General features: G+C 68.8%; 411 protein-coding genes, 2 tRNA genes, 1 other RNA gene, 6 pseudogenes and 1 riboswitch (1 of these 421 only partly in view). Of the genes and pseudogenes, 215 read left to right on the top strand and 205 right to left on the bottom strand.

Annotation, left to right across the window (positions count from 1 at the left end):
* From QWJ38_RS19665 to QWJ38_RS19640, 6 genes are all read left to right on the top strand, one after another.
* Positions 1-1,631, top strand: partial view of an HTH domain-containing protein gene (locus QWJ38_RS19665; protein ID WP_290360816.1) — the end only. Its footprint begins 2,872 nt before the window's first position; 1,631 of the gene's 4,503 nt are visible here — the last part of the coding sequence; its start codon lies off the left edge, out of view; it ends in the stop codon at positions 1,629-1,631.
* Positions 1,621-3,543 carry a hypothetical protein gene (locus QWJ38_RS19660; RefSeq protein ID WP_290360815.1) on the top strand — a complete coding sequence of 641 codons (1,923 nt, stop codon included), beginning with the start codon at positions 1,621-1,623 and terminating at the stop codon, positions 3,541-3,543. Before QWJ38_RS19665 ends, QWJ38_RS19660 begins: the two co-directional genes overlap by 11 nt.
* 515 nt (positions 3,544-4,058) lie before the next feature.
* Complete coding sequence (locus QWJ38_RS19655; RefSeq protein WP_290360814.1) at positions 4,059-4,535, top strand: MarR family winged helix-turn-helix transcriptional regulator; 477 nt, start codon at positions 4,059-4,061, stop codon at positions 4,533-4,535.
* Between the two features lie 123 nt (positions 4,536-4,658).
* A complete protein-coding gene (locus QWJ38_RS19650) occupies positions 4,659-4,853 on the top strand; it encodes a hypothetical protein (RefSeq protein ID WP_290360813.1) in 195 nt (64 codons plus the stop codon).
* Between the two features lie 198 nt (positions 4,854-5,051).
* Positions 5,052-5,810, top strand: coding sequence for a hypothetical protein (locus tag QWJ38_RS19645; RefSeq protein ID WP_290360812.1), 759 nt, complete (start codon positions 5,052-5,054; stop codon positions 5,808-5,810).
* Between the two features lie 180 nt (positions 5,811-5,990).
* Positions 5,991-6,947 carry a hypothetical protein gene (locus QWJ38_RS19640; RefSeq protein ID WP_290360811.1) on the top strand — a complete coding sequence of 319 codons (957 nt, stop codon included), beginning with the start codon at positions 5,991-5,993 and terminating at the stop codon, positions 6,945-6,947.
* A gap of 206 nt (positions 6,948-7,153) precedes the next feature.
* Here the strand turns inward: QWJ38_RS19640 and QWJ38_RS19635 are convergent, their stop codons facing one another.
* A complete protein-coding gene (locus QWJ38_RS19635; RefSeq protein ID WP_290360810.1) occupies positions 7,154-7,732 on the bottom strand; it encodes a hypothetical protein in 579 nt (192 codons plus the stop codon).
* 521 nt (positions 7,733-8,253) lie between these two features.
* Between QWJ38_RS19635 and QWJ38_RS19630 the strand changes: the two genes are divergently transcribed.
* The gene (locus tag QWJ38_RS19630) at positions 8,254-8,802 is read left to right on the top strand and encodes a hypothetical protein (RefSeq protein WP_290360809.1); all 549 of its coding nucleotides are present in this window, start codon (positions 8,254-8,256) and stop codon (positions 8,800-8,802) included.
* Positions 8,803-8,806: 4 nt separating this feature from the next.
* On the opposite strand, the gene QWJ38_RS19625 is transcribed toward QWJ38_RS19630, so the two are convergent.
* On the bottom strand, positions 8,807-9,433 hold the full coding sequence (locus QWJ38_RS19625) for an FMN-binding negative transcriptional regulator (protein ID WP_290360808.1): 627 nt from the start codon (positions 9,431-9,433) through the stop codon (positions 8,807-8,809).
* 429 nt (positions 9,434-9,862) lie between these two features.
* On the opposite strand from QWJ38_RS19625, the gene QWJ38_RS19620 reads away from it, so the two are divergent.
* Together QWJ38_RS19620 and QWJ38_RS19615 are read left to right on the top strand one after the other, a co-directional pair.
* Entirely contained in the window at positions 9,863-10,795 is a 933-nt protein-coding gene (locus QWJ38_RS19620; RefSeq protein WP_290360807.1) for a VTT domain-containing protein, read from the top strand.
* Between the two features lie 63 nt (positions 10,796-10,858).
* The gene (locus QWJ38_RS19615; protein WP_290360806.1) at positions 10,859-11,386 is read left to right on the top strand and encodes a 3'-5' exonuclease; all 528 of its coding nucleotides are present in this window, start codon (positions 10,859-10,861) and stop codon (positions 11,384-11,386) included.
* 13 nt (positions 11,387-11,399) lie between these two features.
* Here QWJ38_RS19615 and QWJ38_RS19610 read toward each other — a convergent pair whose 3' ends face one another.
* The gene (locus QWJ38_RS19610) at positions 11,400-11,735 is read right to left on the bottom strand and encodes a GGDEF domain-containing protein (protein WP_290360805.1); all 336 of its coding nucleotides are present in this window, start codon (positions 11,733-11,735) and stop codon (positions 11,400-11,402) included.
* 1,142 nt (positions 11,736-12,877) lie between these two features.
* On the opposite strand from QWJ38_RS19610, the gene QWJ38_RS19605 reads away from it, so the two are divergent.
* From QWJ38_RS19605 to QWJ38_RS19595, 3 genes are all read left to right on the top strand, one after another.
* Positions 12,878-13,552 (top strand): TetR/AcrR family transcriptional regulator, encoded by a 675-nt coding sequence (locus QWJ38_RS19605; protein ID WP_290360804.1) that lies wholly within the window; start codon positions 12,878-12,880, stop codon positions 13,550-13,552.
* Between the two features lie 134 nt (positions 13,553-13,686).
* On the top strand, positions 13,687-13,956 hold the full coding sequence (locus QWJ38_RS19600; protein WP_290360803.1) for a GlsB/YeaQ/YmgE family stress response membrane protein: 270 nt from the start codon (positions 13,687-13,689) through the stop codon (positions 13,954-13,956).
* A 172-nt stretch (positions 13,957-14,128) separates the two neighbouring features.
* The gene (locus QWJ38_RS19595) at positions 14,129-14,419 is read left to right on the top strand and encodes a hypothetical protein (protein WP_290360802.1); all 291 of its coding nucleotides are present in this window, start codon (positions 14,129-14,131) and stop codon (positions 14,417-14,419) included.
* Between the two features lie 15 nt (positions 14,420-14,434).
* On the opposite strand, the gene sodC is transcribed toward QWJ38_RS19595, so the two are convergent.
* The 6 genes from sodC to QWJ38_RS19565 all read right to left on the bottom strand — a co-directional run bounded on the left by sodC (position 14,435) and on the right by QWJ38_RS19565 (position 19,875).
* Entirely contained in the window at positions 14,435-14,968 is a 534-nt protein-coding gene (gene sodC, locus QWJ38_RS19590) for a superoxide dismutase [Cu-Zn] SodC (RefSeq protein WP_290360801.1), read from the bottom strand.
* A 47-nt stretch (positions 14,969-15,015) separates the two neighbouring features.
* A complete protein-coding gene (locus QWJ38_RS19585) occupies positions 15,016-15,240 on the bottom strand; it encodes a cysteine-rich CWC family protein (protein ID WP_290360800.1) in 225 nt (74 codons plus the stop codon).
* Positions 15,237-16,772, bottom strand: coding sequence for a malonate--CoA ligase (locus QWJ38_RS19580; protein ID WP_290360799.1), 1,536 nt, complete (start codon positions 16,770-16,772; stop codon positions 15,237-15,239). Before QWJ38_RS19580 ends, QWJ38_RS19585 begins: the two co-directional genes overlap by 4 nt.
* 1 nt (position 16,773) lies before the next feature.
* A complete protein-coding gene (locus QWJ38_RS19575; protein WP_290360798.1) occupies positions 16,774-17,760 on the bottom strand; it encodes a Bug family tripartite tricarboxylate transporter substrate binding protein in 987 nt (328 codons plus the stop codon).
* Positions 17,761-17,849: 89 nt separating this feature from the next.
* Positions 17,850-19,133, bottom strand: coding sequence for a malonyl-CoA decarboxylase (locus QWJ38_RS19570; RefSeq protein ID WP_290360797.1), 1,284 nt, complete (start codon positions 19,131-19,133; stop codon positions 17,850-17,852).
* A complete protein-coding gene (locus QWJ38_RS19565; RefSeq protein WP_290360796.1) occupies positions 19,123-19,875 on the bottom strand; it encodes a GntR family transcriptional regulator in 753 nt (250 codons plus the stop codon). Before QWJ38_RS19565 ends, QWJ38_RS19570 begins: the two co-directional genes overlap by 11 nt.
* Before the next feature lie 188 nt (positions 19,876-20,063).
* Here QWJ38_RS19565 and QWJ38_RS19560 point away from each other — a divergent pair, with 188 nt between their 5' ends.
* The 7 genes from QWJ38_RS19560 (at position 20,064) to QWJ38_RS19530 (ending at position 27,501) form a co-directional block, all read left to right on the top strand.
* Positions 20,064-21,536 carry a sigma-54 interaction domain-containing protein gene (locus tag QWJ38_RS19560; RefSeq protein WP_290360795.1) on the top strand — a complete coding sequence of 491 codons (1,473 nt, stop codon included), beginning with the start codon at positions 20,064-20,066 and terminating at the stop codon, positions 21,534-21,536.
* 231 nt (positions 21,537-21,767) lie between these two features.
* Complete coding sequence (locus QWJ38_RS19555; RefSeq protein WP_434064009.1) at positions 21,768-22,958, top strand: substrate-binding domain-containing protein; 1,191 nt, start codon at positions 21,768-21,770, stop codon at positions 22,956-22,958.
* A 158-nt stretch (positions 22,959-23,116) separates the two neighbouring features.
* Entirely contained in the window at positions 23,117-23,875 is a 759-nt protein-coding gene (locus QWJ38_RS19550; RefSeq protein ID WP_290360794.1) for an ABC transporter ATP-binding protein, read from the top strand.
* A complete protein-coding gene (locus QWJ38_RS19545; protein WP_290360793.1) occupies positions 23,872-24,609 on the top strand; it encodes an ABC transporter ATP-binding protein in 738 nt (245 codons plus the stop codon). Before QWJ38_RS19550 ends, QWJ38_RS19545 begins: the two co-directional genes overlap by 4 nt.
* 5 nt (positions 24,610-24,614) lie before the next feature.
* Positions 24,615-25,601 (top strand): branched-chain amino acid ABC transporter permease, encoded by a 987-nt coding sequence (locus QWJ38_RS19540; protein WP_290360792.1) that lies wholly within the window; start codon positions 24,615-24,617, stop codon positions 25,599-25,601.
* A gap of 5 nt (positions 25,602-25,606) precedes the next feature.
* The gene (locus tag QWJ38_RS19535; RefSeq protein WP_290360791.1) at positions 25,607-26,668 is read left to right on the top strand and encodes a branched-chain amino acid ABC transporter permease; all 1,062 of its coding nucleotides are present in this window, start codon (positions 25,607-25,609) and stop codon (positions 26,666-26,668) included.
* The gene (locus QWJ38_RS19530) at positions 26,665-27,501 is read left to right on the top strand and encodes an alpha/beta fold hydrolase (RefSeq protein ID WP_290360790.1); all 837 of its coding nucleotides are present in this window, start codon (positions 26,665-26,667) and stop codon (positions 27,499-27,501) included. Before QWJ38_RS19535 ends, QWJ38_RS19530 begins: the two co-directional genes overlap by 4 nt.
* A 263-nt stretch (positions 27,502-27,764) precedes the next feature.
* Here the strand turns inward: QWJ38_RS19530 and QWJ38_RS19525 are convergent, their stop codons facing one another.
* Entirely contained in the window at positions 27,765-28,283 is a 519-nt protein-coding gene (locus QWJ38_RS19525) for a response regulator (RefSeq protein WP_290360789.1), read from the bottom strand.
* Positions 28,284-28,583: 300 nt separating this feature from the next.
* On the opposite strand from QWJ38_RS19525, the gene uvrA reads away from it, so the two are divergent.
* The 3 genes from uvrA (at position 28,584) to QWJ38_RS19510 (ending at position 35,371) form a co-directional block, all read left to right on the top strand.
* Positions 28,584-34,256: an excinuclease ABC subunit UvrA gene (gene uvrA / locus QWJ38_RS19520; RefSeq protein WP_290360788.1), complete on the top strand. Its 5,673-nt coding sequence runs from the start codon at positions 28,584-28,586 to the stop codon at positions 34,254-34,256.
* A 31-nt stretch (positions 34,257-34,287) separates the two neighbouring features.
* On the top strand, positions 34,288-34,824 hold the full coding sequence (locus QWJ38_RS19515; RefSeq protein WP_290360787.1) for a P-loop NTPase family protein: 537 nt from the start codon (positions 34,288-34,290) through the stop codon (positions 34,822-34,824).
* Positions 34,825-34,942: 118 nt separating this feature from the next.
* Positions 34,943-35,371 carry a hypothetical protein gene (locus tag QWJ38_RS19510; protein WP_290360786.1) on the top strand — a complete coding sequence of 143 codons (429 nt, stop codon included), beginning with the start codon at positions 34,943-34,945 and terminating at the stop codon, positions 35,369-35,371.
* Here the strand turns inward: QWJ38_RS19510 and QWJ38_RS19505 are convergent.
* A complete protein-coding gene (locus QWJ38_RS19505) occupies positions 35,368-35,694 on the bottom strand; it encodes a hypothetical protein (RefSeq protein ID WP_290360785.1) in 327 nt (108 codons plus the stop codon). The two genes, QWJ38_RS19510 and QWJ38_RS19505, sit on opposite strands and share 4 nt — an antisense overlap.
* 147 nt (positions 35,695-35,841) lie before the next feature.
* Between QWJ38_RS19505 and QWJ38_RS19500 the strand changes: the two genes are divergently transcribed.
* The gene (locus tag QWJ38_RS19500) at positions 35,842-38,595 is read left to right on the top strand and encodes a prolyl oligopeptidase family serine peptidase (RefSeq protein WP_290360784.1); all 2,754 of its coding nucleotides are present in this window, start codon (positions 35,842-35,844) and stop codon (positions 38,593-38,595) included.
* Positions 38,596-38,825: 230 nt separating this feature from the next.
* Positions 38,826-39,479, top strand: a complete 654-nt coding sequence (locus QWJ38_RS19495) for a PEP-CTERM sorting domain-containing protein (RefSeq protein WP_290360783.1) — start codon at positions 38,826-38,828, stop codon at positions 39,477-39,479.
* A 90-nt stretch (positions 39,480-39,569) separates the two neighbouring features.
* Here the strand turns inward: QWJ38_RS19495 and QWJ38_RS19490 are convergent, their stop codons facing one another.
* From QWJ38_RS19490 to QWJ38_RS19470, 5 genes are read right to left on the bottom strand one after another with little or no spacing between them, the layout of a single operon-like run.
* Positions 39,570-40,196: a UPF0149 family protein gene (locus QWJ38_RS19490; RefSeq protein ID WP_290360782.1), complete on the bottom strand. Its 627-nt coding sequence runs from the start codon at positions 40,194-40,196 to the stop codon at positions 39,570-39,572.
* 20 nt (positions 40,197-40,216) lie between these two features.
* On the bottom strand, positions 40,217-40,456 hold the full coding sequence (locus QWJ38_RS19485) for a hypothetical protein (protein WP_290360781.1): 240 nt from the start codon (positions 40,454-40,456) through the stop codon (positions 40,217-40,219).
* Between the two features lie 30 nt (positions 40,457-40,486).
* Complete coding sequence (locus QWJ38_RS19480) at positions 40,487-40,840, bottom strand: EF-hand domain-containing protein (protein ID WP_290360780.1); 354 nt, start codon at positions 40,838-40,840, stop codon at positions 40,487-40,489.
* 11 nt (positions 40,841-40,851) lie between these two features.
* Positions 40,852-42,447 (bottom strand): S10 family serine carboxypeptidase-like protein, encoded by a 1,596-nt coding sequence (locus QWJ38_RS19475; protein ID WP_290360779.1) that lies wholly within the window; start codon positions 42,445-42,447, stop codon positions 40,852-40,854.
* A 33-nt stretch (positions 42,448-42,480) separates the two neighbouring features.
* Entirely contained in the window at positions 42,481-43,389 is a 909-nt protein-coding gene (locus QWJ38_RS19470) for a DUF808 domain-containing protein (protein WP_290360778.1), read from the bottom strand.
* Between the two features lie 105 nt (positions 43,390-43,494).
* Between QWJ38_RS19470 and QWJ38_RS19465 the strand changes: the two genes are divergently transcribed.
* The 3 genes from QWJ38_RS19465 to QWJ38_RS19455 all read left to right on the top strand — a co-directional run bounded on the left by QWJ38_RS19465 (position 43,495) and on the right by QWJ38_RS19455 (position 45,757).
* The gene (locus QWJ38_RS19465) at positions 43,495-43,941 is read left to right on the top strand and encodes a thioredoxin family protein (protein WP_290360777.1); all 447 of its coding nucleotides are present in this window, start codon (positions 43,495-43,497) and stop codon (positions 43,939-43,941) included.
* Between the two features lie 65 nt (positions 43,942-44,006).
* Positions 44,007-44,876 (top strand): transposase, encoded by an 870-nt coding sequence (locus QWJ38_RS19460; RefSeq protein ID WP_290360776.1) that lies wholly within the window; start codon positions 44,007-44,009, stop codon positions 44,874-44,876.
* On the top strand, positions 44,876-45,757 hold the full coding sequence (locus tag QWJ38_RS19455) for an amidohydrolase family protein (RefSeq protein ID WP_290360775.1): 882 nt from the start codon (positions 44,876-44,878) through the stop codon (positions 45,755-45,757). Before QWJ38_RS19460 ends, QWJ38_RS19455 begins: the two co-directional genes overlap by 1 nt.
* A gap of 20 nt (positions 45,758-45,777) precedes the next feature.
* Here the strand turns inward: QWJ38_RS19455 and QWJ38_RS19450 are convergent, their stop codons facing one another.
* The gene (locus tag QWJ38_RS19450) at positions 45,778-46,683 is read right to left on the bottom strand and encodes a LysR substrate-binding domain-containing protein (RefSeq protein WP_290360774.1); all 906 of its coding nucleotides are present in this window, start codon (positions 46,681-46,683) and stop codon (positions 45,778-45,780) included.
* 177 nt (positions 46,684-46,860) lie between these two features.
* On the opposite strand from QWJ38_RS19450, the gene QWJ38_RS19445 reads away from it, so the two are divergent.
* Complete coding sequence (locus QWJ38_RS19445; RefSeq protein ID WP_290360773.1) at positions 46,861-47,709, top strand: phytanoyl-CoA dioxygenase family protein; 849 nt, start codon at positions 46,861-46,863, stop codon at positions 47,707-47,709.
* Positions 47,710-47,712: 3 nt separating this feature from the next.
* Here the strand turns inward: QWJ38_RS19445 and QWJ38_RS19440 are convergent, their stop codons facing one another.
* From QWJ38_RS19440 to QWJ38_RS19385, 12 genes and pseudogenes are all read right to left on the bottom strand, one after another.
* On the bottom strand, positions 47,713-48,408 hold the full coding sequence (locus tag QWJ38_RS19440) for a Crp/Fnr family transcriptional regulator (protein ID WP_290360772.1): 696 nt from the start codon (positions 48,406-48,408) through the stop codon (positions 47,713-47,715).
* Between the two features lie 99 nt (positions 48,409-48,507).
* A complete protein-coding gene (locus QWJ38_RS19435; RefSeq protein WP_290360771.1) occupies positions 48,508-48,891 on the bottom strand; it encodes a hypothetical protein in 384 nt (127 codons plus the stop codon).
* A gap of 165 nt (positions 48,892-49,056) precedes the next feature.
* Positions 49,057-50,448: a bifunctional UDP-N-acetylglucosamine diphosphorylase/glucosamine-1-phosphate N-acetyltransferase GlmU gene (gene glmU, locus QWJ38_RS19430; RefSeq protein ID WP_290360770.1), complete on the bottom strand. Its 1,392-nt coding sequence runs from the start codon at positions 50,446-50,448 to the stop codon at positions 49,057-49,059.
* 46 nt (positions 50,449-50,494) lie between these two features.
* Positions 50,495-51,181, bottom strand: a complete 687-nt coding sequence (locus QWJ38_RS19425) for a DUF4136 domain-containing protein (RefSeq protein WP_290360769.1) — start codon at positions 51,179-51,181, stop codon at positions 50,495-50,497.
* A 59-nt stretch (positions 51,182-51,240) separates the two neighbouring features.
* Positions 51,241-52,179 (bottom strand): tRNA 2-thiocytidine(32) synthetase TtcA, encoded by a 939-nt coding sequence (gene ttcA, locus QWJ38_RS19420; protein WP_290360768.1) that lies wholly within the window; start codon positions 52,177-52,179, stop codon positions 51,241-51,243.
* 5 nt (positions 52,180-52,184) lie between these two features.
* Positions 52,185-52,553 carry a dihydroneopterin aldolase gene (locus QWJ38_RS19415; RefSeq protein WP_290361003.1) on the bottom strand — a complete coding sequence of 123 codons (369 nt, stop codon included), beginning with the start codon at positions 52,551-52,553 and terminating at the stop codon, positions 52,185-52,187.
* A gap of 105 nt (positions 52,554-52,658) precedes the next feature.
* Positions 52,659-53,537 (bottom strand): annotated as a pseudogene (locus QWJ38_RS19410) (FAD-dependent oxidoreductase); the annotation flags it as partial.
* Between the two features lie 88 nt (positions 53,538-53,625).
* Positions 53,626-54,255, bottom strand: a complete 630-nt coding sequence (msrQ, locus tag QWJ38_RS19405; RefSeq protein ID WP_290360767.1) for a protein-methionine-sulfoxide reductase heme-binding subunit MsrQ — start codon at positions 54,253-54,255, stop codon at positions 53,626-53,628.
* Between the two features lies 1 nt (position 54,256).
* Positions 54,257-55,234 (bottom strand): protein-methionine-sulfoxide reductase catalytic subunit MsrP, encoded by a 978-nt coding sequence (msrP, locus tag QWJ38_RS19400; RefSeq protein WP_290360766.1) that lies wholly within the window; start codon positions 55,232-55,234, stop codon positions 54,257-54,259.
* A 98-nt stretch (positions 55,235-55,332) separates the two neighbouring features.
* Positions 55,333-56,697 (bottom strand): c-type cytochrome biogenesis protein CcsB, encoded by a 1,365-nt coding sequence (gene ccsB / locus QWJ38_RS19395; RefSeq protein WP_290360765.1) that lies wholly within the window; start codon positions 56,695-56,697, stop codon positions 55,333-55,335.
* Positions 56,694-58,865, bottom strand: a complete 2,172-nt coding sequence (locus QWJ38_RS19390) for a cytochrome c biogenesis protein ResB (RefSeq protein WP_290360764.1) — start codon at positions 58,863-58,865, stop codon at positions 56,694-56,696. The genes ccsB and QWJ38_RS19390 overlap by 4 nt, the downstream gene beginning before the upstream one ends.
* Before the next feature lie 104 nt (positions 58,866-58,969).
* Positions 58,970-59,599 (bottom strand): c-type cytochrome, encoded by a 630-nt coding sequence (locus QWJ38_RS19385; protein WP_290360763.1) that lies wholly within the window; start codon positions 59,597-59,599, stop codon positions 58,970-58,972.
* A 67-nt stretch (positions 59,600-59,666) separates the two neighbouring features.
* On the opposite strand from QWJ38_RS19385, the gene yihA reads away from it, so the two are divergent.
* The 9 genes and pseudogenes from yihA to QWJ38_RS19340 all read left to right on the top strand — a co-directional run bounded on the left by yihA (position 59,667) and on the right by QWJ38_RS19340 (position 66,922).
* Positions 59,667-60,440, top strand: a complete 774-nt coding sequence (yihA, locus tag QWJ38_RS19380) for a ribosome biogenesis GTP-binding protein YihA/YsxC (RefSeq protein WP_290360762.1) — start codon at positions 59,667-59,669, stop codon at positions 60,438-60,440.
* Positions 60,441-60,489: 49 nt separating this feature from the next.
* Positions 60,490-61,581, top strand: a complete 1,092-nt coding sequence (locus QWJ38_RS19375) for an outer membrane protein assembly factor BamB family protein (protein ID WP_290360761.1) — start codon at positions 60,490-60,492, stop codon at positions 61,579-61,581.
* Between the two features lie 52 nt (positions 61,582-61,633).
* Positions 61,634-62,533, top strand: coding sequence for an alpha/beta fold hydrolase (locus QWJ38_RS19370; RefSeq protein ID WP_290360760.1), 900 nt, complete (start codon positions 61,634-61,636; stop codon positions 62,531-62,533).
* 775 nt (positions 62,534-63,308) lie between these two features.
* The gene (locus QWJ38_RS19365; RefSeq protein ID WP_290360759.1) at positions 63,309-63,650 is read left to right on the top strand and encodes a hypothetical protein; all 342 of its coding nucleotides are present in this window, start codon (positions 63,309-63,311) and stop codon (positions 63,648-63,650) included.
* A gap of 71 nt (positions 63,651-63,721) precedes the next feature.
* Positions 63,722-64,237, top strand: a complete 516-nt coding sequence (locus QWJ38_RS19360) for a hypothetical protein (protein ID WP_290360758.1) — start codon at positions 63,722-63,724, stop codon at positions 64,235-64,237.
* Positions 64,238-64,359: 122 nt separating this feature from the next.
* Complete coding sequence (locus QWJ38_RS19355; RefSeq protein ID WP_290360757.1) at positions 64,360-65,190, top strand: cytochrome P460 family protein; 831 nt, start codon at positions 64,360-64,362, stop codon at positions 65,188-65,190.
* A gap of 84 nt (positions 65,191-65,274) precedes the next feature.
* Positions 65,275-66,078: an N-acyl homoserine lactonase family protein gene (locus tag QWJ38_RS19350; protein WP_290360756.1), complete on the top strand. Its 804-nt coding sequence runs from the start codon at positions 65,275-65,277 to the stop codon at positions 66,076-66,078.
* Between the two features lie 184 nt (positions 66,079-66,262).
* Positions 66,263-66,421: pseudogene (locus tag QWJ38_RS19345) on the top strand (LysM peptidoglycan-binding domain-containing protein); the annotation flags it as partial.
* A 24-nt stretch (positions 66,422-66,445) separates the two neighbouring features.
* Complete coding sequence (locus QWJ38_RS19340; RefSeq protein WP_290360755.1) at positions 66,446-66,922, top strand: hypothetical protein; 477 nt, start codon at positions 66,446-66,448, stop codon at positions 66,920-66,922.
* A gap of 18 nt (positions 66,923-66,940) precedes the next feature.
* Here QWJ38_RS19340 and QWJ38_RS19335 read toward each other — a convergent pair whose 3' ends face one another.
* From QWJ38_RS19335 to QWJ38_RS19320, 4 genes are all read right to left on the bottom strand, one after another.
* Entirely contained in the window at positions 66,941-69,271 is a 2,331-nt protein-coding gene (locus QWJ38_RS19335; protein ID WP_290360754.1) for a patatin-like phospholipase family protein, read from the bottom strand.
* Entirely contained in the window at positions 69,261-71,246 is a 1,986-nt protein-coding gene (locus QWJ38_RS19330) for a DUF1631 family protein (protein WP_290360753.1), read from the bottom strand. Before QWJ38_RS19330 ends, QWJ38_RS19335 begins: the two co-directional genes overlap by 11 nt.
* A 151-nt stretch (positions 71,247-71,397) precedes the next feature.
* Positions 71,398-73,044 carry a chaperonin GroEL gene (gene groL, locus QWJ38_RS19325; RefSeq protein WP_290360752.1) on the bottom strand — a complete coding sequence of 549 codons (1,647 nt, stop codon included), beginning with the start codon at positions 73,042-73,044 and terminating at the stop codon, positions 71,398-71,400.
* 180 nt (positions 73,045-73,224) lie between these two features.
* The gene (locus QWJ38_RS19320; RefSeq protein ID WP_290360751.1) at positions 73,225-73,515 is read right to left on the bottom strand and encodes a co-chaperone GroES; all 291 of its coding nucleotides are present in this window, start codon (positions 73,513-73,515) and stop codon (positions 73,225-73,227) included.
* 391 nt (positions 73,516-73,906) lie between these two features.
* Here QWJ38_RS19320 and rquA point away from each other — a divergent pair, with 391 nt between their 5' ends.
* The 5 genes from rquA to QWJ38_RS19295 all read left to right on the top strand — a co-directional run bounded on the left by rquA (position 73,907) and on the right by QWJ38_RS19295 (position 78,883).
* Positions 73,907-74,641, top strand: coding sequence for a rhodoquinone biosynthesis methyltransferase RquA (rquA, locus tag QWJ38_RS19315; protein WP_290360750.1), 735 nt, complete (start codon positions 73,907-73,909; stop codon positions 74,639-74,641).
* A gap of 117 nt (positions 74,642-74,758) precedes the next feature.
* Positions 74,759-75,094 (top strand): c-type cytochrome, encoded by a 336-nt coding sequence (locus QWJ38_RS19310; RefSeq protein ID WP_290360749.1) that lies wholly within the window; start codon positions 74,759-74,761, stop codon positions 75,092-75,094.
* A gap of 59 nt (positions 75,095-75,153) precedes the next feature.
* Positions 75,154-75,768, top strand: coding sequence for a NapC/NirT family cytochrome c (locus QWJ38_RS19305; RefSeq protein ID WP_290360748.1), 615 nt, complete (start codon positions 75,154-75,156; stop codon positions 75,766-75,768).
* A gap of 63 nt (positions 75,769-75,831) precedes the next feature.
* Positions 75,832-76,833: a DmsE family decaheme c-type cytochrome gene (locus QWJ38_RS19300; RefSeq protein ID WP_290360747.1), complete on the top strand. Its 1,002-nt coding sequence runs from the start codon at positions 75,832-75,834 to the stop codon at positions 76,831-76,833.
* A 28-nt stretch (positions 76,834-76,861) separates the two neighbouring features.
* Entirely contained in the window at positions 76,862-78,883 is a 2,022-nt protein-coding gene (locus QWJ38_RS19295; protein ID WP_290360746.1) for an MtrB/PioB family decaheme-associated outer membrane protein, read from the top strand.
* Positions 78,884-78,892: 9 nt separating this feature from the next.
* Here the strand turns inward: QWJ38_RS19295 and QWJ38_RS19290 are convergent, their stop codons facing one another.
* Both QWJ38_RS19290 and QWJ38_RS19285 read right to left on the bottom strand, forming a co-directional pair.
* Positions 78,893-79,729: a hypothetical protein gene (locus QWJ38_RS19290; protein WP_290360745.1), complete on the bottom strand. Its 837-nt coding sequence runs from the start codon at positions 79,727-79,729 to the stop codon at positions 78,893-78,895.
* A gap of 15 nt (positions 79,730-79,744) precedes the next feature.
* Positions 79,745-81,223 (bottom strand): alkaline phosphatase D family protein, encoded by a 1,479-nt coding sequence (locus tag QWJ38_RS19285; protein WP_290360744.1) that lies wholly within the window; start codon positions 81,221-81,223, stop codon positions 79,745-79,747.
* A gap of 130 nt (positions 81,224-81,353) precedes the next feature.
* Between QWJ38_RS19285 and QWJ38_RS19280 the strand changes: the two genes are divergently transcribed.
* A complete protein-coding gene (locus tag QWJ38_RS19280; protein WP_290360743.1) occupies positions 81,354-82,211 on the top strand; it encodes a lipase family protein in 858 nt (285 codons plus the stop codon).
* Here QWJ38_RS19280 and QWJ38_RS19275 read toward each other — a convergent pair.
* The gene (locus tag QWJ38_RS19275) at positions 82,187-82,723 is read right to left on the bottom strand and encodes a DUF421 domain-containing protein (RefSeq protein WP_290360742.1); all 537 of its coding nucleotides are present in this window, start codon (positions 82,721-82,723) and stop codon (positions 82,187-82,189) included. The genes QWJ38_RS19280 and QWJ38_RS19275 overlap by 25 nt on opposite strands.
* A 19-nt stretch (positions 82,724-82,742) precedes the next feature.
* Positions 82,743-83,147, bottom strand: coding sequence for a polyhydroxyalkanoate granule-associated phasin (locus QWJ38_RS19270; RefSeq protein ID WP_290360741.1), 405 nt, complete (start codon positions 83,145-83,147; stop codon positions 82,743-82,745).
* A gap of 170 nt (positions 83,148-83,317) precedes the next feature.
* Between QWJ38_RS19270 and QWJ38_RS19265 the strand changes: the two genes are divergently transcribed.
* From QWJ38_RS19265 to QWJ38_RS19255, 3 genes are all read left to right on the top strand, one after another.
* Positions 83,318-83,512: a hypothetical protein gene (locus tag QWJ38_RS19265; protein WP_290360740.1), complete on the top strand. Its 195-nt coding sequence runs from the start codon at positions 83,318-83,320 to the stop codon at positions 83,510-83,512.
* Between the two features lie 90 nt (positions 83,513-83,602).
* Complete coding sequence (locus QWJ38_RS19260; protein ID WP_290360739.1) at positions 83,603-84,004, top strand: VOC family protein; 402 nt, start codon at positions 83,603-83,605, stop codon at positions 84,002-84,004.
* A gap of 52 nt (positions 84,005-84,056) precedes the next feature.
* Positions 84,057-84,677 (top strand): glutathione S-transferase family protein, encoded by a 621-nt coding sequence (locus QWJ38_RS19255; RefSeq protein WP_290360738.1) that lies wholly within the window; start codon positions 84,057-84,059, stop codon positions 84,675-84,677.
* Between the two features lie 241 nt (positions 84,678-84,918).
* Here QWJ38_RS19255 and QWJ38_RS19250 read toward each other — a convergent pair whose 3' ends face one another.
* The 6 genes from QWJ38_RS19250 to QWJ38_RS19225 all read right to left on the bottom strand — a co-directional run bounded on the left by QWJ38_RS19250 (position 84,919) and on the right by QWJ38_RS19225 (position 91,597).
* Positions 84,919-85,704: a fumarylacetoacetate hydrolase family protein gene (locus QWJ38_RS19250; RefSeq protein WP_290360737.1), complete on the bottom strand. Its 786-nt coding sequence runs from the start codon at positions 85,702-85,704 to the stop codon at positions 84,919-84,921.
* A gap of 32 nt (positions 85,705-85,736) precedes the next feature.
* Positions 85,737-87,428, bottom strand: a complete 1,692-nt coding sequence (locus QWJ38_RS19245; RefSeq protein WP_290360736.1) for a tetratricopeptide repeat protein — start codon at positions 87,426-87,428, stop codon at positions 85,737-85,739.
* A gap of 77 nt (positions 87,429-87,505) precedes the next feature.
* The gene (locus tag QWJ38_RS19240) at positions 87,506-88,054 is read right to left on the bottom strand and encodes a DUF1415 domain-containing protein (protein WP_290360735.1); all 549 of its coding nucleotides are present in this window, start codon (positions 88,052-88,054) and stop codon (positions 87,506-87,508) included.
* Positions 88,055-88,057: 3 nt separating this feature from the next.
* A complete protein-coding gene (locus QWJ38_RS19235) occupies positions 88,058-89,149 on the bottom strand; it encodes a M14 family metallopeptidase (protein WP_290360734.1) in 1,092 nt (363 codons plus the stop codon).
* Positions 89,146-90,342, bottom strand: a complete 1,197-nt coding sequence (locus QWJ38_RS19230; RefSeq protein ID WP_290360733.1) for a M20 aminoacylase family protein — start codon at positions 90,340-90,342, stop codon at positions 89,146-89,148. Before QWJ38_RS19230 ends, QWJ38_RS19235 begins: the two co-directional genes overlap by 4 nt.
* 91 nt (positions 90,343-90,433) lie before the next feature.
* The gene (locus QWJ38_RS19225; protein ID WP_290360732.1) at positions 90,434-91,597 is read right to left on the bottom strand and encodes an ABC transporter substrate-binding protein; all 1,164 of its coding nucleotides are present in this window, start codon (positions 91,595-91,597) and stop codon (positions 90,434-90,436) included.
* A gap of 140 nt (positions 91,598-91,737) precedes the next feature.
* On the opposite strand from QWJ38_RS19225, the gene QWJ38_RS19220 reads away from it, so the two are divergent.
* From QWJ38_RS19220 to QWJ38_RS19210, 3 genes are read left to right on the top strand one after another with little or no spacing between them, the layout of a single operon-like run.
* On the top strand, positions 91,738-93,777 hold the full coding sequence (locus QWJ38_RS19220) for a molybdopterin-containing oxidoreductase family protein (protein ID WP_290360731.1): 2,040 nt from the start codon (positions 91,738-91,740) through the stop codon (positions 93,775-93,777).
* Positions 93,774-94,826, top strand: a complete 1,053-nt coding sequence (locus QWJ38_RS19215) for an aminopeptidase (protein WP_290360730.1) — start codon at positions 93,774-93,776, stop codon at positions 94,824-94,826. The genes QWJ38_RS19220 and QWJ38_RS19215 overlap by 4 nt, the downstream gene beginning before the upstream one ends.
* A 29-nt stretch (positions 94,827-94,855) precedes the next feature.
* Positions 94,856-95,179, top strand: coding sequence for a polyhydroxyalkanoic acid system family protein (locus tag QWJ38_RS19210; protein WP_290360729.1), 324 nt, complete (start codon positions 94,856-94,858; stop codon positions 95,177-95,179).
* A gap of 38 nt (positions 95,180-95,217) precedes the next feature.
* Here QWJ38_RS19210 and QWJ38_RS19205 read toward each other — a convergent pair whose 3' ends face one another.
* Positions 95,218-95,469, bottom strand: coding sequence for an acyl-CoA-binding protein (locus tag QWJ38_RS19205; RefSeq protein WP_290360728.1), 252 nt, complete (start codon positions 95,467-95,469; stop codon positions 95,218-95,220).
* 154 nt (positions 95,470-95,623) lie between these two features.
* Between QWJ38_RS19205 and QWJ38_RS19200 the strand changes: the two genes are divergently transcribed.
* On the top strand, positions 95,624-97,033 hold the full coding sequence (locus QWJ38_RS19200; RefSeq protein WP_290360727.1) for a wax ester/triacylglycerol synthase family O-acyltransferase: 1,410 nt from the start codon (positions 95,624-95,626) through the stop codon (positions 97,031-97,033).
* Positions 97,034-97,088: 55 nt separating this feature from the next.
* Positions 97,089-97,430, top strand: a complete 342-nt coding sequence (locus QWJ38_RS19195) for a YciI family protein (RefSeq protein WP_290360726.1) — start codon at positions 97,089-97,091, stop codon at positions 97,428-97,430.
* Positions 97,431-97,450: 20 nt separating this feature from the next.
* Here the strand turns inward: QWJ38_RS19195 and QWJ38_RS19190 are convergent, their stop codons facing one another.
* Both QWJ38_RS19190 and QWJ38_RS19185 read right to left on the bottom strand, forming a co-directional pair.
* A complete protein-coding gene (locus tag QWJ38_RS19190) occupies positions 97,451-98,224 on the bottom strand; it encodes a tetratricopeptide repeat protein (protein ID WP_290360725.1) in 774 nt (257 codons plus the stop codon).
* 32 nt (positions 98,225-98,256) lie between these two features.
* Positions 98,257-98,916 (bottom strand): TetR/AcrR family transcriptional regulator, encoded by a 660-nt coding sequence (locus tag QWJ38_RS19185; protein WP_290360724.1) that lies wholly within the window; start codon positions 98,914-98,916, stop codon positions 98,257-98,259.
* An 81-nt stretch (positions 98,917-98,997) separates the two neighbouring features.
* Here QWJ38_RS19185 and QWJ38_RS19180 point away from each other — a divergent pair, with 81 nt between their 5' ends.
* The 7 genes from QWJ38_RS19180 to QWJ38_RS19150 all read left to right on the top strand — a co-directional run bounded on the left by QWJ38_RS19180 (position 98,998) and on the right by QWJ38_RS19150 (position 105,128).
* Entirely contained in the window at positions 98,998-99,930 is a 933-nt protein-coding gene (locus QWJ38_RS19180) for an ABC transporter ATP-binding protein (protein WP_290360723.1), read from the top strand.
* On the top strand, positions 99,927-100,706 hold the full coding sequence (locus tag QWJ38_RS19175) for an ABC transporter permease (protein ID WP_290360722.1): 780 nt from the start codon (positions 99,927-99,929) through the stop codon (positions 100,704-100,706). Before QWJ38_RS19180 ends, QWJ38_RS19175 begins: the two co-directional genes overlap by 4 nt.
* A gap of 25 nt (positions 100,707-100,731) precedes the next feature.
* Complete coding sequence (locus tag QWJ38_RS19170) at positions 100,732-101,004, top strand: BolA family protein (protein ID WP_290360721.1); 273 nt, start codon at positions 100,732-100,734, stop codon at positions 101,002-101,004.
* Positions 101,005-101,112: 108 nt separating this feature from the next.
* The gene (murA, locus tag QWJ38_RS19165) at positions 101,113-102,384 is read left to right on the top strand and encodes a UDP-N-acetylglucosamine 1-carboxyvinyltransferase (RefSeq protein WP_290360720.1); all 1,272 of its coding nucleotides are present in this window, start codon (positions 101,113-101,115) and stop codon (positions 102,382-102,384) included.
* A 2-nt stretch (positions 102,385-102,386) separates the two neighbouring features.
* Positions 102,387-103,034 carry an ATP phosphoribosyltransferase gene (hisG, locus tag QWJ38_RS19160; RefSeq protein WP_290360719.1) on the top strand — a complete coding sequence of 216 codons (648 nt, stop codon included), beginning with the start codon at positions 102,387-102,389 and terminating at the stop codon, positions 103,032-103,034.
* 12 nt (positions 103,035-103,046) lie between these two features.
* A complete protein-coding gene (gene hisD, locus QWJ38_RS19155) occupies positions 103,047-104,366 on the top strand; it encodes a histidinol dehydrogenase (protein WP_290360718.1) in 1,320 nt (439 codons plus the stop codon).
* 144 nt (positions 104,367-104,510) lie between these two features.
* On the top strand, positions 104,511-105,128 hold the full coding sequence (locus tag QWJ38_RS19150) for a Crp/Fnr family transcriptional regulator (protein ID WP_290360717.1): 618 nt from the start codon (positions 104,511-104,513) through the stop codon (positions 105,126-105,128).
* 6 nt (positions 105,129-105,134) lie between these two features.
* On the opposite strand, the gene QWJ38_RS19145 is transcribed toward QWJ38_RS19150, so the two are convergent.
* A complete protein-coding gene (locus QWJ38_RS19145; RefSeq protein ID WP_290360716.1) occupies positions 105,135-106,307 on the bottom strand; it encodes a serine hydrolase domain-containing protein in 1,173 nt (390 codons plus the stop codon).
* A 115-nt stretch (positions 106,308-106,422) separates the two neighbouring features.
* Here QWJ38_RS19145 and QWJ38_RS19140 point away from each other — a divergent pair, with 115 nt between their 5' ends.
* From QWJ38_RS19140 to QWJ38_RS19090, 11 genes are all read left to right on the top strand, one after another.
* Entirely contained in the window at positions 106,423-106,644 is a 222-nt protein-coding gene (locus tag QWJ38_RS19140; RefSeq protein WP_290360715.1) for a CopG family transcriptional regulator, read from the top strand.
* Complete coding sequence (locus QWJ38_RS19135; RefSeq protein WP_290360714.1) at positions 106,641-107,090, top strand: PIN domain-containing protein; 450 nt, start codon at positions 106,641-106,643, stop codon at positions 107,088-107,090. The genes QWJ38_RS19140 and QWJ38_RS19135 overlap by 4 nt, the downstream gene beginning before the upstream one ends.
* 2 nt (positions 107,091-107,092) lie before the next feature.
* Complete coding sequence (hisC, locus tag QWJ38_RS19130; protein ID WP_434064005.1) at positions 107,093-108,175, top strand: histidinol-phosphate transaminase; 1,083 nt, start codon at positions 107,093-107,095, stop codon at positions 108,173-108,175.
* Positions 108,172-108,768: an imidazoleglycerol-phosphate dehydratase HisB gene (hisB, locus tag QWJ38_RS19125; protein WP_290360712.1), complete on the top strand. Its 597-nt coding sequence runs from the start codon at positions 108,172-108,174 to the stop codon at positions 108,766-108,768. Before hisC ends, hisB begins: the two co-directional genes overlap by 4 nt.
* Before the next feature lies 1 nt (position 108,769).
* Positions 108,770-109,426 (top strand): imidazole glycerol phosphate synthase subunit HisH, encoded by a 657-nt coding sequence (gene hisH / locus QWJ38_RS19120; protein ID WP_290360711.1) that lies wholly within the window; start codon positions 108,770-108,772, stop codon positions 109,424-109,426.
* A 62-nt stretch (positions 109,427-109,488) separates the two neighbouring features.
* Positions 109,489-110,232 carry a 1-(5-phosphoribosyl)-5-[(5-phosphoribosylamino)methylideneamino]imidazole-4-carboxamide isomerase gene (gene hisA, locus QWJ38_RS19115; RefSeq protein WP_290360710.1) on the top strand — a complete coding sequence of 248 codons (744 nt, stop codon included), beginning with the start codon at positions 109,489-109,491 and terminating at the stop codon, positions 110,230-110,232.
* 47 nt (positions 110,233-110,279) lie between these two features.
* The gene (gene hisF, locus QWJ38_RS19110) at positions 110,280-111,041 is read left to right on the top strand and encodes an imidazole glycerol phosphate synthase subunit HisF (protein WP_290360709.1); all 762 of its coding nucleotides are present in this window, start codon (positions 110,280-110,282) and stop codon (positions 111,039-111,041) included.
* A gap of 82 nt (positions 111,042-111,123) precedes the next feature.
* A complete protein-coding gene (rsmD, locus tag QWJ38_RS19105; protein ID WP_290360708.1) occupies positions 111,124-111,681 on the top strand; it encodes a 16S rRNA (guanine(966)-N(2))-methyltransferase RsmD in 558 nt (185 codons plus the stop codon).
* 11 nt (positions 111,682-111,692) lie between these two features.
* A complete protein-coding gene (coaD, locus tag QWJ38_RS19100) occupies positions 111,693-112,193 on the top strand; it encodes a pantetheine-phosphate adenylyltransferase (RefSeq protein ID WP_290360707.1) in 501 nt (166 codons plus the stop codon).
* 3 nt (positions 112,194-112,196) lie between these two features.
* Positions 112,197-112,448, top strand: coding sequence for a YfhL family 4Fe-4S dicluster ferredoxin (locus tag QWJ38_RS19095; protein ID WP_290360706.1), 252 nt, complete (start codon positions 112,197-112,199; stop codon positions 112,446-112,448).
* On the top strand, positions 112,445-113,410 hold the full coding sequence (locus QWJ38_RS19090) for an MBL fold metallo-hydrolase (RefSeq protein WP_290360705.1): 966 nt from the start codon (positions 112,445-112,447) through the stop codon (positions 113,408-113,410). Before QWJ38_RS19095 ends, QWJ38_RS19090 begins: the two co-directional genes overlap by 4 nt.
* Here the strand turns inward: QWJ38_RS19090 and QWJ38_RS19085 are convergent.
* Together QWJ38_RS19085 and QWJ38_RS19080 are read right to left on the bottom strand one after the other, a co-directional pair.
* A complete protein-coding gene (locus QWJ38_RS19085; protein WP_290360704.1) occupies positions 113,386-113,922 on the bottom strand; it encodes a histidine phosphatase family protein in 537 nt (178 codons plus the stop codon). The two genes, QWJ38_RS19090 and QWJ38_RS19085, sit on opposite strands and share 25 nt — an antisense overlap.
* Positions 113,912-114,712, bottom strand: coding sequence for an adenosylcobinamide-GDP ribazoletransferase (locus QWJ38_RS19080; protein WP_290360703.1), 801 nt, complete (start codon positions 114,710-114,712; stop codon positions 113,912-113,914). The genes QWJ38_RS19085 and QWJ38_RS19080 overlap by 11 nt, the downstream gene beginning before the upstream one ends.
* Positions 114,713-114,808: 96 nt before the next feature.
* Here QWJ38_RS19080 and QWJ38_RS19075 point away from each other — a divergent pair, with 96 nt between their 5' ends.
* Positions 114,809-116,875, top strand: a complete 2,067-nt coding sequence (locus QWJ38_RS19075) for a PAS domain S-box protein (RefSeq protein ID WP_290360702.1) — start codon at positions 114,809-114,811, stop codon at positions 116,873-116,875.
* Here QWJ38_RS19075 and cobT read toward each other — a convergent pair.
* The 17 genes from cobT to QWJ38_RS18990 all read right to left on the bottom strand — a co-directional run bounded on the left by cobT (position 116,859) and on the right by QWJ38_RS18990 (position 133,087).
* Positions 116,859-117,899, bottom strand: coding sequence for a nicotinate-nucleotide--dimethylbenzimidazole phosphoribosyltransferase (gene cobT / locus QWJ38_RS19070; protein WP_290360701.1), 1,041 nt, complete (start codon positions 117,897-117,899; stop codon positions 116,859-116,861). The genes QWJ38_RS19075 and cobT overlap by 17 nt on opposite strands.
* The gene (locus QWJ38_RS19065) at positions 117,896-119,350 is read right to left on the bottom strand and encodes a cobyric acid synthase (protein WP_290360700.1); all 1,455 of its coding nucleotides are present in this window, start codon (positions 119,348-119,350) and stop codon (positions 117,896-117,898) included. The genes cobT and QWJ38_RS19065 overlap by 4 nt, the downstream gene beginning before the upstream one ends.
* On the bottom strand, positions 119,347-120,333 hold the full coding sequence (locus tag QWJ38_RS19060; protein ID WP_290360699.1) for a pyridoxal phosphate-dependent aminotransferase: 987 nt from the start codon (positions 120,331-120,333) through the stop codon (positions 119,347-119,349). Before QWJ38_RS19060 ends, QWJ38_RS19065 begins: the two co-directional genes overlap by 4 nt.
* Complete coding sequence (gene cbiB, locus QWJ38_RS19055; protein ID WP_290360698.1) at positions 120,330-121,304, bottom strand: adenosylcobinamide-phosphate synthase CbiB; 975 nt, start codon at positions 121,302-121,304, stop codon at positions 120,330-120,332. The genes QWJ38_RS19060 and cbiB overlap by 4 nt, the downstream gene beginning before the upstream one ends.
* Positions 121,277-122,053 carry an ABC transporter ATP-binding protein gene (locus QWJ38_RS19050; protein WP_290360697.1) on the bottom strand — a complete coding sequence of 259 codons (777 nt, stop codon included), beginning with the start codon at positions 122,051-122,053 and terminating at the stop codon, positions 121,277-121,279. The genes cbiB and QWJ38_RS19050 overlap by 28 nt, the downstream gene beginning before the upstream one ends.
* Positions 122,050-123,030 (bottom strand): FecCD family ABC transporter permease, encoded by a 981-nt coding sequence (locus QWJ38_RS19045; protein ID WP_290360696.1) that lies wholly within the window; start codon positions 123,028-123,030, stop codon positions 122,050-122,052. The genes QWJ38_RS19050 and QWJ38_RS19045 overlap by 4 nt, the downstream gene beginning before the upstream one ends.
* Positions 123,030-123,944, bottom strand: a complete 915-nt coding sequence (locus QWJ38_RS19040; RefSeq protein WP_290360695.1) for an ABC transporter substrate-binding protein — start codon at positions 123,942-123,944, stop codon at positions 123,030-123,032. The genes QWJ38_RS19045 and QWJ38_RS19040 overlap by 1 nt, the downstream gene beginning before the upstream one ends.
* Entirely contained in the window at positions 123,934-124,482 is a 549-nt protein-coding gene (cobU, locus tag QWJ38_RS19035) for a bifunctional adenosylcobinamide kinase/adenosylcobinamide-phosphate guanylyltransferase (protein ID WP_290360694.1), read from the bottom strand. The genes QWJ38_RS19040 and cobU overlap by 11 nt, the downstream gene beginning before the upstream one ends.
* A gap of 11 nt (positions 124,483-124,493) precedes the next feature.
* Positions 124,494-126,410 carry a TonB-dependent receptor plug domain-containing protein gene (locus QWJ38_RS19030; RefSeq protein ID WP_290360693.1) on the bottom strand — a complete coding sequence of 639 codons (1,917 nt, stop codon included), beginning with the start codon at positions 126,408-126,410 and terminating at the stop codon, positions 124,494-124,496.
* Between the two features lie 68 nt (positions 126,411-126,478).
* A riboswitch (cobalamin riboswitch) is annotated at positions 126,479-126,720 on the bottom strand.
* Positions 126,716-127,165, bottom strand: coding sequence for a hypothetical protein (locus QWJ38_RS19025; RefSeq protein WP_290360692.1), 450 nt, complete (start codon positions 127,163-127,165; stop codon positions 126,716-126,718). Its footprint overlaps the riboswitch before it by 5 nt.
* A complete protein-coding gene (pth, locus tag QWJ38_RS19020) occupies positions 127,162-127,806 on the bottom strand; it encodes an aminoacyl-tRNA hydrolase (RefSeq protein WP_290360691.1) in 645 nt (214 codons plus the stop codon). Before pth ends, QWJ38_RS19025 begins: the two co-directional genes overlap by 4 nt.
* Positions 127,807-127,888: 82 nt before the next feature.
* Positions 127,889-128,515, bottom strand: coding sequence for a 50S ribosomal protein L25/general stress protein Ctc (locus tag QWJ38_RS19015; protein ID WP_290360690.1), 627 nt, complete (start codon positions 128,513-128,515; stop codon positions 127,889-127,891).
* Positions 128,516-128,662: 147 nt separating this feature from the next.
* Complete coding sequence (locus tag QWJ38_RS19010) at positions 128,663-129,625, bottom strand: ribose-phosphate pyrophosphokinase (RefSeq protein WP_290360689.1); 963 nt, start codon at positions 129,623-129,625, stop codon at positions 128,663-128,665.
* 71 nt (positions 129,626-129,696) lie between these two features.
* Positions 129,697-129,773, bottom strand: a tRNA-Gln gene (locus QWJ38_RS19005).
* Positions 129,774-129,813: 40 nt separating this feature from the next.
* Positions 129,814-130,734 (bottom strand): 4-(cytidine 5'-diphospho)-2-C-methyl-D-erythritol kinase, encoded by a 921-nt coding sequence (ispE, locus tag QWJ38_RS19000; RefSeq protein ID WP_290360688.1) that lies wholly within the window; start codon positions 130,732-130,734, stop codon positions 129,814-129,816.
* Positions 130,735-130,736: 2 nt separating this feature from the next.
* Positions 130,737-131,288 (bottom strand): lipoprotein insertase outer membrane protein LolB, encoded by a 552-nt coding sequence (locus QWJ38_RS18995; protein ID WP_290360687.1) that lies wholly within the window; start codon positions 131,286-131,288, stop codon positions 130,737-130,739.
* Positions 131,285-133,087 (bottom strand): tetratricopeptide repeat protein, encoded by a 1,803-nt coding sequence (locus tag QWJ38_RS18990; protein WP_290360686.1) that lies wholly within the window; start codon positions 133,085-133,087, stop codon positions 131,285-131,287. Before QWJ38_RS18990 ends, QWJ38_RS18995 begins: the two co-directional genes overlap by 4 nt.
* A 75-nt stretch (positions 133,088-133,162) precedes the next feature.
* Between QWJ38_RS18990 and mutM the strand changes: the two genes are divergently transcribed.
* From mutM to QWJ38_RS18975, 3 genes are read left to right on the top strand one after another with little or no spacing between them, the layout of a single operon-like run.
* Entirely contained in the window at positions 133,163-133,990 is an 828-nt protein-coding gene (gene mutM / locus QWJ38_RS18985) for a bifunctional DNA-formamidopyrimidine glycosylase/DNA-(apurinic or apyrimidinic site) lyase (RefSeq protein ID WP_290360685.1), read from the top strand.
* Positions 133,975-135,003: an A/G-specific adenine glycosylase gene (mutY, locus tag QWJ38_RS18980; protein WP_290360684.1), complete on the top strand. Its 1,029-nt coding sequence runs from the start codon at positions 133,975-133,977 to the stop codon at positions 135,001-135,003. The genes mutM and mutY overlap by 16 nt, the downstream gene beginning before the upstream one ends.
* Positions 135,004-135,013: 10 nt before the next feature.
* The gene (locus QWJ38_RS18975; protein ID WP_290360683.1) at positions 135,014-135,325 is read left to right on the top strand and encodes a hypothetical protein; all 312 of its coding nucleotides are present in this window, start codon (positions 135,014-135,016) and stop codon (positions 135,323-135,325) included.
* A 5-nt stretch (positions 135,326-135,330) separates the two neighbouring features.
* Here QWJ38_RS18975 and rapZ read toward each other — a convergent pair whose 3' ends face one another.
* Genes rapZ through QWJ38_RS18960 form a run of 3 tightly spaced genes read right to left on the bottom strand, consistent with a single transcriptional unit; the run spans position 135,331 to position 138,839 of the window.
* Complete coding sequence (gene rapZ, locus QWJ38_RS18970) at positions 135,331-136,251, bottom strand: RNase adapter RapZ (protein WP_290360682.1); 921 nt, start codon at positions 136,249-136,251, stop codon at positions 135,331-135,333.
* Positions 136,248-137,960 carry a DNA repair protein RecN gene (recN, locus tag QWJ38_RS18965; RefSeq protein ID WP_290360681.1) on the bottom strand — a complete coding sequence of 571 codons (1,713 nt, stop codon included), beginning with the start codon at positions 137,958-137,960 and terminating at the stop codon, positions 136,248-136,250. Before recN ends, rapZ begins: the two co-directional genes overlap by 4 nt.
* A 3-nt stretch (positions 137,961-137,963) precedes the next feature.
* A complete protein-coding gene (locus QWJ38_RS18960) occupies positions 137,964-138,839 on the bottom strand; it encodes an NAD kinase (RefSeq protein ID WP_290360680.1) in 876 nt (291 codons plus the stop codon).
* A 68-nt stretch (positions 138,840-138,907) separates the two neighbouring features.
* Here QWJ38_RS18960 and hrcA point away from each other — a divergent pair, with 68 nt between their 5' ends.
* The gene (gene hrcA, locus QWJ38_RS18955; protein WP_290360679.1) at positions 138,908-139,930 is read left to right on the top strand and encodes a heat-inducible transcriptional repressor HrcA; all 1,023 of its coding nucleotides are present in this window, start codon (positions 138,908-138,910) and stop codon (positions 139,928-139,930) included.
* Between the two features lie 534 nt (positions 139,931-140,464).
* Complete coding sequence (locus QWJ38_RS18950; RefSeq protein ID WP_290360678.1) at positions 140,465-141,529, top strand: pirin family protein; 1,065 nt, start codon at positions 140,465-140,467, stop codon at positions 141,527-141,529.
* A gap of 1 nt (position 141,530) precedes the next feature.
* Here the strand turns inward: QWJ38_RS18950 and QWJ38_RS18945 are convergent.
* Positions 141,531-142,432: pseudogene (locus QWJ38_RS18945) on the bottom strand (LysR family transcriptional regulator).
* Positions 142,433-142,503: 71 nt separating this feature from the next.
* Here QWJ38_RS18945 and QWJ38_RS18940 point away from each other — a divergent pair.
* Genes QWJ38_RS18940 through QWJ38_RS18930 form a run of 3 tightly spaced genes read left to right on the top strand, consistent with a single transcriptional unit; the run spans position 142,504 to position 145,273 of the window.
* A complete protein-coding gene (locus QWJ38_RS18940; protein WP_290360677.1) occupies positions 142,504-143,895 on the top strand; it encodes an acyclic terpene utilization AtuA family protein in 1,392 nt (463 codons plus the stop codon).
* Positions 143,895-144,251: an AtuA-related protein gene (locus QWJ38_RS18935; RefSeq protein WP_290360676.1), complete on the top strand. Its 357-nt coding sequence runs from the start codon at positions 143,895-143,897 to the stop codon at positions 144,249-144,251. The genes QWJ38_RS18940 and QWJ38_RS18935 overlap by 1 nt, the downstream gene beginning before the upstream one ends.
* Before the next feature lie 44 nt (positions 144,252-144,295).
* Entirely contained in the window at positions 144,296-145,273 is a 978-nt protein-coding gene (locus QWJ38_RS18930) for a Bug family tripartite tricarboxylate transporter substrate binding protein (RefSeq protein WP_290360675.1), read from the top strand.
* Positions 145,274-145,289: 16 nt separating this feature from the next.
* On the opposite strand, the gene QWJ38_RS18925 is transcribed toward QWJ38_RS18930, so the two are convergent.
* Positions 145,290-145,451, bottom strand: coding sequence for a hypothetical protein (locus QWJ38_RS18925; RefSeq protein WP_290360674.1), 162 nt, complete (start codon positions 145,449-145,451; stop codon positions 145,290-145,292).
* 76 nt (positions 145,452-145,527) lie between these two features.
* Between QWJ38_RS18925 and QWJ38_RS18920 the strand changes: the two genes are divergently transcribed.
* Positions 145,528-145,752 carry a hypothetical protein gene (locus QWJ38_RS18920; protein WP_290360673.1) on the top strand — a complete coding sequence of 75 codons (225 nt, stop codon included), beginning with the start codon at positions 145,528-145,530 and terminating at the stop codon, positions 145,750-145,752.
* Positions 145,753-145,814: 62 nt separating this feature from the next.
* Positions 145,815-148,307 (top strand): PAS domain-containing sensor histidine kinase, encoded by a 2,493-nt coding sequence (locus QWJ38_RS18915; protein WP_290360672.1) that lies wholly within the window; start codon positions 145,815-145,817, stop codon positions 148,305-148,307.
* Positions 148,308-148,433: 126 nt separating this feature from the next.
* Here the strand turns inward: QWJ38_RS18915 and QWJ38_RS18910 are convergent, their stop codons facing one another.
* From QWJ38_RS18910 to QWJ38_RS18890, 5 genes are all read right to left on the bottom strand, one after another.
* Positions 148,434-149,078 (bottom strand): class II aldolase/adducin family protein, encoded by a 645-nt coding sequence (locus QWJ38_RS18910; protein WP_290360671.1) that lies wholly within the window; start codon positions 149,076-149,078, stop codon positions 148,434-148,436.
* 2 nt (positions 149,079-149,080) lie between these two features.
* A complete protein-coding gene (locus QWJ38_RS18905) occupies positions 149,081-150,559 on the bottom strand; it encodes an aspartate aminotransferase family protein (protein WP_290360670.1) in 1,479 nt (492 codons plus the stop codon).
* Positions 150,560-150,568: 9 nt separating this feature from the next.
* Positions 150,569-151,213 carry a class II aldolase/adducin family protein gene (locus tag QWJ38_RS18900; protein WP_290360669.1) on the bottom strand — a complete coding sequence of 215 codons (645 nt, stop codon included), beginning with the start codon at positions 151,211-151,213 and terminating at the stop codon, positions 150,569-150,571.
* A complete protein-coding gene (locus tag QWJ38_RS18895) occupies positions 151,210-152,814 on the bottom strand; it encodes a xylulokinase (RefSeq protein WP_290360668.1) in 1,605 nt (534 codons plus the stop codon). The genes QWJ38_RS18900 and QWJ38_RS18895 overlap by 4 nt, the downstream gene beginning before the upstream one ends.
* 106 nt (positions 152,815-152,920) lie before the next feature.
* Positions 152,921-153,973, bottom strand: a complete 1,053-nt coding sequence (locus QWJ38_RS18890; RefSeq protein ID WP_290360667.1) for an AraC family transcriptional regulator — start codon at positions 153,971-153,973, stop codon at positions 152,921-152,923.
* A gap of 185 nt (positions 153,974-154,158) precedes the next feature.
* Here QWJ38_RS18890 and QWJ38_RS18885 point away from each other — a divergent pair, with 185 nt between their 5' ends.
* Complete coding sequence (locus QWJ38_RS18885) at positions 154,159-155,313, top strand: MFS transporter (RefSeq protein ID WP_290360666.1); 1,155 nt, start codon at positions 154,159-154,161, stop codon at positions 155,311-155,313.
* A complete protein-coding gene (locus tag QWJ38_RS18880) occupies positions 155,310-157,760 on the top strand; it encodes a glycoside hydrolase family 5 protein (protein ID WP_290360665.1) in 2,451 nt (816 codons plus the stop codon). Before QWJ38_RS18885 ends, QWJ38_RS18880 begins: the two co-directional genes overlap by 4 nt.
* On the opposite strand, the gene QWJ38_RS18875 is transcribed toward QWJ38_RS18880, so the two are convergent.
* From QWJ38_RS18875 to QWJ38_RS18860, 4 genes are read right to left on the bottom strand one after another with little or no spacing between them, the layout of a single operon-like run.
* A complete protein-coding gene (locus QWJ38_RS18875) occupies positions 157,753-158,115 on the bottom strand; it encodes a hypothetical protein (RefSeq protein ID WP_290360664.1) in 363 nt (120 codons plus the stop codon). The two genes, QWJ38_RS18880 and QWJ38_RS18875, sit on opposite strands and share 8 nt — an antisense overlap.
* Positions 158,112-158,921: a hypothetical protein gene (locus QWJ38_RS18870; protein ID WP_290360663.1), complete on the bottom strand. Its 810-nt coding sequence runs from the start codon at positions 158,919-158,921 to the stop codon at positions 158,112-158,114. The genes QWJ38_RS18875 and QWJ38_RS18870 overlap by 4 nt, the downstream gene beginning before the upstream one ends.
* A 15-nt stretch (positions 158,922-158,936) precedes the next feature.
* A complete protein-coding gene (locus tag QWJ38_RS18865; protein WP_290360662.1) occupies positions 158,937-160,181 on the bottom strand; it encodes an erythromycin esterase family protein in 1,245 nt (414 codons plus the stop codon).
* 11 nt (positions 160,182-160,192) lie between these two features.
* Positions 160,193-160,447, bottom strand: coding sequence for a carbonic anhydrase family protein (locus QWJ38_RS18860; protein WP_290360661.1), 255 nt, complete (start codon positions 160,445-160,447; stop codon positions 160,193-160,195).
* Between the two features lie 122 nt (positions 160,448-160,569).
* Here QWJ38_RS18860 and QWJ38_RS18855 point away from each other — a divergent pair, with 122 nt between their 5' ends.
* Positions 160,570-161,658, top strand: a complete 1,089-nt coding sequence (locus QWJ38_RS18855) for an MBL fold metallo-hydrolase (RefSeq protein WP_290360660.1) — start codon at positions 160,570-160,572, stop codon at positions 161,656-161,658.
* A 218-nt stretch (positions 161,659-161,876) separates the two neighbouring features.
* Positions 161,877-162,278, top strand: coding sequence for a GFA family protein (locus QWJ38_RS18850; RefSeq protein WP_290360659.1), 402 nt, complete (start codon positions 161,877-161,879; stop codon positions 162,276-162,278).
* Positions 162,279-162,328: 50 nt separating this feature from the next.
* On the opposite strand, the gene QWJ38_RS18845 is transcribed toward QWJ38_RS18850, so the two are convergent.
* The 4 genes from QWJ38_RS18845 to QWJ38_RS18830 form a co-directional block, all read right to left on the bottom strand.
* Positions 162,329-162,940 carry a diguanylate cyclase gene (locus tag QWJ38_RS18845; RefSeq protein ID WP_290360658.1) on the bottom strand — a complete coding sequence of 204 codons (612 nt, stop codon included), beginning with the start codon at positions 162,938-162,940 and terminating at the stop codon, positions 162,329-162,331.
* A gap of 28 nt (positions 162,941-162,968) precedes the next feature.
* Positions 162,969-164,972: a protein-L-isoaspartate(D-aspartate) O-methyltransferase gene (locus tag QWJ38_RS18840; protein ID WP_290360657.1), complete on the bottom strand. Its 2,004-nt coding sequence runs from the start codon at positions 164,970-164,972 to the stop codon at positions 162,969-162,971.
* Between the two features lie 120 nt (positions 164,973-165,092).
* Positions 165,093-165,953 (bottom strand): SDR family NAD(P)-dependent oxidoreductase, encoded by an 861-nt coding sequence (locus QWJ38_RS18835; protein ID WP_290360656.1) that lies wholly within the window; start codon positions 165,951-165,953, stop codon positions 165,093-165,095.
* A 64-nt stretch (positions 165,954-166,017) separates the two neighbouring features.
* Complete coding sequence (locus QWJ38_RS18830) at positions 166,018-168,729, bottom strand: ABC transporter transmembrane domain-containing protein (protein WP_290360655.1); 2,712 nt, start codon at positions 168,727-168,729, stop codon at positions 166,018-166,020.
* A 182-nt stretch (positions 168,730-168,911) separates the two neighbouring features.
* On the opposite strand from QWJ38_RS18830, the gene QWJ38_RS18825 reads away from it, so the two are divergent.
* From QWJ38_RS18825 to QWJ38_RS18790, 8 genes are all read left to right on the top strand, one after another.
* Positions 168,912-169,709, top strand: a complete 798-nt coding sequence (locus QWJ38_RS18825) for an SDR family oxidoreductase (RefSeq protein WP_290360654.1) — start codon at positions 168,912-168,914, stop codon at positions 169,707-169,709.
* A 71-nt stretch (positions 169,710-169,780) separates the two neighbouring features.
* Entirely contained in the window at positions 169,781-171,100 is a 1,320-nt protein-coding gene (locus QWJ38_RS18820; protein ID WP_290360653.1) for a glycosyltransferase family 4 protein, read from the top strand.
* Positions 171,097-172,290 carry a glycosyltransferase family 9 protein gene (locus tag QWJ38_RS18815; protein WP_290360652.1) on the top strand — a complete coding sequence of 398 codons (1,194 nt, stop codon included), beginning with the start codon at positions 171,097-171,099 and terminating at the stop codon, positions 172,288-172,290. Before QWJ38_RS18820 ends, QWJ38_RS18815 begins: the two co-directional genes overlap by 4 nt.
* Positions 172,287-174,095 (top strand): carbamoyltransferase family protein, encoded by a 1,809-nt coding sequence (locus tag QWJ38_RS18810; protein ID WP_290360651.1) that lies wholly within the window; start codon positions 172,287-172,289, stop codon positions 174,093-174,095. The genes QWJ38_RS18815 and QWJ38_RS18810 overlap by 4 nt, the downstream gene beginning before the upstream one ends.
* Positions 174,092-175,090 (top strand): glycosyltransferase family 2 protein, encoded by a 999-nt coding sequence (locus tag QWJ38_RS18805; protein ID WP_290360650.1) that lies wholly within the window; start codon positions 174,092-174,094, stop codon positions 175,088-175,090. Before QWJ38_RS18810 ends, QWJ38_RS18805 begins: the two co-directional genes overlap by 4 nt.
* The gene (locus QWJ38_RS18800) at positions 175,087-176,151 is read left to right on the top strand and encodes a glycosyltransferase family 9 protein (protein WP_290360649.1); all 1,065 of its coding nucleotides are present in this window, start codon (positions 175,087-175,089) and stop codon (positions 176,149-176,151) included. The genes QWJ38_RS18805 and QWJ38_RS18800 overlap by 4 nt, the downstream gene beginning before the upstream one ends.
* Complete coding sequence (locus tag QWJ38_RS18795; RefSeq protein ID WP_290360648.1) at positions 176,144-177,100, top strand: glycosyltransferase family 4 protein; 957 nt, start codon at positions 176,144-176,146, stop codon at positions 177,098-177,100. The genes QWJ38_RS18800 and QWJ38_RS18795 overlap by 8 nt, the downstream gene beginning before the upstream one ends.
* Positions 177,101-177,123: 23 nt before the next feature.
* Positions 177,124-178,137 carry a UDP-glucuronic acid decarboxylase family protein gene (locus QWJ38_RS18790; protein ID WP_290360647.1) on the top strand — a complete coding sequence of 338 codons (1,014 nt, stop codon included), beginning with the start codon at positions 177,124-177,126 and terminating at the stop codon, positions 178,135-178,137.
* Between the two features lie 6 nt (positions 178,138-178,143).
* Here QWJ38_RS18790 and QWJ38_RS18785 read toward each other — a convergent pair whose 3' ends face one another.
* From QWJ38_RS18785 to QWJ38_RS18755, 7 genes are read right to left on the bottom strand one after another with little or no spacing between them, the layout of a single operon-like run.
* Positions 178,144-179,319: a family 1 glycosylhydrolase gene (locus QWJ38_RS18785; protein ID WP_290360646.1), complete on the bottom strand. Its 1,176-nt coding sequence runs from the start codon at positions 179,317-179,319 to the stop codon at positions 178,144-178,146.
* Positions 179,316-179,933 carry a D-sedoheptulose-7-phosphate isomerase gene (locus tag QWJ38_RS18780; protein WP_290360645.1) on the bottom strand — a complete coding sequence of 206 codons (618 nt, stop codon included), beginning with the start codon at positions 179,931-179,933 and terminating at the stop codon, positions 179,316-179,318. The genes QWJ38_RS18785 and QWJ38_RS18780 overlap by 4 nt, the downstream gene beginning before the upstream one ends.
* Positions 179,914-180,906 carry a bifunctional heptose 7-phosphate kinase/heptose 1-phosphate adenyltransferase gene (locus QWJ38_RS18775; RefSeq protein ID WP_290360644.1) on the bottom strand — a complete coding sequence of 331 codons (993 nt, stop codon included), beginning with the start codon at positions 180,904-180,906 and terminating at the stop codon, positions 179,914-179,916. The genes QWJ38_RS18780 and QWJ38_RS18775 overlap by 20 nt, the downstream gene beginning before the upstream one ends.
* Positions 180,903-181,376, bottom strand: coding sequence for an adenylyltransferase/cytidyltransferase family protein (locus QWJ38_RS18770; RefSeq protein ID WP_290360643.1), 474 nt, complete (start codon positions 181,374-181,376; stop codon positions 180,903-180,905). Before QWJ38_RS18770 ends, QWJ38_RS18775 begins: the two co-directional genes overlap by 4 nt.
* Before the next feature lie 16 nt (positions 181,377-181,392).
* Positions 181,393-182,589, bottom strand: coding sequence for a glycosyltransferase family 4 protein (locus tag QWJ38_RS18765; protein WP_290360642.1), 1,197 nt, complete (start codon positions 182,587-182,589; stop codon positions 181,393-181,395).
* Between the two features lie 16 nt (positions 182,590-182,605).
* Positions 182,606-183,520 carry an amidohydrolase family protein gene (locus tag QWJ38_RS18760; protein WP_290361002.1) on the bottom strand — a complete coding sequence of 305 codons (915 nt, stop codon included), beginning with the start codon at positions 183,518-183,520 and terminating at the stop codon, positions 182,606-182,608.
* A complete protein-coding gene (locus QWJ38_RS18755; protein ID WP_290360641.1) occupies positions 183,520-184,716 on the bottom strand; it encodes a glycosyltransferase in 1,197 nt (398 codons plus the stop codon). Before QWJ38_RS18755 ends, QWJ38_RS18760 begins: the two co-directional genes overlap by 1 nt.
* Positions 184,717-184,831: 115 nt before the next feature.
* On the opposite strand from QWJ38_RS18755, the gene QWJ38_RS18750 reads away from it, so the two are divergent.
* Positions 184,832-185,113: a hypothetical protein gene (locus QWJ38_RS18750; protein WP_290360640.1), complete on the top strand. Its 282-nt coding sequence runs from the start codon at positions 184,832-184,834 to the stop codon at positions 185,111-185,113.
* A gap of 77 nt (positions 185,114-185,190) precedes the next feature.
* On the opposite strand, the gene QWJ38_RS18745 is transcribed toward QWJ38_RS18750, so the two are convergent.
* The 3 genes from QWJ38_RS18745 to QWJ38_RS18735 form a co-directional block, all read right to left on the bottom strand.
* Entirely contained in the window at positions 185,191-185,370 is a 180-nt protein-coding gene (locus QWJ38_RS18745; RefSeq protein ID WP_290360639.1) for a hypothetical protein, read from the bottom strand.
* Between the two features lie 121 nt (positions 185,371-185,491).
* Positions 185,492-185,887: a response regulator gene (locus QWJ38_RS18740; protein ID WP_290360638.1), complete on the bottom strand. Its 396-nt coding sequence runs from the start codon at positions 185,885-185,887 to the stop codon at positions 185,492-185,494.
* A gap of 9 nt (positions 185,888-185,896) precedes the next feature.
* Positions 185,897-190,087 (bottom strand): PAS domain S-box protein, encoded by a 4,191-nt coding sequence (locus QWJ38_RS18735; RefSeq protein WP_290360637.1) that lies wholly within the window; start codon positions 190,085-190,087, stop codon positions 185,897-185,899.
* A gap of 178 nt (positions 190,088-190,265) precedes the next feature.
* Between QWJ38_RS18735 and QWJ38_RS18730 the strand changes: the two genes are divergently transcribed.
* Positions 190,266-190,874, top strand: coding sequence for a D-glycero-alpha-D-manno-heptose-1,7-bisphosphate 7-phosphatase (locus tag QWJ38_RS18730; RefSeq protein WP_290360636.1), 609 nt, complete (start codon positions 190,266-190,268; stop codon positions 190,872-190,874).
* On the opposite strand, the gene QWJ38_RS18725 is transcribed toward QWJ38_RS18730, so the two are convergent.
* The 3 genes from QWJ38_RS18725 to QWJ38_RS18715 are packed head-to-tail and all read right to left on the bottom strand — an operon-like array spanning position 190,841 to position 194,110.
* The gene (locus QWJ38_RS18725; RefSeq protein ID WP_290361001.1) at positions 190,841-192,235 is read right to left on the bottom strand and encodes a sigma-54-dependent transcriptional regulator; all 1,395 of its coding nucleotides are present in this window, start codon (positions 192,233-192,235) and stop codon (positions 190,841-190,843) included. The two genes, QWJ38_RS18730 and QWJ38_RS18725, sit on opposite strands and share 34 nt — an antisense overlap.
* Complete coding sequence (locus tag QWJ38_RS18720) at positions 192,210-193,463, bottom strand: ATP-binding protein (RefSeq protein WP_290360635.1); 1,254 nt, start codon at positions 193,461-193,463, stop codon at positions 192,210-192,212. The genes QWJ38_RS18725 and QWJ38_RS18720 overlap by 26 nt, the downstream gene beginning before the upstream one ends.
* On the bottom strand, positions 193,460-194,110 hold the full coding sequence (locus QWJ38_RS18715) for a DJ-1/PfpI family protein (protein ID WP_290360634.1): 651 nt from the start codon (positions 194,108-194,110) through the stop codon (positions 193,460-193,462). Before QWJ38_RS18715 ends, QWJ38_RS18720 begins: the two co-directional genes overlap by 4 nt.
* 136 nt (positions 194,111-194,246) lie before the next feature.
* Between QWJ38_RS18715 and QWJ38_RS18710 the strand changes: the two genes are divergently transcribed.
* On the top strand, positions 194,247-196,706 hold the full coding sequence (locus QWJ38_RS18710) for a catalase (RefSeq protein ID WP_290360633.1): 2,460 nt from the start codon (positions 194,247-194,249) through the stop codon (positions 196,704-196,706).
* A gap of 8 nt (positions 196,707-196,714) precedes the next feature.
* On the opposite strand, the gene QWJ38_RS18705 is transcribed toward QWJ38_RS18710, so the two are convergent.
* The 4 genes from QWJ38_RS18705 to QWJ38_RS18690 all read right to left on the bottom strand — a co-directional run bounded on the left by QWJ38_RS18705 (position 196,715) and on the right by QWJ38_RS18690 (position 200,157).
* Entirely contained in the window at positions 196,715-196,894 is a 180-nt protein-coding gene (locus QWJ38_RS18705) for a hypothetical protein (RefSeq protein WP_290360632.1), read from the bottom strand.
* A gap of 79 nt (positions 196,895-196,973) precedes the next feature.
* Positions 196,974-197,978 (bottom strand): hypothetical protein, encoded by a 1,005-nt coding sequence (locus QWJ38_RS18700; protein ID WP_290360631.1) that lies wholly within the window; start codon positions 197,976-197,978, stop codon positions 196,974-196,976.
* Between the two features lie 140 nt (positions 197,979-198,118).
* Positions 198,119-198,931 carry a 2,5-didehydrogluconate reductase DkgB gene (gene dkgB / locus QWJ38_RS18695; RefSeq protein WP_290360630.1) on the bottom strand — a complete coding sequence of 271 codons (813 nt, stop codon included), beginning with the start codon at positions 198,929-198,931 and terminating at the stop codon, positions 198,119-198,121.
* Between the two features lie 26 nt (positions 198,932-198,957).
* On the bottom strand, positions 198,958-200,157 hold the full coding sequence (locus tag QWJ38_RS18690; RefSeq protein ID WP_290360629.1) for an MFS transporter: 1,200 nt from the start codon (positions 200,155-200,157) through the stop codon (positions 198,958-198,960).
* 105 nt (positions 200,158-200,262) lie between these two features.
* On the opposite strand from QWJ38_RS18690, the gene QWJ38_RS18685 reads away from it, so the two are divergent.
* Positions 200,263-201,168, top strand: a complete 906-nt coding sequence (locus QWJ38_RS18685) for a LysR family transcriptional regulator (RefSeq protein ID WP_290360628.1) — start codon at positions 200,263-200,265, stop codon at positions 201,166-201,168.
* Here QWJ38_RS18685 and QWJ38_RS18680 read toward each other — a convergent pair.
* Positions 201,144-201,986, bottom strand: coding sequence for a helix-turn-helix domain-containing protein (locus QWJ38_RS18680; protein WP_290360627.1), 843 nt, complete (start codon positions 201,984-201,986; stop codon positions 201,144-201,146). The two genes, QWJ38_RS18685 and QWJ38_RS18680, sit on opposite strands and share 25 nt — an antisense overlap.
* 131 nt (positions 201,987-202,117) lie before the next feature.
* Between QWJ38_RS18680 and QWJ38_RS18675 the strand changes: the two genes are divergently transcribed.
* The gene (locus QWJ38_RS18675) at positions 202,118-202,540 is read left to right on the top strand and encodes a hypothetical protein (RefSeq protein WP_290360626.1); all 423 of its coding nucleotides are present in this window, start codon (positions 202,118-202,120) and stop codon (positions 202,538-202,540) included.
* A gap of 12 nt (positions 202,541-202,552) precedes the next feature.
* Here the strand turns inward: QWJ38_RS18675 and QWJ38_RS18670 are convergent, their stop codons facing one another.
* Genes QWJ38_RS18670 through QWJ38_RS18650 form a run of 5 tightly spaced genes read right to left on the bottom strand, consistent with a single transcriptional unit; the run spans position 202,553 to position 207,961 of the window.
* Positions 202,553-203,572: a methionine synthase gene (locus tag QWJ38_RS18670; protein WP_290361000.1), complete on the bottom strand. Its 1,020-nt coding sequence runs from the start codon at positions 203,570-203,572 to the stop codon at positions 202,553-202,555.
* Positions 203,573-203,597: 25 nt separating this feature from the next.
* On the bottom strand, positions 203,598-204,005 hold the full coding sequence (locus QWJ38_RS18665) for an RT0821/Lpp0805 family surface protein (RefSeq protein WP_290360625.1): 408 nt from the start codon (positions 204,003-204,005) through the stop codon (positions 203,598-203,600).
* A 14-nt stretch (positions 204,006-204,019) separates the two neighbouring features.
* Positions 204,020-205,720, bottom strand: a complete 1,701-nt coding sequence (locus tag QWJ38_RS18660; protein ID WP_290360624.1) for a mechanosensitive ion channel family protein — start codon at positions 205,718-205,720, stop codon at positions 204,020-204,022.
* 13 nt (positions 205,721-205,733) lie between these two features.
* Positions 205,734-206,615: a DUF2950 domain-containing protein gene (locus QWJ38_RS18655; protein WP_290360623.1), complete on the bottom strand. Its 882-nt coding sequence runs from the start codon at positions 206,613-206,615 to the stop codon at positions 205,734-205,736.
* 20 nt (positions 206,616-206,635) lie between these two features.
* Positions 206,636-207,961 carry a DUF3300 domain-containing protein gene (locus QWJ38_RS18650; RefSeq protein ID WP_290360622.1) on the bottom strand — a complete coding sequence of 442 codons (1,326 nt, stop codon included), beginning with the start codon at positions 207,959-207,961 and terminating at the stop codon, positions 206,636-206,638.
* A gap of 251 nt (positions 207,962-208,212) precedes the next feature.
* On the opposite strand from QWJ38_RS18650, the gene QWJ38_RS18645 reads away from it, so the two are divergent.
* Positions 208,213-211,674 (top strand): DUF748 domain-containing protein, encoded by a 3,462-nt coding sequence (locus QWJ38_RS18645; RefSeq protein WP_290360621.1) that lies wholly within the window; start codon positions 208,213-208,215, stop codon positions 211,672-211,674.
* Positions 211,675-211,682: 8 nt separating this feature from the next.
* On the opposite strand, the gene QWJ38_RS18640 is transcribed toward QWJ38_RS18645, so the two are convergent.
* Complete coding sequence (locus QWJ38_RS18640; protein WP_290360620.1) at positions 211,683-212,093, bottom strand: OsmC family protein; 411 nt, start codon at positions 212,091-212,093, stop codon at positions 211,683-211,685.
* Between the two features lie 119 nt (positions 212,094-212,212).
* Here QWJ38_RS18640 and QWJ38_RS18635 point away from each other — a divergent pair, with 119 nt between their 5' ends.
* Positions 212,213-213,445 carry an MFS transporter gene (locus tag QWJ38_RS18635; RefSeq protein WP_290360619.1) on the top strand — a complete coding sequence of 411 codons (1,233 nt, stop codon included), beginning with the start codon at positions 212,213-212,215 and terminating at the stop codon, positions 213,443-213,445.
* Positions 213,446-213,452: 7 nt separating this feature from the next.
* On the opposite strand, the gene QWJ38_RS18630 is transcribed toward QWJ38_RS18635, so the two are convergent.
* Positions 213,453-213,971 (bottom strand): outer membrane lipoprotein, encoded by a 519-nt coding sequence (locus QWJ38_RS18630; protein WP_290360618.1) that lies wholly within the window; start codon positions 213,969-213,971, stop codon positions 213,453-213,455.
* A gap of 97 nt (positions 213,972-214,068) precedes the next feature.
* Positions 214,069-214,626 carry an HNH endonuclease gene (locus QWJ38_RS18625; protein ID WP_290360617.1) on the bottom strand — a complete coding sequence of 186 codons (558 nt, stop codon included), beginning with the start codon at positions 214,624-214,626 and terminating at the stop codon, positions 214,069-214,071.
* 103 nt (positions 214,627-214,729) lie between these two features.
* Here QWJ38_RS18625 and QWJ38_RS18620 point away from each other — a divergent pair, with 103 nt between their 5' ends.
* From QWJ38_RS18620 to QWJ38_RS18565, 12 genes are all read left to right on the top strand, one after another.
* Positions 214,730-215,905: an AI-2E family transporter gene (locus tag QWJ38_RS18620; RefSeq protein WP_290360616.1), complete on the top strand. Its 1,176-nt coding sequence runs from the start codon at positions 214,730-214,732 to the stop codon at positions 215,903-215,905.
* Between the two features lie 102 nt (positions 215,906-216,007).
* Positions 216,008-217,291: a PQQ-dependent sugar dehydrogenase gene (locus QWJ38_RS18615; RefSeq protein WP_290360615.1), complete on the top strand. Its 1,284-nt coding sequence runs from the start codon at positions 216,008-216,010 to the stop codon at positions 217,289-217,291.
* The gene (locus QWJ38_RS18610) at positions 217,291-217,626 is read left to right on the top strand and encodes a c-type cytochrome (RefSeq protein ID WP_290360614.1); all 336 of its coding nucleotides are present in this window, start codon (positions 217,291-217,293) and stop codon (positions 217,624-217,626) included. The genes QWJ38_RS18615 and QWJ38_RS18610 overlap by 1 nt, the downstream gene beginning before the upstream one ends.
* Before the next feature lie 154 nt (positions 217,627-217,780).
* Positions 217,781-218,506 (top strand): TetR/AcrR family transcriptional regulator, encoded by a 726-nt coding sequence (locus QWJ38_RS18605; protein ID WP_434064008.1) that lies wholly within the window; start codon positions 217,781-217,783, stop codon positions 218,504-218,506.
* A 32-nt stretch (positions 218,507-218,538) separates the two neighbouring features.
* Entirely contained in the window at positions 218,539-220,329 is a 1,791-nt protein-coding gene (locus QWJ38_RS18600; RefSeq protein ID WP_290360613.1) for an acyl-CoA dehydrogenase C-terminal domain-containing protein, read from the top strand.
* Between the two features lie 38 nt (positions 220,330-220,367).
* Positions 220,368-220,811: a DUF2147 domain-containing protein gene (locus tag QWJ38_RS18595; RefSeq protein ID WP_290360612.1), complete on the top strand. Its 444-nt coding sequence runs from the start codon at positions 220,368-220,370 to the stop codon at positions 220,809-220,811.
* Positions 220,812-220,863: 52 nt separating this feature from the next.
* The gene (locus QWJ38_RS18590) at positions 220,864-223,260 is read left to right on the top strand and encodes a 3-hydroxyacyl-CoA dehydrogenase/enoyl-CoA hydratase family protein (protein WP_290360611.1); all 2,397 of its coding nucleotides are present in this window, start codon (positions 220,864-220,866) and stop codon (positions 223,258-223,260) included.
* Positions 223,261-223,272: 12 nt separating this feature from the next.
* Positions 223,273-224,487 (top strand): acetyl-CoA C-acyltransferase, encoded by a 1,215-nt coding sequence (locus QWJ38_RS18585; RefSeq protein WP_290360610.1) that lies wholly within the window; start codon positions 223,273-223,275, stop codon positions 224,485-224,487.
* 56 nt (positions 224,488-224,543) lie between these two features.
* Complete coding sequence (locus QWJ38_RS18580) at positions 224,544-225,398, top strand: alpha/beta hydrolase family protein (protein ID WP_290360609.1); 855 nt, start codon at positions 224,544-224,546, stop codon at positions 225,396-225,398.
* A 15-nt stretch (positions 225,399-225,413) separates the two neighbouring features.
* A complete protein-coding gene (locus tag QWJ38_RS18575; protein ID WP_290360608.1) occupies positions 225,414-225,932 on the top strand; it encodes a DUF1569 domain-containing protein in 519 nt (172 codons plus the stop codon).
* A gap of 43 nt (positions 225,933-225,975) precedes the next feature.
* Complete coding sequence (locus QWJ38_RS18570) at positions 225,976-226,740, top strand: enoyl-CoA hydratase (RefSeq protein ID WP_290360607.1); 765 nt, start codon at positions 225,976-225,978, stop codon at positions 226,738-226,740.
* Positions 226,740-227,486 carry an SGNH/GDSL hydrolase family protein gene (locus QWJ38_RS18565; RefSeq protein WP_290360998.1) on the top strand — a complete coding sequence of 249 codons (747 nt, stop codon included), beginning with the start codon at positions 226,740-226,742 and terminating at the stop codon, positions 227,484-227,486. Before QWJ38_RS18570 ends, QWJ38_RS18565 begins: the two co-directional genes overlap by 1 nt.
* Here the strand turns inward: QWJ38_RS18565 and QWJ38_RS18560 are convergent.
* Both QWJ38_RS18560 and QWJ38_RS18555 read right to left on the bottom strand, forming a co-directional pair.
* Positions 227,473-228,609 carry an NAD(P)/FAD-dependent oxidoreductase gene (locus QWJ38_RS18560; RefSeq protein WP_290360606.1) on the bottom strand — a complete coding sequence of 379 codons (1,137 nt, stop codon included), beginning with the start codon at positions 228,607-228,609 and terminating at the stop codon, positions 227,473-227,475. The two genes, QWJ38_RS18565 and QWJ38_RS18560, sit on opposite strands and share 14 nt — an antisense overlap.
* A gap of 9 nt (positions 228,610-228,618) precedes the next feature.
* The gene (locus QWJ38_RS18555; protein ID WP_290360605.1) at positions 228,619-229,026 is read right to left on the bottom strand and encodes an acyl-CoA thioesterase; all 408 of its coding nucleotides are present in this window, start codon (positions 229,024-229,026) and stop codon (positions 228,619-228,621) included.
* A gap of 62 nt (positions 229,027-229,088) precedes the next feature.
* Here QWJ38_RS18555 and QWJ38_RS18550 point away from each other — a divergent pair, with 62 nt between their 5' ends.
* Positions 229,089-230,921 (top strand): ABCB family ABC transporter ATP-binding protein/permease, encoded by a 1,833-nt coding sequence (locus QWJ38_RS18550; RefSeq protein WP_290360604.1) that lies wholly within the window; start codon positions 229,089-229,091, stop codon positions 230,919-230,921.
* A gap of 46 nt (positions 230,922-230,967) precedes the next feature.
* On the opposite strand, the gene QWJ38_RS18545 is transcribed toward QWJ38_RS18550, so the two are convergent.
* The gene (locus tag QWJ38_RS18545) at positions 230,968-231,633 is read right to left on the bottom strand and encodes a PEP-CTERM sorting domain-containing protein (protein ID WP_290360603.1); all 666 of its coding nucleotides are present in this window, start codon (positions 231,631-231,633) and stop codon (positions 230,968-230,970) included.
* A gap of 159 nt (positions 231,634-231,792) precedes the next feature.
* Between QWJ38_RS18545 and QWJ38_RS18540 the strand changes: the two genes are divergently transcribed.
* The 5 genes from QWJ38_RS18540 to QWJ38_RS18520 all read left to right on the top strand — a co-directional run bounded on the left by QWJ38_RS18540 (position 231,793) and on the right by QWJ38_RS18520 (position 236,066).
* On the top strand, positions 231,793-232,710 hold the full coding sequence (locus QWJ38_RS18540; RefSeq protein ID WP_290360602.1) for a LysR substrate-binding domain-containing protein: 918 nt from the start codon (positions 231,793-231,795) through the stop codon (positions 232,708-232,710).
* Between the two features lie 117 nt (positions 232,711-232,827).
* A complete protein-coding gene (locus QWJ38_RS18535) occupies positions 232,828-233,721 on the top strand; it encodes a transporter substrate-binding domain-containing protein (RefSeq protein ID WP_290360601.1) in 894 nt (297 codons plus the stop codon).
* A gap of 86 nt (positions 233,722-233,807) precedes the next feature.
* The gene (locus QWJ38_RS18530; RefSeq protein ID WP_290360600.1) at positions 233,808-234,551 is read left to right on the top strand and encodes an amino acid ABC transporter permease; all 744 of its coding nucleotides are present in this window, start codon (positions 233,808-233,810) and stop codon (positions 234,549-234,551) included.
* A gap of 103 nt (positions 234,552-234,654) precedes the next feature.
* Positions 234,655-235,320 (top strand): amino acid ABC transporter permease, encoded by a 666-nt coding sequence (locus QWJ38_RS18525; RefSeq protein WP_290360599.1) that lies wholly within the window; start codon positions 234,655-234,657, stop codon positions 235,318-235,320.
* A gap of 11 nt (positions 235,321-235,331) precedes the next feature.
* A complete protein-coding gene (locus QWJ38_RS18520) occupies positions 235,332-236,066 on the top strand; it encodes an amino acid ABC transporter ATP-binding protein (RefSeq protein WP_290360598.1) in 735 nt (244 codons plus the stop codon).
* Positions 236,067-236,114: 48 nt separating this feature from the next.
* Here the strand turns inward: QWJ38_RS18520 and QWJ38_RS18515 are convergent, their stop codons facing one another.
* The gene (locus QWJ38_RS18515) at positions 236,115-236,990 is read right to left on the bottom strand and encodes a DUF4394 domain-containing protein (RefSeq protein WP_290360597.1); all 876 of its coding nucleotides are present in this window, start codon (positions 236,988-236,990) and stop codon (positions 236,115-236,117) included.
* A gap of 120 nt (positions 236,991-237,110) precedes the next feature.
* Here QWJ38_RS18515 and pyrC point away from each other — a divergent pair, with 120 nt between their 5' ends.
* From pyrC to rnpB, 5 genes are all read left to right on the top strand, one after another.
* Positions 237,111-238,154 (top strand): dihydroorotase, encoded by a 1,044-nt coding sequence (pyrC, locus tag QWJ38_RS18510; protein ID WP_290360596.1) that lies wholly within the window; start codon positions 237,111-237,113, stop codon positions 238,152-238,154.
* Positions 238,151-238,951: an NYN domain-containing protein gene (locus tag QWJ38_RS18505; RefSeq protein WP_290360595.1), complete on the top strand. Its 801-nt coding sequence runs from the start codon at positions 238,151-238,153 to the stop codon at positions 238,949-238,951. Before pyrC ends, QWJ38_RS18505 begins: the two co-directional genes overlap by 4 nt.
* Before the next feature lie 80 nt (positions 238,952-239,031).
* The gene (locus tag QWJ38_RS18500) at positions 239,032-240,429 is read left to right on the top strand and encodes a S1 family peptidase (RefSeq protein ID WP_290360594.1); all 1,398 of its coding nucleotides are present in this window, start codon (positions 239,032-239,034) and stop codon (positions 240,427-240,429) included.
* On the top strand, positions 240,396-241,412 hold the full coding sequence (locus QWJ38_RS18495) for an FHA domain-containing protein (protein ID WP_290360593.1): 1,017 nt from the start codon (positions 240,396-240,398) through the stop codon (positions 241,410-241,412). The genes QWJ38_RS18500 and QWJ38_RS18495 overlap by 34 nt, the downstream gene beginning before the upstream one ends.
* 39 nt (positions 241,413-241,451) lie before the next feature.
* Positions 241,452-241,826: RNase P RNA component class A (gene rnpB, locus QWJ38_RS18490), an RNA gene on the top strand.
* 27 nt (positions 241,827-241,853) lie between these two features.
* Here rnpB and QWJ38_RS18485 read toward each other — a convergent pair.
* Complete coding sequence (locus QWJ38_RS18485) at positions 241,854-242,846, bottom strand: Gfo/Idh/MocA family protein (protein ID WP_290360592.1); 993 nt, start codon at positions 242,844-242,846, stop codon at positions 241,854-241,856.
* 124 nt (positions 242,847-242,970) lie between these two features.
* Here QWJ38_RS18485 and QWJ38_RS18480 point away from each other — a divergent pair, with 124 nt between their 5' ends.
* Together QWJ38_RS18480 and QWJ38_RS18475 are read left to right on the top strand one after the other, a co-directional pair.
* Entirely contained in the window at positions 242,971-244,176 is a 1,206-nt protein-coding gene (locus tag QWJ38_RS18480) for a multidrug effflux MFS transporter (RefSeq protein ID WP_290360591.1), read from the top strand.
* Positions 244,177-244,207: 31 nt separating this feature from the next.
* Positions 244,208-245,191 carry a carbonic anhydrase gene (locus QWJ38_RS18475; RefSeq protein WP_290360590.1) on the top strand — a complete coding sequence of 328 codons (984 nt, stop codon included), beginning with the start codon at positions 244,208-244,210 and terminating at the stop codon, positions 245,189-245,191.
* On the opposite strand, the gene QWJ38_RS18470 is transcribed toward QWJ38_RS18475, so the two are convergent.
* Positions 245,175-247,517, bottom strand: coding sequence for an ATP-binding protein (locus tag QWJ38_RS18470; protein ID WP_290360589.1), 2,343 nt, complete (start codon positions 247,515-247,517; stop codon positions 245,175-245,177). The two genes, QWJ38_RS18475 and QWJ38_RS18470, sit on opposite strands and share 17 nt — an antisense overlap.
* A 349-nt stretch (positions 247,518-247,866) precedes the next feature.
* Between QWJ38_RS18470 and QWJ38_RS18465 the strand changes: the two genes are divergently transcribed.
* The 22 genes from QWJ38_RS18465 (at position 247,867) to ftsA (ending at position 279,119) form a co-directional block, all read left to right on the top strand.
* A complete protein-coding gene (locus QWJ38_RS18465; RefSeq protein WP_290360588.1) occupies positions 247,867-249,321 on the top strand; it encodes a circularly permuted type 2 ATP-grasp protein in 1,455 nt (484 codons plus the stop codon).
* 11 nt (positions 249,322-249,332) lie between these two features.
* A complete protein-coding gene (locus QWJ38_RS24035; protein WP_350340439.1) occupies positions 249,333-249,488 on the top strand; it encodes an alpha-E domain-containing protein in 156 nt (51 codons plus the stop codon).
* Positions 249,478-250,464: an alpha-E domain-containing protein gene (locus QWJ38_RS18460; protein ID WP_290360587.1), complete on the top strand. Its 987-nt coding sequence runs from the start codon at positions 249,478-249,480 to the stop codon at positions 250,462-250,464. Before QWJ38_RS24035 ends, QWJ38_RS18460 begins: the two co-directional genes overlap by 11 nt.
* A gap of 15 nt (positions 250,465-250,479) precedes the next feature.
* Entirely contained in the window at positions 250,480-253,830 is a 3,351-nt protein-coding gene (locus tag QWJ38_RS18455) for a transglutaminase family protein (RefSeq protein ID WP_290360586.1), read from the top strand.
* Positions 253,831-253,860: 30 nt separating this feature from the next.
* Positions 253,861-256,503, top strand: coding sequence for a circularly permuted type 2 ATP-grasp protein (locus QWJ38_RS18450; RefSeq protein ID WP_290360585.1), 2,643 nt, complete (start codon positions 253,861-253,863; stop codon positions 256,501-256,503).
* Positions 256,500-257,414, top strand: a complete 915-nt coding sequence (locus tag QWJ38_RS18445) for a transglutaminase family protein (RefSeq protein ID WP_290360584.1) — start codon at positions 256,500-256,502, stop codon at positions 257,412-257,414. The genes QWJ38_RS18450 and QWJ38_RS18445 overlap by 4 nt, the downstream gene beginning before the upstream one ends.
* A 139-nt stretch (positions 257,415-257,553) precedes the next feature.
* Positions 257,554-258,516 carry an autotransporter domain-containing protein gene (locus tag QWJ38_RS18440; protein WP_290360583.1) on the top strand — a complete coding sequence of 321 codons (963 nt, stop codon included), beginning with the start codon at positions 257,554-257,556 and terminating at the stop codon, positions 258,514-258,516.
* 307 nt (positions 258,517-258,823) lie between these two features.
* The gene (locus QWJ38_RS18435; RefSeq protein ID WP_290360582.1) at positions 258,824-262,390 is read left to right on the top strand and encodes a response regulator; all 3,567 of its coding nucleotides are present in this window, start codon (positions 258,824-258,826) and stop codon (positions 262,388-262,390) included.
* A gap of 299 nt (positions 262,391-262,689) precedes the next feature.
* Positions 262,690-263,118, top strand: a complete 429-nt coding sequence (gene mraZ / locus QWJ38_RS18430; RefSeq protein ID WP_290360581.1) for a division/cell wall cluster transcriptional repressor MraZ — start codon at positions 262,690-262,692, stop codon at positions 263,116-263,118.
* A gap of 2 nt (positions 263,119-263,120) precedes the next feature.
* On the top strand, positions 263,121-264,101 hold the full coding sequence (gene rsmH, locus QWJ38_RS18425; RefSeq protein ID WP_290360580.1) for a 16S rRNA (cytosine(1402)-N(4))-methyltransferase RsmH: 981 nt from the start codon (positions 263,121-263,123) through the stop codon (positions 264,099-264,101).
* 13 nt (positions 264,102-264,114) lie between these two features.
* Complete coding sequence (gene ftsL, locus QWJ38_RS18420) at positions 264,115-264,405, top strand: cell division protein FtsL (RefSeq protein WP_290360579.1); 291 nt, start codon at positions 264,115-264,117, stop codon at positions 264,403-264,405.
* Positions 264,402-266,213: a peptidoglycan D,D-transpeptidase FtsI family protein gene (locus tag QWJ38_RS18415; protein WP_290360578.1), complete on the top strand. Its 1,812-nt coding sequence runs from the start codon at positions 264,402-264,404 to the stop codon at positions 266,211-266,213. Before ftsL ends, QWJ38_RS18415 begins: the two co-directional genes overlap by 4 nt.
* Complete coding sequence (locus QWJ38_RS18410; RefSeq protein WP_290360577.1) at positions 266,213-267,718, top strand: UDP-N-acetylmuramoyl-L-alanyl-D-glutamate--2,6-diaminopimelate ligase; 1,506 nt, start codon at positions 266,213-266,215, stop codon at positions 267,716-267,718. The genes QWJ38_RS18415 and QWJ38_RS18410 overlap by 1 nt, the downstream gene beginning before the upstream one ends.
* 8 nt (positions 267,719-267,726) lie before the next feature.
* Entirely contained in the window at positions 267,727-269,121 is a 1,395-nt protein-coding gene (locus QWJ38_RS18405; RefSeq protein ID WP_290360997.1) for a UDP-N-acetylmuramoyl-tripeptide--D-alanyl-D-alanine ligase, read from the top strand.
* Positions 269,111-270,289: a phospho-N-acetylmuramoyl-pentapeptide-transferase gene (mraY, locus tag QWJ38_RS18400; protein WP_290360576.1), complete on the top strand. Its 1,179-nt coding sequence runs from the start codon at positions 269,111-269,113 to the stop codon at positions 270,287-270,289. Before QWJ38_RS18405 ends, mraY begins: the two co-directional genes overlap by 11 nt.
* A gap of 7 nt (positions 270,290-270,296) precedes the next feature.
* On the top strand, positions 270,297-272,090 hold the full coding sequence (gene murD, locus QWJ38_RS18395; protein ID WP_290360575.1) for a UDP-N-acetylmuramoyl-L-alanine--D-glutamate ligase: 1,794 nt from the start codon (positions 270,297-270,299) through the stop codon (positions 272,088-272,090).
* Positions 272,087-273,355 carry a putative lipid II flippase FtsW gene (ftsW, locus tag QWJ38_RS18390; protein ID WP_434064004.1) on the top strand — a complete coding sequence of 423 codons (1,269 nt, stop codon included), beginning with the start codon at positions 272,087-272,089 and terminating at the stop codon, positions 273,353-273,355. Before murD ends, ftsW begins: the two co-directional genes overlap by 4 nt.
* A 115-nt stretch (positions 273,356-273,470) precedes the next feature.
* The gene (murG, locus tag QWJ38_RS18385) at positions 273,471-274,562 is read left to right on the top strand and encodes an undecaprenyldiphospho-muramoylpentapeptide beta-N-acetylglucosaminyltransferase (RefSeq protein ID WP_290360574.1); all 1,092 of its coding nucleotides are present in this window, start codon (positions 273,471-273,473) and stop codon (positions 274,560-274,562) included.
* 79 nt (positions 274,563-274,641) lie between these two features.
* The gene (gene murC, locus QWJ38_RS18380; RefSeq protein ID WP_290360573.1) at positions 274,642-276,051 is read left to right on the top strand and encodes a UDP-N-acetylmuramate--L-alanine ligase; all 1,410 of its coding nucleotides are present in this window, start codon (positions 274,642-274,644) and stop codon (positions 276,049-276,051) included.
* Positions 276,051-277,031 carry a D-alanine--D-alanine ligase gene (locus tag QWJ38_RS18375; protein ID WP_290360572.1) on the top strand — a complete coding sequence of 327 codons (981 nt, stop codon included), beginning with the start codon at positions 276,051-276,053 and terminating at the stop codon, positions 277,029-277,031. The genes murC and QWJ38_RS18375 overlap by 1 nt, the downstream gene beginning before the upstream one ends.
* A 12-nt stretch (positions 277,032-277,043) precedes the next feature.
* Positions 277,044-277,880 carry a cell division protein FtsQ/DivIB gene (locus QWJ38_RS18370; RefSeq protein ID WP_290360571.1) on the top strand — a complete coding sequence of 279 codons (837 nt, stop codon included), beginning with the start codon at positions 277,044-277,046 and terminating at the stop codon, positions 277,878-277,880.
* A gap of 9 nt (positions 277,881-277,889) precedes the next feature.
* Positions 277,890-279,119 (top strand): cell division protein FtsA, encoded by a 1,230-nt coding sequence (gene ftsA / locus QWJ38_RS18365; RefSeq protein WP_290360570.1) that lies wholly within the window; start codon positions 277,890-277,892, stop codon positions 279,117-279,119.
* On the opposite strand, the gene QWJ38_RS18360 is transcribed toward ftsA, so the two are convergent.
* The gene (locus QWJ38_RS18360; RefSeq protein WP_290361016.1) at positions 279,116-279,358 is read right to left on the bottom strand and encodes a hypothetical protein; all 243 of its coding nucleotides are present in this window, start codon (positions 279,356-279,358) and stop codon (positions 279,116-279,118) included. The two genes, ftsA and QWJ38_RS18360, sit on opposite strands and share 4 nt — an antisense overlap.
* Between QWJ38_RS18360 and ftsZ the strand changes: the two genes are divergently transcribed.
* From ftsZ to QWJ38_RS18335, 5 genes are all read left to right on the top strand, one after another.
* Complete coding sequence (gene ftsZ / locus QWJ38_RS18355; RefSeq protein WP_290360569.1) at positions 279,257-280,501, top strand: cell division protein FtsZ; 1,245 nt, start codon at positions 279,257-279,259, stop codon at positions 280,499-280,501. The genes QWJ38_RS18360 and ftsZ overlap by 102 nt on opposite strands.
* Positions 280,502-280,658: 157 nt before the next feature.
* Positions 280,659-282,698 (top strand): sensor histidine kinase, encoded by a 2,040-nt coding sequence (locus QWJ38_RS18350; RefSeq protein ID WP_290360568.1) that lies wholly within the window; start codon positions 280,659-280,661, stop codon positions 282,696-282,698.
* A 17-nt stretch (positions 282,699-282,715) separates the two neighbouring features.
* Complete coding sequence (gene lpxC, locus QWJ38_RS18345) at positions 282,716-283,651, top strand: UDP-3-O-acyl-N-acetylglucosamine deacetylase (RefSeq protein ID WP_290360567.1); 936 nt, start codon at positions 282,716-282,718, stop codon at positions 283,649-283,651.
* Positions 283,652-283,676: 25 nt separating this feature from the next.
* On the top strand, positions 283,677-283,862 hold the full coding sequence (locus tag QWJ38_RS18340) for a hypothetical protein (protein ID WP_290360566.1): 186 nt from the start codon (positions 283,677-283,679) through the stop codon (positions 283,860-283,862).
* A gap of 211 nt (positions 283,863-284,073) precedes the next feature.
* Positions 284,074-284,844 carry an N-acyl amino acid synthase FeeM domain-containing protein gene (locus QWJ38_RS18335; protein ID WP_290360565.1) on the top strand — a complete coding sequence of 257 codons (771 nt, stop codon included), beginning with the start codon at positions 284,074-284,076 and terminating at the stop codon, positions 284,842-284,844.
* 3 nt (positions 284,845-284,847) lie between these two features.
* Here QWJ38_RS18335 and QWJ38_RS18330 read toward each other — a convergent pair whose 3' ends face one another.
* The 3 genes from QWJ38_RS18330 to QWJ38_RS18320 all read right to left on the bottom strand — a co-directional run bounded on the left by QWJ38_RS18330 (position 284,848) and on the right by QWJ38_RS18320 (position 291,535).
* Positions 284,848-287,811, bottom strand: coding sequence for a putative bifunctional diguanylate cyclase/phosphodiesterase (locus tag QWJ38_RS18330; protein WP_290360564.1), 2,964 nt, complete (start codon positions 287,809-287,811; stop codon positions 284,848-284,850).
* A 216-nt stretch (positions 287,812-288,027) separates the two neighbouring features.
* Entirely contained in the window at positions 288,028-289,794 is a 1,767-nt protein-coding gene (locus QWJ38_RS18325; protein ID WP_290360563.1) for an ABC transporter ATP-binding protein, read from the bottom strand.
* Positions 289,781-291,535 (bottom strand): ABC transporter ATP-binding protein, encoded by a 1,755-nt coding sequence (locus QWJ38_RS18320; protein ID WP_290360562.1) that lies wholly within the window; start codon positions 291,533-291,535, stop codon positions 289,781-289,783. The genes QWJ38_RS18325 and QWJ38_RS18320 overlap by 14 nt, the downstream gene beginning before the upstream one ends.
* Before the next feature lie 82 nt (positions 291,536-291,617).
* On the opposite strand from QWJ38_RS18320, the gene QWJ38_RS18315 reads away from it, so the two are divergent.
* Positions 291,618-292,481: a hypothetical protein gene (locus QWJ38_RS18315; RefSeq protein ID WP_290360561.1), complete on the top strand. Its 864-nt coding sequence runs from the start codon at positions 291,618-291,620 to the stop codon at positions 292,479-292,481.
* Here the strand turns inward: QWJ38_RS18315 and QWJ38_RS18310 are convergent.
* The 10 genes from QWJ38_RS18310 to dusB form a co-directional block, all read right to left on the bottom strand.
* The gene (locus QWJ38_RS18310; protein ID WP_290360560.1) at positions 292,442-293,920 is read right to left on the bottom strand and encodes a sodium:solute symporter; all 1,479 of its coding nucleotides are present in this window, start codon (positions 293,918-293,920) and stop codon (positions 292,442-292,444) included. The two genes, QWJ38_RS18315 and QWJ38_RS18310, sit on opposite strands and share 40 nt — an antisense overlap.
* A gap of 88 nt (positions 293,921-294,008) precedes the next feature.
* Positions 294,009-294,623: a LysE family translocator gene (locus QWJ38_RS18305; RefSeq protein ID WP_290360559.1), complete on the bottom strand. Its 615-nt coding sequence runs from the start codon at positions 294,621-294,623 to the stop codon at positions 294,009-294,011.
* A gap of 21 nt (positions 294,624-294,644) precedes the next feature.
* On the bottom strand, positions 294,645-295,193 hold the full coding sequence (gene ruvC, locus QWJ38_RS18300) for a crossover junction endodeoxyribonuclease RuvC (RefSeq protein ID WP_290360558.1): 549 nt from the start codon (positions 295,191-295,193) through the stop codon (positions 294,645-294,647).
* Complete coding sequence (locus tag QWJ38_RS18295; RefSeq protein ID WP_434064003.1) at positions 295,193-296,173, bottom strand: phosphatidate cytidylyltransferase; 981 nt, start codon at positions 296,171-296,173, stop codon at positions 295,193-295,195. Before QWJ38_RS18295 ends, ruvC begins: the two co-directional genes overlap by 1 nt.
* A complete protein-coding gene (locus QWJ38_RS18290) occupies positions 296,173-296,802 on the bottom strand; it encodes a lysophospholipid acyltransferase family protein (protein ID WP_290360557.1) in 630 nt (209 codons plus the stop codon). The genes QWJ38_RS18295 and QWJ38_RS18290 overlap by 1 nt, the downstream gene beginning before the upstream one ends.
* Before the next feature lie 57 nt (positions 296,803-296,859).
* Positions 296,860-298,476: a GMC family oxidoreductase gene (locus QWJ38_RS18285; protein WP_290360556.1), complete on the bottom strand. Its 1,617-nt coding sequence runs from the start codon at positions 298,474-298,476 to the stop codon at positions 296,860-296,862.
* Positions 298,473-298,985: a hypothetical protein gene (locus QWJ38_RS18280; protein ID WP_290360555.1), complete on the bottom strand. Its 513-nt coding sequence runs from the start codon at positions 298,983-298,985 to the stop codon at positions 298,473-298,475. Before QWJ38_RS18280 ends, QWJ38_RS18285 begins: the two co-directional genes overlap by 4 nt.
* A 112-nt stretch (positions 298,986-299,097) precedes the next feature.
* A complete protein-coding gene (gene purH / locus QWJ38_RS18275) occupies positions 299,098-300,678 on the bottom strand; it encodes a bifunctional phosphoribosylaminoimidazolecarboxamide formyltransferase/IMP cyclohydrolase (protein WP_290360554.1) in 1,581 nt (526 codons plus the stop codon).
* Positions 300,679-300,706: 28 nt separating this feature from the next.
* Positions 300,707-300,940, bottom strand: coding sequence for a Fis family transcriptional regulator (locus tag QWJ38_RS18270; RefSeq protein ID WP_290360553.1), 234 nt, complete (start codon positions 300,938-300,940; stop codon positions 300,707-300,709).
* Between the two features lie 3 nt (positions 300,941-300,943).
* The gene (gene dusB / locus QWJ38_RS18265; RefSeq protein WP_290360552.1) at positions 300,944-302,008 is read right to left on the bottom strand and encodes a tRNA dihydrouridine synthase DusB; all 1,065 of its coding nucleotides are present in this window, start codon (positions 302,006-302,008) and stop codon (positions 300,944-300,946) included.
* Positions 302,009-302,100: 92 nt separating this feature from the next.
* Here dusB and QWJ38_RS18260 point away from each other — a divergent pair, with 92 nt between their 5' ends.
* Complete coding sequence (locus QWJ38_RS18260) at positions 302,101-302,595, top strand: YqaA family protein (RefSeq protein ID WP_290360551.1); 495 nt, start codon at positions 302,101-302,103, stop codon at positions 302,593-302,595.
* A gap of 73 nt (positions 302,596-302,668) precedes the next feature.
* Entirely contained in the window at positions 302,669-304,165 is a 1,497-nt protein-coding gene (locus QWJ38_RS18255; RefSeq protein ID WP_290360550.1) for a carboxypeptidase M32, read from the top strand.
* Here QWJ38_RS18255 and QWJ38_RS18250 read toward each other — a convergent pair.
* Together QWJ38_RS18250 and QWJ38_RS18245 are read right to left on the bottom strand one after the other, a co-directional pair.
* Complete coding sequence (locus tag QWJ38_RS18250; protein WP_290360549.1) at positions 304,153-305,367, bottom strand: patatin-like phospholipase family protein; 1,215 nt, start codon at positions 305,365-305,367, stop codon at positions 304,153-304,155. The two genes, QWJ38_RS18255 and QWJ38_RS18250, sit on opposite strands and share 13 nt — an antisense overlap.
* Before the next feature lie 11 nt (positions 305,368-305,378).
* Positions 305,379-306,011, bottom strand: coding sequence for a phasin family protein (locus tag QWJ38_RS18245; protein ID WP_290360548.1), 633 nt, complete (start codon positions 306,009-306,011; stop codon positions 305,379-305,381).
* 173 nt (positions 306,012-306,184) lie between these two features.
* On the opposite strand from QWJ38_RS18245, the gene QWJ38_RS18240 reads away from it, so the two are divergent.
* The gene (locus QWJ38_RS18240; protein ID WP_290360547.1) at positions 306,185-308,179 is read left to right on the top strand and encodes an SDR family oxidoreductase; all 1,995 of its coding nucleotides are present in this window, start codon (positions 306,185-306,187) and stop codon (positions 308,177-308,179) included.
* A gap of 19 nt (positions 308,180-308,198) precedes the next feature.
* Complete coding sequence (locus tag QWJ38_RS18235; protein ID WP_290360546.1) at positions 308,199-308,846, top strand: LysE family translocator; 648 nt, start codon at positions 308,199-308,201, stop codon at positions 308,844-308,846.
* A gap of 7 nt (positions 308,847-308,853) precedes the next feature.
* Here QWJ38_RS18235 and QWJ38_RS18230 read toward each other — a convergent pair whose 3' ends face one another.
* The 5 genes from QWJ38_RS18230 to QWJ38_RS18210 all read right to left on the bottom strand — a co-directional run bounded on the left by QWJ38_RS18230 (position 308,854) and on the right by QWJ38_RS18210 (position 316,584).
* Positions 308,854-309,822, bottom strand: a complete 969-nt coding sequence (locus tag QWJ38_RS18230; RefSeq protein ID WP_290360545.1) for a tripartite tricarboxylate transporter substrate binding protein — start codon at positions 309,820-309,822, stop codon at positions 308,854-308,856.
* Positions 309,819-311,333 (bottom strand): class I adenylate-forming enzyme family protein, encoded by a 1,515-nt coding sequence (locus tag QWJ38_RS18225; RefSeq protein ID WP_290360544.1) that lies wholly within the window; start codon positions 311,331-311,333, stop codon positions 309,819-309,821. Before QWJ38_RS18225 ends, QWJ38_RS18230 begins: the two co-directional genes overlap by 4 nt.
* A gap of 12 nt (positions 311,334-311,345) precedes the next feature.
* Positions 311,346-312,329 (bottom strand): tripartite tricarboxylate transporter substrate binding protein, encoded by a 984-nt coding sequence (locus tag QWJ38_RS18220; protein ID WP_290360543.1) that lies wholly within the window; start codon positions 312,327-312,329, stop codon positions 311,346-311,348.
* Positions 312,330-312,382: 53 nt separating this feature from the next.
* Positions 312,383-314,068 (bottom strand): long-chain fatty acid--CoA ligase, encoded by a 1,686-nt coding sequence (locus QWJ38_RS18215; RefSeq protein ID WP_290360542.1) that lies wholly within the window; start codon positions 314,066-314,068, stop codon positions 312,383-312,385.
* A gap of 65 nt (positions 314,069-314,133) precedes the next feature.
* Positions 314,134-316,584 (bottom strand): DUF6351 family protein, encoded by a 2,451-nt coding sequence (locus tag QWJ38_RS18210; RefSeq protein WP_290360541.1) that lies wholly within the window; start codon positions 316,582-316,584, stop codon positions 314,134-314,136.
* A 275-nt stretch (positions 316,585-316,859) separates the two neighbouring features.
* Here QWJ38_RS18210 and QWJ38_RS18205 point away from each other — a divergent pair, with 275 nt between their 5' ends.
* The gene (locus QWJ38_RS18205; RefSeq protein ID WP_290360540.1) at positions 316,860-317,684 is read left to right on the top strand and encodes an IclR family transcriptional regulator; all 825 of its coding nucleotides are present in this window, start codon (positions 316,860-316,862) and stop codon (positions 317,682-317,684) included.
* Positions 317,685-317,794: 110 nt separating this feature from the next.
* Entirely contained in the window at positions 317,795-318,067 is a 273-nt protein-coding gene (locus tag QWJ38_RS18200) for a hypothetical protein (RefSeq protein ID WP_290360539.1), read from the top strand.
* Between the two features lie 28 nt (positions 318,068-318,095).
* Here the strand turns inward: QWJ38_RS18200 and QWJ38_RS18195 are convergent, their stop codons facing one another.
* From QWJ38_RS18195 to QWJ38_RS18185, 3 genes and pseudogenes are all read right to left on the bottom strand, one after another.
* Positions 318,096-318,233: a copper-binding protein gene (locus QWJ38_RS18195; protein ID WP_290360538.1), complete on the bottom strand. Its 138-nt coding sequence runs from the start codon at positions 318,231-318,233 to the stop codon at positions 318,096-318,098.
* Positions 318,234-318,427: 194 nt separating this feature from the next.
* Positions 318,428-318,598: pseudogene (locus tag QWJ38_RS18190) on the bottom strand (DUF411 domain-containing protein); the annotation flags it as partial.
* Entirely contained in the window at positions 318,574-319,179 is a 606-nt protein-coding gene (locus tag QWJ38_RS18185) for a cupredoxin domain-containing protein (RefSeq protein ID WP_290360537.1), read from the bottom strand. The pseudogene QWJ38_RS18190 and the gene QWJ38_RS18185, both read right to left, overlap by 25 nt.
* A gap of 41 nt (positions 319,180-319,220) precedes the next feature.
* Here QWJ38_RS18185 and QWJ38_RS18180 point away from each other — a divergent pair, with 41 nt between their 5' ends.
* The 3 genes from QWJ38_RS18180 to QWJ38_RS18170 all read left to right on the top strand — a co-directional run bounded on the left by QWJ38_RS18180 (position 319,221) and on the right by QWJ38_RS18170 (position 320,612).
* On the top strand, positions 319,221-319,598 hold the full coding sequence (locus QWJ38_RS18180; RefSeq protein ID WP_290360536.1) for a hypothetical protein: 378 nt from the start codon (positions 319,221-319,223) through the stop codon (positions 319,596-319,598).
* Between the two features lie 122 nt (positions 319,599-319,720).
* On the top strand, positions 319,721-320,143 hold the full coding sequence (locus QWJ38_RS18175) for a universal stress protein (protein WP_290360535.1): 423 nt from the start codon (positions 319,721-319,723) through the stop codon (positions 320,141-320,143).
* Positions 320,144-320,162: 19 nt separating this feature from the next.
* Positions 320,163-320,612: a universal stress protein gene (locus QWJ38_RS18170; protein WP_290360534.1), complete on the top strand. Its 450-nt coding sequence runs from the start codon at positions 320,163-320,165 to the stop codon at positions 320,610-320,612.
* 13 nt (positions 320,613-320,625) lie between these two features.
* Here QWJ38_RS18170 and QWJ38_RS18165 read toward each other — a convergent pair whose 3' ends face one another.
* The 9 genes from QWJ38_RS18165 to imuA all read right to left on the bottom strand — a co-directional run bounded on the left by QWJ38_RS18165 (position 320,626) and on the right by imuA (position 330,928).
* Entirely contained in the window at positions 320,626-321,222 is a 597-nt protein-coding gene (locus QWJ38_RS18165) for an NAD(P)H-dependent oxidoreductase (protein WP_290360533.1), read from the bottom strand.
* Between the two features lie 26 nt (positions 321,223-321,248).
* A complete protein-coding gene (locus QWJ38_RS18160) occupies positions 321,249-322,097 on the bottom strand; it encodes a universal stress protein (protein ID WP_290360532.1) in 849 nt (282 codons plus the stop codon).
* A gap of 27 nt (positions 322,098-322,124) precedes the next feature.
* Entirely contained in the window at positions 322,125-323,483 is a 1,359-nt protein-coding gene (locus QWJ38_RS18155) for an MBL fold metallo-hydrolase RNA specificity domain-containing protein (protein ID WP_290360531.1), read from the bottom strand.
* A 15-nt stretch (positions 323,484-323,498) separates the two neighbouring features.
* Positions 323,499-324,530 (bottom strand): alcohol dehydrogenase AdhP, encoded by a 1,032-nt coding sequence (gene adhP, locus QWJ38_RS18150; protein WP_290360530.1) that lies wholly within the window; start codon positions 324,528-324,530, stop codon positions 323,499-323,501.
* Between the two features lie 14 nt (positions 324,531-324,544).
* Positions 324,545-325,111, bottom strand: a complete 567-nt coding sequence (locus QWJ38_RS18145; protein WP_290360529.1) for a universal stress protein — start codon at positions 325,109-325,111, stop codon at positions 324,545-324,547.
* A gap of 12 nt (positions 325,112-325,123) precedes the next feature.
* Complete coding sequence (locus tag QWJ38_RS18140; RefSeq protein ID WP_290360528.1) at positions 325,124-325,534, bottom strand: TraR/DksA family transcriptional regulator; 411 nt, start codon at positions 325,532-325,534, stop codon at positions 325,124-325,126.
* A gap of 153 nt (positions 325,535-325,687) precedes the next feature.
* Positions 325,688-328,873, bottom strand: a complete 3,186-nt coding sequence (locus QWJ38_RS18135) for an error-prone DNA polymerase (protein WP_290360527.1) — start codon at positions 328,871-328,873, stop codon at positions 325,688-325,690.
* Positions 328,870-330,192, bottom strand: coding sequence for a Y-family DNA polymerase (locus QWJ38_RS18130; RefSeq protein ID WP_290360526.1), 1,323 nt, complete (start codon positions 330,190-330,192; stop codon positions 328,870-328,872). Before QWJ38_RS18130 ends, QWJ38_RS18135 begins: the two co-directional genes overlap by 4 nt.
* A complete protein-coding gene (gene imuA, locus QWJ38_RS18125) occupies positions 330,149-330,928 on the bottom strand; it encodes a translesion DNA synthesis-associated protein ImuA (protein ID WP_290360525.1) in 780 nt (259 codons plus the stop codon). Before imuA ends, QWJ38_RS18130 begins: the two co-directional genes overlap by 44 nt.
* A 209-nt stretch (positions 330,929-331,137) precedes the next feature.
* Between imuA and QWJ38_RS18120 the strand changes: the two genes are divergently transcribed.
* Entirely contained in the window at positions 331,138-331,734 is a 597-nt protein-coding gene (locus tag QWJ38_RS18120; RefSeq protein WP_290360524.1) for a GNAT family N-acetyltransferase, read from the top strand.
* A gap of 51 nt (positions 331,735-331,785) precedes the next feature.
* Here QWJ38_RS18120 and QWJ38_RS24070 read toward each other — a convergent pair.
* The 3 genes and pseudogenes from QWJ38_RS24070 to QWJ38_RS18110 all read right to left on the bottom strand — a co-directional run.
* Positions 331,786-331,893 (bottom strand): annotated as a pseudogene (locus tag QWJ38_RS24070) (PEP-CTERM sorting domain-containing protein); the annotation flags it as partial.
* 6 nt (positions 331,894-331,899) lie between these two features.
* Positions 331,900-332,793, bottom strand: a pseudogene (locus QWJ38_RS18115) (SGNH/GDSL hydrolase family protein); the annotation flags it as partial.
* Between the two features lie 110 nt (positions 332,794-332,903).
* Positions 332,904-333,692: a Crp/Fnr family transcriptional regulator gene (locus QWJ38_RS18110; RefSeq protein WP_290360522.1), complete on the bottom strand. Its 789-nt coding sequence runs from the start codon at positions 333,690-333,692 to the stop codon at positions 332,904-332,906.
* A 196-nt stretch (positions 333,693-333,888) separates the two neighbouring features.
* On the opposite strand from QWJ38_RS18110, the gene QWJ38_RS18105 reads away from it, so the two are divergent.
* The 8 genes from QWJ38_RS18105 to QWJ38_RS18070 all read left to right on the top strand — a co-directional run bounded on the left by QWJ38_RS18105 (position 333,889) and on the right by QWJ38_RS18070 (position 342,484).
* A complete protein-coding gene (locus QWJ38_RS18105; RefSeq protein ID WP_290360521.1) occupies positions 333,889-335,844 on the top strand; it encodes an AMP-dependent synthetase/ligase in 1,956 nt (651 codons plus the stop codon).
* Positions 335,844-336,629, top strand: coding sequence for an ABC transporter ATP-binding protein (locus QWJ38_RS18100; RefSeq protein WP_290360520.1), 786 nt, complete (start codon positions 335,844-335,846; stop codon positions 336,627-336,629). The genes QWJ38_RS18105 and QWJ38_RS18100 overlap by 1 nt, the downstream gene beginning before the upstream one ends.
* Positions 336,630-336,639: 10 nt before the next feature.
* The gene (locus QWJ38_RS18095; protein WP_290360519.1) at positions 336,640-337,569 is read left to right on the top strand and encodes a branched-chain amino acid ABC transporter permease; all 930 of its coding nucleotides are present in this window, start codon (positions 336,640-336,642) and stop codon (positions 337,567-337,569) included.
* A 3-nt stretch (positions 337,570-337,572) separates the two neighbouring features.
* Positions 337,573-338,637: a branched-chain amino acid ABC transporter permease gene (locus tag QWJ38_RS18090; RefSeq protein ID WP_290360518.1), complete on the top strand. Its 1,065-nt coding sequence runs from the start codon at positions 337,573-337,575 to the stop codon at positions 338,635-338,637.
* Between the two features lie 71 nt (positions 338,638-338,708).
* Positions 338,709-340,031, top strand: a complete 1,323-nt coding sequence (locus tag QWJ38_RS18085; protein WP_290360994.1) for an ABC transporter substrate-binding protein — start codon at positions 338,709-338,711, stop codon at positions 340,029-340,031.
* A gap of 77 nt (positions 340,032-340,108) precedes the next feature.
* Complete coding sequence (locus tag QWJ38_RS18080; RefSeq protein WP_290360517.1) at positions 340,109-340,915, top strand: ABC transporter ATP-binding protein; 807 nt, start codon at positions 340,109-340,111, stop codon at positions 340,913-340,915.
* A gap of 17 nt (positions 340,916-340,932) precedes the next feature.
* Positions 340,933-341,229 (top strand): hypothetical protein, encoded by a 297-nt coding sequence (locus QWJ38_RS18075; protein ID WP_290360516.1) that lies wholly within the window; start codon positions 340,933-340,935, stop codon positions 341,227-341,229.
* Positions 341,222-342,484 carry a phenylacetate--CoA ligase family protein gene (locus QWJ38_RS18070; protein WP_434064001.1) on the top strand — a complete coding sequence of 421 codons (1,263 nt, stop codon included), beginning with the start codon at positions 341,222-341,224 and terminating at the stop codon, positions 342,482-342,484. Before QWJ38_RS18075 ends, QWJ38_RS18070 begins: the two co-directional genes overlap by 8 nt.
* A gap of 66 nt (positions 342,485-342,550) precedes the next feature.
* On the opposite strand, the gene QWJ38_RS18065 is transcribed toward QWJ38_RS18070, so the two are convergent.
* A complete protein-coding gene (locus QWJ38_RS18065) occupies positions 342,551-343,576 on the bottom strand; it encodes a PEP-CTERM sorting domain-containing protein (RefSeq protein ID WP_290360514.1) in 1,026 nt (341 codons plus the stop codon).
* A gap of 256 nt (positions 343,577-343,832) precedes the next feature.
* On the opposite strand from QWJ38_RS18065, the gene QWJ38_RS18060 reads away from it, so the two are divergent.
* Positions 343,833-344,402: a dihydrofolate reductase family protein gene (locus QWJ38_RS18060; protein ID WP_290360513.1), complete on the top strand. Its 570-nt coding sequence runs from the start codon at positions 343,833-343,835 to the stop codon at positions 344,400-344,402.
* Between the two features lie 24 nt (positions 344,403-344,426).
* Here the strand turns inward: QWJ38_RS18060 and QWJ38_RS18055 are convergent, their stop codons facing one another.
* Entirely contained in the window at positions 344,427-344,966 is a 540-nt protein-coding gene (locus QWJ38_RS18055; protein WP_290360512.1) for a rhodanese-like domain-containing protein, read from the bottom strand.
* A 215-nt stretch (positions 344,967-345,181) separates the two neighbouring features.
* On the opposite strand from QWJ38_RS18055, the gene QWJ38_RS18050 reads away from it, so the two are divergent.
* Entirely contained in the window at positions 345,182-346,153 is a 972-nt protein-coding gene (locus QWJ38_RS18050) for a tripartite tricarboxylate transporter substrate-binding protein (RefSeq protein ID WP_290360993.1), read from the top strand.
* A 56-nt stretch (positions 346,154-346,209) separates the two neighbouring features.
* Here QWJ38_RS18050 and dtd read toward each other — a convergent pair whose 3' ends face one another.
* Entirely contained in the window at positions 346,210-346,659 is a 450-nt protein-coding gene (gene dtd / locus QWJ38_RS18045; RefSeq protein ID WP_290360511.1) for a D-aminoacyl-tRNA deacylase, read from the bottom strand.
* Complete coding sequence (locus QWJ38_RS18040; RefSeq protein ID WP_290360510.1) at positions 346,656-347,555, bottom strand: cation diffusion facilitator family transporter; 900 nt, start codon at positions 347,553-347,555, stop codon at positions 346,656-346,658. The genes dtd and QWJ38_RS18040 overlap by 4 nt, the downstream gene beginning before the upstream one ends.
* A gap of 66 nt (positions 347,556-347,621) precedes the next feature.
* Here QWJ38_RS18040 and argB point away from each other — a divergent pair, with 66 nt between their 5' ends.
* The 13 genes from argB to tatC all read left to right on the top strand — a co-directional run bounded on the left by argB (position 347,622) and on the right by tatC (position 355,357).
* Positions 347,622-348,542 carry an acetylglutamate kinase gene (gene argB / locus QWJ38_RS18035; RefSeq protein WP_290360509.1) on the top strand — a complete coding sequence of 307 codons (921 nt, stop codon included), beginning with the start codon at positions 347,622-347,624 and terminating at the stop codon, positions 348,540-348,542.
* A gap of 54 nt (positions 348,543-348,596) precedes the next feature.
* Complete coding sequence (locus QWJ38_RS18030) at positions 348,597-349,283, top strand: pyrimidine 5'-nucleotidase (RefSeq protein ID WP_341850509.1); 687 nt, start codon at positions 348,597-348,599, stop codon at positions 349,281-349,283.
* Positions 349,284-349,394: 111 nt separating this feature from the next.
* Positions 349,395-350,081 (top strand): response regulator, encoded by a 687-nt coding sequence (locus QWJ38_RS18025; protein WP_290360508.1) that lies wholly within the window; start codon positions 349,395-349,397, stop codon positions 350,079-350,081.
* Positions 350,082-350,170: 89 nt separating this feature from the next.
* A complete protein-coding gene (gene slmA, locus QWJ38_RS18020) occupies positions 350,171-350,824 on the top strand; it encodes a nucleoid occlusion factor SlmA (RefSeq protein WP_290360507.1) in 654 nt (217 codons plus the stop codon).
* A gap of 32 nt (positions 350,825-350,856) precedes the next feature.
* Positions 350,857-351,780, top strand: a complete 924-nt coding sequence (locus QWJ38_RS18015) for an ATP-binding protein (RefSeq protein ID WP_290360506.1) — start codon at positions 350,857-350,859, stop codon at positions 351,778-351,780.
* A complete protein-coding gene (locus tag QWJ38_RS18010; RefSeq protein ID WP_290360505.1) occupies positions 351,773-352,225 on the top strand; it encodes an NUDIX domain-containing protein in 453 nt (150 codons plus the stop codon). Before QWJ38_RS18015 ends, QWJ38_RS18010 begins: the two co-directional genes overlap by 8 nt.
* 13 nt (positions 352,226-352,238) lie before the next feature.
* A complete protein-coding gene (hisI, locus tag QWJ38_RS18005; protein ID WP_290360504.1) occupies positions 352,239-352,631 on the top strand; it encodes a phosphoribosyl-AMP cyclohydrolase in 393 nt (130 codons plus the stop codon).
* Positions 352,628-352,996: a phosphoribosyl-ATP diphosphatase gene (locus QWJ38_RS18000; protein ID WP_290360503.1), complete on the top strand. Its 369-nt coding sequence runs from the start codon at positions 352,628-352,630 to the stop codon at positions 352,994-352,996. Before hisI ends, QWJ38_RS18000 begins: the two co-directional genes overlap by 4 nt.
* Positions 352,989-353,375, top strand: a complete 387-nt coding sequence (locus tag QWJ38_RS17995; protein ID WP_290360502.1) for a DUF4870 family protein — start codon at positions 352,989-352,991, stop codon at positions 353,373-353,375. The genes QWJ38_RS18000 and QWJ38_RS17995 overlap by 8 nt, the downstream gene beginning before the upstream one ends.
* Positions 353,372-353,722 (top strand): histidine triad nucleotide-binding protein, encoded by a 351-nt coding sequence (locus tag QWJ38_RS17990; RefSeq protein WP_290360501.1) that lies wholly within the window; start codon positions 353,372-353,374, stop codon positions 353,720-353,722. The genes QWJ38_RS17995 and QWJ38_RS17990 overlap by 4 nt, the downstream gene beginning before the upstream one ends.
* Positions 353,723-353,789: 67 nt before the next feature.
* A complete protein-coding gene (tatA, locus tag QWJ38_RS17985; RefSeq protein WP_290360500.1) occupies positions 353,790-354,035 on the top strand; it encodes a Sec-independent protein translocase subunit TatA in 246 nt (81 codons plus the stop codon).
* A 40-nt stretch (positions 354,036-354,075) separates the two neighbouring features.
* Positions 354,076-354,561 (top strand): Sec-independent protein translocase protein TatB, encoded by a 486-nt coding sequence (gene tatB, locus QWJ38_RS17980; RefSeq protein WP_290360499.1) that lies wholly within the window; start codon positions 354,076-354,078, stop codon positions 354,559-354,561.
* A 4-nt stretch (positions 354,562-354,565) separates the two neighbouring features.
* Positions 354,566-355,357, top strand: a complete 792-nt coding sequence (gene tatC / locus QWJ38_RS17975; protein ID WP_290360498.1) for a twin-arginine translocase subunit TatC — start codon at positions 354,566-354,568, stop codon at positions 355,355-355,357.
* Positions 355,358-355,363: 6 nt separating this feature from the next.
* Here the strand turns inward: tatC and QWJ38_RS17970 are convergent, their stop codons facing one another.
* On the bottom strand, positions 355,364-356,533 hold the full coding sequence (locus QWJ38_RS17970) for a S1C family serine protease (RefSeq protein WP_290360497.1): 1,170 nt from the start codon (positions 356,531-356,533) through the stop codon (positions 355,364-355,366).
* Positions 356,534-356,547: 14 nt separating this feature from the next.
* Here QWJ38_RS17970 and QWJ38_RS17965 point away from each other — a divergent pair, with 14 nt between their 5' ends.
* From QWJ38_RS17965 to QWJ38_RS17955, 3 genes are all read left to right on the top strand, one after another.
* Positions 356,548-357,294 carry a Nif3-like dinuclear metal center hexameric protein gene (locus QWJ38_RS17965; RefSeq protein WP_290360496.1) on the top strand — a complete coding sequence of 249 codons (747 nt, stop codon included), beginning with the start codon at positions 356,548-356,550 and terminating at the stop codon, positions 357,292-357,294.
* A gap of 3 nt (positions 357,295-357,297) precedes the next feature.
* Positions 357,298-358,326, top strand: a complete 1,029-nt coding sequence (gene pdxA / locus QWJ38_RS17960; protein WP_290360495.1) for a 4-hydroxythreonine-4-phosphate dehydrogenase PdxA — start codon at positions 357,298-357,300, stop codon at positions 358,324-358,326.
* An 83-nt stretch (positions 358,327-358,409) separates the two neighbouring features.
* The gene (locus QWJ38_RS17955; protein WP_290360494.1) at positions 358,410-359,045 is read left to right on the top strand and encodes an energy transducer TonB; all 636 of its coding nucleotides are present in this window, start codon (positions 358,410-358,412) and stop codon (positions 359,043-359,045) included.
* Positions 359,046-359,071: 26 nt separating this feature from the next.
* On the opposite strand, the gene QWJ38_RS17950 is transcribed toward QWJ38_RS17955, so the two are convergent.
* Together QWJ38_RS17950 and mscL are read right to left on the bottom strand one after the other, a co-directional pair.
* A complete protein-coding gene (locus QWJ38_RS17950; RefSeq protein WP_290360493.1) occupies positions 359,072-361,468 on the bottom strand; it encodes a DUF1631 family protein in 2,397 nt (798 codons plus the stop codon).
* Positions 361,469-361,630: 162 nt separating this feature from the next.
* Positions 361,631-362,065, bottom strand: a complete 435-nt coding sequence (gene mscL, locus QWJ38_RS17945) for a large conductance mechanosensitive channel protein MscL (protein WP_290360492.1) — start codon at positions 362,063-362,065, stop codon at positions 361,631-361,633.
* A gap of 205 nt (positions 362,066-362,270) precedes the next feature.
* On the opposite strand from mscL, the gene petA reads away from it, so the two are divergent.
* The 6 genes from petA (at position 362,271) to QWJ38_RS17915 (ending at position 366,628) form a co-directional block, all read left to right on the top strand.
* Positions 362,271-362,867, top strand: a complete 597-nt coding sequence (gene petA / locus QWJ38_RS17940; RefSeq protein ID WP_290360491.1) for a ubiquinol-cytochrome c reductase iron-sulfur subunit — start codon at positions 362,271-362,273, stop codon at positions 362,865-362,867.
* A gap of 21 nt (positions 362,868-362,888) precedes the next feature.
* Positions 362,889-364,289, top strand: coding sequence for a cytochrome b (locus QWJ38_RS17935; RefSeq protein ID WP_290360490.1), 1,401 nt, complete (start codon positions 362,889-362,891; stop codon positions 364,287-364,289).
* A 19-nt stretch (positions 364,290-364,308) separates the two neighbouring features.
* On the top strand, positions 364,309-365,079 hold the full coding sequence (locus QWJ38_RS17930) for a cytochrome c1 (RefSeq protein ID WP_290360489.1): 771 nt from the start codon (positions 364,309-364,311) through the stop codon (positions 365,077-365,079).
* A 185-nt stretch (positions 365,080-365,264) separates the two neighbouring features.
* Positions 365,265-365,882 carry a glutathione S-transferase N-terminal domain-containing protein gene (locus tag QWJ38_RS17925; protein ID WP_290360488.1) on the top strand — a complete coding sequence of 206 codons (618 nt, stop codon included), beginning with the start codon at positions 365,265-365,267 and terminating at the stop codon, positions 365,880-365,882.
* Between the two features lie 13 nt (positions 365,883-365,895).
* Positions 365,896-366,471 carry a ClpXP protease specificity-enhancing factor gene (locus QWJ38_RS17920; protein WP_290360487.1) on the top strand — a complete coding sequence of 192 codons (576 nt, stop codon included), beginning with the start codon at positions 365,896-365,898 and terminating at the stop codon, positions 366,469-366,471.
* Between the two features lie 81 nt (positions 366,472-366,552).
* Positions 366,553-366,628 (top strand) — tRNA-Thr (locus QWJ38_RS17915).
* Between the two features lie 405 nt (positions 366,629-367,033).
* Here the strand turns inward: QWJ38_RS17915 and QWJ38_RS17910 are convergent.
* The 4 genes from QWJ38_RS17910 to arcD all read right to left on the bottom strand — a co-directional run bounded on the left by QWJ38_RS17910 (position 367,034) and on the right by arcD (position 371,904).
* Positions 367,034-368,050: a DUF1254 domain-containing protein gene (locus QWJ38_RS17910; RefSeq protein ID WP_290360486.1), complete on the bottom strand. Its 1,017-nt coding sequence runs from the start codon at positions 368,048-368,050 to the stop codon at positions 367,034-367,036.
* On the bottom strand, positions 368,047-369,450 hold the full coding sequence (locus QWJ38_RS17905) for a DUF1254 domain-containing protein (protein ID WP_290360485.1): 1,404 nt from the start codon (positions 369,448-369,450) through the stop codon (positions 368,047-368,049). Before QWJ38_RS17905 ends, QWJ38_RS17910 begins: the two co-directional genes overlap by 4 nt.
* A 40-nt stretch (positions 369,451-369,490) precedes the next feature.
* Positions 369,491-370,288 carry a hypothetical protein gene (locus QWJ38_RS17900; protein WP_290360484.1) on the bottom strand — a complete coding sequence of 266 codons (798 nt, stop codon included), beginning with the start codon at positions 370,286-370,288 and terminating at the stop codon, positions 369,491-369,493.
* 188 nt (positions 370,289-370,476) lie between these two features.
* Positions 370,477-371,904 (bottom strand): arginine-ornithine antiporter, encoded by a 1,428-nt coding sequence (arcD, locus tag QWJ38_RS17895; protein WP_290360483.1) that lies wholly within the window; start codon positions 371,902-371,904, stop codon positions 370,477-370,479.
* Between the two features lie 247 nt (positions 371,905-372,151).
* On the opposite strand from arcD, the gene QWJ38_RS17890 reads away from it, so the two are divergent.
* The gene (locus tag QWJ38_RS17890) at positions 372,152-373,477 is read left to right on the top strand and encodes an anaerobic C4-dicarboxylate transporter family protein (RefSeq protein WP_290360482.1); all 1,326 of its coding nucleotides are present in this window, start codon (positions 372,152-372,154) and stop codon (positions 373,475-373,477) included.
* 260 nt (positions 373,478-373,737) lie between these two features.
* Positions 373,738-374,238, top strand: a complete 501-nt coding sequence (locus QWJ38_RS17885) for an FxDxF family PEP-CTERM protein (RefSeq protein ID WP_290360481.1) — start codon at positions 373,738-373,740, stop codon at positions 374,236-374,238.
* A gap of 352 nt (positions 374,239-374,590) precedes the next feature.
* Here the strand turns inward: QWJ38_RS17885 and QWJ38_RS17880 are convergent, their stop codons facing one another.
* The 5 genes from QWJ38_RS17880 to QWJ38_RS17860 form a co-directional block, all read right to left on the bottom strand.
* Positions 374,591-375,145: an arsinothricin resistance N-acetyltransferase ArsN1 family B gene (locus tag QWJ38_RS17880; protein WP_290360480.1), complete on the bottom strand. Its 555-nt coding sequence runs from the start codon at positions 375,143-375,145 to the stop codon at positions 374,591-374,593.
* Positions 375,146-375,526: 381 nt separating this feature from the next.
* Positions 375,527-376,393 carry a polysaccharide deacetylase family protein gene (locus QWJ38_RS17875; protein WP_290360479.1) on the bottom strand — a complete coding sequence of 289 codons (867 nt, stop codon included), beginning with the start codon at positions 376,391-376,393 and terminating at the stop codon, positions 375,527-375,529.
* Between the two features lie 35 nt (positions 376,394-376,428).
* A complete protein-coding gene (locus QWJ38_RS17870; RefSeq protein ID WP_290360478.1) occupies positions 376,429-376,833 on the bottom strand; it encodes a VOC family protein in 405 nt (134 codons plus the stop codon).
* Positions 376,834-376,840: 7 nt separating this feature from the next.
* A complete protein-coding gene (locus tag QWJ38_RS17865; RefSeq protein ID WP_290360477.1) occupies positions 376,841-377,557 on the bottom strand; it encodes an SDR family oxidoreductase in 717 nt (238 codons plus the stop codon).
* 29 nt (positions 377,558-377,586) lie between these two features.
* Complete coding sequence (locus QWJ38_RS17860; RefSeq protein WP_290360476.1) at positions 377,587-378,150, bottom strand: ester cyclase; 564 nt, start codon at positions 378,148-378,150, stop codon at positions 377,587-377,589.
* Between QWJ38_RS17860 and QWJ38_RS17855 the strand changes: the two genes are divergently transcribed.
* Complete coding sequence (locus tag QWJ38_RS17855; RefSeq protein ID WP_290360475.1) at positions 378,149-379,138, top strand: LysR family transcriptional regulator; 990 nt, start codon at positions 378,149-378,151, stop codon at positions 379,136-379,138. The two genes, QWJ38_RS17860 and QWJ38_RS17855, sit on opposite strands and share 2 nt — an antisense overlap.
* Before the next feature lie 309 nt (positions 379,139-379,447).
* Here QWJ38_RS17855 and QWJ38_RS17850 read toward each other — a convergent pair whose 3' ends face one another.
* The 11 genes from QWJ38_RS17850 to QWJ38_RS17800 all read right to left on the bottom strand — a co-directional run bounded on the left by QWJ38_RS17850 (position 379,448) and on the right by QWJ38_RS17800 (position 394,855).
* Positions 379,448-380,599, bottom strand: a complete 1,152-nt coding sequence (locus QWJ38_RS17850; protein ID WP_290360474.1) for an alpha-hydroxy acid oxidase — start codon at positions 380,597-380,599, stop codon at positions 379,448-379,450.
* Positions 380,600-380,758: 159 nt separating this feature from the next.
* Complete coding sequence (locus QWJ38_RS17845; RefSeq protein ID WP_290360473.1) at positions 380,759-382,363, bottom strand: M81 family metallopeptidase; 1,605 nt, start codon at positions 382,361-382,363, stop codon at positions 380,759-380,761.
* Between the two features lie 22 nt (positions 382,364-382,385).
* Positions 382,386-384,089 carry a DUF885 domain-containing protein gene (locus QWJ38_RS17840; RefSeq protein ID WP_290360472.1) on the bottom strand — a complete coding sequence of 568 codons (1,704 nt, stop codon included), beginning with the start codon at positions 384,087-384,089 and terminating at the stop codon, positions 382,386-382,388.
* Positions 384,090-384,212: 123 nt separating this feature from the next.
* Positions 384,213-386,543, bottom strand: coding sequence for a TonB-dependent receptor (locus tag QWJ38_RS17835; protein ID WP_290360471.1), 2,331 nt, complete (start codon positions 386,541-386,543; stop codon positions 384,213-384,215).
* A 109-nt stretch (positions 386,544-386,652) separates the two neighbouring features.
* Positions 386,653-388,296: a serine hydrolase domain-containing protein gene (locus QWJ38_RS17830; protein WP_290360470.1), complete on the bottom strand. Its 1,644-nt coding sequence runs from the start codon at positions 388,294-388,296 to the stop codon at positions 386,653-386,655.
* A 44-nt stretch (positions 388,297-388,340) separates the two neighbouring features.
* On the bottom strand, positions 388,341-389,198 hold the full coding sequence (purU, locus tag QWJ38_RS17825) for a formyltetrahydrofolate deformylase (RefSeq protein ID WP_290360469.1): 858 nt from the start codon (positions 389,196-389,198) through the stop codon (positions 388,341-388,343).
* The gene (locus QWJ38_RS17820) at positions 389,195-389,776 is read right to left on the bottom strand and encodes a hypothetical protein (protein WP_290360468.1); all 582 of its coding nucleotides are present in this window, start codon (positions 389,774-389,776) and stop codon (positions 389,195-389,197) included. The genes purU and QWJ38_RS17820 overlap by 4 nt, the downstream gene beginning before the upstream one ends.
* Positions 389,769-392,636: a 2Fe-2S iron-sulfur cluster-binding protein gene (locus QWJ38_RS17815; RefSeq protein ID WP_290360467.1), complete on the bottom strand. Its 2,868-nt coding sequence runs from the start codon at positions 392,634-392,636 to the stop codon at positions 389,769-389,771. Before QWJ38_RS17815 ends, QWJ38_RS17820 begins: the two co-directional genes overlap by 8 nt.
* Complete coding sequence (locus tag QWJ38_RS17810) at positions 392,636-392,911, bottom strand: sarcosine oxidase subunit delta (protein WP_290360466.1); 276 nt, start codon at positions 392,909-392,911, stop codon at positions 392,636-392,638. Before QWJ38_RS17810 ends, QWJ38_RS17815 begins: the two co-directional genes overlap by 1 nt.
* Before the next feature lie 15 nt (positions 392,912-392,926).
* The gene (locus tag QWJ38_RS17805) at positions 392,927-394,177 is read right to left on the bottom strand and encodes a sarcosine oxidase subunit beta family protein (protein ID WP_290360465.1); all 1,251 of its coding nucleotides are present in this window, start codon (positions 394,175-394,177) and stop codon (positions 392,927-392,929) included.
* Between the two features lie 66 nt (positions 394,178-394,243).
* Positions 394,244-394,855 (bottom strand): TetR/AcrR family transcriptional regulator, encoded by a 612-nt coding sequence (locus QWJ38_RS17800; RefSeq protein WP_290360464.1) that lies wholly within the window; start codon positions 394,853-394,855, stop codon positions 394,244-394,246.
* A 123-nt stretch (positions 394,856-394,978) separates the two neighbouring features.
* On the opposite strand from QWJ38_RS17800, the gene QWJ38_RS17795 reads away from it, so the two are divergent.
* The 4 genes from QWJ38_RS17795 to QWJ38_RS17780 all read left to right on the top strand — a co-directional run bounded on the left by QWJ38_RS17795 (position 394,979) and on the right by QWJ38_RS17780 (position 399,963).
* Positions 394,979-395,974, top strand: coding sequence for a helix-turn-helix transcriptional regulator (locus QWJ38_RS17795; RefSeq protein ID WP_290360463.1), 996 nt, complete (start codon positions 394,979-394,981; stop codon positions 395,972-395,974).
* 78 nt (positions 395,975-396,052) lie between these two features.
* On the top strand, positions 396,053-398,101 hold the full coding sequence (locus tag QWJ38_RS17790; protein ID WP_290360462.1) for a prolyl oligopeptidase family serine peptidase: 2,049 nt from the start codon (positions 396,053-396,055) through the stop codon (positions 398,099-398,101).
* Positions 398,102-398,421: 320 nt separating this feature from the next.
* On the top strand, positions 398,422-399,663 hold the full coding sequence (locus QWJ38_RS17785; RefSeq protein ID WP_290360461.1) for an NAD(P)/FAD-dependent oxidoreductase: 1,242 nt from the start codon (positions 398,422-398,424) through the stop codon (positions 399,661-399,663).
* A gap of 96 nt (positions 399,664-399,759) precedes the next feature.
* Entirely contained in the window at positions 399,760-399,963 is a 204-nt protein-coding gene (locus QWJ38_RS17780; protein ID WP_290360460.1) for a M3 family metallopeptidase, read from the top strand.
* Positions 399,964-400,402: 439 nt separating this feature from the next.
* Here the strand turns inward: QWJ38_RS17780 and QWJ38_RS17775 are convergent, their stop codons facing one another.
* The 4 genes from QWJ38_RS17775 to QWJ38_RS17760 form a co-directional block, all read right to left on the bottom strand.
* Positions 400,403-400,837, bottom strand: coding sequence for a LysE family translocator (locus QWJ38_RS17775; RefSeq protein WP_341850508.1), 435 nt, complete (start codon positions 400,835-400,837; stop codon positions 400,403-400,405).
* A gap of 343 nt (positions 400,838-401,180) precedes the next feature.
* Positions 401,181-401,720 carry an FxDxF family PEP-CTERM protein gene (locus tag QWJ38_RS17770; RefSeq protein ID WP_290360459.1) on the bottom strand — a complete coding sequence of 180 codons (540 nt, stop codon included), beginning with the start codon at positions 401,718-401,720 and terminating at the stop codon, positions 401,181-401,183.
* Between the two features lie 209 nt (positions 401,721-401,929).
* Positions 401,930-402,601 carry a PEP-CTERM sorting domain-containing protein gene (locus QWJ38_RS17765; RefSeq protein ID WP_290360458.1) on the bottom strand — a complete coding sequence of 224 codons (672 nt, stop codon included), beginning with the start codon at positions 402,599-402,601 and terminating at the stop codon, positions 401,930-401,932.
* 51 nt (positions 402,602-402,652) lie between these two features.
* On the bottom strand, positions 402,653-402,877 hold the full coding sequence (locus tag QWJ38_RS17760; protein WP_290360457.1) for a hypothetical protein: 225 nt from the start codon (positions 402,875-402,877) through the stop codon (positions 402,653-402,655).
* A gap of 168 nt (positions 402,878-403,045) precedes the next feature.
* On the opposite strand from QWJ38_RS17760, the gene QWJ38_RS17755 reads away from it, so the two are divergent.
* A complete protein-coding gene (locus QWJ38_RS17755; protein ID WP_290360456.1) occupies positions 403,046-403,270 on the top strand; it encodes a hypothetical protein in 225 nt (74 codons plus the stop codon).
* Between the two features lie 98 nt (positions 403,271-403,368).
* On the opposite strand, the gene QWJ38_RS17750 is transcribed toward QWJ38_RS17755, so the two are convergent.
* Genes QWJ38_RS17750 through QWJ38_RS17730 form a run of 5 tightly spaced genes read right to left on the bottom strand, consistent with a single transcriptional unit; the run spans position 403,369 to position 409,562 of the window.
* Positions 403,369-405,429: a TonB-dependent receptor gene (locus QWJ38_RS17750; RefSeq protein WP_290360455.1), complete on the bottom strand. Its 2,061-nt coding sequence runs from the start codon at positions 405,427-405,429 to the stop codon at positions 403,369-403,371.
* Positions 405,426-406,562 (bottom strand): HupE/UreJ family protein, encoded by a 1,137-nt coding sequence (locus QWJ38_RS17745; RefSeq protein ID WP_290360454.1) that lies wholly within the window; start codon positions 406,560-406,562, stop codon positions 405,426-405,428. The genes QWJ38_RS17750 and QWJ38_RS17745 overlap by 4 nt, the downstream gene beginning before the upstream one ends.
* Positions 406,559-407,746: a hypothetical protein gene (locus QWJ38_RS17740; protein WP_290360453.1), complete on the bottom strand. Its 1,188-nt coding sequence runs from the start codon at positions 407,744-407,746 to the stop codon at positions 406,559-406,561. Before QWJ38_RS17740 ends, QWJ38_RS17745 begins: the two co-directional genes overlap by 4 nt.
* A 3-nt stretch (positions 407,747-407,749) precedes the next feature.
* Entirely contained in the window at positions 407,750-408,022 is a 273-nt protein-coding gene (locus tag QWJ38_RS17735; protein ID WP_290360452.1) for a hypothetical protein, read from the bottom strand.
* A 10-nt stretch (positions 408,023-408,032) separates the two neighbouring features.
* Positions 408,033-409,562 carry a DUF4331 domain-containing protein gene (locus QWJ38_RS17730; RefSeq protein WP_290360451.1) on the bottom strand — a complete coding sequence of 510 codons (1,530 nt, stop codon included), beginning with the start codon at positions 409,560-409,562 and terminating at the stop codon, positions 408,033-408,035.
* A gap of 170 nt (positions 409,563-409,732) precedes the next feature.
* Here QWJ38_RS17730 and QWJ38_RS17725 point away from each other — a divergent pair, with 170 nt between their 5' ends.
* Together QWJ38_RS17725 and QWJ38_RS17720 are read left to right on the top strand one after the other, a co-directional pair.
* Complete coding sequence (locus QWJ38_RS17725) at positions 409,733-410,356, top strand: sigma-70 family RNA polymerase sigma factor (protein WP_290360450.1); 624 nt, start codon at positions 409,733-409,735, stop codon at positions 410,354-410,356.
* Positions 410,356-411,036, top strand: coding sequence for an anti-sigma factor (locus QWJ38_RS17720; protein WP_290360449.1), 681 nt, complete (start codon positions 410,356-410,358; stop codon positions 411,034-411,036). The genes QWJ38_RS17725 and QWJ38_RS17720 overlap by 1 nt, the downstream gene beginning before the upstream one ends.
* A gap of 71 nt (positions 411,037-411,107) precedes the next feature.
* On the opposite strand, the gene QWJ38_RS17715 is transcribed toward QWJ38_RS17720, so the two are convergent.
* From QWJ38_RS17715 to QWJ38_RS17695, 5 genes are all read right to left on the bottom strand, one after another.
* Positions 411,108-412,571 (bottom strand): M81 family metallopeptidase, encoded by a 1,464-nt coding sequence (locus tag QWJ38_RS17715; RefSeq protein ID WP_290360448.1) that lies wholly within the window; start codon positions 412,569-412,571, stop codon positions 411,108-411,110.
* Positions 412,572-412,578: 7 nt separating this feature from the next.
* Positions 412,579-414,234 (bottom strand): serine hydrolase domain-containing protein, encoded by a 1,656-nt coding sequence (locus tag QWJ38_RS17710; RefSeq protein WP_290360447.1) that lies wholly within the window; start codon positions 414,232-414,234, stop codon positions 412,579-412,581.
* 11 nt (positions 414,235-414,245) lie between these two features.
* The gene (locus tag QWJ38_RS17705) at positions 414,246-415,553 is read right to left on the bottom strand and encodes an MFS transporter (RefSeq protein WP_290360446.1); all 1,308 of its coding nucleotides are present in this window, start codon (positions 415,551-415,553) and stop codon (positions 414,246-414,248) included.
* A gap of 7 nt (positions 415,554-415,560) precedes the next feature.
* The gene (locus tag QWJ38_RS17700; protein ID WP_290360445.1) at positions 415,561-417,519 is read right to left on the bottom strand and encodes a serine hydrolase domain-containing protein; all 1,959 of its coding nucleotides are present in this window, start codon (positions 417,517-417,519) and stop codon (positions 415,561-415,563) included.
* 80 nt (positions 417,520-417,599) lie between these two features.
* Complete coding sequence (locus QWJ38_RS17695) at positions 417,600-419,885, bottom strand: TonB-dependent receptor (protein ID WP_290360444.1); 2,286 nt, start codon at positions 419,883-419,885, stop codon at positions 417,600-417,602.
* Positions 419,886-420,123: 238 nt separating this feature from the next.
* On the opposite strand from QWJ38_RS17695, the gene QWJ38_RS17690 reads away from it, so the two are divergent.
* Together QWJ38_RS17690 and QWJ38_RS17685 are read left to right on the top strand one after the other, a co-directional pair.
* A complete protein-coding gene (locus QWJ38_RS17690; protein WP_290360443.1) occupies positions 420,124-421,296 on the top strand; it encodes an NAD(P)/FAD-dependent oxidoreductase in 1,173 nt (390 codons plus the stop codon).
* The gene (locus QWJ38_RS17685; RefSeq protein ID WP_290360442.1) at positions 421,268-422,278 is read left to right on the top strand and encodes a dipeptide epimerase; all 1,011 of its coding nucleotides are present in this window, start codon (positions 421,268-421,270) and stop codon (positions 422,276-422,278) included. The genes QWJ38_RS17690 and QWJ38_RS17685 overlap by 29 nt, the downstream gene beginning before the upstream one ends.
* Before the next feature lie 32 nt (positions 422,279-422,310).
* On the opposite strand, the gene QWJ38_RS17680 is transcribed toward QWJ38_RS17685, so the two are convergent.
* Entirely contained in the window at positions 422,311-422,649 is a 339-nt protein-coding gene (locus QWJ38_RS17680) for a DciA family protein (protein WP_290360441.1), read from the bottom strand.
* 225 nt (positions 422,650-422,874) lie between these two features.
* Between QWJ38_RS17680 and secA the strand changes: the two genes are divergently transcribed.
* The 5 genes from secA (at position 422,875) to QWJ38_RS17655 (ending at position 429,123) form a co-directional block, all read left to right on the top strand.
* A complete protein-coding gene (gene secA / locus QWJ38_RS17675) occupies positions 422,875-425,619 on the top strand; it encodes a preprotein translocase subunit SecA (RefSeq protein WP_290360440.1) in 2,745 nt (914 codons plus the stop codon).
* Between the two features lie 181 nt (positions 425,620-425,800).
* On the top strand, positions 425,801-426,343 hold the full coding sequence (locus tag QWJ38_RS17670) for a PEP-CTERM sorting domain-containing protein (RefSeq protein ID WP_290360439.1): 543 nt from the start codon (positions 425,801-425,803) through the stop codon (positions 426,341-426,343).
* Positions 426,344-426,367: 24 nt separating this feature from the next.
* Positions 426,368-427,036: a PEP-CTERM sorting domain-containing protein gene (locus QWJ38_RS17665; RefSeq protein ID WP_290360438.1), complete on the top strand. Its 669-nt coding sequence runs from the start codon at positions 426,368-426,370 to the stop codon at positions 427,034-427,036.
* A gap of 128 nt (positions 427,037-427,164) precedes the next feature.
* Complete coding sequence (argJ, locus tag QWJ38_RS17660; protein ID WP_290360437.1) at positions 427,165-428,403, top strand: bifunctional glutamate N-acetyltransferase/amino-acid acetyltransferase ArgJ; 1,239 nt, start codon at positions 427,165-427,167, stop codon at positions 428,401-428,403.
* 45 nt (positions 428,404-428,448) lie between these two features.
* Positions 428,449-429,123, top strand: coding sequence for a hypothetical protein (locus QWJ38_RS17655; protein WP_290360436.1), 675 nt, complete (start codon positions 428,449-428,451; stop codon positions 429,121-429,123).
* Positions 429,124-429,141: 18 nt separating this feature from the next.
* On the opposite strand, the gene QWJ38_RS17650 is transcribed toward QWJ38_RS17655, so the two are convergent.
* From QWJ38_RS17650 to QWJ38_RS17620, 7 genes are all read right to left on the bottom strand, one after another.
* The gene (locus QWJ38_RS17650) at positions 429,142-429,681 is read right to left on the bottom strand and encodes a hypothetical protein (RefSeq protein ID WP_290360435.1); all 540 of its coding nucleotides are present in this window, start codon (positions 429,679-429,681) and stop codon (positions 429,142-429,144) included.
* Positions 429,682-429,814: 133 nt separating this feature from the next.
* On the bottom strand, positions 429,815-430,564 hold the full coding sequence (locus tag QWJ38_RS17645; RefSeq protein ID WP_434063999.1) for an urease accessory protein UreF: 750 nt from the start codon (positions 430,562-430,564) through the stop codon (positions 429,815-429,817).
* Positions 430,542-431,147: an urease accessory protein UreE gene (gene ureE, locus QWJ38_RS17640; RefSeq protein WP_290360434.1), complete on the bottom strand. Its 606-nt coding sequence runs from the start codon at positions 431,145-431,147 to the stop codon at positions 430,542-430,544. The genes QWJ38_RS17645 and ureE overlap by 23 nt, the downstream gene beginning before the upstream one ends.
* 42 nt (positions 431,148-431,189) lie before the next feature.
* Positions 431,190-432,611, bottom strand: coding sequence for a hypothetical protein (locus QWJ38_RS17635; RefSeq protein ID WP_290360433.1), 1,422 nt, complete (start codon positions 432,609-432,611; stop codon positions 431,190-431,192).
* Positions 432,612-432,883: 272 nt separating this feature from the next.
* Positions 432,884-433,444 (bottom strand): cohesin domain-containing protein, encoded by a 561-nt coding sequence (locus QWJ38_RS17630; RefSeq protein ID WP_290360432.1) that lies wholly within the window; start codon positions 433,442-433,444, stop codon positions 432,884-432,886.
* A 53-nt stretch (positions 433,445-433,497) separates the two neighbouring features.
* On the bottom strand, positions 433,498-436,101 hold the full coding sequence (locus QWJ38_RS17625) for a C25 family cysteine peptidase (RefSeq protein WP_290360431.1): 2,604 nt from the start codon (positions 436,099-436,101) through the stop codon (positions 433,498-433,500).
* A gap of 213 nt (positions 436,102-436,314) precedes the next feature.
* A complete protein-coding gene (locus tag QWJ38_RS17620) occupies positions 436,315-436,893 on the bottom strand; it encodes a hypothetical protein (RefSeq protein WP_290360430.1) in 579 nt (192 codons plus the stop codon).
* Positions 436,894-437,046: 153 nt separating this feature from the next.
* On the opposite strand from QWJ38_RS17620, the gene QWJ38_RS17615 reads away from it, so the two are divergent.
* Positions 437,047-437,802, top strand: coding sequence for a bestrophin-like domain (locus QWJ38_RS17615; RefSeq protein WP_341850507.1), 756 nt, complete (start codon positions 437,047-437,049; stop codon positions 437,800-437,802).
* A gap of 27 nt (positions 437,803-437,829) precedes the next feature.
* Here QWJ38_RS17615 and QWJ38_RS17610 read toward each other — a convergent pair whose 3' ends face one another.
* The 3 genes from QWJ38_RS17610 to QWJ38_RS17600 all read right to left on the bottom strand — a co-directional run bounded on the left by QWJ38_RS17610 (position 437,830) and on the right by QWJ38_RS17600 (position 441,590).
* A complete protein-coding gene (locus QWJ38_RS17610) occupies positions 437,830-439,269 on the bottom strand; it encodes a C45 family autoproteolytic acyltransferase/hydrolase (RefSeq protein ID WP_290360429.1) in 1,440 nt (479 codons plus the stop codon).
* Positions 439,270-439,417: 148 nt separating this feature from the next.
* Positions 439,418-440,509, bottom strand: coding sequence for an extracellular catalytic domain type 1 short-chain-length polyhydroxyalkanoate depolymerase (locus tag QWJ38_RS17605; RefSeq protein WP_434063998.1), 1,092 nt, complete (start codon positions 440,507-440,509; stop codon positions 439,418-439,420).
* Between the two features lie 202 nt (positions 440,510-440,711).
* A complete protein-coding gene (locus tag QWJ38_RS17600; protein WP_290360427.1) occupies positions 440,712-441,590 on the bottom strand; it encodes a LysR family transcriptional regulator in 879 nt (292 codons plus the stop codon).
* Positions 441,591-441,832: 242 nt separating this feature from the next.
* Between QWJ38_RS17600 and QWJ38_RS17595 the strand changes: the two genes are divergently transcribed.
* From QWJ38_RS17595 to QWJ38_RS17585, 3 genes are all read left to right on the top strand, one after another.
* Positions 441,833-442,804, top strand: coding sequence for a Bug family tripartite tricarboxylate transporter substrate binding protein (locus tag QWJ38_RS17595; RefSeq protein ID WP_290360426.1), 972 nt, complete (start codon positions 441,833-441,835; stop codon positions 442,802-442,804).
* A gap of 116 nt (positions 442,805-442,920) precedes the next feature.
* A complete protein-coding gene (locus QWJ38_RS17590) occupies positions 442,921-444,123 on the top strand; it encodes a CaiB/BaiF CoA transferase family protein (protein ID WP_290360425.1) in 1,203 nt (400 codons plus the stop codon).
* Positions 444,124-444,139: 16 nt separating this feature from the next.
* A complete protein-coding gene (locus QWJ38_RS17585) occupies positions 444,140-444,994 on the top strand; it encodes a citryl-CoA lyase (protein ID WP_290360424.1) in 855 nt (284 codons plus the stop codon).
* A 62-nt stretch (positions 444,995-445,056) separates the two neighbouring features.
* Here the strand turns inward: QWJ38_RS17585 and QWJ38_RS17580 are convergent, their stop codons facing one another.
* Positions 445,057-445,206, bottom strand: coding sequence for a hypothetical protein (locus tag QWJ38_RS17580; protein WP_290360423.1), 150 nt, complete (start codon positions 445,204-445,206; stop codon positions 445,057-445,059).
* Between the last annotated feature and the right edge of the window lie 345 nt (positions 445,207-445,551).

Here is a 445,551-nt window from a genome sequence, read left to right as displayed (position 1 = left end):
TTCGCCGACGGCCAATAGTTCATGCACTCAGTGGTGCGCGGGCATCAGCGGCGTTCGACCCCAGCGTGATTGCGATGGACCCCACGTCGCTGATCACAGCGGAGTTGCTGGGAGTCCTTGGTCTATACATCTCCACATTCGACAGGATCGTCATCCCTCACAACACGCTTGGCTGGCTGCTGGACGAGAAAGCCCGAATCCTCTTTCATCAGCCCAGCCGGGTCGCTGCTGCTCGAGAGCTTCGGCAAATGATTGCTGACCGACATTTACGGGCCTTCGACGGCACTTCATCTGCGCCGGAGGGCCTAATCAATGAAGTTGGCGAATCGCTGGCTGCGTTGATTGCGGAGGCCTCGGATCCTATTCATTCAGATAAGAGGCAACGGTTGGTCGTTCGAGGTGGCCCCATCCACAGAGTCAGTACCTTCATGAAAGAGGAAGCTGATCTTGCTGGCTATATGCCGTGTCTCTGTAGCGCGGTGGATGTAGTCGACAAGCTTGCGCAGAAAGGTATTCTTACTGCGAAGGAGGCCGACGAGGCCCGCGATGCGCTTAGATTGCGAGAAGCTCCGTGGCCGTCTAGACCCGACATTGCGGACGGCGCTGTTCTCTATCTGGATGACATCACCGTCTCTCACCTGGAATTCCTTGGGCTCCTCCAGAAACTGCATCGCGCCGGCGTTACGGCGGTCGTTCCTCAAAGCGAGATAGAGGAAGCCAATGCGCTCATTCGGCATGACGCAAGCAGCGCCGCTGTCATCAAGGTCGTGGACGGGCTGCGCAGCAATTTGAAGAATGGTCTTGAGAGTGGCAAGGTACACCTCGGAAGAGCAATTCGCGTCGACGACGAGGATAGCCCCCGGGGCGCATTGGCGCACCCGTCCGTCGCCATGCTAAGGCTGATCGACAACGCGGATGCTGGCGTCAGCGACGACCGATTCCTGAATCAACATCTTTCCATCGCGTCAGAGACGTCTACCAAGCCGTTGCTGACGACCGTTGACCTACTAGATTCCCTGCAGCGACGTGGCGCGCTCTCCGCGGCAAAAGTCCTAGAAGCCAGGACAGCGTTGCGTCGCGCGAACTATGCGTTGATGCCCCTCAGTCACAAGGAACTGTCGGAGTTCATTTCCAGCGCACCTGTTGTCAATGGAGCTCTTGTTGAGACTGCAGAACTGCGGATCGTTCGGGAGAATGTCCAACGCATCCGCATGAGTGATTTGCTTCAGTTCCCCAAGGAGCTCCCTTGGCTGAACACTGTGCTCGGCGTTTCAATGCTTGTGCTGAAGGAGCAATGGACTGGCGATTTGGACGAAGCTGCGGCATGCGCACGGTCAGACTGGCTTTTGAAGCTGGGTGATGTCCGGGGCTGGACGCACCGCCTCAATGAGGGGGCACAACAACTAGAAGATCGATACCTAAACTGGGTGGCGCTTCTGATGATGCTTGCTGTGACTCAGTCTCAAGCGGTGAAAGAAGCCTATTGGCGCTGGTTCGGCTCTCGTATCCTCAATCCAATTGCCGACGAGGATCACAAGGCATATGGGCTTCTGCTCGAACGCGCTAAGGCGATCGTTGACCAAGGTGTCGACTTTTCGGCGGACGAGTTGGAGGCGGGAAATGAATCGTAGGGCTATCGAAGGGGTGCTTGTTCAAGCAGCCATTGATCTGCTCCCTCCCGACGTTCAACGCGCCCTCCTTGATGACAAGGCATTCATTGGACGATGGCGCATCGCAACGACAACCAGCCTGGCGCTCGGAAAGGATGGCCCATCCTTTAACCGCAGCCAGCTCTATCAAAGCATTCGGAGCGCCATCCGAGACCTTGGGTCTGTCATCTCCGTCGACGATCAGAATGGTCGGACTTGGCAGTTGCTCGCCGAGCCGCGAGACGAGGGCGTGGCGTTTTCACTGCGTACCAAAGAGAAACACTATTCTTTGATGGACCACTCCGCACTTGCGGACGATGTGTCGGTTAGAACAGGCTGGTTCGAGCGAATGGTGCCGGCGATTTTCTTGGACCGCGAGAGCACCCAAAGCTGGCTAAATCGTCTGCGGCAATCACCACTCAGTGACGATGAGTTCGCAGAACTGATAGCGGACATCGAGCTAACGCCAGCAAATGTCTTCCGGGCTCTTCGGGCGAACATGGAGCAAGTGAATGTCGATGTCACAACGCTGGTTCCACATGATCGCCGCTACTACGAACATCTTGTCGGGAGACTTGGGCAGAGCGCCACCGTCGCGGAGTATGTTGAGGCTGGAGCAAAGCCTCGCATCGCGAATCTTCAAGGCGGTGAGAGTCGGCAGGGGTTTAGTTTTGCGCTGCTGATGTGCTCGGCGGGGGCGATTGCAGAGTGCGTACAAATCGACGCGTTTGACCGACATGAGCTAGTTCAAATTTATGAGTGGTTGGTCGAGCATGGCGATCCGATCTCGCGAGTCGGCGCGGTAGAGATTGCGCTTTCTCATCTGGATGTCTTTCCCGAGCTTGGTCCACTTGTTGAGCGGATAGTCGAAGGACTATTGCTAGACGATCCCGAAGACGACGGTAGCAGTTTCGCTCTCTTGTGCGCCACGGTTGTCATGGCGGCCTCTGAACTCGCGCGGAAGCGTACTCTTGGAGATGCCCCTCCGTTCTATCTCAGGCAAGCAGCGATCGCACATGCCTCGCTTGTGATCCGCGCCATCAATGAAGCGCGAATCAATATTGCAAGCGTCACACGATGGGCCCAAGCTATGGGCATTGGTCAGATCTACTTTCTGCAAGGACTGATCGATCTTCGCCGTGAACCTCGTTGGCTTCCCGACTTCGTGGGCGCCGATCAACTTCGTTTTGAGTTCATAGGTCGCATAACGAATGCGGCAGGTCGGAATGAAGGCAAGATCAAACTCGATTCCCTAAGGAAGCTTCTCCTTGGTCCAGACTCAAAGCTTGCGCAAGCCGCCCAGTGGCCTTTCCCGCATCTCCCCGGCCCGATGGAAGGCGCGGTCGCTTCTGGGCGTCCCTATCCTGACGACTTGCTGCGTGCGGTGAGAACCGCGCTTGAAGCTGATCGTCTTGAGGCAAGTGCATTTGCGGGACTTGTAAACGGGGCACTGCTATTTGACATGCAGGAAGGAATGGCGGACCTCGCAGCAGGCGCATTGCGGCGTGTCAGATTTTCTCTTGAGGACACAGACGACAAAGGTAAGAACTTCAGTCTTGTGGGGGGGCTTGCAACTCTTGCCGCGGTCACGCGCAGTGGAGACCTCGCGGATGCACTCCGTGTGCTTACGCGTGTTATGCGGCGCCGGAAGCGTCTCAGTGGAGATCTAGACGAGGAGTTGAGGATTGCCTTAATCACCGCGGCCTCATTCGAGGACCTAGAAGAATGGGCTCGATTTGCGGGTGAATGGCTCACCGAGATCGCTTTCGAGACGAGCGACAAGAATGCGGCAAGAGCTTTCCTGCCTAAGCTCCGTCGCCTAGTGAAAATGGAACCGATGCTTGCTAGGCACTGCGCATCTGCTGATGCTGCTCTGGACGCATTCGCACACTAGCCGAGTCAATCCTCCGAGCGCCCCTCAAGACGAGACGGCGATGAGTTTCACAGACTGATTTCTGCCGACACCGGGCGCGTCTACATGCGTCGGGGGCGCTTCAACCTATATCGTTGGATAGTTGAGGAGAAGAAAGTCTGGCCTGGTTTGCTTCGGCGCGAGCGGCATAGATTCAAGCTGGAAGCCTATGCCGAATTCGTCTGGAGCGACCGGCGCACTTTGAAATGGAACCTGCGGCCGCCGAGACCGGAATATGCAGGTTTGCTGCAGGGGATGGTTGTGAGGCTGCACACAGGCTTGATCCCTTTATCGAAGCGAGGTTGCTCGATTCAGAAGTTGCTGACACTAAAGCGATGCTCTTCCAACACCGTTGTCATGTCAACGGTAATTGACACGAGAATGCAAAATTTACCGTTGCTAAGTCATCGGTGTAAATCAGGATGAGATAGTCGGGAATGCTGTGCTTTACTGGTCAAGTGAGTAAGTTGTCAGCAGCCTCGAATTCAGCCGCAGTCATGGACCTTCCTGATAGCTGGCGTGACCCGTTGCCGGACGGATCAACCCTCGCCATAAGGGACTTTCCCGGCGTCCTGATGGTTGGGACCGCCACCGCGATCCAGCGAAATTTGACGAAACCCGCGCTTGATGTGTTCGAGTTGGGGCTGCCCGAGTGGCGGTTGCTTTCGTTCCTTCATGAGAACGGGCGAAGCATCGCAGGAGAAATTGCTAGCCGGACTTGGATGGACAAGGCGCAGATCAGTCGTGTACTTGATGCGTTAGTCGCGCGTGGGCTAGTGCAGCGAGACTCGGATCCGCAGCACAAGCAACGCCTGTTAGTGGAGCTGACGAATAGGGGACGACAACTGCAGGCACAGTCGTTCAAGGCCACGCGAGGGCGTCAGTCCGAGCTGCTTACGGTGCTGGCGTTGTCTGAGCGCAAGGCTCTTTTCAGCGCGTTGAAAAAGCTCCAACGCTTCGCGGAAGCTGCGTAAGCGGAAGGTGATGGGATGTCTTGAGTACTCGGGTCGATCGAGGGGAAACAATCGGTGAACCGGCCGCTCGCCCGCATAGCTGATCGACGACGAGGTCGCAGCGCACGTCCCCATTCACAACAGGTGGGCGGGCAACTGAACTTCGCGCAAGAAGTCCATGAGGGCGGCTTCATCACCAGCGACGCCGAAATTGATCGCGTTGAGCTTGCCGCGTTGAGGGACCTTGTCGAGCGTCTGGCGGCCGCCAATGGGGTGGACGCAGAACTGAAAGCGGCCATGAAAAGGCAGGTCGACACGACGTCGGAGCGCCTTAGCTAGTCGCGCCGCGCGTTTGGCTTAACCACCTTGCGCGCATCGTGCGAGGTGCGATAGCATGGCCACGCGCAAGTCGGCGCCAGCTGCTCACCTTCGGCAAACCCTCGCGGGACGACCTTCACAAATCCCTTGTCCGATTCCCCTCTGTGGCGAACGCGGCAGTGAGCACCGGTCGTTCGCACGCAGATGAAGGAATCTGACATGCGACACATCCCTACGTCCGCCGCCATGGTGGACAAACTCAAGAAGCAGGCCAAGCGCCTCCAGCGCAACGCCGGCGGCAAGCACGTCGACTTGCTTAACCGCGTCGCGCGCAGCGCCGGCTACCTGCATTGGCACCATGTGCAGCTATGCGCCAAGGAATCCGTTGCCAAGCGCGGGCTGGATGCACTCAAGGACGAGGTCGCGCTCATCCAGGCGGCGGCCGCCGACGGCGTGACGAAGTTCATCATCACTGGCGCGAATGCGAACATCGTACCTTTGCTGTTAGTCGCACACCAGGGCGACGCTTGGCTGCTAGAACCCAGCGAACAGTTGGTCGCTTGCCTGACGTGGCGCGGTCAGCAGCAAGAACTGGATCTGGACGAGACCGCAAGGCAAATCAATATTGGCTGGGATGGGCACTACGAGCTTGTCGGGCCTGCCTTTGTCTTGGAGACGACGCACCCTGATGTCGGCGCCCGCATGTTGATGGGCTATCCACTCGACGAGTTGCGTCAGATGATCGACAAGACCCAGGACTTTGTAGGCAAGTTCGCGGCGCTCTTCCACCCAGACATGAGCATGAAGATTACGCCGGCCGTTGCCAACGACATGATTGCCGCCGGCTGGGATCCCAAGAAGGTCGAAGAGGCGGCCGCATCCGGCTTGCGCTACTCGCCGTCGCGCAACACCGTCCTAACCCCCATGATGCGAGGCGGCTTCGGTGACGGGTTCGATACGGAGATCGACGACGAATAGCAGGACCGGAACCCGGCGGCCGAGCGCAGGCAGGGTGCCTGCGCCGGCCGCCCCCCGATTCGCCAGTTTGTAAAGCATGCGTGAGTTCAAGGCTTGATGGACAGGGCGACGTCCACAATTTTGATGTCGCGAGCCGGTTGGTTTGATGGTTAGGCTTCGCGCGCAAGAAACGGAGCACCTATGGCCGCCGACCAAGTAAAAGCGGATGCCGGACCTTCCCTGGCACGCAAGTATTCGCACTACGAAGTTGCCTATATCAAGCTGCGTACCTCCATGGCGGTGCTGGCTATCCTGCTGCCGGTCAGCCTGGCGTTCGTTTCCTACATCGTCCATGACTACGGCTTTCAGCCGTCGATCAGCCATTACTACATCGCCGGCGACTTTGAGCGCAATCTTCTGGTGGGCATGCTGTCCTGCATCGGCGTGTTTCTGATGCTCTATGAAGGCTATAGCACCTTAGAGAACCGCGTTCTCGATGTCGGGGGCTTCCTGCTGGTCTGCGTCGCATTCTTCCCGCTGAACCTGACCTCGTTCGTGCTGTGGGGACACACGATTCAGGTGCAGTGGGAGTTGGGCCCAATCACGCTATCGGTCCATGGCTTGACGGCCGTGGGGTTCTTCATTTGCATGATCTACGTCAGCACCGTGCTCTCCGGTCAGACGCTTCGAGGACGGGGCAACAACGTCCGCTGCAAATGGCTACTGCGCTACTGGCTGGTTTCTGCCGTTATGGCAGTAGCGATGGTGGTGGCGCTTCTTGGGCACCAGATCCAAGGGTCTCTTTTCCATAAGCGCGCGGTCTTCTGGGTTGAATCGATCGGCGTGGTCGCGTTCGCCATCTTCTGGCTGATGAAGACACGCGAAGTGAACCCCACGGTGAGCTACCGCCTCAAAATATTTGCACCGCTCTCGACGGCAGCAAAGGAAACGACGACGCCAGCAGACCGGCTTCAAGAGCTCGGCCCCCCGGCGTTGGAGAGCTCTGAGGCGGTAGGCACCGAGCCGTCATCGCTATGTGCCTTTCTCCGACGTCTGCAAGGTGCGCTCGGGGCGGATAGCGATGTCGGTAAGAGTAAGCCTGAACACGATGGCAGTGGGAAGGGCTTGGTTCCGGACGGCGTCCAGAAATCGTCTTGAATTGTCTGGCGACGTGGCACCAAACTGCACGTACTCCGCCATCAGCACACGCGTATCGCTGTCTGAGGCAGCACAAGCCCTGAATGTCAGAACCAGTCGCGGCCAAGTCTCCTCAGTGCTGGACCCAACCTTAGAGGGTGAATCATTGTGAGTCTTGATGCGGCTTCCTGAGTCACACCATACGGGTCATGGAAGAGTCGCCCGCTTCAGGCTTCTGCGTCTATGACCTGCTCGCGTTCGAACAACTTCATCGCCGTCAGCCCGACCTGGCGGGTGTCATAGAAGGCATAGGCGCTGACACCCATCGCACCGATCAGCGGCACCCAGCGGGAGACAGATTTACCGACGAGTTTCTCGCCGAGCTTCAGGCCCACCGTCTTCGCGAGCTTCTGCAGCGCGCTGCCGACGACCGGGCGCACGACGAAACGTTCGCCGACGCGCACGACCAGATCGCGCACTGCCTGCGCCGCCGTGTAGCGGAACAGGCAGTAGAGCATCTGCGAGGACCCCAGCTCGGCCGAGCGGCCGTACAGCGCCGCCACATCGGCGACCAGCTGCGCCTGGATGCGCCAGACCGTCATCATCTCGGGCAGTATCGTCAGCCAGCCGACCGGCCCCGGGGGCAAGGCCAGCGCCCCGGCCGCCAGCGCGGCCCGCGAGGCCGCCTCGTGCGCAACCTTGCGAGCAGCCTCTGCCGGGCGCTCGCTCAGGCGCTGCGTGGACTCGGGTGTTCGTGCCACGAGCTGCAGCACCGCCTCCGCGACTTTGTCCGTAGATTGGCCCATTTAGGAAAGTCCTCTTGGGAGAACCATACTGCATAACTGACGATTAGCGGTCGCGTGGACTTTGCGTAGATGCCTTGGTCGACACCAGTACTGACCGACCCCTTCCGCATCAGTAGATGTCGGAGTAGACTTTCAACAGCAGGTCGCTGATCTGTAGCTGATTCGGTCTGCTAGGACCGAATCCAGAGGTCGAATCGACCTCTTCCAGCAAGGTGTTTTCAAGCACCCCTCCAGACCGCTGAGCCATGGCTGTCTAACCCGGAGGTCGCACCAAGTGGCTGCTTCGCTGTGCCCAAGTCCCCCGGTTTTCTAGGCATCCCACCGGTCTTCTCTCGCCGGATGGAGTTCAGTGGCGAGGGTCATTTGGGCCGGAAAAGCCACTTGCAGGTTATGCGTGCATCTTGGTGGCCATTAGCAGCATATGGGGGGGCGCGGCTTGCAACTTATGGTGTCGAGGGGCTGCCTAAGTGCTTGTCACCATTAGGGCCCTGCTTGCAGGTTATGCGTCATCGCACAAACTGGTGGCACGGACGCCGGAATCGACGCAGCGCCTGAGCGAACGCCCGGCCGAGGCGGCCCGCAAGGCCGCGCATGAGGCCGCCTCGCGCGCGGCCTTGGCCGCCGGTGCGCTGGCCCTGCCACCCGGCCCGCTCGGCTGGCTGACGATCTTGCCGGAGATGATGACGGTCTGGCGCATCCAGGCGCAGCTGGTCGCCGATATCGCCGCGCTGTATGGCCGCTCGGCCGAGTTGGGCCCCTCGCAGATGCTGTACTGCCTGTTCCGCTACACGGCGGCGCAGGCGGTGCGCGATCTGGTCGTGCGCGTCGGCGAGCGCTTCGTCGTGCGGCCGCTGGTCGGCGGCGCGCTGCAGAAACTGGCGACGGCCGTCGGCATGAGGCTGGGCGAGAAGATCGTCGGCAAATCGGTCTCTCGCTGGGTCCCGCTGCTCGGCGCGATGGGCGTCAGCGCCTATGCCTTCTACGACACCCGCCAGGTCGGCCTGACGGCGATGAAGCTGTTCGAGCGCGAGCAAGTCGTCGAGATGGAGCGTCCGGCGACGGCTCCTTAAGGGTCTACTTCGCCGTTTCCCGCATCGCCTGCGCCAGGCCCCTGTTGCCGCGCGCCTCCAGCGCTTCGATCGCGCCTTCGCGGTCCCGCACTTCATGGTGCTGGTTCAGCTTGCGCTTGCATTCGAGCCGCTGGACGCGGACCTCGAGGCCGACGATATGGGCCAGCATGCTCGTCAGATAGTCGGCCGGCGCCTCTCCCATCTTCCAGGGCTGCGGTTCGCTCGCCTCGTGCTGGCGCGTCAGCCGCGCGACGACGCGGCGGACGAAGTTCTCGTCGTCGTGGATGTGGATCGTGCCATGCGCATGGACCACCTCGTAGTTCCAGGTCGGCACGCGGCGGTGCGTGTCCTGCTTGCCCGGGTACCAGTTCGGCGAGATATAGCCCTCGACGCCGCGGAACACGACCAGCACCGGGTCGCCGTCCTTCACCTCGCGCCAGATGGTGTTGGCGCGCGCGACATGGGCGATCAGGGTGCCGGCCGGTCCCTGCCCGGCATCGAGCTGGAAGGGCAGGTGGTTCGCCTCCAGGCCGGCGGCCGTCTGGGTGACCAGCATGCCCAAGGCATGCTCGCGGATGATGCGGTGGAGTTCCTCGTGGCGAGTCTCGGCGAATTGCGGTGGCAGGTACATGGGGCGCTCGGCTTGACGATGGCGGTGCCGGGGAATCCGGCCCAGGGCGCTACTGTGCCGCCAGACCGGCCGGTGGAAAAGAACCCGTTGCGGTGCTTTTCGCCACGGCCCGATCCGGTGCAGATTCCACCAAGCTGGTGCGTCCATATGCCGCGTTAGTCGGTTTACCGGGATGCAGCGGCAGAAACGGGCAAAAAAAGCCCCGGATCTTGCGATCCGGGGCATGAACCACCGGTGAGCGGTGGAGGAGACAAGCGAAGATATGGGTGACTCAGCAGCATCCGTGCCAGTTTGCGCGTGGCTTCGTCGGCGAGGGCGATTGTCGCCCGCTGGCCTGCGGTGTCGGCACAAGCGATGCCGCCGCTCGGCCCTTGCCGGGCAAGGTCTTGGCGGCCGGTTCAGAATGCCGGCAGTCTGTGGACTCCCTCAATGCGTACCCTGATCGAACTGCTGGTCCAGCATGGCGTGCTGCTGGTCTTCCTGGTCACCCTGGCGGCCCGGGTTGGCGCGCCCGTGCCGGCCGCGCCGCTGCTGGTCGTGGCCGGCGGCCTGGCGGCCGCCGGGCAGCTGTCGGGGGCCTGGAGCTTCATCGTTGCCGTGCTGGCGAATCTGCTCGGCGACGGCGTCTGGTACCAGGCCGGCCGCCGCTTCGGGCACCGGGTGATGCGTCTGCTGTGCCGGGTCTCGCTGTCGCCGGATTCCTGCGTGCGCCAGAGCGAGTCGCTGATCGAGCGTTGGGGTGGCAGCGCGCTGCTGGCGGCCAAGTTCCTGCCCGGCATCTCGGTCGTGGCCGCGCCGATGGCCGGCGCGCTGGGCATGCCGCTGGCGCGCTTCATCGGCTTCGACCTGATTGCCGGCGCGCTGTGGAGCGGCGTCTTCCTCGCGCTGGGCCTGCTGCTCAGCACGCAGATTCAGCAGGTGCTGGACATGCTGGCCGGCGCCGGCCTGCTGGCCGGGCTGGCGCTGCTGCTGATCGTCATCGGCCTGGTCCTGCGGCGCTGGTGGCAGCGGCGCCAGTTCATGCGCGCGCTGGAGATGCCGCGCATCAGCGTCGACGAGGCGATCGCGCTGGTCGAGCAGGGGCAGGAGCCGGTCTTCATCGATGTGCGGGCCGCCGCCAGCCGGGCCGCCGATCCGCGCCGCATTCCGGGCGCGCGCCTGGCCGAGCCGCAGCGCATCGCCGAGCAGGCCCGCAGCCTGCCGCGCGACCGCGAGCTGGTGCTCTACTGCAACTGCCCCAACGAGGCCTCGGCCGCGCTGGCGGCCAAGGCGCTGGCCCAGCTGGGCTTCACGCGGGCGCGGGCGCTGAGCGGCGGGCTGGACGGCTGGGAGGCCGCCGGCCGGCCGGTGGCTCTGGCCTGAGCGCGGCCGCGTTCGAGGGTCTGCCCTGCAGCGCCGGCGCGGACCCGCGCCTACACTGCGGCCGTGTCGACCGAGCTGCACACCGCTTCGCTGCCCGCGATCCTCGATCTGGAGGCCTCGGGCTTCGGTCGCGGCAGCTACCCGATCGAGGTCGGTTTCGTCGATGGCCAGGGCCGCAGCTTCTGCAGCCTGATCCGGCCGGTGGCCGACTGGCAGCATTGGGACGAGCGCGCGCAGGCGTTGCACGGCATCAGCCGCGAGGCGCTGCTGGCCCATGGGCGACCGCCCGAATGGATCGCCGCCGAGATGAACGCGCGGCTGGCCGGCCAGACCGTCTATTGCGATGGCTGGGGCAATGACTATCCCTGGCTGGCGCGCATGTTCGACGCGGCCGGCATGCAGCCGCGCTTCAGGCTCGACGATCTGCGCCGCCTGCTCAGCGAGGACGAGGCGGCCGGCTGGCACGGCCTGACCGAGCAGATGCGCCGCGAGCTGAAGACCGAGCGCCATCGCGCCAGCAGCGATGCGCGCATCCTGCAGCTGGCGCTGCAGCGCCTGCGGCAGCAGCGCGCCGGCACGGCGGCCTTGTGAGCGGCGGCGGCACTCAGGCCGCCGGATTCAGCAGCACGGCGCCCTGGAAGCGGCCGCGGCCGCCGCGCTTGGCCTCGTAGAGCCGCGCATCGGCATCGGCCATCAGCGCCTGCAGATCGGCGCCCTCGGCGCGGGCGACGCAGTAGCCGATGCTGACGCCGATCTGCAGCTGCAGCTGCTCGATGCGGAAGGGCCGGCACAGCGCGGCCACCAGCTTGGCGGCCAGGCTCTCGGCGACGCCGGCGGCCTCCGCCGGGCTCAGCGCCGTCAGCAGCACGGCAAACTCGTCGCCGCCCAGGCGCGCCACCAGGTCCTGCGGCCGCACCGTGTGACGCAGCCGGCCGGCCACCGCCTTCAGCGCGGAACAGGCCCAGCGGCGAGGCGTCGCTGGTCGCCTTCAGCTCGGCCTCGCGCAGCCGGGTGCGCCGCTGCAGCCGGTTCATCATCACCGTGATCGCCAGCGCGGCGAGGCTGATCAGGCCGCTGAGCAGCAGCACCAGCCGGCGCTGGCGCTGGTAATTGGCCAGCGCCGCGTTATCGCTTTGCGAGAGCAGCAGCTTGAGTCCGAAGCCGGCCAGGTTCTGGTAGGCGCCGCTGCGCTGCAGGCCGTCGGTGGCCGAGCCGTCGCTGGTGAACAGGCCCGCCGTCCCGGCGAAGTCCGACAGCCGGTGCCGCTCGTTCTCGAACAGATTGCGGCCGCCCAGGCCGGGCAGCTCCGGCGTGCGGGCCAGGCCGATGCCATCGCCGCGCATCAGCAGGATCGCGTCGTCGGGCCCGCGCAGGAAGTTGCGGTGCAGCTCGCCGAGCCGGCCCAGATCGATCAGCGCCATCACGATCCCCCATTCGCCGACCGGCGCGCTGAGCCGCATCGTCAGCGGCAATTGCCAGGGGGCGTCGGGGCGCAGGCGCAGCGGCAGGCCCAGCGCCAGGCCGTCGGCGGACGGCCCGGTCAGCTGCATGAAGTAATGGCGCGAGCCGATGTCGATCTGCGCCCGGCCGATGCCGGCCGGCAGGCGCAGCACCTCGCCGGTGCTGGAGACCAGGGCCAGGTCGATCAGCCGGTGCGAGGTCTCGCGCAGGGTGCCGGCCAGCTGCGTCAGCGAAGCGTCGTCCAGCCCGCCCTCGCGGCCGCGTGCGCAGCCACAGATCGACGGTGCGCAGGCTGTTCTCGGCATCGCCGAGCACGGCCACCGTCTGCACCGCCGCCGCCCGAGCAGCGCTGCGCAGGTCGCGCCGCTGCTCGTCCTGCAGCTGCTTCGGATAGACAAGCACGAACCAGCCGACCAGGCCCCACAGCAGCAGCACCATGCCCAGCGCGAGCAGCGGGCCGGCGGACAGCAGGCGCTCGCGAAGACGGCCGGCTGCGGACGAGGCAAGAAGTGGCATCTTGGGAGAGGCGCCGGGAAGACCGGCGCGCACCCATTGTGCCCAAGCCGCGCCTCGGTACAAGCCTGGGGCGGCGGCCGCGACGGCGCGGCTAGACTGGGCCGCATGAGCCTCAGCGACATCCAAGCAAACCCCAGGAACGCGCCGCTCAAGCCGGCGCTGGAGCCCAAGCGCGCGCCGCTGCAGCCGCGCGCGGTGGAGACCTATGAGCGCATCCTCGCCGCCTGCGCCGAGTTGCTGGGCGAGGTCGGCATCGAACGCCTGTCGACCAATCTGGTCTGCCAGCGCGCCGGCATCTCGCCGCCGGCGCTGTACCAGTACTTCCCGAACAAATACGCGATCCTGCACGAGCTGAGCCTGCGCCTGATGCAGCAGCAGAACCGCCTGCTGCAGCCCTGGGCGGTGCCGGCGACGATGGCGCTGCCCGAGGCCGAGTTCACGCACAGCATGGCCGCGCTGTTCCTGCAGATGCAGCAGCTGACCGCCGAGATGCCGGCCGGCGTCTGGGTCACCCGCGCGCAGCGCGCGGTGCCGGCGCTGCAGCCGCAGCGCCTGCGCTCGCGCGAGGTGCTTGGCGAGATGGTGCTGGCGCCCTTTCTGGTCGCTCATCCGCGGGTCGATGCGGCTCGCGCGCAGCTGACGATACGGCTGGCGATCGACGCGCTCTACAGCGCCCACGAGCTGCTGTTCGACGAACCGGCGCTGGACCCGCAGGCGGTCGCGCAGACCATGGCCGAGATGGTGGCGGGGCAGCTGGCCCGGCTCTGTCGGGCCGGCTGAGCGCCTGCCGCGGCTTGCGCCGGTGCGAGGGCTGGTGCATATTGCCCGCGGCTGTGTTCCTGTCGCCGGGCGGAACACGGCACCGGGTTTTCATGTGCTCGCCTGGCAATCGCTCTACCGAGCAAGGAGTCGCTATGAATACCGTGATATGGCTGATCGTCGGTGGCCTGATCGGATGGGTCGCCAGCATGATCATGAAGACCGATGCCCAGCAGGGCATCATCCTGAATGTCATCGTCGGCATCGTCGGCGCGATGCTCGGCGGCTGGCTGCTGGCACCGCTGTTCGGCGTCTCCACGATCAACCAGGGCAACTTCAGCCTTGCCGGCCTGGGTCTGTCGCTGCTCGGCGCGATCATCTTGCTGGGCATCGTCAATCTGTTCCGCCGCGGCAGCATGCGTTAAGCGTGCGCTGCGGGCCCGGCCCCTGACAAACGGGCCGGGCAAGCGTGCATTCCTGCCGCCCTCGGCTGCGGCCGTGTGTCAGACGGCCGGGGCCGTGTCTTTCTCACTCGCGCAAGACAGCGCGCTGCTGCTAAGTTTCGTTTCCTTGTTTTGCAGCGGTCCTGTGCGAGTCATGAAGTTGATTGGAATTACCCTGCGGCGGCCCAGCTACGGCGAGGTGACGGCCGCGACCATCATGGGCGTCGGCCTGTGGATCGCCTTGCTGGGCCTTGCCCATGCGTTGCGCTGGCCGCTCGACCTGATCGACGCCGGTGCCTTGCTGCTCGTCAGTTGCTGGGGCTGCCTGTGCGCGCGCGTCGGCATCGACATCGTCCGCGGTGGTCGCCACCTGCTGGCCAATCTGCTGGTGGCGGCCTTGCTGCTGGGCGTCTACAACGCGGCCTGGGCGCTGGCCAGCCTCTGACCACGCCCGCGGGGCTCAGCCGCCGCCGACCACCCCGCAAGCCACCCGCGCCCCGCCGCCGCCCAGCGGCATCGGATGGTCGGCATGGTTGTCGCCGCCGGCGTGGATCATCAGCGAGCGATTGCGTACATCGTCGAGCTTGAGCCGCGGGCCCAGCACCGGCGAAGTGGCCGTGCCGTCGGCCGCCACATAAAGCGGCGGCAGATCACCCAGATGGCCTTCGCCCCAGGGCTCGCCATGCTTCTTCGTGCCCTGCGGATCGAGGTGGCCGCCGGCGCCCAGCGCCGGCACCATCGCCCCGGCGTTCTCGGCCGGCGCGCAGGACGGTTTCTCGTGCACATGAAAGCCGTGCAGGCCAGGCGGCAGGCCGCTCAGCGCCGGGTAGAAGGCCAGGCCATGGGGCGTCTCGACGATGCGTATCGTGCCGACGCCGGCACCGCTGCCGCTCTTCTCGGCCAGGTTCATCGTCACGCCGATCTCGGCGGCCAGCGCGGCGGAGCCGGCCAGCAGCGTGGCGGCGGCGAACATCATCCGTGTCACGGTCATCATCGATCCTCCTTGCAGGGGTGGGAGCCTCGCATGCGAGGCCGGCGGCGTCAGCCCGATTGTTGATGAAGCGCCTGCCGCTGCAGCAGGGCCAGGCAGGCGATGCACAGGCAGTCGCTGCCGCCGTACTGCCGCGCCAGCTGCTCGCGCAAGGCCTCGCCGAGCCGCAGCTCGAAGCAGGGGCAGCTGACCTCGCCAGCACCGCAGTGGAAGGCGCCGCCGCAGCGCGGGCAGCGGGCGTTGTCGGGCCGCGCGGCGGCTGCGGGCTCGCTCATTGGAACAGCGCCTGGTGCTGCTCGCGCAGCAGGTTTTTCTGCACCTTGCCCATCTGATTGCGCGGCAATTCGATGGCGACGAAGAGCTTCTTGGGCACCTTGAAGTTGGCGATCTGCGCCTTCAGCGCGGCGATCATCGCCGCCTCGTCCAGCCGCGCGCCCGGCTTGGCAATGACGATGGCGACGACCGCCTCGCCGAAGTCCGGATGCGGCACGCCGATGACGGCCGATTCGGCCACGCCGGCCATCTCGTTCAACCAGCCCTCGATCTCGGCCGGGTAGACGTTGTAGCCGCCCGAGATGATCAGGTCTTTGCTGCGGCCGACGATGGTGAAGTAGCCCTGCGCGTCGCGCTTGCCAACGTCGCCGGTCTTGAACCAGCCGTCCGCGGTGAACTCCTCCTTGGTCTTCTCCGGCATGCGCCAGTAGCCGGCGAAGACATTCGGGCCGCGCACCTCGATATTGCCGATCTCCTCCGGGCCGCAGGGCTGGCCCTTGTCGTCGTGGACGCGCACGCCGACGCCCGGCAGCGCGAAGCCGACGGTGCCGCCGCGGCGCTCGCCGTCGGCCGCGCGATAGGGGTTCGAGGTCAGCATGATGGTCTCGCTCATGCCGTAGCGCTCGAGGATGGTGTGGCCCGTGCGCTGCTGCCAGTCCTTGAAGGTCTCGATCAAGAGCGGCGCCGAGCCGCTGATGAAGAGCCGCATGTTCCGACAGGCCTCGCGGTTCAGCCCCGCCTCGCCAAGCAGGCGCACATAGAGCGTGGGCACGCCCATGAACAGCGTGGCCTCGGGCAGACGCGCGATCACCGCGCGCGGCTCGAACCTGGCGAACCAGATCATCTTGCTGCCGTTCAGCAGCGCGCCATGCGAGGCGACGAAGAGGCCGTGCACATGGAAGATGGGCAGCGCGTGGATCAGCACGTCGCCAGCCTGCCAGCCCCAGTAGTCCTTCAGGGTCTGCGCATTGCTGAGCATATTGCCGTGGCTCAGCATCGCGCCCTTGCTGCGCCCGGTCGTGCCGCTGGTGTAGAGGATGGCGGCCAGATCATCGGGCTTCTTGAGCGCGATCTCGTGCCGGTCGCTGCAATGGGCGGCGCGGTCGAGCAGGGTGCCCGTGCGGTCCTCGTTCAGCGTGAACACGTTCTGCGTGCCGGCCAGGAAGGCGATCTTGCTGACCCAGCCGAAGTTCTTGCCCGCGCAGACGACCACGGCCGGTTCGGCATTGGCGATGAAGTACTCGATCTCGGCCGCCTGGTAGGCGGTGTTCAGCGGCAGATAGACGAAACCGGCGCGCAGCACGGCCAGGTAGAGCATCAGCGCCTCGACGCTCTTTTCGGTCTGCACCGCGACGCGCGCACCGGCCGGCAGCTCCAGCGATTCCAGCAGATTGGCCAGCATCGCCGTGCCGCGCTCGAGATCGCGCCAGCTGTAGCGCTGGCCCGCCTGCGGTCCGTCCGCGCATTCGATGGCCGTGCGGTCCAGCTCGGCCGGAAAAGCCGCGCGCAGCGCGGCGAACAGGTTGGCGTTCATATCAATCCAGTTTGGCGCCGGAGCTTTTCACGACCTCGGCCCAGCGCCTGATCTCGCCGTGCACGAACTGGCCGAAGGCATCGCCGTAGAGATTCGGCACCTCGGTGCCCAGGCCTATCCAGCTGGCCTTGATCTCCTCGCTGGCGAAGGCCTTCCGCAGCTCGGCCTGCATGGCGGCGACCACCTCCTTGGGCGTGCCCTTGGGCGCCCACAGGCCATACCAGGTCGAGACCTGGTAGCTGGGCACGCCGGCCTCGGCGCTGGTCGGCAGCTCGGGGAAGCCCGGCGCACGCTTGGGCGAGGCGACGGCCAGCGCCTTGATGCGGCCGCCCTTGATGTGGTTGGCCGAGGAACCCAGGCCGTCGAACATCAGGTCGACCTGGCCGGCGATCAGGTCCTGCAGGGCCGGGCCGGCGCCGCGGTAGGGAATGTGGGTGATGAAGGTCTGGGTCTGCAGCTTGAACAGCTCGCCGGCCAGATGGTGCGAGGTGCCGTTGCCGGCCGAGCCGTAGTTCAGCTTGCCGGGGTTTTTGCGCGCCATCTCGAGCAGGCCCTTCAGATCGTTGACCGGCACGCGGGCCGGATTGACGACGATGACCTGGGGCACGCTGGAGATCAGCGCGACCGGGATGAAGTCCTCCTCCAGCTTGTACTCGAGCTTTGGGTACATCGAGGGCGCGATCGCATGGTGGACCGCGCCCATGAAGAAGGTGTAGCCGTCCGGCGCGGCCTTGGAGGCGATGGTCGCGCCGACGGTGCCGCCGGCGCCGCCCTTGTTGTCGATGATGAACTGGCGGCCGGTGTTCTTGCTGAGCATGGCCGTCAGCGGGCGGGCGAAGGCGTCGGTGCCGCCGCCGGCCGGGAAGGGCACGACCCAGGTGACCGGCTTCGTCGGCCAGGCGGCCGGCTGCGCCAGCGCGCTGCCGCAGGCGGCGCCCAAGGTGAGCAGCGCCAGCGCGGCGCGTCGGGTGAAGCAAAAGTGGTTCATCGGCTTGTCTCCTCGGGCCCTCGTCGGAGCCTGTTATGAATGGATGCGCGAATCGGTCCGTCCGTCGTTGCTTCGCTCGTTCGTTCGTCTCAGAGCAGCGCGGCGACGCCGCGCGAGTAGGCGATCTCGCCCTGGGTGAAGGCCTCGTGATGGCCCTCGATCTTGCCCAGGTCGTACAGGTAGTTGACCATCATGCCGCAGCTTTGCTTCAGGCCCTTGGCCGAACGGTTGCCCAGCGGGTTCAGCCGTTCGAGCCGCGCACCATTGTCGAGGTGGAAGCGCGCGACCGGGTCGCCCTGCGGCGTCGCCGACTGCGCGACCAGATAGACGGCGGCCAGGCGCAGCAGCGCCTGCTGCGCCTCCTCGTCGAGCTGGCTCAGCGGCTCGGCCTGGCTGAGCCGCGCCCATTCGCCGCCGCAGGTCCGCTCCAGCAGCTCGCGCGCCGCGCGGGCGCGCTCCAGCTGCGGCTTCTTCAGCCCCGGCAGATCGTCCAGCCGGCCCTTGGCCAGCCAGGCGGCGAAGCCGGGGATCGGCGACAGGGTGCAGAAGCTGCGCAGCTTGGGGATCTCGCGCTGCAGATGCTCGGCCACGCGCTTGATCAGGAAGTTGCCCAGCGACACGCCCTTGAGCCCGGGCTCGCAATTGCTGATCGAGTAGAAGACGGCGACCTTGTACTTGTCCAGCGGCATGGTCTCGGCCTTCTTGTCGATCAGCGGCGCGATCGCGCCGGGCATCTCGGGCAGCAGCGCCACCTCGACGAAGATCAGCGGCTCCTCGGGCAGCTGCGGATGGAAGAAGGCGAACAGGCGGCGGTCCGGCTGCAGGCGGCGGCGCAGATCGTCCCAGCCGTCGATCTCGTGCACCGCCTCGTGGCGGATGATCTGCTCCAGCAACTGCGCCGGCGAGTTCCAGTCGACCTGGCGCATCTGCAGAAAGCCCGGGTTGAACCAGGACGAGAACAGGTGCAGCAGGTCGGACTCGACGCTGCGCCATTCCGGATGTCGGGCCAGGCCGCTGAGCAGCGCGCGGCGCAGCCGCACCAGGGTGCCGGTGGCGCCGGGCGCGCGATTGAGGCGGCGGAACAGCTCCTGGCGCGGCGGCTCGCTGGCGCGTATCAGCGCCAGCAGGCGTTCGGCATCGGGCGCCTCGGCATAGGCCTGGGCGGCGGCCAGCACGGCCGCCGGGTCGGGATTGAAGTCGCGTGCCAGCCGGTCGAAGACGTTTTCCAGCGAGGCGGGCTCCAGGCCGGCCAGGCGGGCGATCAGCTCGCGCGCCAGGCCCAGGCTGTTGGCCTCGCCGCGCTCGGACAGCAGGCGTCGGGCGGCGATCAGGAATTGGCGTTGGCGGTGCGCGCCGCGCAGTTCACTCAGCATGATGCGGTACTCCTTCGTGCATCGCTTGCAGGGCGGCCAACTGGGCCAGCAGATGGGCCTGCATCTCGCGCTCGGCCGCGGCGCCGTCGCCGGCCACCAGCGCCTCGATCAGGCGGCGGTGCTCGGCCAGCGAGGCCGCCAGCCGACCCGGCGACTTCAGCTGCCGGCCGCGCATCAGACGCAGGAATTTGCGCAGATCGCCGGTCACGCGCTCCAGCCAACGGTTCGCGGCCAGCTGCTGCACCAGGCTGTGGAACTGGTGGTTGACCCGGTAATAGGCATCGATGTCACCGGCCGCGGCGGCCAGCTCCAGCTGCTCGTGCAACTGCCGCAGGCTCAGGCGCTGCGCCGGCGTGGCCTTGCGCGCGGCCTCGGCGGCGCAGCGGCCCTCCAGCATCGCCATCACCGGGAACAGATCGGCGGCGTCCTCGTCGCGCATCGCGATCACCCGGCAGCCCTGGCGCGGCAGCAGCTCCAGCAGGCCCTCGGCGACCAGCACCTTCAGCGCCTCGCGCAAGGGGGTGCGGCTGATCTGCCATTGCTCGGCCAGCGCCTTCTCGTCGATCAACGCGCCGGGCGCCAGCTCGCGCTCGAAGATCATCGCGCGCAGCCGCGCGGCGACGCCGTCGTGCATGGAGCTGCCGCGCAGCGGCGGGTGCGCCGGCTCGGCCGCCGAAGCGCCGGCCTCGCGCAGGCCGCGGCTGGATGCTGCGGCGGGAACGGTGGCAGGCATGCTGGACATGGCCAGGACCCTCCGGTAAGTCTGTGATTTCATAATTACAGCAACTGGACCGAGTGGCATCAGGGTTTACGCGAATGTCGGGTGTGATCGGCCGGCGGCTGAGGCCGAAGCGGCACTGCTACATTGCCCGGGCCGGACCTGCGCGCCGGCCCTTCCTTGTTTGCTCACTTGCTTTTGCCCAGGCTCCCGTGAACTCCGCCTTTGCGCTTCCGCTCGACGACGATGGCGTGCTGCAGCTGGCCGCGCAGTCGATGTTCGAGGTTTTCGCCCGCAATGCCGAGGGCATGCTGGTGGTCGACCGCAACCACCGCATCGTCTGGATCAGCGAGGGCTACAAGCGCTTCCTGCCGGCGCTGGGCTTCGAGGACGAGCGCGATTTCGTCGGCCACCGGGTCGAGGAGGTGATCCCCAACACCTTGCTGGCCCAGGTCATCGACAGCGGCCGGCCCATCCTGGTCGACCTGCTGACCAACAAGGCCGGCACCTTCCTGGTCAGCCGCCTGCCGCTGCGCGATGCCGCAGGTGCGGTGATCGGCGCGCTGGGTCTGGTGCTGCTCGATCATCCGGAAACGACCATGCAGCCGCTGATCGCCAAGTTCGGCCGCCTGCAGCAGGAGCTGGCCGATGCGCGCCGCCAGCTGGCCGCCGAGCAGGTGAAGAACCGCCGGCCCAAGTACCAGATCGCCAGCTTCATCGGCTCCAGCCCGGGGGCGCTGGAACTGAAGCGGCTGGCGCGGCGCGTCGCCCAGACCGATGCCAGCGTGCTGCTGCTCGGCGAGACCGGCACCGGCAAGGAGCTGCTGGCCCATGCGATCCATGCCGCCTCGCAGCGCGCGCCCAAGGCCCTGGTCAGCATCAATATCGCGGCCGTGCCCGAGACCCTGCTGGAGGCCGAGTTCTTCGGCGTCGCGCCGGGCGCCTATACCGGCGCCGAGCGCAAGGGCCGCGAGGGCAAGTTCAAACTGGCCGACGGCGGCACCCTGTTTCTCGACGAGATCGGCGACATGCCGCTGGCCCTGCAGAGCAAGCTCTTGCGCGTGCTGCAGGAGCAGGAGCTCGAGCCGCTGGGCAGCAACCAGGTGATCAAGGTCGATGTGCGCGTGATCGCCGCGACCAGCCGCGATCTGGCGGCCATGGTCGCCGCCGGCAGCTTCCGCGCCGATCTCTACTACCGGCTCAATGTGCTGCCGATCAAGGTGCCGCCGCTGCGCGAGCGCAGCGACGACATCGAGGCGCTGGCCGATGCGCTCAGCGAGGACATCGCGCGGCGCAGCGGCATGCCGGCGCGCCAGCTGACGCCCGAGGCACTGGACCTGCTGGCGCGCCAGCGCTGGCCCGGCAATATCCGCGAGCTGCGCAATGTGCTGGAGCAGGCCAGCATGATGAGCGACGACCTGCAGCTGACGCCCGATCACTTCAGGGGCCTGCTGCCGCTGGCCGCCGGCCGGCCGAGGCCGCCGGCCGCGGAGGAGGCGGCCGCCGCGCCGGAGGCCTTGCTGCGCCCGCTGCCCGAACAGATCGCCGCGCTGGAGCGCCGGGCGATCGCCGCCGCGCTGGCGCAGACCCGCGGCAACAAGCTCGCCGCCGCCCGGCTGCTGCAGATCTCGCGCGCGGCGCTGTACGACAAGCTGGCCCAGTACGGCGAGGACCTGGCCGCCTGATCTGTCTGAGTTCCAGGCATGCCTGAATTTCGGACAGTCCGCGCGGCGATCCGGCTGCCTGAAATCCGGTCATCGCGCCTGGCCGTGGCGGCCATGCCCGGCTTTGGGTGCGATTTCTAGGTGTTTGCACCAGGGCTGCGCATCCCGGCATGGGCCTTGCACTAAAAAGCGCATCACCATCGCGCTCGCTGCATCGGCGTCGCGGGGACAACAAGGAGACAAGCGATGACGATGATGACGATCAAGAAGCGGAGGCTGCTGGGCCTGGCCAGCCTGATGCTGCTGGCCGGCCCGGCGCTGGCGGCCGGCGGCGAGGTCCGCATTGCCCATGTCTACAGCAAGACCGGCCCGCTTGAGGCCTATGGCAAGCAGACGCAGACCGGCTTCATGATGGGCCTGGACTATGCGACCGGCGGCACGATGACGGTGGCCGGCAAGAAGCTGGTCGTGATCGAGAAGGACGACCAGGGCAAGCCCGATGTGGGCAAGAGCCTCTTGGCCGCCGCCTATGGCGACGACAAGGCCGATCTGGCCGTCGGCCCGTCCTCGTCCGGCGTCGCCCTGGCCCTGCTGCCGGTGGCCGAGGAATACAAGAAGATCCTCTTGGTCGAGCCGGCCGTCGCCGATTCGATCACCGGCGACAAGTGGAACAAGTACATCTTCCGCACCGGCCGCAACTCTTCTCAAGATGCGATCTCGAATGCGGTCGCGCTGGACAAGCCGGGCACGGTGATCGCGACGCTGGCGCAGGACTACGCCTTCGGCCGCGACGGCGTGAAGGCCTTCAAGGACGCGATCAAGAAGGCCAAGATCGTCCACGAGGAATATCTGCCGACAACGACGACCGACTTCACCGCCGGCGCCCAGCGCCTGATCGACAAGCTGAAGGACCAGCCGGGCCGCAAGCTGATCTTCATCATCTGGGCCGGCGCCGGCAACCCGTTCAAGATCGCGGACCTGGACCTGAAGCGCTACGGCATCGAGATCGCCACCGGCGGCAACATCATGCCGGCCATGGTCGCCTACAAGAACTTCCCCGGCATGGAAGGCGCCAGCTATTACTACTTCGGCATGCCCAAGAACCCGGCCAATGAGTGGCTGGTGGCCAACCACTACAAGCAGTTCAAGACCCCGCCGGACTTCTTCACCGCCGGCGGCATGAGCGCGGCGATCGCGGTCGTCGAGGCGCTGAAGAAGACCGGCGGCGACACGAACACGAACAAGCTGATCAAGACCATGGAAGGCATGAGCTTCGAGACGCCAAAGGGGAAGATGACCTTCCGGCCCGAGGATCATCAGGCGATGCAGTCGATGTATCACTTCCGCATCAAGGTCGATCCGGCATTCGCCTGGGGCGTTCCTGAATTGATCCGGGAAATCAAGCCGGAGGAAATGCAGGTCCCCATCCGTAACAAGCGCTAGTTCGCTCGGCTACTGCGCGGCCGCCTGGCGTCGTTGCGGGTCCTCCCGCGGATCCTCACGTACAGGAAGTACGTTCCGGTCCGCGGGTCCCCCCGCGCCTAGCCAGACAGCCGCTCGCTACGCCTCGGGCTCGAAGACTTTGAAGAAGCTTTTTCGCTGTGCTTGAAACTCGTGATTTGACGATCCGCTTCGGCGGCCATGTGGCCGTCGACCATGTGTCCTGCGCCTTCCAGCCGGGCAGTCTGACGGCCATCGTCGGGCCCAATGGGGCCGGCAAGACGACTTATTTCAATCTGATCTCGGGCCAGCTGCGAGCGACCGAAGGCCAGGTCTTGCTGGACGGCGAGGACCTGAGCCGGCTGCCGGCGCCGCTGCGCACGCGGCGCGGGCTGGGCCGGGCCTTCCAGCTGACCCAGCTGTTCCCGAACCTGTCGGTGCTGGAGAACGTGCGCCTGGCCGTGCAGGCGCGGCGCGGCGTGGGCCTGCGCATGCTGTCGGTCTGGCTCAATCACCGCGAGCTGCTGGACGAGGCGAGTGCCATCGTCGAGCGGGTGCGGCTGTCCGCGCGCGCCGACGCGGCGGCGGCCAGCCTGCCGCATGGTGACCAGCGCAAGCTTGAGGTCGCGATGCTGATCGCGCTGGATCCCAAGGTCTATATGTTCGACGAGCCGACGGCCGGCATGAGCGTGGACGAGGTGCCGGTGATCCTCGACCTGATCCGCGAGCTCAAAAGCCAGCGCCAGCACACCATCCTCTTGGTCGAGCACAAGATGGACGTGGTGCGCGAGCTGGCCGACCGCATCATCGTGCTGCACCAGGGCCAGCTGGTGGCCGACGGCGAACCGGCCGCGGTGATCGCCTCGCCGATCGTGCAGAACGCCTATCTGGGCGTCGCCAGCGAGGAGGCCGCGGCATGAGCGAGAGCCTGCTGAGCCTGCGCGGCGTCCACACCCATATCGGCGCCTATCACATCCTGCACGGCGTCGACCTCGAGGTGCCGGCCGGGCAATTGACGATGCTGCTGGGCCGCAACGGCGCCGGCAAGACGACGACCTTGCGCACCATCATGGGGCTGTGGCAGGCCAGTCGGGGCCAGGTCTTGTTCGACGGCCAGGCGATCACGGCGGCGGCGACGCCCGAGATCGCGCAGCGCGAGATCGCCTACGTGCCCGAGAACATGGGCATCTTCGCCGACCTGACGGTGGCCGAGAACCTGCTGCTGGCCGCGCGGCGCGCGCGCCGGCTGGCCGAGCTGGATACCGAGCGGCTCGAATGGCTGTTCCACCTGTTCCCGGCCCTGAAGAGCTTCTGGCTGCATCCGGCCGGCAAGCTCAGCGGCGGCCAGAAGCAGATGCTGGCGATCGCCCGCGCGATGATCGAGCCGCGCCGCCTGCTCTTGATCGACGAGCCCAGCAAGGGCCTGGCGCCGGCCATCATCCGCAACATGATCGACGCGCTGCGCGAGCTCAAGCGCACGCAGACAACGGTGCTGCTGGTCGAGCAGAACTTCATGGTCGCCAAGGCGCTGGGCGACAGCGTCGCGGTGATGGACGATGGCCGCGTCGTGCACCGCGGCGCGATGGCCGAGCTGGCCGAGGACGAGGCGCTGCAGCAGCGCCTCTTGGGCCTCTCGCTGGGGGCGCACCAATGACGACGATGGCCAAGAACAAGTTCGACCTCGTGCCGCTGCTCTTGCTGGCCGCGCTGGCGCTGGCCGCACTGCCCGCCATCGGCAGCGCCAGCAGCTGGGCCACCCTGACCCTGGCTGGCCTGGCCATGGGCCTGATCATCTTCATCATCGCCTCGGGCCTGACCCTGGTCTTCGGCCTGATGGACGTCTTGAACTTCGGCCATGGCGTCTTCATCGCGCTGGGCGCCTTCATCGCGACGACGGTGCTCGGCGCGATGGGCGGATTCACCGCCAGCCCCTCGCTGGCCAGCAATCTGCTCGCCGTGGCCGCCGCCTGCGCGGTCGGCATGGCGGTCGCCGGCGCGGTGGGCCTCTTGTTCGAGCGGGTGCTGGTGCGGCCGGTCTATGGCATGCACCTGAAGCAGATCCTGATCACCATGGGCGGCATGATCATCGGCGAGGAGCTGATCAAGGTGATCTGGGGCGCGCAGCTGATCGCCCTGCCGCTGCCCGAGGGCCTGCGCGGCGCGCTGGTTCTCGGCGGCGAGGTCGCGGTGGAGAAGTTCCGCCTGCTGGCCGTGCTGGCCGGCCTGGCGGTTTTCGTGCTGCTGCTATGGCTCTTGAACCGCACCAAGCTGGGCCTCTTGATCCGCGCCGGCGTGCAGGATCGCGAGATGGTCGAGAGCCTGGGCTACCGGATCCGCCGGCTCTTCGTCGGCGTCTTCGCCGGCGGTTCGGCGCTGGCCGGCCTGGGCGGCGTGATGTGGGGCCTCTACCAGCAGGGCGTGACGCCGCAGATCGGTGCCCAGGTCAACACGCTGATCTTCATCGTCATCATCATCGGCGGCCTGGGCTCGACGCTGGGCTGCTTCGTCGGCGCCTTGTTGGTGGGCCTGATGGCCAACTACACCGGCTTTCTCGCGCCCAAGGTGGCGCTGTTCTCGAACATCGGCCTGATGGTTGCCGTGCTCTTGTGGCGCCCACAGGGCCTGTACCCGGTGAAGTCGGCGTGACGATCATGTTGAAAAACCTGCTGTCCCACGACCTGCCGCGCAGCCGTCTGCTGGCGCTGCTGCTGATCGTCTGCGTCGCCGGCCTGGCGCTGACGCCCTTCATCTTTCCCGGCACCAAGGCACTGAACGTCGCGGCCAAGATCCTGGTCTTCATCGTGCTGGTCGCCAGCTACGACCTGCTCTTGGGCTATACCGGCATCGTCAGCTTCGCCCACACGATGTTCTTCGGCATCGGCGCCTACGGCATCGCCATCGCCAGCACGCGCATGGGCGAGGGCTGGGTGGCCGTCGCTACCGGCCTCGCGGCGGCGCTGGCGGTGTCGCTGGCGCTGTCGCTGCTGATCGGCCTGTTCTCGCTGCGCGTCAAGGCGATCTTCTTCGCGATGATCACGTTGGCCGTGGCCTCGGCCTTCCTGACGCTGGCCTCGCAGCTGTCGGACCTCACCGGCGGCGAGGACGGGCTGAACTTCAAGGTGCCCGAGGCGCTGCAAGCGGCGACCGAATATCTGGAAGAGCCCTTGCTCGGCGCCAGCATCGACGGCCGCTTCGCCGCCTACTACCTGCTCTTCGTCGCCACCGTCGCCCTGGTCCTGCTGATGCTGCGCATCGTCAACTCGCCCTTCGGCCGCGTCTTGCAGGCGATCCGCGAGAACGACTTCCGCGCCGAGGCGATCGGCTACCGCAGCGTCGTCTACCGCAGCCTGTCGAATGTGCTGGCCGCGCTGTTCGCCACCTGCGCCGGCGCCCTGCTGGCGCTCTGGCTGCGCTACAACGGGCCGGACACCTCGCTGTCCTTCGAGATCATGCTGGACATCCTCCTGATCGTCGTCATCGGCGGCATGGGCACGATCTATGGCGCGGTGATCGGCTCGGTGCTGTTCGTGCTGGCGCAGAGCTATCTGCAGAACCTGATGCAGCTCGGTGCCTCGGCCGTCGAGGGCCTGCCGCTGCTCTCGCAGCTGATCGCGCCGGAGCGCTGGCTGCTGTGGCTGGGCCTGCTCTTCGTGCTGGCGGTCTATCACTTCCCCAGCGGCATCGTCGGGCGACTGCGTGGAGGCGGGAAATGAAGTGCACATCCAACTACCTGCAGTGCGAGGGCCGCGATATCCACTATATGGAGTGGGGCGCCGGGCATAGCGAGGTCGTCATTGCCTGGCACGGCCTGGCGCGCACCGGGCGCGATATGGACGATCTGGCCGAGCATCTGTCGACCCGCTATCGCGTCATCTGCCCCGACACGATAGGCCGCGGCCTGTCGCAGTGGAGCCCGGAGCCGGGGAGTGAGTACTGCCTGGACTTCTATGCGAAGCTGGCGCTTTCGCTGGTCGACCAGCTGGGCCTGAGCGAATTCCACTGGGTCGGCACCTCGATGGGCGGCGCGATCGGCATCAAAGCCGCGGCCGGCGCCTTGCGCGGCCGCATCCGCCGCCTGGTGCTGAACGATATCGGCCCGCAGATCGCGCAGGCGGCGACGGACCGCATCCGCAGCTATGCCGGCAATCCGGCCGCCTTCGCCACCGTGTCCGAGCTGGAGCAGTACTTCCGCAGCATCTACAAGCCCTATGGCTGGCTCAGCGATGCGCAGTGGCGCCGGCTGACCGAAACCTCGACGCGGCGCCTGCCCGACGGCCGGGTGACGCCGCATTACGACCCGGCCATGGTGCGCCAGTTCATCGACCACCCGGACGACTACGAACTCTGGGAGGAGTGGGACAGCCTCGCCCTGCCGGTGCTATGCCTGCGCGGCGAGAGCTCGGACCTGCTGCTGGCCGAGACGGCCGAGCAGATGCGCTCGCGCGGCCCGCGGGCAGTGGTGGTGAATATTCCCCGTTGCGGCCACGCACCGGCGCTGAACGTGCCGGAGCAGTTCTCCCTGGTCGAGCGCTTCCTGGCCGGCTAGGGCCTGTTAACACCACGGCAATAGGCCGCGTTGTGACCGAAACGGTCGCTGGCAAGGCGCAAACCGCAGCCGGGTTGGACACCCGGCGAGGATTTGCAACGCTGCCAGCGGCCTTTTCGGTCACAACCCTTCGGGAAGGCCTGCCAAAACGGGCCACTCGTCGTTGCAGCGCTGGCCCGCACGCGAGTGCGGGCGGCGCGATGCGCCTAGATTGACCCGTTTCGGCGGGCCTTCGCGACCCATTGCCGTGGTGTTAACAGGCCCTAGTTCTGCCCCGGTATCTGCAGCCAGCGGCCCAGGCGCTCGCGCAGCGAGGCGAAGTCCAGCGGCTTGGTCAGGTGCTCGTCCATGCCGGCCTGCATGCTGGCCTGCACATCGCTTTCCAGCGCATGGGCGGTCAGGGCCAGGATGGGGAAGCCGGGCAGGCGGCCGCTGCCCTGCAACTCGCGCAGGCGGCGCGCGCATTCGAGCCCGTCCATGCCGGGCATCTGGATGTCCATCAGCACCAGGTCCGGCGCCTGCTCCAGGCAGGCGTTCAGCGCCTCCAGCCCGTTGCGGGCCAGGCGGGCCTGGATGCCCATCAGGGTCAGGAATTCCAGCGCGACGACCTGGTTGATGTGGTTGTCCTCGACCAGCAGCACCACCGGCTCGCGCCGGCCGGCGGCCGGGTCTTGTTCCGCCCCGGCGGCATCCGGCCGCGGCGCTTCGGCATCGCCGGCGGTGGCCAGGCGCCAGGGCAGCCCCACCTCGATCATCGGCTTGGTGTCCTCGAAACCGTTCATTGCCGCTTGTCCTCCACCGCCACTGCTGCTACGTCCTTCTTGTCCCATGATCCTTATTGTCCCTGTCGGCGCGCCACCCGGATCCGACGGCGCCGTGCCATTGTTGCCGCAGCCCTCGGCGGCGCGCAATGCGCACGCTCCGGGCCGGCGGATCGCGGCCGGGCGGGCTCTTGACAGCGGCGCCAAAGCCGGCGAGGCAAAAAAACGAGGCGCCAGCGGCCGGAAGAGGCCTCTGCTGACAGGATTGGCAGCGCGGCCTTCCTAGAATGTCCGCTCCCAGCGTTCCAGCAGGCAGCTCCAATGTCAGAAGAAGGTCTGATCCGCATCCGCGGCGCCCGTCAACACAATCTGAAGAATCTCGACCTGGACATCCGGACCGGCGAGCTGACCGTGGTCACCGGCCCCAGCGGCTCGGGCAAGTCCAGCCTGGTGTTCGACACGCTCTACGCCGAGGGCCAGCGCCGCTATGTCGAGACCTTCTCGGCCTATGCGCGCCAGTTCCTGGACCGCATGGACCGGCCGGCCGTCGACAAGGTCGATGGCGTGCCGCCGGCGATCGCGATCGACCAGACCAACCCGGTGCGCACCAGCCGCTCGACCGTCGGCACGATGACCGAGCTGAACGACCATCTGAAGCTGCTCTACGCGCGTGCGGCCGAGCTGTTCGACCGCAAGACCGCGCAGCCGGTGCGCCACGACACGGCCCAGACGATCTATGCCGAGCTGCTCGAGCGCGCGGCCAAGGCCGGCGACCCGCGCCTGGTGCTGACCTTCCCGGTCGAGCTGCCGGCGGGCACCAGCGCGGAGCAGGTCGAGCAATGGCTGGCGGCGAGCGGCTTTACCCGCGTCCAGGCCGAACGCGAGATCGCCTCGCCGACCGGGCCGCGCAAGCTGCTCGACGTGGTCGCCGACCGCTTCCGCATCGCCGGGGCCGACAAGCAGCGCGCCATGGAGGCGATCGAGCTCGCGCTCAAGCGCGGCGGCGGCCGGCTCAACATCTATGTGCTTCCCGCCGAGGAAGCGCAGGAGACGGAGCTGTGGCGTTACTCGACCGGCCTGCACTGCCCGGACAGCGATCTGCGCTACCAGGATCCGCAGCCGCCGCTGTTCTCCTTCAACTCGGCGATGGGCGCCTGCGAGACCTGCCGCGGCTTCGGCCGCGTGATCGGCGTCGACATGGGTCTGGTGATCCCGGACGAGAAGAAGACCTTGCGCGGCGGCGCGATCAAGCCGATGCAGACGCCGGCCTGGGAGAGCTGCCAGGCCGATCTGATGAAGTACGCGGGCGAGGCCGGTGTGCCGCGCGACACCGCCTGGATGCAGCTGTCGCAGGGCCAGCGCGACTGGGTCGTCAACGGCTCGCCGAACTGGAACGGCAACTGGAACAAGCAGTGGTACGGGGTCAAGCGCTTCTTCGAATACCTGGAGAGCAAGGCCTACAAGATGCACATCCGCGTGCTCTTGTCCAAGTACCGCAGCTACACGACCTGCGGCAGCTGCGGCGGCGCGCGGCTGAAGACCGAGTCGCTGCTGTGGCGTGTCGGCGCCAAGGCGCTGGCCGACGCGGTGCTGCCGGCCGGGCAGCGCATCATGCCGGTCGGCGTCGAATGGACGCGCGCCCAGCTGGAGGCGCTGCCGGGCCTGTCGCTGCACGACATGATGCAACTGCCGCTGCACCGCCTGCGCCGCTTCGTCGACGAGCTGCAATTGCCCAGCACGATGCTGGACGACGCGCTGAAACTGCTGCTGGACGAGATCCGCAACCGCGTGCGCTATCTGTGCGACGTCGGCATCGGCTACCTGACCCTCGATCGCCAGAGCCGCACGCTCAGCGGCGGCGAGGTGCAGCGCATCAACCTGACCACGGCGCTGGGCACCTCACTGGTGAACACCATGTTCGTGCTCGACGAGCCCAGCATCGGCCTGCACCCGCGCGATATGAACCGCATCATCGAGGCGATGCAGCGCCTGCGCGATGCCGGCAACACCCTGGTCGTGGTCGAGCATGACCCGGCGGTAATGCTGGCGGCCGACCGCCTGATCGATATGGGGCCGGGCCCGGGCGAGAAGGGCGGGGCCATCGTCTTCGACGGCACGCCCGAGCAGATCCGCGCGGCCGACACGCTGACCGGCGCCTATCTGGGCGCGCGCAAGCATGTGGGCATGGGGCTGAAGCGCCCGGTCGAGGCGAACACGCCGCGGCTGATCGTCGAGGGCGTGCGCGAACACAATCTGAAGAATGTGACGGTGGAGTTCCCACTGCAGCGCATGGTGGTCGTCACCGGCGTCTCCGGCTCGGGCAAGAGCACGCTGATGCAGGACGTGCTCTATCCGGCGCTGGCGCGGAATTTCGGCCAGGCGACCGAGGCGCCCGGCGCGCACGAGCGCCTGCTGGGCGCCGACTGGCTGGCCGATGCGGTCTTCGTCGACCAGTCGCCGATCGGCAAGACCGCGCGCTCCAACCCGGCCAGCTATGTGGGCGCCTTCGACGAGATCCGCAAGCTCTTCGCCGATGCGCCGCTGGCGCGCGAACGCAGCTACACGGCCGGCTATTTCTCCTTCAATGCCGGCGACGGCCGCTGCCCGACCTGCGGCGGCTCGGGCTTCGAGCATGTGGAGATGCAGTTCCTGTCCGACGTCTATCTGCGCTGCCCCGATTGCGACGGCCGCCGCTACCGCGCCGAGTTGCTGGATGTGAAGCTGCTGCGCGGCGCGCGCGAGCTCTCGGTCGCCGATGTGCTGGAGCTGACCGTCAGCGAGGCGGTCGCCCTGTTCGGCGCCGACCGCGAGGTCGTCGCCAAGCTGCAGCCCATCGTCGACGTCGGCCTCGAATACGTGAAGCTGGGTCAGCCGGTGCCGACCCTGTCCGGCGGCGAGGCACAGCGGCTCAAGCTGGCCGGCTTCCTCGCCGAGGCGGCGGCCTCGGCCAGCAAGACCCGCCAGGCGGTGGCGAAGAAGGGCACGCTGTTCCTGTTCGACGAGCCGACCACGGGCCTGCATTTCGACGATATCGCCAAGCTGATGCGCGCGATGCGCAAGCTGCTGGCGGCCGGCCATTCGCTGATCCTGATCGAGCACAACCTGGACGTGATCCGCGCGGCCGACTGGATCATCGACCTGGGCCCGGAGGGTGGCGAGGACGGCGGCGAGCTGGTCTGCACCGGCACGCCCGAGCAGGTCAAGGAGCACCCGAGCTCGCACACGGCCCAGGCGCTGCGCGACTATGCGGCGCAGATGGACCGCGCGCCGATGAAGGTCGAGGAGGGCCGCCCGCTGCAAAGCCTCGTGCGCGCGCGCCGCAAATCGGCGCAGGACGAGGCGATCCGCATCGTCAATGCGCGCGAACACAATCTGAAGTCGGTCGACGTGGCGATCCCGCGCGGCAAGTTCAATGTGATCACCGGCGTCTCGGGCTCGGGCAAATCGACCCTGGCCTTCGACATCCTGTTCAACGAGGGCCAGCGCCGGTATCTGGAATCGCTGAACGCCTATGCCCGCTCGATCGTGCAGCCGGCCGGCCGGCCCGAGGTCGACGCGGTCTGGGGCATACCGCCGACGGTGGCGATCGAGCAGCGCCTGTCGCGCGGCGGCCGCAAGAGCACGGTCGCCACGACGACCGAGGTCTGGCATTTCCTGCGCCTGCTCTATGTGAAGCTGGGCGTCCAGCACTGCGTCAAGGACGGCACGCCGGTGCGGCCGCAAAGCGTCGAGTCGATCGCGGCGCAGCTCCTGCGCGACTACAAGGGCCGGCATGTCGGGCTGCTGGCGCCGCTGGTCGTCAATCGCAAGGGCCTGTACACCGACCTGGCCAAATGGGCCAAGGCGCGCGGCCACACGCATCTGCGCGTCGACGGCGAGTTCGTGCCGACGGCGGCCTGGCCGCGGCTGGACCGCTTCCGCGAGCACACGCTGGAGCTGCCGGTCGGCGATCTGGTCGTCGGTGCCGACAAGGAGGCCGAGCTGCGCGAGCTGCTGGCCCGCGCGCTGGACCTCGGCAAGGGCGTGCTGCACTGCTTGAGCCCGCTGGACGAATTGCAGGAGGCGATCGCCGACGGCCAGAGCACGGCCGCCATCGGCAGCATCAAGGTCTTCTCGACCAAGCGCGCCTGCCCGACCTGCGGCACCAGCTATGGCGAGCTGGACCCGCGCATGTTCAGCTACAACAGCAAGCATGGCTGGTGCAGCAGCTGCGTGGGGACGGGTCTTGCGCTGACGCGCGAGCAGCGCAAGGCGCTGGACGACTCGGTGCTGGAGAAGGACAACCGCGGCCGCGAGCAGGGCTTCCCGGCCGAGGAGACCGAGGTCGAGGGCCTGGCCGACCAGCCCTGCCCGGACTGCTGCGGCACGCGGCTGAACCCGGCCGCGCGCGCGGTCACCTTCGAGGACCAGGCGATCTCGACCGTGGCCGGCTGGAGCGTGCGCGGGGCGCGCGAATGGGTGGACGGCCTGGCGCTGTCCGGCCGCGATGCCGATATCGCACGCGACGTGATCACCGAGATCCGCGGCCGGCTGGAGTTCCTGGAGGAAGTCGGCCTCGGCTACCTGACCCTGGACCGCGCCGCGCCGACGCTTTCCGGCGGCGAGGCGCAGCGCATCCGCCTGGCGGCCCAGCTGGGCAGCAATCTGCAGGGTGTCTGCTACATCCTCGACGAGCCGACCATCGGCCTGCATCCGCGCGACAACCAGATCCTGCTGAAGGCGCTGGGCACCCTGGGCGACAAGGGCAATACCCTGGTGGTCGTCGAGCACGACGAGGACACCATACGCCGCGCCGATCACATCATCGACATCGGCCCCGGTGCCGGCAAGCGCGGCGGCACCGTGGTGGCCCAGGGCAGCGCGGCCGAGCTGGCCCGCCATGCCGATTCGGTCACCGGCCGCTTCCTGGCCCGGCCGCTGATCCATCCGCTGCAGCAGCGGCGCGAGATGCTCGACGAGGCGCCCAAGCTGCGCGTGCTCGACGCGACCCTGCACAACCTGCGCTCGGTGAGCATCGACGTGCCGCTGCACCGCCTGGTCGCGATCACCGGCGTCTCCGGCTCGGGCAAGAGCACGCTGGCGCGCGACGTGCTGCTGGCCAATATGGCGATGGCCGTGCCGCTGCGGCGCGCGCCGAATCCCTGGATCGGCTGCGCCGGCATCGAGGGCCACGAGCAGGTAGACCGCGTGCTCGAGGTCGACCAGACGCCCATCGGCAAGACGCCGCGCAGTTGCCCGGCCACCTATATCGGCTTCTGGGACGCGATCCGCAAGCTCTTCGCCGAGACGCTGGAGGCCAAGGCGCGCGGCTATGCGCCGAACCGCTTCAGCTTCAACACCGGCGAAGGCCGCTGCCCCGGCTGCGAGGGTCAGGGCATGCGCACGATCGAGATGAGTTTCCTGCCCGATGTGAAGGTGCTCTGCGACCAATGCCATGGCCAGCGCTTCAACCCCGAGACCCTGGGCGTCAGCTGGCGCGGCAAGAGCATCGGCGACGTGCTGCAGATGGAGATCGACGAGGCGGTTGAGTTCTTTGCCGCCATGCCCAATATCGCCCATCCGCTGAAGCTGCTGCAGGACGTGGGCCTCGGCTACCTGACCCTGGGTCAGCCGAGCCCGACCCTGTCCGGCGGCGAGGCGCAACGCATCAAGCTGGTCAGCGAGCTGGTCAAGGTGCGCGACGACGTCACCCGCCGCGGCCAGAAGGCGCCGCACACGCTCTATGTCTTGGACGAGCCGACCGTGGGCCTGCACATGGCCGATGTCGAGCGCCTGATCAAGGTGCTGCACCGCCTGGTCGCCGGCGGCCATTCGGTGGTCGTCATCGAGCATGACCTGGACGTGATCGCCGAGGCCGACTGGGTGATCGACCTGGGTCCCGATGGCGGCACGGCCGGCGGCTCGGTGGTCGTCGCCGGCACGCCGGAGGCCGTGGTCGCCTCGGGCAGCCACTCGGGCGTGGCGCTGGCGCCGGTGCTGGCGCGGACGGCCTGAGGCCCTCGGCGTCCGGCGAGGAGCGGGCGCGATGCAACGGGTGGCGGTGTTCGGCAATGCGGGCGGCGGCAAGTCCACGCTGGCCTGCCGCCTGGCGGCGCTGACCGGACTGCCGCTGCATGTGGTCGACATGATGGAGTTCCGCCCCGGTGGCGCCCGGGTGCCGCAGGACGAATTCCTCGCCGCCCATGCCCAACTGCTGCGGCGCGAGCGCTGGATCATCGACGGCTTTGGCGGCGCCGGCCCGGCCTGGGAGCGTTTCGCCCGGGCCGACACGCTGATCCATGTCGACCTGGCGCTGCCCTGGCACTATCTGGGTGTCACGCATCGCCTGCTGAAGGGCCTGTTCGTGACGCCGGCCGGCTGGCCCGAGGGCAGCCCGATGTGGCGCAGCTCGCTGAGCAGCTACCGCGTGATCCCGCTCTGCCATCGCCATCTGACGCCGCGCTACCGCCAGCTGCTCGCCGAGCAGGCCGGCGCCAAGCGCGTGCATGCGCTGCGCTCGCCGGGGCAGATGCGGGAGTTTCTGGCGGCCGTGGCGCGAGAGACCGTCACGCGCGGCGGTTGAGCTCCATCTCTCGATTTCCAGCAGCTAGCGCAGTCCGGCGGTACCTGGTTCTTTCGCCATGGCCCGACTAGGCTTTTGCTCAGAATCAAGGCGTGTCACTCGCTATCGCGGAACGCATATGGACCAACATTCCACGTCGACCCCTTACGACGCAGCTGCCTTGGCTGGAGCGGCTCTCGCCGGAGCACTGGCTGCGGCAGTGAACCCGGGGCCCTACGACATCTTCAGCGCGATCATCAGCGTCACGATACTGCTGGTCATTTGGGCTTACGAGCGGGGCCGAAACAGGGACTTTGCTCAGAGCCTGGCCCTGGCGGCAGTGGTTGCCTTCGTTTCCTTGCTGCTCCTCGGGCTGCCCTTGGAATTGCTAGCCGGTCAGGGCAGCCTGGATGGTGTGTGTGCTCTTGGGAATGGCAACTGCCGCCCGAATGAGTACGAAACTGCGGTTCCGGACTGGTGGTTAGCCTTGACCTGGATTGCTGTGACGGCAATCGTGACCGCGGTCGACCTGCAGCGCCAAAAGTCGCTGCTGACGAGCGGCGTTTAGTGCAGATTCCGCTTGTCCCGCTTCCTGCCCTTGAAGCTCTTGGGCCGGTAGACATTGCCATCCCATTCGCCGTCCACCATCTTGCTCCCGGCGCGCGCGCGGCGTATCGCCGCCTCGGCCTCGGCCGCCGCGGCGCGGTGCTCGGCGGCGCTGGCGCGGCGCGTGCGCCAGCGCCTGGCCCGCTGCCAGCCGCTTTGCAATCCGCGGCCCAGGCGGCGCAGGCGCTCGTCGAGCCGGCGCTGCTGCGCGGCGGGCAGGGCCATGCGCAAGGCGAGCGCGATGCAGATCAGCAGGACGAGGGCGGCGAGAAATTTTTCGATCATCAGGCCGCTAGTTTCTCCGATGTTCCGCAGAGCGAACGTAAAGGCCCCGACCCGCACCTAGAATCCGCCCGCCCCGAGCCTGGGAGAGCCTGGAGATTGCGTGTGAGTGTGTCGAAGATGATGGGCAGGAGCTGCCGGATTGCTGGTTTGACCGCGGCCCTGCTGGCTGCGGCGGTGCTGACGCCGCAAGCGCTGGCGACCGCGCCGGCCCCGGCGGCGACGCTGAGCCTGGAGCGGCTCTACCGCGCCGAGCCCTACCGCGGCGAGAACGCCAAGGAGCCCGAGTTCAGCCACAGCGGCCGCTATCTGGCCTATCGCTGGAACCCCTTCGGCGAGCCCGGCACCGATCTCTATGTGCACGACAGCAAGACCGGCAAGACCCAGCGCCTCACTTCGCCGGCGCTGATGGCCGCCTTCGACGCGCCCGAGGATCTGGAGCGCTTCGAGCGCAAGCTGAAGCAAAAGCGCGACGAGACGGCCGAGCGCCAGGCCCGCGAGGAGGCGCAGCAGGCCTATCTGGCCGGCCAGGCGGTCGACCTGAACCAATGGGATGTGGCGGCGATCGAGAAGGTCAAGCAGGAGCTTGCCGCGAAGAAGCAGCGCGATGACGCGCAGAAGCTGGCCGACAAGACCGAGGCCGAACAGGAGAAGAAGGCGGCCGCCGCCCTGGCCGCACAGCGCGCCGGCACGGCGGCGCCGATGCCGGATGGCGCTGCGGACAAGGTCGAAAAGAACGAGAAGAACGAGAAGTCGGCCGAAAAAGGCGCCGACAAGGACAGCAAGGAAGGCTGGGAATGGCGCGACGAGCTGAAGAAGTCGCAGGCCAGGAACAGGCTCAAGCCCAGCGATCTCTATCCGGGCGTGGCGCAGATCGTCTGGGCGCACAAGAAGGACGAGCTGATCTTCCAGTACCGCGGCGGATTGTTCCGCTGGGTCGCCGGCGAAGCCAGGGTCCAGCCGCTGCTGAACACGCAGCGCGAGCTGAAGATCGTCGCCTACACGCCCGATGACCAGGGCTTTGTCTTCACCGACGAGAGCCGCGTGCTGCGCGCGCAGTTCAAGGCCGCAGGCGTGCAGGTGCTGAACCGCGAGCTGATCCATCCGGACGATGCGGAGAAGAAGTACAAGATCGAGTCCACCGTGCTCAGCGACGATGGCCGCTGGATGGCCCTGGTCGGCCGCGCGCCCCTGAAGGGCGCCGAGGACGGCAAGCCGGCCGCCGCGCCGGCGCCGGGCCGCCAGGTGGAGATCATGAATTACGCCGAGCGCTGGGCGACGGCCAAGAAGGTGCCGCGCGAGGTCAGCGACGACAAGCGCACGGAGAAGCCGCTGGCCGTCTACATCCGCCGCGTGCCCGAGGCCGGCGAGGCGCCGCGCCGTCAGGCCGAGCCGGTGTTCACGCAGGCCGGCGGCGACGGCTGGTTCGAGATCAGCGAAGTGGTGTGGGCGCGCGACGGCAGCCATTACGCCTTCGTCACCTGGGAGCGCGAGAAGGAGCTGCTGCGCGTCTACCTCGGCGGTACGCAACAATGCCCCCAGGGTGACGGAGTACGTCGCCCACCCCCCGAGGGGGCGAAGGAAGCTTGGGGCGGCCCGGCGCTTCCTTGCGAGTCCGCCAAGCCCGAGATCGTGCTCGAGCGCCGCGGCAATGTCGGCCATGAGGTGGTCAATGTGATGAAGCCGGCCTTCACGCCGGACGGCAAGCAGCTGGTGCTGAACCTGGACGAGAGCGGCTGGCGCCAGCCCCATGCCTGGGACATTGCCGCCAGGACGCTGCGTCCGCTGCTGAAGGGCGAGTTCGAGGCCTACCAGGTGCTGGGCTTCACGCCGGACAGCAGGCAGATGTTCGTGGCCGCCAACAAGGACGACCTCGGCGCGATGAACCTGTTCCGCGTGGCGATGCAGGACGGCGCGATGACGGCGCTGGGCACGGCCGGCGAATACCACCGCAATGCGGTCGTCTCCGAGGACGGCCAGTGGCTGGCCGCCAATGCTGGCAACTGGGCCGAGCGCCCCGAGCTGAAGCTGATCAACGCCGCCAGGCCGGCCGCAGCCAAGACCCTGACCGACAGCCATGACAAGACCTGGACCCAGCTCGACCTGCTGCGGCCCGAGCGCTTCTCCTTCAGGAACCGTCACGGCGACCAGATCGCCGCCTATGTGTTCAAGCCGGCCGGCTGGCAAACCACCGACCGCCGCCCGGCCGTCGTCTACACCTATGGCGGCCCGCTGAACGACCGCCACATCGTCGAGGTCGATTCCTTCCAGCAGACCGGCTATGTGTTCGCCATGTATATGGCGGCGCGGCATGGCTATGTGACGGTGGCGGTCGACCCGCGCGGCCATTCCAACTACGGCCGCAAGTTCTCCGACGCGAACTGGGAGCAGGCCGGCGCGCCGCAGGCGGAGGATCTCGAAGACCTGCACAAGTACATGGCGGCGAACCTGGGCGTCGATCCGCAGCGCGTCGGCCTCAACGGCTGGAGCTTCGGCGGCTTCCAGACCCAGTACACGCTGTACACCAAGCCCGATCTCTTCGCCGCCGGCATCGCCGGCGCCGGCCCGACCGAATGGGAGAACTACAACAGCTGGTACAGCGGCCGCACGATCGGCAAGGTCGACCGCACGAAGCCGAATCTGCGCAAGTACTCGCTGCTGCCGCTGGCGCGCCATCTGAAGAAGCCGCTGCTGCTGGTGCACGGCATGCAGGACCCGAACGTGCTCTACCAGGACACGGTCAATGTCTACCGCGCCCTGCTCGAATCGGGCAAGGACGCGCTGGTCGACCTCTACCTCGACCCGGACGGCGAGCATGCGATGGGCGGCACGGTCAAGCCGGTCGGCCTGCACCGCAAGTACGAGGCCTTCTGGCTGCAGCACCTGGGCACGGCGATGCGCTGATTGCTCGAGGAGCGAAGCGCGCGGCGCCGTCCCCAGCGCCGCGTGCGCAAAAGCTCACGGATCCGCTCTCTTCTCCCCCGCTTGTGCGGGGGAGTCCCCGTATTCGCGGGATGCGCAGGCCGCCGCCGACCCGGACACTCGCGCCCTGCGCCGCAAGAAGAAGCAGCAATCAGAACAAAGCCCGGATGGAGCGCGGCGGCCGCCATCCAGACGATGCGAGGGAATCCGCAATGATGAAGAAGAACACGATCAAGGCCCTGACCCTGAGCGCCGGCCTGCTGGCCAGCCTGTCCTCGGCCGAGGCCGCCAACGTCATCCTGAACGGCGAGTTCGATGCCGGCCTGAGCGGCTTCTCGTCCAGCTATGCGATCGGCGGCGACGCCTATGCGCCGGGGGTCGTCAATGTGGGCAGCAATCCGAACGCGCTGCACAGCGGCTGGGCCAGCTTCGGCGCCTTCAGCGGCGAGAACATGCTGATCGTCAACGGCGGCGAGAGCCTGGCCAGCAACGTCGTCTGGTCGCAAACCATCCATCTGACGGCCGGCACCAGCTACGACTTCACGGCCGCCGCCGCCAGCGTCTACAGCGGCAACCCGTCCAAGCTGCAGGCCGTGCTGACGGTCGGCGCCGTCGACCATGTGCTGGGCACGGTGCAGCTGGGCGCCGCGGGCGAATGGCAGAGCTGGGGCGGCAGCGTCGTCTCGCCCTTCAGCGGCAGCGCGCAGCTGAAGCTGCTGAACCTGTCGACCGACTACAACGGCAACGACTTCGCGATCGACTACCTGTCGCTGACCAGCGCCGTGCCCGAGCCGCAAAGCCTGGCCCTGATGCTGGCCGGCCTCGGCGCGATGGGCTTCGTCGCCCGCCGGCGTCAGCGCGGCTGAGCGGCCGCCCGGACGAAGGCAGCGTCATGAGGACGCCATGGCAAAGGGCCCCGCGGGGCCCTTTTCTTTTGGCTGCCGCCAGGCGCGGTTTCAGGCCCGCCGCGCGTACAGCGCCAGCACCGCGTCCGGGATCGCCCGGCTCAGCGCATCGCGCTCGTGCGGATCGGCCAGGCGCTCGCGCTCGGCCTCGGGCAGCTGTGCCTCGTCGGCGCCCAGCAGCGTGATCGGCTCCAGCAGCGCGGCCGTCTCGGCCTGCTCGAACAGCGGCGCCCAGGCCGCGGGCGCCAGGTCGACGGCGCTCATGAAGCCGATCGCCCAGTCCTCCGCGTCGGTCAGCTCTTCCTGCTCGTCCTCGCCGTCGAACTCGGCGACGCTGAAGATCGGCTCCCAAGTCGCCTGCGCGCCGGCCCAGTGGAAGGCGATCGAGCGCAGATGGCGCAGCACCAGCAGGATCACGCGCTTCTTCTGCTTGCCGCTGGCAAAGGGGGCGTTGTCGCCCTCGCCATCGCCGCCCCAGATCGTCGGCAGCCAGTCGGCGCCGGGCTTGTCGGCCAGCGGCTCGGGGCTCAGCAGCAGGCCGGCCAGATAACCGTCCAGCGCCTCGATATTCATGGCGCCATCGCTGGGCAGATTGGCTAGCAGCTCGTCCAGCGTCGACAGCTCCTCGTCGCTGAGCGGCAAATGGTCGGATTCGGGTTTGTAGTGCGGATATTCCATGGCGGTTTTCTTCTTCTCTGTCAGCCGTGCCGGCCGTGGCGGCTCTTCGGCTTCTTGGCGTCGAATTCGGCGAGCTGGGACTTCAGCAGCGCCATCAGCACGCGCGCGTTCTGCTCGGTCATCGAGATGACCGAACTCGGCTCGATGCCTTCGAGCGGCTGCTTCTCGGCGATCAGCGCGTCGACCTTGAACATCACTAGGCCGTTGAGCGTGTTCGACGCGGCCTTGAACTTGCTGACTTCGATGTTGTGGATCTTCATGCCCCGATTGTCCCCTGTCTGCCGCGGTGCTCAGCGCTGACGCTGGCGCTCGTCGACGAAGCGCTGCAGGTCCTGCAGGCGGATCTCGCCGCGGCCGTCGCTGTCCAGCGCCTGGAAGTTCTGCACCGCGAAGCCCCAGCCGGCGCGGCGCGCCTCGTCCAGGCTCAACGCGCCGCGACCGGCCGCATCGGCCTGGCGGAACTGCTGCGCCAGCTTGCCCATCACCTGGGCGCGCAGCGCGGCGCCGCTGCTCGGCGCGGCCAGCGGCGCCGCGCGCGCGCCGGGCGGCAGCCAGGGATCGGCCAGCGGCTCGACGCGGCTTTGCGCCAGCGCGCCGCCGGTGGCGAGCAGGGCGGCCGCGCAGCCGATCAGGCTTTTCTTCATCGCAGGCTCCTTCAGGGCGTGGCGGCGAGGCCGCGCAGCAGGACGGTCAGATCGGCGGCCAGGGCCGGCCGCACCTGCTCGTCCAGATAGGTCATATGGCCGCCGACATAGCGGCGCAGCTGCAGGCCGGCCGGCGCGCTGCCGAGCCGGGCCAGGTCCAGTTCGGTCTGGCGGAAGGGCGTGGCCAGGTCGTGATAACCGCCGATGACGAAGACCTTCAGATCGGGCTTCAGGGTCAGTGCCAGCGCAAGATCGGGAATCGCGTCGGGCAGCGGGTGACCATCGTGGCGCCAGTCCCAGAGATTGATGCTGGCCTCGTTGAACATCAGATAGGGCACGGCCGCCTGGTACTTCAGCTGGCGCAGATAGTCGCCGATGGCGCCGCGGAAGGCCGCGGTCAGCACCGTGTTCGACGGGTCGCCCTCGCTGGCCAGCGGCGTGCCGAGGGCGGCGGCGATGCGGCTGTCGTAGCGGCCCAGCAATTGCTGCGGCAGCAGCAGGCGGCGGTACTGCTCGGGCCCCAGCAGCGGCGCGGTCTGCCAGTCGCTGGCGGCCAGGCCGCTGTAGTCGGCCAGTTGCTGGCTCATCGCCATCGACAGCGGCAGGTGGCTGCTCAGATAAAGCTGGGCGGCCGGCTCGTAGCTGGCGCCCACATAGTCGACGATGCCCTGGACGAAGCCGGGCAGGGCGGCGTCCAGATTGGCCGGCTGCGGCCGCGCGCGCTGGAACCAGGCGGCCGTCGCGCCATAGCTGGGCACGAAGCTGCCGCAGCTGAGCCGGCCCGGCTCGAGCACCGCGCAGTTGCTGTTGTAGTCGAGGATGGCGGACTGCAGCACCAGGCCCTTCAGCGGCGCGCCGGCCGCCAGCAGCGCCTGGGCCAGGATGGGCGTGCGCAGGCCGCCATAGGATTCACCGTAGAGCAGCAGCGGCGCGCTGCCGCGCTGCGTCTTGGCCGTGTAGCGCAGCACGAAGTCGCGGAAGATCGCCGCATCCTGGTCCACGCCCCAGAAGCTGCGGTTGTTGTTCGGCGCGATCGCCTGCGAGTAGCCGGTGCCGACCGCGTCGACGAAGACCAGATCGGCCTCGCCGAGCAGGCTCAGCGGGTTGTCGACCAGGGTGGCCTGCGGCAAGGTCGTTGACGGCATGTTCGTGACCAGGCGCTTGGGCCCCCAGGAGCCCAGATGCAGCCAGACCGAGGCCGAGCCGGGACCGCCGTTGTAGAAGAAGACGATGGGCCGGGTGGCCGGCGCGCCCTTGGCCGTGTAGGCGATGTAGAACATGCTGGCGCCCGCCGGCGTGCCGGCATTCAGGTGGCCGACGCTGGCGGTGTAGTCCAGCGTGGCGCCGCTGGCCAGGGTCAGGCGCTGCTCGGTCTGCGCCGCGGCCTCGCTGGCGCTGGGCAGCGAATCGCTGGCGCCGCTGGCGTAGACGGTCGGATCGACGACGAGGGCCGGGTCGACGGCGGGCGGCTCGGGCGCGCTGCCGGACCCGCCACCGCCGCCGCCGCAGGCGGCCAGCAAGCCAAGCAGCAGGGCAAGACATGCCCCCGCAAGCCGCGCCCTGGGGCGGCCGCCGTTTCCTTCATCGACCTTGGGGCTGCTGCTCATCGGGCCTCCGTCGAGCTGGCGATCGAGTGCCTACTATGCCAGCCTCTTGGCGCGCGGCCACAGCCGTTTCGCCAGGCTGACCAGGGCCAGGCACAGCGCGCCCGCGGCCAGGCCGGTCAGCGCGTCCACCGCAAGACCTGCCACCGGGCCGAGCCAGGCGGCCAGCGCCTGCGGCGCGCCATGCAGCCAGGGCAGGCCGTGGGCCAGGATGCCGCCGCCGACCAGGAACATCGCCGCCGTGCCGGCCACCGACAGCGCCTTCATCAGCCAGGGCGCCGCGGCCAGGATCGCGCGCCCCAGTTGGCGGCTCGCCGCTTCCGGGCGGCGGCTCAGATAGAGGCCGGCATCATCGAGTTTGACGATGGCGGCGACCAAGCCGTAGACGCCTATCGTCATCAAGGCGGCCACGCCCGTCAGCACCAGCAGCCGGGTCGGAAAGGCCGCCTCGGCGACGGTGCCCAGCGTGATCGCGATGATCTCGGCCGAAAGGATGAAGTCGGTGCGCACGGCGCCGCGGATCTTCTCCTGCGCAACGACGGTCATGTCCTGCGCCGGATCGGCCAGCGCGGCGCTGAGCGCCTGGTGCTCGGCGGCGTCCTCGTCCTTGCTGTGCAGGAGGCCATGCGCCAGCTTCTCGAAGCCCTCGAAGCACAGATAGGCGCCCCCGACCATCAGCAGCGGCGTGACGGCCCAGGGCGCCCAGGCGCTGATCGCCAGCGCCGCTGGCACCAGGATCGCCTTGTTGCGCGCGGAACCCTTGAACACCGCCCAGACGACCGGCAGTTCGCGCTCGGCCGGCACGCCGCTGACCTGCTGCGCGTTCAGCGCGAGGTCGTCGCCCAGCACGCCGCTGGTTTTCTTGGCCGCCAGCTTGGACAGCAGCGCGACATCGTCGAGCAGGCTGGCAATATCGTCGAGCAATGCAAGAAGGCTGGAAGCCATGGACAATCCCGGTCGTGATTCGAGTGCGTTCGCGCCTTTGTACCAAACCCCCTTGAAACCGCTTTGTCGATGAAACCGATCCTCGTCCTAGCCATTTCCGCAGGCATGTTGATTGCCTCCCCGACCCTTCGCGCCGACACGGCCGGCGCGCCCGCGAAGGCGGTCTATGACGAGCAGGCCGATGCGCGCGCCGAGCTCAATCGCGCGCTTGCCGCGGCGCAGTCGCAGCAGAAAAACGTGCTGGTCGTGTTTGGTGCCAACTGGTGCGGCGACTGCCTGGCGCTGGAGCGCAAGATGAGCGCGGGCTCACTGGCCAGCCATGTCTCCAAGCGCTTTGTCGTGCTGAAGGTCGATGTGGGCCGCTTCAACCGCAACACCGATCTGGCGGCCCAGATGGGCGTGCCGCTGAAGAAGGGCATCCCGGCCGTCGCGGTGCTCGAACGCGATGGCGGCGTGCTCAGCGCGACCGGCGGCGGCGAGCTGGCCGATGCCCGCAATATGGGGGATGAAGCGGTGCTGAAGGTCTTCGAAGGCCTGCACGCGCGTCCCTGATATCGGCTGCCTCCGTCGAGGGGTCAAACCTTGCCTTTTACTTGGCGAGCGCCTAGCTTTTGGGCATGGCACGTCCTCTACGCATCGAATTCCCCGGCGCGGTCTATCACGTCAGCTCGAGGCGCGCGGCCGGCGCGCCGGCCTTTGCCGACGACGATGACCGCCAGGTCCTGCTCGATCTGCTTGCCCAGGCGATGCAGCGCTTCGACGCGCAGGTGCTCGCCTATTGCCTGCTGCCCGACCATTACGACCTGGTGCTCTACACGCGTCAGGCCAATCTGTCGCGGCTGATGCGCCATGTCAACGGCGTCTACACCCAGTACCACAACCGCCGCCATGGCGGCTCCGGCGCGCTTTTCCAGGGGCGCTTCCGCGCGGTGCTGGTCGACCGCGAGGCGCTGCTGCTCGATCTGTGCCGCTATGTCGAGCTGAGCCCGCAGCGCCTGGGCCTGGTGTCCGGCGCCCAAGACTGGCCCTGGTCCAGCTACCGCGCCCATGCGGGGCTGGAGGAGGCCCCGCCCTGGCTCGATGTCGACGGCCTACACGGCTATGTGCTGAGCCGCCCGGCCACGACGGCGGCCGAGCACCGGCGCGCCGCCGAGCGCTATGCCAGGCTGGTCGCCAGCGAGCCCGAGCTCGATCTCTGGGCCGGCCGCCTGCGCCAGCAGATCTTCCTCGGCGACGCCGCCTTCGCCGAGAAGATGCGCGCCTGGGCGGCGCGGGCCAGCGGCAATGGCGCGCGCCGCGCGGCGCGGCCCAAGGCCTGGGCCGACTGGCTGCGCGAGAGTGAGTCGCGCGAGGAGGCGCTGTACCGCGCCCATACCGAGGGCGGCCTCTCGATGACGACCCTGGCCGGTGCGCTGGACCTGTCGGTCTCGCGTGTCAGCCGCCTGATCGCCGGCTACGAGCGCGCGCAGGCCGAGGCCACCGCTTGATGCCCCACCTGCCGGGCTGGGCGGCATGCGGCCTGCTGGCGCTCGCCTTCTGCGCCCCGGCCCGGGCGCAGCCCCAGCCCCAAACCTATGCCGGCCCGCTGTTTGACGCCCATCTGCACTACAACGTCGAGGCGCAGCAGCCGCATCCGCTGGCCGATGTGCTGGGCCGCATGCAGCGCGCCGGCGTGCGCGCGATCGTCGCCAACAGCCGGCCCAATGCCGGCACGCAAGACCTGGCCTCAGCCCGCGAGGCGACGCGCGCGGCCGGCGTGCAGGTCGTTCCCTTCGTGCGCCTGTACCGAAATCGCGCCGACTACAACGGCTGGTTCGCCGACGAGAGCATCTACCGGATGGTGCTTGAGGAGCTGGCGCGCGGCACGGCGGCCGGGCCCTATCGCGGTCTCGGCGAATTTCATCTCTACGACAGCGCCAATGCCGACGGGCCGGTGGCGCGCCAGTTGATGCAGCTGGCCGCCGAGCGCGGGCTGGTCGTGCTGGCCCATGTGGATGACGATGCGATCGACAAGCTGATGGCCCATGCGCCGCAGGCTCGACTGATCTGGGCCCATACCGGCATCGGCGGCACGCCGATTGCGCGGGTACGCGAATTACTGCAACGTTATCCGCAATTGAGGGGCGAGCTGTCCTACCGCCCGGGCCTGCTGGAGGACGGCCGGCTCGGCCCCGCCTGGAAGGCCTTGCTGAGCGAACAGCCGCAGCGCTTCCTGATCGGCTCCGACACCTGGGTCAACCAGCGCTGGCAGCATTACGAGGCCTTGATGTCCGAGGCGCGCAGCTGGCTCGGCGAGCTGCCGCCGGCCGCCGCACGCAAGATCGCCTGGGAGAACGGCGCGGCGCTGTTCGGGCTGACGGCCGAGTGATTCGATCCCGTGCCGATCGATCAATCGGCCGCGGCACCTTGTTCGAGCAGCCATTCGCGCAGCTGCCGCAGCGCGCGGCTCGATTGCGCCGCGCGGCGCGTGCACAGCATATAGCCGCCGCCGACCTCGACCGGGCGCGCGAAGGGGATGACGATGCGGCCGCTGGCCAGCTCGTCGTCGATCAGGCAGCGCTGCACGACGGCCACACCGAGCCCCGCCAGCACGCCCTGCACCAGCATCGCCACCTGCTCGAAATCGGCGCTGGCCGCGAGCGTGTCCAGTCGCTCCGGCTCGACGCCGACCGCCGCCAGCCAGGCGCGCCAATGGTCGGGGTAATGGGTGTGGAACAGCAGCGGCCGCGCCAGCAGATCGGCCGGCTCGCGCAGCGGCGGCTCGGCCGCGATGTCCTGCGGGCGGCAGATCGGCACGATGGCGCGGCCGACGATGTAGTCGGCGACGATGCCATTGGGCCAATGCGCCTCGGCGGGCCGCAGCCAGGCATCCACCTCGGCGGCGCCGAAATCCTCCTCGCGCTGATAGGGCACCAGCGCCAGCGCGATCTGCGGATGGCGGGCCTGCCAGTCGGGCAGGCGCGGGATCAGCCATTGGCTGGCCAGGGTCGGCGCCACCGACAGGCGCAGCCGGGTCGGGGCCAGCGGCGCGCGCTGGGCCAGCGCGGCGGCCTCCAGGCTTTGCAGCGCCGGCTCGATCTGCGCCAGGTACTCGCGGCCGGCCGTTGTCAGCTCGGCGCCGCGGGCCTGGCGCACGAACAGGGTCTGGCCCAGTTCCTCCTCCAGCTTGCGCAAGGCCCGGCTGATCGCGCCCTGGGTCACGCAGAGCTGCTCGGCGGCCTTCGAGAAACTGCCGTGGCGGGCGGCCGCGGCAAAGGCATGCAGTTCGTGCAGGGACGGGGAGTGAATGCGCATGGGACGATTGTGCAAGGGCGCTGAAAAGCCTGCCGTGACCGTTTGTAGAGGGTGCGCATCTATCCCCGGCGGCTGTGGATAAGCGCGTGGGCAAGCTGCCCACAGCGTGCGCAAGCGCTTGATCGCCCAGGGATTTTCTTGCGCTGCCGCATTCTTGAGCACAGTAGACTCGGCCCCATGCTGAGCACCGAACAGAAACAGGCGTATGACGCGCAGGGCTTCCTGATCCTGCCGGGCTTCAAGAGCGCCGCGCAGATCGCCGCCCTGCGCTCGCGTGCCGAGGCGATCGTCGAGGCCTTCGATCCGGGTGCGCAGCGGGCGATCTTCTCCACCCAGGAGCAGGACCGCAAGGTCGACGACTACTTCCTCGACTCGGCCTGCGAGATGCGCTGCTTCTTCGAGGAAGAGGCCTTCGACGCGCGCGGCGAGCTGCGCGTGCCCAAGGCGCTGTCGATCAACAAGATCGGCCATGCGATGCACGATCTCGATCCGGTCTTCGATGCCTTCTCGCATGGGCCCGAGCTGGCCGCGCTGGCGCGCGATCTGGGCCTGGCGCGGCCGCAGATCTGGCAGTCGATGTACATCTTCAAGCAGCCGGGCATCGGCGGCGAGGTGCGCTGGCACCAGGATGCCAGCTTCTTCGACAGCGAGCCGGTCACGGTGACGACCTTCTGGTTCGCGCTGGAGGATGCGACGCGCGAGAACGGCTGCATGTGGACCGAGCCGGGCGGCCATCGCGGCGCGCGCGGCGTGCTGCGTGAGCGCTTCGTGCGCGAAGGGCGGCGGGCCTGGATGGAGGCGCTGGACGACACGCCCTGGCCCGCCACCGAGGCGAACGCGGTGCCGCTGGAGGTCGAGGCCGGCAGCCTGGTCGTCTTCCACGGCCTGCTGCCGCATTACAGCGCGGCGAACCGCTCCGCGCGCTCCCGCCATGCCTATACCCTGCATGTGACCGACGGCGCCAGCGCCTATTCGCCGCGCAACTGGCTGCAGCGCGACGCGCTCCTGCCGGTGCGGGGCTTCTAGCTTCTAGGCCTGCGCCTGCTGGCGCTCGGCGCGCGCGACGTCGCTGCCCAGGCGCTCGCACAGCAGTTCGATCAGGTGCATGCCGAAGGCCGGGTTCTGGTAGTAAAGCTGCTTGACCGTGCTGGCGTGGATCTGCAGCACCGTGCAGGCGCTGACGCAGCGCGCGGTGTGCGTGCGCATGCGGTCGGGCGAGAACAGCGCGATCTCGCCGAAGATGCGGCCGCGCTGCAGCGGCTGGCCGATGTCGGACAGCTCCATCTCGCCGTCCAGCAGCAGATAGAGCCAGTCGGCGCGATCGCCCTTCCTGAACAGCGTCTGCCCGGCGCGCAGCCGGCGCGACTTCATATAGGGCCGCAGCCACAGCCCGGCCAGATTGGCATCGGCGGCGGCACGGCTGACCCGGCGCGTCAGCCGGGTCACCTCCAGCGCGCGATAGAGATTGGCCGGCAGCAGCACGGCCGCGATCGCCAGCGTCAGCGGCGCCGGATGCAGGGCGCCGTACAGGGCCAGGCCCAGATTGCCGCCGACGGCCAGCCAGCGCAGCGGCAGCATGGTGCGCATCAAGGCGCCCAGCATCATCAGCAGCAGCGCCAGCGTCGCGGCCAGATGGGCGAAGATCTGCGTCGGCGAACCCAGCGCCATGCCGGCCCAGGCCTGCAAGGCGGAACCGCCCTGTCTTGCGATCTCCGCCAGCTCCATCCAGCCTCCGATCGGCCCTCGGCCCTTGTTGTCTGCGGATCGCGCCGATCTTAGGGGCGCTCCAGCGGACCATGCCCTCGGGCAAGCCCGCAGGCCGCTTCAGTGCGTGGGCGTGTGGCGCGGGGCGGCCAGCTCGGCGTCGACCCAGACCTCATGGCTCTGCTCGCGCGCCATCGCCAGCTGCTGGCACAGCTCGGTGATGCCCAGCTGATCGCCGCCGACGACCTCGGGCAGCGGCGCGGCGCAGACCTCGGCCGGCAGATCGGCCAGCGCGCCCAGCAGCTCGAACAGCAGTTCCAGGCTGGGCTCGCCATCGGCCTCCAGCTGGCGCGCGGCGCCCAGGCTGCGCGCCATATACCAGCAGGCGCTGGCGGCGTCCTCGCATTGGGCGTGGTACAGCGCCTGGTTCTCCAGCGCCTCGGCACGGGCGCGGCGCTCCGCCGGCGTCTCGGGCTCCTCGCCTTCGCGGTCCTTAGCGGACATGGCGGGACCCGGCTGCGGTCGATTCAGCTGTTTGCGCGCCATCGAAGTCGTCGTCATCCATTGCCGTGAACGTCCTCATGCTAGCGGGCCCCTCGCCGGGAGCGGTCCCGCGACCCAGGGATACGGGCGTGAAAATATCACGCCCCGTCACCTGCAGCCGCCGGCTCAGGCCTTTTTCTTCACCGGCCGTGTCCAGCCGGCGATCGCGACCTGCTTGCCGCGCGCGACGGCCAGCTCGCCGGCGGCCACCGGCTTGGTGATCGTCGAGCCGCCGCCGACGGTGGCACCGGCGCCGATCTCCACTGGCGCGACCAGCACGCAGTTCGAGCCGATGTGCACGTCGGCGGCTATCACCGTGCGGTGCTTGTTGGCGCCGTCGTAGTTGGCGGTGATGGAGCCGGCGCCGTAGTTGACCCGCTCGCCGACCGTCGCGTCGCCCAGATAGGCGAGGTGGTTGGCCTTGGCGCCCTTGGCCAGGGTCGAGTTCTTGACCTCGACGAAGTTGCCGATATGGACCTCGGCGCCCAGATCGGCGCCGGGGCGCAGGCGGGCGAAGGGGCCGATCAGCGCGCCCTCGCCGACCTTGGCGCCGGCCGGCTTCTCGCCGTCGATATGGCTGAATTCGTGGATGCGCGCGCCGGCGTCTATCGTCGCGTTGCGGATCACGCAGTTGGCGCCGATCTTCACGCCGTCACCCAGCACGACCTGACCCTCGAACACGCAGTTGACGTCGATCTCGACGTCCTGGCCGCAGTTCAGCGTGCCGCGCAGATCGAAGCGCGCCGGGTCGGCCAGGCGCACGCCGGCCTCCATCAGCAGGCCGGCCTGCTGGCGCTGGTAGCGGCGCTCCAGCTCGGCCAGCTGGGTCGGGCTGTTGACGCCCAGCACCTCGGTCTCGTCGCCGGTCTTGACGGCGACCACCGGCACGCCTTCGGCGACGGCCATCGCGACGATGTCGGTCAGGTAGTACTCGCCCTGGGCGTTGTTGTTGTTCAGCTGACCGACCCAGCGCTTCAGCGCCGCCGTCGGCGCGGCCATGATGCCGGTGTAGCACTCACGGATCTGGCGCTGCTCGGGCGAGGCGTCCTTGTGCTCGACGATGGCCTTGACCGCCTCGCCCTCGCGGATGATGCGGCCGTAGCCGCTGGGGTCGCTGTAGTCGATCGTCAGCAGGACCAGCCTTTGCTCACCATCCGGGCCGGCGCTGGCCTCGACCAGTGCGCGGGCGGTGGCGGTGGCGGTCAGCGGCGTGTCGCCGCTGAGGATCAGCGTGCTGCCGCCCTCGCCCAGCTCCGGCACCGTCTGCTGGATCGCATGGCCGGTGCCCAGCTGCGGCATCTGGCGCACGAAGGCGATGTCCGGGCCGGCGACGGCGGCTTCCACCTGCTCGGCCCCATGGCCGGTGATGACGATGCGCTTGTCGGCGGCCAGCGCCTCGGTATTGGCCAGCACATGGCCCAGCAGCGGTCGGCCGGCCAGGCGGTGCAGCACCTTGGGCAGCGAAGACTTCATCCGCGTGCCCTTGCCCGCGGCCATGATGACGATGTTGAGGGACATTTCCACCGATTCAACGACTTTGTGAAGCCGCGATTATCGGCGCGAACTAGGAACCGGCCGGCGCGCTCGCCACCCCCTGCGGCGCCGGCGCGGCCGGCGTCACCATCACCGAGATCCGGTGCGACTCCGGATTGGGCCGCGGGAAGTCGCTCAGCGCGGCCGAGAACATCGCCGAGATCAGCGCGGCATCGCCGACCGAATAGCCCTCGCTGCTGGCATGCGCCTCGAACAGTGCCTCGTTGCTGGCGCGGTCGCGCACCAGCACGGCCACCTCGCGCTCGTAACGCCGCTCGGGCCAGTACCAGCCCGGACCCCAGTAGCTGCCATAGGGTCCATAGGGCCAGCCGCCGTAGCGCCAGTAGTAGCCGCCATAGCCCCAATAGCCCCAGCCGGGGCCGCGCCAGCCCCACCAGATCGGGTCGCCCCAGTAGGGATAGTCCTGGGCATTGACCTGGGCGCCCAGCGAGATCAGCACATCGGCCGTCTTCGGGTCGGCGGCCGGCCTGAAGCCGGCGCGCTCCAGCGCCGGGCGGGCATGGTATTCCAGCTCGGCTTGACGCCGGGACAGCTGCTGCGAGGGCAGGCGCTCGAAAGCATAGCTGCCGGCGCCGCGGGCCTCGGGCCAGGCGCCGAAGCTGACGACGTCGGCCGAGATCGTGTACGGCCCGGCGCAGGCAACGAGGCCGGCGACGAGCACGGCGAGTCCGGCAAGCAGAAGAGGGCGACGGTTCATAAGGCCTCCTTGGCTTGGCCCTATTCTGAACCGCCCGAATGGCCTTTGCGTCAGGCGCTTCAGTCCTGTTGCAGCCGTATGACCGAGCCGGCGCCGTTGGCGCTGGGCGTGCCGCAGGCCTCGTCCTCGTCGAAGGCGATGTCGCCGTCCGCGACCGGCGCGCCGGTGGCCCTGATCGTCTCGAAGGGGAAGAGCTTCTTGTCCATCATGTGCGAGGGCACGATATTGCCCATGGCGGTGAACATGTTCTCGATGCGGCCGGGGAAGCGGCGGTCCCAGTCATTCAGCATCGCCTTGACCTGCACGCGCTGCAGGTTCTCCTGGCTGCCGCAGAGATTGCAGGGGATGATGGGGAATTCGCGGTGCTCGGCCCAGCGCACCAGGTCCGGCTCGCGCACATAGGCCAGCGGGCGGATGACGACGTTCTTGCCGTCGTCGCTGACCAGCTTGGGCGGCATGCCCTTCATGCGGCTGCCGAAGAACATGTTCAGGAACAGGGTCGTGACGATGTCGTCGCGGTGGTGGCCCAGCGCGATCTTGCTGCAGCCGAGTTCCTGGGCGACGCGGTAGAGGATGCCGCGGCGCAGGCGCGAGCACAGGCCGCAGGTCGTCTTGCCCTCGGGCACGACGCGCTTGACGACCGAGTAGGTGTCCTGCTCCTCGATATGGAAGGGCACGCCGCGCGACTTCAGGTAGTTCGGCAGCACGTCTTCGGGGAAGCCGGGCTGCTTCTGGTCGAGGTTGACGGCCACCAGCTCGAACCTGATCGGCGCGCGCTGCTGCAGGTTCAGCAGGATGTCCAGCATCGTGTAGCTGTCCTTGCCGCCGGACAGGCAGACCATCACCTTGTCACCGTCCTCGATCATATTGAAGTCGCTGATCGCCTGGCCGACCTGGCGGTGCAGGCGCTTGGAGAGCTTGTTGATCTCGTGCTCGGCCTTCTTCTGCGCGGCCAGGGCCTCGGCGTCGAGGGCGGGGGAGAGGGTTTCGATAGTCATAGCATTCACCATTGGCCGGCTTCGGCGCTGATCGCGACCTGGCAGTCCGGGAAGATTTCGAGTTTGGTCACCTTGATGCGCACGCCGACGACACCGGCCAGGCGCATCAGCCGCGTGCACAGCTTGCCCAGCAGGGCCTCCAGCAGATCGGTGTGCTCGGCCGTGCATTCGTCGATGATGATGGCGCGCACGCGCCGGTAGTCCAGCACATGGCCGATGTCGGCGTCGCGCGAGACGATCACCTGGGCGCCCAGATTGACCTCGGCATCGACCTGGATCGGCTGCGGGCCCTCGCGCTCGAAGTCCAGCACGCCCAGATTGGCGCCGAAGCGCAGGCCGGCGATATGGATCACCTGGCGGTTGCTGCGGCGCAGGGCCGGCGGTGGCTGCGACTCGCGCAGCGGGCGCAGAAAGGCCTCGATCTGCTTGGCCGCGACGACGCCGTCGCCCAACGCCGTCTGCACGCAGGGATGCTGGCGGCCGCTGGCATCGCCGGCGACGAACAGGCCCAGCGGCGTGAAGCGCGGCTCGTCGCGGAAGGGCTGGCTGGGCGCCGTCACGCCGGCGCGCTGCAGCGCATCGGCCACCAGCAGCCAGGCGCTGGGCTCGGGCTCGTAGCCCAGCAGCACCGCCACATGGTCGAAGGCTTCCTCGCCGAAGGCCTTGGAGCGCACGCGCACCGACTCGCCGTCCGCTTCGACGGCGCTGGGCAGCGGCAGGGCCGGGCGGCGCGCGATCGCCGCGTCGGCCTCCAGCTGCTGGACCAGATGCGATTGCGCGCGCCAGTCCGAGCGCGACCAGATCGTCACCTGGTGACCCTGGGCGCGCAGATAGAGCGCGTTCTCGACCGCGTTGTCGCCGCCGCCCAAGAGCAGCACCCGGCCGCGCGGCAGCGTGGCGCGACGCGCGGTCAGCTCCAGCGCATCGAGCACGCGGCCGCCGCGGCCCTGGGCCGGATACAGCGGGCCCGGATGGCGCGGCGTCAGGCCGGTGGCCAGCAAGAGGCTCTTCGCCTGCAGGCGCTGCGCGCCCTCGGCGCCATGGAGCTGCAGGCTCCAGCCGTCGCTGGCGCTCCAGTCCAGATGCTGCAATTCGGTGGCCGTGCGCAGATGGACGGCCGGCTGGCGGCCCAGGTGCCCGGCATAGCGGCCGCCCAGCTGCGACAGGCGCAGGCCCGGCTCGCCGAGCAGCCAGTCCTGGGCGAAGTCCAGCGCTTCCAACCCGGCGCAGAGCCGCGGCGCACGCTCGATCAGGGCGACGGACAGGCCCAGCTGCGCCAGCCAGCTGGCGGCGCTGCAGCCGGCGGGGCCCGCCCCGATGAGGGCGGCGTCGACGATGGCGGGCAAGGGGGCGGACATGGCGGGGCTTGGTAAAACCCCTGATTATCCCAGGCTTCCCCGGATCACCCCGGCCGCATTACACGGTTGACCCGCGGCGGCCCGCGCCTCAGGCGCGGCCGGGGGCCGGCTGCGGGCGCCGCATCCGCTGCCAGAGCCGCCAGCCGAGCAGCAGGGCCAGGATGGCGCCGTAGATCGCCGGCTCGCCGAAATTGTTCTTGCCGGCGCGCATCCAGATGAAGTGGGCCAGGCCGACCAGCACCAGCAGGTAGATGAACTTGTGCAGGGTCTGCCAGCGGCGCGCGCCGAGCGCCTTGATGGCGCGGTTGAAGGAGGTCGCGGCCAGCGGCAGCATCAGCGCCCAGGCCGTGAAGCCCATCAGGATGAAGGGCCGCTTGGCGATGTCTTCGGCGATGTCGCCGAAGTCCAGACCCATGTCCAGCCAGCCATAGGCCAGCAGGTGCAGGCAGCCGTAGAAGAAGCTGAACAGGCCCAGCATGCGGCGAAAGCGCGCCAGCGCCGGCTGGCCGCTGAGCACGCGCAGCGGCGTGATCGCCAGCGTCAGGCAGAGGCCGCGCAAGGTCCAGTCGCCCAGCGAGCGGATCAGGTGCTCGGCCGGATTGGCGCCCAGCTTGTCGGCATAGGCGCCCCAGACCAGCCAGGCCAGCGGTAGCAGGCAGACGATGAACAGCAGCGGTTTGGCCGCCGGGTGCAGCCAGGGCGAGCGCCGGGCCCCCACCTCAGAAATTCTTCCTCAGGTCCATGCCGGCATAGAGCTGGCCGACCTGGGCTTCGTAGCCGTTGAACATCAGGGTCTTGCGCTTCTTGGCGAACAGATCGTCCTCGCCGATGCGGCGCTCGCGCGACTGGCTCCAGCGCGGGTGCTCGACCAGCGGATTGACGTTGGAATAGAAGCCGTATTCCTGCGGCGCCGCCTGCGTCCAGCTGGAGGTCGGCTGCTTCTCGACGAAGCGGATCTTGACGATGCTCTTGGCCGACTTGAAGCCGTACTTCCAGGGCACGACGATGCGCACCGGCGCGCCGTTCTGGTTGGGCAGCAGCTCGCCATACATGCCGAAGGTCAGCAGAGTCAGCGGGTGCATGGCCTCGTCGATGCGCAGGCCCTCGACATAGGGCCAGTCCAGCACCGCCGAACGCAGCCCCGGCATCTGCGACTTGTCTTCCAGGGTGATGAATTCGACGAACTTGGCCTTGGAGTTCGGTTCCACCTTCCTGATCAGCTCGGCCAGCGAATAGCCGACCCAGGGAATCACCATCGACCAGCCCTCGACGCAGCGCAGGCGGTAGATGCGTTCCTCCATCGGGCTGAGCTTCAGCAGCGCGTCGATGTCGTAGACGCCCGGCTTGGCGATCTCGCCCTCGACACGGACGCTCCAGGGCCGCGGCCGCAGCGTATGGGCGCGCTGGACCGGGTCGGACTTGTCGGTGCCGAATTCGTAGAAGTTGTTGTAGCTGGTCGCGTCGACATAGGCCGTCGTCTTCTCCATCACGACGGCGCCCTCCACCGCGCTCTTGGCGCCGGGCAGTTTGGCCAGCTTGCCGGGAGTCTGCGCCAGCGCCTCGCGGCCGGCCCAACTGGCGAGCGCGGCGCCGGCCGCGCCGGAGGCCATCAGGCGCAGCCATTGGCGGCGCTGCTCGTAGACCGAGCGGGGCGTGATTTCGGAGGCGGGAACCGGAGGCAGGATCAGGCGAGACATGGTGGCCCTCAACAGATGATCTCAATGCCCGTCAGTCGCACGGGCCGGCAAAAGCTTACGCCAAGCCGCCCTCATCCTGCTGCGCGCCGGCCGCCCGTTCAGAGCGTGCCGTAGGAGTGCAGGCCCGACAGGAACATATTGACGCCCAGGAAGGCGAAGGTCGTCACGACCAGTCCGCCCAGCGCCCACCAGGCGGCGACGGCGCCGCGCAGGCCTTTCATCAGCCGCATATGCAGCCAGGCCGCATAGTTGAGCCAGACGATCAGCGCCCAGGTCTCCTTCGGGTCCCAGCTCCAGTAGCCGCCCCAGGCCTCGGCGGCCCAGAAGGCGCCCAGGATGGTGGCGATGGTGAAGAAGGCGAAGCCCAGGGCGATCGCCTTGTACATCAGGTCGTCGAGCAGTTCTAGCCGCGGCAGGCGCGCGGTCAGCGGCTTGCGCAGCGCGACGGCGATGACGAAGAAGACCAGCAGGCCGGCCATCTTGCGCGCCCAGCCGTCCAGGCCGGCCAGGGTCTCGGCCGGCAGGTCGGCAACGCCGAAGCGCGTCGCCAGGATGGCGGCGACCAGGGCCGCCGGCATGCCGACCAGGCCGATGATCAGCGCGCGCTGCGAGGCCGTCTTCAGCAGATAGGCCATCGCCACCATCGCCGACAGCGCGAAGGTGCCGTAGCCGACGAAATTGGCCGGCACATGGATCTTCATCCACCAGCTCTGCAGGGCGGGCACCAGCGGCTGGATCTCGTGCGCCTCGCGCGCCACCGTGTACCAGAGCAGGAAGGACACCGCCGCGCTGATCACCAGCAGCACATAGGCACCTAAAGCGCGGGTCTTGAAGCGCGCCTCGTAGTACAGGTACATCAGCGCCGTCAGCCAGGAGAACAGCACGAAGACCTCGTACAGATTGCTGACCGGGATATGGCCGATGTCGGGGCCGATCTGGTGGCTCTCGAACCAGCGCACCATGGTGCCGGTCAGGGCCATGAAGACGGCGCCCCAGACCAGCTTGGAGGCGATCGCCTCGGCCGCGCTGCTCTGGCCCTGCTTGGCGAAGAAGCCGCCCCAGTAGAACAGCGTGCTCATATAGAACAGCACGCACATCCACAGGATGGCGCTCTGGCTGGACAGCATGTACTTCAGGAAGAAGACCTTGTCGGCCGCAGCCAGGTCGGCGCCGAAGCCATCCGTCTGCCGGCTGTACAGGCTGATGGCCAGCAGGCTGGCCGCGCCGACGGCGACGCTCAGCAGGCGCAGCGGCCGCCAGAACCAGCCCAGCGCGATCAGCGCCGGCATCGCGCAGGCGAGGATGCCTTTCTCGTAGCCGTCCATCGAGGCGCCGTAGCGCGAGAAGGCGTAGAGGCCGCCGGCGACGACCAGGGCGGCGAACAGCCAGTCGATCGCGTCGCGGCCCTGCAGCGGGCCGCGGCGGCCCAGCGTGATGCTTGCGGTGGAGGTGCTGCTGTTCATGTCGGTGAAGCCTCGGCTGTTTCGTCGTCTTCCTGCAGCAGCGCGTGCTTCAGCTGCTCGAATTCGGTCGTCGTGTCGGGGGAGTCGCGGGTGCTCGACAGCGCCATGCGCAGGCGCGTCGCTTCCGGCTGGCCGGGCGCCGGCTCCAGCCAGATCCACAGCCGGCGCTCCTTGATGTAGAGCATCGCGAACACGCCGATGATCAAAAGGATAGCGCCGAGATAGACCAATTTCTGCCCCGGCGCGCGCGCGACCTGGAACACGCTGGCCTGCACCTGCTTGAAGTCGTCCAGGCGCAGCAGCACCGGCGCCGGATAGAACATGCTGTCCGACAGCGCCAGCACCGACTGCGTCATGAAGCCCTGGGTCGCCGCATCGGCCGCCGGCACCGGCAGGCCGGCCTGCTCGCGGCCCAGCTTGTAGAGCTCGAACAGGCAGCCGTTGAGGATGCGCAAGAGCACCTCGGAGACGCGCTGGCGCTCGGCCGCCGGCACCTCGCTGTCGATGAAGCTCGAGAGCGCCGGCAGGCCGCCCCAGCCGCCCTCGGCCAGGCTGGGGATCTTGTCTTCCGGCTTGACGCCCTCGGCGCCCGCGAACAGGGCCAGAGCGCGGCGCGCGGTCGCCTGCAGCTGCGGCGTCATCTGCGGCTTGTCGGACGGCGTTGCGGCCACCGCATAGCGCAGCGCCGCCTGCTCGCGCTGGGCCGGGTCGAGCAGGCTGCGGCGCAGCCGCATCCAGCCGTCCATCTCCAATTTCTCGTCGGCCGGGATGCGCAGATAGCGGAACGATTCGGCCGGCGTCTCGCGCACGCCGGCCAGGAAGACGCGCTGCCCGTCGAGCTCGATCGGCAGCATGTAGTTGTTGTACTCGCGCGCCTGGCCCGAGGCGTCGCGCAGCCGGTAGCTGAACGAAGGGCCGACGTTGTGCAGGCTCTTGCTCTTGCTCGATTTCGCGCCGCTGCCCAGATGGCTTTGCAGCGAGTCGACCAGATCGACCTTGCGCACATCGGTGCCGCTGCCGGCCTCGGCGGCGCCGCCCAGGTTCTCGACATTGATCACGCGCAGGCCGGCGAATTCCAGGCTCAGCTTCTCGCTCTCGTTGCTCAGCGAGGTACTGTTGCCGACCACGCCCTCGATCGTGAAGGGCTGGCCCTTGCCGGCCAGCGGCAGCGCCTGCAGCTTCAATTGCGAGCCGCCGTCGTCGAAGCTGCTCTGGTAGATCGCCACGCCGCGGTGGATCACCGGCTCGTTGACCTTGACCGTGTGCTGGCTGATGGCACCGCTTTCGTGATCGCGGATCGCGATCTCGCTGGCGAAGAGCTTGGGCATGCCGGTGTCGTAGTACTCGACGATGAACTTGCGCAGCTCGACGTCGAAGGGCAGGTCCTGCAGCACGACGCCGGTCGGCATCGAAATGATGGCGGTGGCCGCACGGCCGTTCTCGGGCACCAGCAGATTGCCGCGGAAGCTCGGGTTGGCCGGCGACAGCCGGTGCTCGGCCGCCACCTCGCTGACCAGGCCGGCGCCGGTATAGATGCTCTTGCCCTGCGCCCACATCAGCGCGCGCACGATCAGGTCGCCGTCCAGCAGGCCGCCGACGCAGACCAGCACGATGGCCGAGTGCGCGGCCAGATAGCCGATCTTGTTGGCCGCGCCCTTGCGGGCGGCGACCATCACGCCGTTACTGCGCAGCTGCGCCTTGGCCTTCCAGCCCAGATGGTCCAGCAGCGCCGAGACCCGGGCCAGCGCCGCCTCCGGCGCGACGGCCAGATGGCCCAGCGCCTTGTGGTGGTGGGCCTGCAGCGATTGCTCGCGCACATGCTCCTTGTAGGTCTTCAGATCGTGAATGATCTTGGGCGTGTTGCGGGCGATGCACAGGCTGGTCGAGATGACCAGGAAGGCCAGCATCAGCAGGAACCACCAGGCGCCGTAGACGGTGTAGAGGTCCAGCTTGCCGAACAACTCCGACCAGAAGGGGCCGAACTGGTTGACGTAGTTCGTCAGCGGCTCGCGCTGCTTGACCAGGGTGCCGGTGATCGCGGCGATGCAGATGACGACGAAGACCGCGATCGCGAAGCGCATCGAGGACAGCAGATCCACCAGCTCGCGCGCGGTGCTGTTGCTGGGCGGGCGGGGCGGCGGGAGGCTGGCGGCGGTGGTCTCGGACATGGCTCGATTGTCGACGCTGGGGCGGCCGGGGACGGCGCCATCAAAAAAGGCCGGTGCGGTCACCGGCCTTTCCTGGGTGCAGCGGCTGCTGCTGTTGTCTGATCTCAGCGCAGGCCGGCGATGTAGTCGGCGACGGCCTTGATCTCGCGATCGTTCATCTTGGCGGCGATCGCCGTCATCTGGGCGCTGTTGGCGCGGGCGCCGCTGCGGAAGGCATTCAGCTGCGCCTCGGTGTAGTCGCCATGCTGGCCGCCGATGCGCGGGTACTGGGCCGGCAGGCCGGCGCCGTTGGGGCTGTGGCAGCCGGCGCAGGCTGGGATCTGGCGATCGGCGATGCCGCCGCGGTAGATCTTCTCGCCCAGGGCGACCGAGTCCTTCATCTTGGCAAAGCCCGGCTTGGCGCTCTTGCTGGCGTAGAAGGCGGCGACGTTGCGGATGTCCTCGTCGCTCAGCGGGGCGGCCATGCCCTGCATCACCGGGCTCTTGCGCTTGCCGTCCTTGAACTCGTGCAACTGCTTGGCCAGGTATTCGGCATGCTGGCCCTGGAGGATGGGATTGGCCGGGCTGCCGCGCGAACCGTCGGCCGTGTGGCAGGCGGCGCAGACCTGGGAGGAGATGGCACCGCCCTTGGCCAGATCGGGCTTGGCGGGGGCCGTCGTCTCATTGGCCTGGGCGGCCTGAGTGGCAAATGCCAGGAGCAGGCCCGACATCAGGATAGCGGCAGTCTTCTTCATGAATGGATGTTTCGATAAGCGCAACCCAAGGATTTTACAATGGCAATCCACAAAGCCTAAGACGTTCATGACCAACACTGCTTCCGCCCCGCAAGAAACCGACCCCGTGGCGGAGCCCGTCAGCGACAAGCAGGCGCTGGGCTGGACCCACACGGCGCGCTTCCTGACCACGGCCAGCCAGCTGGTTCACCTGCCGCCCAACGAGATGCCGGAGATCGCCTTCGTCGGCCGTTCCAATGCCGGCAAGTCGACCGCGATCAACACCCTGGCCCAGCAGAAACGCCTGGCCTTCGCCTCCAAGACGCCCGGCCGCACCCAGCACATCAATCTGTTCGAGCTGGGTCCCAAGGACGCGCCGAACGCCTGGTTTGCCGACCTGCCCGGCTATGGCTATGCGGCCGTCAACAAGGCGGCCAAGCAGCGCTGGCAGAAGGTGATGGCCGACTATCTGGAGACGCGCCGCAGCCTCTCGGGCGTCGTGCTGATGGTCGATTCGCGCCTGGGCCTGACCGATCTGGACAAGCAGCTGCTGGAATTCGTCGCCGCCCGCGTCGGCACCGGCGAGGTCAAGCTGCTGGTGCTGCTGACCAAGGCCGACAAGCTCAACCGCAAGGAAGCGACGGCCGCGCTGCAGGCCTGCCAGGCCTACCTGGGTGAGCTGGCGACCGAGGATTCCGACGTTGCGGTGACGCTATTCTCGGCGCTGAAGAAGCAGGGCGTGGCCGACGTCGCCCAGATCCTGCACGAATGGGCGCATGCGCCGCGCGGCGACATCGCGTGGACGGCGCCGGCCGAGGAGCCCGAGGCCGGCGAGGCCGCCGAAGCCGACAAGGCTGAATAAAGAAAGCAAACCGGCCCGCTCGCAGCGGCCGCAATCGGGGGAGACGGGGATGAGGAAGCTGTTTGTGCTGCTGGGCCTGGCCCTGGCGGTGTCGGGCCTTGCCGAGGCGGCGCCCGGCGATCTGCTGCGCAGCGTCCCGTCCGGCGCGGCCGTCCATGGGGCCGTCGCGCCGCTGCCCGAGGGCGGCTGGTGCGCCGGCAATCTCAGCGGCGAGCTGTTCTGCCTCGATGCCGGCGGCCGCCGCCGCACGCTGACCCTGGCCGACGGCCCGCTGCTGAACGCGCCGCTGGTCCAGCGCGGACGCCTGGTCGTCGCCAGCACCCATGGCGTGCAGGCCTTCGCCCTGGCCGACGGCAAGCCGCTGTGGCGCCTGGCCCTGCCGCCGCTGCCCGCCCCGGTGCTGTGGGACGCCTATATGCCGGACCCACTGCCGCTGGGCGAGGAGGACCTGCTGGTCGCCCATGGCCGCGAGCTGCTGCGGCTGAACGCCGCCGACGGCAAGCCGCGCTGGCGGCTGAGCCTGGACGCGGCCGTGATCGCGCAGTTGCAGCTGCAGGGCGGCAGCCTCTGGCTGGCCGACGTCGAGGGGCGGCTGCTGAAGATCGACCCGGCCAGCGGCGCGGTGCGGCAGCGCTGGGCGGCGGCCCAGGGCCTGATCCAGGGCGCGCCAGCGTTGCGCGAGGACGGCTGGGCCTGGATCACCGGCCGCGATGCGCGCGTGCGCGGCTGGCGGCTCGACGGCAGGAATGGCGGTGGCGGCGCCCAGGTCTGGGAAGCCGATCACGGCGGCAACTGGATCATGGCCGCGCCGCTGCTGCTCGGCGAGCAGCTGATCGTCGCCGAGTCCGACGGCTTCCTGATCCAGGCCTATCGCGCCCGCGACGGTCAGCGGCTCTGGCATTTCGGCCTGGGCCAGAACGTGTTCCAGGCACCGGTCGTCGACGGCGAGCGCCTGCTCGTCGCCAGCGGCCGCGCCTACCAGGCCGATGCGCAGGGCCTGGTGACGGCGATCGGCGCCGGCGGCGAGCTGCTGTGGCAGCGCGCGCTGCCGGCCAATGCCTTCGGCCGGCCGCTGCTCGTCGGCCGCCGCCTGGTCGTCGGCACCGAGAACGGCCAGGTGCACGAGATCGCGGTCGATTAGGCCTGTCGCCCGCTTGACAGGGCGCCTGCCGGCCCGGCCCTATGCTGGGCCGATGACGACGCCGACCATCGAGACTTTCGCTCTGCAGCTGCCGCAGGGCGGCATCACGCTGTCCTGCCGCGCCGCCGGCCCGGCCGCGGGACCGCGGCTCGTCTTGCTGCACGGTTTCCCCGAGGCCGCCTTCGTCTGGGACGAGCTGATGGCGCTGCTGGCCGCGCAGGGCTACCGCTGCATCGCGCCGAATCTGCGCGGCTACGAGCGCTCCAGCAGCCCGCGCGAGGTCCAGGCCTACCGCGCCAAGCATCTGGTCGCCGACATCGCCGGCCTGATCGCCGCCACCGGCGAGGGCCCGCTGGCGGCCCTGGTCGCGCACGACTGGGGCGGCGCCGTCGGCTGGAACCTGGCCGTGCAGCGGCCCGAGCTGATCGAGAAGCTGATCATCATCAATTCGCCGCACCCGGGTACTTTTTTGCGCGAGCTGCAGCTGAGCCCGGCCCAGCAGCAGGCCAGCGCCTATATGAACTTCCTCTGCCGGCCCGATGCCGAGGCGCTGCTGGCCGAGAACGACTATGCGCGGCTCTGGCCCTTCCTGACCGGCATGAACGGTGCGCCCTGGCTGGACGAGGCGACGCGCCAGCGCTACCGCGAGGTCTGGGGCCTGGGCCTGACCGGCGCCTTGAACTACTACCGCGCCTCGCCGCTGCGGCCGCCGACGGCCGAGGACCCCGGCGCGCTGGCGGTGAAGTTCGCGCCCGAGTTCGTCACCGTCCGGCTGCCGACTTGTGTGATCTGGGGCGAGGCCGACACCGCGCTGCCGCCCTCGCTGCTGGACGGCCTGGACGCCTTCGTGCCGCGGATGACGCTGCATCGCGTGCCCGGCGCCACGCACTGGATCGTGCACGAGCAGCCGGGGCGGGTGGTGGAGCTGATGCTGGGGTATTTGGGGGCGTAAGGCGGCAGCGAGGCCGTTGAGCGGCGGCGCAGGTAGCTTCGGCACAGCCGGCATCGCGGGCTCCTGCTCTCAGTTGTAACCCGTGCTGCTTTTGTCGAAATTTTTAGTACCCTGCCGTCGACGTCCAAGAGAAGGAAAACGTCAATGAATCAACGGCTTGGTGACTCCCGGTGCGGATTTGTTATGCGGACAACACCGTTGTTAGGGCGACAGTGACTGTCGCCCCATAACAAGTTATGCCTCTTAGGGCTATGCAAACAGTTCTCGCCCATGTCGGCTCGATAGTCGCGATCGCACTGCTGGCGAGTTTTCCAGCCGCAGTGATGGCACCGGTTCTCCACCCAGGCATCTACCAAAGCTTGTCGGACGCAGTCTTCCTTTTTCCAATGGTGCTGCTGGTAACTGCGCCCCTCACGGCGGCCGGCCTAATACTTATCGGGATGCCCCTCGCGCTAATGCTGCGTCGAGCAGGGCGGTTGTCACGAAGGTCGCTGGCGGGTTGGGGGACAGTAATTGGCGGGACCGTGTTCGCTCTTTTGGCTGTTCGCGAGATCAGTTTTTGGGGCATCGCCTCAGCGTTTTTATGTGGCGCAGCAGTGTCCCTTTGCGTCGCGCTTATGTATGCGAGCGTAGCCGCCGTACCATCGCACCGTCACTCCGGGACGATTGCGGGAAAGGTGTGACCCGAGATGACTATAGCTTTACGCAGGAGGCATAACCTGTTGGTCAAGCGCGGACCGCCTGCGGCGCCCGCTTACCGCCGACGTTAGCGCCCATGCCCGAAGTCACCGTTGATTTCATAACCAAAGATCCGTGGCAGATGGTTCTGGTCGAGGAGGGGCCCTGGGAGGATGTCCCGGCCAGTCTCCGGCGACTGCAGGAACGTCTGTACACCTGCATCGATGCTGCAATTGACGGCAAGCTGGCGGAACTCTACCCGGACTCGCTTGGGGCAAATGTCGTGGTTCGGCTGGACGGGTACAGCCTACCCATGCCGGACAGCCGAGAGTTCTTTGAGAGGTTTAGCTCAACCGTCATGGACCTTCCTGACTACAAGGCTGCCTTGGAGACTTCCCGGCACGTCTCGGGCATCCAGTTCGTGGCGTTTTTCAAATGATGGGCGCTAACAATTCATTCAAGCCGAAGCCGCTTCTCGGCTCGGCTCAATTCAGGCGTAAGCCTCAAAAGATGCATCGACGCGACGCCCTGGTCTTCGCTGCCCTTGTACTCGCCGTCTCAGCCTCCGCGCAGAGCGCCAGCGCCCCGCAAGCCGACCTCGCGGCTGCGCAAGGTGCTTGGTCGGGCAAGCTGACGTACCGCGATTACTCTCGTCCGGACCGGCTTGTCACACTTCCGGCTCGCCTCTTCGTGGCGCTCTCCGGTCCCTCCGAACTTGTCTTTCACTACGTCTTCGATGACGGGCCAAGCAAGACCGTCTACTCCTACGAGCGGATGACATTCGACTTTGCCGGCAACCTGATCAGTTGGACCTCTGGCCACCCGGGTATCAAGACGACACAGAATCGCATCATGTCGTCGCAGGCGCAGGATGGCGGCCGAGTGATCGTCTTCGAGCGAGAGGATGGCGAGACCAAGAGCCGCTACGTGCTGAGCCTTCACCCCAAGGCGCTAAGCCTCGGCAAGGAAGAGAGCACGCCAAGCGGTGAGTTCCAGTTCCGCAACAGGTACGAGTTCTCAAGGTGAGGCTTGCCTTGATGGCGAGCCTCGAGATCTGTCGCGCATCAGATTCGGGTCAGCACTTGGACGGCTGCGCCTCCGATTCGCGACCAGGCGCGTGGTCTCAAATCAACTCCAAGGAGCGCATGATGAATAGGAAGCAAGGCATCGTCCTCATCGCCCGTACCAGCACGCTGCTGATGTTCGTCGCCGCGCTGGCCCCGCAAGCCGCCCTTGCCCAAGACCTTGCCGCCGGCAAGGCCCGCGCCGAGACCGTCTGCGCCGCCTGCCATGGCGCCAACGGCGTCAGCGTCAGCGACACGATCCCCAATCTGGCCGGGCAGAAATCGGCTTATCTGGCCTCGCAGCTGCGGGCGCTGAAGGAGGGCACGCGCAAGAACGCGCTGATGAACGCCATCGCGGCGCAGCTCGGCGCGGAGGATATCGTCAACGTGGCGGCGCACTTCGCCTCGCTGCCCGGCGCCGGCCAGTCGACGGCGAAGTCCGACTTCCTGCCGACATTGGCGAAGACCAGCGCCAGCTTGCCCGAGGCCTATCCGAACGGCTTCACGATGTACCAGACGGTGAACCGGGCCGATATCAACCAGGTGCGCTACCTCTATGCCAACGCGGTGGCGCTGCAGGCGGCGCGCGAGGGCAGGCCGCTGCCGGACGGCTCGATACTGGTGCTCGAGCAGCATGCGGCCAAGCTGGGCGCCGACCGCAAGCCCGTCGTCGGCGCCGATGGCTTCTACGAGCGCGACAAGCTGGTGGCCTACGCCGTCATGGGGCGCGCCGCCGGCTGGGGCAAGGATATCCCCGAGCTGCTGCGCAACGAGGACTGGAACTACGCCGTCTACACGCCGGAGAAGAAGGCGCGGCCGGGCGTCAACCAGGCCGAATGCCTGGCCTGCCACAAGCCGCTCGACAAGGCGAGCTTCGCCTTCTCGCTGCCGGCCTTGCAGGCCAAGGCGCGCTGAGCTTGCGCAGGCGTGCCGCCGCGGCCGCCTCTTGCGGCCGGCCGGTTCGTCGCTATCATCGCCCCGAACAAGGAGGCAGATGCGATGAAGTCCGGCTTCTTCTGCTTGGTGCTCGCAGCGAGCGCGCTTGGTTTCTCCGATCCGACGGCGGCCCAGGAGCTTACGCTGACGCGGCTCGACTGCGGCAGCGGGTCCAATGACCCCCGGCGCTTCAGCGACACCTTCGCCTATCGCGAGACGACGAAGCCCTTCACCTTCAGCTGCTATGTGATCCGCCATGGTGCGGATGTGATGGTCTGGGACACCGGCTATCTGCCGGGTTCCGTCCCCAGCGCGACCAACAAGCCGCTGGTCGAGCTGCTGAAGCAGATCAACCTCAACCCCGACGACGTCAAGTACGTCGGCATCAGCCATTTCCACGCCGACCACACCGGCCAACTGGCCCCGCTGAAGAATGCGACCCTGCTGATCGGCAAGGGCGACTGGGACGGCATCAATGCCAACCCGCCGATGGGCGGCGCGAACACGAAGGGCTTTGCCGAGTGGATGGCCGAGAAGCGCAAGGTCGAGCCGCTGAGCGCGGACAAGGACGTGTTCGAGGACGGCAGCGTCATGGTGCTGCGCGCGCCGGGTCACACGCCGGGGCACAGCATGCTGCTCGTGCGCCTGAAGGAGATGGGGCCGGTGCTGCTGAGCGGCGACGCCGTGCATTTCCACGAGAACTACGAGCAGGAAGGTGTGCCGGGCTTCAACCATGACCGCGCGCAGACCCTTGCCTCGATCCAGCGCATCAAGCAGATCGAGAAGAATCTGAAGGCGACGGTCATCATCCAGCATGACCCGCGCGACATCGGCAAGCTGCCGGCCTTCCCGGCCGCGGCCAAGTAAGTAGGTAAGCAGGCCCATCCACAGTCTTCGCGGCGCCCCGCGCCAGCCAGCGGGCCGGGGATGCCAGTCTTGTTCCCAGCGCCGGGCATCCGCGCGGCGACATTGCCTAGAGGAGATCGCCATGAGCGACATGCCAGACTTCTCGAATGTAGAGGGCGGATCGAGTTCGACCGCCGCCAAGATCTACGAGGTCAAGCCCGGCGACAGCCTGTCGAAGATCGCCAAGCATGAATACGGCGATGCCAACAAATGGCAGCTGATCTTCGAGGCCAACAAGGACCAGCTGTCGGACCCGAACAAGATCTTTCCCGGCCAGAAGCTGAGCATTCCGCCGCTGGCCTGAGCGGCAAGCAAGGAGAACCCCGTCATGCAAACCAGACTCGCCCCCGTCCTCCTCGCCTCCGTCGTCGCGCTTGCCGCCTGCGGCAAGAAGGCCGAGGCCCCGCCGCCACCGGCCCCGACTCCGATGCCCGCGCCGGCGCCCGCCCCGACGCCGGCCCCGGCGCCCGCCGGCGTCAGCCTATCGTCGGTGAGCCTGGGCAAGGCGGTCGATGCCGACAAGAAGATCACCGCGGCCAGCGAGGTGTTCGCCAAGGGCGACACGATCCATGCCGCCGTCGACACCAGCGGCAGCGGATCGGCCATGCTGGTGGCGAAGTGGACCTACACGAAGGACGGCAAGACCGTCCCGGTGAAGGAAGACAGCGCGACGATCACGCCGACCGGGCCGGCGACGACCGAGTTCCACATCGCCAAGCCCGACGGCTGGCCGACCGGCGACTATCAGGTCGAGATCCTGCTCGACGGCAAGTCGGTCGCCACCAAGTCCTTCAAGGTCCAGTAGGCAGGTGGATGCGGCGCCTCAGGGTCGGCCGATGAACAGATAGACGGCCGTCCCCCCGCCCGTTCCCGGCGCATAGCCCAGCGCCAGATACAGCGGCCCCAGCCCCGTGTCCGCCCCGAGGAACACGCTGCCCGCCGGCCGCAGGTCTTCCAGCGCGAACTTCTGGCTGCGGCGCCAGGCGTTGCCGATCTCCAGCGAGCCGCCGACGAAGAAGCCGCGGGTCAGCACCGGCTTGTCGCGCAGGCGCAGGTAGTAGGTGGCGCGGCCGAAGACCAGGGTGTCGCCGCTGAGCTGGTCCTTCTTGTAGCCGGACAGCTGCTGGAAGCCGCCCAGCGTATAGGGACCCTGCGTCGAATCCGGCGACTGGCGCGCGTCGAGCGTGCGGCCGTAGAGGTTCAGCGTGTGCGCGCCCCAGCTCATCACGCCATTGGCCTGCAGCTCGGTGCGGGTGAAGCTGGCGTCGCGCACGTCCTTGCCGTTCGATTGCTTGCCGCTGGTCAGCTCGGCCGAGAGCCGGTAGCCGCGCTGCGGGAAGTTGGCGAAGTCGAGCTGGTCGACGACGGCCAGCAGACGCAGGCCGTATTCACGCCAGTGCTGGCGCAGCACCGCGTCGATCTCGGGCGCCACCTGCATGCGCGAGGCGATCCGCCAGTCCTGCCGCACCAGGCCCAGCCGCACCTCGCCGAGTTCGGCCCAGGGCTGGCCGAGGTCGAGGCCGAGGGTGGCGGCCGAGCGGTTCAGCAGCAGCAGCGGGCGGTCGGCGCCATCTTCGTAGAGCGGGATGTTGCGGCGCCCGACCTCGCCCCAGCCGGAGACGAACCAGTCGCTGCCCTTGCCCAGCTGCAGCGGCTGGTAGAGCTCGCTGAAGAGGCGCGGGTCGTGACCGATCGAGAGCTGGTTGCGCCATTCGGTGCCGCTGGGCGTGAGCCAGTGGCGGTTGTGGCTGACGCGCAGATTGAAGAAGCTGTCGCCGGCCATATCGGTGCTGAGGTCGATGCCGACGCGGAAGTAGTTGGGCCCCCAGGGCTTGTCCTCCAGCGTGTAGACCAGCGCATCGCCGCTGCCGTCGGCCTGCGGCTCGACGTGGTAGTCCACCCGCTCGTAGTCGCCGGAGGAGGCCAGGTGTTGCGCATCGCGCTCGGCGCGTTCGGCGTCGAAGGTCTGACCGGGCTTGCTCTGCAGCTGGCGCACCATTACCGCCGGGTTGGTCAGCTCGCTGCCCTCGAAGCGGATCGCCGCCAGCCGCGTGCCCTGCGCGTCGCGCTGCCGGCGCGCCAGCTGCCATTGCGCATAGGCCTCGGGCGGCACGGCGAAGCGGCGCAGCTGCGGCAGCAGCTCCTCGGCCGCGCGCTCGCCCTGGGCGATCAGCTCGCGCACCTTGTCGAAGTCGCCGGAGGTCAGCTCGCCCAGCAGCGGCGTGATCAAGAGGTCCTGCTCGCCGAGGCTGGCGATGCTGCGCTGCACGTTCTGCTCGGTCAGGATATTGATCATCTGCGCCGTCACGCCGACCAGCGAGCTCAGCGTCTTGCGCGGGGCCAGCGGCGTGCCCACATTGACCGCGATCACGCTCTGCGCGCCCATGCCGCGCGCGACATCGATCGGCAGGTTGTTCACCAGGCCGCCGTCGCCGAGGATGCGCTCCTCGGCCGTCTTGGCCGGCGCGTCGGCGCGGCCGCCTGGCGGCGTGTCGACGGGCGCCAGGTCGACCACCATCTCGGTGGGCGCGAACACGCCGGGCACGCTCATGCTGGAGCGCATGGCCAGTGCCAGGTCGCCGTCGTCGAGCACGACCTGGGCGCCGGTCTCCATATCGGTGGCGATCGCGCGGAAGGGCGTCGGCAGCTGATCGAAGTTGCGCACCTGGCGCACCGGCCGCGTGTAGCGGCGCAAGAGGATCTCCAGGCCGCGGCTGGACAGGGTGCTCTGCGGTGCGCGCAGTTCGCCGTCGCGCATGCCGAACTCGATCACCGGCGAGAACTCGAAGTCCTCCTCCTTGCGGCGCTGCGACAGCTGCTGGCGCTCGACGCGGCCGGCGAAGACGCGGTCCCAGGAGACCAGCAGCAGCTCGCGTTCGAGATCGGCCGCCGACATGCCGCTGGCATAGAGGCCGCCGATGATGGCGCCCATCGAGGTGCCGGTGATCAGATCCGCCGGCACGCGCTCGCGCTCCAGCACCTTCAGCACGCCCACATGGGCCAAGCCGCGCGCGCCGCCGCCGGACAGCACCAGGCCCAGCTTGGGCCGCGCGGCCTCGGCCGCGGGCGGCTGGATCTCCTCGGCCCGGCCGGCTGGCAGCAGGGCGGCAAAGCAGAGGATGAAGCTGGGGGCGAAGGCAAGCCTAGCGGGCATCGTCGAGGTCTTGCATCAGCGTCTGCACCGCGCGCTCGACCACGCCGGTGTCGTCCAGCGCGGCGATCAGGCCGTTGGCCAGCAGCTGCTGCAGCGCGCCGCGCGTCATCGAATGGCGCTGCTCCGGGTCCTGGCCGACGAAGAGGAAGAACTGCCGGCTCTCGCCGACCCAGGCCAGCTGGGCGGTCAGCCACTGGCTCTGCACGAACAGGTGGTACCAGCCGCCCACCTGCTGCGCATCGAGCCAGCGCTGCGCCGCGGCGCGCGCATCAGGCGAGTCGTTCTGCGCATACAGCTGCACGGGCACCGTCGGCAGGCGGCTGCGGTCGACCTTGGTATGCGCCCAATGCTCGGGCAGCTGCGATTCGCGCTCGTGCAGCAGGCGCTGCAGCAGCTCGTCATCGGGAGCGGGGTCGGGCGCCGGCGACTCAGCCGCCGCGCGCGGCGGCAGCGCGCTCTGGCCGCGCAGCAGGCGCGCATGCTGCTGCATCAGCTCCTGCAGCACCGGCTCGCGCTGCGGTTCGGTCAGGCCGATCGCATCGCAGCCGGCGCGCAGGCCCTGGATCAGCGCCGGCAGGCGCTGGCGCAGCGCGGTGCCGGAGGCGTCCGGCTGCAGGCTGTCCAGCAGCTGGTCGACCAGGTCGATGGCGGCATGGGCGCGCGGCGCGTCGCGGCCGTCCTGCACCATGGCCTGCACGATCACCTCGACCCAGCGCGTCTGCAGGAAGCGGCGCAGGCGCGGGCCCAGCGGGGCGCCGATCAGCTGCGCGTCGATCTGCTCGCGCACCAGCTTCAGCCATTGCGGGCGCAGCTGCTCGCGCTCCAGCGCGGCCAGCGCGCCGGCGCTGCGTTCGCTGCGTTGCTGCGCCTGGCTGCTCAGCTGCTGCTCGACCCGCGCCAGCACCTGCTGGAACAGCAGGGCGCTGGGCGCCGGCGTGTCGATCAGCAGCTGCAGCTCGGCCTCGATGAAGCGCAGAAAGCCCTGCAGGCCGGGCTCGTCCTCATGCTCGAAGCCCATGCCATGGGCGGCGACGCGGTTCAAGAGCCGCCAGGCCGGATGGTCCTGGCTGCGCAAGAGGCTGGGGTCGCGCCGCGACAGGCGCACGACAGCGACCTGCAGCCGCGCCAGCGCCTGGCGGATCGGCGGCAGCAGGCGCGGGTCGGCCAGGATCTGCTGGTAGAGCCGGCTGAGCATGTCGGGCGCGCCGGGCTCCGCCGCGCCCGGCGCCGCATCGAGCGGCTGCGGGCGGGAGCTGTTGTAGGCCAGCACGCGCTGGGCCAGTCCGTCGAAGCTGGCCGGCTCGGTGGGCTGCAGATCGCGGGTCGGCAGCCGCGCGCGGGCAAAGCGCTGCTGCGCATCGCTGTCCTCCAGCCTTGCGGCATGGCCGGCCACCAGCTGGCTCAGGTCGGCGGCGCTGAGCCGCTCGCACAGCGCGGCGTAGAGCCGGTGCAGCGCCGCGCCCAGCGGCGTCGCGGCCACCTCCATCAGCGCATAGCGGCGCTGCGCATCCAGCTCGGTGCCGAACAGTGCCTGGTACAGCGCCTGCGCGAACAGGGCCGGGCGCAGCGGGTTGTCCTTGCTGCGCGCGCGTGCGGTGCCGCGCAGCGCGGCGAAGAAGTTGTCGAGCTGGTGCAGCTCGACCTTGCTGGCCTGCTCGATCGCCTGGATCGCCTGCGCGATCGCGATGTCCTGCAGCGCCTGCTGCTCGTCGACCAGGCTCAGCGCGTCGAGGCCGCCGCTGCGGCGCTGCAGCGGGTCCTCGCCGCGGCGCGCCGCCTGCAGCAGCGGCAGCAGCGCCGCCTCGAAGTCGGTGGCGAAGCGCGGCCGCAGCCGGCGCCAGCTGTCCTGCAATTCGAAGTACTGGGGCCGGGCGGCCAGCGCGTCCTGGGTCGCGTCCTGTACATGGCGGCTCAGCGCGGGCAGACGGGTCAGCGCCTCGTCGAGCAGCGATTGAAGATTCGGGGCGAAGGGCATCGGCTCATTATCGACGCCGGATCCGCCGCCGCCGGCCGGGACCAATCAACAAGAGGTAAGCGCCGGCTTCGTTCGCGCAGGGCCATGAAAAAAGGGCCGCATCGCTGCGGCCCTTGGTGCTTGCTTGAGCGCGAGGCTCAGGCGCCAGGCATTACATGCCCATGCCGCCCATGCCGCCCATATCGCCCATGCCGCCAGGCATGCCGGCCGGGGCCTCGTCCTTCGGCGACTCGGCGACCATGCACTCGGTCGTCAGCATCAGCGAAGCGACCGAAGCGGCGTTCTGCAGCGCGGTGCGGGTCACCTTGGTCGGGTCCAGGATGCCCATCTCGATCATGTCGCCGTAGGTGTCGTTGGCGGCGTTGAAGCCGTAGTTGCCCTTGCCGGCCAGCACCGCGTTGACGACGACCGAGGCCTCGCCACCGGCGTTGTTGACGATCTCGCGCAGCGGGGCTTCGATGGCCTTCAGCACCAGCTTGATGCCGGCGTCCTGGTCGGCGTTGTCACCCTTGATCTCGCCAGCGGCTTGCTTGGCGCGCAGCAGGGCGACGCCACCACCGGCGACGATGCCTTCCTCGACGGCGGCACGCGTGGCGTGCAGCGCGTCTTCGACGCGGGCCTTCTTTTCCTTCATCTCGACTTCGGTGGCGGCGCCGACCTTGATGACGGCCACGCCGCCGGCCAGCTTGGCCACGCGCTCTTGCAGCTTCTCGCGGTCGTAGTCGCTGGTGGCTTCCTCGATCTGGATGCGGACCTGCTTGACGCGGGCCTCGATGTCGGCGGCAGCGCCGGCGCCGTCGATGATGGTGGTGTTTTCCTTGCCCACTTCGACGCGCTTGGCCTGGCCCAGATCGGCCAGCGTGACCTTCTCCAGCGTCAGGCCGACTTCCTCGGCGATGACCTTGCCGCCGGTCAGGATGGCGATGTCTTCCAGCATGGCCTTGCGACGGTCACCGAAGCCCGGGGCCTTGACGGCGACGACCTTCAGGATGCCGCGGATCGTGTTGACGACCAGGGTCGCCAGGGCTTCGCCGTCGACTTCTTCGGCAATGATCAGCAGCGGGCGGCCCGACTTGGCGACCTGCTCCAGCGTCGGCAGCAGATCACGGATGTTGCTGATCTTCTTGTCGTACAGCAGCACGAAGGGGTTGTCGAGCAGGGCGGCCTGCTTTTCCGGGCTGTTGATGAAGTAGGGCGACAGGTAGCCGCGGTCGAACTGCATGCCTTCGACGACGTCCAGCTCGCTGTCCAGCGACTTGCCGTCTTCGACGGTGATCACGCCTTCCTTGCCGACCTTGTCCATCGCCTCGGCGATGATCTTGCCGATCGACTCGTCGCTATTGGCCGAGATCGAGCCGACCTGGGCGATTTCCTTCGAGGTCGTGGTGGCCTTCGAAGCGGCCTTCAGCTGGGCAACCAGGGCCTGGACGGCCTTGTCGATGCCGCGCTTCAGGTCCATCGGGTTCATGCCGGCGGCCACGTACTTCATGCCTTCGCGCACGATGGCCTGGGCCAGCACGGTGGCGGTGGTGGTGCCGTCACCGGCGTTGTCCGAGGTCTTGGAAGCGACTTCCTTGACCATCTGGGCGCCCATGTTCTGCAGCTTGTCCTTCAGCTCGATTTCCTTGGCGACCGAGACACCGTCCTTGGTCACGGTCGGGGCGCCGAAGGAGCGCTCCAGCACCACGTTGCGGCCCTTCGGGCCCAGGGTCACCTTGACCGCGTTGGCCAGGATGTTCACGCCTTCGACCATGCGGGCACGAGCCTCGCCGCCAAAGATCACGTCTTTTGCTGCCATGTGTATTTCTCCGAATTCAGTGTTGGGTTTGACTACGCCGCCGAAGCATCAGTGGTTGCCGAGGAAAGCGTAGCGAGCGGCTGGCGGGCTAGGCGGACGGAGCGCAGGGACCGGAGCGTACTTCCTGTACGCGAGGATCCCGAGCACCGCCCAACGACGCCCGGTAGTCGCGCAGTAGCTTTACTTGGCGACCACAGCGAAGAGGTCTTCTTCCTTCATCACCAGCAGTTCTTCGCCATCAACCTTGACGGTCTGGCCCGAGTACTTGCCGAACAGCACGCGATCGCCGACGGCGACGTTCAGGGCCACGAACTCGCCCTTGTCATTGCGCTTGCCCGGACCGACGGCCAGCACTTCGCCCTGGTCCGGCTTCTCGGCGGCGGCGTCGGGAATGACGATGCCGGAGGCGGTCTTGGTCTCGTTTTCCAGGCGGCGAACGATCACGCGATCGTGCAGAGGACGCAGTTTCATCAACATCTCCTTGAGATTTCTCGGTAGCAAGAACCACGAAAACCGGCAGGGCCGGCTTCCGTCGGGGATCCATGAAAGCCTGGCCAGGCCGGGACTTTCGTTTATTAGCACTCGATGGTGGCGAGTGCTAGCAGTCGGATTATAGGGGCGCTCGATGGGCTTTCAAGAGGGGGGCCCGAAGCGGCGCCGGCGGGCATCGCGGCTCGGTCCCTGCCGCGTGCCCGCCACCGTCGACTTGCCGCGCCGCGCCGCCGCGGCGTGGTTTCCCCGCATCTTTACCGAAAGCCGCTTGCGCGCACGGCGGCGCCTCGGGCTAGCATTCGACCCGGCAACGCGCTCGCGGGGTCAGGCCTTTCAGATTGGGATTCCGTTTGCGGATGGAGGACTTCTCATGGCGACTCTCCAGTCCTCGGGCAGCGAGGCAAGCATCGACCTGACCCTTGCGCGAGCGGCGGCGGTCCCGCCTTATCTGCAGCAGGCCTATTGGTGGGCCTATGTGCATCCGAATGCGGTGCGGGTGTTCGAGCGCGACTGGCTGGTCAACGCCATTCTGTGGGGCAATTACGGCCGGCTCTGCGATGCGGCGCTGACGGCGCTGGGCGAGCCGCTGCAGGGGCGCAATCTGCAGATCGCCTGCGTCTACGGCAATCTGACCGAGCGGCTGCGCGCGCGGCTGGCGCCCGATGCGGGGCTGGACGTCGTCGACGTGCTGCCGGTGCAGCTCAGCAATCTGGCGCGCAAGCTGGGTGCGCCCGATCCGCGCGTGCGGCTGCGCCTGGGCGACGCCTCGGCCATGACCGGCATCGCCGACGCCAGCTACGAGCGGGTGCTGCTGTTCTTCCTGCTGCACGAGATGCCGGAGGCGACCCGCCGCGCGACCTTGGCCGAGGCGCTGCGGGTGCTGCGGCCCGGCGGCCGCCTGGTGATCGTCGACTACCACCGTCCGCCGCCCTGGCATCCGCTGCGCCTGCCGATGCGGGCCGTCTTCCATCGGCTGGAGCCCTATGCAATCGATCTGTGGCGCCAGGAGATCGCCGCTTTCATGCCGGCCGACGCGGCGATCGCGGCGATCGAGAAGCAGACCTATTTCGGCGGCCTCTACCAGCGGCTGGTCATCACTCGCTGAGCGGCCGGGGGCATGGCGCCGCTGCCGGCAGGCGAGATTTGACCCTGGACCCGGGGTGGGGTCGGTGCTAGCATCCCCGACGCACAGTGATCGCCAGCAGCGAAAGCGAGGTTCCGGATGAGCAAGCTTTTTCGTTCGCAAGCCCTTTTCATTGTCTCCGCGCTCGCCTGCGCGGCGCCCAGCTGGGCGGTCGACGCGAGCGCGGCCCAGGCGCTGGCCCGCAAGAGCGACTGCCTGAAGTGCCATGCGGTGGACAAGGCCAAGACCGGCCCCTCGTTCAAGGACGTGGCCGCCAAGTACAAGGGCCAGGCCGATGCCGAGCAGAAGATCGTCACCCATCTGACGACCGGCCCCAAGGTCAAGATCGATGGCAAGGAAGAAACGCACCCGAATCTGAAGTCGGCCAGCGAGGCCGAGATCAAGAACGTGGCGCAGTGGATCCTGTCGCGCTGATCTTTTAGAACAAAGGCCGGTCCCGGCCGGGGCCGGCCGACCAATCCAGGGGGTGCGCGATGTTTGCTGCGTTGCGGCGGTTCTGGGCCTTCCTGATGCGCCCCAGTACCAAGCCCTTGCTCGTGTTGCTGGCGATCGGCGGCATCGGCGGCATCCTGTTCTGGGGCGGTTTCCACACGGCGCTGGAGGCGACCAACACCATGCCCTTCTGCATCTCCTGCCATGAGATGCGCGACACTGCCTTTGCCGAGTACAAGGAAACCATCCACTACAGCAACCGTTCGGGCGTGCGAGCGAGCTGCCCCGACTGCCATGTGCCCAAGGAATGGGGGCCGAAGATCTACCGCAAGATCGAGGCCACCGGCGAACTCTGGGGTTCGTGGATGGGCACGATCGACACGCCGGAGAAGTACGAGGCCCATCGGACCCGGCTCGCGCAGAAGGAATGGGGGCGGATGAAGGCCAACCAGTCGCTGGCCTGCCGCAACTGCCATTCCACTGAGGGCATGAGCCCGGAGAAACAGAACGAACGTGCCCAGGCCCGCCACGCCAAGGCCAAGGCCGAGGGCATGACCTGCATCGACTGCCATTTCGGCATCGCACACAACGAGCCCGAAGGCCCGGGGCCGCAGGAGTTGTTCGACAAGGACGGCCGCAGGAAGCCGCAGCCATGACGACGAGAAGCGGTGGCCGCTCGCGGCGAGCGCTGACCGTCTTTTGCTGAAGGGGTGTGAGCCATGAAGATCATCAGGGGCATGGGGCTCTGGGTCTTGATGACGATGGCGCTGGCCATGGGCGCCCAATCAGCGCGTGCGGCCGATGCCGTGCTGAAGGGCGATGCCGTCTGCACGCGCTGCCACGACGAGTCGGAGATGTACCCGGTGCTGTCGATCGGCAAGACCAAGCATGGCACGGCGGCCGACGGCCGCACGCCGACCTGCACCAGCTGCCATGGCGAAAGCACCCGCCATGTGCAGAACCAGCCCAGGGAAGGCGAGCAGGGCCGGCCCAAGCCGGATCGCGTGTTCGACGGCGCGCTGCAGGGCCTGTCGCCGGTCTCGCGCGTCGACTCGGTGCCCAAGTCGCCCGGCAAGCGCACGACGGTGCCGGCCGCCGAGCTGAACTCCGCCTGCCTCAGCTGCCATCAGGGTGGCAAGCGTGCGCACTGGCAGGGCAGCGTCCACGAGAACCGCGACGTGCCCTGCACGGCCTGCCATCAGCTGCATGTGCAGCATGACAAGGTGCGCGACAAGCAGACCCAGCCCGAGGTCTGCTTCCTCTGCCACCGCGAGCAGCGCACCCAGCTCAACCGCCAGTCGCACCACCCGGTGGTGGAGGGCAAGGTGGCCTGCTCCGACTGCCACAACCCGCATGGCACGGCCGGTGTCAAGCTCCTGGTGCGCGACAGCGTGGTCGACACCTGCTACAGCTGCCATGCCGAGAAGCGTGGCCCTTTCATCTTCAACCACCAGCCGGTCACCGAAGACTGCACGCTGTGCCACAACCCGCATGGCAGCACGGTCTCCAACCTCTTGAAGTCGCGGCCGCCCTTCCTGTGCCAGCAATGCCACGAGCCGACCAGCCACCGCGGCAATGTGCCGGGCCTGCTGGCCGGCACCGGCACGACGGCCGGCGCGCGCGGTATCACCCAGGCGCGCGCCTGCCTGAACTGCCACACGAACATCCATGGCAGCAACAACCCGACGAACAGCTCCGAATCGCGCTCGATGCGGCGCTGATGAGCGGCCAGCCTGCACGGAGGTCGACATGAATCATCGTCATACATGGCAAGCATCGCCGGCCCCGCTGGCACGCGGCGCCCGGCGCAGCCTGCTGGCCGGCGCCGCATTGCTGGCGCTGGGCGGGCCCGCGCTGGCCGAGGACGAGGAAGGCCCGGACATCAAGACTCTGACCAAGCCCGAGTCGACCATCAGCGTCGGCGGCGGCTATCTGAGCGACGACAACCGGCGCTTCGGCCAGTACAGCGGCCTGAGGAAGAAGGGCGGCTACCTGCTGCTGGACGCCGACATCCTGTGGCGCGACGACGCCACCGGCGCCTGGACCCGGGTCTTCGGCCGCAATGTCGGCCTCGACAGCCGCGAACTGCGCGGCGAATACGAGCTCCAGGGCAACTGGAGCGCCTTCATCGACTACAACCAGATCCCGCGCTACGACCCGCTGACGATCAATACCGGCCTGGCCGGCATCGGCACGGCCACGCAGACGCTCAACGGCACGGCGCTGCGCGACGTGATGCTGGACACGCGGCGCGACCGCACGACGCTGGGCTTCGGCAAGCAGCTGCCGGCCGGCTTCGACTTCCAGGTCCGCTACATCAGCGAGGACAAGAACGGCTCGCGCGTATTCGGCCGCGGCACGGCCGACTTCCTGGCCGACCCGATCGACTACCGCAGCGAGCAGCTGGAGGCGATCCTTGGCTATACCAGCGACAAGCTGCAGCTGCAGGCCGGCTACTACGGCACCGCCTTCAAGAACAAGAACAGCGTGCTCGACGTCAACACCGGCGTCGACATCGCGCTAGCGCCGGACAACGAATCGCATCAGATCTTCCTCGGCGGCGGCTACAGCTTCTCGCCGACGACGCGTGCCAATTTCAAGGCCGCCTACACGCGCGGCAAGCAGAACGAGACCTTCTACACGACGGCGACGCGGCCCAGCGTCACGAACACCAATCTGGGCGGCGAGGTCGACACGACGCTGATCCAGGCCGGCATCAGCTCGCGGCCGAGCAGCCAGCTGAGCCTCCTGGCCAATCTGCGCTACGAGGACCGCGACGACAAGACGCCGCTGTACCAGTACATCGACGCCTCCAGCAGCCGCGACGGCTTCAACACGCCCTTCTCGCGCACCACGACGCAGGCCAAGGCCGAGGCCTCCTATCTGCTGCCCATCGATCTGCGCCTGACCGGCGGCGTCGATTACGAGCGGCGCAAGCGCTCGGTGCTGGCCATCCGCCAGGCCAGCTGGCGGGCCGAGAACGACGAGACCACACTGCGCTTCGAGGTGCGGCGCAGCCTGTCCGAAACGCTGAACGGCTCGCTGGCCCTGCACTGGGCCGACCGCGACGGCTCCGACTTCCTCGACGCCAACAACAACACGGCGGCCGACCTGGTAGACCCGATCCATTTCGCCGACCGCAAGCGCGAGAAACTGCGCCTGACGCTGGACTGGGTGCCGATCGAGACCTTGTCGCTGCAGCTGATCGTCGACGCGGCGCGCGACAAGTACCACACGCGCAATCTGGGCCCCGAGGACGGTCGGGCCCAGTACATCTCGCTGGACGGCAACTACCAGCTGAACGAGAACTGGCAGCTGCTGGGCTGGATCTCGAACGACGACAGCAAGCTGAACCAGACGACGAGATCGAACAGCGCCAACGGCACCCTGGTGCCGGTCCAGAACTGGGAAGCGCGCATGCGCAACAAGGGCGAGGCCTATGGCCTGGGGCTGCGCGGCAAGATCGGCAGCGCCTTCGACCTGGGCGCCGATCTGCAGTACGCCAAGGACACCAACGTCTACCAGCTCAATGCGGTGATGCCGCCGGAGGCCCTGCTGCCCGATATCGGCACCAAGCACACGACGGCGCGGCTGTTCGGCCAGTATGCGGTGAAGAAGAACCTGTCGGTGCGCATGGACCTCGGCTACGACCGCTTCAACACCAATGACTGGACCTGGGCCGGCTGGCGCTTCACCGACGGCACGACCGTCGTGAACCCCAACACCAGCAGCACCTTCTTCGGCCTGTCCCTGGTCTACCGGATGTGGTGAGCGCGGCGCTCAGCGCCGCCGACCGGCCTTGGCTGCGGATTTGGCCGCGGCCTTGGCTTGCGGCGCCGCCGGCAGGGCGGTGCGCGCCGACTCCATGATCGGGTAGGCATGGTCGATCGCGTAGCGGCCGAAGGGCTTCTGACCGCCGGTCTTGATGAAGTAGTCGTGCCAGTGCCGGGCGGCGCTCCAGATCGCCTCGGGGCAGGAGGCGCGCGACTCGAGGCCCGGGGTCAGGTCGAACTCCTCGGCCGCGCAGACGGTCTCCAGCATGCAGGCCGAGGGCAGGCCGTAGTTCTCGTGCAGCGGGTTGCCGGTCTTGGCCACACCCCAGGAAAAGGCCAGCCAGCGCAGCACATGCTCGAGCGTGTCCAGGGTCGAGCGCGAGCTCATGAAGGCGTCGACCCGCGCCAGCACGCGCGCCTGCGGCAGCGGCAGCGCGATGAGCGCGATGTTCGGATAGCGCTGCGCGTCGTCGAAGGCGGTCAGCGGCGTGCTGACCACGCCATTGCTCTTCGGCCCGTACTCGGGCCCGTCCGGCTGCATCAGCGGCACATGGATCGCGCGCGCGCCGGCCAGCGCCGCGCCCTCCGGCACCAGCAGCAGCGCTTCCGACCAGTAGGAGGGCTGCATGTCCGGCCGCAGATGCGATTGCGCGATGCGCAGCCGGAACGACAAGGTGTCCGCGCCGCCGATCAGCGCGATCAGGCTCCATTGCTCGGGTGTCGCTTCGCGCATCTCGCGCCGCACCCGCTCGCACCAGTCCACATTGCCCTGGCCGCGCTTGCGCTTCAGCGCGCGGAAGTCCGGGTTCGGCGTGCTGCTGGTGGAGCGGGCTTGGCGTGTCATGGCGGTCTCCCGTGTTCAGATATTGCGCATCTGGCAGGCCGGCGTCGTGATCGAGCGGGCCAGCGCCTTGTCGCCCGAGATGCCGTAGTAGCTGACCTCGAAGTCGATGCCGCCGCCGGCGCGGGTCAGCGACAGCACGGCGATGCGGTCACCCTGCAGCTCGAGCGGACCCAGCCCACCCTTGTCGGCATAGGGGGCGAAGCGGCCCTGCTCGCGCAGGCGCTTGGGCAGCGGCGCGGCCTTGCCGTGGCGTGGCCAGGGCTTGGCCGTGCCGAAGATGCCGCTGATGCCGTTCAGCGTCTGCTTGGCCGCGTCCAGCCCCGGCACGCGGATCAGGCAGGACGGCGAGACGATCACCTCGTACAGCGTCGTGCGGCCGCTGCCCATATCGCGCACGCGGGCGACCCGGCTCCAGTGCACGTCGCCGGTCACGTAGAGCACCGGGATGCCGGCCGCCGACAGCCGCTCCAGCGCCGGCAGGATGGTGTCCAGGTATTGCGCGTAATTGCTCATCTCGGCGTCTTCGCTGAGCCGCTTGCTGGCGCTGGCCGGCTCGACCAGCAGGGCCTGGCCGGAGACCAGCATGCCGAAGGCCGGCTGGCCGGCGGCGCGGCGCGCCTGCAGATCGGCCTCCCAGGCGGCGAACTGCTGCAGCGCCGGCGGCGCCATCAGCAGGCCGAAGCGATCGTCGCGCAGGCTGCGCATATCGACGACCAGCATGCTCAGCGGCTCGATGTCGATGCGCTTGCAGCCGCCGGCCGGGCCGTCGAGCTGGTAGTCCTCGTAGAGATCCTTGGCGATGGCGGCCCATTGCCGGCGGCCCGCCTCGGTCCAGGTCTTGGGCAGCTGGGTCTGGCGGTAGGGGTAGTTGTTCCAGTACTCGTGGTCGTCGGCGACGCAGACATAGGGCGCGCGCGCCAGCAGCGGGCCGAGGCCGCCGCTGCCCAGCTGCGAATCGACGAAATTGCGCCGGTACTTGCGCGCCAGCTTGCGGGCGACGCCGGCATCGTCCTCGGGCAGGTCCTCGAAGATCGGCAGGTCGCCGTAGATCTGGTCGCCCATCATCAGGGTCATGTCGGTGCGCAGCATGATCTGCGAGGCGATGGTGCCGACCAGGCCGGCGCCGTCCTCGGGCTGCGAGTAGCAGGAGCACAGGAGGATGTTGAAGCTGCCGTCCAGCTTTCGCGGCAGCGCGCGCGGCAGCGTGTGCGTCTTCAGCGGCGGCAGCGCCTGGCCGGCGACCTCGATCAGCACCGTGTAGCTCGTCGCCTCGGCCAGGCCGCTGATGCGGAACACGCCGCGGTGGTTCAGCGGCCGGCCCTGCGCATCGGTGATGCGGTCGCGGATCGGCGTCAGCGGCGCCAGCGCCTCGACCTGCCCCCCGCCGCCGGCCAGTCGCAGATTCGGTGGCTGCGGCGTCGCGGTGTCGAAGATGCCGACCCAGATGCGCAGTTCGGCGGGCGCCGCGGCCAGCGAATACGCAGCGAGCATCATGTAGCCACCCCTGTTGCCCGGACAAGGCTACTGTGACATCGACGTCCGGCGGCCGGGGGCATCGGCTTAGGGATGTTCAGCCGGCGCGGCGGCGCTAGACGATGCGGCAACTGTGCCCGCGAGGTCCGCCATGCCGCAGATTCCCTATGACGCCAGCCGCAAGGCCCTGTTCCATCCGGAGGCGCGCGAGACCCTGTTCGCGCAAGGCCTGGCAACGGGCGACGAGGTGCAGCTGGCGCTGGAGGCGGCGCGGCTGGCCTACTACCGCTACGACGAGGAGGCCGAGCAGCTCGAACGGCTGGCGCAAGCGCTGGCCCTGGCCGGCTTCGGCCGGCCCGAGCTGTTCAGCCATGCCGACAGCGACGGCCAGGGCTATGGCTGCGTCAATGCCGAGGGCCTGGGCCTGCTCGCCTTCCGCGGCACGCAGCCGGACCATGTGGGCGACCTGGTCAGCGATGTGCGCTTCGTGCTGAAGCCCTGGGAGCTGGGCCGCGGCAAGGTCCACGCCGGTTTTCGCCACACCGCCCTGGGCCTGTGGCCCGAGGTCCAGCGCTGGCTCGCGGCGGCGCGACCGCAGCGCCTGATCGTCTGCGGCCACAGCCTCGGTGCGGCGATCGCGACCCTGCTGGCGCTGCCGGCCGGCGCCCAGCGGCTGGTGACGCTGGGCTCGCCGCGGGTCGGCGATGCCGACTTCGCCGCCGATCTCGAGGCCTCGTCCTTGGAGCCGCTGCGCGTCGTCGGCTGCTGCGACGTGGTCACCGAATTGCCGCCGGCGGGCCTGGACTTCCGCCATGTCGGTGCCGACTTCGTCTACATCGACCGCGCCGGCCAGCGCCATGCCAGCCCCTCGGCCGAACTGATCGACGCCGACCGCCAGGCGGCGCGCCACGCCTATCTGGGCGAACAGGCCTTCCGGCTCGGCACGGTGCTGATCCGCGACCTGGCCGACCATGCGCCGATCAACTATCTGCGCGCGTTCTGGCCCTGATCGGGGGCCGCCTCGGCCGGTTCCGGCTTGTCGGGGAAGCGGATCACGCTGACCTCACCGTCCGACTCCATGCGCGCGATCTTGACCTCGTCGAGCTTCTCGATGCCATGCTCGCGCAGCTTGCTCATCAGCTCCGGCACGGTGATCAGCTGGCTGCGCAGCGTCGACAGGATCAGGCGGCCGCGCCGCACCAGCACGACCGGCGGCGGATCGACGATGGCGCGCAGGCGCTTGCTGCGGTAGCTGGCCCAGTCGAGCAGCAGGTTCCAGCCGGCGATCGTCCCGACCAGCAGCATGCCTTCGGCCACCGTCTCGTAGGGGCCGGCCATCGCGTTCTGCGAGGCGTCGGCGATCAGCACCAGCAGCAGGATGTCGGCGATGCCGATCGAGCCGACGTCGCGGCGCAGCACGAAGCGGAACAGCACGAACAGGAACCAGTAGATCGCGCTGCCGCGCAGCACCAGTTCCCAGGGATTCATCTGGAAACTGAACAGCTCGCGCAGCATGTCCATCTGGGCCCGCTGCGCTCGTTCAGCGGCGCCGCGACAGCCGGCGCAGATTGGCGCTGGCCGTCGCATGCAGCGGCGCGATGCCCTTGCCGGCGATGCTCAGCACGCCACCGGACAGCAGGCCCGGCAGCGGCGATGCGCCGGGGCGGGACCAGGCCCAGGGTGTCCACCAGCTGCGCAACAGCGCGAGCCCGATCTGCTGCTGCAGCTGCCAGGCCCGCAGGCCCATCGCGATCCAGGCGGTGGTGAAGGCGGCGAACTTTTCGCTGCCCATGCGATTGAATTCGGCCCGATCGCGGGGTGTCGGCTGGTGGCCGGCCGCGATCATGCGGCCGACCCGGTGCGCAATGACCTGCGGGGCGACCAGGGCCAGCTCGGCTGTCTGGCTAGCGAGACGGGCTGTCTTGCGTGAACGTCTGGCGGACATGGCAAACCTCGGTGATGCATGGATTGCGCTTCAGTCTATGCATTCGGAAGGCCGCCCAGCGCGGCCGTCCGGAAGTCGCGGCGGCGTCCTACAAAAGCAGCGCGCACTTGCGAACTGTATGTTCATACAGTACATTTTCGACCAAGCCGCCCATCCCTTTGGAGATCGCCATGCCCACCATCCGCAAGCTGCTGAGCCAAGCCCTGAGCCAGCCCCTGAGCCAATATTTGCGCGACCCGCAAAGCTGGGTCAGCCTGATCGCCGCCTCGACCCTGATCGGCCTGTGCGCCGGCGTGTTCGAGCCGGCCGATGTGGCGCCGGCCCTCGACCAGCAGCTGGCGGCCGCGCAGATCGAGACGGCCTGAGGCCCGAGCTTGGGCTGGCGCGCGGGCCGGCCAGGGCCTAAACATGAGCATGGACCGGCCGCCGGCCGGGCGTCTCAGGAGCGGGCCATCATGAGCACAAGCAGCAATGCCGGATTCCCCAGCAGCCACGCGACCTGCATGCTGCCGGTCAAGGACCTCGACCGGGCGCGGCGCTTCTACGGCGAGGCGCTGGGCCTGGAGGCGATCGGCAGCAAGCCCGACGGCAAATTCGTCTACCGCTGCGGCGGCACCGAGATCGCGCTGATCCCCAAGCCCGAGGGCACGCAGGCGCGGCACACGGCGCTGAGCTTTCGCGTCGACGACATCGCCGCGGCGATCGAAGGGCTGCAGCAGCGCGGCGTGGCCTTCGCCGACTACGATTTGCCGGGGCTGAAGACGGTCGGCCATGTCTGCGTGCTGGGCGCCGAGAAGGCCGCCTGGTTCGAGGACACCGAGGGCAATATCCTCTGCCTGCACGAGGATCTGGCCTGAAGCGGCGCGCCTTCGCTACGATGGCGGCCCGTCCCCCCACTGCGCTGCCGCCATGCAACTGATCGGAATGCTCGATTCGCCCTATGTGCGCCGCGTCGCGATCTCGCTGCAGCTGCTGGGCCTGCGCTTCGAGCACCGGCCGCTGTCGGTGTTCCGCAACTTCGATCAGTTCCAGGCGATCAATCCGGTCGTCAAGGTGCCCACCCTGGTCTGCGAGGACGGCCAGGTGCTGGTGGATTCCACACTGATCATCGACTACGCCGAGAGTCTGGCCGGCCGCAGCCTGCTGCCGGACCAGCCCGCACAACGCCTGCGCGCGCTGCGCACGATAGGCCTGGCGATGGCCGCCTGCGAGAAGAGCGTGCAGCTGCTCTACGAACGCCGCTTGCGGCCGCCGGACAAGCAGCACGCGCCCTGGCTGGAGCGGGTGACCGGCCAGATGCAAGCCGCCTTTGCCCTGCTGGAGGCCGAGCTGGGGCAGGGGGCGGCGCCCGAGGCGACGCGGCAGGACGGGCTGAGCCTGGCCGTCGCCTGGCATTTCGCGCGGCAGACCGCCGGCGATCTCTTGAGCGCCGACACACACCCGCGGCTGGAGTCCTTCTCGGCCGCCGCCGAGGCGCTGCCGGCCTTTGCCGCCGCGCCGCATGGCGAGGGCCGGTTCGGCCCGGCCTGAGCCGAACCGCGTTTTCAGCAAGTCCTGACCTTTGTTCGTGGGGGCGTGCTGCCGACGCCGCTGAGGTCTTGTGCGCCTCGTCCGACAGCGCAAGAGGCGCTCGGACGACAGGAGGGTGCCGCGCGCCTGTCTAAGCTGGATTCATCTCCGGCTCGGGATGCACGCGATGAGCGCCTTCTGTTTCGCCAGTCTGTTCGAACTCGCGGCCGCCGGCCTCGGCCCGGACGGCGGCGAGCCCGGTTCAGACGATCTTGATGCCCAGATTGGGCAGGCCGTCGATATGGCAATCGATCACATCGCCGCGCACGACCGGGCCGACGTTCTCCGGCGTGCCGCTGTAGATGATGTCGCCCGGCTTCAGTTCGAAGGCCTGTGACAGGCGGCTGATCTGCTCGGCCACGTTCCAGATCATCTGGTTCAGATTGGCGTTCTGCTTGGTCTGACCATTGACCTTGAGCCAGATCGCACCCTGGCTGAAATGGCCGGTCTGCGCGACCGGATGCAGCGGGCCGATGGGCGCCGACATATCGAAGCTCTTGCCGATCTCCCAGGGCTTCTTCTCGTCGCCCATCGCGCGCTGCAGATCGCGTCGCGTCATGTCCAGGCCGATCGCATAGCCGTAGACCAGGTCCAGCGCGGCTTCCGGCGTCACATTGCGGCCGCCCTTGTGCAGGGCGGCGACCAGTTCGACCTCGTAGTGGTAGTTCTTGGTCAGGGTCGGGTAGGGGTGATCGGCGACCGTGCCCGGTGCGACGTTCTGGATTGCGTCGGCCGGTTTCTGGAAGAAGAAGGGCGGCTCGCGCGTTGGGTCGCTGCCCATCTCGCGCGCATGGGCCGCGTAGTTGCGGCCTATGCAGTAGATGCGCCGCACCGGAAAACGCTGCTCGCTGCCGACGATGGCGATCGTGCTGGGTGCCAGCTCGAACGGCGTGCCGGGTTTGCTGCTGCTGCCAGCGCTGGCGCAGCCGGCGAGCGCGCCGGCTGCCACGCTGGCGGCGGAACTGCTGATCATCGTGCGGCGATCCATCTGGCGGTCTCCTTGGCTGGTGGAACGAAAACTCAGAGCGGGCCGCGCAGGCCCGCGTCCGCCTCGGCCCAGGCGCTTGCCAGCGCGGCGCGCGCGGCGTCCGCCTCGGCCCGGCGGTCCTGGGCCTGCAGCGCCTGGCTCAGGCCGCGCAGGGCCCAGCCGCTTTGCGGATGCTCGGCCAGGTCGCGGCGGAAGCTCTGCTCGGCCGCGGCCCAGTCGCGCGCACGCAGCTGCATATCGCCCAGCGCGAGCCGGTTGCCGGCGGCCAGCAGCGGCGGCTCGGCGCCGTCGATGTCCTTCGCTGCGGTGATGGCCAGCGCCTGCTGGCCCAGCGCTTCTTCATGGCGGCCCTCGGCCGACGCGATCTCGGCGCGCAGCCGGGCCTGCGCGCTGCCGGCGATGCCGCGCATCTGCTTGCTCATGTAGTCCGGCCGCTCGCCGGCCATGGTGTTCAGCATCGCCGCGGCCGGCTCCATCCGGGCCAGCGCCTCGCGGGCCTCGGCCGGGCGGCCCAGGCGTGCCAGCGCGGTGCCGCGCGCCAGCTCAGTCAGCACCAGGGTCTTGCTGCCCTTGCCCGCCGGTGGCGCCTCGCGCAGCAGCTCATCCCAGCGCTCCAGCCGCATCAGGGTCAGCAGGGGCTGGGTGCCGCCATGGTCGCCGCCGCCGCGCAGGCTGTTGGCGCGCGCCACCTGCAGGGCCAGCTCGCCGCGGCCCTGCATCAGCGCGGCATACCAGCGGAAATTGCCGTTGTGGCCGCGCCAGTCGGTGCCGGGCGTGAAGCCCTGCTGCTTGAGCGTGGCGCGCATCGCCTCGTCCGCCGCCAGCGCCTCGGCATTGACGCGCTCGGCATCGGCATAACGACCGATCTGCGCGTAGGTATGCGAGGGCATGTGCAGCAGACGCGGTGACTTCGGCGCCAGCGCGCCGAGCCGGTCGGCCGCCGCCTCGGCGCGCCCGGCCTGGTGCACATCGTCGACGGTATGGATCAGGTAATGGTTGAGCCCGGTGTGTCGCGGCTGGCGGGTCAGCGCCGCCTCAAGCTTGTCGGCCAGCTCGCCGATGCGGCCGGCCGGCTGGCCGCGCTCATCCCACCAGTCGACGCGGGTGGCGATCAGTTCCGCCTCGGCATACAGGCTCAGCACATCGGGATCGTCCGGGTAGCGATCGGCCAGCAGTCGCATCCGCTCGGCATAGGCGATGTCCAGCGGATCGGCCTTCTCCTCGTTGCCGGCGCCGGCGCCGCAGACCTGGGCCTGCAGCGGCGCGATATTGCGCGCCTCGCTGGCATGGGCATAGCGCAGCGCCAGCGCCCCGATCAGCTCACGATCGCGCGGCGGCAGCGTCGCGGCGCGCCGCAGTGCGTGGTCCAGATAGGGCAGGGCGTCCTTCACGCCCTGGCGTTCGGTCCAGTTGATATTGGGGCCCATCTGCCAGGCCACGCCCCAGGCGCACATCGCGCAGTCCGGGTCCAGGGCCAGCGCCGCCTTGAAGCTGCGCTGCGCCTCGCGCTCGTTGAAGCCATAGGCCTGGCCCATGCCCTGGGCGAACAGCTGCCGGGCCTCGGCCGAAGGGCTCTGGACGGCCAGGGTGGCCGTGCCGAAGCCGTCCAGCCGCGGCGCGCGGGCCTGGCGGTCGGGCTGCAGCGGCGCGATGCCACAGGCCGCGGCCAGCAGGGCGGCAGCAACGACGAGCAGCGAACGGTTGGCAAGGCGGTGATTGCCCATCGCGAGACCGGGGTCGAGGAGGGCTCACCTTGCCCGCCCGGCGCAGCCGAGTCAACGGGGTTAGCCTGGGCCGCTGCCTATTTCAGTCCGAGGGCCGCCCAGCCTGCGTGGCCGAGCTTCTCCATCGTTTCGATATTCGTCTCGAAGATGGCATCGGTATCGGCCATCGTCTCGGTCGCCCGCTCGATGCTGCTCTCGCGCAGGATGTGCAGGGTCGGGTAGGGCGAGCGGTTCGTGTAGTTGGTGATGTCATCCGGCGCGGTGCCGGCGAACTGGTACTGCGGATGGAAGTTGGCGAACTGCAGCTCGCCGTCGAGCTCCAGGTCCTCGATCAGGGCGTCGGCGGCGCCGAGGAAGTCGTTGAAGTCGAGGAAGTCCTGCAGCAGCAGCGGATGGATCACCAGGGTGGTCTCGATCTCGTCCGGATCGGCACGTTTCAGGAACAGCAGCTCGCGCGCCAGCTCCTTCAGCAGCTCCTCCGGCGTCGTCGCGCTGCTCACCACATAGCGCAGGCGCTGGTTGACGTGCACGCTCTTCGCGAACGGGCAGAGGTTCAGGCCTATCACGGCCTTCTCCAGCCAGGCCTGGGTCTGCTGGCGGATGGTTTCGATCTCTTGTTCGGTCATGACTTACTTGTTCAGGCCGTCCAGCGCCTGGCGCGCGGCCTGCCGGGCCTGCTCCAGCAGCTGCTGTTTCCAGTCCGCGCTGTCGATGTAGAAGGCTTCGCGCATCTGCTGCTTGATCGCGCGCGCCTGTTCGGCCGGCGCGTCCGGATGCGCCTCCAGCCAATGGTCGGCGCGCAGCGCGTCGATCATCTCGCTCAAGGGCACGGTGCCGTACTCCAGCGCGATGCCGGTGTACTCGGCCTGCGGGCAGGTCTCGAAGATTACGTTCCACATCAGGCCCTGCAGCGGCGCCGAGCTGGAGCTGCCGTCATGCACCGTCGTCACCTCGGCGCCCCACCAGGCGCGGGCGCGGGCCAGCGCGGCCGCGTCGTCGCGGCAGGCGAAGATGCGCTCGCCGTGTCCCCGCGGCCCCAGGCCCGTGTGCAGATCGATCCAGCCGATATGGCGGGCGCCGCGGCCTTGCTCTTCCAGCAGATGGCGCAGGGTCTGATGGCTCCAGGTTGGCGCATGGCCGCCATAGAACAGGCCCAGCTCGTCCGTGTACTGGCCGCCGGTGATCGCGGTCTGCAGCGCGCGCTCGCCATGCTGCTCGGCATAGGCGCGCAGACGGGCCGCATCGGCCTCGGTCGGTGGCCAGTGCGGCGGCACGAGGGCCGAGGCAATCTCCTCGTAGCCGGCGTTCCGGGGCAGCGGACGGTGGAAATCGTGGAAGTTGCGGTTCAGGTCCACGCCTTCCTGCGTGACCCGGCGCAGCCAGGAAAAGCCGTAGGGATTCAGCGCATGGATGTAGAGCACGGCCACGCCGCTGGCCCGCACGGCCGCATGCCAGCCCGGGTCGGACAAGAAGCCGACCTGGATGCCCGAGCCGGCGAAGCCCTCGATGCCATGGCAGCCGCTGCTGATGATCAGCAGGCGCTCGGCATCGCGCGGGCCCTGGCGCACTGCGTCCAGCGCCAGCCGCTCGCCCTCGGCGCCCAGCAGCGGGTGCAGATGTTCCTCGTTGTCGAGGCCGGCGGCTTCGGCGGCCGCGAGGAACTTCGCGCGCGCCTCGGCGTAGCCGGCGGCGAAGAAGCTGGAAGTGGACGGGGCGTTCATGGACGCGGCTTGGCCAGCCAGGCCTCGGCCATGCGCACCCACATCGAGCCGCCCAGCGGGATCAGCTCGTCGTTGAAGTCGTAGCTGGGGTTGTGCAGCATGCAGGGCCCCATGCCGTGGCCACCGACGCGGTGGCTGCCGTCGCCGTTGCCGATCAGGAAGTAGCAGCCGGGCTTTTCCAGCAGGTAGAAGCTGAAGTCCTCGGCGCCCATCGTCGGCTCGAACTCCTGCACGTTCTCGGCGCCGACCAGATCGCTCAGCACCTCGCCGACGAAGGCGGTCTCGGCCGCATGGTTGATCGTCGGCGGATAGTTGCGGCGGAAGCTGAACTCGCACTGCAGCTCGAAGGTCTGGGCCACGCCCTGGGCGACCTCCTTCATGCGGCGCTCGATCAGGTCCAGCACCTCGAGTGTGAAGGTGCGCACCGTGCCCTGGATCTCGCAGCTGTCCGGCACGACATTGGTCGCCTCGCCGGTGTGGATCATCGTCACCGAGATCACGCCGGCGTCGATCGGCCGCTTGTTGCGGGTGATGATGGTCTGGAAGGCCTGCACCATCTGGCAGGCGGCCGGCACCGGGTCGATGCCGTTGTGCGGCATCGCCGCATGCGCGCCCTTGCCGCGCAAGACGATCTTGAACTCGTTGCTGGACGCGAACACCGGGCCGGTCTTCAGCGCGAACTGGCCGGCCGCCATGCCGGGCCAGTTGTGGGCGCCGAACATGGCCTCCATCGGGAATTTCTCGAACAGCCCGTCCTTGATCATCTCGCGGGCGCCGCCGCCGCCTTCCTCGGCCGGCTGGAATACCAGGTAGACGGTGCCGTCGAAGTTGCGGTGCTTGCTCAGGTGCTTGGCGGCGGCCAGCAGCATGGCCGTATGGCCGTCATGGCCGCAGGCGTGCATCTTGCCGTGGTGTTTGCTGGCATGGGCGAAGCTGTTGTGCTCGGTCATCGGCAGCGCGTCGATGTCGGCGCGCAGGCCGACCGCGCGCTCGCTCGTGCCGTTCTTAACGATGCCGACGACGCCGGTCTTGCCCAGGCCGCGGTGCACCGGAATGCCCCAGTCGGTGAGAGCCTTGGCGATCAGGTCGGCGGTGCGCTCCTCCTCGAAGCACAGCTCGGGGTGGGCATGGATATCGCGTCGCAGGGTGGCGATGCTCTGCGCATCGGCAAGAATCGAGTCGATCAGCTTCATGGCGCTTGCTCTCAAAAGATGTCCAAAGACCTTCTTTTGAGTTTACCCGCCGCCCCTGAGCCGCGCAGGCTTCGGTGCGCCTGACGGCCGCTTAGCGCTTGACCTTGCCGTCGGCCGTCAGCATCGAGAGCTCGACGAAATTCGAGGCGGTGTGCCGCGTCGGGCCGAACTTCATCGGGAAGCCGCCCGGGTTGAAGCTCTGCAGGCCCTCCAGCGCGGCGACCAGGCCCTCGCGGCTGGGCCGGCCCATGCGGCGCAGGCCCTCGCTGAGCACCTTGGCGGCCAGGAAGCCCTCGATGCCGTTGTAGTCCGGGCGCAGATCGCCCCCGGCTTTGGCCAGCGCCGCCTGGTACTCGGCGGCGATGCCGCTGGTCGTGCCGAAGGGATAGGGCATCACCTGGCTGACGACGACGCCCAGGGCGTCCTTGCCCAGCTCGTCCAGCAGGGCCTGCGTGCCGACGAAGGAGACGTTGTAGAACACGCCGCCGTAGCCGGCGCGGCGCGCCTCGCGGATGAAGGCGGCGCAGCTCTTGTAGGCGCTGATCAGTACGATGGCCTCGGGCTTGCCCGGCAGCAGCTCGCGCACGGCCTTGGCCACGTCCACGCTGTTGCGCTCGACGGTCGAGGCGGCCTGCGGCTGCAGGCTCAGCGGCTTCATCGCCCGCGTGACGCCCTCCAGCCCCGCCTTGCCATAGCTGTCGTTCTGGTGGAAGACCGAGATCTTGTGCAGGCCCAGCTCGGCCAGCTGCTTGACGATCAGCGCCGTCTCCTCGTAATAGGAAGCGCGCACATGGAAGACCCAGCGGCTGAGCGGATCGCGCAACGCCTCGGCGCCGGTCAGCGGCGCGAAGAACGGAATCTTGTGCTGGTTGACCAGGGGCAGGGCGGCCAGCGAGGTCGGCGTGCCGACATAGCCGAACAGGGCGAACACGTCCTCGTCGATGAATTTCTCGGTATTGGCCTTGCAGCGCTCGGGGTCGTAGCCGTCGTCCAGGGTCTTCAGCTCGACCGTCATGCCATTGATGCCGCCGGCCGCGTTCAGCGCGTCTAAGAAGAGGCGGGCGCCCAGTTGCATCTGCTTGCCCAGCTGGGCGGCCGGCCCCGACAGCGGCGCCGACTGGCCCAGCAGCAGGCGGCGGCGCGGGGCGCCCTGCGGCACGGCGGCCGCCGTCTGTTCCTGCGCCCGCAGCGGCGGGGCGAGCAGGCCGCCGGCGAGGCTGGCGGCAAGGGTGGAAAGGGCGGCACGTCTACGCAAGCGATCCTCCGGCGCGGTCAGGGCACGTTCATCGGGGTTGGAGAAATAATCGAGTCATTGTGCGGGGGCGCCGGCGGCGCGGCGGCCGGCCCAAGCCCCCACCCGACGGCTGCCGTCCTCCCATATGCAATAGTTCACGCATGAATCCCGCTGTTACCGCTGCCTTGCAGCATGTCGTCCACGGTGCCTGTCCGCATGATTGCCCGGACACCTGCGCGCTGAAGATCACCGTCGAGGCGGGCCGCGTCATCAAGGTGCAGGGCCGGGCCGAGCATCCGAGCACCCATGGCGCGCTGTGCACCAAGGTCTCACGCTATGCCGAGCGGACCTACCACGGCGAGCGCCTGCTGCGGCCGCTCAAGCGCGTCAGCGCCAAGACCGAGGCGCCGCGCTTCGAGCCGGTGTCCTGGGCCGAGGCGCTGGCCGACATCGCCGCGCGGCTGAAGGCGATCGCCGCGCGCGATCCGCAGGCCATCCTGCCCTATAGCTATGCCGGCACCATGGGCCTGCTGCAGGGCGAGGCGATGGCCGGGCGCTTCTTCAACCGGCTGGGCGCCTCGCGCCTGGACCGCACGATCTGCGCCTCGGCCGGCGGCGCGGCGTTGACGGCGACCTATGGCCACAAGCTGGGCATGCACCTGCCCTTTTTCGCCGAGAGCCGGCTGATCCTGATCTGGGGCAGCAACTCGATCGCCTCGAACCTGCATTTCTGGACCTATGCGATGCAGGCCAAGCGCGAGGGCGCCAAGCTGATCTGCATCGACCCGCGCAGGACCGAGACGGCCGACAAATGCCACCAGCACATCGCGCTCTTGCCCGGCACGGACGGTGCGCTGGCCCTGGGCCTGATGCACGAGCTGATCGCCCATGACTGGCTCGATCACGACTACATCGCCCGCCATGTCGATGGCTGGGACGAGCTGCGCGGCAAGGCGCTGGGCTGGCCGCCCGAGCGGGTGGCCGAGGTCTGCGGCATCTCCGCCGAGGAGGTGCGCGGCCTGGCGCGCGACTATGCGACAAGCAAGCCGGCGGCGATCCGGCTCAACTACGGCATGCAGCGCGTGCGCGGCGGCGGCAATGCGGTGCGCCTGATCGCGCTGCTGCCCTGTCTGAGCGGCGCCTGGCGGCAGCGCGCCGGCGGCCTGCTGCTGTCGAGCTCGGGCTGGTTTGCACCGTTCAAGAACCCGGCCTTGGAGCGGCCCGATCTGCTGCCGGGCCCGCTGCCGCGCCTGATCAATATGAGCACCATCGGCGACGACCTCTTGCGCGAGAGCTCGGCCGAGTTCGGCCCCAAGATCGAGGCGGTCATCGTCTACAACAGCAACCCGGTGGCCGTCGCGCCGGAGTCGCCGAAGGTGGTTCGCGGCTTCCAGCGCGCCGATCTGTTCACCGTCGTGCTGGAGCACTTCATGACCGACACGGCCGATCTGGCCGACTATGTGTTGCCGGCGACCACCCAACTGGAGCACCTGGACCTGCACACCAGCTACGGCCACACCGATGTGCTGATCAACGAGCCGGCCGTGGCGCCGCTGGGCGAGGCCAAGCCGAACACGCAGATCTTCCGCGAACTGGCCGCCGCCTGCGGCTTCGACGATGCCGCCTTTGCCGACAGCGACGAGCAACTGGCCCGCCAGGCCTTCAACCGCGACATCGACTTCGACGCGCTGCGCGCGCAGGGCTGGCAAAGCCTGCCCCTGGCCGAGGCGCCGTTTGCCGAGGGCGGCTTTGCGACGCCGAATGGCCGCGCCAATGCGGCCGGCGCCGACTATGTGCCGAACTACGAGAGCCGGCAGTCCTCGCCCGAGCTGGCGCGGCGCTATCCGCTGGCGATGATCTCGCCGCCGGCACGCAATTTCCTCAACAGCAGCTTCGTCAATGTGAAGAGCCTGCGCGACATCGAGGGCGAGCCGCTGCTGGAGATCCATGCCGACGATGCGGCGGAGCGCGGCCTGACCGACGGCGCGATGGTGCGCGTGTTCAACGAGCGCGGCAGCTATCTGTGCAAGGCGCGCATCAGCCCGCGCGCGCGGCCCGGCGTCGTCAATGGCCTGGGCATCTGGTGGCGCAAGCTGGGCGCGGCGGGCACCAATGTCAACGAGCTGACGCACCAGCGCCTGACCGATCTGGGCCGGGCGCCCAGCTTCTACGACTGCCTGGTGCAGGTGGCCGCGGCGTGAGGCGGGCGGCCGCCGTTCCGCTGGCGGCGGCGGCGCTGCTGCTGAGCGGCTGCGGCCAGCTGGGCTATCTGAGCCAGTCGCTGAGCGGGCATCTGAGCCTGATCTCCAGCGCCCGGCCGGTCGAGGACTGGCTGGCCGACCCGGCGCTGAAGCCGGCGCTGCGCGAACGACTCCTGCTGAGCCAGCAGATGCGCGATTTCGCGATCGCCGAGCTGCACCTGCCGGCCAACAGCAGCTACCGCCGCTATGCCGATCTGAAGCGCGGCGCGGCGGTCTGGAACGTGGTCGCGACGCCGGAGCTGAGCCTGCAGCCCAAGACCTGGTGCTTTCCGGTGATGGGCTGCGTCGCCTACCGCGGCTATTTCGACCGCGGCGCGGCCGACGCCTATGCCGAGGAACTCCGGCGCGAGGAAGGGCTGGAGGTCATCGTCGGCGCGGTGCCGGCCTATTCGACCCTGGGCTGGAGCAACTGGTTCGGCGGCGACCCGCTCTTGAACACCTTCATCGCCTATCCGGAGGGCGAGCTGGCGCGCATGGTCTTCCATGAGCTGGCGCACCAGATCGCCTATGCGGCCGACGACACGACCTTCAACGAATCGTTTGCCACCGCGGTCGAGCGCCTGGGCGCCGAGGCCTGGATGCAGCAGAAGGCCAGCCCGCAGGCGCGCCAGGACTACCAGCGCGGCCTGGAGCGCCGCCAGCAGTTCCGCGCGCTGGCTGACGCGACGCGCCGGCGCCTGCAGGAGGTCTATGCCGGCTCGGGCGACGACGTCGGCAAGCGCGCGGACAAGGCGCGGGTGATGGCGGAGTTCCGCGCCGACTACCAGCGCATCAAGACCGAGCAATGGGAGGGCTATGCCGGCTACGATGACTGGGTCGCGCGGGCCAACAACGCCAGCTTTGCGCTGCTGGCCGCCTATGGCGAGCTGACGCCGGCCTTCGAGGCGCTGTTCGAGCGTCTGGGCCGCGACTGGCCGCGCTTCTATGCCGAGGTCAAGCGCCTGGCGGCGCTGCCCAAGGCGCAGCGCCGGGCCGAGTTGGCCGGCTGAGCGCCGCACGAAAACGAGGAGACATGACGATGGCCGATATACGCATCCACCGCGAGCACCAGCTGGGCCTTCAGCGCGCGCGCGAGCTGGCCTGGGCCTGGGCCGAGAAGGTCGAGGAGAAGTTCGACATGGAATGCACGGTGCTCGAGGGCAAGAGCAGCGACACGGTCGAGTTCAGCCGCTCCGGCGTCAAGGGGGAGCTGACGGTGGCGGCCGACCACTTCGAGCTGCGCGCCAAGCTGGGCCTCTTGCTGGGCGCCTTTAGGGCGACGATCGAGGAGCAGGTCGAGAAGGAGCTCGATGCGCTGCTGAAGAAGGAGACCGCCAAGGCCGCAAAGAAAAAGCCGACCTGAGCGGTCGGCTTCGCAGGCACCCTGGTGCCGGGCCTTGCTTACTTCAGCGACTCGATCAGGTCGATGTACTGCTGCATCGCCTCGTCGGTCGAGGTGCCCTTCAGCTCGTTCCAGGCATCCCATTTGGCGCGGCCGACCATATCGGTGAAGCCGGGGCGCTTGCCGTCCACATCGCCGGCGCTGCCCTGCTTGTACAGCGCATAGATCTTCAGCAGGGTCATATTGTCCGGACGCTCGGGCAGTTGCTTGGATGCCGCGACGGCGGCTTCGAATTGCTCTTTCAGGCTCATTGTTTCCTCTCCTTGGGGCGGCCGGGCTGGCGGCTTGGTGACAATCGGGATGGACGCAGCGGATGTTACCCAGCATTGTCTGGGCGGCACACTCTAGAAGACAGAAGAAAGCTCGAGCAAGGAGACGACTTTGGCGCCAGCAATGCAGGAACGCATGTCCAAGGTGGACACCGCCTGGCTGCGGATGGACACCGAGGCGAATCTGATGATGATCGTCGGCGTCTGGTACATCCGCCCCGGCATCACGCTGGCCGCGCTGCGCGAGCGGGTGCAGGACCGGCTGTTGCAGTACACGCGCTTTCGGCAGAAGGTCGTCGAGGACGCGCTCGGCGCGCAATGGGTGGAGGACGAGGACTTCGACATTGCCCGCCATGTGGTCGCCGAGGAACTGCTGCCGCTGCGCGGCCAGCAGCGCCAGGACGTGCTGAAGGAGCGCGTCGGCGAGTTGGCCGCCCAGGCGCTGGACCCCGAGCATCCGCTCTGGCAGTTCCAGCTGATCGAGAATCTGGACGAGGGCCGCAGCGCGCTGATCGCGCGCATCCACCACTGCATTGCGGACGGCATCGCGCTGATCTCGGTGATGCTGTCGATCACCGACGGCGGCAAGGCGCCGCCGCCGCGCAAGCAGCAGCCGCGCGACGACCAGGACTGGCTGGGCGACGCGCTGCTGCGGCCGATCAGCGACCTGACCATCAAGGCGATCGGCCTGGCCGGCGCCGGCGCGGCCAAGTCCATGGAGGCCTGGATCAACACGCCCTCGCCGGTGGACAGCTCGATGGAGGTGGCTCGCATCGGCGCCCAGGCGGTCAGCGACGTTGCCGCCTTCGCGCTGATGCCCGACGATTCGCCGACGCGGCTGAAGGGCAAGCCCGGCCCGCACAAGCGCGTCGCCTGGGACGAGGGCCTGGCGCTGGACACGGTCAAGATCGTCGGCAAGGCGCTTAATGCCTCGGTCAACGACGTGCTCTTGAGCTGCGTGGCCGGCGCGATCGGCCGCTATCTGGCCGACAAGGGCGAGGACCCGACGGGCAAGGAGATCCGCGCGATGGTGCCGGTCAATCTGCGCCCCTTGGACAAGGCCTACCAGCTGGGCAACCGCTTCGGCCTCGTGCCGCTGGTGCTGCCGATCGGCATCGCCAATCCGGTCGAGCGCCTGTACGCGGTGCGCGCGCGGATGAACGAGCTGAAGGGCAGCTTCCAGCCGGTGATGGCCTTCGGCCTGCTGTCGGTCGCCGGCCTCTTGATCAAGCCGGTGCAGCACGCGATGCTGGGCATCTTCGCCAAGAAGGCGACGGCGGTGATGACCAATGTGCCGGGCCCGGCCGAGGCGCTGAAGTTCTGCGGCGCCACGGTCGAGCGGGTGATGTTCTGGGTGCCGCAGTCCGGCGACATCGGCGTCGGCGTCAGCATCCTCACCTATGCCGGCAAGGTCCAGTTCGGCCTGATCACCGACAGCGGCCTGTGCCCCGACCCGCAGGCCGTCGTCGACAACTTCGCGCCGGAGTTCGAGAAGCTGCTGACGCTGAGCCTGATGCTGCCCTGGGGCGCCGACGGCTGGGACTGATGCATGCCCATGGAGAGCCCTTGCGGGGGCTCGCTATCCTCATGAATGGAGCCTTATGGCCAAGTACCTGATCTCCTTTCCCAGCAAGGCCATGGTCGTCCCCGACGAGCAGATGGAAGCGGTGGGCCGCGACGCGCACGCGGTGATCGAAGAGGCCAAGACCGCCGGGGTCTATGTCTTCGCCGGCGGGATCGACGAGTCGGTGCCACCCGTGCTCGTCTCGGCGGACGGCAAGGCGGTCGCCGGCGGCTACCCCTGGGCACCGAGCCTGGACGGCGGATTTGCCGTGCTCGAACTGCCCTCGCGCGAGGAGGCCGTGGCCTGGGCGGCGCGCATCGCCAAGGCCTGCCGTTGCGATCAGGAATTGCGCGTCTTCGGATTCGATCCGCGCGCCTGAGCGACCGGGTGGGCTGGCGCCTACTCTTCCAGCTCCTGCCGCGCCAGCTCCACGTCCAGCCGTTCCATCGCGTCCATCGCCTCGCAGGCGGCCGCGTCGGCATAGAGCTGCTCGGCCTCCTTCATGCGCTTGTCGCCCTCCAGCATCACCAGGCCGTTGGCGCGCTCGATCATCGCGATCGCGCTCGTGGGGTTCAGCTTCAGCGCCTGCTGGAACATCTTCAGGCCGGTGGCGGCATCGGCGCCCTGGGTCTTGCCCAGGAGCTTGCCGACCTTGTCGATCACCTCGGCATGGAAGGCGCCCAGCGCGATATGGGCGTCGGCATGCTTGGGTTCCAGCGCGATGGTGCGCTCCAGCGCATTCTTGACCTTGCTGCCCAGGCCCTGGGCCAGGGCCTTGGCGACGCTGATGCCCTGGCCGTAGCGGCCGATCGCGTAGGCCTGCTGGTACCAGGCGTTGGGGTTCTTGGGCTCGGTGGCCTGCTGGGCTTCGGCCCGCTCGGCGATCTCAAGGAACATCTCGAGCTTCAGCTTCTCCTTCTTCTCGAGGTAGTTCGCGTAGATCGCCTGCGCCTTGTTGGCGACATTGATGCCGGCCCCGCCGGCGGCCAGGCCCGCCTCGTAGGCGGCCTGGAACTCGCCGGCGTGGAAATGAATCCAGGCCTCGACCACGGCGGCGTCCTTCGGATACGGCTCGGCATCGCCGGCATGCAGGCGCGCCCACTGCTTCTTCAGCGTCGCGGCGTTGTAGCGGTAGGCGCTGTTGTCATATGGGAAGGCGGTCCACTTGGCCATGGCGCTGTCTCCTTGATTGATTGACAAATTGATCAGGCTTGTTGCTGGTATTGGCCGGCGAGGGCGTAGAGATGGTCTTTGGAGGCCGGCTCCAGATAGGGCAGGAGCAGGCTCAGCAGATGGAAGGCGCCGCGCATCAGCGCCGCACCGGCGCGTTCGGGCTCCAGCGCATGGCGCGGGTCACGCACGTATTCGTAGCTGAGCCAGTAGCTCAAGAGCACCACCATGGCATTGGCCGTCGGCGCGGCCTCGCGCGCGTCCATGTCCAGCGCGCCGCCATGCTGCAGACCGGCCAGCACCGCCCGCATCGCCTGACCCTTGGCGGCCAGCACGGCCTGGAAATGCGTCTCCAGCCGGCGGTTCTTGGACAGCAGATCGTTCAGGTCGCGGTAGAGGAAGCGGTGCTTCCAGATCAGCTCGTAGAACATATGGAAGAACAGCCAGGCGTCCTCGACATTGCGCACCTGGTCGGCCGCCTCCAGCAAGGTGTTCAGCTCGCCCTCGTAGCGATTGAACAGCGCGTTGATCAGCTCGTCCTTGGCCGGGTAGTGGTAGTAGAGATTGCCGGGGCTGATGCTCAGCTCGGCCGAGATCAGCGTGGTCGAGACATTGGGCTCACCGAAGCGGTTGAACAGGTCCAGCGTGACTTCGAGGATGCGCTCCGCCGTGCGGCGCGGCTTTTTGGTGGCCATGTAGTGCTTGTCTCCTGGGAGCGGATTCTGGCATCAGCCGCCCCGAGCAGGTTTTTCGCCGCCTTCCTACAATGCGCCGCCATGCATCCAACGACCCCCGCCATCTCCTTCCAGAATGTCAGCAAAACCTATCGAGGGGGCCGGGTCAGGGCACTCGACGGCGTGTCCTTCGACATCCAGCCGGGCGAGTTCTTCGGCCTGCTGGGGCCCAATGGCGCCGGCAAGACCAGCCTGATCAGCATCCTGGCCGGACTGGCCCGCGCCAGCGGCGGGGCCGTCAAGGTGCTGGGTCACGACGTCGTCGACGACTATGCCGCCGCCCGCAAGGCGCTGGGCATCGTGCCGCAGGAGCTGGTCTTCGACCCCTTCTTCAGCGTGCGCGAGACCCTGCGCATCCAGAGCGGCTATTTCGGCGTGCAGAACAACGAGGCCTGGATCGACGAGCTGCTCGAGAACCTGGGCCTGGCCGACAAGGCGCACGCGAACATGCGCCAGCTTTCCGGCGGCATGAAGCGCCGCGTGCTGGTCGCGCAGGCGCTGGTGCATCGGCCGCCGGTGATCGTGCTGGACGAGCCGACGGCCGGCGTCGACGTCGAGCTGCGCCAGACCCTGTGGCAGTTCATTGCGCGGCTGAACCGCGAGGGCCACACGGTGCTCCTGACCACGCATTACCTGGAAGAGGCCGAGGCGCTGTGCCAGCGCATCGCGATGCTCAAGCTCGGCCGCATCGTCGCGCTGGACAGCACCTCGGCGCTCTTGAAGGGCACGGCCTCGACCATGCTGCGCTTCAAGACCGATTCGGCGCTGCCGATCTCGCTGCTGGAGCAGTCGCGGGTGACCGGCCGCATCGTGCAGATCAAGGCCCATGACGCGGCCGAGGTCGAGACCATCCTGGGCACCCTGCGCGCCGCCGCCTGCCCGATCGAAGACCTGGAGATCGGCCGCGCCGATCTGGAAGACGTGTTCATCGAGATGATGCAAAGAGAAGAAGAACATCAAGGAGCCGCGGCATGAGCGCCAGCCACGCTTTCACGCTGCAGGGCGCCCGCACCCTGTTCTACAAGGAGGTGCTGCGCTTCTGGAAGGTCAGCTTCCAGACGGTGGCCGCGCCGGTGCTGACCGCCGTGCTTTACCTGCTGATCTTCGGCCATGTGCTGGAGGACCATGTGAAGGTCTATGGCACCGTCGGCTACACCAGCTTCCTGATCCCGGGCCTGGTGATGATGAGCGTGCTGCAGAACGCCTTTGCCAACAGCAGCTCCAGCCTGATCCAGAGCAAGATCACCGGCAACCTCGTGTTCCTGCTGGTGACGCCGCTGTCGCACTGGGCCTGGTTCGCCGCCTATGTCGGCGCGTCGATCGTGCGCGGCCTGGTCGTCGGCTTCGGCGTCATCGTCGTGACCTTCTGGTTCGCGCCGCCGGGCCTGGCCAATCCGCTCTGGATCATCGCCTTCGCCCTGCTGGGCGCGGCCATCATGGGCACCCTGGGCCTGATCGCCGGGCTCTGGGCCGAGAAATTCGACCAGATCGCCGCCTTCCAGAACTTCATCATCATGCCGATGACCTTTCTGTCCGGCGTGTTCTATTCGATCAAGTCGCTGCCGGCCTTCTGGCAGGGCGTCAGCCATCTGAACCCCTTCTTCTACATCATCGACGGCTTCCGCCGCGGCTTCTTCGGCGTCAGCGACGTCTCGCCCTGGCTCAGCCTGGGCCTGGTCGCCGGCGCCTTCGTCGTGCTCGCGGCCGTCGCGCTGGAACTGCTGCGCCGCGGCTACAAGATCCGCAGCTGAAGGCGCCGTTTAGAATCGACGCATCATGGCCGATCCCACCCCCGCCGAAGTCCAGCAGTACATTGCCGCCGGCCTTGCATGCTCCGAGCTGCAGGTCGAGGGTGATGGCCGCCATTTCTTTGCCACCATCGTCTCCAGCGAGTTCGAGGGCCTGAACCGGGTGCGGCGTCACCAGCGCGTCTACCGGGCGCTGGGCGACCGCATGCGCGAGCAGATCCACGCGCTGTCGATGAAGACGCTGACCCCGGCCGAGTGGGCCGCCGCCCCGCAAGACGCGAGCACCGAGCACCACCACTGATCGATCCTCACCCGCACGCGCGGCGGGTGGCGGTCTGGCGCTTCGGCAAGAGGGCGCCACCTGTCCACCGCTGCGATTGCACCCCAGCAGACACCAGCCAAGCACAGCATGGACAAACTTCTCATCCGCGGCGGCCGCCCCCTGGCCGGCGAAGTCCTCATCTCCGGCGCCAAGAACGCCGCCCTGCCCGAGCTCTGCGCCGCGCTGCTGACGGCCGAGGCGATCACCCTGCACAATGTGCCGCGCCTGCATGACGTGGCGACGATGCTGAAGCTCTTGCGCAATATGGGCGCGACGGCCGAGCGCAGCGAGACGCGCCCGGACGAGGTGACGCTGAACGCCGGCCCGGTCGACAAGCCCGAGGCGCCCTACGAGCTGGTCAAGACCATGCGAGCGTCCATCCTGGCCCTGGGCCCGCTCTTGGCCCGCTTCGGCCAGGCCAAGGTCTCGCTGCCGGGCGGCTGCGCGATCGGCTCGCGACCGGTCGACCAGCACATCAAGGGCCTGCAGGCCATGGGCGCCGAGATCACGGTCGAGCATGGCTATATCCATGCCAAGGTCGCCGGCGGACGGCTCAAGGGCGCCCGCATCACGACGGACATGATCACCGTCACCGGCACCGAGAACTTCCTGATGGCCGCCGCGCTGGCCGAGGGCGAGACCATCCTCGAGAACGCCGCCCAGGAGCCCGAGATCAGCGACCTGGCCGAGATGCTGATCGGCATGGGCGCCAAGATCGAGGGCCATGGCACGAGCCGCATCCGCATCCAGGGCGTGGACAAGCTGCACGCGCCCAAGACCCCGCACCGCATCATCCCGGACCGCATCGAGGCCGGCACCTTCCTGTGCGCGGTCGCGGCCGCCGGCGGTGACGTGCTCCTGAAGAACGCCGAGGCCAAGCACCTGGACGCGGTGATCGACAAGCTGCGCGAGGCCGGCGTGACGATAGTTCCCGGCGCCGACACGATCCGCGTCAAGGCCGCCGGCCGGCCCAAGGCGGTCGGTTTCCGCACCAGCGAGTACCCGGCCTTCCCGACCGATATGCAGGCGCAGTTCATGGCGGTCAACTGCATCGCCGAGGGCGCGGCCAAGATCAGCGAGACGATCTTCGAGAACCGCTATATGCACGTCAACGAGTTGGTGCGCCTGGGCGCCCGGATCGAGGTCGACGGCTCGACGGCGGTCGTCAGCGGCGTCGAGCGCCTGTCCGGCGCGACCGTGATGGCCACCGATCTGCGCGCCTCCGCCAGCCTCGTCATCGCCGGCCTGGTCGCCCAGGGCCAGACCACGGTCGACCGCATCTACCACCTGGACCGCGGCTACGACCGCATGGAAGACAAGCTGCGCCTGCTGGGCGCCGACATCGAGCGGGTGTCCTGAGCATGAGTGCGACGATCACGCTGGCGCTGTCCAAGGGCCGCATCTTCGAGGAGACCTTGCCGCTGCTGAAGGCGGCCGGCATCGAGGTGCTGGAAGACCCGGAGACCTCGCGCAAGCTGATCCTCGCGACGAACAAGCCGGAGGTGCGCGTCGTGCTGGTGCGCGCCAGCGACGTGCCCACCTATGTGCAGTACGGCGGCGCCGATCTCGGCGTGGCCGGCCGCGACGTACTGATCGAGCATGGCGTAGCGGGCATGTACGTGCCGCTGGACCTGAACATCGCGCGCTGCCGCATGAGCGTGGCCGTGCGCGACGACTTCGATTACGCCACCGCGGTCCAGCAGGGCTCGCGCATCCGCGTCGCCACCAAGTACACCGAGATCGCCCGCCAACATTTCGCCGACAAGGGCGTGCATGTGGACCTGATCAAGCTCTACGGCTCGATGGAGCTGGCGCCGCTGACCGGCCTGGCCGACGCGATCGTCGACCTGGTCTCGACCGGCGGCACCTTGCGCGCCAACCGCCTGATCGAGGTCGAGCGCATCATGGACATCTCCTCGCGCCTGGTCGTCAACCAGGCGGCGCTCAAGCTCAAGCGCGAGCCGCTGCGCCGGCTGATCGACGCCTTCGCCTCCGCCATTCCGAAGTAGTTTTTATATCCCATGCTCATCCGCCAGCTCAGCACCACCGCCCCCGACTTCGAAGCCGAGTTCCAGCGCGTGCTGCACTGGTCGGCCGAGACCGATTCGGCGATCGAGCAGCGGGTGGCCGAGATCCTGGCCGATGTGCGCCAGCGTGGCGACGCCGCCGTGCTCGAGTACACGGCGCGCTTCGATCATCTGCAGGCCACCACGCTGGGCGAGCTGGAACTGACGCGCGAGGAGCTGAAGGCCGCCTTCGAGGCGATCACGCCGGCCCAGCGCGCGGCCCTGGAAGCCGCCGCCGCCCGCGTGCGCAGTTATCACGAGCGGCAGAAGCAGGCCTGCGGCCAGAGCTGGAGCTACCGCGACGAGGACGGCAGCTTGCTGGGGCAAAAGGTGACCCCGCTGGATCGCGTCGGCATCTATGTGCCGGGCGGCAAGGCGGCCTATCCGAGCAGCGTCCTGATGAACGCGATTCCGGCCCAGGTGGCCGGCGTGCCCGAGATCATCATGGTCGTGCCGACGCCGAAGGGCGAGAAGAACCCGCTGGTGCTGGCCGCCGCCTATGTGGCCGGCGTGCACCGTGCCTTCACGATCGGCGGCGCGCAGGCCGTCGCGGCCCTGGCCTACGGCACGGCGACGGTGCCGCGCGTCGACAAGATCACCGGCCCCGGCAATGCCTATGTGGCCAGCGCGAAGAAGCATGTGTTCGGCCAGGTCGGCATCGACATGATCGCCGGCCCCAGCGAGATCCTGGTGCTGGCCGATGGCACGACGCCGCCGGACTGGGTCGCGATGGACCTGTTCTCGCAGGCCGAGCACGACGAGCTGGCGCAAAGCATTCTCCTGTGCCCCGACGCCGGCTATATCGCCCAGGTGCACGAGGCGATCGCACGCCTGTTGCCGACGATGCCGCGCGAGGCGGTGATCCGTGCCTCGCTGGCCGGCCGCGGCGCGTTGATCCAGACCCGCTCGATGGACGAGGCCTGCGAGATCAGCAACCGCATCGCGCCCGAGCACCTGGAGGTGTCGAGCGCCGAGCCGCAGCGCTGGGAGCCGCTCTTGCGCCATGCCGGCGCGATCTTCCTCGGTGCCTACACCAGCGAATCGCTGGGCGACTACTGCGCCGGCCCCAACCATGTGCTGCCGACCTCGGGCACCGCGCGCTTCTCCTCGCCGCTGGGCGTCTATGACTTCCAGAAGCGCTCGAGCCTGATCGAGGTCAGCGAGGCCGGCGCGCAGAAGCTGGGGCCCATCGCCGCCGAGCTCGCCTATGGCGAGGGCCTGCAGGGCCATGCGCAGGCGGCCGAGATGCGCTTGACGAAGAGCGTCGGCGGCTGAGCGTTGGCTGTTCCGGCGCTGCCCGGTCGATGGGTTGTTTGTTCGCATTTCGCCCGGATCGGGCGAATGTCGGCGTGATCCCGGAATTCGGCGTGCCGCCGCCGGCCTCACAATGCCGCTTCCCCGGCAGCGTGGAGCGGCGGCATGACGGAAATCTTCGGCTATCTCGGCGCCTTGCTGACGCTGGCGACCTTCTCGATGAAGACGATGCTGCGCCTGCGCATCGCCGGCATCGCCGCCAACTTCGCCTTCATCAGCTACGGGGCGCTGGGCCATGTCTACCCGGTGCTGCTCTTGCACCTGACCCTGCTGCCGCTGAACATCTGGCGCTTGCGCCAGTTGCTGCGCTTGACCAGCGAGCTGCGCGGCGCCTCGATCCAGGGCGTGCCGGCCTCGCTCGAATGGCTGCAGCCGTTCAGCCACCGCCGCCTGATGCGCGCCGGCGAGACGCTGTTCAGGCTCGGCGACGAGGGCAAGGAGATGGTCTTCGTGCTGGACGGGCGTTTCCGCGCGGTCGAGGCCGATGTGCCGCTGGGCAAGGGCGAGTTCATCGGCGAACTGGGCCTGGTCTCGCCCTCGCATCGGCGCACGCAGACGGTGGTCTGCGACGAGGACGGCACGCTCTTGCTGATCAGCTACGACGAGGTGCGCCAGCTCTACTTCCAGAACCCGCGCTTCGGCTTCTTCTTCCTGGAGCTGGTCGCCCAGCGCCTGTTCCACGACGTCGAGCAGCGGGCGGCGCGGCAGGCGGCTCAGGCCTGAAGGCACTCAGGGCGAGCCCAGACCTGCCGCCTGGGCCGACAGCGTGCCCAACTGCTCGTACAGCGGCAGCGTGTTCGTCGGCCGGCCCGGGTGGACGCGGTTGGCCAGCAGCACGAAGAAGCTGCGACTGCCCGGGTCGAGCCAGAAAGCGCAACCGGTGAAGCCGGTGTGGCCGAAGCTCAGGCCCTTCGGATAGAGCTTGCCGCGCGGCCGCGAGTAGGCCGTGTCGATGTCCCAGCCCAGGCTGCGCACCGGGAGGCCGGCCGGCGACTGCGGCGTCGTCAGCAGCCGGACGCTCTCGCTTGAGAGCAGGTGCCGGCCGTCGTCCATCACGCCGCCATTGAGCAGCATCCGAGCGAAGCGGGCCAGGTCGGCGCTCGTCGTGAACAGTCCCGCATGGCCGGCCACGCCGCCCATCTTGCGGGCGGTCGGATCGTGGACCTCGCCGCGCAGCATGCGGCCCTCATCGAGCTTTTGCGTCGGCGCGATGCGCGCGACGGCGAAGCGGCGCAGCGGCAGATAGCCGCTGTCGCTCATTCCCATCGGCTCGAACAGGGCCGTCTGCGCGAACTGCTCCAGCGGCATGCCGGCCTGCTTCGCGACGATGATGCCCAGCAGGATGTAGTTGAGGTCCGAGTAGCGGAACTGAGCGCCGGGGCTGCCGTCCAGCGCCAGCGCGCAGCCGATTCGCTGCGCCGCGGCGATGCCGGACCAGTCGCCGGCGCCGTTGCCGGGCAGGCTGGCCGGCAGGGCCGAGCTGTGGGTCAGCAGATGCCGGATCGTGATGCCGGCCTTGTCGGCCCCGCCGCAGTCGGGCAGATAGCGTTGCAGCGGCGCCTCGATGTCGAGGCGGCCCCGCTCGCGCAGCAACTGCACCAGGGTCGCCGTGACGACGGCCTTGGTCAGCGAGGCCGCGTCGAAGATGGTCGCCTCGTCCAGCGCCTCGGCCTGCGGCTCCAGCGCGCGCTGGCCATAGGCGCGTTGGTAGGGCGCATGGCCCGCCTGCTCGATCCAGAGCTGGCCGCCGGGCATCTGCTCCTTGTCGATCATCGCCTGCATCGCCGCATCGGCCTCGGCCAGAGGGGCCTGGACCAGCGGCGGCAGTGCCTGATGGGCGGCGCAGGCAGCGACGAACAGCAGGACGGCGAAGGCGGGCAGGCGCCGGGACGAGGTCTTCATCGGCGCAGATTGTCAGTGGCTCCTTCCGAAGGCGACCATGCCAAAGCCGGTCCTGGCGATAAGCCCAAGTAACACGAACTTCGTGTTCCACGAACTTCGTGTTAAATTGCGAGCCATGAAGAACGTCACCATTTCGATGGACGACAGCGTGGCCGAGTGGGCGCGCCTGGAGGCGGCGCGGCGCAATACCAGCGTCTCGCGTCTGGTCGGCGAGATGCTGGCCGAGAAGATGCGTTCGGACGATGCCTACGAACGGGCGATGCAGGACTGGCTGCACCGCGAAAGGGCCTGGGTGTCGGAAGGCCAGCCCTATCCGGGCCGGAGCGACGAGCGATGAGCTCGGTGACCGTCTTTGTCGACACCTCGGTGCTGATCCTCAGCGAGGACGGCGCCCGGCCCGACGCGCGCGAGCAAGTGCTGGCCTGGCTGCGCCGGCTCTGGCAACAGCGCAGCGGCCGCGTCTCGACTCAGGTGCTGAACGATTTCTACCGCCTGGTGACGACCCGCATCAGCCCGGCCATGCCCAATGGCGATGCGCGTGCCGAGGTGCGACGCTACCAGCGCTGGAGCCCCTGGCAGATCGATCATGCGACGGTGGAGAGCGCCTGGTCGATCGAGAGCCGTTTCGGCCTCGCCTATGCCGACGCCCTGATCGTTGCCGCCGCCAAGGCGCAGGGCTGCGCTCTGCTGCTGAGCCTGGAACTGCCGCACGGCCAGGTCTACGACAGCGTGCAGGTGTTGGATCCGCTGCGGGCGGCGCCCGAGCCCTTGTTGGAGAAGTGATGATGACGATGGACAGAATCGAACAAGGTCTGGCCTGCTTTCGCGACGATCTGCGCGCGACCCATGCCTATGCGGTCCAGCCCAGCGCGGGCCTGGTCAAGCTGGACGTGATGGAGAACCCCTTCCGCCTGCCGGCCGATCTGCAGCGCCGCCTGGGCGAGCGACTCGGCGCCGTCGCGATCAACCGTTACCCGGCCGAGCGCACCGCCGATCTGGCCGCCGCGCTGGCGGCCCATGCCGGCATGCCGGCCGGCTGCGCCATCACCCTGGGCAATGGCTCGGACGAGCTGATCACGATGCTCAGCATGGCCTGCGGCCGGCCCGGCGCCACGGTGCTGTCGCCCATGCCCAGCTTCGTCATGTACGAGATCTCGGCGCGCTACCAGGGCCTCAAATTCGTCGGCGTGCCGCTGCGCGAGGACTTCGAGCTCGACGGCCCCGCGATGCTGGCTGCGATTGCCGAGCATCGTCCGGCGCTGATCTATCTGTCCTATCCGAACAACCCGACCGGCAATCTCTGGGACGCGGCCCTGATCGAGCAGATCGTCGAGGCGGCGCCGGGCCTGGTGGTGATGGACGAGGCCTATCAGCCCTTTGCCGCCGCGCACTCGATGCCGCTGCTGGAGCGCCACCCCCATGTGCTGGTGATGCGCACGATGAGCAAGTTCGGCCTGGCCGGCGTGCGCATCGGCTATCTGATCGGCCGCGAGGCGCTCATTGCCGAGGTCGACAAGGTGCGGCCGCCCTTCAATATCGGCGTCTTGAATGCCGAGGCGGGCCTGTTCGCGCTCGAGCATGCCGAGGTCTATGCCGCCCAGGCGGCCGAGCTGCGCGCGCAGCGCGAGGCGGTGTTTGCGGCGCTGCAGGCAATGCCCGGCGTCAAGCCCTATCCGAGCCAGGGCAATATGATTCTGCTGCGCGTGGCCGATGCGGCGCGCACCTTCGCCGGCATGAAGGCACGCGGCGTGCTGATCAAGAACTCGTCCGCCGCCCATCCCTCGCTGGCCAACTGCCTGCGCATCACGATCGGCACGGCCGAGGAAAACGCGGCCATGCTGGCCGCACTCAAAGAGAGCTTGTCATGAGTAGCGATCGCATCGCGGAAGTCAGCCGCAACACCAAGGAAACCCAGATCACCGTGCGCGTCAATCTGGACGGCACGGGCGAGGCCCGGCTGAACACGGGCATCGGCTTCTTCGACCATATGCTGGACCAGATCGCGCGCCATGGCCTGATCGATCTGGACATCGAGGCCAAGGGCGATCTGCACATCGACGGCCACCACACGGTCGAGGACGTCGGCATCACCCTGGGCCTGGCCGTCGCCAAGGCGATCGGCGACAAGAAGGGCATCACCCGCTACGGCCACAGCTATGTGCCGCTGGACGAGGCGCTGTCGCGTGTCGTCATCGACTTCTCCGGTCGCCCGGGCCTGGAGATGGACTGCAAGTTCACCTCGGGCGCCGTCGGCGCCTTCGACACCCAGCTGACCTACGAATTCTTCCAGGGCTTCGTCAACCATGCGCTGGTGACCCTGCATGTCGACAATCTGAAGGGCCACAACGCCCATCATCAGGCCGAGACCATGTTCAAGGCCTTCGGCCGCGCGCTGCGCATGGCGATGACGCTCGATCCGCGCTCGGCCGGCCAGATTCCGTCGACCAAGGGAAGCCTCTGACATGAGCAGCAAGAAGGCGACCGTGGCCGTCGTCGACTACGGCATGGGCAATCTGCGCTCGGTCTCGCAGGCGGTGCTGCATGCGGCGGCCGATACCGGCGTCGAGGTCCTCGTCACCTCCCGGCCCGAAGAAGTCCACGCGGCCGAGCGCATCGTGCTGCCGGGCCAGGGCGCGATGCGCGACTGCATGCGCGAGCTGGCCGACTCCGGGCTCAAGGAGGCCGTGCTCGACGCGGCGGCCAACAAGCCCTTGATGGGCGTCTGCGTCGGCATGCAGATGCTGCTGGACCACAGCGAGGAGCAGGACACGCCGGGGCTCGGGTTGATCCCCGGCCGGGTCCGGCGCTTCCAGCTGGAAGGCCAGGTCCAGCCCGACGGCAGCCGCTACAAGGTGCCGCAGATGGGTTGGAACCGCGTGCACCAGACCCAGGCGCATCCGGTCTGGGGCGAGGTGCCCGACGAGAGCTGGTTCTACTTCGTGCACAGCTTCTACGCGGCACCGTCTGAAGCGCGCCACAGCGCCGGCGAGACCGACTACGGCCAGCGCTTTACCTGCGCGGTGGCTAGGGATAATATTTTTGCGACTCAATTCCATCCCGAAAAAAGTGCCGCGCTGGGCCTTGCCCTCTACAAGAATTTCCTGCGCTGGAAGCCCTGAGGATCCCCACCTCCACCTGTCGCTCGGCCTTTTTCCTTCCTCCCCCTCTCAAAGCCTCGGCCATGCTGCTGATACCTGCCATTGACCTGAAAGACGGACGTTGCGTGCGCCTGAAGCAGGGCGATATGAATGATTCGACGACCTTCGGCGAGGACCCGGCCGAGATGGCAAGGCGCTGGGTCGATGCCGGCGCGCGGCGCCTGCATCTGGTCGACCTGAACGGCGCCTTCGCCGGCAAGCCGGTCAACGAGCCGGCGATCAAGGCCATCCTGCGCGAGGTCGGCGACGAGATCCCGGTGCAGCTGGGCGGTGGCATCCGCGACCTCGACACGATAGAGCGCTATCTGGACGACGGCCTGTCCTTCATCATCGTCGGCACGGCCGCGGTCAAGAACCCCGGCTTTCTGCAGGACGCGGCGACCGCCTTCGGCGGCCACATCCTCGTCGGCCTGGACGCCAAGGAAGGCAAGGTCGCGACCGATGGCTGGAGCAAGCTGACCGGCCACGAGGTGATCGACCTGGCCAAGAAGTTCGAGGACTACGGCATCGAGGGCATCATCTACACCGATATCGGGCGCGACGGCATGCTGACCGGCATCAATATCGACGCCACCGTCAAGCTGGCACGCGCGCTGTCCATTCCCGTCATCGCCTCCGGCGGCCTGTCCAGCATGGCCGATATCGAGGCGCTGTGCGCGGTCGAGAGCGAGGGCGTCGAGGGCGTCATCTGCGGCCGCGCGATCTACACCGGCGATCTCGACCTGAAGGCGGCGCAGGCGCGCGCCGACCAGCTCAGCCAGGGCTGAGCGCTACAACACCGGCCGCGCTGGCAGCGGCCCATCCAGAGAAGTCCATGCTGGCCAAACGCATCATTCCCTGCCTCGACGTCACCGGCGGTCGCGTCGTCAAGGGCATCAACTTCACCGAGCTGCGCGACGCCGGCGATCCGGTCGAGATCGCCGCGCGCTACAACGAGCAGGGCGCCGACGAGCTGACCTTTCTGGACATCACCGCGACCAGCGACGGCCGCGACCTGATTCTTCCGATCATCGAGGCGGTCGCCTCGCAGGTCTTCATTCCGCTGACCGTTGGCGGCGGCGTGCGCGAGGTCGCCGATGTGCGGCGCCTCCTGAATGCCGGTGCCGACAAGGTCAGCTTCAACTCCGCCGCCGTGGCCAATCCCGACGTGATCCGCGCCTCGTCCGACAAGTACGGCGCGCAGTGCATCGTCGTTGCGATCGACGCGAAGCGCCGCGCGGACGGCAGCGGCTGGGACGTCTACACCCATGGCGGCCGCAAGAACGTCGGCCTCGACGCGGTCGAATGGGCGAAGCAGATGGCCGAGTACGGCGCCGGCGAGATCCTGCTCACCAGCATGGACCGCGACGGCACGAAAAGCGGCTTCGACCTGGAACTGACCCGCGCCGTCAGCGATGCGGTCGGCGTGCCGGTGATCGCCTCCGGCGGCGTCGGCTCGCTCGACGATCTGGCCGACGGCGTGCAGAAGGGCGGCGCCGACGCGGTGCTGGCTGCCAGCATTTTTCACTATGGCCAGCACACGGTCGGTGAGGCGAAGGCCTTGATGGCGGCTCGCGGAATCCCGGTCCGGACATGAGCACCCCTCGTCAAACGGGCACGTTTGCCGGTCCCCCGAGGGGACGCCGGTCGACTTGGGGCGGCCCGGCGTTCGGCCGGCAATGAGCGAGGTCCGCATCATCGGCGGCCAGTGGAAGCGTTCCAAGCTGCCGGTCGCCGACAGGCCGGGCCTGCGCCCGACGCCGGATCGCGTGCGCGAGACGCTGTTCAACTGGCTGGGCCAGGAACTGGACGGCTGGCGGGTGCTCGATGCCTTTGCCGGCAGCGGCGCCCTGGGCTTCGAGGCCGCCTCGCGCCATGCGGCCGAGGTCGCGCTGCTCGAGCGCGACGCGGCCCTGGCCAAGAGTCTGCAGGCCAGCGCCCAGCGCCTGAAGGCGCAGAACATCAGGATCGAGTGCGCCGACGCCCTGGCCTGGATGGCCCGCTCGGCGCCGGCGCGCTTCGAGCTGGTGCTGCTGGACCCGCCGTTCGCACAGGACCTGTTCCTCGCCGCCTTGGGCGCGGCCGTGCCGCTGCTGGTCGACGGCGGCCTGGTCTATCTGGAATCGCCGGAGCCCGTCGCCGCAGCGGCCGATTTGGGCCTCTTGCCCTGGAAGCAGGGCCGCGCCGGCGCCGTCCATTACCAGCTGCTGCGCAAGGGCGGAGCGCCGCGGGGATAATCGCGGCCATCATGACCTCCGCGACCGTTCTCACCGCCGTCTATCCCGGCACCTTCGACCCGATGACGCTGGGCCACGAAGACCTGATGCGCCGGGCCAGCCGCCTGTTCGAGCGACTGGTCATCGCGGTGGCGGCAGGCCACCACAAGCGCACGATGTTCACGATCGAGGAGCGCCTGGAAATCGCGCGCGAACTGGCCGCACCGTACCCGAATGTCGAGGTGATCGCCTTCCGCGGCCTCTTGCGCGACTTCGTCGTCGAGCATGACGGCAAGGTCGTCGTGCGCGGCCTGCGCGCGGTCAGCGACTTCGAGTACGAGTTCCAGATGGCCGGCATGAACCGCAAGCTGATGCCCGAGGTCGAGACGGTGTTCCTGACGCCCTCGGACCAGCACCAGTTCATCTCCAGCACCTTTGTTCGCGAGATCGCGACGCTGGGCGGCGATGTCTCGCAGTTCGTGTCGCCGTCGGTGCATCAACGGCTGACGGCGCGGATCGAGAAAGGGGCGTAGGACATGGCCCTGATGATCACCGACGAATGCATCAACTGCGATGTCTGCGAGCCCGAGTGCCCCAACAACGCGATCTCGATGGGCGAGGAGTTCTACCAGATCGCCCCGGACAAATGCACCGAATGCGTCGGCCATTTCGACGAGCCGCAATGCGTGCAGCTCTGCCCGGTGGCCTGCATCCCGGTCAACCCGGCCCATGTCGAAAGCCGCGAAACCTTGATGCAGAAATACCTGCGCCTGACCGCCGCCGCATGAGGACGTTGGCGCGGCGGCTGCTGCTCGCGCTGTGCTTGGCCGTCGTCTCGGCGGCCGTGGGCGCCCAGGAAACGAGCGAACCGTTCAAGCTGCAGCAGCTGGCGCCCGGCGTCTACGCGGTCATCGACCAGGGCGGACGCGCCGGCGCCAATGCCGGCATCGTCATCGGCAGCGAGGCGGTGGCTCTCGTCGACAGCCTGTACCGACCCGAGGCCAGCGTCGCCTTGCTGGCCGCCGTGCGCCGACTGACGCCGCTGCCGCTGCGCTATGTCCTGAACACCCACCACCATATCGACCATGTGGGCGGCAATGCGCTGCTGGCCGAGGCCGGTGCCGTCATCGTGGCGCAGCGCCGGGTGGCCGGCTGGATCCATGCCGAGAATCTGCGCCTGCTCGGTGGCGACAAGGCGACGCCGGCGCAGCGCGAGCGCGTGGCCGCGCTGCGCGCGCCGCAGCAACTGTTCGACGAGCGGCTGGAGCTGGACCTCGGCGGCGGCCGGCGCCTGCTGCTGCGCCATTGGCCCGGCCATACCGGCGGCGACACGGTCGTTACCGTGTCCGACGCCGGCGTCGTCTTCATGGGCGATCTGTTCTGGCGGCGTGCCGTCCCGAACCTGATCGACGCGCGCGTCGCCGACTGGATCGCCAGCTTGGGTGCCATCGCTGCCCAGCCCGGCGCCGTGCGGCGCTTTGTGCCCGGCCATGGCGAGGTCGGCGGGGCCGCCGAGCTGCTCGAGTTCCAGGCCTATCTGCAGGCCTTGTCGCGGCAGGCCGGGGCGGTGCTGGCCCAGGGCCTGGCCGCCGATGCCGCGCAGGCGGCGCTGCTGCAGCGGATGAGCGCCAGCCATGGCGACTGGGCCTATTTCAAGGGCCTGGGCGCCGCCAATGCGCGCGATATGCTGGCCGAGCGTCGCGGCGAGAAGCGGGTGCCTCCGGTTCAGAGTTCCCAGCAGGCGCCGTAGCGCGGCGGCGCCGGCCATTGCTCGGCCTCGGGCAAGGCCTGGCCCCGCTCCAGCCGCCAGCGCCGCGCCAGCATCCAGCCGCCATGGCCGACGACCAGCGCGCCGGGTTCGGCCCGCCAGCCGGCCGCACGGTCCAGCAGCTCGACCAGGCTCTCGCCGCCGCCGGGCCGGTGCGTGGCAAAGTCGGCGACCCAGGCGTCCAGCTGGGCCTTGTCGATGGCGCTCCAGGCCAGGCCGTCCCAGCGGCCGAAGTCCAATTCGGCCAGCGCCGGATCGATGCGGTGCTGCCAGCCCCAGTGCCGCAGCCAACGGCCGACGTCGGCGCAGCGTTGCAGCGGCGAGGTCCAGATCCGCCGCGGCAGCCGCTCGCGCCGGGCCACCTGCTGGATGCGCCGCGCCAGGCGCTTGGCGCGCCGCCAGTGCAGCGGCAGATCGCAGCCGGCGCCCACGCAAAGCCCCGCCGCGCCCTCGGGCCGCGGATGGCGCCAGACCCGCAAGGGCTCAGAAGACATCGAGCAGCGCCACGAAGCTCAGCAGCCCGGCCAGTTCGGCCAGCTGCTGGGTCGCGCCCAGGGTGTCGCCGGTATAGCCGCCCAGGCGCCGCTCGAGCCTGCCCTGCACCCAGAGCGTGACCCCGGCCGAGGCAAGCACGGCCGCGCAGAGGCTGGGCAGCAGCTCGGGCCGCAGCCAGGCGATCGCCGCGCCGATCAGCAGGCTCGAGGCCAGCGCGAAGGCCAGGGTGGCCTCGCTGGCCTGCGTCGCCAGCGGCTTGGCCTTGGCATGTTCGGCGTCGCCGGCATAGGGCAGCTGGTGCAACAGCCAGATCGGCGCCGCGCGCGAGCTGGCATGGCCCCAGACCAGGGCCAGCGCGGCCAGGCCACCGTCGGTCTCGGCCAGCGCCAGCAGGCAGGCCGCCTTCAGGCCCAGCATCAGGATCAGGCCCAGCGCGCCATAGCTGCCGATGCGCGAATCCTTCATGATGGCCAGCGCCTTCTCGCGCGAGACCGCGCCGCCGAGGCCGTCGCAGCTGTCGGCCCAGCCATCCTCGTGGAAGCCGCCGGTGATCCAGACGCCGGTGGCGATGGCGAGCCCCACCGCGATCGAGCTTGGCCAGATCCATTGCGCGGCCCACAGCACGAGGCCGCAGATGGCGCCGACCAAGAGGCCGACCAGGGGGAAGTAGCGCGCGCATTGCTGCAGCCAGGCCGGCTCGAAGCCGACCCAGGCCGGTATCGGGCAGCGGCTGAGGAACTGCAGGGCGATGAAGAAGAGGCGGACTTCGTGCCGGAGGACGGAAAGCATGGCCCGCACTCTAGCGCCCCGCGAGCAAGGGCTCGATCGGCCTGCGCCGGCGCGGCGCTTCGCTTAGTATGGCCCCGTCGTCCATTGCCGACATCCATGACCGCAGCAAGCATCCTCGCGCTGATTGCCGCCGGCCTCCTGCCGCTGGGGCTGCTGCTGTGGTTCTGGCTGCGCCAGCGTGCCGAACTGCAGCGCCTGCGTCAGCGCGAGGCGCGGCTGGCGATGGCGCTGGATGCCAGCGAGGCGGCGCTGTGGGAATGGCATATCGCCGAGCAGCGCATGGTGCTCAGCGAGCGCTATTTCGAGCAGCTCGGCTACCCGCCCGGCGATCACGAGGCGACGATAGAGCGCTGGCGCGCGCTCCTGCATCCCGACGATGCCGAGCGCGCCATCGGTCTGGCCCTGGAACATACGCGCGGCGACGAGCCCTCGCAGGGCATCTATGTCAACGAATACCGGATGCGCGACGCCCAGGGCCGCTGGCGCTGGATGCTGGCGCGCGGCCGCGTCACGCAGCGCGCGCCCGACGGTCGGCCCATCCTGATGGTCGGCACCCATATCGACATCGATGCGATGAAGCGCCAGCAGCGCAAGGCCCTGACCCTGCAGCAGCGCTTCCAGAACTTCTACAGCTCGACGCCCGATGCGGTCGTCATCGCGCGGCGCTCCGATGGCTGCTTTGTCGACGTCAATCCGAGCTATGTGGCGATGACCGGCCACACGCGCGAGGAGGCGCTGGGCCGCAACGGCGACGAGCTGGGCATGTGGGAGCCGCCCGAGCAGCGCGAGCAGCTGATCGCGCGTCTGCAGAGCACCGGCCAGGTCGACTCGATGCGCATGCACCTGCGCCACAAGGACGGCCGCGTGCTGACCGGCCTGATGTCGGCCCGGCCCATGGTCGAGGATGAGCAGCAGTACCTGCTCTACATCTTCCGCGACATCAGCGACTACGAGCAGCTGCGCGCGCAGGCCGACAGCGCGCGCGCCGAGCGGGCGGCGGCCGAGGCCGCCAGCCGCGCCAAGACCGAGTTCCTCTCGCGCATGAGCCATGAGCTGCGCACCCCGCTGAACGCGGTGCTCGGTTTTGCCCAGCTGCTGCAGGGTTCCGAGGGTCTGCGCGCGGCGCAGCGCGACCAGGTCGCCGCGATCGCCCAGGCCGGCTGGAATCTGCTGAACCTGATCAACGACGTGCTGGACATCGCCCGCATCGAGTCCGGCGAGATGCGGTTGCAGACCGGTCCGGTGGCGCTGCGCCCGCTGCTTGAGGAGGCGCTGCGCCAGCTGGCCGGCGAGGCGCAGGCGGCCGGCGTCGAGTTGCGGCCGGCCGTGGTGGGCGCCGAGTTCGAGCATTGGCTGGACGCCGACGCGCAGCGCCTGCGCCAGGCCCTGCTCAATGTGCTGGGCAATGCAATCCGCTACAACCGCCGCGGCGGCTGGGTGCGCATCGCCTGCCGGGTCGATCGCCAGGCCGGCCGGCTGCTGCTGCAGATCGCCGACAACGGCCTGGGCATGGATGGCGAGCAGCTGGCCCATCTGTTCGAGCCCTTCAACCGCCTGGGCCGCGAGCGCGAGGGCATAGTCGGCACCGGCATCGGCCTGGTGCTCAGCAAGCATCTGCTGGCGCTGATGGATGCCAGCCTGGAACTGCACAGCGAGGCGGGCCGCGGCACGACGGCGACGCTGGGCCTGCGCCTGGCCGATGCCAAGGCGGCCGCCGGTGCGCTGATGGCACAGGCGCTGCAGCAGTCGCGGCCCGCGGCCAATGCCCCGGCGGGCGGCGGCGCGCCGCTGTCCCTGCTCTATATCGAGGACAACGAGGTCAACCAGATCCTCGTCGCCGAGGCGCTGGCCGGCTGGCCCGGGCTGGCCGTGCACCTGGCCGAGACCGGCGGCGCCGGCCTGCGGCGGGCGACCGAGCTGCGGCCCGACCTGATCCTGCTGGACATGCGCCTGCCGGACATGGACGGCCTGCAGGTGCTGCGCGCGCTGAAGGCCGATGCGGCGCTGGGCGCGATCGCCGTCGTCGCGCTGTCGGCCAGCGCGATGCCGGACGAGATCGCCGAGGCGCGCGCGGCCGGCGCGCTCGACTACTGGACCAAGCCGCTGCAGCTGGACCGCTTCGTCAAGGATCTGCAGCGCCTGATGCTCAGCGCGGGCCGCTGACGCCGGCCGAGTCGAAGCTGGCCATCTCGGCCAGGATGCGGCAGGCCGATTGCAGCAGCGGCCAGGCCAGGGCCGCGCCCGAGCCCTCGCCCAGGCGCAGGCCCAGATCGAGCAGCGGCTCGGCGCCCAGGGCCGCCAGCATCGCGCGATGCGCGCGCTCGTTCGAGCAATGCGCGAACACGCAGCGCTCCAGCAGGGCCGGCCGCAGCCGCGCGGCGACCAGCACGGCGGCGCTGCTGATGAAGCCGTCGACGACGATCACGCGCCGCTCCAGCGCCGCCTGCAGCACGGCGCCGACCATCATCGCGATCTCGAAGCCGCCGAAGGCCGCCAGCGCGTCCAGCGGCTCGACGGCATGTTCATGCAGGCGCAGCACGCCGGCCAGGATCGCGGTCTTGCGCTGGAGTTGGGCGTCGTCAAGACCTGTCCCCCGGCCGGTGCACTGCCCGATCTCGATGCCGGCCAGCCGGGCGAGCAGCAGCGCCGCCGCCGAGGTATTGCCGATGCCCATCTCGCCGAGCAGCAGCGCATTGCCGGGGCGCTGGCCGACAATCTCGCGGCCGCGCGCGATCGCCTGCGTGCATTGGGCGGCGCTCATGGCCGGGCCGCCGGCGCTGTCGGCCGTGCCCGGCGCGATCTTGGCGACGACGAGGCCCGGGCGCGGCGCGAAGTCGTGCGCGACGCCGGCATCGACGACCGTCAGCGCCAACCCATGCTGGCGCGCCAGCACGCTGACCGCCGCGCCGCCGGCCAGGAAGTTCTCGACCATCTGCCAGCTGACGTCGCTGGGATAGGCCGAGACGCCGCGCGCGGCGAGGCCGTGGTCGCCAGCGAAGACGATCAGCTGCGGCTCGACCAGGCAGGGCGCCTCGCTGCCCAGGATCAGGCCTAGACGCAGCATCAGCGCCTCCAGCCGGCCCAGCGAGCCCAGCGGCTTGGTCTTCTGGTCGATGCGCCGCTGCAGCGCGGCGGCCAGGGCCGGGTCTTGCAGCGAGGGAAGGTCGGGGATCAGGGGGTTCGTCATGCAATCAGGCGCTGCAGCGCGCCGGTTTCGAAGTGTTGATCGATGTAGTCGGCCAGGCCGTCGAAGACGGCGTCCAGGCTGCGCACCGTCTGGCCGAACAGGGCCTGCAGCACGGCCGGCTGCTCAAACAGGCCATGGGCGTACAGGCCCAGCACAGGGCCCTGCTGCCAGCCTATCGCCTCGCCGGCATCGGCGCTGCGCAGGGCGACGGCAGCCGGCGCCATGGCCGGATGCTGGGCCGTGCGGCCATGGTGGATCTCGTAGCCGCGGGCCCGCACGCCGGCCAGCCGCTGCCAGGGCGCGGCCAGGTCGGCCTCGAAGCCGAACTCGGCGGGGCGCAGCAGCTTGTCGCGCTCGAACTGGGTCACCAGGGGCAAGAGGCCCAGGCCCGGCGCATTGCCGTCGAGTTCATGAGGATCGATCAGGCTCTCGCCCAGCATCTGCAGGCCGCCGCAGATGCCCAGCAGCGGCTTGGCCGCGGCCGCATGGCGGGCGATCTCCAGATCGAGCTTGTGCGCGCGCAGCCAGGCCAGATCGGCGGCCACCGCCTTGGAGCCGGGCAGGATGATCCAGTCGGCCGCCTGCAGCTGGGCCGGCTCGCGCGCCCAGACGAGCCGTACGCCCGGCAGACCGCGCAGCGGCTGGAACTCGTCCAGGTTGGACAGGCGCGGGTAGGCGACGATGGCGATGGTCAGGCCGGTGCCCGTCGGTGCATCGTCGAAGACGCCGTCCTCTTCGGGCAGGCCATGGCCGCGCCACATCGGCAGCACGGCCACGGTCGGCACGCCGGTCAGCTGCTGCAGCTGCTCGGGGCCGGGCGCCAGCAGCGCCGCATCGCCGCGGAAGCGGTTCAGCACGAAGCCCTTGATCAGCGCGCGCTCGTTCGCCGGCAGCAGCTGATGCGTGCCGTAGAGATGGGCAAAGGCGCCGCCGCGATCGATGTCGGTGACCAGCAGGCAGGCGGCCTGGACCTCCAGCGCGCAGCGCATATTGACGTAGTCGCTGGCATGCAGATTGATCTCGGCCGGCGAGCCGGCTCCCTCGATGACGACCACCTCGTTTTCGGCCATCAGCTCGCGCAGCGCCGCCCGTGCAACGGGCCAGAGCTTCTCGCTGCGCTGCCGCCAGGGCATGGCGCCCAGCTCGGCGCTGACCTCGCCCATCAGCACGACCTGGCTGCGGGTATCGGCCTCGGGCTTCAAGAGCACCGGGTTGTGGCGGACCTCGGGCTGGCAGCGCGCGGCCAGGGCCTGGAAATACTGGGCCGAGCCGATCTCGCCCATGAGCAGACCGGGGCCAGGTACCACTCGGGCGTTGTTGCTCATGTTCTGCGCCTTGAAGGGCGCCACCTTCAGGCCCTGTCGCGCATACCAGCGGCACAGCGCCGTCGCGAGCCAGCTTTTTCCCGCAGCGCTGGTCGTGCCCAGCACCATCACCGCCTTGGCCGTCATCTTGTCCTCAATGCCTTGATCAATGCTTGTTGCGAAGCCGGCGGCAGGGTCGCGATGCGGACCCAGCTCGGCAGGCCGAACGATGCGGCATCGCGCAGCTTGATGCCGTGCCGTTCCCGCAGCGGCGGCAGGGGCTTGCCGGGCCGCGCCAGCCAGAAAGGCGTGCAGCTGTCCTGCTTGTCGCCTTGCTGCCAGCCAAGCTCCGCCAGCAGCGAGCGCTGCTGCGCCTTCCATTGCCGCAGCTGCGCGCGCGAGTCGGCCAGCCAGGCCTGCGTGTCCTCGTCCTGCCAATGGCTCAGCATCGCCACGCCCTCGGCCGACAGCAGCCAGCTGGCGGCCAGCGATTGGATTGTTTCGCGCAGTGCCTCGTCCGCGGCCGGCGCGATCAGATAGGCGGCGCGCACGCCGCAAAGCCCCAGTGCCTTGTTCGGGCAGACCAGCCGCCAGCAATGCGCCGGCAGCGCCGGTGCCTCGCCCTGCAGGCACAGCGGCGCATAGGCCAGGTCGACGGCGACGATGCTGCCGGCGGGCCCGGCCAGCGCAGCCAGATCGGCCCGGCTGCCGCCGCAGGGGTTGTTGGGCTCGCAGGCCCAGATCAGCGCGGGCCGTTCGGGCCGGGGCAGCTCGTCGGCGCGATAGCCGCGGACCTCCATGCCCAGCGCCCCGGCGGCGGTCGCATAGTCGCCAAAGCCCGGCCGCGGCACCCAGACCTCGCCGATGCCGCGCAGCCTGGCCGCCAGGCTGAGGCGCCGTATCGCCTCGGCGCCGCCGGCGGCCGGCAGGATGCGGTCCGGCTCGACGCCGTGCGCCGCGGCCAGGGTGTCGCACAGGGCCAGGTATTGCGGGTCCGGATAGCGGCGCCGATCGGCGTCCAGCACCGCTCGCCACAGGCGCGGCGGCGGGCCCAGCGGATTGGCATTGCTGGAGAAGTCGTGGACGATCGCCGGCCCGCTGTCGGTGCCGCCATGCAGTGCGCTATTCACAAACCACCTCCACGCAGCGCCCAGGCGGCCAGGGCCAGCCAGCCGGCGCTGGCCAGCAGCGCCCGCAGCGCCAGCGCGTGGGCGCGCGCGATCTGCGCGGCCTGCACTTGGGCGCCGCCGGTGTTGAGCGCGTAGACGCCCGGCTTGGCCAGCCGCACACCGAGGCGCAGCGCCATGGCCGCCATCGGCCAGCCGCTGTTCGGCGAGGGCGTGCGCCGGGCCTCGCGCACGAGCGGCGCCAAGAGGCGCGGCCGCAGGCCCAGCAGGGCCAGTGCGGTGATGCGCGCCGGAATCCAGGACAGCAGATCGTCGGCGCGTGCGGCGAACTTGCCGGCCCATTCCCAGCGGCCGCGATAGCCCCACATCGCATCGGCGGTGTTTGCAAAGCGGTACAGCGCGGCGCCGGGCAGGCCGGCGATCGCGAACCAGCACAGCGGCGCGACGACCGAGTCGTTGAGGTTCTCGGCCAGGGTCTCGATTGCCGCCTCGCGCAGCGCCGTCTCGTCCAGCGCGGCCGTGTCGCGGCTGACCAGGCGGGCCAGCTGTGCGCGGCCCTGCTCCAGCGACAGCGCCAGCCGCGCTTCGACCGCCAGCACCTCGTCCGCGAGCATGCGCCAGGCCAGCAGCGGTTTCAGCAGCAGGCCCAGCAGCGCCGCGCAGCCGAGCAGGGCGGCCGGCGAAGCCCAGGGCTGCAGGCCGGCGATCAGCGCGATCTCCAGCGCCAGGGCCAGCGCGACGGTGAGGAGTGCGCCGAGCAGCCAGGCCAGCGCGCCGCCGAGCAGGGCCGCCGACGGCGGCAGCGCGAGCAGGCGCTGTCCCAGCGCATCGAGATAGCGGCCGATCGCGACGACCGGATGTGCCCAGCGCGGCGGCTCGCCGAACAGGCGGTCGATCAGCAGGGCCAACAGCATGGCCAGCGGCGGCAGCAGGGCCATCATCACCATCAGCCGGTTAGCGGCAGCGCCAGCCATTGGCCCGGCTCGATCTCGAGCATGCGCAACCGCTGATCGAAGACCTGCTGCAGCGCCGCATGCGTGGCCGGATCCTGGGGGCGGCCGCGGTGCAGCACCCGGCCGCCGGCCATCACCAGCAGCCAGTCGGCCCGCAGCGCGATATTGAGCTCGTGCAGCACGCTGACGACGCTGCCGCCGGCGGCCACCGACTGGCGCACGATGGCGATCCAGTCGGCCTGGTGCGGCGGGTCCAGATGCGCCAGCGGCTCGTCCATCATCAGCAGCTCGGCGCGCACCGCCAGCGCGCGCGCCAGCAGCACGCGCTGGCGCTCGCCGCCGGACAGGGTGGCCAGGCGGCGCTCGCGCCAGTCCCAGCTCTGCGTCTGCTGCATCGCGGCGCGCACGCAGTCGAGGTCCTGCGCGCTGGGCGGGGCCAGCCAGGCCTGGTGCGGCAGCCGGCCCAGCATCACCACGTCCTGCGCCCGCAGATCGTCGGCGCCGCCCTCGTTCTGGCCCAGCCAGGCCAGCTTGCGGGCGCGCTCCCGGGCCGGCCAGGCGGGTAGCGGCCGGCCCTCCAGCAAGACCTGGCCCTCGATCGCGATCAGGCCGGCCAGCGCGCGCAGCAGGGTCGACTTGCCGGCGCCGTTGGGGCCGACGATGGCGGTCCAGCGGCCGGCCGGCAGCTCCAGTGCTATGTCCTGCAGCACCGGCCGGCCCTGCAGCCGCACGCGCTGCAGCGAGGCGCTCAGCAAGGCGGCGCCGCTCATGCCGCCCCCGTGCGCCGGTGCATCAGCGCCAGCAGATAGACGCCGCCGAGCACGGCCGTCACGATGCCCACCGGCAGCTCCTGCGGCGCGACCAGCCAGCGCGAGGCGACGTCGGCGGCCAGCAGCAGCACGCCGCCGGCGCAGGCCGACAGCGCCAGCAGCCAGCCATGGGTGCTCGCGCATTGGCGGCGCACCAGATGCGGGGCGACCAGGCCGACGAAGGCGATCATGCCGGCCTGGGCGACCGCGGTGCCGGTGGCCAGCGCGAAGGCGCCCAGCAGCGCCACGCGCAGCCGGCCCAGGCGCAGACCCAGCGAGGCGGCGGTCGCCTCGCCCAGGCTCAGTGCGTCGAGCGCGCGCGCGCCGCCCAGCGCGATCAGCAGCGCGATCAGCAGGGCCGCCGCCATCAGCGCGACGCTGCTCCAGCCCAGCAGGCCGGTGGTGCCGAGGATGAAGGCCTGCATCGCGCGCATGATGTCGGGCGCGAGCAGCATCAGCAGCTGGGTCAGCGCGGTCAGCACGACGCCGACGACGACGCCGGCCAACAGCAGGCGCAGGCCCTGCTCGGCGCCGCGCGCCAGCGCCAGGGTCAGCAGCACGCCGGCCAGGGTGCCGATGAAGGCGGCACCGCTGAGGCCCAGGCGCTGCAGCCAGAAGGGGTCGCCGACCGCGCTGCCGCTGGCGACCAGGGCGATCGCCACGGCCAGGCCGGCGCCGGAGGCGCTGCCCAGCAGATAGGGATCGGCCAGCGGATTGCGGAACAGGCCCTGGGCCACCGCGCCGGCCAGGCCCAGCAGCGCGCCGGCGCACCAGGCGCCCAGCGAGCGCGGCAGGCGGATCTCGAGCAGGATCTGCCGGGCCAGCGCGGCATCGCCGGCGCCCCAGTCGAAGCCGCTGCTGCCGACGGCCAGGCCCAGCAGCAGCAAGGCCAGGCTCAGGGCCAGCAGCAGCACCAGCAGCTTAGCGGGACGGCGCATCACCGCGGGGTGCCGCTCTTGTCGCCGCCGCCGCTGTGCTCGCGCAGGCAGCGCGCCATGATCTGCGCCGCTTCGGCCAGGCGCGGGCCCGGCCGCACCAGCACATCGCCCTCTTCGCGGCTGAAGACGCAGATCTGCTGCCGGCGCACGGCGCTGATGCGCTCCCAGCCGGGGCGGGCGGTGATGCCCTCGGCATCGCGCGAGCCGACCATGATCACGTCCGGGTTCGCGCGCACGACGAACTCGGGGTTGATCTTGGGGAAGGGGCCCATGCTGGCCGGGATGATATTGCGCGCGCCGAGCCGCGCGATGATCTCGCCGATGAAGGAGCTTTCGCCGGCGCCATAGGGGCCGCTGGCGACCTCGTAGTAGACGCGCGCCGAGCGCGCCGCCGGGGGCAGGCTTTGCGCGGCCGCGCCGACGCCGGCCTCAATGCCGCGCCACAGCCGATCGGTGTCCTGCACGGCCAGCAGCTGCGCCGTCTTGCCGAGCACGCGCCGCACATCGGCGTAGGACTTCGATTCCAGCGTGACGACCTTGAGGCCCAGCGCCTGCAGGCGCTCGGCCATGCGCGAGGACGGCGAGACCAGCACGACATCGGGCCGCAGGGCGACGATGGTCTCGATATTGCTGTCGTCAATGCCGCCGAGCTTGGGCAGGGCCGCGACCTGCGGCGGGTGGTTCGAATAGCGGTCAACGCCGACCAGGCGGGCGCAGGCGCCCAGCGCGCAGACGGTCTCGGTCAGCGAGGGCACCATGCTGACGATGCGCTGCGGCGGCGCGCTCCATTCGCTGACATGGCCGGCGTCGTCCTTCAGCTGGTAGGCGCCGGCCGGCTGGGCCAGGCCGCCGAGAAGGGCGAGGAGGGGCAGCGCTGCCTTCATGGAACGGAAGAAATAGACCTTATTCGACATCGCGGCTCCAGGCCTGGCCGGCCACCATCAGGGTCAGCTGCCGGCAGCGTTCGGCGACCGACTGGTTCAGCCGGCCCAGTTCGTCGACATAGAAGCGCGCCTCGGCCGTGATCGGCGAGACGCCCCAGCCGACCTCGTTCGAGATGATCACGAGCGGCGAGGCCAGCGTCGGCAGCGCATCGAGCAAGGCCTGGCACTCGTGCCGCCAGCCAGCCAGATCGGGTATGCCGTTCATCGGCATCAGCCAGTTGGTAAGCCACAGCGTCAGGCAGTCGACGACGATCAGGCGCTCGGGCGCGGCGATGGCGCGCAGCGCCTCGCTCAGGGCCAGCGGCGCCTCGACCGTGTCGAAGCCGGCGGGGCGCTGGCGGCGGTGATGGGCGATGCGCTCGCGCATCTCCTCGTCCAGCGCCAGCGCCGTGGCCAGCACCGTGACGCGGCGGCCGGGCGCCTCGGCGAGCCAGGCCTGCGCGAGCCGCTCGGCATGGCGCGACTTGCCGCTGCGCTGGCCGCCGACGATCAAACGGTGCTGTGCCATCCGCGAGCCCCTCAGAACGACGGCGAGTAGCGCAGGCCCAGCATCACCGTGCGCGGTGCCTGGGCAAAGCCGGTGGCCGTGTAGTACTCGCGGTCGAAGGCGTTGTCCAGGTTCAGCTGCAGGCGCAGCTGCTTGCTCACGGCCCATTGCACATCGAAGTTGAACAGCGCATAGCCGGCCAGCGCGCGGGTATTGGCCGCGTTATCCCAGCGCTGGCCGGAGGCCTGCATGGTGCCGCCCAGATGCCACTCGCCCAGGCTGGTCTCGGCCCGCAGGGTGCCGAAGCTCTTGGCGCGGCGGGCCAGCTGCTTGCCGGTCATCTCGTCCTTGGGCGACTGCAGATCGACGGTGGCCGTCAGGCGCAGGCCGGACAGCGTCGTGCCGGCCGCCAGATTGACGCCCTGCAGCCTGGCCTTGGCCACGTTCTCGTAGCAGCCGAAGCTGCTGTTGCAGCTGCCGGCCGCGCCGAAGACGATCAGGTCCTCGATGCGGTTGCGGTAGGCGCTGGCGCTGATGTCGAAGCCTTGCGCATCGAAGCGCAGGCCGATCTCGGCATTGCGGCCGCGCTCCGGATCCAGCGCCTGGACGCCGGGCTTGCTGAGGTCGGGGCCGTAGATGCTGCCGCGCTGGTACAGCGTCGGTGCGCGGAAGGCGTTGCCGAAGGACGCGTAGAGGCGCAGGCCCTCCTGCAGCTTGAAGCCGCCGGCGATGGTGCCGGTATCGATGCCGCCGAACTGGCTGTCGTCGTCGTGACGGCCGTTCAGCTGCAGATCGAAGCGCTCGGCCTTGTAGAGCCAGCCCAGGCCGATCGCGTTTTCGTCGCGCTTGTCCTTGCCGGTCCTCAGGCCGCTGTTCTCCAGCGAGTCCTCGCGGCGCTCCAGCAGCAGGCTCAGCTGCTGCTCGCGGCTGAGCTGGTAGTAGCCGAACAGCGAGACATTGCGGATCTCGGTGTCGGTCAGATAGGGGAAGGGGGCCGGATCGTTGAAGGCCTTGGTCTCGTAGCGGTCGCGGCTGGCGCCGGCGCTCAGCTCGGTGCGCAGCGCCTCGCTCCAGCGCGCGTTCCAGGCCAGGCGCAGGGCGCGGTTGTCCTGGATCGAATGGTCGTCGACCTGGGGCTTGCTGCTGTCGCCGTCGTACTGGCCGTCGACATGCGCGGCCAGCGCGACCAGTTCCAGTCGCTGGCCCTCGGCCAGATTGGCACCCAGGCGCAGGCTGGCGTTGTGGTTCTTCCAGCCGTCGCTGTCGGGGACGTAGGAGAAAGTGCTGGCCGGCGTGGTCGCATTGAAACCGTCGCTGCGCTCGCCGGCCAGGCCGATCGCATAGTCGAACTGCTTGCTGCCGCCGGCGATGGAGGCGTCGAGCTTGTAGCTCTGCAGATTGCCGACGCTGGCACCCAGGTCCAGCTTGGTCTGGCCGTCGCCGCCCTTGCGGGTGAAGATCTGCACGACGCCGCCGATCGCGTCGGAGCCGTAGATCGCGCTGGCCGGGCCCTTGAGGATCTCCACGCGTTCGATCTGCGCCAGCGGGATGGCCTGCCAGGACGCGCCGCCGGTCGATTGCGAGTCGATGCGCACGCCGTCCAGCAGCACCAGGGTATGGCGGTTGTCGGCGCCGCGCAGGAACAGAGAGGTCGTGCCGGCCGGGCCGCCGTTGCGGACCATTTCGGCGCTGCCCTGGTTGCGCAAGAGGTCGGCGACGGTGCCGAAGGACTGGCGCTCGATCTGCTCGCGGTTGATCACGGTGAGGTCGGCCAGCACATCGCCCAGGCGCTGCGGTGTGCGGCTGGCGGTGACGACCACCTGGTCGAGACGGTTGTTGCCCGAGGGCTGTGCCGCGGCGGGCAGGGCGATGGACAGGGCCGCGCAGGCGAGCGCGATCGGGCTGGCGACATGAAAGACGCGAGCGGCACGGGTGGTGCGAGAGATCATGGATGGAACGATGGAAACGACCCAGGCGCCAGCCTCCCCGCTGGTGCCTGTGAACAACGGGCGCTGGAGAGCCCGTCAACGCGTTGGCCGGTATCCGGGCTTGTGGAGCCAGTCCTGAGTCCTTCCCAGCGCGCAAGAGCAGCGCCAGTGGAGCGAGTACAGGAGTTGAAGCCGATCGATAGGCTTCGTCCACTTACCGTTGCGGGGACAGCTCAGGTTAGATCAGCCTCGGCGAGGCGCGCCCTCCTGATTCCCGTTTAACTGCGCGGACATGAATGTCCGCACGAGCACCAACGGGCGTGATTCTAGCCGCCGCTCGGCTTGGGCTGCGGCTTGGGCGGCTTGATCGGCTTCAGCGGCCGGCCGGGCTTGTCCGGCTCGTTCAGTGTGTGGATGGGCGCCGGGGCGCTGGCGGGCAGATTCCGGCCATCGATGCCGGTGGCGGCATCGGCACGCTTGCGCGTCTCCTCGGCCTCGCGCTGCTTGCGCTGCTGCTCCATCTGGCCGGCGCGCTTGGCCTCGGCGGCGGCCTGGCTCCTGGCCGCCTTCGCGTCGGCCGCGCTCGGCTGCTGGTACTCGATCTGCTGGGCCGCCCCGCTGGCCTTGGCGCTGCCGGGGCAGGGCGAGTCGCGCAGATCGCGGCCGTCGGGGCCGCAGCGATAGATGGTCGCCGAGCGCGTCTGCGTCTGGGCGATCGCGCCGCCGGCCAGGGCCATGGCCAGCGCGCAGACAAGGACGCGGTCGGAGAGGATCATCGTGCTTCGCCTTCCTTGCTGGCTGCCGGCAACTGCTCGGGCCGCGGCGGCTTGGGCCGCGGCGGCTTCGCGTGGATCTTCATCATCGCCCGGTCCATCTGGCCGGACAGCATCAGCTCGACCGCATCCAGCGATTTGGCGATGCAATCCTCGATCAGCTGGCGCTCGGCCAGCGGCGGCTTGCGCAGCACATAGCTGGCGACCTCGGTCTTGATGCCCGGATGGCCGATGCCCAGGCGCAGGCGCCAGAAATTGGCCGAGCCGAGCTGGGCCTGCATGTCCTTCAGGCCGTTGTGCCCGCCATTGCCGCCGCCTTGCTTGAACTTCATCTGGCCCGGGTCCAGATCGAGCTCGTCGTGGATCGCCAGGATCTGCTCCGGCGCGATCTTGAAGAAGCGCGCCAGCGCCGCCACCGACTTGCCGGACAGGTTCATATAGGTCATCGGCTGCAGCAGCCAGATCGGGCCGTCGGCGCCGCGCGCATTGCTGACCCGCGCCGCCAGGCCGTGATAGCCGCGCTCCACCTGCAGCGTCGTGCCGAGCTTGCGCGCCAGCGCATCGATCCACCAGAAGCCGGCGTTGTGGCGCGTGTCCTCGTATTCGGGGCCCGGATTGCCCAGGCCAACAAAGAGTCGAATCATGAGGGCGATTATCGGTGGCGAGACGAAATGAAAAAGGCCCCGCAGAGCGGGGCCTTCGCTGGGCTGAAGAGCCGGGGAAGAATTACTTCTTGCCCTTCTTCTTGCCCTTGCCGTCGTCGGCGGCCGGAGCGGCGGCAACGACGATTTCCTCGGCGACCGGGGCCACGGCGGTGGCGACGGCCGGGTTCGGCTTGCCGTGCACGATGGCCTTGACGCCGGCGGGCAGCTTCAGGTCATTGATGTGCAGCGAGTGACCCAGGGTCAGGCCGCTCAGGTCGACTTCGATGAACTCGGGCAGTTGCTGGGCCAGGCAGCTGATCAGCAGCTCGGTGATCACGTGGTTGACCGTGCACTTGTCCGTCTTGACGGCCGGCGAGTTCTCTTCGCCGATGAAGTGCAGCGGGATCTTCTTGGTGATCTTGGTCGTGGCATCGACGCGCTGGAAGTCGATGTGCAGCACCTGCGGCTTGTAGGGGTGCATCTGGAAGTCGCGCAGCAGGACCTGCTCGTTCTTGCCGTTCAGTTCCATCGTCAGGATGGTGCTGTGGAACGGCTCCTTCTTCAGCGCGTGGAACAGCGCGTTGTGATCGAGTTCGATCATGGTCGGCTCGCCGGCGCCGAAGACGATGCCCGGGACCTTGCCCGAGATACGCAGGCGGCGGCTCGCTCCGGTCCCCTGCAGCTTGCGCTCGAAAGCGGTGAAATTCATAGCTAACTCCAAAGTGACGACGCGCCACCATTGGCGCATCGGGTGGAAGGCCCGCGACCAGGCTCTTCCGTTTCGAGTCCTCGCCCTTTCGGGCGCGGGCTCAGAAATTGTTGTTCTGTTCCGGTCGCGCTTGCGCGCGGAGCCCGATCAGAAGTTGTTGTTTTGCTCCGAGAACAGGGAGGTCACCGACTCGCCGTCGGAAATGCGGCGGATCGACTCGGCGAACAGGAAAGCCGTCGACAGCTGGCGGATCTTGCCGCAGGCCTTGGCGGCGTCCGACAGCGGGATCGTGTTGGTGATGACGACCTCGTCCAGCTGCGACTTGGCGATGCGCTCGATCGCCGGGCCCGACAGGATCGGATGGGTGCAGTAGGCGAACACGCTCTTGGCGCCGCGGTCCTTCAGCACCTCGGCGGCCTTCACCAGGGTGCCGGCGGTGTCGATCATGTCGTCCATGATCACGCAGTTGCGGCCGTCGATCTCGCCGATCACATGCATCACTTCGCTGACATTGGCGGCCGGACGGCGCTTGTCGATGATGGCCAGATCGCAACCCAGCTGCTTGGCCAGCGCGCGGGCGCGGACCACGCCGCCGACGTCGGGGCTCACCACCACCAGGTTCGAATAGTTGCGGCTCTTCAGGTCCGACAGCAGCACCGGCGAGGCGTAGATATTGTCGACCGGGATGTCGAAGAAGCCCTGGATCTGGTCGGCGTGCAGGTCCATCGTCAGCACGCGCTCGACGCCGACGGTTTCCAGCAGGTTGGCGACCACCTTGGCCGAGATCGGCACGCGCGTCGAACGCGGGCGGCGGTCCTGGCGGGCATAGCCGTAGTAGGGGATCACGGCGGTGATGCGGCGCGCGCTGGCGCGCTTCAGCGCATCGACCATGATCAGCAGTTCCATCAGGTTCTCGTTCGTCGGCGCGCAGGTCGGCTGGATGACGAACACGTCGCGGGCGCGCACGTTCTGCTGGATCTCGACGGTGACCTCACCATCGGAGAAGCGGCCGACGACGGCCTTGCCGAGCTCGAGGCCCAGATGGGTGGCGATTTCCTGGGAGAGAACCGGATTCGCGTTGCCGGTGAAGAGGACGGTATTGAGCAGCACGGGCCATCCCTTGATCGTCTTGGCCCTGGCCGAACCATCGTCCGGGGCCGGGTCCGGTTCAGAAAAATATTTGGCAGGGGAGGAAGGACTCGAACCCTCGCATGTCGGAATCAAAATCCGATGCCTTGACCAACTTGGCGACTCCCCTACACAGGACACAGCCGGAGAGGCTGCACCCCAAAACTTCTTCAGTCCGCCCAGCCCAGCAATGGGTGTTGGGTCAAACCGTGGCAGATCCTACCAGTCCAAGCCGCCGGAAGCTCCGGCAGCATTGTCGCCTTGGATTGGCTGGACATGCCATCTTTCCCGTCCACCTCGGCAAACACCGCGCTGCCCGAACCCGTCATCCGGCTATTGCCGAAGCGGTTCTGCAGCAGCTGCAAGGCTTGCGTCACTTCGCTGCTGGCTGCCTCGGCAGGAGCCTGCAAATCATTGCGACCCCAGCCTTGCTTCAACCAGTCTGCGTCGCCTCTCGCTTTGTTGGCGCCGCTGCCGTTGTGTGCAGGAAAGCCCGCTACTATAGCCACAGAATCCGATCTTGCCAAGAGGGGGCTTGAAAATATTTGCTTGGTCGCGATGCTGACCGCCGGTTTGACGACCGCATAGACCCGCCCGGCCGGCAGATCGACAGGGTGCAGGATCTCGCCTATGCCCTCGACGAAGGCATTGCGGCCGCCGAGGAAGAAGGGCACGTCGGCGCCCAGCTTCAGACCCAGCGGCAGCAGCCGGGACAGCGGCCAGTTCAGCCCCCAGAGCCGGTTCAGCGCCAGCAGGGTCGAGGCGGCGTCGGAGGAGCCGCCGCCCATGCCGGCACCGGCCGGCAAGCGCTTTTCGATATGGATGTCGGCGCCGAGCTCGCAGCCGCTGGCTTCCTTCAGCGCGCGCGCAGCGCGCAGGCAGAGGTCGTCTTCGGGCAGCACGCCGGAGGTCTGTCCGCTGTCGTGGCGGGCCAGCCGGCCGTCGGCGCGGCGTTCGAAATGCAGGGTGTCGGCCCAGTCGATCAGGGCGAAGATCGATTGCAGCAGGTGGTAGCCGTCCGGCCGCTTGCCGACCACATGCAGGAACAGGTTCAGCTTGGCCGGCGCGGCCACGTCGTAGATCGCCTTCATCGTCACTGCTGTTCGTCGATGCGAGCGCGCAGGGTCACGACCGGCTCGGCGCGCCGGGTCGCGACGATCAGCCCCTCGGAAAAGCGGGCCAGGTCGATCTGCCAGCCCAGCTGCTCGAAGCCATTGGCCGTGGCCTGGCTGGCCGCCTGGGGCCAGGGCTTGCCGCGCAGCCAGTCGAACAGCGCGGCGACCGGGATCGCCTCGCCAAGCAGCTCGCGCGTCAGCGCGTCCAGATCGTCGAAGCGGCGCTCGTCCTCGGGCGTCTGCAAGCGCACCTCGCGCTCGCGCCAGAGGGCGCGCGCAACCAGGCTGCCCAGCGGCGTGCTCAGCTCCAGCTGGCCCGTCTGCGGATTGCCGATCAGCTCGAAGCCGGCATTGCCGCCGCTGGCCTTGCCGCCCGCGCCGCCGGCCACCTGCACGCTGAGCCTGCCGGCCAGGCGCAGATCGCCATCGGCGACCTGGGGCGCCGGCTTGCGAGTCAGGCTGCTGCAGCCGGCCAGCAGGGCCGCGGCGCAGAGCAGGGCTGCCGTCGCCGTTCGTGTCGCGCACCTCACAGCTTGGCCTTCAATCGGGCCAGCGTTTCCTTCAAGGCCTCGTTCTTGGGATCACGTGCTGCTCCCTCCTGCCAGACGCGGCGGGCCTCGTCCTGGTAGCCGCTGACCCACAGCACCTCGCCCAGGTGGGCGGCGATCTCGGTATCGGGCCGCGCGGCATAGGCCTGGCGCAACAGGCGCAGCGCCTCGTTCTGGTTGCCCAGCCGGTATTCGACCCAGCCCATGCTGTCGACGATGAAGGGCTCGTTGGGCGCATAACTCAGGGCCTTGACGATCAGCTCGCGCGCCTCGTCCAGCCGCACATTGCGATCGGCCAGCGAATAGCCGAGCGCGTTATAGGCGTGGTGATGCTCGGGCTTCAGCGTCATCACCTTCTTCAGCAGCGCTTCCATCTCATCGAGCCGGCCCAGCTTCTCGGCCATCATCGACTGCTCGTAGAGCAGATCGGCATCGGCGGGCAGGCGGGCGCTGGCGCGCGCCAGCACCTCGTAGGCGGCCTGCCATTGCTGGGCATCGCGCAGCAGCTGCGATTCGGCCAGCAGCTTGGCGCGCACATCCTCGTCGCTGGTCTCGGGCAGCGCCTGCAGCAGACGGCGGCCTTCCTCCAGCTTGCCCTGGCGGGCCAGCAGCGAGGCCTGGCGGAACTGGGTCTCGATGCGGCGATGCTGCTTGTCGACCTTGGCCAGCCAGGATTCGGCCGCCTTCAGATCGCCGCGCTGCTCGGCCGCCTGCGACAGCATCAGCCAGGCCTGCTGACGCGCCTCGGTATTGGCCGTTGCGGCATCCTCGTCGGCCGCCTTTTCCGGCAGGCGCTTCAGGTATTCGAGCAGGGCCGTCTCGGCCGCCTTGGCGTGGCGCAGATCGAGTTCAAGCGTGCCCAGGGCAAACCAGGCCGCGGCGGTCTCCGGCGAGGTCTCGGTGACTGTGCGGAACTCGCGTGCGGCCTCGGCGGCGCGCTGCGCGCGCGCCAGCGCGCGGCCATAGGCCAGGCGCAGCGCATTGTTCTGCGGCTGGGCCTGCAGCCGCGCGGTGATCAGCGCCTCGGCCTCCGGCCGGGTGGGCATCAGCTCCAGCGCCAGTTGCATCGCGTCGTCCAGCTCGGGCGCGGCCTGGGCCAGTTCGCGCGTCAGCTCCAGCGCCTGCGCGGTCTCGCCGGCCTGCAAGGCCAGCCGCGCCTGCACGGCCAGCGCCGCGACGCGGGTGCCGGGTTCGCGGGCCGCCTGCTGCAGCAGCGGCGTCAGCGAGGCATAGACCTTCTTCGGCTCGGCCGCGCGCTGGAACAGCCGCGGCAGCGAGGCCAGCAAGGCCGGGCGCTGCGGCTGCGGCGTCAGCGCCATCAGCGCGCTCAGCGGTTCGGCGATCTCGGCCGGCCGGTTCAAGAGCGCCAGCAACTGTATGGTCATCTGCTGTGCTTCCAGCGATGTGGGCACCGAGTCGCGCCAGGCCCTGGCGGCGCTCAGCGCCTGGTCGCCGGCGCGTGCCTGCAGCGCGATATTGATGACCCGCTTGAACAGCTCCTCGTCCTGCGTGCGGCGCGCTGCGTCGAGCAGCACCTGGTAGGCGACGCCGGCCTGGCCGGTGCGCAGCTCCATCTCGCCGACCAGCAGTTGATAGAACAGCGGCGCGTCCATGCTCGAGTTGACGACCGGCGCCGAGGCGGCCGCGTCCTGGGCGGCGGCGATGCTGTCGTCGGGCTTGGCCTGCGCGCTCGCCTGGCCGAGGCAGGCGGCCAGCAGCAGCGTCAAGGCGACATGCGGCGAACGGCGAAGGCCGGCGCTGCGACGGAAATTCTCGGGCATGCAAGCTCCTGGATCGGCGAGAGGCCACGGCATCGCGCCGGGCGGGCAATCATTCTGCCCCGATATCATGCCGCCATGCCCGAACTCCCCGAAGTCGAAGTGACCCGCCGCAGCTTCGCCGACGCGATCGCCGGAGCGACGGTGTTGCACGCCCGCCTGGGGAAACCGCTGCGCTGGCCGCTGGGCCTGGCGGTCGAAAGCCTGGTCGGCGGCCGCGTCGGCAGCGCCAGCCGGCGAGGTAAATATTTGTGGCTGCCCGTTTCCAGGCCGGCCGCCGAGGGCGGTTTGCTGCTGCATCTGGGCATGTCCGGTTCGCTGGCCTTTGCCGCCCAGGCCGCTGCGCCGGGCGCGCACGACCATTTCGATCTGCTCACCGACCGCGGCCTGCTGCGCCTGACCGACCCGCGCCGCTTCGGCGCCGTCGTCTGGTCGCAGGGCCTGGACGCCGATCCGGCCGCCAAGCTGCTGACCGGCCTGGGCCTGGAGCCCTTCGATCCGCGCTTCGACGGCGCCTATCTGCACCAGCGCCTGGCCGGCCGCCGGGTCGCGGTCAAGCTGGCGCTGCTGGCCGGCGACATCGTCGTCGGCGCCGGCAATATCTACGCCTGCGAGGCGCTGTTCCTGGCCGGCATCGACCCGCGCCTGCCGGCCGCCCGCCTGAGCCGCCCGCGGGCCGAGAAGCTGGCGCAGGCGGTGCGCGGCGTGCTGACGCGCGCGCTGGACGCCGGCGGCACGACCTTGCGCGACTTCAGGGACGCGCATGGCGTGGCCGGCAGCTTCCAGATGCAGGCCCAGGTCTATGGCCGCGAGGGCCAGCCCTGCCGGGTCTGCGCGACGCCGGTGCGCCGCATCGTGCAGGGCCAGCGCTCGAGCTTTTTCTGTCCCACATGCCAAAAGAGATAGTCCCGCCCGCCGGCTTTGCCGATCTGCTGATTGCCTGGCAGCGCCGGCATGGCCGCAACGAGCTGCCCTGGCAGAACACCCGCGATCCCTATCGCGTCTGGCTGTCCGAGATCATGCTGCAGCAGACGCAGGTGACGACGGTGCTGGGCTACTACCAGCGCTTTCTGGAGCGTTTCCCGACCGTCGTCGCGCTGGCGGTGGCCAGCCTGGACGAGGTGCTGGCGCTGTGGGCGGGCCTGGGCTATTACAGCCGGGCGCGCAATCTGCATGCCTGCGCGCGGGCGGTGGCCGAGCAGCATGGCGGCGAATTCCCGCGCAGCGCGGCCGAGCTGCAGCAGCTGCCCGGCATCGGCCGCTCGACGGCGGCGGCGATCGCGGCCTTTGCTTTCAGCGAGCGGGTGGCGATCCTGGACGGCAATGTGAAGCGGGTGCTCTCCCGGCTGCTGGCCTTCGACGGCGACCTGGCCAGCGCGGCCGAGGAGAAGCGGCTCTGGCGCCATGCCGAGGCCCTGCTGCCGGCGCGCGAGATCGGCCGCTACACGCAGGGGCTGATGGATCTGGGCGCCGGCATCTGCTCGGTGCGCGCGCCGCAATGCCTGCTGTGCCCGGTGTCCGAGCTTTGCGCCGGCCGCGCCGAGGGCGAGCCGGGCCGCTATCCGATCAAGACCAAAAAGCTCAAGCGCGGTCGGCGCGAGAACTGGTGGCTGTGGCTGGAAAGCGAGGGTCGGGTGCTGCTGCAGCAGCGGCCGGCGCAGGGCGTCTGGGCCGGGCTATGGAGCCTGCCGATGTTCGACGACGAGCCGGCGCTGCTGAGCGAGGCCGGCCGCCTGGGCGCGGAGCTGGAAGTGATGCCGCGCATCGAGCATGCGCTGACCCATTTCGACTGGGTGCTGCACACACGCCGCGCCGAGATCGAGGCGGCGCCGGCGCTGCCGGCCGGTGGAGAATGGGTAGCACGCGAGCGCCTGGCCGACTATGCGCTGCCGGCGCCGCTCAAAAAGATGATTGCCTGAAGGGGAGTCGATGCTGAACAACAAACCCGAATTGAAGAGCGCCGTCGAATCGGCATTGATCGCGCTGCTAGTCGCCGCCTGCTGTCTGTGGTTCCTGATCTCGTCGGCGAACCTGGAAGACCCGCCGGTCGCAAGAATGGCGCTGCTGGGCATAGGCCTGGGCTGCGCCGTCGCCGCGCACATGACCTTTATGGTGATCGCGGTCAAGCGCGCCGGCCGCGCGCTGCTGCCCTGGCTGGCCTTCATCGTGCTGCTGTTTCCGGTTGGCACGGCCGCCTTCCTGGCCGTGCTGGCCTCGGAAGAGGGCAAGCAGCGGGCTTGAGCCTGCTAGCGGGCGTCCAGCTCGCGGTGCCGCTTCAGCACCTGGCCATGGTGGCTGAAGCGCCGCGCCAGCATCTCGACCAGATAGACCGAGCGGTGCTGGCCGCCGGTGCAGCCGATCGCCACCGTCAGATAGCTGCGCTGGTCGGCGGCGAAGCTGGGCAGCCAGCGCTGCAGAAAGCCGGCGATCTGCTCCTGCATCACGCCCACCTCGGGCTGCGCCGCCAGATAGGCGGCCACCGGCGCATCGCGGCCGGTCAGCGGCCGCAGCTCGCGGTCGTAATAGGGATTCGGCAGCACCCGCACGTCGAAGACGAAGTCAGCATCGCTGGGCACGCCATGCTTGAAGGCAAATGACTCGAACACCAGGGTGAGCGAGCTGCCGCTGACGCCGACCAGATCGCGCACCCAGCTGCGCAGCTGGGCCGGGCGCAGCTGGCTGGTGTCGATGACGGTGGACTCCACGCGCAGCGCGGCCAGCAGCTCGCGCTCCAGCGCGATCGCATCGAGCAGCGCGCGGTGCTGGTCCTCGCCGTCCAGGCTGCCGAACTGGGTGTCGTAGTCCTGGCGCAGCGGATGCGGGCGGCGCGTCTCCGAGAAGCGCCGCATCAGCGCCTCGGTATTGGCGTCGAGGAAGATCGAGCGGATCGCGACGCCGCTGGCGCGCAGGTCCTTGATCAGCGGCAGCAGCAGCGGCAGCGAACCGGCGCTGCGCACGTCGACGGCAATGGCGACGCGGCGTTCACTGCGCTGACGTTCCAGGCGCAGGAAGTCCAGCAGCAGCTCGGCCGGCAGATTGTCCACGCAGAAGAAGCCGGCATCCTCCAGCGCATGCATGGCGACCGACTTGCCGCCGCCGGCCATGCCGGTGACCAGCACGACATCGCTGCGCTCGCCATCGTCCGGGATCGGGGGCAGTGCGCTCATGTGCCGGCCTTTCGCGTCGCGCGTACGGCCGGCTGCCGGGCCGCCAGCGCGGCGCCGCTGTCCAGCATCTCCTGCGCGTGGGCGATGCTGGTCGAGGACAGTCGCTCGCCGCCCAGCATGCGGGCGATCTCGGCAACGCGGGCCTCGCCCACCACCGGCCGCACATCGCTGCTGGTGCGGCCCTCGGCAAAGGCCTTGGCCACGACCAGATGCTGGTCGGCGCAGGCGGCGACCTGGGGCAGGTGGGTGACGGCCAGCACCTGGGCCGTGCGGCCCAGCTGCTTCATCAGCCGGCCGACCGTCTCGGCCACCGCGCCGCCGACGCCGGCGTCGATCTCGTCGAAGATCAGGGTGCCGGCGCCGCCGCTGGCACCGTCCTGCTGGCAGGTCGTGACGGCAATCGCCAAGGCGATGCGCGACAGTTCGCCGCCGGAAGCGATCTTGGCCAGCGGCCGCGGCGTGCTGCCGGCATGGCCGGCGACCAGGAACTCGGCCGATTCGAGGCCGAAGCTCTGCGGCTGCGCCTGGGCCAGCAGATTGATCTCGAAGGCGCCACCGGCCATGCCCAGCTGCTGCATCGCCTGCGTCACCGCGGCGGCCAGCTTGGGCGCGGCGGCGGCGCGCGCGGCGCTGATGCGCCGGGCTTCCTTGTCGAAGGCCTGGCGGGCTTGGGCCAAGGCTTGCTCCAGCGCCTGCAAATCGCCCGCGGCGTCCAGGGCCTGGAGTTCATCGCGCCATTGCTGCAGGAGCGCCGGCAGCTCGGCCGGCGGGCGGCGATAGCGCCGCGCCAGCGTCAGCCAGGCCGAGACGCGCTCGTCCAGCTGCTGCATGCGCTCGGGGTCCAGCTCGGTGCCATGCAGATAGGTGGAGAGCGAGTGGCTGGCGTCCTGCAGCTGCGCCTGCACGCTGCGCAAGGTGTCGACGGCCGGCTGCAATTCGGCATCGAAGTCGAGCACCTTTTCCAGCTGGTCCAGCGCCGAGGCGGTCAGCGATTCGGCGTTCTGCTCGGCCTCGGACAGCGCGTCCAGCGCCAGCCGCGCGGCGTCCAGCAGCGACTGCCCGTGCGACAGGCGCTGGTGCTCGGCATTCATCTCGTCCCACTCGTCCGCGCCGGGCGAAAGGCGATCGACCTCGCCGATCTGCCAGGCCAGGCGCTCGCGCTCGCGCAGCAAGTCGGCCGAGCGGTTCTGCGCCGCGTCCAGGCGCTCGGCGGCCAGCTTCCAGTCCTCATAGGCACGCGCCAGCGGCGCGGTGTCCAGGCCGGCATAACCGTCCAGCAGCGCGCGCACCGAGGGCGCGCGGGTCAGGCCTTGCCAGGCATGCTGGCCATGGATGTCGAGCAGGCTGTCCGCGCTCTCGCGCAGCTGGGCGACCGTCGCCGGGCTGCCGTTGATCCAGGCGCGGCTCTTGCCTTGCGCGTCGATCACCCGGCGCAGCAGCAGGGTCTCGGCCTCGCCGTCGAAGCCGGCTTCCTCCAGCCAGGGCTGCAGCGCTGCCGGCGTGTCGAACTCGGCCGTGATCTCGGCGCGCGCCGCACCCTCGCGCACGACGCCGGCATCGCCACGGCTGCCCAGCGCCAGCTGCAGCGCGTCGATCAGGATGGACTTGCCGGCGCCGGTCTCGCCGGTCAGCACGGCGAAGCCGGGTCCGAAGTCCAGTTCCAGTTCGGAGACGATGACGAAGTCCCGCAGGCTCAAACGCCTCAACATGATTCAGCTCACCCCTTCGTACCAGCGCAGCTTGCGGCGCAGCGTGGCGTAATAGCTCCAGCCCTTCGGATGCAGGAAGCGGATCTGGTGGGCCGAGCGGCGCACGGTGATCAGATCGCCGTGCAGCAGGCTGGCCAGGCTCTGCATATCGAAGTTCACGCTGGCGTCGCGGCCGGCGACGATCTGCAGCCGCACCTCGCCGTGGTCCGGCAGCACGATGGGCCGGTTCGACAGCGCATGCGAGGCGATCGGCACCAGCAGCCAGCCGGCGATGCTCGGATGCAGGATGGGGCCGCCGGCCGACAGCGCATAGGCGGTCGAGCCGGTCGGCGAGGCGATGATCACGCCATCGGCGCGCAGATTGGCGACGAACTCGTCGCCGACGTCGACCCGCAGCTCGACCATGGCCGCCGTCGCGCCGCGGCTGACGACCACATCGTTCAGCGCCAGGCCTTCGAAGATGCTCTCGCCGTCGCGCAGCACCGAGCCTTCCAGCATCGCGCGCTGCTCCATCTCGTAGTCGCCGGCGAGCATGGGCGCCAAGGCCTCGCGGTAATGCTCGATCGAGATATCGGTGATGAAGCCCAGCCGCCCCTGGTTGATGCCGACCAGGGGCAGGCCCTGGCGCGCCATGTCGCGGGCAAAGCCCAGCATCGTCCCGTCGCCGCCCACGACGATGGCCAGGTCGCATTGCGCACCGAGCTCCTCGTTGGTCAGGCCCTCGAAATCGGTGATGCCGGTGTTCTCGGCCGTTTCGCGCTCCAGCGACACATCGAGGCCCAGATCGGTCACGAAATCGGCGATCTCCTCGAGAATCGGGCGTATGCCGCGGGCCTGGTGCTTGCCCACCAGCGCGACATGTCTGAAACGTTTGGACATGGCAAGAATTACACCACAGCGGGTGTTCACTCACTGAAGCCCGGCGCGGGCCTCCGTACAATCGCGCCATGCTCGACGAGCGCTCGAAATCACTGCTGAAAACCCTGGTCGAACGCTATATCGCCGACGGCCAGCCGGTCGGTTCCCGCACGCTGTCCAAGGCCTCGGGCCTGGAGCTGAGCCCGGCGACGATACGCAATGTGATGGCGGACCTGGAGGAACTGGGCCTGATTGCCAGCCCCCACACCAGTGCCGGCCGCATCCCGACCGCGCGCGGCTACCGCCTCTTCGTCGACACCATGCTGACCGCCCAGCCCAGCAGCCTCGTCGCCCAGCCGCGCGGGATCGAGACGCCGGCGCTGCAGCCGGACCAGCCGCAGCGCGTGATCGCCAGCGCCGCGCATCTGCTGTCCAGCCTGTCGAATTTCGTCGGCGTCGTCACCGCGCCGCGCAAGCCCAGCGTCTTCCACCATATCGAGTTCCTGCGCCTGGGCGAGCGCCGGGTGCTGGTCATCATGGTCGCGCCGGACGGCGATGTGCAGAACCGCGTGATCTTCACCGCCCAGGACTTCAACCAGGCCGAACTGGCCGAGGCCAGCAACCGGCTGAACGCGCATTACGCCGGCCTGAGCCTGGAACAGGTGCGCGAGCGCCTGAAGGGCGAGGTCGACGCGCTGCGCAGCGAGATCGCCGGCCTGATGAGCGCGGCCGTGCAGGTCGGCAGCGAGGCGCTGGCCGACGAACAGGAGCGCGTCGTCATCTCGGGCGAGCGCAATCTGCTGGCCGTGCAGGACTTCAACAACGATATGGGCAGCCTGCGGCGGCTGTTCGACATGTTCGAGCAGAAGACGCAGCTGATGCGCCTGCTCGACGTCTCCAGCCGCGCCGAGGGGGTGCGGATCTATATCGGCGGCGAGAGCCAGGTCGTGCCCTTCGAGGAACTGTCCATCGTCTCCTCGCCCTACGAGGTCGACGGCCAGGTCGTCGGCACCCTGGGCGTGATCGGCCCGACCCGCATGGCCTACGACCGCATGATCCAGATCGTCGACATCACCTCGCGGATGATCAGCCAGGCGCTGTCGCAGAAGTAGCCGCCGTCCCGCGCATACAATCGCGGGCCTTCCCGAGATGTGGTTTCCGGAGAGGGGAAACAGCAGTTGTTGTATCAGTGGGCCGTTAGCTCAGTTGGTTAGAGCAGAGGACTCATAGCGAAAGTTGTGCACCGGGAGGCGAAAGCGCCCGAGTGAATGGCGTCAAATTCGGCGAAACCTGACGGCCGCAAGGCACAAGGCAACGCCGAGCCAAGCCCCGCGAGGGGAAGGTGTAGAGACTAGACGGCGCCCGCCTACCGGCCGCAAGGCCCATGGCGAAGGCATAGTCCAGGGAGTCCAGAAATGGGCACAAACCGGAATCCTTTGGTCGCAGGTTCAAGTCCTGCACGGCCTACCACTTAGGACATGCACGCCGGATTGCGCGGCCATGAGCCGAGCGGGCCCGCGGCGCGGAGCGCTCGGCCGGGCGCTGCAAGAGCCGTCGATTCGCGTTAGGGTTGGGGCATTCATCGACGAAGGGGCCCGGCGCCAGCGCCTGGGCCCTGGCGCCGAGCCCAGATCGGAATCCAAGCCATGAGCACCAAGCCCCCGCCGAGCTCCGCCCTGCTGTCCGTGGAGGCCCTTGGCTTCCCGTGGGAGACCATCGACCCCTTCCTGTTCTGCGTGCACCACGACGATGCCTATCCGCCGGGCAATGGCCGCTACGGGCCCGCCGCCTCGCTGCTGTCGGGCCGTCAGATCGGGTCGGACTTCTCGCGCAAGGACGGCTGGAGCATGTATCACGGCCAGCAGGTGCCCGGCTTCCCGGCGCATCCGCATCGCGGCTTCGAGACGGTGACGATCGTGCGCAAGGGCCGCATCGACCACTCCGATTCGCTGGGTGCCACCGCGCGCTTCGGCGGCGGCGACGTCCAGTGGCTGACGGCGGGCAAGGGCATCGTCCATGCGGAGATGTTCCCGCTGCTGCACACCGAGCGTTCGAACCCGCTGGAGCTGTTCCAGATCTGGCTGAACCTGCCGGCCGACAGCAAGATGGTCGAACCGCATTTCACGATGTTCTGGTCGCAGGACATCCCGCGGCACCGGGCCATCGACGAGGGCGGGCGCGGCACCGAGGTCGTCTGCATCGCCGGCAGCCTCGCGGCCCCGGGCGATGTGACGAGGCCGCTGGCGCCGCCGCCGGATTCATGGGCCTCGCGCCTGAACGCGGACCTGGCCATCTGGACCATCCGCATGGAGCCGCAGGCGCGCTGGCTGCTGCCGGCGGCGATCGGCGAGGGCACGCGTCGCAAGCTCTACTTCTTCGCCGGCAGCCAGATCACCGTCGAGGGCCGGGAGGTGGAGGCCAGATCAGCGATCGAGCTGCGGGCGGGCGCCGATGTCGCCCTGATCAATGGAGACGAGGTCGCCGAACTGCTGCTCTTGCAGGGCCGCCCCATCGGCGAGCCGGTGGCCCAGTACGGGCCCTTCGTGATGAACACCGAGCAGGAGCTGCGACAGGCATACGAGGACTACCGGCGCACCCAGTTCGGCGGCTGGCCCTGGGCCGACCCGGCGCCGGTGCACGGCGAGGAGGACGGGCGCTTTGCCCGCCATGCCGACGGCAGGACGGAGCGCCACGCGTCCGAAGAGCGCTGACCTATCGGCGGGCGCGGCGATCCCCGGGCCGCATGGCCATCAGCTGTTCGTAGAAGGCCTGCGCCGCGAACGACAGCCCGCGTTCGCGCCGCCGCACCAGATAGACATTGCGCTCGAGCCCGGGCCAGCCCAGCGGCCGGGTGACGAGTTCGGGCGCGCCGAACTGGTAGAGGGTGAGCGTCGGCACCACGCTGATGCCCAGGCCGGCACGCACCATGCCGGCGACGGTCGCCAGCTGGTCGACCTCGAGCAGCGCCGGCAAGCGCTGCGGATGCGTGGCCGCCTCCACGTACTGCCGGACGCTGGAGGTGCGGGACAAATGGATGAAGGGGTAGGGCGCCAGGTCCGCGGGTTGCGGATTGCGCCGAGCGGCCAGCGGATGATCGGCCCGGCAGACCAGGTGGAAGCCATCGCTGCAGAAGCGCTCGGCCTGCAGCTCCGGGGTGTCGGCGCGCGTCGCGGCCAGCGCGAAGTCCGCCTGCCCGTTCTTCACCCGCTCGATGCAGGCTTCCGACAGCACGTCCGCCACCTGCAGCTCGATGGCCGGATGACGATCGCGGAGGCCGCCAGCACCTCGGGCAGCCAGCCCGCCGCCAGCGAGGGCAGCAGGGCGATGGACACCCGGCCGCGCTGCAGCGATGCGCGCTCGCGGACCGCGCCGATCGCCGCGTCGAACTCGGCCAGCACACGCCGCGCGGAGCTCTCGAAGGCCCGGCCTTCCAGGCTCGGTTCGACGCTGCGGGTGCTGCGGTCGAACAGGCGCGCTCCAAGCTCTTCCTCCAGCTGCCGGATCAGCGCGCTGAATGCCGGTTGCGAGAGATGAGCGGCCTCGGCGGCGCGGGTGAAGCTGCGCAGCTCGGCAAGCGCGAGGAAGCCGCGCAGATGGCGAATCGAGAGATTCATAGGCGTCTCGGATCAGTCTAGTTGAAACTTTGATTTCACAGATGAGTCGCCCGGGTCTAGATTCCGCTTCAATGGACAAGCAGATGCAGGAGACGACCGAGATGACAGCGCCCCTCTTGCGCATCGGCTGCGCGGCCGGCTTCTCGGGCGACCGCACGGATGCCGCGGCCCCGGTCGTCGAGGCGCTCGCCGCGGCGGGCGGCCCGGCGGTGCTGATCTTCGAGACCTTGGCCGAACGGACGCTGGCGCTTGCCCAGCTGGCGCGGCGGACCGATCCGGAGGGCGGCTACGAACCGCTGCTCGACGAGCTGCTGAGGCCCGTGCTCCAGCGCTGCCTGGCCGCGGGCATCCGCATCGTCAGCAACTTCGGCGCGGCCAACCCGGTCGGCGCGGCCCGGCGCATCCATGGCATCGCGCGCGAACTCGGGCTGCAGGCGCCGCGCATTGCCGTCGTCGAGGGCGACGACCTGAGCGGCGAGGCGCAGCGTGCGGCGCTGGCCGCCACGCTCGGCCCGGAAGGCGAAGGCCTGCAGATGGTGTCCGCCAATGCCTATCTGGGCGCCGAGGCCATCGCCGACGCGCTGAGCGCCGGCGCGCAGATCGTGGTCTGCGGCCGGGTTGCCGATCCCTCGCTGGCGCTGGGCCCGGCGCTCGCGCATTTCGGCTGGGCTCGCGACGACTGGGATCGCATCGCCCGCGCGACCATGGCGGGGCATCTGCTGGAATGCGGTTCCCAGGTCAGCGGCGGCTATTACGCGGATCCCGGCTTCAAGGACGTGCCGGGGCTGGCGCGCCTGGGCTATCCGATCGCCGAGATCGAAGCCGACGGCTGTTGCACGATCACCAAACCGCCCGGCAGCGGCGGGCGCGTCGACGAGCACACGGTCAAGGAGCAGCTGCTCTACGAGGTCCACGATCCGGCCGCCTATCTGACGCCCGATGTGACGGCCGATATTTCGCAGGCCCGCGTGGTTCAAGTCGGCGCCGACCGGGTTCGCCTGGAGGGCGTGCGCGGCCATGCGCGCCCGGCCGGATTGAAGGTCAATGTCTGCCACGAGACCGGCTGGCTGGCGGAGGGCGAGATTTCCTACGCCGGCGCGCGGGCCGAGGCGCGGGCACGGCTGGCTGCCGAGGTGCTGGGCGAACGCCTCGCCGGGCTGGGCCTCTTGCGCGCCGACCTGATCGGCGTGGCCAGCGTGTTTGGCGACGACGCAGGCCGCTGGCTGGCTGCCCAGCCGGTCGGCGAGGCACGCGACGTGCGGCTGCGCGTGGCCCTGAACCATGCCGAGCGCGCCAGCGCCGAGCGCCTCGTGCGCGAGGTGACGGCGCTCTACTGCTGTGGCCCGGCCGGCGGCGGCGGCGTGCGGACCTCGCTGCGCCCAAGGCTGGGCACCCTGTCCTGCCTGCTGCCGCGCGAGCAGGTGCCGGCGAGCTTTCGCTTCATCGACGGGGAGGGCGCGTGATGACGACGATGACGAAGCTTCCGCTGCATCGCCTGGCTCACGGTCGCACCGGCGACAAGGGCAACCGCTCCAACATCAGCGTGATCGCCTGGCACCCGGCGCTGTGGGATCTGCTGGTCGAGCAGGTGACGGAGGCAGCCGTGGCCGCGGCCTTCGCGCATCGGCGGCCCAGCGCGGTGCGGCGCTTCCTGCTGCCGGGGCTGCAGGCGATGAACTTCGTGCTGGACGAGGTGCTCGACGGCGGCGTCAATGATTCGCTCAATCTCGACAGTCACGGCAAGGCCCTGTCCTACCTCCTGCTCGACCTGCCCATAGACGTGCCCGAGGCGCTGCTGCCTCATCTGGTCGGGCGCTGAGTCTCGTTCACCACCAACACTTCACTGACCCACGGAGACAAGCAATGACCCGCCATCCGATTCACCGCCGCGCCATGCTCGCCGCGGCCGCTGTCGCACTGCTCCTGCCGCTTGGCGCATGGGCGGACGCCTATCCGGCCAAGCCGGTGAGCTTTGTGGTGCCCTTCGCGGCGGGCAGCGCCACCGACCAGCTGGCGCGTGCCTTGGGCCAGTCCTTCACCGAGCAGACCAGGCAGGCGGTCGTCGTCGACAACAAGGCCGGCGCGAGCGGCATGCTGGCGGCGCAGGCGGTCGCGCGGGCGCCGGCCGATGGCTATACGGTGCTGATCACGACCAACACCACGCAGGCGGCGAACGAGCATCTGTACAGGAAGCTGCAGTACGACCCGGTGAAGGATTTCGCGCCGGTCACCGGGCTGGGCAAGGGCGGCCAGGTGCTGGTGGTCAATGCGGCCTCGCCCTACAAGAGCGTCGCCGAACTGCTGGCCGCGGCGCGCGCCAAGCCGGGCAAGCTGAGCTTCGGCAGCGGCAGTTCCTCCAGCCGCGTGGCCGGGGAGCTGTTCCAGCAGATGAGCGGCACCGAGCTTCTGCACGTGCCCTACAAGAGCAACCCGTTGGCCATCACCGATCTGCTCGGCGGCCAGATCGACATGATGATCACCGACACCGCGACCGGCGTGCCGCAGATCAGGTCGGGCAAGTTGCGCGCGCTGGGCGTCTCGACCACCAAGCGACTGCCCCTGCTGCCGGACGTGCCGACCATCGACGAGGCCGGCGTCAAGGGCTACGACATGAGCTACTGGTTTGCCGCCTATGTGCCCGCGCGCACGCCGGCGCCGGTGCTGCAGAAGCTGCACGAGCTTCTGACCGCGGCACTCAAGACCCCGGCGGCCAAGAGCTTCTTCGAGAACAGCGGCGGCGAGGCCTTTCCGACGACACCCGAAGCGCTGGCCAAGTTCCAGCTCGACGAGGCCAGGAAGTGGGGCAAGGTGATCAAGGCAGCCGGCATCGAACCGGAATGATTGGATTGCGCAGGCGCTAGCGCGAGTCGCTCGGGCGCCTGAGTTCGGCCGCGAGCTCTTGCTTGCCGAGCGCTCTGCGCGCGCGACTGCTCTGTCTCTTTGCTTCGAGCCGCTTACCCCAATGACCACCGCCGTTCTTGGCGCCGTTGTGCTCGGTCTTGCGAACCTTGTAAGCCATGCGGCATTGTGCCGCCTGGAAAGCTCCCTGCCCGGCCCTCATTGGCTGCGATACTGCCGCGCCAAGAGGAAATCCCATGTCAGACAGCAGCCAAGCCACGATCATTCTGTCCGCCGAGGAACGCGACCTGATCTGGTTCATACCGCAGGCCGAGGGCGGCAAGCTGGTGCCCGAACGCGTTCAGTTGTCCCTGGAGGCCAAGGGCATCTGCACGATGAACCCGACGGACGGCCGACGCTGGCTGACCGTCTTCGGCGACCGGGTGCGACGCGGTGTCGTGCCGGTCAGGATCGAGGGCTAGAAAGCGGCTCCAGAGCCCGGCGCGGCTCGGCCTCCGGGCGGGAAGCTGTGCAATAGTGCGGCATGCCCGACACGCCCGACAGCCAGGATCTCGGACGGCGCCTCGCCCTGATCGAGGGCGAACTCGGCGCTGCCCTTGCCGCGCGGCAGCAGAGCGAGGAACGGTTGCGCACCGTGCTGGAAGACGTCCGCAGCCGCTTCTATCTGCTCGATCGGGATTGGCGCTTCGTGCTGGCGAGCCGGCCGGTGCTCGAAGCCTGGGGCATGCAAGCGCACGAGGTGCTCGGCCACGACTTTCTCGAGGTCTTCCCCCAGGCCGCAGGCAGCCCTGCCTATGAAGCGCATCGCCGGGTCATGTGGACCGGAACCTCCGAACGCTTCGAAACCGTCTCGCCGGTGCTCGATCGGCGCATCGAGCTGGAGATCACGCCGACCCGGCAGGGCGGCCTGTCCGTGGTCTTCCGCGACATCGAGGAGCGCGCGCGCGCCGAACAGTCGCTGCGCGAGAGCGAGGAGCGCCTGAGGCTGGCGATCGATATCGGCGAGATGGCCAGCTGGGACTGGAATGTGCGGACCGGCCAGGTGGCCTGGAACGACCGGCATTTCCTGATGCAGGGCTATGGCGTCGGCGAGGTGACGCCCAGCTACGAGGCCTGGCTGGCCCGGCTTCATCCGGAGGACCGCGAGGAGGCCGCCGCGCTGATCCGCAAGGCCATGGACGAGCGGCTGACCTTCATCCACGAGTTCCGCAGCCTGCATGCCGATGGGCGCGTCGTCTGGTGTTCGGCGCGCGGTCGCTTCTTCTACGACCTACAGGGCCGGCCCGAACGCATGGTCGGCGTGATGCAGGATGTCACCGAGCGCAGGCGGACCGAGGCCTGGCTGCGCGCGAACGAAGAGCGGCAGGCCTTTCTGCTGGAGTTCAGCGACGCCTTGCGCGCGGAGTCCAGCGCGACATCGACCGCCGACCGCGCGGTGCGGATGCTCGCTGAGCGGCTGGGCGCGGACCTCTGCTACACCGCGTCCATCCACCCGGACGAGGACCGTGCCGATATCGCGCACCAGTTCCGCAGCCCGGGCACGCCGCCGGTGCCGGCGAGCCTGCGGCTCTCCGACTTCCCGGACGCATTCCGGCAGATCCATGAACGCAGCCTCGTCTTCGATGACGTCGCCCATGCCGCCGAGTTGTCGGAGATCGACCGGCGCCATCTCACTGGCCTGGGTCTGGCTGCGGTGATTGCCGTCCCGCTGCGGCGCGGGCCGATGAACGTGATGTGGGCCATGACGGTGGGCACCCGGCAGGCACGGCGCTGGACGGCCAGCGAGGTCGCGCTGCTGGAAGACGCCACCGAACGGACCTGGGCGGCGATCGAGCGGGCCCGGTCCGAGGCCGCCCAGCGGGACAGCGAGGCGCGCTTCCAGCAGTTCGCCAGCGCTTCGGCCGCCGGCCTGTGGGTCAGGGATGCGGGCTCGCTGACGATGGAGTTCGTCAACCCGGCCGTCGCGTCTATCTACGGCATCGGGTTGCCGGCCTTCCCCCGCGATGCGGAAGGCTGGGTGCAGCTGATCCTGCCGGAGGACCGCGATGCCGCGCTGGAGCAGATCGAGCGCGCGCGGCGCGGCGAGGCGGTCGTCCACGAATTCCGCATCCGGCGCGTCGAAGACGGCCCGCTGCGCTGGATACGCAATACCGACTTCCCGCTGTTCGACGCGCAGGGCCGGGTCGAGCGGATCGGCGGCATCGCCGAAGACGTCACCGAGGCGAAGCTGGCCGCCGAACAGCAGGCGCTGCTGCTTGCCCGGCAACGGCTGCTGCTGCAGGAGAACGAGGCGGCGCGGCAGGCGCTGGAAGCGGCCAACTCGGCCAAGGACCACTTCATCGCCATCCTCTCGCACGAGCTGCGGACCCCGCTGACGCCGGTCTCCATGGCCTTGCAGATGATGGCCAGGCGCAAGGAACTGCCCGCCGACGTCCAGGACATGGTCGCCATGTGCATGCGGAACATCCAGGCGGAAACCCGCATGGTCGACGACCTGCTCGACCTCACCCGCATCGCCCGCGGTGGCCTGGAGATGAACCGGGCGCCGCTGGATCTGCACCAGGTCATCCGCAATGCCTGCGAGATCTGCGCGACGAATCTGCAGCAGAAGCAGCAGCGGCTGAGCGTCGAGCTGCGGGCGGCGCTGCATCACACCGTCGGCGATGCGCATCGCCTGCAGCAGCTGGTCTGGAACCTGCTGCAGAACGCCTGCAAGTTCACGCCGCCGGGGGGCGCCGTCCAGGTGGCCACGCGCAACGAAGGCGAGCGCTTCATCATGACGGTGCAGGACAACGGCGTCGGCATCGAGGCCGAGGCGCTGACGCGGATCTTCGAAGCCTTTGTCCAGGCGGGCAACTGGGTGGCGCGCGAGTACGGTGGCCTCGGCCTGGGCCTGTCGATCTCCAATGCCACGGCGCTGGCCCATGGCGGGCGGCTGTGCGCGGAAAGCCCCGGAGCCGGTCGGGGCGCCACCTTCATTCTCGAATTGCCGCTGGAACCCCGGACCGGCGTGTAGCCGAGCGCCGGCCGAGCGCCGGGCCGCTCCCAAGCCGGCCCAGCTGGCGATGCGCTTGCGGCTCAATGCCGCAAGCATCGCCGCCCCCGCGGGGGGCCGCCCAAGGTACTCCTTGGACGGGGGGCCTCAATACCCCGCCGAGCGCGGTGCTGCTTCGCCGCGCTGGTGACTGCGGGCCGCGCGGCGCTGGTCGCGGCGCAGCCGGCCGGTGGCGATCCAGCGGACGAGCCAGGGGATCTTGCGCACGCTCATGCCGGTGGCGCGGGCGAGCAGATAGGCCTTGGCGCATTTCTCCAGCAGCTCGGCATTGAAGACCAGACGCTCGAGGCCCGTGCCCAGGCACAGCACCTTGGCGCCGAGCACGCAGGCGTTCGCGCCCTCGCGCAGGCCGGCCGCCAGTCGCGCGGGATCGGCCGTCGCGGCCATGGCGCGGACCCGCCAGCCCAGGTGCCGGAGCTGCTCGTCGAACACGCCGGGCAGCACTCCGCCGGCCTCCGGCAGCGCGGCGGCCCAGGCCTGGCGGCCGAGCAGGACGGCGCCCGCATCGGGCCGGGCCTGGTAGACCGCGCGGTGCAGATCGGCGGCGCTGGCGACGACGCCGTCCAGCGCGATGCGCAGCGACACCGTCGCATCGCCGCTGACCAGCAGCATCGCGCCGCTGCCCGGCACGCGGCAGGACAGCGTGTCGCCGGGCAGCAGCAGTTGCCGCGACAGCAAGCGCTGTCGCGCCGCCTGCAATTCCTGCACGTAGGCCGTCTCGTCGATGGCCATGCTCACACCATGCCCAGCACCGACTCGAAGCGGTTCAGCGCCTCGTCGATCACCGCGTCGGTATCGGCCATGCTGGTGTAGAGCCGGCTGCCGGCCAGGGTGACGATGCCATGCGCCATATAGGCCGCGCCCATCTCCTCCATCATGTGCTTGCGGGCGTTGACCTCCTTCATCAGCTTGATCGGCTTGCGCATGCTCATCAAGAGCACGGCCGAGGTCTGCAGATGCACGACCGAGCCGGTGTTGTAGGCCACATAGGGCAGGTCCAGGCGCTCGATGATGGCGTTCAGGCCCTTGCACAGGCGGTCGCCGGCGCGGCCGGCCAGCAGCGGCGCGCCGGTCTGCGCCATTGCCTCGATCGCGTGATAGCCGGCCACGCAGGACAGCGGATTGGCCGACAGGGTGCCGCCGACGAAGGCGCGCTTGGACGTGTTGCCGATGCCGCCGGCCAGCAGCAGCATCACCTCGCGCCGGCCGCCGATGCCGCCGGCCATCAGATAGCCGCCGGTCAGGCATTTGCCGAACACGGTCAGATCCGGCCGGACGCCGAAATAGCCCTGCGCGCCGCCCATGCCGATGCGAAAGCCGCTGACCACCTCGTCGAAGATCAGCAAGGCGCCGAACTCGTCACAGAGCCGGCGCACCCCGGCGTTGTAGTCCTTGTGCACCGGACGCGTTCCGCTTTCGGGGCCCAGCGGCTCGACGATCACGGCCGCCGTGCCGCCGCGCAGGCGATTGAGCCAGAGCTTGCGGCGCAGCGCCTCCAGGTCGTTGGGGAAGCATTCCTGGGTGTGGGCGGTGCTGCCGCCCGGGATGCCGATTGCCTCGCGCCGCCCGGTGCCGGGCAGGCGCATGCCGTAGACCATCTGGTCGCTCCAGCCGTGATAGGCGCCGCCGATCTTGATGATCCATTGCTTGTCGGTATAGGCGCGCGCCAGCCGGATCGCGCCCATCACGCCCTCGGTGCCCGAGCCCAGCATGCGAAACATCTCGCAGGCCGGCATATGCTGGCGGATCAGCTCGGCCAGCTTGATCTCGTACTCGTGCGCCATGCCGGTGACCGGGCCGCAATGCTCGATCAGGGCCTGCACCTTCTGCCGCAGCGGCGCGTAATTGCTGCCCAGCAGGGTCGGGCCGCCGGCCTGCAGGAAGTCGATGTAGCGGTTGCCGTCGATGTCCCACAGATGCGCGCCCTCGGCCCGCTCCATCGCCAGCGAGAACGGGTAGTTGAAGGCCAGGTTGTGCTGCACGCCGCCGGGGATCACGCCGGCCGCCCGCTGCGCCAGCGCCTTGCTGCGCCGGCATTTCGTCTCGAAGTAGTTGAGCACCTCGTTCATTCGCTCGCGGCGTATCGGCCGCGGCGGCTGCTTCAGCAGCGCCTGCAGGCGGGCGTAGATCGCGTCGGTATCGGGCCAGGCGCTGATGCCGTAGGCGGCGGTGGCCGCTTCGGTCTTGTCGGGGGCGGGGGCAAGTGTGGTCATAAGAAGATCTCAGCAGGAGTTTGTCAGCGCCGCCTCGGCGCGCCGGCGCAGCGGGTGCTGCTGCGGCAGCTGGCCGGCCTGCCGCAGCAGCCAGCGCGCGGCCGTGGCCTCGATGCGCGCGACCAGCTCGGCCGCCCGTGGCAGATCGGGCGCCGTGCAGATCAGGCCGTGGTTGCGCAGCAGATAGGCGTGGATGCCCTCCCGCAGCGTCCGGCGCAGGCGCTTCACCAGCAGCGAGGTGCCGGAGGGGGCGTAGCCGACGACCTCCAGCCGCGGCCCGAGCGCGGCGATATCGGCCGCCTCATCGAGCGGCAAGGCCTGGCCCAGGAGCGCGACGGCGCTGGCCAGCGGCTGGTGCGTGTGCACGCTGGCCAGGCGTTCGGGCCAGCGGCGCAGCAGGCTCGCGTGCATCGCGCTCTCGACCGAGGGCTTCATTTCCCCGGCCACCTGGGCCAGCGTATCCAGGCGCAGCACGGCGATCTGTTCGGGCGTCATGCCGTAGTAGTCGGCCGCGGACGGCGTGACGGCGAAATGCTGGGCGTCCAGCCGCAGCGCCACATTGCCGCCGGTGCCGGCCAGATAGCCCTGGTCGGCCAGGCGCAGGCAGCTGGCTATCACCGCCTGGCGCTGGGCCAGGAACGGGGTGCTGCTCATGCCTGAGTCCCTCCATTGAGGCGCCGGTAGACCGGCCGCAGATGCCGGAACAGTTCGATGAAGGCGCCGAACTTCTGGTCGTAGAGCGCGCGGTGCGCGGGCTTGGGTTCGAAGCGGCGGCGGTAGCGGGTCTGCCGCGCCGCCGTCTCGAAGTCCTGCAGGCCCAGGGCGACGAAGGCGATGGTCGCCGCGCCGACGGCGTTGGCCTGCACCGGCGCCTCGAGCTGGCGGATCTGCGCGTCCAGCACGTCGGCGAAGATCTGGCACCAGACGGCCGAGTTGGCGCCGCCGCCGAGCAGGGTCAGCTCTTGCAGCGGCCGCTGGAGGAAACGCTCGACCGGTTCCTTCATCCAGCGCGTGTTCAGCGCCACGCCCTCCAGGAAGGCGCGGATCATGGTCTCGCGCGAATGGGCCAGGGTCAGATTGAAGAGTCCCGCGCGCAGCGAGCGGTCGTCGACCGGGCAGCGCTCGCCCATCAGCCAGGGGAGGTAGAGCAGGCCGTCGCTGCCGGCCGGCGTGCGCTCGGCGATGCGGTCCAGCAGCTCGTAGACGTTGTCGGTGACCGCCTCGCGCAGCAGCTCGTCGCGGTGGTAGAGCACCTTCTCCTTCAGGAAGGACAGATTGCTGCCGGCGCTGGTCTGCATCGCCACCATCAGGTACTTGTCCGGCAGCGCGCAGGGCACGGCGGCGATGCCGGCGCGGATGTCGGTGCGCTTGGCGCTCACATGGGCGCCGATCCAGCTCGAGGAGCCGATGTACAGATGCGCATCGCCATCGGCCAGGGTGCCGGCGCCGATTGCGGCCGCCGTGTTGTCGATCGCCCCGGCCACCACCCGGGTGCTGCGCGGCAGGCCCAGCGCGTCGGCCACCTCGGGCCGCAGCGCACCGAGAAGCTCGGTGCAGCGGACCAGTTCGGGGAACTTGTCGGCGGCGATGCCGCTGGCGGCGATCAGGCCGGCGTCGTAGCGGATCTGGCCGAGCCGGCGGTTGTCGGTCACCCAGGAGGTCAGGATGGAGTCGACGGTGGCCACGCAGCGGCCGCTCAGCCGCAGATTCATATAGTCCAGCACATTGAGGAATTTGTGCGTGCGCGCGTAGACCTCCGGATGCTCGTCGCGGATATGGAGCATGTGTGCCGAAGGGTCCTTGCCGGACAGATTGGGCGCGCCGCCGGTGAGGCGCAGCCAGCGCTGCAGCTTGAAGGCGTCGTAGCCGGCGACATTGAGCCAGCCGCGCGAGCGCGCCCGTATGCCCTCGCTGCCGCGCATGTCCATCCAGGTCATCGCCGGCATCAGCGCGCGGCCCTCGCGGTCGATCGCGACCGTGCCCTCGCCCTGGGTCGAGCAGCAGACGGCCACGATGCGGCTCGCTGGCACCAGGCCGCTGGCCAGCAGCTCGGCGGCGCTGTCCAGAAAGGCCTGCCACCAGTCCTCGGGCCGCTGCTCGGCGCCGGCGCCCGGCAGCAGCTGCGTCGCTACCGGCCGGAAGGCCCAGGCGCGCACCCGGCCGTCCAGCGACACCAGGGCGGTCTTGCAGCCGGAGGTGCCCAGATCGACGGCCAGCACATGGGGATGGGCGGTGGTAGCGGAGAGGGACGACACGCAGGCGGGCAGGGCAGGAGACGATGGGATCGAACTCTAGGTGCCGCCCCGCCTCGGGCGTGACAGCCGAAACGGCCGCCGGTGGGGTCTCAGGCTGCCAAAGTCCTCAGGCTCGCGCCGAGGCGTCCTTCTGCATCATCGACTCGCGCAGCTCGCTCGGTGCCGAGCCGGTCCAGCGCTTGAAGGCGCGGCGGAAGTTGTGGGCATCGCTGAAGCCGACCGCGATCGCGATCTGCTCGACCGATTGCGCGGTGTTGCTCAGCAACTCGATCGCGCGGCCCTTGCGGACGTTGTCCAGCAGGGTCTGGTAGGAGACGCCGCTGTCGGCCAGCCGGCGGCGCAGGGTGCGGGCGCTGAGGTGCAGGCGCCCCGCCACGTCGGCCAGGGTCGGCAGGTCCTGCATGTTCTGCCGCACCGCGCGCTCGACCGACTCGAACAGATCGACCTTGTCCTGCTCGCGCAAGGTGCCGACGTCGAGGAACTCCAGCGCCTGGCGGTGACTCAGCGGGTCGTAGGTCAGCAGCGGCTTGGCCACCCAGTCATTGGCCGCGACCAGCGCATTGCTGGGCTGATCGAACAGCACCGGGCAGCCGAAGACGCGCCGGTATTCCGCCGCATAGGCCGGCGCCGGATAGGCCAGCTCGATGCGCTCGGGGCGGAAGCTGTTGCCGACCAGGCCGCGCGCGATCTGCAGAAAGCTGGCGAAGGCCTCCTCGACCAGGAAGACATAGATCTCCGGATCGGGGAAGCGGTTGGAGGCCTGCACGCGGGTCGTCGTCGGCCCGGGCTCCATATCGAACTGCAGCATGCTGCCGGCGAATTTCTGCAGGCCCATGCCCAGCGCGGTCGCGTCGCCCAGCGTGCGGCAGGTCATCATCGCGTAGCCGAGCAGGCCGATCGAGGCGATGGTCTCGCTTTCGCCGATGCGCAGGCCCAGGGCCTGGCCCGGCGCCATCTGCAGCGCGCGCCGGATCATCAGGCTGCCCTGGCGGTAGCTGACCCGGCAGGCCGGATTGCTCAGATCCTCGACGGTGAAGCCCAGGCCCATGCACAGGCGCGCCGGCGCGACACCCAGTTCCTCCGCGGTGGCGGCCAGGCAGCGCAAGAGATAGACGGGCAGATTGGCAACGGTGCTGCGGTCGGGGGACGAGTCGGACACGGGACAACTGAAAACGCGGTGGCACTCATTGTCGGCGGGCCACGGCGCTGCGTTCCTCGGGGTTATCTCTGGCTCCGGGCTGGCCCTGGCCGACCCGCATGGCGGCCGCATTGCACCCGCATGGCGGCGATGCCGGCCCCCTATAGTCGCCGGCATCAAACACGGGATGGGTGGGGCGCAAGTTCATGTCTTCGGTCAAGCGGGTCTTCAGGGTCTTCAGCCTGGCGGCGGCCTTTGCGGCGGCGCTCAACGGGACCATGGTGATGCCGTTGATCGTGCTGGCGCTGACGCGCATCCCCGGCATCGACGAGGGCAGGGCCACGGCGATCGCGGCCGCCGAGCTGGCCGGCATCGCGCTCTACTGCCTCTTGCTGCCGCGGCTGGCCCAGCGCACGCGCCGGGCGACCATGGGCTTGGGCCTGCTGTCCCTGATCGCCGGCGAGCTGCTCACGCAGCAGCTCGACAGCATCGCCTTGCTGAGCGCCGCGCGCCTCTTGACCGGCCTGGGCGAGGGCGCCCTGTTCAGCCTGGTCAGCACCGCCGTGGCCGCCGAGGCCCATGCCGAGCGCATCTGGGGTCAGATCAATCTGGTCGGCGGCCTGGCGATGGGCCTGCTGCTCTACGGCCTGTCGATGCTGCCGCCGGTGGCCGACCGCGGCCCCATCTTCTACTACCTGGCCGCAATGGGCGTGTGCCTGGCGCCCTGGGTGCTGATGATGGAGCCGCGGCCCGCCGCGCAGGCGGCGCCGCGCGTCGCGCCGCTGAAGCGCTCGCACAAGAGCCTGATCTGGACCGTGGTCGCCCTGGTCTACGCGGTGCAGGCCGCGCAATGGGCGGTCAGCGGCTATCTGGGCGAGCAGGCGCGGATCTCCGGCGAACGCGTCGGCCTCTATCTCGCGCTGTCGTCGATCCTCGGCTTTGCCGGCGCCCTCGTGCCATCGCTGAGTCGCGACCCGCGCCGGCGACTGCAGTTCGTGCTGCAGGGCTTCGGCGTGATGGCGCTGGCCCTGCTGCTGTTCTTCAATTTGCTTGCCGACGCGCCCTTCCTGATCGGACAGATCGGCGTCAATATCGGCTTCTATATGGTGACGCCCTTCGTCACCGGCCTCCTGACCGAAAGCGACGCCGACGGATCGCTGGTGCTGCGCACCTTGATCATCGCGCTGCTCGGCGCGGCGCTTGGCACGGCGCTGGCCGGCGAGCTGTTCGCGCAGGCCGGGCCGGGGGCGTTCAGCCTGGTCTGCCTTGCGATCGTCGCGCTGGCCATGGGGGCCGCCGGCCTGGTGTTCCGGCAGCTGCGGCCGGCCGTCGACGTCGAGCTGCACGGGGTCAAGGCTTGAGCGCCGCGCTGCGGACCAGCCTTGCGCTGGCCGTCCTGCTGGCCGCCTGCGCGGCGGCCGATCCCTCCGGCCTGTTCGCGCCGATCGGCTGGACCGGGCATCCGATCGCTCAATGGTGGTGGTGGGCGCCCTATCTGGTCTATGCGCCGCTGGCGCTGCTGGGGACCTATGCCGCCAGCCGCGCGGTGCTGGCCGGGCCGCCGGTCGGCTGGCTGCGCCGTGTCGGGCGCCTGTGGGCCGCCATCGTGCTGGTCGTGGCCGCCGCGCAGGTGGTCTGCGGTGCCCTGCTGCTGCTGCCGCTGATTTGGCAGCAGCGCTATGTGCTGCCGCTGGAATCCTCGGCCGCCTTCGTGTTCTGGAGCAGCGGCTATGCGGCCGTGAAGATGCTGCTGCTCGGCTGGCTGCCGGCCGCGGTCGGTGCGACGGCGCGGCCTATCGATGCCGGAGCGCAGCCGGCGGCGCCGCTGCCGGTGGTCGCCGGCACGCTGCTGCTGCTCGCGCTGCTCGGCAGCTGGCTCGCCACGCATTGGTGGCAGGGCTCGGCCCTGGGCTATGTCTACGGCCAGGACGGCGCGCTGTTCGCGCCCAGCGCCGCTGCCGGGCCGCTGCGCAGCGTGCTGGCGCTGACCTTGATCGCTGTGGTGATGTGGCGGGCGCTGCGGGCCTCGGGCTCCGCCCTGCATGCCGGCGCGATGGCCGGCCTGGCGCTCTGGCTGCTGCAGGCCGCGCTCTGGCTGCTGGGCCGGCCATGGGCCGCGGCCGATCAATGGGGCGTGCCGGCGCTGGTCGTGCGCGGCCTGGAGGCCGGTTCCTTCGCGCTGCTCTGCGCCTGCATCGCCGTGCCGCTCAATGCCCTGTTGCGAAACAAGGGTTCCCGGCAGCGCAGGGCGGCCCTGGCCGTCTGCGCGCTGGCCCTGCTGATTGCCGGCCTGCAGGCGCTGCGCTTCGAGCCGCCCGGGCTCGCTGCAGAGGTCGACGCGAGGACCTCGCCGGGCCTGCGCGTCGTCCACACGCCCGCGGGCTCCATGCTGGCCGATCCGAACGGCGCGCGGGTGATCCTGCGCGGCATCAATGTCAACCAGCTGGGCGCCTATCAGCCGCGCGATGCCGGGCTGCCGACGGTGCTGCCGCTCACCGAGCAGGACTTCGCCGACATCGCCGCGCTGGGCATGAATGTCGTGCGCCTGACCCTGTCCTGGTCCGAGCTGGAGCCGCAACCGGGGCAGATCTCCGAGGCCTATCTGGCCCGCATCGCCACCGCGCTGGACTGGGCGCGCGCGCATCGCGTCTATGTCGTGCTCGACATCCATCAGGATGCCTGGGGCATGCAGGTCGGCGCGCCGCCCGGCACCGAATGCCGGCCCGGCAGCTCGCCCATGGTCGGCTGGGACGGCGCGCCGCCCTGGGCGACCTTGAGCGACGGCACGGCCCCCTGCCAGTTCACCGGCCGCGATATGGCGCCGAATGTGTCGCGCGCCTTCCAGTCCTTCTATATGGACCGCGAGGGCATACAGACCCGGCTGGTGCAGGCCTGGGGCGCCTTGGCCAAGGCCTTCGGCGCCGACCCCATCGTGGCCGGCTACGACCTGCTCAACGAGCCCAACTTCGCCGAGACGCCGCCGATCGCCTCGACCCTGCTGCTGGCCAATTTCTACGCCCGCAGCATCGCGGCGATCCGCGAGGCCGAGCGCTCGCTGCCGGACGGCTTCTCGCACCCGGTCTTCATCGAGCCCAGCATCTTCTGGAGCGGCTTTGGCATCGACAATCTGCCGCCGCGCGATTTCAGCAGCGACCGCCAGATCGTCTTCTCCCCGCATCTGTACAACGAGTCCATCACGGCCGACCAGGACTTCGGTTTCACCTTCGTGTCCATCGAGCGCGGCGTCGCGCTGGCCGAGGCGGCGGCGCGCCAGCTGCGCATGCCCTTGTGGATAGGCGAATGGGGCTTCTTCAAGCCGCCGGGCAGCGAGCTGCCGGGCCTGGAACGCCAGGTCCGCGCCGAGGACGCGGCGCGCATCGGCTCGGCCTTCTGGGCCTGGAAGCAGGGCTGCGGCGACCCGCATGTCTATCCCGGCAAGGTGGCGGGCAATATCCGCCTCTGGCGCTGCCCCGAGATGGAGGAGATCGGCAGCGAGCCGCGCATCACCGGGCCGCTGAGCCGGCCCCTGCTGCGCAGCTCGCCCGATCCGCTGGCGCTGTTGCGCCGCGACGCGGCGGGCATCTCGCTGAGCGGCCATTGGTCGGGCCGCGCCAGCGACGAGGCGGCGGCCTGCGCGCTGGAGCTCTGGCTGCCCGGCGAGCGCGCGCCGCAATGGCAGGCGGGCGAGGGCGTGCGGCTTGCGAGCGTCACCCGGGTCGCGCCGGGCCAGGCCAGCCTGGGGCCCAGCGGGGGCTGGATCCTCAAGGCCTGCCTGCTCGGCGGCCCCTATCGCTTGCGGCTCAGCTGAGCGCTGCGCCGGGTGCCGGCCGCAGCCGCAGCTTGCGCAGCAGGCCGGCCGGGTCGAACAGCAGCACCAGCTCGGTGGCCGCGCGCGGGCTTTTGTCGGCGCCGGGCCAGCGATAGACCCAGACCGCATAGCCGCTGTCGAAGTCGATCACGATGGCCGGGCCCAGGGCGGCGGCGACCTCGGCCTTGCCGCTGCGCCCGAGGACGACCCGCGCCACGGCCGCCTGCGGCGTCAAGGCCTCGCCGGCCGGGCCCTGCGCAAAACCGGGGCCGCCCGGCGCGGGCTCGCCGCGGCGGGTGCCGGCGCAGGCGGCCAGCGACAGGCAGAGGAGCAGGGCGAGGAGCCGCGCCCTCATTGTTCATCGTCCATATAGTCGAACTCGACCCGCGTGTCGTCGGGCCAGCTGTGGTCGCCCAGCGGCAGGAAATAGCTGCGGTCGACCAGCACCTCGCAATCGCAGAAGGGCAGATCGTCCTTCAGGCCCGGATCGTCGCTGGCCCGCGCGTACAGGCGCTCGACCGGCAGCGTCTCGCGCCGCGCGCCGGCGACCAGGGTCACGCCGAACAGCGGCCGCTCGGTGAAGAACAGGTACTGCGTGTCGGGCCGGTCGCAATAGCGCTTGCTGTCCTGGAACAGCTCGGCGATGCGGGCGATCACGCCGCCGTTGGAGATCAGGCCGGCCTCCAGCCCGACCTCGCATTCCAGCCGCAGATCGCCGAGCCGCCGGCTGCCGGCCGGCCAGCCGGGCGTGCGGATCTCGGTGCGCCAGGTCATGCTCAGGCGCTTGCGATTGGGCGAGACCAGCGCGTCCTCGCGCAGCGCGCGTTCGTCGCGCGGCAGCTCGAAGCTGTGGTCCAGCGCGATCGGCAGCGGGTAGTCGAAGCTTCGGCCTATCAGCTCGAGCACGATGTCGTCCATCTCGGTGCCGCGCTGGCGCGGCAGCAGCTTGAAGCGCAGCGAGGCGTTCGGCGCCACAGCGGCGCGCTCGCGCTCGAAATAGTCGAGGCCGCGCAGCATGCGCCGGTAGGACTTCTGCACCGGCTCGCTGGCCCGGCCGCTGATGCTGACCGGCGGCAGCGTGTCGCGGCGCGGCTCCTGCGCGAGGGCGGCGCCGGCGCCGAGCAGGAGCGCCATCATCGTGTGCAGCGCCGGGCGCTTCATCGCGGCGCTCCGGCCTCAGCGCTGCAGCGTCACCGGCGCCATCCGGCGGATGTAGAAGAGGCCGTCCCAGTGCGTGCCCAGGCCATTGGCCTGCATGCCCGGCCAGGGCGGGCCGAAGTCCAGCGCGCGGGCCGGCATCGCGGCCAGGCCCGGCACCGGCCGGCGCGGGCCGTCCACGAAGATGAACTCCGCCGCATCGCTCGCGGCCAGCGCCGCCTCGACGCTGTCCGCCGCGGCCGGCGGGATATCGCGCAGCTCGCCGCTGCCATCGTCGAGCCAGCGGCCTTCCAGCGCGGTGGTGTTCAGCGCGTAATAGGCGCGGCCCAGGCGCTCGCCGACGAGGGCGCCGGCCATGCGGTGCTGCGGGTCGCGCTGCAGGCCGCGGCCCAGATGCGCGATATGACCCCAGACCACGATCTTGCGGCCCGCGTAGACGCGCTCGATCAGCCACAGCAGGTTGTCGGCCATCGCATGGTCGCGCTGGTAGTCGCCGTCCCAGACGGTGCGCGCCTGGGCCTGCAGTCCCGCCACGCTGCGGCAGGCGAGCATCGCCGCCTCTTCGTCCGACGCTGGCGTGCAGAGCTGCTGCCGCAGGCCGGCCAGCGCCGCGTCGAAGCGGCCGCGCTCCTCGGCCGGCGGCGCCTGGCGATCGAGCTTGAACAGGCGGGCGCCAAGCCGCTCCAGCAGCGCCCAGTCGATCGTCTCGGCGGCGCGCGCATCGCGGGCGGCGAGCCGAGCGCGCAGCGCCGGCAGCAGCGCCTGCTGGCTGGCGTCGCCGGTCAGCTGGCTGTCGAAGCCGGCCAGCGCCAGCGGGTGCGGCGCCCGGCGGCGCGCGTCCAGATAGCGCAGCAGCTCGCGGCCGGCATCGCTCTTCGAATACATATAGAAGATCTTGCCGGGCGCCAGCGCGTCCAGGCTGGCCTGGCCCTCGGCCAGCGCGCGGTTCAGCTGCGCGACGTCGAACAGGCCGCTCTCGATCAGCAGCACGTCGAAGCCCAGGCGCTCGTGCAGATAGCGCAGGAGGCGCAGCTTCAGCTCGAACTCCTGGCGGCCGCCATGCGTCTGCTCGCCGAGGGCGACGACGCGCGCATCCGCCAGCGCGGCGCCGAAGGCCGCGAGTGCCGCATCGTCGATCGCGGCCGCCTGCGTCGCCGCCATGGGGCGCGCCTGCTGGCGCAGCCAGGCATGCGCCGGCTGCGGCTCGGCGGCCGCGCAGCCGGCGCTTGCAGCAATCAGCAGTGCGGCGACCAGCCGGCTCATCGGCGCCCGGTTCAGCTGGCCAGGATCTTGCGCCCGTTCAGCGGCTGCGTCGGCCGCGCATTCAGCTTGAACGGAAAGGCCTCGACCTGCGCCTTGGACAGCGCGGCCGGCGTCTTCAGGATGTAGAAGCGCACGCCCTCGGTACAGGGCGGCGTCGTCTCGCCCTCGTAGCCCCAGTCATGCGGTGGTGCCGCGTGGTCCGCAGCCAGCAGTGGCGCCGAGGCCGTCGCGAGGACGGCCGCCGTGATCGTGAGGATGCGCTTCATGGAACCTCCGCAGCGGTGGTGGAACAGACCCGGCTCGGCGGACGAGTCTACCCGCCTGGCGTGCGGGCCGTGGGCCCGCGCGGGGTCAGGTGATATCTTTACATCGGCATCAAGCGACCCCCATGACCCTGCATCCACTCTACCGCCGCCGCTGGCTGTCCGCCGCCTGCCTCGCGCTGGCCGCCTGTTCCAGCAACGGTGACGGCAGCTCGCCCTATGCCGGCTCCCCGCAGTTCAAGGACGGGCTGTTCGCCAATCCGCCCAATCCGCAGACGCCGCCCGGCGCCGGCAGCTGGACGATCTGGTCGCGCTTCATCTTCGGCAGCAAGGTCGGCACGGTGCCCGTCGACGCCATCCCGGTGCGGCCGCTGAGCGGCGCCCAGCTGCAGGCGCTGGATCCGCAGCGCAACCATCTGATGCGGCTGGGCCATTCCTCGCATCTGCTGAAGCTGCAGGGCCGCTTCTGGCTGATCGATCCGGTGTTCGGCGAGCGGGTGTCGCCGGTCGGCTTTGCCGGCCCCAAGCGCTTCCATGCGCCGCCGCTCAGCCTGCAGGAGCTGCCGCCGATCGAGGGCCTGATCCTCTCGCACGACCATTACGACCATCTGGACCTGCCGACGATCGAATACCTGGCGCGGCGGGTGCAGCGCTTCTTCGTGCCCCTGGGCGTCAAGGCGCGGCTGCTGGACATGGGCGTGCCGGCCGAGCGGGTGCAGGAGCTGGACTGGTGGCAGTCGGCCGCGCATGCCGGCGTGCGCCTGAGCGCGACGCCGGCCCAGCATTTTTCGGGCCGCAGCCTCGCCGACCGCAATCGCACGCTGTGGGCGTCCTGGGTCATCGAGTCGGCCGGGCAGCGCATCTTCTACAGCGGCGACTCCGGCTATTTCGACGGCTTCAAGCGCATCGGCGAGCGCTTCGGCGGCTTCGATCTGGCCCTGATCGAGAACGGCGCCTACGATGCCTACTGGCCCGCCGTCCATATGACGCCGGAGCAGAGCGTGCAGGCCTTTGTCGATCTGCGCGCCAAGGTGCTGTTCTCGGTCCACAACAGCACCTTCGACCTCGCCTTCCATCGCTGGCAGGAGCCGCTGGAGCGGCTGGCCGATCTGGCGGCGGCCAGCCATATCGAGCTGGCCACGCCCGAGATCGGCGAGCCGATGACGGTGGGCGAGCCGCGCAGCAACCGGCGCTGGTGGCAGGGCCTCAGATAGCGAAAAAAAGGCCCCGGCACGGGCCGGGGCCAGCAAAGCCAAACGCCGTCATCGTCTGTTTGGCTCCTGCTCAGGGAGGAAAAGCAGGGCGCATCGAGAACTCGACGCGCGGCGCAACTCTATCAAGATCGGGGCCGGCCCCGGCCGGGGCGGCCATGAATGATGCGCCGCCGCCCATAAGCTCGGGGGATGGGAACGGCTCTTGCCCGGGCGAGCGCATGCGGGTCACCGGCTCCTGCCATTGCGGCGCGATCGCCTACGAGGCCGAGGTCGATCCGGCGCGGGTCGTCCTCTGCCATTGCAGCGATTGCCAGCGCCTGAGCGGCTGCGCCTATCGCGTGTCGATCGCCACCACCCGGCAGCGCCTGCGCCTGCTGCGCGGCGAACCGGCGTGCTATGTGAAGCAGGCCGACAGCGGTGCACGGCGCGCGCAGGAGTTCTGTGCCGCTTGCGGCTCGCCGCTGTTCACCTACGACCTTGCCACGCCGGACCGGATGGGCCTGCGCGTCGGCTGCATCGACCAGCGTCAGGCGCTGCGGCCGGCCAGGCAGATCTGGTGCCGATCGGCGCTGCCCTGGGCGATGGACATCGCGGCGCTGCCGCGCAGCGCCGAGGAGTGAGGCCGCGGATAGCCGACAGCGGCCGACAGCGGCCGCCAGCGCTTGGCTGCTCAATGCTGACGCTGTTCCTCGACGGTACCGGTAGCGGCGCCGAAGCCGACCGGCTCGCCATGCGGATCGCGCGCGCAGCGAAAGGCTTCCTCCAGGAAGGGGAGCACCACCAGCAGGGTGCCGGCCAGCAGCAGGACGCTCAGCGTGGCGGCGGGCAGGGGCTCGCGCTTCCAGGCCAGGCTCCAGTCGGCCGGCTCGCTGCCCAGGCCGACGATGGCCAGCGCCTGCTCCCAGTGCAGCAGCGCCAGCGCGGCGAGCGCGACCCAGGGCGCGGCGATCTGGAAGCTGTGCAGCCATTGCTCGACGACGGGGATCGCGCGCCGGCGGATCGCATACAGCAGATCGGACCAGAGCGTCAGCTCGTGCAGCAGGCTGCCCAGTGCCAGCAGGCTCAGCACCAGCGCATTGACCTCGGCCAGCAGCGCCAGCAGCAGGCAGGGGCCCAGCTCGGCCAGCATCAGCAGATGCAGCAGCGCCTCCTTCAGCCCGGCCGTCCGTTCCATCTTCAGCATGCGGTGGCACAGCCAGTCGCCGAAGCCGGCCGCCATCCAGACCGGCAGCAGCACATAGAGCAGGGTGTTCTGCAGCAGCTGGCGGGTCGGGTCGTCCATGATCCGCCCGCCCGGCAAGCGGCGTTCCCTAGAGGCCGAAGGGATAGAGATCGGGCAGCTGCTGCCCGGCCGCGGGCCGCTCCGGCAGCGGCGTCAGCGCGTGCGTGCGGTCGAACCAGACGAAGCCGTCGTACTGCAGCGGCAGGGTCGATTCGGCGTAATGGCTCCAGCGCTCGCTGTCGGGCCGGTAGATGACGCCGACATAGCGCTCCAGCCGCGGCTCCAGCAGCTGCCGCTGCAGCGCCGGCCGCCGCCCGCCGCGCAGCGCCGACAGGTCGAGCAGGAACTGCGGCAGCGCCGCGTCGTGGCAGATGCGCTCATAGCTGTCCGGCAGCGAGGGCCGCAGATTCATCACCTGCATCTCGCCGTCCCAGTCGCTGGCTGCGGCGACGGTGCCGGCATGGGTGCCGAAACCGATCAGCGCGACCCGGTCCTCGCCGAAATGCTGGCGCGCCAGCTGGCCGATATTGTGTTCATTGCGCATCGAGCCCATATCGGTCTGCCGCGCATCGCCGATATGCGAGTTGTGCGCCCAGACCACCGCCTTGGCATGCGGTCCGCGGAAGTCCAGCAGCCGGCGCAAGGTATCGAACATATGCGAGTCGCGCAGATTCCAGCTGTCCGCGCCGCCGTAGTACATCACCCGGTAATAGCGCTCCGCCGCGACGATCAGCCGCGCGTTCTGCGTCGCGTCGAGGAAGCGGTCGTCGTCAGCGGGCGCGTCGCCGAGCCGGCGCTGCAGCAGCTCGCGGCATTGCGCGATCACGCCGGCCTCGCAGCGCTCGAAGGCCGGCTGCCGGGCCGCGCGGCCATAGGTGGCCGGATCCTGCTGCCAGGGCGTCAGGCAGCCATAGCGCGCGCGCGCAATCTGCGCCGCCTCGGGATCGACCCGGTCCAGATAGTCGAGCACGGCGGCGATCGAGCCGCGCAGGTTGTACAGATCGAGGCCGTAGAAGCCGACCGCGCCATCGGCCCGCTCATGGGCCGCGTTATGGCGGCGCAGCCAGCCGACGAACTGCGCGAAATCGCGGTTGCGCCACAGCCAGCGCGGGAAGCGCTGGAACGGCGGCGTACCGGCCGGCGCGGCGCCCGCCTCCTCGCGCGCGCGCACATGGCGGTCGATCGCCGCGGCATCGGGCCAGTCGGCCTCGACGGCGACGATCTCGAAGCCATGCTCGGCGACCAGGCGGCGCGTGATCGCGGCGCGCGCGCGGTAGAACTCCGAGCTGCCATGCGTGGCCTCGCCGAGCATGACGACGCGCCGATCGGCATAGCGGTCGAACAGGCGACCGAAGGCCGGATCCTCGATATCGGGCAGCGGCTCGGCCGCGGCCGCCAGCAGCGCGGGCAGGCGCTCGTCCTCGGGCCAGCCATGGGCACCGATCAGCGGCACGAACTGCACCGGCGCGATCAGCTCCTGCTCGTAGCGCTGCTCGTCGAGCCGGGTCAGGCGCACCAGGCGCTGCCGCCCGCGCTCGCCGACCGGCATCACCAGCCGGCCGCCGATCGTCAGCTGCTCCTTCAGCGTCGCCGGCACCTCGGGCCCGGCGGCGGAGACCAGGATCACGTCGAAGCACAGCGGCCCGGGCCAGCCGCTGCTGCCGTCGCCGACGATCAGCTCGACATTGGCGTAGCCCAGCGCGTCCAGGCGCTGCCGCGCCAGGCGCGCCAGCGCCTCGTGGCGTTCGATCGCGCAGACCCGGGCGGCGATCCGGCTCAGCACCGCCGTCGCATAGCCGGAGCCGGCGCCGACTTCGAGCACCGTGTCGCCGCGCGCGACGCGCGCCGCCTCCAGCATCGCCGCGACGATATAGGGTTGCGAGATCGTCTGCCCCTGCCCGATCGGCAGCGGCGAGTCCTCGTAGGCGAACTCGGCCAGTGCCGCATCGACGAAGCGCTCGCGCGGCACCTCGCGCATCGCCTCCAGCACGGCCGGGGCGCGCACGCCGCGATTGGCGATCTGGGAGGCGACCATGCGCTGACGCCGCGCGACCCAGGATTCCTCGGCCGATCCGGCCGCCGATTCCGTCATCGAACATCTTTCCGATTGCGCCTGTCCACGGCAATCGGCATGCTCGATCGGACGCCCCGACGCCGCGGGCCGGCACGGCCGCGCGCTTTGCCGCCAGTGCTGCCGTAGCGTTGACGGGCCCTAGTCGAAGGGCGGCGGCTCGGCCTTGTCGGCCCGCTCGGCCTGTTTGCGCTGTTCCGGCTCCGCCGTGCCGGGCTCGGCCATCTTGCGATGCCGCTCGGCCAGCAGCTCGTCCGGCGTGATATGGGCCAGCATCGCCTGCAGCTTGTTCTTCCAGCCGGCGACCACATCGGCCTCGCCCCCCAGCATGGCCTCGAAGCCGGCGCGCGCGACATCGGCCGGCGCGGCCTTGTCGTCGTCGGCGCCGACGTTGGTGTCCTCCAGCCCGGCGCGCGCGAAGAAATGGGTGTCGGTCGGCCCCGGCATCAGCACCGTCACCGTCACGCCGCTGTGCGCCAGCTCGTTGCGCAAGGCATGGGAGAAGGAGTCGATGAAGGCCTTGCTGCCGTTGTAGACGGCCTGGAAACTGCCCGGCATCAGGCCGGCGATCGAGCCGGTGATCAGGATGCGGCCGCGGCCGCGTTCGCGCATGCCGCGACCCAGGCGCTGGATCAGGTCCAGGGTGCCGGTGATATTGGTGTCGATCACATGGCGCACCGCGGCGAAGTCCTGGTCCAGGAAGGCCTGGCCCAGGCCGTGCCCGGCATTGGCCAGCAGGTACTCGACCGGCCGGCCGGCGACCGCCGCGATCAGTTGGTCGACGCCGGCGGCCGTCGCCAGATCGGCCCGCACCGTGCGCACCTGCCGGCCCTGCAGGCCCAGGGTCCGCGCGACCGCGTCCAGATCGCCCTGGTCGGCGGCCAGCACCAGTTCGCAGCCATGGCGGGCGCACAGCCGCGCCAGTTCCAGCCCGATGCCGGAGGAGGCGCCGGTGACGACGGCAAGCGCCGCGCTGCCGGCTTGTTCTTGATCGCTGCTCATGATGCTTCCTTGCGAGAGAGGGCGCGCGGCCGATGAGGGCGGGCGGAGCAATCCGGATGCCTCGTCAGCGCGGCACGGCGCGCTGCAGCAGGGCCAGCAGGGTCGGCAGCATCTGCGCCGCCTCGACCGGCTTGACGAAGACCGCCTGGAAGCCGGACAGCTGGGGGAGCAGGCGCTCCGGCGTGTCGCTGAGCGCCAGCGCCGGGATGCGCCGCGCCAGCGCGACGCCGCGCAGCGCCTCCAGCCGGCGGATGCGGCGCAGGATCTCGTTGCCGTCCTCGTCGCCCAGCCGCAGATCGCAGATCAGCAGCTGCGGCCATTGCGCGACCGGCCGCTCGTCGAACCAGTGCAGGGCCGCGGCGCCGCTGCCGAAGCCCTGCACCCGGGCGCCGAGCCGCTCCAGCTGACGGCGCAGCTCCTCGCCGCCCTGCGGCGAATCGTCGATCTGCGCGATCTGCAGGCCGGCCAGCGGCAGCTGGTCGGTGCCGGTCGGCGGCGCGGCGGTGGCCGGCGCGGCGCTCGCCTGGCGCAGCGGCAGCGCGATCGTGTAGCGCATGCCGGCCCCCTCGCCGGGCGGCTCGGTCTCGAAGCGGCCGCCCTGGCGCTCGATCAGCGAGCGGATCTCCAGCGGGTCGACCTGCGGGCGCACGCCGTTGCTGCCGTTCAGGCCGTTCATTCCGTTCGGGCCGTTCGATCCGTTGTCGCCATGGCGGCCGTCGGCGATGCCCAGCCGCGCCGCGTCGCCCTGGCGGTCCAGGCTCAGCTCGATGCGGCCGCCGGCCGGCGTCGCGTGGAGCACCGTCTCGAGCAGATCGCTGATCACGCGCGCCAAGGTGCGCAGGTCGCCGAGCACGCCGGCCTGCTGGATGTCGATCGCCGAATAGAGCTTGATGCCGCGCGCGTCCATCTCCGGCCGCAGGCTGTCGATCGCATTGGCGATCAGCGCGACCAGATTGACCGGCTGGCGCGCCAGCCGCCGCTCCAGCCGCTCGACCTCCAGCTGCTGGCGCTGCAGCTGCCAGAGCTGCGCATAGAGGCCCTTGCGTTCCAGCAGTTCCTCATGGCGGCCGCGCTCGACGATGCGGCCCTTGTCCATCACCACGATCAGGTCCGCGTCGACGATGGTCGACAGCCGGTGCGCGATCACCAGGGTCGTGCGGCCCTCGGCGATGCGGTCCAGCTCCTTCTGGATCTGGCGTTCGGCGCGCGTGTCCAGGGCCGAGGTCGCCTCGTCCAGAATCATCATCGGCGGGTTCTTCAGAAAGGCGCGCGCGATCGCGACGCGCTGCTTCTCGCCCCCCGAGAGCTTGACGCCGCGCTCGCCGACCAGGGTCTCGTACTGCTCGGGCAGGGACAGGATCAGCTCGTGGACCTGGGCCGCCTGCGCCGCCGCGACGATCTGCTCGCGCGTGGCATCGAGCCGGCCGTAGCCGATATTGCCGGCGATGGTGTCGTTGAACAGCAGGGTGTCCTGCGGCACGATGCTGATCGCGCCGCGCAGGCTGGCCAGCTGCAGCGTGCGCAGGTCCTGGCCGTCGATCGTGATCGCGCCGCCGTCGACATCGTGCAGGCGCAGCAGCAGGCGGGCCAGGGTCGACTTGCCCGAGCCCGAGCCGCCGACCACGGCCACCGTCGTGCCCGGCGCCAGCGCCAGGCTGATGCCGAACAGGATCTGCCGCCCCGGCTCGTAGCCGAAGTCCACATGCTCGAAGCGGATCTCGCCGCCGGCCACCTGCAGCGGCCGCGCGTCGGCCGGCTCGCGGATCTTCGGCCGCTGCTCCAGCAGCTCGAACAGGCGCTCGATATTGACCAGCGCGTCGCGCGCCTCGCGGAAGACGAAGCCGAGCGCGTTCAGCGGCAGGCAGATCTGGATGATGTAGGCATTGACCAGCACCAGATCGCCGACCGTCATGCGGCCCCCAACCGCCATATCGCCGGCCATCAGCATCACCGCGGCGACGCCGGCCGCGATGATGGCGCTCTGGCCGATGTGCAGGGCCGACAGCGCGCGCTGGTTGGACACGGCCGTGTCGATCCAGCGTGCGCAGATCTCGTCATAGCGCTTCGCCTCGTGGCGCTCGCGCGCATAGGCCTTGACCGCGTCGTAGTTCATCAGCGTGTCCAGCACATGGCTGTGCGCGCGCGAGTCCATCTCGTTGACCTTGCGCTGGCGCAGCATGCGCCGCTCGGTCAGCACCGAGGTGTAGACGGCGTAGACGACGAAGCACAGCAGCACGACCAGCGAGAAGGCCTGGTCGTAGCCGACCCACAGCACGGCCAGCACGATGAAGAACTCGAGCAGGGTCGGCACGATGGTGAACAGGCCGGCGCCGAGCAGGAAGCCGATGCCGGTGGTGCCGCGCTCGACGTCGCGGATCAGCGAACCGGTGTCGCGCTGCGCATGGAAGCTGGCGCTCAATTCGAGCAGATGCGCGAACACCCGCTGCGACATGCCGATCACCAGCTGCTGGGCGACGCGCGAGAACAGCAGGTCGCGCAACTCGGTGAACAGGGTCCCGGCAAAGCGCAGCAGCGCATAGCCCAGCAGCAGCGCGACCAGCAGCAGGCCCAGATGGGCGTCGGGGGCCGGCGCCGCGCCCGCCGCCGGCGTGCCCAGCCGGTCGATGATCATCTTCAGCAGCAAGGGCACCGCCACGCCGACCAGCTTGGCGACGATCAGCAGGCCCAGCGCCGCCAGCGTGCGCCCGCGATAGCGATGGACGCCGCGCCAGAGTTCGGCCACCACGCCGCGCGAGCCGGTGCTGAGGATCGTCATCCCCACCAGTCAGCAATCGCCAGACCCGCCGCCGCGCATGGCGCGCGGCGCAGCGGGCCTGCGGCGCTGTAAGAGGCGCCGCAATTTCTACAGGGCGGCCGGCGCAGCGATGAAGACGGATTTTCGAGTCGCCGGCACACCGCCTGCCATGGCCGGCGCATCCCGGCCAGAAAAGGTTCGCCATGAGTCCAGATCCCAGCACCGTTGCAGCAAGAAGTTCGGAAAGCCCGACGCCGTCCTCCGCCTCTCCACTGTCCTCGCTGGACGGTCGGGTGGTGCTGATCAGCGGCGGTGCCGGCGGCCTCGGCAGCGCGATCGCGCGCACGCTGGGCGAGGCCGGCGCGCGCGTCGTGCTGGCCGATATCGATGCCGAGCGCACGCGCCGCCGCGCGGAGGAGCTGAGCGCCGAAGGCCTGGCCGCGCGGGCGCTGTTGCTGGACGTCGGCGACGCGGCGCAATGCGAGCGCGCCGTCGCCGCGGTCGGCGAGGAATTCGGCCGCCTCGACGTGCTGGTCAACAACGCGGCGATCGACGTCACCGCGCCGCTGGCCGAGTTGGCGGTCGAGGACTGGCGGCGCGTGCTGGCGGTCAATCTGTTCGGTGCCCTGGTGCTGGCCAAGCATGCGAGCGCGCTGATGCAGCGGCGCGGGCAGGGCGGCCATCTGATCAATATCGCCTCGACCGCCTCCAAGCGCGCCTGGCCCAATGCCAGCGCCTATCACGCCACCAAGTGGGGCCTGCTCGGCCTGTCGCATGCGCTGCATGCGGAGCTGCGGCCGCAGCGCATCCGCGTCTGCGCGATCGTCGCCGGCGGCATGCGCACACCGTTTCTGCTCGACCGCTTCCCCGGCATCGACCTCGACAAGCTGCAGGAGCCCGTCCATGTCGCGCGCGCGGTGCGCTATGTGCTGGAGCAGCCGGAGGGCACCTGCGTGGCCGAGATGACGGTGTTGCCGGAGCAGGAGACGTCCTGGCCCTGAGGCGGCGCAGCAGCGCTTCGGCACACCGCTTGCCTTTGAGGCAGTACCTCAACGACCGACCCGCCACCATCATGAATGCCCTCAGAATCGCCCTGATCAGCGAGCACGCGTCGCCGCTGGCATTGGCCGGTGGCGTCGATGCCGGCGGTCAGAACGTCTATGTGGCCCATATCGCGCGCTGTCTGGCGGCTGCCGGCCACCACGTCGACGTGCTGACCCGCCGCGACGATGCGGCGCAGCCGACCATCGTCGATATGCGGCCCGGCGTGCGCGTGCTGCATATCGACGCCGGTCCGCCGCGCTTCGTGCCCAAGGAGCAGCTGCTCGAACACATGCCGGCCTTCATCGAGGCGGCGACCCAGCTGTTCGCCCACAGCGAGCCCTACGATCTGCTGCACGCGAACTTCTTCATGTCGGGTCTGGTCGGCCTGGCGCTGAAGCGCCGTTTCGAGCTGCCCCTGGTGACTACCTTCCATGCGCTGGGCCTGGTGCGGCGCCAGCACCAGCGCGAGGCCGATCTATTCCCGCCGGCGCGCATCGCCATCGAGCGCGCGCTGGTGCGCGAGTCGGACCGCGTGATCGCCGAATGCCCGCAGGACCAGAGCGATCTGATGCGCCTGTACGAGGCCGATGCGCGGCGCATCGCCTGCATTCCCTGCGGGGTCGACACGCGCGAGCTGCGGCCCGGCGACAAGCGCCGCGCGCGCCAGCGCCTGGGCTTGGCCGCCGACGAGTTCATCGTGCTGCAGCTGGGCCGCATGGTGCCGCGCAAGGGCGTGGCCAATGTGATCGCGGCGATGGCCGAGCTGCCGCCCGCGCTGTCGGCGCGGCTGCTGGTCGTCGGCGGCGGCAGTCGCGAGCCGGACGAGCAGGCCTCGCCCGAGATCGGCCGCCTGCGCGGCATCGCGCGCGGCTGCGGCGTGGCCGACAGGGTCGAGTTCGTCGGCCGGCGCGAGCGCCAGGAGTTGCGCGACTTCTATGTGGCCGCCGATGTCTTCGTCACCACGCCCTGGTACGAGCCCTTCGGCATCACGCCGCTGGAGGCCATGGCCTGCGCGACGCCGGTGATAGGCAGCGCGGTCGGCGGCATCAAGCACACGGTGCTGGACGGAGTCACCGGCTTGCTGGTGCCGCCGGAGGACCCACCGGCCCTGGCCGCTCGCCTGCTCGATCTGCAGGCGAATCCGGCGCTGGCCGCGGCCATGGGCCGCGCCGGCGTGCGCCGCGTGCGCTCGCTGTTCACCTGGGAGCGGGTCAGCCAGCAGCTGCTGGATGTCTATGCGGCGCTGGCGCAGGGCCAGGAGGCGGTGCCGCTGGCGGCGCGGCTGCTGCGCGAGGGCGGCCAGGGCGGCAAGAGCGGCAAGGGCGTCGTCGTCGGCCTGCACTCATGAGCGAGCAGGCCATCATCATCCACCGCCGCGGCGCCCCGGACCCGGCGCCGGCAGCACCGTCGGCCGACTGGAGCGGCGTGCGGCGCCTGCTGGCCGTGCGCCTGGACAATCTGGGCGATCTGCTGATGACGACGCCGGCGCTGGCCGCCCTGCGCGAGAGCCTGCCGACCGCGCGCATCACCCTGCTGACCTCGCCCTCCGGCGTGGCCGCCCAGCACCATCTGAGCATGGTGGACGCGGCGATCGCCTTCGATGCACCCTGGGTGCGCAATGGCCTGCAGGCCGAGCAGCTGAGCGCGCCGGGCGCGGCCGAGGCGGCGCTGCTGCGCCAGCTGGGTCGCCAGCAGTACGACGCCGCGGTGATCTTCACCACGGCGACACAGAGCGCGCTGCCGATGGCGATGATCGCGCGCCAGGCCGGCATCCCGCTGCGCCTCGCGCATTGCCGCGAGAACCCCTACACCCTGCTCAGCGACTGGGTTGCCGATGCCGAGCAGATCAACGGACAGATGCGCCACGAGGTGCGGCGCCAGCTCGACCTGGTCGCGCGCATCGGCGCACGCACGGCCAACGAGCATCTGCGCTTCCGACTGCATCCGGCCGACCAGCGCCGGGCCGAGCAGCGGCTGCAGCGGATGGGCATCGATGTGCGGCAGTCCTATGTGCTGATCCATCCGGGTGCCAGCGCGGCCTCGCGGCGCTGGCCCGCGCCGCGCTTCGGCGAGGCCGCCGACCTGATCGCGCGCCAGACCGGCCGGCGCATCGTCTTCTGCGGCGGCCCCGGCGAGAGCGACGCAATCACCAAGGCGCGCGCGGCGATGCGCCGACCCTCGGTCGCGATCGGCGGCGGGCTTTCGCTGGGCGAGCTGGCGGCGCTGATCGACGGCGCCTCGCTGCTGATCTGCAACAACAGCGCGCCGGCCCATCTGGCCGCGGCGCTGGGCACGCCGCTGGTCGATCTCTACGCGCTGACCAATCCGCAGCACCGGCCCTGGCGGGTCGCCTCGCGCGTGCTGAGCCACGACGTGCCCTGCCGCTGGTGCCTGAAGAGCAGCTGCCCCGAGCGGCACAACGACTGCCTGGCGCTGATCGAGCCGGCCGAGGTCGCGGCCGCCGCGCTGGCGCTGCTGCGCACGCGGCGGCGCTACCCGATCGCGCAGGACGGCCGGACCGAGGAGCTTGCCGCATGAAAGTCACGCTGGGATTGAACGCCGCCTTTCACGACAGCGCGGCCGTGCTGCTGGTCGACGGCGAGCCGGTCGCCGCGGCCGAGGAGGAGCGCTTCACGCGCATCAAGCATGCGAAGCGGCCGCTGCCCTTCAGCACCTGGGAGCTGCCCTTCCATGCGATCGACTGGTGCCTGAAGGAGGCGGGGCTGACGATGGCCGAGGTCGACCATGTCGGCTACAGCTTCGACCCGCAGCGCTTCCTGGCCGGGCGCGAGGATCTTCTGCTGCCCGGCGGCTCGCACATCGCCCTGCCGCTGCAGCCCTCGGCCGCGCGCGATCCGCGCGCGCAGCGCTGGGACAGCCCCTGGGATCCGCTCTTCCTCGCCTCCATCGTCAATGCGCCGCGCCAGCTGGCCGACGGCGCGCCGCATCATCTGCGCCGGCGCCTGCTGGTCGGCGAGCGCCGGCGCTGGCAATGGCATTTCGTCGGCCACCACCTGAGCCACCAGGCCAGCGCCTTCCTGGCCGCGCCCTTCGAGCGCTGCGCGGTGCTGACCCTGGACGGCCGCGGCGAGCGCGCCACCACGGCCTACGGCGTCTACCGCGAGCAGCGCTATCTGCCGCTGGGCGAGGTCGAGATGCCGCATTCGCTGGGCCTGCTGTACGAGCAGGTGACGCGCCAGCTGGGCTTTCTGCATTCCAGCGACGAGTACAAGGTGATGGCGCTGGCGGCGCTGGGCGAGCCGCGCTGGGCCGAGAGCCTGGCCGAGCAGCTGCGCCTGACCGGCGCCGGCCGCTACGAGATCGCCGAGCTCGATCTGGATGCGCTGGTCGGCCCGTCGCGGCCGCCCGGCGTCGAGCTGGAGCAGCGCCATTTCGATCTGGCCGCCTCGCTGCAGCAGCTGCTGGAGACGCGGGTGCTGGAGCTGGCCGGCTGGCTGCGCGAGGTCAGCGGCGAGCCGCTGCTGGCGATGGCCGGCGGCGTCGCGCTGAACTGCGTGATGAATGCGCGGCTGCGCGACGAGGGGCCGTTCGAGCAGGTCTGGGTGCAGCCGGCCGCCGGCGATGCCGGCACCGCGCTGGGCGCGGCGCTATGGGTCGATGCGCGCGAGCGCCTGCCGGCGCCCGAACGGCTGGACAGCAACGGCGGCGGCCAGCGGCTGGCGCCGCGGCGCTGGACCATGCGGCATGCCTATCTGGGCCCGCAATGGCCGGACGAGGAGGTCGAGGCGCTGCTGCGCTGGGCCCGGCTCGGCTACGAGCGCCTGGCCGACGATGTCGCGCTGGCCGAGCGCACGGCCGCGCTGCTGGCCGACAACGCCATCGTCGGCTGGTTCCAGGGCCGCATGGAATGGGGGCCGCGCGCGCTGGGTGCCCGCTCCATCCTGGCCTCGCCGATCGACCCGGCGATGCAGCAGCGGCTCAACGAGCTGAAGGACCGCGAGGACTTTCGGCCGGTCGCGCCGGCCGTCGGCGCCGAGGACTTCGCCGACTGGTTCGAGCCGGCCGGGGCCAATGGCGGCAGCTCGCCCTATATGCTGTTCACCTACCGCTGCAAGGCCGAGCGGCGCGCGCGCATCCCCTCGGCCTGCCACAGCGACGGCAGCGCGCGCGTGCAGACCGTGCATGCCGACAGCAATCCGAGCCTGCATGCGCTGCTGCAGGCCTTCGGCCGCCGCACCGGCGTGCCGGTGCTGGTCAACACCTCCTTCAATGTGCGCGGCGAGCCCATCGTCTGCAGCCCCAAGGATGCGCTGGACGCCTTCTTCTCGACCCCGCTGGACGCGCTGGTGATCGGCCGCTTCCTGCTGAGAAAGTCACCATGAGCGCCGCGCCGCCGGCCGCTGTGCAGATCAGCGTCGTCGTGCCGACCTTCCGCCGGCCGGCGCTGCTGCAGCGCTGCCTGGACGCGCTGCGGCAGCAGCGGCTCGACGAGGCCTTCGAGGTGCTGGTCGTCGACGACGGCCATTGCGACAAGACGCGCGAGCAGGTCGAGGCCCTGGCGCGCCACTGGCCGGGCCTGCGCTATCTGCGGCCGCTCGATGCGCGCCCCGGTAGCGGCCCGGCGCAGGCGCGCAACTGGGGCTGGCGCGTGGCCCGCGCCGAGCTGATCGCCTTCACCGACGACGACACGGTGCCCGACCCCGGCTGGCTGGCCGCCGGCCTGGCCGCGCTGCGCGCCCGGCCCGAGTTGATGGCGCTGGCCGGCAAGGTGAGGGTGCCGCTGCCGCCGCGGCGGCCCAGCGATCACGAACGGATGACCGCCGGCCTGCAGCGGGCCAGCTTCGTCACCGCCAATGCCTTTGTGCGGCGCTCGGCGCTGGAGGCGGTGGGCGGCTTCGACGAGCGCTTCCGGCGCGCCTGGCGCGAGGATTCGGACCTGCAGTTCCGGCTCGAGCGGCGCTTCGGGCCGATACCGCGCTGCTGCGGCGCCGTCGTGCTGCATCCGGTGCGGCCCGAGCGCTGGGGCGTCTCCCTGCGCCAGCAGCGCAATGTCTTCTTCGACGCGCTGCTCTACCGCAAGCATGCCCGTCGCTACCGGGCCGAGCTGCGGCCGCGGCCGCCCTGGGACTACTACGCCATCGTGCTGCTGGCGCCGGCCGCGCTGGTGCTGGCCCTGGCCGGCCGGGCGCAGGCGGCGGCGATCGCCGCCTTGCTGGCCGCGCTGCTGGTGCTGGCCCTGGCCGCGCGGCGCCTGCGCGGCAGCGCGCTGACGCCGGCCCATCTGCTGGAGATGCTGGCGACCTCGGCGCTGATCCCCTTTCTGTCGGTCTACTGGCGGCTGCGCGGTGCGCTGCACTTCCGCGTCTGGTTCGTATGAAGCGGGTGCTGGTCCTGCGTGCGCTGATGCTGGGCGATATCCTGTGCGCGACGCCGGCGCTGCGCGCGCTGCGCGCCGGCCTGCCGGGTGCCGAGATCACCCTGCTGGCCCTGCCCTGGGCGCGCGGCCTGGCCGAGCGCCTGGACAGCATCGACGAGTTCATCGAGTTTCCCGGCTGGCCGGGCCTGCCCGAACGGCCGCCGGACCGGCCGGCGCTGTCCTGGCTGCTGGCGCGGCTGCGCGCGCGGCGCTTCGACCTGGCGATTCAGCTGCACGGCAGCGGCGGCATCACCAACCCGCTGCTGGCCAGCTTCGGCGCGCGCTTCAATGCCGGCTTCTGCCAGCCGGGCGCCTGGACGCCGGCCGGCGATGCCAAGCGCTTCCTGCACTGGCCCGCCCAGGGCAGCGAGCTCGAGCGCCTGCTGGCGCTGTGCGATCACCTGGGCCTGCCGCGCCAGGGCACGGCGCTGGACTTCCCGCTGCGCGAGCCGGACCGCCAGGAGGCCGCGCGCCTGCTGGGCGCGCTGGCCGGCCGGCCCTATGCCATCGTCCATCCGGGCGCGCAGCTGCCCTCGCGGCGCTGGCCGCCGGCGCGCTTTGCCGCCGTCGCCGATGCGCTGGCCGCGCGCGGCCTGGCCATCGTGCTGACCGGCACGGCCGACGAGGCGCCGCTGACCGCCGCCGTTGGCGCGGCGCTGCGCGCGCCGGCGCTGGATCTGGCCGGCAGGACCTCGCTGTGGAGCCTGGGCGCGCTGATCGAGGGCGCGGCGCTGATGATCAGCAACGACACCGGCGTCTCGCATATCGCCGCCGCGCTGGGCCGGCCCAGCGTGGTGATCTCCAGCGGCGGCGATGCGGCGCGCTGGTCGCCGGCCGATGGCGCGCTGCACCGCGTGCTGTGGCAGCCGCGCGGCTGCCGGCCCTGCGCCGAGCCGGTCTGCCCCTATGCGCTGGACGGCCACAGCGCCTGCGGCCTGGCGATCGCCAGCGCCAGCGTCGAGCGCGAGGCGCTGCGCCTGCTGGACGCGCGGCCGCCCGCACGGGAGAGCCGCCATGCCTAGCCGCGGCCGCCGCCTGCGCGTGCTGACCTGGCATGTGCATGGCAACTACCTCTACAACCTGACACAGGTGCCGCAGGACTTCTACCTGCTCACCGACGCGGCGCGCTCCGCCCATCACAGCGGCCGCAGCGGCAGCCTGCCCTGGGGCGAGAACGTGCACGAGGCGCCGATCGAGCATGTCGCGCAGATGGAGTTCGATGTGCTGCTGTTCCAGTCGCGCGCGGCCTGGGACGAGGAGCAGCACCGCATCCTGACGTCGGCGCAGCGCGCGCTGCCGCGCATCGTGCTCGAGCACGACCCGCCGCAGCAGCACCCGACCGACACCGTGCACTGGTGCCAGGACCGCGGCGCGCTGCTGGTCCAGGTGACGCCCTTCAATGCGCTGATGTGGGATGCCGGCGTGACGCCGACACGCGTGATCGAGCATGGGGTCAAGCCGCTGCGCGAGCTGCCCTGGCGCGGCGAGCTGGAGCGCGGCCTGGTGGTCGTCAACAACCTGCCGCGCCGCGGCCGCCGCCTCGGTCTGGACGTCTACCAGACGCTGGCCGCCGAGCTGCCGCTGAAACTGGTGGGCATGGGCAGCGAGGCGATCGGCGGCGCCGGCGAGGTCGCACAGGCGGCGCTGCCCGAGCTGCTGGCCAGCCACCGCTTCTTCTTCAACCCGATCCGCTACACCAGCCTGGGCCTGGCCATCATCGAGGCCATGCTGGCCGGCCTGCCGGTCGTCGGCCTGGCGACCACCGAGCTGGTCAGCGTGATCGCCAGCGGCCGCAACGGCTTCGTCGACACCCGGCCGGCCGCGCTGGCCGAGGCGATGCGCGCGCTGCTGCGCGAGCCGGCGCTGGCGCGCGAATGGGGCGAGGCCGGCCGGCGCACGGCGCGCGAGCGCTTCGGCATCGATCGCTTCGTCGCCGACTGGCTGGCCGCGCTGGACCTGGTCAGCTCCTGATTCATTGCAAGGAAAGCAAGCCCATGAGCATCCCCCCGACAGCAGAACCCGGCCTGGTGCTGGTCAGCGGCGCCGCCGGTTTCGTCGGCAGCCATCTGTGCGACGCGCTGCTGCGCCGCGGCCACCGCGTGCTGGGACTGGACAATCTGAGCACCGGCGATCGCGCGCATCTGGCGCATCTGGAACAGGAGCCGGCCTTCCGCTTCATCGAGCACGACATCACCGAGCCGCCGCCGGCCGCGGCCGAGGGCGCGCGGCGCATCTTCAACCTGGCCTGCCCGGCCAGCCCGGCCTGGTACCAGCGCCGGCCGATCGCGACCCTGCTGGCCAGCACGGCCGGCACCTGGCAGCTGCTGCAATTGGCGCGGCGCAATGCCGCGCCGCTGCTGCAGGTCTCGACCAGCGAGGTCTATGGCGATCCGCAGCAGCATCCGCAGCAGGAAAGCTACTGGGGCCATGTCAACCCGATCGGCATGCGCGCCTGCTACGACGAAGGCAAGCGCGCCGCCGAGGCGCTGTGCTTCTCCTGCCGGCAGGAATGGGGGCTGAGCATCCGCGTCGCGCGCCTGTTCAACTGTTATGGCCCGCGGCTGACGCCGGGCGATGGCCGCGTCGTCAGCAACTTCATCGTGCAGGCGCTGCGCGGCGAAGCGCTGACCGTCTATGGCGACGGCCGCCAGACGCGCAGCTTCTGCTATGTGGACGACACCGTCGACGGGCTGCTGCGGCTGATGGACGGCGAGCATCCGGGACCGATCAATATCGGCAATCCGGACGAGCACACGGTGATGGCGCTGGCGCAGCGGGTGCTGGCGCTGACCGGCAGCGACTCGGCCCTGGTGCGCCGGCCGCTGCCGCCGGACGACCCGACGCGGCGCCGCCCCGATATCGACCGCGCCCAGCGCGAACTGGGCTGGGCGCCGCGCATCTCGCTCGACGAAGGGCTGCGGCACACGATCGCCTATTTCGAGCAATGCCTGGGCCTGCCGGCGCGCGCCGGCCGCCAGCCGACGGCCGCGCTGAGCGCCGGCCGCTAGCGCCGATCACTCGCGCGGATCGCCGCTCAGGCGCTGCTGCCACTGCCGCAGCGCCTGCAGATAGTCGGGCACCGGCCGGCGCTCCAGCGTGGTCGGATCGACCTGCCAGAGCCCGCTCTCGTGCCAGCGCGCCGGCTCGTTCCAGTCCGGCCGGTCGACCAGCGGATAGAGGCAGAAGCCCCACAGCGGCAGGCCCAGCTGTTCGCGCGCGCGCAGCGCCTCGGCGGCCATCTCGTTTAGCCAGTCGGCGCGGCCCGCGCCGACATGGCCGGTCTCGGCGATCACCAGCGGCCGGCCGTAGCGCCGCCAGGCCTCGTCCAGCAGCCGGCCCAGCGGCAGCCAGCGCGGGTCGTGCAGATGCCAGGCCAGGCGCCTCTCGCTGAGCAGCTCCCACTGGCTGCTGTGGTAATGGTTGACGCCCAGCAGGTCCAGCGCCGCCGGGCTGCCGCCCAGCGCCGGCTCCAGGCGGCCGGCCAGCAGGTCCCAGGCCTGCCATTGCCAGCCGCGCACCTCGGCGGCGCGCTCGGCCAGATCGGGCCGATCGGGCGGCGCGACCACATGGCACAGCGGCTCCACATGCAGAAAGCGGGCGCGCGCATCGACCGCGCGGATCGCCTCGATCGCCGCCAGTGCCGCGCGCGCCAGCCGGCGCTTGATCCGGTAGCCGCTGACCTGCGAACTCTCGGCCGCCGCGCCGGCGCCGTTGTTGGGCGGCGCCATCAGCTGCGGCTGCGAGGCGGCCCAGGCCAGATAGCCGATCTCGTTGACCGGCGTGTAGACCGGCGCGCCGGCGCTGAGCGGCTTCAGCAGCCGCGCCACCTCGGCGGCAAAGCGCGCGAAGCGCGCGATCAGCGCGTCGTCGTGCAGGCTCAGGTCGGCTGGCAGGCCGTAGTGCCAGATCGTCCACAGCGGCTGCAGGCCGTGACGGCGCGCGCCATGGGCGATGCGCTCGACCCGGCTCAGGTCGATGCGGCCGCCGGGCGCCTCGCACAGGCGCCAGCCTATGCTCTCGCGGATGCTGAACAGGCCGGCCTCGGCGGCGCGCCGGTAGTCCTGGTCCAGCCGCTCCAGATGGCCGCTGGCCTGCTGCAGGTCGAGCGCGTCGCCGCGGAAGTTGATGTGGTCGGCGCCCTCGAAGCCGCCGGCCCAGAAGGAGGCCAGCGGCGAGGCTTCCGGCCTCATCCGGCCAGGCCCAGCCCGATCTCGATCTGCTCGCACCAGGTGTGGCCGACGAAGATGTGCGCCTCCTGGATGCGCGCGCTGTCGTGATGGGCAATCACCACCGCCTGCTCGCAGCGCTGCAGGGCCGCGCCGCCGTCGCGGCCGAGCAGGCCCACCGTGTGCACGCCCAGAGCGCGCGCGGCCTCGAAGGCGCGCAGCACATTGGGCGAGGCGCCCGAGGTCGAGATGCCGATCGCGCAATCGCCGCGCCGCGCCAGCGCGGCCAGCTGGCGCGCGAACAGCTGCTCGTAGCCGTAGTCGTTGGCGATCGCGGTCAGCACCGCGGTGTCGGCCGACAGCGCCAGCGCCGCCAGCGGCCGCCGCTCGCGCCGCAGGCGTCCGCTCAATTCGGCCGCTAGGTGCTGGCTGTCGGCGGCCGAACCGCCATTGCCGAAGAAGAACAGGCGCCCGCCGCGCGCCAGCGTGTCGGTCATGCGCGCGGCCGCCGCGGCGATCGGTGCGGCCAGCTCGTCCAGCGCCTCGAACAGGCGGCGGTGCTGGGCCAGGTTGTGCGTGAACAGCGCCAGCGGGTCGAGATGGCCGCGCGCGATCGGATCAATGACGGTATTCATCATGGCGGGACTCCTGATGCGGCGGCAGCGGATCGAGCGAGGGCGGCGCGGCCGCGCCGTCGAGCTCCTCGGGCCGCAGGCTGGCGGTGCCGAACTTCTGCACCACCAGGCCGGCCGCGCGATTGGCCTGGCGGGCCGCCTCCTCGATGCCGCGGCCGCCGGCCAGCGCGCGCGCCAGCACCGCCAGCACCGTGTCGCCGGCGCCGCTCACGTCATAGACCTCGCGCGCCTGCGCGGCAATGCGCAGCGGCGCGCGCCCGGGCGAGAACAGCACCATGCCCAGCTCGCCGCGCGTGACCAGCAGATGCTCGAGCTCCAGCTGCTGGCGCAGCGCCCCCATGCGGCGCTCGAAATCCGCCTCGTCGCTCCAGGCACCGGCCGCCTGCGCGGCCTCTTCGGCATTGGGCTTGAGCAGCCAGGCGCCGCGGTAGCGGACGAAATCGCGGCCCTTGGGGTCGACCAGCACGCGGCAGCCGCTGCGCCGTGCGCCGTCGATGAGGGCGCGGCAGTCGGACAGCGCGCCCTTGCCGTAGTCCGACAGCAGCAGCCAGCGGTAGCGCGGCAGCAGCTCGGCGGCCAGCTCGGCCAGCGCCTGCGCGCTGTCGCCGGGCGCCGGCTGCTCGATGTCGATGCGCAGCAGCTGCTGGCGGCGGCAGACGACGCGGATCTTCTGCGTCGTGCAGATCTGCGTGCCGCGCACCGCCTGCAGCTCGACGCCGCGCGCGATCAGCAGCTCGGCCAGGCGCCCGCCGGCCTCGTCCTGGCCCAGCAGGGTGGCCAGGGTGACCGGGCAGTGCAGATCGATCAGATTGATCGCGACATTGGCGGCGCCGCCGGCGCGCTGCCATTCGCTGCCCATCAGCAGCACCGGCACCGGCGCCTCGGGCGAGATGCGCTCGACGCTGCCTTCGAGGTAGCGGTCCAGCATGCTGTCGCCCAGCACCAGCACGGCATCGGAGGGGGGATGGTCTCTCATGCCGCCCCTTCGGCAATTCGCATGCTCGCGATGCGCCGCAGCAGCGCGCTGCTGGACAGGCCGCCGACATGGGGCACGATCACCGTGCGCCCGCCCCAGCCGGCCAGCAGCGCGGCCTCGGGCAGATCGCCAAGCCGGTAGTCGCCACCCTTCACATAGACCTCGGGCCGCAGCGCGGCGATCAGCGCCAGCGGCCGGTCCTCGTCGAACAGTAGCACCGCCGAGACGGCGGCCAGCGCGCCGACGATGCGGGCGCGCTGCCGCTCGTCAACGAGGGGCCGACCCGGCCCCTTGCCCAGGCGCCGCGCCGAGGCATCGCTGTTGATGCCGACGACCAGGGAGCGGCCGAGCGCGCGCGCCGCCTCCAGGCATTCCACATGGCCGGCATGCAGCAGGTCGAAGACGCCGTTGCTGAACACCAGCGGGCGCGGCAGCTGCTCGCGCAGCCGGGCGATTGCTTCGTGGTCCATGGTGTCCTGCGCCTCCTTATTTGCGCCGTTCCGCGGTGGCCGGGCCGCGGCGCATCGGCGTCGCGCCGTGCAGCTGCTGCACGGTGGCGCCGGCCAGCCGGCTCAGCAGCTGCGCGCTGCGGGCGATGCTGTCGTCCAGATTGAAGGCCTTCAGCGCGCGCTCGCGCGCCCGGGCGCCGAAGGCGGCGCGGCGTGCCGGATCGCCCAGCAGGCCGGCGCAGCGCGCGCCGATGTCGTCGTAGTCATTGCTTGCGACCAGCCAGCCGTCGATGCCATGGCGCACGATGTCGGGCACGCCGCCGACGCGGGTGGCGACCACCGGCACGCCGCTGGCCATCGCCTCCATCAGGTTCAGCGGCATCGCCTCCGAATGCGAGCTGCAGGCCAGCACGTCGATCTCGCCGTACAGCCAGGGCATGTCGGTCTGCAGGCCGATCAGGTGCACCCGCTCGCCCAGGCGCAGCTGCCCGATCTCGCGCCGCAGCGCCTCCAGCATCGGCCCCTCGCCCGCCATCACGCAGTGCGCGCTCTCCAGCCGCGCCAGCAGCGGCCAGACCGAGCGCACGAAGACCTCGGGCCCCTTCTCCGGCGAGAAGCGGCCGACGAAGCCGAGCAGCGGCGTGTCGGCGGCCAGGCCCAGGCGCGCGCGCAGCGACTCGGCGCCGGCGCTGCGCGGCCGCGGCTGGAAGACCTCGCAGTCGACGCCGTTCGGATCGTGGCTCAGCAGCTCGGGCAGCACGCCCAGGCCCAGCGCGTGGTAGTAGGTCTCGCGGCAGACCACGCTCAGATGGCTGCCGACGCTGCGGTGCAGCTCCAGGTCCAGCAGGGCCAGCTGGCGGCCGTGGATGGTCGTCAGCACCGGCCGGCGGGCGAGCCGCCCGGCCAGCGCGGCCAGCAGGTGGGCATTGGGCAGATGGGCGTGCAGCAGGTGGATGCCGGCATGCTCGACCAGGGCGGCGGTCATCTGCACCGAGCTCCAGGAAGGATCGGCCGGCATCGGCGTCACCAGCACCTCGGCCTCCAGCTCGCGCAGGCGCTCGGCCAGCGGCGCCTCGTAGGGCAGCAGCGCGGTGATCGCAAAGCGCTCGCGCGGCAGGCGCTCGACCAGGCGTTCGACCCAGCGCTCCATGCCGCCGACGATCGCGTTGCCCAGCAGCTGCAGCACATGGATGCGCCCGTCGCGTCGCGGCGGCAGGCTCTCGTCGCTCAACATGATGGATGCTCCTCGTTCAGCAGCACAGCGGGCGCAGGCGCGGGCCGCGGGCGAGCAGGCCTGCCTGCGGCGGCAGCGCGAGGCCGGCCGGCGCGCTGGCCGGGGCCGGCAGCGCGCTCGGGGTCCGGCGTGCCGCGCCCAGCCAGGCCGCGGCCGTGCCGCTCCAGATCTGCTCGCGCCCCTCGGCATCGAGCTCCAGCCGGTCCAGCAGATCGACCAGCCAGCCGCGCCGCTCGGCGATCTCGGCGCCGGAGCAGGGCAGGAAGCAGTCGCTGCCGAACTGCAGCGATTCCGGGCCCAGCACCTCCAGCGCCAGCCGTATCGCCTCCAGCCGGTAGGGCGGCGGCGGGCCGAAGGAAAGGTCGAAGCGGAACATCGCCTCGGCGCCGCGGCGGCCATGGATGCGGTCGATCAGGCCGACGGCGATCGCCTCGTCGGTCCAGGGCCAGGACAGATGGGCGAGCGCGACGCGCACGCCCGGATGATCGCGCAGCGCCTCGAAATAGCAGGGCCGGCAGAAGCGGCCGGAGCGGCCGTCGATGAAGATGCCGCTGTGGAAGAGCAGCGGCAGCTGCAGCTCGGCGGCGACGGCAAAGGTCGGCTGCACCGAGTCATCGAAGGGATACCAGCCGCTGGGCACCATCTTGGCGCCGCCGAGGCCCGCGTCGATCGCGCGGCGCAGTTCCTCCGGCGCCTCGAAATGGCTGGGGTTGACGACGGCCAGGCCGATCAGCCGGTCCTCGTGCCCGCGTATCAGGCGGGCGAGGTGGCTGTTGGCGCGGCGCAGCGAGCCCGCATCGGAGAGCGAATAGCCGGCGGACAGAAAGGGCGCCAGCAGCACGCCCTGGTCGATGCCGGCCTCGTCCAGCGCCGTCAGCACGTCCTGCGCCGTCTCCTGGCCGGTGCAGTGCAGATGGGCGTCGATGATCATCACGCGAGCCCGTTGAGACCGGCATCGGCGGCCAGCGCCGGCAGCGGGCGCAGGCTCTCGGTGCGCGAGCGGGCGAGCTCCTCGCGTATGGTGGTGACGATCAGCGCCGCGCTGGCGTCCCAGGAGCTGGCCGCGACCAGCTTGGCCGCGCGCTCGGCACGTTGGCGGCGCAAGGCCGGTGGCCGCGCCAGCTCGGTCTCGCAGGCGGCGATGAACTCGCTCGCAGTGCCGGCGATGCCGACGACATGGCCGTAAAGAAGGCTAACGTCGTGGATCGCCGTGCTGACGACCGGCTTGCCGGCGGCCAGGTATTCCAGCGTCTTGGTCGGGCTGATGAAGCGCGTCGCCTCGTTCAGCGCAAAAGGCATCAGGCACAGATCCCAGCCGGCCAGCAGATGCGGCAGCAGCGCATAGGGCTGCATGCCCAGCCAATGCAGATTGGGCCGCTGCGGCAGCGCGGCCGGGTCGATCTTGACCACCGGGCCGACCATGACGAGGTGCCATAGCGGATGGCTGTCGGCCAGCGCCTCGACCAGGGTCAGGTCCAGGCGCTCGTCGATGACGCCGAAAAAGCCCAGCCGCGGATACGGCAGATGCTGCTGCAAAGCTTGCGCTCGCGCCGCCAGCCCCGCATCGGGCGCCTTGCGCTCGAGCGAGAAATGCGCGGCATCGACGGCGCTGGGCACGCACAGCACCTGCGGGTGCAGCGCCCGTTTCGCTTCGTACAGCGACGGCCCGCCCGTGAAGACCAGATCGACCCGCCGCATCAGCGCCGACTCGCGCTGGCGCAGCTGCCGCGGCGCGCCCTTGAAGGCCGACAGCTCGTCCATGCAGTCGTAGATCAGCAGCCGCGGCCGCACCAGCTTGACCAGGGGCAGGGCCATCGGCGTGTAGAGCCAGACCATCGCCTCGGCGATGCCCTGCTCGGCCAGCCAGTCGCCCAGCAGTGCCTCCAGCACCGGCAGCTGGTCGTCGTGGAAGCCCGGCGCATCGATCGCGGTATGCGGCAGCAGTCGCGTGACGCCGCATTCGAGCGTCGTCTGTTCGAGCTGGTTGACGCCGTCGCTCGCCCGGCGCGGCTCCTCGATGAAGATCACCCGCCAATGGCGCGCCAGCCGGCTGAGCAGATGCTGGGGCCGCTGGTAGACGAAGTCCCAGCGCAGGTGTGAGAAGACGAGCAGCGGCGGCAGCTTCATGACGATGGCGGTGAACAGTCGGACATGCCCCCTGAAGGCAAGCACCGTGCCGCGCGCCGGGCATCGCCATTGCCGCTGGCCCATAAACCGCCCAGACGGCAACCCGAGAGATCCGATGGCAAGCCCCCATCCAGCAGCACCGGCGTCGTTTGCGACGCGCGAAACGACCGTCGACGGCACAGCCGCGACGCTGCGCGAGCCGCTCAGCTTTGCGGGCGGCGCTGCGTGCCAGCGCCTGGTGCTGATGCCGGCCGGGCCCTGCGCGATCCGCGAGGACGGGCGCAGCGCCACCCTGATCTGGTTCGACGGCGGCCGGCGCTGCGAGCTGGCGATCTCGCTGCTCGATCTGCAGGCGCTGCTGGCCGGCGGCGTGCTGCGCCGCGAGGCCGCGGGCTGACCCGGCCGGCGCGGCGCCGCCGCCCGGCCGATGACAGCGGCTGCCGACCGGGCTTAGGGACGGGCTTAAGGACGGGCTTAAGGACCGCTGGCGGCCGAGGCCGGCGCGGTCGAGGGCGATGTGGTGGACGGCGCCGTGGTGGTCGGCGTGTCGGGCGTGCTCGGGCGGCGTTCGCAGCCGCTCAGCAGGGCCAGGCCGCCGAGGCCGGCGATGACGAGCAGCTTGCGGACGGAAGAGGTGCGGAAAAAGCGCGACATGGCGGAACTCCGGTGATGAGGAACCTTGACGCGGCAAGGTCCGTGCCGGCCGCCGCGGCCGCTCGCCCGCGCTGCGCGCCTTGCAAATGCTGCCGTAGTTGCCGGTGCCCGGCGCTGGAGCTCAGCGCGCCAGGTCGAGCTCGCGCGCGGCCTCGTCGAGCATCTTCTCGATGTCCTCGACCGCCAGCGGCTTGACCAGGTGCTGCTTGAAGCCGGCCATCGCGCTGCGCTCGCGGTCGGCCCGCATGCCGTAGCCGCTCATCGCCACCGCGTAGAAGGGCTGCGGCTGCTTGATCTGGCTCAGCAGTTCCCAGCCGTCGCCATCGGGCAGGCCGATATCGGACAGCAGCACGTCGGGCGCAAATTCCGCCAGCGCCTGCAGGCCGTCCCCGACCGAGACGGCGCTGCGGACCTCGTGGCCCAGCATCGCCAGCAGCAGGGTCAGCGTCGTGCGCGTGTCGGTGTGGTTCTCGACCAGCAGGATGCGCAGCGGGCGCGTGGCGGCGGGAGCGTTCATGAGTGAACCTTACATCTGTGCCCAGGGCAGTTCAACGGTGAAGGTCGCGCCCTGGCCGCGGCCCGGGCTGCTGGCGCGCAGGCTGCCGCCATGCGCGTCGACGCTTGCCTTCGAGATGGCAAGCCCCAGGCCCAGACCGCCGAACTCGCGCGCCACCCAGGGGCCTTCCTGCGTGAAGGCATCGAAGATGTGCGTCAGCGCGTCGGCATCGATGCCGACGCCGTTGTCGCTGACCTCGATGCGCACGACGTCCCCGACATTGGCGGTGGCGACGCGGATCCAGCCCTGGGCCGGGGTGAACTTGGCGGCATTCTTGAGCAGATTCCAGATCACCTGCTGCAGGCGCCGGCCGTCGCCCAGCACCTGCGGCGAGGCGGCGTCCAGCGCCAGGATCAGCTGCTGCTGCTTGGCCTGCATGTCCGGCTCGCAGATCTCGATCGCGCCGCGGATGACCGGATGCAGATCGACCGGCTCGTGCGCGACCTCCAGAGAGCCGCGCGAGATATGGGTCAGGTCCAGCAGATCGTCGATCAGGTTCGACTCGATGCGGATATTGCGCAGGATCAGGGCCAGCGCGTCCTGCATATCGGCCGGGACGTCCTTGCGCCGTGCCAGCAGCTGCACGGCCATCGCCGCCGGCGTCAGCGGCGTGCGCAATTCGTGCGAGAGCACGGCCAGGAACTGGTCCTTGGCCAGATTGGCGGACTCCAGCGCCGCGCGCGCGGCCTCGTTCTCGCGCAGCGCCTCCACCAGCTCGGCCTGGCTCTGCTCGACCGCCTGCTGGGCGAGCCGCGCCTCGCTCTGGTCGCGCAGGATCTTGACGAAACCGACGATCTTGCCGGCGTCCTCGCGCATCGACATCATCATGCCGCTGGCCCACAGCGGGCTGCCGTCCTTGCGCAGGTGGAAGCGGTCGTCCCCGGCGCGGCCCTCGGCCAGCGCCTGGCGCGCCTCCTGGGCCGGCACGCCGGCGGCGATGTCCTCGGGCGTGAACAGCATATCGGCCGTGCGGCCTATCGCATCGGCCTCGCTGTAGCCGAGGATGCGCTCGGCGCCCGGATTCCAGCTGGTGATGCGGCGCTCGAGGTCCATCGTGAAGATCGCGTATTCGCGTGCGCTCTCGACCACCATGCGCATGCGCTCCTCGCTGCCGCGCAGCGCCGCCTCGGCGCGCAGGCGCTCGCTGATGTCCACGCAGACGGCGATCGCCGTGCCCTTGCCGGCGCTATCGGCGGGCAGGGCGGTCACGCTGTTGTGCACCCAGACCTCGGCGCCATCGCTGCGCAGCAGGCGCTTCTCGAGCTCGTAGGGCTCACCCTGCTGCTGCAGGCGCTGCATGCGCTCGCGGTGCAGCGGCAGGTCGTCCTTGTGGATCAGCTGCTCGACCTCCTGGCCCAGCAACTGCTGCTCGGTGTAGCCCAGCATCCGGCAGAAGCGCTCGTTGACGAAGCCCAGGCGCCCCGTCGCGTCGATCTGCACGACGCCGACGGCGGCCTGGTCGACGATGGCGCGAAAGCGCGCGTCGGCGATTCGCTGCGCCTCCTGCGCGCGCTTGCGCTCGGTGATGTCGATGAAGGCCAGCACGACGCCGGCGATGCGGTCGTCTATCGTGCGGTAGGGTCGCAGGCGGGCCAGATACCAGTTGCCGCCATGCTCGCCGACCTCGCGCTCGATCGACATCAGCGTGTCCAGCACGCTCTTGGCGTCCGCGGCCAGCGAGCCATAGCGCAGCCGGCTGGTCAGATCGGTCAGCGGCCGGCCGATGTCGGTGGCGATGAAATTGAACAGCGAGACCGCCGAGGGCGTGAAGCGGCTGATGTGCAGCTGGCGGTCGAGGAAGACGGTCGCGATCGCGGTCGCGTCCATCAGATTGAGCATATCGCTGTTGGCATGGCCCAGCTCGTCGACCTTGCTCTTCAGCTCGTGGTTGACGGTGGTCAGCTCCTCGTTGATCGACTGCAGCTCCTCGCGGCTGGTCTCCAGCTCCTCGGTTGCCGAGCGAAGCTCCTCGTTCATCGCCTGCAGCTCTTCGTTGCTGGCCTTCAGCTCCTCGGTCGAGGCCTCGTACTGCTCGACCGTGTCGCGCAGATGCAGCTTGAGCCGCTCGATCTCGCGGTCCAGCTGACGGGCGATCGGGTCGGCCGCCTGCGGCGCCGCCTCGCCCTCGCCCTTGGCGATCACCTCGCCGGGCTCGAGGTCGAAGCTGATCAGCATCAGGCCGGCGGCGATCTCGGTGGCCGGCACGATGCGCAGGCTCACCGCCACCGGCCCGTCGGCCATGTCCAGGCGCACCTTGGGCACATGGGTCGTCTCGCTGGTCTGCGCGGCCTGGTAGAGCGCCGCGCGCAGCTCGATGCGCAGCGCCGGATGCACCAGGCGCAGCAGATTGTGGCTGGGCTCGCCGCCGGAAAACTGCAGAAAGCGCGAGGCGGCCGGCGACAGGTGCAGGATCTCCTGCTCGGCATCGACCAGCACCGAGGGCGGCGCCAGCCGGTCGAGCAGGCGCAGATGCACCTCGCCCCAGGGCAGCGCGCGGCCGTCCACGGGCCGGCTCGGCGCCCGCCCGGCCGGCAGGCCCTGCTCGAAGCCGCGGCCCGCGGTCACGGTTTCCTCCAGCGAGGCCTGCTGGGCCTCCAGCGTCAGTGCCAGGGTGCTGGGCCCGGAGGTCACCGGCAGGCCGTAGCGCAGCGCCGGCCGCTGCTGGAACAGGCGGTGCTTCTTGTCCAGCACCGAGAACAGCGTGCTGCCTTCCTCGACCGATTCGGACGAGCCGAGGAAGAGCAGTCCCTCGGGCCGCAGCGCGAAGTGGAAGAGGTCCAGCGCGCGGCCCTGGGCCTCGCGGTTCAGGTAGATCAGCAGATTGCGGCAGGTCAGCAGGTCCAGGCGCGAGAAGGGCGAGTCCTTCAGCAGATCGTGCATCGCGAACAGCACCGTCTCGCGGATCTCGCGCCGCACGCGGTAGCCGCGATGCTCCTTGACGAAGAAGCGGCGCAGCTGCTCCTCGCTGACGTCGGCCTCGATCGTCGTCGGATAGACGCCCTCGCGCGCCAGCTGGATCGCATCCTCGTCCAGATCGGTGGCGAAGACCTGCACGACCGGCGGCGCGTCCAGCGAGCGCGCGTACTCGTGCAGCAGCATCGCGACCGAATAGGCCTCCTCGCCGGTGGCGCAGGCCACGACCCAGACGCGCACGGTGTCGCCGGCCCCCTTGTTGCGGAACAGCTCCGGGATGCGGGCCTCCAGTGCGGCGAAGCAGTCGGGGTCGCGGAAGAAGTTGGTGACGCTGATCAGGAGGTCCTGCAGCAGCGCGCCGGCCTCGCCGGGCCGCGTGCGCAGGCAGTTCAGATAGCCGCTCAGGTCGTCGATGCCGTTGACCTGCATGCGCCGGCCGATGCGGCGCAGGATGGTGGCGCGCTTGTAGTAGGAGAAGTTGCGGCCGGTGCGGGTGCGCAGAAAGGTCAGCACCTCGCGCAGCTGGCTTTCCTCGCCGCTGCCGCGCGGTTGCTCCTGGGCCGGCTGCGGCCCTTCCTCCGGCGGCAGGCGCACGCGCTGTTCGAGCTGCTGGTAGTCGACCAGGCGCGCCGGCATGTCCGTCACCGGCAGCACCCAGTCGACCATGCCGGTGCCGATGGCCGCGCGCGGCATGCCGTCGAACTCGGCCTCGCCCGGGTCCTGCGCGATGGTCAGGCCGCCGCGCTCCTTGATGCGCTTGATGCCGATCGCGCCGTCGCCGTCCAGGCCGGACAGCACCACCGCCGCGGCATGCGGGCCATGGGTGTCGGCCAGGGTGCGGAAGAAATGGTCGACGGCGATGTGGCGGCTGCGGTCCTGCGGCAGCTCGAACAGGCGCAGATGGCCGTCCATGGTCCTGAGGCCCTTGCCCGGCGGGATCACGTAGACGCGATCGGCCTCCAGGCGCTCGGCCTCCTGCACCTGGGTCACCGGCATCGTGGTGCACAGCTGCAGGATCGCCGCCAGATTGCTCTCATGCTCGGGCGATAGATGCAGCACGACCACATAGGCCATGCCGGTGTCGGCCGGCATGGCCTGGAAGAAAGCGCGCAGCGCCGCGATGCCGCCGGCCGAACCGCCCAGGCCGACGACCGGCAGCATCTGGTAGCCGCGGGTCGGCACGACGTTGTCGATTTCGTCGGCCAGTTCCTCTTCGGCGCGGTCGCGCGAATCCAAAGCCTCGCTCATAGGCCTCCCTTTGCCCGAACCGTCATTGCATGCTCTCGATGGAAACGAAAATTATGCGCCATCGAGCCGACGGAAAAGCCCTGCTTGCCGAGGCAAGCCGGGCGCCATCGGAATGCCCTCGCGAGGGCATGCGGCTTGCCTGCGGGGATGCTGTTCACCACCCGGAAACGGAGCCTGCATGGAGCGCCCGGCCATCTTCGTCGACAAGGACGGCACCCTGGTCGAGAACTACCCTTACAACGTCAATCCGGCGCTGCTGCGCTTCATGGACGGCGCGCTGGAGGCGCTGGGCGCGCTGGCGCTGGGCGGCTATGCGCTGGTCGTCGTCACCAACCAGAGCGGCATCGGCCGCGGCTTCTTCACCCGCGAGCAGTTCGCGCTGCTGCAGGCGGAGCTGCTGCGCCGGATCTGGGACGAGGCGGGCATCCGCTTCGACGACTTCCTTGTCTGTCCCCATTCGCCGGGCCGCGACGGCCGGCCGGCCTGCCTGTGCCGCAAGCCGGCGCCGGGCCTGCTGACGCGGGCCGCACGCCGCCATGGCCTGGACCTGCGGCGCTCCTGGATCGTCGGCGACACGCTGGACGACGTGGAGGCCGGCCATCGCGCCGGCTGCCGCGGCCTGCTGCTGGACAGCGGCGGCGAGACGGTCTGGCGCCGCTCGCCGCTGCGCGAGCCGGAGGGCGTCTGCGGCAGCTGGGCCGAGGTCGCCCGCACGGTGCTGGGCGCGCCGCAGCGGCCGCCGCTCACCGCCGATCAGGACTCGGCGTATTCCTTCAGGCGGTTGTAGAGCGTCTTCAGGCTGATGCCCAGGGCGGCGGCGGCGCGCTCCTTGTGCTGGCGATAGTGGCGCAGCGTCATCTCGATCAGCGCCTTCTCCGCCGCGGCGACCGAGCAGCCGGGGCGCAGCAGCAGGGTGTCGGCGCCGATCGCCAGCGCGTCGTTGCGCCGCGGCGGCTCGCGCGCCGGCGGCGGCGCCGGGGGCGCGTCCATGCGTGCGGTCGGCAGCCATTGCTCGGTGATCAGCGGCCCGCTGGCCATCACATAGGCGCGCTGGACGACGTTGCGCAGCTCGCGCACATTGCCCGGCCACCGGTAGGCGGCCATGCGGGCCAAGGCCTCGGCGCTGAAGCGCTTGGCCTCGCCCTCGCGCGCGCCGATCAGCTCGAGGAAATGCGGCACCAGCAGCGCGACATCGTCGAGCCGCTCGCGCAGCGGCGGCATCTCGATCGGGAACACATTGAGGCGGTAGAACAGGTCCTCGCGCAGCTTGCCGGCGGCCACCGCCTCGGCCGGCACGCGGTTCGAGGCGGCGAGGATGCGCACATCGGCATTCATGGCCTGGGCCGAGCCCACGCGCATGAAGCGGCCGGTCTCCAACACATGCAGCAGCTTGACCTGCAGATCGGCCGGCATCTCGGTCACCTCGTCGAGGAACAGGGTGCCGCCGCCGGCGCGCTCGAAGAAGCCCTGGTGCTGGCGGTCGGCGCCGGTGAAGCTGCCCTTCTCGTGGCCGAACAGCTCGCTCTCGATCAGGTGCGGCGAGATACCGCCGCAGTTGAGCGCCACAAAGGGCTTGCGGCGGCGCCGGCTCAGCTCGTGCACGGTCTGCGCGACCAGCTCCTTGCCGGTGCCGCTCTCGCCGGTGATGAAGACCGTCACGCCGGTGCCGGCGACACGCGCGATCTGGCGGTAGACGCGCTGCATCGCCGCCGAGCGGCCGCAGATCCGGCCGAAGCGGCCGCGCTCGGCCAGCTCGCGCTCCAGGTCGGCGGCCTCGGCCTGCAGGCCGGTCGGCCGCTCGATGAAGCGCGCCAGCAGCTCCTGCAGCTGGCCCGGCGCCACCGGCTTGAGCAGGTAGTCGGCCGCGCCCTGGCGCAGCGCCTCGATCGAGCTTTCGATGCTGGCATAGCCGGTGATCAGCACCACCTCGGAATGGGCCAGCAGCGCGTCGTCGGCAAACAGCTCCATGCCGCAGCCGTCCGGCAGCTGCAGATCGAGCAGCACCAGCTGCGGCCGCTGCAGCAGGATCTGGCGCCGCGCCTCCAGCAGCGTGTGCGCGGTGGCGACGCTGCATTGCTCGCGCGCGACCAGGGCGGCCAGCGCCTCGGCCGAGGCGATCTCGTCATCGACGATCAGCACATGCGCCATGGCCATCGTCCTGGTGTCGGGTCGAGCGCGCCCAGGGCGGCAGCGTGCCCGCCTGCACCGCGCCCTCGCGCGCCGCGCGCAGCATGGCCAGCAGCCGCTGCGGCGCGATCGGCTTGTGCAGCAGGGCCACGCCGCAGCGGCTGGCATCGGTGCGGCTGCTGGTCATGATCACGCGCAGGCCCGGGCAGCGCCCGCGCAGCAGCCGCGCCAGCGCGATGCCGTCCGGCAGGTCGGGCAGCAGCGCCTCGCACAGCAGCACGTCGATCGGTGCGCAGCCGGGCCCGAAGATCTCCAGCGCGCCGGCCGCGTCGGCCACGCACTGGGCGCGGCAGCCGTAGCGCGCCAGCAGCGCGGCGGTGGCGGCGGCGAAGTCCGCGTCGGCATCGACGATCAGCAGCCGCAGGCCGGCCAGCAGGCTGGCGTCGGCGGCGCCCGCGTCCTGCGGCGTCGCCAGCGCATGCGCCGGCCGCGCCGGCAGCAGCAGCCAGACCGCCGTGCCGCGGCCCGGCGCGCTGCGCAGCCAGCAGCGGCCGCCGGCGTGCTCGCAGAAGGCGCGCACCTGGCTCAGGCCGCGGCCGCTGCCGGCCGGCTTGGAGCCGAAGAAGGGCGCGAAGACCTGTTCGGCCAGCGCCTCGTCCAGCCCGCGGCCGTCGTCGCTGAGGCAGATCGCGGCATAGTGGCCGTGCGGCAGGCCGATGCTTTCCTCGGCCGTCGCGGCGCGCGCTTCCAGCCGCACCTGGCCAGGCCGGCAGCGCGGGGCGCCGCCGGCGATGGCCGCCGGGATGGCGCCGGACATGGCCTCGCGCGCGTTCAGCGCCAGGTTCAGCAGGGCCAGCTCGAGCTCGCCGGCATCGACCTCGACGCTGCCGGCCTGCTCGTCGACCTCGATCCGCAGCGCGATGCGCGAGCCGAGCGCCAGCTCCAGCAGCTCGCGCTGCATCGGCAGTTCGGCGGCCAGATCGATGGCGCGCGGCCGCGGCGGACGCGGCTCCGCCAGGCGCAGCAGGCGCCGGGTCAGCCGGCCGCCCGATTCGACCGAGGCCAGGATGGAAGCCATCAGCAGCGTGGTCTGCGGATCGGCGCTGGAACGCTCGGCCAGCTGGGCGTTGTGGCCGATCGCGCCGAGCAGATTGTTCAGCTCGTGGACCAGGCCGCCGCTGAGCCGGCCCAGCAGCTCCAGGCGCTGGCCGCGCAGATAGTGCTGGGCCTCGCCGGCGGCGGCCTTCATGCCGCCGCCTCGCTCATCTGCGCGAAGTACTGCGAGCGGCCGGTCTTGTAGAGCTGGTACCAGGCCTGCAGCACCTCCTCGCGGTAGATCCGCAGGCGGGCGAAGATGGCCTGGGCGAATTCCAGCGGCGCCATGCCGCCGGCCGTGATCAGCAGCCCCTCGTCGTCGATGACGGCCGGCTCGTCGACATAGTGCTCGGCGCCGCCGTAGCCCTGCTCCCTGAGCCCGTTCAGATAGGCGGGGGCATTGCTGCCGTGGCGGCGCCGGTCGAGCAGGCCGATGCGCGCCAGGCCGGCGGTGGCGCCGCAGATCGCCGCCACCGGCACGCCGGCCTCGAGGAAGGCGGCCGCCTTGTGCGCGCTGTCCAGATGCTCGCCCTGGTCCCAGCCGCGGCCGCCGGGCAGGATCAGCAGCTCGGCATCGGCCGGCTGCAGCGCCGCCAGCTGCCGGTCCGGCAGGATGCTCAGTCCGCCGGCCGAGACGACCACGCCGCTGCCGACGGCCACCGTCTGCACCCGCCAGCGGCCCGGCTCGCGCTGGAACTCGGGGCTGTTGATGCCGGCGATCGCGAAGGCCGGCTCCCAGTCGGCAAAGCCGTCGAAGACATAGAGGTAGACGCTGCGCAGCGGGGCCTGGGGGATGTTCATGGCGGCTTCCGGGGCAAGCGCCGTGCCCCGCGGCGGCCGCTTGCGCACTGTCGCCGGGAGCGGGGACGCGGGGTGGCCGGCTCGGCACCGGCCTTGCCACTCGGGACGAACGAAGCACAACCCAGGAGTCCCCGCCATGCCGCGTAGCAAGAACCCGGAAACGAGCAAGAGCACCAGCACCGCAGCCACCAAGGCCGCGAAGGCGCCGAAGGCCACGAAGGCCACGAACGGAGCCCCGCCCGCCAAGGGCGATGGCGACGGCGATCTGCTGCAGCGGCAACACGAGGCGATGCAGCAGCTGGCGGCCGCGCGGCCCTTCAACGAGTTGAAGGCCGGCGAGCATGGCCGGGACCCTGCGCTGCAGCCGCAGGCCGGCACGCCGGTCGAGCCGGCCGACGAGTCGGCCACCGCCAGCAGCGTGCGCGAGACCGTCGTCTCGATCAAGCTGGGCAGCCAGGCGCAGCCGGGCCACAACCCCGGCAACGAGTCGCTGGACCGGGTGCGGGTGGACTCCGGCGGCCAGGCGCTGACGACCAACCAGGGCGTGCGCGTGGCCGACAACCAGAACTCGCTGAAGGCCGGCCTGCGCGGACCGACCCTGCTGGAAGACTTCATCCTGCGCGAGAAGATCACGCATTTCGACCATGAGCGCATCCCGGAGCGCGTGGTCCATGCGCGCGGCTCGGCCGCCCATGGCTATTTCGAGTGCTACGACCCGCTGGACCAGCTGACGATGGCGGCGCCCTTCGCGGCGGCGGGCAAGCGCACGCCGGTGTTCGTGCGCTTCTCCACCGTCGCCGGCGAGCGCGGCTCCTTCGACACCGCGCGCGATGTGCGCGGCTTCGCGGTCAAGTTCTATACCGATGACGGCAACTGGGACCTGGTCGGCAACAACATCCCGGTCTTCTTCATCCAGGACGCGATGAAGTTCCCCGATCTGGTCCATGCGCTCAAGCCCGAGCCCCACCATGCGATGCCGCAGGCGGCCAGTGCGCACGACACCTTCTGGGACTTCGTCTCGCTGATGCCGGAGTCCGCCCATATGCTGATGTGGGTGATGTCGGACCGCGCGATCCCGCGCAGCTACCGGATGATGCAGGGCTTCGGCGTGCACACCTTCCGCCTCGTCAATGCCGCGGGCGAATCGAAGCTGTGCAAGTTCCACTGGTCGCCGCGCGCCGGCACGCATTCGCTGGTCTGGGACGAGGCGGTGAAGATCTCCGGCGCCGACCCCGATTTCCACCGCCGCGATCTCTGGGAGGCGATCGAGGCCGGCAGCTTCCCTGAATGGGAGCTGGGCCTGCAGATCTTCGACGAGGAGCAGGCCGAGAACTTCCGCTTCGACGTGCTGGACCCGACCAAGATCGTGCCGGAGGAACTGGTGCCGCTGCTGCCGGTCGGCCGCCTGGTGCTGAACCGCAATCCGGACAATTTCTTCGCCGAGACCGAGCAGGTGGCCTTCTGCACCGCCCATATCGTGCCCGGCATCGACTTCACCAACGACCCGCTGCTGCAGGGCCGCATCCATTCCTATGTGGACACCCAGCTGACGCGCCTGGGCGGGCCGAACTTCCACGAGATTCCGATCAATGCCTCGATCGCCCAGGTGCACAACAACCAGCGCGACGGCCTGCACCGCCAGGCCATCCATCGCGGCAGCGTGTCCTACGAGCCGAACTCGCTGGCCGGCGGCTGCCCCTTCCAGGCCGGCCGTGCCGGCGGCGGCTTTGTTTCCATCCCGACCCCGTTCCCGGCGACGGGCGAGGGCGACAAGTTGCGCGGCAAGCCGGAACGCTTTGCCGACCATTTTTCGCAGGCCACCCTGTTCTGGCGCAGCCAGTCCGAGCCCGAGCAGCGCCATATCGCCGGCGCCTTCCGCTTCGAGCTGAGCAAGGTGCAGGTGCCGGCGGTGCGCGAGCGCGTTGTGTCCCTGCTGGCCAATGTCGATGCCGGGCTGGCCGCGGCGGTGGCCGAGGGCCTGGGCTTCGCCGTGCCGGCGCCGCAGCCGCGCGCGCTGGAGCCGGCGGTCGAATCCGAGCTGGACAGCTCGCCCGCGCTGTCCCTGCTGGCGCGGCCCGGCGATGGCGGGGTCCAGACGCGGCGCGTCGCGCTGCTGGTCGTCGACGGCGCCGATCTGGCCAGCCTGCGCGCCGCGCAGACGGCGCTGCGGGAGGCCGGCGCGACGCCGCGCTTCGTCGGCCCGCGCATCGGCCCGCTGGGCGCCGACGAATCAATGGCGATCGAGATGTCCTTCGAGCAGGCGCCCTCGGTGCTGTGGGACGCGGTGGTGCTGGCCAATGACGCGGCCGCCGCGCGGCCGCTGTCGATGTACGGCCAGGCGCTGGATTTCGTCAAGGACCAGTACCGCCATTGCAAGCCCATCCTGGCGCTGGGCGGGCCGGGCGGCCTGCTGGCCGCGGTGAATCTGCCGCTGATGCTGCCCGAGGGCGAGGCCGACCCGGGCCTCTTCGTCTGCGCGCCGCCCAGCGAGACCGACCCGGCGCTGCGCACCGATGCCGACACGGTGACCGCCTTCATCGCCGGCCTGGCGCGGCACCGGCATTTCGAGCGGGAGACCGATCCGCCGCGGGTCTGATCGTCCCGCTAAACCTTGCGGGGGTAGCCGGTGTTGCGGGCGGCTTGTTCGCTGCCCGCATCGACGCGGCGCTGCTCGGCTTCGGCTGCCGCGGGCGGCTGCTTGGCAGCTTTCGCGCCGCCGCGCGGGGGCTTGGCCGCCTTGGGGCCGTCGTCCTTGGACTTCTTGCTGCTGCTGCGGGTCGCCATGGCGGTCTCCGTAAAGGAAAGAAAAAGCCCCGGCTTGCCACCGGGGCTGGGCTCAGTTAGCTGAAGAGAAATCGATCAATCAGCTCTTGCTGCTGCCGCTGGCGCTGCTGCTGCTTTTGCCGCTGCCGCTGCTACCGGATTCGCTGCCGGTCGAGCCTGTGGAGCCGGTCGAGCCGGTCGAGGATGAGGCCGACTGCGGCGAGGACGAGCCCGTGCTGCCGCTGCCGGAGCCCGAGCTGGAGCCGGTGCTAGAACCGGAACCGGAACCGGCACTCGAACCTTGGCCCGAGCTGGAGCCCTGGCCCTGGCTGCGGCTGCTGCGCCAGGTGTTGAACTCGTCCGAGAACTTCTTGTAGCGGTCCTCGCGCCAGGAGCGGTAGTCGTTGTCCAGATTGTTCATCTGCTCGGTGCGCCACTGGTGGTAGTCGGGGTCGAAATGCTCGTGCTGGCCGCCGCTGCCACCGCTGCTGCCGGAGGAGTAGCTGCCCGAGCTGCTGCCGTAGCTGCCGTAGCCGCCGCCGAGATGGCTCTGCTGGCCGCCGCGGCCGCTGCCGCCGCCCTGCTGCGAATAGCCGCCGCCGGAGCCGCCGCCATAGCCGCCACCCATCTGCGAGCCGCCGCCCTGGTAGCCACCTTGGTAGCCGCCCTGGGAGCCGCCTTGCGAGCCCTGGTAGCCGCCGCCGTAATTGCCGCCGCCGCCTTGGTAGCCGCCGCGCGAACCGTAGTCCTCGCCTTGCTGCCAGCGCTGGCCGCCGCCGCCGCTGCGCCCGCCGGCATAGCCGCCGTAGCCGCCGCCGACATAGCTGCCGCCACCCTGGCCGCCGCCGTAGCCGCTGCGATCGTCGTCGCCCCAGCTGCCGCCGCCACCGCCCTGGTAGCCACCACCCTGGTAGCCGCCGCCCATGCTGCCTTCGTAATTGCCCTCGTAGTCGCCGCGGCTCTGCTGGCCGCCGCTACCGCCCATGCGCTGTTCGTAGTCCTGGCCGCCGCCATAGCGACCGCCGCGCGAGCCGGAACGACCCTCTTCGTAGCCGCTGCCGCCGTTGCCGCCGCGCGATTGGTTGTGGTCTCGTTGGTGACCCATCATGATCTCCTTTCGGTACTTCGATGGATTGAATGCATACAGGCGGGCTGCTTCGCCCTGCCATGCATAAGAAGCCGGCAAACGCTATTCCCACCGGCACGCGCGGCGCAGCGGCGTGCGATGCGCGCCCCGGCTGGCCTTCAGTCCCAGGCCGGCGCCAGGCCCGCGGGATCGGCCTGCCGTTCATTGCGCTCCAGCGTGTCGATCGCGGCCAGGTCCGCCGCGTCAAGCCGCAAGGCGCGCGCGGCCAGATTGCTCTGCAGGTTCTCGCGCCGCGTCGAGGACGGGATCACCGCATGGCCCTGGCCCAGCGCCCAGGCCAGCGCCACCTGGGCCGGCGTCGCGCCGTGGCGTGCGGCGATGCGCCGCAGCACCGGATCGGCCAGCACCTTGCCGTAGGCGAGGGTCATGTAGGAGGTCAGCGGGATGCCCTGCGCGCGGGCGAACTCGACCAGCCGGCGGTTCTGCAGATAGGGGCTGATCTCCACCTGGTTGGTGGCGATCGCCTCGGCGCCGGCAATGGCGATCGCCTGCTGCAGCAGCGCGATCGTGAAGTTGGAGACGCCAAGATGGCGGGTCAGGCCTTGCGCGCGGGCCTCGGCCAGCGCCTGCAGCGATTCGGCCAGCGGTACCGCGCCGCCGGGCGAGGGCCAGTGGATCAGGGTCAGGTCCACCTGTTCCAGGCGCAGCTTCCTCAGGCTGTCCTTCAGGCTGGGGATCAGCCGGTCGCCGGCCAGCTGTTCGGTCCAGATCTTGGTCGTGACGAAGAGCTCGCGGCGCGGCAGCCGCGCCGCGGCAATGGCCTGGCCGATCTCGGCCTCGTTGCCATAGATCTGCGCGGTGTCGATCGCGCGGTAGCCGACTTCGAGCGCCTGGCGCACCGAGTCGATGACGGTCTGGCCCTGCAGGCGGAAAGTGCCGACGCCGATGGCGGGGACGATGGAAGAGGACATGGGAAAAACTCCTTGGTGAGAACGGCTCAGTGCGCGGCCGCGGCCTGCGGGCCCTGCGACGCGATGCCGGCGCGGCGGTCGAGCCGGCCGCTCCAATGCGTGAGCGCCAGCGAGACCAGCACCACGACGGCGCCAATCCACGGCGTGTGCATCAGGCCCAGCCGGCTGACGATCAGGCCGCCGGCCCAGGCGGCCATGGCGATGCCCAGATTGAAGGCGGCGATGTTCAGGCCGGAGGCCACGTCGACCGCCTGCGGCGCGAAGCGCTCGGCCTGCTTGACCACATAGACCTGCAGGCCCGGCACATTGCCGAAGGCGACCGCGCCCCACAGCAGTACCGTGACGACGGCCAGTGCCTTGTGCGGCGCCGCGAACTGGAACAGCAGCAGCACCGCGGCCAGCAAGGCGAAGATCCAGCGCAGCGCCAGCACCGGCCCCAGCCGGTCGGCCAGGCGGCCGCCCCAGAGATTGCCGACGGCGACCGAGACGCCGTAGACCAACATCACCCAGCCGACCGCGCCCGGCTCGAAGCCGCTGACCTCGGTCAGGATGGGCGCCAGAAAGGTGAAGGGGATGAAGCTGCCGCCATAGCCGATCGCCGTCTTCGCGTAGACCAGCAGCAGGCGCGGCTCGGCCAGCACGCGCGCCTGCTGGGCCAGCGAGGCCGGCGGCCGGTGCGCCAGGCCGCGCGGCAGGAAGAGGGCGCTGCCGACGACGGCGATCAGGCCCAGGGCGGCGACGGCCAGGAAGGTCGCGCGCCAGCCGAAATGCTGGCCGACGAAGGTGCCCAGCGGCACGCCGGTGACCAGGGCCACGGTCAGGCCGGTGAACATCAGGGCGATCGCGCTGGCCGCCTTGTCCTTGGGCACCAGGGCGGTCGCCAAGGTCGAGCCGATCGAGAAGAACACGCCATGCGCCAGGCCGGTCAGGATGCGCGCGGCCACCAGCGCGCCGTAGCCCGGCGCCTGCCAGGCCAGCAGATTGCCGGCGGTGAACAAGCTCATCAGCGCGAGCACCAGGGTCTTGCGCGGCATGCGGCCGCTCAAGGCGGTCAGCAGCGGTGCGCCGATGGCGACGCCCAGCGCGTAGAGGCTGACCAGCAGGCCGGCCGAGGGCAGGTCGACGCCGAGGTCGGCCGCGATGGTGGGAATGAGGCCGACGATCACGAACTCGGTCGTGCCGATGGCAAAGGCGCTGAGCGTCAGCGCCAGCAGGGCAATGGGCATGATGAAAACACTCCGGTTGAGGGAGCGCAGTGTGGCCGCGGCGCTTTTGCAGAAAAACCCCGTTATCCGCCAAAGATAATTGCACCGCAATCAATAATCGGAGCGATGAAGACCTCGCTCGATGAGTTGCAAGCCCTGGTCGCCGTCGTCGATGCCGGTTCGATCACCGGCGCGGCCGAACGCCTGGGCCAGACGGTGTCCGGCCTCAGCCGTGCGCTGGGCCGGCTGGAGAAGAAACTCGACGCGACCCTGCTGCGCCGCACGACGCGGCGCATCGCGCTGACCGAGGAGGGCAAGGCCTTGCTGGAGCGGGCGCGCGCCATCCTGCAGTCGGTGGACGAGGCGGAGGAACTGATGGCGGCCCGCAAGCGCCAGCCGGCCGGGCGCCTGCGCGTCAATGCGGCGACGCCGCTGATGCTGCATGCGCTGGCGCCGCTGGTGCCGGAGTTCCGCGCCGCCCATCCGCAAATTACGTTGGAACTGGACACCGACGAGCTCAATATCGATCTGCTGGCGCGCCATACCGACGTGGCGCTGCGCATCGGCGCGCTGCGCGATTCGACCCTGCGCGCGCGGCCGCTGGCGACCAGCCGCATCCGCGTGCTGGCCAGCCCCGGCTATCTGGAGCGCGCCGGGCGGCCGAAGAGCGTTGCCGCGCTGGCGCAGCACCAGCTGCTGGGCTTTGCGCAGCCCGAGTCGCTGAACCGCTGGCCGCTGCGCGGGCCGCATGGCGACGAATGGCCGGTGCAGCCGGTGCTGAGCGCCTCCAGCGGCGAGACCCTGCGCCAGCTGGCGCTGGCCGGCGCCGGCATCGTCTGCCTGTCCGACTTCATGACCGAGGGTGACCGCCGGCGCGGCGAACTGGTGCAGCTGCTGGCGCGCGACACCGTCGATGTGCGCCAGCCCATCAATGCGGTCTACTACCGCAACACCCAGCTGGCCGCGCGCATCGAATGCTTTCTGGCCTTCGTCGAGGCGCGCTTCGCTCAGGCCCCCTGGGCCCGGGCCTGAAGCGCGGCCAGCACCGCGGCCGTGCGCTCGTCGGCCGGGAAGAAGGATTCGATCGCCAGCTCCTGCAGGGTGATGTCGACCGGCGTGCCGAAGATCGTCGTCGTGCTGATGAAGCTCAGCAGGCCCTGCTCGCCGATCAGCTGGAAGGGCACGGCGACGGCCGCGGCCAGCTCCATCGCCGGCAGATCGTGGCCGCCGGCCGGCGCCGGGTAGGCGCGCAACTCCTCGTGCAGGGCCTGCAGGCCCGCATCGCCGGTCGCCGCGATCTGCTGCTGCAGGCGTTCGAGCAGGTGGGCGCGCCACTGCGGCAGATTGGCGATGCGGGGCGCCAGCCCGTCCGGATGCAGGCTCAGGCGCAGCACATTGATCGGCGCCTGCAGCAGCGCCGGCGCCGCGCCGGCCATCAGCAGCGGCACGATCGCGTTGTGCGCGACCAGCTGCCAATGCCGGTCAACGGCCAGCGCCGGATGCGGCTCATGGCCCTTCAGCACCAGATCGACCGCGCGCCGCGCCGCCGCCAGCGCCGGATCGTCGAGGCCGCGCTGCGGATACATGGGCGCGAAGCCGGCCGCGACCAGCAGCGCGTTGCGCTCTCGCAGGGGCACCTCGAGCCGCTGCGCCAGGCGCAAGACCATCTCGCGGCTGGGCGCCGCGCGGCCGGTCTCCACATAGCTGAGATGGCGGGTCGAGATCTCGGCCTCCTGCGCCAGGTCCAGCTGGCTCATGCGGCGCTGCGTGCGCCAGTGGCGCAGATGGACGCCGAAGGGATCGCGGGCGCCGGGCTGACGGCCGGCCAGAGCAGCGGGTTCGAGGTGCATGGGGCCGATTCTGCGGCGTCCGTGCCGCCGCGCCATGACCTGCGAGGTTATCGACCGGCGGCGGGCGCGCCGGAATCATCGGGCCGACGCCGCAGGAAGGGCCTGCGGCGATGCAGCCAAGGAGCAAGACCATGTCCTCGAACCCCCGGTTCTCGTCCCCGCGTTTCCTGTCCCGCGTGATGTGGGCCGACGCCGCCTCCTGCGCCGCCACCGGCGCGCTGCAGCTGGGCCTCACCGGCACCCTGGCCGCGCTGACCGGCCTGCCGACCGCGCTGCTGAGCGGCACGGGCCTTTTTCTGCTGGCCTATGCCGCGTTGGCCGCGGCGATGGCCCGGCGTGCGCGGCCGCCGCGCACGCTGATCGGCCTCGTGGCCCTGGGCAATCTGGGCTGGGCGATCGCCTGCCTGGCGCTGGCGGCCAGCGGCCTGTTCGCGCTCAGCAGCTGGGGCATCGCCTGGCTGCTGGCCCAGGCCGTCTGCGTGATCGTGCTGGCCGAGCTGCAGTGGACGGGGCTGCGGCGCACGCGCGGCGCGCCGGCGGCGGCGCTGGCCTGAGGGGCGGCGGCCTCAGCCCAGGCGCTCGCGCGCCAGCGCGACGCCGCGGCCCAGCGCCTCCAGCTTGGCCAGCGCGACCGCGCGCGACATCGGCGCCAGGCCGCAGTTGGTGCAGGGCCGCAGGCGCTCGCGCGGCACATGCTGCAGGGCGCGGCCTATGGTGTCGGCCACCTCCTCGGGCGTCTCGATCTGCTCGCTGGCGACGTCGATGACGCCGACCATCACGTCCTTGCCGGCCAGCAGCGCCATCAGCTCCGGCGGCACATGCGAGTGGATGAACTCCAGGCTGACCTGGTCGATGCTGCTGGCGGCCAGCGCCGGGAAGACCTTCTCGTACTGCCGCCATTCCTCGCCCAGCGTGTTCTTCCAGTCCACATTGGCCTTGATGCCATAGCCGTAGCAGATGTGGACGGCGGTGGTGCAGCTCAGACCCTGGGCCGCGCGCTCCAGCGCCTTGACGCCCCAGTCGGCCGCCTGGGCCATATAGACATTGAAGGCCGGCTCGTCGAACTGCACGATGTCGATGCCGTCGGCCTGCAGGGCCAGCGCCTCCTGGTTCAGCAGCTCGGCGAAGGCAAAGGCCAGCTTGACCCGGTCGCCATAGAAGCGGTCGGCCACCGTGTCGACGATGGTCATCGGCCCGGGCAGGGTGAACTTGGTCTTGCGTTTCGTGTGCGCGCGCAGCAGCCGCGCCTCGGCCGCATGGACGCGGCCCTTGAGCTTCAGCGGCGCGACGACCTGCGGCACCATCGCCTTGTAGCGGTCGTCGCGAATGCCCATCTCGACCTTGTGCTCGAAGTCGATGCCCTCGACCTGCTCCAGAAAGCCGTGCACGAAATGCTGGCGGCTCTGCTCGCCGTCGCCGATCACGTCCAGGCCGGCGTCCTCCTGCGCCTTGATCCACAGCAGGGTGGCGTCGAGCTTGGCCTGCTGCAGCTCGGGGCCGGCGGCCTTCCATTGCGGCCACAGCTTCTCGGTCTCGGCCAGCCAGGCCGGCTTGGGCAGGCTGCCGGCAATCGTCGCTTCGAACATCATCGTGTCTCCCTTGGGGGGCTGCCTATTTGTTGCCGACGGCGACGACGCGCCAGCGCTTGTCCTCCGCCTGGCAGGCGGTGACGATGGAGCTCTTCTCGGCGCGTGCCTTCGCATAGGTGCTCAGCCGAACCTTCTTGCAGGGCGCGCCGCTCTTCTTGTCCTTCAGCCGGGCGACCACCTCGAAGCTGCCGCCGGAGCCGGTGGCCGGGTTGTTCCATTTATGCGCTTGCGGCTCGCCTTCGGCATTCATCGCCTGCTGGGCATGCTCGAAGAACAGCTTCATGTCCTCGTCGTCGAACTGCTCGGCCGGCGTGCCCTGCAGGATCTTGACCCAGCCGACCGCCTGCGCCGGCAGCGCCAGCGCCGCGAGCAGGGCGGCGGCGAACAGCGATCGGGCCGCTTGGCGGGCTTTCTTGTGCATCGGTTTCATCACTGACAACTCCTTCAGACCGGCCCGGTGTCGCGGGTGGCCGGCGCGGTGAACCAGGCGCTCCTGGGCACGATCTTCGCCTGGGCGGGATCGTCCAGGTAATGCGGGGACATGATCTGCACCCCGTGTTCGTTGAACACGTCCTGAATGTTCGCATGCAGATTGGCCAGCACCTCGGCGCGCGGCCGCGGCTCGCTGGGCACGGCCTGGCAGACCAGGCGGTACTCGGGATAGAAATCCGCCAGCGCGGTCTGGAACACGCGCGGCCGCGGCTCGGCCAGCACGCCGGGCGTGCGCAGCGCCGCCTCGATCAGCATTGCATGCACCTGGCGCCAGGGCGTGTCGTAGCCGATGGTCACCGTCGTGTCGACGATATAGCCGCGGCCCTGCACCGAGCGCGAGTAGTTCTTGGTCACCGTGCCCAGCACCAGCGAGTTCGGCAGGGTCAGTTCCTCGCCGAGGCCGGTGCGGATCTTGGCCGTGAAGGCGCGCATCTCGGTGACCGTGCCCTCGTGATCGTCGATGCGCACGTATTCGCCGACCCGCAGCGTGCGCGAGTACATCAGGATCAGGCCGGCCGCCGCCTGGCCGAACAGGCTGGAACCGCCGACGCTGATCATCAGGCCGATCAGCAGTGACAGGCCGCGGAAGGCATCGCTCTGCGAGCCGGGCAGATAGGGGTAGGCCATCACGATGGCGAACAGCCAGACGCCGATATTGAACAGCCGCCGCGTCGGCCGTGCGGTGTCGGCATCGAGGCCGCCCAGCGTGCCGCGCCCGGACTCCAGGCGCTCGAAGAAGGGCGCGGCCAGATCGATCACCAGGCGGGCCAGGCCGACGATGATGATGGCCACCAGCAGATCCGGCAGCGCATGCAGCACGCCGTTGCCGATGCGGCTGACGACGCCGATCAGGTACTGGTTCAGCGTCTCGCCCCAGGGGCGCGAATAGGGGAACTGGCCGAGCAGGAAGCTCAGCCATTGATAGCAGAGCAGGGCCAGCACCAGCCAGGACAGCAGGCGCACCAGCCAGCGCGCGATGACGACCAGCTTGTCGCGCGGCAGCAGATGGCCGCCGGCCACCTGCAGCGTCTCCATGCGCTTTTGTAGCAGCGCGGACAGCCGTCCGCTCAGCCATTCGCGGGCGCGCCAGGTGACGACGCAGGCGAGCAGAAAGGCCAGGGTCGCCAGCCCCGCATGGGCCAGGCTCTTCAGCAGCCGGCCCTGGTCGCGGCTTTCCTGGGTCGCGGCGATCGCCCCGCGCAGCGCGGCGACGGCCGCCTGGGTGGCTTCCTCCAGGCTCTCGCCGCGCATCGCGTCGGCATCGCCGGGCAGCAGGAACATCGTCAGCCGGCCGTCGATCAGCAGCACATTGCCTTGCCCATGCGGCTGCACCTTGACCTCGCCGGGGCCGCCGGTATCGATCACCGCGTTCAGCACCGCCTCGGTGCGGCGCGCGCGATCGGCCGGGGCAGCGCCCAGAAAGGGCACGCGCAGCACGGCGATCGGGCGGTTGAACAGCACCACCGTCGCCTCGGGCTGGGCGGCGCCGGCGGCGGCCTCGCTGGCGGGCTTGGCGGCGGCGGCGGCGATCGGGGGCTCGGACTCGGCCCGGGCCGGCAAGGCCGATAGCGGCAGCCACAGCAAGAGGGCGGCCAAAAGGCCGCCCTGCACGCGCGCAAGGGCTGCTGCGAAGCGGCCCCGGGCAGCGCTCACGCGGTCGGTCCGCTCATGGCGTGACGCGCTTCCAATGCTCGTCCGGATCGAACTGCTTGATCGCGCCGGCCAGCTTGCTGGTCTGCGGGCCCAGATCGCGCTCGTAGACGACGCCATCGTGGTTGACGATGAAGCTCATCACGCCGGACTGGCCCCACAGCACCGGCCAGGCGACCAGCGCGTAACCGGTCAGCAGGCGATCACCGAGCAGATAGCTGCGCGCGCCGCCGGCCGCGTGCGGGCCCTGCGCCTCGAGGATCTTGAAGCGGTAGCCGTGGTAGCCGGTGCCGGGCTTGCTGGGGATGAAGCCCTCGCCGAGCGGGCTGTCGTCGCCCAGCTTGGGATCCCAGATCAGACCGTCGCGCTTGCCGGGGTTGCTGAGCAGGCGCCGCGCGTATTCGGGAATGCCGTCGCCATTGCGGTCGGCCAGCGCATAGTCGCGCTGCGCGTCCACATAGGCCAGGGCCGCCTGGATCGCCGACTGCTCGTTGGTGCCGATGCGCCGCTCCAGCAGCGCCTGACGGCCGCCGCTGATGTCGAACTTCCACTGACCCTGCGGCGTGCGCGCCAGCGGAATCGGCAGCGGCCATTTGTCGTTGCCGATCAGCAACTCGCCACGGTCTTTGTCCACGCTGACCGCGCGTGCCTCGCGCGCCTTGTCCAGGAACAGCTGGCGGTCGTTCGAGCGCAGGTCCTGCGGCGGCAGCAGTTCGCGCCATTTCGCGCCCAGCACGCGGGTAAGCGCCTTCTCGTCATTGGCCGCGACGGCGCTGATCAGCGCGTCGGCGGCCACCTCGGGGGTCGCATAGGCGGTCTGCGCGCGCGCGCCGCCCGGCGCGGCCAGCGCGAGAGCCAGCAGGCCGCAGGCGATCAGCGATGTGTTCTTCTGCTTCATCATTCCTGTTCCCTCCGGGCTTAACGGCGACGGCCGCCGCCACCACCACCGGCGCGTGCGCCGCCGGAATGGCCGCCCATGCTGCGCTGGCTCGAGGCGGCGCTGGAGCGGCCGCGATCGGCCGCTGCGCGCGAGCCGGAGCTGTTGTTGACGCCGGAGAAGGCGCTGTCACGCGCGCCGCCACCGGGGCCGCCCGAACCGAAGGAGCCGCTGCCGCCGGCACCGCCGCGGTCGCCGGAGCCGAAGTTGCCGCCGCCACCGCGCTCGGCGCTCGACACCGCCTGGTTCGCGCGTTCGCGGCCGGCCGAGCCCTGCAGATCGGCGCGTCCGGCGGCCGGATCGGCGCCGCGCTGCGACAGGGTGTTGGAGGCCGCATTGCGCTGCGCGTCGCGGCCGTCCTTGCCGCGATAGCTTTCGCGGTTGGCGGCGCCGTCACGCGCCTTCTGGCCGTACTTGTCACGGCTGGCCGAATCGCGGTAGGGCACGTTGCCGCGCCGATCGGCGTTGTGCTGGAACTTGTTGTTGGTGTTGTTGATCTGGCGGTTGGTGTTGATGTTGTTGAACTTGTTGACGTTGATATTCACATCGCCGCCGCCCCAGTTGCAGCCGCCCCACAGGCCGTTGGCGATGCCGACGACGGCCGCGCCCCAGAACACACCGGCCACGAAGCCGCCGGTCGGGTAGTAATAAGGTGGTGGCGGCCAGTAGTAGGGCGGATAGCTGGGATAGGGCCAGGCGCCATAGACACTGGGCTGGTAGGCCGGCACATAGACGGTGTCGGTCTTGGCCGGCTCGACGATGATGACCTGCTTGCCTTCCTCGGTCGTGTTGGTCACCTTCTGCTGTTCATTGCTCTTCAGGTTGCCCGCCTCCTGCGCCTTCTTGCGCAGGAACTGCACCCGGTCCATCACCTTGGCCGGATCGGCCAGGAAGGCATCGCCGAGCTTCTGCACCTGATCGGGCTTGTCGCCCATCATGGTCAGTAGCTGCGGGAAGGCAACCAGCGACTGCACGGCCGGCTCCCAGGGCTTGTCCTTGACCTTCTCGATCGCGGCATCGCCCTTGTCGTCCGGGTGGGCCTTGGTCCAGGCCGCCGCCTCCTTGACGTCGGCCGGATAGGTCGAGGCCATCAGCACCTGCGACAGCAGCGAATCGGGATACAGCGCGATCGGCGCCAGCATCTGGTCGATTTCGGCATCGCTGAAGCTGGAGCTGCCGCTGGACGCCGCGGCCGGGGCTTGCGCCCGCGCCGAGCCACCGAAGAGCAGCAGGGTCAGCAGCGCCGGGATGAGCCAGCTCATCAAGCGCCGCCAGGGCGCGTACGGCATCGAATGATCGAATGTCATCACTTGCTCCTATGCAAGGGCCAGGTCTGCCGTCATCGCCTCGGCCGCCAGGAGCTTTGTACCCGGCTGGAGTCGCCGGCGTCAAGACGACTTTACGCAGGCGCTGCGGCGGTGGCCCCACGGCATCGGCCCCGCATCGGGGTCAGGTATTGCGCCAGCCAAGCGCATGTAAGCAGGCGTTTGTAAGAAAGTCCCCGGCGCCTTGCAATTGCCGCTTCAGCCGGGATACTAGCGACAGGAGGATTTCAGCCATGCAGGCCCGTGCGCGCAAGGCCATTCGCAACGCGGCGCTGCTGGCCGCCGGCCTGTTCTTGGCCTATCTGCTGTTTGCCTGGTTCGGCTTCGAGCCGCTCGTCAAGTGGGCGCTGCCGCGCTGGATCGAGCAGCGCAGCGCCCATCATCTGGCGCTGGGCCGGGTCGGCCTGCAGCCCTTCAGCCTGGCGGTCGAGGTGCAAGGGCTGACCCTCACCGAGCCGGACAACAAGCCGCTGCTGACGCTGGACCGGCTGCTGATCGACCTGAACCCGCTGGGCCTGTTCCGCCGCGCCTATGCGCTGGACGAGCTGCGGCTGACGGCGCCGCGGCTGCGCTTCGAGCTGCGACCCGAGGGCGGCACGAACTGGCAGGCGCTGCTCGACGCGCTGGCCGGCCCGCCGCAGGATCCGCCGCCCGAACCACAGGCGCCGCCGCGCCTGCTGCTGGCGCTGATCGCATTGGAGGGCGGGCATATCGACTTTGCCGACAAGCGGGTGGAGGGCGGCTTCCAGACCTATATCGGTCCGCTGCAGGCCGAGCTGCGCCAGCTCTCGACCCTGCCCGAGGACCGCGGCGAGCATCTGCTGTCGGCGCGCACCGGCATCGGCGCGCAAATCCGCTGGAAGGGCACGCTGGCGCTGAACCCCCTGGCCGCTGATGGCGAGATCGAGATCGACGCGCTGGCGCTGGACAAGCTCTGGCCCTATATGCGCAGCACGCTGCGCATGACGCCGCCGCAGGGCCAGGCCGATCTGCGGCTGCGCTACCACGCCGGCTATGTCGAGCGGGCCTTCGATCTGAAGCTCGACGGGCTGGAGCTGAAGCTGCAGCAGCTGGCGCTGAAGGGCCTGGACGAGACGCAGCCGGCGGTAGCGCTGGACGCGCTGCGCCTGAGCGGCGGCCGGCTCGACCTGCGCCGGCGCGAGATCGGCTTCGCGGCGCTTGAGGTCGCCGGTGGGCGCCTGGCGCTGGAGCTCGATGCCGGCGACCGGCCACGCATCTTGTCCTGGCTGGCGCCCGCGCCGCCGTCCGAGGCGCCGCCTGCCGCACCCTGGAAGCTGAAGCTAGACAAGCTGGCCATCGCCAAGCTGGGCCTGCACGCGCACAACCGCGCCTTTGTCGAGCCGCTGGACATCGACGTCGGCGAGCTGACGCTGGGCCTGAAGGCCGAGGCGCTGCTGGGTGCCGAGCCGCAGATCCGCATCGACGATCTGGGCCTGCGGCTCGACGGCCTGCGCCTGAGCAACAAGAGTTCCGCGCGGCCGCTGCTGGAGCTGGCCAGCCTCGGCCTCGACGGTGGCCACCTGGCGCTGGCCGAGCGCGAGCTGACGTTGGAGCGCGTCTATGCCCAGGGCGCGCGCCTGGCCCTGGTGCGCGATGCCCAGGGTGGCATCGGCTTCATCGACGCGCTGCGGCGCCAGCCGCCGCCGGCGACCCCCACGCCGCCGGCGGCGGCCGGCCCGCGCTGGCGCTACAAGATCGCCAGCATCGAGGCCGAGGCCAGCGAGCTGAGCCTGCGCGACGAATCGGCCCAGCCGGCCGCCGGCCTGACGCTGGCGCCGCTGCGCGCCGAGTTGCGCGAGTTCAGCGACGACGCCAAGGCCGGCATGCCCGTCAAGCTGGACCTGAGCGTTCGCGAGGGCGGCCGCTTCGAGGCCGGCGGCAGCCTGCAGGCCGGCGGCGAGGCGGGCGAGCTGCGCTTCGCGCTCAGCGATCTGGCGCTGGCGCCGGCCCAGCCCATCATCGCCCGCTACAGCGCGCTGGTGCTGGCCGGCGGCCAGGCCAGCGCGCGCGGGCGCCTGCAATGGCAGGCGGGCAAGCCGCGGCTGGAGACCAGCCTGACCGTCAGCAAGCTGCTGCTGAACGAGGCGCGCAGCGGCGAGCGCGTCCTCGGCTGGCGCCAGCTCTCGGGCCCGCGCCTGCTGCTGACGCCGCAGCGGATCGATCTGGGCGAGCTGAACCTGGAGGGCCTGGGCGCCAAGCTGACCATCTTCAAGGACCGCAGCAGCAATGTCGCCCAGCTGCTGAAGCCGCAGGAAGCGGCGGCGGCATCCTCATCGCCTCCGCCTCCGCCTCCGCCGCCCACGCAGCCGGCGGCCGCCGCCGCGCCAGCGCCGCAGCTGGCCCTGAGCCGCCTGCGCCTGAGCGACGGCAGCGTCGACTTTGCCGATCTGTCACTGGCGCTGCCCTTCGGCACCCGCATCGGCGATCTGAACGGCCATCTGGCCGGCCTGTCCAGCCAGGCCGGCGCCGTCGCGCGGCTGGAGCTGGAGGGCAAGGTCGGCGAATTCGGCCTGGCCCGTGCCAGCGGCCAGCTGCGGCCGCAGGATCCGACCGGCTTCACCGACATCCGGCTGATCTTCCGCAATGTCGAGATGAACGAGCTGACGCCCTATTCGGCCACCTTTGCCGGCCGCCGCATCGAGTCGGGCAAGCTCTCGCTGGACCTCGAATACAAGATCAAGCAGCGCCAGCTGGCCGGCGACAACCAGGTCATCATGGACAAGCTGACCCTGGGCGCCCATGTGGACAGCGTGTCGGCGGTGAATCTGCCGCTGGACCTGGCGATCGCGATCCTGCAGGACAGCGAGGGCAAGATCGATCTGGGTCTGCCGGTCTCGGGCAGCCTGGACGATCCGCAGTTCAGCTATGGCGCGCTGATCGGCAAGGCGCTGGTCAATCTGCTGGGCAAGATCGTCAGCGCGCCGTTTCGCGCGCTGGGCGCGATGCTGGGCATCGATGCCGACAAGCTGGACCGCATTGCCTTCGACGCCGGCTCGTCCGCGCTGCTGCCGCCCGAGCGCGAGAAGCTGAAGAACCTGTCCCAGCTGCTGGCCAAGCGCGCCGGCCTGGCCGTCGCGATCCACGGCGACTACAGCGTGCAGAGCGACGGCGAGGCACTGAAGAATCTGCGCCTGCGCCGTGCCGTCGCGCAGCAGAATGGCCGCCCGCTGGGCGAGGGCGAGGATCCCGGCCCGATCAGCACCGGCGAGCCGGCAACGCAGCAGGCGCTGGAGGCGCTCTACGCCCGCCGCTTCGGCGCCGAAGACCTGGCCGCGCTGAAGCAGCGCCACCTGCAGGCCAACCCGGCGCCGCCGCCGGACAGCGCGACCGGCCGCTTCATCTCCAAGCTGTCCAGCGCGGTCAAGCCGGCGCCGAAGCCGCTCAGCGCCGCCGAGCAGCAGCAGCTGGCCGGCCAGGGCCTGCACGAGTTGCTGGCGCGCCGCCTGCTCGATGACTATGCGCCCGACGAGGCGCAGCTGCGCGCGATCGGCAGCGCGCGCGGCGAGGCCATCGTGCGCGAGCTGAGCAACCGCGGCGTTGCCGCCGGGCGCCTGAGGGTCGAGCCGCCGCGCGCGGCCGAGGGCGAGGGCGCGGTCGTGCAGGCCGAGCTCAAGCTGGACAGCAAGACCGCAGCGCCGCCGGCGAGCGCTGCCAGCGCGGTCGCCGCGCGCTGAAGGAACTGCTAGAGCGGCTCGCTGCCGGTCACGATCGCGATCTGGCCGCTGAGCGTCTTGTGCACCGGGCAGGCCTCGGCGATGCGCAGCAGGCTGGCCTGCTGTTCGGCGTCCAGCGTGCCGGCATAGCGGATGCGGCGGCGCATCTGGTAGCCCTGGGCGGTCTTCTCGTGCTCGACCTCGACGCGCAGGCGCTCGACGGCCCAGCCCTTGCGCTTGATATAGAGCTGCAAGGTCAGCGTGGTGCAGGCGGCCAGCGCGCCGTCCAGCAGCTCGTGCGGCGTCGGCAGGCCGCTGCCGCCGGCCTCGGCGTCGAGATCCACCTCGACCGAGGTCTTGGCGAAGGCGACCGTGCAGGCGCTGCGGCTGCTGGCGGCCACCCATTCGGCATTGTTGATGAAGCGGTTGCTGCTGCTCACGGCGGGTCCTCTGGCTGGGCCGAGCGATGCGATCGGCAAGAGCCGAAGGCTAGCACCGCTGTCGCTCATCGGTGGCGTGCGCAGCCCGCCCGGGCTTGAAGCGCATACGATCGCTGTCCATGTCGAACGCGCCGCCCATCACTGCAGGCCCGGAGAATCCGGCCGTCCCCGAGATCCCGTCGGCCGCCGTCGTCTGCCTGTCGCTGGCCGCCTTCGGCAGCGGCGCCGCGCTGCGCGTCAACGACGCCCTGCTGCCGCGGCTGGCGCTGGAGTTCGGCATCACGATCGGCGAGGCGGCCCAGGTGATCAGCATCTTCGCGATCGCCTACGGCCTGGCCCAGCTGCTGTTCGGCCCGGCCGGCGACCGTTTCGGCAAATACCGCGTGATCGCCTGGGCCAGCCTGGCCAGCGCCCTCACCACGGCCTTGTGCGCGGCGGCGCCCAGTTTCGACAGCCTGCGCATCGCCCGCCTGCTGGCCGGCGCGACGGCGGCGGCCATCATTCCGCTCTCGATGGCCTGGATCGGCGACGTGGTCGCCTATGAGCAGCGCCAGCCGGTGCTGGCGCGCTTTCTGATCGGCCAGATCTTCGGCCTGGCCGCCGGCGTGACGCTGGGCGGCTTTGCCGCCGATCATCTGAGCTGGCGCCTGCCCTTCGTGCTGCTGGCGCTGCTGTTCGCCGCCATCGCCGCCGTGCTGTTCACGATCAACCGGCGCCTGCCCGCGCATGCACGCGCGATGCGCAAGCCGGGCCCGGGCCAGGGCTCGGCGCTGGCGCATATGGCCTCGGACTTCGCCCATGTGCTGGCGATGCCCTGGGCGCGGGTGATTCTCGCCACCGTCTTCCTCGAAGGGATGTTCCTCTACGGTCCCTTCGCCTTCGTCGCCGCCCACCTGCACCGGACCTTCGGCCTGTCGCTGTCGGCGGCCGGTGCGGTCGTGATGCTGTTCGGCGCCGGCGGCTTCATCTTCGCGCTGGGTTCGGCGCGCCTGGTCGCGCGTCTGGGCGAGCTGGGTCTGGCCCGCGGCGGCGGCGCGGTGCTGGCAATCGCGCTGCTGGGCATGGGTCTGGCGCCGCAATGGCTGTGGTCGCTGCCAGCCAGCCTGCTGGCCGGCCTGGGCTTTTACATGCTGCACAACACGCTGCAGGTCAATGCGACGCAGATGGCGCCGCAGCGCCGCGGCGCTGCCGTGTCGGCCTTTGCCTCCTGCTTCTTCCTCGGCCAGTCGGCCGGCGTCGGCCTGGCCGGCGCCATCGTCGGCCGCACCGGCACGGCGGCCCTGATGGGCGGCGGCGCGATCGGCGTGCTGCTGGTCGCGCTGAATTTCGCGCGCCTGCGCGCGCGGCGCTGAAGCGGCTTCAGGTCCGGGCCGGGCCGCCGACCGGCGTGTTGGCAGCGCCGCCGCCGGGACTGCCGACCGGCGCGCGCAGCACGCGGGTGCGGCCGCCGCTGGTGACAAGGATCACCGCCTCGCCGGGGTTCAGCAGCTCGGGGCTGCGCGCCTGCACGATGGCGCGACGCTCGCCGTTGCGCAGCTGCAGCAGCAGCTCGACCGCTTCCTCGCGCGTCGCGCTGCGCTCGATCGCATTGCCGAGCACGGCGCCGAGCACGGCGCCGATCACGCTGACCACCTGCGCCTCGGGATAGCTGTGCACCGAGGCGCCGGCGACACTGCCGATCAGGCCGCCGGCGACGGCGCCCGCGCCGCTCTGCGAGCCGTCGACCACGACCGGGCGCACGGTGAGCACGGTGGCGTCGAGCACCTGCGACAGCTGCTGCGCCTCCCGCGGGTGGATGACGTCGGGGTGGGTCGTGCTGCAGGCGCTGAGCGTGGTGGCGGCCGCGACGGTCGCGGCCAGCACGATGTTCTTCTTCATGGGGAGCTCCTCGGGCTTGTCGCTTGCAACGGCCGGCATCGTAGCGGCGTTGACCGCGCGGCCTGTTGCTGCGTATTGCCGCCGCGTTAAGGCGGCCTCAAGCGTGCAATCTGCTCGAGCGCGGCACGCTGGCGAGCAGGAATTCCATCTGGTCGGCCAGGATGCGGCGGCCGCGCAGAATCATGTCCTCGTGCAGGCTGGGCACATAGGGCAGGTAGAGCAGGCTCATGCGGGCCTCCTCGGGAATGCGGTTGCCCTTGCGGCCGTTGCAGGCGCGGCAGGCGGTGATGCAGTTCATCCAGCTGTCGATGCCGCCGCGCGAGGTCGGCACGATGTGCTCGCGCGTCAGGTCGTCGACATGGAAGCTGTGGCCGCAATACGCACAAACGTAGCGGTCGCGGACGAAAAGCTTGGGATTGGACAGCGCCGGCGCCTGGCGCCAGGCGCGGCTCGGCACGCTGCCGCGCACGGCGATGATCGGGTGGACGTCGATGCGCGACTGCAGGCCGGTGCGGCGCTGCAGGCCGCCGCGCATCACATGGCAGGGATCGCCCAGGGTCCAGGCGATGCCGTCGCTGGCGTAGATCACGGCGGCTTCACGGGTCGTGATCCAGGCCTGCGGCCGGCCGGAGACATCCAGTTGAAGCACGTCCACAGCGTTGACCTCCAGACCAAAGCGTACTGCAATAGTGCGCACTGACTCAAGTCCTCAACGGCCAAGCACCGCTCAACCATCGCTCAAACATCACCTAGCCATCGTGATCAAACAAGACCTAGAGCCCGACGAAGTCCATCCAAGCCATCGCCCCGACGCGGCGGCAGCACCGCCACCGGAGCCCTCCCTGGAGCCGCCGCGGGCGGCGCCGGTCGACGTGCGCAGCGTCTCCCTGGCCGTGCTGACGCTGCTGGCCAGCCTGTTTGCGCTGCAATGGGCCAAGCCGGTGCTGATCCCCATGCTGCTGGGCCTGATGATGAGCTATGCGCTGGCGCCGGCGGTGGACCGGCTGCAGCGCTGGCACATCCCGCGGGCGCTGGGCGCGACGGTGCTGCTGACGGCGATCAGCGTCGGCATGGTCTGGGGCACCTGGTCGCTGAGCGACGATGCCGAGGCGCTGGTCGAGACGCTGCCCGAGGTGACCAAGAAGATCCGCCAGCTGACGCAGCCCAAGCGCGGCAGCGTCTCGACCCTGGACAAGGTGCAGCGCGCGGCGACCGAGCTGGAGGCGGCGACGACTCCGGGCGGCAGCGCCGGCCGGGTGCCGCCGCCACCGCCACCGAGCTCGAAGATCGACATCCGCGGCTATCTGCTTTCCGGCACGCTGGGCGCGCTGGCGCTGCTGGGGCAGATCTCGGTCGTGTTCCTGATCGCGCTGTTCCTGCTTGCCTCGGGCAGCCGCTTCCGGCGCAAGATCGTCAAGCTGGCCGGACCCAGCCTGAGCCGCAAGCGCACGACCGTCGAGACGCTGGACGAGATCAGCGCGCAGATCCAGCGCTATCTGGTCGTGCAACTGGGCCTGAGCGTGATCGTCGGCGTCGCGACCTGGGCGGCCTTCTATGCGATCGGCCTGCGCCAGGCGGAGATCTGGGGCGTGCTGGCCGGGGTGACCAACCTGATTCCCTATGTCGGCGCGGTCCTGGTCGGCGGCGCCTCGGCCATCGTCGGCCTGGTGCAGTTCGGCAGCATGGAGATGGCCGCGCTGGTCGGCGGCAGCGCGCTGGCCGTCCATGCGCTGGTCGGCAATCTGCTGGCGCCTTGGTGGACCGGCCGCGCCAGCAGCATGAACCCGCTGGCCGTCTTCATCGCGGTGCTGGTGTTCGGCTGGCTGTGGGGCGTCTGGGGGCTCTTGCTGGGCGTGCCGGTGCTGATGGTGGTCAAGGCGGTCTGCGACCGGGTGGACGCGCTGAACGCGATCGGCGAGCTGCTGGGCGAATGAGCCGGCAAGAACTGGGGGTTGCGAGCGCTTGCTTGGCGTTGATCCAATAGCGCAGCCGCGAACAGGGATGAGCTGCGGCGACAACATCAACAGGAGACAGCTATGCGAATCAGACTTCCGCGCGTCCTGATGCTGGTCGGTGCCCTCGCGCTGGCCTGGACCGGCACCGCGCAGGCCCAGCCGAATCTGGAGAAGCTCAAGCAGATGAAGGTCGCATCCACCGACCTGAACATCCCGGTCGTGCCGCAGACCGGCAAGAACGCCGATGCGATCAAGGAGAACCTGAAGCGCGTCAAGCTGCCGCCCGGCTTCAAGATCGAGCTCTATGCGATCGTGCCCGATGCGCGCCATATGGCCGTCGCTCCGAGCACGAACATGCTCTTCGTCGGCACGCGCAAGACCACCGTCTGGGCCGTCACCGACCGCAACAGCGATGGCGTCGCCGACGAGGTGAAGAGCTTCGCGCCCAGCCTGAAGTTCAGCAACCCGAACGGCGTCTGCTGGACGAAGGACGGCTTCCTGATCGTCGCCGAACACAACCGGGTGCTGAATTTCCCGGCCGCCGAGTTCTTCTACGAGGGGCCGGACGTCGCCGTGATCGAGGTCGTTCCGCAGGGCAAGCTGATCCCGCCCGAGGAGGAGAGCTACAACCATGGCGCGCGCACCTGCCGCGTCGCCGACGACGGCAAGCTCTACATCACCCTGGGCCAGCCCTACAACGTGCAGCCCAAGGAGAAGGTGGCGCTGTACGAGCAGATCGGCATCGGTGGCATGGTCCGGCTCAATGCCTTCGATGGCTCGGGCCGCGAGGTGGTCGCCCGCGGCGTGCGCAACTCGGTCGGCATGGACATCAACCCCAAGGACAAGAGCGTCTGGTTCACCGACAACCAGACCGACGGCATGGGCGACGACACGCCGCCGGGCGAGCTGAACCGCGTCTCCAAGATCGGCGAGCATTTCGGCTACCCCTATGTGCACGGCCACAATGTGCAGATCGCGGGCACCGCCGCCGCGCCGGACCTGAAGGACATGAAGCCGCCGGCCGCCTGGACCAAGCCGCAGATCGAATTTCCGGCCCACCAGGCCCAGCTGGGCATGAGCTTCTACAACGGCAAGATGTTCCCGGCCAAGTACCAGGGCGGCATCTTTGTCGCCGCCCATGGCTCCTGGAACCGCAGCAAGGCCAGTGGCGGCCTGGTCAACTTCGTCTCGATGAAGGCCGATGGCACGGCCGACAAGAGCGAGGTCTTCGCCGAGGGCTGGCTGGACGAGAACGGCATCTACCGCGGTCGCCCGGTCGACGTGGCGGTGGCCAAGGACGGCTCGCTCCTGATCAGCGACGACTTCGCCGGCGCGATCTACCGCGTCAGCTACAGCGCGCCGTGATGAGCCTTGCCTCGCTGGCCAGGCCGGCGCTCGCCGGCCTCGTCCTGCTCTCGCTGACCGGCCTCGCGCCGGCCGGCGATGTGGAGGCCGGCCGCGCCAAGGCGCAGGCCTGCGCGGTCTGCCACGGGCCGCTGGGCCTGTCGACGGCGCCCGACGCGCCGAACTTGGCCGGCCAGCCCGAGCTCTATCTGGCCGCGCAGCTGCGCGCCTACCGCAGCGGCGCGCGCAAGCACGAGGTGATGGGCGTGATGGCCAAGCCGCTCAGCGACGAGGACATCGCCAATCTGGCTGCCTGGTTCGCGGCCATCCGCGTGGAGGCACAGCCGCCGAACTGAAGCCGGCCAAAGCCGACATTCGTGAGTTTCTAGGCGCCGCCCTCTAAAAATGGCCGGAGCCGGCGCCAGGGTCCCGGGCTTTCTGCAAAATAGAACGACCGTTCGTTTTATTATTCGGCTTCCGCAGCCGCCCCCGGGACCGCCAGTGTCAGCCATCACCAGCCCCAGCAGCAAGCAGACCAGCCCGGCCACGCCGGTGGCTGCGCGCAAGCCCGCCCGCGTCGCGCGCTCGCTGCAAAAGGGCCAGCAGACGCGCGCCATCATCCTGGAGGCCGCCCTGCAGCAGGCCTCGCACATGGGCCTGGAAGGCCTGTCGATCGGCGCCCTGGCCGACCAGACCAAGATGAGCAAGTCCGGCGTGTTTGCCCATTTCGGCTCGCGCGAGGAGTTGCAGATCGCCGTCGTCACCGAATACCACGCGAAGTTCGAGGAAGAGGTCTTCTTCACCGCGATCCGCGCGCCGCGCGGCCTGCCGCGGCTGCGCGCGATGTTCGAGAACTGGGTGCGCCGCGTCTCGGTCGAGATCGACTCGGGCTGCATCTATATCAGCGGCGCCGTCGAGTTCGACGACCGGCCCGGCCCGGTGCGCGATGCGCTGGTGGCCATGGTCAAGGCCTGGCACGCGGCGCTGCACAAGGCGATCACCCTGGCCCAGCAGGCCGGCCATCTGCGCGCCGACGCCGATGTCGAGCAGATTCTTTTCGAATTGCACGGACTGATTCTGTCCCTGCACCACGATGCGCGCTTCATGCGCAGCCCGGGCGCGCTGGAGCGCGCCGGCAAGGGCTTCGAGCGCACGATCCAGTTCTATGCCACTGCGGCCGGTGCCGCGGTGACCCAGCAAGCCTCCGAACCGGTCGCCGGCAAAAAGCGACCCTGATCCCCTGAACTTTCCCATCCAAGGACTAGGACATGCCCCAGTACAACCCGCCCCTGCGCGACATGCAGTTCGTCATGCATGAGCTGTTGAACGTCGTCGACGAGCTGAAGCTGCTGCCCGCCCATGCGGACATCGACGTGGACACGATCAATGCGGTGCTGGAAGAGGGCGGCAAGTTCGCCTCGCAGGTAATCGCCCCGCTGAACCTCAGTGGCGACGCCGAGGGCTGCCAGCTCGACAAGAGCACCCACGAAGTGACGCCGCCCAAGGGCTTCAAGGAAGCCTACAAGCAGTATGTTGAGGGCGGCTGGCCCGCCCTGTCCTGCGACCCCGAGTTCGGCGGCCAGGGCCTGCCGCTGATGATCAACCAGGGCCTGTACGAGATGATGAACTCGGCCAACCAGGCCTGGACCATGTACCCGGGCCTGAGCCATGGCGCCTACGAGGCCCTGCACGCACACGGCACGCCGGAGCAGAAGGCGACCTATCTGCCCAAGCTGACCTCGGGCGAATGGACCGGCACCATGTGCCTGACCGAGCCGCATTGCGGCACCGACCTTGGCATGCTGCGCAGCAAGGCCGAGCCGCAGGCCGACGGCACCTACAAGATCACCGGCTCCAAGATCTTCATCTCGGCCGGCGAGCACGATATGGTCGAGAACATCGTCCATCTGGTGCTGGCCCGCCTGCCGGACGCGCCGGCCGGATCGAAGGGCATCTCGCTCTTCGTCGTGCCCAAGTTCAAGGTCAATGCCGATGGCTCGCTGGGCGAGCGCAATCCGGTCTTCTGCACCGGCCTTGAGCACAAGATGGGCATCCATGCCAATTCGACCTGCCAGATCACGCTGGAAGGCGCCGTCGGCACCCTCGTCGGCCAGCCGAACAAGGGCCTGGCCGCGATGTTCGTGATGATGAACGCTGCCCGCCTCGGCGTCGGCAACCAGTCGCTGGGCCTGACCGAGGTCGCCTACCAGAATGCCGTCGCGTATGCGAAGGACCGCATCCAGATGCGCGCGCTGTCGGGCCCGAAGTCGCCCGACCTGCCGGCCGACCCCATCATCGTCCACCCGGATGTGCGCAAGATGCTGCTGACGGCGCGAGCCTATGCCGAAGGCGGCCGCGCGCTGGCCACCTATGTCGCGCTGCAGCTGGACAAGGCGCTGGCCTCCGACGACGAGGACGAGCGCAAGGAATGCGAGGCCGAGGTCGCGCTGCTGACCCCCATCATCAAGGCCTTCATCACCGACAACGGCTGGATCGCCACCTCGCACTGCATGCAGGTCTTCGGCGGCCATGGCTTCATCCACGAGTCGGGCATGGAGCAGTTCGTCCGCGATGCGCGCATCAATATGATTTATGAAGGCACCAACACGATCCAGTCGCTGGATCTGCTGGGCCGCAAGGTGCTGGCCAACAACGGCGCGACCTTGAAGAAGTTCGGCAAGAAGATTGCCGCCTTCGTCGAGGAAGAGGGCGTCGTTGAGGCGATGCAGGAGTTCGTCAACCCGCTGGCCGACATCGGCGACAAGGTGACCAAGCTGACCACCGAGATCGGCATGAAGGCCTTCCAGAATCCGGACGAGGTCGGCGCCGCCGCCGTTGACTATCTGCGCGTCGTCGGCCACCTGACCTTTGCCTACTTCTTCGCCCGCATGGCCAAGATTGCGCTGGAAAAGCAGGGCAGCGGCGACAAGTTCTACACCGCCAAGCTGGCCACCGCGCGCTTCTACTTCGCCAAGCTGCTGCCCGAGACGGCCGGCCTGATCCGCAGCTGCCGCGCCGGCCTGACGCCGCTGATGGAGATGGACGAAGCGCTGTTCTGAACCGGTCCCCGAGCTTCCCCCCAACAGGAGACAAAGCGATGATCAAGCAACTCGTCACGGCGGCCGTCATCGGCCTCGCGGCCCAGGCGGCGCTGGCGCAGACCAGCCCGGTGGGCCTGTGGAAGACCATCGACGACGACGGCAAGACCGAGAAGTCGCTGGTGCGCATCAGCGAGAGCGGCGGCGTGCTGACCGGCACGATCGAGAAGCTGTTCGACGCCAAGAGCGCCGACAACCGCTGCGACAAGTGCACCGACGACCGCAAGGACAAGCCCATCGTCGGCCTGCAGATCATCCGCGGCATCAAGCAGGATCCCGATGACAAGGCGCTGTGGGGTGGCGGCGAGATCGTCGACCCGAACAACGGCAAGATCTACAAGGCGCGGCTGAAGCCCATCGAGGGTGGCAAGAAGCTGGAGATGCGCGGCTATGTCGGCACGCCGATGTTCGGCCGCACGCAGACCTGGGTCCGCGTCGAGTGATGTTTATCGGCGGAGCCTGGGCTCCGCCGCAATGATTGATTAGGAGAAGTCCGTGAGTCGATTCCAAGTTCGCAAAGTCGCCGTGCTCGGCGCTGGCGTGATGGGCGCGCAGATCGCTGCGCATCTGGTCAACGTCAAGGTGCCGGTCGTGCTGTTCGACCTGCCGGCCAAGGAAGGCCCGAAGAACGGCATCGTCGGCAAGGCCATCGAAGGCCTGAAGAAGCTCAAGCCGGCCCCGCTGGGCGTGCCCGAGAACGCCGCGCTGATCCAGCAGGCGAATTACGAAGAGCATCTGGAGCTGCTGAAGGACTGCGACCTGATCATCGAGGCGATCGCCGAACGCATGGACTGGAAGCTCGATCTGTACACCAAAATCGCGCCGTACATCGCCCCGCATGCGATCGTCGCCTCGAACACCTCGGGCCTGTCGATCACCAAGCTCAGCGAGGTGCTGCCGGAAGAAATCAAGCCGCGCTTCTGCGGCATCCATTTCTTCAACCCGCCGCGCTATATGTACCTGGTCGAGTTGATCAACACGCCGACCACGCGTCCTGAAGTGATCGACCAGCTGGAAAGCTTCGTCACCACCGCCGTCGGCAAGGGCGTCGTGCGCGCCAACGACACGCCCAACTTCGTCGCCAACCGCATCGGCGTTGCCGGCATGATGGCGACGATGATCGAGGCCGAGAAGTTCGGCCTCAGCGTCGACGTCGTCGACGACCTGACCGGCAAGAAGCTGGGCCGCGCCTCCAGCGGCACCTTCCGCACCGCCGACGTCGTGGGCCTGGACACGATGGCCCATGTGATGAAGACCATGCAGGACAATCTGCAGGCCGACCCGTTCTACGCGATGTACGCCACGCCCAAGGTGCTGGCCGCGCTGATCGAGAAGGGCGCGCTGGGCCAGAAGGCCGGCGCCGGCTTCTACAAAAAGGTCGGCAAGGACATCCAGCGCCTGGACTTCGCGACCGGCGAGTACGTGGCCGGGGGCAAGAAGGCCGACGAAATCGTCGCCCGCATGCTTAAAAAACCGGCGGCCGATCGCATCAAGCTGCTACGCGAATCGACGAACCCGCAGGCCCAGTTCCTCTGGTCCATCCTGCGCGACTCCTTCCACTACGCGGCCGTGCACCTGAACACCGTGGCCGACACAGCGCGTGAGATCGACTTCGCGATGCGCTGGGGCTTCGGCAGCCAGCAGGGGCCGTTCGAGCTGTGGCAGGCCGCCGGCTGGAAGCAGGTCGCCGAGTGGATCGCCGCCGACATCGCCGGGGGCAAGACGCTCAGCAGTGCCCCGCTGCCGGCCTGGGTCACTGAAGGCCCGGTCGCGGACAACGGTGGCGTGCACAGCGCCAATGGCTCCTGGAGCGCCGCCGAGGGCAAGTTCAAGCCCCGTGCCAAGCTGCCGGTCTATGAGCGCCAGGCCTTCCCCGAGTCGCTGGTCGGTGAGGGCGCGCCCGAGCCGCTGAAGTCGGGCACCGAGGAGTTCAAGAACGAGGAGGTCCGCGTCTGGTCGCTGGACGGCGAGGTGCTGATCGCCTCGATCACCGCCAAGCTGCACCTGATCAGCCCCACGGTCACCGAAGGCCTCTTGAAGGCCGTCGAGATCGCTGAGGCGAAGTACAAGGGCCTGGTGATCTGGTCGCCGGACGATGTGTTCTCGGCCGGCGCCAACCTCGAGGCGCTGATGCCGGTCTTCATGACCAAGGGCGCCAAGGGCATCGCCCCGGAGGAGAAGAAGCTGCAGGACATGATGCTGCGCATCCGCTACGCCAATGTGCCGGTGGTCGCCGCGATGCGCGGCCTGGCCCTGGGCGGCGGCGCCGAGCTGGCCGTGCACTGCGCGCGCCGCGTCGCGCATATGGAGTCCTATGTCGGCCTGGTGGAGGTGGGCGTCGGCCTGATCCCCGGCGGCGGCGGCCTGGCCTATATCGCCCGCCGCGCGGCCGAAATGGCCGCTGCCGGCAATGCCAATGCCGACATCTTCGCCTTCCTGAAGGACGGCTTCACGACGGCCGCCACCGCCAAGGTCGCGACCTCGGCGCTGGAGGCGAAGAAGAACGGCTTCCTGCTGGACAGCGACATCATCGTGCCGAACAAGGACGAGCTGCTGTTCGTCGCCTCGGCCCAGGCCAAGGCCATGTTCGACTCCGGCTATCGCGCGCCGCTGAAGGCCTTGATCCCGGTCGCCGGCCGCTCCGGCATCGCGACGATCAAGGGCCAGCTGGCCAATATGCGCGACGGCGGCTTCATCAGCGCGCACGACTACCACCTGGCTTCGTTGATCGCCGATGTGGTCTGCGGCGGCGAGGTCGAGGCCGGCTCGCTGGTCGACGAGGAATACCTGATGTCGCTGGAGCGCAAGCATTTCTGCTCGCTGCTGGAGCACCCGAAGACGCAAGAGCGAATCATGGGCATGCTGCAAACCGGCAAGCCCGTGCGCAACTAAGGATCACCGACCATGAGCAAGCAAGTTCAAGAAGCCTTCATCTGCGCCGCCACCCGCCTGCCGATCGGCAAGTCGGGCCGCGGTTACTACAAGAACACCCGCCCGGACGAGATGCTGAGCCGCGCGATCCAGGCCGCACTGGCCCAGGTGCCGGGTCTTGACCCGAGCGCGATCGAGGACGCGATCATCGGCTGCTCCTTCCCCGAGGGCGAGCAGGGCATGAACATCGCCCGCGTGTCGGCGGTGCTGTCGGGCCTGCCGAACACCGTCGGCGGCGTGACCGTCAACCGCTACTGCGCCTCGGGCATCACCGCGCTGGCGATGGCCGCCGACCGCATCCGCGTCGGCGAATCCGAAGTGATGATCGCCGGCGGCGTCGAATCGATGTCGATGGTGCCGATGGGCGGCAACAAGCCCTCGCTGCCGCCGGCCATCTTCGAGCGCGACGAGAACGTCGGCCTCGCCTATGGCATGGGCCTGACGGCCGAGAAGGTCGCCGCCCAGTGGAAGGTCAGCCGCGAGGCGCAGGACGAGTTCGCGCTCGAATCGCACCGCCGTGCGCTGGCGGCGATCGAAGCCGGCCACTTCAAGGCCGAGATGACGCCGTTCGAGATCGTCACCCGCTCGCCCAATCTGGCCGACGGCTCGGTCATCACGAAGAAGCGCCTCGTCGAGGTCGACGAAGGCCCGCGCGCCGATACCTCGCCCGAGGGCCTGGCCAAGCTCAAGCCGGTGTTCGCCGCCAAGGGCAGCGTGACGGCCGGCAACAGCTCGCAGACCTCGGACGGTGCCGGCGCGCTGATCGTGGCCTCGGAGGCGGCGGTCAAGCGCTTCGGCCTGACGCCGCTGGCCCGCTTCGTCAGCTTCGCCGTGCGCGGCGTGCCGCCCGAGATCATGGGCATCGGCCCGATCGAGGCGATTCCCGCGGCGCTGAAGCTGGCCGGCATCTCGGCCGCCGATCTCGGCTGGGTCGAGCTGAACGAGGCCTTCGCCGCGCAGTCGCTGGCCGTCCTGAATGACCTCGACAGCAAGGGCATCGTGCTGGACCGCAGCAAGGTCAACCCGAACGGCGGCGCGATCGCCCTGGGCCACCCGCTGGGCGCCACCGGCGCGATCCGCGCGGCCTCGGTCGTCCACGGCCTGCGCCGCACCGGTGCCAAGTACGGCATGGTGACGATGTGCGTCGGCGCCGGCCAAGGTGCCGCGGGCATCATCGAACGTCTGTAAGACGTCCTGAGCAAGCGCGGCCACGGCCGCGTTTTTCTTGTTTGGAGGCCAGCATCATGATCAGCTTCAAGGCAAGCGACGGCTTCGAACTGAGCGGCCATGTCTACGGCGACGCCGGCACGGCCAAGGCCGGCCTCCTGATCGCGCCGGCCATGGGCGTCGAACAGCGCTACTACGCCGAGTTCGCCCAGTGGATGGCGGCGCAGGGCTGGCTGGTGCTGAGCTTCGATTACCGCGGCATGGGTGCCTCGCGCCCGGCCGCGCTGCGGCGCTCGCTGAAGGGGCTGGACGCCGACATCCGGACCTGGGCCGAGCGCGATGCCGCGGCCGCGCTGGACGAGCTGTCGCGCCGGCTCGGCGATGAGGCCAAGCCGGTGCACTGGCTGGGCCATAGCCTCGGCGGCCAGATCCTGGGCCTGCTGCCGAACCGCGCCCGCGTGTCCCGTGCGGTGACCGTCGGCTGCGGCAGCGGCTACTGGCGCGAGAATGCCGCCGGCCTGCGGCGCTATGTCTGGTGGCTCTGGTACTTCCTGGTGCCCTTGACCTTGCCGCTGTTCGGCTATTTCCCGGGACGCAAGCTACGCAAGGTCGGAGATCTTCCCAAGGGCGTAATGGCGCAATGGCGGCGCTGGTGCCTGGATCGCGACTACATGATGGGCGAGGGCGGCGAGGCGCTGCGCGCGCAGTACGCAGCGCTGGCGACGCCGATGCTGTCGCTGGCCTTCACCGACGACGAGTTCATGTCCCGCCGCAACACCGAGTCGCTGCACGGCTTCTATGCCGGCGCGCGGCCCGAGCTGCGCCGCATTGCGCCGGCCGACATCGGCGCGCGCCGCATCGGCCATTTCGGTTTCTTCCGCAAGAACTTCGAGCCGACGCTGTGGCCACAGGTGCCGGCCTGGCTGGGCTGAACGGGAGCCGATGCTATGCAACGACGCCATCTGCTGATCGCCGCCTCGGCGCCGCCGCTGCTGGCCGGCTGCTCGGGCGAGCTCACGCCCGGCTTCGCCAGCTGGAAGCAGGCGCGCGAGTCGGTGCTGGAGCTGCTGTTCCGCCCGCGCACGCTGCAGGGCGCCTGGACCCTGCCGCAGATGCTGCAGCATGCGGCGCAAAGCATCGAGTATTCGATGCAGGGCTTTCCGGAGGCGAAGAGCGCGCTGTTCCGCCACACGATAGGCAAGGCCGCCTTCGCCGTCTTCGACGCGCGCGGCAAGATGAACCACGACCTCGCCGAGCCGATACCCGGCGCGCCGGCGCTCGACGCCCAGCATGCGCTGAAGACCTCGGTGCAGCGCCTGCTCGATGCGATGGAGGCCTTCGCGGCCTTCAAGGGCGAGCTCAAACCGCATTTCGCCTATGGCGAGCTGAGCCGCGCCGAATACGAGCGCGCGCACCTGATGCACCTCGCCAATCACTGGACCCAGTTGCAGCCCGCCCGCAGCTGAACGAAGCAACCACGACAATCGCTAGGATTCCAAGGAGACCCTTATGAGCATCAAGACCGCCCTCGTCAACGGCGTCGCGACGATCGAGATCGCCCGCCCCGAGAAGAAGAACGCGCTGACCGCCGAGATGTACCAGCAGATGGCCGACGCGATCAAGGCGGCCGCCGCGGCCGGCGAGGCCCGCGCGATCCTGATCACCGGCCAGCCGGGCATCTTCACCTCGGGCAACGACATCGAAGACTTCATGAGCCGCCCGCGCTCGGAAGAGGACGCGCCGGTGTTCCAGTTCATGGAGGCGCTGATAGCCTGCGACAAGCCGGTGATCGCCGCCGTCACCGGCGCCGCCATCGGCATCGGCACGACGATGCTCCTGCACTGCGACTTCGTCTACGTGGCCGACGACGCCCGCCTGGCCATGCCCTTTGTCAGCCTGGGCCTGGTGCCCGAATTCGCCTCCAGCCTGCTGGTGCCGCAGCTGATGGGCAATCGCCGCGCGGCCGAGAAGCTCTTGCTGGGTGACCCCTTCACCGGCGAGCAGGCGGTCGAATGCGGCATCGCCAATGCGGTGCTGCCGGCCAGCGAGGTCGTCAACCATGCGCGCCGCGTCGCCGAGCGCTTCAACAGCCTGGCGCCCAGCGCCGTGCGCGAGAGCAAGCGATTGATGCGCGAGCCGCAGCGCGCCGCCCTGCGCTCGACCTACAAGGCCGAGGCCGAGATCTTCGGCGCCCGCCTGCGCAGCCCCGAGGCGACCGAGGCCTTCCAAGCCTTCTTCCAGAAGCGCCAGCCGGACTTCAGCAAGTTCGAGTGATGCTCACCCAGGCCGCCAAGCTGGCCCTGGCGCCGCTGCTGCTGTGGCAGGGCGCCCAGGTGCGGCGGCGCGCGCTGCGCCTGCCCGAGGCGGCCGGCGCGCGGTCCGGCCTGGCGGGCAGCGGTGAATTGCGCCTGCGTCTGCTGATCGTCGGTGACTCCTCCGGCGCCGGCGTCGGTGCGGCGACGCAGGAGGAGGCCTTGGCCGGTCGCCTGAGCCGGGCACTGGCCGATCGTCTCGGCGGCGCTGTCCACTGGCAGTTGCGGGCCACGACCGGTCATCTGAGCCGCGACGCCTTGGCCGAGCTGCGGCTGGCCGAGTTGCAGCCGGCCGATGTGCTGGTGACGGCCCTGGGCGTCAACGACGTCGTCGGCCAGGTTTCGCCGCGCCGCTGGCTGGCGACGCTGAGCGAGATCGACGCGCTGGCGCGCCAGCGCGCCGGCGTGCGCTACACGCTGCACAGCGCCGTCCCGCCGATGCATGCCTTTCCGCTGTTGCCGCAGCCGCTGCGCTGGCTGATGGGCGCACAGGCCCTGCGTATGAATCGCGCGCTGGGCCGGGCCTTGTTCGGCGATGCCGGCCGGGGCCTGCAGGCCTTGCCGCCTGATCTGCACGGCGCGGCGGCGGCCCGCTTGATGGCCGAGGATGGTTTCCATCCCGGGCCGGCCGGTTATGCGCTGTGGGCCGAGACGCTGGCCGAGCGCATCGCCAAGGAAATGCAGCGCCAGCGCCTCAAATCACATTGAGTTCGCGATAAGGCCGGCCGGCCGCGATCCGCGTCGGCGACAGGGGCCCCAGATCAAGGCTGCGATAGGCGCCGAAGGCAATCAGCTCGGCCAGGCCGCGGCCTATGCCCGGCGCATGCTGCAGGCCGTGGCCCGAGAAGCCGCAGGCCAGGAGCAGGTTGGGGCATTCGGCCAGCGGGCCGACCAGGCCGTTGTGGTCGAAGTCGCACATCTCGTAATAGCCGGCCCAGGCCCGCTCGCAGCGCAGCGTCTCGAAGCCGGGCACGCGCGCCGCCAGGGCCGGCCAGAGCCGTTCCTCAAACAGATCGGCTTCGGGCTCCAGCGGCAGGTCGGGCGCGTCGTCGAGCGGCGGGCCGCCGCAAAGGAACTGGCCGGCCTCGCCCTCGGGGCGCAGCCACAGGCCCGAGGGGTCGATCAGCAGCGGGCAGCCGCTGGCCGTCTCCGGGCTGCGAAAGACATAGACGCTGCGCCGTCGGGCGCTGACCGGCACCTCGAGTCCGGCTGTCGCGGCCAGCGCGCCGGACCAGGCGCCACAGGCCAGCACATAGAGGTCGGCCTGCATCAGGCCCTCGGCCGTCAGCACGCCGTCCAGCGCGCCGCTGGCGTCGCGGCGCAATTCGAGCGCCTCGGCCCGGCGATAGACACTGCCCTGTCGCAGGGCGCGGCGGCGCAATGCCTGCAGCAGGCCCCAGCCGTCGAACCAGCCCTCGCCGCGCCGCCCCCAGCTGCCCAGGGCCAGGTCTTGTGTGGCCAGCCAGGGCCAGCGATGTCGCAGCTCGGTCGGCGTCATCAGCTCGATCTCCGCGCCCTGCGCCGTCTGCAGCGCCTGCAGCTGGCGCAGATCGGCGGCACCCTTTTCCGTCGCCAGATAGAGATAGCCCTGCTCCTGCAGCCCGGCCTCGGGCAGGGCGCGCAGGTAGTGCAGGCCGAACTGCGATAGCGCGATGTTCAGCGGTGTCGAGAACTGCTGGCGTATGGAGGCGGCCGACAGGGCGGAGGACGCGCGGGCATAGCTCGGGTCGCGCTCCAGCACTTCGACCTGCCAGGCCGGCTCGGCGCTGAGCCAGGCCGCCACGGCGCTGCCGATCGCGCCACCGCCGATGATCAGGACCGAGCCAGCCATCGACGGCGTTCAGCCCTGATTGAACGGCCGCGGCTTGCCCTGGTTGTCGATCGCGACATAGGTCAGGTTCGCCTCGGTGACCTTGACGACCTGCGGGTCGGCCGGGTTGCGCTCGGCGACGACCTCCACATGGACGGTGATCGAGGTGCGGCCGACGCGCGTCACCTGCGCATAGAAGGACAGCAGGTCGCCGACCGAGACCGGCTGCTTGAAGATGAACTCGTTGACGGCCACGGTCGCGACGCGGCCCCGCGTGATGCGTGCCGGCAGCACCGAGCCGGCGATGTCGACCTGGGCCATGATCCAGCCGCCGAAGATGTCGCCATTGGCATTGGCATCGGCCGGCATCGGCATCACGCGGATGACCAGTTCGCGCGGCGTGGCGGGGCTGGGGCTGGTGTGGTGGACGTCGGTCATGGGGGCTTGCTGAGAGAATCGAACCTCATTCTCGGCGACAAGCCTTCCAAAAAGCAAAACCGATGCAACGCAGTCCCGCGCTTCCCGCCACCCAGTCCGCCAGCCCGAGCGCGCCGCAGAAGACCGATTGGGCCACGGTCGCCAAGCTCTTGCCCTATCTGTGGCGCTATCGCTGGCGGGTGGGTCTGGCGCTGCTGTTCATGCTGGGCGCCAAGCTCAGCAATGTCGGCGTGCCGCTGCTGCTGAAATCGCTGATCGACAGCTTCGCCGTCAAGCCGGGTTCGGCCGAAAGCATCGTCGTCGTGCCCCTGGGCCTGCTGATCGCCTATGGCGGCCTGCGGCTGTCGACCTCGCTGTTCACCGAGCTGCGCGAACTGATCTTCGCCAAGGCCACCGAGGGTACGGCGCGCTCGATCTCGCTGCAGGTGTTCCGCCATCTGCACGACCTCTCCCTGCGCTTCCATCTGGAGCGGCAGACCGGCGGCATGACGCGCGACATCGAGCGCGGCACCCGTGCCGTCCATTCGCTGATCTCCTACTCGCTCTACAGCATCGTGCCGACCTTGATCGAGGTCGTGCTGGTGCTGAGCCTGCTGGCGATCAAGTTCGACGCCTGGTTCGCCTGGATCACCCTGGCCGCGCTGGCCTTCTACATCACGTTCACCGTCGTCGTCACCGAGTGGCGGACCAAGTTCCGCCGCCAGCTCAACGAGCTCGATTCGGTCGCGCACAGCAAGGCGATCGACTCGCTCCTGAACTACGAAACGGTCAAGTACTTCAACAACGAGGACTTCGAGGCGCGGCGCTACGACGAAAGCCTGGAGCAGCTGCGCCGCGCGCAGCTGAAGTCGCAGAAGACGCTGTCCCTGCTGAACACCGGCCAGCAGCTGATCATCGCGAGCGCGCTGGTACTGATGTTGTGGCGCGCGACCCAGGGCGTCGTCGCCCGCCAGATGAGCCTGGGTGACCTGGTGATGGTCAACGCCTTCATGATCCAGCTCTACATCCCGCTGAACTTCCTCGGCGTGATCTACCGCGAGATCAAGCAGAGCCTGACCGATCTGGACAAGATGTTCCGCCTGCTCGAGAAGGAGCGTGAGGTGGCCGATGTGCCGGGCGCGGCCGAGCTGCGGGTCGAGGGCGCGGCGGTGCGTTTCGAGGGCGTGAGCTTCGCCTACGACAAGGCGCGGCCCATCCTGCACGAAGTGTCCTTCGAGATCCCGGCCGGCAGGAAGGTGGCCGTCGTCGGCCCCAGCGGCTCGGGCAAGAGCACCTTGGCGCGGCTGCTCTACCGTTTCTACGACGTCGACGCCGGCCGCATCACGATCGACGGGCAGGATGTGCGCGCGGTGACGCAAGCCAGCCTGCGCCGCGCGATCGGCATCGTGCCGCAGGACACGGTGCTGTTCAACGACACGGTGGCCTACAACATCGCCTACGGCCGGCCCGGCGCCAGCCGCGAGGAGGTCGAGGGCGCCGCGCGCGCCGCCCATATCCACGCCTTCATCAGCGCGACGCCCAAGGCTTACGAGACCATGGTCGGCGAGCGCGGCTTGAAGCTCTCGGGCGGCGAGAAGCAGCGCGTCGCGATCGCCCGCACCTTGCTGAAGAACCCGCCGCTGCTGATCTTCGACGAGGCGACCTCGGCGCTCGATTCGCACAACGAGCGCGCGATCCAGGCCGAGCTGGAATCGGTCGGCCGCAACAAGACGGTGCTGGTGATCGCGCATCGCCTGTCCACCGTCGTCGATGCGCACGAGATCCTGGTGCTCGAAGCCGGCCGCATTGTCGAGCGCGGCGACCACGAGAGCCTGCTGGCGCTGCAGGGCGCTTATGCGCGGATGTGGCGCTTGCAGCAGAGCGGGGGCGAGGCGCAAGCTCTCGAGCGGCCATGAAAAAGGGCCGCTGCGAGCGACCCGGCCGTGCATCTGAAGATATGCCTTACTGGTTGCGCTTGCGGCTCCAAGCCAGCGCTCCGAGCGCGGCCAAGCTCAGCGCCATGCCGGTCGGCTCGGGCACATTGCCACCCCCATTGCCGGCCGCGTCGGCGAAGCTGATATTGTCGAACCACAGCTTGCCGCTGGTGCCGCTGATGTCGAAGGAGCTCGCGGCGACACCGTTCAGGTCGAGGCTTAAGGACGTCCAGTTGCAGACGAAGGCGGAGGCGTCGCACAGCGCGGTTGCCGGGCCGGTCGCCGAGCTGACGGCGGAGCCATTGACCAGGTGGGCCGTAATCGTCACCGTCGACTCACCGCCGTAGATCAGCGAGAAGACGCCGTTGAATTGGTGGTCGGTAGTGATGGTGAACAGATTCGCGACGCCGTTGGTGTTGCGCGAGGTGTTGAGGTTCACCGCGCCACGGTTTGCGGTCGTGCCGCCCGGGCCGTAGAAATTGCCGAGGCCGATGTCCTCGCCGAAGACCTTCTCGCTGCCCGCCAGAAAGACGCCCTCCGAAAAATGCGCGCCCTTGGCCGCGTACAGCTCCCCGACCGCCATATAGCCGGTGTTGGCCGTCACATCCTCGAAGTCCAGCAGCAACGGATCGGCAAACGAAGAGACTGCAGCTACCAGCATGGTGATCGCCGGTATCGACTTGATAGCCTTCATGACCCCGCTCCAATCATTTGAATTGATCTTGAACCCTCGCTGATAACTGTACTCAAACGTAACTGGATTCAAGCCCCTCGGACCCCTTCATATAAGGGGGCGCATAGCGCACCCACAGGGGCGGCAGGGCGCCGGCGGGCCGGCCGCTACACTGAAGCGGTGGAAACCAAATGGCTCGAAGATTTCGTCAGCCTGGCCGAGACGCGCAGCTTTTCGCGCTCCGCCCAGCTGAGACATGTGACCCAGCCGGCGTTCTCGCGCCGCATCCAGGCGCTTGAGGCCTGGGCCGGCGTCGATCTGGTCGATCGCTCGTCCTATCCGACCCGGCTGACCGGCGCTGGCGAGACGCTGCTCGCCCAGGCGGTCGAGATCCTGGGCAGCCTGCAGGCGACGCGCAATATGCTGCGCAGCCATCAGTCGGCCGGCCAGGACATGATCGAGTTCGCCGTCCCGCATTCGCTGGCCTTCAGCTTCTTCCCGCACTGGCTGATGGACCTGCGCCAGCGCTTCGGTGCCTTGAAGAGCCGGCTCAATGCGCTGAACGTGCACGACGCGATGCTGCAGTTGAGCGAGGGCAACTGCGATCTGCTGATCGTCTACCACCACGCCAGCCAGCCGCTGCAACTGGACCCGGAGCGCTACCAGATGGCGTCCCTCGGCCATGAGACCCTGGCCGCCTATGCCAAGGCCGATGCGGAGGGGCAGCCGCTGTTCCGCCTGCCCGGCCATCCGGGCCAGAAGATCCCGTTCCTGAGCTATGCCTCGGGCGCCTATCTGGGCCGCCTGGTCGAGCTGATCGTCAAGGAGTCGGCCAAGCCGCTGAACCTGGACGCGATCTACGAGACCGATATGGCCGAGGGCCTGAAGGCGATGGCGCTGGAAGGTCATGGCCTGACCTTTCTGCCGGCCAGCTCGGTCAAGAAGGAGCTGAAGGCCCGCCGCCTGGTGCAGGCCGCGCCGCGCGGCGAGTTCGAGCTCAGCATGGAGCTGCGCATCTACCGCGAGCGGCCCGAACTGTCGCGGCGCAACAAGCCGGCGGCGCTGGCGCTGTGGGACTTTCTGACTTCCGCCGGCTAGCGCGATTGCCATAGGCTGTCTCGCAAATGCCTGCGCTCCGTAAAAACCCGTATTCGGCGGCGCGGCCCGGCGTGGTCTGCTTCACACCTTGAATCGACCCCGCTATCTGGAGTGTTTATGAAGAAATCTGTGCTCGTTCTTGCCTTGGCCGCGGCCACCGGCCTGGTCCACGCCGAAGACACGCTGAAGAAGATCAAGGACAGCGGCGCCGTCACGATGGGTGTGCGCGAATCATCCGGTGCGCTCTCCTACACGCTCGGCGATGGCAAGTACGTTGGCTACCACGTCGAGATCTGCCAGAAGGTGCTGGCCGATGTGCAAAAGCAGCTGGGCCTGGCCAAGCTGGACATCAAGTACCAGCCGGTGACCTCGCAGAACCGCGTGCCGCTGGTGCAGAACGGCACCGTGGACATCGAGTGCGGCTCGACGACCAACAATGCCAGTCGCGGCAAGGACGTCGCCTTCGCCGTGACGACCTATGTCGAGGAAGTGCGCATCGCCGTCAAGGCCAACTCGGGCATCACCTCGATCGCCCAGCTGAACGGCAAGAACGTCGCCACGACCACCGGCACGACCTCGGTGCAGCTGCTGCGCAAGCATGAGCGCGCCGCCAACGTCGACTTCAAGGAAGTCTTCGGCAAGGACCACGCCGACAGCTTCCTGTTGCTCGAATCGGGCCGCGCCGACGCCTTCGTGATGGACGGCCAGATCCTGGCCGGCAATATCGCCAAGTCCAAGAGCCCGGCCGACTACAAGATCGTCGGCGAGGTGCTGTCGGTCGAGCCGATCGCCATCATGATCCGCAAGGACGACCCGGCCTTCAAGAAGAGCGTGGACGACAGCATCAAGGCCATGATGAAGTCCGGCGAGATCGCCAAGCTCTACGACAAGTGGTTCATGCAGCCGATTCCGCCGGCCAATACCAAGGTCAATCTGCCGGCCAGCGAGGCGACCAAGGCCGCCTGGGCGAATCCGAACGACAAGCCGGTCGAAGAGTACGCGAAGAAGTAATAAGAAAAAGGGCTGGGCATACGCCTGAGCAGCGAGGCCGCCTGCCTAGCCTGGCGGCCTCGGTTTTTTGAGAACAGGAGTTCGCGGTGGCGACATGGGATTGGCAGGTGTTCTGCAAGAACACCATCGACGGGGAGGTCGTGCCGCGCTGTTTCGGCAGCAACGGCGACATCACCTATCTGGACTGGATGCTGTCGGCCTGGGGCTGGACGCTCAGCGTCGCCTTGCTGGCCCTGGTGGTGGCGCTGCTGGTCGGCGCGCTGATGGGCATCCTGCGCACGACGCCCAGCAAGGCGCTGGTCGCGATCGGCAATGTCTGGACCGAGTTGTTCCGCAACATCCCGCTGCTGGTCCAGGTCTTCCTCTGGTACCACGTGCTGCCTGCGCTGTTCCCGGTGCTGCGCGGCGTGCCCAGCTTCATGCTGGTCGTGTTCGCGCTGGGTTTCTTCACCTCGGCGCGGATCTCCGAGCAGGTGCGCGCCGGCATCCAGAGCCTGCCCAAGGGTCAGCGCTATGCCGGCCTGGCAATGGGCTTCAGCCTGCAGCAGACCTATCGCTATGTGCTGCTGCCGATGGCCTTTCGCATCGTCATCCCGCCGCTGACCAGCGAGAGCATGAACATCATCAAGAACTCCTCGGTCGCCTTTGCCGTCAGCATCGCTGAATTGACGATGTTCGCAATGCAGGCCCAGGAGGAGACCTCGCGCGGCGTTGAGGTCTATCTGGCCGTCACCGGCCTGTACTTCGTCTCGGCCTTCCTGATCAACCGCATCGCCCTGTTCATCGAACACCAGGTGCAGATCCCCGGCACGATCGGAGGCGGCAAATGATGCGCCCCCACGTCACTTCGTTCCTGCCCCCAAGCTCGTGCAGCGAGCTTTTACAAGCCCTTGGGGCGCTCGCCTCCCTTGGGGCGGCCCGGCGGGAGGCGCCATGAACCTGGACTTTGCATTCCTCGACTGGAGCGTCGTCTCCAGCTTCATCGCCAAGGGCTTCTTCTTCTCGATCCAGCTGACCTTGATCGCGACCCTGGGCGGCATCGCGCTGGGCACCTTGCTGGCGCTGATGCGCCTGTCCGGCAAGCGGTGGCTGATCCTGCCGGCGGCCTTCTACGTCAACACCTTGCGCTCCATCCCGCTGGTGATGGTGATCCTGTGGTTCTTCCTGCTGATCCCCATGCTGATCGGCCGGCCCATGGGGGCCGAACTGTCGGCCATCATCACCTTCACCGTCTTCGAGGCCGCCTATTTCTCGGAGATCATGCGCGCCGGCATCCAGTCGGTCTCGCGGGGCCAGGTCTTCGCCGGCTATGCGATGGGCATGAGCTACCGCCAGACCATGCAGCTGGTGGTGCTGCCGCAGGCCTTCCGCAATATGCTGCCGGTGCTGATGACGCAGACCATCATCCTGTTCCAGGACACCTCCCTGGTCTATGCGATCGGCGCCTATGACCTGCTGAAGGGCTTCGAGGTCGCCGGCAAGAACTTCAACCGCCCGGTCGAGACCTATCTGGTCGCCGCCGTTGTCTACTTCGTCATCTGCTTCAGCTTGTCCATGCTCGTGCGCCGGCTGCAGAAGAAGATCGCCATCATCCGTTGAAGGCCTGAGCCATGATTGAAATCAAGAACATCTCCAAGTGGTACGGCCCCTTCCAGGTGCTGACCGACTGCTCGACGAACATCGCCAAGGGCGAGGTCGTCGTCGTCTGCGGCCCTTCGGGCTCGGGCAAGTCCACGCTGATCAAGACCGTCAACGCGCTGGAGCCGATCCAGAAGGGCGACATCGTCGTCGACGGCATCTCGATCACCGACCCCAAGACCGATCTGCCCAAGCTGCGCTCGCGCGTCGGCATGGTGTTCCAGCATTTCGAGCTGTTCCCGCATCTGAGCGTGACCGAGAACCTGACGATCGCCCAGATCAAGGTGCTGGGCCGCAGCGCCGACGACGCCAAGACGCGCGGCCTGAAGATGCTGGACCGCGTCGGCCTGTCGGCGCACAAGGATAAGTTCCCCGGCCAGCTGTCCGGCGGCCAGCAGCAGCGCGTCGCGATCGCGCGGGCGCTGTCGATGGATCCGGTCGTGATGCTGTTCGACGAGCCGACCTCGGCGCTCGATCCGGAGATGGTCGGCGAGGTGCTCGACGTGATGGTCAAGCTGGCCCACGAGGGCATGACGATGATGTGCGTGACCCACGAAATGGGCTTTGCCAAGAAGGTCAGCAACCGCGTGATCTTCATGGACGCCGGCCGCATCGTCGAGGATTGCACGCGCGAAGACTTCTTCGGCAGCCCGGAGGCCCGCTCGCCGCGCGCCAAGGACTTCCTGGCCAAGATCCTGCAGCACTGATGAAGAAAAGGGCGCCATCGGCGCCCTTGTCGCATGTCCCGACGGGCCTCAGGGCTCGATCGCCGCGCCTACGACGGCCTCGCCGCCGGCGATCGTGCCGATCCGCGTCGCGCGGCCGCTGGCCAGATCGATCCGGTACCAGCTCGAGCTCGTTCCGCGGCTGATGGCCGAATAGGCGGCGTTGGAGAGGTCCGAGATGTCCAGCGTCGCGTGCTCGAAGGGGCCGATGCCCAGCGGGCCGACCGTGTACAGCCGCCCGGTGTTGGGCGAGACCATCGGCTGCACGCCTTCCTTCATGCCCTGGTGCACCAGCAGGCCCTGGCGGCCGTCGAGCGCGTAGTTGGTGGTGATCTTCTCGTTGTCCTTGTTGTAGGTATAGCCGGCGGCGACGATGGCCGGCGTCTTGCCGGCGTTCGCGTCGGCCGCGTCGTAGGCCAGGCGGCCGTCGAGCTGCACGCCGGGCTGATCGGGGTTGCCGTCGACGATGGCGCCGGTGTCCGGATGCAGGCGCAGATTGAAGCCGGCGTCGTTGACGACGCGGATGCGATCCACCGTCGGGTTGAAGTCGAAGCCCCATTCGGTCGCGCCCTCGCGCGGCAGCGCCAGCGGCGTGCCGACCGGCGTGGCCGTGGCGCTGGTGGTGTCGATGCGGTAGAGCTGCCCGCTGGCGCCCAGGCCGAAGAGCTGGCCCTTGGCCACGCGGTAGTCGATGCCCAGCAGATGCTCCTGCGCGGCCAGGCCGGTGAGCGAGCGGCTCGACAGCAGCTTCTGCGGCTGGCCGGCATTGAACTGGATCAGCTTGTTCGAACCGGTGACGGCGTAAATCGTCTCCTTGGCCGGCGGACCGAGGGGTTCGCCGGGCTCCTGCGTCGCGCAGCCGCCCAGCAGGGCGGCGGTGGCCAGGGCCAGGACTTGACTCTTCATGGTGCGATTCCTCGTTGAAACGACGCGCCATTGTTGGCGCGCCGCCGCGCCGGGCGTTCACCGCGATGCGCGCCCCGCGCGACGGATTTCACGGCCGGGCCGGGTGCGACAATCCCCGCCATGAGCAGCAGCACCACCACCCTCACGATCACCCGCCCCGACGACTGGCATCTGCATGTGCGCGACGAGGCGGCGATGCGCAGCGTCGTGCCCTACACGGCGCGCCAGTTCGGCCGCGCGATCATCATGCCGAATCTGCGTCCGCCGGTGACGACGGCCGAGCAGGCCGCGCATTACCGCGCGCGCATCCGCGCCGCGGTGCCCGAGGGCATGGATTTCGAGCCGCTGATGACCTTGTATCTCACCGACCTGACGCCGGCGGACGAGATCAAGCGGGCCAAGGATGCCGGCGTCGTCGCGCTGAAGCTCTACCCGGCTGGCGCGACGACGAACAGCGACGCCGGCGTGACCGACATCAGGAAGACCTACCGGACGCTGGAGGCGATGCAGAAGGAGGGCATTCTCTTGCTGGTCCACGGCGAGGTCACCGATCCGGCCATCGACGTGTTCGACCGCGAGGCGGTCTTCATCGACCGCGTGATGGCGCCCTTGCGCCGCGACATGCCGGAGCTGAAGGTGGTGTTCGAGCACATCACGACCAAGGAGGCCGCGCAATACGTGGCCGCGGCCGACCGCTATACGGCCGCGACGCTGACGCCGCAGCATCTGCTCTACAACCGCAACGCGATCTTCACCGGCGGCCTGCGCCCGCATTACTACTGCCTGCCGGTGCTCAAGCGCGAGGAACACCGCCAGGCCCTGATCCAGGCGGCCACCTCGGGCTCGCCCAAGTTCTTCCTCGGCACCGACAGCGCGCCGCATGCCTCGGTGATGAAGGAGAACTCGGTCTGCGGCGCCGGCTGCTTTACCGCGCTGTCGGCGCTGGAGCTCTATGCCGAGGCCTTCGAGGCGATGGGCGCGCTGGACAGCTTCGAGGCCTTTGCCAGCTTCAACGGCGCCGACTTCTACGGCCTGCCGCGCAACAGCGGCACGATCACGCTGAGCAAGCAGGAATGGACGCTGCCCGAGGCCGTGGCCTTCGGCGATGCGCAGCTGAAGCCGCTGCGCGGTGGCGAGACGCTGGCCTGGAGGCTGGAAGCATGAGCAGCCGCGTGATGCTGCTGGTCGATTTCGACAATGTCTCGACCGAGGTGATCGAACAGGCCTTCGAGTTGCTGCGCCAGGACTATGGCGCCATCCATGTGCGCCGCGCCTACTGCACGGCCGAGCAGGCGCAGCAGCATGCGGGCTTCATGAAGCGCCTGGGCCTGCGACCCATGGTCAATCTGGCCGTCGGCAAGAACTCGACCGATATCGCGCTGGCCGTCGATGCGATGGACCTGGTGCTCGCCGAGCGGCCGACGGTCGTCGTGATCGTGTCCTCGGACTCCGACTACACGCCGCTGGTCGGCCGCCTGCGCGAGAAGGGTGCCTGGGTGCGCGGCTTCGGTCAGCAGGGCAAGACCGGCGAGGGCGTCCCGGGCGCCTACGACCAGTTCAGCGATATCGCGCATCGCTCGGGCGTCGCCGCGGCCAAGCGGGGCCGCACGCAAGCGCCGACCCCGGCGCCGGCCGCCAAGCCGGTGCCGGCTCTTGCCTCCGCGCCCGCACCGGCCGCCGCAAAACGCAAGCCCGCCGCGCGCAAGAAGTCCGTGGCCGCGCCCGCGCCGGCCGAAGCCGCGGCGCCCGCGCTGCCGCCCGAGATCGAGGCCATCCTGCAGGCCGTGCCGGCGCTGCGCGGCGGCGAGCGGGTCGAGCTCGGCGAGGCGGCCCAGGCTTTGCGCCAGGCCGGCCTCTTGGCGCGCACGGCGCCCTCGACCAAGCTGTTCAAGAAGCATGGCGCGCATTTCCTGCTGTCGCCGGAGCGCCAGCCGAACAAGGTGCAGTTCAGCGCCGCCTGAGTTGCCGCGGCCCGGGGCCGAAACCCGCTAGCATCGGCGCCATGCATCATGGCTCGATCGGGGAGGATCGCTTGCTCTCAATGTCGAAGAGGCGCCGGCCGGGCCGGGCCGCGTCCATGCTGGCGCTGGCTGCGCTGCTGCTGTCCGGCGCCGTCTCGGCGCAGGTTCGGCCGCCGGTCGCCGCGTCCGCTGCCACGCCAGCGGCCGCTGCGGCCTCGGCACCGCCGGCCGCCGTCTCGGCCACCGCGCGGCGCGTCTACGAGCGCGCCCGCTCGCAGCTGCTGCAGATCCGCACCCTGCTGAAGAACCAGGACAGCCAGGCCTCGGTCGGTTCCGGCTTTCTGGTCAGCGAGGACGGCCATGTGATGACCAACTATCACGTCGTCAGCCAGGCCGCGCTGGAGCCCGATCGCTACCGCCTGCGCTATGCGACGACCGAGGGCCAGGAGGGCCGGCTGGAGCTGCTGGACTTCGACGTGCGCCGCGATCTGGCCCTGCTGCGTGCGGTGCCGGCCGACGCCAAGAGTCTGCAGGGGCGCGGCAAGCTGGGCTTCCGCCCCTTGGGCGAGCCGCTGTCCAAGGGCGATCGCATCTATTCGATGGGCAATCCGCACGACGTCGCCTTCGCCGTCGTCGAGGGCAATTACAACGGCCTGGTCGAGCGCAGCTTCGACGCGCTGATCTACTACGCCGGCAGCATCAACGCCGGCATGAGCGGCGGCCCGGTGGTGGACGAGGAAGGGCGCGTCGTCGGCGTCAATGTCTCGGCGATGTTCTTTGCCCAGCAGATGAGCTTTCTGGTGCCGGGCGAATACGCGCAGGCGCTGTTCGAGCGCAGCCGCGATGCCAAGGCGATGACGAAGCCGGCCTGGCCGCGCCTGCGCGAGCAGCTGCTGGCCTACCAGGACGAGCTGACGATGCGCTTCGTCGCCCAGCCCTGGCGTTCGGCCGGCCACGCGCGCTACCAGTTGCCGGTGCCGCAGGAGCAGTTCATGCGCTGCTGGGGGCGGGGGACCCCGGCCGATACCAAGGGCCTGGAGTTCCAGCGTTCGCAATGCCGGATGGAGCATGCGCTGTTCGTCAACGGCCAGTTGCAGACCGGCTATCTGGACATCTCGCACGAGGCCTACGACGGCCGCAAGCTCGGCGCGCTGCGCTTTGCCAAGCAGTATTCGGACAGCTTCCGCAACGAGCGCCTGGGCCGCGAGGACAAGACCCGCACCGCACCGTTCTGCAAGGAGGAGTTCATCGACCGCGAGGGCCTGCCGCTGCGCGCCGTCGTCTGCCTGCGCGCCTACCGCAAGCTCGAGGGCCTGCACGATCTGAGCATCCTGGTGACGACCGTGGATGCCGCCACCGAGGGTGCGCTGGGCCGCTTCGACGCGCGCGGCGTCTCCTTCGACAACGCGCTGAAGCTGAGCGCCCATTATCTGGAGGGTTTCGCATGGACGGCGGACCGCAAGACCGCGCCGCGGTGATCGAGGTGCTCGACCGCGACGGCCAGGCGCGCGCCGTCCACAAGATCCGCCAATGGCCGGCCCGCATCGGCCGTTCGCCCGGCTGCGAGCTGGTGCTGGACGACGCGCATGTCGCGGCCGAGCATGCCGAGCTCAGCTGGAGCGACGAGGCCGAGGGTCCGCGCCTGACCCTGCTGCCCAGCCTGAATGGCGGCTGGATCGGCGAGCGCCGTCTGGCCGCCGGCGAGTCGGTGGCGCTGGGCGCTGCGGCGCTGTTTCAGCTCGGCGCGACCCAGCTGCGTTGGCGCAGCGCCGCCGCGCCGCTGGCGCCCGAGCTGCCGCTGGAAAGCCATCAGCTGCGCCGCGTGGTGACGCGCGCCGGCCGGCTCGCGCTGCCGCTGCTCCTGCTGGCCTGGCTGGCGCTGCTGGCCTTCGAGCAATGGACCAGCCTGAACCCCGGCTCGCGGCTGATCGAGTACAGCTCGCCGGTGCTGGGGCCGCTGGCCGCGGTGCTCGGCTGGGCCGCGGCCTGGTCGCTGGTGACGCAGCTGTTCCGCCACCGCTTCCCCTTCGCCAGCCATCTGCGGCGCGCCCTGGTCTGGCTGCTGGCGATGCAGCTGCTGGACAGCCTGCTCCCGCTGCTCGCCTATGCCTTCTCCTGGGGGCGGCTGATGGTCATCGGCGATCTGCTATTCCCGGTCAGCATGGCGCTGCTGTTGTGGTGGCATGCCAGCCTGGTCTGGCCGCGCGCGCGCCGTGCGCTGGCGACCGGCCTGGGCCTGCTGCTGCTGCTGGGCCTGGGCCTGAACGCCGCGCGCCGCCAGGAGCAGCAGCACTGGTTCGGCCCGCCCTATCTGAGCGCGCTGCCACCGCCGGCCCTGCGCCTGGCCACGCCGAAACCGCCGCAGGCGCTGCTCGAGCAGCTGCGTCCGCTGCAGGCGGAGCTGGCCCGCCAGGCGAAGAAGGACAACGAGGAGCCGGATTCGGACGGCCAGGAAGAGTAGGCCGCGCAGGCGTGTCGGCTGAACGATAATGGCGGCCGTGAAGCAAGTCAGACCGCCGCTGGCCCGGGCATGGAAACATGGGGCTGGAGGAAGGTCCGGACTGCACAGAGCGGCGTAGCAGCTAACGGCTGTCCGGCGTGAGCCGAGGATCAGAGCAACAGAGACGAGTCGATCGAACGTGCGGGGTGTCACAGCCCCGCGGGACCGCAAGCGCAGCCTGCGGGATCGGGTGAAACGGGCAATCTCTACGCGCAGCAACACCAAGTAGGCCAGTATTGATGCGGCTCGCAGAGCTGGCGGGTAGGTGGCACCGAGCCGGGCAGCGATGCCCGGCCAAGAGGAATGGCGGTCACGGGACCGGGCCCGCAAGGGTCAGGTCCCGCACAGAATCCGGCCTATCGACTTGCTTCACCTTTTTTCCTGCCGGCCGAGCGGCAGCGATCAGCGGCGCAGCAGCGCCTCGATCGTCTGCTGCACGGCCAGCGACTCGGCGTAGCCGGGCAGGCTGTGCGAGCGGCCTTCGATCATTGCCACCCATTGCTGCAGCTGGTCGGCCTGGGCTGCGTTGCGCAGCAGGGCCGCGTCGCCGAGCGGGCGGCTGCCATCGTGGCGACGCTGCTGGACCTCGCTGAACCACTGGCCCAGCTCGATCTCGCCGGCGGCGCCCCGCCACAGCATGCGGTTGCGGTCGGCCACCTCACCGGCCACGGCGCCGGTGATGCGCACCGGCACGCCACCGGCCTGCAGCTCGGCGCGCAGCGCCGTCTCGGCGCCGATGCCGTCGGCCGGATAGCTGGCGGCGCTGGCCTGCACGGTCGCCGGGCCCAGCACGCGCTGCAGCACGAAGATGAAGTGCGACAGCACCTCGCGGGTGAAGCCGCCCTCGACACGCTCGGCCAGCCAGCGGCCGGCCGCCGCCTGCCAGGGCCGCGGCCAGGCAGCGAAAGCCACTTCCAGCTCGACGGCGGTCAGCTCGCCCAGCGGCCGCTTGGCGGCGGCGCCGAAGCTCGTCTGCAGCAGGCCCAGGCCCGGCGAGGAGGCGAGGGCGAAATTGACCGCGGCGCGTCGGCCCTCGCGCTCGATGCGCGCGATGCAGCGGCGCGCGGCCTCGAAGTCCACCGTCAGCGGCTTCTCGCAGAACACGGCCAGGCCGGCGTCGAAGGCCAGCTCGGTGAGCGCCATATGGGGCGCCGGCGGCGTCGCGATATAGAGGCTGTGCAGGCCTTCGCTGGCGATCAGCCCGGCCGCGCTGTCGGCCGCGCGCAGCTGCGGATAGGTCTGCAAGGTCCGGGCGACGGCGGCCGGATCGGCGTCCCAGACCCAGGCGGCCTGCAGGCGCTCGTGGCCGGCCAGCCGTGCCAGCATGCGCTGGCCCATCACGCCCAGACCGATCACGCCGATACGCAGGCGCTGTCCATCATCACGATTGCTCATCTCATCACCACGCTCGTTCGCATTGCACAGACATCGAGCCGCGCAGTGTAGGGGCCGCCGCTACACTGGCAAGCCATCCCCGCGCCGCATCGTCCCGCGATCGGCCTCCAAGAAGAAACGATCGATGAATCCAGAAGCCAGCCAATTGTGGCGCGCCCCGCGCTGGGCCCTGGCCGTCTTGCTGGCCTGCCTGGGCATGATCGGCCCGTTCTCGATCGACACCTATCTGCCGGCCTTCTCCGGCATCGCCAAGGCGCTCGGCGCGACGCCGGTCGAGATGCAGCAAACGCTGTCCAGCTATCTGTTCGGCTTCGCGGTGATGAACCTGTTCCACGGCGCGCTGTCCGACAGCTTCGGCCGCCGCCCGGTCGTGCTCTGGGGCATGGCGGTGTTCACCCTGGCCTCGCTGGGCTGCGCGCTGGCCGGCAGCATCGGTCAGCTGGTGTTCTGGCGCACGGTGCAGGGCATGTCGGCCGGCGCCGGCATCGTCGTCTCGCGCGCCATCATCCGCGATATGTTCCCGCCGTCCGAGGCGCAGCGGGTGATGTCGCAGGTGACGATCTTCTTCGGCGTCGCGCCGGCGATCGCACCGATGGTCGGCGGCTTCCTCTTCGTCCACGCGGACTGGCATTCGATCTTCTGGTTCCTGGTGCTGGTCGGCGTCGCGCTCTTCGTTGCCAACTGGCGCCTGCTGCCCGAGACCCTGCACAGGGAGATGGTCCAGCCCTTCCACGTCGTGCCGCTGCTGAAGGGCTACTGGCGGCTGACCAGCAGCCGGCGCTTCCTCCTGCTGGCCTTCGCCAGCGGCGTGCCCTTCAACGGGCTCTTCCTCTATGTGCTGGCCGCGCCGGTCTTCCTGGGCGAGCATCTACAGCTGGCGCCGCAGCAGTTCTTCTGGTTCTTCTGCTTCTCGATCGGCGGCATCATGGGCGGCGCCTGGCTGAGCGGCCGCCTGGCCGGCAAGATCAAGCCCAAGCACCAGATCCGCCATGGCTTCGTCATCATGGCCCTGGTCTCGGTGCTCAATATCGTGCTGAACCTGCTGCTGCCGCCCAGCCCCTGGTGGTGCCTGCCCATCATCTTCGGCTTCGGCTTCGGCTGGGCGCTGATGGTGCCGGTGGTGACCATCCTGGTGCTGGACCAGGCGCCCGACCGCCGCGGCATGGCCTCCTCGCTGCAGGCCTGCATCGGCAGCATCGCCAACGGCATCGTCGCCGGCGTGGTCGTGCCCCTGGTCATGCATTCGACCCTGGCGCTGGCGCTGACGATGATGGCGATGATGTGCATAGGCCTGCTGGCCTGGCTCTGGGTCAAGCCCGCAGTCAGTTAAAGATTCATCGGCGGCGGCCGATGAAGCAGCGATGAGCAAGTTCCCGTTCCGCCGTGCCGGCGCCGCCGCCGTCGTCTCCTGTGCCCTGCTGGCGCTGTCGCCGGCGGCCGCCGCCGCTGCGGACGAGGAGCCGCTGGAGCTGCTGCGCCAGCGGCTGGCCGAGCAACTCAGCAAGCCGGAAGCGAAGCCGGCCGCCAAGCCCGGCAAGGCGGCGCCGGCCCGGCCGGCAGCATCCTCGGCCGCCCATTCATCGGCCCATCCGGCCGCCTACTCGGGCGCGCTCGAACCGCGGCCGGAGCCCCGGCCCGAGCCGGCGGCCCATGGCGCCGCCGCCGCCCACTGGGGCTATGCCGGCGAGGCCGGGCCCGAGCATTGGGCCGGCCTGAGCGCCGACAACCGGCTCTGTGCCAGCGGCACGCGGCAGAGCCCCATCGACATCCGCGAGGGCATCAAGGTCGAGCTGGAAAAGATCCGCTTCGACTACCGGCCCAGCGGCTTCTCGGTGCTGGACAACGGCCACACGGTGCAGGTCGATCTCGCCCCCGGCAATGCGCTGCAGGTGATGGGCCGGCGCTACGAGCTGCAGCAGTTCCACTTCCACCGGCCGAGCGAGGAGCGCGTCAACGGCCGCGCCTACGAGATGGTCGCCCACCTGGTCCACCAGGACGGGCAGGGGCGGCTGGCCGTGGTCGCGGTGCTGCTGGAGCGCGGCGCCGACGGCCGCCCGCATCCGTTGGTGCAGACGGTCTGGAACAATCTGCCGCTGGAGAAGGGCGAGGCGCTGCCGGGCCCGGGCCAGCTCGATCCGCTGCAGCTGCTGCCGGCCGAGCGCGGCTACTACACCTATATGGGCTCGCTGACGACGCCGCCCTGCTCGGAGGGCGTGCTGTGGATGGTGATGCGCCAGCCGGTCGCGCTGAGCGCGCAGCAGATCGCCATCTTCGCCAAGCTCTACCCGATGAACGCGCGGCCGGTGCAGGCCGGCGCCGGGCGGCTGATCAAGGAGTCCCAGTAGGCTGCGCGTTGATGCTGCCAGGCCTGCGGCTGGCCGCGGCGCGGCTGAACCACAGGTGCAGGGTCGCGAACAGCTGTTCGGCGACCACCGGCTTGGCCACATGGTCGTTCATGCCGGCCTCCAGGCAGCGCTGGCGCTCCTCGGCAAAGGCATTGGCCGTCATCGCCAGGATGGGGATGTCGCGGCCGATCTCGGTGCGGCGGATCGCGCGCGTCGCGTCCAGCCCGTCCATCACCGGCATCTGCACGTCCATCAGCACCAGCGCGTAGTCGCGCTGGCCGATCATGTCCAGGGCCTGCTGGCCGTCCGCGGCCACGTCGACCTCGATGCCGGCGCTGGCCAGCAGCGCGACGGCGACCTCCTGGTTGACCGCGTTGTCCTCGGCCAGCAGCACCCGCGTGCCGCCAAACTGCTGCTGCAGCAGCTCGCGCGCCGCATGGCTGCGCGGCTGCGGCGCCGCCGCGGCCGGCGCCGCCTCGCTCTTCTCGACCTTGAGGCTGAACCAGAAGCGGCTGCCCAGGCCCGGCGCACTGTGCACGCCGACCTCGCCCTGCATCAGCTCGGCCAGGCGACGGCAGATCGCCAGGCCCAGGCCGGTGCCGCCGTAGCGGCGCGTCGTCGAGCTGTCGGCCTGCTCGAAGTCCTGGAACAGGCGGCGCTGCACGTCCTCGGCGATGCCGATGCCGCTGTCCTGCACCTCGAAGCGCAGCTGCAGCGCATGGCCCAGCTCGCGCTCGACGCGGGCGGACAGGCGCACGAAGCCGACCTCGGTGAACTTGACCGCATTGCCGGCGAAGTTGAGGAGCACCTCGGAGATGCGCTGCGCATCGCCCAGCAGCACCTGCTTGGCCAGCCGCGGCTCGACGTCGACCTTGACCTGCAGCCGCTTCTCGGCCGCGCGCTGCGCCAGCATGCTGGAGATGTTGTCCAGCACCTGGGTGACGGTGAACTCGCTGTGCTCCAGCTGCAGCTTGCCGGCCTCGATCTTGGAGAAGTCCAGCACATTGTTGATCACCGACAGCAGGTGCTCGGCCGCATCGGCCACCTTCTGCAGCCGCTCCTGCTGCACCGGCTCGGTGGTGTCGCTCTGCACCAGATAGGTCAGGCCGATGATGGCGTTCATCGGCGTGCGGATCTCGTGGCTCATATTGGCCAGGAAGGCGCTCTTGGCCAGACTGGCCGCCTCGGCCGCCTGGGTCGCCTCGGCCAACTCGGCGGTGCGCGCCTCGACCAGTTCCTCCAGATGGTGGCGGTAGCGGCCCAGCTCCAGCGCGTCGCGGCGCTGGCGCGAGATATCGGTCAGGAAGCCGTGCCAGAGCACGGTGCCGCCTTCTTCCAGCTGGGCGATCGCATTGCCGTAGAGCCAGCGCTCGCTGCCGTCGCTGTTGTGGGTGCGGAACTCCTGCTGCCAGGGCGCCAGATGCCGGGCCGAGGTCATCAGCGATTCGCGCACCGCCGGCCGGTCCTCCGGATGGATCTGCTCGAACCAGGGACGCGCGTCATGGCCCAGCGCATGGGCGCTGAGCTGGAAATAGTCCTTCACCGCCTCCGACACATAGGCGAAGGAGAAGCTGCCGTCGCGGCCCAGGCGCAGCTGGTAGACAACGCCCGGCACCGTCTCGGCCATGCCGCGCAGGCGCTCGATCAGCGCGCGCTGGCGGTCGAACTGGCCCTGCAGCGCGTCGCGCATATTTTCCAGATGGCCGCCGAGCCGGCCGATCTCGTCATGGCTGCCCGGTTTCAGCTGGGCGCTGAAGCGGCCCTCGGCCAGGTCGTTGGCAAAGCCGCCAAGCTCGCGCAGCGGCCGCATCACGCGCGAATTGAGCAGGGCCAGGATCAGGGCGAGCGAGGCCAGCAGCTGGCCGCCGACCGTCAGGCCGTAGAGCCAGCGCTGGCGGGTCAGCGCCTCGGTGCTCAGATGGTCGTCGATCTCGATCTGGATATGGCCGATGCGGGTCGAGCCGCGGAAGACCTCGCGCTCGCCCTGCACCGCATGGCCGAGCTTGCGCTCGGGGTAGCTCATCTCGATGAAGGGCACGCCCTGCGAGGCATCGCTGACCTTGACCCGCACGACATCGGGCGACTTCATGATGGCCGACACCACCTCGCGCGCGGCCACCGCGTCCAGATTCCACAGCAGCTCGGGCAGGCTGGAGGCCAGCACGTCCAGCTTGGCCTCCAGATCGCGCTGCTGCGCGCTGGCGGCGACCTGGGGCTCGCGCAGGCCGATCAGGATGCCGCCCACGGTCAGCGCCGGCAGCAGCAGGCCGATGCTGGCGCCCAGCGCGATCGCGACGAATAGCGAGCTCGATGCTTTTCTGCTCAAAACCTGTGACCTCATCAATCCCGCTGGCGGCCTGGGGCGGCCGGCTCGGCAGTCCTTGCCCTTCCGGTCGGCCAGGCCGGAATCCTGCGCATTCTCTCCCCGCGCCCGGTCGCTTCCAGCGCATCCTCGGCGCTTTGCCGCCAATGGCGCCGGGTTTTCCACTGTTTTTGACGGGATTGTGGCGGCGATCCAACCGTCGGATGCTCGATTCTGGTGCCGGCGGCCGTCGCTGGTGCGCGCGCCTCGCTCCGCTGGTGCATCGGGCGCCGCGGCGGTGCGGCAACCGGGAGGCGGCAGCCGCTGGCGGCGGCTGGTGCGCTTATTGCAACGCCCGCTGCAGGAGACTGCCATGAGACCGAGCTTCGACGAAATGCAGGCCCCGGGGGGCGCCGATCCGACGACGACGCGCGAGCATTACCGCAGCTATGCCCAATGGCTGGCCGAGCAGCCGGAGGCGACGATGCGGGCGCGCCGCGAGGAGGCCGAGCTGATCTTCCGCCGCGTCGGCATCACCTTTGCCGTCTATGGCGACAAGGACGGCGGCGAGGGCACCGAGCGGCTGATTCCGTTCGACCTGATCCCGCGCGTGATCCCGGCGCACGAATGGCGCGAGATGGAGCGGGGCCTGCGGCAGCGGGTGACGGCGCTGAACCGCTTCATCGAGGACGTCTACCACGGCCAGGAGATTCTCAAGGCCGGCGTGGTGCCGGCCGAGCAGATCCTGGGCAATGCGCAGTTCCGCCCGCAGATGATGGGCGTCGACGTGCCGCGCGGCATCTACTCGCACATCGCCGGCGTCGACATCGTGCGCGCCGCCAATGCCGACGGCACGGGCAGCTATTACGTGCTGGAAGACAATCTGCGCGTGCCCAGCGGTGTCAGCTATATGCTGGAGAACCGCAAGATGATGATGCGGCTCTTTCCGGAGCTGTTCGCCCGCCACCGCATCGCGCCGGTCGCGCATTACCCCGATCTGCTGCTGGAGACTCTGCGCAGCGTCGCGCCGCAGGGCATCAGCAATGCCGGCGAGCCGACCGTCGTCGTGCTGACGCCGGGCATGTACAACTCGGCCTATTTCGAGCATGCCTTCCTGGCCCAGCAGATGGGCGTCGAGCTGGTCGAGGGTCAGGACTTGTTCGTCAAGGACGGCTTCGTCTTCATGCGCACGACGCGCGGGCCGAAGCGGGTCGACGTGATCTACCGCCGCCTGGACGACGACTTCCTCGACCCCAGCGTGTTCCGCGCCGATTCGCAGCTGGGCTGCGCCGGCCTGGTCGAGGCCTACAAGGCCGGCAACGTCACCCTGTCGAACGCGATCGGCACCGGCATCGCCGACGACAAGTCGATCTATCCCTATGTGCCGCGGATGATCGAGTTCTACCTCGGCGAGAAGCCGATCCTGAACAATGTGCCGACCCATATCTGCCGCGAGCCCGAGGCGCTGGCCTATGTGCTGGATCATCTGCCCGAACTGGTCGTCAAGGAGGTGCATGGCGCCGGCGGCTACGGCATGCTGGTTGGCCCGGCGGCGACCCGGCAGGAGATCGCCGACTTCCGCGCCCAGCTGCTGGCGCGACCCGACAACTACATCGCGCAGCCGACGCTGTCCCTGTCGACCTGCCCGACCTATGTCGAGTCCGGGATCGCGCCCCGCCACATCGATCTGCGCCCCTTCGTGCTGTCCGGCACGACGGTGCAGACGGTGCCCGGCGGCCTGACCCGGGTCGCCCTGAAGGAGGGCTCGCTGGTGGTCAACAGCAGCCAGGGCGGCGGCACCAAGGACACCTGGGTGCTGGAAGGCTGAGGGAGGACGAGATGCTTTCAAGAGCCGCCGACCATCTCTTCTGGCTGGCCCGCTATATGGAGCGGGCGGGTCAAGCGCGCAGCGCTTGGGGCGAAGCCCACAACACGGCGACGCGCGTCAGCGCGTGCGGTGTTTTCTGCCAAGAGGAGCCGAAGCATGCTGTCTAGAACCGCTGATCATCTCTTTTGGCTGGCCCGCTATATGGAACGGGCAGAAAACACCGCGCGCATGCTGGACGTCAACTACCAGACCTCGCTGCTGCCGCAGTCGGCCGAGCTGGCCGAGCAGGGCTGGCACAGCCTGCTGTCGATCTCGGAGCTCAGCGCCGACTACCAGGCGCGCTATGGCGAGGTCGAGGCGAAGACGGTCAAGGACTTCATCGTCCGCGATGCCGCCAATCCCTCCTCCATCATCAGCTGCCTGCGCGCGGCGCGCGAGAACGCCCGCGCGGTGCGCGGCACGCTGACGACCGAGGTCTGGGAGACGACCAACCACACCTGGCTGGAGTTCAACCGCCTGCTGAAGGACGGGCTGCTGACGCGCGATCCGGCCTCGCTGTTCGAATGGGTCAAGTTCCGCTCGCATCTGTCGCGCGGCGTCACCGTCGGCACCATGCTGCAGGACGAGGCCTTCGACTTTCTGCGCATCGGCAGCTTTCTGGAGCGGGCCGACAACACGGCGCGCCTGCTCGACGTCAAGTTCCACCGCCAGCCGGCCGCGGCGCAGAGCCAGCGCCAGAGCCAAGGCGAGGAGGAGGGGCCGGCCGAGCGCGACACGGCGCGCGATTTCTACCACTGGTCGGCCATCCTGCGCTCGGTCTCGGCCTTCGAGATCTATCGCAAGGTCTACAGCAATGTCATCCAGCCGGACAAGGTCGCCGAGCTGCTGATCCTGCGCGCGAACATGCCGCGCTCGCTCGCGCATTGCATGGGCCGGCTGATCAGCAATCTGAAGCGGGTCGCCAACGACCCGGGCGGCGAGACCATGCGCCAGGCCGGCAAGCTGCGCGCCGAGCTCGAGTATGCGCAGATCGACGAGATCATCGAGGCCGGCCTGCATGCCTTCCTGACCCAGTTCCTGGAACGGGTCAATGCGCTGGGCGCCGGCATCAGCCGCGATTTCATCATGATGCCGTCGTCCTGAGCGGGAGGGATCGCCTTGTCCATCCACATTGCGCTGAGCCACGTCACCGAGTACCGCTACGACCGCCGCGTCGCGCTGTCGCCGCAGATCGTGCGCCTGCGCCCGGCGCCGCATTGCCGCACGCCCATCCTGTCCTATTCGCTGCGGGTCGAGCCGGACGAGCACTTCATCAACTGGCAACAGGACCCCTTCGCCAACTACCTGGCGCGCCTGGTCTTCCCCGAGAAGACCGGGCGCTTCTGCGTCAGCGTCGAGCTGGTGGCGGAGATGGCGGTCTACAACCCCTTCGACTTCTTCCTGGAGCCGCAGGCGCAGCAGTTTCCCTTCGACTACGAGCCGGCGCTGCGCGCCGAGCTGGCGCCCTATCTGGTGGCGGAGCCGGCGACGCCGCTGGTGAGCGACTATCTGGATGCGATCGATCGCCGGCCCATGGCGACGATCGACTTCTTGGTCGCGCTGAACCGGCGCGTGCAGCAGGATGTGTCCTATCTGATCCGCATGGAGCCCGGCGTGCAGACGCCGGAGCAGACGCTGGCCAAGGGCTCGGGCTCCTGCCGCGACTCGGCCTGGCTGCTGGTCCAGCTGCTGCGCCGGCTGGGCCTGGCCGCGCGCTTCGCCTCCGGCTATCTGATCCAGCTGAAACCGGACGAGCAGGCGCTGGACGGCCCCAGCGGCGCGGCGAGCGACTTCACCGATCTGCACGCCTGGTGCGAGGTCTATCTGCCCGGCGCCGGCTGGGTCGGCCTGGACCCGACCTCGGGCCTCTTGGCCGGCGAGGGCCATATCCCGCTGGCCTGCACGCCGCAGCCGTCCAGCGCCGCGCCGATCAGCGGCGCCGTCGACGCGGCCGAGGTCGAGTTCGAGCACCGGATGACGGTGACGCGCATCTGGGAATCGCCGCGCGTCACCAAGCCCTATGGCGAGGACCAGTGGGCGGCCGTGCTGGCGCTGGGCGAGCAGGTCGACGCCGAGCTGGCGGCCGGCGATGTGCGATTGACGATGGGCGGCGAGCCGACCTTCGTCGCCGTCGACGACCGCGACGGCGCCGAGTGGAACACCGAGGCGCTGGGCCCGAGCAAGCGCCTGCGCGCGCAGGAGCTGCTGCTGCGCCTGCGCGATGAATACGGCCAGGGCGGCTTTCTGCACCACGGCCAGGGCAAGTGGTATCCGGGCGAGCAGCTGCCGCGCTGGGCGCTGTCCATCTGCTGGCGCGCCGACGGCCAGCCCTGCTGGCAAGACCCGGCCCTGTTCGCCGACGAGCGCGAGCCGCAGCCCTATGGCGCGGCCGACGCGCGCCGCTTCATCGAGGCGCTGACCCAGCGGCTGGGCCTGGACCCGGCCCATCTGCAGACCGGCTACGAGGACTCGCTCTACTACCTGTGGCGCGAACGCCGCCTGCCGGCCAATGTCGACCCCTTCGACTCGCGGCTCGACGATGCCGTCGAGCGCGAGCGCCTGCGCCGCGTCTTTGCCCAGGGCCTGGCGGCCGAGGTCGGCTATGCGCTGCCGCTGGCCCATGACGGCAGCCGCTGGCGCAGCGGACCCTGGCAGTTCCGCGATCCGGGCGAGGGCGAGGGCAGCGGCCGCATGTATCTGCATCCGGGCGATTCGCCGATGGGCTACCGGCTGCCGCTCGATGCGCTGACCTGGCTGCGCCCCGAGGATCGCCAGCAGGTGATCGAGCAAGACCCCTTCGCGCCGCGTGCGGCCCTGGCGGCGCCGGCGACCCTGCGCATGCAGATCCCGGGCCTGGAGCGGCCCGAGACCAGGACGGCGCCGGCCGAGGACGACGCGACCATACGCACGGCGCTGTGCGTCGAGGCGCGCGACCCGCGCCGCGCCAGCGGGGTGTCCTCGGCCTCGTCGACAGCGGCCGGCGGCGCCCTCTATGTCTTCATGCCGCCCTTGGCCCGGCTCGACGAGTACCTGGAGCTGCTGGGCGCCGTCGAGGCGACGGCCGCCGGGCTGAGCATGCAGATCCTGCTCGAGGGCTATCCGCCGCCCCGCGATCCGCGGCTGAAGCTCCTGCAGCTGACGCCCGATCCCGGCGTCATCGAGGTCAATGTCCAGCCGGCGCAGAGCTGGGCCGAGCTGGTCGCGCACACCGAGTTCCTCTACGAGGCGGCGCGGCGCTCGCGGCTGTCGAGCGAGAAGTTCATGCTGGACGGCCGCCACGGCGGCACCGGCGGCGGCAATCACTTCGTGCTCGGCGGCGCGACGCCGGCCGACTCGCCCTTTCTGCGCCGGCCCGAGCTGCTGGCCTCGCTCTTGGCCTACTGGCACAACCATCCCTCCTTGAGCTATCTGTTCTCGGGCCTCTTCATCGGCCCGACCAGCCAGGCGCCGCGGGTCGACGAGGCGCGCAACGACCAGCTGCGCGAGCTCGAGATCGCGCTCGGCGAGATCGCCCGCGCGCGCGAGCGGCATGGCGAGCAGCTGCCGCCCTGGCTGATCGACCGCGCGCTGCGCAATCTGCTGATCGATGCCAGCGGCAACACCCACCGCAGCGAGTTCTGCATCGACAAGCTCTACTCGCCCGACTCGGCCACCGGCCGCCTGGGCCTGGTCGAGCTGCGCGGCTTCGAGATGCCGCCGCATGCGCGCATGAGCATCGTCCAGCAGCTGCTGCTGCGCGCGCTGCTCGCGCGCTTCTGGCGCGAGCCCTACCGCGCGCCGCTGGTGCGCTGGGGCACGGCCCTGCACGACCGCTTCATGCTGCCGCATTTCGTCCAGCAGGATTTCGAGGACGTGATCGAGGAACTGCGCCGCGCCGGCTACGGCTTCGATGCGCAATGGTTCGCGCCGCATCACGAGTTCCGCTTCCCCAAGATCGGCGAGCTGGCCGCGCGCGGCGTGCACCTGACCCTGCGCAATGCGCTGGAGCCCTGGCATGTGATGGGCGAGGAGACCGGCGGCGGCGGCACGGTGCGCTATGTCGACTCCTCGCTGGAGCGGATCGAGATCAAGGTCAGCGGCCTGGTCGATCCGCGCCACCGCATCGCCGTCAACGGCATCGCCCTGCCGCTGCAGCCGACCGGCCGCGCCGGCGAATATGTGGCCGGCCTGCGCTTTCGCGCCTGGCACCCGCCCTCGGCCCTGCATCCGACCATAGGCCTGCAGGCGCCGCTGACCATCGATCTGGTCGACGACTGGATGCAGCGCTCGCTGGCTGGCTGCCGCTACTTCGTCGCCCATCCCGGCGGGCGCAATTACGAGACCCTGCCCGTCAATGCCTACGAGGCCGAGAGTCGCCGGCTGGCGCGCTTCACGCCGCTGGGCCACAGCCAGGGCCGGCTGGAGCTGGCGCCGCCGCGGCCCAGCCTGGAGTTTCCGTTCACGCTCGACCTGCGCCGCGCCGGGCCTTGATGCCGGCCCGGCAGCAGGCATCATGTCGGGATGTCCAAGACCGTGAGCGCATCGCTGCCGCAGCAGTCCAGCCTGCTGCCCGAGCTGCTGCCCCAAGACCTGCCCGACCCGCTGGCGCTGGCCGCCGCCGCGGTGCTGCAAGGCAAGGAAGGGCGCTATAGCGAGCTGCACCAGCGGCCCAATGGCCGGCCCGGCGCCGCGCCGCCGCCGCTGGGTCCGCTGTGGCAGCAGTTCTTCGCCGCCAGCGGCGCGGCCGGCTGGCTCGATCTGGCCGGACGGCGCCAGCGCACCCAGCGCCGCGTGCAGGAGGACGGCGCCAGCTACAACGTCTACGACGAGGGCGGCCAGTCCTCGCGGGCCTGGCCGCTTGAACTGCTGCCGATGCTGATTGCCGCTGACGAGTGGCGGGCGATCGAGCGCGGCGTCGCCCAGCGCGCGCGCCTGCTCAATGCGGCGCTGGCCGATGTCTATGGCGCGCGCCGCCTGCTCGACGAGGGCCTGCTGCCGGCCTCGCTGGTGTTCGCCCATCCGCAGTACCTGCGCGCCCTGCACGGCTGCCGGCCGCTGGGCGGCATCCATCTGCACATCGCCGCCTTCGACCTGGCGCGCGGGCCGGACGGGCTGTGGTGGGTGGTCGGCCAGCGCACGCAGGCGCCCTCGGGCCTCGGCTATCTGCTGGAGAACAGGCTGATCATCGGCCAGCAATTCCCCGAGGCCTTTCGCGCGATGTCGGTGCAGCGCCTGGCGGCCAGCTTCCAGGCCCTGCTGCAGGGCCTGCAGCGGCTCTCGCCGGAGGGCGAACGCGCGCGCGTCGCCCTGCTGACGCCCGGTCCGCGCAACGAGACCTATTTCGAGCATGCCTTCCTGGCCCGCTATCTGGGGCTGACCCTGGTCGAGGGCGGCGACCTGACCGTGCGCGAGGACAAGGTCTTCCTGAAGACCACCCTGGGCCTGGAGCGCGTCCATGTGCTGCTGCGTCGGGTCGACGACGAATACCTGGATCCGCTGGAGCTGCGCTCCGATTCGGCGCTGGGCGTGGCCGGCCTGCTGCAGGCCATGCGGGCCGGCGGCGTCGTCGTCGCCAATGCGCCGGGCGCCGGCTGGCTGGAGAGCCCGGGCCTGTCGGCCTTCTGGCCCGGCGTCGCCCAGGCCCTGCTGGGCGAGGAGCTGCTGCTGCCGGCGACCACCGCCTGGTGGTGCGGCGAGGACAGCGCCTGGCGGCAGCAGCGCGAGCGCCTGGCCGACTTCATCGTCGCGCCGACCTTCCCCGGCGGCGCGCCCAGCGTCGTCGCCGACCTGGCGCCGGCGGCGCGCGCGGCCCTGCTGGCCCGCATCGCCGCCGACCCGGCCGCCTACACCTTGCAGGCACGCATACGGCCGTCCGAGATGCCGGTCTGGGATCAGGGCCTGCTGGAGCCGCGGCCGGCGGTGCTGCGCGTGTTCGCGCTCTCCGACGGCCTGGGCGGCTGGCGCGTGCTGCCGGGCGGGCTGACGCGCGTGGCGACGCGCCGCGACGAGCAGCCGCGCCGCGAGAGCGGCGGCGATCCCTGGCTGTCGATGCAGGGTGGCAGCGCCAGCGTCGACACCTGGGTGATGACCGAGGGCAAGGTCGACAGCACCAGCCTGCTGCCCAAGCCGCTGCAGGCGGCCGATCTGGCCCAGGTGCACTGGACGGTGACCAGCCGCTCGGCCGAGAACCTGTTCTGGCTCGGCCGCTACTCGGAACGCGCCGAGAACAGCCTGCGGCTGGCACGGCTGACGCTGGATGCGCTGGCCGGCTCGATGCGCGGCAGCACCTCGGCCCAGGTGCTGCGCGTGCTGGACGCGCTGGCGCGCCGCTACGGCCTGGTCGGCGAGGACGTGCCGACGCCGCAGCAGTCGCTGCGCTTGTTCGAGCGCGCGCTGGTCAAGGCCCTGGTCGACACCGAGGGTTCGAACAGCGTGGCCTGGAACCTGCGCGCGCTGCAGTCCTGCGCGCAGGCGCTGCGCGAGCGGCTGTCGTCCGAGCATTGGCAGCTGATCCACGAGACGGCCGACCAGTTCATCGAGCAGCTGTCGGCGCTGCTGGCGGCCGGGCAGGGCAGCATCCCGCTGTCCGAGGCGCTGGGCGTGCTGGCCCGCGCCGACACGCATCTGGCGGCGATCACCGGCGCGCAGACCGACCGCATGACGCGCGACGACGGCTGGCGCCTGCTCAGCGTCGGGCGTCAGATCGAGCGCCTGGACTTTCTGTCCAATGTGCTGATCGAGGGCTTTGGCGAAGGCCTGCAGCAGCACGACGACGGCTTCGCGCTGATGCTGGGCCTGTTCGATTCGACGATCACCTACCGCGCGCAGTTCCAGGGCCGCCGCGAGGTGCCGCCGCTGCTGCAGCTGCTGGTGCGCGACAGCGACAACCCGCGCTCGCTGGCCTGGGTCGCCAGCACCCTGCGCGGGCGCTTCCTGAAGCTCTCGCGCCACGACAGCAGCTGGGCGCTGGAACAGGTCCGGGCCTTGCCGCTGCCCGAGCGCTGGCCGATGGAGCGCATCGCCGAGCCTGATGCCGAGGGGCGCTACGCGCTGCTGACGACCCTGCTGCAGGCCTGCAGCGAACAGGCGCAAGCACTGTCGGTGCAGATCGGCCGGCGCCTGTTCTCGCATGTCGGCAGCGTCGAGCGGATGGTCTGGCAATGAGCGAGCTGCGCTGGTTGCGCGTGCTGCACGAGACCGTCTACGACTACGAGCCGGCGGTCGAGCTCGCCCATCACCTGGCCTGCCTGAGCCCGCGCGAGACCGCCTGGCAGCAGGTGCGCGACTGGCAGCTGACGATCACGCCGGCGCCCGATGGCGAGGCCGATCTGCAAAGCCGCCTGAGCCTCGATCCCTGGGGCAATGCCCGGCTGGTGTTCAGCCATGCGCGGGTGCATGAGCGCCTGCTCGTCCGCAGCCAGTTCGAGGCCGGCATCCGCGCGGCGCCGGCGCCCGATTGCGCGGCCAGCCCGCCCTGGGAGCAGGTGGCCGAGGCGCTGCGCTACCGCGCCGGTGCGGTGCGCACCGAGGCGGTCGAGTTCACGCTGGCCTCGCCGCTGGCGCCGCGCGACGCGGCGCTGGCCGAGTTCGGCCGCCAGGCCTTCGAGCCGGGCCTGCCGCTGGCCTCCGGCGCGCTGGCGCTGATGCGGCAGATCCATGCGCAGTTCAAGTACGCGCCGCTGGCCACCGACGTCGGCACGCGAGCGCCGCAGGCGCTGGCGCTCAAGCGTGGCGTCTGCCAGGACTTCGCCCATGTGATGATCGCCGCCTGCCGCTCGCTGGGCCTGGCCGCGCGCTATGTGTCCGGCTATCTGCTGACCCGGCCCGCGCCGGGCAAGCCGCGCCTGGTCGGCGCCGATGCCTCGCATGCCTGGGTCGAGGTCTGGTGTCCGCGCCTGGGCTGGCTGGCGCTGGACCCGACCAACAATGTGCAGGCCGGGCAGGACCATGTGACCCTGGCCTGGGGGCGCGACTATGCCGACGTGGCGCCGCTGCGCGGGGTGATCCGCGGCGGCGGCAGCGCCGAGCCGCGGGTGGCGGTGACGGTCGAGCCGATGGACGAGGCGAAGGCCTGAAGGCTGGCGTCGCGTGTCAGGTGTTGCGCCGATCCCGCCGATCGGGGCCAATGCCGGGGTGCTTTAGCGCCGGGCCTGGGCTAGTATCGGGCCGTCCAGGAAACCAGTGTCGCGCCCGCCGGCGCCGTCCCGCTCGCTCATGCGTCTGCAAGCCCTTGGCCCCGCCGCCCGCCTGTTCGGTTTCTCGCTGCTGTTGACGGTGCTGACCACCGGGGCGCAGGCGCAGATGCGGTCGCCGCGGATCGACGGCACCAATCTGCAGAAGCTGGCCAACGGCATCGTCGGCATCATGTCCTACACGGTGGCGCCCGACGTGACGACCAGTTCGCTGTCCATCAACAATGCGGCGACCTCGAACTCGGCGCTGGCCATCACCCAGTTCGGCGGCGGCTTCACCTGGAGCAAGGACACGCCCATCTTTCTGGAAGGCAATGCCGCCTACTCGCGCTACGACCCGGTCTTTGTCGCCAGCGAGGGCGGCGATTCGCGCGCGCTGCCGACCAAATGGAACTCGGTCTCGGCCACCGGCGGCATCGGCTGGGATTTCCCGATCTCCGAGCATTGGGTGATCCGGCCCATCTTCAATTTCACGCTGGGCCGCGTCGCCAGCGATCTGCGCATCGCCAAGTACTGGCTCGAGGAGAACAAGAACCTCGAGATCAACTTCCTCGACGGCGGCACGATGAAGGCGACCGGCCTGGGCGGCGCGCTGATGCTGGACTACGAGAAGTTCACGCCCGAGCACGACGACGATCTGGAGATCCGCTACACCAATGTCGACCTGAAGAGCCATGGCGACCGCGGCATCGTCACCGGCTATGCCAAGGCCGAGAGCATCAGCATCTGGGCGCGCCGGCGCATCCCGACCGGCTGGGGCACGGTCTGGGACCGGCCGGTGCGCTATGTGCTGGAGGGCGCCTCGACCAAGTTCCTCGGCGACGAGGGCGAGGTGGGACTGAAGCTGATGAACTCGATCGGCTTCGGCCTGGAACTGGACTCCAGCGCCAAGGAGATGTGGGTGACGCGCTGGCGCGCGGTGATGCGCTACAAATTCGGCCCCAATATGAGCGGCTGGGCGCTGGGCCTGGCCGTCAGCTTCTAGCGCGACATTTGCACGGCGCTCCCGCCAAGCTTGCAAAAACCTGTCGCAGATTGCAAAGCCTCTGTCGTCTGAGGTGAAGTCCCGGGCCGCCCCCGTTGGGAAAATAAGGGTTGTCCCGTAGTCCACGGCAAGACAGCGGCTCCGGCCCCCGGCCCGGCGCCGCCGCTGCCCCCTGATTTGCGCTGCGAGACGCTTGATCCGATGTTGCGCAGCAGCGGGCCGCCGGCCCGCGACGAGGGCGCAGCGCCTACAACAGGCAGCTCGATCCGCCCGGAGCGAGCCTGCCGCGATGGAAGGGGACGACTCGATGCGCATCCAATCTGCGCGCCGCTGGACCGCTGCGGCCATTTTTCTGATGTCGACGGTGTGCGTGATCGCGCTCGCCTCGTCCTTCCATCTGTTCCAGGAACAGAAGGCGCTGCACGCCCAGGTCCTCCAGTCGAACGAGGCGCTGCAGCAACTGTCGGCGGCCAGCCGCGATCTGACGCGCAACAGCCGGCTCTACATCGTCACCGGCCAGCCGCGCTACCGCCAGGCCTACGAGCATGAGCTGGACTCGACGCGCCGCCGCGATGCGGCGGTGGCCAGCCTGCTCGCGCTGGGCCTGACGACGCAGGAGCGCGTCGCGATCGACCGCGCCAAGCAGCTGTCCGATGCGCTGGCGACGGTCGAGAAGCAGGCGCTCGATGCGATGGCCGGTGGCGACAAGGAGGCCGCGCTGGCCATCGTCTTCGGTCCCGCCTATCTGAGCGATGCGGCGCGCATCGGCGAGCTGGTCGAGGACGCCAGCGCGCTGATCAAGCAGCGCGTGGGCAGCGCGATGGAGACGATATCGACCGAGGCGAGGACGGCGGCCGTCGTCGCCATCGTCTGCCTGCTGGCCGAGATCGGCCTGATCCTGGCCGTGCTGGAGCTGTTCTACGGCCGCCGCGTGCTGGCGCCGGTGCTGCAGCTGACCGACGCGGCGCGCCGCCTGTTGGCCGGCGAGCGCGCGGTGCGCTTCGACGCCGACCGCCCGGCCGTGGAGCTGCAGGATCTGGGCCGCACGCTGGAAAGCTATCGCCAGCAGGCCGACGAGCTGGCCCAGCAGAGCTGGCTGCAGCAGACGCTGACCGAGATCGGCGATGCGATCCACCAGGTCGACACGGTGGAGGAATTCGGCAGCCGCCTGCTGGCCAGCCTGGCGCCGCCGCTGGAAGTCGGCGTCGCGCTGCTGCACCTAGTCGGCGAGGACGATGCCGTGCGGCCGGTGGCGGCCTATGGCTGCACCATCCCCGATCTGCTGCTCGATATCGACGAGCCGGGCGCCAATGCGGCCGGCCTTGTCGGCCAGGCGCTGCAAAGCGGCGAGGTGACCGAGATCAGCCAGGTGCCTGGCGACTATCTGCGCATCAGCTCGGGCCTCGGCGCGGTGCGGCCGGCGCGGCTGATCCTGATCCCGCTGACCTTGATGCGCCAGAAGGGCGCCGTCATCGAGCTGGGCCTGCTGGCCGAGCCTAGCCCGGCCCAGCGCGCGCTGCTGGCCAGTCTGGCCAATGTGGTCGCGCCGCGGCTGGAGATCCTGCTGCGCAATGTGCACACCCAGCTGCTGCTCGAGCATGCGCAGGTGCAGGCGCGCGAGCTGGGCGAATCGGAATCGCTGCTGCAGGCGCGCAGCACCGAGCTGGAGGCCTATACGCTGGCGCTGAGCGAGCAGCAGGCAGCGCTCGAGCATACGAAGGCCTGGTACCAGGGCATCATCGAGGCGGCGCCGGACGGCATGATGGTGGTCAACGCCGAGGGCGACATCATCCTGGCCAATCCGCAGCTGGCGGCGATGTTCGGCTACACGGTGCGCAAGCTGTGCGAGATGAAGGTCGAGCAGCTGGTGCCGGCCGGCGCCGGCATCCGTCCGTTGGGGGGCGCCGCCAACGGCGATCTGCAGGGCCTGCGCAAGGACGGACGCCTGTTCCCGATCGAGGTGGGCCTGTCGCCGCTGCCGCCGCTGGGCGGCCAGGGGCCCTGCGTCTGCGCCTCGGTGCGCGATGTGTCCGAGCGCAAGCGCGCCGAGCGCGAGCTGGTGCTGGCCCGCGACGCGGCGGAGAGTGCGACGCGCGCGAAGAGCGAGTTCCTGGCCAATATGAGCCACGAGATCCGCACGCCGATGAACGCGATCATCGGCATGGCCTATCTGGCGACGAAGACGCCGCTGACGCCGCAGCAGCGCGAGTACCTGGACAAGATCCAGCTGGCCAGCAAATACCTGCTGGGCGTCATCAACGACATCCTCGACTTCTCGAAGATCGAGGCCGGCAAGCTCGATGTCGAGCGCGTGCCCTTCCGCGTCGACGCGGTGCTGCAAAGCGTCGCCACCCTGCTGATGGACCGGGCGACCGACAAGGGTCTGGAGCTGGTGTTCGACATCGACCCCGGCGTCGAGGACGAGCTGGTCGGCGACCCGGTGCGGCTGGGCCAGATCCTGACCAACTTCACCAGCAATGCGATCAAGTTCACCGAGCGCGGCGAGGTCACCGTGAGGACCGCGCTGGAGCAGGACCGCGGCGACGAACTGCTGCTGCGCTTCTCGGTGCGCGATACCGGCATCGGCCTGACGCGCGAGCAGCAGGCGCAGCTGTTCCGGCCCTTCCAGCAGGGCGACGGCTCGACCACGCGCAAGCATGGCGGCACCGGCCTGGGCCTGGCGATCTCCAAGCGCCTGGCCGAGCTGATGGGCGGGACGGTGGGCGTGCAGAGCGTCGCCGGCCAGGGCAGCGTGTTCTGGTTCACCGCCCGGATCGGTCGCGGCCAGCTCGAAGCTGCCGCGCCGCTGGCGGCATTGACGGCGGCGCCGGATCTGGCCGGCCGGCGTGCGCTGGTCGTCGACGACAACCCGCAGGCGCGTGCGGTGCTTGTGGCGCAGCTGCAGGCGCTGCAACTGCAGGTCAGCGAGGCCGACTCGGGTGCGGCGGCGCTGCGCCTGAGCGGCGCCGCGCTGGAGCGCGGCGAGCCCTTCCACGTGATCTTCATCGACCGGCTGATGCCGCAGCTGGACGGCCTGCAGACCGCCAGCGCGCTGCGCGAGCAGCGGGCGGCGCGGCCGAACGCGCTCGAGCTGCCGGCCACCCATCTGGTGATGATCGGTGCGCAGGGCAGCGACGGCCTGGCCGCGATGGCCGCCCGTGCCGGCGTCGCCGACTGCCTGGACAAGCCGCTGACCGCGGCCAAGATCGCCGATTGCCTGGCCAGGCTCTATGCGCGCCATCCGCTGGGCATGCAGCCGGCCGCGCGACCGGTGCTGGCGCTGCGGCCGCAGCTGGATGCGCTGCAGGGCGCACGCGTGCTGCTGGTCGAGGACAACGAGCTGAACCAGGATGTCGCGCTGGGCCTGCTCGGCGAGCTGGGCCTGCAGGTCGATCTGGTCGGCAATGGCGAACGCGCGGTCGACAGGGTGCAGGCCGGCGACTACGACCTGGTGCTGATGGATCTGCAGATGCCGGTGATGGACGGCATCACCGCCACCCTGTTCATCCGCGCGCTGCCGGGCTGCGCCGGTCTGCCCATCGTCGCGATGACCGCCGACGCGATGGAGCATGACCGCCGCCGCTGCCTGGAGGCCGGCATGAACGGCCATATCGCCAAGCCGGTCGACCCGGACCAACTGCTGCAGGTGCTGCTGGCGCATATCCGGCCGCGCGCCGATCGGCGGCCGATGGCGGCCGCTGCTGCGCCGGTGATGGCGGCATCCGATACGGCCGAGCAGGCGTCGCGCGATGCCGGCCCCTCGGATTACATGAGCTTCCGGCGCGCCAACCGCGCCTCCGACTTCCGCGAGGCACTGACGATTCTGCAGGGCTCGATGGCGGAGGCGGTGGACGGGGAAGACACGGGGCTCTGAGCCGCCGTGCTGAACAGAAGGGCCGAGCCGGCGCCGTCCGGCTCGGCCCTTCGTCTTTCGGTCCGGCCAGATGCCGAGGCAAGCCGCCACGGGAAAACGCCTAAAACAACTTCATCTTCCACTTGCAGACCGTTTTGCAAGTCCTTATTTTTGAAGGATATTTGGTGCCGCATTCGCTCTAGAATTCGACTCTAAGTGCTTGATTTCATTGGAATTTTTTACGATTTGCCTTGACCGGCTGAACTCCGCTTAGTAAAGTGTTGGAAAGTGGAGTTTGGTGGAGACGAGTGGCAAATTTTGTGTTTCAGGGGGCAAGCGCCTTGGCAATGGATGCCAAGGGGCGTCTGGCCGTCCCGACACGCCACCGTGAGGTCCTGCAGGCGCTGTGCGCCGGCCAGCTGACCGTCACCAAGCATCCCGAGGGCTGCCTGATGGTGTTCCCGCGCCCGGCCTGGGAAACCTTCCGCGACAAGATCGCGGCGCTGCCGATGTCGGCGGCCGGCTGGAAGCGCGTCTTCCTCGGCAATGCCATGGACGTCGAGATCGACAGCGCCGCCCGCGTGCTGATCTCGCCCGAACTGCGCGCCGCCGCCAAGCTGGACAAGCAGGTGATGCTGCTGGGCATGGGCAGTCATTTCGAACTCTGGGACGCCGAGGCCTATGCCGCCCACGAGGCGCAAGTGATGGCGTCCGAAATGCCGGACGCGCTGAAGGACTTCAGCTTCTGAGCATGAGCGCGCCCACCCCGTTCTCCCACACCACCGTGCTGTTGCACGAGACCGTCGACGCCGTGCTGAACGATCCGGACGGCGTCTATGTCGACGGCACCTTCGGCCGCGGCGGCCATTCGCGCCTGCTGCTGCAGAAACTCGGACCCGGAGGGCGTTTGGTCGCGATCGACCGCGACCCCGAGGCCATTGCGGCCGCCAGCTCCGGCGAAACGCGGGTCTCGGACCCGCGTTTTTCCATTTGCCACTCCGGCTTTGCCGATATGCGCGCGCAACTGTCGGCGCTGGGCGTCGAGCAGGTGCAGGGCGTGATGCTGGATCTGGGAGTGTCGAGCCCGCAGATCGACAACCCGGAGCGCGGTTTCAGCTTCCGCTTCAGCGGCCCGCTGGACATGCGCATGGATACCACCCGTGGCGAGAGCGCCGCGGATTTCCTGGCCCGCGCCGACGAGCGCCAGATCGCGGAGGTGATACGCAACTATGGGGAAGAACGGTTTGCTGCACAGATTGCAAAGGCGCTTGTTGCTCGTCGGGAGAGCGGGGGTGCTATCCGAAGCACCGACGAACTTTCCGAAATCGTGGCTCGTGCGGTCAAGACCCGAGAGCCGGGCCAGAACCCTGCAACGCGCACATTTCAGGCGCTTCGGATTCATGTCAATGCCGAGCTTGAGGAGCTCGAGCAGGGGCTGAACGCGGCGCTGGCCCTGCTGGCGCCCGGTGGCCGCATGGCGGTGATCAGCTTCCATTCGCTGGAAGACCGCATCGTCAAGAACTTCATTGCCGGCCACAGCAAGCAGGAACTGGACCGCCGCGCTATGTTTGCCGAACCGAAGCCGCTGGCGCTGAAGGCGCTGGGCCGGATCAAGCCGAGCGAGGCCGAGGTCGATGCCAATCCGCGCGCGCGCTCGGCCGTGCTGCGGGTGGCCGAGCGCACGGCGGCGCCGCTGCCGCCGGTGCACGAGAAGCGGCGTCGCCGCGGCTGATGGGACAAGCGACGTGGGCCGTCTGAACTTCCTGCTGCTGATTGCCGTGCTGGGCAGCGGCCTGGTGCTGGTGCACAGCGCCTATGAGGCGCGCCGCCTGTTCACCGAGATCGACCGCGCCAAGGTCGAGGCCGCGCGGCTGGAGTCGGACAGCCAGCGCCTGCAGGCCGAGCGCCATGCGCAGGCCACCAATCTGCGCGTCGAGCAGGTCGCGCGCGAAAAGCTGCGCATGAAGACCATCACGCCGGCCGTGATCCAGACCGCCGGCGACCATGGCGTCGCCGCCTCCGGAGCGCAGCGATGAAGGGGCTGCTGAAGGCCTTGTCCGGCAAGGGTGGCCGCCAGGCCGGCGCGCGCGTGTCCAATACGCGCAGCGTCAGCTATTCGACCAGCCCGCTGCTGGCCTCGAAGACGCCGTCCTGGCGTTCGCGTTTCCTGGTCGCGCTGGTCGGCCTGGCCTTTGCGGGCCTGCTGGGCCGCGCCCTCTATGTGCAGGTGATCGGCACCGACTTCTATCAGAAGCAGGGTGAGGCGCGCTATGCCCACACGGTCGAACTGCCGGCAAGCCGCGGCCGCATCAATGACCGCGCCGGCCAGGTGCTGGCCGCCAGCGTTGCCGTGCCCTCGATCTGGGCCATTCCCAAGGAGGTCGATGCCGATGCGGACAAGCGCCGTGCGCTGGCCAAGATCCTGGGGCTGAGCGGCGCCGAGCTGGAGAAGAAGCTCGACCCGGCGACCCGCTTTGTCTGGCTGCGCCGCCAGGCCGACGACCAGACCGCCGCCCAGATCAAGGCGCTGAACCTGAAGGGCGTGTTCCAGGACCGCGAGTACAAGCGCAAGTACCCGGAGGGCGAGGCGGCCGCCCATGTGGTCGGCTTCACCAATATCGAGGAGCGCGGCCAGGAGGGCATCGAGCTGGCCTTCCAGAAGGACCTGCAGGGCCGCGACGGCTCGCGCGCCGTCGTGCGCGACCGGCTGGGCCGCGTCGTCGAGGACATCGGCGAGCGGGTGCCGGCGGTCAACGGCCGCGACATCGATCTGTCGGTGGACTCCAAGGTGCAGTTCTTCGCCTATCAGCGCGTGCGCGATGCGGTGGCCGAGCACAAGGCCAAGGCCGGTTCGGTCGTCGTGCTGGACGCGCAGACCGGCGAGGTGCTGGCGCTGGCCAACTACCCGAGCTACGACCCGGGCGATCGCCAGAACCTCAGCGGCGCGCAGCTGCGCAACCGCGCGCTGACCGACATCTTCGAGCCCGGCTCGACGATGAAGCCGATGATCGTCGGCCTGGCGCTGGAGACCGGCCGGGTGACGCCCGACACCATCGTCAACACCGGCCGCGGCAGCGTCAGCATCGCCGGCTGGTCGCCGACCGACCACACGCCCAAGGACGCGCTGAGCGTCACCCAGATCATCCAGAAGTCCAGCAATGTCGGCGCCGCCAAGCTGGCGCTGGGCATGCAGCCGCGCGAGATGCACGAGCTGTTCACCAGCATCGGCCTGGGCCAGCGCCCGCAGATCAACTTCCCCGGCGCGATCACCGGCAAGCTGCGGCCCTACAAGAGCTGGCGCCCGATCGAGCAGGCGACCATGGCCTATGGCTACGGCCTGTCGGCCTCGCTGTTCCAGCTGGCCCATGCCTACACGGTGTTCGCGCGCGACGGCGAAGTGATCCCGCTGACCATGACCAAGCAGGCGCCCGGCACCCTGGTGCACGGCATCAAGGTCTTCTCGCCCAAGACGGCCGCCCAGCTGCGCGAGATGCTGCAGATGGCGGCCGGCCCCGGCGGCACCGCGCCGCAGGCCATGGTCAGCGGCTACAGCGTCGGCGGCAAGTCCGGCACCGCGCACAAACAGGAAGGCAAGGGTTATGCCGGCCACAAATACCGCAGCTGGTTCGTCGGCATCGCACCGATCAGCAAGCCGCGCATCGTCGTCGCGGTGATGGTCGACGAGCCCAGCAATGGCCAGTATTTCGGCGGCGCGGTTGCCGCCCCGGTGTTCAGCCAGGTGGTCGCCCAGACCCTGCGCCTGATGGGCGTCCCACCCGATCTGGACGTCAAGCCGCAGATCCTGGCGGTGCAGAAGACCCAGGCCGTCGAGGAGAGCTTCTGATGCTGACGAAGCTGAAATCCCCCGAGGCCGCGGCCCGCTGGCTGCAGGAATGGACCACCGGCGCGCTGCGCACCGACAGCCGCGCGGTGGCGGCCGGCGATGCCTTCATCGCCTGGCCCGGCTATGCGCGCGATGGCCGCGAGTTCGTGCCGGCCGCCCTGGCCGCCGGCGCGGCGACCTGCCTGGTCGAGGACGAGGGCGTCGAGGCCCATGCCTTCAGCGATGCGCGCGTCGCCTCGCTGCCGGGCCTGAAGAGCAAGACCGGCCTGATCGCCGCCGCCTACTACGGCGAGCCCTCGCGCGGGCTCGACATCGTCGCGACGACCGGCACCAACGGCAAGACCTCGACCGCCTGGTGGACCGCGCAAGCGCTGGCCCTGCTGGGCGCGCGCTGCGGCGTGGTCGGCACCCTGGGCGTCGGCGAGCCGCCCATTCCGGGGCATGCCGGCCGGCCGGCCGCGATCGAGTACACCGGCCTGACGACGCCCGATCCGGTGCTGCTGCAGGCGGCCTTCCGGCGCATGGCCGACGCCGGCTTCAAGGCCTGCGCGATCGAGGCCTCGTCGATCGGCCTGAAGGAGCATCGCCTGGCCGGCACCGCGATCAAGGTCGCGCTGTTCACCAATTTCACCCAGGACCATTTGGACTACCACGGCGATATGGACGCCTACTGGGCGGCCAAGCGCGAGCTGTTCGATTTCGAGGGCCTGCGGGCTGCGGTGCTGAACGTCGACGACGCCAAGGGCGCCGAACTGGCCGCCGAGCTGGCCGGCCGGCTCGATGTCTGGACCTATGCGCTGAATCGCGAGGATGCGCGGCTGTCGGCGCATGCGCTGCACTACCGCGCCGGCGGCCTGGCCTTCACGCTGCGCGAGGGCGATGAAGAGCTGCTGGTCGAGACCGGCCTGATCGGCGAGTACAACGTCGCCAACCTGCTGGCCGTCATCGGCGGCCTGCGCGCGCTGGGCCATGCGCTGGCCAGCATCGCCGCCCTCATCGGCCAGGTCACGCCGGTGCCGGGCCGGATGCAGCGCATCGGCAACGGCCGCGAACTGCCGCAGCCGGTGGTCGACTACGCGCACACGCCGGACGCGCTGGACAAGGCGCTGAGCGCGCTGCAGCCGCTGGCGGCCGCGCGCGGCGGGCGCCTGCTGTGCGTGTTCGGCTGCGGCGGCAACCGCGACCGCGCCAAGCGCCCGCAGATGGGCGCGATCGCCGCGCGGCTGGCCGCGCGCGTGATCGTCACCAGCGACAACCCGCGCCATGAGGCGCCCGAGCAAATCCTCGCCGACATCGAACAGGGCATGGCAGCGGACGCGCCACGCCTGGCCCTGGTCGATCGTCGCGAGGCCATTGCACGTGCCGTGCTCGAAGCCGGCGCGCGCGATGTGATCCTGGTGGCCGGCAAGGGCCACGAGGACTACCAGGAGATCGCCGGCGAGCGCCGGCCCTTCTCCGATGTCGACGAGGCGCGCGCCGCGCTGATCGCGAGGGCCGGGCTGTGACGACGCTGATGACCCTGGCCCAGGCCCACCACCTGCTGCTGCCGGCCGTGCCCGAGGCGCGGCTGATCGGTGACGGCGCCACCGAGATCGCGCGCGTGCACAGCGACACGCGCAGCCTGCAGGCCGGCGATCTCTTCGTCGCGCTGCGCGGCGAGCGCTTCGATGCCAACGACTTTCTCGCGCAGGCGGCGGCCTCCGGTGCCGTCGCCGCGCTGGCCGAGCGCGGCCTGACCGAGGCCGGCCTGCCCGGCATTCTGGTGCCCGACGCCAAGGCGGCCCTGGGCCAGCTGGCCGCCGCCTGGCGCCGCCACTGCCATCTGCCGCTGATCGCCGTCACTGGCAGCAATGGCAAGACCACGGTCACCCAGATGATCGCCAGCATCCTGCGCGCCTGGCTGGGCACGCACGCGCTGGCGACCGAGGGCAATTTCAACAACGACATCGGCCTGCCGCTGACCCTGCTGCGCCTGCGCCAGGACGATGCGGTCTGGCATCGCGCCGCCGTCGTCGAGCTGGGCATGAACCATCCGGGCGAGATCGCGCCGCTGGCCGCCTTCGCGCAGCCGACGGTGGCCCTGGTCAACAACGCGCAGCGCGAGCACCAGGAATTCCTGCAGACGGTCGAGGCCGCCGCGCTGGAAAACGGTGCCGTCATCGGCGCGCTGGGCCCGGCCGGCGTGGCCGTGTTCCCGGCCGAGGATGCCTGCGCGCCGATCTGGCTCGAGCTGGCCGGCTCGCGCGCCGTGCTGAGCTTCGCCCTGCAGGGCCAGGCCGACGTGACCGGCCGCGCGCGCTGGGTCGATGCGGGGCATTGGGCGCTGGAGCTGCGCACGCCGGCCGGCGATGCGCCGGTCGCGCTGGCCGTGGCCGGTCTGCACAACGTGCGCAATGCGCTGGCAGCCGCCGCCTGCGCGCTGGCGGCCGGCGCGCCGCTGGCCGCCATCGTGCGCGGCCTGGAGGACTTCCGCCCGGTCAAGGGCCGCTCGCAGCTGCGAAGCCTGGAGCGCGAGGGCCGGCGCATCACGCTGATCGACGACAGCTACAACGCGAATCCGGATAGCGTGCGCGCGGCGATCGAGGTGCTGGCCGAACTGCCCGGCGATTCCTGGCTGCTGTTGGGCGATATGGGCGAGGTCGGCGATCAGGGGCCGGCCTTCCATGCCGAGGTCGGCGCCTATGCGGCCAGCCGCGGCCTGGCCGCGCTGTGGACCGCCGGCAGCGCCGCGGCCGCCAGCGCGGCCGCCTACGGTGCGGGCGCGCGTCATTTCAATACGGTGGCCGAGCTGATCGGCGCCTTGTCCACCGCCCCGGCGGTGCAGAACATTCTGGTCAAGGGATCGAGATTCATGAAGATGGAACAGGTGGTTGCGGCGCTGGCCGCGGGAGCAAGCGATGCTGCTTAGCCTGGCCCAGTGGCTGCAGACGCTGTTCCCCGACTACGGCTTCCTGCGCGTCTTCAACTACATCACCTTCCGCGCGGTGATGGCGGCGATGACGGCGCTCTTGATCGGCCTGGCCTTCGGGCCCTGGGTGATCCGCCGCCTGACCGAGATGAAGATCGGCCAGCCGATCCGCCAGTACGGCGTGCAGCAGCATCTGGCCAAGAGCGGCACGCCGACCATGGGCGGTGTGCTGATCCTGATCGGCATCGGCATCTCGACCCTGCTCTGGTTCGACTGGAGCAACCGCTTCGTCTGGGTGGTGATGCTGGTGACCATGGGCTTCGGCGCGATCGGCTGGGTCGACGACTGGCGCAAGGTCGTCGACAAGAACCCCGAAGGCATGAAGAGCCGCGAGAAGTTCTTCTGGCAATCGCTGATCGGCCTGGTCGCCGCGCTCTACCTGGCCTTCAGCGTGTCGGAGACCTCCTTCCTCGGCGTGGTGCAGCTGTTCACCCGCTGGGTCACCAGCGGCTTCTCGACCGAGCTGCCGCCCAAGGCCGACCTGCTGGTGCCCTTCTTCAAGGCGGTCAGCTATCCGCTGGGGGTGTTCGGCTTCATCGCCCTGAGCTATGTCGTCATCGTCGGCACCAGCAATGCGGTCAACTTCACCGACGGTCTGGACGGCCTGGCCATCATGCCGGTGGTGATGGTGGGCTCGGCGCTGGGCGTGTTCGCCTACCTGACCGGCTCCTCGGTCTACTCCAAATACCTCTTGCTGCCCTACATCCCCGGCGCCGGCGAGCTGATGATCTTCTGCGCCGCCACCGCGGGGGCGGGTCTTGCCTTCCTCTGGTTCAACACCCATCCGGCCCAGGTCTTCATGGGCGACGTCGGCGCGCTGGCGCTGGGCGGCGGCCTCGGCACCCTGGCCGTGATCACGCGCCAGGAGATCGTGCTGGGCATCATGGGCGGCATCTTCGTCGCCGAGGTGCTGTCGGTGATGCTGCAGGTCAGCTGGTTCAAGTACACCAAGAAGAAGACCGGCACCGGCCGGCGGATCTTCAAGATGGCGCCGCTGCACCACCATTTCGAGAAGTCCGGCTGGACCGAGACCCAGGTCGTCGTGCGCTTCTGGATCATCACCATGCTGCTGTGCCTGATCGGCCTGGCCAGCCTGAAGCTGCGTTGAGCGACAGATGAAACATCTGAGCGGACTCAAGGTGCTGGTGCTGGGCCTCGGGGACTCGGGCCTGGCCATGGCCGCCTGGGTCGCCCGGCACGGCGCGGCCGCGGTCCGCGTCTGGGATTCGCGCGCCACGCCGCCGCAGCTGGCGGCACTGCGCGAGCAACTGCCGGCGGCCGAGTTCTTCCATGGCGAGCTGCAGGCCCAGGCGCTGGACGGCGTGCAGCTGCTGCTGAAGAGCCCCGGCCTGTCGCCGCTCGATGCGCGCCTGCAGCCCCTGCTCGAACGCGCCCGCGCGAGCGGCGTGCCGGTGCAGGGCGAGCTCGATCTGTTCGCGCGCGCGTTGGCCGATCTGAGGGCCGAGCGCCGCTACGCGCCGGCCGTGCTAGCCATCACCGGCACCAATGGCAAGACGACGACCACCTGCATGACCAGCCTGCTGGTCGAGCGCGCCGGCCGGCGCGTCGCGACGGCCGGCAATATCGGGCCGAGCATGCTGACGACGCTGGGCCAGGCGCTGGACCTTGAGCCCGTGGTGACCGTCGAAGAGGCTCCCGCTGCCGAAGCGGATGCCGTCTTGATGGAGGAGACCGGCGGCGAGCCGGTCCTGCAGGCGGCGGAGGACGCTGCGCAAGGGTCCGAAGCGGCCGAGCCGGCCGAAGATGTGCTGCCGCCGGCCGTGTCGACGCTGGACGAAGTCGACGCCTTGCTCGACGCGGCGCCGCTGCCGATCAAGCCGCCGCCGCCCAGGGGCCCGGTGTTCGAGCACCTGCCCGAGGTCTGGGTGCTGGAGCTGTCGAGTTTCCAGCTCGACGAGGTGCAGGGCTTCGAGCCGACGGCCGCCGCGGTGCTGAACCTGACGCAGGACCATCTGGACTGGCATGGCGATATGGCCGCCTATGGCCGCGCGAAGGCGCGCATCTTCGGCACGGACTTGAATAGCGGGGTGGTGATGGTGATCAACCGCGACGACCCGCTGGTGGAGGCGATGGTGCCGGCCCCGGTGCTGGTCAAGCAGGGCCGTGGCCGCCCGGCCAAGAGCGTCTCGCGCCAGGTATTGCGCTTCGGTCTGGACGCGCCGCAGCGGCCCGGCGACTTCGGCCTGATCGAGGAGGGCGGCATGGCTTGGCTGGTGCGCGCCCGCGAGGCCGACGAGACGCAGCTGTCGAAGAAGCGCGGCCGTGACGAGGACGAGGAAGCGCTGATCATCCAGCGCCTGATGCCGGCCGACGCGCTGCGCGTGCGCGGTCGCCACAATGCCGCCAATGCGCTGGCCGCGCTGGCCCTGGCCACCGCCGCCGGCTGCCCCTTGGCGCCCATGCTGCACGGCCTGCGCGAATACCGCGGCGAGCCGCACCGCGTCGAGCATGTGGGCACGCTGGACGGCGTCGATTTCTATGACGACTCCAAGGGCACCAATGTCGGCGCCACCGTCGCCGCCATCCTGGGCCTGGGCGCCGACCGCGCGCCGGCCAAGCTCGTGCTGATCCTCGGCGGCGACGGCAAGGGCCAGGACTTCTCGCCGCTGGCCGCCGGCGTCGCGCGGCATGCGCGGGCGGTCGCCCTGATCGGCCGCGACGGCCCGCAGATCGCCGCGGCGCTGGCCGGCAGCGGCGTGCCGCTGCAGTCGCAGGAGAGCCTGGAGGCGGCCACCGCCTGGTGCCTGGCCCAGGCGCAGAGCGGCGACAGCGTGCTGCTGAGCCCGGCCTGCGCGAGCCTGGACATGTTCCGCAACTACGCGCACCGCGCCGAGGTCTTTGTCGCCACGGTGCGGGCGCTGGCGGACGAGCGGGGGGTGTCGCTGTGAGCGCCGCGCTGTCCTTGAAATCGCTGGGCCAGCGCCTGCGCGCGCTGGGCGGTGGGGCGCGCGGCGAGGCCGGCGGCGCCGATGTGCCGGTGCGCGACTGGGTCTCCACCTCGGCCGGCCAGCCGACCAAGCTGCAGGGTGTCGACCTGACCCTGGTCTGGGTCGTCGTCGCGCTGATGGCCCTGGGCCTGCTGATGGTCTACTCGGCCTCGATCGCGATGCCGGACAACCCGCGCTTCGCCAAATACCAGCCGACACATTTCCTGACCCGTCATGTGGTTGCGGTGCTGTTCGGCCTGGTGGCCGCCCTGGTCACCGTGCAGGTGCCGGTGGCCACCTGGGAGCGCCTGGCCCCCTGGCTCTTCGTCGCCGCGCTGGTGCTGCTGGTGGTCGTGCTGATCCCGCATGTGGGCAAGGTCGTCTACGGCGCGCGGCGCTGGATCCCGCTGGGGGTGATGAACTTCCAGCCCAGCGAGCTGGCCAAGATGGCGATCGCGATGTATGCGGCCAGCTATATGGTCCGCAAGATGGACGTCAAGGAGAACTTCTTCCAGGCGGTCTGGCCGATGGTGGTCGCGCTCGGCGTCGTCGGCGTGCTCTTGCTGGCCGAGCCCGACATGGGCGCCTTCATGGTGATCGCGGCGATCGCGATGGGCATCCTGTTCCTGGGCGGCGTCAACGGCCGCATGTTCTTCCTGATCGTGGCGGTGCTGGTCGGCGCCTTCGTGCTGATGATCACCTTCAGCGAGTTCCGCCGCGAGCGGATCTTTGCCTATCTGAATCCCTGGGACGAGAAGTACGCGCAGGGCAAGGCCTACCAGCTGACCCATTCGCTGATCGCCTTCGGCCGCGGCGAGTGGTTCGGCCAGGGCCTGGGCGGCAGCGTCGAGAAGCTGCACTACCTGCCCGAGGCCCATACCGACTTCCTGCTGGCCGTGATCGGCGAGGAACTCGGCTTCGTCGGCGTCGCCGTCGTCATCATCGCCTTCTTCTGGCTCTCGCGCCGCCTCTTCCACATCGGCCGCCAGGCGATCGCGCTGGATCGCGTGTTTGCCGGCCTCTATGCGCAAGGCATCGGCATCTGGATGGGCGGCCAGGCCTTCATCAATATGGGCGTCAACCTCGGCGCGCTGCCGACGAAAGGCCTGACCCTGCCGCTGATGAGCTTTGGCGGCTCGGCGATCTTGATGAACTGCGTGGCCCTCGCTGTTGTTCTCCGCATCGACATCGAGAACAGACAACTCATGCGAGGAGGCCGCGCATGAGTATCGTATTCCGGGCCGAGCGCCGGGCCGCTCCCAAGCCGGCCCGCGATGCCAGCCGGCAGGCTGGCGTCCCCTCGGGGGACCGACCAGCGTACCCGCTGGGCGAGGGGCGCCAATGAGCAAGCACCTCGTCATCATGGCCGCGGGCACCGGCGGCCACATCATTCCGGGCCTCGCCGTCGCGGACGAAATGAAGCGCCGTGGCTGGAGCGTGTCCTGGATGGGCACCGAGCAGGGCATGGAGAACAGGCTGGTGCCGCCGACCGGCCTGCCGCTGGACCGGCTGGCCTTTGCCGGCCTGCGCGGCAAGGGGTTGAAGCACGCGCTGACCGGCGTGTTCAAGCTGGTCCAGGCCTTCGTCCAATCGCGCCAGGTCTTCGTCACGCGCAGCGCCGATGCGGTGCTGGGCATGGGCGGCTATGTCTGCCTGCCCGGCGGCCTGATGGCCTGGCTGATGCGCCGCCCGCTGATGCTGGTCAATGCCGACGCGGCCATGCTCTTGAGCAACCAGAGCCTGAAGCCCTTCGCCCGCCGCATCGGCTTCGGCTTCGACGGCGTGGCCGCGGCCTCGACCGACAAGGCCGTCGTCACCGGCAATCCGGTGCGCGCCGAGATCGAGGCGCTGCCGGTGCCGGCCGCGCGCTATGCCGGCCGCACGGGGCCGCTGCGGCTGCTGGTCGTCGGCGGCTCGCTGGGCGCGCGCGCGATCAACGAGGTGATCCCGCAGGCGCTGGCGCTGTGGCCGGCCGAAGAACGCCCGCGGGTCGTCCACCAGGCGGGCCAGGCGAATCTGCATGCGGTGCAGCAGGCCTATCGCGAAGCCGGTATAGAACCTGGTGATGGGGCGGAGATCCTGCCCTTCATCGAGGACATGGCGGCGCAGCTGGCCGCCGCCGACCTGATCGTCTGCCGCGCCGGCGCGGTGACGGTCAGCGAGCTCTGCGCGGCCGGCCTGCCGGCCGTGCTGGTGCCGCTGGTGGTCAGCACGACCTCGCACCAGCGCGACAACGCGATCTTCATGGCCCAGCATGGCGCGGCCATCCACCTGCCGCAGCAGGAACTCAGCGCGCAGGGCCTGCACGAGCTGCTGCGCAGCCTTGACCGCGAGGCGCTGCTGGCCATGGCCGAGAAGGCCCGCAATCTGGCGCGTCCGCGCGCCGCGGCGCGCGTCGCCGATGAAATCGAATCGATGGTGAAGCCATCATGAAGCACGCAGTCAAGCACATCCACTTCGTCGAAGGCAGCGAGGCCGCCGAAGCAATCACCCCGGCCCGGGAGGCTCGGCCATGAAACACGCGGTCAAGCACATTCACTTCGTCGGCATTGGCGGCGCCGGCATGAGCGCCATTGCCGAGGTGCTGCACAGCACCGGCTACCGGGTCTCCGGCTCCGACCAGAACGACAGCGCGGTCACGCAGCGGCTGGCGGGCTTGGGCATCACCGTCCATATCGGCCACGAGGCCGGGAACATCGCCGGCGCACAGGCGGTCGTCACCTCGACCGCGGTCAAGGGCGACAACCCCGAAGTGATCGCCGCGCGCGCGAAGAAGGTGCCGGTGGTGCCGCGCGCGGTGATGCTGGCCGAGCTGATGCGCCTGAAGAAAGGCATCGCGATCGCCGGCACCCACGGCAAGACGACGACGACCTCGCTGGTGACCTCGGTGCTGATCGAGGCCGGCAGCGATCCGAGCTTCGTGATCGGCGGCAAGCTCTTGGCCGCCGGCGCGAACTCGCGCGTCGGCCAGGGCGAGTACATCGTCGTCGAGGCCGACGAGAGCGATGCCTCCTTCCTGAACCTGCTGCCCATGATGGCCGTCGTCACCAATATCGACGCCGACCATATGGAGACCTATGGCCATGACTTCGCGCGCCTGAAGCATGCCTTCGTCGACTTCCTCGAGCGCATGCCCTTCTACGGCGCGGCGGTCCTCTGTGGCGACGATGCAGGCGTGCGCTCGATCATGCCCCTGGTCTCGCGGCCCATCGTCCGCTACGGCCTCGGCGAGGACAACGAGGTGCGCGCCGTCGACGTGCAGGCGCTGCCGGGCGGCCAGATGCGCTTCACGGTGCAGCGACGCAACGGTCAGGCGCTGCCGGATCTGCAGGTGACCCTAAACCTGGCCGGCGAGCACAACGTCTTGAACGCGCTGGCGGCGATCGCCGTTGCGACCGAGCTGGAACTGCCGGATGCGCCGATCGCCGCCGCCCTGGCCAAGTTCGGCGGCGTCGGCCGGCGCTTCCAGTCCTATGGCGAGCTGCCCGCCGCCGATGGCGGCCGTTTCGTCGTCATCGACGACTACGGCCATCACCCGGCCGAGATGGCGGCCGTGCTGTCCGCCGCGCGCGGTGCCTTTCCGGGTCGGCGTCTGCTCTTGGCCTTCCAGCCGCACCGCTACACCCGCACGCGCGATTGCTTCGAGGACTTCGTCAAGGTGATCTCGACGGCCGATGGCGTGCTGCTGACCGAGGTCTATGCGGCCGGCGAGGCTCCGATCGCCGCCGCCGATGGCCGCGCGCTGATGCGCGCGCTGCGCCTGGCCGGCAAGGTCGATCCGCTCTTCGTCGACGAGGTGGCGGCGCTGCCGCGGGCGATCGGCGAGCAGGCGCGCGATGGCGATGTGGTGATCGTGATGGGTGCCGGGTCCATCGGCGCGGTGCCGGCGCAGACGGTTGAACTGTTGAAGGAGGTCCGGTAATGCCGCTGAACCTGGATCTGAATATCGATGTGAAGTCGCTCGGCAAGGTGGCCGTGCTGATGGGCGGCAGCTCCGCCGAGCGCGAGGTCTCGCTGACCATGTCGGGCCCCGGCGTGCTGAAGGCCCTGCAGGCGCAAGGCGTGGACGCTGTCGCGTTCGATCCCTCCGAGCGCGAGCTGGGCGAGTTGAAGGCGCTGGGCGTCGCGCGCTGCTTCATCGCGCTGCATGGCCGTGGCGGCGAGGACGGCACGGTGCAGGGCGCGCTCGAATTGCTGGGCATTCCCTACACCGGCTCCGGCGTGATGGCCTCGGCGATCGCGATGGACAAGGTGATGACCAAGAAGGTATGGCTGGCCGACGGTCTGCCGACGCCGCGCTGGGTGACCTTGCGTCCGCACGAGCAGCAGCCCGAGCGCGTGCGCTTGGTGCCGGACGAGCTGGGCCTGCCGCTATTCGTCAAGCCGCCGCACGAGGGCTCCAGCATGGGCGCCTCCAAGGTCAGCGGCTACTCGCAGATGCAGGAGGCCGTCGAGCTGGCCGCGCGTTTCGACAGCGCCGTGCTGTGCGAGGAATTCATCGAGGGCCTGGAGCTGACCTGCCCGCTGCTGGGCGAGGGCGAGACGGCGCAGGCGCTGCCAGTGATCCAAATCGAGGCGCCCGAGGGCAAGTACGACTACCAGAACAAGTACTTCACCGACGTCACGCAGTACCACGTCGGTCGCCTGTCCGAGGCGCAGGAGCAGGAAATCCGCGCGCTGGCGCTGGCCGCCTACCGCTCGCTGGGCTGCCGCGGCTGGGGGCGTGCGGACCTGATGCTGCGCAAAAGCGACGGCCGCGCCTTCCTGCTGGAGATGAACACCTCGCCCGGCATGACCTCGCACTCGCTGGTGCCGATCTCGGCCAAGGCGGCCGGCATCTCCTACGAACAGCTGTGCCTGTGGCTGATCGCCCAGGCGCGGCTGGACAGCAGCAAGGCCTGATCGAGACAGACGATGCCCGCCGCCAGCCTGACGCCCAACCCGCTGCCGCCCGATGTCCGCATGATGAATGCGGTGTCGGCGCTGCTGCTGACCGGGCTGCTGCTGCTGGCGCTGGCCTTTGCCGCCAAGGGACTGCTGCGGCTGCCGGCCTTTGCGATCCGGGCGATCCAGGTCGAGGGTGACGTGACGCGCAACAGCGCGGCCTCGCTGCGCGCCAATGCGCTGCCGCATCTGAGCGGCTCCTTCCTCAGCATGGACCTGCAGGCCGGCCGCCAGGCCTTCGAGGCGGTGCCCTGGGTGCGCAGCGCGACGGTGCAGCGGGTCTGGCCGAACCGCTTGAAGGTGCGCCTGGAGGAGCACCGGCCGGCCGCCTACTGGGAAACCAAGGCCGAGGGCGCCGACGCCGACAGCGATGCCAGCGTCGAGAAGTCGCTGGTCAACAGCTTTGGCGAGGTCTTCCAGGCCAACCTCGGCGATGTCGAGGACGAGGACCTGCCGCTGCTGGCCGGTCCGGCCGGCAGCTCGGCCGCGATGCTTCGCATGTGGCAGCTGCTGCAGCAGCAGGTGGCGCTGATCGGCGACCGGGTCGAGCGCCTGGACCTGTCCGGCCGCGGCTCCTGGCGGCTGAGCCTGGAAAAGGGCGCCACCGTCGAGTTGGGTCGCGGCAGCGAGAGCGAGGTGCTGGCGCGTTTCGGCCAGTTCGTGCGCACGATCACCCAGATCACCTCGCGTTACGGCACCCCCCTCTTGTCGGCCGATCTGCGCCATCAGGACGGCTATGCGGTGCGCCTGCGCGGAATATCGACGACGCCGAATCCGGCCAATAAGCCGGGTGTCAAGAAAAACTAAAGGATGAGCATGGCCAAGGAATACAAGGATCTGGTCGTTGGTTTGGATATCGGCACAGCCAAGATCATGGCCGTCGTGGCCGAGGTGCTGGGCAATGGCGAATTGCGCATTGCCGGCCTGGGCGTCGCTCCCTCGCATGGCCTGAAGCGCGGCGTCGTCGTCAATATCGACGCCACCGTGCAGTCCATTCAGCAGGCGCTGAAAGAGGCCGAAATGATGGCCGACTGCAAAATATCAAGGGTTTTCACGGGGATTACCGGCAGCCATATTCGCGGCCAGAACTCCACCGGCATGGTCATCGTGCGCGACAAGGAGGTCACGCCGGTCGATGTCGCGCGGGTGGTCGAAACGGCCAAGGCCATCAATATCCCGAACGACCAGCGGCTTTTGCTGGTCGAGCCGCAGGAATTTGTCATCGACGGCCATGAGGTGAAAGAACCGATCGGCATGAGCGGCGGCCGGCTGGAGGTCAAGGTCCATATCGTGACCGGCGCCCAAAGCGCGGCCGAGAATATCGTCAAATGCGTGCGCCGCTGCGGTCTGGAAGTGGACCAGCTGGTTTTGAATCCCAGCGCCTCCAGCCTGGCGGCGCTGACCTCGGACGAGCGCGACCTGGGCGTGGCCATCGTCGACATCGGCGCCGGCACCACCGATGTGGCGATCTTCACCGGCGGCTCGATCCGGCACACGGCCGTGATCCCGATCGCTGGGGACCTGATCACCAGCGATATCGCGATGGCCCTGCGCACGCCGACCAAGGACGCCGAGGAGATCAAGGTCGAGCACGGCGTCGCCAAACAGCTCTTGGCCGACCCGGCCGATCAGGTTGAGGTGCCCGGTCTGGGCGACCGCGCGCCGCGCATGTTGTCCAAGCAGGCGCTGGCCGGCGTGATCGAACCGCGGGTCGAGGAAATATTTTCGCTGGTCCACCAGGTGATCCGCGAGAGCGGGTATGAGGAACTGCTGTCCTCGGGAATCGTGCTGACCGGCGGATCGGCGGTGATGCCGGGTATGGTGGAACTGGCCGAGGACATATTCCTCAAACCGGTGCGGCGCGGCAATCCGACCTATTCGGGCGCGCTGTTCGACATGGTTTCGAATCCCCGCTCGGCGACAGTGATGGGTTTGCTGGAAGAGGCGCGTCTGTCGCGCACCCGGGGTTTGAAGGCGGCCCAGCAGGCCGGTTCCATGAAAACCATGTTTGGCCGGGCCAAGGATTGGTTCCTCGGCAACTTCTAAAAAGACGAACGCCGGCCGCGAGCCGGCGCTTGGGGTATGGCAAAACTGCCGAAATCAGGCGGCAGTTTTGTAAAAAAAGGGCTGTTCCCTGTATTTTTCAACGGTTTGCTTGGGCATAATTGGCGAAGGAGGTTCATATGGCGATCGAGATGATTGAAGAGTTTGACCAAGGCACCCAAATCAAGGTGATTGGCGTTGGCGGCGGCGGCGGCAACGCGGTCGACCACATGATTGAGCAAGGGGTTCAGGGCGTGGAATTCATCTGCGCCAATACCGATGCGCAGGCGCTCAATCGCTCGAAGGCGGACCAACTGCTGCAACTGGGCAGCTCGGGCCTCGGTGCAGGTGCCAAGCCGGAAATGGGCAAGGCCGCGGCCGAGGAGGCCGAGGAGCGCATCCGCGAATCGATCGCCGGCGCGCACATGCTGTTCATCACCGCCGGCATGGGCGGCGGCACCGGCACCGGCGCCGCGCCGGTGATCGCCAAGGTGGCCAAGGAAATGGGCATCCTGACGGTCGGCGTCGTGACCAAGCCCTTCGAGTTCGAGGGCAATCGCCGCTCGAAGGCCGCCGATGCGGGCCTGGCCGAGCTGGAAGCCAATGTCGATTCGCTGATCGTCGTACTGAACGACAAGCTGCTCGACGTGCTGGGCGACGACGTCACCCAGGACCAGGCCTTCGCGCATGCCAACGACGTGCTGAAGAACGCCGTCGGCGGCATCTCCGACATCATCCACATCCCCGGCCTGGTGAACGTCGACTTCGAGGACGTCAAGACGGTGATGAGCGAGCCGGGCAAGGCGATGATGGGCACGGCCCAGGCCAGCGGGCCGGACCGCGCGAGCAAGGCGGCCGAGGCGGCCGTCGCCTGCCCGCTGCTGGAAGGCATCGATCTGTCCGGCGCGCGTGGCGTGCTGGTGCTGATCGCCGCGAATCGCAACACCTTCAAGCTGAGCGAGTCGCGCAATGCGATGAACGCGATCAAGCGCTACGCCAGCGAAGACGCGCACATCATCTATGGCACCGCCTATGACGAGAGCCTCGGCGATGCGCTGCGCGTGACGGTGATCGCGACCGGCCTGAGCTCGCAGCGTGCGCGCCAGCAGGCCCCGCTGTCGGTCGTGCACCAGACCGAGGTGATGCGTCGCACCGGCACCGACAATATGCCGGTGCTGACCCAGCAGGTCAGCGTGCCGGGCAGCAGCGCGGCGGCCGGCCTGGCCGGTCTGGGCCATGGCGCCCATGGTGGCGACTACGGCGCCAACCCGGTGCCCAGCGTCTGGCGCCACGGCCGCACGGCCGCCGCCAAGGTCGAGGCCCTGTCCTCGAACGGCATGGACGAAATCGAGATCCCGGCCTTCCTGCGCAAGCAGGCCGACTGAGGATCGAAGACCGGGCGCCCTCGGCCCGGCATCCCCGCAAGACCCGGCGCGGCATCGCCAACCTCCTTCCCGCCGCGCCGGGTCTTCATCATTTTTGTGCGCCCGCTTGTGTGGCATGCTTGCTCATTGCATGGCCAACAACAAGAAGTGCCCTTGAATGGCTGAGTCCCTCCGTTCCGGCTGGATGCGATCGCTGGCCCTGGTGCAGGCCCTGCTGTTTTCGGGCCTGCTGCTGCTGTTGCAGCCGGCAGGGGCGCAGATGATTCCGCTGCCGGAACAGGCGCCGCGCAGCGGCGGCCAGCAGGCGACGACGGCGCGGCTGGCGATCAGCCAGTGGAGCGCCGACGATCTGAAGGCCTGGTGGGCGGCGCTGCGCACCATGGACGGCGGCCCCGGCAGTTTCCCCGACCACCTGCCGCCGCGCCTGCAGCCGCCGGACGATCCGGCCGCCTGGCGGCCGGTCAGCCTGCCAGATGTGCGCACGCGCGAGGCCGGCAAGGGCCTGTCGGCCGAGGACCCGCAATACCAGATGCGCTGGTACCGGCTGCGCTACACGCCGCCGCAGGGGCGCTGGTCGACCAGCGTCGCGCTCTATATGCCTCGGCTGGTGACGATGGCGGCGGCGGTGCTGGTGCATACCGAGGAGGGCTGGCGGCCGGTGTTCGACAACCAGGCCGGCGCGCGCGAGCAATGGGTGCGGCCGCTATGGGCCGCCTTCCCGGCCGCGCTGACCGAGCTGCGCCAGGAGCAGGAGCTCGATGTCGTCGTCGCGGTGCCGGTGCTGCGCGACAGCTTCTATGCGGTCTCCAGCGCCTGGCTCGGCGCGCGCGAGGATCTCGAGCCGCAGTACCAGCGCCGCTGGGCCTTGCAGATCGGCGTGCCGCAGGCAACCGGCCTGACCTTGGTGGTGCTGGGCCTGTTTTCGTTCGCGCTGTGGGTGCGCCGGCGCGAGGAGCCGGCCTATCTGCTGTTCGCGCTGGCCACCGTGGCCTGGCTGGTGCGCAATCTGCACTACCACCTGGACCTGCCGCGCACCCGGCTCGGGCTGGAATGGTTCTGGTGGGCGACGCACGCCTCGATGTCCTGGGTGATGCTGCTGACCTTTCTGTTCGCGCTGCGCTTCGCGCGCCAGCGCCATCCGCAGTTCGACCGCGCGATGGCCATCTTCGTCATCGCCAGCAGCCTGCTGTCGATGCCGATCTGGCTCAGCTGGCTGGACACCCTGGTGCTGCAGCATGCGGTCAACGCGATCGTCGGCACCATAGGCACCTTGTTCGTCGGCGCGGTGGCGGTGCGCGAGGGCAGCCGCGAGCTGCGGCTGATCGCGCTGAGCCTGCTGCTGGGCCTGGCCCTGGGCGTGCACGATCTGTTCCTGCTGGCCGGCTGGGCCTGGCCCGAGCACATCTACCTGATGCCGTTTGCGACGCTGATCATCGTCGTCAGCTTTCTCTATGCGGTGCAGCGACGCTATGTCGGCGCGCTCGACGAGGTGGAGCTGACCAATGCCAGTCTGGCGCAGAAGCTCGAGCAGCAGGGCGCGCAGCTGCAGGCGCAGCACGACCGCCTGCGCGAGGCCGAGCGCCAGCAGGCGCTGCTGATCGAGCGGCAGCGTCTGATGCAGGACATGCACGACGGCCTGGGCTCCTCGCTGCTGTCGGCGATGGTCGCCGTCGAGCAGGGCAGCATGGACCAGGACAAGGTGGTCGAGGTGCTGCGCGAATGCGTGGACGATCTGCGCCTGGTGATCGATTCGCTGGAGCCGGTCGGCCACGATCTGGTCTCGCTGCTGGCGACGATGCGTTACCGCCTGGGCAAGCGCCTGCAGGCTGGCGGCCTGGTGCTCGAATGGGACGTGCAAGACCTGCCCCCGCTCGAATGGCTGGAGCCGCCCGACGCGCTGCATGTGCTGCGGCTGATGCAGGAGGCGCTGTCCAATGTGCTCAAGCATGCGCGGGCGACGCGGGTGCGCATGGTGACGCGGCATCACGGCAGCTATGTCGAGATCCGCGTGGAGGACGACGGCGACGGCTTCGACGTCGGCAATGCGCCGGCCGGCCGCGGCCTGAAGAGCCAGCAGCGCCGCGCCCAGCGCCTGGGCGGCCATGTGCGCATCGACAGCAGCCCCGGCCACGGCACGCGGCTGAGCCTGCGGCTGCCGGTGTTGCGCAAGGGCCCGACTCAGCAGAACCCCGGGTAATCACCGACAATCGGGCCATGCTGCAACAAAGAACCATCAAGTCGCTGACGCGGGCCGTCGGCGTCGGCATCCACAGCGGCCAGAAGGTCGAGCTGACCCTGCGACCGGCGCCGGCCGATACCGGCCTGGTGTTCCGCCGCGTCGACTTGAGCCAGCCGGTCGAGATCCCGGTCAGCGCCGAGTCGGTCTGCGACACCCGGATGGCGACGACGATCAGCCCCGGTGGCGAACCGGGCGGCCCCAAGGTGCAGACGATCGAGCACCTGCTCTCGGCCTGCGCGGGCCTAGGCCTGGACAATCTCTATATCGACATCAGCGCCGACGAGGTGCCGGTGCTCGACGGTTCGGCGGCCAGCTTCGTCTACCTGCTGCAGAGCGCCGGCATCGCGCTGCAGGATGCGCCCAAGCGCTTTCTGCGCGTCAAGAAAACCGTCGAGGTGCGCCAGGGCGAGGGCAAGCGCCTGATGTGGGCCAGGCTGGAGCCGCACCATGGCTACACCCTGAGCTTCCAAATCGAGTTCGACAATCCGGCCGTCTCGGCGACCGGCCAGCACTATGTGTTCGACATGGGCTCGGGCCAGTACAAGCGCGAGATCGCCCGCGCGCGCACCTTTGGCATGACCAGCGATATCGAGCTGATGCGCTCGCGCGGCCTGACCCTGGGCGGCTCGATGGACAACGCCATCGTCGTCGACGACTACCGCGTGCTGAACGCCGACGGGCTGCGCTACGACGACGAGTTCGTCAAGCACAAGATCCTCGATGCGATCGGCGATATGCAGGTCGTCGGCCATCCGCTCCTGGCCGCCTACACCTCGTTCAAGGGCGGCCATGCGCTGAACAACAAGCTGCTGCGCGCGTTGCTGGCCGACCCCGAGGCCTACGAGATCGTCAGCTTCGACGACGAGCGCGAGGCCCCGCAGGGCTTTGCCGAACTGGCGCCGGCCTGGTAAATCGGTTCAGGGAATACCCGAACTCATGCTGATCTTCCGCCTCGTCGTCGGCCTGCTGCTGTTTGCCGCCGTCGTCTGCTTCGCGATGTATATCGGCACCCGCCAGCTCGTCTGGCGCCGCCGCGGCCTGGTCATCGTCAAGTGGACGGTGCTGGCGGGGCTGGCCTTCTTCGCGGTGCTGATCCTTGAGCGCCTGGCCTTGCTGCTCTGAGCGATTTCCGCCCGTTTCTTCTTTCTTTTTCGTGACAGCCGAGCGCAGGGTCGGGTCTTGACTCGGTTGTGGCGCCGATGACGCGCCCGGGGTGAAGCCGCTTGCGCGGCTTGGACGGCTGCGCTAAGTTCGGCCTGCGTGGGTCAGTTTGTGAACTGGTTCACGAATTGAGCCGCGCGGAGGGCGCGGCCGCCAACAAGAAAGAGCTGTCATGACAAAGCCGGGTAGCCCCGGAGGCTTCGAGGGGGGCCTCAGCGAACGTTTGCCGTTTCGCGTCACCATTGCGAACCGAGACGAACTGACCGAAGTGGCGCGGATGCGTGCACTTGCCTATGGCCGACACTTGCCCGAACTGGGGCAGCGTTTGTCAGAGCCGGAGCCGGCCGATTTCGAATGGGGCTGCGAAGTCATCGTGGCCAAGTCCAAGCTCGACGGCACGATACTGGGCACCTTGCGGACGCACACCAATGTGCTGAAGCCGCTGCCGCTCGAAGCGTCGATGACGCTACCCGCGCGCTATCAGGGCAAGCGCCTGGTCGAAGCGACGCGGCTCAGCGTGCAGAGCGGCGGCAATGCCTCGCTGGTGCGCAATGCACTGTTCAAGGCCTTTTATCTCTACAGCCTGGGGCAGGGCGCCGATTGGCTGGTCGTTGCCGGCCGGCGGCCGGTGGACCGGATTTACGATGGCCTGCTTTATACCGACGTCGCCGAGTCGGGCGCCTTCTATCCAATGGCCCATGCGGGCGGCTTGCCGCACCGCGTAATGAGCATGGCCGTCGCCGAAGCCGAGCCGATCTGGCGCCAGGCCGAGCATCCGCTGTATGGCTTTGCTTTCCAGACCCGGCACCCCGACATCGATCTTGACGCCGTGCGCGATCTCAGCGTGGTCTGGGGCGTGACCAACCCGACACCCGGTGTCCGCAACCATGCCCTCCATTCGAGCATTCCCTTGCGTCGCGCCAGCGGCGCCGTTCTAACCTGAGTCTCAGTGCAGCATGCCGGTCAGGGCTGCATCGGCACGTTCGGAGAACAGCGGGATCGTGTGCGGATCGCGGGCCTGCAGCTTGCGCACGAAGGCGGCGATCTCCGGATCGGTGATGAAGTCGGCGGCCGAATCGGCCTCGAGGATACGCTCCGGCATCACCGGCCGGCTGATTGCATAGCCCTGCGCATAGTCCACGCCGGCCGCGACCAGCGCCTTCAGCACCGGCAGGTTCTCGGCATATTCGCCGATCGATTTCATGCCCAGGCTGCGCACCAGACCGCCCAGCGCGGCCAGGATGGCCATGCTGGCCGGGTTGCTGGCGGCATCGCGGACCAGGGAACCGTCCAGCTTCAGCGCGTCGACCGACAGGCCCTTCAGGTAGCCGAACGAGGAATAGCCGGCGCCGAAGTCGTCCAAGGCCACCTTGACGCCCAGATCGCGGGCGCGGTCGATGAAGCGCTGCATATGGACCATATCGGTCAGCGCCACCGTCTCGGTGATCTCGATGCACAGGCGCGAGACCGCGTCGCGGTGGTACTCGAACAGGCGGAACAGATCCTCGACGAAGGCCTCGTCGTTCAGCGAGCTGCCCGAGAGATTGACGCCGACGAACTGCGTCTTGCGCAACTGCGAGGCATGCGCCTCCAGCCAGGCGATCGTCGTCGAGACGACCCAGTGGTCGATGATGGCCGTCTTTGCATGGGCCTCGGCCGCCTCGATGATGATCTGCGCCGGCACCAGCTCGCCGCTGGGCTTGCGCATGCGCAGCAGCACTTCGAAGTTCAGCGAGTCGAGCGGCGCGTTCAGCGAGAGCTCCGGCTGCATCATCAGGAACAGGCCCTCGGGCGTTTCGCCGCGCTCCAGGCAGCCGATCAGCTCGAGCTCGTTCTTGTGGTGCTTGAAGAAGGCATCGCCGCCGTCCATCACGACCAGGCGCTCGGACGGCCGCTTCTTGGCCATGCGGCACAGGGTGTCGGCGGCCGAGACGATTTCCTTCAGTTCGGCGTCGCCGAAACCGTCGGTCGCGACCAGGCCGCCGGAGATGCTCAGCGCGAAGCGCTGCGTGTCGATCTGGAATGGCGCCGAGGCGATCAGCGCGCAGATGTTCTGGCAGCGCTGCGATGCTTCGGCGATCGAGGCATGCGGGAAGGCGACGACGAACTCGTCGCCGCCGACGCGAGCCAGCAGATCGGCCGCGCCGAGCTGGCTGCGGATGCGTTCGCAGACCTGCTTCAGCACCGCGTCGCCGGCGCCATGGCCGTAGAGATCGTTGATCAGCTTGAAGCGGTCGAGATCGAAATAGGCCAGTGTCTTGGGCGGCTGCTGGGCGCGCTCGAACTTGCGCGACAGGCCGCGCAGGTTCAGGCATTCGGTCAGCGGGTCGTGGTTGACCAGGAACTCCAGCCGCGAGGTCGCGCGCACCCGTTCCGTGATGTCCTGCAGCGAGCCTTCGAAGATGCGGCCGTCTATCGTCGACGCCTTGATCGCGAACCAGCGCTCGCCGCCTTCATCCCGTCCATTCGCGCCGCCGTTGAGCGGCCGTGCTTGCAGATCGAGCGCCGCCGGGGCTGCCATCGCGTTGAGCATCAGGAACTCGCCGACCACCTCGTCGCCGAACACGCAGGCCAGTGGCAGCGCCTCACTGCTGGCCGACAAGCCCAGCATCGTCTTGAAGGCCGGGTTGGCGTTGACGATGGTCTCGCCGTCTCGCACGGTGAACAGGCCGATCGGCGAATCGTCGTAGGCCGCCTTCATCGTCCGCTGCGCCTGCTCGCGTTGGCGCCGATCGGTGCGCATATGTTCGGCCACGGCGGCCGAAGCGAGCAGCGCCGTCGCGATTGCGGCGGTAACGCTGTTCAGCCCGCGCATCAGTGCCTGCTGGCCAATCGCCGCGGCGACGACCTCGTTCAGCGTTGCCACGAGCGCGACGACGATGGATGAGGCATACCACAGCGCGGGGCGCGAATGCGGGCGGCGCAAGGTCCGGTAGATCTGCGGCAGCGTGATGGCGAACAGCAGCGCCGAGCCTATCCACAGCACCGGCAGTACCTGCTCGAAGCTCAGGGTGGCGCAAAGCAGCAGCATCAAAACGCAGCTGACCTGCTGCAAACGCAGCAGCCAGCGCGCGCCGATGTCGATCATCTCCTGCCGAAAAAGCAGGCCGAAGACGGTGACCGTCAGCACGAAGTAGGTACAGACGGTCCATTGCCGCATCGGTGTCAGCAGGGCAGCCGGCAGCGGCATGCCGAACAGCAGGAAGTCCGAGCCATCCGACAGCAGGGCCATGCGCATGCTGACGAAGAGCCAGCCGACGAAGGCCCAGTAGAGGCGGCTCCGATTGATCGTCGCGATCAGCGCCATCGACATCGCCAGCACGCCGAGGCCGACCTCGATCATCGAACCGATGCGCTGGAATTGATCCTCGGCGGCGTTCAGCGCTGCGGCGCCCCAGACCTGTGCCGTCAGCTTGGCGGGGCCGCGGAAGGTCGAACGGCAGATCAGATCGACCACCTCGGTGCCGGCAGCGACATTCAAGGCAAATCCACCGCGGGTCGCCTTCAGCGCACCGCCGTTGTCGCTGTCCCGGTCGACCTGACCCAGCAAGCGGCCGTCATGGCGGTCCCAGCACTGCAGATCCATTGCATGGCGCGACGGAAACTCGACCGCCCAGTTGCCCCCTTCGGGCGGTGCCTTGGCCTTGGTTGCGAGCCAGAAGGGATGCGTGGACAGCCGAGTCTCAACCGAGGCGCGCGAGGGTTGCTCGGACAGGCGCTCGGCTATGAAGGGCAGGTCGCGTGCGATCGACGATGTCTGTTCCCAGACGGTCAACGCCAGCGGAATACCACGATCCTGAACCGGTTGGCGCAGATGCCAGAAGAAAGCCAGCCCCGCAATGACGAGCACCGCCGCCGGAAGAATCCGGGCGGCGGCGGTGTTGAGGAAGTTTTCAACGGCGTCGCGCAAGTGGGGCTCCCACGGGACGGCGCCTCTATCAACGATGGGAGCGTCCCGCTTGTCCCGAACCTTATCGGTTCAGACCCGACCCCACTTCAGGGGGATTGTGGAGTTGCTGTGACAAAGCGTGAATTGCGTCACCGAAAATATGCGATCGTTCGAAGGGCGGGCTTCAAGCCCGGTGCCGGGCCTTGCCCTAACGGCCGATTCTTGCTGTCCGGCGGCTCAGTCCTCCAGCGCCTGCAGCTGCACCAGCCGCTGGTAGAGCCCGCCCTCGTGGAACATCAGCTCGGCATGGCTGCCGCGTTCGGCCAGATGGCCGTGGTTCAGCACGATGATCTGGTCGGCCTCGCGGATGGTCGACAGGCGGTGGGCGATCGCGACGATGGTCACCCGGCCGCGCAGGGCCTGCAACGCCTCGCCGACGATGCGCTCGGTGGCGCTGTCGATATTGGAGGTCGCCTCGTCGAGGAAGAGGATGGTCGGCGCGCCGGCCAGCGCGCGTGCCATCGCGATCAGCTGCTTCTGGCCGGTCGAGACGCGGGCGCCGCCCTCGCCGAGCAGGGTGTCGTAGCCCTGCGGCAGGCCGCTGAGGAAGTCGTCGATGCGCGCCGCCTTGGCCGCTGCGACGATCTGCGCCTCGTCGATCGCGCGGCCCATGGCGATGTTCTCGCGTGCGCTGGCCGCCATCAGATAGGGCTCCTGCGGCACCAGGCCGACCGCGGCACGGAAGCTCTCGTCCGGGATGCTGGCCAGAGGCAGTCCGTCGACCGTGATGCGGCCGGTCTGCGCGGCGTAGAAGCGCAGCAGCAGAGCCATCAGGGTCGACTTGCCGCTGCCGGTGTGGCCGACGATGCCGATGAAGCTGCCGGCCGGGATCCGCAGATTCAGCTCGTGCAGCACCGGCCGCTCGGCGTCGTAGCCGAAGCTCAGATGCTCGATCGCGATCTCGCCGCTGGCGATGCGGCGGCCGGTCGTCGCTTGCGAAGCCGGCGCATGCTGTTGCAGCAGGCTGCGCACACGCGCGGCGGCCACCATCGACTGCTGCAGCTGGCCGAACTGCATGGTGATCTGGATCAGCGGCTCGACGACGCGGGCGACATAGCTGAGGAAGGCGTAGAGCAGGCCGACCTCCAGCCCCGACAGCTCGCGCCGGCCGAAGCCATAGATGACGGTCACCAGCAGCAGCACGTTCAACAGGTCCAGCGCCGGCCGCAAGAGCCAGGCATTGGCGCGCAGCTCGGCCACGCGGCCGCCGAAATGGGCCTCGTTGGTCGCCTCGAAGCGCTGGCCGAAGCGCGGCGCCGCGCCGGCGGCCTGCAGCACGGCCATGCCGGCCATGCTCTCGGCCATCTGCGCATTGATCTCGCTGCGCAGCTGGCGCTGCCGCGCCACCGCCGGCGCGCTGAGCCGCTGGTAGGCGCTGATGATGATCAGCATCGCCGGGATCAGGGTCGCGACGATCAGCATCAGCCGCCAGTCCAGCCAGGCCATCGCGACGATGGAGCCCAGCACGACGATGCTGGAATCGAGCATCACATAAAGCACCTGGCGGTACAGGGTGTTGACCGCCTCGGTGTCGTTGGTGACGCGGCTGACCAGCTGGCCGGTGATCGCCTTGTCGAAGAAGGCCATCGGCAGCGCCAGCACATGGGCATAGACGCGCTCGCGCAGGCGCAGCACCGAGCGTCGCGCGATGCCGGCCATGCGCGTCAGCTGCGCATAGCGGATCCAGCTCGAGGCCCAGCCGCTGATCAGCAGGGCGAGCAGCAGCGCGCCCATCGCCGCCGCGTCGAATTGGCGCGGCAGCAGATGCGCGTCGATGAAATGCTTGCCGATGATGGGGCCCAGCGCCTCCAGGCCGGCGGCCAGGCAGAGCCAGGCCAGGCCGCGCCAAAGCTGCGGCCGCTCCGGCGCCGCCGATTCCAGCAGCAGGCCGACCGAGGACCAGGGCCGCTCGCGTTGCGTGTCGTCGTGCTCAGGCTTCTGCATCGATGCTGGCCTCGAGTTGTTGATAGCGCCATTGCGAGGCATACCAGCCGCCGGCGGCCAGCAATTCTTCGTGGCGGCCCTGCTCGGCGATGCGGCCGCCGCGCAGCACGGCGATATGGTCGGCGTCCATCACCGCGCTGAGCCGGTGGCTGACGATGATGACGCTGCGCTCGGTCCTTGCCGCACGCAGTTCGCGCAAGTGTTCGAGGATCTGCGTCTCGGTGCCGGTGTCGACGGCCGACAGCGCATCGTCCAGCAGCAGGATGGGCGCGTCGGACAGCAGCGCGCGGGCAATCGCCACGCGCTGGCGCTGGCCGCCGGACAGGCTGACGCCGCGCTCGCCGACCTCGGTGTCGTAGCCCTTCGGCAGACGCCGTATATCGTCGTGGATGGCGGCCAGCCGGGCCGCCTGTTCGATCTGCTCGCGCGTTGCCTCGGGCCTGGCCAGCGCAATGTTGTCGGCGATCGAGGCCGAGAACAGGAAGGGCTCCTGCGGCACCCAGGCGATGGCCGCGTGCAGCGCCTGCAGGCGGAATTCCGGCAGCGGCCGGCCGTCGATCAAGATCTGGCCCTGGTCCGGCTCGAACTGGCGCAGCAACAGGCGCAGAAGCGTCGACTTGCCCGCGCCGGTCGGGCCGACCAGGCCCAGGGTCTGGCCCGGCCGCAGCTGCAGGCTGACGCCATCGAGCGCCGGCCGCGCCGCTTCCGGATAGCCGAAGCGCAAGGCCTCGAAGCGGATCTCGGCGCGTGCCGGCAGCGCGGCGCTGCCGCCGTCGGCGAGGCTCAGCGGCGCTTCCAGCACCGGCGCCAGCCGCCCCCAGGCCGCGCGGCCGCGCTCCAGCAGCGACAGCACCCAGCCGGCGGCGAACATCGGCCAGATCAGCTGGCCCAGGTACATGGTGAAGGCGGTCAGCTGGCCGATCGTCAATTCCTCGCGCTGCACCAGCCAGCCGCCCAGGCCCAGCGCGATGACCATGGCCGCGCCCAGGGTCATGCCGACGGCGGGCTCGTAGGCCGCCTCCCAGCGCTGCGCCTGATAACTGGCCTCACCGGCGCTGTCGGCCAGCTCGGCGAACTGGCGCGCATTGCGCTCGACCAGACCCAGCGCGCGCACGGTGCGCACGCCGGCCAGGCCTTCCTGCACATGCTGGTTGACCAGCGAGAAGCGGTCCAGCGAGCTCTTCCAGGCGCTGTGCACATGGTCGGAGATGCGCCAGAAGGCGAAGCCCATCAGCGGGAAGGGGACCAGCGCGGCCAGGCCCAGCCGCCAGTCGACGCCGGCCGTCATCATCGCCAGCACCAGGATCAGGGTCAGCGAGCCGTCGAAGGCGGCCAGCAGCGCCTCGCCGGCGGCCATCTCGACCGCATCGATGTCATTGGTCGCCAGCGCCATCAGGTCGCCGGTGCGCTTGCTCTGGAAGAAGGCCGGGCCCTGCAGGCTCAGCCGCGCGTAAAGCCGCGTGCGCAGCTGCTGACCGAGCCGGTAGGCGGCGGCGAACAGCGCCAGCCGCCAGCCGACCCGCAAGAGATAGATGGCCAGGCCGGCGCCGACCAGCAGGCCCAGCTCGATCAGCAAGTCCTGGCCCCGCAGCCGGCCGGCAACCAGGCCGTCGACGACCTGGCCGACCTGGCGCGGGATCCAGACGGTCAGCAGCGCGATGCTGGCCAGCATCAGCGCGGCGGCGGCATAGGCGCGCCAATGCCGGCGCAGGAAGCCGGCGAGCATCTGGGTCAGGGACATCGGGAAAAGGAGGGCACAGCGGGTCGGGGTGCCGATTCTAGAATCGCCCCGGGTCCGGGCCAGTCCGGACGGGAGTCGCCCCATGCAGGATTTGCTTAACCGCGCGCTCGACCAGCATGCTGAGCAGCCCGCCGCGGCCGCCGCCACGCTGGCCGAGGCGCTGTCGCTGACCGCCAAGGCCGGTGACGAGGAGCTGCTGGCGCTGCTGCGCACGGCCGAGCATGTGCTGCTGGGTCATCTGGCCGATGGCGCGGCCCTGCGCGAGCTGCTGGCGGCCCTGCCCGAACGGGCGGCGCTGCGGCCGGCGCTGCAGCGCATCGCGGCGGCGCTTTCGCTGACGGCCGGCGAATCGCCGCTCTGGCAAGACCTGGCGCCGGCCGAGCGGGTGCGTGCGCATTACAACGCGGCGCTGGCGCGCACGCGTCGCGGCGATCTGGCCGGGGCGCGGCGCCTGCTCGACGCCGCCCAGGCACAGGCCGGCGAGGCCGGCAACGATGCCGCCGCGCAGAAGGCCCTGGCCGCGCTCGCCAATAATGTGGCCGGCGATCTGCGCTATTACCACCGCGGCGGCGACGCCGACTACGACACGCTGATGCTGGATGCGGCCGCGCTGGCGCTGGCGGCCTGGACGCACGCCGGTGGCTGGCTCGAGCGCGAGCGCGCCGAATGGCAGCTGGCGTTGTGCGCCGCGGCGGCCGGCCGGGCCGAACAGGCGCTGGCCCATGCGAGGCAATGCCTGCGGATCTGCGAAGAGCAGGGCGCCGACGCCTTCGAGCGCTTCTTCGCCCACGAGGCGATCGCGCGCGCCGCCCATGCCGGGCGTGATCCGGCCCTGGCCCGGCAGGCGCGCGAACAGATGGCGGCCCTGCTGGCGCGGCTGCCCGAGGCGGATCGCGTGATGGCCGTTCAGAGCCTGGCCGAGCTGGACGCCAGGCTGGCGCGCTGAGGCCGGGACGAGATCAGCCAGAGGCCGGCGAAGGTCAGCGCACCGTTCAGCAGCAGCAGCTCCAGGCCGATCTCGTAGGCGCCGAACAGGGCGCGCTGGCGGCTGTCGATCAGCCAGCACAGCAGCGGCGCGGCGATCGCGACCAGCGGCACCCAGCCGTCGCGCGGCTGGCGCCGGGTCAGCAGGCCGAAGGCGAACAGGCCCAAGAGCGGTCCATAGGTATAGCCGGCCAGCTTCAGAATCAGGCCGATCATGCTGGGGTTGTCGACCCAGCGGAACACCAGCACCAGGAGCAGGAAGACGGCGGCGAAGCTCAGGTGCACGCGGCGGCGGACGGCGGTCTTCTTCGCCTCGCTCCAGTCCTGGCGGCGTTGCAGGCCCAGGAGGTCGATGCAGAAGCTCGAGGTCAGCGCGGTGATGGCGCCGTCGGCGCTCGGGAACAGCGCCGAGATCAGCGCCAGCACGAAGACCAGCTGCACCCAGGCCGGCAGATGGCCCAGCACCACGGCGGCAAACAGCTGGTCGCCGCGCTCGGCCATGGCCTGCTGCGTTGCGAACAGTTGCAGCAGCCCGCCCAGGAAGAGGAAGAGCAGCACCACGACCAGCATGATCAGGCTCAGCGTGATCACGTTCTTCTGCGAATCGGCCAGGCGCCTGACCGAGATGTTCTTCTGCATCATCTCCTGGTCCATGCCGGTCATCGCGATGCTGATGAAGATGCCGGCCAGGATCTGCTTGGCGAAGAAGAAGCGGCTGTTGGGGTCGCCGACGAAGATCGTCGACAGGCCGGCCGCGTCGAGCTCGCGCAGGCTCTGTCCCAGGCTCAGGTCCAGCCCGCGCAGCAGGTAGACGACGCAGATCACGAGCCCCAGCAGCATGCCGCTGGTCTGCAAGGTGTCGGTCCAGACGATGGTCTTGACGCCGCCCTCGAAGGTGTAGGCCAGGATCATCAGCAGGATCACCAGCGCCGTCAGCCAGAAGGGCAGGCCCAGGCGCTCGAGGATCAGCTCCTGCAGGATCTTGACGACCAGGTAGAGGCGCGCGGTGGCGCCCAGGGTGCGCGAGACCATGAAGAAGCCGGCGCCGGTCTGGTAGGCGCGCGGCCCCAGGCGCCCGCGCAGGAAGACGTAGATCGAGCTCAGATTGAGCCGGTAGTACAAGGGCAGCAGCACATAGGCGATGACGAAGTAGCCGATGAACTGGCCCAGCGCGATCTGGAAATAGCTGAAGGCGGTGGCGCCCACGGCGCCCGGCACGCTGATGAAGGTGACGCCCGACAGCGAGGTGCCGATCATGCCGAAGGCGACGAGCATCCAGTGGCTGCTCTTGTTGCCGATGAAGAAGCTCTCGTTGTCGGCGCCGCGCGAGCTGAGCCAGGCGACGATCAGCAGCAGGACGAAATAGGCAAGAACGAAGGCAAGCAGCAGCAGCGGCGACATGGCGGCGATTATCGAAAACGTCGCGTGCGCGCCGCATTCCGTCTTGAGCGGCGGGCATAACCGGCGCCGCCGCTGCCGGGGCGAGCGTTCAGCGCGACAGCAGCAGCCTGATCCCGAAGCCGATCAGCACCAGCCCGGCCAGCTTCTCGAGTGCGCGGGAAATGGCCGGGTTTCGCTTCAGGCCTGCGGCCAGATGCAGGGTCAGCAGGGTGACGATCAGGCCGTAGGCGAAGGTCAGGGCCGCGATCGTCGCGGCCATGGCGGCAAAGGTCGGCAGGCCCAGATGCCGGGCAGGGTCGACGAAGAGCGGGAAGAAGGCCATGTAGAAGACGATGGCCTTGGGGTTCAGCAAGGTGATCAAGAGCGCCTGCTGGAAATACTGGCGCGGCCGGATCTCCAGCACCGGGCCGCTGCCCGGCTTGGCCAGCAGCATCTTCAGGCCCAGCCAGGCCAGATAGGCGGCGCCCAGCCACTGCACGGCGGCGAAGGCGGCCGGGTAGGCGGCCAGCAGGGCGGCGACGCCGGCCACGGCCAGCCACATCAGCACCTGATCGCCGGCGATCACGCCCAGCGTCGCGGCAAGGCCGCCGCGCAGGCCGCCCTTGCCGGTGGACGAGATCAGGGCCAGATTTCCGGGGCCTGGAATGGCCAGGAAGACGATGATGGCGATGACAAAGGCGCCGTAGTCTGCAATGCCGAACATCGCTTGCCTCCTGCAGATCGATCAGTAGGTGCGGCCGCCGCGGAACTGCGCGTGCTGGCGCCGCTGCAGCGTCGTGCTGCGGCTCATCGCGTCGAAGGACACGCGGGCATGCGCATGCATGACCGCCAGGCCCAGCGCATCGGCCGCATCCTTGCCGGGCTCGGCGGGCAGATTCAGCAGGCGCTTGACCATGGCCTGCACCTGCTCCTTCTTCGCATGGCCGTGGCCGACCACGGCCTTCTTCATCTGCAGCGCGGTGTACTCCGACACCGGCAGATCGCAGGAGACCAGGCTGGTCAGCGCCGCGCCGCGCGCCTGGCCCAAGAGCAGGGTCGATTGCGGATTGACGTTGACGAAGACGATCTCGACCGCCGCGCATTGCGGCTGGTAGCGCGCGACGACCTCGCGCACGCCGTCGAACAGGATCTTCAGCCGCGCCGGCAGATCGCCGGCCGCAACCGCGCTGGTCTTGATGGTGCCGCTGGCGACATAGGCGAGCCGCGGGCCCTCGGCGTCGATGACACCAAAGCCCGTTGTCTGTAGACCAGGATCGATACCGAGTATGCGCATCAGATGCTTGCCTTGAAATACCAGCGGACCGAATGGAAGAACACCGGCGCGGCAAAGCACATCACCGCGACGCGGTCGAGCAGGCCGATCGCGCCGGTGATCGAGCTGCGGTTGCCCCAGTAGACGACGCCGGCATCGCGCTTCAGCGCCTTCATCGCCAGCCCGCCCATCATGCCGCTGGCCGATGCGATGATGGCCATCACCAGCGCCTGGCCGGCCTTGAAGGGCGTGATCCAGTACAGCAGCGCGCCGGTCAGGCCGGCGGCCAGCACGCCGATCCACCAGGACTGCAGCGAGAAGCTGCGGCTGATGCGGCGCGCGACCGGGCGGCGCCGCTGCGAGCGGCTGACGACCTGCTGGACGATCTGGCCGACGCCCACCACCATCACCAGGAAGAAGAGCAGGAAGGCGCCGCGACCCTCGTAGCCCTTGAAGTCCAGCAGCAGCAGGGCCGGCGCGTGCGAGAGCCCGTAGACGCAGACCATGATGCCCCACTGGATCTTGGCATTGCGCTCCAGATAGTGGCGCGGATCGCCGGCCAAGGCGCTGGCGACCGGAATGGCGAGAAAGCCGTAGACCGGAATCAGCACGCTGAAGATGTCGAAGCGGCGCGTGCCGACCAGCACGTACTGCAGCGGCAGCAGCACGAAGAAGGCCAGGATCAGGCTGCGGTGGTCGGCGCGGGTGGTGTGCATCAGGGTGATGAACTCGCGCAGCGCCAGGAAGGAGAAGACGCCGAACAGCAGGGTCGCGCCGACGGGGCCCGAGATCCAGGCGGCCCAGAACAGGCAGGAGCCGACCCAGATCGCCTTCAGGTCGCGGCGGAACTGGCGCCAGTTGTCGTCGCGGCGCTGGCTGGGTTCGCGCTCCTTCAGCGAATAAAGCGTGCCGCCGATGCTGATCAGGATCAGCAGGCCGAACAGGATCAGGAACAGCAGCGCGATCTGCTCGTTGGCGGCCAGGGAACGCAGCGATCTCATCAGGCGCGCTCCACGACCGGCCGCTGCGCGATCACCGCGTTACGGGCGCGCTCCAGAAAGGCGCGCTTGTCCTCGCCCGGCTGCAGCTGCAGCGGCTCGCCGAAGGTCACCGTGCACAGAATGGGCACCGGCACGACCTCGCCCTTGGGCATCACGCGCTGGACGTTGTCGATCCAGGTCGGGATCAGCTGCACATTCGGGAACTGCTCGGCCAGGTGGAAAAGGCCGGCCTTGAAGGGCTGCGGCTCGCCCTTGTTCGAGCGCGTGCCCTCGGGAAAGATCACCAGCGAGTCGCCGCTGCCCAGCGCATCGATCAGCGGCTCCAGCGGATCCTCGTCCGGCGTGCTGCGCGTGCGCGAGACATAGATCGCATTGAAGACGGCGGCGGTCAGCCAGCCCTTGAGCTTGCTGCTGGTCCAGTAGTCGCGCGCGGCGATCGGCCGGGTGATCGTGCGCAGCTCGCGCGGCAGCGCGGCCCAGATCAGGACCCAGTCGAAATGGCTTTGGTGGTTGGCGAAGTAGATGCGCTGGTCACTGGTCGGGGGACAACCCTTCCAATGGCCCTGGGCGCCGGTGATCAGGCGCGCCAGGCCGGCCAGCAGCGGACCCATGAGATCGGCTAGAGACATGGCGCGATTATCCCTGCGCCGCGCGGCGCGGCCATCGGTCGATCCCCCAGGCCGACCTCAGGCCAGCGTCACCGACCTGCCGCTCAATTCGCGCGCCAGCCCGCTGGCCAGCCTGGCGGCCATGCCGTAGACGCTCAGCTGCGGATTCGCGCCGATGCTGGTCGGGAACAGCGAGCCATCGTGCACCGACAGATTGGCCAGCTGCCAATGCCGGCCGTCCGGCCGCACGACGCCGCGCGCCGAATCGGCCGCCAGATTGCAGCCGCCCATCACATGGGCGCTGCCGACGGTGGCCAGATAGGGCCGCATGTCCAGCCGCGCGATGCCCGCGCGCGCCTCCTGCCAGCTCTTGTAGTCGGCCGCCTGCTCGTGCACCGGCCGCACCGATTGTGCGCCGGCGGCAAACTGGATCTCGGCCATGCTCAGATAGGCGCGGCGCACGCCGCTCAGCAGGTAGTCGTTCAGCGCATAGTGCAGCTGCGGGCTGCCGTCGCCGCGCAGTGCCACGCTGCCGCCGGGCGACTCGGCATGGAAGCCGTCGCGCAGCAGGCCGATCATCAGCTGCGCATTCGGCAGGCTGCGCGCGCGCTCGGCCAGTGTCGCGCCCAGGCCGCCCAGATTGGTCAGCGCGAAGGCCGGGTGCACCGGTGCCACCTCCAGCTTGTAGCCGATCGGCCCATCGACAGGCTGGGTACGCAGGAAATGATCGGAATAGACGCTCAGCGGCGCGCCGGCCCAGCCCTGCACCGGCTGCTCGAACAGCGCATGGCTGGCGACGGTCGGATGCAAGAAGGTTCGCCTGCCCAGCAGCCCATGCGGATCGGGCGCGCCCGAGCGCAGCAGCAGGGCCGGCGAATTGATCGCGCCGCCGGCCAGCACATAGTGGCGCGCGCGGATGCGGATCTCGGCGCCGCTGACCGCGCCGTCGAGCGCGACCGGCTGGCACCGCAGCGCGTCGACCGCGCCCTCCTTCAGCTCGAACTTCTGCGCGCGCGTCTGCACGAGCAGGCGGGCGCCCAGGTCCAGCGCGGCCGGGATGGTCGTCACCAGCATCGATTGCTTGGCATTGGTCGGGCAGCCGAGGCCGCAGGAGCCCAGGTTCCAGCAGCCCTTGACGTTGCGCTGCATGGTCGCCGCGGCCAGGCCCAGCTTGGCCGCGCCGCGGCGCAGCACCGCATTGTTCTCGTTCGGCGCGGTCGGCCATTCGGCGATGCCGAGCCGCCGCTCGACCTGCTCGAACCAGGGCGCCATCGCCGCCGGGTTGAAGTCCTCCAGGCCGAAATGCCGGGCCCAGTAGGCCAGCGTGTCGGCCGGCGTGCGGAAGGAGCCGGTCCAGTTGACCGTGGTCGAGCCGCCGACGCAGCGGCCCTGCAGCACCGGCATCGCCTGGTCGGCCGTCTTGCGGCCGCCGGCCTCCTGGTACAGCGTCGAATAGGCCTGGTCCTCGCGCTGGTGGAAGTCCGAGCTGGAGCGCAGCGGGCCTTCCTCGACGATGACGACGGCGAGCCCGGCCTTGGCCAGCAGCTCGGCCGTGATGCCGGCGCCGGCGCCGCTGCCGATGATGGCGACATCGCAGTCCAGCGCGGGGGCGGCCGCCGGCTGCGCGCCGCCGAAGACATGCCAGCCGCGCGCCAGGCCCTCGCGGATCGGGTCGGGGATGCTGTTGTTGGTCATGGAATTTCTCGCGGGCCCGGATAGCCGGCCAGCCGCGCATGGGCCGGCTCGGCGAAGAAGACCAGGCAGCCGAGATCGCGCAGCGCGCGATAGACCTGCTGGCGCGTGTCGCTGCCGGAGACGCGCATCGCGTCGAGCGCCGCCTGCAGCTCGGTGGTCGGCACGCGGCTCCAGTCGGCGGCCAGGCCGCTCAGGGCCAGCCGGCCGCCGCTGCTGCCCAGCAGCGAGAGCAGCTGCGAGAGATCGCCGCGCAGCGCTGCCGGCAGGCCGGCGATGCTGCCGTCGAGCCGGTCCAGATAGCGGGCCAGATCGGCCTCGCGCGCTAGCGCGTCGGCGGGCCACAGCCCGTCCATCAGCGCCAGCGCGACCGCGCCCAGCAGCGCGCGCGACTCGGCGCTCAGATGGCCGTCCTTGCCCAGGCCGGGCTTCAGCAGGGCCAGGCCGCCGCCGGCAAGGCCCAGCAGCACGGTGGCGCCAAGGCCCAGCTTCAGCAGGCCGCGTCGTCTCATCAAATCGTCTCCGTCATCATCTGCGTCGAGGCTAACCGCAATGACGGGGCGGGCCAAGCGTGTTGGCCCCCGGCTAGAGCGCCGGCCCTAATCGCGGGCCGCGCGCCGACGCTCAATGGCGGAAGTGGCGCACGCCGGTGAAGACCATCGCGATGCCGCGCTCGTTGGCGGCGGCGATCACTTCCTCGTCGCGCATCGAGCCACCCGGCTGGATCACGCAGCTGGCGCCGGCATCGGCCAGCACGTCGAGGCCGTCGCGGAAGGGGAAGAAGGCGTCGCTGGCGACGGCCGAGCCCTTCAGGCTCAGCTGCGCGTTCTCGGCCTTGATCGATGCGATGCGGGCCGAGTCGATGCGGCTCATCTGGCCGGCGCCGACGCCCAGGGTCATGCCCTCGCCGCAGAACACGATCGCATTGCTCTTCACGTATTGCGCGACGGTCCAGGCGAACAGCAGGTCGTCGAGCTGCTGCGCGCTGGGCTGCAGGGTGGTGACGATCTTCAGGTCTTCCTTCTTCAGGAAGTGGTTGTCGGCCGTCTGCAGCAGCAGGCCCGAGCCGACGCGCTTGCTGTCGCCGTGATTGCGGCCCTGCAGCCAGGGCGTGGCGCCGCCCGGCGGCAGCTCGATCTGCAAGAGGCGCACATTGGCCTTGGGCGCGAAGATGGCCTTGGCTTCGTCCGTGAAGCCGGGCGCCATCAGCACCTCGACGAACTGCTTGACGACCAGTTCGGCCGCCGCCTTGTCGACGATGCGGTTGAAGGCAATGATGCCGCCGAAGGCGCTGGTCGGGTCGGTCTTGAAGGCCTTGGCATAGGCCTCGGCGGCCGTCGCCGCGACGGCGACGCCGCAGGGATTCGCGTGCTTGACGATCACGCAGGCCGGTGCCTCGAAGCTCTTCACGCATTCCCAGGCCGCGTCGGCGTCGGCGATATTGTTGTAGCTGAGTTCCTTGCCCTGCAGCTGCTTGCCGGTGACCAGGGAGCCGGGCGCCGGGTAGAGGTCGCGGTAGAGCGCCGCGCTCTGGTGCGAGTTCTCGCCATAGCGCAGGTCCTGCACCTTGACAAAGCTGCTGTTCATCTGCGCCGGGTAGGCGCTGTGCGAGCCGTCCTCGTTGATCGCGCTGAGGTAGTTGCTGATCGCGGCGTCGTACTGGGCGATGCGGTTGAAGGCGGCGACGCTGCAGGCGAAACGGGTCTTGTCGCTGGTCCTGCCGGCGCTCTTCAGTTCTTCCAGCACCTGCGCGTACTGGCCGGCGTCGGTCAACACCGTCACGTCCTTCCAGTTCTTGGCCGCGCTGCGCACCATCGCCGGGCCGCCGATGTCGATGTTCTCGATCGCGTCCTCCAGCGTGCAGCCGGGCTTGGCGACGGTGGCCTCGAAGGGGTAGAGATTGACGGCCAGGATGTCGATCGTGGCGATGCCATGCTCATTCAGCGCGGCCACATGCTCGGGCAGGTCGCGGCGTGCCAGCAGGCCGCCGTGGATCTTCGGGTGCAGGGTCTTGACGCGGCCGTCCAGCATCTCCGGGAAGCCGGTGTGCTGGGCCACCTCGGTGACCGGCAGGCCGGCATCGGCCAGCAGCTTGGCGGTGCCGCCGGTGGACAGCAGCTTGACGCCGAGGCCGTGCAGGGCCTGGGCGAAGTCGACGATGCCGGTCTTGTCGGACACGGAGATCAGGGCGGTCAGTTGCGACATGGGGGTTCTCGGTGGGTTTCGAATTCGGTCAGAGCATCTTGTGCTCGGTCAGCTTGCGGCGCAGCGTGTTGCGGTTGATGCCCAGCCAGTCGGCGGCCTTGCTCTGGTTGCCCTGGGCCTTGGCCATCACGACCTCCAGCAGCGGCTTCTCGACCAGGCTGATCAGCATCTCGTGCATCGAATGCGGTTCCTCGCCGTCGAGATCGCGGAAATAGGCTTCCAGGTTCTCGCGCACGCATTGCTCGATCGGTTTCGGGGTCATGCCTCAGGCCTCTCTTTTCTTTGTTGGTTCTTCTTCGTTGTCGTCGTCATTGGCCGCCACCGCCTCCAGATAGGGCAGCCGCTCGTATTGCGCGGCCAGCTCCTCGAACCAGCGCGTCAGCGCCTCAACCTGGGCCGCGCTGCTTTCCAGCAGATTCATCTGCTGGCGGAAGGCCTCGCCGCCGGGCAGGCCGCGCACGGCCCAGCCAATGTGCTTGCGCGCGCTGCGCATGCCGGTCAGCTCGCCGTAGAGGCTGTAGTGGTCGTGCAGATGCTCGACCAGCCAGTCGGCCGCCTCGCGCACGGTCGGCGCCGGCAGCTCTTCGCCGGTGGCGAGGAAATGCGCGGTCTCGCGGAAGATCCAGGGCCGGCCCTGGGCCGCGCGGCCTATCATCACCGCGTCGGCACCGGTCAGCGCCAGCACCTCGCGGGCCTTGCGCGGCGAATCGACATCGCCGTTGGCGACGACCGGGATGCGCAGCGCCGCCTTGACCGCGGCAATCGTCGCGTATTCGGCGCTGCCCTTGTAGCCCTGCTCGCGCGTGCGGCCGTGCACGGTCACCATCGCCACGCCGGCCTCCTGCGCGGCCAGCGCCAGGCGTACCGCGTTCTTCTCGCTCTCGCACCAGCCGGTGCGCATCTTCAGGGTCACCGGCACATCGCCCATCGCGCGCGCAGCCTCGACAACGGCCGCGATGATCTGCAGCGCCAGCGGCTCGTCCTGCATCAGTGCCGAGCCGGCCCATTTGTTGCAGACCTTCTTGGCCGGGCAGCCCATATTGATGTCGATGATCTGCGCGCCGCGGCCGATGTTGTAGTGGGTCGCCTCGGCCATCATCTGCGCGTCGGTGCCGGCGATCTGCACGGCGATCGGCGCCGCCTCGCCCTCGTGGTTGGCGCGGCGCGAGGTCTTCAGGCTGTGCCAAAGATCCTTGCGCGAGGTCACCATCTCGCTGACCGCATAGCCGGCGCCCAGGCGGCGGCAGAGCTGGCGAAACGGCCGGTCGGTGACACCGGCCATCGGCGCCACGAACAGATTGTTCGGCAATTCGTAGGGGCCAATCTTCACGGCGGACGGCATCAAAGAGAAGGTCGAGGCTGCTCAAAAAAGAGGCAGAAGTATACCTTTAAGCGCCGCGCGGTCCCTCCATAATCGCGCCGATGGAAGCCTATCTGCAGTCGCTGATCGAAGGCCTGCTGGCCACCCTGGCGCTGCCCAAGGTGGGTCTGCCCAGCGTCTTCATCATTGCCCTGGTCTCGGCCACCCTGCTGCCGCTCGGGTCCGAGCCGGCGGTGTTCCTGCTGGTCAAGGCCGATCCCAGCCTGTTCTGGCCGGCCATCGTCGTCGCGACGATAGGCAACACGATGGGCGGGGCGATCAGCTGGTGGATGGGCTATGGCGCCGAGCGCGTCTACGAGCGCGCCACGCACCACGCGCCGACCGAGGCCAAGGCCCTGGTCTGGCTGCAGCGCTTCGGGGCCAGGGCTTGCCTGCTGAGCTGGCTGCCCATCGTCGGCGATCCGCTGTGCGCGGTCGCCGGCTGGCTGCGCCTGCCCTTCTGGCCCTGCGTCGGCTATATGGCCATCGGCAAGTTCTTGCGCTATCTGCTGATGACGACGTTCGGCCTGTGGGTCGCCGAGCGGCTGGTGGCCTGAAGCCGGGCTGAATTTCGCAGCGGCCCGGCCAGCGGCGAGAATGGCGGCTTTCCGAACCCGCCTCGCCATCGCCATGAGCAACGCCGCCACCAGCGCCTACGAAGATCTGCAGCAGCGCCACCGCCGCCTGCATCACCTCGCCCATCTGCAGGCGATCGCCTCCTGGGACCAGTCGGCCAATATGCCGGCCAAGGGCAACGAGGCGCGCTCGCTGGCCCTGGCCGAGATGGGCGGGCTGATGCACCAGCTGGCGACCGAGCCGGCGCTGAAGGAACTGCTGGCGCGCGCCGAGGGCGAGGCGCTGGACGAGGCGCAGCGCGCCAATCTGCGCGAGATGGGCCGCGTCTGGCGCGCCTCGAACGCGCTGCCGCAAAGCCTGGTCGAGGCCAAGAGCCTGGCCAACTCGCGCTGCGAGCATGCCTGGCGCGAGCAACGCCCGGCCAATGACTGGGCCGGCTATGTCGAGAACCTGCGCGAGGTCGTGCGCCTGGCCCGCGAGGAAGCGCGGCTGCTGGCCGAGAGCAGCGGCCTGTCGCTCTACGACGCGCTGATGGACCAGTACGAGCCGGGCATGCGCGCGACGGAAGTCGACCGCGTGTTCGGCGACCTGCGCCAGTGGCTGCCGGGCCTGATCCGCGAGGTGCGGGCGCGCCAGCAGAGCGAGACGACGCTGCAGCCGCAGGGCCCGTTCGCCAAGGAGGCGCAGCGTGCGCTGGGCCTGGATGCGATGCGGCTGATGGGCTTCGACTTCGAGGCCGGCCGCCTCGACGAGAGCGCGCATCCCTTCTGCGGCGGCGTGCCCGAGGACGTGCGCATGACCACGCGCTACCGCGAGGACTCCTTCCTGCCCAGCCTGATGGGCGTGATCCATGAGACCGGCCACGGCCGCTACGAGCAGAACCTGCCGCGCGAATGGCTGGGCCAGCCGCTGGCCGCCGCGCGCTCGATGGGTCTGCACGAAAGCCAGAGCCTGTCCTTCGAGATGCAGCTGGGCAGTCATCCGGCCTTTGCCGCGCTGCTGCAGCCGCTGCTGGTCAAGCACCTCGGCGAGCAACCGGCCTTCGAGGCGGCCAATCTGCATCGCCTGCTGACGCGCGTGAGCCCCGGCTATATCCGCGTGGACGCCGACGAGGTGACCTACCCGGCCCACATCATCCTGCGCTACGAGATCGAGCGCGCGCTGATCGAGGGCCAGATCGAGTGCGAGGACATCCCGGCGCTGTGGGACGCCAAGATGATGGAGCTCTTGGGCCTGGACACGCGCGGCAACTACAAGGACGGCTGCATGCAGGACGTGCACTGGGGCGCCGGCCTGTTCGGCTACTTCCCCTGCTACACGCTGGGCGCGATGTATGCGGCGCAGTTCTTCGCGAGCATGCGGCGTACGCTGCCCGATCTGGATGCGCGCATCGCCGCCGGCGATCTGGCGCCGGTGTTCGGCTGGCTGAACGAGAACATCTGGAGCCAGGGCAGCCGCTGGACCACGCCGGAGCTGGTCCGCCGCGCCAGCGGCGAGACGCTGAACCCGGCGCATTTCCGCGCCCATCTGCAGGCGCGTTATCTGGCGTAAGCGGCTTCCAGCCGATCGAGGTCGGCGCGCAGCCGCTGCAGCGCGGCCTCGGTGCGCGTCGGCGCGGGGCTGCTCAGCAGGCGCCGGCTCGCGTCGGCCAGCACCTCCTCGCGCAGGGCCAGGCCATGCCGGCCCAGCTGCTCGCGCAGGCGCGGCGCGCGCTCGCGCAGCGCCGCGCGCGTGGCCTGGTAGGCATGTTCGGCCAGATGGCGGCGCTTCGAGTAGCTGAAGGTATTGGCCATGAAGATCTCGGCGTCGCCGGGATCGGGCTCGAACAGCAGGATGTCGGTGTCCGGATGGCTGTTCTCGTAGCCGCGCAGGCCCAGCTCCAGGCGTGAGCGGATCAGCGAACGCAAGGTCTGGCTCAGCACCAGGGGCAGGCCGCCGTCGACCAGGCTGGGAATGGGGGCCGAGGCCTCGGCCCGGTAGGGCACCAGCGGGTTCAGGCAGATCAGCAGGTCGACGCCCTCGTCGAGAAGCAGGGAGGCGTGGATGGTCTTCTTCAGCGCGCCGTCGACATAGTGGCGGCCCTCGATCTCGACCGGCGGATACAGGCCCGGCAGCGCCGCGCTGGCCTGGGCCGCGCGCGAGATCGGCACATGGTCGCGGCCCGGCATGCCGAAGGGCACGGCCTCGCCGCTGTCCAGATCGGTGGCGACCAGCACCAGGCGGCGCTTCAGCTGGCGGAAATCATCGCTGCGGCCGGGCTGCTCGAACTGGCGTCGCAACTGCGCGGCCAGCGCCTCGCTGGACAGCAGGCCGGTCGGCAGCGCTCGGCCCAGCCGTTCAGCCGCGGCCAGCAGCGAGCGGCGCTTGACGAGGCTGTCCCAGCCGGCGCGGGCCAGCAGCGCGGGCAGGCGCCTGGCGCGCTGGCCGAATTCGTCCCAGGCCGGCTGCAGCAGCCGGGCCGGCTCGAAGCGCTCGGCCGGCGCGGCGCTGCCGTCGATGAAGGCGGCGCACAGCTGGCGCGGACTCAGGCCGTTGGCCAGGCCGGCGGCGATGAAGCCGCCCGCGCTGATGCCGACATAGCCTTCGCAATCGCAGCAGTCCAGGCCGGCGATCGCTTCCTCCAGCGCGCACAGCGCGCCGATCTCGTAGATGGCGCCCAGCGGGCCGCCGCCGGCCAGGGCCAGGCCTATCCTGGGCCGGCGCTGCTGGGTGCCCGTCGCGCGCTGCTGCTTCGTCGTCTTCTTCGTCGTCAAAACGGATCAGTTCAGGGCAGGGCGGGCGCGGCGCCGGCCTTGCCGCTCTTCTTCGCCGCGGCCTTCCTGGCCGCCGGCTTGGTGGCCGCCTTTGCCGCGGGTTTGGCGGCGGGCTTGGCCGCGCTGCTCTTCTTCGCGGCAGGGCTCTTCTTCGCGGCCGGCTTGGCGGCGGTCTTCTTGGCCGCCGGCGCCTTGACGCCGATCGCCGCGCTCAACGCGTCGATGCGCTCGATCAGCGCGTCGATGTCGGCGGCACTCGGCACGCCCAGGCTCTTCAGCGCCTTGGCGACGCGGTCCTCGAAGAGGGTTTCGAGCTTGTCCCATTGCTGGCCGGCCTTGTTGCCGACCTCGCCGGCCATGCCGCTCATCTTGCTGGCCATCGCGCCCAGCTTCTGTTCGGCGGCCGACTGGGTCTTCTTCTGCAGCTTCTGGCCTTCGCTGACCAGGGCCTCGAAGACCTTGCCACCCTCGCCCTGCGCCTTGGCGAAGGCGCCCAGGCCCGCGGCCCAGATCTGCTGGGCCGAGTCCTTGACGCTCTGGGCCAGCTGGCTGTCCAGCAGACCGGCCGGCAGCGCGCCGCCGAACAGGCCGTCGCTGTCACTGCTCTTCTTCTTGGCGGCCATCTTTTGAAGCTTCTTGACCATGTCGTCCGTCCTTTGGGTGGGTGGTGGCCAGACTATAGGGCGCGCAGGCCGCCGCAGCGCGCCGATTCCTAGTGAGCAGGCTCTACCGTCACCTTGGGGAAAGCGCGCAGCGAGGCGCGCGGGCGGCTGGTCAAGAATCGTGCGGGAAGAAAGCAGATCCACAGGAGACAGTCATGCAGTATTTCGTCACCGGTGCCACCGGCTTCATCGGCAAGCGCCTGGTCAAGAGCCTGCTCGGGCGCCGCGGCAGCACCGTCTACTTCCTGCTGCGCGAGGAAAGCCGCGACAAGCTGCCGGAGCTGCTGGAGTTCTGGGGCGTCGGCAAGGCGCGCGCGATTCCGGTCTTCGGCGATCTGACGGCGAAGAAGCTGGGCGTCGCCGCCGAGCAGATCAAGGCGCTCAAGGGTCAGATCGATCACCTCTACCACCTGGCCGCCGTCTACGACCTCGCGGCCGACGAGGAGTCGCAGGTCGCCGTCAATATCGAGGGCACGCGGGCGATGGTCGAATTCGCGCAGGCGATCGATGCCGGCCATGTGCACCATGTCTCCTCCATCGCCGCCGCGGGCCTCTACGAGGGCGTGTTCCGCGAGGATATGTTCGAGGAGGCGGAAGGGCTGGACCATCCGTACTTCATGACCAAGCACGAGAGCGAGAAGATCGTGCGCAAGGAGTGCAGAAAGCCCTGGACCGTCTACCGCCCGGCCATGGTCGTCGGCGATTCGCGCAGCGGCGAGATGGACAAGATCGACGGCCCCTACTACTTCTTCAAACCGATCCAGCGCCTGCGCCAGATCCTGCCGCCCTGGATGCCGGCGATCGGCCTGGAGGGCGGGCGCGTCAACATCGTGCCGGTCGACTTCGTCGTGGCCGCGCTGGACCACATCAGCCACCAGCAGAAGAAAAGCGGCGGCTGCTTCCATCTGGTCGACCCGGTCGGCTACCGCGTCGGCGACGTGCTGGACATCTTCAGCCGCGCGGCCCATGCGCCGAAGATGAGCCTGTTCGTCAATGCGGCGCTGATGGGCTTCATCCCGAAGAGTGTCAAGAAAGGCCTGATGGCGCTGGCGCCGGTGCGCCGCATCCGCAATGCGGTGATGAAGGACCTGGGCCTGCCCGAGGACATGCTGACCTTCATCAACTACCCGACCCGCTTCGACTGCCGCGAGACGGAAGCCGCGCTGAAGGGCTCAGGCATTGCCTGCCCCAATCTGCAGGACTACGCCTGGCGGCTGTGGGACTACTGGGAGCGTCACCTCGACCCGGCGCTGCTGATCGACCGCAGCCTGAAGGGCGCCTGCGGCGGCAAGGTGGTGCTGGTCACCGGTGGCTCCTCGGGCATCGGCCTGGCGGCGGCCAAGAAATTCGCCGAGGCCGGCGCGATCACGGTGATCTGCGCGCGCGACGAGGTCAAGCTGAAGGAGGCGGTGGCCGAGATCCGCGCCCACGCCGGGCCGCAGGCGCAGATCCACAGCTACTCGGCCGACATCGCCAACGAGCAGAGCTGCGCCGAGATGGTCGCCTGGCTGGCCGAGCAGTTCGGCGGCGTCGACTTCCTGATCAACAACGCCGGCCGCTCGATCCGCCGCGCGATCGAGTCCAGCTACGACCGCTTCCACGACTACGAGCGCACGATGCAGCTGAACTACTTCGGCTGCCTGCGCGTGACCATGGGCCTGCTGCCCGGCATGGTCGCCAAGCGGCGTGGCCATGTGGTCAACATCTCCTCGATCGGCGTGCTGACCAATGCGCCCCGCTTCTCGGCCTATGTGGCCAGCAAGGCCGCGCTGGACGCCTGGACCCGCTGCGCGTCGAGCGAATACGCCGACTTGGGGCTGACCTTCACGACCATCAATATGCCGCTGGTGCGCACGCCGATGATCGCGCCGACCAAGATCTACAACAATGTGCCGACCCTGAGCCCCGAGGAGGCGGCCGACATGATCGCCCAGGCCTGCATCGCCAAGCCGGTGCGCATCGCCACCCGCCTGGGCATCACCGGCGAGCTGCTGCATGCGCTGGTGCCGCGCGTTGCCCAGATCGTAATGAACACCAGCTTCCGCATGTTCCCCGACAGCGACGCCGCCCAGGGCGCCAAGGGCGGCAAGCCGCAGCTCTCGGCCGAGGCGATCGCCTTGCAGCAGATGATGAAGGGCATCCACTTCTGAAGCCTTCGGAGGCGCCGCCATGATCGAACTGCTGCCGCCCGCGCCGCTGCTGCTGGCCTTTCTGCTCGCCTCGCTGATCCTGGCCCTCACGCCGGGGCCGGGCGTGGTCTATATCGTCACCCGCACGCTGGCCCAGGGCCGGGCGTCCGGCCTGGCCTCGGTCGCTGGCGTGGCGCTGGGCAATTTCGGCAATGCCGCGGCCGCCTCGATCGGCCTGGCGGCGCTGCTGAGCGCGTCGGCGACCATCTTCGATGCGGTCCGCTATGCCGGCGCGGCCTATCTCTGCTATCTGGGCCTGCAGGCGTTGCGAGCCGACCCATCCAAACAGAGGAGCGAGCCTGTGACCACGGGCATCTGGCGGGTACTGGGCCAGGGCTTTCTGGTGGCGTTGCTGAACCCGAAGACCACGCTGTTCTTTGCGGCCTTTCTGCCGCAGTTCATGCAGCCGACGGCCAGCCCGGTGCTGCAGGCGCTGGCCTTGAGTGCCGTCTTCGTCGCGGTGGCGGCGATCAGCGACGCCGGCTATGTGCTGCTTGCCGCGACTTTGGCACCGGCCCTGCGTTCGGCGCAGGGCGCGGCGCGGATGGGCCGCTATGTAGCGGCCGCGGTCTATTTCGCGCTGGGCCTCTATGCCGCGCTGACGGGCACGCGACCGGCGAAGACCTGATCGACCTTCAGTCGACCTGGACCTTCGCCTCGCGGATCACCTTGCCCCATTTGGCCGTCTCGGCATTGATGAAGGCGCCGAATTCGGCCGGCGTGCCGCCGACCGGGATCGTGCCCATGGCTTCGAGCTTGCCGCGGACCTCGTCGGTGCGCACGATCGCGTGGACCTCGTCAGCAAGCTTCCTGACGATATCGGCCGGAGTGCCGGCCGGCGCCAGGATGCCGGCCCAGGTGCTGCCGGTGAAGCCGGCAACACCCTGCTCGATGAAGGTCGGCACGTCCGGCAAGGAAGGCAGGCGCTTTTCACTGGCCACGCCGATCAGGCGCACGCGGCCGCTCTTGCCCGGATTGATCAGCCCGGATGCGGCGTCGAGGAAGAGCTGGATCTGTCCGCCCATCAGATCGGTCAGCGCGGCGGCCGCGCCGCGGTAGGGGATGTGCACCATATAGCTGCCGGTCAGCGATTTCAGCAGCTCGGTGCTCAGGTGCGCGGCCGAGCCGTTGCCGCTGGAGCCGAAGCTGATCTTGCCGGGGTTCTTCTTCGCATAGGCGATCAGCTCGGCGGCGCTTTTGAACGGCGCCTCGTTGTTGACGGCCGCCACCAGCGGCGACTGGCCGATCAGCGAGACCGGCGCGATGTCCCGGGCCGGGTCATAGGGCAGCTTCGGATAGAGGCTGGTATTGGCCGCGTAGGCGGCGATGACCACGGCCAAGGTATAGCCATCGGCCGGCGACTTGGCCAGCGCGTCGACGCCGATCACGCTGTTCGCGCCCGGCTTGTTGTCAACGACGAAGGACTGGCCCAGGCGCTCCTGCAGCTTCTGCGCGATCAGCCGCGCGGTCACGTCGGTGAAGCCGCCGGGCGGGTAGGGGACGATCACGCGCACCGGCTTGGCCGGCCAGGCCGCCTGCTGCGCGAACGCGTTCGGCAGCGCGGCGAGCGCTCCCAGGCCCAGCGTGAAATCACGGCGCTTCATGCTTGCGTCTCCTTTTTGTAGCGGTCTCTGAGTTCGCGCTTGAGCACCTTGCCGATCGCGCTGCGCGGCAGTTCCTCGATGCTGCGCAGATCGGCCAGGCGCTGGGTCTTGCCGACGCGCGCATTGAGCCAGGCGCGCAGCTCGGGGTCGGGCGTTGCGTCGCCAGCCGCGTGGACGACGTAGGCGACCGGCGTCTCGCCCCATTCCTCGCTGGGCACGCCAACCACGGCCACATCGGCGACGGCCGGGTGCCGGCGCAGCTGCGCCTCCAGATCGCTGGGGTAGATATTGAAGCCGCCCGAGATGATCATGTCCTTCTTGCGGTCGAACAGGATCAGAAAGCCATCCGTGTCGAAGCGGCCGATGTCGCCGGTGCGGATGAAGCGCCGGCCGTCGGGCGCGAACCATTCGGCCTCGCGCGTCTTCTCCGGCTGGCCGTGGTAGCCGCTCATCATGCCCGGAGAATGGCCGACGACCTCGCCCGCCTCGCCCGCGGCCACTTCGATGCCGGCCTCGTCGATCAGCCGCATGTCATGGCCCTCGCTGGGCCGGCCGACCGTGTGCAGCTTGTCCGGGTGCAGATGCGCCTCGAGGATGCAGGTGCCGCCGCCCTCGGTCATGCCGTAGAACTCGACCAGGCCGCCCGGCCAGCGCCGCAACACCTCGGCCTTCAGCTCGGCCGGGAAGGGCGCGCTGGTGCAGAACTTGATCTCGAAGGCGCTCAGCTCGTGGCGGTCGAAGTCCGCATGCGCGAGCAGGCGCCGGTACTGCACCGGCACCAGCATCGTGTGCGTGACGCGGTGCCGTTCGGCCAGATCGAGATAGGCGCCGGCCTCGAACTTGCTCATCAGCACCACGGTGCCGCCGAAGGCCAGGGTCGGGAAGAACACGACCAGGGTCGTGTTCGAGTACAGCGGCGTCGACAGCAGGGTCGTTTTGCCGGGCCCATAGCCGTACTTGGCGCCGCGCTGTACATGCATCCAGCGCATGCCATGCGGCTGCACGATGCCCTTGGGCGTGCCGGTCGTGCCGGAGGAATAGATGATGTTGAACGGCGCCTCGGGCCTCAGGGTCACGTCTTGCGGCCGGCTGCCCGGCGGCGCCAGCCAGGCCTCGAAGTCGGGGTCGTCCAGCGCGATCGTGCGCCGGCCCGCCGGCACCAGGGCGGCGGCGCTGGCGTCGACGAAGATCAGCCGCGCCTGCGCATCGGCCAGCATCGCGGCGAAGTCGGCCGGCGTGCTCGAGGCGGCCAGCGGCGCGACGACGACGCCGGCGCGCAGGGCGCCAAGGAAGACGGCCGCCTGGCGCGGCGTCGACAGCCCGCTCAGCGCGATCGCATCGCCGGGGGCCAGGCCCTCGCGCTGCAGCGCCGCGGCGATGCGGTCGACCAGCGCGTCGAGCTCGGCATAGCTGAGCGCCTGCCCGTCCTGCACCAGTGCCGGCAGCTCGGGCCGGGCAGCGGCATGCTCGCGCAGCAGCTCGGCAATATTGCGAAAGCCGTCCTCCACCATGTCCTCGAGCTCCTACTTCGCCGCCAGGCCCAGCCGCTCGATCAGCTGCTTGTCCTTGGCATAGGTCTCGACCGCCCATTTGCGGTAGTCCTCGCCATTGCGGTACCACATCGCCTGGTTCAGCTGCTCCAGCAGCTCGATGTGCTTGGGGTCGTCCATTGCCTTTTTGTAGGCGTCGTGCAGGGCCTTGACCACGGCCGGGTCCATGCCCTTGGGGCCGACCAGGCCGTAGGGCGAGGTCGCGACGATGCCGTAGCCCAGCTCCTTGGCGGTCGGCACGTTCGGCCAGCGCTTGGTGCGCTCCTCGCCGAAGGTGACCAAGAGGCGCATCTGGCCGCCGTCGACGAACTTGTCCCAGCCGCTGGCGTCGCTCTGCGCCATCACATGGCCGCCCAGCAGCGCCTGCTGCAGATCGGCATTGCCCTTGAAGGGCACATGGGTCAGCTGCACCTTGGCATTGCCGGCCAGTTCTTCCATCAGCAGATGCGGGCTGGAGCCGGTGCCGGTGGAGCCGTAGTTCAGCTGTCCGGGCGCCTTGCGTGCCGCCTCGATGTAGTCGTTGAAGCTCTTGTAGGGCGAATCGGCGCGCACGGTGAAGCCGAAGGTGTAGCCGGACACGCCGATGATGAACGTGAAGTCCTTCAGCGGGTCCCACTGCGTCTTCTGCATATGGGGGATGCGCAGCATGCCCAGCGGAAACTGCGCGATCGTGTAGCCGTCGGGCTTGGCCGTCAGCGCCATCGTGCCCGGGCCCAGGGTGCCGCCGCCGCCGGGCTTGTTGTCGATGATGATCTGCTGGCCCAGGTGCTTGGAGGCGAGCTCGGACAGCGCGCGCAGATGGCGGTCGGTCGAGCCGCCGGCCGGCCAGGGCACGATCAGGGTGACCGGCTTGCTCGGGTAATTGTCGGCATGGGCCAGGCCCAAGGGGGCCAGCGTGGCGGCGGCGGCAAGCAGCAGCAGGCTGCGGCGCGGGTTCGGGGTGCTTGGCTGGTTCATCTGCTTGTCTCCTGTTGTCGTTTAATCAATCAATCAATCAATGGGGCAATCAGTCAATCGCTCTTCTTCGCGGCCTCGGCCGCCTGCTGCTGCAACTCGCGCCACATCACCTTGCCGCTGCCCGACTTCGGCAGCGCGGCGACGAACTCGACCAGGCGCGGGCATTTATAGGCCGCCATCTGCTCGCGCGACCAGTCGATGATGTCCTGCTCGCTGAGGCCCGTGGTGCCGGGCTTCAGCACGACCAGGGCCTTGACCGTCTCGCCGCGGCGCTCGTCCGGCACGCCGATCACGCAGGCCTCCTGGATCGCCGGGTGGGCGTACATCAGTGCCTCGACCTCGGCCGGCCAGACCTTGAAGCCGGACGCATTGATCATGCGCTTGAGCCGGTCGCTCATGAAGTAGTAGCCGTCCTCGTCGATGCGGCCCAGATCGCCGGTGCGCAGAAATCGCTTGCCGTCGAGCTCGACGAAGGCCGCGGCGGTGGCCTGCGGATCGCGCCAATAGCCCTGCATCACTTGCGGGCCGCTGACCAGGATCTCGCCGCTCTCTCCCGGCGGCAGCGTGGCCAGCGTCTCGGGATCGACGACGCGCGCCTCCACATCGAAGACCGGCACGCCCAGGCACTGGGGCTTGGGCCGCTGCGGCGGGTTGATGTGGGTGGCGGCCATGGTTTCCGACATGCCATAGCCCTCCACATAGTCGAGCCCGGTCAGCGCCTTCAGCTTGGCGCAGATCGCCGCCGGCATCGCCGCGCCGCCGCCGCGGATGCCGGCCAGGCTGGACAGGTCGTAGTCCGGGAGCCGCGGGTTGGCCAGGAAGTCGATCATCATGGTCGAGATGGTCTGCCAGACGGTCACCTTGTAGCGCTGCATGCAGATCGCCGCCGCCTCGCGGTCCCAGCGCGGCAGGATGACGATGGTGGCGCCGATGTAGAGCGGCCCGTTCAGGCTGCCCGACAGGCCGGTCACATGGAAGAAGGGCAGCACGCTTAAGTAAACAGCGTCCTGCGTCCTGCCGAACCAGCAGATGCCGCCGACCAAGGTGCTCATCACGCTGCGATGCGTGTGCATGCATCCCTTGGGCCGGCCGGTCGTGCCCGAGGTATAGGGCATCACGCAGAGATCGTCGGGGCCGGCCGTCAGCGGCCCCGGCGTGATCCCGGCGGCCAGCACCTCGGCCCAGGCGCTCAGCCGCGGATCGGCCAGCGGCCGGCGCGGCGCGGCGACGAATTCGGGCACCGCCAGGTCGGTGGCCTGGCGCAGATAGTCGCCGTAGCTGGCGACGACCAGCTGCCGCAGCCCGTCCTCGCCCAGCAAAGGCTGCATCTGCTCCAGCAGGTCCTGCGCGACGAAGGCCGTGCTCGCGCCGCTGTCCGCGACGTAGTGGCGCAGCTCCTCGCCGCGGTTCATCGGATTGATCGGCACGACCACCGCATTGGCGCGCAGGATGGCGTAGAAGGCGATCACCCATTGCGGGCTGTTCTGCATGTACAGCAGCACGCGTTCGCCGGCCTTCACGCCGGCTTGCTGCTGCAGCCAGCCGGCGACGCGCTCGCATTCGCGCTTGAAGGCGGCGAAGCTCAGCGCCGTGTCGTAGAAGACGATGAAGGGCTTGTCCGGGTAGCGCGCCGCCGACACCTCGACGTTGAACCACAGATTCGTCTGCGGCAGGGTCAGGTGTTGTGGCAGGCCCGGCGGCCAATGCGCGAAATGCGGGTTGTTCGGGTCGGACTTCATCGCAGGGAGCCTGCCGGCCGCCTTCGGGGGGCGGCGCGGCAGGGCTTTCTTTACTTCACTTCACTCTACTGCTTGGCGCGCGAAACCGGCGCGGGCGGGAAGGGCTGGCCGCCGGGGCCGGCCTCGAAGCTCAGCGGGCCGGCGGCCGCCTGCTGGCCGACGCCGGGCTTGCTCCAGTCGCAGACGCCGCCGGGGAAGACCGCATTCAGCCGCGCCAGCTGGGCGGCGCCGAGCTTGCCGCCATAGTCGTTGGCGTCGACCGGCTTCAGCTGGCACTTGAGGATGTCCTCGCTGCGCGGGCCGCCGGCGACCTGGCGCGGCGAGCTGCGCGGCGCCAGATAGGGATCGGCATCGCAGCTCGCGGCGTTCGTCACCTTGGTCGACTGTGCCGCGTCGCTGCTGAGCAGGCAGTAGTCGCCCGCCGCCGCCGGCCGCGTGTTGCGGATCTTCTGCTCCAGGCTGGCGCTGCTGCTGTCGGCCTTCAGGGCGGTCAGCCAGCTGTCCATGGTCGTGAAGGCCTCGGTCGCCATCGTGGCCGAGGGCGAGAAGCCGCTGCGGCCGAAGCGCCAGATCGCCTGGTTGCCATGGCCGCCGCCATCGCGGTCCAGCCGGTCGCGGATCGAGAAGCTGCGCCATTGCTGGTGAATGCCGAACAGCGCCACGCCCTGCAGCGAGGCGGCCGGGATGCCGGCGAAGCCGGGCGGCACATTGATCAGCGAGTCGTCGTAGCCGCGCATGTCGATGACGGCGGTCTTGGCCAGGTTGGCGCCGCTCATCACGATGCCGGCGCGGTAGGCGATGTTCAGCGCCTCGGCATCGGCGACGCTGCGGGCGGCGGTCGGGTTGGTGTCGCGGTCGGCGCCGCCGACGATCTCGTTCAAGGTGACGAACTCCTCGCCGCTGATGGCGCCGGACTGGAGCGCCTTCAGCCCATACTGCACGCCGGTGTTGTCGCGCGTGTCGCGCGCGGCCGGGCTGCCGGTGGCCTTGCCCCAGATCGATTCGGCCCAGGACCAGGCATTGCAGCGCGCGCCGCCCGGATTCGTCACCGGGTCGTAGACCAGGGCGGCCGGCAGCTGGCAGTTGTTGGTGGCCGTCGGCGACTGCACGATCACGCCGCTGTCGTTATTGGCCGCCGGCACGGTGCGCTGGAAGTAGACGCCGGCCTTGGAATTGCTGCCGAAGAAGTTGTACCAGCCATGGCAGGCGCTCTGGTCCATATGGCCGTTGATCGCCGCCTTGCGCGCATTGACCTGGGCCGGAGTCTGGCCCGTCATCAGGGCCAGCCACTGCGGCTTCTGATAGGCCTCGACCAGGGCGACGCAGTCGGCCACCTCCATCGTCACCGTCTCCGAATCGGGGAAGGTGCAGGAGACGGTGATGCCGTCCAGCAGACCGGGGTTGATCGAGGCGTTCATATTGCTGTTGATCGAGCCGCCCGAGCAGCCGTTGCCGACGGTGAACCTGATCGCGCCGTACTGGTCGCTGATGTGCTCCTTCATCATCATCACCGTCTCGCTCATCATCACCCGGTTCGAGTTCTGCAGCGAGTCGGTCATGCTGTTGTTGACGACCATATAGCCCCTGGACAAGGCGCGGTCGTCGGTCCAGGCGGTGGCCGGCCGGGCCTGGCGGCGCGGCTGGCCGGTGCTGGCGCCGAAGTTGTACTGGACCTTGCCGTTCCACTGCGCCTGCGGCGCGACGGCGCTCCAGGGCTTGGCCGGGTCGAACAGCACGGCGATGTCATAGATGCCGCGGTTCATCGTGCCGCGCTCGACGCGCACGATATAGGGCAGGGTCTGGCCGGCGTCGGTGGTCGTCGTCGCCAGGTCGGCCGGCGTGCTGCCGCCCACGGTATAGGGCTTGAAGCAGGGGTTGGCCGGCGGCGTCGCCGTCGTCGGCGGGGTGGTCGCGGTGAAGGCGACCGCCGGGCTCGGGTCCGGCAGCGCGAAGCTGCAGCCGGCCGCGGTGGTCTTGTAGTAGAGCTTGTACTCGGTGGCGATATTGCACTTGCCGTCGCTGGCCGTCGTCGTCAGGCCGCTGGCATTGGTGGCCGGCAGCGAGGCGGTCGCGCCCTGCGGTGTCGGCGTCGCGCAGACGAAGGGCGTCGGTTGACTGCCGCTGTAGACCGGGCCGCCGCGATCGTGGTTGGTGATCGTCAGCGCGGTCGTGCTGACATCGTCGCCGCTGACGGTCAGCACATTCGCGCCGACCTTCATGCCGCTGACCAGGCCGGTGATGCGGCCGTCGGCGCGGGTGGCGAAGGCGCTCGTGATGTCGCTACCGTTGATGTCGGCCTTCAGGCCGGCCGTCGTCGCGCCGGCGGGCAGGATCAATTGCACCAGCACATCGCCGTCGCTGACCAGGTCGGCGCGGTTGGACAGGGTCTTGATCTCGAGTACCGGCTTCGGTTCGTCGTCGCTGCCGCAGGCGGCCAACAGCACGGTGCTGGCCGCCAGGGCGAGGCAGGCGCCGGGCCGGCCATGCAGCCGGTGCAAAACATGCAATCGCGTCATTGCTTGTCTCCGTCGTTATGGGTGAGTCCGCCCCGGCCGCCGCGCAAGCCGCGGTCGCCGGAAGCTGCAGGCTGTCGGTTTCGACGCTCCGTTGACTTCTTCCTGGCCCCAACTGCTTTCTGATATTCCGCTGAACGGAATACGAAATCGACGTGGACCAGTCTACGCAGCCGCTTCGCCGCTGTAAACGAGACAAAGGGATTGCGAGCATCGGCGGCGTGCGCGAACGGCACCGAATCTCGCTATATTCCGCTTAGCAGAAAAAAGGAAGAGCCATGGGGCGGACCCGCCAACCGGCCAGCGCGGCGGCCAGCGAGCCGGCTGCGCAGGACCGGCGCTTCGTCACCGCGCTGGCGCGCGGGCTGGAACTGCTGCGTTGCTTCCGGCCGCAGGACCGCTGGCTCGCGCACCAGGAGCTGGTGCGGCGCAGCGGCCTGCCGCATGCGACCGTGTCGCGACTGAGCTTCACCCTGGCCAGCCTCGGCTATCTGCGCCATCGCGCCGCCAGCGGCGAATACGCGCTGAGCCCGGCCGTGCTGGCGCTGGGTTTCAGCGTGCTGACGAACTTCGAGATCGGCCGCATCGCGCGCCCGCTGATGGAGCGCCTGGCCGAGCGCACGCAGTCGGCCGTCTCGCTGGGCGTGCGGCACGAGGCTTCGATGGTCTATGTGGCGCATTGCCGCAGCACGGCGCGGCTGATCCTGGGCCTGGACGTCGGCACGCGGCTGCCGCTGGCCGAGACGGCGATGGGCCGCGCGCTCTGGTGCAGCGCGACCCCGGGCCTGCGGGCCCTGGTCGGCGAGAAGCTGCAGGCCCAGGATCCGGCGCGCTGGCCGCAGCGCCTGGCCGGCCTGCAGCGCGCCGAGGCCGACTATGCGCGGCGCGGCTATGCGGGCTCGGAATCGGAATGGGAAAGCGAGATCGCCGCCATCGGCGTCGGCATCGATATCGGCGACGGCCGCGAGCCGCTGGCGCTGACCATAGGCGGGCCGGCGGCTCGCTTGCAGGGGGCGCTGCTGCACGAGGAATTCGCGCCGCTGCTGGTCGAGAGCGGGCGCGCCATCGTCGCGGCGATCCAGGCGGGCGACTGGCAGGATTGATCGAGCCCGTCGGCGGCCGGCGGGCGCGACAGCCGGCCCGCGCGATGCTAGGCTTGCAGCGGTCCGGGGGCCATTAGCGAGCGAGGTGCCAGATGGGTCAGGGATTCGGGATGGAGTCGCCGTCCAAGCACAAGCAGACGCTGCTGCGACAGCCGGCCCGCTGGCTGGTCGTGATCGACTCGGGCGGCTACACGGTGGCGCGGCTCTTCCTCGAGACGCGCGAGCAGATCGCCGAGTTCGACGCCAGCACCGAGGAGACCGCCTCGATGATCAGCGGCCTCAGCGCGACGCGCGGTGCGGCTGGCGCCGAATGGGACCGGGCCCTGGCCGGCCACAGCGCCGAGGAACGGGCGGCGGCCGAGGTCTATCAGCTGCAGGTCTGAGCCGCCGCGCAGCTGCTGCCGATCTGGTCTACGGGGCGGTCTCGATGGCCGTCACGGTGAAGACGCCGTTCTGCGCCTCGGCCCTGAAGCGGACCTTGTCGCCTTGCTTGAGGCCGTCGAGCAGCTTCGGGTCCGCGGCCTTGAAGACCATGGTCATCGCCGGCATGTCCGGGTTCTGCAGCGGCCCGTGACGCAGCCGTCAGCTTGCCCTGGGCCTTGTCGATCTTGCGCACCTCGCCCTCGCTTTGCGCCGCTGCGGCGGGCGGCGTCTGGGCCGTCTGGGCATGGGCGCCGAGCGCCAGGGACGTCAGCAGGCTGGCGAGCAGGACTCGAACGCGATTCATAGGGGTGCTGGAGCTTTTAGGTCTTGGGATAGCGGGCGAACACCGAGTCGCGGCCGCGCTTGTCGATCAGCAGCACCGTGTAGGGATCCTTGCGCGCGCCGACCTCCATGCCGGGCGAGCCGACCGGCATGCCCGGCACGGCCAGGCCGATGGCGGCCGGCTTCAGGGCCAGCAGGCGCTTGAGCTCCATTCCATCTGCGCGCCGCGGGCTTCACAGTCAAGGTCCATGAGGTCGGCGACACGACGGCCGTGCGCAAGCGCTACGGCATGCCGGACGACTTCGGCAGCTGCCACTCCGCCCTGGTCGCCGGCTATGTGATCGATCGCGCCGCTGCGGCCCGGCTTGACGTGGACCATATGCGGCTCCTCATGCTCCATGCCGGGGAACTTCTTCATCATCTCGGCATGCTGCTTCAATTCCTCGGGGCCGCCCAGCACCAGCTCGTGCAGGACCTTGCCCTGCTTGCTCGCGACGAGCCGGACCGTGATCTCGGCCGGCGTGAAGCGCATCGTGTCGGCCGTCTCGACCCGGATCGTCCGCGTCGCCTTGGCCGGATCGCCGGCCTGGCCGAAATCGGTGACTTCGATCTTAGCGGCGTCGAAGCAACGCGGCGCCGCATGGGCCTCGTCGCCATGGACAAAGGCCGGGCAGAGCGGCAGGGCCCCGGGCAGCGCCTCCCAGGGCCATCGATGCAGAGGGTTCTTCATGAGCTGTACTTCCAAAAACCAGCTTAAACCTTGCCGCCGTGACAAGGTCAAGCGGGTCACACCTCGCTTCGAGATCGGGCCGGCGGGCCTATATTGAGGGCATGAAACGAGCACGCCCGCTCCTTGCCGCCGCGCTGCTCGCGCTCCCGCGATTCGCCGGCGCGGAGATCGTGCCGGTCCAGTGGGATGCGGCAGGCCGCTTCGGCCGGGAGATAGGCATCGCGCCGGGGCAGTTCCTCGAGGTTTGCGAAAAGCTGCCGGAAGGCGGCCGGGTCGCCTGGTCCTTCGAGGCGGCCGGCCCGCTGGACTTCAACATCCACTATCACGAGGGCAGCGAGGTCCGCTTCCCGGCCCAGAAGGCGCAGATCGCGCGCGACGAGGGCCTCTTGACGGCGGCGCTGAAGCAGGACTTCTGCTGGATGTGGACGAACAAGGCTGCGGCGCCCTTGGTGCTGCGCTTCCGGCTCGAGCAGCGGTGAGTGAACCCGCGCCTGACGACCCTGGGCGCCGAGGGGGTGGCGGCCCTTGATCCAGCGCAAGCGCGGCCGCCGCCACGGGGGGCAAGATGGCTGCATCGCCGGTCACGATGAAAAGAGGAGTCATGAAGATCGTTCTCGCGGTCGATGGCAGCAGCTATACCAAGCGCATGCTGGCCTATATCGCCGCCCACGAGGAACTGGTGGGCCAGGACAACGAGTTCGTCGCGCTGAACGTGACGGCCGATCTGCCGCCGCATGCGGCGCGCCATCTGCCCGCCGAGGTGCTGCAGCAATACTTCGCGGACGAGGGCGAGAAGGTGTTGGGCCCGGTGCGCGAGTTCGCCCGCCTGCAGGGCTGGGCGCTGCGCGAGCGCCATGCGGTCGGCTACCCCGGCGATGTGCTGGCGCGCCTGGTCGAGGAGGAGGATCCCGAGCTGCTTGTGATGGGCTCGCACGGCCATGGCGCCTTCACCGGCGCGCTGCTCGGCTCGGTGTCGGCCCGCCTGCTGGCCAATACCAAGGTGCCGGTGCTCTTGATCCGTTGACGCAGAGGAGGCGGTGGCGATGAACAGCGTCTTCAAGCATGTGCTGGTGGCCACCGACGGCTCGCCGATGGCGGACCGCGCGATCGCGCTGGCGCTGCGCGTCGGCGGCGGGGCGAAGGTGACGGCGCTGCTGGTCGTGCGCGACTACGGCCTGCCCGAGTATCTGCGGGCCGCGCTCGCCCACCGGCCCGATGCGCAGGCGCTGCGGAAGGAGATCGTCGCCGAAGGCCATCGCCTGCTCGACGCGGCGATCGAACGGGCCGTCGGCGGCGATGCACGCATCCAGCGGCGCGTCGTGCTCGGCGAGCAATCGCCCAGCCGCGAGATCGTGGCCCTGGCCGAGCGCGAGGGCTGCGATCTGATCGTGATCGCCTCGCACGGCCTCGGCGGCCGCATGGCGGGCCTGCTCGGCAGCCAGTCGCAGGGCGTGCTGACGCTGGCGACGCTGCCGGTGCTGGTCGTGCGCTGAGACCGGCGCGCGTTCAGGCGCCGAGGCCGCCGAGCTTGTGCATGCGCGCGAGCCAGCGCTCGACGCCGGCAGCGCCCAGCGATTCGACGCCGCCGATCAGCGTCTCGCGCACCGGCGCGAAGCCGACGAAGCCGAGGATGTTGCGCTCCAGCGAGCGGATGCTGTGGGCGCGGAAGTACCAGCGGTAGATCAGGGCCGGCATGCCCATGGTGACGACGACGCGCGCCGAGCGGCCTTGCAGGAGCTTGGCGCCGGGCGTGGGCGCGTTCTTGCCGGCCAGCGCGAAGCCGGGCCGGGCGATCTGCTCGAGCAGGGCCTTCAAGAGCGCCGGCATGTCGCCGAGCCAGAGCGGGAAGACGAAGACGATATGGCCGGCCCAGGCGATGTCCAGCTGCACCGGCCGCAGCGCGGCGGGCACGGTGCCGCGCTCCCAGTCGCGCTGGCTGCGCAGCAGCGGGAAGTCCAGCCGCGCCAGCTCGACGATGCGGAGCTGATGGCCGGCCGCACGGGCGCCGGCCGCATAGGCGCCGACCAGCGCATGGCAGAGATGGCCGGGCTCGGCGTCCGGATGGCCGTCGATGATGAGGATCCTGCGAGGATGCGAGTCCATCGGCGCGTTTCCAGCCGAGCGTCCGCTCAATGCGCGAGCAGCAGCGGCACCGGCGAGCTGCGCAGCAGCGTGCGCGTCACGCCGCCGAGCACCGTCTCGCGCAGCCGCGTGTGGCCGTAGCCGCCGGCGACGATCAGCTGCGCCTCGACGTCGACCGCGTGCGAGATCAGGGCCTCGCCGACCGGCATCGCCGTGCTCATCTGGCGGACCTCGACGCGCAGGCCGTGCCGCGCCAGCCAGAGGCCGATGTCTGCGCCGGGCAGCGGGCCGTGACGCGGATCGCCGCCGGCCGAGCTCTCGAACACCAGCACCTCGACCGTCCGCGCCTGCCGCAGCAGCGGCAGCGCGTCGTGCATCGCGCGCGCCGCCTCGCGGCCGCCGTCCCAGGCGACGACGATGCGGCCATCGAGCGGCAGGGTCGGGTCGGCGCCGGCATAGGGCAGGGCCAGCAGGGGGCGGCCCGAGTGCAGCAGCACGCTCTCGGGCATGCCGGCCTGCTGCGCGGCGCTCCAGCGGCCCGGCTCGGTCTGCGTGACGACGCTCAGATCGCAGTAGCGCGCGGCCAGCGTCATCGCGGCGCTGACGTTGTCCTCGACCATGCGGCCCTCGTAGGAGCTCAGGCCGAGCGCCTTCACCTGCGCCTCGAAGCGCCGGACGCTCTCCTGCGCCTGGCGGCGCAGCAGGCCCAGCGTCGCCTGCAGATAGTCGCCGGCGCCGGGCAGGCCGCTGTAGTCGGCCGGCACCATCACCCAGTCGGTCGGCGCGAGGCCGATCAGATGGGCCTCGTGGCGGCGCGCCAGCGCGGCGGCCGCGGCGACGCGCACGGGCGTCTGCTCCTGGGCGTCCAGGTGGACGAGGATGCTGCGGATTTCCATATGCTTCTCCCGGTGTCGGTCATCGAATCAATCGAGCGCCGCCTGCTCCAGATAGTCGGGCACGCGGCAGCGCCAGCCGAGCTCCCGCTCGATGCGCTGGCGCAGCGCATCGGCGGCCGCCGGCTCGCCATGGGTGATGAAGGTCTGGCGCGGCGGCCGCGCGAAGCCGCGCAGCCAGGCCAGCAGTTCGTCGGCGTCGGCATGGCCGGACAGATTGCCGAGCTGGGCGACCTCGGCGCGCACCGGCACGTCCTCGCCATGGATGCGCAGTGTCTTCGCGCCAGCGGCCAGGGCCGCGCCGCGCGTGCCGCCGGCCTGGAAGGAGCTCAGCAGGATGGTCGTCCGCCAGTCCGGCGCGAAGCTCTTCAGATGGTGGACGACGCGCCCGCCGGTGGCCATGCCGCTGGCGGCGATGATGATCATCGGCCCGCGGCCGGCGCTCAGCGCGCGCGACTCGTCGGGCGTGTTGACGATGCGGGCCGCGTGGCACATCGCCGCGCATTGCGCCTCGCTCAGGCGATGCTGGCCGCGATGGCGCCAGTACAAGGCTGTGGCGTCGGCGGCCATCGGGCTGTCGAGAAAGACCGGCAGATCCGGGATGGCCTCGCTGCGCTTCAGCTCGGCCAGCAGATGCAGCAGCGTCTGCGCGCGGCCGACGGCGAAGGCCGGGATCAGCAGCACGCCGCCGCGCGCGGCCGTGCGCTTGACGACCTGGGCGAGCTGGGCCGGCACGTCGACCGGCTCGTGCAGACGGTCGCCATAGGTCGATTCGGTCACCAGGATGTCGGCGCCGGCCATGTGCTCCGGCGGGCGCAGCACCGGGTCCTGCGGGCGGCCGAGATCGCCGGTGAACAGGACATTGCGACCGTCGCCCTCGAGGCGGACGAAGGCCGAGCCCAGCATATGGCCCGAGGGGGCCAGCTGCGCCGTCAATCCCGGCAGCGCGGGCCAGTGCACGCCGCAGTCCACCGGCTGCAGCAGCGCCAGCGCGCGGCGCGCGTCGGCCTCGGTGTAGAGCGGCTCGGCCGGGCGGTGCTTGGAGAAGCCATGCCGGTTCGCGTAGGCGGCTTCCTCCTCCTGCAGATGGCCGCTGTCGGGCAGCAGGATCGCGCAGAGATCGCGCGTCGCCGGCGTGCAGAAGACCGGGCCGCGAAAGCCCTGGCGCGCCAGCAACGGCAGGTAGCCGCTGTGGTCGATATGGGCATGGGTCAGGATCAGCGCGCCGATCTCGCGCGCGGCGATGGGCAGCGGCGCCCAGTTGCGCAGGCGCAGCTGCTTGTAGCCCTGGAACAGGCCGCAGTCGATCATCAGCGTCGCGCCCGCGTGGCGCAGCAGGTATTTGGAGCCGGTGACGGTGCCGGTGGCGCCGAGGAACTGGAGCTGCATCAGGGGCCTCCGCGCCTAGCCCTCGGCCGCGATGCGCATCACGACCCGACCCTCGATCGCGCCGCGCTCCATGCGCTCGAAGACGGCGTTGATGTTCTCGAGCCGCTCCTCGCTGAAGACGGTGTGGATCTTGCCCTCGCCGGCGAAGGCCAGCGCCTCCTGCAGGTCCTTGCGCGTGCCGACGATGGAGCCGCGCACCGTCTTCGCATTGAGCACGACATCGAAGATCGGCAGCGCGAAGTCGCCCGGCGGCAGGCCGACCAGGGCCATCGTGCCGCGCTTGTGCAGCATGCCCAGGGCCTGCGAGAAGGCGCTCCGCGAGACGGCCGTGACCAGCACGCCATGGGCGCCGCGCAAGGCGCGCTGGACCTCGCTGGCCGGGTCCTGCGTCGCCGCGTTGACCAGCATGTCGGCGCCCAGCTGCCGGGCCATCTGCAGCTTGGCCTCGTCGATGTCGACGGCGATCACATGAAAGCCCATCGCCTTCGCGTACTGGATCGCGTAATGGCCGAGCCCGCCGATGCCGGAGATCGCGACCCAGTCGCCGGGCTTGCAGTCCAGCACCTTCAGGCCCTTGTAGACGGTCACGCCGGCGCACAGCACCGGCGCGATCTGCGCGAAGCCGACCTGGGCCGGCAGGCGGCCGACATAGCCGGGATCGGCCAGCACGTATTCGGCATAGCCGCCGTTCACCGTGTAGCCGGTCATCTGCTGGGCATCGCACAGGGTCTCCCAGCCGGTGATGCAATGCTCGCAATGGCCGCAGGCCGTGTGCAGCCAGGGCACGCCGACGCGGTCGCCCTCCTTGATGCCCTTGACGCCGGCGCCCAAGGCGGCGACGAAGCCGACGCCCTCGTGGCCGGGGATGAAGGGCAGCCTGGGCTTGACCGGCCAGTCGCCGCGGGCGGCGTGCAGATCGGTGTGGCAGACGCCCGAGGCGACGACCTGGACCAGCACCTGGCCCGGCCTCACTTCGGGGACCGGCACTTCGCAGAGTTCCAGCGGGCGCGCGAAGTCGCGCACGACAGCGGCTTTCATCGTCTTCATCGCGGGCTCCTCGATCAGCTCATCCGGTTCGCGTCCAGGGTGGCGAAGGACTCCGGCCGGGGTCTGCGGACGATCAGCACGGGCACCGGCGACAGGCGCAGGATGTGTTCCGCATCGCTGCCCATGAAGAGCCGCGCCGCGCCGCGGCGGCCATGGCTGCCGATGACGATCAGATCGGCCGCCCAGTCGCGCGCCTGCTCGATGATGCGGTCGACGATGGCATGGCCGCCGCTTTCGATCAGCCGCGTCTCGACCGTCGCGCCAGCGGCCGCGGCGCGTGCGCGGGCCGCCTCCAGCAGGTCCGCGCCCAGATTGCGCAGGCCGACCAGCACATCGCGGGAGTAGACGGCGGCCGGTTCGAAGCCGGTGGCGCCCAGCAGCTCGTCGATCACATGGACGACGCGAACCTTGGCGCCGATCTGCCGCGCCAGCCGCACGGCCTCGTCCAGGCCGAGCAGCGAGCTCGCGCTGCCGTCGCAGGGCACGAGGATGTGCCGGTAGGCGGCTTGCGGAGCCGTGTCGGCCGGCAGGCCGGCCGGACGTTCGAGCGCGAATCCGCTCTTCACTTGCATCGCTTGCATCGCAGAACTCCTTCAGGCCGGGTGACGGTGCAGCGCGGCGCCGGCGGGCCTGTGGCCGAGCCGCATGTCCTCCTCCAGCCGCTGCTGGCAGGGCGCGCAGCGGATCGCCATCGGCATCAGCAGCAGCCGCGGCAGGCCGATCGGCTCGCCGCAATCGCAGCAGTCGCCGTAGTCCTCGCCGTCCATGCGCTGCAGGGCCGCCTCGACGGCCTCGAGCTCGGACAGCTCGCGCCGTTCGCGGACCTCGGCGAGACGCGAGAGCGCGTCGCGCTGCGCCAGGTCCTTGAAGTCCTTGGCGTCCGGGGCCTGCATCGCGGCGTCCTGCGGCCGGGGCGCGTCACCCAGTTCGGCGAACAGCTCGCGCCGCAGCGCCAGCAAACGGGCGCGCAGCCGGTCCAGATGGGCGTGGGTGTGGATGTCCATGGTGAGCCTGCCTCTTGCTACGGGACGCCCTTGCTGGATCGTCCCGGCCTCCATGTTCCCAGCGCTACCGCCGCGGGTATTGATGCATGTCAACGCTTGCCCCTGAGGGCACCCGCGCCGGGCCGCACCGAGCCTCGGAGGCGCTCACTGCGCCTACTTGAAATCGCGGCTCTCCAGTGTCAGCCGGCCCAGCAGCGGCGTCAGGTTCTCGAAGCGGCGCGCCAGCAGATGCTGGACGCCGCCGTCGCCGCGCTGCCAGATGCCGTCGACGGCCAGCAGGCGCGAGCGCAGGATGATCGAGCGGTTCGCTTCAAAGACCTTGGGCCAGACGATCACCTGGACGTTGCCGGTCTCGTCCTCCAGCGTGACGAACAAGGTGCCCTTGGCGGTCTGCGGCATCTGCCGGCCCGAGACGATGCCGCAGGCGCGGGCGCGCTTGCCCGCGCGCCATTGCTTCAGCTGCTCGGCATTGCTGAGGCCGCGCCGAGCCAGGCGCTCGCGCAGGATGGCCAGCGGATGGCTGCGCAGGGTCAGGCCGGTGGCGACATAGTCCCACAGCACCTCCTCGTCCTCGGCCGCGGCGGGCAGGGTCAGCTCGTCCTCCGGCGCGATTGCGCCCTGCAGCAGCTTGGGCATGGCGCGCAGCGCCGAGGCCTGCCAGACCTGCTGGCGGCGATGGCCGGCCAGCGACAGCAGCGCATCGGCGGCCGCCAGCTGCTGCATCTCGCGCTGGTCGAGACCGGCGCGCAGGGCCAGGTCTTGCGGATTGGCGAACGCTGCCTCGGCGCGCGCGGCGACGATGCGCTCGGCCGCCGCCTCGGGCAGGCCCGCGACCAGGCGCAGGCCCAGGCGGACGGCCGGCTGTTGCTGGCCCGGACGCTGTTCCAAGCTGCTGTCCCGGTCGCTGTGGCCGACATCGGGCGGGCGCACCTCCACCTGATGGCGCTGTGCGTCCTGCACCAGCTGGCTGGGCGAATAAAAGCCCAAGGGCTGCGAGTTCAGGAGCGCGCACAGAAAGATCGCCGGCTCGTGGCATTTCATCCAGCTCGACACATAGGTCAAGAGCGCGAAGCTGGCGGCGTGGGACTCGGGGAAGCCGTAGGAGGAGAAGCCCTTGATCTGCTTGAAGATGTCCTCGGCGAAGCGCTCCTCATAGCCGTTGCGGCGCATGCCGGCCATGATTTTTTCGTAGAAGGCCTGCAGGTCGCCGGGCCGCTTCCAGGCGGCCATCGCGCGGCGCAGCTGGTCGGCCTCGCCGGCGCTGAAATCGGCGGCGATCATCGCCACCTGCATCACCTGCTCCTGGAAGATCGGCACGCCGTAGGTCCGGCTGAGCGCCTTCTCGAGTTCCTTCTTGGGGTATTCGATCTTCTCGCCGCGTCGATGCTTGGCACGTTTGGTCAGATAGGGGTGGACCATGCCGCCCTCGATCGGCCCCGGCCGCACGATGGCGACCTCGACGACGAGGTCGTAGTAATTCCGGGGCTGCAGCCGCGGCAGCATCGACATCTGCGCGCGGCTTTCGATCTGGAACACGCCGACGGTATCGGCCTTGCAGATCATGTCGTAGGTCGGCTGGTCGCCCTCCTGAATGTCGGCCAGCTCCAGCCGTGGCCCGCCGCGCAGCTGCTGATAGAGATCAAAGCAGCGCTTGAGGCAGGACAGCATGCCCAGGGCCAGCACGTCGACCTTCATCAGCCCGACCGCGTCCAGATCGTCCTTGTCCCATTCGACGACGCTGCGGTTCTCCATCGTTGCGTTCTCGATCGGCACCAGGCGCGACAGCGGGCCCTCGGTGAGCACGAAGCCGCCGACATGCTGGCTCAGATGGCGCGGCATGCCCACCAGCTGCCGGCTCAGCGCGACCAGCTGGCGCAGCCGCGGGTCGGCCGGATCGAGCCCTAGCTCCTGCTGCAGCACCTGCAGCCGCTCGGGCGGCAGCGCCTCGCTGGACCAGCCATGGTGGTCGCGCGCCAGCGCCTCCAGCAGTGCCTCGTCCAGGCCCAGCGCCTTGCCGACGTCGCGGATCGCGCTGCGCGAGCGGTAGCTGATGACGACGGCGGTCAGCGCGGCGCGCTCGCGGCCGTATTTGCGGTACAGGTACTGGATCACCTCCTCGCGGCGTTCGTGCTCGAAGTCGACGTCGATGTCGGGCGGCTCGTTGCGCTCGCGGCTGATGAAGCGCTCGAACAGCAGGGTGCTGCGGTCAGGGTCGACCGAGGTGACGAAGAGGCAGTAGCAGACGAGGCTGTTGGCCGCCGAGCCGCGGCCCTGGCAGAGGATGCCCAGCGCGCGGGCCTCGCGCACGATGTCGGCGACGGTCAGGAAGTAATGCTCGTAGCGCAGCTCCTCGATCAGGGCCAGTTCATGCTCGATGCGCTCGCGCCATTTGTCCGGCACGCCGTCCGGCCAGCGTTTGCCCATGCCTTCATAGCTCAGGCGGCGCAGATGGCCGCTGGCCGTCTCGCCGGCGGGGACGACCTCGCTGGGATAGTGGTAGCGCAGCTCGTCCAGCCAGAACTCGCAGCGCCGCGCGATCGCCACGCTCTGCTGCAGCAGCTCGGCCGGGTAGAGCTGGGCCAGGCGCAGCCGGCTGCGCAGATGGGCCTCGGCATTCGGCTGCAGCGCATAGCCGCATTCGGCCACCGGCTTGCCCAGGCGCGTCGCCGTCATCACGTCCTGCAGCGCCTTGCGCGAGCGCAGATGCATGTGCACATCGCCGCAGGCCACCAGCGGCAGGGCGGTGGCCTCGCCCAGCTGCTGCAGGCGCTGCAGCCACAGCGCATCGCCGCTGTCGCGCAGCAGCTCGACGCCCAGCCAGGCACGCCCGCTGAAATGGCGCAGCAGCCAGCGCGCCGGCGCCAGCAGCTGCGCCTCATCGGCCTCGCGCGGCAGCAGCGCGATCACCAGGCAGTCGTCCAGCGCCTCGGCCCGGATCTCGCGCCAGCGCAGCCGGTACTCGCCCTTGGTGGCGCTGGCGCGGCGCAGCCGGGTGATGAACTGGCTCAGATTGCCGTAGCCGTTCATATTGGCCGCCAGCAGCAGCAGCTTGAACAGCGGCGTGCCGGCCTCGTCCTCGTCACGGACCAGGAACTCGCTGCCGATGACCAGATGCGGAAAGGCGCGGCTGCTGGGCGTCTGCGCGGCGATGCGGCGGCGCTGGCTGAAGGCGCGCACGACGCCGGCCAGCGAGCATTCGTCGGTGATCGCCAGCGCCGTGTAGCCCAGCTCCCAGGCGCGGCTCATCAACTCCTCCGGATTCGAGGCGCCGCGCAGAAAGCTGAAGCTGGAGAGGCAGTGCAGCTCCGCATAGTCGGGCGGCTCCAGCCCGGCCTTCATCCGAACACCCCGTGCAGGAACCAGCCCGGCCGGGCCGTCGGCTGGCGCTCGCTGTAGATCCACAAGAGGCCCAGCTCGGCGCTGCGGTAGAGGAAATAGTCGCGCTGCTGCGGCGCGCCGCCGTCCCACCAGCCGGCCTCGATGCGGTGCGGGCCGGCCAGCAGTTGCAGCGGGCCGCCGGCCAGCGGCTGCTCCTGGGCCGAGACGGCCAGGCGCTGCGGCGGCTCCAGCAGCCAGCTCGGCTGCGGGCCCGGCGGCCGGCGCAGGCTGCCCGCCTGGCGCTCGGCCACCGGCCAGGGCAGCCAGCGCTGCATGCGCTCGAGCCGGTGGTCCTCCTGGCGCCGGCCCTCGCGCACATTGCCGCGGCCCAGGCGCACCGACAGGCGCTCGAGCAGCTGCGGCAGTGGCTCGGCCGCCTGCTCGGGCGAGCGGGGCAGCAGGCTGGCGCTGTGCTCCTGCAGCGGCAGCAACTGCTCGGCGCTCAGGCTCAGCTCGCCGGCCGGCGCGGCCAGCTGCAGCTGGGCCAGGTGCTCGGCCGCCAGCCGCGACAGATGGCCGAAATCGCGCGTCGTCTCGGCGGTGGCGATGCGCAGCGTGCCGCCGCTGCCGCTGTCGCGCGCGCGCATCGCGTCATGCTGCCAGTGCAGATCGAACTCGCGGATGCCGGCATGGCGGGCGGCCAGCCAGGCGCAGAGCTGGCGCAGCAGCTGCTGCAGATAGTGCAGCAGGGCCGGCGCATGCTCGACCCGCCAGGGCAGCTCCAGCCGGGCCGCAAAGCGCTCGGGCAGCTCCAGCCAGCGATGGGCCTCGGGCGCCTCGCCATAGGCCTGGTCCAGGGCCTGCAAGAGCGCGCTGCCGAAGCGGCGCGCCGCGGCCGGCCGCGGCAGCCGGCGCACATCGGCCAGGCAGCGGCAGCCCAGCCGCGCCAGCATCGCCTGCTGGGCCGCGACGGCGCTGAGGCTGGCCAGCGGCAGCGCATCGAGCCGGGCGTGGAAGTCCGGCCCCAGGCCGTTGACGATGCCGGCGCGGGCCAGGGCCAGCGCGCCGAGGCTGCTCGGCGCCCAGGCGATCGCCCGCAGGGCCAGCCCGCTCTGCGCGGCCTGCTGGCGCAGCAGCCGGTGCAGCGCGCGGGCGCCGCCGAACAGGCGCAGGCTGGCGCCGACCTCCAGCACCACCGCCTCCTCCAGGCAGGCGACGCGCGGGCTGAAGCGCAGCGCCAGCCAGGCCAGCGCCTGCTGCCGGGCGGCGGCGGCCTGCGGCGTGTCGGCTGCGTCTTCAGCGCTGTCCGACGCTTGCGGAAGCAGGGCGAGCCAGTACATGCAGTGGCTGCGGAATTGGCGCGGGCGGCTCGCCGGCGGCCAGCATGCGCGGCGTCAGGATGGGGGCCAGCTCGGCCGGCACCGAGGGCAGGCTCAGCCAGCCCTCGCAGGCCGGCCCCCGGCGCTTCAGGATGCGCACATCGAGGCTCCAGCCGGCGCCGGGCGTCAGCAAGAGGCGCAGCGGCGCGGCCGACGATTGCTGCTGCACCGCCCAGGGCCGGAACAGGAAGATCGGCGCGTCCGAGGCGAGGGCGCCGGCCTGCAGGCGGCGGATCTGCTCGGGCCGCGCCTGCGGCAGCCAGGCCAGGATGGCCGCGGCCGCGTTCGACTTGATCGCCTGCTCGGTCGCCCACAGCTGCTGCTGGGGCGCGTCGGCGGCGATCCAGATCAGCTGCTGCGGCGACAGGCCGCAGGCCTGCAGGCCGGGCAGGTGCGGGGTCAGTGGCGGATTGATCAGCAGCACCGGGCGGCGGGCCGCCGCTTGCCGCCCGCTCGTAGCGCCCCCGCACAGACCGCTCAGCAGCGGCGCCAGCAAGCGCCATTCGAGCACCGCATGCTGGGGGCTGATGATCTCGACGAGGCCGCGGGTCGGCCAGCCGCCACCGGGCAGCTCGGCATCCAGCGCCGCAAAGCCGCTGGGCAGGCAGGGGCTGCTGCAGGCACCCAGGCTGCTGGCGCGCCAGAGCTGGGCGTGCAGCGTTTCGGGCGCGGGGAGGGCGGATTCGGTCGCGTGCATCTGAAAACCTGTATGAACATACAGTATATGGCCGGGCAGCTCGGGCGCAAGCGCGGGCCGAAAAGCCGGCTCGGTCGCGCGCCTTTTCGTGCGGACTCCACGCCGACCACCCGAATAAGGGCTTACGAAAGACCCGGCCGCGCTTTAAGGTCCAGAATTAGGGTTTACACCAGTCTTCAGCGATCACCCAGCCTCATCGATTCATGGCCTTGAGCGAGTTTTCCGTCCCCGCTTTTCCGGCGCAGCTGGAGACCGCGCGCCTGTTGCTGCGGGCCCCGCAGGCCGGCGATCTGGATGCGGTGTTCGAGTTGCAGGCCGATCCGATCGCCAACCGTTTCAGCCCCAGCGGCCCGCTCGCCTCGCGCGAGGCGGCCGCGGCGCTGCTGCAGGGCTGGCTGGCGCATTGGCAGGCGCGTGGCTTCGGCTACTGGGCGATCGCCCGGCGTGAGCAGCCCGAGCAGCTGATCGGCTTCGGCGGCGTGATGCAGCGCAGCCTGGGCGGCATCGCCGGCCTGCATCTGTACTTCCGCTTCCTGCCGCAGCACTGGGGCCAGGGCCTGGCCTCCGAGATGGCGCAGCAGGCGCTGGAACTGGCCTTCGCGAGCCTGCACGCGCCCAGCGTGCTGGCGGTCGTGCTGCCGGCCAACACGCCCTCGCGCAAGACGCTGGAGCGCATCGGCATGCTGCTGAAGAGTTCGCTGGCCGATGTGCCGGGCCAGGCGCCCAGCCTGGTCTACGAGCTGACGGCCGCCCGCTTCGCCGGCCTGCCGCGGGTGCCGCCGGCACCGACGCCCTTCGGCGCCTGAAACGAAAAAGCCCCGCATCGGCGGGGCCTCGATCGCTTGCGGCTGGCTTGCTCAGCCGGCCCGGCGCCGGCGCGCCACCGCGCCGACCACCAGCAGGCCCAGGCCCATCAGCGCATAGCTTTCCGGCTCCGGCACGGCGGCGGTGACCAGCATTGCATCGGCGATCAGTTGGTGGGCCTTGGCGGTCGGATGGATGCCGTCCCAGAACAGCGCGCTGGCCGGGTTGCAGGCATTGATCGCCGCGCCGCAGGCATGGCTGACGTCGGTGATGCCATAGGCGGCCGGGTTGGCGATCGTCTGCGAGAGCATGCCGAAGATGTCGAAGGCCGTCACGCCGCTTTCGCTCTTGAGCCGGTAGGCCAGCGCATCGTTCATCGTCGTCGCCAGCAGCGTGCTAATGCCCTGGGCGCCGACCGCATTGGCGAAGGGCGAGGCGCCGAGATTGGGCGTGTTCCAGACGATGATGTGCTGGGCGCCGGCGGCCTGCAGGCTGTCGACCATATTGCCGATGTCGGTCGCGTACTGGCTGGCGTTGGCGGCAATGATGCTGACCTGCTGGGCGAAGCTCAGGCCCGGCACCGACAGCGCTTCGGCCGCCGCGCGCGCATTGTTGCCGCCACCGGCCAGCACATAGAGTGCGTCGCCGGGCGCGCTGCCGCCGACTTTGCCGAGGAACATGCCGACCTGGTCGCTGAGGCTGAAGGCGCCGCCGGGGCCGCTGGTGCGGGCGCCGCCGGAGGCGTAGTTCGTGCCGCCCGCCAAGGAGGGCAGGGCGGACAGGCCCGCCGCCGCGGCGAAGTCCGTGGCCCAGGTCGGGCCGTTGCTGTAGGTGCCGAAGGCGTTGCTGCCCTTGTTGTAGGTGTTCGAGGGCACGTACAGATTGCCGCTGATCACCTGGGTCGGGTCGTAGGCGCCGAGGATGTAGTTGTTGCCGCTGTCCGAGAGGCTGTCGCCGAAGACGTAGAGGCTGCTGTAGCTGACCGCCTGGGCGGGGCCGGCCAGCAGAGCCGCAGCGATCGTCGAGACACCCAGGATCAAACGAAGCGCTTGGAGTTTCATGGCGGCCTGCTCGGTGGATGAGGGATGAAACAAACAGGCGCAAGCTAGCATGCGGCCGGCGGCCGGCCAATCGGGGTTGAGATCCGCCCCCCGCGAATGAGGGGTGGGACTCAGCGCAGCGGTTGCTGCTGCTGTGGCTGCTGTTGCGGCTGGGGCTCGCCCAGCGGCTGCGGGAAGCGCCGCAGACCCTGCAGATCGAGCACGCGCAGGCCGCCGTACTCGATGCTGATCAGCTTGTGCAGCGCCAGCGTGTTCAGCGCCTGGTTGACGCGCTGGCGCGAGAGGCCGACCAGATAGCCGAGCTCCTGCTGGGTGATGCGCAGCAGGCTGCCGACCCCTGGATACAGCTGCGGATGGAACAGCGCGGCCAGATTGCGCGCGACCTTCATGTCCGGATCGGAGATGCGGTCGATCTCGCGCGCGGCGATGAACTGGCCCAGCCGCTCGTTCAGCTGATTCAGCATGAAGCGGTTGAAGGCGATGCTGTGCTGCAAGAGGCCGTGGAAGGTCTCCAGCGGCAGACCGGCGACGATGGAGCGGCGCAGGGCCTGGATGTTGTAGCGGTAGGCCTCGCGCTTGAGCAGGGTGCCCTCGCCGAACCAGCCGCCGGGCGGCACGCCGGTGAAGGTGATCGCCGGGCCGGACGAATCGTCGTTGCTCATCTTCAAGAGGCCGTCGATGACGCCGAACCAGTAATTGGCCGGCCGGCCGATGCGGCAGACGCGCTCGCCGACCTCGGCCTCGGCCACCTGCAACTGCGCGATCGCATGGGCACGCTGGGCCGGCTCCAGGATGGCCAGCCAGGGAATGGCGTCCAGCTCCTGCTGCGTCGGCGCACGGGCGCGCTGGCGCAGCGGCGGCGGTGGGGTGGCGCTGGCGACGTCGTGGTTGGCATTCATCGGGACCCCATTACCGCCAGCAGAAGCGAGGCTGACAAGCGCTGCGCGGCGGTATACGGGAAAGCGCTCCCCCGGGAAGTCCCTAGGATTGTCGTTGCATTGACAACATGGCGTCAAAGTCCCGCCTAGCATTGCACTGCATCGAGGCGGCTCGCGCCCCTCATCGGGGCGACGGTGCACCGACCAGGAGACAGCAGTGGCGACGACGACAACGACATTCCCGCGGCTCTTGCTGGCCCATGCGGCCGAGCGCCCGAACGCGCCGGCGCTGCGCGAGAAGGAATACGGCATCTGGCAGACGCTCTCGTGGGCGCAGCTGGCCGCCCTGGTGCGCGAGCTGGCCCAGGGCCTGGCCGATGCGGGCCTCGCGCGCGGCCAGCACCTGATCGTCGTCGGCGAGAACCGGCCGCGGCTGGCGGCGACGATGCTGGCGGCACAGTCGCTGGGCGCGATTCCGGTGCCGCTGTACCAGGACGCGGTGGCGGCCGAGTTCGTCTTCCCGGTCAACAACGCCGAGGTGGCCTTCGCCGTCGTCGAGGACCAGGAGCAGGTCGACAAGATGCTGGAGATCCGCGAGCAATGCCCGCAGCTCGCCCACATCTGGTTCGACGATCCGCGCGGCCTGCGCAATTACGCGGAGCCGGGTCTTGCCTCGCTCGACGATCTGCTGGCGCGCGGCCGCCGGCACGCCGAGGCGCACCCTGGCTTCTTCGAGGCCCAGGTCGAGGCCGGCGCAAGCGGCGATGTGGCCGCGATGTTCTTCACCTCGGGCACGACCGGCAACCCCAAGGGCGTCGTCCACACCCATGCAACCCTGATCGACCGCGCCCAGGCCGGCGCCCGCTTCGACAGGCTGACCAGCGACGAGGAGGTGCTCGCCTATCTGCCGCCGGCCTGGGTCGGCCAGAACATCTTCAGCTATGCGCAGTGGCTGGCCTGCGGCTATGTCGTCAACTGTCCCGAGTCGGCCAGCACCGTCTCCATCGACCTGAAGGAGATCGGGCCGACCTATTACTTCGCGCCGCCACGCGTCTTCGAGGGCCTGCTGACCAGCGTGATGATCCGCATGGAGGACGCAGGCCGCTTCAAGCGCTGGCTGTTCGCCCGCTGCATGACGCTGGCGCGGCGCGTCGGCCCGGCGCTGATGGACGGCAAGCCGGTCGCTGCCCTCGACAAGCTGAAGTACGCGCTCGGCAATGCGCTGATCTACGGGCCGCTGCGCAACACCCTGGGCCTGTCGCGCGTGCGCGTGGCCTACACGGCCGGCGAGGCGATCGGCCCCGATCTGTTCAGCTTCTACCGCTCGATCGGCATCAATCTGAAGCAGCTCTACGGCTCGACCGAGACCGCCGTCTTCGTCTGCCTGCAGCCGGACAACGAGGCGCGCTCGGACACCGTTGGCGTGCCGATCGAGGGCGTCGAGATCAAGCTGGCCGACAGCGGCGAGATCCTGGTGCGCTCGCCGGGGCTGCTGAAGGGCTATTACAAGAACGAGGCGGCGACGGCCGAGGCGCTGACGGCCGATGGCTGGTACCACACCGGCGATGCCGGCTTCATCGATGCCGGCGGCCATCTGAAGATCATCGACCGCGCCAAGGACGTCGGCCGCATCGTCGGCGGCCCCAACGACGGCGCGATGTTCGCGCCCAAGTATGTGGAGAACAAGCTGAAGTTCTTCGCCCATATCAAGGAGGCGGTGGCCTTCGGCGACAAGAAGGACCGCGTCTGCGCCTTCGTCAACATCGATTTCGAGGCGGTCGGCAACTGGGCCGAGCGGCGCAACCTGCCCTATGCCGGCTACACCGATCTGGCCGGCAAGCCCGAGGTCTACGAGCTGATCCGCGACTGCGTGGAGAAGGTCAATGCCGATCTGGCCCAGGACGAGCTGCTGGCCGGCAGCCAGATCAGCCGCTTCCTGGTGCTGCACAAGGAGCTGGACGCCGACGACGGCGAGCTGACCCGCACCCGCAAGGTCCGCCGCGGCGCGATCGCCGACAAGTACGGCGTGCTGATCGAGGCGCTCTACGCCGGCCGCGCCTCGCAGTTCATCGAGACCGCGGTCAAGTTCGAGGACGGCCGCACGGGCAGCGTGGCGGCCGATCTGAAGATCGTCGATGTGAAGACCTTCCCTGCAGTGAAGAGGGCCGCCTGATGTCGAACAAGAAGATCGGCGAGGTCATTCTCGACGTCGCCAACATCTCGCTGAGCTTCGGCGGCGTCAAGGCGCTGACCGACATTTCCTTCAATGTCCGCGAGCACGAGATCCGCGCGATCATCGGACCCAATGGCGCGGGCAAGAGCTCGATGCTGAACTGCATCAACGGCGTCTACCAGCCGCAGCAGGGCCAGATCACCTTCCGCGGCCAGACCTTCAAGCACATGAACTCGCGCCAGGTCGCCGAGATGGGCGTCGCGCGCACCTTCCAGAACCTGGCCCTGTTCAAGGGCATGAGCGTGCTGGACAACATCATGACCGGCCGCAATCTGCGCATGAAGAGCAATCTCTTCCTGCAGGCCCTGCGCTGGGGCCCGGCCGAGCGCGAGGAGATCGCCCAGCGCGAGACGGTCGAGCGCATCATCGACTTCCTCGAGATCCAGGCCTACCGCAAGACGCCGGTCGGACGGCTGCCCTACGGCCTGCAGAAGCGCGTCGATCTCGGCCGCGCGCTGGCGATGGAGCCACAGGTGCTGCTGCTCGACGAGCCAATGGCCGGCATGAATGTCGAGGAGAAGCAGGACATGTGCCGCTTCATTCTCGATGTCAACGACGAGTTCGGCACCACCATCGTGCTGATCGAGCACGATATGGGCGTGGTGATGGACATCAGCGACCGCGTTGTCGTGCTCGACTACGGCAAGAAGATCGGTGACGGCGCACCGGACGAGGTGCGCAGCAACGAAGACGTGATCCGTGCCTACCTCGGCACATCGCACTGAGGACCGCAGCATGGGTTTCTTCCTCGAGACATTGATCGGTGGCCTGATGGCCGGCATGCTCTATTCGCTGATCGCGCTGGGCTTCGTGCTGATCTACAAGGCCAGCGGCGTGTTCAATTTCGCGCAGGGCGCGATGGTGCTGTTTGCCGCGCTGGCGATGGCGCGCTTCGCCGAATGGATCCCGCAATGGACCGGCGTGCAGAGCCCGCTGCTGGCCAATCTGGCGGCCTTCGTGCTGGCGATGCTGGTGATGGTCGTCATCGCCTGGCTGATCGAGAAGCTGGCGCTGAGCCGGCTGGTCAACCAGGAGGGCATCACGCTGTTGATGGCGACCTTGGGCATCACCTATTTCCTCGATGGCCTGGGCCAGACCCTGTTCGGCAACGACATCTACAAGATCGATGTCGGCATGCCCAAGGATCCGGTGCTGATCGGCGAGTCGCTGTTCCAGGGCGGGCTGCTGGTCAGCAAGGAGGATCTCTACGCCGCGCTGATCGCCGCGCTGCTGGTGGCGCTCCTGGCCCTGTTCTTCCAGAAGACGGCCACCGGGCGGGCGCTGCGCGCGGTCGCCGACGATCACCAGGCCGCGCAGTCGATCGGCATCCCGCTGTCGACGATCTGGGTGATCGTCTGGAGTGTGGCCGGCTTCGTCGCCCTGGTCGCCGGCATCATCTGGGGATCGAAGCTGGGCGTGCAGTTCTCGCTCTCGCTGGTCGCCCTGAAGGCCTTGCCGGTCGTGATCCTCGGCGGCCTCACCTCGGTGCCCGGCGCCATCATCGGCGGGCTCATCATCGGCGTCGGCGAGAAGCTGAGCGAGATCTATATCGGCCCGACGCTGGGCGGCGGCATCGAGATCTGGTTTGCCTATGTGCTGGCCTTGCTGTTCCTTCTCGTCAGGCCCCAAGGCTTGTTCGGGGAAAAAATCATTGATCGGGTCTGAGCCATGCTTTACAGAGAGAACGGCCAGTTCAAGGCCAGCTACCGCGCCGATCAGCAGATCTTCCCGATCCGCCAGGACCGCATCGCCATCATCGCGCTGCTCCTGATCGCCTTCGTGCTGGTGCCGCTGAGCGCACCGGAATACCTGTTCCGCGCGATCCTGATCCCCTTCCTGATCCTTTCGCTGGCCGCCCTGGGCCTGAACATCCTGGTCGGCTACTGCGGCCAGATCTCGCTGGGCACCGGCGCTTTCATGGCCGTCGGCGCCTATGCGGCCTACAACTTCCAGGTGCGCGTCGAGGGCATGCCGCTGATCGTCTCGCTCTTGCTGGGCGGCGCCTGCTCGACCGTCGTCGGCGTGCTGTTCGGCATTCCCTCGCTGCGTATCAAGGGCCTCTACCTGGCGGTGGCGACCCTGGCCGCGCAGTTCTTCGTCGACTGGGCGGCGCTGCGTCTGAAATGGGTGACGAACAACTCGGACTCCGGTTCGGTTAGCGTGGCCGGCCTGAACGTGTTCGGCATGCCGATCGAGAGCCCGGCGGCCAAATACTTGTTCTGCCTGGGCTTTGTCACCGTCTTCGCGCTGCTGGCCAAGAACCTGGTGCGCTCGGCCATCGGCCGCGAATGGATGGCGATGCGGGACATGGACGTGGCCGCGGCCGTGATCGGCATCCGGCCCGTCTATGCCAAGCTGACCGCCTTTGCCGTCAGCGCCTTCATCGTCGGCGTGGCGGGCGCGCTGTGGGGCTTCATCCATCTGGGTGCCTGGGAGCCGGCGGCCTTCAATATCGACCGCAGCTTCCAGCTGCTGTTCATGGTCATCATCGGCGGCCTCGGCTCCATCATGGGCGGCTTCCTCGGCGCGGCCTTCATCGTGCTGCTGCCCATCCTGCTCGACCAGATCCCGCTGTGGTTCGGCATCCCGATCTCGACGGCCACCGCCTCGCATCTGACGACGATGATCTTCGGTGCGCTGATCGTGTTCTTCCTGATCGTCGAGCCGCATGGCCTGGCGCGGCTGTGGGCCACGGCCAAGGAGAAGCTGCGCCTGTGGCCGTTCCCGCACTGAATGTTTTTTTAAACCCCTGAGTTCCGTTCCGCCAAAGCAATGCACCCCGAGTGCCCAAGGAGACAAGCATGATGAAACTCAAGACCCTCGCCCTGGCCTTCGGAGTCGGCGCCGCCGCGCTGGCACCGGTCCTCACGCAGGCGCAGCAGGCCAAGGAGCAGTTCTTCCCCTTGCTGGTCTACCGCACCGGCGCCTATGCACCCAACGGCACGCCCTGGGCCAATGGCAAGCAGGACTACATCAAGCTGATCAATGCGCGCGACGGTGGCATCAACGGCGTCAAGATCTCCTTCGAGGAATGCGAGACCGGCTACGCCACCGACAAGGGCGTCGAGTGCTACGAGCGGCTCAAGGGCAAGGGCGCCACGCTGATCGACCCGCAGGCCACCGGCATCACCTTCGCGCTGACCGACAAGGTGCCCAATGACAAGATCCCGCTGATCACCCTGGGCTACGGCCTCTCGGCCTCGCAGGACGGCAATGTCTTCAAGTGGAACTTCCCGCTGATGGGCAGCTACTGGACGGCCGCCGACATGCTGATCCAGCACATCGCCAAGAAGGAGGGTGGCTTCGACAAGCTCAAAGGCAAGAAGATCGCCATCGTCTACCACGACTCCCCCTTCGGCAAGGAGCCGATGCCGCTGCTGGACGAGCGCCAGAAGATGCACGGCTTCGAGCTGGTCAAGATCCCGGTGACGGCGCCCGGCGTCGAGCAGAAGTCGGCCTGGCTGCAGGTGCGCCAACAGCGGCCCGACTATGTGCTGCTGTGGGGCTGGGGCGTGATGAACTCGACCGCGCTGAAGGAGGCCCAGGCCACCGGCTATCCGCGCGAGAAGATGTACGGCGTCTGGTGGTCGGGTGCCGAGCCCGATGTCAAGGACGTCGGCGAAGGCGCCAAGGGCTATAACGCGCTGAACCTGAACAGCTCGGGCCAGTCGCCCAAGGTGATCCAGGACATCCTGAAGCTGGTGCACGACAAGGGCCAGGGCACCGGCCCGCGCGACGAGGTCGGCTCGGTGCTCTACACCCGCGGACTGATCATCCAGATGCTGGGTGTCGAGGCCGTGCGCCGCGCGCAGGAGCGTTTCGGCAAGGGCAAGGTGATGACCGGCGAGCAGGTGCGCTGGGGCCTGGAGAACCTGGCGCTGGACCAGAAGAAGCTCGACGCGCTGGGCTTCGCCGGCGTGATGCGGCCGCTGTCGACCTCCTGCGCCGACCACATGGGCTCGACCTGGGCGCGCGTTCACACCTGGGACGGCAGCAAGTGGAGCTTCACTTCCGACTGGCTGCAGGCCGACGAGCAGATCATCAAGCCGATGGTCAAGGCCGGCGCGGACAAGTACGCGGCGGAGAAGAAGCTGACCCGTAGAACGCCCGAGGATTGCCAGAGCTGATGGAGCAGGTGGAGGACTCCGCGAGGAGTCCTCTTTCAAGCGCCGCTGGCGACGCTTGAAAGAGTCAAGGGGTACGAATGAGCAACATCCTTCTGAACGTCAACGGCATCGAGGTCATCTACAACCACGTGATCCTGGTGCTGAAGGGCGTGTCGCTGCAGGTGAAAGAGGGCGGCATCGTCGCGCTCCTGGGTGGCAACGGCGCCGGCAAGACGACGACCTTGCGCGCCGTATCCAATCTGCTGGCCGGCGAGCGCGGCGAGGTGACCAAGGGGTCCATCGAGCTGCGCGGCGAGCGCATCGAGAAGCTCTCGACCTCGGACATGGTCAATCGCGGCGTGATCCAGGTGATGGAGGGCCGCCACTGCTTCGCCCACCTGACGATCGAGGAAAACCTGATGACCGGCGCCTACACGCGCAAGGATGGCAAGGCGGCGGTGGCCGCGACGCTGGAGAAGGTCTACAACTATTTCCCGCGCCTGAAGACACGCCGCACTTCGCAGGCGGCCTACACCTCGGGCGGCGAGCAGCAGATGTGCGCGATCGGCCGCGCGCTGATGGCCGAGCCGAAGATGGTGCTGCTGGACGAACCGTCGATGGGCCTGGCGCCGCAGATCGTCGAAGAGGTGTTCGAGATCGTCAAGGACCTGAACGCCAAGGAGCGCACGACCTTTCTCTTGGCCGAGCAGAACACCAATATGGCGCTGCGCTATGCCGACTATGGCTACATCCTCGAGAACGGCCGCGTCGTGATGGACGGCGAGGCGCAGGCGCTGCGCGAGAACGAGGACGTCAAGGAGTTCTACCTGGGCATGGGTGGCGGCGACCGCAAGAGCTTCAAGGACGTCAAGAGCTACAAGCGCCGCAAGCGCTGGCTGGCCTGAGCACCAAGGAGGCTTTCATGTCCGAGGAATGGGGTTTTGCAGCACCACCGTTCAAGCCCGAGGAGGCGCTGCAGCGCTTGCGCCGCGATCTGCGCGAGCTGGGTCTGAACGAGCGGGAAGGGCGCTTCGAGCGCCGCGGTACGCCGATCGCCCGCGCGGCTGTCGACGGCGCGACGCTGAAAGTGGCCATCGTCAAGAGGCCTTCGCGCACGCCGGAATGGGCCGAGAAGACGCTGAAGGACAGCGCGCAATTGCGCGACTTCGTGGCCCTGCTGAAGAAGAGTCTGTCGGGATGGAGTGATGTCGATGAGTGAGCAGCAGTATTACGACGCGCTGGAGGCGCGCGATCCGGCCGCGCGCGAGCATGCGCTGCTGGCCGCGCTGCCGGGCCAGATCGCCCATGCGCAGCGCGCCGCGCCGGCCTTTGCCGAGCTGCTGAGCGGAGTCGAGCCTGCGAGCGTCGACAGCCGCGCGGCGCTGGCGAAGCTGCCGGTGACGCGCAAGCACGAGCTGCTGGCGCGCCAGCAGGCGCGCCGTGCCGACGATCCCTTCGGCGGCTTCTCGGCCATCGCCTGGGGCCTGCGCGGCCGCGGCGCGCGCAAGGTCTTCCAGTCGCCGGGAACGATTTACGAACCCGAGGGCAGCGGCGCCGACTACTGGCGTGTCGCCCGCGCGCTGCATGCGGCGGGCTTTCGGGCCGGCGATCTGGCGCACAACAGCTTCAGCTACCACCTGACACCGGCCGGCTCGATGATGGAGACCGGTGCGCTGGCGCTGGGCTGCACGGTCTTCCCGGGCGGCGTGGGCAACACCGAGCTGCAGCTGCAGGCGCTTCAAGAGCTGCGGCCCGAGGGCTATGTCGGCACGCCCAGCTTTCTGAAGATCCTGGTCGACAAGGCGGCCGAGCTGGGCCACAAGCTGTCGATCAACAAGGCCCTGGTCAGCGGCGAGGCCTTCCCGCCCTCCCTGCGCGACTGGCTGGCCGAGCGCGGCATCGCCGGCTACCAGTGCTATGCGACGGCCGACGTGGGCCTGATCGCCTACGAGACCGCCGCGCGCGCGGGCCTGGTGCTGGACGAGGGCGTGATCGTCGAGATCGTGCGCCCGGGAACGGGCGAGCCCGTGCCGGAGGGAGAGGTCGGCGAGCTGGTCGTGACCAGCTTGAACCCCGACTACCCGCTGATCCGCTTCGGCACCGGCGATCTGTCGGCCGTGCTGCCCGGCGCCTGCCCCAGCGGCCGCACGAACACCCGCATCAAGGGTTGGATGGGCCGCGCCGACCAGAGCGCCAAGGTGCGCGGCATGTTCGTCCACGCCGGCCAGGTGGCCGAGATCGTGCGGCGCTTTCCGGAGGCGGGCCGGGCGCGCCTGGTCGTCGAGGGCGAGATGGCTCAGGACCGGATGACGCTGAAGCTGGAGCTGGCCGGCACCGCGCCCGCGGGCCTGGCCGACAAGGTCGCCGCGGCGATCCGCGACATCACCAAGCTGCGCGGCGAGGTCGTCTTCGTCGCGCCGGGCACGCTGCCCAATGACGGGCGGGTGATCGAGGACGCGCGCCGCTACGACTGAGCCGCGGGACGAAAAAAGGGCCGGACGGCTGCCCGGCCCTTTGTCCTTGCGGAGTCTGCGAAGGGCTCAGGCCGTCGCCGCCTCGTCCGGTTGGCGCTGGTCGGCACGCCGCCGCTTTGCCGCCCAGGCCACCACGCCGCCACCGAGCAGCAGCATCAGATAGCTCGAGGGCTCGGGCACCGCGGCGATCGCCGCCGCGGCAAAGCCCTGCATGGCCATCGCCTGCTGGGCGGTGAAGCCCAGGTCCATCGCCGCCGTGTCGAAACCGAGCACCGTCGGGCTCTGGCCGGTGATCTCGCCGAACACGACCAGCGCGTGCAGGTAGTAGCCGTAGTTGCTCGCGTGGTAGCTGTCGGGCGCCCACAGGTTCACCTGCCCCGCGCTGATGCCGTCGTACGGATTGGAATCGGCAAAGCCGGCGTCGAAGGCATTGTTCCAGGCCAGGCCTACCGGGTTCAGGCGGCTGACGATGTCGCTGTTCTGGTTCATCGCCACCTGATAGCCCTTCTGCACGTCGATGGCCATCTGGTGAATGTCACCACCGCACCAGGGGCTGGGCGGACTGGCGCTGTTGCAGGCCGGCTGATAGGTCAGGTTGGCGCGCGACCAGGTGGACGTCAGGCTGATATCGACATCCGGATTGCTCGACTGGAACACCTTGCCGAGGATGTGGGTCCAGGTGCTGATCTTGGCCGGGTTGCCGGGGTTCGCGAAGTCCAGATTGCTCTGGCCGTGCATCACCACCTTGTCCCAGGGCTGGTTGATCAGCGCCAGCCGGTTGTCGAAGTGGAAGTCCAGATTGCTGCCCGGCTGCGTTTCCAGCGACACGTCGTAGTTCAGCCCGCGGTCGACCGTCATCTGCTTGAACAGCGCCGGCACGCCACCGATGCCGCTGCCGTTCAGGTCGGTCACGCTGGACGGTTTGTAGAACATCACATCGGGCGCCGCGCCGGCCGGGTCGCCATAGGTGAAGCTGTTGCCGATGAACAGGATGCTGGTGGACTGGGCCAGCGCGGGTGCCGCCTGGCAGGCCAGCAGAACCGCGGCAAGCACGGCGCCGTGGCGCAAGGGAAGACCAAATGTCATACGCATATTGCCTCCAGTTTTTCTACCAAATGCTGCGAGCACAGGCGCCACCCGGCGACCCGGTCGCGCAAAAAATCTAGCAGTCGGCCTGTTCACGGACCATCCCGAAGCAGGCCACCCAAAGGGCACATGGATTGCTGTTCGCACTGCTGCGCTGCATTGCGCGGCTGCTCGTGCGATCTGCAGCCTCAATCGCTTCTTATGTCGATTCGCTGCCTCGTCGTTCGTCTTGTCACCATGTCTCCCACGCAGCGAGGACCACATGGGCAAGCTGATCGTCGAACAGATCGTCAGCCTCGACGGCTACGCCGAGGATGCGCAAGGCAGCATTGACTTCTTCGTCAATGCCGGCTGGGTCAATGAGGTGGACCAGGAGCAGTTGCGCCTGTTGTCGGGCGTCTCTGCCATCGTCCTGGGTGCCAGGACCTACCGCATGTTTGCCGCCTACTGGCCCTCGGCCGATCCGGCCAGGGAGCCGGTCGCGGTCACTATCCGCGAGCTACCCAAGTTCGTCGTCTCCTCGACGCTCAAGGAGGCGCCCTGGGGTGCCGACGATGTGGCAGAAATCCTTGCCGGAGACGGCGTGGCCGCGCTGCGCCAGCTGCGCCGCCGCTTCGCGGGTGACCTGATCATCTGGGGCAGCCTGAGCCTGAGCGATGCCCTGCTGCGCGCGGGCGAGGTCGATGTGCTGCGCCTGCGCGTGCTGCCGCTGCTGCTGGGACGCGGGCGCTCCTTCGCGCCGGCCGATCTGGGCTTGCGCAGCCTGGCGTTGCGCTCGACGCGATCGTTCGCGGGTGGGCTGCTGGTGCTGGAATATGCGCCGGCGCGGTGAGCCGGCGGCCCTCGGCCGGAACGCTCAGCGCGCGGCGAGCAGTTCCTCGGTGGCGCTGCTGCGCCAGGCGGCGCCTGCCATCACGCCCGCGCCGCGGCCGTTGCTGGCGACCAGGCGCTGCGGCACCGGGTGGCGCACGCCGCTCGCGGTGCTCAGCGCGCGGCCGGACATCGCCCATTCGCTGGCGCCGCCGACCAGCCAGTGCAGGCGGCCGCGGGCCAGCGGCTGCAGCGAGGCCAGCAGGGCCTGGGCGCGGAGGTCACCCGGCTCGCCATAGATGACGATATCGCGCGACAGGTCGAGACCGGCGCGCGACACGGCCGCCTCCAGCGCCGCCAGATCGCCGCGCTGCAGCCAGCGCTCGAGCTCGGCCGCCTCGATGCGCCGTGCGCCCGGCAGGCCGGCAGCGGCCTGCGCCCGCAGGTCCCAGGCCAACGCGCCATCGCCCAGCGCGGCCTCGGCCGCCGGGGCGGACAGCAGGTCGGCGCGGGCACTGCCCAGCAGGGCCAGGGAGGCCAGGGCGGCAATGAAGCAGCGGGAGAGCAGGGGCGTTCGGGTCAGCATCGCGCCACTGTAGGGACGCCCTCCGGCAGCGTCCAATACAGAGTCGCAGAATCCTTATTCGCCAGCGCAATAAGGCGGCAGCGGCCGCGGCGGCGACCGCTCCTTTTTACTTACGTAGTTCCCGCTACGACGGCCGCGGGGCGGCGCCCTAGCATTGCCTCTTCCATCGACACCCCTCCACCGAGACGACAGGAGACGAGATGAACAAAAAGCTGATGACGCTGCGGGGCCTGATCGCCGGCCTGGGCCTGACGGCCGTCGGCGCGGTCTGGGCCGAGTATCCGGACAAACCGGTCACCATCGTCGTGCCCTTCGCGGCCGGCGGCCCGACCGACAAGGTCGCGCGTGACCTGGCCGAGGCGCTGCGCAAGCCGCTGGGCGCGACCTTGGTGATCGAGAACGTCGGCGGTGCCGGCGGCACCTTGGGCGCGACCAAGGTGTCCAAGGCCGCGCCGGACGGCTACACGCTGCTGCTGCATCACATCAGCATGGCGACCTCGCCGGCCCTGTACCGCAATATGCAGTACAAGACGCTGGAGGACTTCGAGTACCTGGGCCTGATCAACGAGGTGCCGATGACTGTGATCGGCCGCCCGACCCTGCCGGCCAACAACTACGCCGAACTGGTCAAGTGGCTGGAGGCCAACAAGGGCAAGATCAATCTGGCCAATGCCGGCCTGGGTGCCGCCTCGCATCTGTGTGGCCTGCTGTTCCAGAGTGCGCTGAAGATCGACATGACCACCGTGCCCTACAAGGGCACCGGCCCGGCGATGACCGATCTGCTGGGCGGCCAGGTCGACATCATGTGCGACCAGACGACCAATACCACCAGCCAGATCGACAGCGGCAAGGTCAAGGCCTTTGCCGTCACCAGCCCGAAGCGCCTGGCCGGCCCGGCCCTGAGTAAGCTGCCGACCTTGGACGAGGCCGGCCTGAAGGGCTTCAATGTCTCGATCTGGCACGGCATGTATGCGCCCAAGGGCACGCCGAAGGCGATCGTCGACAAGATCAACGCGGCCTTGAAGCAGGCGCTGAACGACCCGGAGTTCGCCAAGCGCGAGGAAGCGCTCGGCGCCGTCATCGTCCACGACGCCCGCAACAACGGCCCCGAGCACAAGAAGTTCGTCGAGGCCGAGATCAACAAGTGGGGCCCGGTGATCAAGGCCGCCGGTCAATACGCCGATTGATCGACGGCAAGCGCTGTTCCGATGGCAAAGGCCCGCTTCGGCGGGTCTTTTCTTTTTCAGCCCGGCGCCGCGATGCGCAGCGGGATCGTCACCGGCCCGTCGTTGATCAGGGAGACCTGCATGTCCGCGCCGAACTCGCCGCTGGCGACCTCGGCATGGCGCCGGCGCGCATGGGCCAGGCAATGCTCGTACAGTCGCCGGCCCTGCTCGGCGCCGGCCGCGCCGCTGAAGCTGGGCCGGTTGCCGCCGGCGACATCGGCGGCCAGGGTGAACTGCGAAACGATCAGCAGGCCGCCGCCGATGTCCTGCAGGCTGAGGTTCATCTTGCCGGCGGCGTCGCCGAAGATGCGCAGCTTCAGCACCTTGTCGATCAGCTTCTCGGCCTGCGCCTCGCCATCGCCCGGCTCGGCGCAGATCAGCATCAGCAGGCCGGGGCCGATCGCGCCTATCGTCGCGCCGCCGACCTCGACGCTGGCTCGGCGCACCCGCTGCAGCAGCGCGATCATGGCGCGCTCTCCTCGGGCTGCTGCTCGACGGCAAGCGACTCGACATGGGTCGGCAGCAACTGGATCGTCGCGCGCAGGCCCGGCACGGCCGCCATCAGCGCCTGCTCGACCTCGGCCCGCACGGCCGCCGCGCGTCCCAGGGTCCAGGCCGAGGGCATGTGCATATGCAGATCGACGAAGCGGCGCTGGCCGGCGCTGCGGCTGGCCAGATGGTCGAAGCGTATGGTCTGCTGGTCGAAACCGGCCAGCACCTCGCGGATGCGCGCCAGCGATTCGGCGTCGAGTGCCTCGTCCATCAGGCCGGCCGAGGCGCGCCAGACCAGGTGCACGCCTTCGCGCAGGATGTTGGCGGCGACCAGCAGCGCGACCAGCGGATCCAGCCATTGCCAGCCGCTGACGATGACGCCGAACAGGCCGACGACCACGCCGACCGAGGTCCAGACATCGGTGAACAGATGGCGCGCATCGGCCTCCAGCGCGACCGAGCGCAGCTCGCGCGCCTTGCGCAGCATCGCAAAGGCCAGGCCGCCATTCAGCGCCGAGCTCAGCACCGTCAGCGCCAGGCCCAGGCCCAGTTGCTCGACCGGCTGCGGGTCCACGAGCCGGTGCACCGCGCCCCAGGCGATGCCCAGCGCCGCGGCGACGATCAGCACGCCCTCGAAGCCGCCGGAGAAATACTCGGCCTTGTGATGGCCGAAGGGATGGTCCGCATCGGGCGGGCGGGCGGCGATCGTCAGCATCGTCAGCGCGAACAGCGCGCCGGCCAGGTTCACCAGGGCCTCCAGCGCATCGGCGGCCAGGCTGACCGAGCCGGTCCACCACCAGGCCGCCGTCTTCAGCGCGATCGTCACCAGCGCGGTGGCGACCGACAGTTTCAGGTAGGAGCTCGCTTGCATGCGGCCATTGTCAGCCAGCCCAGCGACCTACAATCCGCGCAGCCACAAACTCCAGCCCCGCACGCCATGAAAACCGAGCCTGCCGCCGCCCCGCATATCGTCGATGTCGCCCATATCGCCCCGCGCGAGAAGGCCGAGATCCTGTCGCAGGCGCTGCCCTATATCCGCAAGTTCCACGGCAAGACCATCGTCATCAAGTACGGCGGCAATGCGATGACCGACCCGGCGCTGCAGCAGGACTTCGCCGAGGATGTCGTGCTGCTGAAGCTGGTCGGCCTGAACCCGGTCGTCGTGCACGGCGGCGGCCCGCAGATCGAGGACGCGCTGAACAAGCTGGGCAAGAAGGGCCACTTCATCCAAGGCATGCGCGTCACCGACGAGGAGACCATGAGCGTTGTCGAGTGGGTGCTGGGCGGCGAGGTGCAGCAGGACGTGGTCGGCCTGATCAACGCCGCCGGCGGCAAGGCGGTGGGCCTGACCGGCCGCGACGGCGGCATGATCCGCGCGCGCAAGCTGAAGATGGTCGACAAGGACGATCCGAACAAGGAACACGATATCGGCCAGGTCGGCGAGATCGTCTCTATCGACCCCAGCGTCGTCAAGGCGCTGCAGGACGATCAGTTCATCCCGGTCGTCAGCCCGATCGGCTTCGGTGAGCACAACGAGAGCTACAACATCAATGCCGATGTGGTCGCCGCCAAGCTGGCGACCGTGCTGCAGGCCGAGAAGCTCCTGATGCTGACCAATATCAAGGGCGTGCTGGACAAGGAAGGCCAGCTGATGACCGAGCTGACGCCGCGCCGCATCGACGAGCTGATCGATGACGGCACGATCAGCGGCGGCATGATTCCCAAGATCGCCGGTGCGATCGACGCGGCCAAGAGCGGCGTCCACGCGGTCCACATCATCGACGGCCGGGTGCCGCACGCGATGCTGCTGGAGATCCTCAGCGATCAGGCCTACGGAACAATGATTCGGTCTCACTGAGGCCGAAGCTTTGTTCCGCGTCCGAGCGCAGCGGGGACTTGCAATGATCCTCACGTGCTGAAAGCCATGCCGCGCCGGCCGGTCTGGTTATTCGACCTGGACAACACGCTGCACAACGCCTCCCACCAGGTGTTCGGCGCGCTCAATGTGGCGATGAGCGACTACATCGTGCGCCATGTCGGCGTCGATGCGGCCGAGGCCGACCGGCTGCGCGCGCTGTACTGGCGCCGCTATGGCGCGACCCTGCTGGGCCTGGTGCGCCACCATGGCGTCGAGGCCGCACACTTCCTGCGCGAGACCCATGGCCTGCCGGATCTGGACACGCATACCCATGCGCATGACCGGGCGGCGCTGAAGCGGCTGCGCGGCCGCAAGATCCTGCTGACCAATGCGCCCGAGGCCTATGCGCGCCGGGTGCTGGCCCTGCTGGGCCTGCAGCGCTGCTTCGAGCGGGTGATCGCCTTCGAGCAGATGACCATGTTCGGCCAGCTGCGGCCCAAGCCGGATGCGCGGATGTTCCGTCATCTGCTGGGTCGGCTGCAACTGCGCCCGCGCGACTGCGTGCTGGTCGAGGACACGCTGATCCACCAGAAGTCGGCGCGCGGCGTCGGCATGCGTACCGTCTGGATGCAGCGCTGGCTGCGCGGCGCCAGCCACGGGCCCGAGGCGCATCTGGGCCTGCGCCGCCGGCCCGCCTATGTGGACCGGCGGATCAGCCGGCTGGCCGCGCTGCTGCGCTGAGCCGGTCGTTTCATCCCACGATTGCAGGGCGGACTCGGGCCTATCATGGGCACGATCGCTTGCCCCGGGGGCTCCGCGCGGCGGAGAATGGACCAAAGCCAGCAAAGCGCCATGCCCACATTTTCCGTGCTGATCGTCGAAGACCAGGCCCGCTTCCGGGACGCCTTCGCCCATGCGCTGTCCAGCGTCAGCGATATCGAGCTCTTGGGCATCGCGCCCGACCTGCCGCAGGGCCGGCGCATGTTCGACCAGTTGCAGCCGGACGTGTTGCTGGTCGACCTGGACCTGCCGGGCGGCAGCGGCATCGAGCTGATCCGCCATGCGGCGCATACGCGGCCGCAGTGCGAGGTGATGGTGATCTCGGTGTTCGGCGACGAGCAGCATGTGCTGACCAGCATCGAGGCCGGCGCGACCGGCTATCTGCTCAAGGACAGCCTGGCGCTGGATCTGCCAGGACAGCTGCGCTCGCTGCGCGCCGGGGGCAGCCCGATCAGCCCGGTGATCGCGCGGCGCCTGCTGATGCGGCTGGCGCCGGCCGCCAACCATCTGAACAGCGTGCCGCCCGACTCGGGGCACGCACCCTTTGCCGACGAGGAGGTGGTCGCGCTGTCCGAACAGGAATCGCGCGTGCTGCACCTGGCCGCCAAGGGCTTTACCTTCGACGAGATCGCCAACTTCATGCAGGTCTCGCCGCACACGGTGATGACCTATGTGAAGCGGGTCTACCGCAAGCTGCATGTGCGCTCCAAGGTCGAGGCGATCTACGAGGCGCGCCGGCTCGGCTGGCTGCGCGACTGAGCCGGCGCCCGACGGGCAAATTCACCGCCGGACGCGGATACGGCCTGTGACAGAATCGGCGGCAAGCCAGCCCCGAAACCACGATGCCGATGCCAGTCTCCGACGATCTGAACGCCGCCGCGGCCGTGCCCGAGGCCACGACGCCCCCCGCCGCCCTGCGCAAGCGCCCGCGCCCCGGCGAGCGCCGCGTGCAGATCCTGCAGACCCTGGCCGGCATGCTGGAACAGCCGGGCGCCGACCGCGTGACGACCGCGGCCCTGGCCGCCAAGCTGGAGGTCAGCGAGGCCGCGCTGTACCGGCATTTCGCCAGCAAGGCGCAGATGTTCGAGGGCCTGATCGAGTTCATCGAGAGCAGCATCTTCACCCTGCTCAACCAGATCATCGAGCGCGAGGGCGCCAGCGGCGCCGCGCAGGCGCAGAAGATCGTCGCCGTGCTGCTGCAATTCGGCGAGCGCAACCCCGGCATGGCGCGGGTGATGGTCGGCGACGCGCTGGTCTACGAGAACGAGCGCCTGGTCGCGCGCATGAACCAGTTCTTCGACCGCATCGAATCGGCGCTGCGCCAGGTCTTGCGCGCGGCCGCCGAGGCCAGCGGTTCGCCGACGCCGACCGTGGACGCCAATGCGCAGGCCTCGGTGCTGGTCAGCTTCATCATCGGCCGGCTGCAGCGCTATGCGCGCTCGGGCTTCAAGCGCCTGCCCAGCGAACAGCTGGACGCCGCGCTGCGCATGCTGGCCGCCTGAGGCCGGTCGGCGGCTGACCTTAAACTGCAGCGATGTCTGCAGTCGAACAACTGATCGCGCGCGCCGAGGCGCTCTTGGGCCGGCTCGAGGCCGTCCTTCCCCGGACCCTGCAGGCGCCCGATTGGGGCGCCTCGGTCGCCTTCCGCTACCGGCGTCGTGCCGGCGGCCATATCCTGGAGCCGGTGCGCCATGTCGCGACGATCCGGCTCGAGGACCTGAAGGAGGTCGAGCCGCAGAAGGAAAAGCTGCTGCGCAATACCGAGCAGTTCGTTGCCGGCCGGCCGGCCAACAATGTGCTGCTGACCGGCGCGCGCGGCACGGGAAAAAGCTCGCTGATCAAGGCGGTCCTGAATGAATTCGCGGCCCGCGGCCTGCGCCTGATCGAGGTGGACAAGACCGATCTGGTCGATCTGCCCGATCTGGTCGATCTGGTCGCCGATCGGCCGGAGCGCTTCGTGATCTTCTGCGACGACCTCAGCTTCGACGAAGGCGAGGCCGGCTACAAGGCGCTGAAGTCCATGCTGGACGGCTCGGTCTCGGTGGCCGGCGACAACGTCCTGATCTATGCGACCAGCAACCGCCGCCATCTGCTGCCCGAGCAGATGAAGGACAACCTGGCGGCGCGCATGGACGAGAACGGCGAGCTGCATCCGGGTGAGGCGATCGAGGAGAAGGTCTCGCTGTCCGAGCGCTTCGGCCTCTGGGTCAGCTTCTATCCTTTCAGCCAGGGCGAGTACCTGGCGATTGCCGCGCAATGGCTGCGCTTTTATGGCTTGAGCGAAGAGCAGATCGCCGCGGCCCGCCAGCCGGCCCTGGTCTGGGCGCTGGAGCGCGGCTCGCGTTCGGGTCGCGTCGCCTGCCAGTTCGCCCGCGATCTGGCCGGCCGCGGCCAGATCGAGCCGGTCCCGGCACCGGCCAGCGACAGCCAGCCGCCTGAGGGCCTGGACCATGTCTGAGCCGAAAGACGAAAGAACGCCCGTCGATGTGGCCGTGGGCGTGCTGGTCGAGCGCGATGCCGAGGGGCGGGAAGGGCGCTTCCTGCTGACCTCGCGCCCCGAGGGCAAGGTCTATGCCGGCTACTGGGAGTTTCCCGGCGGCAAGCTGGAGGCCGGGGAGACGGTCGAGCAGGCGCTGCGCCGCGAACTGCAGGAGGAGCTGGGCATCACCATCGGCGCCGCCCACCCCTGGAAGATCGAGCTGATGGACTATCCGCATGCGCGGGTGCGCCTGCATTTCTGCAAGGTCTATGACTGGGCCGGCGAGTTCGAGATGCGCGAGCAGCAGCAGATGGCCTGGGAGAACCTGCCGGTCCGGCAGCAGCCGGTGCTGCCGGGCACGATTCCGGTGCTGCGCTGGTTCGCCGACGAGCGCGGCCATGCCGGCGCCACGCATCGGGGCTGAGTACACTGGCCGCATGGACTGGCTCGACGAGATCAAGTGGGATGCCGACGGCCTGGTGCCGGTGATCGCGCAGGAGCGCGACAGCGGCGATGTGCTGATGTTCGCCTGGATGAACCGCGAGGCGCTGGCGCGCACGGCCGAGCTCGGCCAGGCGGTCTACTGGAGCCGCTCGCGGCGCAAGCTCTGGCACAAGGGCGAGGAGTCCGGCCATCTGCAGATCGTCCACGAGCTGCGGCTGGACTGCGACAACGACGTCGTGCTGATGAAGATCACCCAGCAGGGACACGAGCCCGGCATTGCCTGCCACACCGGCCGTCACAGCTGTTTCTTCCAGCGCCTCGAGAATGGGGCCTGGACGGCTGTCGAGCCGGTGCTGAAGGACCCCGAAAGCATTTATCGCAAATGATGAGCCCGCAAGACGATACGCTGGCGCGCCTGGCCGCCGTGATCGAGTCGCGCAAGCCCGCCAACGGCGGCGACCCAGCCAGCAGCTATGTCGCCAAGCTGTTCGACAAGGGGCTGGACGCGATCCTGAAGAAGATCGGCGAGGAGGCCACCGAGACGGTGATGGCCGCCAAGGACGGCGATGCGAAGAAGCTGGTCTACGAGGTTGCCGACCTCTGGTTCCACTCGATCATCGCGCTGAGCCAGTTCGAGCTGAAGCCGGCCGACGTGCTGGCCGAGCTGGCGCGCCGCGAGGGTCTGTCGGGCCTGCAGGAATTCGCCCAACGCGGCCAGGCCGGCGCAAAAGAGGAGGAGCCCAATGACTGAAACCACCACCGTCGTGCTCGATGCCGAGCGCGAGCGCGGCCTGCGCACGGTCGGCCTGATCAGCTACATCCTGCACACCATCGTCGCCATCGGCGCGGTGCTGCCCGGCGTGCAGGCCAGCGTCGTGCTGCTGATCGTGGCGGTGATCCTGGACCTGCTCAAGCGCGGCGAGGCCGTCGGCAGCTGGCAGGCCTCCCATTTCAGCTGGCGCCTGCGCAGCGTGTTCTGGGCCGGCGCGCTGTACTGCCTGACCCTGCCGCTGTGGTTCCTGCTGGTCGTTCCTGGCTGGATTGCCTGGGTGCTGATCTCGATCTGGTTCCTCTACCGGATCGTGCGCGGCTGGACCACGATGAACGCCCACAAGCCGATGCCGCTATGACGACGACCGATCCCAACTGCCTGTTCTGCAAGATTGTTGCCGGCCAGATCCCGTCCAAGAAGGTCTACGAGGACGAGCAGCTGCTGGTCTTCCACGACATCCACCCCTGGGCGCCGGTCCATGTGCTGCTGATCCCGAAGCTGCACATCGCCTCGATGGCCGAGGTCGGGCCCGAGCACGCGGCGCTGCTGGGCCATATGACGGCCCTGGTGCCACGGCTGATGCGCGAGCTGGGCGTGACGAACGGTTTCCGCACCGTCGTCAACACCGGGCCGGACGGCGGGCAGGAGGTCTACCATCTGCATATGCATGCGATGGGCGGCCCGCGCCCCTGGCTGAAGGGCTAATCGTCCGCGACCGGCGACCGTCGTCGCCGGCCCCTAGAATGTCGAGATTCGTTTCGGGAGAAGATCCATGGGTTCATTCAGCATTTGGCACTGGCTGATCGTGCTGGTGGTGGTGGTGCTGATTTTCGGCACCAAGAAGCTGGGCAATATCGGCAGCGACCTGGGCCGCGCCGTCAAGGGTTTCAAGGACGGCATGAAGGACGGCAGCGCCGACGCGCCGGACGCCCCGGTGCCGCCGGCACAGCAGGTGACGGCCAAGCGCGCCGCCGACGAGCGCAATACCGTCGACGTCGAGGCCAAGACCAAGTCTTGAGCCCGCGCGCCATCGCTGCTGAGGCCGCCGCACCGCCCGCATGATTGATTTCGGTTTCGACAAACTCGCCCTGATCGGGGCGGTGGCCCTGGTGGTCATCGGCCCCGAGCGGCTGCCCCGCGTCGCCCGCACTGTCGGCCATCTGCTGGGCAAGGCGCAGCGCTATGTGGCCGACGTCAAGGCCGAGGTCAACCGCTCGATCGAGCTCGAAGAGCTCAAGAAGATGAAGACCGGCATGGAAGACGCCGTGCGCGATGTCGAGCAGACGGTGCGCCAGGAGGTCGACACGGCCAACAAGGCCTTCGAGCAGAGCTGGGCCGAGGCGACCGGCAGTGGCAGCAGCGACCAGGGCTACGGCAGCACGCTGCGCACGCCGGCCTCCTACCAGGCGCCGAAGAAGAACTGGCGCCTGAAGCGCGGCGCGACGCCCCAGTGGTACAAGCAGCGCGAGGGCGTGCGCCGCCATGTCCAGTCTGGTGCCGCCCGCGTGGCGCGCTTCCGCCCGCCCGGCCGCCGTTCCTTCTGATCCCATGCCCGACACCCCGAAGCCCGACGACGAACTCGCCGGCACCGAGCAGCCCTTCGTCTCCCATCTGATCGAGCTGCGCGACCGGCTGGTGCGCGCCTTCATCGCGATCGGCCTGGCCTTCGGCGTGCTGGCCGTCTTCCCCGGCCCGGCGGCGCTGTACGACCTGCTGGCCGCGCCGCTGGTCGCCCATCTGCCGGCCGGCTCGACGCTGATCGCCACCAATGTGATCTCGCCCTTTCTGGTGCCGCTGAAGATCACCCTGCTGGCCGGTTTCTTCGTCGCCTTGCCCTATGTGCTCTACCAGGTCTGGGCCTTTGTCGCGCCGGGCCTGTATTCGCACGAGAAGAAGCTGGTGCTGCCGCTGGTGATCTCCAGCACGCTGCTGTTCTTCGTCGGCGTGGCCTTCTGCTACTTCTTCGTCTTCGGCAAGGTCTTCACCTTCATCCAGAGCTTCGCGCCGAAGAGCATCACGGCGGCGCCCGATATCGAGGCCTATCTGAGCTTCGTGATGTCAATGTTCATCGCCTTCGGCGCCGCCTTCGAGGTGCCCGTGGTCGTCGTCGTGCTGGCACGCATGGGCCTGGTGACGGTGGCCAAGCTGCGCGAGTTCCGCGGCTACTTCATCGTCGTCGCCTTCATCATCGCGGCCGTCATCACGCCGCCGGACGTGGTCTCGCAGCTGGCACTGGCGATCCCCATGTGCCTGCTCTACGAGGTCGGCGTGTTTGCCGCCGGCTACTTCATCCGCTACTCGAAAGCGCCCGAGGAAGAGCCGCAGCGGCCGGCGCCTTAGCTTCGATCAGTCCTCCTCGGCCGGCTCGCGCTGCGGCCTGGGCCGCTGGCGCACCGTCAGGGCCAGCTCCAGCTGCTTCTGGCCGCGCTGCACCGCCACCACCGTCTCGCTCTGCGGCTTCAGCGCCGACACCGCGGCCAGCAATTGCGCCGGCGTCTGCACCGGCCTGTCGCCGACGCGCAGCAGCACGTCGCCCGGCTTCAGCCCGGCCTTGTCGGCCGGCGCATTGGCGACCACGCGGCTGATCAGCACGCCGGCCTGGATCGGCAGCTTGAAGGCCTCGGCGAACTCCGGCGTCAGATCGCGGGTCTCGACGCCGATCCAGCCGCGCGCGACCTCGCCGTCGCGCAGCAGCGCCTCCATCACCTGGCGCGCCGTCGTCACCGGAATCGCAAAGCCGATGCCCAGGCTGCCGCCGCCGCGCGAGAAGATCGCCGTGTTGATGCCGACCAGATTGCCCTCCGCGTCGACCAGGGCGCCGCCCGAGTTGCCCGGGTTGATCGCCGCATCGGTCTGGATGAAGTTCTCGAAGACGTTGATGCCCAGCTGCGCGCGGCCCAGCGCGCTGACGATGCCCGAGGTGACCGTCTGGCCGACATTGAAGGGGTTGCCGATCGCCAGCACCACGTCGCCCACCTGCAGCGCCTCGGCATCGCCCAGCCGGATCACCGGCAGGTGCTCGAGCTTTATCTTGAGCACCGCGACGTCGGTCTCCGGGTCGGTGCCGACCACGCTGGCATGGACCTGGCGGCCGTCGCTGAGCGCCACCTCGATGTCGGCGGCGCCATCGACCACATGGCTGTTGGTCAGCAGATAGCCGTCGGCCGAGACGATCACGCCCGAGCCCAGGCCCTGCTGCGGGCGCCCGCCGCGGCCTCCCTCGCGGCCCGGCGGACCGAAGAAGCGGAACCAAGGATCGCGCGAGCCGGCCGCGCGCGAAGGTGGCGCGCGGCTGGCAGTGATGCTGACGACGGCCGGTGCCGCGCGGCGCGCGGCCAGCGCGTAGCCGGGATGGGCGGCGCCGCTGGCGGCCAGGGCCGGCGGCAGCGGCGCGCTCCAGCCCGGATCGGGCGCCTCGCGCCATTGCAGCCACTGCGGCTTCAGGGTCGCCAGCACGAAGACGATGGCCAGCGCCACCGTGGTGGCCTGAGCGAAAATCAGCCATAGTCTGCGCACAAGCACCCTTTCCAATGACGCACCGCCACGATCTCGCCCGCCATCTCGATGCCCTGCTGGAGCCGGGGCGTTTCAAGGATTATGGGCCGAACGGTCTGCAGGTCGAGGGGCGCGCGGAGATTCGGCATCTGGTCTGCGGGGTGACGGCCAGCCTGGCCCTGATCGAGGCGGCGATCGCCGCCGGCGCCGATGCCATCCTGGTCCACCACGGCCTGTTCTGGCGCGGCCACGACGGCCGCGTGACCGGCTGGATGAAGCAGCGCCTGCAGCGGCTGCTGCAGCAGGACATCAATCTGTTTGCCTACCACCTGCCGCTCGATGCGCATCCGCTGCTGGGCAATAACGCACAGCTGGGCCTGCGGCTCGGCTGGCAGGCCGATGGCCGCTTCGGCGAGCAGGAGCTGGGCTTCATCGGCCCGCTGGCCGCGCCGCAGCTGGCCGCGCTGCAGGCGCATATCGCCGAGCGGCTGGGCCGCGAGGCGCTCGCCGTGCCCGGCGACGGCCGGCCGCTGCGCCGCGTCGCCTGGTGCACCGGCGGCGCGCAGGGCTTCTTCGAGGCGGCGATCGCCGCCGGCGCCGATGTCTTCGTCACCGGCGAGATCTCGGAGCCGCAGGCCCATTACGCGCGCGAGAGCGGCGTGGCCTTCATCGCCGCCGGCCACCATGCGACCGAGCGCTACGGCGTGCAGGCGCTGGCCGCGCAGACGGCGGCCGAGCTAGGCTTCTCCCAGCAGTTCATCGACATCGACAACCCGGCCTGAGCCATGACAGCCACCCGCAAGCCCCTGCTGCTGACCATGGGCGATGCCTGCGGCATCGGCCCGGAGATCACGGCCGCGGCCTGGCGGGCCGAGACGGCGGGCGATCTGTGCGTGGTCGGCGATGTGGCCGTGCTGCGTCGCGCGATCGCCGCCTTGGGCCTGCCGCTGCCGGTGGCGCGGCTCGATGCGCCGGACGAACTGCCGCAGCTGCCGCCGAACTGCCTGCCGGTCTGGCAGCCGGACGGCCTGCCGGCCGATCTGGCGGACTGCCCGCTCGGCCAGGTCGATGCGCGCGCCGGCGCCGCGGCCGCGCGCTGCATCGAGGCCGCGGTCGATGCGATCCAGGCCGGCCGGGCCGCCGCCCTGGTGACCGCGCCCATCCACAAGGAGGCGCTGCATGCGGCCGGCAGCGAGTTTCCCGGCCATACCGAGATGCTGCAGTCGCTGGCCGCGCGCGCCCATCACAGCGGCGTGCTGCCGCCGGTGCGCATGATGCTGGCCAACGAGGAGCTGCGCACGGTGCTGGTGACCATCCACTGCTCCTTGCGCCAGGCGATCGAGCAGATCAACCAGGACAGCGTGCTGCAGACGCTGCGCATTGCCGATGCGGCGCTGCGGCGCTTCGGCATCGCGCGGCCGCGCATTGCCGTTGCCGGCCTGAACCCGCATGCGGGCGAGGGCGGCTTGTTCGGCAGCGAGGAGATCGACCATATCGCGCCGGCCGTCGCCAGCGCGCGCGCCGAAGGCATCGATGCGCGTGGCCCCTTCGCGCCAGACACCGTCTTCATGCGGGCGCGCCACACGGCGCAGCACCCGGGCGAATTCGACCTGGTCGTCGCGATGACGCATGACCATGGCCTGATCCCGGTCAAGTACCTGGGCGTCGAGCAGGGCGTCAATGTGACCCTGGGCCTGCCCTTTGTGCGCACCAGCCCCGACCATGGCACCGCCTTCGACATCGCCGGCCGCGGCAGCGCCGATCCGGCCAGCATGGTGGCGGCGATCCGGATGGCGCGCCGCTTGATCGGCTAGAGGATCAGCACAAAGACGACGCCGCCCTCAATCGGCCGCACAATCCGGGCCTCATAACAACGAGTGTCTGCCAAGGGAGCGAGATGAGAAAAGCGATGCGAGCGGCCGCGGCCGTGCTGCTGTGGGCCTGCCTCGGCGCCGCCGGCGCGGCGGAAGAGGGCGAGGCCGAGGTCTGGTTCGAGGTGCTGTTCGACACGAGCGGCCAGGCCAGCGAGGTGGTCCCGGTCAACGAGGCCGAGCAGCCGGCCGCCTTCTGGGCCTTCATGAAGCCGCGCCTGCAGGCGCTGCGGGTCGACCCCTTCGTGCAGGACGGGCGTGCGGTCACCTACCGCACCGGCGTGCGGCTGGGCCTGCAGATCGGCCATGACGGCAAGGCGCCGACGATGGCGCTGCGCTCGCTGACGATGGCGCCGGCGGTGCTCAAGCGCTATGCGGCCAAGCAGCCGAACGAGATCTCGACGCCGGGCTGGAATGGCGAGGTCGGCGTGCTGTGCACGATCACCCGCGAGGGGCAGTGCCGGGTCAAGAGCGTCGACAGCCTGCCGGGCGTGGCCGATTCGGTGCGCCGCTGGGCCAAGGTCTCGGCCGAGGGCTGGCGTTTTCGCGCGATCGAGATCGATGGCCAGCCGATCGAGTCGGAGCAGAAGATCACGCTGATGCTGGCCGTCACCGAGGAAATGCCGGACCGCAATGTGTTCCGCAAGCTGAACCCGCTCTGAGAGCGCGGGGCCGGCGCGGACCGGGATCAGGCCTTGCTGAGCTCGGCCAGTTGCTTGCGCGCCCGCGCGGTCGCGCGTTCGAGCAGATAGGCGTTCTCGAAGGCGCGCAGGCGGCCCGCCTCGCACAGGCGGCGCAGCATGCGCGCGGTCATCGTCACCGTCTGCTGGTGCTTGCTGCCCTGGGTGAAGATGAAGAAGCTGCGGCCGGCGCTGATATGGGCCAGGCGCACCTTGGCCCAGCCCTCGTTGATGTGCATGCGATAGGCGAAGCCCAGCTGCAGATGGTCGATTAGCAGCGCGCCGGCGCTGGGCTCGGGCGCCTCGGCGACCGGCGGCAGGCCGTCGATGCTGATGTCGACCGCCTGCAGCGCCGGCTCGGGCGGCTCGGCGCCGAGGTCGATGTCGACCTGGCCGTTCCAGTCCACGCCGGCCTCGTCGACCAGGCCCAGGCTGCGCGCCTCCTCGGCGCTGAGCCGCGCGCCCATGTCCAGGTCCTGCGGCACGGTGATCGGCGCCGACTGCGAGGGCGGGGGCAGGTCTTGCTCGGCCGGCGGCGCACAGCCGAAGACCTGGTCGAGCTGCTTGACCAGCAGATTGGTGTCCAGCGCCGACAGCGCCTGGCCCTTCAGCGATTCGGCATGGGCCGGCAGCAGTTGGCCGAAGAAGGCCTTGCGCGCGGACTCCGGCCAGGCGATCAGGTCCAGCCCCTCGTTGAGCGTGCGCATCAGGCCCGGCAGCTGGCCGAGGAAGGTCTGGCGCTGGGCGGTGCCGCCCTTGGGCTGCACGCTCATCACCAGCTCGCGGCCGAGCTGGCGCAGGCGCAGCGCGCGCTCGGGTGCGCCCTCGCGCGAGGCCAGCACGATGGCCTGGCTCCAGACCTGGGCCAGGAAGTCGCGCAGGAAGCCGTCCATCGGCACCGTGGCCAGCGCCTGCTGCAGCTGCTGCATATAGCGCTGCTGCAGGCGCAGATCGGTTTCCTTGCGCTCGAGCAGCGCGGCGGCGTCGCCCTGCGCCTTCAGCGCGCGGGCGGTCTGCTCGGCGATGAAGGCCTCGAGCGCGTCCAGCTTGCTCTCGTAGACGTCCATGCGGTCGAAGTCGCCGTTGGCGACGTCCTGCACCAGCTCGCGCACATGGGCGAGGAAGGACTGGCCCGGCTCTTCGGAGAAATCGTCGAAGGCGCAGGCCAGCGAGGCCATGCGGTTGACGAAGCGGCGCACCGGGTGGCGGCGCGAGGAGAAGAAGCTCGGGTCGCCGAGCGCGACGCGCAGCACCGGCAGCTGCAGCCGGGCCAAGAGCCGCGCCATTTGCGGCGGCACCTTGGGATCGGCCAGGATCTGGTCGAACAGGCTGCCCACCACGTCGATGACCATATGGTCGAGCCGGCCGGTGGCGGCCTGGCGCAGCTCTTCGCGGTGCAGATGGATCAGATTGGGCGGCGGCGGGGCCGCCTGCCAGTGCATCGCGCCGCCGGCCTCGGCCGCCGCGGCCAGGCCGGGCGCGCCGAAGTCGCCCGGCTGGGTATAGCCACCGGTGGCCGAGACGCCGCCCGCCGGCACCTGCGCCAGCCGGCGCAGCAGGTCCATCATCTGCGCATCGACGCTGCCTAGGCCGCCCGCTGCGATGCCGCGGTTCGACCCGCGGCGATCCTGGCCGCCGTAGCCGCCACCATGCCCGCCGTGCACGCTGGCGCCGCCATGGCCGCTGCCATAGTCGCCCTGCTGGCTGCGGCCCAGCGGCTGCGAACGGGTCGAATGGGCGCCATGGCTGCTGTGCATGCTGTGGCCGCCGCCCGAGTCGGCGCCGCGCACGCGCAGGTCCTGCGGACGCAGGCCCCGGCTGCGCAGCAGCTCGGCGATGTCGGCGTAGCAGCTGCGCATCTCCTGCGCCAGCGCGCGGGTCAGCTCGTCGATCAGCACCTGCCGCGTCGACGCGTCGTCGCTGACCGCCTGCACGCCTTCGAGAAGCGCCTGGCCGATCAGCTCCGGACGCAGCGGATTGCGTTCGCCGCTGCTGAGGCCGGCCACATAGGACTCGACCTCGCGCAGCTCCCACTCGCTGTGGTGGCCGATCGCCAGGCCGATGCGGTCGGCCGCGACCAGCGCGTCGACGGCGTCGTCGTCCATCAGCGAGAGCTCGGTCCAGGCCTTCTTCGGCGCGGCGGCCGGCTCGGGCGCCAGCTGACCCTGTTCGGCCATCAGCTGGCGGCGCAGGCTTTGGTGGAAACCCTGGCCGAAGGCGGCCTGCTGCTTGCGGAACAGGAACTGTGCCGACAGCAGCGCATCGCGGCGCTTGATCTGGCCGGCCGACAGCGCCGACAGGCCCAGGCCTTCTGCGCAGCGCTCCGCCGCCTGCTCGGCCGCCGCGCGAATGCGCTGCAGCGCGGCGTCCAGATGGGGGTTCAGTCTCGGGTCGGGCGCATTCATGGTGTCTTGAACGGCCCTGTGGTCAGTTCACCACAGGGCAATGGGATCAGTATCGGCCGAAAGAGGGCTGCACTGCAGTCGCTGGCGCGCCGCCGGAGGCGTCGGGATGCCAAATAGCTGACAGTTCGGGGCGCCGAAACCTTTGCTTACCCGGGCGGCGACTCAGCGGCGCAGGGCGTCGCGGATCTCGCGCAGCAGCACGGTGTCTTCGGGCGTCACCGGCTCGGGCGCCGGGGCGGCCGGCTCGTCGCGCTTGAGCCGGTTGATCTGCTTGATCATCAGGAAAATGATGAAGGCCAGGATGATGAAGTTCAGCAGAATGGTCAGGAAGTTGCCGTAGGCGAACAGCGGCACGCCGGCCTTGGTCAGGGCCTCGTAGGTCATCGCGCCCTTGTAGTCGGGCGGCGGACTGGCCAGCATGACGAAGTGGTTGCTGAAGTCGAGGCCGCCGACCGCGCGGCCGATCAGGGGCATGATCAGGTCCTTGACGGCCGAGTCGACGATCTTGCCGAAGGCGGCGCCGATGATCACGCCGACCGCCAGGTCGACCACATTGCCCTTGACGGCGAACTCCCTGAATTCCGAGAAAAATCCCATTGCGGCTCCGATCGATGAGCGGGCGGGGCGCCCGAAAGGTCGGCCCATTGTCCACGCCGCCGGTGTTGCTGCAACGACAAAGCGATGCGATTTGCGTCGCGCATAACGCCCCGGCAGGACGATGCCGATGGGGGAGCCCGCCGGCGTCCGCTAGAATCCTCGGTTGCCCCCGATCAGAATCATCAGAAGTCAGTCAAGGATCCTCATGAGTGACCAGCAAGTGGACCAAGGCAAGCGCACCTGGCTCATCGCCACGAGTTGCGCCGGTGCCGTTGGCGGCGTTGCCACCGCCGTGCCCTTCGTCAGCACCTTCACGCCGTCCGAGCGCGCCAAGGCCGCCGGCGCCGCCGTCGAGGCGGACATCTCCGGCCTGAAGCCGGGCGAGAAGATGACCGTCGAATGGCGCGGCAAGCCGGTGTGGATCGTGCGCCGCACGCCCGAGCAGATCGCCGAGCTGCCGAAGATCGACGCCCAGCTGGCCGATCCGAATTCGGACCGCAAGGCCTATCCGACGCCGGACTACGCCAAGAACACCAACCGCTCGATCAAACCGGAGTACTTCGTCGCCGTGGGCATCTGCTCGCACCTGGGCTGCTCGCCCAGCGACAAGTTCGTGGCCGGCCCGCAGCCCTCGCTGCCGGACGACTGGCACGGCGGTTTCCTGTGCCCCTGCCATGGCTCGACCTTCGACCTGGCCGGCCGCGTGTTCAAGAACAAGCCCGCGCCGGACAACCTCGAGGTGCCGCCCCACATGTATCTGTCCGACACCAAGATCCTGATTGGTGAAGACAAGAAGGCCTGAAGCTAAAGGACAGAGGTCAACATGGCTGAATTCAAGCAAGCTCCCGCTGGCGCCTCGATGGGCGAACAGCTGATGACATGGGTGGACAACCGCTTCCCGGCGTCCAAGATGTACAAGGAGCATATGTCGGAGTACTACGCTCCGAAGAACTTCAACTGGTGGTACATCTTCGGCTCGCTGGCGATGCTGGTGCTGGTGATCCAGATCGTCACCGGCATCTTCCTGGTGATGCACTACAAGCCGGACGCGGCCCTGGCCTTCGCCTCGGTCGAGTACATCATGCGCGATGTGCCCTGGGGCTGGCTGATCCGCTACATGCACTCGACCGGCGCCTCGGCGTTCTTCGTCGTCGTGTATCTGCACATGTTCCGCGGCCTGATCTACGGCAGCTACCGCAAGCCGCGCGAGCTGGTCTGGATCTTCGGCTGCGCGATCTTCCTGTGCCTGATGGCCGAGGCCTTCATGGGCTATCTGCTGCCCTGGGGCCAGATGTCCTACTGGGGCGCCCAGGTGATCGTGAACCTGTTCGCCGCCGTGCCCTTCGTCGGCCCGGACCTGGCCCTGCTGATCCGCGGCGACTACGTCGTCGGTGACGCGACCTTGAACCGCTTCTTCTCCTTCCACGTGATTGCCGTGCCGCTGGTGCTCCTGGGCCTGGTGGTCGCGCACATCATTGCGCTGCACGAAGTCGGTTCGAACAATCCGGACGGCGTGGAGATCAAGGCCAAGAAGGACGAGAAGGGCCGCCCGCTGGACGGCATCCCCTTCCATCCCTACTACACGGTGCACGACATCTATGGCGTGAGCCTGTTCCTGCTGGTGTTCACGGCGATCATCTTCTTCTCGCCCGAACTCGGCGGCTACTTCCTCGAGTACAACAACTTCATTCCGGCCGACCCGCTGAAGACGCCGGCGCACATCGCCCCGGTCTGGTACTTCACGCCCTTCTACTCGATGCTGCGCGCGACCACCGACGTGATGGTCAATGTGCTGGTGGGCATCATCGGCATCGGCGCCGTGCTGGCCGCGATCAAGGGCAACTTCTCGGGCAAGGCCAAGGCCGCCCTGCTGATCGGCGCGCTGATCGCCTGTGCGCTGCTGAAGATCTTCGACGCCAAGTTCTGGGGCGTCGTGGTGATGGGCGGTGCGGTCGTGATCCTGTTCTTCCTGCCCTGGCTGGACCACAGCCCGGTCAAGTCGATCCGTTATCGCCCCGACTGGCACAAGTATGTCTACGGCGTGTTCGTGATCTTCTTCCTGGTGCTGGGCTATCTCGGCATCAAGCCGCCGAGCGATATCGGCACGCTCATCGCGCAGGTCGGCACGCTGTTCTATTTCGGCTTCTTCCTGCTGATGCCCTGGTGGAGCAAGCTCGGCACGCCCAAGGCGGTGCCAGACCGTGTGACCTACCACGCCCACTAAGCATCGGAGCTCAATAGAAATGAAGAAACTCATCGCTACGCTGCTGATCGGCCTGGGCTTGATCGGCGGTGCACAGGCCTCGGAAGGCGGCATCCCCTGGGACAAGTTCCCCAAGGACAAGATGCAGGACGTGGCCTCGCTGCAGAACGGCGCCAAGCTGTTCGTCAACTACTGCCTGAACTGCCACTCGGCCGCCTTCATGCGCTACAACCGCATGCGCGACCTGGGCCTCACCGAAGCGCAGATCAAGAGCAATCTGATGTTCGCCTCCGAGAAGGTCGGCGACGTCATGAAGATCTCTTTGGACGCCAAGCAGGCCAAGGACTTCTTCGGCGCCACGCCGCCGGACCTGACCGTCATCGCGCGCTCGCGCGCCGACGGCGCCAAGGGCTCGGGTGCGGATTACCTCTACACCTATCTGCGCACCTACTACCGCGACGACACCAAGGCAACCGGCTGGAACAACCTGGCCTTCCCCAGCGTCGCGATGCCGCATGTGCTGTGGGAGCTGCAGGGCCAGCGCGTCGCCAAGTTCGAGGAAGCGGACGACCCGCACGAGCATGGCAAGAAGATCCATGTGCTGAAGGGCTTCGAGCAAGCCACCCCGGGCAAGCTCGACGCGCTGCAGTACGACAACGCGGTCGGCGACCTGGTCGCCTATCTGCAATGGATGGGCGAGCCGGCCCAGGGCGAGCGCTTCCGCCTCGGCGTGCTGGTGCTGCTGTTCCTGTCGGTCTTCACCGTGCTGGCCTGGCGCCTGAACGCGTCCTACTGGAAGGACGTCAAATAGCTTCTCGTCCTCGCCGGCCCGCCAGGGCTGGCAAAGACGTCAAGTAAACGCCTCCAGGCCTGATACCGCAGTGGGGCGCTCGCCGAGCCACCCACTGCGTTTGCTTTTTGTGCGGCGACTGGTTCACACTGGCGCCGCGAACTGTCTCAAGACAATACCCTGATCCTCAACGGGAGCCTGCCGCCATGATGGTGCTTTACTCTGGAACCACCTGCCCCTACTCGCACCGCTGCCGCTTCGTGCTGTTCGAAAAGGGCATGGATTTCGAAATCCGTGATGTGGACCTGTTCGCCAAGCCCGAAGACATCGCGCTGATGAACCCGTACAACGAGGTGCCGATCCTGGTCGAGCGCGACCTGATCCTGTACGAGTCGCACATCATCAACGAGTACATCGACGAGCGCTTCCCGCATCCGCAGCTGATGCCCGGCGACCCGGTCGCCCGCGCCCGCGTGCGCCTGTTCCTGCTGAACTTCGAGAAGGAGCTGTTCGCCCATGTGAACATCCTCGAAGGCCGCGGCACGACGACCAAGGCGACCGACAAGCAGCTCGAGAAGGCCCGCGCCCAGATCCGCGACCGCCTGACCCAGCTGGCACCGATCTTCCTGAAGAACAAGTACATGCTGGGCGACGACTTCTCGATGCTGGACGTCGCGATCGCGCCGCTGCTGTGGCGTCTCGACTACTACGGCATCGACATGTCGAAGAACGCGCTGCCGCTCTTGAAGTACGCCGAGCGCATCTTCTCGCGCCCGGCCTATATCGAAGCGCTGACCCCGTCCGAAAAGGTCATGCGCAAGTAAGCTGGCCCGCGATATGGATCAAAGCAGAGGAAACGGGGATCGGAACGGGCCGCCCAGCAGCTCGACCCGCCCCTATCTGATCCGCGCCCTGCACGACTGGTGCAGCGACAACGGCTTCACGCCGTATATCGCCGTGCATGTCGACCGACTCGTGCAGGTGCCGATGGAGTACGTCAGCAATAACGAAATCGTGCTGAACGTCGGCTTCGACGCGACCAGCAGCCTCGACCTGGGCAACGAGTTCATCCGCTTCAAGGCCCGCTTCGGCGGCGTCGCGCGCGAGATCATCGTGCCGGTGGACCATGTCGTCGCCATCTATGCGCGCGAGAATGGCCAGGGCATGGCTTTCCCGGCGCCGGAGCCGCTCGGTGCCGCAGCACCGGTGGTCAGCGCTGCGGACAGCGCCACGATGGAGTCCTCGCGTCCGCCGACCCCGCTGCGCGGCCTGCGCCTGGCCCCCAGCGCCACCGACGCCGGTGCCCCGGCGGAACCGGCCGAGACCGCCGCGGCGACCGAGACGCCCGAGGGGCCCGACCAGCCCGACGGCCCGTCCGGCGGCGGACGCCCGGCGCTGAAGCGCGTCAAGTAGTCGCGAGTTTCTTTCCCGTTCGGCCGCAGGCAGGGGCGACTCGCTTTGCCCCTACAATGCGAGCCTCTCGTTCACCGAGACGCCGGCTTAGCTCAGTTGGTAGAGCAACCGCCTTGTAAGCGGTAGGTCATCAGTTCGAATCCGATAGCCGGCACCAGCAATTTAGCCCGTAGGTCTTGAGACCAGACGCTGCGGGTTTTTGAAAAGTCCTTGCGTGATAAGCACTTATCGCGTGAGGACTTTTGTCTTTATACCGCGATCACGAGCCGGCCAGAAGTCCGGAACTGTGCCAACACGGGTCAATCAGCGCCAATCGGGCCCCTTGCCAGACCAAACACCCACCGAACACACCAACTTCTGCAAGGGATAAACAGGTCTCGCTACTCCTTGCAACCAACCAGGAGCGTAAGCGTCCGGCGAAGCCATGTTGAGTTTTTTCCTCTAAACCCGGGGCGATTCAGACAGCCACGAGCGGCAGCTTTGCGGCGACGCAATCATTTCTGCTCAAAGGTGAGAACCGCCTTAATAGGCGGGGCGACGACTGGCACTTGCGCCGCGCTTGCTAGTGCGCAGGCTGCGCCTCCGGGAATCTCCACTTGCCGCTCAAGATTTCGGGCCGTGGCCGGTACAGGCGTACCCAGTAGTTCCATCCGTCCATGATCGGAATGCAGTTCGAGACCTTTCCGTCGCAGCCGCCGAACTGCACGGTCGTCGAGCCGTCTGCGTCCTTCTGAGCGGTCAGGTTGTTGACCGTGTAGGCGTTGAGCGGATTCTTCTGGTAATAGCCCTTGGCGTCGTACACGCTGATCGACCAGAAGCCGTCGACGGGGACGTCCTTGACCGTGAGCCGATGCACGGTCTGGCCGTCGTTCTTGGGCGGCACGACGGTGACGTACATCGCCGCATTCTCCGGATTGCCACCCCAGCCGGTCGCCGCGCCGACCAGATGCCGCACCGGGTCGACCTTGCCGCGGGCACCGAACATGCGCTGGGTATCCGGAATGGTCGCCGCCAGCTGGATCAGCGCTTCTCCGACCTTCTTGCGGCTGGCGTCGTCCCAGTCGGGCGTCTCGAAGCTGCCGACATTCGGCTGTATGGCGCTGAGCGCGTCCTGCAGGGCGTGGGCCTGCTTGACGTCGGCGGGATCCGCGGGATCGACCAGCGTGCGTATGCCGATGAGCACGTAGCGGGTGCCAACCTGCTGACGCGTGTAGGTATAACGGCCGGCACCGTAGACGACCGCCGGCACATAGTGGTCCTGATCGATCAGCTGCATCGACATGAACCTGGTTCCTGCGTCCGGCAAGGTGACCGTCAGCGGCCCTGCATCGAGGTCGAACACGCCGGCCGAGTACAGCGTATCGCGGTTGCCGCGAACGACGGTCTGCTTCTCGATCGGCAGCAACTCGCGGATGTGGTGGAACTTGCCGAACCCGCCTGACTTGACCGTCACGCCGAACTCGCGATCGGTCTCTGCCCGGCTGAAGTTGTCGGGCGTCACGACGATCGGCATGCCGCCTTGCGCCAGGGCTGCCCCCGCGGTCAAGGCAAGCGCCAGAAGGAATGGCCTGGTGCTCATTTGAGCTCCTCGATGTCCGGGAGAACCCATGACTTGTCGAACAGCGGCTGCTCCGGTCCATAGAGGCGGAACAGCACTTCGAAACGTCCGTCTGCACGTGTCGGCACCCAGTTCGATTCCTTGCCTGCCGGTGCCTGCGCTCCGAAGAACACGTCGACGGAGCCATCGGCATTCTTCTGCAGGCCCTGGCTCGTGGAGGCGCGGCTGGACCACTTCTGATCGCGGATCAACGCGTGCGTGTCACGGTCATAGGCGGTTGCCGACCAATAGAGCTTGACGGGCGCTTTCGGCGGTACGGTCAGCCGGTAGCTGCGAGCGCCGTCGAGTGGCTGTCCGGCCTTGTCCTTGATGGACAGCAGATAGAACTGCCCCTGGCCCAGATGTTTCGCACTGAAGAATCCGAACATATACATCACGCCCCGGCCGCTCACAGGATAGGAGTCGCGCTGGCCAAAATTGCTTCCCAGGCCCTTGAGAACCTCCGGCGAAACCGGGATTGCCCAGCGGCTGGAGGGGAAGTAGGGCGGCACAAAGGCGGCTTCATACTGCGCTTCGAGCCAGGCGCGCGCTTCGGCGGCCGCTGTCTTTAGGAGGGCCTGGGTATCCGTATCCGGCGCGAAGGGCTTGCCCTTCTCGATGCCGATCGACTTCAACAGATCGATCATCACCCGGTCTCGCTCGATCCAGGGCTCACGCTGCACGAAGCGGTGCAAGGTTTCGAAAAAGCGCTGGTCGTAGGGAATCGTGCTGTCATAGACGGCCTCCGAGGCGTCGACGAACTTCGTGGCCGGAGGGCGGCTCGCCTGTGCCAGCGGATAGATCTTGACCTTGCGCCCGTAGGCCACCGCCTTGGCGATGTCGGCGTCACTGCCGCTGCCGATGTTCGAGCGCAGCAGCGCGTAGCCGCTGTAGGTCGATGAAGGCATGCGGATATAGCCGTTCGGTACCGTCCCCTTGTAGTCCGGGGGAAGGATCAGATATTTGCCGCCCTTGCCCTTGTCGACGCCGGCCGGCCCCACGTCCTCAATGGCCGTTTGCCATCCTTCGTCCACGCTGCCGGTGATGGAGTTGCCGCCAGCGGCCGGCGGAATCTCCAGCACGACCGGCCCCTGGCGCGTGTCGTAGAACGGCATCAGGTAGATCACATCGGGGTTCGGCGTCAGCGTCTGGTTCTTCCAGTCCGGCAAGCGCGACCAGTAGACGACCTGGTTCGGCGCGCCCCCGGCCTTCACGAGGGCATCGTGCATCAGCTCGAAGTTCACCGCCGGCACGCCCCAGACCACCGCCTCGACCGCGCGGCGCTCGATGGCCCGGCGGACGCTGTCGTCAGCGGGCTTCTGCGCCGCCGCGGCGCTGCTGATGCAAGCCGCGATAAGCGCGGCAAGAACGGATCGGATCATGTTGTCGCTCCTGAAGCGATAAATGCTGACAACTGCGCGCCTACAGGGGGAACTGCAGGTTCAGTCCAAAGAACACCTGGAACTTCGGCAGCCCATCGCCCTCGTGCGACACGCTCCACTGCGGTTCGACGAACGCGTTGATCGTGGTCCTACCGGACTTGAATACCTTGCCGAGGCCTGCGCCGACCGGGATGACATGCGTGCTGTGTGCGAAGTCGAATGTCCACACGGCGGTGCTGCGCAGGTACCAGCCTTGCGGCAGGTTGTAGATGATCAGCGGTTGCAGCTGCATATTGTTCTGCGTCGGGCGGTCGTCGTCGCCGGCAAACGAGTGCTGCCAGGTCAGCAGCCCGCCGAGCAGGCCCCAGCGTTGCGGCACGATGGCCATCGTGGCCAGGCCGGCCTGCCACTTGCCGGTGCCCTGTTCGTCGCGGCTGGCGGTGGGAATCGTCAGTTGCGGCCCGATGCCCCACTCGAAGCCGCTCTCCTTGAACAGCACGATGTCGAAGATGTTCAGATCACCCAAGCCGGTGTGGCGGCCCGCCGGTGGCAAGTCCGGTGTGGTGACGACCGGCAGCGTCAGGCGAAGCAATTGCGGCATGCCGAACAGCTTGTGCGGCAGCGCGCCGCGCAGCAGAAACGCATTGCTGTCGGCGTCGCTCAATCCGTAGATGCGCGCGGTGTAGGAGTTCTGAAGGTTGAACGCGATCGATGGCGAGAGCGGGTTGTTCGACGCGTTCATCTCGTCGTTGCTCACCTGGGCACGAGCAGCGCACGCGGTGGCCACCGCAATGGCAACGGTCGATGCGACTCGCAAGTAAAGGGCAGGAGCACGCATTTGGTCTCCATTGGTCACGCCGTCCGAGAATCATATCGGCGCAGAAGCATCAGCGCATCCTTGCTTTGCTGCTCTTGGACGTTGGCCCCCTGCGGCAATTCGAATCGCATCGAATGTGCCGGCCGTCCTTCGAGTGGGACGACCCAGGGCTTCTCGGGAATGGAACTTGCCGTGGCGCTTCAGCCCGCTCAGAGCTTGAGAAGGCCGGCGTACAGGCAGTAACCGGCGACGGCGGCGCAGATCGATACCACCGCGAAGATCAGCTTCTCAAGGCGGGTGAAGACCGGCAGGTCCTGCTCGCGCTTGGCTATCGCAAACAAGATGGCTCCCGGCGCGTAGAGCAGACAGGACAGCAGCAGGTACTGCACGCCGCCGGCGTAGAGCAGCCAGATCGCATAGACCAGGGCCAGCACTGCGATCATCAGATCCTTGCGGCACTCAGCGAGAGATCCCTCATAGGTCTCGCCGCGCCAGGCCAGGCGCATGGCGTAGGCGGCCGACCATAAATAGGGCACCAGGACCATCGAGGTGGCCAGGTACAGCAGGCTCAGATAGCTGCTGTTGCTGAACAAGGTGATCACCAGGAACAGCTGGATCAGCGCATTGGTCATCCACATTGCATTGACCGGCACCTGGTGAGCGTTCTCCCTGCGCAGGAAGGCGGGCATCGTGCGGTCCTTGGACGCGCTGTAAAGAATCTCGGAGCACAGCAGCGCCCAGGACAGCAAGGCGCCGGCCAGCGAGATCGCAAGGCCCACGCTGATCAGCACCGCGCCCCAAGGGCCGACCACATGCTCCAGTACATAAGCCATCGACGGGTTCTTCAAGCCGGCCAGTTCGGGCTGGCTCATGATGCCCAGCGACAGCACATTGACCAGCACCAGCAGCAACAGAACGCCAAGGAAGCCGATCACGGTGGCACGGCCCACATCGCCGCGTTTCTCGGCGCGTGCCGAGTAGACGCTGGCGCCCTCGATGCCCACGAAGACCCATACGGTCACCAGCATCGTGCCGCGCACCTGATCCAGCACGCTGCCCAACTCGACGTTTGCGCGGCCCCAGAAATCGGCCGTGAACAGCTCCGCCTCGAAGGCCATGGCGACGATCACGATGAAGATCGCCAGCGGGATGATCTTGGCTACCGTCGTGATCTGATTGATGAAGGCGGCGTCCCTGATGCCGCGCCAGACCAGGAAGTGAACGCACCACAGCAGCACGGAGGCGCAGATCACCGCCAAGGTCGTGTTGCCATCGCCGAACACCGGGAAGAAATAGCCCAGCGTGCTGAACAGCAGCACGTAGTAGCTGACATTGCCCAGCAAGGCCGAGACCCAGTATCCCCAGGCCGAGGAAAAGCCCATGTAGTCGCCAAAACCGGCCTTGGCATAGGCGTACACGCCGGCGTCCAATTGGGGCTGGCGGTTGGCCAGGGTCTGGAACACCAGGGCCAAGGCCAGCATGCCGACGGCCGTGATGATCCACCCGATCAGCACCGCGCCGGCACCGGCGCTGGCCGCCATGTTCTGCGGCAGCGAGAAGATGCCGCCGCCGATCATCGAACCCACGACGATGGCGGTCAGGGCCGGCAGCTTCAGCTTGTTGGCAGGTTCTGGCATGGTGCCGTCGGTGCATGTTGACACTGATTCATCGGCTCGCGCAGCGCATGGGCTCACCGTGCGCTGAACTTAGCCGAGAGTCGGTGTCAGGCACAAGCCCCCGAGGCTGGGCGAGTCGGTGAGTCGGCGCCCCCCGTTGATCCAATCTTCGCCAAGCTCAGTAGACTTGGCGCACGAATCAGCGGAACGGGACATTGGCCGAAGTTCAAGTGCCAGCCCGCAACGGTCGATCGCACCGGAGAACGCCTTGACGATTTCGATCCTCCTGCAGTTCGTCGTCGTGCTGGCAGCCATCTGGATGGGGTCGCGTCATTCGGGCGTGGGTCTCGGCCTGTGGGGCGCCGTGGGCCTGCTCGTGCTGGTGGTGGTTTTCGGCGTCAATCCGACGTCGCCGCCGATCGACGTGATGTTGATCATCCTCGCCGTCATCATGGCCGCGTCGGTAATGGAGGCCGCCGGCGGGATCGACTTCCTCGTGCGGGTCGCCGAGAGGGTCATCCGGGCCAATCCGAAGTATGTGACCATCGTGGCGCCGCTGACCACCTGGAGCTTCACCTTCCTCGCGGGCACCGGCCACATCGTCTACCCGCTGCTGCCGGTCATCTATGAAACCGCCCACCAATCGGGCATACGGCCCGAGCGGCCGATGGCCATTGCCACGATTGCCTCGCAGCAGGCCATCACCGCAAGCCCAGTCGCCGCGGCTACGGCCGCGATGATCGGCCTCTTTGCAGAAAAAGGCCTGACGCAATGGGGCCTGCCGCAGATCCTGATGATCTGCGTGCCGGCGACGCTTGCGGGCGTCGTTGTCGCCGCCATCGTCTCGATGTTCGTCGGCAAGGATCTCGTCCGTGACCCGGCCTACCAAGCGCGCTTGAAGGCCGGCGACGTTCCGCCGGCGGAGCCGCCGGAGCAGCGACCGCCGCTGAAGCCCGCCGCAAAAACCTCAGCCCTCATCTTCCTCGCCGGCGTGGCGCTCGTCGTGCTGTTCGGTTTCTTCCCGGCGCTGCGCATCTTGCCCGGCGAAAAGAGTGCGCTCGGCATGCCGACGGTGATCGAGATCGTGATGATGTCGGTTGCGGCGCTGATGCTGCTGGTCACCAAGGTCGACGTCGACTCGGTCCCGAAGACGGCGACGCTGCGTGCCGGCGTCGTGGCGGTGATCGGCATCTTCGGCCTGGCATGGCTGGGCGATAGCTTCATCGCCGCCCATAGGGACGTCGTCGTGCCGGCGATCGGCCATTGGGCAGAAGCCGCGCCCTGGACCTTCGCCTTCGGCCTGTTCTTCGCCTCGGTGCTGCTATACAGCCAGGCCGCGACAACGCGGGCGTTGATGCCGCTGGGCATGGCGCTCGGCATCCCGCCGCAGTTCCTAATCGCGATGTTTCCGTCGGTCAACGGCTATTTCTTCATCCCAACTTACGGCTCGCTGATCGCCGCGATCAATTTCGACCTGTCGAACACGACGAGGATCGGCAGGTACGTGCTCAACCATTCGTTCATGATCCCGGGGCTCGTCGCAACAACCGTCGCCGTAATCGTCGGACTGTTCCTCGCGCAACTAATGTTCTGAGCCTCAGGGCGTGGATAAACGCGCCGGCTGATCCGGCATCCTATCGATTGCCTGCAAACCAGTCGCTCGCCGAGGTCAGCTCCTGGCCGTGACTTCCAATTCTCATGGCGACCCAAAGTCGGACCCTCGGTCGTTCAGCCTCCAGATACGGAATTGGACGCTCAACCGCCCGCTGCATCGCCGGATGTTGCTACGCAGCAAGCGCGGGCGTATGCTGGAGTCGTCCACTCATGCACCAAACGCAGCAAGGCGGAAAAGCAATGAAACTCTCAAAAGTCATCGCCGCTTCGAGCTTGGCCCTGGCCAGCGCGGGTAGTTTTGCTGTCTCCCTGGGCGCGATCGATCTCAGCTCAGGCAGCGGATTTTTCGGCAATACGCCCATCGCCGGCGCCTTCGTTGACACGCTCACCTTTACCGTGACAACGCTTGCGACCTTCAATGGCAGCATCACTTCCGCGGTCAACGGTACACAGGATGTCGATTTCACCAGCATCGTGCTCACACCGGGCTCGCTGGCCTTCACCTCGGTGCTCGGCGATCCTGTCGAGGTATGGGCCGCGCCCGCCGTAGGCTTTAGCTTGTCGCCGGGGGTGTACACACTGACTCTGACTGGCACCAACAGCGCCAGCATGGGTAGCTACGCCGGCAATCTCGCGCTCACACCAGGCTCGCCCACACTGGTGCCCGAGCCAGAAAGCTACGCCATGATGCTTGCCGGGCTAGGGCTCGTCACTCTGCTGACGCGCCGCCGCCGCGGCTGATCGGCGCCGTCTCCGGCGTGAAGCGGGCTCCGGCCCGCTTTTTGTTGGTGCAGCGTCTCTCAACCGCAGGCGTCAGCATCGGCGGCGGCCTCACCCCTCTGATGTGTCGGAAGGGCTCACTGCTCACTCCCACGACACACCCATTCAGCGCCCGGCCGCCCGTGTGAACCTGCTCAACGACCAGCGCCTCAAGGAGGACGACAAGGTGTTGAGGTGCCCAGAAGCGGCCGGCCATGAGGGCCTGCGCATGACAGCAGAGCTGTCGGTCGCGAGGGTCGGCTCTTGGCCGACAGCGCCAGTACGAGATCGCGCCACAATGCTGCAGCCTTCCGGGCAAGTCATCCTGCAAATCTCAGGTCAAGGCCTCAGCGCTCCACGAGTTAAACGGCCGCGGCGCCCCTTCAGGTGTGCCCGCCGAGCGAAGCGCACATTGCCACCAGCCCACGTCGCGCCAATGCCCCAGCTTGAAGCCGACGTCGCGGTACACACCAATCGGCGTGAAGCCGACCGACTCATGCAGCGCGACGCTAGCGGCATTGGGCAAGGCGATACCGGCGAACGCCTGGAAGTACCCCAGGTCAACCAACACTGCCTTGAGCTCGCCATAGAGGCCCTTGCCGATGCCCTGACCACGAGCGTCCGCTCGCACATAAGCCGTTGTGTCGACGACCCATTGATACGCCGGGCGCTCGCGATGCCGGCTTGCGTAGGCGTAGCCGTTCACCGCGCCATGCTCGTCTTCGCTGACCAGCCAGGGAAGCGTCTGCAGCGTCACCGTGATGCGCTCTCGCATCTGGGCTGCGCTTGGAACGTCCAACTCGAATGAGATAGGCGTGTCGCGCACGATAGGCTCGTAAATCTCCGCGATGGCTTGAGAATCTTCCGGCGTGGCGACGCGGATTCCCATCGCTAGCTTCCTTCCGTCTGCAGCGGTGTCTCGAGCGGGAACAGTGCGGAGGCAGCCGCCCCGAGTTCCTGGTACGCACATATTCTGGCTGCAAAACCGACATAGCGCCACCTTGGAGCCCGGGCGATTAGCGTCGCGGAATGCAGTCAATTTGCGGAGGATGGGCCGTTAGATGACAGTTTCGTCAACGACACGTACCCGCGCATGGTGTGCTCCAAAGCGGCCACTGGCGACGGTCGGCTTGTGGCCGCGAACGTGAGTACGGCTTCCTAGCCGGCGGCGACTGCGCAATGAGAGGGCCTGGTTGCCGAAGAGCTCCTAAGATCCGGCGCGTAGTCGACATGACTGAGCGGTTTGCAAGTCATCAACGCGCGCCTCTGATCAGTACTCTTTGATCGGCACGTTTGGCAAGCTCAGTGCTAATCGGGCGATCTGATCCTTGCGCATGAATGCCACTCCCGGATGCTGCCGCGCATAGCGCAGGAAATCGCCCGTGACTTTCACTCGCGCCGGGGTGCCGCCGATCCGGTCATGGGTAGAGATTGACATCATTCTGCGCCGGTAAGCCGCTTCTTCGTACAACTGGTCGAACTCATCCTTGAGCTCCTGTCCGAACGCCGATGCAGTGAGTGGGCCTTCTGCACCATAGCGCGCAATGTCGTTGTTGCGCAGCGTGTAAGGCACGATCGCAAATGGTTTACCGTTGACCTGCGTGGTCATCGGCTCGTCGCTTGATAGATCGTCGATGTGGTACGTAAAGCCTAGGCTCTGAAGAACGCTCAGCGTGTTCGGCGTGCCACGCAGCCAGAAGGCGTTGAAGCCGACCGGGCGCGTGCCCGTGGCCCGCTCGATAGCGTTGATGTTGGCGGCGTAGGAGGCGCGCTCCTCGGCTTCGCTCAGCCTCCAGTGCGGCGTCCACGTCTGGCCATGCGCGGCAGCCTCGTGGCCGCGCGCTACGATTTCGCGGGCCAGCGCCGGATTTCGTTCGACGGCCTGCCCGGTCATGTGCGAGGTGACCTGCACGCTATGCTTTTCCCACAGGTCAAGCATGCGCGGGATACCTTCGCGAATGCCATAGTCGAACCAGGTGCGGGCGGGCAGATCGGGCACGTTCTCGACGAGCGGTGGGAACGGCGCGCCGTTGTTGTGTTCGCTTTGGGCCCCAGCTTCAAACTGCATGGAGACGGAGATCACGAGGCGAATGTTGTCGGGCCAAAGGCTGCGGCCGGACGCGTGGGATGAAGACATCGTGAACCTTTCCGGTAGATAAAAAAAAGGACTTGTCATCGCGCGGCCGTGACCAACTCGACCGTTGGCCCTTCGGGAACCGCAATGAAGAACTGCCGCTCGCCCGTTGCAGGAACGTCGGCTTCATGAAACAACCAGCCCTCGTCGTCGAGCCGTTGGCGAATCGTCTGTGCCTCCGCGACGCGGAAGGCGATGTGGTCAATCAAGCCTGCATGGCCCGAATCATTCCGCGCTCCGACCTGCTCGGCGAGCTCTCCGCTGTTGTCGCGTAGCGCGACGTGCACGACAGCCTGCTCACCCGAATAGAGCCACCAGCCCGGGAAACGAAATGGCGGCCTCGGGCCGATGCGAAGTCCGACTACTTTGGTGAGGAAGGACAGCGTCGGCTGCGCATCCCTCACGACAAGCAGTACGTGGTCGAGCCGCGGCAGCGACGACAAGAACACCTCAGGCAACCAGTGCGCCGCTGTCCAGGTCAATGACGGCCCCCGTGAGCGCGCGCGCCTGCATCGCGAACAGATAGCCGGCGGCGGTGTCCTCGTCGCTGGCCGCAAAGCCCGCGGGCAGCGTGCTTGCCAGTCTTTCGAACATCGCGCTTCGGCTCGCGTCGTCCATGAACCGCCAGCTCGGCGTGTTTACGGGGCCAGGGCTGACGGCGTAGACGCGCAGGGGCGCAAGCTCGCGCGCCAACTGCCGCGTGGCGGCTTCGAGAGCCGCGTTGATGGCTGTCTTCACTACGGAGTTGGGCGCGGGCTTGCGTGCCAGCACGCCGGAGGTGAAGCCAATCGATCCGCCGGGACGCAGGTGCCTCGCCGCATGCTTGGCCGCGACGAGGCTGCCGGTCAGCTTGACCCCGATGGCCTCGCGCATCGTAGAGATGTCCAGCATGGGCAGCGGCGACGAGCCAATCAGCGCCCCAGCCGTCACGACCAGATGGTCCAGTGCGCCGATACGTTCAAAGACGGCGGCAACGTCATCTTCATCCGTGATGTCGATCGATTCAGTCTCAAGGCCGGGGTTTGCGGCCGCCGCCGAGGCCAGCCGCTCGGCATCGCGCCCAGCGGCGATAACGCGGGCGCCGAGTTTGAGCGCGCCGCGCGTAACGGCCAGGCCGATGCCCGAGCTCCCGCCAATGACGAGGACTGTCTGGTTTGAAAGGGACATGAATGACTCCTTGCCAATGGGTGAGCGGTTCAGGGATGCACGACGCCGAGCTGCCGCAGCAGCGTCAGGTTGTCTTCGATGTGCCAGTTCTCGGCGATCAAGCCGTTCGCGACGCGGTAGATGTCGGTTGCGATGAAGTTCACGGAACGGCCATCGCCGGACTTGCCCTGGAAGGTGCCGGTGTAGTGGCCGGTGAAGCGCAAGCGGGCGATCACGCGGTCGTCCACCAGCATCAATTCCTGTACCTCGGCTTTCAGGTCGGGCACGGCCTCGCGAAAGTTCTTCGAGGCGAAGAGCGGGCCTTCGAAGCCCTGCGGCCGGCCCGGCGGCAGCGTGCGGTCCACGAAATCGGGTGCCAGCGCGAGCCGCGCAAAACTGGCTTCACCGGTGTTCCAGAAAGCGACGTAGCGGCGCGCGGCCAAGGTCATGGCCTCGCGTTGCGCTGTACTGATAGACCGGTCCGCGACGGTGTGGGCGGGCTCAGGCATGGGCTCGCCAGCAGCAGCCAGTGCGGGAGTGGAGGACAACACTGTAGCGGTCGCCATCACGGCAAGGGCTACAGCACGGCGGGGGGTGAGAGGTAGTGAGTTCATGTTTGGCACTATCAATCGTTTCCATTCAAGAGAAAATGGCCGATATCTGAAAACCACCTATTCCAAAAAAGAACAGATGACTGAACTCGCCGACATGAAGCTCTTCGTTCAGACCGTGACTGCCGGCAGCCTCTCGGCCGCGGGCCGGGAGCTGGGTTTTTCGCCTGCTGTTGGAAGCAAGCGCCTTGCGCGGCTGGAGGCGTCGCTGGGCACGCGGCTGCTGCAGCGCAATTCCCGGACCTTGTCACTGACGGACGAAGGTGCCATCTATTTCGAGCGCTGCCAGGCCATCCTGGCCGAAGTGGAGGACGCCGAGGCCGCGATTGGCCGAGGCACGCTCGGGCCGCGCGGCGTCCTGCGCGTCTCGTCGCCGGTGGCCTTGGGACGGCGCTGGATCGGGCCCGCGATGGCGGGCTTCGCGCTCGACAACCCGGGGGTGTCCGTGCACCTGTCGCTGTCTGACTCTGTGGTTGATCTGATCGAAGGTGGCTTCGACTGCGCCGTTCGCATCGGTGACATCGAGGACTCGCGTCTGGCGGTTCGCCCCCTCGCACCCAATCGGCGCGTGGTGTGCGCGGCCCCGTCCTATCTTGCGCATCGCGAGCCGCCAAGGACACCAACCGATTTGTTGGCGCATGACTGCATCGTGATGACCCACAACCTCGCCGGCCACGCGGATTGGCGGTTCTGGCCGGTAGACAAACCCTCCGGGACATCGACCACCGTGCGCGTGCGCGGTCGCATGGTTGCCGACAACGGCGAACAAGCTCACGATTGGGCGCTGGCGGGACTTGGCTTGGTGCGACGTTCCGTCTGGGACGTCATGACCGAATTGAACGACGGTCGTTTGGTCGAAGTCATGCCAGAGTGGACCGGCGACAAGGCGCCGATACAGGTGGTCTATGCGTCACGCCGCTTCCTGCCAGAGCGGACCAGACGGTTCATCGACTTGCTAGCGATGCACTTCGCGACGCACCAGAAGTCTTGATCGAACCGATGGCATATGTTGCCCGGTGAAGTCTCGACGATCGAGCGATTGGCAAAAATCGACAACTCCATTTTCTTGAAGAAAGGCCCCATGAAGTTCGCGGCTTCCTTTGGCCCGCTTCGTTGAACTTCTACAAAGCAGCCGGTCACGAATGTCAGGAGATGGCCGAGACCGACCGGACGCGGAACTCGCCGACAGCGGCCGGTGGCTAGGTCGTTTGCGCTGGCTGCGCGGCAGCTTTCTGGCGGGGCTGACTACTGACGCAGACGGCCATTAGCAGGTACTGACGAGCGTCAGCTTTGCGGGCGGCTAGGCACTACCGCTGGGCTCCGCAAGGATGGCGCGACTGACGTTCTCGAGCTTTGTGTGCCCGCAGAACGCCATCGTGGTGTCCAATTCCTTGTGGATGATTTGCAGAGCTCGCGTGACGCCAGCCTGTCCCATTGCTCCGAGCCCATAAAGGAACGCCCTCCCGATCCAGGCGCCTTGAGCCCCCAGAGCTCGGGCCTTGAGCACGTCTTGGCCAGATCGGACACCGCTGTCTACGTGAACCTCTACGCGTTGGCCTACCGCGTCGACGATGCGCGGCAGCGCCGTGATGCTGCTTTCCGCACCGTCGAGCTGGCGACCACCATGGTTACTGACGACGAGGGCGTCGGCGCCGGAATCTGCAGCCAACCTTGCATCGGTTGCCTCCATGATCCCTTTGAGAATCAATTTGCCGCCCCAGCGCTTTTTGACCCACTCCACATCCGCCCAAGACAGCGCGGGGTCGAACTGCTCGTTCACCCACGACGACAAGGATTTCATGTCGCTCACGCCCTTCATATGGCCCAAGAGATTTCCAAATGTGCGTCGGCGAGTTCGCAGCATCCCAAGACACCAGGCCGGCTTCGTGGCCAGATTGACCAGGTTGCGAAGCGTCGGCCTTGGCGGAGCCGTCAAGCCGTTGTAGATGTCCTTGTGCCGCTGACCAATCACCTGGAGGTCCAGGGTCAGGATCAGCGCGCTGCATCGAGCGGCTCGCGCTCGCTCAATCATCAGCTCCATTGCCGAACGGTCTCGCATCATGTAGAGCTGGAACCAGAACGGTGCCTTGGTATGAGCGGCTACATCTTCGATCGAGCAGATGCTCATGGTCGACAGCGCGAAAGGCACACCGAACGCCTCTGCCGCCTTTGCGGCCAGTATTTCCCCGTCGGCGTGCTGCATGCCGGTCAAGCCCGTCGGCGCAAGTGCGATCGGCATCGAGTAGTCACTGCCAAGCATCATTGTCGAAGTGCTGCGCTCAGCAATGTTCACTGCAACGCGCTGACGAAGCTTGATGCCCTGAAAGTCAGCTTCGTTGGCGCGATAGGTGCTCTCCGTCCAAGACCCTGAGTCCACGTAGTCGTAAAACATGCGCGGGACTCGCTTCTCGGCCAGGCGGCGTAGGTCTTCAATGCAGGCGACAGGCGGCATGGTTGTCCTTGTTAGTGCACCAGGTCATAGCAATATGGTGCGGGCGGCCTCTAACTCGGCTGCCAACCTGAATAGTCTTTGCTGAGTCAACTCGCTGATATGACCGTTGAAGAGTTCGACTTGGTCAATGGCTCGGGTGGCTCGAAATCGCGGACTTGGTCATGGAGCGGGAGCCGGGTCGAGCGGCCAGATGGGACGTGCGAGATGACGAAACGGCAGCTTTCCAAGATCGCCGTGGAGCGAGCCAGGAGCGTCGCAGTACACGACTGCAGAGGCCACTGCATCGAAGCCCATTCGAAAGTGTTGCGTCGACTTCACCACGATCAACGCTTTCTTAAAGAGGTCGACGCCCATCTCAGTGAAGCAATCCGGAGAGAACACTTGTTGGCGGATCGAGTTGATGACGATGTCGATGGCGGGCGTGCGGACGGTCACTGCCAGCCCTAGCGCTTCCCTGCCGCCCGACAGACCGCGCTGAGTAGCGTCGTCCCTCACGCAAACCACTTCTACATCGAGGTCCACTGGCTCGCCCGACAGCGGGCCGACCTTGCCGCCGATGCGCAGGGGAAGCTTCGCGCCAACGCCGGCATTGGCGGCAATGGCCGCGGCTTGCGGGTCCCAGATCATCCCCAGCGCCACGCCGCTCACGCCTTGCCGAAGCAATTCGCTGAGCACGAAGGTGCTGTCACTGGCAGCGCCGCCTCCGGGGTTGTCCGAGCCGTCGGCGAACGCGACCGGTCTGCCTTTCGCGCCGTCCACAAGCGAGAGAGCGCGCGCAAGCGCGTCCCTGAGCGGCAGCCGCGTCCCCTGCGTCTTCGTGCCGATTTCGTACAGGCGTGACGCCAAAGCGGCGACTGTAGAACGGGCACGTTCTTCCGCCGTCTCTATCCGAGGGTCGTACCACGCGAGCAGCGCAGCGCGTGAGTGCGGCGTGTCGGACCATGCGAAGCCGTGCATGGCAGACACCGAGGCGATGCCCGGCGTGTTTTCGCACTGCTTGAGCTGGACGACGAACTCCTTCATTGGATCCTCGGTGGTGCCCATCAGGGCGAGCATCGGTACGGGCCTCATCACTGGCCGAGGCATGGTGCGTCCCCCGCGCACGACGTCGGCCAGCAGGTCACGCAACTCCTGGGCGCGGTCCCGAAAGTCAGTGTGCGGATACTCCTTGCATGCCACGAGCAATGCGCCGCTCTGCAGCATCGAGTCGGTAAGGTTGCAATGCAGATCAAGGAGAACGCCGACCGGCGTTACGCCCACGCGATCGCGCAGCCGGTTGAGGAGATCGCCTTCGCAATCCCAGCATTCGCTGGACACCATGGCGCCGTGTAGGACGAGAACGATGAAGTCCAGCGGACCCGCGCGCTCGATCTCCTCGAATAACTCGTCCCGCAAGCGCTCGTATTCGCGATGCGGCAGGGGGCCGCCCGGCTGGGCCCAGGCGCACATACCAGCGACGGCTTGATCACCCGCCTGTGCGCAGACTTCGAGCATGTCCCCGTAACCAGGAAAGGCCATTGCCGTGGCGATCGTTGCATCGTCTCCACCCCGGTGGAAGACGCCCTCCACGAAGCTGCGCCGGCTCGTCGGCAAGGGCGAAAAGGTGTTCGTCTCGTGCGCGAGGCCGCCAACGAAGACTCTCAGCGGCGAGGATGCGGTCGAAGATTCCATTCGATGGGAGGCGAGTTGGAGGGATAGATTGGTCGTTCTAGACACGCAATTTCCTGAATGGAAATATGTAGGTTCGACGATCAAAGCATTCATGCCGTCATTTGTTCCAGCGGGGTTAGCCGTTCAGATACCTGTGGAGATCCGGTAGCGGCATAGCCCCGAAGGCCAGGACACGCGCATGAAAGTCGCGCAGGTCGAATCGACCCCCCAGTTTCGCGCGAGAAACTTCCCGAGCCCGAATTAGCTCCGTGTCGCCTAACTTGTAGGCGAGAGCCTGAGCAGGGATGTCGCATGCATATCTCAGCGTCTCACTGCGGATCTCCGCATCTGACATCGAGGTGTTCTCACGCATGAATTCACGCGCTCGCTCCAGCGACCACCCCAGCGCGTTCATCCCTGTATCAACGACGAGCCTGCACGTGAGAAATATGTCCAAGGCGCATCGCCCATATTGTTCTTCCGGCGTTTCATAGAGCCCGAGCTCACCTGCCAGGTGTCCAGCGTACTCGGCCCAGCCTTCGTTGAAGGCGTTGCAGAATGCGTTGCGGCTGATCGGCAGCAGCGCATCGTTCCCATACTGCATAGACAGGTGAAGATGATGCCCCGGGACCAGCTCGTGAAAATTCAAGGCCGCGATGGTGTGCAGCGGGACCGCGGTGAGGTGGCCGCCATTGAAAAGGTATTGGGCCTGCTCCTGACCCGGCTTCGCGGGAGAGTAGAAGCCGAACGTCATGCTGCCTTCGAGCGCCTTGGGCAAGGGTGCGGCGCCGTATCCAACCTTGAGCGGCTCGCGGAATGCGGAGGAATAGGCGCGGTCCATGCGGTCGATATAGCGCTGGAACACGGCGGTCACTGCCTCGGGCGTTGCCGCACTGAACCTGGCGTCGTTCCGGACGAACTCCAGATAGGCTTTCGGGTCATCCGCCAGGCCGCACTGCGATCGGATGCTCTTCATCCGCTCGTGAATTCGAGCAATGCGCTCAAGGCCGATCTCATGAATTTCCTCGGCCTCCAGGTCCAGCGTCGTGTGAAGCCGAATGAGCCCGCGGTAGATTTCCCTGCCGCCCTCGTACTGCGCCATCCCGACGCCCTGCGGCGCCTTGTCCTCATAGTCCTGGTCCAGCACGTCTGCCCAACGGGCGAAAGCCGGTTCGATGCAGTCGGCAACGCGTCGTGTTGCCTCCGCTCGAAACCGCAGCTCGTCGCTCCTGAGCCCGCTCGCAAAGCGCTCGGTTCCGTCGGGCACCAGCTGTTTCAGCCGCCCCTTGAAGCCCGCGATGATGGCGCGGGCGGCCGGCAACTGGGGCTTCGGGATGCGCATGCCCGCCACCGCCTGCTCGGCTGTGCGTTCCGCCATGCGATCGACGCATTGCGCCAGGTCATGAAGCACCCCGAGGTACCGGTCGAGATCGCCGCCCGTCGCGAACTGCTGACGCGTCAGGCTGTCGATGAACATCTGCAGGACGAATCCACCGCAATACGCGCTGGGGGCAAAGAGCCCGTAGAAGCCGATACCGGTCGGATCGAATACGGTGGGATACCAGGCGCCGGCATTCCGTCGCATTTCCATCGCATAGCGCGCCTGTCGCAGCGGAATGCCTACCGTCTGGGGTAGCGACCACGCGTCGATTTCATCGATCTGCTTGAGAATCCCTTCGGCCCTTGCAGAGACTGCACGGGCCGCCTCCCCAGAGAAATCGGGCAACTTCGCCAGTCGCTCACCTAGCTGCATTCGCACGAATGGGCAGTCGCGAAAGAGCTCCCAGGCGTCGGAAGTGAGGCGGCTAGCGGCGCCAATGGCACGGTCTTGAAACGTCATCGCGAGAGCTTGTCAACTGTTGAGGCCAGTCACGGTTGCGCAGAGATCGGGAGAGCGGGCCGTTTGGTGCAAGAAGGTTGCCGGCCCGCCCAGTCCCTGCACTCCGCAGAGACAGTATGTTTTTCAGAAGGACGCGCTGAGCGTCACCCCGACAGTCCTGGGCCGGGCCATGGCCACGCCCACAGGGCCGCCAAGAGGGACTCCGCTGGCATCGGCGCCGAGCTGGGCCCGCTTGTCAAACAGGTTGCGGACATAGGCGGCCAACTGGTAGCGCCCTAGGTCCACGCCACCCTGCGCATCCATCAAGGAATACGCGGGCAGCCTGAAGTTGGGAATCGAAGGGCTGCCCTCGAAGCCCGAATTGCGCTCGCCCACATAGCGCCCGGACACGCCCACAAAGGCTGCATGTCCGCCCGCGCTGAACTTGTAGGTCGCACCGAACGATGCGGAGAAGCGTGCGCTATTGGGCAGTCCTGCGCCGGCCGGGGCCAACCCGGGGGCGCTTTCGGTCAGCTCGCCCTCATTGAAGGAAAGCGCCGCGTTCAGGTCCAGCGAAGTGCTGGGGCGCAAGGTGGCTGACAACTCCGCCCCGTTGATCTCCGCCTTGCCACCATTGACGATGACGCTCACGCCACTGGCGGCGAACAGTTGCTGGATCTGGTCCCAGCGAATGTGGTAGACCGCTGATTCGATCGACAGGGTCTTATCGAGGAGATCCGCCTTGTAGCCGGCCTCATAGCTCCAGAGCGAATCGCTCTCGAACGTCGTGGGCGCCAGCAACGCACCGGTCGCCGGATTCGTGAGGACCACGTTCGGGCCGCCCGGGCGATACCCGCTTGCGGCACGGAAGTAGATGTTGCTTGTGTTGTTCAGTGCATAGCTGACGGTCGCCAGGTAGGTGCTACTGGTCTCCGCGGAGTCATTCGTGCGGGATGTCGGCCCACCGACCAGTAGCCCATCCGTGTTCTGGCTGAAGGTCTGTCTGTTGCGGGAAAGACGGGCGCCAAGGGTCGCTGATAGGTCGGGTGCGAACTTCCATGTGACGTCACCGTAGACCGCCGTTTCCGTGTACTTGCTCGGAATGGACGATGCGAGCAGGAGGGGGGTCGGCGCGCCGCCGGGGAAAGTGGCCCCCAGCTGTTGGCCGTTGCTTGCCTGCTCGTCGGTGTAGAAGACCCCGGCAAGCCATTCGAGGTCGGACTTGCCTTGAGAGGTGAGCCGGAATTCCTGCGTCTTCTTCTGTACATCCACGGCGGTGTCAGCCGCTACCGAGGCGACAGGGAGCCCCGCGCCAGCCAGCAGCGGAGCGTAGATCGCGGTGCCATCGAAGCGCTGGGCCAGCTTGGCCTTCTGCGATGATGTGACCGAGTTGAGCCGCGCCCACCCGAAGTCGTACTCGACGTCGGCTGCGTAGAGCTCGATCTTGGTCTTGCTCGGCTCGCGCACGACGAGGTCGCGCGTCAGATCGTTGACCAGGGGTTGGTGCGTGGCGAAGTTGAACTGGACCAGGTTCTTGCCGGCGACATCCGTCTCCTGGCTCACCGCAGTCAACTTCACGCGCAAGTTACGGGTCGGTTGCAAGAGCAGCGCGACACGTCCGCCGGTGGCCTTGCGCCGGTCCAGATCGGACCCGACGATAGGACCCGTACTGTCGACAAAGCCGCCCACCTCGTCATGGAACGCCGAGATACGCAGACCCGCGACGCCTTGCTGCAGCGGCACATTGAGCACACCGCCCACGGTGCTGCCCGACTGGCCCTCACGGGTTGAGCTTGCACCCAGCCGCACGCTGCCCGAGAAGTCGTACAGCTCCGGCTCGTTCGTGACGTACTTCAGCATGCCCCCCATGGCACCTGCACCGTACAACGTACCTTGCGGCCCGCGAAGGACTTCGATGTGGTGAAGGTCCATCAGCCCCATGTCCAGGCTCATCACGCCGCCGAAACCGTAGGCGCTGTTGGAGCCGAACGAAACGTCGTCGATGTAGGTGCCGACGGTGGGCGCGGTTTCAGGGCCCGTCGACACACCGCGAACGGTCACGGTCGCGTTGCCAACCGTGAGACCCGAGTTGACATTGACTCCGGCCTGATCGGCCAGGTAGTCGGGCAAGCTCGACGCGCCCGCGTCCTGCAGTTTTTCCGCAGAGACGGTGCTCACCTGGAGCGGCACTTCGCGCACCGGCTCGCGGCGACGTGTCACGGTCACAGTCACGGTGTCCAGCGTTTGCGGCGTGGCCGTTGCAGGCTTGTCCCCGCGCCTCCCCGAGTCCGAGGAAGGCTCGGTCGTCGCTGCTGGATCCGATGTAGCAGAACTCGCCGGCCCGCTCTGGGCTCGCGCGCCGACGGCAGCTGCGCCGAAGGCCGCGGCGATCAGCAGGGGCAGCAGCCGCATCCTGGGGAATTGGAATTGAGATTGGCCACAATGCCGGATGCGATGCGTGTCGAGATCGATCATCAAAGAGTCTCCAATATCTGATTGACTTTCCTTGGCGACTCGATCGTAGGTCGGCCCCCGTCCGCGGTTTTAGGCCAGGCTCCCCGCTCCTTAGGCTGTTGGAACCGAATTAGCTGCGGACGAACTTCACTCCGCGCGTGCGCAGGCTCGAGTAGCTGAACCCCGTGACCCCGTTGGCGTTGCGCTCCACCCGCAGCGCCGCGCGCATCGGGAATGCGACCGCGTATTCGCAGAGGTACGCCCCGCAGCCGACGGCCTGCAGAAAGTAGGCGCCATGGCCATAGAGCCCTTGCACCACAAGCTTTAGCTTGCCGTGGTCGAGGCTGACTTCGGCCGTCGTACCCAGCTCGGGAACCGCGTAGTGCCCGACGAGTTCGTCGGGGATATCCGTTGGCGGGTCGCCGATCAACGACAAGGTTTCGGTCACGCAACCCTCGGTCATCACAAGCTCGTCCGGCGCCACCTCGGCAAGCTGCTTCAGTTCCGCCGTCCTGAAGACGATGGGCCCGGTCGCGACCTTCTCGAAAGGCACTGCAAGGTTGCCGTCCACATTCATCGTGGGTAGCGGGGTATTGCATACGCTGGCGAAGACGCCGCCGCCCAGATCGTCGAATCGGACGACGATGTCAGAGGACGTGGAACGGTACGTCTTTCCGATGAGGGCGCGGAACGGCTCGGCCAGAGCGTTGATCGCGCGAGGCTCGAGCGTCTCGTCCAGCAGTACACAGTCGATCACCGTCTCCGCCAGGTCCATCGGGTTCACCAGCGCACCGTTCGTGAGGATCACTACATCCAGCTCGCGCGAAGGGACGGTGATCATCTGGCACGCGCCGCCGATGACGCCTCCGCCGTGGTGGATGACGCCGAGCCCACGGTAGGTCTGCGGCATCAGGCCGAATGCATACGGTACCTCGAGGCCCGATGCCAGCTGCGAGGGCGTCGTCATTTGTTGCCAGGTGGCCGCCGAACCCACCTGCTTCGTTTCCGCCCGCAGATGGGCCAGCCACAGCAGCATGTCATCCACGGTCGATACCATGCCGCCTTCGGCGCGCATGTCTTCGTACGGGAACTGGCCCTTGCGCCAACCGCCCTCGGCCCGCGGCGTGTGCAATGTGGCAAGACCCGGAACGATGTCTATGTCACTGCTGGCCCACGACGAATTCCTCATGCCGATCGGCTCGAAGATTCGCTTCGCGACGAAGTCTTCCAAGCTCATGCCGGCCACACGGTCGACGACCAGCGACAGCAGCTGGTACCCGCCGTTGTTGTACATGGCCTTCTGACCGGGCGCGAAGTTCGACCCGCCCAGTCGCAACTGCTTCTCGAGCGCGTAGCCGCGCGGCTTCACCGAGATGCCATCGACGAGCAGACTTACGTCGAAGAAGTCGCGCAGGCCGCTCGTGTGCGTCATGAGCTGGCGCAGCGTCGGCTCGCCGGCCTCCGCCGGCAGCTCCGGAATGACACCGCGCACGCTGGCGTCAATGTCGACCTTCCCCTCTTCGGACAGCAGCATCACGGCCAGGCAGGCGAAGTGCTTGCTGGTAGAGGCAATGCGAAAGCGCGTGGACAGCTTGTTGGCGATACCCAACTCAAGGCTCGCCAGCCCGAAAGCCCTTTGGTAGATGACCTTGCCCCGCGACGCCACGCCGATCGCGAGACCCGGCTCGTCTGAGCGGTCGAATCGGGCCAGCACCTCGTCGATGCGTTCCTGTACTCCGAGCTTCATGTCGGCCGTTTCATTCAGTGGGTTCATAGTTGGTTCGCCAAAGTTGACCGGCCGCGATCGCGGCCGTTTGTTTACTGAAACACGACGGTGCGTGACCCGTTGAGCATGACACGATGCTCGGCGTGCCAGCGCACTGCACGGGACAGCACGACGTTCTCCATGTCCTTGCCGTTGCGCACGAAAGCATCAGCGTCGAAGGCATGGGACACCCGGTGCGTTTCCTGCTCGATGATGGGCCCTTCGTCGAGGTCGCTCGTCACATAGTGGGCTGTCGCGCCTACCACCTTGACGCCGCGCGCGTAGGCTTGGTGGTAGGGCTTGGCTCCCTTGAAGCTGGGCAAGAAGCTGTGGTGGATGTTGATGCAGCGCCCTTCGAGGTGCCGGCACATTTCATCCGACAGCACCTGCATGTAGCGGGCCAATACCGTCAGCTCCGCGCCGCTCGATGCGATCGCCTCGCGGAAGCGGCTCTCCTGCCTGTCCTTGCCATCCGACATGGGCAGATAGTGATACGGCAAGCCGTACCACTCCACGAGCCGTCGCATGTCTTCGTGATTGCTGACCACCCCCACCACATCGAGCGGTAGCTCGCCGCTGTGCCACTGGTGCAACAAGTGGTTGAGACAGTGGCCGTGCTTGCTCACAGCCAGCAACACTCTTGTTCGCGAATCCGCAGCGTACAGGGCGAGCTCCATGCCAAAACGCCGCGCGACGGGCGCCAGAGCTTTGCGGAAATCTTCGAGAGTGCGCACCACCTCCCCTGTCGGCCTGAAGACCGTCCGCATGAAGAACAGCCGGGTCTCCGGGTCGCCGAAATGCGAACTCTCCGCGATGAACGCTTGCGAGGCGGCAAGCGCGGTCGACACTGCGGCCACGATACCGATGGTGTCGCGACAACGGATTGTGAGGATGTAGTCAGGTGAAGTCATAGATCGGAGAACGCGCCCTCGTGCGAAAACGCCAGCCACTGGGCTAGATAAGGGAACAACGAACGGTCCGCGACCAGGCGGATCCGGTCTGCTTCCGGACGGACAAGGAGCACTGGCACATCCACCAGGCGGCACCGGCTGGCGCGCCCTTCAGCGGGAATGGCCGAGTGGTCCACCAGGTGTGCGAGCCATTCGTCGAGCCGCGGGCCGTGGAGCTCGATGACCCCGGTCCCATGCGTCATCTCGATGGCCATCACCTCCAGATCGACCCCTGGCGCTAGTTCGTGCAGGATTTTCTGCAAGGCCGCAGCGTCATCACCGACCACGATGATTTCTCCGGCGTGCCGTCGTGTCGCGAGCAATCCGTCGGCGGAAACGAGGTCCGTGCTGCGCTCAGGCCAGGCAAAGCCCGATTGCGAGAGCGCCAGCTGCGCGGCTGGGGAGCCCGTGATGTGCCGGATCGAGACGACACGCATCGCGTTCAACCGTCGCGCGCCGGGACGATCGGCGTCCGCGTCGATCCAGGGCAGGAGGTTCTGCATGAACGCGTTGGCGGAAACGGACAAGGGCTCAACCATGCAGGCGCTCTCCGGAAGGATCGAAGAAAGGTGTCTTCACGACTTGCGCTTCGATCTCGGTGCCGAGGTGATGGATGCGCAGCTTCTCACCCAATCGAGAGGAGCCATGCTGCAGCATCGCCAGGGCGATGGGATGCTGCAGCATGGGGCTGTGACCGCTGCTGGTGACGAAGCCGTCGATCGGCGCCGGCGGCGCATAGGGAGCAATGTGCGCCCCGACGGGAATCCGCGACTTACCGTCCGTAGGGACGATTCCGACCAGTTGCATGCGATGTGGGTCCGTGGCTGCGGCGCGCAGCAGTGACCGGCGCCCGACGAAATTGGCCGCCTTCCTGTCGAGTCCGCGGGCCATACCAATGTCATGCGGCAGCGTGGTTCCGTCGGTGTCTGCCCCGACGTGGATGAATCCTTTTTCTAGGCGCATCAACATCAGGGCTTCCACGCCGTACATGCCGACCTCCAGGCCATACGACCCGCCGAGCTGCCAGAGGCGTTCGATCAGCGCTTGCGTGTGCAGCGCGGGGAGGTTGATTTCGTACCCCAGCTCGCCACTGAAGCTTGCGCGCATAACGCGCATCGATACCCCCGCATAGTCCACCTCGCGTATCGTCATGTGCTTCATCGAAGCCGGCGCGAGCGCGGCGTCGAAGCCGGCGGCCTCGAGCAACTGCCAGGCCTTCGGGCCCGCGACGGTCACGTTGCCCCACTGGCTCACGACCGGTTGCACGATGACGCGCAGGTCGACGAATTCGCACTGCAGCCATTCCTCGAACGCCAGCGCGGCACGCTCTGCGCCGCCACTGGTGGTGTTCAGCCAAAAGTGGTACTGGCCCAGGCGCGCGACGATCCCGTCGTCGATCACGATGCCGTTCTCGTTCAGCATCAGGCCATACCGCGCGCTTCCGACCGCCAGCGTGCTCATCGTGCCGACGTACATCAGATCCAGGAACGCCGCCGCATCCGGCCCGTAGATTTCGATCTTCCCGAGCGGAGATCCTTCGAAAAGACCCACGCTTGAACGAGTCTGGGCCGCTTCGCGTTGGGCGGCCGCGTCGAGGCTTTCGCCCGCCTTGGGGTAAGCGGCTGGGCGCAACCAGCCGCTGAATTCCTCGAACAGCGCGCCTCTCGATTGGTGAAAGGCATGCGCCGGCATTCGCTTGAGCGGCCGGTACCGCTCACCGTTCCGGCCCGCGGCGATGGCCCCGAGCGTCACGGGTTTGTAGGGTGGGCGGAACTTTGTCGTCCCGACTTCGCCGGGCGAGCGGTTTGTGAGCATGCCCATCGTGACGAGCGCGTTCACGTTGCTGGTCTTTCCCTGGTCGGTGGCCATGCCTGTCGTGGTGTAGCGCTTGAGGTGTTCCACCGAGCGATAGTTCTCGCGCGCAGCCAATGCGATGTCCGTGTCACACACGTCGTTCTGCAGGTCGACAAACGTCTTGCCTGAACGCCTTGCGAGGAGAGCACCTGGCGGCGCGTTGGTCGAAGGGACGGGGCCTGTGCCCGTAACGGGCGCAGGTGCGCGGCAACCCCGCCCGGTCTCACGCGCATGCTCCCGTGCCGCGTCGAGGTCAAACGCACCGGCACAGGCACCCACCAGGTCGACGCCATGCGCCAGACGAGAGGGAACGAACATCGACGAGGCGGGATCCCACTGCAGCCCGCCGCCCGCTTGCGAATGCAGGCTCACGTTCGGCGTGAACCCACCGGTATGAAGCAGCGTGTCGGCCTCGACCACGCGAGGCTTTGGATCGCGGGCACTCGCCACCAGGACGCCCGAAACGCGGGTTCGGCCGCGCACACCAACAACATGCTCGCCGTTTCTAAGGTCGAGCACCGCTGAGATGTTTACGCCGCAACTGCGAAGGCGTTCCGCCAGCTCCACCCCGGCATCGCAGGCGCTCGCGAGGACCACTTGCTGTCCCACAGCAACGCCGTAATGTGCTGCGTAGCGTTCGGCGCTGTGGGCAAACATCACACCGGGCCGGTCGTTGTCGGGGAAGAGCAGGGGCCGGTCGAAAGCGCCAGTCGCGAGGATGGTACGGCCGGACCGGATCTTGATCGTGCGTTCGCGCACGACGCCGTGGCCGGGCTCGATGGCGACCGCGAGGCCATGGTCGTACAGACCGAAAACGGTCGTGCGGGTGCGCGTTATCACGCCAGCCTTGGCAGCCCGGTCGACGAGTGATGCAAGCTGCATCCCAAGTTGTGATGCCTGCCCGGACGCCCCCGCAGCGACCGTCGCGGCCCAGCCGCCTACCCAAGGGTCCGATTCGATCAACGTGACCTGCGCGCCTTGCTCCGCCGCTCCGACAGCAGCTTCCAGCCCCGCAAGGCCGGCACCGACGACAAGAACGTCGGTCGCGACCGATAGCTCGTCGTAGCGATCCGGGTCTGCCCCATCACCGGCGCGGCCCAAGCCCGCCATGCGGCGGACCATGGGCTCGAACAGCTGCCAGCGGGGCCACATGAGCGTCTTGTAGTAGAAGCCAGCCGTGAGCACCGGGGCGAACAGCGAATTGATTGCGCCCAGGTCGCACCGCAGGCTCGGCCAGGCATTTCCCGTGCGCGCAACGAGTCCGTGCAAAAGGGGGGTGTCCGTCACGCGCGTATTTGGAACCCGCTCCGCGCAATGGCCGATGTCGAGCAGTCCCGTGGGTTCCTCCGCGCCGCAGGAGACGATTCCACGCGGCCGGTGGTACTTGAAGCTGCGACCGATCAAGCGCTCGCCACTTGCGATCAGTGCCGATGCAAGCGTGTCCCCGGCGAAGCCAGATAAGGCGCGCCCGTTGAACTGAAAATCGAGCCTGCGGCCCCGATCCAGCGCAACGCCTGCGGGCGAGGGGAGTCGGTAGCCAGCCATCAGGCTTTGATCTCCGGGCGCGGGTCCGTCATGCGGTAGATCGCCTTGATCTCGTGTGTCACGGTGCTGCGGACCATGTTGAACCAGCGGCCGCAGCCAAAGCTATGCCTCCAACGTTCGGCGCTGTCACCTTTCGGGTTGTCGCGGTTGAACATGTAGTCGCCCCATTCCTCGTCGCTGCAATCGAGCGCAGGGCGCTGGATGTGACTCTGCCCGCCGCAGTGGAATTCGTTTTCGGGCCGCTTCCCGCAGTGGGGGCAGTCAATCTGGAGCATGTCGCGACGTCCTTCTCAATGTGCGATGCCGGCGGCCGCTGCTTCGTCGATCAAGCGGCCGGTTGCGAACCGTTCAAGCTGGAACGGCTCGGCCAGCTCGTGGCTCTTCCCGGTTGCCAGCACGTGAGCCAAGGTCCAGCCGCCGACGGGGATGGCCTTGAAGCCTCCCGTGCCCCAGCCGCAATTGATGTAGAGACCAGGCACCGGGGTGGGGCCGATGATCGGGCTTGAGTCCTGCACCACATCGACGATGCCTGCCCATTGGCGCAAAAGTCGCAGTCGCGAGAACGAAGGAAACATCTCCAGTGTGGCGGCGAGTACCTGCTGAGTGACCGCATAGCTGCCTCGTTGGGCGTACGACGGGTACAGGTCGAGCGCACCACCGATCACCAGTTCGCCCTTGTCGCTTTGGCTCCAGTAGGCACCGACCGCCGGTGACAGAAGCACCGTGTCGAGCACGGGCTTGATAGGCTCACTCACCATGGCCTGGAGTGCGTAACTCGTGACTGGCAACCGGAAGCCCGCCATGTCGGCGAGCACCGTGGAGTGCCCAGAGACGGCCATCGCGACCTTCTCAGCGCGGATGTCGCCTTTGCCTGTGCGAACGCCGGTGACCCGGCCGCCGTCCATGATGAAGCCGTCGACGGGGCAGCTCTGGATGATGTCAACACCAAGAGCTGACGCCGCGCGGGCATAGCCCCACGCGACCGCGTCATGGCGCGCAGGCCCTGCGCGTCGCTGGATGAAGCCGCCCAGAAGCGGGAAGCGCGCGCCCGCGTCGAAGTTCAGGCGCGGAACGAGCCGGCGCAGCTCCTCGGCGGTTAGCAGATCAGCGTCTATGCCGTTGCATCGCATCGCGTTGGCCCAGCGGCTGTGCGCGTCCAGGTCGTGGCGGGAATGTGCCAGGGTCACAATGCCGCGCTGGCTGAACATGATGTTGTAGTTCAGTTCCCGGGAAAGTCCTTCGTAGAGGCGCAGGGAATGCTCGTAGAGCCTTGCGCTTTCGGGATAGAGGTAGTTGGAGCGGATGATCGTCGTGTTGCGGCCCGTGTTTCCGCCGCCGATCCAGCCGGCTTCCACGATCGCCACGTTGCGGATGGCGTGGTTCTTGGCGAGGTAGTAGGCGGTGGCCAAACCGTGCCCGCCGCCGCCGATAATCACGATGTCGTACTTCTTCTTCGGTTCAGCCTCTCGCCACGCGGGCGCCCAGTCATCGTGGCGCGGCGAAGCGGAGAGAAGGCTCCAGGCTGAATAGTGTGTACGCATCGTGGATTTCGAGCGTACCGGAGCGACGCCCTGCGCTCTTCGGCCTGCGTACCAAAAACTTAGGCCTTAGGCCCGCTTGCGTTTCCGGCCGGCCGCCGGCGCGGATGCACGGGCGATGTTCGCCTCGCCGCAGAGGATTTCGACGTAGGTCCTGGCACGTTCGCGACGTCCCGGCTCTGGCTCGTCGATCCCGATCGCGTAGTAGCCGATTTGGTGGAAGTAGAAGACGCGGGCGCGCAGGTCGGCTTCCTTCTTGCCACAGCCGAATGCCAGGAACACCTCGTAGAGGGCGGCGATGCGCTTTGCATCGACGCCCGCCACAGCAACCGCGACGGTTGGATCGGACCGTGCCCACTCGCGTACCGCAAGGTCGAAGCGCGGGTCGTAGATGTCCTCGCGAATCAGGTGGTCCACGATCTCATCGACGGCGCGCAATGCGTCAGCCGGGTTCCTGAGCACCAGCCGCAACGGCACGAACAAAATCGTTTCGTACCAGAGCTTCAGCAGTCGCGACAACAGGTCGGCGCGGTCGACAAAGTGGTGATAGAAGCCGCCGCGGCTCACGCCGATCCGCTGCGCGAGTCGGTCCACCTTGACGGCCTCGATCCCTTCCTCGGACAGTGTCCGGCGGGCCTCCTCGACCCAGCGCTGCGCAGGAACCTTTACGGAATTGACCATTCCGGTAAATCGTACATGACTGTCTTTATTAACTCATCGTCGCCAAACGCCGGTGTAAACCAGTAGATCGACAGCAGCCCATAACCTTAAAAATACAAACGTGAATGTTTTGAGGAGATTCGCATGAGCCCACGCTTCTTCGAGCCCTTCGCAGGCCGTAGCCAGCCGCCGATCGTCGACTGGGCCGGTGGGGTCGAATTCGACCTGCGCGGGATCGGCGAAGGATCGGTGCGGACCTATTGCGGCGACGACGCCCAGATCACGGTGGGGGACGTGCAGTTCCATCGCGACATCCGATACCGCGCCGTGCTGTCGACCGACGCCTTGCTCATTCGCGCCTCGCTGGCCAACAGCTGCGCCTATGTGCAGAACGGGGAAACATGGTCCTTTCAGCGCCCTGTGGTGGCGGTCTCGGCGCTGCCGCGCGGTACCGTGCTGGATGTCGGCATCGCCGGCGGCCTGCGGCAACGGGCCGTGACGGTGCTCCTCGAACCCCAGTCGTTGCTGGCCCACCATCGGCTCGAGCCGGGCGACTTGCCCGAACCCTTGCGGAGGCTGGCGGGTGGCGAGCTCGATCGTCCCTGCAACGCGCTCACGATGCCGATCCAGACGGACATCGCTAGCCTTGTGCAGGACGTGGTCCACAGCCGGCTCACGGGGGCGCTGCGACGCATGCAGGTGCAGGCGCGAGCCAGCGAGCTGTTGGCCCTCGTCGCTGCTTCGTGGAACGAGCGGCTCGAATTGACTTCGAGCTCCGGTGTACGAAGCCGCCGCGACGCGGAGATCATCGCCGCCGCCCGCCGCATCCTCACGGAGCGATTCGCGGACCCGCCGACGCTGCTCGAACTCTCCAGCGAACTGGGCACCAACAAGAACAAATTGAATCAGTTGTTCCAGCAGACGCTCGGCACGACGCCCCAGGCGTTCTGCCTGCAGCAACGAATCGGGCGCGCGCAGGCGCTGCTTATCGAAGGACAGTTGAGCATCGGGCAGGTCGCCGACGCCGTCGGCTACCAGCACCAGAGCAGCTTTGCCGTGGCGTTTCGCGATGTCGTCGGCGAATCGCCACGGGAATTTGCACGGCGGAGCAGGCCAGGGCGATTGGTCGCGATTCACTGATGCGCCGCCGTGCAGGCATCCTAAAACTTCCGGCGTGAACCCTAAATATCGGGGTTCGCCAACCGGTACGCTCGGCGCATGAAGATCACGTACCCTGCCACGCGGCGCGTGCCCGAGACGGTCAACTTCGGACCGGTCTCGTATGTCGATGAGTACCGCTGGCTCGCGGAGAGTACGCCGGAGACCAAGGCGTGGGAAGACGCTCAGGACGAGATAGCGCGAGCTGCGTGCAACGCAACGCCCGCCATCGAGCCCTTGCGTGCGCTTCTCGCCGATGGCTACGTCGACATGTTCAGCTTCCACGCTCCTCGGCCGCTCGGCGGGCGCTGGTTCCGCCGCGACGTGCCTGATGGAGCGCAGCTGCCGCACATCACCGTTTCGGACTCGATCGATGGCGAGCAGCGCATGCTGTTCGATGTGGCGACGTGCGGCCCGCACGCCGTCCTGTATGACATTAAGCCGTCACCCGATGCGTCGTTGTTGCTGGTGACCGTGACGGAAGGAACGGGGACGGTCGTGCGCGTCATCGACGTGGCGACCGCCGAAGTGCGCCATGCGATCAGGTTCGCCACCGCGACGGCGCCGAGTGCATGGCTACCAGACAACGCAGGCTTTTATTACACCGGAAGAGCGGACGCGGCGCAGACGGATTTGCCAGCTGCGCCCGGCTTGCGCGTCTTTGAACAACTGCTGGATAGTGCCTTGACAAAGCGGCTTGTCCTGCTTGCGCACGCGCACCCAGCCGTCATGCCGACTGTCACTGTGGATGGCCGCTACGCCGTCATCCGAGAGAACCAGACGTCAGTGCATCCGACCTACATCAAGCGGCTTGTCGAAGGTGCTGAGTGGCAACCGTTCCTTGACGCGAGCTATGGCATGGTGAAGGGCACGATCGTCGGCGGTGAATATGTGGCCATTACGATGGACGAAGCGACGAACGGTCGCCTGATAGCGATCCCGCTGGCAACGGCGCAGGATCGATCGACCTGGCGGGAAGTGTTGCCCGAAGGCGAGGCGACGCTGGCGAGCGTAACGGAATGCGCGGGGCGGCTTGTCGTTGCCGACATGCCCAACGGCACTTCGCGCCTGCGCGTGGTCGCACTCGACGGAACGGTGGAACGCGAGATCGAACTGCCCAGCGCTGGCGCCGTAGGCAAATTTGCGCTCGGCTTCGTCCTGTCCATCATCGATGAAGTCGTGTGGTCCGATGGGCAACGCATTTCGTTCGTGCATTCGTCGCTTCTGGAGGGGCCTCGTGCCTATTGCCATGACGTCGCAAACAACCAGACAAAGGCGTTGACGCCGCCGGCGCGTCGCCTCGATGGCGCGACGCTTGAGACGTTGAACGCGCAGGCGGCCGACGGAAACCTGGTCACCTATCACTTGTTGCGCTCGCCCGATGCGAGCGCAGTGAACCGGCCGACGATCGTTACTGGCTACGGCGGATTCAATGTTCCCTGGCTGCCATGCTGGAGTGAAATGGCGGCAGCGTGGGTTCGGGCGGGAGGTGCGTGGGTGCACGTGCACCTGCGCGGCGGCGGCGAGTTTGGCGCAGGCTTCTGGCGCGGCGGCCGAATGGCCCAGAAGCCGAATACCTTCGCCGATCTCTTCGCTGTCCTGGAGGACCTACCGCGCAGAGGTATCGCTCGCTCGGAGCAGATCGGCCTCACCGGCACGTCGAACGGCGGGCTGACGGTATGCGCAGCCATTAGCTTCCGGCCGGACCTATTCGGGGCTGCCGTCCCTCAGGTGCCTTTGTGCGACGCACTAGACTGCTCCCGAGACCCCTTCACAGCTTCAGTCGCGGCGGCCGATTACGGTAGTCCGCTCGTTGCCGAAGAAGCGCAGTGGCTCTATCGGTGGTCGCCTTATCAGAACCTCCGGGTGGGGAAGAGATACCCGGCGGTCTTGGTCGATTGTGGAGCGGACGACATGGCCTGTCCGCCCTGGCATGGCCGCAAGTTCGCAGCGTGGCTCCAGAACAACGGACAGCCCGGGTCCGGGCCGGTGCTGTTACGCGTCCGCCAGCATGTTGGCCACAACACGATGACCCGCGACAAGCACGTCGAACGCGACTCCGAGGCACTGGCCTTCATGGCGGAGCATCTGCAGCTGCCGGTGCGCTAGTCATGTTCCGCCGATGGTCGGCATTGCCCAGGGCGAAAACGATCGCTGCAGCCCAACAGGTCGCCCAGCGGGGACACGCAGCTGGTTCTTAACGCCACGCCTACAGCCTCAAACGGCTGATTGACATCATCGGCACTGCGAGGGCTATCAAAGCGATGCGCCAGCGAAATAGGACTTGCTGCCTATACGCCCAACGCGCGAGGCGCGGCTTGCTTAGGCCGAAAACGTGCGTCCATAGAGGGCGAGTCGAATGCGCTCACGGCACTTCAACTCGTTTGATGTGCTGTAGGGATCCGAATGCAAACGAAAAGGCATATGAAGTGACTCGAGAGATTCTGGTTCTCGGTGCCGGCATGGTCGGCGTCTGTACGGCTTTGGAGCTGCAGCTGCGCGGGCATCAGGTCACCCTGGTGGACCGACGGCCACCGGGCCAGGAAGCCTCCTACGGGAATGCCGGCGTCATCCAGCGTGAAGCCGTCGAGCCCTACGCCATGCCGCGCGACTGGCGGGCCTTGCTGGACGTGGTCTTCCGTCGAGGGATCGACGTGAACTACCACGTGAGTGGGCTGCTGGCCTTCTGGCCCCAGTTGCTGCGATATTGGCAGGCCTCTGCACCCGCATCGCATCGCGCCATCAGTCGGCAGTATGCGGGTCTGATCGCGCATGCCACGGACGAGCATGCGCGTCTGATGCGCCTGGCTGGCGCGGAGGATTTGCTGCAGCGCGATGGGCTCCGCATGATCTACCGAGATGAAAGGGCGATGGAACATGCGCTGCGGAATGCACAGCGCGTGTCACGCGAGTACGGGATACGATTCGCAGCGCTGGACTCGCGGGCCATTGATACGGCAGAACCCGCCTTCCGCATACCCTTGGCCGGCGCCGTTCACTGGCTGGACTCCTGGAACATCGGCGATCCTGGCGCCTTGGTCGAGCGCTATGCACAGCTCTTCCTGCAGCGTGGCGGGCGCTTGCTGCGTGGCAATGCAGACAGCCTGAACGCCACCGCATCTGGCTGGCAGGTCGAGACCGACGAAGGGCCGGTGCAGGCGCAGCAAGCCGTCCTCGCCTTGGGCGCATGGGCCGACAGCCAAGTGCGACGCCTAGGCTACCGTTGGCCCCTCTTTGTCAAACGTGGATACCATCGTCACTACACGGGTGGAGCGAAGCTAAACGTGACCACGTTGGATGCAGAACGCGGCTATGTAATGGCGCCGCAGCTGCGAGGTCTACGCGTCACCAGCGGTGCCGAGATTGCTTGCATTGATTCAACGCCTACGCCGCGCCAATTAATCGGCGCAGAGGCCATGGCCGGCCAGTTGCTGGATCTTGGTCGACCGGTAGAAATCGACCCCTGGATGGGCAGTCGGCCCTGCTGCGCGGACATGAAGCCCATCATCGGAGCTGCCCCGCGGCACCCGGGGCTTTGGGTCAACTGCGGGCATGGTCACCAGGGCTTCACGCTGGGGCCTGCAAGCGCAAGGCTATTGGCCGACCTGATGGAGGGAGGCTCTCCCTACACTGAGGCAGAAGCGTTCTCGCCAACACGGTTTCGCATTTAAGAATCTTTAGCGAGCCTCTTAACCGGCAGTTGAAGGCCGGCCATTTGGCTGACGAAGGAATCGCCTTCAGGTCGACGTCAGCGGCGAACGGTACCTTTGGACCGAGGTGCAGCATCGGACGCGTGGGAAGTTTTCGAGCGAGAAGGGGCCCTCAACGTCGCCACTGGCGCGCGCTATCGCAAGGCGATTCTGGAGCGTGGCGGCAGTCGCCCCATGACCGAGAACTTTGTCGAGTTCGTCGGACGCCCACCGAAGATCGATGCGTTCCTGCACCAGCGTGGTGTCGCTGGTGCCGTCTGAAATCGATCAATGTTGTGAAAGCTCGACTGTCACTTTGATAGGGTGAACCCCACGATCTCATGCCGCGCTACGCCTCAATCGCCCAGAGTGCCGCCTACCTTTGTGTGCCCGCTGCTGCGGGACCTCCTTCGGGAGTGCTCAGCTCCGACTGGCAGCTTCGGGGCGGCCAATTTGCGGTCGCGGATGTCGGTTCAGGGTCGACATGAGCCTGACGGAGCGTGCAGAAGCGGTCGTTGGAACCGGCACGCGGCGGGTGCCGCAGTGAGAGGCCGGTTGCGAAGGTGCAGCGGCCGACCATGACCGGTGACGTTCAACGACCGGTGTCGGTGTTTGCTGCCGTTCAGCCACTGGACCGTGAATGACTCAGATCGGCCTACTGGTGACGATTGATCATGCTCGTGGATTCGCCGCAAGCCGTGCACGCGTTCTTGCCGCTCGTTCAGCCAGCAGTTGGCGGCCACTGCCCCTTGATTTCCAGATTTCCTGCGGCTTCATACGGCCAGCATCCAGCTCGCCGTGGCCACAGGACTAACGCAAAGACGCGGTTGAACCACAGCAGGCGGCGCCCCTGCGCGAGCCATTCCCGTAGCAGTGAGCCGACAAGCGCATAGACAAAATTACTGCTGAACGCGAAGGCGGCCATGATTGCGCAGACGATCGACAGTCGCTCGCCCGGATTGGACGCGGGCCTGCGGGCGGCGTTGACCACCCAGCCGGCGGTCAGCGTCAGCGTCAGCGCGAGCATCCAGGCCTTGATATTGAAAAACTGCAAACCCACGCCTTGCCAAAAGCTTACGTTCAATCGGTGTTCGTTGGCCTGCGCCAGATGGGCGGCGCGGGCGAGCTTCCACCCCAGCCACAGCATATAGGCCACGCCCAGCAGCTTGACGGCCCAGCCCAGCGCCGGCAGAGCGGGCCGAGTTCATCACCATACGCGTCCAGCGGGACAGCGGTTATCGCTCTCAGGTCAAGTTCTGGATCGATTGCCTGGGTGAGCGCTGCTAGTCCGATCGCCTTCAATGGAGCGAAGTCCGCTGCGGCCGCCTGAGCGCCATGAAGCTGGCCGCGGCAGTGAGGCGCGGGCACGACGATCGCCGAGATGACGGCGCTGCCCGGCCTCGAAGCCTCCTGGCCCTGAGGGCTCTGACAAAAGACCGGCCGGGCGGGCGCCCGCCGCCGGCCGGCCATGATAGGAAGGCGATCGTTCGGTCGATCGATCAGCTGTTCCGACGATTGCGGCGTCCCAGCCAGCCCAGCACGCCGAGGCCGGCCAGCATCAGCGCATAGCTTTCCGGTTCGGGGACCGCCTGGGCCGTCGGCGCGAGATTGGCCGTGCCGCCATAGCTGGCCGAGATCGCCGTTCCTGCCGCCAGCGTCGGCCCCGCCACGCCGTTGACCGTCAGCGTCAGCGGTGCGTTGAGGTTCTGCGGGCCGAAGGTGGCCGTCTCGACCGCGCCCGTGCCCGACAGCGTGAAGGCCTGACCGTTGATCGTCACGGAAGTGAAGTCGATATTGCCGGTGTTCATGAAACCGACGGTGATCAGCCCCCCCGAGAAGGCGCCGCCCACGTCGGGCGAAAAGGTGATCGTGTCGGTAAAGCTTCCCGCCAAACTGTGCGTCACGCCCCAGCCTGCCGAATAGACACCGGCGGAATCGACGTCGGGAACCAGGGTGACGGTGCGGTTGATGTCCTCTGCGAATGCGGCCCCGCTGACGAGGGCCAGCGCGGCGGCGTAGACGATCGGTTTAAGTTTCATGGGTGCTCCTTGCTGCGGGTTGATGTCGGACGTGGGCGGGATCGCCCACGGCGCAAGGTGGCAAACCTCGTTCCGGCTGCGGCATACGCTTTTGGGGGATGCCGGTCGCTGATCCGGGCGCCGGACGTCGCCCGCCCCGGTAGGACCGAATCGTTACTGCTTGCTTGAAACGCTCACATGCACGCCCTCAGGGGTAGGCATGAGCCGGGTCAAGATTGGGTTCGCCTACGGCGGGTGACCGCGACGCCGCCCATGCCGACGGCGAGAAGGGCAAGCGGGGCGGGCTCCGGGAGTTCGATGGCCTGGGGCGCGACGGCCTGCTCGGCTGAGCCCAGAAGGGTGACGGTGGCAGATTGGACCTGCGATCCCATTCTGGAGAGCGACACATCGTCCAGGCTGACTTGAAATAGGCCGCCGTTTCCGAGCAGGACGGGCACCGGCGACCAGTCGATGACAAAGTCCACCTGCGAATCGCTGACGCTGCCGGCAGTCGCAGTGGCGGCACCGCTGATGGTTACGACCTGCGCCACACCGTTCTGATCGATGAAGGTCAGGCTGGCGCTGATGCCGAGATCGTCGGTTTCCCTGAGCAAATCGATCCCACCATGGGCATTCACCTCCTGCAGATCGAGAGTCCCAAAGTCAAAAGTGACCGACTCATCGATGCCCAGCGCGAAGCTCTGCGGCATGAATGCGCTCGTCGAGTATCGAACGTCGAGCAAGGTGCCGTTGAGCTCGGCACGGTCAATTCCGTAGCCCGCTCCCTGCATGAACTGGGCACCGGTGATGGTGAAGGGAACAGTAGCGGCGCTTGTCCCTGCGGACATGCCGATCATGGCCATTGCGCTGCTTAGCGACAGGATCTGGCGAACAAGGTTCATGGGGCCTCCCACTCTTCTTCGATGGCGTCGAATCCACAATGCGCCGGGCAGCTAGCCCTGCTGCAAGGTCTGGGGGTCACTTGCGCTATTCATGCGGATGGACCAAGTGGTGTCTTCAAATGTTGGGTCGATCAGCCCGCCTGGGCTGAGTGCCGCTTCGGCTAACTCCCGGCCATCGCCGCGCGTCCGCCGCTGGCGCAGCATTTGCCTGGTACGTTCGATGCGCAACATCATGTTGACGAGCGCTGTTTTTGCCGGCCCCATCTCAGTTCGCATGGTGAACCTCCTGTCATGAAGCATCGGCGAAGAGCCAGAGCGGCTCTGTCGGTCTGAACCGCAGCTGTAACGTTATGTATCGCTTGTGCCGGTGTAGGAATCGGCTTACGCAAAAGCGCGGTGACGGCATTTCGATTGCTATGCACCCGTCAGGATCGGAACGTCGCCATGAACTTGAACCTGGCCATCAAGGGCGCACTCGGAGGCCTTCCGGATGCCGGTTTCGACGAGGCCGCATTGCTTCGAGAACTGGCGGCGCAGGGAATGTCAGCCGAGGACAGCCGGCTTGCGCTGGAAAAGGCCATCCTCGATGGCTTTGTCGAGCGGACCGCTGCCGGAGCGCTGTCCAAGCTGCCGCGGGCATTTGAAGCCGACGACGCCGGGCGCCCCTAGCAGGCAGAGCGACCGTCAGCAGCGATCGGCCGGCCGCCGCTGCGGCGCGGAGGCTCGCGGTGGCGCCAAGCATGCCGGCCCACCGGCTCGACGAGAGCTCAAGGCCAGGACAGGCTCGCCGTCAGCCGGAAGCTGCGCGGCTCGACCGGGTGGAAATGCCGGTCGGCCACGGTCGCGGCCTCGCCCTGCAGGCGCGACTCGTAGAAGTAGTCGATGTCGCTGGCCTGGCGCTTGAACAGATTGAAGACGTCCAGGCTCAGGCGCAGCTGCGGGCTGGCCTGCCAGCTCGCGCGGGCATAGGCCAGCGTCGTGGCCTTGGAGCGCTGCGAGCCGTCCTCGACCAGATCGCGTGGGCCGAAATGGCGCAGCTGGAACTGCGCGGACCACCGCGATGAGGGCTCGTTCCAGCTCAGGCCCAGCGAGGCGACGCGGTCGACAGCACCGGGCACCCGGTTGCCCTCGGGCGCGTCGTCGCGGTAGCGGGCCTTCGAGGCGGCCAGGTCCAGGTCCAACTGCCAGCTGCGGTTCAGCTGCCAATGGGTGTTCCACTCGAAGCCCTGGCGGCGGCTGGCGCGCTGCGGCTCGGTGTCGCCGGCATCGCCGACAAAGACCAGCTCAGAGGCCAGGTCCAGCCGCCACAGCGCCAGCGAGCTCTGCAGGGCCGGCAGCCACTCGCTGCGCAGACCCAGCTCACCGCCGCGGCTGGGCACGAGACCAGGCACCGGCTCGACCGGCGTGCCCTCCTTGGGCGCGATGCGGGCGACCGTGCCGCGCGCGTCGTTGCTGTGAAAGCCCTCTCCGTAGTTGAGGAACAGCTCGGTCTTGCGCCAGGGGCCGAGGATCAGCGCCAGCTTCGGCGAGACCAGGCTGTCCTGCGCCCGGCCGCTGTTCTCGGCGATCGAGCTGTGCACTTTGAAACGCGCGGCATCGCCGCGCAGCCCGACGACGCTGCGCAGCCAGGGCGTCCAGCCGCTGGACAGTTCGGCATGGACGCCGGCGCTGGTTTGCCGCAGCTCGCTCTCCTGCCTCGTCGCGAGGCGCCGGCGCGCCTCGGTGGCATAGAGGCCCACCGGGCTCAGGCCGTCGTGTCGGAACTGGGCGCCCAGGCTGAACTGCTGGTGCAGGCCTCGCCATTCGAACTGCCAGCGCCGGCTCGCCTCGCCGCCGAGCAGCTGGCGCGCTTCAGCCTGCTCGAACTGGTCGCCGTGGAGCGGATCGTCGAGCAGATAAGTGAAGTTGGAAAACAGCGTCAGCCGCGACTGGACGTAATAGGCATCGAGCTGCCAGTCGCCGTCCTCGGTGTTGCGCGTCTGCCGGGCCGAGAGGCTCAGGCGCCGGCTGCTGCCGCCGTCGCTGGGGTCGAGGCTGCCGAAGCGGTCGAGGCGGCCCCCGGCCACGGCCCGCGCGGGGATCTGGTCGGTGGCGGTCCAGCGGCTGTCGTAGGCCATCAGGCTCAGCGAGCGCGAGCCGTCCTCGCCGCCCTCGCTGTAGCGCAGCACGCTATTGAACTTGCGCAGCTTTTCCGGCTGCTGCCAGGGGCCGTCGTTGCGGTGCAGCTCGACGGCGCCCAGCAGGCGGCCGGGGCCCAGCGCCAGGCCCCCGGCCAGCAGCGCGCGGGCGTAGCCGTGCTCGCCCAAGGTCAGGCTGGCCATCTCGTGGGGAAGCTTGTCGCGCAGCAGCAGGCGCGCGCTGCCGGCCGAGGCGAAGTCGCCGTCGCTGGCGCTGTAGGGGCCCTTGCGGTAGTCGATGCGCTGGACCAGTTCGGGGATCAGGAAGTTCAGATCGCTATAGCCCTGGCCATGGGCATGGCTGACCATATTGACCGGCATGCCGTCGACATAACTTGCGAAATCGGTGCCATGGTCCAGATTGAAGCCGCGCAGGAAGTACTGGTTGGCCTTGCCGTCGCCGCTGTGCTGGGTGACGATCATGCCGGGCACGAACTCCAGCAGCTCGGCCGGCCGCAGCGCCGGACGCGTCTCGATCAGGCTGGCGCGCACCGTGCCTTCGCTGGCCGCATTCGACTGGCCCAGGCCCAGCTGGTAATGGCCGAGCACCTCGACCCGATCGAGCCGCTCCGGCTGTGGCTGCGGCTCGGCCGCCTGCGCCAGCAGCGGCGCCAGCAGGGCGGCGACGGACAAATCCTTGATCAGGCTCATGGCAGTTTCAGGTCCAGGGCGCGCTCGGCCAGCCAGACGGTGGCCAGCAGCGCGATCAGGGCCGAGCCGCCACCGAGCAGGCCGCGGCGGTAGCCGCCCTGCTTTCGCAAGACCCAGGCCAGCGGCACGAAGACGGCGACGATGGCCAGCTGGCCGGCCTCGACGCCGAGGTTGAACATCACCAATGGCCCGGCCAGCCCGCCCTGAGCGAGGCCGAGGTCCTTCAGCGCGCCGGCGAAGCCGAAGCCATGGACCAGGCCGAACACCAAGGTCAGGCGCCAGCGGCCGCTGTCCAGCAGCGGATAAAGATTGTTCAGCGCCGCCAGCAGCACGCTGAAGGCGATCAGCGATTCGACCCAGCGCGAGGGCGGATCGACGAGGTCGAAGGCCGCCAGCGCCAAGGTGATCGAATGCGCGACGGTGAAGGCCGTCACCACCCCCAGCACCTCGGCCAGCACCGGCCGCAGCCGCGGCGCCGGCTGCCAGCGGCCCGCGGGCCGCACGAGCACCGCCGGCAGCAGCAGTGAGAGCAGGAAGAGGAGGTGGTCGACGCCGATCCAGATGTGATGGATGCCTTCGACGAAGAAGCTGGCCAGGCTCGGCGCCGGCGTGGCGGCGGCCTGGCCCAAGGGGAAGCGACGCGCCTGACCATCGGGCGCCAGCACCAGCGTCCGGGCAGCCGGCGCGTCCAGCGCCAGATGGGCGACGCCGCGATGCGTCGGATCGCTGGCGGCGAACAGGCGATAGCGCAGGGTCAGCTCTTGCGGCGCGGCGGCGCAGACGAGTTGCCGGCGCAGCAGCAGGTAGCGGCCGTCGCTGTGGCTATCCAGCTGCAGCGGCTGCAGCGGGCCGGCCGGGCAGGCGGCGCCCTGCGCGTCCAGCAGTTGCAGGCCCAGTCCCTGCTCGGCCAGGGCCGCGATCTCGGCCGCGCGCTGGCGCACCTCGCCCCAGCGCAGCTCGCCGTCATCGTCGGCATCGAGCTGCAGATCGCGGTCGAGGTCGCGCAGCGCGATGTCGAAACGCTGCTCCAGCACCTGGCCCTGCAGCGTCAGGCGCAGATAGGCGTCGCTGGGCTTGTGGGCCTGGGCCGCGCCGATTAGCAGCAGGCCCAGCACCAGGAGGATGGCTTTCATCGCGCGCGCTCCGCCAGGCGACGATCGGCAAAGCCGGTCTCGCGCTGGAACTGCCGCAGCGGCTCGGCCGCGGCGGGCTGGCCGGCGGTCAGCGCCGCGCGCTGCAGCAGCAGCGCATCGGCCGGCTCCTTCTGCAGCGCCCAGTTGGCCTGGGCCTGGGCCAGCGCGATGCCGGGCTCGGGCCGCAGGTCGAGCGCGAAGCGGGCCCGCTCGCGGCCATGGCTGTCGTCGCCGCGCTCGGCGGCCGCATCAAAGCGGGCCTGCAGCTCGGCCGCCGCCGCGCCGGCGCGTGGATCGGCGGCCTGCTTCCAGGCGATCGCCAGGCGCAGCAGCAGCGCATCGGGCAGGTTGCCGGCTTCCCCGAAGCCGAGCACCACATGGGCCGCGTCCCGCCAGCGGCGCTGCCTCAGCAGCCAGTCGGCATAGGCGACGCGCGGATAGATCTCGGGATTGGCCTGCAGCGCCTGCCGGTACAGCGGCCCGGCCTCGGCGCGGCCGCGGCGCTCGGCCAGCTCGGCGCGCAGCAGGGCGATCCAGGCCTGCGGCGCGCCGGGCAGCGCCGACAGGCGCAGCAGCGCGGCCTCGGCCTGCTCGGTCCGGCCCTGCAGGCCGTCCAGTTCGGCAATGCAGACCTCGCCGTGCAGGCGCGCCGCGGCGCCCAGCGCCGCGTAATGCGGCCCGGCCAGGCGCGTGCAGCCCAGGCGCGCCTCCCGCCAGCGGCCCCGCACCTGCAGCACGGCAGCGCGGGTCAGCTCCGCCTGGGCCTGCAGCGGCAGGGGGACGCCCGGTGTGGCCAGCAGGCCGTCCAGCTCCAGCAGCGCCGGACCGAAGTCGTGCTGGGCCTGGCGTATCGTCGCGCGCAGCAGGCGCACCGGCGGCGGCGCGGCGCTCCACCAGGGCGCCAGCAGCGCCTGCGCCTGGCCCAGCTCGCGCGGGTCGCCCTGCAGCCGGGCGCGGGCGATCGCCTCGCGCGCCAGCTGCAGGGCCAGCGGCAGGTTCTCCGGCGCCTGCTGCAGCCGGGCCCGCAGCAGGCGAGACTCGGCGCGCTGCGCCGCCGAGCCCAGGCGCTGCGGCAGGCGTTCGACGAGCTCCTCGTCCCGCTGCGGCGTATAGGGCTCGGCCGGCGCCGGCTGGGCCGGCAGGCCCAGCAGCAGCGCGATGCACAGGGGCAGCGCTGTTTTCATCGCTCAGCTCACCGCGACCGGTTCCTCGCTCTCGCTGCCGGGCGCCGGGTCGACATTGCCGGCGTTCAGCGGCTCCTCGCTCTCGCTGCTGCGCTGGCTCTGCGAGATCGCGAACTGCGTGTAGGCGGCCGAGGAGGCCATCGCGCTGTCCGGCACCTGGCTCGCAGCCGTCGGCGGCACCGGCATGTCGCCGCCGTCGTCGTGGCCGCCGCCGCAGGCGCTCAGAAGACCGACGACGCCCAGGCTCAGGAGATGGATGGTTTGCTTGCTGTTCATGACCGCCTCCTCAACGGGTGCCGCCGATCGGCGTGGACAGATAGGGGAAGCCACTCAGCAGCGGCAGCGTCGCCTGGTCGACCGCGTCGTGCAGCTTGAAGGCCGTCGCACCCAGCGGCACGGCCGAGGGCTTGCAGGCGGCGCCGAACTTCAGCGCGTCGTTGTCGCCATTGGCCACGCACAGCCCGCCCATGACCGCCACCAGCGAGATGTCGACGACATCGTCCTTGGGCCGGCGGCCGTTCGGGTAGCCGGCGTTGTCATTGCCGCCGGCCAGCAGATTGCCGACGATGCCCAGCCGGTTCTGCTGCGCGAAGGGCACGGCCGGGATCGCCGTGTTCAGCCGCAGCTCCTCCGAGGCCACCACATTGGCCGGCTGGTTGACGCCCTTGATGCCGGTCAGGAAGGTCGTGACCAGATCGTTGCGCGGCAGATTGGTCGGCGCCGTGCCGGGCAGGTTCAGCACGGTGGCGATCAGGGCGGGCAGGGTCGGGTGGGTGACGTAGTTGGCGAACTGCGCGTCGTCCCTGGGCTTGGAGGCATTGAAGCGGTCCTTGTCGGGCAGGCCGATGACGACCTCGTTGACCAGGGGCATGCCCAGGCGGGAGACCTGCACCCAGGCGCCGCCGGCCTTGTCGTTCGCCTGGTGGCCCGGTTTCGGGCTCGGGTCGAGCAGGCGCGCCTGGCGCAGGCTGGCCGTCGTCCAGCCGCCGATCACCGTCTCGTTGCCGGCGGTCAGGCAGCTCTTGTGGACCTCCAGCGCCAGGGTGGTGACGTTCTTGTAGGCCAGGTCATTGGTGCCGGCATTGATCAAGCTCGGGTCGGTGATGACGCCGACCGGCGCATTGACCAGGTCGAAGATAGTGCCCAGATTGACGGCGAACGGGTCCTTGCGCTGGCCGACGAAGAGCTTGGCCGGCTGGCCGCAGCCGGGGATATTGACGCCGTAGACATGCTTGGCCGCATAGGCCGCGTAATCGGCGATCGTCTTCACGCCGATGTTGTCGACCGGCTTGTCGAAGCTCGCGCCGCCGCCATTGGCGTTGGTGACCGACTGGCGACCGCCGGCGCGGCGGTCGCCGCGCACCACGTCGACGGTGAAGCTCTCGTTCAGGTTCAGCGAGGCGGCCTTGACCTCACTGACCGGGCCGGACTGGATCAGCGGGATGGCCACGCTCTTGTCGCCTATCGTCAGCGCCGTGCCCTTCAGCGTGTTCTTGAAGCGGAACTGGAAGCTGATGTCTTCCTTGGCATCGCCGTTGTTGTCGATATGGATCTCGTAGAGCGCGTGCGGATCGAGCGAGAAATAGTTGGGCCCGCCGTAGGCGTCCTGCAGCGGCAGGTAGTTGGCGATCAGGGTGACGTAGTCGCTGCGGCCCGGCTCGTAGCTCATGAACAGGTAGAAATCGCTGGCGTCGACCTTGGGCACGGTGGTGATGAAGGGCGCCTCGCGGTGGCTGGAAGCCTGGGCCGCGCCCGCGGCCAAGAGCAGGGCGGCAAGGGCGAGCGGACGCAGCCGCATTGTTTGGGGTGCATGCATCTGGGTCTCCTGGATGAGTGGACGGTCTGTCCACATTGGCGCTTACGCGCATCGGCACGCGCTGGATGCGCGTGGCCCTGCCGGCGAGGCGGGCTTGCATCCAATCGGCGCCGCGCAACGTAGGGGTTGGCCTTGCATCCGATTCGGGGGCGGTCGCGTAAGAATGGCTGATGGACCCCACCCCGACCCAAGAGCCCCTGGCCGCGCTGCTCGCGCGTATCGCCCTGGGCGACCGCGGCGCCTTCGAAGCGCTCTACCGCGCCACCTGCGCCCAGCTGTTCGGCGTCGTGCTGCGCATCAACGGCGATCGCAGCCAGGCGGAGGAACTGCTGCAGGAGGTCTACGTCAATGTCTGGCGTTCGGCCGGCAGCTACCAGCTGCTGCAGGGGCCGGCGCTGGCCTGGCTGACCCGCATCGCGCGCAACCGCGCGATCGACGGCCTGCGGCGCCGGGCCGCCGAGCCGGCCACCGTCAGCCGCTACGCGGCCTCCGGCGAGGGGGACGGCGAGGACCGCGACCTGCTGGCCCGGGTGGCCGACGAAAACGCCGGCCCCTTGGAGCTGCTGGACCGCGCCTCGCGCCGCCATGCGCTGGAGCGCTGCCTGCAGGATCTCAGCGGCGAACAGCGCAGCTGCCTGGCGCTGGCCTATTACCAGGGCTATTCGCATGCCGAGCTGGCCGACCATCTGCGCCAGCCGCTCGGTACGGTGAAGAGCTGGCTGCGGCGCGGCCTGCAAAGCCTGCGCGGCTGCCTCGACCGGGCGGCGGGGCTGCTGGGCGGAGGGCTGGCCTGATGGACTACAGCCGCCCCGATCTGGCCGAGAAGCTGGCCGCCGAATATGCGCTGGGCACGCTGCGCGGCGCGGCGCAGCGCCGCTTCGAGCAGTTGCTGCCCGCCCATCCGGCGTTGCGCGAGGCGCTGCGGCGCTGGGACCGGCGGCTGCAGCCGCTGGCCACGCCGCTCGAGCCGGTCGAGCCGCCCGCCGCGCTGTGGCCGGCCCTTCAGCGCCGCCTGTTCGGCGAGCCGCTGCCGGCGCCGCGCTGGTGGCAGCGCCTGGGTCCCTGGCGGGCTTTCGGCGGTTCGATGGCGACGCTGGCTCTGGGGCTGGCCCTGCTGCTATCGCAGCCGCTGCCGGCGCAGGCGCCGCTGGTGATCGTGATGCAGAGCACCGCCGACGGCGCCGGCTTGCTGAAGGCCGGTTTCGTGGCCAGCGTCAGCGCCGATGGCCGGGCGCTGGTCCTGAAACCGCTGGGCGAGGTGCGGCTCGACGCCAGTCGCGCGCTGGAGCTCTGGGCCGTTCCTGCCGCCGGCGCGCCGCGCTCGCTGGGCCTGGTGGCCGGCCAGGGAGCGACCACCGTGCTGCGCGCCAATCTGCTGCGCGACACCAGCGCTTTCGCTCTGAGCCTGGAGCCCCGCGGCGGCTCCCCGACCGGCGCGCCGACCGGCCCTATCGTTTCCGCCGGCAGCATCTGAGGCAGCCATGGGGCGGGGTGAACGCGCAGCCCGCCCCTTCTTCCGAAGCGCGCTTCTTGTTTTGACAGACCCTAGTCCCGCGCGTGCGGATCCTCGACCCGCGGCCAGAAGTCCAGCGAACGCCGGCGATAAGGAATGCTGGCGAAGTCCAGCGACAGCGCGCCCGGGGTGGAGACATAGAACACCGCGCGGGCCAGGGGCGCGAACTGCGCGTGGAAATGCTGGGTCGACTTCACCACGATCAGCGACTTGTCCTCCAAGCCGATGCCCATGCCGGTGAAGGCATCGGCGCCGTAGGTCTGGGTGCGGATCGACGAGAGCAGCAGGTGCAGCCCGTTCGCCGCCTCGACCCAGACACAGGTCCCCAGCCGCTCGCGTGAATCCAGCGCGCTTTGGCTGTGGTCTTCGACGACGCCGCGCACGAGGACGCGCAGGTCTACCGGCAGGCCCGACGCGGGGCCGCATTTGCCGCCGACGCGCAGATCCAGTTCGGCGCCGACGCCGGCGTCCTTGCAGATCTGCACGGCGCCCAGATCCCAGAGCGCCCCCAGCACCAGATTGCCGATGCCGCGCTCGATCAGCCGCCGCAGGATGAAGGTGCTGTCACCGGCCGCGCCACCGCCCGGGTTGTCGGCGATATCGGCCAGCACGACCGGCCCTTCGCCGAGCGCGAGGGCCTGGTCGAGCGCCTCGTCGATGCCCAGGGTGTGGGGGCTGATCGCCGCGCGCAGATCCCAGAACTCGCGCCCCAGCCGCCCGGCCCACTCGGCGGCCAGCGCCGCATCGCCGTCGGTGATCACCCAGAGTTTGGCGCCGGCCTCGGGCACGTCGCCCCAGGGGAAGCCATGGCCCAGCGAGACGGACAGCAGGCCCGGCTCGCGCTCGACCGCCTGCATGCGCGCGACGAAGGACTTCATCGGCTCGCGCGTCGTGTGCCACAGGCCCACCATCTTGCAGTCGAACACCGCGGTGACGGGCCGGATCCGTGCGGCCGCCGTGTCGACCAGCAGTCGGTAGAGCTCGCGGCCGCGCGCCTCGCCGTCGACATGCGGATATTCCTTGAATGCAAGGATCGCGTCGGCCGAGCGCCGCATCCGCTCGGTGAAATGGCAATGCAGGTCGAGCTCCAGCCCGATCACGACCTCGGGGCCGACGATGCAGCGGATGTGCGCGGCGAGATCGCCCTCGCAGTCGTCATAGCCCTCGGCCGCCATCGCGCCGTGCAGCAGCAGCTGCACCGCGTCGACCGGCATCGCGGCGCGCAGGTCGGCCAGGATCTCGTCGCGCAAGGCCTCGTAGACCTGCCGGACCGTGCGGCCGGCCGGCTGGGCCAGCGTGCACAGGCTCTCCGCCACCTCGTGACCGTCGGCCTCGATCATGTCGCGCAGAAAGCGCAGGAAGGAGCCGGTGCCCTCGGGCGCGCGCCTGCTGGCGTCGCCGTGGAAGATGCCGTATTCCTCGAAGCCGCCGCGGCCGGTCGGCGCGGCGGCAAAGGTGTTGGTCTCGGTAGCGAGGTGGGCAATGAAGAACTTCATCGGCAGGTCAATCGGCGATGCGCTGGAAGTGGAGATTGCGCGTGCGCAAGGTGTTGAAGCGCAGGCCGCTCACCTGGCCGGCCTCGTCGCGCTCGACCCGCAGCGTGCCGCCCAGCGCGGCCAGCTGGCCGCCGAAGTTCCAGGCGAAGAGCTCGTCGGACAAGGGCTTCAGCGTGAGCCGGTTCGGCCCGAATTCGCTAGCGATGCGCACGATCAGGGCCTCGCCCTCGAACTCGATCCGTGCCTGCGCGTTCAGGTCGGGTACCCGGTAATGGCCGAGCAGGGCCGGCCCGATCTCGGCCAGCGGCGGCGCCTGCAGCCGCTCCAGCCGCTGCGGCGTGCCGCCATCGTCGAGCTGCAGCGTCGGCGGCGCGCTCTCGCCGGCGGCCAGCGGCCCGATCGCGACGCGGTAGGGGCCGGTGACGATGCGGCTGAAGTCCAGGCACAGCGCGTCGCCCTCGTCGCGCGCCGGAATCGGCGGCGAGTTGTGGACGACGAAGCCCAGCTTGCCGCCCGCATCGCCGAAACCGAACACCATGCCGGTAGCCGGCGAGGCGTAGAAGCTGCCGACCAGGGCCTGGTAGTCGGCGCTCGCGGCGGTCTTCTCCGCCGGCAAGGGGAAGGCCGCCTCGCCCAGCATCGCCTCGACGACCTTGTTGGCCAGCTCGTTGACGCTGACGGCGGCGCCGTTCGAGATGATGATGATGTCCAGCGCATGCGCGGGCACGGTCAGCATCTGGCAGTTGCCGCCGATCACCGTGCCGCCATGGTGGATCACGTCCACGCCGCGGTACTGCTCGATCTGCAGGCCGAGGCCGTACTTGCTCAGGAAGCCGTTGTTGAGCCGCGCGGGCCGCAGCAGCTGCGCCCAGCTGTCCTCGCTGCCGATCTTGTGCGGGCCGCGCAGATGGGCCAGCCAGCGCAGCATGTCGTCGATGGTCGAGACGATCGCGCCTTCGCCGCGCACCTCCTCGCTGGGAAACATGCCGCGCCGGTAGCTGCCGTCGGGCTGCGGCACATGCAGGGTGGCGACGCCACGGTGGATCTCGAAATCGCTCTGCACCGACTGCGTGTCCAGCATGCCCAGGGGCGCGAAGATGCGCTCCTGCAGGAACCGCTCGAAGGGCAGGCCGGCGACGCGCTCGATCACCAGCGACAGCAGCTGGTAGCCGCCGTTGTTGTAGATCATCTTCTCGCCCGGCGCGAAATTGGCCTCGCTCTGCCGCACTTGCGCGGCCAGCGCCGAGCCCTTGGGCGTGATGGTCATGCCGCAGGCGATGAAGGACGCGTCGAGATAGTCGCGCAGCCCGCTGGTGTGGTTCATGAACTGGCGCAGCGTGGGCTCGACGCCGAGCGCGGGCAGTTCGGGAAGCTCCGGAAGATAGCGGCGCACGCCGACGTCGAGATCGAGCTTGCCTTCCTCGGCCAGCAGCAGCGTGGCCAGGCTGGCGAAGTGCTTGCTCGTCGAGCCGATGCGCATGCGCGTGGCCGGCGTGTTGGCGACGCCATGCTCGATGCTGGCCAGGCCGAAGCCGCGCCGGTAGACGGGCCGGCCCTGCCGGGCGACGCCGACCACGATCCCCGGCGCATCGCTGCGCTTCAGCGGCTGGAACAGTTCGTCCAGCGCGGCAATACCGCTCTGGTCGGCAGAGGATTCGTTCATGGGACTTCCTGTCAGGAATGCTTGGCGACGCGCATCGCCCGGATGAAGGCGCCCAGGGCGCAGAGGCTGGTGATGACGCCTACGTAGGTCAGCGGAACGGCGATGTCCGCCTCCTGCCCGAAGGCCTGGGCGGCGAGGCTGACGAGCAAGGGGGCGATGCCGAAGGCGGCCAGGCCGATGACGGCGATCAGCAGGCTGAAGCAGATGCCGCGCAGCTCGTTGGGCAGGATCACCATCATGGCCGAGGTCGCGGCGATGTTCACGCAGGCGCCGGCGGTAAGCAGCAGCGCCATCAGGATGGCGAAGCCCGTCACGTCGGGCATGACCGGGAAGAGCGCCGCGGGCACCGACAGCCCCGCGCCGAGCACCGCGCCGAGCATGACACCGCTGCGCCCGCGCCCGCGCTGGCCCAGGTCGGCGGCCAGGCCGCCCAGCACCGCGCCCAGCACATTGGAGCCGAGGTTCAGCATGCCCATCCAGGTGCCGAAATCGGCGGGGGTCTGGTGGAAGTTGCGCGTCAGCACCGGCACCGTCCAGATTGCCGCGGCGGCGTCGGCCATGCCCACCGTCACCATGCCGCCGACCAGGGGCAGCAGAAAGCGCCGGTAGGCCCAGAGCTCGCGCAGCGCGGCGCGCAACTTCGCACCCTGCGCCGCGCCGACCTCCTGGCGCGGCGGCTCGCGCATCAGCAGCAGCGCGCCGGCGGCGACGAGCACCGCGGCGGCGAAGGCCAGCTGCACCAGGCGCCAGGGCGCCAGCGCCGACAGGCTGCTGCCGGCCCTCAGCAAAGTCGGCAGCCAGGACAGCAGCATGCCGGCCAGCACAAAGGCTAGCGCGCCGCCGAAGGCCTGGCCCAGCGAGGTGAGCATGATCATGCGGCCGCGCTGCGCGGCGCTGGTCAGATCGGCCACCAGGGACAGGGCGGCCGGCTGCGCCGCGACGACCGCCGCGCAGACCAGCATGCGCGCGATAAAGGTGGTGGCGAAGTCCTGCGCGAAGGCGGTCACGACGCTGCCGGCGGCGCAGATCAGCGCCAGGATCACCAGCAGGCGTGCGCGGTTGGCGCGATCGACCAGGCGGCCCAGCGGGATCGACATCAGCGCGGTCGGCAGGGCGATCGCCATGCCTTGCAGCAGGGCCATCTGGTTGTCGCCGAGGCCCAGGTCCTTGCGCACCAGCTCCTGCAGCGGGCTCAGCGCATAACGCGCCGCCGTGCCGGTCAACATGGTCAGCGTGATCAGGCCGATGGCGGCCTTGCGGATGCCGGCCCGCGCTGCGGGCGTGGCCGGGGCGGGGTCGTCGAAGGTGCTGGCGTTCATGCGCGGCTCAGTAGTTGAGGTTCCAGCTCATCAGCTGGCCCACCACGCCGATCCAGACCACGCCCAGCAGGGCGGCCGCCACCAGCAGGCTCCAGATGCGGGACAGGCGCGAGGCATCGCTCGCCTGCATGCGCCAGGCGGCCCCGACGCCGACGACCGCAGCCGCCACCGGCGCCAGGCCGGCGATCTGCAGCGCGCCGATCAGCCCGTCGTTGGCGCTGTTGTAGATCGCCAGATCGGTGTTCAGCACCGGCTGGATCAGCAGCAGCCAGGCCAGCAGATAGACGGCGTCGACGGCGACGGCGATGCGCTGCCAGCGGCGCAGGCGCTGGACTGCGGGCGAGGCGCCGCTGCTCGCGCGGTCGGCGCGGCGCAGCAGGGCGCCGATCGGCCATATCAGCAGCGTGCCGAGCAGCACCAGCACCGACAGCGAGAGCAGCGTCAGGGTCAGCGGCGCCGAGCGCAGGAAGGACGCCTCTTGCAGCACCGAGACCGGGTTCTCGCTGTCGATCACGGTCTTGACGCCATCGACCTCGCTCAGCAGCAGCTCCTGCGCGCCGCCGATCTTGCGCCAGCGCTGCGGGGCGATCTCGCGGAAGTCGTCGCTGCCGCCCATGAAGTTGGGCACCGTGATCGTGCCGTCGGACTTGGCCGTGATCACCGTCTGCGACATCAGGTAGAGGGCGCTGAGGAAGCCGTTCTCGATCCGGCGCGAGCTCTGGTAGCGGCCGGCGATGCGCTGGGCGTCGGCCGCGGCCGAGGCCAGGGCGGGCGGCTCGGCCTGCGGCGGGGCCGGGAAGTAGCGGTCCATGAAGCCGTCGAACAGCTCCTTGCGGGCGCCGTAGACGGCGGCGTCCTTGCCGCGGCTGTTGAAGCTGAAGAAGATGCCGACGCCTTCTTGCGGCAGCAGATTCATCTCGGTGTGGAAGACGATGGTGTCGCCGCCATGGCCGATCACCGTGCGGCCGTTCTGCGTGCCGGAGAAGAAGCCATGGGCCATCACGGCGAAGCCGGCCGGCCCGGGCGGCTGGCTGGGGCTGTGCATCAGCGCCGTGGTGGCCGGGCTCAGCATCGCGTAGCTATCGAGGCTGCCCTGCTGCAGATGGGCCAGCATGAAGCGCGCCATATCGGCCGCCGTCATCGTGGCGCTGCCGGCCGGCGCGGTGGTGATGAACTCGAAGGGCGAGGGCTTGTCGTCGCTGGCCTGGCGATAGCCCTGGGCCGCCAGCTTCTGGAAGCGCTCGGGCAGCGGATGGGCCATGGTGCTGTGCATCATGCCCAGGGGCTGGAAGACATGTCGCTCGACATAGCGCTCGAACGGTTCGCCGCTGACGCGCTGGACGATATAGCCGGCCAGCGCGACGCCGTAGTTGGAATAGGCCGGCACCTGGCCCGGCGCGAACAGCATCGGGCGCGGATGCTGCTTCAGGTATTGCTCGGTGGTCTGGGCCTGCTTGGGATCGTAGGCGAGCACGTCCTTCAGGCCCTCCTCGAAACCGGCGCGGTGGTTCATCAGATCGCGCAAGGTGATCGGCTTGCCGAAGCGCTCCTCGATCTTGAAGTCCAGGTAGTCGTTGACGTTGCGGTCCAGGTCGAGCTTGCCCTGCTGCACCAGTTGCATCACCGCCGTCCAGGTGAACAGCTTGGAGGTCGAGCCCGGCCGCACCATCGTGGTCTCGGGATCCATGCTCGTCTTGGCGGCGACGTCGGCGTAGCCATAGCCCTTTTGCAGCAAGACCTTGCCGTCCTTGACGACGACGATCACCGCGCCGGCGATGTCGCCGCTCTTCAGCGCGTAGGGCACCCGGCCATCGAGCCAGGCTGCGAGGTCGGCGGCCTCGAGCTGCGGCGCGGCGGCGATGGTGGCGGGCGCACTCGCCGGGCTTGTCGCCGCTTGCGGGTTGGCCGCCACCGATGCGGCGATGGCGAGCAGGCTGCCGGCCGCTGCGAGTCTGATCAGTTTCATCGAATCACTCTCTCCATCTCGAAATGCCGGCGCCGCGAGATGCGCGGCGCCGGCATTCTTTTCACCAAGGCACTACAGGGTCAGAAGGATGCGCTCACCGTCGCGCCTATCGTGCGCGGCGTCGCCGGCGTTGCGTTCAGCGGGCCGCCGAAGGCGGTCAGCGCGGTGTCGGCGCTCAGGATGGCCCGCTTGTCGCCGAGATTGCGCACGAAGGCGGCGATCTGCCAGCGGCCGAGGTCCAGCCCCCATTGCGCATCGACCAGGGTGTAGGCCGGCATGCTGAAGTTGGGCACCGAGCTGCCCGCCGCGTCGTAGCCGGCATTGCGCTGGCCGACATGGGTCACGTTCAGGCCGGCATAGGAGGGCTTGCCGCGCAGCGCGAACGCATAGCGCGCACCCAGGCTGGCCGAGAACTTGGCGACGTTCGGGATGCGCGAGCCGGCCGGGCCCAGTCCGGGCGCGTCTTCGGTCAGCTTTGCTTCGTTGCTGGCGAGCTGGCCGTCCAGGCTCCAGTGCTCGTCGAGCCTGTAGTGGGCCGCCAGTTCGATGCCCTTCAGCACGGCCTTGCCGGCATTGCCGCGCACGGTGGTGGCGCCGTAGACCATGGGCAGCTGCAGATCGCTCCAGTGGATGTCGAACAGGGCCAGTTCCAGCGACAGGCGCTTGTCCAGCAGATCGGCCTTGTAGCCGGCCTCGTAGCTCCACAGCGTGTCGGGGCCGAAGGAGGTCGGCGCGCCGGGCACCAGCTGGCCGTTCTGGTCGATGGCCGGCGGGTTGGGGCCGCCCGGGCGGTAGCCGCTGGCGGCGCGGAAGTAGACGCTGCTGTTCTTGTCGAGCGAATAGCGCGCGGTGGCCAGATAGGTGGTCGAGTCGTCCTCGGCCGGCGTCGTGAAATCGGCCACGCCATTGGTCAGCGCGGTGAAGAGCTGCTTGTTGCGCGCGACGCGGGCGCCGACGGTGAAGGACAGCGCGGCGCTGGGGTTGTAGGTCAGGTCGCCGTAGACTGCGTTCTCCTCGAAGCTGGAGGGCGTGCCGGCGGTCACCAGGGTCAGGTTCGAGCCGTCGGCCGCCATCTGCGCCCACAGCGTCTGGTCGTAGCTGCCGCTCTCCTTGTTGTGATAGGCGCCGAGCAGCCACTCGACGGTGCCGCGCGCCGAGGTCAGGCGCAGTTCCTGCGTGCGCTTGTCCAGCCCGCTCATATTGTCGAGCTCGACGAAGTTGGTGCCGGGCACGCCGATGATGTCGCTGGCGTCCTGCACGGTGCGGCTCTTCATGCGCTGGTCCGACAGGATGGCGTTCAGCCGCGCCCAGCCGAAGTCGTATTCGAGATCGGCAGAGGCGATGTTGTTCTTGATGCGGTAGGGCTCGGCCACCGACAGATGGCGCGTCAGATCGCCGTACAGCGGCTGGCCGTACTGCGGGTCGCCGACGGTGGAGCCGTATTGCACGAGGCCGGTGCCCTCGCGTTCGATCGTCTGCTGGGTCGCGGTCAGGCGGACCTTCATCTTGGACATCGGCTCCAGCAGCAGGGACACCCGGCCGCCGCGCGTGTCGCCGTCGTTGATGTGCTCGCCGGCCGCGCGGCCGACCGCCGTGATATAGCCGCCGTCGTGGTCGTTGAACAGGGCCACGCGCATCGCCGCCGCACCTTCGCTCAGCGGCACGTTGAGGACCGCATGCTCGGTATGGCCCAGCGCGCCGTTCTTGCTGCCGCGCAGGCCCAGGCCGACCTTGCCGGACAAGCCGTAGCTGTCCGGTTCATTGGTCACGTACTTCAAGAGGCCGCCCATGGCGCCGGCGCCGTAGAGCGTGCCCTGCGGGCCCCGCAGCAGCTCGATATGGTTCAGGTCCAGCAGGGACATATCGAGCGCCGACACGCCCACCGTGCCGACGAAGGAGGTGCTGGAGCCCGAGGCGACCTCGTCGATATAGGTGCCGACGGTGGTCGTGCCCAGCGAACCGACGCCGACGCCGCGCACATTGAGCTGGCCGCGGCCGGGGCCGCCGTCGGAGTTGAACATCACGCCCGGCAGATTGCCGATGTAGTCGCTCAGCGAGGCCGCGCCCGAGCGCTCCAGCCCTTCGACGCTCAGCGCCTCGACGCGCAGCGGCACGTCGCGCAGCGGCTCGCGTCGACGCGTGGCCGTGACGGTGACCGCGTCCAGCACCTCCGCGTCGCGGGCTGTCTTGCTGTTCTTGTCGCCGGCGTTCTCGGCGCGCGCCGCGTCGGTCGACGCCGCCTGGTTGCTGGCCTGCGCCCAGGCCGGGGAGGCGCACAGCGCCGCGATGCAGGGCAGCAGCAGGGACGCCAGCTTGTGGCGCCTCGAGGGCACGTCGCGGCGGACGAACCGGGTGGACCGACTCATGACTTCTCCAGGTGGAAGAGTGAAGATACCTACGAAGTTTCCGATTAGTATAAAAACTTTCCCATCGGTGTAAACGTTAAATGTGCTTATACCCGTGCGACTGGCGACGGCCCGGTCTTCTGGAGAGATGCGATTCGATCGGCCAGGTCGGGCAAGTCCCGATCATGTTTTATGGCTTTGCAATGTTCCGAATGATAAAGTAATTATCCAAAATGGAAAATTTAATGGAAATCCGGAAATGAGCAGTGCTCCGCTTCAGCTGCAATTCATCGTCGTCGGGGCGGGGATGGCCGGCGCCTCGATTGCCGCCGAACTGGCGCCGCATGGGCCGCTGGTGCTGCTGGAGGCCGAGTCGCAGGTGGGCTACCACACGACCGGCCGTTCGGCCGCGCTGTTCTCCGAGGCCTATGGCAATGCGGTCATCCGGGCGCTGACCCGCGCCAGCCGCTCCTTCTTGGAACAGCCGCCGGCCGGCTTCGCCGCGGCGCCGCTGCTGCGTGCGCGGGACACGCTCTACCTGGCCGGTCCGGGCCAGCGGCATCTGCTGGCACAGTTCCGCGCCGATCCCGCGCTGGCCGCGCACACCTCGCTGCTGAGCGCCGAGGCGGTGGCGGCCCGCGTCGGCATCCTGCGCCCCGACTTGCAGGAGGGCGCGGTGCTCCACGCGGGCTCGGCCGACATCGACGTGGACCTGCTGCACCAGGGCTTTCTGCGCCAGGCCCGCGCGCGTGGCGCGCAGCTGCGCCTGGACAGCGCGGTGCGCGCGCTGCGGCGCGAGGGCGGCGACTGGGTCGCGCATACGGACGGCGGCGTCTATCGCGCGCCCGTCCTCGTCAATGCCGCCGGCGCCTGGGCCGATGCGGTCGCCACGATGGCGGGCGCGCGGCCGCTGGGTCTGCAGCCGCTGCGGCGCACGGCGGCGCTGATCGATGCGCCGCCGGGCCTGGACATAGCCGCCTGGCCCGCCGTCATCGGCGTCGACGAGAGCTATTACTTCAAGCCCGATGCCGGCCACCTGCTGATCTCGCCGGCCGACGAAACACCGAGCCCGCCCTGCGACGCCCAGCCCGAGGAGCTCGATGTCGCCATCGCGGTCGACCGCTTCGAGACCGTCACCGGCCTGCAGGTGCGCCAGGTCCGGCATCGCTGGGCCGGCCTGCGGGTCTTCAGCCCCGACCGCAGGCCGGTGCTCGGCTTCGATGCCGAGCTGCCGGGCTTCTTCTGGTGCGCGGGCCAGGGCGGCTATGGCATCCAGACCGCGCCGGCCCTCGGCCGGGCCGCGGCCGCCCTGGCCCTGGGCCGGCCGCTGCCGCCCGACTTGCAGGCGCTGGGCGTCCAGGCCTGCCAGTTGTCACCGCTTCGATTCATCAAGGAACACCGCCATGAGCCTGCCGCTGCCTCTTTCGCTTGACTACCGCCTGCACGACCTGACCCTCGCCAAGCCCTTCCATATCTCGGGCTACACCTTCAGGGACGTGCCGGTCCTCGACGTGAGCCTGCGCGCCGGCGGCCTGCTCGGCCGCGGCGAGGCGGCCGGGGTCTATTACAGCGGCGACCTGCCCGCGAACATGCCCGCCCAGCTGGAAGCGGCGCGTCCCCACATCGAGGCCGGCCTGTCGCGCCAGGCCTTGCGAGAGCTGCTGCCGGCCGGCGGCGCGCGCAATGCGCTGGACTGCGCGCTCTGGGATCTGGAGGCGCGGCGCGCCGGCTGCGCGGTCTGGCAGCTTGCCGGCCTGCGCCGGCCCCAGCCGCTGCTCACGACCATGACCCTGAGCGCCGATGCGCCCGCCGAGATGGCCGCCGGTGCGCAGCGATTCGCCGGCGCGCGGGCGCTGAAGCTCAAGCTGACCGGCGAGACCGAGCTCGACATCGAAAGAGTGCGGGCGGTGCGGGCGGCGCGGCCCGAGGTCTGGCTCAGCGTGGACGCCAACCAGGGCTTCACACCGGCCACCATCGAGCGCCTGCTGCCGGTGCTGGCCGACTGCCGCGTGATGGTGCTCGAGCAGCCCTTCTCGCGCGGGCGCGAGCAGGACATGAAGCTGATCGACGCGCCCTGCGAGACCGCGGCGGACGAGAGTTGTCTGAGCCTCGCCGAGCTCGAGCGCATCGCGGGCCTGTTCGACATCGTCAATATCAAGCTCGACAAATGCGGCGGCCTGACCGAGGGCCTGATGATTGCCGAGCGCGCACGCGCGCTGGGCATCAAGGTGATGGTCGGCTGCATGCCGGGCACCGGCCTGGCCATGGCGCCGGCCTTCGTGCTGGGGCAGCTCTGCGATGTGGTGGACCTGGACGCGCCGCTGGCCATCTCCAACGATTGCCGGCCGACGGTCCGCTACGAGGACGGCCGCATCGACAGCCCGGCCGAACTCTGGGGTGGGCAGGCTGCCTGAGTTGGGCCGTTCAGGCCCCGCCGGCGGCGCGGCTAGGGCTGTTGCTGCTGCACCTTGATCCGCAGCAGCGCCGGCAGCAGGCCCTGCTCCTGCAGCAGCTGCTCCAGCCGCGGCTGCAGATGGCGCAGCTTGGCCGCGACGGCGGCATTGGCCACCAGCAGGGTCCAGCCCTGCTCGTCGACCGGCCCCGGCTTGACGAAGCTCGCCAGCGCGCCGGGCAACGCCGGCCGGATCGCTTCCAGGCGGCGGTTCGATTCGCGGATCAGCTGGCCCAGCCGGGCCAGGCCGTCGTGCTGCCGCAGCGCCTGGGCGATCGGCAAGGGGTCGGGCACGGCGGGCCGGCCAGGGGACGGGGCAGGGCGGGGCGGCATGGCCGCAGTGTACGGGCGGCGGCCGCCACGGGGGCGGGTGCTAAACTGCCACGCTTTTGCGCGCAGCCCTTGGCCGGCGGGACTTGCATTGCGGCCGGTTCGCCCCCATGTCGCTGTGTTGCTGCTGCCCGCGGGAAACCCGCAAGCGCATGAATTCCAGGGCCAGGCCGAAGACCGCGCGTCGATTCGGTCCGGCTCGCCACGACAACCGATCGATCACGCTGCATGTTGCCCAAGCTTCTCACCCAGATTTTTGGTAGCCGAAACGAGCGCCTGCTCAAGGGCTATCGCCGCGTCGTCGCCCAGATCAATGCGCTGGAGCCGCAGTTCGAGCAGCTCAGCGACGAGCAGCTGCGCGCCAAGACCGAGGAGTTCAAGCAGCGCGTGGCCGGCGGCGAGTCGCTGGACACGATCCTGCCCGAGGCCTTCGCCGTCTGCCGCGAGGGTTCGAAGCGCGCGCTGAAGATGCGCCATTTCGACGTGCAGCTGATTGGTGGCATGGTGCTGAACGCCGGCAAGATCGCCGAGATGCGCACCGGCGAGGGCAAGACGCTGATGGCCACGCTGCCGGTCTATCTGAACGCGCTGACCGGCAAGGGCGTGCATGTGGTGACGGTCAACGACTATCTGGCCCGGCGCGATGCCGAGTGGATGGGCAAGCTGTACAACTTCCTCGGTCTGACGGTCGGCATCAATATGCCGCACATCCCGCGCGAGCAGAAGCAGGCCGCCTATGCCGCCGACGTCACCTACGGCACCAACAACGAGTACGGCTTCGACTATCTGCGCGACAACATGGTCTACGAGACGGCCGACCGCGTGCAGCGCGGCCTGGCTTTCGGCATCGTCGACGAGGTTGACTCGATCCTGATCGACGAGGCGCGCACGCCGCTGATCATCTCGGGCCAGGCCGACGACCAGACCGAGGTCTACCAGGCGATCAACAAGGTCGCGCCGCTGCTTCAGCGCCAGATCGGCGAGATGGACCCGCGCACCGGCGAGGGCGTGATCGAGCCGGGCGACTTCACCGTCGACGAGAAGTCCAACCAGGTCTACCTGACCGAGGACGGCCACGAGAACGCCGAGCGCCTGCTGAGCCAGGCCGGCCTGCTGGCCGAGGGTGCCAGCCTCTACGACCCGTCCAACATCAGCCTGATGCACCATCTGTACGCCTCGCTGCGTGCGCATCATGTGTTCCATCGCGACCAGCATTACGTGATCCAGGACGGCGAGGTCGTCATCGTCGACGAGATGACCGGCCGCATGCTGAAGGGCCGCCGCTGGAGCGACGGCCTGCACCAGGCGGTCGAGGCCAAGGAAGGCGTGGCGATCCAGAGCGAGAACCAGACGCTGGCCTCGATCACCTTCCAGAACTACTTCCGCATGTACGGCAAGCTGTCGGGCATGACCGGCACGGCCGACACCGAGGCCTACGAGTTCCAGGAGATCTACGGCCTGGAGACGGTCGTCATCCCGCCCAACCGCCCGACCATCCGCAAGGACGAGCTGGACCTGGTCTACAAGACCACCGACGAGAAGTACAAGGCGGTGATCGATGACGCGCGCGAGTGCCATGAGCGCGGCCAGCCGACGCTGATCGGCACGACCTCGGTCGAGAACTCGGAGATCATCTCCAAGCTGCTGCAGGCGGCCAAGCTGCCGCACCAGGTGCTCAATGCCAAGCAGCACGCCAAGGAGGCCGAGATCGTCGCCCAGGCCGGCCGCCCGGGCGTGATCACGATCGCCACGAACATGGCCGGCCGCGGCACCGATATCGTGCTGGGCGGCAATGTCGAGAAGCAGGTGCAGTTCATCGAGGCCGACGAGAGCCTGTCGGCCGAGGAGAAGGCACGCCGCATCCAGCAGCTGCACGACGAATGGCAGGGCCTGCACGACAAGGTCAAGGCCGAGGGCGGCCTGCGCATCATCGCCACCGAGCGCCACGAGAGCCGCCGCATCGACAACCAGCTGCGCGGCCGTTCGGGCCGTCAGGGCGACCCGGGTTCCTCGCGCTTCTACCTGTCGCTGGACGATCCGCTGATGCGCATCTTCGCCGGCGACCGCGTGCGCGCGATCATGGACCGCCTGAAGATGCCCGAGGGCGAGGCGATCGAGGCCGGCATCGTGACCCGCTCGATCGAGAGCGCGCAGCGCAAGGTCGAGGGCCGCAACTTCGACATCCGCAAGCAGCTGCTCGAGTACGACGATGTGTCGAACGACCAGCGCAAGGTCATCTACCAGCAGCGCAACGACATCCTGGAGGCCGACAGCCTGATCGCCCAGATCGGCAATCTGCGCGCCAGCGCGCTGACCGATGTCGTGCAGACCTTCGTGCCGGCCGACAGCCTGGAAGAGCAGTGGGACCTGCCGACCCTGGGCCGCGTGCTGAAGGACGAATGGCAGCTCGACGTGCCGCTGCAGGAGCTGGTCGCCAAGAGCGATTCCATCACCGACGAGGAGATCGTCGAGGCGGTCGTCAAGGCCGGCGACGAGGCCTTCGAGGCCAAGCTCGAGCGCGTCGGCCTGGAGCAGTTCACGCCCTTCATGCGCATGGTGCTGCTGCAGAGCATCGACCAGCATTGGCGCGAGCATCTGGCCGCGCTGGACTATCTGCGCCAGGGCATCCATCTGCGCGGTTATGCGCAGAAGAACCCGAAGCAGGAATACAAGCGCGAGGCCTTCGAGCTGTTCTCCCAGCTGCTCGACGTGGTCAAGATGGAGGTCACCCGCACCCTGCTGAACGTGCGCATCCAGACGCAGGAGGAGGCCAGCCAGGCCGCCGCCGCCATGGAGGAGCGCGCCGAGTCGGTCAGCAACGTGACCTACACCCATCCGAACGAGGATGGCTCGGTCTCGCAGGACGCGGCCGAGCCGGGGCCGGTGAGCCTGGCCGCCCATGTCGGCCGCAACGATCCCTGCCCCTGCGGCAGCGGCAAGAAGTACAAGCTCTGCCACGGCAAGCTGAGCTGAGCCGGGCAAGCAACCGGCCGCATCGCACAGGCGGCCGGCGTGACGGATTGCGCACAACGCTGCCGCAGTCCACTGGGTTGAGGGGTGGGGCTGTCAAGCCCCTCCCCCTAAAGTGAAGTCCAAGGGCGCAGGAGCGGTTTTGCCGGCGCGCTGCCAACCCACAACTTCACTACGGCCCACCATGACGCTCAAGAAAGCCCTCGTTTCGCTGTCCCTCGCCCTCACCGGTTCGATCGTGCTGGCCAGCCCGGTGCTGTACGAGCAAGGTGGCCTGAACGGCAACTTCTCCAAGCAGTACAGCTTCACCGTCGACAGCGAGCGCGAGTTCAACGGTGTCGTTAACACGCGCAGCAAGAATTTCGGCGAGATCGAGATCTATTCGGTCGTGCTGAGCCAGGGCAGCGTCGAGTACCGCTTCGATGCGGCCGACGATGCCTTCAAGTTCCTGTCGGTCACCGACACCAGCGAGAACGAGATCATCAAGGGCTCCGAGGTCCAGTGGTACCGCAAAAGCTATGAGCTGAGCCCGGTCAAGCTGAGCGCCGGCCAGTGGGTGATGACCGTCAACGGCTTCGACGTCGACAACAAGACCAACGGCTTCTTCTCCGCGGCGCTGACCGACGTCAGCAGCGTGCCCGAGCCGCAGACGCTGGCGCTGCTGGGCGCCGCCGGCCTCGGCATGTTCTGGGTGAGCCGCCGCAAGGCCAAGAACTCGGCCCGCTGATTCGCTTGCCCGCAAGGCCCGACCATGAACGCACTCAAGTCCACCGTCGCCGTGGCGCTCGCGCTCTGCGGCCTTGGCGCCGCGAGCGCCGGCCATGCCGCCAGCCTCGACATCCAGTATGTGCAGACCAGCGGCGTCGTGCTGAGCACCTCGCGGTCGGACGACTACCTGACCGGCGGAATGGAGTACCTCGATGTCGCCGGCCACAGCTTCGAGGCCTTCTGCGTCGAACTGGCGCAGGGCCACGCCAGCGCGACGGCCGGCTTCCAGCGCTTCACGGTCGGCGGCTTCTCCGGCCAGCAGGCCAGTTTGCTGCAAGGCTTGTTCTCGAGCAGCTATGCCGGCTTGAATGGCGCCACCGAGAAGGCGGCCTTCCAGACCGCTCTCTGGGAGATCACGCACGAGACTTCGGGCGTGCTCAACGCCAGCGACGGCAGCTTCCATTTCGACTGGCTGAGCCTGGACAGCACGGCGGCCGAGGATGCCGCCTTCCTGGCCATGACCTCAGGCTATCTGCAGGCCGCCGCCGCTTATGCCGGCCCCGCCCGCTACACGCTGACCCGGCTCAGCAGCGGGGCCTACCAGGACCTGCTCACCGCCAGTGCCGTGCCCGAGCCGGAGAGCTATGCGCTGCTGCTGGCCGGCCTCGGCGTGGTCGGCTTCGTCGCCGGCCGGCGTCGCCAGGCGCGCTAAGAGAACGGCCGCGCGCGCGGACCGCGCACGATGCACAGCAAAGGGCTCCCGCGGGAGCCCTTTGTCATTGCGGGCGCGCAGCACTGCCTACAATTCGCGCCATTCCCCGCCATCTCTGCGAGTGCCCCATGCCCGTCAATCTCAGCGCCCCCGATCCCGCTTCCTTGCATGCCGTGCCCGGCGTCCGCCTGGGCGTGACGATGGCGGGCGTGCGCAAGGCCAACCGGCGCGACCTCAGCGTGATCGCGCTGGACGAGGGCGCCTCGGTGGCCGGCGTGTTCACCAAGAACCGCTTCTGCGCCGCGCCGGTGCAGGTCTGCCGCGAGCATCTGGAAGCGCAGGCCGGCAGCGGCGGCATCCGTGCGATCCTCGTCAACACCGGCAATGCCAATGCCGGCACCGGCGAGGACGGCCTGGCGCGCGCGCGCCAGAGCTGCGCGGCGCTGGCCCAGCTGATGGGCCTGCAGCCGACGCAGATCCTGCCCTTCTCGACCGGCGTGATCATGGAAACGCTGCCGGTCGAGCGCATCGTCGCCGGCCTGCCCGCCGCCATCGCGGCGCTGAAGGCGGACAACTGGGCCGAGGCCGCCGCCGGCATCATGACCACGGACACCCTGCCGAAGGCCGCCTCGCGCCAGATCGTCATCCAGGGGCAGACGGTCACGATCACCGGCATCAGCAAGGGCGCCGGCATGATCCGCCCGAATATGGCGACGATGCTGGGCTATGTGGCGACCGACGCGAACATCGCCCCTGGCCTGCTGCAAAGCCTGGTCACCGAGGCGGCCGACGCCTCCTTCAACCGCATCACGATTGACGGCGACACCTCGACCAACGACTCCTTCGTGCTGATCGCCACCCACAAGGCCGCGCACGCGCGCATCGAGTCGCTGGCCAGCCCCGAGGGTCAGGCCTTGCGCGCGGCCGTCATTGCGGTCTCGCAGCAGCTGGCGCAGGCCATCGTGCGCGACGGCGAGGGCGCGACCAAGTTCATCACGGTGACGATCGAGGGCGGCCGCGACGAGGCCGAGTGCCAGCTGGCCGCCTATGCGATCGCGCACTCGCCGCTGGTCAAGACCGCCTTCTTCGCCAGCGACCCGAATCTGGGCCGCATCCTGGCGGCGGTCGGCTATGCCGGCATCGCCGATCTGGACCAGACCCTGATCGAGATGCATCTGGACGAGGTCCATGTCGTCACCAAGGGCGGCCGCCATCCGGGCTACCGGGAAGAGGACGGCCAGCGCGTGATGAAGCAGGCCGAGATCACGGTGCGGGTCGATCTGCGCCGCGGCGCCGCCCGCACCACGGTCTGGACCTGCGACCTCAGCCACGACTACGTCAGCATCAACGCCGACTACCGTTCCTGACCGCGCCGGTGACCGCGGCGCGCGCCGGGTGATACTGAGGGCCTGTTGAGCTTCGACAAGGCCGACCTCGACCCGATGCGCGCATCCACCATCGTCCTGCTGGGCGGGCTGCTGGCCGCCAGCCTGGCGCTCTACGCCTGGCGCGGCGGCCGCGAGAGCGAGGCGCCGCGGCCCCTGCCGGCACCCCTGCCTGCGGCCAGCGCAGTGGCCTCCGCGCCGCCGCTGCCGCCGCCTCCGCCGGCCCAGGCCCCGGCTGCCAGCCCGGCCGCAGCAGCCAGGCTGGCGGCCGTGAAGCCGGCGGCCTCGCTGCCGCGACCGGTGCAGTCGAGCTTCGCGCTGTCCAGCGAGCACCAGGCGCTGATCCAGCAGACCTTGCTGGCCGCCGCCGATCATCAGCTGCTGGAGCGCGAGCCGCGCGACGACGCCTGGGCCAGCGAGGCCGAGCGCCTGATCCGCCAGGCGCTGGCGCGCCATGCCAGCGCCGGCGATTTCGAGCTGCTGGCGGTCGACTGCCGCCAGACCCTGTGCGCGATCCAGGCCTTCAGCTACGGAGACAGCGGCCATCGCGCCTGGGTGGAGGCGATCGACGAGCTGTACAAGGAGACGCTGGCCGGCCTGTTCGACTCGGTCAACACCGCCTTCCCCACTCAGGGGCGGCGCTCGCCGGTGCTCAGCTTCCTGCACCGGCGCGCTGCGGCGGCAAGCGCCGCCCAGCCCTGAGCGGCGTTCGGCGTGGCCTCAGGCGGGCGCGCGCAGCCGGGCCTCGAGCTGCGTGCGCAGCTCGGCCACTTCGGCGGCGAAGTTGTCGCGCGCGGTGACCGCGCCGACCAGCTCCATCTCGGCCGCCAAGCGCGCATCGGAATCGGCCGCCGAGGCCGCCAGATTGCGCTCGAGCTGGCGGCGCAGCTCGGCCAGCTGGGCGTCCTTGCCCTCGATCGCCAGCTGGTCCTTGGCCTTGCCGACCAGGGCATCGGAGGCGATCGTGCGCGCGCTGCGCAGCTCCACCGTCAGCCGCTCGATCGCGGCACCGCGCTCGGCCAGGCCAGCCTGGGCCTGCTCCAGCGCTGCCGTCGCCTGCGCCAGCCGCGCCTGCAGGTCTGCGCGCTCGGCGGCCAGCGCTTCGCCCGCCTGCCGCTGTGCGGCCAGCTCGCCCTCGGCCTGTGCCAGGCTGGCGCGCGGGCCGGCGCTGGCCTCCAGCGCGATCTGGCGGGCCCAGTCGCCCAGGGCGGCGCTCAGCGATCCGGGGATGGCGATAGCGCCCACTTCATCAACTGCCATGTCTTGTTCCGCGATTCGATCCACCGCTCACGATAGCGCAGCACCTGGGCGGCGGCGCGGGCCCGCCGGCGCGCCGGCCGCCGCCGGGCCGGCGGCTGTGATGGATGTCACGGCCGCGGCGGCAGTCGGGCGCTCAGGAGCGGAACAGCCGGGAGTACTGCGTCTCGTGCTGAGCCGACAGGATGGCCAGCATCGGCGTGAAGGCCTGGCGCGCGTCCTCGCCCAGCGCCAGCGCCGCATCGACGACGGCCGGGATGGCGGCGCCCAGCGCGTCGAGCATGCGCTGGCCGGCGCTCTGGCCCAGCGGCACCGCCTTGATCGCGGCGGCCACCATGTTCTCGGCCCAGCCGAAGGCCTGGGTTAGCAGCGCCTCGCGCGGCGCTGCACCGGTCTGCGCCAGCGCCAGCGCATAGGCGATGGGCCAGCTCGGCGCCGGCTGCAGCGAGGCAAGCAGTGCCAGCTGCGCGGCGCCGGCTTCGCTGTTGCTACCGTTCTTGTTGCGCAGCCATTCGAGCAGAGAGCGCCCCATCTGCTCGGCCTGCAGGCGCAGCTCGCGCGTCTCGCGAGTCTGCAGCACCCAGTCGTTCAAGGCCCGTAGGCGCTCGGCATCGCCGGCCAGCCAGGCACGCAGCGCGGCCGCGCAGACCGGCAGATCGGCGCGGCCCAGCGCCAGCTGCAATTGATCGAGCAGCCAGGCGCGCGCGCTGGCCTCGTCGCTGACCCGGCCGCTATCGACGGCGGCCTCCAGCCCCTCGGAATAGCTGAAGCCGCCGACCGGCAGCGCCGGCGAGGCCAGTTGCATCAGCTGCAGCCAGGTCTGCGGGGACAGCGCGGTCGCGGCCGTTGCGCTGCTCACCGGCTCAGTGCTTGCAGCCGGGGCCATGCACATGAGCTTTGCCGCTGTCTTCCGCCTTCACCGCGATGCCGATCGGCTTGCCGCGGGACGGGTTTGCGTGCGCATGGCCGTGTTGGTGGTGCGCGTGATCGTCGTGGGTGTGCGCATGCGCTTCGGCCGCCGTGTAGGCGCCGCTCTCGGGCTCGAAGGGGCTCTGCAACTCGGCGACCTCCAGATGCATCATGCGCAGCATCTCGGCCAGCACATGGTCGGGCTCCAGCTTCAGGTGATCGGGCTTCAGCTCCAGCTGCACATGGCGGTTGCCCAGGTGGTAAGCGGCGCGCAGCAGGTCGAAGGGCGAGCCATGCTCGGCGCAGAAGCGCACCTCCAGCACCGGCTGCGGCGCGGCCTCGACGAGGACCAGGGAGCCGTCCTCGGCCAGCAGTACATCGCCGCCGCGCACGACGCTGCCGCGCGGCAGGAACACGCCCAGATGGCGGCCCTGGCTGTCGGTGATGTCGAAGCGGCTCTTCTGGCGCACGTCCCAGTCCAGCGCGACCTTGGCGGCGCGCTTGAGCAGGACCGGCGCCAGGCCCTGGCCGCGCGGGATCAGTTTGTTGATGGTCAGCATAGGCCCCGAATGTAGCGAATCCGCTGGGGCCGAACGTCGGGGCTAGAAATTGACCGCCTTGGTCTTCAGGCCGCGGGCGACCAGGGTGGCGTTGATCAGCTGCGCCTCCTCGCGGCTGGCAAAGGGCCAGATCGCCGCGCGCCAGCCCTCCGGTGTCTCGAAGACCTGGGCCTGCAGGCCGGCCGGATCGAGCTGGGTCGGCGCGACGGTGCCGCGCATCTTGGCCAGCAGCGCCTCGGCCTCGGCCTTGCCGCTCTTGCCTGCCTTCGGCGGCCCGACCAGGGCGACGACCGGCTTGCCGCTTTGCGCGGCCAGCTGCACGGCAGGCTTGATGGGCAGGGTGGTCGCCAGCCGCTCCGGCGGCGCCGAAGCGGGCGCCGAGGCTGCGGCCACCGCGGTAGAAGCAAAGGGCGGCGCGACGGACGCTGCCGGCGGCGCCGATGCGGCCGCTGCGTGCAGCGGCGCCGCCGAGGCCGGCGCGGTCACTGGCGGCGCGAGCAGGTGCGGGCGGATGTCCGGGGGCGGGGCGGTCGCGGCGGCCACGGCGCTCGGCTCGGGTGCCGAGGCGGCTGCGCTGGCTGCTGCGGCGATGGGATTGGGTGAGGGGGCCGAGGCCACCGACGCCGCTGCGGATGCATCACTCGCGCGTGCTGCCGCTGCGGTGCTGGCGAGTTGGGCCTTGCGGGCCGGCGCCGAGGCGGGCGCGGGAGCGGGCGTCGCCGCGGCCAGCAGCTGTCCGCCCGGCTCGTCCGCCGCGCGTGGCCAGAGCGCCAGGCCGGCCATCGCCGCCGGCGCCAGCAGGACCAGCGCGACGATGCCGACGCGCAGCGGGCTCAGGCAGCGGCGGCCGATGATGCTGGGCCGATCGGGCCGGCGCGGCTGCGCGCGGCCGACCAGCACGCGGCTGCGCGAGGCGCCGGCGTCGATGGCGGCGCTCATCAGATAGAGCTCGAAGGGCCAGGCGCCACCGTCGGCGCGGCCGGCCAGCAGGCGGTCGTCGATCGCGATATCGCGCTGCGGCCAGGCGGCATCACCGGGCCGGCTGGCATGGCCATGGCGTTCGGCGAAGCCGGCGATGCGGCGCGCCGACAGGCCGTCGACAAAGCGCTCGCTGAAGGCCGGCCAGACCTCGGGCGCGCGCAGGCCGAAGCGGCGCAGCGAGGACGCCAGGCGCTCGCGCCAGCTGCCGCCGGGCGGGATCTCCTGGTCGGCCAGCGCATCAAGATGGGCCGCGTTCGGATGGGCGGCAACCGTGCTTTCCTCGTCCCAGGCGGCGGCCAGGCTTTCGGCCGAAATCTCCTCGCTCAGCGTCGGCTCGATCGAGCCCATGGCCGCGGCCACGCGGCCGCTGCGCATAAAGGGCAGGGCCACGATCCCGATCGTGTGCACGTCGTAGATGCTGATGCGTTTTGCGAGCGGGTGCCTGTTGTGCCAGGCGACGACCTGCTCGGGCAATCGGTCCATGCGCTGCTTGTTTTCTGTTGCCGCTCTCGCGGCAGCCACGGCACGACGCCGCAGCGCGATGTTGCCCGAACGGTCGGCGGCCGTTGCCGCGACAAGCGGCGTAAAACCGGGCCAAACCCCGGGATTGGCGCGGGGCCTACCGGCGAGCCTAGGCCGCCGCGAGCGTGCGCGCCGCCCCCGGCAGGGCGCCTGCAGCGCCCTGCCATGGGCTTCGCGAGCCGATCTCCGTTACCGCCGGCCGGTCTGCCCGTCCGTCGGCGGCTGCCGGCCGCCTAGCAGATCCGACGCCGCGACAGCAGCGGCAGCAGCCCCAGGCCCAGCAGCATGCTGAGCGCGGTGGCCGGCTCCGGCACCGCCGTCACCTGGGCCGAGCCGAAGCTCACGTCGACCTGCTCGGCGGCCAGATTGGCGAAGGGGAAGGTCGGCGAGGCGTTCAGGCTGACCATGCTGCTGCCGGCCGCCTTGCTGCTGAAGTTCAAGGTGGCCGCCTCGAAGTTGCCGGTCGGCGTGTTGAGGAAGCTGTTGAATGCGACGCCGCTGAGCGTGCCCGCCACATTGTCGATCGTGCCGGTCAAGGGCGCGAACTCCCAGAGCGCCGTGTTGATCGTCACGCTGGTCAAGGACAGCTTGCTCGCGTCGAAGCTGACGTTGAAGCCGCCGCCGACGAGATCGTCGGTGAAGGCCGAGCCCATCACCTTCAGGCTGAAGGCCTCGGGCAGGCCGACCGAACTCGAGGCGGGGGCCAGGACCAGGTTGCCGGCGGCACCGGCCGCGGCACAGGCACCGGCCATGCTCAGGGCGGCCAGCAGTTTCTTGGTGCTATTCGTTCGCATGAAAGTCCCTTTCGCGTGGGTGGTACAGGGTCGTCGGGAACGCGGGTCGCGCCTCACTGGCCGCCCGCCGGCAGATGCCAGGCCGAAGGGCCGGGCAGCTTGCCGAAGCGCGAGCGCAGCAGGGCCAGGTCAACGGCATTGACGATGCCGTCGCCATTCAGGTCGGCCGGACTCGGGCCGCTGCTGCCGAAGGCATTGCGGACGATGGCCAGGTCGAGGCTGTTGACGACGCCGTCGTTGTTGACGTCGGCATCGCAGGCATCGCCATAGCCGTCGCCGTCGCTGTCCTTCTGGTCGGGGTTCTTGACCGCGGCGCAGTTGTCGCGGCTGTCCGGCACGCCGTCGCCGTCGCTATCGGTTTCCTCGAGCGCCGACTGCTGGGTGGCGCCGTCGCTGGAACCGACGCGGGCGAGGAAGTTGCCGCTGAAGCCCTTCAGATCGATATTGGCGAAGCCATCCGCATTGACGCGGCCGCGCCCGATGATGTCGCCGTTCTTCGGGTTGATCAGCACGGCGGTGATCAGCTCGGGCCGTGGCAGGTTCTCCGGGCAGCTCAGGCAGGGGTTGATCGGCACCTTCAGCTGCGCGATGCCCTGGATCACCTTGATATTGACCAAGCCGAAGTTCCACGGCGGCGTCGCGCGCAGCTGCACGGTCGGGTCGCCAAGCAGGTTGTACAGGTTCAGCTCCTGGCGCAGGCCCTGCACGCCCGGGCGGGTACCGCCGACGTCGAAGGGGTGCTGGTTCGGCGCGGCGCCGGTGCTGACGGCGGCGATATAGCTCTTCGCGTGGTTCAGCAGATCACCGAGCCGGCGTACCGGGGTGGCCGGGCCGAAGCCGCCCGCCAGCCCGGGCAGGAAGGCGTCGAACAGGCCGATCGCGAGGTGGTTGTTGTCGATCGTGCTGCTCGAGCGGGTGTCGCCGATGACGGCCAGCGCGCCGTCGGACTTGCGCACGAAGTTCTCGGCCCACCAGATCGACGTTTCCTCGGCCGGCGTCATATAGCCGCCGCCGACGATATTGCCGGGCAGGTCCACCGTCTCGCCGTCGAACACGCCGCTGGCGCAGTTGACGCTGAAGACGACCGGGAACTGGTTGTTCATCACCGAGATCGCGGCCAGATTGCCGATGCCGAAGCTCGGCGTGCCCCAGCCGGTCCACCAGCCGTGGTCGCGGTGGAAGAGCAGCGAGGTGCCGGCGTTGACCGCATTGACGACATCGGTGGCATTGCCGTTCCAGGCAAAAGTCGGCTTGCGCAGCGCCGCCGGAATGGCGCCGCCGCCATGCCAGAACTGCGGGTTGCTGGCCGCCGAGGCGCCGTAGATGCGCCGCACGCTATAGCCCTGGGCCAGCGCGTGGGTGCGGATGATCTCCGAGGTTTCGGCGAACCAGCGCTCATCGGTATTGCCGCTGCCCTGGAACTGCGAGGCGAAGGTCAGGCGGCTGTAGAAGTCCTGGCCGAAGATCGGATTGGCCGGCGGGCTGTTCTCGAAAGCCATCACCTTGGACACCATCACGTTCGCCTGTGCCAGCGTGTCGACCGGGAAGCGGCCGAGGCCGAAGGGCGGGATCGAGGTCGCGGTGGCGCCCGGCTGGAACTGGCCGTACCAGATGTCGCTTGCGTTCTTGGCGCTGTCCCAGCTGTTGTTCTGGTCGTAGTGCGTCGGGATGAACTCGGCGTCGCCCATCAGCAGTACCCACTTGGGCTTGATCAGATGGGTGTTGTAGTAGTTCGCCAGCCAGTTGCGGATGCCGGTCGCCGTGCCCCCCGAGACGATGGTGCTGGTGTCCAGCACCACGGTCGAGATGCCCAGCGACTGCTTGTGCGTGCGCAGGGTATTGGCCGCGGCGAGGAAGGCGTGAGGGGTGATGATGATGAAGCGCGCGCCGAACAGATTCGGTGGCAGCTTGAAGGGCGGGCACAGCCGGTTCAGCGCGCCCTGGTTGATCGCATAGCGCAGGGCCGGCAGCGGCATTCGCTGCACGAACTGGTCGATGTCATCGAAGGCCGGCAAGGTCTTCTGCTCGGCCAGATGGTCGATCACGAAGCAGTCGCTGGCCGGGTGCAGCACCTGCACCAGATAGCTGTCGTGCCAGGTCAGCAATTGCTGGCTCGGGTTGTAGCCATAGGGCGTGAAGCGGAACAGGTCGACATTGGCATCGCCCTTGAAGAGGGAGTTGCGGTCGGTCTCGTCGCCCGGCGCATGGCCGCCCTTGGCATAGCGGTCGGCGTTGAACTCGAAGGGCGGCAGCTTGTCCGGCTTGATCGCCTGCGCCGTGTCCGGCGGCTGGATCGGGTAGATCCGTGCCTGCAGGCGGCGGATATCGCCCTCCGGGATCACCTGCACCTCGGCCGGCTCCTTCAGGTCGACCGGCAGCGCCAGCGGAAAGCCGATCACCGGCAGTTCCGGGAAGCTGCGGTTCTCGGCGCCGCCGAGCAGGCCGCCCTGGCCGATCTTGCGCTGCGAGAAGCGCTGGAACTCGCCCGAGGGGGTGTCCACCGTCTCCAGATCCGGTGCGCTGACCGTGATCCGCAACAAGGTCGAGCGGCTGCCCTGTTCGACCACCGCCACCGACACCGCGGCCAGCGCGGGCGGCGTCGCCAGCGCCGCACAGAGCAGGGCCAGCGTCCAATGTTTCAGTTGCCTGAATCGCATACTGCCTCCACTTGCCCCTTTCCGGGGCTGCAACCATCGCTGTATCAAAACGATGCAGCTGGAGCAAAAAGGCTAGGCGATAGGCAGGGCATCACAAGTGAGCGATCGGCGCTCACCCCTAGAGCTTGGGCTCCCAAGCTAGGGAATGTGGGCCGGTCATGATTGCGGGTAATCCCTGGAGTGGCGGGCATGGCCCGCGCGACGGAATGATCGCTAGCGTTGCGGCCGGCTGGCGCCGGCACGGGCGGCCCGCCAGCCCAACCAGGCGGCCTGGCGGCGCTGCGGATCGGGCTCCAGCAGTTCCAGCAGCAGCGCCTTGACCCGGTCCGCCTCGGTGGCATCGATCTGGCCCAGTTGCTGCGGCAGCCGTTCGTCGATCAGCCGGGCCAGCGCCTGCATCTCGGCCGGATCACCGCCCTCGGCATAGAGCTGGCGCAGGCGCAGCAGCGCGTCGCTGAAGATCAGCGCCGCCGCCATCCGGCCGAGCTCGCCATCGGGGTCGGGCTTTTGCGCCTGCTCGTCGATCAACTGCTTCAGCTCCGCGTAGCTGAGGCTGGGCTGGCTGGCCGAGGGCGCCACCGGCGGTTGCGCCGGCATCGCCTCCGGCCCGGGCACCGTGGCGCCGGCACCGAAGGGCGAGACGGTGGCCACCGGTGCTGCCGACGGCGGCTCGGCCCGCGGCGGCGGCGCTGCTTCATCGGCGGGCGGCTCGAACAGCAGGAACAGCAGGGCGGCCGCGGCCAGCAGCATCAGGACGCCGGCGATGCGAAAGAAGCGCGAAGGCATCGGCATGCCGTCAATATGCGCCAGCGTTCCCCATCTCACAAATAGGCGACGAGCTCTGCGTCAATAGACCTATCTGGAAGCGCGATATGCAAGCTGAGGAATGATAGATTGGCGGCCGGGAGAAGCCAGCCAGCAGGCTGGCCATGAGGAGCGCGCATCATGGCTGTTGTCGACCATCCCATCGTCGTGTTCGCGATCAGCCTCTTGGCGATGGCGATCACGGCCTTTGTCGGTTCCGCCCTGGCGCGACGCGGCGTCGTCGATGCCGATGCGCACGAGTACTTTGCCGTCGTGCAGACGGCCACGCTGACGCTGTTCGGCCTCGTCGTCGGTTTCACCTTCTCGATGGCCGTCAACCGCTACGACCAGCGCAAGAACTACGAGGAGGAAGAGGCCAATGCGATCGGCACCGCCTATGTGCGCGTCGAGCTGATGCCGGCGGCCGAGGCGTCGCAGGCCCAGGCCAAGCTGCGCGACTATCTGCAGCGGCGCATCGCCTGGTATGGCGAGACCGATGCCGAGCGCCTGCGCGAGATCGACAAGCAGACCGGGCAGTTGCAGAACGAACTGTGGGCCACTGTGCGCGGGCCGGCGACGATGCAGCCGAATCCGGTCATGGCCCTGGTCGCCTCCGGCATGAACGATGTGCTGAACAGTCAGGGCTACACGCAGGCGGCATGGTGGAACCGCATCCCGCGGGCCGCCTGGCTGCTGATGCTGGCTCTGGCGGCTTGCTCGAACCTGCTCGTCGGCATGGGCTCCAAGCCTCGGGCCGGCCGCCTGCTGCTCTTGATCCTGCCCTTTATCGTTGCGCTGGCCTTTTTGCTGATCGCCGACATCGACAGCCCGCGCCGCGGCATGATCGCCGTCAGCCCGCGCAATCTGCTGGCGCTGGCGCAGTCGCTGGCGCCTTGATGCTTGGCCCTTGCCGACGCGCGAGCGTCAATCGGCCTTGGTGCGCGCTGCGAACTCGGTCCAGGGCTGGGTGGGCCGGTCCTTCATATGGCCGCGCAGCCACGCATACTGCGGATGGCGGGCGAAGAAGGGTTCGACCTCGAAAGGCGTGCCACAGGCACGGCCCCAGCGGCCGAGCATCTTCATCTCGCGCGCCAGCGGCCCCGACGTGACCTTGCCGTCGAGCGAGCCCCAGGGGTACCAGGGCTCGTTGCCACCGAGGCCCGAGCCGTCGTTGTCGGTATGGCCACAGATCGTGCGCGGGCTGGGGCAGTCGGCATCGAGGTAGACGTCGTGGTGGTCTGCGAGCATGCGGGTGGCCAGCGCGGCATCGATGCGGCCGTGGTGGCGCTCGCGCAACTGCTCCCAGCGCACGCGACGCGAGCCGCTCTGCAGCACATTGTCGAAGCCGCTGGGCCCCGAGCAGCCGAGATTGCGCACGCGCACGTCGAGCGGGATGTTGTAGCCGGCATAGAAACCGCTGCCCACCACCGGCTGCAGCGCCTCCTGGTGCAGCGTCAGCTCGTAGGCCGCGATGCGGCGGCGCTTCACGTCGCCGAGGAACCAGGTATTGGTGTAGCCCCCGTTGTTGCCGAAGCGGAACAGCTCCACCCACTGCTCGATCGTCGAGGCCTGCTGCGCGGCACGGCGGGCGCGGAAGAACTCGGGCAACGCGGCCGGATCGAAGCCGCTGCCGTTGATCGAGGTCTCGACGATCGCCAGGCCCTCGCCGGTCAGCCAGAAGTCGGTGCTGCTGGCGACGTAGCCGGGCACCGACTGCATCAGCAGGCGCGGTCCGCCGGCGGGCGCGATATCGAGGATGACGTTGTAGGCGTCGCCGTTGGCAAAGCGCTGCCAGGTGGTCTGCGCGATCACGACCTCGCCGTCGCGCGTGGCATCGCCCACGGCGACGAAGGCCGAGCAGTGGTGGCCGAAGTGGTGCCAGCGCCGCGCACCGAGCTGCAGGCCCGTCGGTGTGGCCTTGGGCAGGGCAACGGCAGGCTGGATCTGCCCCGCCATCACCGCCGGGAACCACTGGCAGATCAGCTCCGGGTAGGCGTTCCAGCCCAGCAGCTCGGCCAGCGTCAGCGCGCGCGCATCCGCCGGCCGGTTCGCGTTCGCCCCTTCGACGATGCCCTCGAGTTCCTCCAGCAGCTCCACGCCGGAACCGTCACCCAGCTGGCCGCCGAAGTTGGACGCCAGCGTCTTCTCGAACATCGCCAGCGCATTGGCGCAGAACCAGGCGAAGTCGACGCCCGTGTCCATCAGCACCAGGAAGTCGATGTGATGCAGGGCCTCGCGGATTTCCGCGGCCAGCAGATAGCCATGCTGGAAGCCGCGCTCGCGCGGCCGGCCGCCGACCCGCAGGTGGATCCATCCGTTGACGTCCTCGCGCGAGGCGCCCCTTAGACGCTGGCCATCGTTCATCGGGCACCCTCGGCAGTCGATGCCGGCGGATCTTACGTCGCTTTGTAGGGGCGAACATCACTCCCATGCGGCGCCGCCGGAGACTCGCTTCCGAATTCAGCGCCGTGCCACCGCCTGCGATCCAAGAGGCGCAGCGTGGCCTCTTGCGTCAGGAATTCGCCAGTGCCGCCCTGGTGGATGTACCCGCGCACTCCGGTGTCGATTCAAGGAAGAACCGGATCATCTCGGAAGATGCATCGGGCCCCCGGCTGTCCGTGAAGGACCCCGCGGAGTTCCCGCCGAACCAGGCGTGCCCTGCACCGTGGACGACCCACTCTTCAACTTGGGCACGGCCCCCGCTGTCGACGAACTCCGTTGTGGTGCAGCGCCGACCGCCGACCCTGACGTCGAGCCGCGTCAGGCCTTGCAGTGGCACGCCGGCGCCTTCGAACGAGCCGACCGCCTGCTCGGCAATCGCCGAGCCGTTGGCGATGGTCACGATACTGTCGGCATCGCCGTGAAACACAATCGTGCGCAGCTTGAGTCCGCTCGCCACTCGGGCCCTTGCAGCCTGGCTGCCACCCTGCATTGCGGCGAACGCCGACGGGACATCGTGTGCCGCCCCGACCGGCAGTCCCGAATGGGCGCCCACGGCGGCAAACATGCCGGGATGGGTCTGAGCCAGGGTCAGCGCCATGGCGGCGCCCGCCGACAAGCCGGCGACGAAGACCTTGTCGGCCTGCACCGCGTGGCTTTCACGCACCTCTCGCACGATGCCGGCCAGCAGCGAAGGCTCGATGCCATCGCGCGTCTGCTGGGACTTCTCGAACCAATTCCAGCAGTGCGAACCGTTGGCATTGCTGGCCTGGGCCGGATAGACCACGAGGAAGCCGTGGCGCTCGGCCAGCGAGTTCATCCGCGTACCGATGGCGAAATCTTCAGGATTCTGCTTGCACCCGTGCAGCATCATCAGCAGTGGCATCGGGGCGCCGGTGTAGACCGATGGCACGTAGAGCAGGTAGTCCCTTTGACCTCGAGGTCCGGCATGAGTCCGTCGCAGGACTCGACCGCCGGGGCCATATTCCGATTCTCTGGGGTGAAGCTCCGGCCCATAGGCGGGCTCCGAACCCCCGAGTAGCCCGGCGGCGGCCAAAGCCTCGTCAATGACGCGCCTGACATCGACGGCCTCCGATCGTCCTCGAGGCAAACCGGCTCGGTCAAGGGCACGGTGGATGGTGGCAATGATGGAAGGTGTTTTCACAAAAGTCCCATGTGAATTGCTGCGGTGCAGCAATAATGCGCCAAAATCCCTCTGGCCCTATATCTTCTTTAGGCGTAGGACAGGTCCCACATCCCGTTGAAGCGGTATGCGCACGGCCGCTTGTGGCTGCCGCTGACCTTCGTTAACGGCGGATGTCGCTTGGCAGCCCAGACCTGCCCCGCGGTGATGAGGCCTGGCTTGACTAGCTTGCCTTGCTGACGGCCCTGCGCGCCTGCGCAACCAAGGCTGAGATAAGCCTTGTCCGGACGGACGCGCGGGGCCAGATGATGCCGAATCGGCGTCGATACGTTTGATCCGCCACGATCAGCCTGGCGACGCGCAATCCGCGCCACCACGGTACCGACGCATCAGGGGCAAGCGAGACGCCGAGCCCACGATCGACAAGCATCGCGATTGCTGGAAGAGAACTGAGCTCAAAGCGCTCATGGGGAGTGATGCCGGCCTTTCGCAGATAGGCGTCGGCCTGCTTGCCGCCGCCAAGATGCCGATTGAATCGGATGAAGGGTTCGTCACGCAGCAGGGCATGCGCATCGCGCTGACCCCATTTGGCCGGCGCCATCACCACCAGCGGTTCCTCGCACAGCTGTTCCCAGCACATCGTCTTGGGCAGAGCGAAGGGAGGATGCAGGCAAATGGCAGCGTCGAGCTCGCCGCGCGAAACGGCATCGTAGAGATCCACCGACAGGGCGGAACGAATGTCCACCCGGGCCTCCGGATAGACCTTGACGAAACCGGCGAGGACCTCTGGCATGAGGCTGTGCAATGCCGTATTGATCGCGCCGAGCTTGAGTTCGCCGGTGGCGGCTTCGTCGTTGATGGCTGCCTTGATATTGCGCAGATCGAGAAGGATGGTCGTCGCCTTGTCGACCAAGCGATGACCGGCTTCGGTGGGCACGACGGTTCGCCCCGCCCTGACAAGCAAGCGCGTTCCCAGTTCCTGCTCGAGCAGCTTGAGCTGATGCGCGACCGCGGCCGGCGTGAGCTCGAGCCGGCGGGCGGCCTCGGACATGGAACCCGACTCGACCACAAGCACGAATGTATCGAGGTAGCTCGTCTCCACGTCCTTGGCCCCAATGACTTGATAGCGCCATTATCAAGTGATCAAAGATTGCAGCGCTGTTTTATTGTTCTGGACACAACCATACTGAGCTCATGTCGTACCGGAGCTGCTCCCCTGTCCGCGATCGTGATTGCCGGACAACCCCTCTGAACGGCTAGCGCGTTTCGACGCACCGCGACTCGGGTCTAGCGCTTCGACCGATCCGGTCCTGCATCACCGTTTCTACATACCAAGGAGACATCATGTCGCCAATGCTTCGTCTCGCCTGCGCGGTCCTGCTGGCCGGCCTGGCCGGCGGTTCTCAATCGCAGACCGCGTACCCGAGCCAGCCGATCCGGCTCATCGTGCCGTTCCCGCCCGCGGGTGGCACCGACGTCGTCGCCCGCCTGATGGTCGAAAAGCTGCGTGCGGCGAACGGCTGGACATTCGTGGTGGACAACAAGGCCGGTGCGGGTGGCAACATCGGTCTGGATGCGGTGGCCAAGAGCAAGCCCGACGGGTACACGCTGGGCCTGGGCCAGACCGCCAATCTCGCGATCAATCCGCATCTCTACGCGAAGATGCCCTATAACGCGAGCAAGGACTTCGTTCCCGTGGCGCTGGTTGCCGGGCAGCCGGTGGTGCTGGTCGTCAATGCAGCGTCTTCCTTCAAGACGGTGGCCGATCTGGTGGCGGCAGCCAAGGCCAAGCCATCGGCAATCACCATGGCCTCTGCAGGCAACGGTACCGTCGGGCACCTCACCGGCGAGCTCTTCTCCAAGCAGGCGGGAGTCAAGGTCAACCACATCCCCTACAAGGGAGCGGGGCCCGCGGCCACCGACTTGCTGGGTGGCCAGGTCGACTTCTATTTCGCGACGCCGCAGACGGTCATCCCCTTCGTCAAGACCGGCAAGCTGCGGGCACTGGCGGTCAGTTCGGCCAGGAGGCTCCCGGTCCTGCCCGAGGTGCCGACCATGGCCGAGGGCGGCATGAAGGGCTTCGACACAACGGACTGGAAGCTGCTGCTTGCTCCGGCCGGCACGCCCGCCGACATCGTCAAGCGCCTCAACGCCGAAGTGGACCGGGCAATGTCCAAGCCGGCGACGGCCGCCCAATTGCTGGCCGAAGGGAGCATTCCCTTGAGCGGATCCCCCGAGGAGGCGGCACAGCACCTGAAGACGGAACAGCAGCGTTGGGGCGTCGTCGTGCGCGAGAGCAATGCCAAGCTCGATTGAGATTCCGATGCTTCAATGGAGATGCGCATGAAGCTATTGAACCCACAGCGGCCCATGGCCATGATGGCTCTGACGCCCGCCCCGGCGCCCTGCATCAAAGCGAATAGGAGTACATCATGGCGATCAAGCCGCTTCACGGCATCCGGGTGCTGGATCTGACCAATGTGCTGGCCGGCCCGTTCGCTTGCCATCAGCTCGCTCATATGGGGGCCGACGTGATCAAGGTCGAGGCCCGGGGCAGCGGCGATCTTGCGCGCCAGCTCGGTGCCGACATGGAGCTCAACAAGTCCAATATGGGCGTCTCCTTCCTGGCCCAGAACCCCGGCAAGCGCTCGATCACGCTCAACCTCAAGCACGCCAAGGGCAAGGAGGCCTTCCGCTGCCTGGTGGGCACGGCCGACGTCGTGATGGAGAACTTCCGCCCCGGCGTGATGGAGCGCTTGGGCCTCGGCCATGCCGAGCTGATGAAGGAGAACCCGCGGCTGGTGTATTGCGCCATCTCCGGCTTCGGCCAGGACGGGCCGCTGCGCGACCTGCCGGCCTATGACCAGATCATCCAGGGGATGTCGGGGATCATGAGCGTGACGGGCGCCCCGGAGAATGCGCCTTACCGCGTGGGCTATCCGGTGGCCGACACGATCGGCGGCATCACCGCAGCCTTTGCCGTCGCCGCCGCGCTGGCCGATCGGCAGCGCAGCGAGGGCGTCTTCATCGACGTCTCGATGCTGGAGGCGGCGATGGCGACGATGGGTTGGGCGGTGTCCAACCACCTGATCGCCGGGCGCGAGCCGATGCCGCTCGGCAACGACAACGTGACGGCGAGCCCGTCGGGCACTTTCAAGACTGGCAACGGTCTTCTCAACATCGCTGCGAACAAGCAGGAGCAGTTCGAGGCCGTGTGCCAGGTGCTGAAACATCCCGAGTGGGCAGCGGATCCGCGCTTCCAGGATCGTCACGCCCGTCTGCAGAATCGCGAAGAGTTGCGCGTCTCCATGCAGGAGGCGATGGCAGCAAAGTCTGCTGAGGAGTGGTGGCAACTGTTCAACGAAGCCGGTGTGCCGGCCGGCCCGGTCTACACGGTCGCGCAGGCCTTGTCGCATCCGCAGGTCGAAAGTCGCGGAATGCTCGCCACATTCAGGGACGCTCCGGGTGTCGGGCGCGACATCCGGGTGGTGCGCACCGGCTTCAAGCTCAATGGCGAGGCTCCGGCGGTCGACACGCCGCCGCCCTTGCTGGGCCAGCACAGCGAAGAGATCCTTGCCGAGTTGAACTACACGGCCGAAGAGATCGAGGCGCTGAAGGCAGACCAGGCTGTTTGAACATCACGGAGGCAAGATGAGCGATAGAGAAGTTTCGACATCCCCAGGCTCGGCTCAGCAGGAATGCCAGGACTGGTGGCGGACCTCGATCATCGAAATGACGCCCGGCGTCATCCGCTACCGCGGCTACCCGATCGAGGAACTGATCAGCCATCAGGTGAGCTTGTCGCAGATGATCTGGCTGATGACGCGCGGGGACTTGCCGAGCAAGGCGCAGGCTGCGCTGTTCGAGGCGGCCCTGATGTCGGCGGTGGACCATGGCCCGCAGGCGCCCAGCATCGCCATTGCACGCATGGCGGCGACATGCGGCGTCGGGCTCAACAACGCGATGGCTTCGGCCGTCAATGTGCTGGGCGACGTGCATGGTGGCGCGGGCGAGCAGGCCGTAGCGCTGTATCAGGACATCGCCGAGCGCATGGACAGCGGCGCTGGGGAGGCCGATGCGGTGCAGGCCGGATTGGATGCCTTCGTCGAAGTCCATGGCAAGGTCATTCCCGGTTTCGGCCACCGCTTTCATCCGGTAGATCCACGAACAGCCCCGCTGCTCGCGCTGGTCGAGGAGGCCACACGGCAGGGCGTGGTGCATGGGCGGTTTGCGGCGATCGGCCGAGCCGTGGAAACGCATCTCACTGCTCGGAAGGGCAAGCCGATACCCATGAACATCGACGGCGCGACCGCCGTGATCTATGCCGAGTTGGGCTTTGCAGCGCCTCTCGCGCGTGGCTTGTTCTGCTTGTCCCGCTCGGTCGGCATCCTCGCCCATGCATGGGAGCAGATGGAGCTAGGCGTGCGCATCAAGGGACCGCTGCCCCGTCGCTATATCCCGAGCTATGACGGCCCCGAGCTCCGACCAGTCCAGCTTCATGATTGAGGGCGAGCGTGAACGACCGAAGACTCAATGGAAGTCGCAAGGCGGCTTGACGCTCCATGGAGTCAACTCCTCAACGATCCGAAGTAGGCGACGACCTTGCCGTCGGCGACGGTGAGCTGAATCAGATGCTGATCAGGCGATGGAAGCTCTGACGAGGTCTGCTCCACGCGGGCAAAAGCATGCTCGTTGGCCATCGCCACGCGCTTGACCATGAACGACTCGGCCTTGTCGATGAAGGCAGATGGAAATTTGCAGAGCCAATGAGGGTGCAAGCTAGAACTCAAATACGTACTGACGCAGGCGCAACTGTACGTGTGACTGTCGGTGCTTTATAGGGAGCGTCCGTTGTGCTGCGCTGCAATCGTGAGTCCTGCCCGGCAATTTCGTAAAGAAGTTAGTCATGTCGTCCAGTGACGCGTCCAATCATGACGACTTGAATCGCCCCGGGTTTCGAGGAGGCTCCAACTGTAGAGAATGGAGCCATGAAGAAGTCCCCGAAGTTTTCGCCCGAGGTTCGTGAGCGCGCCGTGCGCATGGTGCAAGAGCACCGTGCGGAG

It is taken from the genome of Roseateles violae, assembly GCF_030410485.1.
Classification (GTDB): domain Bacteria; phylum Pseudomonadota; class Gammaproteobacteria; order Burkholderiales; family Burkholderiaceae_C; genus Roseateles_D; species Roseateles_D violae.
Note: the sequence above shows the minus strand (reverse complement) of the source record. Positions and strands in the feature narration are given on the sequence as shown.

Excerpts from the sequence above, each read along its gene's own strand:
- QWJ38_RS18085 (WP_290360994.1), top strand. The coding sequence starts at position 338,709 with ATGAAACTCAAGACCCTCGCCCTGGCCTTCGGAGTCGGCGCCGCCGCG.
- QWJ38_RS17625 (WP_290360431.1), bottom strand. The coding sequence starts at position 436,101 with ATGCGATTCAGGCAACTGAAACATTGGACGCTGGCCCTGCTCTGTGCG.
- QWJ38_RS18855 (WP_290360660.1), top strand. The coding sequence starts at position 160,570 with ATGACCCTGCATCCACTCTACCGCCGCCGCTGGCTGTCCGCCGCCTGC.
- QWJ38_RS18515 (WP_290360597.1), bottom strand. The coding sequence starts at position 236,990 with ATGAAGAGTCAAGTCCTGGCCCTGGCCACCGCCGCCCTGCTGGGCGGC.
- QWJ38_RS18715 (WP_290360634.1), bottom strand. The coding sequence starts at position 194,110 with ATGAACATCCCCCAGGCCCCGCTGCGCAGCGTCTACCTCTATGTCTTC.
- QWJ38_RS17855 (WP_290360475.1), top strand. The coding sequence starts at position 378,149 with ATGTTTGGCACTATCAATCGTTTCCATTCAAGAGAAAATGGCCGATAT.
- QWJ38_RS17930 (WP_290360489.1), top strand. The coding sequence starts at position 364,309 with ATGAAGAAACTCATCGCTACGCTGCTGATCGGCCTGGGCTTGATCGGC.
- QWJ38_RS19595 (WP_290360802.1), top strand. The coding sequence starts at position 14,129 with ATGAAGTTGATTGGAATTACCCTGCGGCGGCCCAGCTACGGCGAGGTG.
- pdxA (WP_290360495.1), top strand. The coding sequence starts at position 357,298 with ATGACAGCCACCCGCAAGCCCCTGCTGCTGACCATGGGCGATGCCTGC.
- QWJ38_RS19350 (WP_290360756.1), top strand. The coding sequence starts at position 65,275 with ATGAAGTCCGGCTTCTTCTGCTTGGTGCTCGCAGCGAGCGCGCTTGGT.
- murA (WP_290360720.1), top strand. The coding sequence starts at position 101,113 with ATGGACAAACTTCTCATCCGCGGCGGCCGCCCCCTGGCCGGCGAAGTC.
- QWJ38_RS17865 (WP_290360477.1), bottom strand. The coding sequence starts at position 377,557 with ATGTCCCTTTCAAACCAGACAGTCCTCGTCATTGGCGGGAGCTCGGGC.
- QWJ38_RS17860 (WP_290360476.1), bottom strand. The coding sequence starts at position 378,150 with ATGAACTCACTACCTCTCACCCCCCGCCGTGCTGTAGCCCTTGCCGTG.
- QWJ38_RS18960 (WP_290360680.1), bottom strand. The coding sequence starts at position 138,839 with ATGTCCAAACGTTTCAGACATGTCGCGCTGGTGGGCAAGCACCAGGCC.
- QWJ38_RS19295 (WP_290360746.1), top strand. The coding sequence starts at position 76,862 with ATGAATCATCGTCATACATGGCAAGCATCGCCGGCCCCGCTGGCACGC.
- QWJ38_RS18140 (WP_290360528.1), bottom strand. The coding sequence starts at position 325,534 with ATGGACATCCACACCCACGCCCATCTGGACCGGCTGCGCGCCCGTTTG.
- hisB (WP_290360712.1), top strand. The coding sequence starts at position 108,172 with ATGAGTAGCGATCGCATCGCGGAAGTCAGCCGCAACACCAAGGAAACC.
- QWJ38_RS17725 (WP_290360450.1), top strand. The coding sequence starts at position 409,733 with ATGGACCCCACCCCGACCCAAGAGCCCCTGGCCGCGCTGCTCGCGCGT.
- adhP (WP_290360530.1), bottom strand. The coding sequence starts at position 324,530 with ATGAAGACGATGAAAGCCGCTGTCGTGCGCGACTTCGCGCGCCCGCTG.
- QWJ38_RS18600 (WP_290360613.1), top strand. The coding sequence starts at position 218,539 with ATGCCCCAGTACAACCCGCCCCTGCGCGACATGCAGTTCGTCATGCAT.
- QWJ38_RS19480 (WP_290360780.1), bottom strand. The coding sequence starts at position 40,840 with ATGAAGAAAAGCCTGATCGGCTGCGCGGCCGCCCTGCTCGCCACCGGC.
- QWJ38_RS18255 (WP_290360550.1), top strand. The coding sequence starts at position 302,669 with ATGAGCAACGCCGCCACCAGCGCCTACGAAGATCTGCAGCAGCGCCAC.
- mscL (WP_290360492.1), bottom strand. The coding sequence starts at position 362,065 with ATGGGATTTTTCTCGGAATTCAGGGAGTTCGCCGTCAAGGGCAATGTG.
- cbiB (WP_290360698.1), bottom strand. The coding sequence starts at position 121,304 with ATGGCTGGCGCTGCCGCTAACCGGCTGATGGTGATGATGGCCCTGCTG.
- QWJ38_RS18610 (WP_290360614.1), top strand. The coding sequence starts at position 217,291 with ATGAGCCTTGCCTCGCTGGCCAGGCCGGCGCTCGCCGGCCTCGTCCTG.
- QWJ38_RS17740 (WP_290360453.1), bottom strand. The coding sequence starts at position 407,746 with ATGAAAACAGCGCTGCCCCTGTGCATCGCGCTGCTGCTGGGCCTGCCG.
- QWJ38_RS18710 (WP_290360633.1), top strand. The coding sequence starts at position 194,247 with ATGCCGCGTAGCAAGAACCCGGAAACGAGCAAGAGCACCAGCACCGCA.
- QWJ38_RS19145 (WP_290360716.1), bottom strand. The coding sequence starts at position 106,307 with ATGAAGACCTCGTCCCGGCGCCTGCCCGCCTTCGCCGTCCTGCTGTTC.
- QWJ38_RS18210 (WP_290360541.1), bottom strand. The coding sequence starts at position 316,584 with ATGACGCGATTGCATGTTTTGCACCGGCTGCATGGCCGGCCCGGCGCC.
- QWJ38_RS17925 (WP_290360488.1), top strand. The coding sequence starts at position 365,265 with ATGATGGTGCTTTACTCTGGAACCACCTGCCCCTACTCGCACCGCTGC.
- QWJ38_RS19660 (WP_290360815.1), top strand. The coding sequence starts at position 1,621 with ATGAATCGTAGGGCTATCGAAGGGGTGCTTGTTCAAGCAGCCATTGAT.
- QWJ38_RS17700 (WP_290360445.1), bottom strand. The coding sequence starts at position 417,519 with ATGAAACTGATCAGACTCGCAGCGGCCGGCAGCCTGCTCGCCATCGCC.
- QWJ38_RS19535 (WP_290360791.1), top strand. The coding sequence starts at position 25,607 with ATGTTGAAAAACCTGCTGTCCCACGACCTGCCGCGCAGCCGTCTGCTG.
- QWJ38_RS18810 (WP_290360651.1), top strand. The coding sequence starts at position 172,287 with ATGAAAGTCACGCTGGGATTGAACGCCGCCTTTCACGACAGCGCGGCC.
- tatC (WP_290360498.1), top strand. The coding sequence starts at position 354,566 with ATGCCCGACACCCCGAAGCCCGACGACGAACTCGCCGGCACCGAGCAG.
- QWJ38_RS19255 (WP_290360738.1), top strand. The coding sequence starts at position 84,057 with ATGCAACTGATCGGAATGCTCGATTCGCCCTATGTGCGCCGCGTCGCG.
- QWJ38_RS18460 (WP_290360587.1), top strand. The coding sequence starts at position 249,478 with ATGCTGTCTAGAACCGCTGATCATCTCTTTTGGCTGGCCCGCTATATG.
- hisA (WP_290360710.1), top strand. The coding sequence starts at position 109,489 with ATGCTGCTGATACCTGCCATTGACCTGAAAGACGGACGTTGCGTGCGC.
- QWJ38_RS18235 (WP_290360546.1), top strand. The coding sequence starts at position 308,199 with ATGATCGAACTGCTGCCGCCCGCGCCGCTGCTGCTGGCCTTTCTGCTC.
- QWJ38_RS17630 (WP_290360432.1), bottom strand. The coding sequence starts at position 433,444 with ATGCGAACGAATAGCACCAAGAAACTGCTGGCCGCCCTGAGCATGGCC.
- QWJ38_RS18050 (WP_290360993.1), top strand. The coding sequence starts at position 345,182 with ATGACGCTGCGGGGCCTGATCGCCGGCCTGGGCCTGACGGCCGTCGGC.
- QWJ38_RS19600 (WP_290360803.1), top strand. The coding sequence starts at position 13,687 with ATGAATACCGTGATATGGCTGATCGTCGGTGGCCTGATCGGATGGGTC.
- QWJ38_RS18840 (WP_290360657.1), bottom strand. The coding sequence starts at position 164,972 with ATGACGGAATCGGCGGCCGGATCGGCCGAGGAATCCTGGGTCGCGCGG.
- QWJ38_RS17635 (WP_290360433.1), bottom strand. The coding sequence starts at position 432,611 with ATGGACCGATTGCCCGAGCAGGTCGTCGCCTGGCACAACAGGCACCCG.
- QWJ38_RS19300 (WP_290360747.1), top strand. The coding sequence starts at position 75,832 with ATGAAGATCATCAGGGGCATGGGGCTCTGGGTCTTGATGACGATGGCG.
- QWJ38_RS18560 (WP_290360606.1), bottom strand. The coding sequence starts at position 228,609 with ATGGCTGGCTCGGTCCTGATCATCGGCGGTGGCGCGATCGGCAGCGCC.
- QWJ38_RS18835 (WP_290360656.1), bottom strand. The coding sequence starts at position 165,953 with ATGAGCAGCGATCAAGAACAAGCCGGCAGCGCGGCGCTTGCCGTCGTC.
- QWJ38_RS17770 (WP_290360459.1), bottom strand. The coding sequence starts at position 401,720 with ATGAAACTTAAACCGATCGTCTACGCCGCCGCGCTGGCCCTCGTCAGC.
- tatA (WP_290360500.1), top strand. The coding sequence starts at position 353,790 with ATGGGTTCATTCAGCATTTGGCACTGGCTGATCGTGCTGGTGGTGGTG.
- QWJ38_RS18685 (WP_290360628.1), top strand. The coding sequence starts at position 200,263 with ATGAAGACCTCGCTCGATGAGTTGCAAGCCCTGGTCGCCGTCGTCGAT.
- QWJ38_RS18010 (WP_290360505.1), top strand. The coding sequence starts at position 351,773 with ATGTCTGAGCCGAAAGACGAAAGAACGCCCGTCGATGTGGCCGTGGGC.
- QWJ38_RS19570 (WP_290360797.1), bottom strand. The coding sequence starts at position 19,133 with ATGCTGAGTGAACTGCGCGGCGCGCACCGCCAACGCCAATTCCTGATC.
- sodC (WP_290360801.1), bottom strand. The coding sequence starts at position 14,968 with ATGATGACCGTGACACGGATGATGTTCGCCGCCGCCACGCTGCTGGCC.
- QWJ38_RS18220 (WP_290360543.1), bottom strand. The coding sequence starts at position 312,329 with ATGAACCAGCCAAGCACCCCGAACCCGCGCCGCAGCCTGCTGCTGCTT.
- QWJ38_RS18900 (WP_290360669.1), bottom strand. The coding sequence starts at position 151,213 with ATGAGCAGCACCCCGTTCCTGGCCCAGCGCCAGGCGGTGATAGCCAGC.
- QWJ38_RS17610 (WP_290360429.1), bottom strand. The coding sequence starts at position 439,269 with ATGAACGATGGCCAGCGTCTAAGGGGCGCCTCGCGCGAGGACGTCAAC.
- QWJ38_RS17715 (WP_290360448.1), bottom strand. The coding sequence starts at position 412,571 with ATGAAGTTCTTCATTGCCCACCTCGCTACCGAGACCAACACCTTTGCC.
- ccsB (WP_290360765.1), bottom strand. The coding sequence starts at position 56,697 with ATGAACAGCAGCACCTCCACCGCAAGCATCACGCTGGGCCGCCGCGGC.
- uvrA (WP_290360788.1), top strand. The coding sequence starts at position 28,584 with ATGTCAGAAGAAGGTCTGATCCGCATCCGCGGCGCCCGTCAACACAAT.
- QWJ38_RS18500 (WP_290360594.1), top strand. The coding sequence starts at position 239,032 with ATGTCGAAGAGGCGCCGGCCGGGCCGGGCCGCGTCCATGCTGGCGCTG.
- QWJ38_RS17710 (WP_290360447.1), bottom strand. The coding sequence starts at position 414,234 with ATGAACGAATCCTCTGCCGACCAGAGCGGTATTGCCGCGCTGGACGAA.
- QWJ38_RS18750 (WP_290360640.1), top strand. The coding sequence starts at position 184,832 with ATGGCAAGCCCCCATCCAGCAGCACCGGCGTCGTTTGCGACGCGCGAA.
- QWJ38_RS18905 (WP_290360670.1), bottom strand. The coding sequence starts at position 150,559 with ATGACCACACTTGCCCCCGCCCCCGACAAGACCGAAGCGGCCACCGCC.
- QWJ38_RS18730 (WP_290360636.1), top strand. The coding sequence starts at position 190,266 with ATGGAGCGCCCGGCCATCTTCGTCGACAAGGACGGCACCCTGGTCGAG.
- QWJ38_RS18645 (WP_290360621.1), top strand. The coding sequence starts at position 208,213 with ATGCAGGCCCGTGCGCGCAAGGCCATTCGCAACGCGGCGCTGCTGGCC.
- dtd (WP_290360511.1), bottom strand. The coding sequence starts at position 346,659 with ATGATCGCGCTGCTGCAGCGGGTGCGCCGAGCCAGCGTCGAGGTCGGC.
- hisC (WP_434064005.1), top strand. The coding sequence starts at position 107,093 with ATGACGATGGACAGAATCGAACAAGGTCTGGCCTGCTTTCGCGACGAT.
- QWJ38_RS17755 (WP_290360456.1), top strand. The coding sequence starts at position 403,046 with ATGAACTTGAACCTGGCCATCAAGGGCGCACTCGGAGGCCTTCCGGAT.
- QWJ38_RS19075 (WP_290360702.1), top strand. The coding sequence starts at position 114,809 with ATGACCGCAGCAAGCATCCTCGCGCTGATTGCCGCCGGCCTCCTGCCG.
- QWJ38_RS17745 (WP_290360454.1), bottom strand. The coding sequence starts at position 406,562 with ATGAAAGCCATCCTCCTGGTGCTGGGCCTGCTGCTAATCGGCGCGGCC.
- QWJ38_RS18910 (WP_290360671.1), bottom strand. The coding sequence starts at position 149,078 with ATGGCCATCGACGAGACGGCCTACGTGCAGGAATTGCAGGCGGCGCGA.
- QWJ38_RS18055 (WP_290360512.1), bottom strand. The coding sequence starts at position 344,966 with ATGCTGACCCGAACGCCCCTGCTCTCCCGCTGCTTCATTGCCGCCCTG.
- QWJ38_RS18015 (WP_290360506.1), top strand. The coding sequence starts at position 350,857 with ATGTCTGCAGTCGAACAACTGATCGCGCGCGCCGAGGCGCTCTTGGGC.
- QWJ38_RS19585 (WP_290360800.1), bottom strand. The coding sequence starts at position 15,240 with ATGAGCGAGCCCGCAGCCGCCGCGCGGCCCGACAACGCCCGCTGCCCG.
- QWJ38_RS18975 (WP_290360683.1), top strand. The coding sequence starts at position 135,014 with ATGCTGAACAACAAACCCGAATTGAAGAGCGCCGTCGAATCGGCATTG.
- QWJ38_RS19365 (WP_290360759.1), top strand. The coding sequence starts at position 63,309 with ATGCCCGAAGTCACCGTTGATTTCATAACCAAAGATCCGTGGCAGATG.
- QWJ38_RS18830 (WP_290360655.1), bottom strand. The coding sequence starts at position 168,729 with ATGACGATCCTCAGCACCGGCTCGCGCGGCGTGGTGGCCGAACTCTGG.
- QWJ38_RS18025 (WP_290360508.1), top strand. The coding sequence starts at position 349,395 with ATGCCCACATTTTCCGTGCTGATCGTCGAAGACCAGGCCCGCTTCCGG.
- secA (WP_290360440.1), top strand. The coding sequence starts at position 422,875 with ATGTTGCCCAAGCTTCTCACCCAGATTTTTGGTAGCCGAAACGAGCGC.
- QWJ38_RS19510 (WP_290360786.1), top strand. The coding sequence starts at position 34,943 with ATGGACCAACATTCCACGTCGACCCCTTACGACGCAGCTGCCTTGGCT.
- QWJ38_RS19140 (WP_290360715.1), top strand. The coding sequence starts at position 106,423 with ATGAAGAACGTCACCATTTCGATGGACGACAGCGTGGCCGAGTGGGCG.
- murC (WP_290360573.1), top strand. The coding sequence starts at position 274,642 with ATGAAACACGCGGTCAAGCACATTCACTTCGTCGGCATTGGCGGCGCC.
- QWJ38_RS18935 (WP_290360676.1), top strand. The coding sequence starts at position 143,895 with ATGACGACGATGACGAAGCTTCCGCTGCATCGCCTGGCTCACGGTCGC.
- QWJ38_RS19375 (WP_290360761.1), top strand. The coding sequence starts at position 60,490 with ATGAGGAAGCTGTTTGTGCTGCTGGGCCTGGCCCTGGCGGTGTCGGGC.
- QWJ38_RS19525 (WP_290360789.1), bottom strand. The coding sequence starts at position 28,283 with ATGAACGGTTTCGAGGACACCAAGCCGATGATCGAGGTGGGGCTGCCC.
- QWJ38_RS18790 (WP_290360647.1), top strand. The coding sequence starts at position 177,124 with ATGAGCATCCCCCCGACAGCAGAACCCGGCCTGGTGCTGGTCAGCGGC.
- QWJ38_RS18440 (WP_290360583.1), top strand. The coding sequence starts at position 257,554 with ATGCGTCTGCAAGCCCTTGGCCCCGCCGCCCGCCTGTTCGGTTTCTCG.
- hrcA (WP_290360679.1), top strand. The coding sequence starts at position 138,908 with ATGCTCGACGAGCGCTCGAAATCACTGCTGAAAACCCTGGTCGAACGC.
- QWJ38_RS18080 (WP_290360517.1), top strand. The coding sequence starts at position 340,109 with ATGAGCAACATCCTTCTGAACGTCAACGGCATCGAGGTCATCTACAAC.
- dkgB (WP_290360630.1), bottom strand. The coding sequence starts at position 198,931 with ATGTCCTCTTCCATCGTCCCCGCCATCGGCGTCGGCACTTTCCGCCTG.
- purU (WP_290360469.1), bottom strand. The coding sequence starts at position 389,198 with ATGACTTCACCTGACTACATCCTCACAATCCGTTGTCGCGACACCATC.
- QWJ38_RS18320 (WP_290360562.1), bottom strand. The coding sequence starts at position 291,535 with ATGTCCCTGACCCAGATGCTCGCCGGCTTCCTGCGCCGGCATTGGCGC.
- QWJ38_RS18925 (WP_290360674.1), bottom strand. The coding sequence starts at position 145,451 with ATGGCTTACAAGGTTCGCAAGACCGAGCACAACGGCGCCAAGAACGGC.
- QWJ38_RS18585 (WP_290360610.1), top strand. The coding sequence starts at position 223,273 with ATGAGCAAGCAAGTTCAAGAAGCCTTCATCTGCGCCGCCACCCGCCTG.
- QWJ38_RS19015 (WP_290360690.1), bottom strand. The coding sequence starts at position 128,515 with ATGAATTTCACCGCTTTCGAGCGCAAGCTGCAGGGGACCGGAGCGAGC.
- QWJ38_RS18350 (WP_290360568.1), top strand. The coding sequence starts at position 280,659 with ATGGCTGAGTCCCTCCGTTCCGGCTGGATGCGATCGCTGGCCCTGGTG.
- QWJ38_RS17765 (WP_290360458.1), bottom strand. The coding sequence starts at position 402,601 with ATGAACCTTGTTCGCCAGATCCTGTCGCTAAGCAGCGCAATGGCCATG.
- QWJ38_RS19425 (WP_290360769.1), bottom strand. The coding sequence starts at position 51,181 with ATGAACCGTCGCCCTCTTCTGCTTGCCGGACTCGCCGTGCTCGTCGCC.
- cobU (WP_290360694.1), bottom strand. The coding sequence starts at position 124,482 with ATGGCACAGCACCGTTTGATCGTCGGCGGCCAGCGCAGCGGCAAGTCG.
- pth (WP_290360691.1), bottom strand. The coding sequence starts at position 127,806 with ATGATTCGACTCTTTGTTGGCCTGGGCAATCCGGGCCCCGAATACGAG.
- QWJ38_RS18450 (WP_290360585.1), top strand. The coding sequence starts at position 253,861 with ATGTCCAAGACCGTGAGCGCATCGCTGCCGCAGCAGTCCAGCCTGCTG.
- QWJ38_RS18145 (WP_290360529.1), bottom strand. The coding sequence starts at position 325,111 with ATGCAAGCGATGCAAGTGAAGAGCGGATTCGCGCTCGAACGTCCGGCC.
- lpxC (WP_290360567.1), top strand. The coding sequence starts at position 282,716 with ATGCTGCAACAAAGAACCATCAAGTCGCTGACGCGGGCCGTCGGCGTC.
- QWJ38_RS17735 (WP_290360452.1), bottom strand. The coding sequence starts at position 408,022 with ATGAACAGCAAGCAAACCATCCATCTCCTGAGCCTGGGCGTCGTCGGT.
- QWJ38_RS18340 (WP_290360566.1), top strand. The coding sequence starts at position 283,677 with ATGCTGATCTTCCGCCTCGTCGTCGGCCTGCTGCTGTTTGCCGCCGTC.
- QWJ38_RS18655 (WP_290360623.1), bottom strand. The coding sequence starts at position 206,615 with ATGAAGCAGAAGAACACATCGCTGATCGCCTGCGGCCTGCTGGCTCTC.
- QWJ38_RS18690 (WP_290360629.1), bottom strand. The coding sequence starts at position 200,157 with ATGCCCATTGCCCTGCTGGCGCTGACGCTCAGCGCCTTTGCCATCGGC.
- QWJ38_RS18615 (WP_290360615.1), top strand. The coding sequence starts at position 216,008 with ATGCGAATCAGACTTCCGCGCGTCCTGATGCTGGTCGGTGCCCTCGCG.
- QWJ38_RS17790 (WP_290360462.1), top strand. The coding sequence starts at position 396,053 with ATGAAGATCACGTACCCTGCCACGCGGCGCGTGCCCGAGACGGTCAAC.
- ispE (WP_290360688.1), bottom strand. The coding sequence starts at position 130,734 with ATGAAGGCGATCTACGACGTGGCCGCGCCGGCCAAGCTGAACCTGTTC.
- QWJ38_RS17995 (WP_290360502.1), top strand. The coding sequence starts at position 352,989 with ATGACTGAAACCACCACCGTCGTGCTCGATGCCGAGCGCGAGCGCGGC.
- QWJ38_RS19635 (WP_290360810.1), bottom strand. The coding sequence starts at position 7,732 with ATGGGCCAATCTACGGACAAAGTCGCGGAGGCGGTGCTGCAGCTCGTG.
- ftsZ (WP_290360569.1), top strand. The coding sequence starts at position 279,257 with ATGGCGATCGAGATGATTGAAGAGTTTGACCAAGGCACCCAAATCAAG.
- QWJ38_RS19565 (WP_290360796.1), bottom strand. The coding sequence starts at position 19,875 with ATGTCCAGCATGCCTGCCACCGTTCCCGCCGCAGCATCCAGCCGCGGC.
- QWJ38_RS19460 (WP_290360776.1), top strand. The coding sequence starts at position 44,007 with ATGGCACGTCCTCTACGCATCGAATTCCCCGGCGCGGTCTATCACGTC.
- QWJ38_RS18580 (WP_290360609.1), top strand. The coding sequence starts at position 224,544 with ATGATCAGCTTCAAGGCAAGCGACGGCTTCGAACTGAGCGGCCATGTC.
- QWJ38_RS19555 (WP_434064009.1), top strand. The coding sequence starts at position 21,768 with ATGATGACGATCAAGAAGCGGAGGCTGCTGGGCCTGGCCAGCCTGATG.
- glmU (WP_290360770.1), bottom strand. The coding sequence starts at position 50,448 with ATGTCCCTCAACATCGTCATCATGGCCGCGGGCAAGGGCACGCGGATG.
- yihA (WP_290360762.1), top strand. The coding sequence starts at position 59,667 with ATGACCAACACTGCTTCCGCCCCGCAAGAAACCGACCCCGTGGCGGAG.
- ureE (WP_290360434.1), bottom strand. The coding sequence starts at position 431,147 with ATGCTGACCATCAACAAACTGATCCCGCGCGGCCAGGGCCTGGCGCCG.
- QWJ38_RS17645 (WP_434063999.1), bottom strand. The coding sequence starts at position 430,564 with ATGGCCCCGGCTGCAAGCACTGAGCCGGTGAGCAGCGCAACGGCCGCG.
- QWJ38_RS18090 (WP_290360518.1), top strand. The coding sequence starts at position 337,573 with ATGCTTTACAGAGAGAACGGCCAGTTCAAGGCCAGCTACCGCGCCGAT.
- QWJ38_RS19220 (WP_290360731.1), top strand. The coding sequence starts at position 91,738 with ATGAATCCCGCTGTTACCGCTGCCTTGCAGCATGTCGTCCACGGTGCC.
- QWJ38_RS18260 (WP_290360551.1), top strand. The coding sequence starts at position 302,101 with ATGGAAGCCTATCTGCAGTCGCTGATCGAAGGCCTGCTGGCCACCCTG.
- QWJ38_RS19620 (WP_290360807.1), top strand. The coding sequence starts at position 9,863 with ATGCGTACCCTGATCGAACTGCTGGTCCAGCATGGCGTGCTGCTGGTC.
- QWJ38_RS19310 (WP_290360749.1), top strand. The coding sequence starts at position 74,759 with ATGAGCAAGCTTTTTCGTTCGCAAGCCCTTTTCATTGTCTCCGCGCTC.
- QWJ38_RS18245 (WP_290360548.1), bottom strand. The coding sequence starts at position 306,011 with ATGGTCAAGAAGCTTCAAAAGATGGCCGCCAAGAAGAAGAGCAGTGAC.
- QWJ38_RS17950 (WP_290360493.1), bottom strand. The coding sequence starts at position 361,468 with ATGAATGCGCCCGACCCGAGACTGAACCCCCATCTGGACGCCGCGCTG.
- imuA (WP_290360525.1), bottom strand. The coding sequence starts at position 330,928 with ATGCACGCGACCGAATCCGCCCTCCCCGCGCCCGAAACGCTGCACGCC.
- QWJ38_RS18595 (WP_290360612.1), top strand. The coding sequence starts at position 220,368 with ATGATCAAGCAACTCGTCACGGCGGCCGTCATCGGCCTCGCGGCCCAG.
- QWJ38_RS18570 (WP_290360607.1), top strand. The coding sequence starts at position 225,976 with ATGAGCATCAAGACCGCCCTCGTCAACGGCGTCGCGACGATCGAGATC.
- QWJ38_RS19085 (WP_290360704.1), bottom strand. The coding sequence starts at position 113,922 with ATGTCTTCTGAGCCCTTGCGGGTCTGGCGCCATCCGCGGCCCGAGGGC.
- QWJ38_RS18285 (WP_290360556.1), bottom strand. The coding sequence starts at position 298,476 with ATGACCAACAACAGCATCCCCGACCCGATCCGCGAGGGCCTGGCGCGC.
- QWJ38_RS18760 (WP_290361002.1), bottom strand. The coding sequence starts at position 183,520 with ATGATCATCGACGCCCATCTGCACTGCACCGGCCAGGAGACGGCGCAG.
- QWJ38_RS18745 (WP_290360639.1), bottom strand. The coding sequence starts at position 185,370 with ATGTCGCGCTTTTTCCGCACCTCTTCCGTCCGCAAGCTGCTCGTCATC.
- QWJ38_RS18160 (WP_290360532.1), bottom strand. The coding sequence starts at position 322,097 with ATGGAAATCCGCAGCATCCTCGTCCACCTGGACGCCCAGGAGCAGACG.
- QWJ38_RS18930 (WP_290360675.1), top strand. The coding sequence starts at position 144,296 with ATGACCCGCCATCCGATTCACCGCCGCGCCATGCTCGCCGCGGCCGCT.
- QWJ38_RS17830 (WP_290360470.1), bottom strand. The coding sequence starts at position 388,296 with ATGAACCCACTGAATGAAACGGCCGACATGAAGCTCGGAGTACAGGAA.
- QWJ38_RS19470 (WP_290360778.1), bottom strand. The coding sequence starts at position 43,389 with ATGGCTTCCAGCCTTCTTGCATTGCTCGACGATATTGCCAGCCTGCTC.
- QWJ38_RS19275 (WP_290360742.1), bottom strand. The coding sequence starts at position 82,723 with ATGGACATGCTGCGCGAGCTGTTCAGTTTCCAGATGAATCCCTGGGAA.
- QWJ38_RS18825 (WP_290360654.1), top strand. The coding sequence starts at position 168,912 with ATGAGTCCAGATCCCAGCACCGTTGCAGCAAGAAGTTCGGAAAGCCCG.
- QWJ38_RS19290 (WP_290360745.1), bottom strand. The coding sequence starts at position 79,729 with ATGACACGCCAAGCCCGCTCCACCAGCAGCACGCCGAACCCGGACTTC.
- coaD (WP_290360707.1), top strand. The coding sequence starts at position 111,693 with ATGACCTCCGCGACCGTTCTCACCGCCGTCTATCCCGGCACCTTCGAC.
- QWJ38_RS18550 (WP_290360604.1), top strand. The coding sequence starts at position 229,089 with ATGCAACGCAGTCCCGCGCTTCCCGCCACCCAGTCCGCCAGCCCGAGC.
- QWJ38_RS17965 (WP_290360496.1), top strand. The coding sequence starts at position 356,548 with ATGACGCACCGCCACGATCTCGCCCGCCATCTCGATGCCCTGCTGGAG.
- QWJ38_RS18795 (WP_290360648.1), top strand. The coding sequence starts at position 176,144 with ATGCCTAGCCGCGGCCGCCGCCTGCGCGTGCTGACCTGGCATGTGCAT.
- QWJ38_RS19270 (WP_290360741.1), bottom strand. The coding sequence starts at position 83,147 with ATGTCCGCCAGACGTTCACGCAAGACAGCCCGTCTCGCTAGCCAGACA.
- QWJ38_RS18815 (WP_290360652.1), top strand. The coding sequence starts at position 171,097 with ATGAGCGAGCAGGCCATCATCATCCACCGCCGCGGCGCCCCGGACCCG.
- QWJ38_RS19605 (WP_290360804.1), top strand. The coding sequence starts at position 12,878 with ATGAGCCTCAGCGACATCCAAGCAAACCCCAGGAACGCGCCGCTCAAG.
- QWJ38_RS19625 (WP_290360808.1), bottom strand. The coding sequence starts at position 9,433 with ATGTACCTGCCACCGCAATTCGCCGAGACTCGCCACGAGGAACTCCAC.
- slmA (WP_290360507.1), top strand. The coding sequence starts at position 350,171 with ATGCCAGTCTCCGACGATCTGAACGCCGCCGCGGCCGTGCCCGAGGCC.
- QWJ38_RS17920 (WP_290360487.1), top strand. The coding sequence starts at position 365,896 with ATGGATCAAAGCAGAGGAAACGGGGATCGGAACGGGCCGCCCAGCAGC.
- QWJ38_RS17585 (WP_290360424.1), top strand. The coding sequence starts at position 444,140 with ATGAGCGATAGAGAAGTTTCGACATCCCCAGGCTCGGCTCAGCAGGAA.
- QWJ38_RS18885 (WP_290360666.1), top strand. The coding sequence starts at position 154,159 with ATGTCTTCGGTCAAGCGGGTCTTCAGGGTCTTCAGCCTGGCGGCGGCC.
- QWJ38_RS18755 (WP_290360641.1), bottom strand. The coding sequence starts at position 184,716 with ATGAAGCTGCCGCCGCTGCTCGTCTTCTCACACCTGCGCTGGGACTTC.
- rsmD (WP_290360708.1), top strand. The coding sequence starts at position 111,124 with ATGAGCGAGGTCCGCATCATCGGCGGCCAGTGGAAGCGTTCCAAGCTG.
- QWJ38_RS17750 (WP_290360455.1), bottom strand. The coding sequence starts at position 405,429 with ATGAGCCTGATCAAGGATTTGTCCGTCGCCGCCCTGCTGGCGCCGCTG.
- QWJ38_RS17670 (WP_290360439.1), top strand. The coding sequence starts at position 425,801 with ATGACGCTCAAGAAAGCCCTCGTTTCGCTGTCCCTCGCCCTCACCGGT.
- QWJ38_RS18920 (WP_290360673.1), top strand. The coding sequence starts at position 145,528 with ATGTCAGACAGCAGCCAAGCCACGATCATTCTGTCCGCCGAGGAACGC.
- QWJ38_RS19080 (WP_290360703.1), bottom strand. The coding sequence starts at position 114,712 with ATGCTTTCCGTCCTCCGGCACGAAGTCCGCCTCTTCTTCATCGCCCTG.
- QWJ38_RS19575 (WP_290360798.1), bottom strand. The coding sequence starts at position 17,760 with ATGAACCACTTTTGCTTCACCCGACGCGCCGCGCTGGCGCTGCTCACC.
- QWJ38_RS18060 (WP_290360513.1), top strand. The coding sequence starts at position 343,833 with ATGGGCAAGCTGATCGTCGAACAGATCGTCAGCCTCGACGGCTACGCC.
- QWJ38_RS18290 (WP_290360557.1), bottom strand. The coding sequence starts at position 296,802 with ATGTCTCTAGCCGATCTCATGGGTCCGCTGCTGGCCGGCCTGGCGCGC.
- QWJ38_RS19515 (WP_290360787.1), top strand. The coding sequence starts at position 34,288 with ATGCAACGGGTGGCGGTGTTCGGCAATGCGGGCGGCGGCAAGTCCACG.
- QWJ38_RS17885 (WP_290360481.1), top strand. The coding sequence starts at position 373,738 with ATGAAACTCTCAAAAGTCATCGCCGCTTCGAGCTTGGCCCTGGCCAGC.
- ftsA (WP_290360570.1), top strand. The coding sequence starts at position 277,890 with ATGGCCAAGGAATACAAGGATCTGGTCGTTGGTTTGGATATCGGCACA.
- QWJ38_RS19210 (WP_290360729.1), top strand. The coding sequence starts at position 94,856 with ATGGCCGATATACGCATCCACCGCGAGCACCAGCTGGGCCTTCAGCGC.
- QWJ38_RS19240 (WP_290360735.1), bottom strand. The coding sequence starts at position 88,054 with ATGACCGAACAAGAGATCGAAACCATCCGCCAGCAGACCCAGGCCTGG.
- QWJ38_RS19040 (WP_290360695.1), bottom strand. The coding sequence starts at position 123,944 with ATGTCGAATAAGGTCTATTTCTTCCGTTCCATGAAGGCAGCGCTGCCC.
- QWJ38_RS17905 (WP_290360485.1), bottom strand. The coding sequence starts at position 369,450 with ATGATCCGATCCGTTCTTGCCGCGCTTATCGCGGCTTGCATCAGCAGC.
- QWJ38_RS19260 (WP_290360739.1), top strand. The coding sequence starts at position 83,603 with ATGAGCACAAGCAGCAATGCCGGATTCCCCAGCAGCCACGCGACCTGC.
- QWJ38_RS17810 (WP_290360466.1), bottom strand. The coding sequence starts at position 392,911 with ATGCTCCAGATTGACTGCCCCCACTGCGGGAAGCGGCCCGAAAACGAA.
- QWJ38_RS18520 (WP_290360598.1), top strand. The coding sequence starts at position 235,332 with ATGATTGAAATCAAGAACATCTCCAAGTGGTACGGCCCCTTCCAGGTG.
- hisG (WP_290360719.1), top strand. The coding sequence starts at position 102,387 with ATGAGTGCGACGATCACGCTGGCGCTGTCCAAGGGCCGCATCTTCGAG.
- QWJ38_RS19355 (WP_290360757.1), top strand. The coding sequence starts at position 64,360 with ATGAATAGGAAGCAAGGCATCGTCCTCATCGCCCGTACCAGCACGCTG.
- QWJ38_RS17880 (WP_290360480.1), bottom strand. The coding sequence starts at position 375,145 with ATGGGAATCCGCGTCGCCACGCCGGAAGATTCTCAAGCCATCGCGGAG.
- QWJ38_RS17910 (WP_290360486.1), bottom strand. The coding sequence starts at position 368,050 with ATGAGCACCAGGCCATTCCTTCTGGCGCTTGCCTTGACCGCGGGGGCA.
- QWJ38_RS18075 (WP_290360516.1), top strand. The coding sequence starts at position 340,933 with ATGTCCGAGGAATGGGGTTTTGCAGCACCACCGTTCAAGCCCGAGGAG.
- QWJ38_RS18785 (WP_290360646.1), bottom strand. The coding sequence starts at position 179,319 with ATGAGGCCGGAAGCCTCGCCGCTGGCCTCCTTCTGGGCCGGCGGCTTC.
- QWJ38_RS18215 (WP_290360542.1), bottom strand. The coding sequence starts at position 314,068 with ATGAAGTCCGACCCGAACAACCCGCATTTCGCGCATTGGCCGCCGGGC.
- QWJ38_RS18465 (WP_290360588.1), top strand. The coding sequence starts at position 247,867 with ATGAGACCGAGCTTCGACGAAATGCAGGCCCCGGGGGGCGCCGATCCG.
- QWJ38_RS17590 (WP_290360425.1), top strand. The coding sequence starts at position 442,921 with ATGGCGATCAAGCCGCTTCACGGCATCCGGGTGCTGGATCTGACCAAT.
- QWJ38_RS17580 (WP_290360423.1), bottom strand. The coding sequence starts at position 445,206 with ATGGTCAAGCGCGTGGCGATGGCCAACGAGCATGCTTTTGCCCGCGTG.
- QWJ38_RS19645 (WP_290360812.1), top strand. The coding sequence starts at position 5,052 with ATGCGACACATCCCTACGTCCGCCGCCATGGTGGACAAACTCAAGAAG.
- QWJ38_RS18310 (WP_290360560.1), bottom strand. The coding sequence starts at position 293,920 with ATGTCGCCGCTGCTGCTGCTTGCCTTCGTTCTTGCCTATTTCGTCCTG.
- pyrC (WP_290360596.1), top strand. The coding sequence starts at position 237,111 with ATGAGCAGCAGCACCACCACCCTCACGATCACCCGCCCCGACGACTGG.
- QWJ38_RS18915 (WP_290360672.1), top strand. The coding sequence starts at position 145,815 with ATGCCCGACACGCCCGACAGCCAGGATCTCGGACGGCGCCTCGCCCTG.
- argB (WP_290360509.1), top strand. The coding sequence starts at position 347,622 with ATGAAAACCGAGCCTGCCGCCGCCCCGCATATCGTCGATGTCGCCCAT.
- QWJ38_RS19540 (WP_290360792.1), top strand. The coding sequence starts at position 24,615 with ATGGCCAAGAACAAGTTCGACCTCGTGCCGCTGCTCTTGCTGGCCGCG.
- hisD (WP_290360718.1), top strand. The coding sequence starts at position 103,047 with ATGCTCATCCGCCAGCTCAGCACCACCGCCCCCGACTTCGAAGCCGAG.
- QWJ38_RS18200 (WP_290360539.1), top strand. The coding sequence starts at position 317,795 with ATGGAGTCGCCGTCCAAGCACAAGCAGACGCTGCTGCGACAGCCGGCC.
- QWJ38_RS18180 (WP_290360536.1), top strand. The coding sequence starts at position 319,221 with ATGAAACGAGCACGCCCGCTCCTTGCCGCCGCGCTGCTCGCGCTCCCG.
- QWJ38_RS18765 (WP_290360642.1), bottom strand. The coding sequence starts at position 182,589 with ATGTTGAGCGACGAGAGCCTGCCGCCGCGACGCGACGGGCGCATCCAT.
- QWJ38_RS18435 (WP_290360582.1), top strand. The coding sequence starts at position 258,824 with ATGCGCATCCAATCTGCGCGCCGCTGGACCGCTGCGGCCATTTTTCTG.
- QWJ38_RS18705 (WP_290360632.1), bottom strand. The coding sequence starts at position 196,894 with ATGGCGACCCGCAGCAGCAGCAAGAAGTCCAAGGACGACGGCCCCAAG.
- QWJ38_RS18375 (WP_290360572.1), top strand. The coding sequence starts at position 276,051 with ATGCCGCTGAACCTGGATCTGAATATCGATGTGAAGTCGCTCGGCAAG.
- QWJ38_RS18370 (WP_290360571.1), top strand. The coding sequence starts at position 277,044 with ATGCCCGCCGCCAGCCTGACGCCCAACCCGCTGCCGCCCGATGTCCGC.
- mutY (WP_290360684.1), top strand. The coding sequence starts at position 133,975 with ATGCCAAAAGAGATAGTCCCGCCCGCCGGCTTTGCCGATCTGCTGATT.
- QWJ38_RS18445 (WP_290360584.1), top strand. The coding sequence starts at position 256,500 with ATGAGCGAGCTGCGCTGGTTGCGCGTGCTGCACGAGACCGTCTACGAC.
- QWJ38_RS18325 (WP_290360563.1), bottom strand. The coding sequence starts at position 289,794 with ATGCAGAAGCCTGAGCACGACGACACGCAACGCGAGCGGCCCTGGTCC.
- QWJ38_RS18700 (WP_290360631.1), bottom strand. The coding sequence starts at position 197,978 with ATGGGTCACCAACGAGACCACAACCAATCGCGCGGCGGCAACGGCGGC.
- QWJ38_RS17705 (WP_290360446.1), bottom strand. The coding sequence starts at position 415,553 with ATGAACGCCAGCACCTTCGACGACCCCGCCCCGGCCACGCCCGCAGCG.
- QWJ38_RS18575 (WP_290360608.1), top strand. The coding sequence starts at position 225,414 with ATGCAACGACGCCATCTGCTGATCGCCGCCTCGGCGCCGCCGCTGCTG.
- QWJ38_RS17840 (WP_290360472.1), bottom strand. The coding sequence starts at position 384,089 with ATGACGTTTCAAGACCGTGCCATTGGCGCCGCTAGCCGCCTCACTTCC.
- QWJ38_RS19195 (WP_290360726.1), top strand. The coding sequence starts at position 97,089 with ATGGCCAAGTACCTGATCTCCTTTCCCAGCAAGGCCATGGTCGTCCCC.
- QWJ38_RS18095 (WP_290360519.1), top strand. The coding sequence starts at position 336,640 with ATGGGTTTCTTCCTCGAGACATTGATCGGTGGCCTGATGGCCGGCATG.
- QWJ38_RS19495 (WP_290360783.1), top strand. The coding sequence starts at position 38,826 with ATGATGAAGAAGAACACGATCAAGGCCCTGACCCTGAGCGCCGGCCTG.
- QWJ38_RS17695 (WP_290360444.1), bottom strand. The coding sequence starts at position 419,885 with ATGAGTCGGTCCACCCGGTTCGTCCGCCGCGACGTGCCCTCGAGGCGC.
- QWJ38_RS18240 (WP_290360547.1), top strand. The coding sequence starts at position 306,185 with ATGCAGTATTTCGTCACCGGTGCCACCGGCTTCATCGGCAAGCGCCTG.
- QWJ38_RS18495 (WP_290360593.1), top strand. The coding sequence starts at position 240,396 with ATGGACGGCGGACCGCAAGACCGCGCCGCGGTGATCGAGGTGCTCGAC.
- QWJ38_RS18720 (WP_290360635.1), bottom strand. The coding sequence starts at position 193,463 with ATGAAGGCCGCCGCCGGCGAGGCCCAGCACTATCTGCGCGGCCAGCGC.
- QWJ38_RS18740 (WP_290360638.1), bottom strand. The coding sequence starts at position 185,887 with ATGAACGCTCCCGCCGCCACGCGCCCGCTGCGCATCCTGCTGGTCGAG.
- arcD (WP_290360483.1), bottom strand. The coding sequence starts at position 371,904 with ATGCCAGAACCTGCCAACAAGCTGAAGCTGCCGGCCCTGACCGCCATC.
- ruvC (WP_290360558.1), bottom strand. The coding sequence starts at position 295,193 with ATGCGCATACTCGGTATCGATCCTGGTCTACAGACAACGGGCTTTGGT.
- QWJ38_RS19180 (WP_290360723.1), top strand. The coding sequence starts at position 98,998 with ATGCATCCAACGACCCCCGCCATCTCCTTCCAGAATGTCAGCAAAACC.
- QWJ38_RS18650 (WP_290360622.1), bottom strand. The coding sequence starts at position 207,961 with ATGACATTCGATCATTCGATGCCGTACGCGCCCTGGCGGCGCTTGATG.
- QWJ38_RS18845 (WP_290360658.1), bottom strand. The coding sequence starts at position 162,940 with ATGGACGACCCGACCCGCCAGCTGCTGCAGAACACCCTGCTCTATGTG.
- QWJ38_RS17665 (WP_290360438.1), top strand. The coding sequence starts at position 426,368 with ATGAACGCACTCAAGTCCACCGTCGCCGTGGCGCTCGCGCTCTGCGGC.
- QWJ38_RS17650 (WP_290360435.1), bottom strand. The coding sequence starts at position 429,681 with ATGGCAGTTGATGAAGTGGGCGCTATCGCCATCCCCGGATCGCTGAGC.
- QWJ38_RS18725 (WP_290361001.1), bottom strand. The coding sequence starts at position 192,235 with ATGGCGCATGTGCTGATCGTCGATGACGAGATCGCCTCGGCCGAGGCG.
- groL (WP_290360752.1), bottom strand. The coding sequence starts at position 73,044 with ATGGCAGCAAAAGACGTGATCTTTGGCGGCGAGGCTCGTGCCCGCATG.
- QWJ38_RS18270 (WP_290360553.1), bottom strand. The coding sequence starts at position 300,940 with ATGACCCCGAAACCGATCGAGCAATGCGTGCGCGAGAACCTGGAAGCC.
- QWJ38_RS17620 (WP_290360430.1), bottom strand. The coding sequence starts at position 436,893 with ATGCCGATGCCTTCGCGCTTCTTTCGCATCGCCGGCGTCCTGATGCTG.
- QWJ38_RS19485 (WP_290360781.1), bottom strand. The coding sequence starts at position 40,456 with ATGAAGATCCACAACATCGAAGTCAGCAAGTTCAAGGCCGCGTCGAAC.
- QWJ38_RS18630 (WP_290360618.1), bottom strand. The coding sequence starts at position 213,971 with ATGAAGAAGAACATCGTGCTGGCCGCGACCGTCGCGGCCGCCACCACG.
- QWJ38_RS19045 (WP_290360696.1), bottom strand. The coding sequence starts at position 123,030 with ATGCGCCGTCCCGCTAAGCTGCTGGTGCTGCTGCTGGCCCTGAGCCTG.
- QWJ38_RS18110 (WP_290360522.1), bottom strand. The coding sequence starts at position 333,692 with ATGAATGCCAACCACGACGTCGCCAGCGCCACCCCACCGCCGCCGCTG.
- QWJ38_RS19335 (WP_290360754.1), bottom strand. The coding sequence starts at position 69,271 with ATGCCCGCTAGGCTTGCCTTCGCCCCCAGCTTCATCCTCTGCTTTGCC.
- mutM (WP_290360685.1), top strand. The coding sequence starts at position 133,163 with ATGCCCGAACTCCCCGAAGTCGAAGTGACCCGCCGCAGCTTCGCCGAC.
- QWJ38_RS19175 (WP_290360722.1), top strand. The coding sequence starts at position 99,927 with ATGAGCGCCAGCCACGCTTTCACGCTGCAGGGCGCCCGCACCCTGTTC.
- QWJ38_RS17875 (WP_290360479.1), bottom strand. The coding sequence starts at position 376,393 with ATGTCTTCATCCCACGCGTCCGGCCGCAGCCTTTGGCCCGACAACATT.
- QWJ38_RS18555 (WP_290360605.1), bottom strand. The coding sequence starts at position 229,026 with ATGACCGACGTCCACCACACCAGCCCCAGCCCCGCCACGCCGCGCGAA.
- QWJ38_RS19475 (WP_290360779.1), bottom strand. The coding sequence starts at position 42,447 with ATGAGCAGCAGCCCCAAGGTCGATGAAGGAAACGGCGGCCGCCCCAGG.
- QWJ38_RS19530 (WP_290360790.1), top strand. The coding sequence starts at position 26,665 with ATGAAGTGCACATCCAACTACCTGCAGTGCGAGGGCCGCGATATCCAC.
- QWJ38_RS18155 (WP_290360531.1), bottom strand. The coding sequence starts at position 323,483 with ATGCAGCTCCAGTTCCTCGGCGCCACCGGCACCGTCACCGGCTCCAAA.
- QWJ38_RS18405 (WP_290360997.1), top strand. The coding sequence starts at position 267,727 with ATGACCCTGGCCCAGGCCCACCACCTGCTGCTGCCGGCCGTGCCCGAG.
- QWJ38_RS19580 (WP_290360799.1), bottom strand. The coding sequence starts at position 16,772 with ATGAACGCCAACCTGTTCGCCGCGCTGCGCGCGGCTTTTCCGGCCGAG.
- QWJ38_RS18770 (WP_290360643.1), bottom strand. The coding sequence starts at position 181,376 with ATGGACCACGAAGCAATCGCCCGGCTGCGCGAGCAGCTGCCGCGCCCG.
- QWJ38_RS17615 (WP_341850507.1), top strand. The coding sequence starts at position 437,047 with ATGGCTGTTGTCGACCATCCCATCGTCGTGTTCGCGATCAGCCTCTTG.
- ttcA (WP_290360768.1), bottom strand. The coding sequence starts at position 52,179 with ATGACTATCGAAACCCTCTCCCCCGCCCTCGACGCCGAGGCCCTGGCC.
- QWJ38_RS18170 (WP_290360534.1), top strand. The coding sequence starts at position 320,163 with ATGAACAGCGTCTTCAAGCATGTGCTGGTGGCCACCGACGGCTCGCCG.
- QWJ38_RS18865 (WP_290360662.1), bottom strand. The coding sequence starts at position 160,181 with ATGAGCCGGCTGGTCGCCGCACTGCTGATTGCTGCAAGCGCCGGCTGC.
- QWJ38_RS17900 (WP_290360484.1), bottom strand. The coding sequence starts at position 370,288 with ATGCGTGCTCCTGCCCTTTACTTGCGAGTCGCATCGACCGTTGCCATT.
- QWJ38_RS19030 (WP_290360693.1), bottom strand. The coding sequence starts at position 126,410 with ATGATCTCTCGCACCACCCGTGCCGCTCGCGTCTTTCATGTCGCCAGC.
- hisI (WP_290360504.1), top strand. The coding sequence starts at position 352,239 with ATGGACTGGCTCGACGAGATCAAGTGGGATGCCGACGGCCTGGTGCCG.
- QWJ38_RS19305 (WP_290360748.1), top strand. The coding sequence starts at position 75,154 with ATGTTTGCTGCGTTGCGGCGGTTCTGGGCCTTCCTGATGCGCCCCAGT.
- QWJ38_RS18135 (WP_290360527.1), bottom strand. The coding sequence starts at position 328,873 with ATGAAGGCCGGGCTGGAGCCGCCCGACTATGCGGAGCTGCACTGCCTC.
- QWJ38_RS19640 (WP_290360811.1), top strand. The coding sequence starts at position 5,991 with ATGGCCGCCGACCAAGTAAAAGCGGATGCCGGACCTTCCCTGGCACGC.
- QWJ38_RS19385 (WP_290360763.1), bottom strand. The coding sequence starts at position 59,599 with ATGAAGAAGACTGCCGCTATCCTGATGTCGGGCCTGCTCCTGGCATTT.
- QWJ38_RS17680 (WP_290360441.1), bottom strand. The coding sequence starts at position 422,649 with ATGCCGCCCCGCCCTGCCCCGTCCCCTGGCCGGCCCGCCGTGCCCGAC.
- QWJ38_RS19230 (WP_290360733.1), bottom strand. The coding sequence starts at position 90,342 with ATGAAGCTGATCGACTCGATTCTTGCCGATGCGCAGAGCATCGCCACC.
- QWJ38_RS18665 (WP_290360625.1), bottom strand. The coding sequence starts at position 204,005 with ATGAAACCGATGCACAAGAAAGCCCGCCAAGCGGCCCGATCGCTGTTC.
- QWJ38_RS19185 (WP_290360724.1), bottom strand. The coding sequence starts at position 98,916 with ATGGCCACCAAAAAGCCGCGCCGCACGGCGGAGCGCATCCTCGAAGTC.
- QWJ38_RS18870 (WP_290360663.1), bottom strand. The coding sequence starts at position 158,921 with ATGAAGCGCCCGGCGCTGCACACGATGATGGCGCTCCTGCTCGGCGCC.
- QWJ38_RS18480 (WP_290360591.1), top strand. The coding sequence starts at position 242,971 with ATGAATCCAGAAGCCAGCCAATTGTGGCGCGCCCCGCGCTGGGCCCTG.
- argJ (WP_290360437.1), top strand. The coding sequence starts at position 427,165 with ATGCCCGTCAATCTCAGCGCCCCCGATCCCGCTTCCTTGCATGCCGTG.
- QWJ38_RS18225 (WP_290360544.1), bottom strand. The coding sequence starts at position 311,333 with ATGGTGGAGGACGGCTTTCGCAATATTGCCGAGCTGCTGCGCGAGCAT.
- QWJ38_RS18940 (WP_290360677.1), top strand. The coding sequence starts at position 142,504 with ATGGACAAGCAGATGCAGGAGACGACCGAGATGACAGCGCCCCTCTTG.
- QWJ38_RS19135 (WP_290360714.1), top strand. The coding sequence starts at position 106,641 with ATGAGCTCGGTGACCGTCTTTGTCGACACCTCGGTGCTGATCCTCAGC.
- QWJ38_RS17955 (WP_290360494.1), top strand. The coding sequence starts at position 358,410 with ATGAGAAAAGCGATGCGAGCGGCCGCGGCCGTGCTGCTGTGGGCCTGC.
- QWJ38_RS17815 (WP_290360467.1), bottom strand. The coding sequence starts at position 392,636 with ATGGCTGGCTACCGACTCCCCTCGCCCGCAGGCGTTGCGCTGGATCGG.
- QWJ38_RS17730 (WP_290360451.1), bottom strand. The coding sequence starts at position 409,562 with ATGCATGCACCCCAAACAATGCGGCTGCGTCCGCTCGCCCTTGCCGCC.
- QWJ38_RS18070 (WP_434064001.1), top strand. The coding sequence starts at position 341,222 with ATGAGTGAGCAGCAGTATTACGACGCGCTGGAGGCGCGCGATCCGGCC.
- QWJ38_RS18000 (WP_290360503.1), top strand. The coding sequence starts at position 352,628 with ATGATGAGCCCGCAAGACGATACGCTGGCGCGCCTGGCCGCCGTGATC.
- murD (WP_290360575.1), top strand. The coding sequence starts at position 270,297 with ATGAAACATCTGAGCGGACTCAAGGTGCTGGTGCTGGGCCTCGGGGAC.
- QWJ38_RS18100 (WP_290360520.1), top strand. The coding sequence starts at position 335,844 with ATGTCGAACAAGAAGATCGGCGAGGTCATTCTCGACGTCGCCAACATC.
- QWJ38_RS17805 (WP_290360465.1), bottom strand. The coding sequence starts at position 394,177 with ATGCGTACACACTATTCAGCCTGGAGCCTTCTCTCCGCTTCGCCGCGC.
- QWJ38_RS19280 (WP_290360743.1), top strand. The coding sequence starts at position 81,354 with ATGCCGCAGATTCCCTATGACGCCAGCCGCAAGGCCCTGTTCCATCCG.
- QWJ38_RS19370 (WP_290360760.1), top strand. The coding sequence starts at position 61,634 with ATGACGACGCCGACCATCGAGACTTTCGCTCTGCAGCTGCCGCAGGGC.
- QWJ38_RS18485 (WP_290360592.1), bottom strand. The coding sequence starts at position 242,846 with ATGAGCAATCGTGATGATGGACAGCGCCTGCGTATCGGCGTGATCGGT.
- recN (WP_290360681.1), bottom strand. The coding sequence starts at position 137,960 with ATGTTGAGGCGTTTGAGCCTGCGGGACTTCGTCATCGTCTCCGAACTG.
- QWJ38_RS18175 (WP_290360535.1), top strand. The coding sequence starts at position 319,721 with ATGAAGATCGTTCTCGCGGTCGATGGCAGCAGCTATACCAAGCGCATG.
- QWJ38_RS18775 (WP_290360644.1), bottom strand. The coding sequence starts at position 180,906 with ATGAGAGACCATCCCCCCTCCGATGCCGTGCTGGTGCTGGGCGACAGC.
- QWJ38_RS18850 (WP_290360659.1), top strand. The coding sequence starts at position 161,877 with ATGCGGGTCACCGGCTCCTGCCATTGCGGCGCGATCGCCTACGAGGCC.
- QWJ38_RS19445 (WP_290360773.1), top strand. The coding sequence starts at position 46,861 with ATGCTGAGCACCGAACAGAAACAGGCGTATGACGCGCAGGGCTTCCTG.
- QWJ38_RS18680 (WP_290360627.1), bottom strand. The coding sequence starts at position 201,986 with ATGCACCTCGAACCCGCTGCTCTGGCCGGCCGTCAGCCCGGCGCCCGC.
- rsmH (WP_290360580.1), top strand. The coding sequence starts at position 263,121 with ATGAGCGCGCCCACCCCGTTCTCCCACACCACCGTGCTGTTGCACGAG.
- QWJ38_RS18820 (WP_290360653.1), top strand. The coding sequence starts at position 169,781 with ATGAATGCCCTCAGAATCGCCCTGATCAGCGAGCACGCGTCGCCGCTG.
- QWJ38_RS19025 (WP_290360692.1), bottom strand. The coding sequence starts at position 127,165 with ATGATCCTCTCCGACCGCGTCCTTGTCTGCGCGCTGGCCATGGCCCTG.
- QWJ38_RS18415 (WP_290360578.1), top strand. The coding sequence starts at position 264,402 with ATGAAGGGGCTGCTGAAGGCCTTGTCCGGCAAGGGTGGCCGCCAGGCC.
- QWJ38_RS19235 (WP_290360734.1), bottom strand. The coding sequence starts at position 89,149 with ATGAACGCCCCGTCCACTTCCAGCTTCTTCGCCGCCGGCTACGCCGAG.
- QWJ38_RS18525 (WP_290360599.1), top strand. The coding sequence starts at position 234,655 with ATGAACCTGGACTTTGCATTCCTCGACTGGAGCGTCGTCTCCAGCTTC.
- QWJ38_RS17795 (WP_290360463.1), top strand. The coding sequence starts at position 394,979 with ATGAGCCCACGCTTCTTCGAGCCCTTCGCAGGCCGTAGCCAGCCGCCG.
- QWJ38_RS19090 (WP_290360705.1), top strand. The coding sequence starts at position 112,445 with ATGAGGACGTTGGCGCGGCGGCTGCTGCTCGCGCTGTGCTTGGCCGTC.
- QWJ38_RS18670 (WP_290361000.1), bottom strand. The coding sequence starts at position 203,572 with ATGTTCGAAGCGACGATTGCCGGCAGCCTGCCCAAGCCGGCCTGGCTG.
- QWJ38_RS18280 (WP_290360555.1), bottom strand. The coding sequence starts at position 298,985 with ATGAGACGACGCGGCCTGCTGAAGCTGGGCCTTGGCGCCACCGTGCTG.
- QWJ38_RS19320 (WP_290360751.1), bottom strand. The coding sequence starts at position 73,515 with ATGAAACTGCGTCCTCTGCACGATCGCGTGATCGTTCGCCGCCTGGAA.
- QWJ38_RS17800 (WP_290360464.1), bottom strand. The coding sequence starts at position 394,855 with ATGGTCAATTCCGTAAAGGTTCCTGCGCAGCGCTGGGTCGAGGAGGCC.
- QWJ38_RS18130 (WP_290360526.1), bottom strand. The coding sequence starts at position 330,192 with ATGTACTGGCTCGCCCTGCTTCCGCAAGCGTCGGACAGCGCTGAAGAC.
- QWJ38_RS19465 (WP_290360777.1), top strand. The coding sequence starts at position 43,495 with ATGTTGATTGCCTCCCCGACCCTTCGCGCCGACACGGCCGGCGCGCCC.
- QWJ38_RS17690 (WP_290360443.1), top strand. The coding sequence starts at position 420,124 with ATGAGCAGTGCTCCGCTTCAGCTGCAATTCATCGTCGTCGGGGCGGGG.
- murG (WP_290360574.1), top strand. The coding sequence starts at position 273,471 with ATGAGCAAGCACCTCGTCATCATGGCCGCGGGCACCGGCGGCCACATC.
- QWJ38_RS19340 (WP_290360755.1), top strand. The coding sequence starts at position 66,446 with ATGCAAACCAGACTCGCCCCCGTCCTCCTCGCCTCCGTCGTCGCGCTT.
- QWJ38_RS18505 (WP_290360595.1), top strand. The coding sequence starts at position 238,151 with ATGAGCAGCCGCGTGATGCTGCTGGTCGATTTCGACAATGTCTCGACC.
- QWJ38_RS18305 (WP_290360559.1), bottom strand. The coding sequence starts at position 294,623 with ATGTTCGGCATTGCAGACTACGGCGCCTTTGTCATCGCCATCATCGTC.
- QWJ38_RS19065 (WP_290360700.1), bottom strand. The coding sequence starts at position 119,350 with ATGACGGCCAAGGCGGTGATGGTGCTGGGCACGACCAGCGCTGCGGGA.
- msrP (WP_290360766.1), bottom strand. The coding sequence starts at position 55,234 with ATGTCTCGCCTGATCCTGCCTCCGGTTCCCGCCTCCGAAATCACGCCC.
- QWJ38_RS17760 (WP_290360457.1), bottom strand. The coding sequence starts at position 402,877 with ATGCGAACTGAGATGGGGCCGGCAAAAACAGCGCTCGTCAACATGATG.
- QWJ38_RS19655 (WP_290360814.1), top strand. The coding sequence starts at position 4,059 with ATGGACCTTCCTGATAGCTGGCGTGACCCGTTGCCGGACGGATCAACC.
- QWJ38_RS18230 (WP_290360545.1), bottom strand. The coding sequence starts at position 309,822 with ATGAAGCGCCGTGATTTCACGCTGGGCCTGGGAGCGCTCGCCGCGCTG.
- purH (WP_290360554.1), bottom strand. The coding sequence starts at position 300,678 with ATGTCGCAACTGACCGCCCTGATCTCCGTGTCCGACAAGACCGGCATC.
- QWJ38_RS17845 (WP_290360473.1), bottom strand. The coding sequence starts at position 382,363 with ATGAATGCTTTGATCGTCGAACCTACATATTTCCATTCAGGAAATTGC.
- QWJ38_RS18780 (WP_290360645.1), bottom strand. The coding sequence starts at position 179,933 with ATGATGAATACCGTCATTGATCCGATCGCGCGCGGCCATCTCGACCCG.
- QWJ38_RS19440 (WP_290360772.1), bottom strand. The coding sequence starts at position 48,408 with ATGGAGCTGGCGGAGATCGCAAGACAGGGCGGTTCCGCCTTGCAGGCC.
- QWJ38_RS19490 (WP_290360782.1), bottom strand. The coding sequence starts at position 40,196 with ATGGAATATCCGCACTACAAACCCGAATCCGACCATTTGCCGCTCAGC.
- QWJ38_RS18475 (WP_290360590.1), top strand. The coding sequence starts at position 244,208 with ATGAGCAAGTTCCCGTTCCGCCGTGCCGGCGCCGCCGCCGTCGTCTCC.
- QWJ38_RS18990 (WP_290360686.1), bottom strand. The coding sequence starts at position 133,087 with ATGCCCGAGAATTTCCGTCGCAGCGCCGGCCTTCGCCGTTCGCCGCAT.
- QWJ38_RS19505 (WP_290360785.1), bottom strand. The coding sequence starts at position 35,694 with ATGATCGAAAAATTTCTCGCCGCCCTCGTCCTGCTGATCTGCATCGCG.
- QWJ38_RS19250 (WP_290360737.1), bottom strand. The coding sequence starts at position 85,704 with ATGGATCGCCGCACGATGATCAGCAGTTCCGCCGCCAGCGTGGCAGCC.
- QWJ38_RS17850 (WP_290360474.1), bottom strand. The coding sequence starts at position 380,599 with ATGCCGCCTGTCGCCTGCATTGAAGACCTACGCCGCCTGGCCGAGAAG.
- QWJ38_RS18065 (WP_290360514.1), bottom strand. The coding sequence starts at position 343,576 with ATGCGTATGACATTTGGTCTTCCCTTGCGCCACGGCGCCGTGCTTGCC.
- QWJ38_RS19095 (WP_290360706.1), top strand. The coding sequence starts at position 112,197 with ATGGCCCTGATGATCACCGACGAATGCATCAACTGCGATGTCTGCGAG.
- QWJ38_RS17685 (WP_290360442.1), top strand. The coding sequence starts at position 421,268 with ATGAGCCTGCCGCTGCCTCTTTCGCTTGACTACCGCCTGCACGACCTG.
- hisH (WP_290360711.1), top strand. The coding sequence starts at position 108,770 with ATGAGCAGCAAGAAGGCGACCGTGGCCGTCGTCGACTACGGCATGGGC.
- QWJ38_RS19050 (WP_290360697.1), bottom strand. The coding sequence starts at position 122,053 with ATGAGCGGCGCCGCCTTGCTGAGCGCCTCGCTGCAGCGCGTGCGGCTG.
- QWJ38_RS17820 (WP_290360468.1), bottom strand. The coding sequence starts at position 389,776 with ATGGTTGAGCCCTTGTCCGTTTCCGCCAACGCGTTCATGCAGAACCTC.
- QWJ38_RS17595 (WP_290360426.1), top strand. The coding sequence starts at position 441,833 with ATGTCGCCAATGCTTCGTCTCGCCTGCGCGGTCCTGCTGGCCGGCCTG.
- QWJ38_RS17720 (WP_290360449.1), top strand. The coding sequence starts at position 410,356 with ATGGACTACAGCCGCCCCGATCTGGCCGAGAAGCTGGCCGCCGAATAT.
- QWJ38_RS18805 (WP_290360650.1), top strand. The coding sequence starts at position 174,092 with ATGAGCGCCGCGCCGCCGGCCGCTGTGCAGATCAGCGTCGTCGTGCCG.
- QWJ38_RS19450 (WP_290360774.1), bottom strand. The coding sequence starts at position 46,683 with ATGCGCATTCACTCCCCGTCCCTGCACGAACTGCATGCCTTTGCCGCG.
- QWJ38_RS18545 (WP_290360603.1), bottom strand. The coding sequence starts at position 231,633 with ATGAAGGCTATCAAGTCGATACCGGCGATCACCATGCTGGTAGCTGCA.
- QWJ38_RS18675 (WP_290360626.1), top strand. The coding sequence starts at position 202,118 with ATGTCCTCGAACCCCCGGTTCTCGTCCCCGCGTTTCCTGTCCCGCGTG.
- QWJ38_RS19545 (WP_290360793.1), top strand. The coding sequence starts at position 23,872 with ATGAGCGAGAGCCTGCTGAGCCTGCGCGGCGTCCACACCCATATCGGC.
- QWJ38_RS19390 (WP_290360764.1), bottom strand. The coding sequence starts at position 58,865 with ATGTCCGAGACCACCGCCGCCAGCCTCCCGCCGCCCCGCCCGCCCAGC.
- QWJ38_RS18875 (WP_290360664.1), bottom strand. The coding sequence starts at position 158,115 with ATGAGGGCGCGGCTCCTCGCCCTGCTCCTCTGCCTGTCGCTGGCCGCC.
- QWJ38_RS18195 (WP_290360538.1), bottom strand. The coding sequence starts at position 318,233 with ATGCCGGCGATGACCATGGTCTTCAAGGCCGCGGACCCGAAGCTGCTC.
- QWJ38_RS18735 (WP_290360637.1), bottom strand. The coding sequence starts at position 190,087 with ATGAGCGAGGCTTTGGATTCGCGCGACCGCGCCGAAGAGGAACTGGCC.
- QWJ38_RS19190 (WP_290360725.1), bottom strand. The coding sequence starts at position 98,224 with ATGGCCAAGTGGACCGCCTTCCCATATGACAACAGCGCCTACCGCTAC.
- QWJ38_RS19285 (WP_290360744.1), bottom strand. The coding sequence starts at position 81,223 with ATGATGCTCGCTGCGTATTCGCTGGCCGCGGCGCCCGCCGAACTGCGC.
- QWJ38_RS19245 (WP_290360736.1), bottom strand. The coding sequence starts at position 87,428 with ATGGGCAATCACCGCCTTGCCAACCGTTCGCTGCTCGTCGTTGCTGCC.
- QWJ38_RS18335 (WP_290360565.1), top strand. The coding sequence starts at position 284,074 with ATGACAAAGCCGGGTAGCCCCGGAGGCTTCGAGGGGGGCCTCAGCGAA.
- QWJ38_RS18205 (WP_290360540.1), top strand. The coding sequence starts at position 316,860 with ATGGGGCGGACCCGCCAACCGGCCAGCGCGGCGGCCAGCGAGCCGGCT.
- QWJ38_RS18950 (WP_290360678.1), top strand. The coding sequence starts at position 140,465 with ATGAGCACCAAGCCCCCGCCGAGCTCCGCCCTGCTGTCCGTGGAGGCC.
- rapZ (WP_290360682.1), bottom strand. The coding sequence starts at position 136,251 with ATGAGCGCACTGCCCCCGATCCCGGACGATGGCGAGCGCAGCGATGTC.
- QWJ38_RS18800 (WP_290360649.1), top strand. The coding sequence starts at position 175,087 with ATGAAGCGGGTGCTGGTCCTGCGTGCGCTGATGCTGGGCGATATCCTG.
- QWJ38_RS19330 (WP_290360753.1), bottom strand. The coding sequence starts at position 71,246 with ATGCCCTTCGCCCCGAATCTTCAATCGCTGCTCGACGAGGCGCTGACC.
- hisF (WP_290360709.1), top strand. The coding sequence starts at position 110,280 with ATGCTGGCCAAACGCATCATTCCCTGCCTCGACGTCACCGGCGGTCGC.
- mraY (WP_290360576.1), top strand. The coding sequence starts at position 269,111 with ATGCTGCTTAGCCTGGCCCAGTGGCTGCAGACGCTGTTCCCCGACTAC.
- QWJ38_RS19455 (WP_290360775.1), top strand. The coding sequence starts at position 44,876 with ATGCCCCACCTGCCGGGCTGGGCGGCATGCGGCCTGCTGGCGCTCGCC.
- QWJ38_RS18410 (WP_290360577.1), top strand. The coding sequence starts at position 266,213 with ATGCTGACGAAGCTGAAATCCCCCGAGGCCGCGGCCCGCTGGCTGCAG.
- rquA (WP_290360750.1), top strand. The coding sequence starts at position 73,907 with ATGGCGACTCTCCAGTCCTCGGGCAGCGAGGCAAGCATCGACCTGACC.
- cobT (WP_290360701.1), bottom strand. The coding sequence starts at position 117,899 with ATGACGAACCCCCTGATCCCCGACCTTCCCTCGCTGCAAGACCCGGCC.
- petA (WP_290360491.1), top strand. The coding sequence starts at position 362,271 with ATGAGTGACCAGCAAGTGGACCAAGGCAAGCGCACCTGGCTCATCGCC.
- QWJ38_RS19360 (WP_290360758.1), top strand. The coding sequence starts at position 63,722 with ATGCATCGACGCGACGCCCTGGTCTTCGCTGCCCTTGTACTCGCCGTC.
- QWJ38_RS24035 (WP_350340439.1), top strand. The coding sequence starts at position 249,333 with ATGCTTTCAAGAGCCGCCGACCATCTCTTCTGGCTGGCCCGCTATATG.
- QWJ38_RS17835 (WP_290360471.1), bottom strand. The coding sequence starts at position 386,543 with ATGATCGATCTCGACACGCATCGCATCCGGCATTGTGGCCAATCTCAA.
- QWJ38_RS19200 (WP_290360727.1), top strand. The coding sequence starts at position 95,624 with ATGTCCAAGGTGGACACCGCCTGGCTGCGGATGGACACCGAGGCGAAT.
- QWJ38_RS18295 (WP_434064003.1), bottom strand. The coding sequence starts at position 296,173 with ATGAGATCGCTGCGTTCCCTGGCCGCCAACGAGCAGATCGCGCTGCTG.
- QWJ38_RS18635 (WP_290360619.1), top strand. The coding sequence starts at position 212,213 with ATGTCGAACGCGCCGCCCATCACTGCAGGCCCGGAGAATCCGGCCGTC.
- QWJ38_RS19435 (WP_290360771.1), bottom strand. The coding sequence starts at position 48,891 with ATGTCCGCTAAGGACCGCGAAGGCGAGGAGCCCGAGACGCCGGCGGAG.
- QWJ38_RS17990 (WP_290360501.1), top strand. The coding sequence starts at position 353,372 with ATGACGACGACCGATCCCAACTGCCTGTTCTGCAAGATTGTTGCCGGC.
- QWJ38_RS18040 (WP_290360510.1), bottom strand. The coding sequence starts at position 347,555 with ATGCAAGCGAGCTCCTACCTGAAACTGTCGGTCGCCACCGCGCTGGTG.
- QWJ38_RS18860 (WP_290360661.1), bottom strand. The coding sequence starts at position 160,447 with ATGAAGCGCATCCTCACGATCACGGCGGCCGTCCTCGCGACGGCCTCG.
- QWJ38_RS18165 (WP_290360533.1), bottom strand. The coding sequence starts at position 321,222 with ATGGACTCGCATCCTCGCAGGATCCTCATCATCGACGGCCATCCGGAC.
- QWJ38_RS18535 (WP_290360601.1), top strand. The coding sequence starts at position 232,828 with ATGAAGAAATCTGTGCTCGTTCTTGCCTTGGCCGCGGCCACCGGCCTG.
- QWJ38_RS19205 (WP_290360728.1), bottom strand. The coding sequence starts at position 95,469 with ATGAGCCTGAAAGAGCAATTCGAAGCCGCCGTCGCGGCATCCAAGCAA.
- QWJ38_RS17935 (WP_290360490.1), top strand. The coding sequence starts at position 362,889 with ATGGCTGAATTCAAGCAAGCTCCCGCTGGCGCCTCGATGGGCGAACAG.
- QWJ38_RS19170 (WP_290360721.1), top strand. The coding sequence starts at position 100,732 with ATGGCCGATCCCACCCCCGCCGAAGTCCAGCAGTACATTGCCGCCGGC.
- QWJ38_RS19265 (WP_290360740.1), top strand. The coding sequence starts at position 83,318 with ATGCCCACCATCCGCAAGCTGCTGAGCCAAGCCCTGAGCCAGCCCCTG.
- QWJ38_RS18565 (WP_290360998.1), top strand. The coding sequence starts at position 226,740 with ATGCTCACCCAGGCCGCCAAGCTGGCCCTGGCGCCGCTGCTGCTGTGG.
- QWJ38_RS19150 (WP_290360717.1), top strand. The coding sequence starts at position 104,511 with ATGACGGAAATCTTCGGCTATCTCGGCGCCTTGCTGACGCTGGCGACC.
- tatB (WP_290360499.1), top strand. The coding sequence starts at position 354,076 with ATGATTGATTTCGGTTTCGACAAACTCGCCCTGATCGGGGCGGTGGCC.
- QWJ38_RS18315 (WP_290360561.1), top strand. The coding sequence starts at position 291,618 with ATGCAGGATTTGCTTAACCGCGCGCTCGACCAGCATGCTGAGCAGCCC.